This window comes from Sphingomonas morindae (assembly GCF_023822065.1).
Taxonomy (GTDB): Bacteria; Pseudomonadota; Alphaproteobacteria; order Sphingomonadales; family Sphingomonadaceae; genus Solisphingomonas; species Solisphingomonas morindae.
The window spans coordinates 1597991-2046357 of record NZ_CP084930.1; the positions used below are offsets into that span (position 1 = coordinate 1597991).

A 448367-nucleotide genomic window follows, 5' to 3' on the forward strand; every position below is an offset into this window, starting at 1 on the left:
CGGGCGCCGGGCCGGTGGTGGTCGGGGCGGCTTGCTCCGCCGGTGGCTTGGCTTTATCGCAGCCGGCGACCAGCGCCAGCACGGCCATCAGCGGGAGACAGGCGATCAGCGAGCGCACGACGAGCTCCAATCAGATGTGGGGCGGGCGCTTCGCCGAAGGCCCGGCCGCGGTGATGCGCGAGATCAACGCTTCGATCCCGTTCGACAAGAGGCTTTGGCGGCAGGACATAGCCGGCTCCAAGGCGCATGTCGCCATGCTTGGCGCGCAGGGCATCGTTTCGCCGGAGGATGCCGCCCGCATCGCCGACGGGCTCGATCGCGTCGCCGCCGTCTATGCCGCCGAGGGCGTGCCGGAGGATCTCGCGCTCGAGGATATCCATATGGCGACCGAGAGCCGGCTCGCCGAGGAGATCGGCGCGGTTGCCGGGCGGCTCCACACCGCGCGCTCGCGCAACGATCAGGTGGCAACCGATTTCCGCCTCTGGGTGCGCGACGCGATCGATGCGGTGGATGCGGGGCTGAAGGCGCTCCAGACGGCGCTGGTGGCGCGCGCCGACGCGCATGCCGCCACCGTGATGCCGGGCTATACGCATTTGCAGGCGGCGCAGCCGGTCACGCTCGGCCATCACCTGCTCGCCTATTACGAGATGGTGCGCCGCGATCGCTCGCGCTTCCGCGATGCGCGCGCGCGGCTCAACGAATGCCCGCTCGGCGCCGCCGCGCTGGCGGGCACCGGCTTTCCGATCGATCGCCGCGCCACCGCCGCCGCGCTCGGGTTCGACCGGCCGACCGCCAATTCGCTCGATTCGGTGTCGGACCGCGATTTCGCGCTCGATTATCTGATGGCGGCGGCGCAGGCATCGCTGCACCTGTCGCGGCTGGCCGAGGAGATCGTGCTCTGGGCCTCGCAGCCCTTCGGCTTTGTCCGCCTGCCCGACCAATGGTCGACCGGCTCGTCGATCATGCCGCAGAAGCGCAACCCGGACGCGGCCGAGCTGGTGCGCGGCCATGCCGGCCGCATCACCGGCTGCCTGACCGCGCTGATGATCACGATGAAGGGCCTGCCGCTCGCCTATTCCAAGGATATGCAGGACGACAAGCCGCCCGTGTTCGAGGCGCATGATCTGCTCGCCCTGTCGATCGCGGCGATGACGGGGATGATCGAGACGCTCGATTTCCGGCCCGAGCGGATGCGCGCCGCCGCCGAGGCCGGTTTCATCACCGCCACCGATCTGGCCGACCGGCTGGTGCGCGTGGCGGGCGTCCCCTTCCGCGAGGCGCACCACATCACCGGCGCGGCGGTCAAGCTGGCGGAGCAGCAGGGCTGCGCCTTGTCCGATTTGTCGCTGGAGGCGCTGCAGGCCATCGATCCGCGCATCGATGAAGGCGTGCAGGCCGCGCTCTCGATCGATGCCTCGGTCGCCGCACGCGCCAGCGAGGGCGGCACTGCGCCCGAGCGCGTGCGCGAGGCGGTGGCGCGCGCCCGCGCGGCGCTGGAGGCGGGCGCGTGAGCCGGCGCGTCGCCCTCGCCGCGCTGCTGGCGCTCGCCGTCGCCGGCTGCGGCAAGAAGGATGTGCTGCGCCCGGTCGCGGGCCAGCCCCTGCCGGTCAAGCCCGCGACCGCGCCGAGCCAGCCGAGCGCGGCGGCGCTGCTCACCCCCAATGCGCAGAGCCGGCCGCTGCGCTTCAACGAGCTGGTGAGCAAGAGCAAGCGGCTGGACGCCGATCGCTTCGACCTGCCGCCGCCGCGCTGAGGCCCGACCCGATGGATCATTTCACCCTGCGCGACGGCGTGCTCCACGCCGAGGACGTGTCGCTCGTCCGCCTCGCCGAGGCGGTAGGGACCCCCGCCTATGTCTATTCCACCGCCACGATCCGCCGCCACGCGCGGGTGTTCGCGGACGCGGTGGCGGGGCTGGGCCGCGGCGCGCCGCTGATCGCCTTCGCGGTCAAGGCCAATCCCAATGTGGCGGTGCTCAGCCTGCTCGCCGGGCTCGGCTATGGCGCCGATGTCGTGTCGGGCGGCGAACTGCGCCGGGCGCGGCGCGCCGGCATCGCGCCGGAGAAGATCGTCTTTTCCGGCGTCGGCAAGACCGAGGCGGAAATGGCGTTCGCGCTCGAGGAGGGGATCGGCCAGTTCAACCTCGAATCGGAGGAGGAGGCGGCGCTGCTCTCGCAGGTGGCGAGCCGGATGGGCCGCACGGCGCCGGTCGCCTTCCGCGTCAATCCCGATGTCGATGCCGGCACCCACGCCAAGATCTCGACGGGCCGGTCCGAGAACAAGTTCGGCATTCCCTATGACAGCGCGCCGGCCGCCTATGCGCGCGTCGCGGCGCTGCCGGGCCTCGCGGTGCGCGGTGTCGCCGTCCATATCGGCAGCCAGCTCACCGATCTCGCGCCGCTGGAGCGCGCCTTCGCCAAGATCGGCGCGCTGGTGGCCGCGCTGCGCGCCGACGGCCATGCCATCGCCTATGCCGATCTCGGGGGCGGGCTGGGCGTGCCCTATGATCCGGACCGCCCCGCGCCGCCGAGCCCCGCCGCCTATGGCGCGATGGTGGCGCGCGTGACGCAAGGCTGGGACGTGCAGCTGCTGTTCGAGCCGGGCCGGCTGATCGTGGGCAATGCGGGCATTCTGCTCACCCGAGTCATTCGGGTGAAACCGGGCGCTTCTACCCCCTTCGTCATTGTCGACGCCGGGATGAACGATCTGATGCGCCCCGCCTTGTACGATGCCTGGCACGCGATGCGCGCGGTAACGCCCCGCGGCGACCTGTTCAGCGCCAATATCGTCGGGCCGGTGTGCGAAACGGGCGATACCTTCGCCACCGAACGCCGCATGGACCGGGTGGAAGGAGGCGATCTGGTCGCCTTCCTCACCGCCGGCGCCTATGGCGCGACCATGGCGAGCACCTATAACAGCCGCCCGCTGACCCCGGAAATTTTGGTGAATGGGCCAGAATGGGCGACGATTCGCGCCCGCCAGACAATCGAGGCGTTGATCGACGCTGATATAATGCCACAATGGACGCACCCGTAACGACAGGAGCAGTAATGGCGAAAGCGGTACGCAAGGCGGTCTTCCCGGTGGCGGGGTTCGGAACGCGGTTCCTTCCCGCGACCAAGGCCGTTCCCAAGGAATTGCTGCCGATCGTCGACAAGCCGCTCATCCAATATGCGGTGGATGAGGCGCTGGCGGCGGGGATCGAGCAGATGATCTTCGTCACCGGACGCGGCAAGGGCGCGATCGAGGATTATTTCGACACGGCCTTCGAGATCGAGGCCGATCTCGTCGCCAAGAACAAGAAGGACATTCTCGAGCTGGTCGGCAAGACGCGGCTCGGGCCGGGCGAGGCGGCGTTCGTCCGCCAGCAGAAAATGTCGGGTCTCGGCCATGCCGTGTGGTGCGCGCGCCATCTGACCGGCGACGAGCCCTTCGCGGTGCTGCTGCCGGACGAACTGCTCTGGAACCCGGCCAAGCCCTGCCTGTCGCAGATGATGGACACCTACGACGCCAAGGGCGGCAGCGTGATCGCCGTGGTGGACGTGCCCAAGGCGCACACCAAGCGCTACGGCATCGTCGATCCCGGCGCGGTCGAGGGCGCGGCGATCGAGGTGAAGGGCTTTATCGAGAAGCCCGATCCCGAAAGCGCGCCGTCGACGCTCGCGGCGGTCGGCCGGTACATTCTGGATCCCGAGGTCATGCGCCTGCTCGAGACGCAGGAACATGGCGCCGGCGGCGAGATCCAGCTCACCGATGCGCTTGCCAAGCTGATCGGCCAGCAGGCCTTCCACGCCCATGTGTTCGAGGGCGCGCGCCACGATTGCGGCGAGAAGCTGGGCTTCATCCAGGCCAATATCGCGCTCGCGCTGGAGCGGGACGATGTCGGCCCCGGCCTCCGGGACTATCTGAAGACGCTCTGATCCGTCTTCCTCGCCACGATCGATAAGCCAGGACCGTCCATGGATGGTCCTGGCTTTTTGCCGTGCGGGGCGCTTGGCGCTTGGCTATGCCGGGCCGATGCACAGCCTGCCCCTCTTCGTCCGCCTCGCGGGACGCCCGGTGATCGTGCTCGGCCAGGGCGAGGCCGCCGAGGCCAAGCGCCGCCTGCTCCGCCGCGCCGGCGCCGAGCCGGCGGAGGAAGGCGCGCCCGCCGCGCTCGCCATCGTCGCGATCGAGGAGCCGGCGGCGGCCGAGGCGGCGGTGGCGCGGCTGCGCGCGCGGGGCATTCTGGTGAACGCGGTCGACCGGCCTGCCTTGTGCGATTTCACCCTGCCCGCGATCGTCGATCGCGATCCGCTGCTGATCGCGATCGGCACCGGGGGCGCCTCGGCCGGGCTCGCCAAGGCTCTGCGGCAGAGGCTGGAGGCCTGGCTGCCGGCGGGGCTGGGCGGGCTTGCCCGCGCGCTCCATGCCGCCCGGCCGGTGCTGCGCGCGCGCCTGCCGGACGCGGCCGATCGACGCCGCGCGATCGATGCCGCGCTCGCGCCCGGCGGCCCGCTCGATCCGCTGGCGGATCCGCCCGTCGACGCCGTTCACGCCTGGGCGGCGGGGGCGGAGGCCGTGCCGGCCGCGCGGATCGAGACGGTGACGGTCGATTCGCCCGATCCCGATGCGCTCACGCTGCGCGCGGCGCGGCTGCTTGGCCAGGCCGACTGGATCTGCCACGCGGCCGACATGCCGCCCGCGCTGCTTGATCGCGCCCGCGCCGATGCCGCGCGCCATGCCGCGCCCGAGCCGCCGGCGGACGCATCCGGGCTGGTGGTGCGGCTGGTCTGGGCGGATTGACGGTGGCGCCGCGCCTCCCCATCTCCCGCGCATGGACGACATGCGGAAACTCGACGAGGCGCAGTGGCGCGAGCGGCTGACGCCAGAGCAATATCATATCCTCCGCGAGGCGGGCACCGAGCGCGCCTTTACCGGCCGCTACTGGAACAACCACGAGACCGGCGAATATCTCTGCGCCGCCTGCGGGGCCGAGCTGTTCGACAGCGACACCAAATATGATTCGGGCAGCGGCTGGCCGAGCTTCACCGCGCCGGTCGATCGCGCGGCGGTGGATGCGTTGGTCGATCGCAGCCATGGCATGGTGCGCACCGAAGTGCGCTGCGCGCGCTGCGACAGCCATCTCGGCCATGTCTTTCCGGACGGACCCGGCGCCGACGGGCTGCGCTTCTGCATCAATTCGGCATCGCTGCGGTTCGAGCCGCGCTGAACCGCTGCGGCAAGCCCCGAATTCACGCGGCGGCCGGCACGGCGTAGGCGTGGTGCCGGGGTCGGCAGGGAAGCGGGGCGGATGGACGAGGCGCGCGAGCGTGCGGTAACGGCGCCCTGGGTCCCGTCCTGCCTGGTGGAGCGGCTCGCCGGCCGGCGCTGGTTCCGCGATCAGGTGGGCGAGGCCGGCGCGGCGGTCTATCGGCTGCACGCCGCGCCGGGCGACGATCTCTATCTCAAACATGGCACCGACGCCTGCGCCGACGCGGTCACGGACGAGATGGCCCGGCTCGTCTGGCTCGCGCCGCGCATCGCGGTGCCGCGGCTGCGCCACTTCGTCCGCACCGAGCGCGAGGCGTGGCTGTTGACCGACGCCGTGCCGGGCCGCACCGCCTGGCAGCAACTCGCCGCCGCCCGTGACGCTTCCGAGCGCGCCGCGCTGGCGCGGCTGCTCGGCGGTGGCCTCGCCGCGTGGCACGCGCTGCCGGTGGGGGATTGTCCGTTCGACAGCGGCCATGGCCTGCGGCTCGGCCAGGCGCGCGCGCGGATGATCGCCGGCCTTGTCGACGAGGACGATTTCGCGCCCGAGCATCGCGGCTGGAGTGCCGCGCAGTTGTGGGAGGAAATGACGATGCTGGTGCCGACCGAGATCGAGCCGGTCGTCACCCATGGCGATTTCTCGCTCGACAATATCCTGATCGAGCAGGGGCGGATCAGCGGCTATATCGATGTCGGCCTGGCCGGGCGCGCCGATCGCTATCAGGATATCGCGATCCTGTGGCAAAGCCTTGGCGCGTTCGGCGACGCGGCGCGCGAGGCCTTTCTCGCCGCCTATGGCCTCGCCGCGCCCGATCCGGCCCGGCTCGCCTTCCATGGCTGCCTCGACGAATTCTTCTGAGCGCGGGAATTACGCGATCGTAATCTCCCCCGGCCGCCGGACGCTTGTGGGGCGCCGGTGGAGCGGCTAGCACCGGCACCTCCATGGCTCGCCCGATCCGTCAGACGCCGCCCGCAGAGCCGCCGACGCCGCCGCGATCGCGCCGTCGCGAACGGAGTCGCCTCGTGCGCCTTTTAATGACCGGGTTGAAGATCGGCCTTGGGCTGGCGGTGGTGGCGCTGGTCGCGCTCGCCGTGGCGGTGGGCGTGACGATGAGCTCGCTGCCCAGCTTCGATCAGCTCAAGACATCGCAGAACGGCCAGATGATTCGCGTGCACGCGCAGGATGGCACGGTGCTGGTGTCGCTCGGGCCGAGCTATGGCCAATGGCTGCGCTTCGATCAGATCCCGCAGGTGATGAAGGACGCGATGATCTCGGTCGAGGATCGCCGCTTCCGCTATCATCCCGGCGTCGATCCGATCGGCATTCTTCGCTCGGTCGAGGTGCGGGCGCAGCGCGGCCATTGGCGCCAGGGCGGCTCCACCATCACCCAGCAGCTGGCCCGCAACGTCTTCCTCACCAACAACAAGACCTGGTCGCGCAAGCTGCGCGAGGGCGTGGTGGCGCTGGCGCTGGAACGGCGCTTCTCGAAGGATCAGATCCTCGAGCTGTATCTGAACAAGGTCTATTTCGGCGGCGGCAGCTATGGCATCGATGCCGCCAGCCGCAAATTCTTCGGCCATGGCGCCGATCATCTCAGCCTCGCCGAGGCGGCGATCATCGCCGGCCTGGTCAAGGCGCCGTCCAACTATTCGCCCACCGCCGATGCCCAGGCCGCCGTGGGGCGCGCCGGCGTGGTGCTGGAGACGATGGTCGAGACGGGCGCGATCAGCCATGCCGAAGCCGCCGCCGCCAATCCCGAGGCGGTGCGCCTCGCGCCCGAGCCCAAGCAGAACAGCGTCCGCTATTTCACCGACTGGGCGCTGCCCCAGCTCGATACGCTGATCGACGACCAGACCGATCCGCTCGACGTCTGGACGACGCTGGACCTGAACATGCAGCGCTCGGCGGATCGCGCCATCCATGCCGATACGCCGGCGGGCCTGCAGGGCGCGCTGGTGGCGATGGAGCGCGACGGCGCGGTGCGCGCGATGGTGGGTGGCCGCGACTATATCGCCTCGATCTACAACCGCGCCACCCAGGCGCAGCGCCAGCCCGGATCGGCCTGGAAGCTGTTCGTCTATCTCGCGGCGATCGAGGCCGGCCACAAGCCGGACGAGGCGATCGTCGACGAACCGGTGACGATCAACGGCTGGAGCCCGCGCAACGACGAGCGCACCTATTCCGGCCAGATCAACATCCGCACCGCCTTCGCCTTCTCGCTCAACACCGTCGCCGCCAAACTGGGGCAGATGGTGGGCTTCGAGACGGTGGCCGATATGGCGCGGCGCTTCGGCATTACCACCCCGATCAACACCCATCCCTCGATGGTGCTGGGCACTTCGGACGTGCGGCTGATCGATATGGTGCGCGCCTTCGCCGAGATCGACAATCAGGGCGTGGCCGTCACCCCCTATGCGATCACCAAGGTGGTCGGCCCGGACAACCGCGTGCTCTACGAACATGCCGCGCCCGAGCCGCGCGTGCTGGTCGCGCCCTGGGTCGCCGCCGAGATGACCGATCTGCTGCAGACGGCGGTGAACACCGGCACGGCGCGCGCCGCGCAGATCGGCCGGCCGGTGGCGGGCAAGACGGGCACGACCTCGTCCAACAAGGATGGCTGGTTCCTGGGCTTCTCCTCCGGCCTGACCACGGGGATCTGGATGGGCCGCGACGATGCCCGGCCCAATCCCGGCCTCTATGGCGGCCGTGCGCCGGCGCACGCCTTTGCCGATTTCATGCGCGAGGCGGTGGCCAACCGCCCGGTCACCCCGTTCCAGACCGGCGTGACCCTGCCCGAATGGCAGCTCGAGCCCGATGACGAGGCCTATTATGGCGCGCCCGACAGCGGCATTCCCACGCTGGAGGGCAATGGCCAGGCGGTGATGCCCGAGCGGCCCGCCGACGGCACCGATGGCGATCCCGGCGCGCCCCTGCCGGATCCCTCGATCAGCAGCCCCGGTCGCCGCGCCCCGCGCGCCGCGCCGCCGCCGGCCGATGACGATGATTGGCAGGGCCCGCCGCCGCCGCCCGTGAACAACGGGCCGACCGGCGCGCATCTCGACGAGCGCTGGCTGGATTCGGTGCTCGGGCGGAATGCCGCGCCGCCGTCCGGGCGACGCTGACCGCTCTAGCCGAGCGTCACTTTGAGATCCTCGCCCAGCCCGTCGGCCAGCGCATAGAGCAGCCGGCTGCGCATCTCCGCGAGCGATTGCCCCGCCGCCGCATAGACGCGCAGGGTGAAGCCATAGCCATCGGCGGTCATGTCGGTGAAGAGCAGGCGCGGCGCCGGATCGGTGCGCAGCCCGTCCAGCGTCTCGACCAGCGCCAGCACCCGATCATGCGCGGCCTTCGCGCCCGGCAGGCCGCCGACCCGCACCGGCACTTCGATCCGGCCGACGATGCCGGCACCGGTCCGGTTGGTGACGGCGCTGGAGATGAAGGAGGAGTTGGGCACGATCGCGACGCTGCCATCCGCCGTCACCACCTCGGTCGCACGCACGCGGATATGGCGCACGCTGCCCTCCGCGCCCGCCACCGACACCCAGTCCCCCACCTTCACCGGCCGCTCGGCGAGCAGGATCACGCCCGAGACGAAATTCTGGATGATCGATTGCAGGCCAAAGCCGATGCCCACCGAGAGCGCGCCGGCGATCAGCGTCACCTTGTTGAGATCGATGCCCAAAGCGGCGGTGACGGCGAGCAGGATGACGAGGATGCAGGCATAGCCGATGCCGGTGACGATCGCCGCGCGCGTGCCGGTGTCGAGCGCGGTGGCGGGCAGGAAGCGCGTGTCCAGCCAGCGCTTGAGCATCCGCATCAGCGCCACGCCCGCGATCAGCACCCCCAGCGCCGCCGCGAGCGTGCCGGGCCGGACATGGAGCCGCCGCAGCTCGACGAGCAGCGCGCCGCCGCGCAGCGTATCCACCAGCGCCACGCCGCGGCTGCCGAGCGGAGCGATCATCAGGCTGATCGCGCTCAGCCAGATCAGCAGCGTCGCGGCGGCGCCGAGCAGCAGCGCCGCCTGGTTGAGCCGCTCGGGACGGATGCCGACGACATGGGTGGCGAAGCGGCGCGGCGCGCGATCGCCGCGCAGCCCCCAGTCGATCGCCGCATCCAGGGTGCGCACCAGCAGCATCGCGAAGGCCGCCACCAGCATCACCCAGATCAGCTCCTGGTAGAGCAGCACCGCGAAGCTGATCGCGCCGACCAGGAAGCCGATCAGCCCCACCAGCAGCACGCCCCAGGCGAGGGCGGTGAGCGCGAGGCTGGCGCTGGCGGGGCTGTAATCGGCCTCGCGCATCGCGGCATCGCGGCTGCGGCCGATCGCCACGAGGAAGCCGCCAAGCAGCAGCGCCTCCACCAGCAGCACCAGCCCATGCGCCAGCGCCCGCGACGAATCCGAGGCATGGGTGAGCGCGGCGACCTGTTCGGTGAGCCCCGACAGCGCCAGCATCAGCCCCCAGAGCGGCAGATAGAGCGCATAGACGTGATCGGGCACGAGCGTGGGCGGCAGCGGCCGGCGCTCGGGCGGCTCGGCGCGCAGCGCGCGGCCCAGGCCGAAGGCGAAGCCAAAGGTGGCGGCGCCCGCCACCGCCGTCTGCCCAAGCTGGCGGGTGATGGCGAGCAGCGGCAGCCCCGCCTCGACGCCGTGCAGGATCAGCGCGGCGCCGAAGCCGAAGGCGAGCAGGCTGATCAGCACCGACAGCACCGCCTGGAGCACCGGCTTGAGGCTGCCATCGCCCTGCCGGCCGAGCAGACGCGCCACCAGCCGGATCGCCAGCACGCGCAGCGGCAGCATCAGCAGCACGCCCGCCACCACCAGCGCCACCATCGTCACCGGCGCGTCGCCGCCCCGCAGCGGCTGCGCCAATTGGCGCTGCGCGATCGACGCGATGCGCTGGCTATCGGCGGAAATCTGTTGCCAGGCAGTGGCTTGCACCGGGGCGGCGGGTGGAAGCGCGACAGGGTGGGCGGGCGCGGCGGGCGACGCCGGCGGGGGGGACGGGGACACGGCCATGACGGGCGAACGGCCCGGCCGGCGGAACGATCCCGCAGCGCGCGGCGGGCGGGATGGGTGGACGCGCGTGGCGCGATCGCCCACAAGGGGCGCATGCAGGCAGGGCGCATCCGCATCGGCATCGGCGGCTGGATCTTCCCGCCATGGCGCGGGAGCTTCTATCCGGCCGGCTGGCCGCAGGCGCGCGAGCTGGACTATGCTGCCAGCCGTCTCACCGCGATCGAGGTGAACGGCACCTATTATTCCCGGCAGAAGCCCGCCACCTTCGCCGCTTGGGCCAAGGCGGCGCCGGACGGCTTCGTCTTCGCGCTCAAGGCGTCGCGCTTCTGCACCAATCGTCGCGTCCTGGCCGATGCCGGGGAGGGGATTGCGCGCTTCCTCGATCAGGGGCTGGTCGAGCTGGGCGATCGGCTGGGGCCGATCCTGTGGCAGTTCATGCCCACCAAGCGCTTCGATGCCGAGGATTTTGGCGCCTTTCTGCGGCTGCTGCCCGCAGCCCATGGCGGCCTGCCCTTGCAGCATGTGGTGGATGTGCGGCACGAAAGCTTTGTCGATCCCGCCTTCATCGCGCTGATCCGCGCCGCCGGCGTGGCGCTGGTCCACACCGATTCGTCCGACTATCCGGCGATCGGCGATGCGAGCGGGCCGATCCGCTATGCGCGGCTGATGGCGGCGCGCGCCGAGGAGCCGACCGGCTATGCCGCGCCCGAGATCGCGCGCTTCGCGGCGCTGGCGCGCGACTGGGCGGCGGGCGGCGATCCCGACCAGCCCTTCGCCCATGCCGCGGCCGATCCCGCGCCGGCCAGGCCACGCGACACCTTTCTCTTCTACATCAACGGCGCCAAGCTGCGCGCCCCGCACGCCGCCCTGGCGACGATCGCCGCGCTCTGATGCCGCTGCCGCCCTTGCGCCGCCCGGTTGCCGCCGCGCTCGATCTGGTGCCGCAAGGCGGGCTGCCCGGCGTGCTGCTGATCCTCGCCGCGCTCGCCGCGCTCGTCATCGCCAACTCGCCGCTGGCGCCGCTCTACATGGCGCTGCGCCACCAGCCGCTCGGTCCGCTCGCGGTCGAGCATTGGATCAATGACGGGCTGATGGCGCTCTTCTTCTTCCAGGTGGGGCTGGAGGTGAAGCGCGAGGCGCGGGTGGGCGATCTTGCCGATCCCGCCGCGCGGCGCCTGCCGCTGGTGGCGGCGGCGAGCGGCATGGCGGTGCCGGCGCTGCTCTATCTCGCCATCGCCGGGCCGGTGCCGGGGCTGGCGCGCGGCTGGGCGATCGCCTCGGCCACCGACATCGCCTTCGCGCTGGGCGTGCTGAACCTGCTCGGCGCGCGCGTGCCGGCGAGCCTGCGGCTCTTCCTCACCACCGTCGCGGTGGCGGACGATATCGGCGCGGTGGCGATCATCGCGCTGGGCTATAGCCAGGCGTTGCACGGCCTCGCGCTCGCCGTGGCGGCGGCGCTGGCGCTGCTGCTGTTCGCGCTGCCCCGGCTGGGCGTGCGGCGCTTTGCGCCCTATGCCGCGCTCGGCCTGCTGCTCTGGGCCGCGACGCTGCGCTCGGGCGTGCACGCCACGGTGGCGGGCGTTCTCGCCGCGCTCGCCGTGCCGCTGGCGCGCGACGGCGGACCGCTGGAGCGGATCGAGCATCGGCTGGCGCCGATCATCGCCTATGGCGTGCTGCCGCTCTTCGCCTTCGCCAATGCCGGGGTGGCGCTGGGATCGGCACCGCTGCTGGCGCCGCTGCCACTGGCCGTGGCGCTGGCGCTGGGGCTGGTGCTGGGCAAGCAGATCGGCGTGTTCGGGGCGGTGCGGGGGATGGCGGCGCTAGGCCTCGCGACGCCGCCCGGGGGCGCGAGCTGGCGCCAGCTCTACGGGGTGTCGCTGCTCGCGGGGATCGGCTTCACCATGAGTCTGTTCATCGGCGGCCTCGCCTTCGCCGATCCGGCGCTGATGGATCAGGCCAAGCTGGGCGTGCTGGCGGGCTCACTCGCCTCGGCGCTGCTCGGCTATGCGGTGCTGCGCCGCGCCCGCTGACGGACACGGCGCGGCCCCGATCAGAGCTTGGCGGTAAGCTCCGGCAGCACGGTGAAGAGATCGCCCACTAGGCCGATATCGGCGACCTGGAAGATCGGCGCATCCTCATCCTTGTTGATCGCCACGATCGTCTTGGCGTCCTTCATCCCGGCGAGATGCTGGATCGCGCCCGAGATGCCGACCGCGACATAGAGTTCCGGCGCGACGATCTTGCCCGTCTGGCCGACCTGATAGTCATTGGGCGCATAGCCCGCGTCCACGGCGGCGCGGCTGGCGCCGATCGCGGCCCCCAGCCGGTCGGCCAGCGGATCGATCAGCGCGTGGAACTGCTCGGCCGAGCCGAGCGCGCGGCCGCCGGACACCACCACCTTGGCGGAGGTGAGCTCGGGCCGTTCCGACTTGGCGATCTCGGCGCCGACAAAGGCGGCATCGGCGCTGGCGCCGGGGCCCTGCACCGCTTCCACCACGCCGCTGCCACCGCTGCGCGCCGCCTTTTCGAAGGCGGTGCCGCGCACCGTGACGACGAGCTTGGCGTCGGTCGATTCGACCGTGGCGATCGCGTTGCCGGCATAGATGGGCCGCGTGAAGCGGCGCTCGCCCTCCACCGAGAGGATGTCCGACACCTGCATCACATCGAGCAGCGCGGCCACGCGCGGCGCGATATTCTTGCCGGTGGAGGTGGCGGGCGCGAGAAAGGCGTCGTGATCGGCCATGAGCTGGACGATCAGCGGCGCCACCGCCTCGGGCAGGGCATGGGCATAGTCGGCCGCGTCGGCGACATGAACCTTGCCGACGCCCGCGATCGAGGCCGCCGCCTCGCCGACGCCCGCCACGCCCTCGCCGGCGACGAGAAGATGCACCTCGCCCAGCCTGGCCGCGGCGGTCACTGTGGCAAGCGTGGCGTCCTTGATCTGCCCGCCCTCATGCTCGACCCAGACAAGCGTCTTCATGCCGCCACTCCCATCGCCTTGAGCTTCTCGACCAGCGCATCCACCGTATCGAGCTTGATGCCCGCCTGGCGCTTGGCGGGCTCGGCCACCGACAGCGTCTTGAGGCGCGGGCTGGTATCCACGCCGTAGTCGGCCGGCGTCTTGGCCGCGAGCGGCTTGGACTTGGCCTTCATGATGTTGGGAAGCGACGCATAACGCGGCTCGTTGAGGCGGAGATCGGTGGTGACGATCGCCGGCAGCGTCAGCCGCACCGTCTCGAGCCCGCCATCCACCTCGCGCGTCACCGTCGCGGCGCCGTCGGCGATCTCGACCTTGGAGGCGAAGGTGCCCTGCGGGCGGCCCATCAGCGCGGCGAGCATCTGGCCGGTCTGGTTGCTGTCGTCGTCGATCGCCTGCTTGCCGAGGATGATCAGGCCGGGCTGTTCCTCATCGGCGATGGCCTTGAGGATCTTGGCGACGGCGAGCGGCTCGACGGCATCGTCGGTCTGCACCAGGATGGCGCGGTCGGCGCCCATGGCGAGGCCGGTGCGGCAGGTTTCCTGCGCCTTGGCCGGCCCCACGGAGACGATCACGACTTCGGTCGCGGCGCCCTTTTCCTTCAGCCGAATGGCCTCCTCGACGGCGATCTCGTCAAAGGGGTTCATCGACATCTTGACGTTGGCGAGGTCGACACCCGACCCATCGGGCTTGACCCGCGGGCGGACGTTATAGTCGATCACCCGCTTCACGGGCACCAGGATCTTCACCGTGGCTCTCCTCTCTCCGGCGCCGGCGCGACTCCGCCGCGCCGTATCGGATGGCGCTGTAGCAGCAGATTGACGTATAGGTAAAGCGTGTGACGCGCGCGGCGGCGGGCGCCAACCCGCCGCCGCCGCCGCGCCCGAGGCCGCTCAGGCGGCCTGGCGCGTCTCGGCCACGATCTTGCGGGCGGCATCGCCGAGATCGTCGGCCGGCACGATCGCGAGGCCCGAGCTGGCCAGCGCGGCCTTGCCCTGCTCGACATTGGTGCCCTCGAGCCGGACCACCAGCGGCACCGAGAGATTCACCTCCTTGGCCGCCGCGATGATCCCCTCGGCGATGATGTCGCACCGCATGATGCCGCCGAAGATGTTGACGAGAATGCCCTTCACCGCCGGATCGCTGAGGATGATCTTGAACGCCGCGGTCACCTTCTCCTTGGAGGCGCCGCCGCCCACATCGAGGAAGTTGGCCGGGAAGGCGCCGTTCAGCTTGATGATGTCCATCGTCGCCATGGCGAGGCCGGCGCCGTTGACCATGCAGCCAATATCGCCGTCGAGCTTGATATAGGCGAGGTCATATTTGGAGGCCTCGACCTCCATCGGATCCTCCTCGGTCAGGTCGCGCAGCTCGGCCACGTCCTTGTGGCGGAACATCGCGTTCGAATCGAAGGAGACCTTCGCGTCGAGCACGAGCAGCTTGCCGTCCTTGGTCTCGACCAGCGGATTGATTTCCAGCATCGACATGTCGGTGGCCAGGAAGGCCTGGTACAGCTGCGCCGCCAGCGTCTGCGCCTGCTTGGCGAGATCGCCCTTCAGCTTGAGCGCGAACGCCACCGCGCGGCCAAGATGCGGCTGGAAGCCCTCGGCGGGATCGATGGTGATCGTCTCGATCTTCTCGGGCGTGTCGTGCGCCACCGTCTCGATGTCCATGCCGCCTTCGGTGGAGACGACCATGGCGATGCGCCCGGTCTTGCGGTCGACGAGCATCGACAGATAATATTCGCGCTCGATATCCGCGCCGTCGGTGACGTAGAGGCGGTTGACCTGCTTGCCGGCCTCGCCGGTCTGCACCGTCACGAGCGTGTTGCCGAGCATCTCGCTGGCGGCGGCGCGCACCTCGTCGAGCGACTTGGTGAGGCGGACGCCGCCCTTGGCCTCGGCGGGCAGCTCCTTGAACTTGCCCTTGCCGCGGCCGCCGGCATGGATCTGCGCCTTGACGACGTAGAGCGGTCCGGGCAGCCGCTCGGCGGCGGCCACGGCCTCGTCCACCGAGAGGGCGGCGTGGCCGGCGGGCACCGCCACGCCAAATTTCGCCAGCAATTCCTTGGCCTGATATTCGTGGATGTTCATCGTCGCGCGACTCCCATGTTTGCGGCTGCGGTACCGGCTCCGCCTCCCCCCGGCAACCCCGGCTCTGCGCGCCGCCGGCCCGGCTTTTGCGGGTGCGGCCGGGGCGCGGCTGGCGTATAGGGGGCCATGCATCCGCTCGCAGGCCTTCTTCTGTTCCTCGCCACCATCGCGCTGATGGAGGGCGTGGCCTATGCCGCGCACCGCTGGATCATGCACGGGCCGGGCTGGTTCCTCCACCGTAGCCATCACCGCCCGCGCACCGGCGCGTTCGAGGCCAATGATCTCTACGCGGCGATCTTCGCCGTGCCGAGCATCCTGCTGCTGCTCGGCGGCGTGCAGCTGGGCTGGTGGCCGGGCTGCACCTGGATCGGCGCCGGCGTCGCCGCCTATGGCGCCATCTATTTCGGCTTCCACGACTGGATCGTGCATGGCCGGCTGCCGCACCGCTATGTGCCGCGCAGCCGCTATATGCGCCGCATCGTCCAGGCGCATCGGCTGCACCATGTCGTGGAGACCAAAGGCGGCACGGTGAGCTTCGGCTTTCTGGTGGCGCCCCGGCCCGAGGCGCTCAAGGCGGAACTCGCCCGCCGCCGCCGCGCGGGCGTGCGCGCGCCGGCGCGGGCGCCGGTCGGATCAGGGGCGCAGCGCTAGCAGCACCTGGCCGATATGGTTGATCTCGCGCTGGCCGGCGCGGCGATTGACGAGCTGGTTGAGATAGCCGACCTCGATCGTGGTGCGGCCCGTCAGCGGGATCTCCAGGCCGACATTGGTGCGCAGCTGGTCAAATCCCGCGCGCGGGCCCCAATCGGCGCTGGTGAGCGCCAGCATCGGCTCCACCGAGACGAGCGCCGCGACGCCCTGGGGATCGGGGCCGATCCTGTGCGTGTAGCGCAGAAATTCGCGCAGCCGCAGCGCCACGTCGCGGCCGTCCGAGCGCAGTCGCTGCTCGAACCGCGTCCGCGACGAAAGCCGGCCGCCCAGCACCCGGCCGAGATCCCAGGAGAGTTGCTGGAAGCTGCGCTCCTCGTTGACATCGCGGACGAGCGCGTCGTCCGGGTGCGCGACATGGGCATAGCCCTGGTAGAGGCTGATGCGCGGCGTGAGCTTCCAGCCCAGGGCGCCGCGCGCGATCACCTGGCCGATCCGCGCGCCGCCATCCACGAAGCGCGGCTGAAGCTCCGCATAATAGATCAGCCGCCCCGCCAGCCCGCCTTGGGCGTTCAGATTGACCCAGATCTGCCCGTCCTGCCGGGTCGCCGCCGCGACCGGCGTTCCGGCCAGCGGCAGCAGAAACAGGGCGGCGGCGGTGAGACGGGCGAGGCGGGGAAGCGGGCGCATGGCCCGCCTCTGCCTCAGCGATCGGCCGGGCGCCCGTCAGGAAGTGTTGCTGGCGGCAGCGCGGCCACGAAGGCGTCCACCACCGCCGCCGCATTGGCCGAAGCGAGGCCGAAGAAGGTGGCCGCCTGGTTGGCGCGGGGATCGCCGCCGGCGAGATCCGACAGGCTGCGAAAGGCGATGAAGGGCACGCCCGCGACATAGGCGACATGCGCCACCGCGGCCGATTCCATGTCCACCGCCTCGGCGTGGAAGGTGCGGAAGGCATAGGCGCGGACCTGCGCATTATCGAGAAAGACCGGCCCCGACACGCCCGCGCCGCCGACGCGGATCCGCGGCGCCCGATCGAGGCAGCGGCCCGCCGCGCAGCGTTCCAGCCGCACCGCGCCGGCCACCCGCCGGGCGAGCGCGAGCAGCGCCGGATCGGCGGCGAACCAGAAGCGGCGTTCGGGCGCGGCGGCGCCGGCGCGGCGGACCTCCACCGCGCGCGGATAGATCATGCCATAGGGCGGGAAGGGCGTTTCATGGCCCGGTGGCGGGGCGAAGCCGCCGCCCGCCGCCCGCGCGAAGATCGACTCGAGATATTCGCCCCAGCGCTCGGGCACCACGACATCGCCGACATGGAGCGCCGGATCGACCCCGCCGGCGATGCCCGAGATGAGGATGCGCCGGACGGTGAAATGATCGAGCGCATTCTGCGTCGCCATCGCGGCGTTGACCATGCTCATCCCCGACAGGAAGAGCAGCACGGGCTGGCCGTGGAGCGTGCCCGTGACGAAGCGCGTGCCGCCAATCTCCCGCTCCGCCGGATCGGCGAGCGCGGCGCGCAGCACCTGCCATTCGGGATCGAAGGCGGAGAGGATGGCGGTGCGCGGCACCGGATCGGGCGCGAGCGCAAGCGCGGGCGCGGGTTGAGCGTCGGTCGGCGGCACCGCCCGGGCGGCGGCGGGGGCGGCGCACGCCAGCAGCGCAGCCGCCGCCAGGCCGAGCCCATGGGTCCATCCTGTCCGCATCCGGTCCTCCCTATCCTGCCTCGGGCGCCGGCATCCTCCCCTTGCGCCCGCCAGGGTGGCGGCTCAGCGCGGGCGCGTCCAGAGGCCGGTGCGCGGACGCGGCGCCACCGCGTGCCGGCGTCGCGCCTGGAGCCAGGCCCGCGCCACCCAGCCGAGCTTGGCGGTGCGGCTGGTCGTCACGCGCCGGGTCAGCGCCGCTTCGCCCCGCGCGGCGACCGCGCGCGCGATATCGCCATAGATGCCGGCGGCGGCGAGCACCGCCCAGGCCGAGCGGAAGGGCAATGCCGCCGCGCCGACGCGCGCGCTCGCCTCGTAGCGTCCGGCGCGCTCCGCCAGGCGCCGCGCCAGCATCGCCAGCGCCGGCCGGCTGGTGGGATCGGCCAGCGCGGTGCGGGCGACGCCCGCCTCGTCCAGCCAGTCGGCGGGCAGATAGCAGCGGCCGGCCTCGGCATCCTCGCCGATGTCGCGCGCGACATTGGCGAGCTGGAAGGCGAGGCCGAGATCGCAGGCGCGGTCCAGCACGCCCGTCTCGGCCGGGTCCACCCCCATCACCACCGCCATCATGCAGCCGACCGCGCCGGCGACATGGTAGCAATAGCGGTAGAGATCCGCCTCGTCGGCGGGGGCCCAGCCCTCGGCGTCGAGCGCGAAGCCGGCCAGCAGATCCTCCGCGAAGCGCGCGGGCAGCCCTGTTTCGGCGGCGACGATGGCGAGCGCGTCGAAGGCGGGCTCGCCCGTTCCGGTGCCGGCCAGCGCGGCGGCGGTGAGCGCGCGCATCCGCGCCACCCGCGCGGCGCCGTCCGTCACCCGCGTCATGCCATGGCCCAACGCCTGGCCGTCGGCGAGATCGTCGCAGGCGCGGCACCAGGCATAGAGCAGCATCGCCCGCTCGCGCGTGGCCGGATCGAACAGCCGCGCCGCCGCCGCGAAGGATTTGGAGCCGGCGGCGATCGTCCGCTCGGCATAGGCGACCAGCGCGGCGCGGTCGCTCAAAGCTGGTCGGCCTTCATCCGGACGATCGTCTGCGGCGGGCGATGGGCGGCCATGCGCGCCAGCAGATCGTCGAGCGTGTCGGCGGCGATCAGGATGTCGCGATGCTGCGGGCGCAGAAAGCCGGTCTGCGCCATGGTTTCGACAAAGGCGAGCAGCCCGTCATAGAAGCCGCCGACATTGAGCAGGCCGACCGGCTTGGCGTGATAGCCGAGCTGCGCCCAGCTCATCGCCTCCCACAATTCGTCCATCGTGCCGGTGCCGCCGGGCAGGGTGACGAACCCGTCCGCGAGATCGGTGAAGGCCTGTTTGCGCTGGTGCATGGTCTCGACGACATGCAGCGCGGTGCAGCCGCGATGCGCCACCTCGGCATCCACCAGCAGCTGCGGGATCACGCCGATCACCTCGCCGCCCGCCTCCAGACAGGCATCGGCCACCGCGCCCATCAGCCCGAGCCGGCCGCCGCCATAGACAAGGCCGATGCCGCGTGCGGCGAAGGCGGCGCCGACCTGGCGGGCGGCGTCGATGAAGCGCGGATCGGCGGGCGTGGCCGAGCCGCAATAGACGGCGAGACGGTTCATATCCTCTCCTCAGGCGCGGCGGAGATCGTCGAGCATGAGCGCGGCGGTGGCCTTGGCCGAGCCGACCACGCCGGGAATGCCCGCGCCCGGATGGGTGCCGGCGCCGGTGAAATACAGATTGGGGATGCGATCGTCGCGATTGTGCACGCGGAAGAAGGCGGATTGGGTGAGGAGCGGCTCGAGGCTGAAGGCCGATCCCATATGCGCGTTGAGATCCTGCGCGAAATCCGCCGGCGTATAGTGGAAGCGCGTCACCAGCCGCTCGCGCAGGCCGGGGATCAGCCGGGCCTCGAGATGATCGAGGATGCGATCCGCATAGGCCGGACCGATCTCGTCCCAGTCGACCGGCAGCTTGCCCATGTGCGGCACCGGCGCGAGCACATAGAAGGTGGAGCAGCCCTCCGGCGCGAGCGCCGGATCGGTGACGGTGGGATGGTGCAGATAGAGCGAGAAATCGCGCGCCAGCACGCCATGATCGTAGATGTCGGTGAGCAGATCCTTGTAGCGCGGACCGAACAGGATCGAATGATGCGGGATGCCCGGAAAGGCGCCGCGAATGCCGAAATGCACCACGAACAGCGAGGGCGAATAGCGCTTGCGGCTCAGCGCCTGCGCCGCGCGCCGCCCGCGCTGCGAATGGGCGAGCAGATCGCGATAGCTGTGCATCACGTCCGCATTGCTGGCGACCGCGTCGAACGGCGCCGACCAGCCGCTGGCGCAGCTGAGCCCCGTCGCGCGATCGCCCAGCGTATCGATCGCCACCACCGGATCGCCGAGCCGCAGCGTGCCGCCCAGCCGCTGGAAATGCGTGACCATCGCGCCGATCAGCGCATGGGTGCCGCCTTTCGGGAACCACACGCCGCCGCGCTTCTCCAGCGCATGGATCAGCGCGTAGATCGAGCTGGTGGAGAACGGATTGCCGCCCACCAGCAGCGTGTGGAACGACAGCGCCTGGCGGAGATGCTCGTCCTTCACATAGCTGGCGACGATGGAATAGACCGAGCGCCACGCCTGGTTGCGCATCAGCTGCGGCGCCGCCTTGATCATCGACGCGAAGTCGAGAAAAGCGACATGGCCGAGCTTCTCATAGCCCTCGCGATACACTTCGCCCGAATAGCCGAGGAAGCGCTTGTAGCCGGCGACATCCTCCGGGTTGAGCGCGGCGATCTGGCGGGCGAGCGCCTCGTCGTCGTTGGAATAGTCGAAATTGGTGCCGTCGGGCCACATCAGCCGGTAGAAGGGCGAGACGGGCAGCAGCTCGACATCCTCGGCGATGTCGCGGCCCGACAGACGCCACAGATCGGCCAGGCAATCCGGATCGGTGATGACGGTGGGCCCGGCATCGAAGGTGAAGCCCTCGCGCTGCCACTGATAGGCGCGGCCGCCCGGCTTGTCGCGCCCCTCGACGATGGTGGTTTCGATCCCCGCCGATTGCAGCCTAATGGCCAGCGCCAGCCCGCCGAAACCCGCTCCGATTACCGCCGCTCTCATCATGCTCGCGCGCTCGCTCCCCTCGCTCCGGCCGCCGCCGCCATGGCGCGACCGAGCGGTACCGGCGGTCGTCCCGCCACTATCCGCGCCTTGTCCGCCCATGTCGAGCGGGCGGCGTAGAAGCGCCCGATCAAAGCGGGATCAAGCCGGTAGAATCGTTCCAGCACCTTGTACCGCGCCGCCGGCTCCGCCGCGCGGAACAGCATCCGGTCCAAAAGGCGGTAGAAGCCGCGCGCGCGCCACTGGGCGGCGGCGTGGCGATGGAGCGCGGCGTGCAGCGCCGGGCCCGACCAGTCCGCCAAGCCGGCGACGAGATGCGCCGTGCGCACCGCATCGGGCAGCGAATAGCCGGTCGTCGGGTGGAACAGCCCGGCCCGCAGCCCGGCCTTGGCCACGCCCGCGCCGCCCGCGTTCCAATAGGCCGCGAAATCGCCGGCCAGCACCACCGGCAGCGCGCCCGTCTCCTCGCGCGCCACCCCCGCGACGCGCCAGCCGCGCGCCGCCGCATAGGCGGCGATCCGCTCGGCCAGGGCAGGCACGTCCAGCGCCGGCGTGTCGCTGTAATAGGTGTCTTCCACAAAGAGCTGGTCGGGCGCGAGCGGGAGCACGTAGACGAAGCGATAGCCGTCGATCTGGGGCACGGTCGCATCCATCACGATCGGCCGCGCGAGCCCGTGCGGCGCGGACAGCCGCAGCGTCTGGCCGAGGAATTTCTGCCAGCCCAGCTCCAGCGCGGCCGACGGGCCCGGGCCGCGCGCGTCGATCACGCCGGTGGCGGCGAGCCGCGTGCCGTCCTCGAGCCGCACCTCGGTGGGCGTGACCGCCGAGGCCGCGCGGCCCAGCAGCCGCGCCTCGAGGGGCAGGGCGGCGGCGAGCGCGGCGTCCAGCGCCTCGCTGGCGATACTGTTATAGCCCGTTTCGAGCCGCCGCCGATGCGCCGGGAAGGCGATGTCGTAGCCGGGCCAGCGATGCTGCGCGAGCGGCGCCACCAAGGGCCGGTGCGCGGGCGCGATATCGCTATCGAAGAAGGACCAGATATGGTTGCCGCCGCAGCGCGCGCCGGCCTCGATCAGCGCGATCCGCGCCTCGGGCCGGTGCCGCCGCACCGCCAGCGCGATCAGCCCCCCGGCGAGACCGCCGCCGACGATCGCCAGGTCGAATCTGCGGTCATGCGCCATCGCCGCTTCGCCTAGAGGCTCGGCGCCCGCGAAGGAAGCGCTTTGCGGCGCTCACTCCTCGACCGAGCCGAACTCCGAGGCCTTGCGGCGGCCGCCGCGATGCTGGACGCGCAGCGCCTGCCGCACGCGATCCAGCAGCTCGGACCGGCGATAGGGCTTGCCGAGCACATCGGCATTGGGCTGGCGCGGTCCTTCGGCGACCAGCTCCTCATTATAGCCCGTCGCCATCAGCACCGGCAACTCGGGATCGATCCGGGTGCAATGATCGGCGAGCGCGAGGCCGTTCATCCCGCCCGGCATGACGAGATCGGTGAAGAGAAGGTCGAAACCCTCGCCGGCGGCGCGGCGCGCGTCGAACAGCCGCATCGCCTCTTCCGCGCTGGTGGCGCAGCTTACCCGATAGCCGGCGGCCGAGAGGATTTCCGCCGCGAGATCGAGCACGGCGGCGGTATCCTCGACGATCAGGATATGGGCGGCGGCGTCCGCGCCCGGATCCGCCTGCGCGCCGGCCGCGCCGGGCGCCGCCTCGGGGCCCTCGTCTTCGGCGACGCGCGAGGCCGGGAAGAGCAGCCGCACGGTGGTGCCCTGGCCCTCCTTGCTCTCCAGCTCGAGCCGCCCGCGCGATTGCTGCGCATAGCCGGTGGCCATGGCGAGGCCGAGGCCGGTGCCCTTGCCCACGCCCTTGGTGGTGAAGAAGGGTTCGGCCGCGCGCTCCAGCACGTGCGGCGCCATGCCCTCGCCCTGGTCGCGCACCTCGACGAACACATAGTCGCCCGGCGCCAGCTCGCGCGCGGCGGCGTCGCCATTGAGGTGGAGCGATCCCGTCGCGACCGTCACCACGCCGCCGCCGGGCATGGCGTCGCGCGCGTTGATCAGGATGTTGAGCAGCGCCATCTCGAGCTGCTCGGGATCGAGCACCGCGCGCGGCAGGCCGTGGCGCAGGCTGAGATGCAGCTCGATGCCGCTGCCCAGCGAGCTTTCCATCATGTCGCCGAAGCCGGCCACCAGCCGGGTGAGATCCACCGGCCGCGCCTCGAGCCGCGATTTGCGCGCGAAGGCGAGCAGCTGGCGGGTGAGCTTGGCCCCGCGATCCGCGGCGGTGCTGGCGCGCTCGATATAGCGGCGCGATCGCTCATCCTCGATCCGCCCGTCGAGCAGCTCGAGATTGCCGTTCACCACCTGGAGCAGATTGTTGAAATCATGGGCGAGGCCGGCGGTGAGCTGGCCGATCGCCTCCATCTTCTGCGCCTGGCGATAGGATTGTTCGGTGTTGCGCCGGCGCGTGACATCCAGCTGGCTGGCGAAGAAATAGAGCAGCGTGCCCTTGGTATCGAACACGGGGCCGATGAAGACGGCGTTCCAGAAGGTGCTGCCGTCGCGGCGATAATTGAGGATTTCGGCGGCCACCGATTCGTGGCGCGCGATCGCGTCGCGCAGCTGCGCCACGGTTTCGCGGTCGGTATGCGGGCCCTGGAGGAAGCGGCAGTTGCGGCCGAGGATCTCGCTCTCCTCATAGCCGGTGAGATCGAGAAACGCCTTGTTGGCGAAGACGATCGGGCAATCCTCGAGATTGGGATCGGCGAGGATCATCGGCATCCGCGTCATCTCGATCGCGGCGAAGAAGATGTTGCCGCGCTCGTCGAGGCCGGGATGATCGATCACGCTCTCGCGCCAGTGGCGGCGGGCGGGACGGCCGGTGGTGACGGTCTTGTTGTCGGTCAGCGTGTCGCCGGCCGGCACGCCCGCGCTGCCCTCGCCGGGGACGCCTTCGGCCTCGGTCTCCTCCGTCGCCATAGTCTTCGATCATCCTCCAAAGCCGGGGCGAATACGAATTGGCGTTCGGCGCGGTTCCTCCGCCATCCTCGGCCGTGCTGCTGTTCAGGCTTGCGACATGGCGGCCGCGTCAGCGACGCTATCGCCGTGCGGCGTGAGCCGTTACGGTTGGATTTCCAATCACCACCCGGGATTAGCCGAATGAAGAAGCTGGTAGCGTTCGATCTCGACGGAACGCTTGCGGAAAGCAAGCAGGCGCTCGACGACGAAATGGCCGCGCTGCTCGGCCGGCTGAGCGGCGTCGCCCATGTCTGCGTCATCTCGGGCGGGGACTGGCCGCAGTTCGAGAAGCAGGTCGTCTCGCGCCTGCCCGACGGGGCCAAGCGCGAGCATTTCTGGATCATGCCCACGACGGGCACCAAGCTGTACCGTTTCGTGGACGGCGCCTGGGCGTGCCAATATGCCGATCTCTTCTCCGCCGAGGAGCGCGAGCACATCATCGCCGAGGTGCGCGCGGGCATCGACCGCCTCGGCATCGCGCCGCCCGAGATCTGGGGCGAGCAGGTAGAGGATCGCGGCAGCCAGATCACCTTCTCCGCGCTCGGCCAGGAAGCGCCGCTCAAGCCCAAGGAAGAATGGGATCCCAAGCAGGAGAAGCGGCGCCGGCTCCAGGCCGATCTCCAGCCGCGCCTGCCCGATCTGTCGGTGCGGATCGGCGGCGCCACCTCGATCGACATCACGCGCAAGGGGGTCGACAAGGCCTATGGCATGGAACGCCTGGCCAGCCTGTCCGGCATCGCCAAGGCCGAGATGCTCTTCTTCGGCGATGCGCTGTACGACGGCGGCAACGATGCGCCGGTGCGCGAGACCGCCGGGATCGATTCGGTCCAGGTCTATGCGATCGGCGAGACCAAGCGCGCGGTGGAGGCGGTGATCCTCTGCCTCGCCCAGGCGTGAGGCCGCACGCTCTGTTGCAAGCCTGACATAGGGAGGCGGGGAGGCGCTCCTATAGCGCCTGCTCGCTTTCCGCATCGTTCATCTCCGCTTCTGTCTCTGGATCGCCATGACCGACACGCCGCCGGCCGCGCCCCACACCCCGATCGATCATGATCCGCGCCCGCTGAGCCGGCGCGGCAAGCGGCTGAGCTGGGTGCTTGGGCTTGGCGTGCTGCTGCTGATCGCGCTGGGCGCCTATTGGCTCGCGCATCGCGACGCCGGCGGCGCGGGCGGCCCCGGCGGCCCGGGCGGCGGCTTTGGCGGCGGGCGACGCGGCGGCGGCCAGCCGACCACGGTCGGCACCACCAAGGCGGTGCGCGCCGATCTGCCCGTGATGGTGGAGGCGCTCGGCACCGTCACGCCCATGGCCACCGCCACCGTCAGCCCGCAGGTGTCCGGCACCATCACCGATATCCGGTTCCGCGAGGGCCAGATGGTGCGCAAGGGCGATGTGCTGGCGGTGATCGAGCAGCGCCCCTATCGCGCCGCCTTGCTCCAGGCGCAGGGCGCGCTGGAGCGGGATCAGGCGCAGCTCGCCAACGCCCGGCTGCTGCTCAAGCGCTACGACACGCTGCTCGCGCTCGATTCGGTCGCGCGCCAGGATCGCGACACCCAGGCGGCGACGGTGCGCCAGCTCGAGGGCACGATCGCGGCCGATCGCGGCGCGGTGGAGGCGGCGCGGGTCAATCTGCAGTTCACCGAGGTGCGCGCGCCCGTAGATGGCCGGGTCGGCCTGCGCGTCGCGGATGTCGGCAACTATATCGGCGCGGGCGCGACCACCGGGGTGGCGGTGGTGACGACGATCCAGCCGATCGATGTCGCCTTCACCATTCCGCAGCAGCAGGCGCCGGCGATCCAGCGCCGCATCGCCGCCGGCGCGGCCATTCCCGCGGTCGCGCTCGATCAGACGCGCACCACCACGCTCGATACCGGGCGCTTCTCCACGCTCGACAATCGCGTCGATACCACCACCGGCACGATCAAGGGCAAGGCGCGCATGGCCAATCCGCGCCTCACCCTCTATCCCAACCAGTTCGTGAACCTGCGGCTGATGGTGGACACGGTGCGGGACGCGGTGACGGTGCCGCCCTCGGCGGTGCGGCAGAGCCAGGATCACAGCTATGTGTGGCTGCTCAAGCCCGATCGCACCGTCACCGAGCGCAAGGTGACGACCGGGGTCAACGCCGATGGCAAGGTGCAGATCACCGACGGCCTCGCGCTCGGCGAAACGGTCATCACCGATGGCGGCGACCGGCTGACCGAGGGCGCGACCGTGCGGCTGCCCGGCGACAAGCCGGCCGCGCCGGGTGCCGGCGGCGGCGGGCGGCGCCACCGCCGCGCCGGCTGAGGCCGCAGCCGAGCGATGAGCCCCTCGCGCCTCTTCATCGAGCGGCCGGTCGCCACCGCGCTGCTGATGGTCGCCATCGTGCTGGCCGGTCTGGTCGGCTTCCGGATGCTGCCGCTCTCCGCCCTGCCGGAGGTGGATTATCCGACCATCCAGGTCACCACCCTCTATCCGGGCGGCAGCCCCGAGGTGATGAGCCAGACGGTGACGGCGCCGCTGGAACGTCAGTTCGGCGAGATGCCGGGGCTCAGCCGCATGGCCTCGACCAGCGCCGCCGGCGCCTCGGTCATCACGCTGCAGTTCAACCTGACCGCCAGCCTCGATGTCGCCGAGCAGGAGGTGCAGGCCGCGATCAACGCCGCCGACGCGCTGCTGCCCGCCGATCTTCCGGCGCCCCCCGTCTATGCCAAGGTCAATCCCGCCGACGCGCCGATCCTGACGCTCGCCATCACCTCCAACACGCTGCCGCTGACGCAGGTGCAATCGCTGGTGGATACGCGGCTGGCGCAGAAGATCAGCCAGATTTCGGGGGTGGGGCTGGTGCAGCTGGCCGGCGGCAACAAGCCGGCGATGCGCATCCGCGCCAACACCCAGGCCCTGTCCAGCTACGGCATCTCGCTCTCGACGCTGCGGACGGCGATCGACAATGCCAATGCCAACAGCGCCAAGGGCAGTTTCGACGGGCCCAACCGCTCCTATCAGATCAACGCCAACGACCAGCTCGAAACGGTCGACGATTATCGCAACCTGATCATCACCTATCAGAATGGCGCGCCGGTGCGGCTGTCCGATGTCGCGACCGTGGTGGAGGGGGCGGAAAATGCCCGGCTGGGGGCGCTGGCGAACCGCGCGCCGGCGATCATCCTCAACGTCCAGCGCCAGCCCGGCGCGAACGTGATCCAGACGGTGGACCAGATCCAGCGCCAGCTGCCCGAGCTGCTCAAATCGCTGCCGGCCGGGCTCGACGCGCGGGTGCTGGCGGATCGCACCACCGGCATCCGCGCCTCGGTGCACGATGTCGAGTTCGAGCTGGTGCTGGCGGTGCTGCTCGTGGTGGCGGTGATCTTCTTCTTCCTCCACTCCGCGCGGGCGACTTTGGTGGCGGCGCTGGCGGTGCCGATCAGCCTGATCGGCACCTTTGGCTGCATGTATCTGCTGAACTACAGCCTGGATAATCTCTCGCTGATGGCGCTCACCATCGCCACCGGCTTCGTCGTCGACGACGCAATCGTGATGATCGAGAATATCCAGCGCCACATCGAGGAAGGAATGGCGCCCTTCCCGGCGGCGCTGAAGGGCGCGGGCGAGATCGGCTTCACCATCATCTCGCTCACCATCTCGCTGATCGCGGTGCTGATCCCGCTGCTCTTCATGGGCGATATCGTGGGCCGGCTGTTCCGCGAATTCGCGGTCACGCTGGCCGTCACCATCCTCATCTCGGCGGTGGTGTCGCTGACGCTCACGCCGATGCTGTCGGCGCGCTGGCTGCGGCGGCCCGAGGACGAGCGGCCGAGCCGCATCGCCCGGCGCTCGGCGGCGTTTTTCGCGCGGGTGGAGGGGCGCTACGAGCGGGCGCTGGCGCGGGTGCTCGACCGCCAGTTCCTGACGCTGCTGGTCGCGATCGGCACGCTGGTGCTCACCGTGCTGCTCTGGACGATCATCCCCAAGGGGCTTTTCCCCACGCAGGATAGCGGCCAGCTCCAGGGCCGGCTGATCGCCTCGACCAGCGTCTCCTATGCCGAGATGGACCGGCTGCAGCGCGCGGCGGCGGCGCGCATCCTCGCCGATCCGGCGGTCGCCTCGCTTTCCTCCTTTGTCGGCGTCGACGGCGCCAACAATGCCGCGCTCAATTCGGGCACGATGCTCATCAACCTCAAGGCGGACCGGTCCGGCAGCGCGGCGCGGATCATGAACCGCATCCGCCAGTCGGTGAACGCGCTGCCGGGCGCGGTCCTCTATCTGCAACCGACGCAGGATCTGACGATCGACGCCGAGAGCGGGCCGACCCAGTATCGCTTCTCGGTGGAAGGCTCGAACACCGCCGATGTCGTGGCGGAGACCCGCCGCATCGTCGCGGCGCTGGCCGACGACCGCAAGGTGCGCAACGTGGTGAGCGACGCCGGCGCGACCGCTCCGGCCGCCTATGTCGATGTCAACCGCGACAGCGCCAGCCGCGTGGCGGTGACCGCGTCCGACATCGACGACGCGCTCTATTCCGCCTTCGGCCAGCGCATCGTCTCGACCATCTTCACCGAGACCACGCAATATCGCGTGATCCTCGAGGCGACGCCGGGGCTGGTGAAGGACCCGGCCTCGCTCGGCCTGCTCCATATCCAGGCGCAGGGCGGGGCGACCCCGCTCAACACGATCGCCACCATCCGCGAAGGCCGCTCGCCCACCCAGATCACCCATGTCGCGCAATTTCCGGCGGCGACGGTCGGGTTCGATACCGCGCCCGGGGTCTCGCTCGGCACCGCGACGGCCTCGATCCGCCGCAGCATCGACAATCTCCACCTCAGGCCGGGCGTGACGGTGACCTTCCTGGGCGCCAGCGGCGCCTTCGCCAGCTCGCTCAACAACCAGCTGGCGCTCATCCTGGCGGCGGTGGTGTGCGTCTACATCGTGCTGGGCGTGCTCTACGAAAGCTATATCCACCCGATCACCATCCTCTCCACTCTGCCCTCGGCGGCGGTGGGCGCGCTGTTCGCGCTGTGGATCACCGGCCATGATCTCGACATCATCGGCATCATCGGCATCGTGCTGCTGATCGGCATCGTGAAGAAGAACGCGATCATGATGATCGACTTCGCCATCGCCGCCGAGCGCGACGAGGGGATGGCGCCGCTCGACGCGATCCGCCGCGCCGCCGTGCTGCGCTTCCGCCCGATCCTGATGACCACGCTCGCCGCGCTCTTCGCCGCGGTGCCGCTGATGCTGGGCATGGGCGAGGGCGCCGAGCTGCGCCGGCCGCTGGGCCTCGCCATCTTCGGCGGCCTGCTGGTGAGCCAGCTGCTCACCATCTTCACCACGCCCGTCGTCTATCTCTATTTCGATCGGGCGCAGAACTGGCTCAAGCGGCGCGGCCAGCCGCCGGGCGGCGCCGCGCGGCCGCCGCTGCTCGGCCCCGAGGCGCGCCCTTGAACCTTTCGGCACCCTTCATCACCCGGCCGATCGGCACCATCCTGCTGACGATCGGCCTGGCGCTGGCGGGCATCGGCGCCTTTTTCGGGCTGCCGGTGGCGCCGCTGCCGCAAGTCGATTTCCCGACCATCTCGGTTAATGCCAGCCTCGCCGGCGCGAGCCCGCAGGTGATGGCGCAATCGGTGGCCACCCCGCTCGAGCGCCGGCTGGGGATCATCGCCGGCGTCACCGAGATGACGTCGCAAAGCTCGCTCGGCTCGACGCGGGTGACGCTGCAGTTCGATCTGTCCAAGAATATCGACAGCGCTGCGCGCGAGGTGCAGGCGGCGATCAACGCCGCGCGCGCCGATCTTCCCGCCACGCTGCGCCAGAACCCGACCTATCAGAAGGTCAATCCCGCCAACCAGCCGGTCATCACACTGGCGCTGACGTCGGACACGCGCTCGGCGGGCGACATCTACGATGTCGTGTCGAACATCATCCAGCAGCGCGTCGCGCGCATCCAAGGGGTGGGCGATGTCGAGGTCGGCGGCGGGTCGCTGCCGGCGGTGCGGGTGACGGTGAACCCCTATCGCCTCGCCAGCTACGGCGTGAGCATGGAGGATGCGCGCGCCGCCATCGAGGCGGCCAACGCCAACCGCCCCAAGGGCCTGATCGAAGGGCCGGATGGCCGCGCCTGGCAGATCTATACCGGGACCACCGGGCGCAAGGCGACGGACTATCGGCCGCTCATCATCGCTTGGCGCAACGGCGCGCCGGTGCGGCTGGGCGACATCGCCACCGTGCTCGACAGCGTGGCCGATACCCGCACGCTCGGCCTGTACAATGGCAAGCGCGCCATCATCGTCAACATCACCCAGCAGCCCAACGCCAATCTGATCAAGATGGTGGACTCGATCCGCGCGGCGCTGCCCGAGCTGCAGGCGCAGCTGCCGGCGGACATCAAGATCGCGGTCGCGACCGATCGCACCAGCTCGATCCGCGCCTCGATCCGCGAGATAGAGGTGACGGTGCTGATCGCGCTGGCGCTGGTGGTGATCGTGGTGTTCGCCTTTCTGCGCGATCTGCGCTCCACCTTCATTCCCGCCGCCGCCACCATCGTCTCGCTGCTCGGCACCTTCGGCGTGATGTGGCTGCTGGGCTTCTCGCTCAACAATCTCTCGCTGATGGCGATCACCGTGGCGACGGGGTTCGTGGTCGATGACGCGATCGTCGTGCTCGAGAACACCACCCGCCATATCGAGGCGGGCATGGGGCGCGTGGAGGCGGCGCTGCGCGGCGCGCGCGAGGTCGGCTTCACCGTCCTGTCCATCTCGATCAGCCTGGTCGCGGTGTTCATCCCGCTTCTCTTCATGGGCGGGCTGGTGGGGCGGCTGTTCCGCGAATTCGCCGTCACCCTGTCGGCGGCGGTGATGATCTCGCTGCTGCTCTCGCTCACCACCACGCCGATGCTGTGCGCGCTGCTGCTCAAGCCGGGCCATCAGCGCGAGGAAGGCCGGGTCGGGCGCACGCTGGAGCGCGGCTATCGCGCGATCGAGCGGGGCTATGCCCGCATGCTGGATTGGGCGCTGGCGATGAAGCCGCTGGTGCTGCTGCTGCTGGCGCTGGTGGTGGCGCTCACCGTCTATCTCTATGTCGCCGTGCCCAAGGGCTTTTTCCCGCAGCAGGACAGCCCGTTGCTGATCGCCGGCGTGCGCGCCGACGAAAGCGTGTCGTTCCAGGAGATGCGGCGCAAGCTCGGCCAGATCGTGGGAATCATCTCGCACGACAAGGCGGTGCGCTCGGTGATCGGCTTTACCGGCGGGCGCCGGGCGGGCGGCGCCTTCATGCTCGTCCAGCTCAAGCCCAAGGGTAGCCAGCGGCGCGAAAAGGGCATGATGGTGATCCAGCGGCTGCAGATGAAGCTGGGCCGGGTCAGCGGCGTGCGGCTCTTCCTGTTTCCGATGCAGGATCTGATGATCGGCGCGCGATCGGCCAATTCCACCTACCAATATACGCTGGTGGCGGACGATGCCGCGTCGCTGCGGCGCTGGTCGCAGCGGCTGAGCGACGCGCTCGGCCATCGGCGCGAGCTGACCGATGTCGATTCGGATCTCCAGCAGAATGGCGTCGAAAGCTTCGTCAGCATCGATCGCGACGCCGCCTCGCGGCTGGGCATCAGCCCGCGCGACGTGGACAATGCGCTCTACGACGCCTTCGGCCAGCGCTCGGTCGCCAATATCTACGAGGATATCAACCAGTATAGCGTGATCCTGGGCTGGGACGAGGCGGCCACCCAGGGCCCCGGCAATCTCCGCGACGTGCGCGTGCCCGCCAACGCCGCGGCGGACCAGCCCGCGGTCGCCAACTCCACCGCCGGCACCGCCGGCAACAGCCTGTCCTCCGGCGCCACCGATGCCGCGTCCGATCCCTCGCAGGCGGCACGCCCCGGCAGCGGCCAGGCGAGCGCCACCCCCACCAATCCGGCGCTGCGCGATCCCTCCACGGGCAGCGCGCTCAGCACCAGCGCGCGCACCATGGTTCCGCTCGATACCATCGCCGGCTTTGGCGATCATCCGACCGAGGCGAGCGTCAACCACACCGGCACCCAGGTTTCGACCACCATCTCCTTCAATGTCGCGCCCGGTTTCGCCCTGTCGGACGCGCAGCGCGCGATCGCCGAGACCGAGGCCGAGATCGCCATGCCGTCCACCCTGTTCGGCAGCTTCAGCGGCCAGGCGGCGGCGAGCCGGCAGCAGCAGGGCCAGCAGCCGCTGCTGATCCTCGCCGCGCTCGTGACGATCTACATCGTGCTCGGCATGCTCTACGAAAGCCTGATCCACCCGCTCACCGTGCTGTCCACCCTGCCGGCGGCGGGGGTGGGCGCGGTGCTGGCGCTGATGCTGTGCGACATGCAGTTCGACGTGATCGCGCTGATCGGCGTGTTTCTGCTGCTCGGCATCGTCAAGAAGAACGCGATCCTCATCATCGATTTCGCGCTGCACGCGCAGCGGACGCGTGGGCTTACGGCCGAGGCCGCCGCGCGCGAGGCGAGCCTGCTCCGCTTCCGCCCGATCCTGATGACGACGATGGCGGCGGCGCTGGGCGCGCTGCCGCTGGCGATCGGCTTTGGCGAGGGCGCCGAATTGCGACAGCCGCTCGGCGTGGCGATCGTCGGCGGGCTGCTCGCCAGCCAGCTGCTCACGCTCATCACCACTCCCGTGGTCTATGTCGCGCTCGATCGTTTCACCCGCGCCGGGCGCCGTCGCCGCCGCGCGCCTGCCCAAGAGCTTCTCGCATGAAACGCCTCCTGCCCCTGCTGCTCGTCGCCACCGGCTGCTCCTTCGCGCCGGCCTATCACCGGCCGCAGACGGCGCTGCCGCAGAGCTGGAAGACCGCCGAGGGCTGGGCGGAGGCCGTGCCCGCCGATCAGGCGCCGCGCGCCGACTGGTGGAGCCAGTTCGGCGATCCCGAGCTTGACCGGCTGATCGGCGAGGCCGACGCCCATAACCAGACGGTGGCGCAGGCCGAGGCCACCTATCGCCAGGCACGCGCCGCCGTGCGCGAGGCGCGGGCGAGCCTGTTTCCCACGGTGAGCGCCAATGGCGCGGTCACCCATACCCGCACCGGCGCCGGCCGGGCGGTGGTGACGGGGGGCACCGTCACCGCCGGCGGCGGCGCGCGCGCCACCACCAACTATCAGGTGAGCCTGGGCGCGAGCTGGGAACCGGACTTTTTCGGATCGCTGCGCAACACGCTGAGCAGCGCCAGCGCGACCGCGCAGGCGCGGCTTGCCGATCTCGCCACGGCGCAGCTGGCGCTGCACGGGGAGCTTGCCACCGATTATCTCTCGTTGCGCGGCACCGACGCCCAGCTCCAGGTGCTGGCGGCGACGGTGGAGGGCTATCGCCGGTCGCTGCAGATCGCCAGCAACCGCTATCAGGCGGGCATCGTCGCGCGCACCGATGTGTTCCAGGCGCAGTCGCAGCTCGCCTCGGCCGAGAGCGATCTCGAAGGGCTGCGCCGCACCCGCACCCAATATGAGGATGCGATCGCGGTGCTGGTGGGCGCGCCTGCAGCGAGCTTCCGCATCGCCCCCGTGCCGCGCTGGCAGCCGGTGGTGCCGGCGGTGCCGCTCAGCCTGCCCGGCGCGCTCGTCCAGCGCCGCCCGGATGTCGCCTCGACCGAGCGCGCGGTGGCCGCCGCCAACGCGCAGATCGGCGTGGCCCGCGCCGCCTTTTTCCCGACGGTCAGCCTGTCCGGCCAATATGGCTTCAACAACAACCAGCTTGGCGAGCTTTTCACGTCCGCCGCCTCGCTCTGGTCGCTGGGCGCGACGGTGGCGCAGACGCTGCTCGACTTCGGCGCGCGCAGCGCGCGCGTCGCCCAGGCGCGCGCCGCCTATGACGCCGCCGTCGCCGCCTATCGCGGCACGGTGCTGACGGCGCTGCAGGATGTGCAGGACCAGCTCGTCGCCCAGACCATCCTCGCGCGCCAGGCGCAGCTGCTGCGCACCGCGAGCGAGGCGGCGGACCGGTCCGAGGCGGCGATCCGCGAACAATATCGCACCGGCCTGGTGGTGTTCACCGATGTCGTCACCGCGCAGGCGACGGCGCTGCAGGCGCGGCGCGCGCTGCTCCAGGCCGAACTTGATCGGCAGACCGCCGCCGTGGCGCTCGTCCAGGCGCTGGGCGGCGGCTGGGACGAATCGGCGCTGCGGACGCGCTGAGCCGCGCAACTTTGATTGCCTAGGCTGGTAGTAGAGATTTGTCGGCGATGCCGAGTCCGGCTGCTATACCGGCCTCGTCGCCGCCGTCCCTAGCCGGTGGTGTCCCTTCCCCTGCGGCCCCGCGCCCCTGGCCGGGGCCGTTCTTTTGCCGCCGGTAGCGCCTCAGCCGATCAGCGCGGCATGGTCGGCGGCATCGATATTGCCGCCCGAAAGCAGCAGCACGAGCGCGTCGGTATCGGGATCCAAGCCCGCGTCCGCCGGCACCCGGCCGGCGAGCAGCGCGGCGAGCGCGACCGCGCCGCCCGGCTCGACGACCAGCTTGAGCGTCTCGAACGCGAAGCGCATCGCCGCCACAACCTCGCCGTCCGTCACCACCAGCCCGCCGGCGAGCAGCGCGCGGTTGATCGGAAAGGTGAGCGCGCCCGGCTGCGGCGCGAGCAGCGCGTCGCAGATCGAGCGCGCGCCGGGCCTGATCGTCTCGCGCCGGCCGCTCCGCAGCGAGCGGGCGGTATCGTCAAAGCCCTCGGGCTCCACCGCGTAGAGGCGCGCGCCGGGATGCGCCGCGGTAATGGCGGTGGCGATGCCGGCGACCAGCCCGCCGCCCCCGCAGCACACCAGCAGCTGCGCCGGCACCAGCCCCAGCGCCGCGGCCTGGTCGACGATCTCGAGCCCCGCCGTGCCCTGGCCGGCGATGATGTCCGGATCGTCGAAGGAGGGCACCAGCACCGCGCCGCGCGCGGCGGCGAGCGCGGTGGCGATCGCCTCGCGGCTTTCGCGCGCGCGGTCATAGGCGATGATCTCGGCGCCCAGCGCCGCGGTGTTGCGGCGCTTGAGCGCGGGGGCATCGGCGGGCATCACGATCGCCGCCGGCATGCCGAGCAGCGCCGCCGCCGCCGCGACGCCCTGCGCGTGATTGCCCGAGGACCAGGCCACCACGCCCCGCCGCCGCTGATCCGCATCGAGCTGGACAAGGCGGTTGTAGGCGCCCCGGAACTTGAACGAGCCGGTGCGCTGCAGCGTCTCGCACTTGATCAGCACCGGCCGGCCGTGGCGCGCGCTCAGCGCGGGGCTCGGCAGCAGCGGCGTCTCCACCGCCACCCCCGCGATGCGCCGGCGCGCCGCCTCGATCTCGGCGATGTCGATGGCGCGCGGATCGGTCATGCGGATCTCCTTCTGCCCGGCGCGCCGGGGTAGCGGCTTCGGCGCGACGGCGCCAGCGGCGGGCCCCGTCAGTCCGGCGCGGCGGCTTTGACAGGGGCGGGAGGCCCGCCTACCGCTGGCGCCATGGCGCTCTATCCTTTGGTTCGGCCGCTCGCCTTCGCGCTCGACGCGGAGCGGGCGCATCGCTTGACGATCGCGGCGGTGCGGCGCCTGCCGGTGCGCGCGCCGCGCGCCTTCGATCCGCGGCTGAGCATCCGCGTGGCGGGGCTGCGCTTCCCCTCGCCGGTCGGGCTGGCGGCGGGCTTCGACAAGGATGGCGAGGTGGCCGGCCAGATGCTGGCGCTCGGCTTCGGCTTTGTCGAGGTGGGCACGCTCACGCCCGTTCCGCAGGCGGGCAATCCCCGGCCGCGCCTGTTCCGGCTGGTCGAGGATCAGGCGGTGATCAACCGCATGGGCTTCAACAATGGCGGCCAGGCGGCGGCGCTGGCGCGGCTCGCGCGGCCCCGGCCGGGGCTGGTGGGGGTGAATGTCGGCGCCAACAAGGATGCGGTCGATCGCATCGCCGATTATGCCGCCGGCATCGCGCGCATGGCGCCCGTCGCCGATTATCTGACGATCAACATTTCCTCGCCCAATACGCCGGGGCTGCGCGCCTTGCAGGAGGCGGCCGCGCTGGATGCGCTGCTCGCGGCGGCGATGGCGGCACGACCCGCGGGCGGGCCGCCCATCTTCCTCAAGGTCGCGCCCGATCTCGCGCCGGCCGATATGGACGCGATCGCGCGGGTGGCGATCGCGCGGGGTGTCGATGCGCTGATCGTCGCCAACACCACCGTGTCGCGCCCGCCGCTGCGCGCGCCGCTCGCCGGGGAGGCGGGCGGCCTGTCGGGCGCGCCGCTGGCGCCGCTGGCGCGCGCCGCGCTCCGCGATTTCCGCGCCGCGACCGGCGGCGCGCTGCCGCTGATCGCGGCGGGCGGCATCGCGACGGCCGAGGAGGCCTATGCCCGGATCCGCGCCGGGGCGAGCCTGGTGCAGCTCTATTCGGCGCTGGTCTATCACGGCCCGGGTCTGGCCCGGCGGATCGCCGAGGGGCTGGTGCCGCTGTTCACCCGCGACGGCTTTGGCGGAATCGCCGAGGCGGTCGGCACCGGCTGAGGCGGCTTCCGCCGCGGCCGATCCGTCTCTAGGGTGGCCGCATGATCCGTTCTCTTACCGCACTCTTCCTGCTGGCGGCGACGCCGGCGCTCGGCGCCGCCCAGGCGCCGGTCGTGGCCGCGCCCGGCATGGGCATGGTGTCCGCCGCCGATCCGCGCGCCGCCGAGGCGGGCCGCGCGATTCTGCGGGCCGGCGGCAGCGCCGCCGATGCCGAGGTGGCGATGATCTTCGCGCTCACCGTGGTCGAGCCGCAATCCTCCGGGATCGGCGGCGGCGGCTATTTCGTCCATCGCGACGCGCGCACCGGCCGCACCGAGACGATCGACGGCCGCGAGATCGCGCCCGCCGCCGCGCGGGGCGATCGCTTCCTGGGCCCGGATGGCGCGCCCATGCCCTTCGCCCAGGCCTTTCCGGGCGGCAGATCGGTGGGCGTTCCGGGCAATGTGCGGCTGGCGGCGCTGGCCCACAAGAAATGGGGCAAGCTGCCCTGGGCGCGGCTGATCGAGCCCGCCATCCGCCTCGCCGAGCAAGGCTATGAGGTGACGCCGCTGATGGCCAGCCGGATCGCGGCGATGGCGCCGCTCTGGAAGGACTTTCCCGCGATCGCCGCGCTCTACACCGATCAGGGCCGGCCCAAGCCGGCGGGCGCGATGATCCGCAACCCGGCGCTCGCCACGCTGCTGCGCCGGATCGCCGCCGAGGGCCCCGACGCCTTCTATGCGGGCGCCAATGCCGAGGCCATCGCCACGGCGGTGCGCACCGCGCCGCGCAACCCGGTGCCGTTCGAGACCGCCGATCTGGCGCGCTACGCCGCGCGCGAGCAGCCGCCCGTATGCGGCGCCTATCGCGGCTATCGGGTGTGCGGCATGGCGCCTTCCTCCGCCGGCGGGGTCAGCATTCTGCAGATGCTGGCCATGCTCTCCCATTTCGACATGAAGGCGCTGGGCAAGGATTCGCCCGAGGCCTGGCACCTGATCGGCGAGGCGATGCAGCTCGCCTATGCCGATCGCGACCAATATTTGGGCGACACCGCCTTTGTGGACGTGCCGCTCAAGGGCCTGCTCGATCCCGCCTATCTAGCACGTCGGGCGGCGCTGATCGCGCCCACGCGCGCGCTCGGCCGCTACCCGCCGGGCACGCCGCCGGGCGCGGCGGCGCGCACCGCCGGGCTCGGCGTGGACGAGCATGGCACCACCGATTTCGTCGCCGCCGACGGGGCGGGCGATATCGTCACCATGACCTCCACGGTCGAGGGCTATTTCGGCAGCCAGCTGATCGCCAACGGCATGGTGCTCAACAATGAGCTGACCGATTTCTCCTTCGCGCCCGAGAAGGAGGGCGCGCCCGTTGCCAATCGGGTGGCGCCGGGCAAGCGCCCGCTCTCCTCCATGTCGCCCACCATCGTCACCGATGCGCAGGGCCGGGTGGTGCTGGCGATCGGCTCCGCCGGCGGCCGGCGGATCGTCATGCATGTGCTCAAGGCGCTGGTCGGCGTGCTCGATTGGGGGCTGAGTGCGCAGGAGGCGATCGACCTGCCCAACATCTTCTATGGCGGCGGCGCGCTGCTGATCGAGGATACGCCGCAGGGCCGCGCGCTCGCACCGCAGCTCGCCCGCTTCGGCCAGCCCGCCAATGCGGTGCCGCTCCCCTCCAAGCTCAACGCGATCGAGCGGCTGCCCGATGGCCGCTGGCGCGGCGCGGCGGACCATCTGCGCAGCGAGGGCGTGGTGCTCGCCCAATAGGCACGCGCCGCCGCCGGGCGCGCGGCCCGGCGGCGGGCGGCTCAGCGTCGTTCGGCGGCGCTCGCCGCGCGGGTGGCGCGGAATTCGCTCTGCGCGTTCCAGCCGGGCCAGGCGCGGCTGTTCGCCAGATCCCGGCCGACCGCGTAGAACAGGTTCACATCCTGGGTGGCGCCGGTGAGATCCCAGGCGGCGGACCAGCTGTCGCACGTCTGGTGATAGCAATGCGCGGTATAGTCCGTCACCCAGGCATCGCCCGCCGCGCGGCCGCCCTTGACGAGATCGACCCCGCCGCCCGCGCCCATCAGCAGCAGCGTGGGCACGCCGCGCTTGGCGAGCGAGAAATGGTCCGCGCGGTAGAAGAGCCCGCGCTCGGGCTTGGCATCGGGCGTGACGGTGCGGCCCTGCGCCCGCGCCGCGCGCGCCAGATCCGTATCCAGACTGTCCTGGCCCGCGCCGATCAGCACCACGTCGCGCGCCGCCCCGGCGGTCTGGAGAATGTCGATCGTGAGGTTGGCGACCGTCGTCGCGAGCGGGAAGGCCGGGTGGCGCGCATAATATTCGGAGCCGAGCAGCCCGCGCTCCTCCGCCGTCCAGAAGCCGAAGCCGATCGTCCGCTGCGGCGGCGGCCCCGCCTTGTAGGCGCGGGCCAGCGCGATCAGCGCGGCGACGCCGAGCGCGTCGTCATTGGCGCCGGGGCGGATGGTGCGGCCCTGCGCGTCGGGCGCGCCGATGCCATAGGCATCCCAATGGGCGCCGAACAGCAGCGTCTCGCCCGGCGCGCGCGTGCCCGCGATCTTGGCGAGGACATTGTGGCTTTCGATCCGTTCCGAGCGGACCGGCAGATCGGCGCTGAGCCGCACATCGCCCAGCGGCACCGGCCGGAAGGCGGCGCTGCGCGCCTGCCGCTTGAGCGCGGCCAGATCCTGCCCCGCCGCCTTGAACAGCGCCGCCGCGGCGGGGCCGCTGAGCCAGCTCTGGAGCGCCACCGGCTGGGGCTCGTCGCCGCTCACCGGCAGCGCATAGGTGCCGCCCACGCTGTTGCCGGCGACGTTCCAGCCATAGCCGGCCGGCCCGGTCTCGTGGATGATCAGCGCGCCGATCGCGCCCTGCCGCGCGGCTTCCTCATATTTGTAGGTCCAGCGGCCATAATAGGTCATCGCCTGGCCGCCGAAGCGGCCAAAGGCATCCTCGCCGCGCACCGCCTCATAATCGGGATCGTTGACCAGGAAGACCGCGACCTTGCCGTGCAGGTCGACGCCCTTGAAATCGTCCCAGCCGCGCTCGGGCGCATGCACGCCATAGCCGACGAAGACGAGCGGCGCGTGCGCGAAGGCGATGCGATCGGTGGCGCGGGTGGTGCCCGGCGCGACGTCGCGCCCGGGCACGAGATCGATCGTGCGGCCGCCCGTTTCCAGCACCAGCCGGCGCGGCGCGCCGGTGATATTGTGGATCATCGGCACGGTCTGCGTCCAGCCGCCGCCCGGCGCCGCCGGCGTCAGGCCAAGCGCCTTCAGCCGGGCGACGAGATAGGCGATCGTCTTGGCCTCGCCCGGCGTGCCCGGCGCGCGGCCGCCGAATGCGTCGGAGGCGAGCGTCTTCACCGTCGCCGACAGTTCCGCCGGGGTGACCGGCGCGGGCGCGGCGGCGAGCAGCGCGGGCGCGGCGAGCAGCGCCGCCACAAGGCGCGCCCTCACGCGCCCATCCCATAGGCGGCGAGAATGTCGCGCCGCAGCGCCGATCCGCTGTCCGGCCGCGCATAGAACATGTGCCCGCCGGGATACATGTGCAGCTTGATCCGCTCGGCCGCGCCGAAGCTCGGCATTTGCTGGATCAGCAGGCGCGAGGCGAAATAGGGGCAGGAGAGATCGTCCCAGCCATGGACGATGGTGACCGCCATCTTGGGATCGACCGCGATCGCCTTGCGCAGATCGGTGACGGGGCTGTCCTTCTCGTCGCGGTCCCAGGCCTCGTTGACCTCGGTGGAGAGCGCATTGTAGCGCGCATCGACCGACCAGCCGACCGTGTTGGTGACGAAATCGACCATGCCCGAGGTGGTGGGGGCGATCAGCGTATCCAGCAGCGGATCATTGTAGCGCGCCTCGCTGCTCGCCGGGAAGGGATCGAAGGCGGTGACGTTCGAATCGTAGATCGAGCCCACCAGCCCCTGATCGCGCCGGATCTCGCGCAGATAGGTGGAGATGTCGATCCGCCCGTCGAGCCGGCGGACGAGCGCGGGATCGAGCCCGGTCAGCGAGGCCACGCGCGCCGAGAGCCGGTCGGTCGCGGCCTTGTCGCGACGGCCGGCGAGATAGTCGGTGACGAATTCGGTGCGGTCGTACCGCTCGACATCGGCCATCATCGCCTCGGTCAGCGTCTTGCCCTCGCGCTCGAAATGACCCGCCGCCATCGACGGCAGGCTGAGCATCCAAGGCAGCGGCGAGAGCGCGTCGCGATCGCCGAGCGCAGGCGGATCGAGATAGGGCGAGACCATGGTGATGCCCGACAGGCCGACGCCCATCTTGCTCTGGAGATAATAAGCGAGCCGCGGCACGCGATAGCCGCCATAGCTTTCGCCGACGAGATATTTGCGGCTGGTCAGCCGCTTGTTGGTGACGAGCCAGTCATAGACGACGCGGCTGAGATAATGGATGTCCTCGTCCGCCTTGTAGAAGGCCTTCTTGGTGTCCTCGGGCTTGAGGCGGCTGCGCGAAAAGCCCGTGCCGATCGGATCGATGAAGACCAGATCCGTGAAATCGAGCCAGCTGTTCGCATTGTCGCGCAGGATCGGGCGATCGCTGGGGGCGTCGCCGGCCTTGCCGAAGGGCACCACCTTGGGGCCGATCGCGCCGAGATTGAGATAGACGGACGCCGCGCCGGGGCCGCCGTTGAAGGCGAAGGTGACGGGCCGGTCGGCGCCGCGGCCGGGCACGGTATAGGCGGTGAACACCACCTCGCCGGTGAGCTTGCCGCTCTCGTCATGCACGGGGATGGTGCCGACCGTGGCGACATAGTCGATCCGCTTGCCGGCGATCACCGCCGACTGGCGGACCGATTTGTCCGCCGGGAAGGGTGGCAGCGCGAGATCGGGCTTGGGCGCCTCGCCCGTCGCCGCCGCGCTCTGGGCTTCGGCGGCCTTGGCGTCGGTCTTTTTTTCGGCGAGCACCGGCGTCGCGAGCAATGCGAACATCGCCGTGGGCGCAAGCCATTCTTTCCACTGCATTCTGTCATGCCCCCTTGTCTCGGCACGGCCCCCCGGCACGCCATCTAGACCATGGCCTCCGCGTCACGGCAAGCCTGCGCCCTCCTGCGGCGCGAGGAACAAAGCGCCGCCTCCTGCGTCCGGACCGCCGAGCAGGTGCAAGGGGGTGGGAATGGCCGACGGGTCCGACGAGCGATCCTCAAGGGACGATGAGGATCGCCGGGCACGGCGGACCGAAGGCGGCGATGCCGGCAAGGACAAGAAGCCCAAGTCCGACGACCGCGACGATGGCGATCGGGACGCGGACAAGGACGGCGACGACGACCAGGACGGCGACGGCGACCAGGACGGCGATCAGGACAAGGACGGCGAGGACGAGGGCGAGCGCAAGCCGCCGCCTTATAAGCGCCCGATCTTCTGGGTCGTGGTCGGCGTCATCGCGGCGGTGCTGCTGATCGGCGGGCTGCTCTACTGGCTGCACAGCCGCCAATATGAATCGACCGACGACGCCTTTGTCGATGCGCATATCGTGCGCCTGTCGGCGCAGGTGCAGGGCAAGCTCACCCATGTCGCGGCGGCGGACAATCGCCATGTGCCGGCGGGCGCGCTGCTCGCCACGATCGAGCCGCAGGGGCCGCAGGCGAGCCTCGCCCAGGCGCGCGCCCAGGCCGCCCAGGCCGAGGCCCAGATCCAGCAGGCCGAGGCGCAGATCGTCGCCGCGCGCGCGCAGCGCGACCAGGCCGCCGCCCAGGCGCGCGCGCCCGAAGCGCAGGCGGTGAAGGCGGCGCAGGATCTCCAGCGCTATCTGGCCCTGCAGCGGCTGGATCCGCAGGCGGTGGCGGGCACGCAGATCGATCAGGCCCGCGAACAGGCGCGCAGCGCCGCCGCCCAGGCCGCCGCCGCGCGCCGGCAGATCGACAATGCCGACGCGCAGATCCTCGTCGCCCGGCGCCAGGCCAAGGCCGCCCGCGCCGAGCGCGCCGCCGCCGGCGCGCAGGTGGCGCAGGCGCAGGTGACCTTCGGCTATCTCGCGATCCGCGCGCCGGTGGCGGGGCAGGTCGTCAACCGCAACGTCAATGTCGGCTCCTATGTGTCGGCGGGCACGCAGCTGCTCGCGATCGTGCCCGACGAGCTTTACGTCACCGCCAATTTCAAGGAGACGCAGCTCGCGCATATGCGCCGGGGCCAGCCCGTGCGGATCCGCGTCGATGCCTATCCGGACGTGGATTTCGAGGGCCATGTCGATTCGATCCAGCGCGGCGCCGGCCAGGCCTTCGGCCTGCTGCCACCGCAGAACGCGACCGGCAATTATGTGAAGGTCGTGCAGCGCGTGCCCGTGCGCATCCTGTTCGATCATCCCGATCCGCATCGCTACGCGATCGGGCCGGGCATGTCGGTGGTGCCCACCGTCAAGGTGCGCTGACATGGCGGGGGCCGGCGGCTGGACGCCCGCGCGCTCGGCGGCCGGACGCCATAATCCCTGGCTGATCATCATCGTGATCAGCCTCGCCACCTTCATGGAGGTGCTCGATACCTCGATCGCCAATGTCGCGCTGACCCATATCGCCGGATCGCTGGCGGTATCGGAAGACGAGGCGACCTGGGTGCTGACCAGCTACCTCGTCGCCAATGCGGTGGTGGTGCCGATCTCGGGCTGGCTTTCGGAGGTTGTGGGGCGCAAGCGCTTCTACATGATCTCGGTGGCGCTGTTCACTGGCGCCTCGGTGCTGTGCGGCTTCGCGCCCTCGCTCGGCTTTCTGGTGGTGGCGCGCATCCTCCAGGGCATTGGCGGCGGCGGGCTGGCGCCCTCCGAACAATCGATCATCGCCGATACCTTCCCGCCCGCGAAGCGCGGCCTCGCCTTCGCCGCCTATGGCGTGGTGGTGATCGTGGCGCCGACGCTGGGGCCGACCCTGGGCGGATGGATCACCGACAATCTCAGCTGGCACTGGATCTTCCTCATCAACGGGCCGGTCGGCGTGCTGTCGCTGATGCTGGTGCAGGTGTTCGTCGCCGAACCCAAGGCGCTGCAGGAGGATCGCCGCCGCAAGCTGGCGGGCGGGCTGCGCGTCGACGTGATCGGCTTCGCGCTGGTGGCGCTCGGCCTGGGCTGTCTCGAAGTGACGCTTGATCGCGGCCAGCGCGAGGATTGGTTCTCCTCGCCGCTGATCCTGGGCATGGCCGTCACCTCGGCGGTGTCGCTCATCCTGCTGGTCACCTGGGAGCTGCTGCACGACGAGCCGATCGTGAACATCCGCCTCTTCGGCAACCGCAATTTCGCGTTGAGCACGTTCATGATGCTGATGGTGGGGGCGATCATCTTCTCCTCCACCCAGATCATCCCGCAGATGCTGCAATCGGTGTTCGGCTACACCGCCACGCTGGCCGGCCTGGCGCTCACCACGGGCGGCTTCGGGGCGCTGGCGGTGATGCCGCTGGTCGGCGTGCTGACGGGCAAGGTGCAGACGCGATGGCTGCTCGCTGCGGGCTTCTCGATCCAGGCGCTCGCCATGTGGCACCTCAGCACGTTCAGCAACGAGGTCGCCTTCCACCAGCTCGGGCTGGCGCGGCTGATCCAGGCGATCGGCCTGCCGCTGCTCTTCATCCCCATCACCAACCAGGCCTATGCCGATCTCAAGCCTAACGAGACGGGCGACGCCTCGGCGCTGCTCAACGTGGCGCGCAATATCGGCGGCTCGATCGGCATCTCGGCGGCGCAGGCGATCGTGCTCCAGCGCCAGCAATTCCACCAGAGCCGGCTGGTGGAGGGGCTCAACCCGCTCAATCCCGAATATACGTTGGGGCTGGGCCAGATCGGCCAGATGCTCGGCGGCGCCGCGCAGGCGGCCAATAGCGAACTCGGCGTGCTCTATCAGCAGGTGCAACAGCAGGCGGCGATGCTCTCCTATATCGATGTCTTCCGCACGCTCGCGATCTGCGTGCTCTGCGTCATTCCGCTGACGCTGGCGCTCAAGCCGGCTTCGGGAGGCGGGCATTGAGCCGGCGCCTCGCCCCGCTGGCGGCGCTGCTCGCGCTCGCGGGCTGCACCGTCGGGCCCAATTATCGCGCGCCTGAGCCGGCGCTGCCCCAAGCCTTCGCCGCCCAGCCTGGCCCGGTCGCGGCCAGTCCGGTGGATCTCACCCGCTGGTGGGAGGCGTTCCGCGATCCCCAGCTGACCCAGCTGATCGCGATCGGCATGGCCGAGGCGCCCGATCTCCAGACCGCCGCCAGCCGCGTGCGCCAGGCGCGCTTCCAGCTGGTCCAGGCGCGCGCGGCCGGGCTGCCGCAGATCAACGGCAGCGTGGGCGGCCAATATCTGCGCTTCGACCGGATCGGCCAGTCGGGCGATGTCGAGGGGCTGGTCAACCGGCTGCGCGGCCAGACCCAGGGCGCGGGCGGCGCGGGCGACGGGGGCGGCGCGGCGAGCGCGGTGGACGTCAGTTCGCTGCCCAATGATATCAAGCTCGTCTCGGCCGGCTTTGACGCCAGCTGGGCGGTGGACCTGTTCGGCGGCGTGCGGCGCCAGACCGAGGCGGCGCGGGATCAGGTGCAGGCGGCGGAATGGGATGCGCGCGATGCCCGCATCCTGCTCGCCGGCGAGATCGCCAGCGACTATCTCCAGATGCGTGGCTTCCAGCAGCAGGCGGCGATCGCCGGCGAGGAGGCGGATCGCCAGGCGCGCGCGCTCGGCCTGCTCGAACATACCGCGCAGGTGGGGCTGGTGCCGCAGGGCAATGCGACCCGCCAGCGCACCCAGCTCGCCACCGCGCGCGCGCAGGTGGCGCCGCTCCAGGCGCAGGCCCAGGCGCAGATCCACGCCATCGCCGTGCTGATCGGCCGCACCCCCGAAAGCCTGACCGGCGTGCTCTCGCCGGTGCGCGCGCTTCCCGACGCGCCGCCCGCCATTCCGCCGGGGCTGCCGGTGGATCTGATCCGCCGCCGCCCCGATGTGCGCGCGGCCGAGCGCCGGCTGGCCGCCGCCACCGCGCAGATCGGCGTGCAGGTGGCGCAGCTCTATCCGCAGATCTCGCTCACCGCCATGCCGCAGCTGGCGGCGACCTGGCTGGGCGGCTTCTTCATCGGTAAGGCGCTGCAACTGACCGCGCAGGGCGCGGCCTCCTTCCCGATCCTCGATTTCGGCCGCCGCCGCGCGGGCGTGGACATCGCCCGCGAGCAGCGCGAACAGGCCTATGTCCAGTGGCGTCAGACGGTGCTCCAGGCGCTGCGCGACGTCGAGGATGCGCTGGTCCGCTACGATGCCGAGCGGCAGAGCAATGACGAGCTGCGCGGCGGTGTCGCCTCGGCGCAGCGCGCGCTCGGCACCGTCACCGCGCAATATCAGGTAGGGCTGAGCGACTATCAGCCCGTGCTCGACGCGCAGCAGCAGCTTCTCCAGATCCGCAACAGCCTGACACAGAGCGATACGCGCATCCGCACCGATCTCGCCTCGCTCTATCTCGCGCTGGGCGGCGGCTGGCGCGAGGATGATCCGGCGCCGATCCGCCCGACGATCGAGGACCAGCCGCGGAAATGAGCCTCGATCGCTTCCACGCGGCGCAGGCCGGCAGCCATGCGCGGGCGCTGGAGGAACTCCGCGCCGGCCGCAAGACCAGCCACTGGATGTGGTACATCTTCCCGCAGATCGCCGGGCTGGGGCAGAGCGACATGGCGCGTCGCTACGCCATCGCCGATCTCGCCGAGGCGCGGGCCTATCTGGCGGATCCGGTGCTGGGTGCCCGGCTGCACGCCTGTCTCGCCGCGCTGGCGTCGCTGCCGGTGGCGGATGCGGAGGCGGTGTTCGGCGGCATCGACGCGATCAAGCTGCGCTCGTCGCTGACGCTGTTCGAGGCGGCGGGCGGCGGCGCCGAATTCACCGCCGCGCTGGAGCGCTGGTTCGGCGGCGCCCGCGATCAGGCGACGCTGGACCGGATCTAGTCAGCCGCGTCCGTCGATCACGCGGGCGACGCGCTCGAGCCGGCGGACATCGCCGATATTGCGGAGCTCGGCGCGCAGCAATTGCGCCTCGCCGCGGTCGAGCCGGCCGGCGCGCCAATCGGCCAGGAAACAGTCGATCGCGAAATCGCGGGCGGCCGGGTCTGCGGGAACCATCATCATCGCTTTCACCTCGCTGCCCTGCACCATAGGCCCCGCGGCTTAACGAAGAATGATGGCTCCGTTCATCTCGCTGTCAACCGATCGTCGCGTCTAGGGCCGTGCTGCGCTGCGGTAGCGGCCGAACCAGGCGAGGATGGCGTTGGTCTCGCCGATCAGCTGCGAGGGCCGCTCGGCGAGGCCGTGATGGCTGGCGCCGGGCACGCGGATCAGCACGGTGGGCACCGCGCGGATCTGGAGCGCGGCGTAGAGCTGCTCGGCCTCGCTGGGCGGCGTGCGGTGATCCTCCTCGCCCACCATCACCGCGGTGGGGGTGGTGACATTGCCCACCAGGCTCAAGGGCGAGCGGCGCCAATATTGCTGCGGATCCTCCCACGGCATCGCGCCGAACCAATTTTTGGCCATGAAGGTGTAGCCGTCGACGGTCAGAACCTCGCTCGTCCAGTCGATTACCGGCTTTTGCGACACCGCCGCCTTGAAGCGGTGGGTCTTGCCGACGATCCAGGCGGTGAGCAGGCCGCCGCCCGATCCGCCGGTGACGAAGAGATTGTCGGCGTCCACCGCGCCGGTGGCGATCGCCGCGTCCACCACGCTCATCAGGTCGTCATAATCCTCCGAGGGGTAATTGTGGTGGATGCGGTTGGCGAAGCCCTCGCCATAGGAGGTGGAGCCGCGCGGATTGGCATAGACCACGATATAGCCGGCCGCCGCGTAGAGCTGATCCTGGGTCGACCAGATCGGCCCGTAGCTGGCGAAGGGGCCGCCATGGATCTCCAGGATCAGCGGATATTTGCGCGCGGGATCGAAGCCGGGCGGCGTCACCATCCAGGCGTCGATCGGCAGGCCGCCCGCGCTGGAGGTGACGGCGAGCGGCCGCACCTGCGCCAGCGTCTTGCCCGCGAAGAGATCGGCGTTGAGATTGGTAAGCCGGCGCGTTGTGCCCTTGCGCGCGATCGCGACATCGCCAGGATGGCTGGCGTCGCCGAGCGGGAAGGCCAGCGTGCCGTCCTTGGCGACGGTGGAACTGCCGCCCGAATAGGGCCGGTCGAGATCGCTGCCGACCAGCCCCTCGGCCAGCGTCGTCACGCGGCCGTCCAGCGTCACCCGCGCCACCTTGGTGACGCCGTGATCGGCGTAATCGACGAAGATCGCCTTGCCGTCGGCCGCCCAGCGCGGATTGTCGACGCTGCGGTCGAAGCCGGCGGTGAGCACCCGCGCCGCGCCGCCATCGGCGGGCATGATCGAGAGCTGGTTGTTCTGATCCCCCAGCTTCTTGTCGTCGAAGCCGACATAGGCGATCCAGCGGCCGTCGGGCGAGGCGGTGGGGCTGGCGTCGGGCCCGTCGCGCGTGGTCAGCTGGGTCAGCCGGCCGTCCACCGCATCGACGGTGAAGACGTCCGAGTTCATCGGCTCCCGCTGCCAATCCTTGCCATGGTTGGACGAGAAGAGGATGCGCCGCCCATCCGGCATCCACTCCACGCTGCCGCCATCGTCGAAGGCGCCGAAGCTCAGCTGGCGCGGCGCGCCGCCCTCGGTCGAGACGACGAAGATATGGTTGTAGCCCGGCCGGCTATAGCCCTCGCCATCGGCGCGATAGTTGATCTCGCCGATGACCTTGATGGGATCGGCCCATTTCGCGCCCTCGGGCTTGGCGACGGGCGTGCCGAGCGTGGTGCCTTCGCCGGGCACGAACATGGTGAAGGCGATCTGCCGCCCATCGCGCGACCAGGCCATGTCGGACGGGCTTTCCGGCAGCGCGGTGAGTGCGGCGCTCTGGCCGGTGGCGATCCAGCGGACATGGAGCTGCGGGCGGCCATCGGCGGCGGCGGCGACATAGGCCAGCCTGTCCCCGTCCGGCGACCAGCGCGGCCGCGCGCTGCCCGGCACGCCGAGCGGCGTCTGCCGCCCGCTCGCCACGTCCACCAGCCAGATCTCGCGGCGTGCCCGGTCGGTGAGGATATCCTCGCTCGATCTTGTATAGGCGATATGCTTGCCATCGGGGCTGATCTGCACATCGGTCGCCTGGGCGAGGCCGAAGGCGTCGAGCGGCTGGAAGCGGCGGTCGGGCAGGGTCGCGCCGGGGCTCGCGGATCGGGGGGCCGCCGGCGGCGCCGGTTGCGCCAGCGCGGAGGTGGCGAAGAGGAGCGAGATGAGCAGGCAGCGTGACGCCATCGACGGGACATCCTTTTGTGATCCGTGGCCCGACCCTAGGCGAAAGCGCGCCGCGCTCAATGGGCGTGCGGAGCGGCCATGCCCTCGCCGCTGAGCCCGGGGCGGATCGCCGAGGTGCGCGCCGCGATCGTCGCGGTGGCGGAGCATCAGGCGGTGGCGCTGGGGCTGGAGCGCGTCTCGATGCACGGCATCGCTCGCGCGCTGGGCTGGAGCGCCACCGCGCTCTACCGCTATTTCGACAATAAGGACGCGATCCTCGCCGCCGCCCGCGCCGCCGCCGCCAATCGCCTGTCGAGCCGGCTCGAGGCGGCGCTGGCCGGGCCGGGCGACATATGGGCACGCTCGCGCGCGGTCGGCCAGGCCTATATCGCCTTCGCCCGCGCGGAGCCCGATGCCTATAAGCTGCTCTTCGCCCTCTCCCAGCCGGCGAGCGACGACTATCCCGATCTCGCCGCCGCCACCGCGCGGGCGCGCGCCAACCTCACCCGCTATGTCGAGCGGCTGGTCGCCGAAGGCGGGGTGGAAGCCGATGCCGATCTGCTCGCCCATGTCTTCTGGGCGGGTCTGCACGGGCTGGTCTCGCTCGAAATGGCGGGCGCGCTGACGGCGGAATCGCCCGCCTTCGAGGCGATCCGCCACGAAATGGTGGCACGGCTGCTGCGCGGCGGCCGCAAGCTTGGCGATGGTGGATAATGCTGTTATCTACTTGCCGAGCGCGGCGTCGGGCCGTCCGAACGGGAGAGAGAGGATGGCGCTGCCCGCGCTGCTGCAAGGCCGCCTGTCGGTGCCCGCGATCGCGGCGCCCATGTTCCTCATCTCGCAGCCGCCGCTGGTCTCCGCGATCTGCCGCGCGGGCATGGTCGGCGCCTTTCCCTCGCTCAACGCGCGGCCGGTGGCGCTGCTCGAGGCGTGGCTGAAGCAGCTGCGCGGCGCGCTCACCGATCAGGACGCGCCCTTCGCGGTCAACCTCATCGTCCATCGCAGCAACAGCCGGCTAGAGGAGGATCTCGCGCTGGTGGTGCGCTATCAGGTGCCGCTGGTCATCACCTCGCTCGGTGCGCGCCCCGAGATCAACGCGGCGGTGCACAGCTATGGCGGGCTGGTGCTGCACGACGTGATCGACGACCGCTTCGCGCGCAAGGCGATCGAGAAGGGCGCGGACGGGCTGATCGCGGTCGCGGCGGGGGCGGGCGGCCATGCCGGCACCGTCTCGCCCTTCGCGCTCGTCGCCGAGATCCGGCGCTGGTTCGACGGGCCGCTGGCGCTGTCCGGTGCGATCGCCACGGGCGAGGGCATCGCCGCCGCGCGCGCGATGGGGGCGGATCTCGCCTATATCGGCTCGGCCTTCATCGCCACCGACGAGGCCGAGGCCGCGCCCGCCTACAAGGCGATGGTGACCGAGGGCAGCAGCGCCGACATCGTCTATTCCGATCTCTTCACCGGGGTGCCGGGCAATTATCTGAAGCCCAGCATCGTCGCCGCCGGGCTCGATCCCGATCATCTCGCCTCGTCCGATCCGTCGCAGATGGATTTCGCCGCGCTTGCGGAGGGTAAGAAGGCGTGGCGCGACATTTGGGGCTGCGGCCAGGGGATCGGCGCGGTGAGTGCGGTGGTGCCCGCGGCCGAGCGCGTCGCCGCGCTCGGCCGGGGCTATCGCGCCGCCTGCGCCCGGCTCGCCGCCGGGGCCTGAGCCGCGCGGCTCAGCGCGAGCCGGGCGTGACGAAGCCGATCGGCTGGATGGCGAGCGCATCCTGCTTCAGCCGCGCCGCCATCTGCTCATAGTCGCGCTCCATCTCGGCCGTCACCGAGGCGCGGCTGTCCGCCAGCCCCGCCTCGAAATCGGCCATCTCGACCATGCCCGTGTCGAGCGACCGGCGCAGAGCGGTGAGCCCGGCGCGGCGCACCAGATCCTCGAGATCGGCGCCGGTGAAGCGCTCGGTCCGCCGGGCCAGCGCGTCGAGATCGACATCGGCGGCAAGCGGCATCGCTTCGGTGTGGATGCCGAGGATGCGCCGGCGCCCGGCCTCGTCCGGCACCGACACATACACCAGCTCGTCGAACCGCCCCGGCCGCAGCAGCGCCGGATCGATCAGATTGGGCCGGTTGGTGGCGCCGATCACCACCACCGACTGCAGCTCCTCCAGCCCGTCCATCTCGGCGAGGATCGTGTTGACGACACGTTCGGTCACCGCCGGCTCGCCCAGCCCGCCGCCCCGCGCCGGCACCAGGCTGTCCAGCTCGTCGATGAAGATTACCGTCGGCGCCACCTGGCGGGCGCGGGCGAACAGCCGGGCGATCTGCTGCTCGCTTTCGCCATACCATTTGCTGAGCAGGTCCGAGGATTTGGTGGCGATGAAATTCGCCTCCGCCTCGCGCGCCACGGCCTTGGCGAGCAAGGTCTTGCCGGTGCCGGGCGGCCCGTAGAGCAGAAAGCCCTTGGCGGGGCGGATGCCGAGCCGGCGGAAACTGTCCGGATGGCGCAGCGGCAATTCCACCCCCTCGCGCAGCCGCTCGCGCGCCTCGTCCAGCCCGCCGACATCGTCCCAGCCGACATTGGGCGCCTGCACCATCACCTCGCGCATGGCGGACGGCTGGACGCGCTTGAGCGCGGTGAGGAAATCCTCCCGCGTCACGCGCAGCTCGTCGAGCACCTCGGGCGGCACGGTGCGCTCGTGCAGATCGAGCCGCGGCATGATCCGGCGCACCGCCTCGATCGCCGCCTCGCGCGCCAGCGCGGCGAGATCGGCGCCGACAAAGCCATAGGTGGTGCGCGCCAGTTCCTTGAGATCCACGCCCTCGCCCAGCGGCATGCCGCGCGTGTGGATGCCGAGCACCTCGCGCCGGCCGCGTTCGTCGGGCACGCCGATCACGATCTCGCGATCGAAGCGGCCGGGGCGCCGCAGCGCCTCGTCGATCGCCTCGGGCCGGTTGGTCGCCGCGATCACCACGACATTGGCGCGCTTCTCCAGCCCGTCCATCAGCGTGAGCAGCTGCGCCACCAGCCGTTTCTCGGCCTCGCCCTGGACCTGGCCGCGTTTGGGCGCGATCGAGTCGATCTCGTCGATGAACACGATCGACGGCGCCGCCTTGGCGGCCTGCTCGAAAATGTCGCGCAGCTGCTGTTCGCTCTGGCCATAGGCGGAGCCCATGATCTCCGGCCCCGCGATGTGGAAGAATTCCGCATCGCTCTCGTTCGCCACCGCGCGCGCGAGCCGGGTCTTGCCGGTGCCGGGCGGACCGTGGAGCAGCACGCCCTTGGGCGGCTCCACGCCCAGCCGCTCGAACAATTCGGGATAGCGGAGCGGCAGCTCCACCATCTCGCGCACCTGGTCGATCGTATCGCCCAGGCCGCCGAGATCGTCATAGGTCACGTCCGCGCGCCGCGCCTCGCGCGGCTCCTGATATTCGGCGCGCAGCTCCACCTCGGTATTCTGGTCGATATGCACCACCCCCTTGGGCGTGGTGGACACGACCAGCAGCCGGATCTCCTGGAGCGAATAGGCCGGGCGGTTGAGCATCTGGCGCAGCTGCGGCGGCAGATCCTCGGCCGTGACGCGCTGCTGGCCGGTGGTGGCGACGACATCGCCGGCGGTGATCGGCTTCATCTGGAAGCTGCGCTTGAGCGCCTGGCCGGAGCCCTGGAGCCGCAGATTCTCCTGCGCCGGCGCGAACACCACGCGCGTCGCGGGCTTGCTCTCGGCGCGGCGGACCTCGACAAAGTCGCCCGAGCCGACCCCGGCATTGGCGCGCTGCAGGCCGTCGATGCGGAGAATGTCCAGCCCCTCATCCTCGGGATAGGGCAGCACCGCGCGGGCCGGCGTGGCCCGCTTGCCGACAATTTCGACGACATCGCCCTCGACCAGGCCAAGCGCCTGCATCGCCGCGCGCGGCAGGCGGGCAAGGCCATGGCCGCTATCGTCCGGCCGCGCATTGGCGACCTGAAGCCGGCGGCTGCTGATTTCATTGCTGGTGTCGACGTCGGCCATGGAGCCCTTCCGTGCGTGTTCGAAGCCGGGAAGGTAGGCAACGCCCGGGCCGCGCGCGAGGCCCCGGCCGACAACAAAAAGCAAGCCGATCAAAAAAAAGGCCGACCCGAAGGCCGGCCGGAGTTTAGGAGAGGATGCCTGAAAGGCCCGACCTGTGTGCCGCCAGCGCTGTCATTGTGCAAGTGCGAATGACTTGTCTCCAATTGCATTCGCTGCATCCTTAGCTATGGTTCAACCTGCGGCTACACGGCCCCCGATGACGAGGGGTCGCCACGCCGAGCCTTGATTGCAGCGCACAACGGCGCGTAGTTTCGAGCCCTATTCAGGAGGCTGGCCCAATGAGACGATTGCCCCCGCTGACGGCTGTGGAGGCGTTCGTGCAAGTGGCCCGGCTCGGCTCGGTCAAGGCGGCGGCGGACGAGCTGGCGCTCTCCTCGCCCGCGCTCAGCCGCCGCGTACAGGCGATGGAGCGGTTCATCGGCCGGCCGCTCTTCGCCCGGCGCCACCAGGCGATGACGCTCAACGCCGATGGCGAGCGGCTGCTCTCGCGGATCGCGCCGGCGCTCGACGCGCTGAGCGAATCGATCGAGGATATTACCGGCGAGGCGGAATCGATGCGGCTGCGGCTGGGCGTGCTGCCGCTCTACGCCTCGCGCATGCTGATCCCGCGCCTGCCCGATCTGCGCCGCCGCCATCCCAGCCTGCACATCGATGTCGATACCGCGCCCAATCCGATCATGCGGCTGGGCGACGGGCTGGATGTGGCGATCACGCTCGCGCACGAGATCGATCCGCCGCTCTACGGCCGCCGGCTGGGCCGCAACCGGATCATCGCGGTGGCGTCCAAAAGCCTGATCGAGGGGCCCAACGCGCTGCGCGAGCCGGCCGATCTGGCTCGCGCCACGGTGCTGCTCCACCGCGAGATGCCCGACAATTTCAACCTGTGGCGCGCCGCCATCGGGCTGCCGACGCTCACCCCCGCGACGATCGATCACCTCGATTCGGGGCAGCTCATCCTGGAGAGCGCGGCCGAGGGGCTTGGGGTCGGCTTCATGCTCGACTTCCACCTCGATGGCGCCAATGATCCGCGCCTCGTCCAGCTCTTCCCCGGCGCGGCGGACAGTACGCTGAGCTATTGGTTCGTCTGTCGCAAGGCGGCGATGGCGCGGCGGCCGGTGCGCCTGTTCCACGATTGGCTGGTGGACAGCCTGGGCGCGGAGGCCTGAACGGACGCCGCCCGGCCCGGTCAGGGGCGCGGGCGGCGAACCGCGGATCAGGCGTCGGCGGCGACGCGCGCCTTGACGATCTTGCCCGGGCTGCGCGGCGGCTCGCCCTTGGGCAGCGCGTCAACATGCTCCATGCCGTCGCGCACCACGCCCCACACGGTATATTGGCCGTCCAGGAAGGTGGCGTCGTCGAAGCAGATGAAGAACTGGCTGTTGGCCGAATTCGGGTCCGAGGTGCGCGCCATGGAGCAGACGCCGCGGACATGCGGCTCGCGGCTGAACTCGGCCTTGAGATTGGGCTTGTCCGAACCCGACATGCCGGTGCCGGTGGGATCGCCGCCCTGCGCCATGAAGCCGGGGATCACGCGGTGGAACACCACACCATCGTAAAAGCCCTCGCGCGCCAGCGTCTTGATCCGCTCGACATGGCCGGGCGCGAGATCGGGACGCAGTTCGATCGTGACGTCGCCGCTGTCGAGCGTCAGGATCAGGGTGTTCTCGGGATCGGTGCTCACTGGGGATCTCCTGCTTCGATCAGCGCGGGTTAGGCGGCCCGATCCAACTCCGCCAGCCCATATTCGGCGGCCACCAGCGCATAGGAGGCGAGCCGCGCCTCCGGATCCGCCATGATGTTCACCAGCATCAGCTCGTCCGCCTCGTAAAGCGCGGCAACCTGGTCGAGCCCGGCGCGGACATCGGCGGGGGTGCCAAGAATGGTGCGGCGGCGATGATGCTCGGGCAGCGCGCCCTGCTCGGCCAGCCACGCCTCCGCCTCCTGCTCGCTCGGCACCGGGATCAGCCGCCCGCGTGCGAGATGGGCGAACATCATCGCCGCCGGCGCGGCATGGCGGCGCGCGGCCGCCTCGGTTTCGGCGGCGATGGTCCATACCGCCGCGATCACCTGCGGCGCGGCGAGGTGATGCGAGGGGCGAAAGGCCTGGCGATAGATGCGCGCCAGCGGCGCCGCCTCGGCGTTGATGAAGTCGGCGATGCAATAGGGCAGGCCGAGCGCGGCGGCGAGCCGCGCGCTGTCCGGCGAGGAGCCGAGCAGCCACACCGTCGGCGCATCGCCGCCGCCGCCCGGCAGCGTATCGCGCAGCACCGCGAAGGGATGATCGGGAGGGAGGCCGCCGTCCGGCCGTTGATCGAGATAGGCGAGCAGCTCGCCCAGCGCGCTCGGGAAATCCTCCGCGCCGAAGCCGCGGCTGCGATCCTGGCGCAGCGCCAGCGCCGTGCGCTGGTCCGATCCCGGCGCGCGGCCGATGCCGAGATCGAGCCGATCCGGCGCCATGGCGGCGAGCAGGCGGAAGGTCTCCGCCACTTTGAAGGGCGAGTAATGCGGCAGCATGATCCCGCCCGATCCGATGCGGATGCGGCTGGTGGCGAGCGCCACCGGGCCGAGCAGCACCTCGGGCGCGGCGCCCGCCAGCGCGGGCGAGGCGTGATGCTCGGCCAGCCAGTAGCGGTGATAGCCGAGCCGATCCGCCGCGCGTGCCAGCGCCAGCGTCTGGCGGATGCCGTCGGCGGCGGTGCCGCCGGCGGGGATGGGCGATTGATCGAGCACCGAGAGACGATAGGTCATGGCAGTTAGGTAGTTCGCCGCGGGCCGGAAAACAGGTCCGCATCGCTTGCGGTTCGTGCATCTCGGGCTAGAGCGTGTGGACCATGCGAGCGCGGAGGCCGCGATGAGCGACAGCGATACCGAAACGCGCCCCGTCTCCGAGGACGAGGGCGAGGGCCTCGAACCCCATCATGATCGCGACAATCGGCTGACCCCCGATTTCGTCGACGCCGTGCTCGATCATGTCGAGGACGGCGACGCCGAGGGCGCGCGCGAGCTGGTGCGTCCGCTCCACCCCGCCGACGTCGCCGATCTGTTCGAGCTGGTGCCGGGCGACCGGCGCGAGGCGCTGGCCGGGGCGCTGGCGGAGCTGCTCGACGGCGATGTGCTCGCCGAGATGAACGACTGGGTGCGCGACGAGGTGCTGCGCGCGCTCGAGCCCGCCCAGGTCGCCGCGCTCGCCACCGAGCTGGATACCGACGACGCCGTCGCCATCATCGAGGATATGGACGAGGACGAGCAGCGCGCGGTGCTGCGCGCGCTCGATCCCGATGATCGCGCCGCGATCGAGGAGGCGCTCTCCTATCCGGAGGAATCCGCCGGCCGGCTGATGCAGCGCGATCTCGTGGCCGTGCCCGAGCATTGGCGCGTCGGCGACGTGCTGGACTATCTGCGCCGTACCGATGGGCTGACCAACGATTTCTGGGAAATCTTCGTGGTGGACGAGCGCCACCACCCGGTCGGCACCTGCAAATTGTCCTGGCTGCTGCGCACCCCGGCCAAGATCCCGCTCGGCGACGTGATGCAGCGCGAGCAGACGCTCATCCCGGTCGATATGGATCAGGAGGAGGTGGCGCTCCGCTTCCAGAAATACGCGCTCATCTCGGCGGCGGTGACGGACGATTCGGGCCGGCTCGTCGGCATGATCACGGTCGACGACGTGGTGCACATCATCCAGGAAGAGGCGGGCGAGGATGTGCTCGCGCTGTCCGGCGCGGGCGATGGCGACATCAACGAGCCGATCCTCTTCACCGTGCGCACCCGGCTGCTGTGGCTGGTCGTCAATCTCGGCACCGCGATCATCGCCGCCTCGGTGGTCGGCCTGTTCCAGGGCGAGATCGCCAAGTTCGCGCTGCTCGCGGTGCTGATGCCGATCGTCTCGGGCATGGGCGGCAATGCCGGCACGCAGACGCTGGCGGTGATCGTGCGCGCGCTCGCCACCAACCAGCTCACCAGCTCCAACACCTGGCGCATGATCGCGCGCGAATTCCGGATCGCCGCCGCCAATGGCGGATCGCTGGGCCTGCTGATCGGGCTCGGCACCTTCCTGCTCTACCACAATCCGATGCTGGCGCTGACGATCGGCATGGCGATGCTGATCAACAATCTGATTGCGGGCCTGGCCGGCGTGCTGATCCCGATCGGGCTCGACAGCGCCCGCGTCGATCCGGCCGTCTCGTCCGCCGTGTTCGTCACCATGTGTACCGATTGCATGGGCTTTTTCAGTTTTCTGGGGCTCGCCTCGCTGCTTCTGGTTTGACGCGGCGGCCGGCCATGCCCATCTCGCGGGCGTGGCGTTGCATCTTACCAAGGTAGCGGTCGGGCTGAGCGAGGTGGACGGCCTGCGCGCGCGGCTGGCGGCGCGGGTGGAAGGCGGGCTCAGCCATGTCACCACTCGCTTCCGGCCGACCCGCGCGGACGAGGTGATCGGCGGGTCGCTCTTCTGGATCATCAAGCACCGGCTGGTGGCGCGCAGCCCGATCCACGGCTTTGGCGAGGATCCCGAGCCCAATCGCATCCGCATCCTGATCGCGCCCGAGCCGATCCTGGTGCGCGCCCTGCCGCGGCGCGCGCACCAGGGCTGGCGCTATCTCGCGGCCGACGATGCGCCGCCCGATCTGTTCGGCGGCGAGATCGCTGGGGTGGAAGCGATGCCCGGCGCGCTGCTGGCGGAGCTGTCCGCGCTGGCGCTGCTCTAGGCCCGGGCGCGGCGCCTCAGTCGCGGCTGCTGCCGCCGCCGTCGCACCGCACATCGCCCGAGCCATGACGGCTGATCGTGCAGGGCGCGGCGCCGAGCACGCGGATATCGCCCGATCCGGTGAGCGCCCCGGTCGCCGACCGGCGCGCGCCCAGCGTCACGTCGCCCGAGCCGACAAGGGTGATCGCGGCCGTCTCCGCCACCAGCCGATCGCCGTGGATGTCGCCCGATCCGTTGAGCGTGGCTTCGGCGCTGTCGGCATGGCCGCCGATGGTGAGATCGCCCGAGCCGGTGAGCGCCAGTTTGAGCGCGCGCACCGAGGCGGTGGCGAGGCTGATGTCGCCGGAGCCTTCCAGCGCCACCGCCAGCGCCGGGCCGGCGGCGCGATCGATCGTCACATCGCCCGATCCCGCGAGCGTGGCCGCGCGCAGCTGCGGCAGCGTGACATAGACGATGAGCGGATCCTTGCCATCCAAGGACCAGTTGGTCCAGCCCAAGGAATGCTTCGGCCGCACGATCACCACGTCGCCGCGCTGCTCCAGCTCGAGCCGCTCGAGCGCTTCCGGCTTGCCCTCGGCATGCACCGCGGGCGCGCCGCCGACATGGACCTCGACCTTGAACGGCCCTTCCACGCGCAGCTGCGAGAAGCTGTTGACGGGAAAGGCGCGGGTCGCCGCGGCGGCGGGGCCGCAGGCGGCAAGCAGCAGGGCGGGCGCGAGCAGGAGCGGAACCAGGCGACGCATCGGGGGCCTCCAACTGTGTTGGGCCTACAATACACCGCATACGCGCCGACACAAGGGCCGGCGGCGGCCCCGCGCCGCCACCTTGCGGCTCAGGCGAGATCGGGCGGGGTCGCCTCCGCCACCAGCCGCGCCACCGCCTCGTCCAGCGTCAGCATGGTCTGGCCCTGGCTGCCGAGCACGCGCAGCGCCACCGTATTCTCCTCCGCCTCGCGCTTGCCGACGACGACGAGGTTGGGCACCTTGGCGAGCGAGTGTTCGCGCACCTTGTAGTTGATCTTCTCGTTGCGCAGGTCGCTCTCGACGCGGATGCCGGCGGCGGTGAGCCGGGCCACCACGGCGCGGGCATACTCGTCCGCGTCGGAGACGATCGTCGCCACCACCGCCTGCACCGGTGCCAGCCAGACCGGCAGCTTGCCCGCAAAATGCTCGATCAGAATGCCGATGAAGCGTTCGTAGGAGCCGAAGATCGCGCGGTGGAGCATCACCGGCCGATGGCGCTCGCCATCCTCGCCGACATAGGAGGCATCGAGCCGCTCGGGCAGCACCCGATCGGACTGGATCGTGCCGACCTGCCAGGTGCGGCCGATCGCATCGGTGAGATGCCATTCCAGCTTGGGAGCGTAGAAGGCGCCCTCGCCCGGCAGTTCCTCCCAGCCATAATCGGGCGTGGCGAGGCCTGCGCCCACCACCGCGTCGCGCAGCTCGGCCTCGGCCTGGTCCCACATGGCGTCGGTGCCGAAGCGCTTGTCCGGGCGCAGCGCGAGCTTGATCGCGTAGGTGAAGCCGAAATCCTTGTAGACCCGGTCGGCGAGCGCGCAGAAGGCGCGCACCTCGTCGACGATCTGGTCCTCGCGGCAGAAGATGTGCGCATCGTCCTGGGTGAACTGGCGGACGCGCATCAGCCCGTGCAGCGCGCCGTGCGGCTCGTTGCGATGGCAGCAGCCATTTTCGTAGAGCCGCATCGGCAGATCGCGATAGGAGCGGATGCCCTGCCGGAAGATGAGCACATGCGCCGGGCAGTTCATCGGCTTCAGCGCCATCCACGCGGCATCGTTGGAGACGATCGGGCCGTCATCCTCGGTGTTCGGCGCCTCGTCGGGGATGACGAACATATTCTCGCGATATTTGCCCCAATGGCCGGACTGTTCCCATTGGCGCGCGTCCATCACCTGCGGCGTCTTCACCTCGCGATAGCCGGCGCCGTCGATCGCGCGGCGCATATAGGCCTCGAGTTCGCGCCACACGCGGAAGCCCTTGGGGTGCCAGAAGACCGAGCCATGCGCCTCGGCCTGGAGGTGGAACAGGTCCATCTCCGCGCCGAGCTTGCGGTGATCGCGCTTGGCGGCTTCCTCCAGGCGCGTCAGATGCGCCTGAAGCTGCTTCTTGCTGAGCCAGCCGGTGCCGTAGATGCGGCTGAGCATCGCATTCTTCTGGTCGCCGCGCCAATAGGCGCCCGAGACGCGGGTCAGCTTGAAGGCCTCGGGATCGAGCTTGCCGGTCGAGGCGAGATGGGGGCCGCGGCACATGTCCAGCCACGCATCCTCGCCCGTGCCCGCGCGATAGACGGTCAGCGTCTCGCCCTCGGGCAGATCGCGCGCCCATTCGGCCTTGAACGTCTCGCCCCGCGCGGTCCAGCGCGCGATCAGATCGGCGCGCGACCAGACCTCGCGGATCAGCGGCTCGTCCTTGGCGATGATGCGGCGCATCTCGGCCTCGATCGCGGGCAGATCCTCCTCGGTGAAGGGCCGGTCCTTGGGCGCGAAGTCATAGTAGAAGCCGTCCTCGGTCGCGGGGCCGAAGGTGATCTGCGTGCCGGGGAAGAGATGCTGCACCGCCTCGGCGAGGACATGCGCATAATCGTGCCGGACGAGTTCCAGCGCATCCGTCTCGTCCTTGGCGGTGACGAGCGCGAGCGCGGCGTCATGCTCCAGCGGGCGGTTGAGATCGCGCAGCTCGCCGTCCACGCGCGCCGCCAGCGCGGCCTTGGCGAGGCCGGGGCCGATCGCCGCCGCGATCTCCGCCGGGGTGGTGCCGACCGCGACATCGCGGGCGGAACCATCGGGCAGGGTGATCTTGAGCATCGCGGACATGGGTCTCAGCCTCATTGAGGAAACCACGCCCGTTACCCGTGCCCGCCCCCCCGAGGCAAGCCGTGCGGCGCCTGCGCCCGCATCAGCCGGGCGTGATCGCCTCCACCGTCGCCCCGGTGAAGCGGCCGGCCGCATCGAAACGGTAGAGGGTGGTGAGCTGGGCGAGCGGCGCGCAGGCGCGGCAGGTGGCGAGCGTCTGGCGCGCCCGCAGCGCCACCGCGCCCGCCGTCTTCGCCGCCGAGATCATCGCCGGCGCGATCGGAAAGGCGTCCGGATGCGCGCGGTGGAAGCGCGCCCAGATCGGTCCGTCCGGCGCCCGGTCGTCCACCAGGAGGGGCGCGCCCGTGGCCGGCACGAGCGCCGCCGCACGCGTGGCGTTGGCGCGGAAGGGATAGGTGATGGTGGCGATGCCGACCGGCCCGGCCTGCCGCCAGGCCGAGACATAGCCGGCCGCGCCCGTGGCGCCGAGTCGCGCGGCAAAGGCGCGCGCCGCCGGAGTCGCGCCGCCGCGCGCCATGGCGCGGGCGAGGCAGTCGGTCACCGCGCCGCTGCCTTGGCGGCAGGCCTCGAGCCCCTGCGCCTGCCACGCATCCGCGGCGCCGATCGTCGCTGTCGGTGTCGGTGCCGCCGAGGACGGGCCGGCGCTGGCGACGCTGACGCCGAGCAAGGGCTCCATCGCCAGCAGGCGGCCGCCCCGTAGCACGCGGATCGCCGCCGGAGCGCCGGGCTGCGCCGTCACCTCGTAGACATAGCCCTGATTCTCGAAGCGGAAGCGGCCGGGGCCGGGGCTGGTGCCGCCGGCGACGCGCAGGCTCGGCCGGGTGGTGCGGGCGATCCCGTCCGGCCGTAGCACCGGCCCCGAGGCGGGACCGTTGAAGCTCTGATAGACGAGATCGCCCTTTTCGGCGGTGATGGCGATGCTGCGCCGGGCACTCAGGCCGAGCAGGCGCAGCCCCGGCAGCCAGCGGCATTCGAGGGTACGCCCCTCGAGCGCGAGCCCGGTGATCGGCGGCGTGTCGCCCGCGCCCGGCACCATGCCGGGGTTGACGCCATGCACCGCGCCCACCGGCCGGCCCGCCCGGCTGAGCGCCCGATAGATCTGGCCCGCGCCGGGATCGGCGGGGCCGACCGCATAGGTGGCGGTGGTGCGCGCGCCGCTGCGGCGATCGATCATCGTGATGATGCTGCGGCCCTGCGTCACCGCGCCCGCCAGCGCGACAAAGGGCGCGTCCACCCCGTCGCACAGGAACCAGCCGGGGCGGGGCGGCGGCGCGGCGATGCTGGTGACAAGGGCGGCGGCGAACAGGCTGAACATCGTGTCTCCCCGGGGCGGAACCGGCCAGACGCTTGACCCGCCGGCCGGGCTCCCCTCTTGTGCGCGCCGCAAGCTGAACCGGGAGCGACCGTGGCGCGACGCCTGACCATCTTCATCCTGATCGCCATGATCGCCGGCATCGCCTTCGGCATGGCGCTGCGCGCGCTGCTGCCCGAGCCCGCCGCGCTCCACCAGGCGGCCGGCTATCTCACCATCCTGAGCGACGTCTTCCTGCGGCTCATCAAGATGATCATCGCGCCTCTGGTGCTGTCGACGCTGATCGCGGGCATCGCGCATATGGGCGATGCCAGCGCGCTGGGCCGGATCGGCGGCCGCGCGCTGGGCTGGTTCGTCGGCGCCAGCCTCGTCTCGCTCAGCCTCGGCCTCGCGCTGGTCAATCTGCTGCGGCCGGGCGCCGCCACCGGCCTGCCGCTGCCGCCCGTCGGCGACCAGCTGGGCCTCGATGCCAGCGCGTTCAACCTGCACGATTTCTTCGTGCATATCGTGCCCGCCTCGATCTTCGAGGCGATGGCCAAGAACGATATTCTGCCGATCGTCGTGTTCGCCGTCTTCGCCGGCGTGGCGCTGAGCGCGGCCGGCCCGGCGGGCGCGCCGCTGGTGCGCGGCGTCGAGGCGCTGGTCCAGGTGATGCTGCGCATGACCGATTATGTGATGCGCGCCGCGCCGGTCGCGGTGTTCGCCGCCATCGCCCATGCCGTGGCCGAGCAGGGCCCCGGCATCCTGCTCACCTTCGGCCGCTTCGTGGGCAGCTTCTATCTCGCCATGCTGCTCTTGTGGCTGGTGCTGATCGGCGCGGCCTTCCTCATGCTGGGGCCGCCCGCGCGACGGCTGGTGCGGCTGATCCGCGATCCCGCGCTGCTCGCCTTCTCGACCGCCTCGTCCGAAGCCGCCTATCCGCGGCTGCTCGAGGCGCTGGAGGCGCATGGCGTGCCGCGCCGCATCGCCAGCTTCGTGCTGCCGCTCGGCTACAGCTTCAATCTCGACGGCTCGATGATCTACATGACCTTCGCGACGATGTTCGTCGCCCAGGCCTATGGCATCCACATCCCAGCCGGTCGCCAGATCCTGATGGTGCTGATGCTGATGATCACCAGCAAGGGCATCGCCGGCGTCCCCCGCGCCAGCCTGGTGGTGATCGCGGCGGTGATGCCGCATTTCGGCGTGCCCGAGGCGGGGCTGCTGCTGATCCTGGCAGTGGATCATTTCCTCGATATGGGCCGCTCGGCCACCAATGTCGTCGGCAATGCGGTGGCGACGACGGTGATCGCCAAATGGGAGGCGGCGCGGCCGCAGCCGGACCATGGATGAGCCCGCCTATCTCGATCGCGGCGATGGCCGCCGGATCGCCTATCGCTACCGCGCCGGGCTGGGGCCGGCCTTGCTCTTCCTGCCGGGCTATGCCTCGGACATGGAGGGCGGCAAGGCGACCGCGCTCGATGCCTGGGCCGCGCGCCACGGCCGCGCCATGCTGCGCTTCGATTATGCCGGCACCGGCGCCAGCCCCGGTCCGTTCGAGGCGCAGACGCTCGCCGGCTGGCGCGACGATGCGCTCGCGCTGGTCGATGCCAGCCAGGGCGATCTGGTGCTGGTCGGCTCGTCGATGGGCGGCTGGCTGATGCTGCTGGTGGCGCTCGCCCGGCCCGAGCGGGTGCGCGCGCTGATCGGCATCGCCGCCGCGCCCGATTTCACCGATTGGGGCTTCGCGCAGGACGAGAAGATGACGATCCTGCGCGATGGTCGGCTCGAAAAGACCAGCGCCTATGGCACCGAGGTGACGAGCAAGGCCTTCTGGCAATCGGGCGAGGCGCTGCGGCTGATGCACGCGCCGATCGCCATCGACGCGCCGCTGCGCCTGCTGCACGGCGAATCGGACGATGTCGTGCCGATCTGGGTGGCGCAGCGGCTGGCCGCGCTCGTCCGTTCAGCCGATGTGCAGACGCTGTTGCTCAAGGGCGGCGATCATCGCCTGTCGCGCCCGCAGGATCTGCTCGTGCTGGAGCGGACGGTCGCGGCGCTCATGGAGGATCTGTGATCCCGCTCCTCATCCTCGCGGCCGCCGTCGCCGCGACGCCCGCCGCCGCCGATCCGGCGGCGCGCTTCAAGGCCTGCGCGTCGCTGGTCGATACCGCGCCCGACAAGGCGCTGGCCGAAGCGCGGGCCTGGGCCTCGGGCGGGGGCGGCATCCCCGCCGGCCAATGCCTCGGCCTCGCCCAAAGCGCGCTCGGGGATTGGCGTGGCGCCGCCGACAGCTTCGCCGCGACGGCCGATCTCGCCGAGCGGCTGGAGGATGGCCGCGCCGTGCCGCTCTGGACCTCGGCGGGCAACGCCGCCCTGGCCGCCGGCGACGCCGCGCGCGCCAAGACGCTGCTGACGCGGGCGCTCGCCGCCAAGGCGCTGGTCGGGCCGATGCGCGGCGAAGCCTATCTGGATCGCGCCCGCGCGCAGGTGGCGCTGGGCGCGCTGCCCGAGGCGCGCACCGATATGGATCAGGCGCTGGGGCTCGTGCCGGGGGATCCGATGGCCTGGCTGCTCTCGGCGGCGCTGGCACGGCGCATGAACGCGCTCGAGCGCGCCCGCCACGATATCGGCGAGGCGGCGGGCCGCGCCCCGGACGAGCCCGCGATCCTGCTCGAATCGGGCGAGATCGCCGCAGCCGCCGGCGATATGAGCCGCGCCCGGGCGGAGTGGGCGCGGGTGCGCGCGCTCGATCCCGGCGGCGAGGCGGCGCGCACCGCCACGCGGCAGCTGAGCGCGAGCGGCGGCGTGCCCGCCGAGGCGCCACGGCCGGGCCGCTGATCGCGCACGGCTTCCACCCGGCGGCCTGAGCCTCTAAGGCGGCCGGGTCATGAAATATCTCCACACGATGATCCGCGTCTCCGATCTCGAGGCGACGCTCCGCTTCTTCGCCCTGCTCGGGCTGGTCGAGCTGCGCCGCAGCGACAATGCGCAGGGCCGCTACACGCTTGTCTTCCTCGCCGCGCCCGGCGACGAGGCGGCGCAGGTCGAGCTGACCCATAATTGGGATCATGCGGGCGATTATCCCGGCGGCCGCAATTTCGGCCATCTCGCCTATCAGGTGGACGATATCTACCAAGTCTGCGCGCGGCTGATGGCGGCGGGGATCACCATCGCCCGCCCCCCGCGCGACGGGCGCATGGCCTTTGTCCGCACGCCCGACGCGATCTCGATCGAGCTGCTCCAGGCGGGCGCGGCGCTGCCGCCGGCCGAGCCCTGGCTGTCCATGCCCAATAGCGGCGCCTGGTGAGGCGGCGATGCAGGTCGAGATCATCGCCGTGCCCGTGCTCGCGGACAATTATATCTGGCTGATGCACGATCCGGACAGCGGGGAGACGGTGGCGGTGGATCCGGGCGTGGGGCCGCCCGTGCTGGCCGAGGCCGAGCGGCGCGGCTGGCGGATCAGCCAGGTGTGGAACACCCACTGGCACAAGGATCATGTCGGCGGCAACGCGGCGATCAAGGCGGCGACGGGCGCCCGCATCACCGGTCCCGCCGCCGAGGCGGAGCGGATCGGGACGCTCGACCGGCTGGTGCGCGAGGGCGATCTCGTCACGCTGGGCGCGCGCGAGGCGCGGGTGCTGGCGGTCGGCGCGCACACCGCCGGCCATATCGCCTTTCATCTGCCGGCCGATCAGGCGGTCTTCACCGGCGATACGCTGTTCGCCATGGGCTGCGGCCGGCTGTTCGAGGGCGATGCGGCCGATATGTTCGCCGCGCTCGCCAAGCTGCGCGCGCTGCCGGCGGCGACGCGCGTCTATTGCGGTCACGAATATACGCTTGCCAATGGCCGGTTCGCGGCGACGGTCGAGCCCGACAATGTCGCCATCCGCAGCCGGCTCGCGGCGGTGGAGAAGATGCGCGCCGAGGGCCGGCCGACCCTGCCGAGCACGATCGGCGCCGAGCATGAGACCAACCCTTTTCTGCGCGCGCCCGATGTGGCGAGCCTCGCCGCGCGGCGCGCCGCCAAGGACGGGTTCAGCGGCTGAGCGGGGCGGCGGCGGTCACTCGTCGATCGGGCGGGCCGCCGTCACCGCGTCGAGCGGGATGGTGCCATAGACATGGGGGAAGAGCGCGCCGCCGCGCGCGGGTTCCCAGCGCACTGTATCGCCGAGGCGGTCCAGATCGACCTCGACCAGCACCAGCTCGAGCAGCCCCGCGAAATATTTCTCGTGCGTCGCCGCGACCTGATCGGCGGCGGAGAGGTGGATATAGCCATCCTCGAGATCGATCGGCGCGCCGGTGAACAGGCCCGTCGCCTGCCAGGCGGCCCATTGGCCGGCGGTGAGGATTTTGTAGGCGCGTTTGCTCATGGGTGCAGATGCCCTTCGCCACAGGGGCCGGTTTCGGTCTGAAGCGTGACATGCCGTACCGCGAAGCGTTCCGCCAGCATCGCGGTGAGCGCCGCGCGCACCGGCTCGGCGCTGCCGGCGGACTCGACCTCGATATGCGCGGTGAGGCTCGCATCCTCGCCGGAGAGCGACCAGAGATGCAGATCATGCACGCCGCAAACGCCAGGCGCCGCGATCAGCGCCTCGCGCACCTCGGCCAGCGAAAGCCGGCGCGGCACGCCTTCCAGCAGCACCTGAGTCGTGTCGCGCAGCAGCGTCCAGGTGCGGGGCAGCACCCAGAAGGCGATCGCGATCGCCACCACCGGATCGATCCAGGCCCGGCCGGTGAGATGGATGAGGAGCGCGCCGGCGATGACCCCGATCGAGCCGAGCGCATCGGCCCAGACCTCCAGATAGGCGCCGCGCACCGTCATGCTCTCGCCGCGGCCGCCGGTCAGCACCGCCAGCGCCACGATATTGGCGACCAGGCCGACCAGCGCGACGCCGAGCATGCCGAGCGACGCCACCGGCTCGGGCGCGAGGATGCGGCGCACGCCCTCCACCAGCACCACGCCGGCGGCGAGGAAGAGCAGCACCGCATTGAAGGCGGCGGCCAGGATCTCGAAGCGGCGATAGCCGAAGGTGCGCCGATCGTCCGCCGGCTTGGCGGCGATCTTGAGCGCGACCAGCGAGATCGCCAGCGCCGCGACATCGGTGAGCATGTGCGCGGCATCGGAGAGCAAGGCGAGGCTGCCGAAGCGGAACGCGCCGATCAGTTCGGCCACCAGAATGGTGAGCGTCAGCCCCAGCGCGATCCTGATGCGGCCCGCGCTGGCGCCGGCGGCATGATCGTGATGGCCGCCCGCGCCGTGCCCGTGCCCGTGCCCGTGCCCGTGCGCATGGCCATGGCCATGGCCGTGCGCATGGCCATGCCCATGGGGAGCGGCGCCGCGCGGGGCGGAGTCGGCCACCAGCCTCGCCTCAGCCGCGCCGCGCCGCCGGCGTCATGCGCGGCGCCAATGGATGTCGATCGCCTGCTCGGCCTCGGCGAGGACGCGGCCGATCGGCCATTCCGAGGCCTCGCCCTGCGCCAGCGCCTCCTCCAGCACGCGCTTCTTTTCCGCGCCATCGATGGTGACGAGGATGGTGCGCGCCTGCACGATCGCGCTGCGGGTCAGCGTCACCCGCGCCACCGGCGCCTCGGGCGGCAGCGGATCGGGGGTCAGGCCGATCGCGCGCTTCTTGCTGCCCAGCGCCTCGTCATAATCGGGTCCGTGGAAGATCGAAGCGGTATGGCCGTTGGTGCCCATGCCGAGCCAGACGAGATCGAGCGGCCAGTGCAGATCGGAAAGCCGCGCGTCGGCGGCCTCGCCGGCCTGTCGCACGCCCAGCTTCTCGCTCGCCAGCGGCACCACGCGCGCGCCGAGCGGCAGGAAATGGCGGGCGAGCAGCCCGGCATTGCTGAGCGGATCGTCGACCGCGACGAGGCGATCGTCGCCCGGCACGATCGTCACGCGCTTCCACGGGAATTTCTGCGTCTTCAGCTTCTCGAAGACGGGGATGGGCGATTTGCCCCCGGGCAGCGCCAGCACGCAATCGCCGCGCGCGTCGATCGCGCTCTCGATGATGAAGCCGATATCGCCGGCCACCGCCTCGGCCAGTTCCTCGGCCGTGTCATAATCCCACCACTCGGCCTCAATCATGCCAGGTCACTCCGTCGCGTTCGGTCAATGCAATCGCCGCCGAGGGCCCCCAGGTTCCCGCCGCATAGGGACGCGGCACGACATGGGCGGCATCCCAGCCGTCGCGGATCGCGTCGATCCACTGCCATTGCGCCTCCACCTCGTCGCGGCGCACGAACAGCGTCGGATCGCCCTCGATCAGGTCGAGCAGCAGCCGCTCATAGGCGATGCGGCGGCGGAAGCCGGCAAAGGCCGTGGTGAGCGACAGATCGAGCGGCACCTCCCGCAGGCGGATGCCTTCGCGGTCCAGCCCCGGCTCCTTGGCCATCACCAGCAGCCGGATCGATTCCTCGGGCTGAATGCGGATCAGCAGCTTGTTGGATTGCAGCACCGCGCCGCGGCTGCCGAAGATCGAGTGCGGCACCTCGCGGAACTGGATGTAGATTTCCGAGTGGCGGTTGGGCAGCCGCTTGCCGGTGCGCAGATAGAAGGGCACGCCGTGCCAGCGCCAATTATCGACATGCGCCTTGAGCGCAACGAAGGTCTCGGTGTTGGAGGCGCGGCCGAGTTCGTCGATATAGCCCGGCACCGCGCGGCCGCCCACGGCACCCTCGGCATATTGGCCGGTGACGGTGTGGCTCGCCACCGTCGCCCGGTCGATCGGGCGGAGCGAGCGCAGCACCTTGAGCTTCTCGTCGCGCACCGAGCGCGGACCGAACCGCGCCGGCGGCTCCATGGCGACCAGCGCGAGCAGCTGCAGCATATGGTTCTGGACCATGTCGCGCAGCGCGCCGACGCCGTCATAATAGGAGACGCGCCCCTCCAGCCCGACCGTCTCCGAGACGGTGATCTGGACATGCTCGATCGCCTCGGCGTTCCACAGGGGCTCGAACATGCGGTTGCCGAAGCGCAGCGCGAGCAGGTTCTGCACCGTCTCCTTGCCGAGATAATGATCGATCCGGAAGGTCCGCTCCTCGGGATAGGCGGCGGCCACGGCATCGTTGATCACGGCCGAGCTGGCGAGATCATGGCCCAGCGGCTTCTCCAGCCCGATCCGCACATTGGGTCCATCGAGCCCGGCCAGCTTGAGGCCGGCGATGGTCGAGCCGAACAGCGAGGGCGCGGTCGAGAGATAGATGGCGATCGGCTGGTCGTGCTCGACGCCGAGCGGCTGCGAGAGCGCGCTGAAGCTTTCCGGGCGCGAGGCATCGAGCGGCACATATTTCAGCCGCTCGAGAAAGCCGGGAATCGCGTCCGGATTGCGCGCGTCGGCGGAAAGATGCGTCTCCAGGGCCTTGGCCGCGACCTGGCGGAAGCCCTCGTCATCGAGTTCGGAGCGCGCGGTGCCGACGATGCGCAGCTCGGGCGCGATCAGCCCCTCGGCATGCAGCGCGAAGAGCGAAGGGATGAGCATGCGCTGGGCGAGATCGCCGGTGGCGCCGAACAGCAAGAGCCGGCTCGCCGGCAGAACGGCGCCGGGCTGAGGGCGGGGATTTTCGATCATGACGACTCCCTAATCGCTGGCGCGGCAGGCTTTGGCGCAAAGCGCGCGGTAAGGCCAGCGCCGTCGTGGTGGATGGGGGGGATCGGCGGCGCTCAGGCCGCCTCCCAGCGCGCTTCCTCCTCCTCGCCGCGCCGCACGCGCTCGGCCGAGGACACTGCGTCGGCCGCGCGCAGCGCCGCCAGGATGCGCATCAGATGCGCCAGGTCGCGCACCTCGAGATCGACATGGAAGGTGTGGAAGCTCGCATCGCGGTGGGTGAGCGAGAGGTTGAGGATATTGGCGGCGTGCGCGCCGAGGATGCCGGCCATCACGCCGAGCGCGCCGGGCTCGTTGCGCAGGATGACGGACAGGCGCGCGGTGCCCCCGTCCGAGGCGTCGCCCCAGGCTAGATCCACCCAATCGGCATCGCCCTGCGCCGCCAGCGTCGCGCAGTCGATGGCGTGCACCTCCACCGGCGCGTCGGGCCGGCGCAGGCCGACGATGCGGTCGCCCGGCACCGGGTGGCAGCAGGCGGCGAGGCGGAAGGCGACGCCGGGGGTGAGCCCCTTGATCGAGACGGCGTCGCGGTGCGGCAGCGCGCGCGGCGGCGGTGCGCTGGCGGCGGCCACGCCGGGCATCAGCGCGTCCGCCACCGCCGCATCATCGATGCTGCGCCGCGCGATCGCCTCCATCAGCGCCTCCTCGCTCGGCAGATGCAGCCGCTTCAGCGCCTCGCCCAGCGCCTCGGGCCGCACCGGCGCGGGCAGGCGCGCGACGATCTCCTCGTAGAATTTTCGGCCCAGCGCGATCGTCTCGTCGCGTTCCTTGTTGCGCACATAGCGGCGCAGCGAGGCGCGCGCCTTGGCGGTGACGACGAAGTTGAGCCATTCCGGCTGCGGGCTCTGCGCCGCCGATTTGAGGATCTGCACCTGATCGCCATTGGCGATCGGCGTGCGCAGCGGCACCAGCCGGCCATTGACCTTGGCGCCGACCGCCTGGTTGCCGAGATCGGTATGCACGGCATAGGCGAAGTCGATCGGCGTCGCCCCCTTGGGCAGCTGGATCAGCTCGCCGCTCGGCGTGAAGGCGAAGATGCGATCCTGGTACATCGCCATGCGGGTATGTTCGAGCAGCTCCTCCGCGCTCTCGGCGGTGTCGAGAATCTCGACCAGATCGCGGATCCAGCTGACCTTGCGCCCGCCCGTATCGGCGGGCGTGCCCGATTTATAGGCCCAGTGCGCGGCGTAGCCGAATTCGGCCTGGGCGTGCATCGCCTCCGAGCGGATCTGGATCTCCACCCGCGCCTTCTCATTGTGGATGACGGTGGTGTGCAGCGAGCGATAGCCGTTGCGCTTGGGGGTGGAGACATAATCCTTGAACCGGCCCGGCACCATCGGCCAGCGCTGGTGGATCAGGCCCAGCGCGCGATAGCATTGCTCGGTATCCGCCACCACCGCGCGGAACGCCATCACGTCCGATAGCTGCTCGAAGCTGATGTGGCGCTCGGTCATCTTGCGCCAGATCGAATAGGGATGTTTCTCGCGCCCCGTCACCTCGGCCTGGATGCCGTGGCGGCCGAGCAGCAGCGTCAGGCCCGAGGCGATCCGCGCGACGCGATCGCCGCTATCGCCCTCGCGCATCTGCTCCAGCCGCTTGGTGATCGATTCATAGGCTTCGGGCTCAAGCTCGCGGAAGGCGAGCGTCTGCATCTCCTTCATGAACTCGTACATGCCGATGCGCTCGGCGAGCGGCGCGTAGATCTCCATCGTCTCGCGGGCGATGCGGCGGCGCTTGTCGGGATTGGGGATGTGCCGGAGCGTGCGCATATTGTGCAGCCGGTCGGCCAGCTTGACCAGCAGCACGCGGATGTCGTCCGACATGGCGAGCAGGAATTTGCGCAGATTCTCGGCGGCGCGCTGGCTTTCGGACTGGGCCTCGATCTTGCTCAGCTTGGTGACGCCATCCACCATCCGCGCCACCTGCGTCCCGAACAGACGCTCGATCTCGTCATAGGTCGCCACCGTATCCTCGATCGTATCGTGGAGGATGGCGGTGGCGATCGTCTGATCGTCGAGGTGCAGATCGGTCAGGATGCCCGCCACCTCGATCGGATGGCTGAAATAGGGATCGCCGGACGCGCGCTTCTGATTGCCATGCGCCTTCATCGAAAACACATAGGCGCGGTCGAGCAGTTCCTCGTCCGCATCGGGGTCGTAGCGGCGCACCCGCTCGACAAGCTCATATTGTCTCAACACCGGGGCAGGATGTGGCGGCTGAAGCGCGGATGGCAAGCGGCAAGGCGCGTTTGGAACACAGTCATTCGATTTTCGTCGATGCTGTTGCAGACTCGTCTGGATTCAATCTGCAAAGCAGCGGATAGTCTCACTGTGGAAGATACGGAACGCCTTCGCCGGATGGTTGCCGGCTGCAATCTCGACGCCGCCCTGGAGGCGGTGGGCGAGCGCTGGTCCTTTCTGATCCTCCGCGGCGCCTTCAACGGCGCCCGCCATTTCGAGCAGTTCCAGTCGGTGCTCGGGATCGCCCGCAACGTGCTCGCCAACCGCCTCGCGCGGCTGGTGGAACATGGCATTCTCGAGCGGCTGCCCTGCCTCGATGACCGGCGCCGCGTCGAATATCGGCTCACCCCCAAGGGCGAGGCGCTGCTGCCGGCGGTGGTGGCGCTGCGCCAATGGGGCGATCGCTGGGGCTGCGAGCAGCCGCCCAAGGCGCGGCTGGTGGACGATCGCGACAATCGGCCGATCGCCGAGGTGCGCGTCCACGCGCATGACGGCCGCGTGCTGGGCCTGGGCGATATGCATTGGGAGCCGGCCGAAGCCGTCCAGCCGCTCGCCGAGGCGTCCGCCGCCTGATCGACGCCGGCGCGCCGCCCGGACGGGCGAGGCGCGCCGGATCAGCGCTTATTCGTAATCGGGGCCGACATTCTGGTTGCGCGCCGGGGCGGCGGCGGTGAGGCGCAGCGCCTCGGCCGACTGGGCGAGCGAGCCCATCTCGTCGACCGCGTCATCCTCGTCGATGCGGACGCGCTGCAGGCCCGACACGGCCGATTCGGACAGCATCTCGGGGGTGATCGTCTGGTCGGCGATCTCGCGCAGCGCGACCACCGGGTTTTTATCGCGATCGCGATCGATGGTAAGCTCCGCGCCGCCGGAAATCTGGCGCGCGCGGTGGGCCGCGAGCAGCACCAGATCGAAGCGGTTCGAAATCTTGTCGACGCAATCCTCGACGGTGACGCGCGCCATGGGGGCTCCGTTGTCTTGGCAGCAGGGCTGTCGGAAAGCCCAGCCGATTAGAGGCAGGGGCGGCGCGAGTCAAGAATAGCCTGGCCTTGCCATGCCGGGCGGGGGCCGGGCAGAGCAGGGCCATGACCATGGACGGCCCCCGCTTCGCCATCGATGGCACCGATCTCCGCCTGCTCGCCCAGGCCGAGGCGCAGCGCGCGGCGCTGCTGGCGCTGATCGCGGGCGCGCGGCGGACGCTCCGGCTCCTCTATTATATCTATGCCGATGACGGCACGGGCATCGCCGTGCGCGACGCGCTGATCGCTGCCGCCGCGCGCGGGGTGCGGGTGTGGTTGCTGGTGGACGGGTTCGGCAGCGCCGACACGGCGGACGATTTCTTCGCGCCGCTCCAGGCGGCGGGCGGCCGCATCTGCCGCTTCCTGCCGCGCTTCGGCCGCCGCTATCTGCTGCGCAACCACCAGAAGATGGCGATCGCGGACGAGGCCCAAGCGCTGATCGGCGGATTCAACATCGCCGATGCCTATTTCGCCGGGCCGGAGGCGGATGGCTGGCGCGATTTCGGTGCGGTCGTCGCCGGCCGGCCGGTGCGCTACCTCGCCCGCTATTTCGATGCGGTGTTCGGCTGGGCGGCGCTGCCGCGGGCGCCGATCGGCCGGCTGCGGCGCATCATCCGCCGCTACAGCCAGCGGCGCGGCCGGGTGCGTTGGGTGATGGGCGGCCCCACGCGCCGGCTCAGCCCCTGGGCGCGCGCGGTGGCGCACGATATTCAGCACGGCCGGCGACTGGATCTGATCGCCGCCTATTTCGCACCCAATTTCGGCCTGTTGCGCCGGATCGGCCGGCTGGCGCGGCGGCATGGCGCGGTGCGGATCGTCACCGCCGCGCGATCCGACAACGCCACCACCATCGCGGCGGCGCGCCACACCTATCGGCGGCTGCTCCGGCGCGGCGCGCGGGTGTTCGAATATCAGCCGGCGCGGCTCCACACCAAGCTCTTCGTGATCGACGACATCGTCTATCTCGGCTCGGCCAATTGCGACATGCGCAGCCTCTATCTCAATTGCGAGCTGATGCTGCGCATCGAGGATGGCGCGCTCGCGGCGCATCTGCGCGGCTATGTCGATGGCGAGGTGGCGGCGAGCCGCGAGGCGCGGCTGGATCTGCTGCGCGCCCGCGCCGGCTGGTGGACGCGGCTGCGCTGGTCCTTCGCCTATTTTCTCGTCGCGATCGTGGATTTCACCGTCACCCGGCGGCTCAACCTGGCCGCCGGCAGCGACGCGATCGCCGATTGAGCCGCGCGGATCAGGCCACCGCGTCGCGGCGGAACCACCAGAGCTGCGCGGGCGGCACGTTCCGCCACTCAAAGGCATGGTCCACCCGGTCGAAATAGGGGGCGATGATGCCGCGCACCTTGGGATGGAACTGGTACACCAGAAAGGCGCCGCCCGGCTTCAGCGCATCGGCGGTGGCCTTGGCGATGGCGGGCCCCACGCCCGGCGGCAGGGTCGAGAAGGGCAGGCCGGAAATCACGTAATCGGCATGGTCGAAGCCCAGCCGTTCCAGCACCGTGCCGATATCGGCGGCCGAGCCATGGACGATGTGGAGCCGCGAATCCGAGATCGAGCGCTTCAGATAGTCGCAGAATTCCGGATTGGTATCGATGGTGATCAGCGTCGCGTCGGGCGCCAGCCGGTCCAGGATCGGGCGGGTGAAGGTGCCCACGCCCGGCCCATATTCCACGAACACCTTGGTCGCGGCCCAGTCCACCGGCGCCAGCATCCGGTCGATCAGCGTGCGCGACGACGGGATGATCGAGCCGACCATCACGGGATGTTTCAGGAAGCCGCGAAAGAACATCGCCATCGGATGCGGCGCGCGGCGCACGCGGCGGGAACGGTCGGCGGTGCGCTCGGCGGGAAATCCGGTCATGCTGTCTCCACTCAGGGGCTCGGCCCTCGCCACAGCGTTGGCGCGGTGCGCGCCCGAACGCAAGCGGCCAGAACGGCCGAACGGGGAAATGAGTCGCATCGCCCGCGCCGCGTCGCGGCCTTCGGCGCTCAACCGGCGGCGCCGAGGCGGCGTTCCATCTCCTCCAGCGGCACGCCCTTGGTCTCGGGGAAGACCAGCGCCACCACCACCAGCTGCACCACCATGCAGGCGGCGAAGAAGAAGAAGGGCGCGCCGGCCGACCAGGCCGCGATCGGCGGGAAGATGGCGGCGATCACGGCATTGGCGCCCCAATGGGTGGAGGCGCCGATCGCCGCGCCGCGCGCGCGCACCTCGGTCGGGAAGATTTCCGAGATATAGACCCAGATCACCGCGCCCGTGCTGGGGGCGAAGAAGAGGATGAAGCCGATCAGCGCGAACAGCACCAGCCCCGAGGGCAGCACCCCGATCAGCGAGAGGCCGCCGATGGTGAGCGACGCCGCCATGCCGGCCGATCCGATCAGCAGCAGCGTCTTGCGGCCCAGCCGGTCGATCAGCGCCATGCCCAGCAGCGTGAACACCATGTTGACCACGCCGATGATGATCGCCTGGAGATCGGGCGAGAGCGGGCTGTGCGAACGCGCGAATATGTCGTTCAGATAATAGAGGAAGGCGTTGATGCCCGAGAGCTGGTTGAAGCCCGCGACGAGGATGGCGAGCAGGATCGGCCGGGCGTGCCGCCGCCACGAGAGCCGGCCCGCGCCCGCCGCGCCGCCCGCGTCGCGCGCCGCCGCCGCAATTTCCGCGCGCGCGGCCTCGTCGCCCAGGCCGATATAGCGGAACGCCGCGCGCGCCTCCTCGGGGCGGCCCTGCGCCACCAGCCAGCGCGGCGAATGCGGGATGCGGAAGAGCAGCAGCAGGAAGAGCAGCGCGGGCGCCGCCGCCACGCCCAGCTTCCAGCGCCACGCGGCCTCGCCCGGATCCAGCCCCGCGATCACCGCGTTCGAGACATAGGCGACGAGGATGCCGAGGATGACGTTGAACTGGAACATGGCCACCAGCGTGCCGCGCCGCGCCGGCGGCGCGATCTCGGAGATGTAGACGGGCGCCAGCACCGAGGAGCCGCCCACCGCCAGGCCGCACAGCAGGCGGAAGCCCACCAGCGCGCCCCAGTTCCAGGCGAGCGCGCTGCCGATGCCGGCGATCACGTAGAAGAGCGCGAGCACGCGCAGCGTATCGCGGCTGCCATAGCGGTCGCCCGGCTTGCCGGCGAGCAGCGCGCCCGCCAGCGTGCCCCACAGCGCCGCCGAAACGGTGATGCCGAGCCAGGTGGGGCTCAGCGCATAGGCGCGGGTCAGCGCCTCGGTGGTGCCGGAGATCACCGCGGTATCGAAGCCGAACAGCAGGCCGGCGAGCGCGGCGGTGGCGATGCAGGCGGCGAGGCCCGGCTGGAGCAGCGAGGGCGATGCCCCGCCTGCGCTATCGGTGGTCGCCATGCCGTCTCCGTCTCACCCTGAATTCTGGAAGCCATAGGGCCAAGCGGCGGGTCCCGCCAGCACCCCCTTCCACCATGCGCTTGTGGATAAAGCGCGCGCGCCGGTTGCGGTGCGGCGGCGATGGCGCCACATCGGCGCCATGACCGTCGCCGTCGATATGGGCACCGGGCCGGACGGGGCCGCCGCCGCCGTGGATCTCGAGGAACTGCTCGCCACCCGTCTGCTCGTCCAGGGCAATTCGGGCTCGGGCAAGTCGCATCTGCTGCGCCGCCTGCTCGAAGGCAGCGCGCCCTGGGTGCAGCAGGTGGTGATCGATCCCGAAGGCGATTTCGTCACGCTGGCGGATCGCTTCGGCCATGTCGCGGTGGATGGCGGCGCGCATAGCGAGGCCGAGCTGCGCCGCGTCGCCGAGCGCATCCGCGAGCATCGCGTCTCGGTGGTGCTGAGCCTGGAGGGGCTCGATGCCGAGGGGCAGATGCGCGCCGCCGCCACCTTCCTCAACACGCTGTTCGATGCGCCGCGCGATCATTGGTTCCCCGCGCTGGTGGTGGTGGACGAGGCGCAGCTCTTCGCCCCCGCCGTCGCCGGCGAGGTATCGGACGAGGTGCGCCGTCTCTCGCTGGGCGCGATGACCAACCTGATGTGCCGCGGGCGCAAGCGCGGCCTGGCCGGGGTGATCGCCACGCAGCGGCTCGCCAAGCTCGCCAAGAATGTCGCGGCCGAAGCCTCCAACTTCCTCATGGGCCGCACCTTCCTCGATATTGACATGGCCCGCGCGGCCGATCTTCTGGGGCTGGAGCGGCGCCAGGCCGAGCAGTTCCGCGATCTCGCGCGCGGCCATTTCGTGGCGCTCGGCCCGGCCTTGGCGCGGCGCCCCCTGCCGATCCGCATCGGCCCGGTGGAAACCGCCGCGCGCAGCGCCTCGCCCAAGCTGATGCCGCTGCCCCAGGCCCCGCGCGAGGCGGCGCAGGCGCTGCTCTTCCAGTTCGACGAGCCGGCCGAGCCGCGCCCCGCGCCGCCGCCCGCCGCGCCGCGCCCGAGCATGGACGAATTGCTGCGCAGCATAGAGGTGCGCGAGGAGGAGCCCGCGCGCGCCGGCCGACCCGAACCCGCGCCCGATCAGGCGCGCGCGATCGTCGCCACCTGCCTCGCCGAGCTGATCGCCGACGAGGGCGAAAGCTTCCGCCCCGCCGCCATGCTGTTCCAGGATTTCGGCGTGCGCTGCCGGATGCGCGGCCTCGCCGATCCGGGGCTCGATCTCGCCGGCTTCCGCACCCGCCTGTCGCTCGCCCGCGCCGGCCTGTTCGAGGGGATCGCCGAAGGCGACGCCATCGCCGAGGCGGCGCGCGAGGCCGATCTCCTGCCCGAGGACGCGCGCGGCGTGTTCCTCACCATCGCCCGCGCCGCGCTCGAGAACCAGCCGACGCCGAGCGACGAGGCGCTGGCGCGCGTCTATGGCACCCATTCCACCGGGCGGCTGCGGCGGCTGCTCGCCTATCTCGAGGGCCAGGGCGCGATCGTGACGCGCACCGATCTGCGCGGCGGCCGCGCCATCGCCCTGCCGGCGCTCGGCTGGACGACGGCGGTCGCCTGAGCGTGATCAGCGCCGGCGCGGCGCGGGCGGCGGCGCGGGTTCGGGCTTCATCGCCACGCAGGCGGGCAGCTTGAGCGCCGCCATGTCGGCGCAGCCCCGCACCTGCACCGATCCGTCCGGCCCGGTGAAGACGGCATAGTCGCCGCCCGGCACGCAGCGCACCTGCCAGAAGCCGAGATTGCCATATTGGCCGCGATCCACGCTCTGCGCGAGTCGGCCGCAGCGCTGGTTCGCCAGCGTCACCGCGCGACGCAGCGCGCCGGCACGGTCGGCCGGCGAGAGCGCGCGCAGCTGCGCGTTGAAGGCGTTGGGACGCGGTGGCGGCGCGGCAAGCGCGGGCGCGCTGAGCAGCAGGGCGGCGGCGCAGGCGGCTATGGAACGCACGGATCGATCCTCCTATGGCGTGGGTCTGCGATAAACGCGCGAGCGAGCGGTACAAGGCAGGAAAGGAGCGCGGATGACGGACGACACGGCGGAGACGGACGCGGCGGCCGCATCGCCCCGACGCGCCCGGGCACGCGCGGCGATCGCCGGCGGACGCGATCTCGGCCGGCGCGCCGCGATCGCGGTAACCCGCGCGGCGACGGACAATAGCGCGCTGACCGCGCTCGCGCTGGGCGCCGCCGTCGCCGCCGCGGGCTGGCTGCTGGTCGGCCGGCGTGGCCGGGACCGGCGCGATCCATGACCCCGGTCAAGGTCGTCAGCTACAATATCCGCAAGGCGGTCGGCACCGATCGCCAGCGCCGGCCGGAGCGCATCCTCGCCGTGCTGGCCGAGCTTGATGCCGACATTGTCGTGCTGCAGGAGGCCGATCGCCGGCTCGGCGCGCGGCTCTCGGCGCTGCCCTTCGAGCTGCTCGGCCAGTGCGGCTGGCGGCCCGTGCCCTATGACATCCGCCCGGGCGGCCTGGGCTGGCACGGCAATGCCGTGCTGGTCCGCTCGCGCGTCGAGATCCTGAGCTTCCGTCCGCTCGATCTGCCGGTGCTCGAGCCGCGCGGCGCGGTGATGGCGGAGCTGGCGGTGCACGGGCTCGCGCTGCGGGTGGTGGGCATGCATCTGGATCTCTCGGGCCTGTGGCGGCGGCGCCAGGCGCGCGCGGTGATCGGCCATGTCGAGGCCTGTGCCGCGCCGCTGCCCACCGTGCTGATGGGCGATCTCAACGAGTGGAGCCTGGCCGGCGGCTGCCTGCGCGATTTCACCGATCATTTCCACTTCGCGCCCACGCCCGCCAGCTTCCACGCGCGCCGGCCGGTGGCGCGGCTCGATCGCATCATGACCACGCCCGATCTCAGCGTGCTGGATTGCGGCGTCCACCGCACCGCGCTGGCGGCGCGGGCCTCCGATCATCTGCCGATCTGGGCGACGCTGGCGCCGCGCTGAGCACCGGCCCGCCGCCGCCGCCGCCCGGCTGGACCGGCGGCGGCGGCGCGCTCCTCAATATTGCTTGGAATAGCGCAGGCTGACGCTCGGCCCGAGATAGCCGCCCGCCTGGCTGAGCAGGCTGAGCGCGCGCGACAGCGCGATCGTCAGCTGGGTCTGGGTGAAGCCGCGCGTATCCGAGATCACCTGCACATAGATGTTGTTCGAGATATATTTCCCGGCCGAGAGCGCGGTGCCGCGCCCGGTCGTCTTGTCGGCGCCGAGCACCGAGAGATTGTCGAGGCCCGAGGCGCCGCGCAGCTTGCCCAGCGGATTGAGCCCGCCCCCGCCCGAGCCGCGCAGCGAGTTGAGCGCGGCGGCGAGCTGAAGCGCCTGGGTGGGCGTGAGCGACGTCACCGAGGTGCCGAACAGCAGCCGCGACAGCACCTCGTCCTGCGGCAGCGTCGGGGTCGAGGTGAAGGTGATGCGCGGGCGCTGCGCCGTGCCGCCGATGTTGATCGAAGCGGTCACGCCCTGCACCGTGGTGTCGGCGGTGATGTTAAGCTCGGGATCGAGCAGCGGGCCATGGAAGGTGACGGTGGACGTGTCCGCCAGCGTCAGCCGCCGTCCGGCGAAGCTGTAGCTGCCGCGCACCACCTGCAGCTTGCCCGTCACCACCGGCGCGCCGGTGGTGCCGCCGACGCGCATGTCGGTCGACCATTCGCTGTCCAGCCCCATGCCCTGCACGAAGATCTGGTTGTCGCCGCGGACATGGAGATCGAGCTTCCAGTTGCTCGGCGCTGGGCCGGCGGCGGCGGCGGGGCTGGCGGGCGCATCGCCCTTGCGGCGCACGCCGGTCAGCTCGGGCACTTCGGCGGCGCCCTGGCGCACGATCTGGTAGCGCACCTCGGCCAGCCGCAGATCGCCCTTGATGAGGCCGCCCGCCGCGCGCGAATTGGTGACGGCGATGCTCCCGCTCACCCGCGCGGCGGCGGCGTCGCTGTCGGCGAGCTGGGCATTGTCGAGCGTCGCGGTGACGTTGATCGGGAAGCCGCCGGCGGCATCGATGCCGACCGCGCCGCGCGCCTGCACGCTGCCATCGCCCGCCTTGCCCTGCAGCCGGTTGAGCACGAACTGGCTCTGCGTGAAGCGACCGTCCAGCTGGATGTCGGACACGGTCGTGCCATAGGTCTGGTTCTCGTAGCGGAGCTGGTTGGCGCGCACCACGCCGACCAGGCGCGGCTGATCCAGCCGCCCGCCGAAATCGGCGCCGATCGCGATCGGGCCGGCCACGGTCTGGCCGGCGATGCCGGTCAGCGTCCACAGCACCTCGGCCGGGCCATTGTAGCGGATGCCGCCGGAAAGCGGCGCCTGCATCAGCCTTGTGGTCCAGCCCGCGCTGCCGCCGGGAATCGGCGCCAGCCGCGCCTTCACCCGGCCGAGAATGGTGCCGCCGCGCCGCAGCAGCGCCGCCGCCTGTCCGCCCTGTGCGGGATCGAGCGTCGCCAGCAGCGCCACGTCCACCGGATCGGACACGGTCAACGCGCCCGTGCGGGTGAAGCCGGCAATGTCGATCCGCGCGCGCGCGGTCGGCACGGCGGCGGCGCCGGCCATGGCGAGATCGAACGTGCCCGTCGCCTTGCCGCCGATGCCGAGCGTGGGGGCGAAGGCCTGGGCGATCGACAGGTCCATGCCCTGCATCGCGGCATGGGCCTGGATGGTGTCGCCATAGCGGCCCGAGACGGTGATCTGGCCCTGCGGCAGCACGATTGTCGCCGGGGCGAGCAGATAGGCGCTGCCCTGACGCGTCGCGACGGCGGGCTGGGCGAGGCGGAAGGCGATGCCGTTGGCCGAGCCGCGCAGATTGGCGAGGATGCGCTGCGGGCTCAGCTGCGCCTGGGCGGCGATGTCGAAGGGCACGCCCGCGCTGCCGCGCGCGGTCAGCGCCACCGTGCCGCTGCCGGCGGCATAGCGGAAGCGCGCGCGCGCATCGCGCACCAGCGTCGTGCCGGTCCGCAGATCGACCAGCGCGAGCGATCCGGTGGCCGAAGGCCCGGCGGGCAGCAGCACGACGCTGGCATTGACCAGCCCCGAGCCGATCGTCACCGGCTGTCCGCCCGGCCCCGGCAGGCGCGCGCCGGCGGCGCGGAGCGCGATATCGGCGCGCTGGTTGGCGCCGGCGGCGGCGAGCCGCACCTGGCCGTTCAATCCCGATCCGGCGATGAACAGCGTTCCCGCGAACGGCCCCGCCGCGCTCTGCACGATCTGGCCGCGCGCGGTGATGCCGGCGATCAGCAGCTGCCGCAGATCGATCGCGAGCGGCCCTTGGCCGGCGCGCACCAGCGCATTGGCGGTGAACGCCCCATAGTCGGACTGGCCGTTGGCGCGGATCTCATAGCCGGCGCGGCTGCCCTCGACCGTGGCGGTGAGCCCGGCCAGGCCGATCCCCACGCCCGGCCGCGCCGCGCGCAGCACGACATGGGGGTTGGCGATGGTGCCGGTCGCGTCCAGCGTGAAGGGGCCATAGGTGCGCGAGGCGCCCGCGCCCGAGAAGCGGAGCGCGCCGCTGGCGAGATTATAGGCGCCGTCGCCGCGCGTGATGTGGAAATCGGGCGCGTTCAGCCGCAAATTGGCCAGCGTCGCGCCGCGCCGGGGATCATAGCCGATATCGGCGGTGATCACGGCATTGCCGCCCAGCTGCTGGGCGAGCGTGGCGTTGGTGATCTTGCGGGTGACGACGCGCACCCGGCCCTTGATCCCGAAGCCGCCGCCCGGCGCCGTCACGAGCCGCGCGTCGGTGACGAGGTTGATCCGGCCGAGCCCGTTGACGGCGTAATCATTCACCCGGCCCTTGAGCGCGCCCGTATAGGTGCCCGTCTTGAGATCGGCGAGCACCAGCGCGGTGGCGTCGATCCGGTCCGAGCGCAGCTTCAGATTGTCGGAGAAGATCTGGCTGTTCTGATAGGCGATGTCGCCGTCGATGCGGATGTTGGTGACGAGCCCGCCGGCCGCCGCGTTGAGCCCGGTGATGCGGCGCGCCGCGGCATGGACGGGCACCAGGATGCGATCGGCGTTGATCACCGCCTTGCCGCTGGCGCTGAGCCCCTCGACGCCGGTCGTGCCGAAGGCGATGCTGCCGGCGCTCAGCGCATAGTCGATCGCCGGGCGCGCGAAGGCGCCGTCCAGCGTCGCGCCGAGCGCGATGTCGCGGCCCGCGAGATTGGGCAGGATCGCGCCGGGGGTGAGCAGCCGGGCCTTGATGCGGAACCGGCCGAAGCGGCTCTGGGCGAAATCCAGCAGGCCCGCGGCTTCGGCGGCGAAGGCGGACGAATGCAGCGCGATGCGCGTATCGGCGCGGCGCTGGTCGAGCGTGGCGGTGGCGTCCACCGCGATCTGCGGCTCGGTCAGCCGCGCGGCGGGGCCGGTCAGCATCATCCCCGGCCGCACCGCGCCCAGCGCGTGGAAGCGGCCATTCTGCGCCGTCAGGCCGAGATTCATCAGCGGCTGTCCGCCCAGCCCGGCGATCGCCCGGCCGCGCCAGGCGGCCCAATCGCCCCGGCCGTCGATCGACAGCGCGAGCGGACGGCCGAGATGCGCGTAGCTGTCCACCAGACCGCCCGCCGGCGCCTGGAGCTTGACATCGAGCCCGAGCCGGTTGGCATCGGGCACCGCGTCCAGCCGCAGCCGCAGCCGGTCCCCGCCCGCCACGCCGGGCGCGGCGATGGCGGCGCCATCGGCGGCGATCTGCGCGCGCCGGTCGGCGATGGCGGCGGTGCCGGCCAGCCGCACGATGTGGCGCTTGCCGTCCACCGCCGGCTCGATCACGAAGCGATCGATGGCGAGCCGGCCGAGGCTGAGGTCGATGTCCGGAATGGTGGGTGCGTTGGGATCGCTCGGCGTGGGCTTGAGCTGGGGCAGGCGCCGCAGCGTGATCAGCCCCGCCTCCACCGAACGCAGATCGATCTTGGAATGGAGATAGGCGAAGGGCCGCCAGTCGATCGTGATCGCGGGGGCGGTGAGGAACACGCCGCGCGGATCGCTGACCTCGAGCCCGCGCAGCGTGAAGCGCGAATAGATGGAGCCGTCGATTTGGGCGACGCGCAGCGTGATGCCCGAGGCCGTGGTATAGCCCGCCAGCCGCGTGCCGATGAAGCGCTTGCCCGGCCCGGTGTTGAGGAACAGCATCAGCGCCGCCGCCAGCGCCACCAGCGCGGCGAGCGCGATGCCCACGCCCTTGGCGATGCGGGGCGCGAGCGGGCGGCGCGCGGGCGCCGGGGCGTCGGGCGCGGTCGCCATCAGAAAGCCTGTCCGATCGAAATGTAGAGGGTGATGCGGCTGTCGCCGGGCTGACGGTTGATCGGGGTCGCCACGTCAAGTCGGAGCGGGCCGAAATTGGTATAGTAGCGCGCGCCGATGCCGGCGCCGTAGCGCATGTCCGAAAGCCCGGGCTTGGAGCTTTCGCTCACCCGGCCGCCATCGAAAAAGGGCACGATCCCGAAATTGCCGAAACGGTAGCGGACCTCGGTGGCGAACTCGGTCTGGCTGCGGCCGCCGATCGGGTTGTTCTGCGGATCCTTCGGGCCGAGCTGCTGGAAGCCATAGCCGCGCACCGATCCGCCGCCGCCCGAATAGAGGCGGCGGGAGGGCGCGATATCCTCCAGCGTCGCCCCGACGATCGAGGCCACGCGCACCCGGCCGGCGAGCACGATCGCGCTGCCCAGCGGCATATAGGCGGTGCCCTCGCCGAGCAGCCGGCCATAGCCGTGGACGCCGCTGCGCAGCGAGGCCTCCGGGCTCACCCGCGCGAGCAGGCGGAAGCCGCGCGTGGGATTGAGCAGGCTATCCGACCGGTCATATTGGATCTGGCTCGGCAGCGCGCCGATCAGGTAATTGCGGCGCGGGCGATCGTCGGTGGCGTTGAGCGCGGCGCCCTGTTCGTTGGTGCCGACCAGCTCCGCGCCCACCGACCAGGTCCAGCGCTTCTGCCAGATCGGCGTGCTCTGCCGCGACAGCGTGGCGGCGAGGTTGATCGTCTTGGCCTCATAGGCATCGAAATTGGAGCGGTTGAACCCGCCCGTGACGGTGAAGGTGCGATCGCGCTGCCCGGCATTGGAGCGGATGAAGCTGACATTCGCCCCCTGTTGCAGCGTGCCGCCGATGACCCCCACCGAGAGCGCGCCCTCGGGCGGGAAGAGGTTGCGGTGCGTCCAGTTCGCCTCGGCCTTGACGCCCTCGCCCGTGCCATAGCCGGCCGAGCCCGACAGCGCCCGCGCGGGGCCGCGATTCTGCGTCACCAGCAGATCGACGATGCTGTCGCCGCTCGGGTCGGTCTGGCCGGTATCCACCGGCTCCACCGCCACCGAGGAGAAGAGGCTGGTGCCGACCAGCGCCTCGCGCAGATCCTCGGTGAGCCGGCTGTCGTAGCGCTGGCCGCGCTCGAAGCGGGGGAAGACGGCGAGATGATCCAGCCCGAACACGGGATCGCCCTTGGTGCGCAGGCCGCCGAAGCGCGCGCGCGGCCCGGCGGTGAGCGGCAGGCTGTAATCGCCCTTGTGCTGGTCGGGATCGAGCAGGATCGTCCGGTCGCCCGTCTTGGCGAAGGGATAGCCCTGTTGCGGCAGCACCAGCGCGACATTGGCCTCGGCGGCGAGCGTGGCCGCCGCCTCGATCGGATCGCCCGGCTTCAGCGGCAGCGCGCCGCGCGCGATCCGGGTCGGCTCGGGCGGGGCGCCGGCGATGGTGATGCTGCCATAGGCATAGCGCACGCCCGGCGTGGCGCTGATCGTCACCGCCACGAGCCCGGCCTGGTTGGGCACGGGCAGCACGGTGGAGGAGGCGGTGCCGTCATAATAGCCGGCCGATTTCATCAGCCGCTCGGCCAGCGCGACATCCTCGGCGGCGCGGGCGGCGACCTGCGCGGCGTTGGCGGCCTTTTTCGTCCCCTTGCCGAGCGCGGAGCGCTGGCGGAACTCATCCTCCAGACCGATCGCCTTCAGCCCCTCGATCTGGCTGGTGTAGCGCAGCCGGGCCGCCTGGCTGGTCGGCACCTTGGCCTTGCTGGTGTCCGGGTTGGGATCGAAGCCCGCGAGCGGCGGCAGCGGCTCGGCCAGCGCGGGATCATTGGCGGGCTGCGCGGCCGGCGGCGTCGCCGCGAGGCTGGTGGCCGGGGCCGCCACGGGCGCGGGCGTTTCGGGGGCGGCGGGCGCGGCCTGCCCCGCCATCGGCTGGACCTCGGCCGGCGGCGCCTGGACGGCATCGAGCGGCGGCAGCGCGGCGTCGAACTGCGGATCGCCGACGGGATCGACCGCCTGGGGCGGGCTGGGTGGGGGCGGGGCGGCCGGCGCGGAAGAAGCGAGCAGCGCGGCGCCGCTCAAGGCCGCGACACCGCAGCAGAGGCGGCGGCGCGTCGCCTTCCCCAAATCTCCGGCGCGATGGCGTGGCAGCAAACCTGTTCCCCGATGACCGGGCGCACAGGCCCCCCTTTTCCGAGCCAACGTCCCGCGCGCGAGGCCGGTTCCGCCACATTCTGCGTCAGCGCGGGACACGAGCCGGCCTCCAGGTGTTGGTGCAGCGCCAGACAGGGGAGCCTTGCATGACGTCCGACACGTCCGATCACGCCACGCGGCTAGCGCGCGCCCGCCATTTGCTGGGCGCGCTGTGGACGCGGATGAACAGCGAGAATATCGGGCTGATGGCGGCCGGGGTCGCCTTCTACTGCTTCCTCTCGCTGGTGCCACTGCTGGCGGCGGTGATCCTCACCTACGGCCTGATCGCCGATCCGGCGACGGTGGCGGATCATATCCGCACCATCGTCAAGCTTGTGCCGCGCGATGCCGCCAAGCTGATCCTCGACCAGCTGGTCGCCGTCGTCACCACCTCGGCGAGCAAGACCGGCTTCGGGCTGATCGTGGCGCTCTTCTTCGCCTTCTACGGCGCCACCCGCGCCTCCACCGCCATCATGGCCGCGCTCAACGTCATCTATCGCCAGGAGGAGGATCGCTCGATCGTCCGCTCGACGCTGATCTCCTTCGCGATCATCCTGGGCGCGGTCGCCGCCGCCGTGGCCGGGCTGTTCGCGGCCACCATCCTAGCCTGGGTCGAGACGATCGCGGCCTTTCTCGGCCCGGTGGCGGCGCTGCTGATCCAGATCGGCACCTGGACGGTGGCGGCGCTGCTCGCCAGCGCGGCGATCGGCGGCGCCTATCGGCTTGGACCGGCGCATCCGCCGGCGGGGTGGCGCTGGCTCAGCCTCGGCTCGGGCATGGCCACGCTGCTCTGGCTGGGCGCCACGCTCGGCCTCGGCTTCTATGTCTCGCGTTTCGGCAATTACAACGCCACCTATGGCTCGCTCTCGGCGGTGGTGGTGTTGCTGATGTGGCTGTGGGTCTCGTCCTATGCGATCCTGCTCGGCGCCACGATCAACGCCGTGGTCACGCCGCCGCGTCGCTGGCGGCCGGAAGACCGGGCGCCGGCCGCCGCGTCGCCGGCCTGACCTTGACGCGCGCCGTGCGCGGCCGCGCGGCGGCGGCCTCGCGCCACAGCACCACGCCGCCGGCGAGCAGCAGCGCGAGCCCCACCGGGCGGCGGCCGCGCTGCATCACCAGCGAGGCGCCGCTGCCGATCAGCGCGGTGGCGAGCGGACCGGCCGGCGGCGCGCCGGTGGCCTCGCGCACCAATGTCGCCACCATCGATCCCGTGAACGTACCGAGCATCATCATCTCCCTGGCTGGCCGCCCAGACGCGCGCGGCGCCGCTCCGGTTCCGGCCACAGCCTATGCAGAGACGCGGCGCGGCCTTCAACCGGGCGCCGCGCTTGTCTTGCCGCGCGCGCCGCGTAGAACGGCCGGCGATGTCCGCGCGCAGGATCATCCATGTCGATATGGACGCTTTTTTCGCGTCGGTGGAGCAACGCGACACGCCCGCGCTGCGCGGTCTGCCGGTCGCGGTGGGGGGCGAGAAGCTGCGCGGCGTGGTCGCGGCGGCGAGCTATGAGGCGCGGCGCTTCGGCGTGCGCTCGGCGATGCCGTCGGTCACCGCGCGGCGGCTCTGCCCCGATCTCGTCTTCGTGCGGCCGCGATTCGACGTATATCGCGCCGTTTCGCGCGAAATCCGCGCGATTTTCGCCCGATTCACGCCGCTGATCGAGCCTTTGTCGCTCGACGAGGCCTATCTCGACGTCACCGAGGACCAGGCCGGCCTCGGCTCCGCCACCGCCACCGCCGAGGCGATCCGCGCCGCGATCCGCGCCGAGACGGGCCTCACCGCCTCGGCGGGCGTCTCGTACAACAAATTTCTCGCCAAGCTCGCCTCGGACCAGAACAAGCCCGATGGCTGCTGCGTCATCCCGCCCGCGCGCGGCGCCGCCTTCGTGCAGGGGCTGCCGGTCACGCGGTTCCACGGCGTCGGTCCCGCCACCGCCGCCAAGATGGCGCGGCTCGGCATCGTCACCGGCGCCGATCTCGCCGCCCAGCCGATCGAGGCCTTGACCCAGCATTTCGGCAGCTGGGGCGCCTATCTCCACGGCGCCGCGCGCGGCATCGATGAGCGGCCGGTGCGGCCGGACCGGGTGCGCAAGTCGATCGGCGCGGAACGCACCTTTTCCGAGGATCTGATCCGCCCGGCCGATCTCCACGCGGCGCTGGCGCCCATCATCGCCACGGTGTGGGAACGGGCGGATGCCGCGCAGGCGCGCGGGCGCACCGTTACGCTCAAGGTGAAGTTCAACGATTTCCGCCAGATCACGCGGGCGCGCAGCGTCGAGTCGCCAATCACCGACGAGGCCGGTTTCGCCGCCGCCGGCGCCGAGCTGCTGGATGCGCTGGTGCCGCTGGAAAAGCCGGTGCGGCTGCTCGGCCTCACTTTGTCTGGCCTGGGCGAGGGCGATCCCGCCGCCCCCGCCCAGCTCGCGCTCGCGCTCTAGCCGCCCGAGACGGCGAGCGCCGTCATGTTGACCAGCCCGCGCGCGGTCGCGGTGGCGGTCATCACATGCACGGGCTTGGAGAGGCCGAGCAGCAGCGGCCCCACCGCCAGCCCGTCGGTCGCGCCGGCAAGCAGGGTGAAGGCGATGTTGGCCGCGTCCAGCGACGGCATCACCAGCAGATTGGCGTTGCGGGTGAGCGGGCTGTCGGTCACCAGCCGCTCGCGCAGCGCGGGCAGCAGGGCGGCGTCGGCATGCATTTCGCCGTCGATCTCAAGCTCGGGCGCGTCGTCGCGGATCAGCTTGAGCGCCTGGCGCATCTTGCGCGCCGAGGGCGAGTTGGAGGCGCCGAAATTGCTGTGGCTGCACAAGGCGGCGCGCGGCGGGATGCCGAAGCGGCGCACCGCATCGGCGGCGAGCAGCGTCATCTCGGCGATCTCCTCGGCGCAGGGATCGACGTTCATGTGCGTGTCGCAGATGAACAGCGTCTTGTCGCCGACGATCAGCACCGACAACGCATAGACGCGCTTCAGCCCGGGCAGGGGCGGGATGATCGGCAGCACGTGGCGGGTCTGCTGCCACCAGTCGGCGGTGCCGCCGCACAGCGCCGCATCGACATGGCCCTGCGCCAGCAGCATCGCCGCCGTGATCGAGCCATGGGTGCGGATGCGGTTGCGCGCCGCCGCGGGCGTGATGCCGCGCCGGTCGACGATCGCGGCATAGGCGGCGCCCAGCCGCTCCGCGAGCGCCTCATCCTCGGTGGGATCGAACACCTCGATCTCCTCGCCGATGCGCATGCGCAGGCCGAAGCGGGCGATCGCCGCCGCGATCACCGCGCGCCGCCCGACCAGCACCGGCCGCGCCAGCCGCTCGTCCACCACCACCTGGGCGGCGAGCAGGGTGCGCTCCTCCTCGCCTTCGGAATAGGCGACGCGGTGATTGGCCTCGCGTGCCTTTTCGAACACGGGGTGCATCAGCTGCCCCGAGCGATAGGTGAAGCCCTGCAGCACGCGCGCATAATCGGCGAAATCGGTGATCGGCGCGCGGGCCACGCCGGTCGCCATGGCGGCGCGCGCCACGGCCGGGGCGATGTGCAGCACCAGTCGCGGATCGAAGGGCTTGGGGATGATATGCTCGGGCCCGAAGGTGAGCTGCGCGCCGCCATAGGCGCGCGCCACCGTCTCGTCCGGCTCGACCCGCGCCAGCTCGGCGATCGCCTCGACGCAGGCGCGCTCCATCTCGGCGTTGATCTCGGTGGCGCCGCAATCGAGCGCGCCCCGGAAAATATAAGGGAAGCAGAGCACATTGTTGACCTGGTTCGGATAATCCGAACGGCCCGTGGCGATGATGGCATCGGGGCGGACCCGCCGCACCACCGCCGGATCCACCTCCGGCTCGGGATTGGCGAGCGCGAGGATGAGCGGCTTCTCGGCCAGCAGCGGCAGCCATTCCTCCTTGAGCACGCGCGGCGCCGACAGGCCCAGGAACACGTCCGCCCCGCCGATCACCTCGCCCAGCGTGCGCGCGTCGGTGTGGCGCGCGAAGGGCTCCAGCTCCGGCGTCAGCCCCTCGCGGCCGGCATGGACCACGCCCTTGATATCGGTGAGGGTCACATTCTCCGCCGGCAGCCCCATCGAGATCAGCAGCCGCACGCAGGCGAGCGCGGCGGCGCCCGCGCCGGAGGTGACGAGCTTGACCTCGGCCAGCGTCTTGCCCTGGCAGAGCAGGCCGTTGCGCACGGCGGCCGCGCACACGATCGCGGTGCCGTGCTGATCGTCATGGAAGACCGGGATATTCATCCGGGCGCGCAGCTTGGCCTCGATCTCGAAACATTCAGGGGCTTTGATGTCCTCCAGGTTGATCGCCCCGAAGCTCGGCTCGAGCGCCGCCACCACCTCGACGAAGCGGTCCGGATCGGCGGCGTCGACCTCGATGTCGAACACGTCGATGCCGCTGAATTTCTTGAACAGCACCGCCTTGCCTTCCATCACCGGCTTGGAGGCGAGCGCGCCGATATTGCCGAGCCCGAGCACGGCGGTGCCGTTGGAGATGACGGCGACGAGATTGCCGCGCGCGGTATAGTCGCGCGCCTTATCGGGATCGGCGGCGATCTCGAGGCACGGCGCGGCCACGCCGGGGGAATAGGCGAGCGCCAGATCGCGCTGCGTTTCCATGCGCTTGGTGGGCAGGATGCCGAGTTTGCCGGGGCGCGGTTCGCGATGATAGCTGAGCGCCGCCTGCCGGAACGCGTCGTCCATGTGTCCTCCCATGCGGTTGCGAGGCTCCGCCATAGCGAGGCGGGGCGGCGCGCGAAAGCCGGCAGCGCCGCACGCCCGGCGCGCGCCCCGCTTTCCCGCCACGTGCTGAGACGATAGAGCGGGGCATCAGGCGGCCGCCCGGCCGCGCCGGACCGGCCATGCCGGCCGGGACGAGAGGAGCTTCACGTGACCCATGCCGAGCCCGGCCTCAGCCGGTTCGATCCCGCCGATCCCCTGGATCTGGAGTCGCAGCTCAGCGAGGAGGAGCGGATGGTGCGCGACACCGCCGAGGCCTATGCCCGCGACCAGCTGCTGCCGCGCGTCACCCGCGCCTATCTGGACGAGACGTTCGATCGCGCCATCCTCTCCGAGATGGGCGCGCTCGGGCTGCTCGGCGCGACCATCCCCGCCGACTATGGCGGCGCCGGGCTCGGCTATGTCTCCTACGGGCTGATCGCGCGCGCGGTGGAGCGGGTGGACAGCGGCTATCGCTCGGCGATGAGCGTCCAGTCCTCGCTCGTCATGTACCCCATCTATGCCTATGGCTCGGAGGCGCAGCGCCGGCGCTTCCTGCCGGGGCTGGCGGCGGGAACGCTGGTCGGCTGTTTCGGCCTGACCGAGCCCGATGCCGGGTCCGATCCCGCCGGCATGCGCACCCGCGCGGAAAAGACGCCGGGCGGCTATCGCCTGCACGGCGCCAAGATGTGGATCACCAACGCGCCGATCGCCGATGTCGCGGTGGTGTGGGCCAAGTCCGAAGCGCATGACAATGCGATCCGCGGCTTTCTGGTGGAGCGCGGCGCGGCCGGCTTCTCCACCCCCACGATCGAGGGCAAGCTCAGCCTGCGCGCCTCGATCACCGGCGAGATCGTGCTCGATGGCGTCGAGCTGGGCGAAGAGGCGCTGCTGCCGAACGTCGCCGGGCTCAAGGGCCCGTTCGGCTGTCTCAACCGCGCCCGCTACGGCATTGGCTGGGGCGTGATGGGCGCCGCCGAGGCCTGCTATCAGGCGGCGCTCGGCTATACGCTGGATCGCCACCAGTTCGGCGTGCCGCTCGCCTCCAAGCAGCTGGTCCAGCTCAAGCTCGCCGACATGGCGACCGAGATCGCGCTCGGACTGCAGGCGGCGCTCCGCGTCGGCCGGCGGCTGGACGCGGGCACGCTGGTGCCCGAGACGATCAGCCTCATCAAGCGCAACAATTGCGGCAAGGCGCTGGCGATCGCGCGGACCGCGCGCGACATGCATGGCGGCAACGGCATCTCGGCCGAATTCCATGTCATGCGCCACGCCGCCAATCTCGAGACGGTGAACACCTATGAGGGCACGCACGATGTGCACGGCCTGATCCTGGGCCGCGCGATCACCGGCCTCTCCGCCTTCTGACCCGATGGAGGGGGCGGGGCGGCGCCGCGGCGTCGCCCCGTCTCGGCCTCAATGGAGATGCGCGCGGGCGGCGCCGATCCCGGTTTCGGCGCGCAGCCGCTGCGCGGCATAGCCCCGCCGATCGACCGCGGCGCGCGCGCTGCCATCGGTCAGCGAGACCAGCCATATCGTCAGGAAGGCGATCGGCATGGAGATGATGGCCGGCGAGGAATAGGGGAAGATCGCCGTCTTGTAGCCGAAGATCGCGACCCACACCGCCGGCGACAGGATGGTGAGGATCAGCGCCAGCACCAGCCCGAGGCTGCCGCCCGCCACCACCCCGCGCGTGGTGCAGCCGGGCCAGAAGAGCGACAGGAGCAGCACCGGAAAATTGCCCGAGGCCGCCACCGCGAAGGCGAGGCTCACCATGAAGGCGACATTCTGCTTCTCGAACAGGATGCCGAGCAGGATGGCGACCAGCGCGAGCACCAGCACGGTGCGCCGCGAGACGCGCAGCTCGGCGGCCGAATCGGCGGCGCCCCGGCGCAGCACGGTGGCGTAGAGATCATGGCTCACCGCCGAGGCGCCCGACAGCGTCAGGCCCGCGACCACGGCGAGGATGGTGGCGAAGGCGACGGCGGAGATGAATCCCAGGAAGAGATTGCCGCCCACCGCATGGGCAAGATGGATGGCCGCCATGTTGCCGCCGCCCAGCAGGCCGCCCGCGCCGTCGCTGTAGCGCGGCTCGGTCGCCACCAGCACGATCGCGCCGAAGCCGATGATGAAGGTGAGCAGGTAGAAATAGCCGATCCAGCCTGTCGCCCACAGCACCGAGCTGCGCGCCTGCCGGGCATCGGGCACGGTGAAGAAGCGCATCAAGATGTGCGGCAGCCCCGCCGTGCCGAACATCAGCGCCATGCCGAGCGAGATGGCCGAGACCGGATCCTTGATGAAATTGCCCGGACCCATGATCGAGAGGCCCGCCTTGGCGGCTTCGGCCTGGGTCTTGCCATCGGCGAGCGCGAGGCCCGTCTTCACCGCCACCGCGCGGGCGAAGAGCGCCTCGGGCGAGAAGCCGAAGCGCGCGAGCACCGCCACCGCCATGAAGCTGGCGCTGCCGAGCAGCAGCACCGCCTTGATGATCTGCACCCAGGTGGTGGCCGTCATGCCGCCGAACAGCACGTACAGCGTCATCAGCACGCCGACGATCAGCACCGCATATTCGTAGCGGAGGCCGAACAGCAATTTGATCAGCTGGCCCGCGCCCACCATCTGCGCGATCAGGTAGAACAGCACCACCACCAGCGTGCTCACCGCCGCGAAGCCGCGCACCGGCGGCTGGGCGAAGCGGAAGGAGGCGACATCGGCGAAGGTGTAGCGGCCCAGGTTGCGCAGCCGCTCGGCCATGAGGAAGAGGATGATCGGCCAGCCGACCAGAAAGCCGATCGAGTAGATCAGCCCGTCATAGCCGTCCTTGAAGATCTGCGCCGATATGCCGAGGAAGGAGGCGGCCGACATGAAGTCGCCGGCGATGGCGAGGCCGTTCTGGAAGCCGGTGATGCCCCCGCCGGCGGTGTAGAATTCAAAGGCGGTGCGGGTCCGCCGCGCCGCCCAGCGGGTGATGGCGAGCGTGAGGACCGCGAAGGCGGCGAAGATGACGATCGCCGTCCAGTTGGTCGGCTGCTGCTTGGTCTGGCCGGCGAGCGCATCGGCCAGCACCGGCGCGGGCGCCAGCAGCAGCGCCACGCCCGCGGCGGCACGGACGCGGCTCATCGTCCGGCCTCCGCCTTGAGCGCATCGACCAGGGGATCGAACACGCGATTGGCGGCGCGGACATAGACGCCGGTCAGCGCGATCGCGAGCAGGATCAGCGCGAAGCCGAGCACGATGCCGAGCGAGGTGACGCCGCCCGCCACCGGCTGGGCGAGGAAGGATTTGTCGAAGGCGATGAGCAGGACGAAGCCGAAATAGGCGATCAGCATGATGACGGTCAGCACGCCGGTGACGCGGCCGCGCCGGTGGAGCAGTTCCTGATAGCGCGGGTCTTCGGCCAGGCGCAGATGCTCTTCCTGCATATCGCTCTCCCCCAAGAGATAGGCCGCTCTTCGCCGGCCTTGTCTTCAGGATCATGCCCGAAAGCCGGGCGCGCGCAAGCAAAGCTTTGTTACAGTGCCGTGACTTGGCGGATCGGCACGGTGGCGGCGCCGCGACCGGGGGCGGCGATGCGGTGCAGCTCGAGCCCGTGCCCCGCGAGCGGCGGCAGCGTCGCCAGATGCGCCAGCGCCGCCTCGGCATCCCGTCGCCCGGCCGCCGCGCGATCGTGGCGGCTGCGCGCCGAGAAATCGAACTGGCGCTCCGGCCCCGCCTCCTCGCCCGGCGCGCGATAGCTGAGCGCGAGCACGCGCGTCGCCGCGCCGCCCGCCGCCGCGCGCGCGGCGCCGATCGCGTCCAGCCGCAGCCGGCTCTGCGCGGCGAACTGCACCTCGGTGGACCGCGCCGCCGCCGCCTCGATGCTGGTCGGCGGAGTCGCATCGGGCGCGAAGAGATCGAGCAGCACCACCAGCGGCGGCGCCGGATCGCGCCGGTCGGGCGCAAGAAAGGGCTCGAACGGGCAATTGGCGGAAAGCCCGCCATCGCCGAGCAGCCGGTCCCCGATTCGCACCGGCGCGAAGCTCGGCAGCAGCGCGCAGCTGGCGAGAATGTGCGGGATGGCGATGGCGTCGCCGGCGGCGCTGTCGAACAGGACCAGCTCGGCGGTCTCGATATCGGTGGTGGCGATGCAGCAGCGCATGGCGCCGGCGCGGAGCCGGTCGGCGTCGATCAGCCCGGCGAGCGTGTCCGCCAGCGGGCTCTGGTCGTAGAGGCTGGCGCGCTCGCCGAGCCAGGCGCCGGGCTCGGCGCGCGGGCGGAACAGGCCCGGCACGCCGCCCAGCCGTGCGGTGGCGGCGCTCGCCCAGTTGCGCCAGTGGCGCCATGGCCCGTGCGCGGCGAGGCCGAGCGGATCGGGCCAGGGCGGCGCCTCCTCCACCCGCGTCCAGAAGCGGCGGAGCCGGTCGAGCCGCGCGTCCGGCGCATTGCCGGCGAAGAGCGCGGCGGTGATCGCGCCGATCGAGGCGCCGGCCACGGCCTGGATGTCCAGCGCGGCGTCAAGCCGCTCGATCGCGCCGAGATGATAGGCACCGAGCGCGACGCCGCCGCCCAGCACGAGCGCCGCCGGCGGCCGGCAGAGCGGGGTCGGGGGAGGATCCGCACGCATGCCGCGCCAACCCGCGAGCGCGGCGCCGGTTGCGCGGCGTTAGCCTTCGAGTTCCTCCTCGATCCCGTTCAGCCGCTCGTTCAGCCGGGTAAGGAGATCGGCGAGCCGCTCCTGCTCCTCGACGCTCAGCGCGGAAAAGAGCCGCTGCTTGAAATGCTGGAGCCGGGGCGCCGCGGCGGCGATGGCGGCGCGACCGGCCTCGGTCAGCGCCAGCCGCTTGGCGCGACGGTCCTGGGGATCGGGCACCCGCGCGATCAGCCCCTCGCGCTCCACGCCGTCGATCGCCTCCGTCACGGTGCGCGGCGAATGGCCGAACACGCGGGCGACATCGCTGGAGCGCGCGCCATCATGTTTCTCGATGAACAGGAGCAGCCGCAAGCGTGCCGCCGACACGCTTTCCCCCGCCAGCACGCGATCGAACACGCGGCCCGAGCGGAAGTTGAAATCGCGCAGCGCCTCGCCCAGGCGTTCGCTCGCGGGTTTGCCCGAGGTTGCATTCATGATGGCACCATATAAAATTGTCTTGCAGTTTTTTCCGCGCTGAGCAAGAGGCGCGGCGTGGCCAAGAGTGGATGCGGGATGCGGCGATGAGCAGCGATGAGGAACAGCCCAAGAGCGAGGCGGCCGCACCCGCCAAGAAGCGCAAGGGCCTGTCGCCCCGGGCCAGGCTGATCCTGCTGGCGCTCGCGGCGGTGGCGCTGATCGCGCTGGTGATCTGGTTCATCCATTATCAGACCCGCGGCCGCTTTCTGGAGGAGACGAACGACGCCTATGTCCAGGCGGACATGGTGACGGTGGCGCCCAAGATCTCGGGATATATCGAGAAACTCTACGTCGTCGAGAATCAGATGGTGAAGGCCGGCGCGCCGCTGCTGCGCATCGACCCGCGCGACTATCGCGCGCAGACCAGCCAGTATCAGGCGCAGATCGCGATCGCCGACGCCAATGTCGAGAATGCGCGCGCCACCATCCGCGAGCAGCAGGCGGCGGTGCGGCAGGCCCAGGCCGAGCTTGGCACGAGGCGCGCCGACGCGCAGTTCGCGCATGCGCAGGTGCAGCGCTACACGCCGCTCGCCGCGAGCGGCGCCGAGACGCGCGAGAAGCTCGCCAATCTGCGCACCCAGGCCGAACAGGCGGATCAGGCGGTGGCCGCGCAGCAGGCGGCGGTGGAGAGCGCGCGCCGCCGCATCGCCGCGCTCGAGGCGCAGGTGCGCCAGGCCCGCGCGCAGGGCTCGGCGGCGGCGGCGCAGCTCGCGGCGGCCAACGTCAATCTCGGCGCGACGCTGATCCGCGCCAGCGTCGACGGGCGCATCGGCAACAAGAGCGCGGAGGTCGGCAGCTTCGTGCAGGCGGGCACGCGGCTGATGTCGGTGGTGCCGGTGCAGAATCTCTACATAACCGCCAATTTCAAGGAGACGCAGCTCGGCCGCATGCGCCCCGGCCAGCCCGCCCGGATCAAGGTGGATGCGCTGCCCGGCGTGGTGCTGAACGGTCATGTCGCCAGCGTGGCGCCCGGCACGGGCGGCGAATTCTCGCTGCTGCCGCCGCAGAACGCCACCGGCAACTTCACCAAGATCGTCCAGCGCGTGCCGGTGCGGATCGCGCTGGATGCCGGCGATGCCGCGCGCCAGGTGCTGGTGCCCGGCCTGTCGGTGACGGTGACGGTGGACACGATCGCCGCCAAGGGCGCGCTCGAGCGCATCCGCGATCAGGAGGAGCGCCGGCGCGACCAGGCGCCGGCCGCGCGATGAGCGACGCCCGGCCCGCCGCCAATGCCGATGCCAGCGATTGGCTGGCGGTCGCGGCGGGCACGCTCGGCGCGATGATGGCGACACTCGACATCTCGATCGTCAATTCCTCGCTGCCGACGATCCAGGGCGAGATCGGCGCTTCCGGCACCGAGGGCACCTGGGTGGCCACCGCCTATCTGGTGGCGGAGATCATCATTATCCCGCTTTCGGGCTGGCTCTCGCGGCTGTTCGGGCTGCGCAGCTTCCTGCTGCTGGCGGCGGGGCTGTTCACCCTCTTCTCGATCCTGTGCGGCCTCTCCTCCACGCTCGGCATGATGATCATCGGCCGCGTCGGCCAGGGCTTTACCGGCGGCGCGCTGATCCCCACCGCGATGACCATCATCGCCACGCGGCTGCCGCCGCACCAGCAGCCGGTGGGCAATGCCATGTTCGGCATGACCGCGATCCTCGGCCCGGTGGTGGGGCCGGTGCTGGGCGGCTGGCTTACGGAGAATGTCAGCTGGCACTATGCCTTCTTCATCAACCTGCCGGTGGGCGTGGCGCTGGTGGCGCTGCTGCTGGTGGCGATGGAGCACCAGAAGGCGCGCCTGGATCTGATCGGCGAGGCCGACTGGTTCGGCATATTCGGGCTGGCGCTTGGTCTTGGCGGGCTCACCGTGGTGCTGGAGGAGGGCGAGCGCGAGCAATGGTTCTCCTCGCCCACCATCCTCTGGCTCAGCGTGGTGGCGGCGATCGGCTTCGTGCTGATCGGCATCGGCCAGTGGCGCGCCGAGCGCCCGGTCATCCGGCTGCGCCTGCTGCTCGATCGGCAGTTCGGCAGCGTCGCCGCGATGGTGACGATGATCGGCATGGCGATCTACGGCACCTCCTATGTGATCCCGCAGTTCCTGGCCGGCATCTCCGACTACAATGCGTTCCAGTCGGGCCAGGTGGTGCTGCTCTCGGGCGTGCCGATGCTGCTGATGATGCCCTTCACCCCCTGGCTGGTGCGGACGCTGGACATTCGCGTGGCGGTGCTGATGGGGCTCGGGCTGCTCGCGCTCAGCGCCTGGCTGGAGACCGATCTCACCGCGCTCGCCGATGGGCGCACTTTCGTCGATTCGCAGCTGATGCGCGGCGTCGGCACGGTGTTCGCGATGATGTTCCTGAACCAGGCCGCGATCCGATCGGTGCCGCCCAGCCTCGCGGGCGACGCCTCGGGCCTGTATAACGCGGCGCGCAATCTCGGCGGCTCCTTCGCGCTCGCCGGCATCGCGGTGATCCAGGATCAGCGCCTCTGGCTGCACAGCCGCCGGCTGGAGGAATCGATGCCGGCCAACGCCTTCTCGGTCCAGTCCTACGTCGCCGGCCAGGCGCGGGCGCTGGGCGGCGAGCCGGCCGCGCTGCGCCAGCTCGCCGGCACCATCCAGCGCGAGGCGCTCACCATGACCTATGCCGATCTCTTCTGGATTCTCGCCATGGGCATGCTGCTGGTGATGCCGCTGGTGCTTTTCCTGCGGCCGCTGCCCAAGACCGGCAAGCCGGTCGCCGCCCATTGAGGATCATCATGCGCCGTCTCTCCTCTTGCGTCGTCCTGGCGGCCGGGCTTGCCACCGCCTGCACGGTCGGACCCGATTATGGCGGGCCGCCACGCAGCCCGGGGGCGGCGGCCTATGCGCGCGCCGCCGACGCCGCCCAGCCCGGCCCGCCGCTGGCGCGCTGGTGGACGGCGCTCAACGACCAGACGCTGGATGCGCTGATCGCGCGCGGCCTGGCGGCCAATCCCGATCTCGCCGCCGCCGAGGCGCGGCTCCGCCAGGCGCGCGCGGCGGTGCGGCTGGAGCGGGCGAACGGCCTGCCCAACGTCAATGGCAGCGCGGTCTATCTCCATGCCCGCACGCCGGGGCTGGCGATCGGCCAGAATAGCGGCGATCAGAACGGCAGCGGCCAGACCAATCAGAATGGCAGCGGCGACGGCGCGCAGACGCTCGATTTCTACAATGCCGGCTTCGATGCGAGCTGGGAGGTGGATCTGTTCGGCGGCCGCCGCCGCGCGGTGGAGGAAGCGCGCGCCCAGGCGGGCGCCGCCGAGGCGCGGCTCGCCGATGCGCAGGTGAGCCTCACCGCCGAGATCGCCCAGGCCTATGTCAATCTGCGCGACGTGCAGCGCCGCATGGCGTTGGCCGATGCCGCCGTGACGAGCCGCGCGCAGCTGCTCCAGCTGGTCGAGCAGCGCTTCGCCCAGGGCACGGCATCGCGCCTCGATCTCGTTCAGGCGCGCAACCAGCTCTCGAGCAGCCGCGCCGACGCGACCCCGCTGGTGGCGCAGCGCGACGCCTATCTCGATGCGCTGGCGACGCTGACCGGATCGGTGCCGGGCACGCTCGACGCCAGCCTCGCCGCCGGCGGTGCGCTGCCGCTGCCGCCGCCGCGCGTGGCGATCGGCGATCCGGCCAGCCTGTTGCGGCGCCGTCCGGATATCCGCGCCGCCGAACGCACGCTCGCCGCGCAGACCGCCGCGATCGGCCAGGCGGTGGCGGCGCAATTTCCCAAGATCAGCTTCATGGGCATGGTCGGCCTGGGGGGCACCTCGCCCTCCGATCTCGTCTCCACCGACAGCGTCTTCGCGCTGATCGCGCCGCGCATCAGCTGGAACTTCCTGAGCTTCGGCCGCAACCATGCGCGCATCGCCGAAGCCCGGGCGAGCCGCGACGAGGCCGAGGCGAACTACGACGCCGCCGTGCTCGCGGCGCTGCGCGACGCGGAGGATGCGCTCGCCCGCTTCGGCGCGCGCCGGCAGACGGTGGCGGCGCTGGCCCGCGCGCGGGGCGAGGCGCAGGCGGCGGTGGATCTCTCCGCGCAGCGCTTCGCCGCCGGCACCGCGACGCGGATCGATCTGCTCGAGGCGGAGCAGCGCCGCATCGCCGCCGATCAGGCGCTCGATCAGGCGACGGCGCAGCTCACCGGCGATTTCATCGCGCTGCAAAAGGCGCTGGGGCTGGGCTGGGGCGCGGCCTGAGCCGCTCAGCCGATCCGGATCGCCGCCAGCGCCGCCGCCACCGCGCCGCGCGCTTCGGCCGATGCCTCCTCGGCGGCGAGCAGGCCGATCGTGCGGCGCAGCGTGAAGCCGGCGAGCCGGGGCCGCGCGACGCCCGGCGCGCCATAGCTTTCGGGCATCACCGTCACCCCCAGCCCGGCGGCCACCATCGCCAGCACCCGCTCGTCCTCGGTGGCGCGATAGGCGAAATGGGGGCGGATGCCGCGTTCGGTGAAGTGGCGGCTGGTCTCGGCCAGCGCCTCGCAATGGCGCCGCAGCAGCATCACCTCGCCCGCCAGCGCCTCGGCCGCGACGCTGTCCGCGCCGGCGAGGCGATGGCCCGCAGGCAGCGCCAGCGCATAGCCTTCCTCGAATAGCGGCTGCTCGACGAAGCGATCGCCGCCGCGCCCCACCAGGGTCAGCGCGCAGTCCACCCGCCCGCGCGCGACATGGCCGATCAGCTCGCGCTCGCTGCCCTCGACAAGCTCGATCAGCCGCTCTTCGGCGAGCCGCGCGGCCAGCGGCGCGATCAGCGCGACGGGCAGGCTGCGCAGCACCCCCAGCCGCAGCGGCACCGGCCCGGCGGCGCCCGTCAGCCCCTGTTGCGCGGCGTTGAACTCGCGCTCGATCCGCCGGGCATGGACGAGCAGCCGCGCGCCCGCCTCGGTCAGCTCGACGCGCTGGTTGGAGCGCAGGAAAAGCGCGGTGCCGAGCGCGCGCTCGAGCTTGGCGATCCCCGCCGACAGGCTGGGCTGGGTGACATGGCAATGCTGCGCCGCGCGCGAGAAGCCGCCCTGGTCCACCACCGCCAGGAAATAGCGCAGCTGGTATCGCTCCATCATAGACCGTGTCTATGCAGTGCCGCGCGCGCTATCAATTGTACCCATCGACGCGCCGCCGGTAGGATGGTGCAAAAGGAGAGGCAGCGTGAGCGATTTCGATTTCGCCCTGGGCGAGACGGCGGACATGATTCGCGAGACGACGCGGCGCTTCGCCGCCGATCGCATCGCCCCGATCGCGGCGGCGATCGATGCCGAGGATCGCTTCCCGCGGTCGCTCTGGCCGGAGATGGGCGCGCTCGGGCTGCACGGCATCACCGTCGACGAGGCGGATGGCGGGCTCGGCCTGGGCTATCTGGAGCATGTCGTGGCGCAGGAGGAGATTGCGCGCGCCTCCGCCTCGGTCGGGCTCAGCTATGGCGCGCACAGCAATCTCTGCATCAACCAGATCCGGCGCTGGGCCACGCCCGAGCAGAAGGCGCGCTTCCTGCCGCAGCTGATCTCGGGCGCGCATGTCGGCAGCCTTGCCATGTCCGAAAGCGGGGCGGGCTCGGACGTGGTGTCGATGCGGCTGCGCGCCGAGCGGCGCGACGGCGGCTATGCGCTGACCGGCACCAAATTCTGGATCACCAACGCCACCGAGGCGGATGTGCTGGTCGTCTACGCCAAGACGGGCGAGGGCGCGCGCGGCATCACCACCTTCCTCATCGAGCGCGGCATGCCGGGCTTCGCGATCGGCCAGAAGATCGACAAGATGGGCATGCGCGGCTCGCCCACCGCCGAGCTGGTGTTCGATGGCTGCTTGGTGCCCGATGCCAATATCCTCGGGCCGGTGGATGGCGGCGTCGGCGTGCTGATGTCGGGGCTGGATTATGAGCGGACCGTGCTGGCCGGCATCCAGCTCGGCATCATGCAGGCCTGCATGGACACGGTGCTGCCCTATGTCCGCGAGCGCCAGCAGTTCGGTAAGGCGATCGGCAGCTTCCAGCTGATCCAGGCCAAGGTGGCGGACATGTATGTCGCGCTCAACGCGGCGCGGGCCTATGTCTATGCGGTGGCGCGCGCCTGCGATGCCGGGCGGACCACGCGTTTCGACGCCGCCGGCGCGATCCTGCTCGCCAGCGAGAATGCGGTGAAGGTGGCGCTCGAATCGGTGCAGGCGCTGGGCGGCGCGGGCTATACGCGCGACTGGCCTGTCGAGCGCTATCTGCGCGACGCCAAGCTGCTCGATATCGGCGCCGGCACCAACGAGATCCGCCGCATGCTGATCGGCCGCGAGCTGATCGGCGCATGACCGGGGCGGTGATCGACAGCCGGATCGATACCGGCAGCGCCGCCTTCGCGGCCAATGCCGCGCACCATCGCGCGCTCGTGGCGACGCTGCGCGCCGAGGTGGCGGCGGCGGCGCGCGGCGGGACGGAGGCGGCGCGCGCGCGGCACGAGGCGCGCGGCAAGCTGCTGCCGCGCGCGCGGGTGGAGCGGCTGCTCGATCCCGGCGCGCCCTTTCTCGAGATCGGCCAGCTCGCCGCGCACGGCCTTTATGGCGGCGAGGTGCCGGGTGCGGGGCTGATCGCGGGCATCGGCCGGGTGTCGGGCCGGCAGGCGATGATCGTCTGCAACGACGCCACCGTGAAGGGCGGCACCTATTATCCGCTGACCGTGAAGAAGCATCTCCGCGCGCAGGAAATCGCGCGCGAGAACCGGCTGCCCTGCCTCTATCTGGTCGATTCGGGCGGCGCCAATCTGCCCAACCAGGCCGATGTCTTCCCCGATCGCGAGCATTTCGGCCGGATCTTCTACAATCAGGCGCAGATGTCCGCCGAGGGGATCGCGCAGATCGCCTGCGTGATGGGCAGCTGCACCGCCGGCGGCGCCTATGTGCCCGCCATGTCCGACGAGAGCGTGATCGTGCGCAACCAGGGCACGATCTTCCTCGCCGGGCCGCCGCTGGTGCAGGCCGCGACCGGCGAGATCATCTCGGCGGAGGATCTGGGCGGCGGCGATCTCCATGGCCGGCGCTCGGGCGTGGTCGATCATGTCGCCGAAAGCGATGCCCATGCGCTGTCGATCCTGCGCGACATCGTCGCCACCCTGCCGCCCCAGCAGGCGGCGCCGGACCGGCTCGATCCGGTCGCGCCGCTCTATCCCGCCGAGGAGCTGTACGGCCTGCTCCCCCAGGATGTGCGCGCCCCCTATGACGTGCGCGAGGTGATCGCGCGGCTGGTGGACGGATCGGCGCTGCACGAGTTCAAGCCGCTCTACGGCGCCAGCCTGGTCTGCGGCTTCGCGCGGATCGCGGGCATGAAGGTGGCGATCCTCGCGAATAATGGCGTGCTGTTCAGCGAGAGCGCGCAGAAAGGCGCCCACTTCATCGAGCTGGCCTGCCAGCGCCGGGTGCCGCTGCTGTTCCTGCAGAATATCTCCGGCTTCATGGTCGGCGGCAAATATGAGGCCGAGGGCATCGCCAAGCACGGCGCCAAGCTCGTCACCGCCGTCGCCACCGCGCAGGTGCCCAAGATCACCCTGTTGATCGGCGGCAGCTTCGGCGCCGGCAATTATGGCATGGCGGGCCGCGCCTTCGGCCCCCGCTTCCTGTTCACCTGGCCCAATGCGCGGATCAGCGTGATGGGCGGCGAACAGGCCGCCTCGGTGCTGGCGACGGTGCATCGCGATGCGGCGCGCTGGAGCGAGGCCGAGGCGGACGCCTTCAAGGCGCCGATCCGCGCCAAATATGAGGAGGAGGGCAATCCCTATTACGCCACCGCCCGGCTGTGGGACGATGGCGTGATTGATCCGGCGCAGAGCCGCGACGTGCTGACGCTGGCGCTCGCCGCCTGCCATGTCGCTCCCATCGCCGAGGCCGCGCGCTTCGGCCTGTTCCGCATGTAAGGAGGGGCGCCATGATCCGCTCGCTGCTCATCGCCAATCGCGGTGAAATCGCCTGCCGCGTCATCCGCACCGCGCGGCGGCTCGGCATCCGCACCATCGCCGTCTATTCCGATGCCGATGCCGGCGCGCTGCACGTGCGCAGCGCCGATGTGGCGGTCCGCATCGGCCCGCCGCCGGCGCGCGACAGCTATCTGGACGGCGCCGCGCTGCTCGCCGCCGCGATCGAGACCGGGGCCGAGGCGATCCATCCCGGCTATGGCTTTTTGTCCGAGAATGCGGGCTTTGCCGAAGCCGTGCGGGCGGCGGGGCTGGTCTGGGTCGGGCCGCCGCCCGCCGCGATCCAGGCCATGGGCCTCAAGCATGAGGCCAAGGCGCGGATGCAGGCCGCCGGCGTGCCGACCACGCCCGGCTATCTGGGCGAGGACCAATCCGAGGCGCGGCTCGCGGCCGAGACGGCGGCGATCGGCTTTCCGGTGCTGATCAAGGCGGTGGCGGGCGGCGGCGGCAAGGGGATGCGCCGCGTCGACGCCGCCGCCGGCTTTGCCGAAGCGCTCGCCGCCTGCCGTCGCGAGGCCGCGGCCGCCTTTGGCGACGATCGCGTGCTGCTGGAGAAATATGTGTCCAGCCCGCGCCATATCGAGGTGCAGGTGTTCGGCGACAGCCACGGCGGCGTCGTGCATCTGTTCGAGCGCGACTGCTCGCTCCAGCGGCGCCACCAGAAGGTGATCGAGGAAGCGCCGGCGCCGGGCATGGATGCGGCCACGCGCGCGGCGCTGTGCGACGCGGCGGTCCGCGCCGCCCGCGCGGTCGGCTATGTCGGCGCGGGCACGGTCGAGTTCATCGCCGATGCGTCCGAGGGGCTGCGCGCCGACCGCATCTGGTTCATGGAGATGAACACGCGGCTCCAGGTCGAGCATCCGGTGACCGAGGCGATCACCGGGGTGGATCTGGTCGAGTGGCAGCTGCGCATCGCCAGCGGCGAGGCGCTGCCCTGCCGGCAGGAGGATCTCGCCATCACCGGCTGGGCGCTCGAGGCGCGGCTCTATGCGGAGGATCCCGCGCGCGATTTCCTGCCCAGCACCGGCCCGCTCACCCATTTGCGGCTGGGCGATCCCGGCCGCATCGATACCGGCGTGGCCGAGGGCGATAGCGTCTCGCCTTATTATGACCCGATGATCGCCAAGCTCGTCGCGCATGGCCCCGATCGCGAGACGGCGCGGCTGAAGCTGGCGCGCGCGCTCGCCGAAAGCGCGGTCTGGCCGGTGCGGACCAATGCCGGCTTCCTCGTCGCCGCGCTGAACCATCCCGATTTCGCGGCGGCGCGGCTCGATACCGGGCTGATCGCGGGGCTCGGCGCGGCGCTGCTGCCGCCGGCGCGTCCGTCCGAAGCGGCGCTGGCGGCGGCGGCGCGCCGGCTGGCGGCGGCGCCCGAGCCGCTGGGCTTCCGGCTCAATGCGCCGCCGGTGCGGGACGGCTGGTTCCGGCTGGATGGCGCGCCGCTCTGCCTGCCGGTGGCGGCGGGCGGCGCGGGCGGCACGCGCGCGCTGATCGCCGAGCATGGCCAGGTCTGGGCGCTGGAGCCGTGGCGCGTCGATGGCGCGGGCGGCGGCGGCGCGGGCGACGGCGCCATCCTCGCGCCCATGCCCGGGCGCATCATCGCCGTGGCGGTGCGGCAAGGTGAGAGCGTCGCCAAGGGCCAGCTGCTGGTGACGCTGGAGGCGATGAAGATGGAGCATGGGCTGACCGCGCCGTTCGACGGCGTGGTGGTGGAGCTTGCCGCGACCAGCGGCGCGCAGACGCGCGAGGGCCAGATGCTGGCGCGGATCGCGGCGGAGCCCACGCCATGAGCGGGCGCTGGTTCGAGCAATGGTCGGTGGGCGACACCATCGCCCACCCGATCCGCCGCACCGTGACTGAGACGGACAATCTTCTCTTCTCGACCATGACGCACAATCCGCAGCCGCTGCACATCGATGCCGAGGCGGCGCGCGCGAGCGAGTTCGGCCGCGTCCTTGTCAACGGCACCTTCACCTTCGCGCTGATGGTGGGGTTGAGCGTGGGCGAGACGACGCTCGGCACGCTCGTCGCCAATCTCGGCTATGACAAGGTGGTGATGCCGGCCCCCGTCTTTATCGGCGACACGCTGCGCGCCGAAACGGTCGTGGAGGCGCTGAAGGAAAGCCGCTCGCGCCCCGAGGCGGGGATCGTCACCTTCGCGCACCGCCTCCTCAACCAGCGCGATCTTGTGGTCTGCCAATGCCTGCGCAGCGCGCTCGTCCGGCGGCAACCGGCATGAGGCTGCGCTCGCTGCTGTTCGTGCCGGGCGACCGGCCCGAGCGCTTCGCCAAGGCGGAGGCCAGCGGCGCCGACGCGGTGATCCTCGATCTCGAGGATTCGGTCGCGCCCGAGGCCAAGGCGGCGGCGCGCGAGGCGGTGGCGGCGCGGCTCGCCTCGGCGTCGCGGCCGGTGCCGCTGCTGGTGCGGATCAATCCGCTCGACGGGCCGGACAGCGAAGCCGATCTCGCCGCGATCCGGTCCGCCGAGCCGGATGGCCTGGTGCTCCCCAAGGCCGAGGGCGCCGCCAGCATCCGCGCGCTCCGCGCCCGCGCGCCGGCGCTGCCCGTGCTGCCGATCGCCACCGAGACCCCGGCGGCGCTGTTCCGGCTGGGCGGCTATGCCGAGGTGGCCGACGCGCTGCTCGGCCTCACCTGGGGCGCGGAGGATCTGCCCGCCGCGATCGGCGCCGTCTCGCGCCATCCCGAGGGCGGCTTCACGCCGCCTTTCGAGATGGTGCGCGCGCTCGCGCTGTTCGCCGCCCATGCGGCGGGCGTGCCCGCGATCGATACGGTGGTGCCCGCGATCGGCGATCCCGCGGCGCTGGATCGCGCGATCGCCGCCGCCGTGCGCGACGGCTTCACCGGCATGATGGCGATCCACCCGACCCAGGTGGCGGCGATCAACGCCGGCTTTACCCCCGATGCCGAAGCGCTGGCCGAGGCGCGCGCGATCCTCGCCGCCTTCGCCGCCGCGCCGGGCGCGGGCGCGCTGCGCGTCAACGGCCGGATGGTGGACAGGCCGCACCGGCTCGCCGCCGAGCGGCTGCTCGCCCGCGCCGGGGATCAGGCGGCGGACAGATAGGCGAAGCGCAGCGCGAACAAAGCGGCCAGCAGCATCAGCAGCCAATCGCCCCGGCCGAGGCGTCCCGACACGATCTTCATCACCGCCAGCGCCGTCAGCCCGAAGGCGAGGCCGTTGGCGATCGAGAAGCTGAGCGGGATCATTACAAGGGTGAGGAAGGCGGGCACGGCGATGAAGGGATCCTGCCAGTCGATCTCGGCCAGCGGCGCCATCATCAGCCCGCCCACCAGGATCAGCGCCGGCGCGGTGGCCGCCACCGGCACCAGCCCGGCATAGGGCGCGACCAGCGTGGTGGCGAGGAAGAGCAGGCCGGTGACGATCGCCGTCAGCCCGGTGCGGCCGCCGGCCTGCACGCCCGCCGCGCTTTCGACATAGGCGGTGACGGTGCTGGTGCCGAGCAGCGCGCCCGCCATGGTCGCGATCGAATCGGCGAGCAGGATGCGGTTGAGGCCGGCGATGCTGCCATCGGGCGCGATCAGCCCGGCGCGGCGGCTGACGGCGACGAGCGTGCCGAGATTGTCGAACAGGTCGACGAACAGGAAGACAAAGAGGATCTCGAGCAGGCCGACGCCGTGGCGGCCGAGCAGGCCGGAGAAATCGAGCGCCAGCGCCGTGCCCCGGATCGCGCCCAGATCATAGCCGGGCGCGGGCGCGCCGCTCTGGCCGAACCAGGCCGCGACCAGGCTGGTCGCCAAGATGCCGATCAGCATCGCGCCGCGCACGCGCCACAGGCTCAGGGCGGCGATCAGCGCCAGGCCGAACAGCGCGCACAGCGCGCCCGGCCGGTGGAGATCGCCCAGCGTCACGAAGGTGGCGGGGCTCGCCGCCACCAGCCCGGCGTTGCGCAGCCCGATAAAGCCGATGAACAGCCCGATCCCGCCCGCCACGGCGGCGAAGAGCGGCGCCGGGATGGCGGCGACGATCATCTGCCGCACGCCGGCCAGCGTCAGCGCGAGAAAGGCGAGCCCCGAAAGGAAGACGCACGCCAGCGCGGTGGGCCAGGGAATGCCCATGGCCTGCACCACGGTGAAGGCGAAATAGGCGTTCAGCCCCATGCCCGGCGCCAGCGCCAGCGGCACATTGGCGAGCAGCCCCATCAGGATCGAGGCGAAGCCGGCGGCGAGGCAGGTGGCGGCCGCGACGCCGGCCGGCGGCATCCCGGCCGCGCCCAGAATGGCCGGGTTCACCAGCACGATATAGGCCATGGTGAGAAAGCTGGTGGCGCCCGCCACCAGTTCGGTGCGCAGGTCGCTGCCCCGCGCGGCGAGGGCGAAGCGGCGATCGAGGGCGAGGGAGACTATGGCGTCGGCCTTTCCGCGGGCGGGGGCGGCGCCGCCCGGCGCGAGCGGCGGCCGCCCCCGCCAGTCTAGCCGGCGGCGCGGCGCTGGCAAGCGGCGCGCCGGTGGGGCTCAGGCGGGGCTGGGCGGCGCGTCGCTGCGGTCATGGTGCGGGGTCTCGCCCAAGACCACCGCCAGGCTGCCCGCCAGGATCAGCAGCCCGCCCGCCGCCAGGCTCCAGGTCAGCCTGTCGCCGAACAGCGAGACGCCGAGGATCGCGCCGAGCAGCGGCTCGATATTGATGAACACGCCCGCGCTGGCGCTGCCCACGCGCGACGCGCCATAATCCCAGGCGGCGGTGGCGACCATGGTGGAGAGCAGCCCCTGGCCGATGATCCCCGCCCAGGCCGGCGCGCTCAGCCGCAGCGGCGGCGGGCCGTGCAGCACCAGCACCAGCGGCAGCAGCACCATCGTCGCCACCACCACCGTCACCGCCGGCATGGCGAGCGCGCCGCCGCCCGCCGGCGCATGTTTGAGCGCGTAGAACCAGCCGAGGAAGAGCAGCAGCGAACCGAGCGAAAGGGCCACGCCGAGCAGCGAGCCGGCATCGCCCGGATGGCCGGCGATCAGCGCCGCCCCCAGCGTCGCCGCCGCCACCCCGCCCCACACCTGCCACGAGGTCCGCTCGCCGAGCAGCCGGGCGGAGACCGCGATCAGCGCCGGCATGGCGCCGACCAGCAGCGCCGCAAGCGTCACGCTCACGCGCGCCAGCCCCTCGAACTGGACGAGGAAGGCGATGCCGTAGAGCAGGCCCGCGCCGAGCACGCGCGCCGAGCGGAACAGGGCGCGGTTCTCGGCCCGGCCGAGCGCGAAGGGCAGGGCGGCCAGCGCCGCCACCAGGAAGCGCAGCAGCACGACATGCGCCGCGTCCGTCTCGGCGAGCGCCAGCTTGCCCAGGGGAAAGCCCAGCCCCCAGCACAGGCCGGCGACGAGCAGCATGAGAAAGGCGGTGCGGCGCATGGTGCGCTCATGGCGCAAAGCGCGCCCCGGCGCGAGAGGGGGGATGCGCCGATAGCCGCTTTGCCGCGCCGGTCGCTTGGGCTAGACGGCTCCGATGGCCGAACGCCGCGCGCCCGAACCATTTTTCGCGGACAAGAACCGCGCCTTCTGGTTGCTGCAATCGGCCGGCTGGGCCGGCTATTTCATTCTGCGCACGCTCACCGGCATCGCCAATGCCATGGGGCTGCTGTTCATCGTCCCCTCGGCGCTCGCCACCGCCACCGGCTATTCGCTCACGCTGCTGATGGGCGCGGCGTTCCGCCGGCTGATCCAGGCCCGGCCGATCTGGACGTGGAGCATGTCGATCGTGCTGCTCGTGGCCGCCTCGGCGGCCTTCTCCACCATCGAGGTCTGGGCGCACGCCACCTTTTACCGGCCCGGCATCCGGCCCGAGGGCGCGCAGTTCCTCGGCGCGATCATCCTCGATTTCGCGGTGCTGGCGGCCTGGTCCGCGCTCTATTACGCGATCAACTTCTATCTCAAGCTCGAGCAGCAGACCGATCAGCTGGAGCGGCTCGAAGGCCAGGCCTCGGCCGCGCAGCTGGCGATGCTCCGCTACCAGCTCAATCCGCACTTCCTGTTCAACACGCTCAACTCCATCTCGACGCTGGTCTTGCTCAAGCAGACCGACCGGGCGAACATGATGCTCAGCCGGCTGTCGGCCTTTCTGCGCTACACGCTCGTCAACGAGCCGACCGCGCAGGTGACGCTGGCGCAGGAGGTCGAGACGCTGAAACTCTATCTCGAGATCGAGAAGATGCGCTTCGAGGAGCGGCTGCGCGCCCATTTCGACGTGGAGGCGGCGGCCGCGGGCACGCGCCTGCCCTCGCTGCTGCTCCAGCCGCTGGTCGAAAACGCCATCAAATACGCCGTCACCCCGCAGGAAGAGGGCGCCGACATCGCGGTGACGGCTCGCCTGATCGGTGACAGGGTGCAAATCGCCGTGACGGATACGGGGCCGGGGTTGAACGATGGCGGCCAGCGCGCCACCTCGTCCATGGGTGTGGGTCTCGCCAATATCCGCGAGAGACTCGCCCAGGCCTATGGGCCGCGCCACAGCTTCGAGGCGCATCCCTTGGCCGAGGGCGGTTTTTCGGTGCGGATCGAGATCCCGGCCGAGTCAGTACCGAAGGAAATTGCATGACGATACGGACGATCCTGGTCGACGATGAGTCGCTGGCGATTCAGGGGCTCCAGCTGCGGCTGGCCCGGCACGAGGATGTCGAGGTGATCGACACCTGCCTCAATGGCCGCGAGGCGATCCGCGCGATCAAGACCCACAAGCCCGATCTCGTCTTTCTCGATATCCAGATGCCCGGTTTCGATGGCTTCTCGGTAATCCAGGGGCTGATGGAGGTGGAGCCGCCGCTGTTCGTGTTCGTCACCGCCTATTCCGATCATGCGATCCGCGCCTTCGAGGCGCAGGCGACCGATTATCTGATGAAGCCGGTGGAGGAGGATCGCCTCGCCGATACGCTCGATCGCGTCCGCCAGCGGCTCGCCGAGCGCAAGGGGGTGGAGGAGGTCGGCCGACTCAAGGAGGCGCTGGCCGAACATGCGCCCGAGGCCGCCGAGGCGATCACCGACGGGCATGACGGGCCGGCCGCCAACCGCTACGAGAAGCTGATCAACATCAAGGATCGCGGCCAGATCTTCCGCGTCGATGTCGATACGATCGAGCGGATCGACGCCGCCGGCGATTATATGTGCATCTATACCGGCGACAACACGCTGATCCTGCGCGAAACCATGAAGTTCCTGGAGAAGCGGCTGGATCCCCGCCGCTTCCAGCGGGTGCACCGCTCCACCATCGTCAATCTCGATCTGGTCCGCCAGGTCAAGCCGCACACCAATGGCGAATGCTTCCTGGTGCTGGAATCGGGCGCGCAGGTGAAGGTGTCGCGCTCCTACAAGGATGTCGTCGCGCGCTTCGTCCACTGATCGGCGCGGGGGCGGCGGGCCGTGTGGCCGCGCCGCCCCGCGCGGCTCAGGCCTCGATCCGCACCGGCACGCCCTTGGCCGCCGGCGTCTTCGAGGCCTGGTCATGATACCAGAGCGGGATCAGGGCGTTGCACTCGGGATAATAGCCGCCCAGACAGCCATCGGGCAGCGCGAAGGGCAGCACCTTGAGCCCGCCGACGCGGCGATGCACGCCATCCCCGGCATCGCTCACCAGCGCCACGCGCTGGCCTTCGTGCAGCCCGGCCCGCTCCATCTCGCGCGGATTGATGAGCAGCACGTCGCGCGTGCCCTCGATCCCGCGCAGCCGGTCCGAATAGCCGTAGATGGTGGTGTTGAACTGGTCGTTCGAGCGCATGGTGATCAGCCGGTAGCGGCCCGGCGCGTCGGGCACGCCGATCGATGAGAGCTGCGTCGGCACGGTGAAATCGGCCTTGCCGCTCTTTGTCTTCCACACCCGCTCGCGCGCCGAATTGCCGCGATAGAAGCCGCCCGGGGTGAACATGCGCGCGTTGAAATCGTGGAATTCCTCCGGATAGATGGCGGCGATCTCGTCGCGGATCAGGCCGTAATCGGCGGTCCACTCGGCCCATTTCAGCCGCGGATTGGGCGGCAGCGTGGCCTGCGCCAGACCGGCCACGATCGCCACCTCGGACAGGAGATCGGGGCTCGCCGGGGTGCGCCGGCCGATCGAGCCATGGATGCAGGACAGCGAATCCTCCATCGTCACCGCTTGCGGGCCGGTCGCCTGCTCATCCTCCTCGGTGCGGCCCAGACAGGGCAGGAGATAGGCGACCTCGCCATTGATGAGGTGGCTGCGGTTGAGCTTGGTTGCGATCTGCACCGTCAGCCGCATCTTGGTCCAGGCCGCCTCCATCTGCTCGCGCTCGGGAATGGCGCGGACGAAATTGCCGCCCAGCCCGATAAAGGCCTTCACCTCGCCGCTCAGGATCTTCTCGCAGGCCTTGACGGTGTTGAGCCCCTCCTCGCGCGGCGGCTCGAAGCCATAGCGATCGGCGATCCAGTCGAGCGGCACCAGCTCGGGCTTCTCTGAAATGCCGACGGTGCGCTGGCCCTGGACATTGCTATGGCCGCGCACCGGCGAGACGCCCGTCCCCTCCCGGCCGATATTGCCGCGGAGCAGCAGGAAGTTGACGAGGCAGCCGATGCTCTGCGAGCCATGGACATGCTGGGTCAGCCCCATGCCATAGACGCCGATCACCCGCTCCGCGCCGAGATACACCTCCGCCGCCTCGATCAGCGCGGCGCGGGTCAGGCCCGATTCGGCCTCGATCTCGTCCCAGCTGGTGGCGCGCACCTTCTCGATGAATTCGTCGAAGCCCGTGGTGTGCTGGGCGATGAAATCCACGTCGATGACATGGCGCCGCTCGGCCGCGAAGCGCTTGTCCTCCTCGTCCAGCACATGCTTGCACATGCCGATCAGCGCGGCGATGTCGCCGCCCGCCTTCACCTGATGATATTGGCAGGAGATCTGCGTCGCGTGGCCGCTCAGCATCTCCAGCGGGTTCTGCGGGTTGATGAAGGATTCGAGCCCCTTCTCCCGCACCGGATTGAAGGTGACGATGCGGCAGCCGCGCTTCACCGCCTCCTGCAGCGGGTGGAGGAAGCGCGGGCTGTTCGAGCCGGTGTTCTGGCCGAAGAAGAAGATCGCGTCGCAGCTGTCGAAATCGGAATGGACGCAGGTGCCGACCGGCGAGCCGATCACCTTCTTGAGCCCGACCGAGGTCGTCTCGTGGCACATGTTGGAGCTGTCGGGCAGATTGTTATGGCCATAGACGCGGCCGAACAGCGCGTAGAGATAGGAGGTTTCCAGGCTCGCCCGGCCCGAGGCGTAGAACACCGCCGAGCCGGGATCCAGCGCCTTCAGCTCGGCGCCGATCGCGGTGAAGGCCTCCTCCCAGGAGCAGGGCACATAATGATCCGTGGCGGGATCATAGCGCATCGGATGGGTGAGCCGGCCCTGCTGCTCGAGATCATAATCGCGCCAGCCCTTCAGCTCGGTCACGCTGTGCTGGGCGAAGAATTCGGGGGTGCAGCGGCGCGTGGTCAGCTCCCACAGCGTCGCCTTGGCGCCATTCTCGCAAAATTCGAAGGTGTGCGGATCGGCGGGCTTGGTCCAGGCGCAGCTCACGCACATGAAGCCGCCCGGCTTGTTCTGGCGGCTCAGCGTCTCCAGCGCGGCGGGCGTGGCCCATTCGCGGCCGAACACTTCGACGATGCCGCGCACCGAGCCCCATCCCCCGGTCGAGCCCGAATAATGGATCGTACCGTCCTCGTGCCGTGCCATATCCTGTCTCCTAAGCCGTCCGCCGCCGGGCCCAAGCGCCCGCAAGTGCCGCCCCCGCTAGCCCGATCCCCGCCGCCACCAGCCGATGCCGCTGGGCCAGCGTGTAGAGGCTCGTCTCGCGTGGATGTTCGTGGCGCGAGCGCGTCTCCGCCGTGCCGCCCGCGCGGAACAGCGTGTCGCCCGGCGTGGCGGGCCGCGCCGGATCGAACAGGCCGCGCATCAGAAGCGGCGCCAGCCATTCGATTAGCTGCGGAAAATGGACGCCGATCAGCACATTGGCGCGTCCGGCGCCGCCCACGGTGATGGTTCGCCGGCGATGCGCGGCGGCATCGCAAATCGCTTCGGCGACGAGTTCGGGCGCATAGAGGGGCGGGGGCACCAGCGCCTCGCCCTGCAGCGCGCCCGCGCCGTGATTGGCGGCGTGCTGCGCGATCGGCGTATCGATGCCCGCCGGCTTGATCAGCGTGACCGAGATCGGCACGCCGTCCGCCGCCAGCTCCTGCCGCAGCGCCTCCACATAGGCCTTCACCGCATGTTTGGAGGCGGCATAGGCGCTGAGGATGGGCGCGGGCAGATCCGAGGCGATCGAGCCGATCGTGATCAGCGCCCCGCCCTTGTCCCGCAAATGGCGCACCGCCACCCGGCAGCCTTCGACCATGCCGAAATAATTGGTGTCGAACAGGCGGCGATGCTCGGCCTCGGGCGTATCCAGAAGCTTGGCGTAGATGGCAACACCGGCGCAATTCACCCATGTGTCGATGGTGCCGAACCGCTCCACCGCCGCGTCGGCGGCGCGCGCCAGCTCGCCCGGGCGGGTGACATCGGCCACCGCGAAGGCGGCCTTGCCGCCGGCGGCGGCGATGCGATCCACCGCATGGGCCAGCCCCTCGCGGCTGCGCGCCACCAGCATCACGCGCGCGCCCCGCCGGGCGGCCAGCTCGGCGGTGGCGAGGCCGATGCCGGAACTGGCCCCGGTGATCAGCATCACCTGCTCGGGCACGGGCTTGAGGGCAATACGCATGATCGGCTCCGGCAGGGGCTTTGCCGCAGACAATGTCTGGCGATCCAAAGGGTTCAGCGGATCGGGCCGGATCGCGACCGGCTGCCCAAGAAAAAGCCCCTCCCGCCACGGGGGCGGGAGGGGCCGGAGCGATCGGCGCGTGGGCGCGGCCGATCAGCTGTTCAGATAATCGCCGGCATCGGCGTCGGTGCCGTGACCCGACATGGCGACTTCGCCAAGCGGATCGTTGCCCGTGCCAGCGGCGGCGCGGGCATCGCGGGCCAGCTCCGCCTCATGCTCTTCCACCGCCGAGTTGGGCGCGACGATGGCGGTGGCCAGCGGCCGCTGCTGGGCGCGGAGCGCGGCATCGCGGCTGCTCGCCGCCACCCGCAGCCGGTGCATGCCGGCGCCGGTGCCCGCCGGCACCAGCCGGCCGACGATGACATTCTCCTTGAGGCCGTTGAGGTGATCCACCTTGCCCTGCACCGAAGCCTCGGTGAGCACGCGGGTGGTCTCCTGGAACGAGGCCGCCGAGATGAAGGAGCGCGTCTGGAGCGAGGCCTTGGTGATGCCGAGCAGGATCGGCTTGCCTTCGGCCGGCTGCTTGCCCTCCGCGATCATCTTGCGGTTGAGCGCCTCCATATCCTCCTTCTCGACCTGCTCGCCCGGCAGGAAGGTGGTGTCGCCCGCGACCGTGATCTCGACCTTGAGCAGCATCTGACGAACGATCGTCTCGATATGCTTGTCGTTGATCTTCACGCCCTGCAGTCGGTACACTTCCTGGATTTCCGACACGAGATAGGCCGCCAGCGCCTCGACGCCGAGCACTTCGAGAATGTCGTGCGGATCGGGCGAGCCGCCGATCAGATTGTCGCCCCGGCGGACATGATCGCCCTCCTGAACGTCGATCACCTTGGACTTGGGCACGAGATACTCGACCGGCTCGCCGCCATCGTCCGGACGGATGATGATCTTGCGCTTGGCCTTATAGTCCTTCCCGAACTCGACCCGGCCGGAGATCTTGGCGATGATCGCGTTCTCCTTGGGCTTGCGCGCCTCGAAGAGCTCGGCCACGCGCGGCAGACCGCCGGTGATGTCGCGGGTCTTGGCGGCCTCGCGGCTGACACGGGCCAGCACCTCGCCCGCCTGCACCTGCTGCCCATCCTCGACCGAGAGCATCGCGCCCGGGGCGAGCATGTAGCGCGCCGCCTCGCCCGAATTCTCGTCGAGCAGGGTGAGGCGCGGACGCAGATCCTCCTTGCGCGACGTGGCGCGATACTCCGTCACCACCTTCTGGGCGATGCCGGTGGCCTCGTCGGTCTGCTCGGTGAGCGTCTGGTTCTCGATGAGATCCTGATACTTCACCATGCCGGCCTTCTCGGTGATCACCGGCATCATGAACGGATCCCACTCGGCCAGGCGATCGCCCTTGGAGACGATGTGCCCGTCGGCGAAGAGCAGGTGCGCACCATAGGGGATACGGTGCGTGGCCAGCTCGCGGCCGTCCATGTCGATGATCGCCAGCTCGCCGTTGCGCGCCATGGCGACGCGGCGGCCGCGCGGGTCGACGATCGTCGGCAGGTCGCGGAACTCCATCCGGCCGTCGGCCGGCGCCTCGAGGTTCGACTGCTCGTTGAGCTGCGCCGCGCCGCCGATGTGGAAGGTCCGCATCGTCAGCTGGGTGCCGGGCTCGCCGATCGACTGGGCCGCGATCACGCCCACCGCCTCGCCGATGTTCACCGGCGTACCGCGCGCCAGATCGCGGCCGTAGCAGGTGGCGCAGACGCCGCCCACCGACTCGCAGACCAGCGGCGAGCGGATCTGCACCGCCTGCGGCGCCACCGCCTCGATCCGGGCGACCATCGGCTCGTCGAGCAGCGTGCCCTGCGGGATCACGATCTCGTTGGTCTTGGGATCGACGATGTCCTCGGCCGTGGTGCGGCCCAGGATACGCTCGCCCAGCGAGGCGATGGTGGCGCCGCCCTGCACGATCGCCTTCATCTCCAGGCTGCGCTCGGTGCCGCAATCCTGCTCGACGATGACGCAATCCTGCGACACGTCGACCAGGCGGCGGGTGAGATAGCCCGAGTTGGCCGTCTTCAACGCGGTGTCCGCAAGGCCCTTGCGGGCGCCGTGGGTCGAGTTGAAATATTCAAGGACGGTCAGGCCTTCCTTGAAGTTCGAGATGATCGGCGTCTCGATGATCTCGCCCGAAGGCTTGGCCATCAGGCCGCGCATGCCGGCCAGCTGCTTGATCTGCGCCGCCGAACCACGGGCGCCCGAATGCGCCATCATGTAGATGGCGTTCATCGGCTTCTCGCGCCCGTCATCCTGCTTCTTGACGGCCTGGATCTCCTTCATCATCTCGGCCGCCACGCGATCGCCGCAGCGCGACCAGGCGTCGATCACCTTGTTGTACTTTTCCTGCTGGGTGATCAGGCCGTCCTGATATTGCTGCTCGTAATCCTTCACGAGCGCGCGCGTCTCCTCGACCAGCGGATCCTTCGCCGCCGGGATGACCATGTCGTCCTTGCCGAAGGAAATGCCCGCCTGGAAGGCGTGGCGGAAGCCGAGCGCCATGATCGCGTCGGCGAACAGCACCGTCTCCTTCTGGCCGGTGTGGCGATACACCTCGTCGATGACGTCGCCGATATCCTTCTTGGTCAGCACGCGGTTGACCGTGTCGAACGGCACCTTGTGGCTCTTGGGAAGGCATTCGCCGATCAGCATGCGACCCGGAGTCGTCTCATACCGCTTGAGGTAGGAATTGCCCTGTTCGTCGGTCTGTGGAACGCGGCTGATGATCTTGGTGTGCAGCGTCACCGCCTTGGCGAACAGCGCCTGGTGGATCTCGGTCATGTCCGCCAGCACCGTGCCCTCGCCGGGCTCGCCTTCCTTGGCCAGCGACAGATAGTAGAGACCGAGCACCATGTCCTGCGACGGCACGATGATCGGCTTGCCGTTGGCGGGGCTGAGGATGTTGTTGGTCGACATCATCAGCACGCGCGCTTCCAGCTGCGCCTCGAGGCTCAGCGGCACGTGCACGGCCATCTGGTCGCCGTCGAAATCGGCGTTGAAGGCCGAGCAGACCAGCGGGTGAAGCTGGATCGCCTTGCCCTCGATCAGCACCGGCTCGAAGGCCTGGATGCCGAGGCGGTGGAGCGTCGGCGCGCGGTTCAGCAGCACCGGATGTTCGCGGATCACCTCGTCGAGGATGTCCCAGACTTCCTTGCGCTCCTTCTCGACCCACTTCTTCGCCTGCTTGAGGGTCATGGACAGACCCTTGGCATCGAGACGGGCGTAGATGAACGGCTTGAACAGCTCGAGCGCCATCTTCTTGGGCAGGCCGCACTGGTGCAGCTTGAGTTCCGGACCGGTCACGATCACCGAACGGCCCGAATAGTCGACGCGCTTGCCGAGCAGGTTCTGACGGAACCGGCCCTGCTTGCCCTTGAGCATGTCGGACAGCGACTTGAGCGGACGCTTGTTGGCGCCCGTGATGGTGCGGCCGCGGCGGCCATTGTCGAACAGCGCGTCGACGGCTTCCTGCAGCATGCGCTTCTCGTTGCGGACGATGATGTCCGGCGCGCGCAGCTCCATCAGCCGCTTCAACCGGTTGTTACGGTTGATCACGCGGCGGTAGAGATCGTTCAGGTCCGAAGTCGCGAAGCGGCCGCCGTCCAGCGGCACCAGCGGGCGCAGCTCGGGCGGGATCACCGGCACCACGTCGAGGATCATCCATTCCGGGCGGTTGCCCGAATCGATGAAGCTCTCGACGACCTTGAGCCGCTTGATGATCTTCTTGGGCTTCAGCTCGGACTTGGTCTCGGCCAGTTCCTTCAGCAGCTCGTCGCGCTCGCCCTCGAGATCGAGGTCCATGAGCATCTGCTTCACCGCCTCGGCGCCGATCCCGGCCGAGAAGGCGTCCTCGCCATATTCGTCCTGCGCGGTGAGCAGCTCGTCCTCGGTGAGGAGCTGATATTTCTCGAGCGGGGTCAGGCCCGGCTCGATCACCACATAGGCCTCGAAATAGAGGATGCGCTCCAGCTGCTTGAGCTGCATGTCGAGGAGCAGGCCGATGCGGCTCGGCAGGCTCTTCAGGAACCAGATATGGGCAACCGGCGCGGCCAGCTCGATATGGCCCATGCGCTCGCGGCGGACCTTGGAAACGGTCACCTCCACGCCGCACTTCTCGCAGACGATGCCCTTGTACTTCATCCGCTTGTACTTGCCGCACAGGCACTCGTAATCCTTGATCGGACCGAAGATGCGCGCGCAGAACAGGCCGTCACGCTCGGGCTTGAACGTGCGGTAGTTGATCGTCTCCGGCTTCTTGATCTCGCCGAACGACCAGGAGCGGATGCGCTCCGGGCTGGCGATGCCGATCTTGATCTGATCGAACGTCTCCGGCTTCGCGAGCGGATTGGCGAAATTGGTCATCTCGTTCATGTCAAAATCCCTCTGGGGGTCGGTCTCGGGCGCGGGCGCGGGGGGCGCCGGCCGCCATCAGGCGGCGCGGCGCCCCGCACGGCTCATTCCGCGGCCTGGGCCAGCCCGCTCTCGTCCTCGTCGTTCAGCAGTTCGACATTGAGGCCGAGGCTCCGCATTTCCTTCACGAGCACGTTGAAGCTCTCGGGGATGCCGGCCTCGAACGTGTCGTCGCCCTTGACGATCGCCTCATAGACCTTGGTCCGGCCGACCACGTCGTCCGACTTCACCGTCAGCATCTCCTGCAGCGTGTAGGCGGCGCCATAGGCCTGGAGCGCCCACACCTCCATCTCGCCGAAGCGCTGGCCGCCGAACTGCGCCTTGCCGCCCAGCGGCTGCTGGGTGACGAGGCTGTACGGCCCGATCGAACGCGCGTGGATCTTGTCGTCCACCAGGTGGTGCAGCTTGAGCATGTAGATATAGCCCACCGTCACCTTGCGATCGAAGGCATCGCCGGTGCGGCCGTCGAACAGCTCCACCTGGCCGCTCTCGTCGAGCCCGGCCTTGCGCAGCATCGCCGCCACATCCGCCTCGCGGGCGCCGTCGAACACCGGCGTCGCCATCGGCACGCCATTCTTCAGCAGCTGCGCCATCTCGACGATCTGATCGGGGCTGCGGGCCTCGATCTCGGCGTGATATTGCTCGCCATAGGCGTCCTTCAGCCGCTCGATCACCGGGGTCGGCGCGGTGCCGCCCGTGGCGTCGGGATTGGCCTCGCGCCACGTCTCCAGCGCCTCGGTGATCTGCTTGCCCAGGCCACGCGCGGCCCAGCCCAGATGCGTCTCGAAGATCTGGCCGACATTCATGCGGCTCGGCACGCCGAGCGGGTTGAGCACGATGTCCACGGGCGTGCCGTCGGCGAGGAAGGGCATGTCCTCGGCCGGAAGGATCCGGCTGATGACGCCTTTATTGCCGTGGCGGCCGGCCATCTTGTCGCCGGGCTGGAGCTTGCGCTTCACCGCGACGAACACCTTGACCATCTTGAGCACGCCGGGCGGCAGCTCGTCGCCGCGCTGCAGCTTCTCGACGCGATCCTCGTACCGCTTCTGGAGAACGGTCACGGCCTCGTCATACTGGGTCTTGATCGCCTCGAGATCGGCCTGCACCGCATCGTCGGCCACCGCGAACTTCCACCAGTCGCGCTTCTCGACCTCGAGCAGCATCTCGTTGGTGATCTCGGCGCCCTTGCGGATGCCCTTCGGCCCCGCCGCGACGATCTGCCCCGCCAGCATCGGCTGCAGGCGCGAGAAGGTGGCGCGGTTGAGGATGGCGCGCTCGTCCTCGCGGTCCTTGGCGAGGCGATCGATCTCCTCGCGCTCGATCGCGAGCGCACGCTCGTCCTTGTCGACGCCGTGGCGATTGAACACGCGCACGTCCACCACCGTGCCGGACACGCCCGGCGGCAGCCGCAGCGAGGTGTCGCGCACGTCGCTCGCCTTTTCGCCGAAGATGGCGCGGAGCAGCTTCTCCTCCGGCGTCATCGGCGATTCGCCCTTGGGCGTGATCTTGCCGGCGAGGATATCGCCCGGCTCGACCTCGGCGCCGATATAGACGATGCCCGCCTCGTCGAGGTTGCGCAGCGCCTCCTCGCCGACGTTCGGGATGTCGCGCGTGATGTCCTCCGGCCCGAGCTTGGTGTCGCGGGCCATCACCTCGAACTCGTCGATATGGATCGACGTAAATACGTCGTCCTTCACGATCCGCTCGGAGATCAGGATCGAGTCCTCGTAATTATAGCCGTTCCACGGCATGAAGGCGACGAGCACATTGCGGCCCAGCGCCAGCTCGCCGAACTCGGTCGAGGGGCCGTCGGCGATGATCTCGCCCTTGCGCACCATGTCGCCCACCTTCACCAGCGGGCGCTGGTTGATGCAGGTCGACTGGTTGGAGCGCTGGAACTTCATCAGCGTGTAGATGTCGACGCCCGACTTGCCGGGCTCGACATCCTCGGTCGCGCGGATGACGATGCGGCCGGCATCCACCTGGTCGACGATGCCGGTGCGCTTGGCGCCGATCGCCGCGCCCGAATCGCGCGCCACCGTGCCTTCCATGCCGGTGCCGACGAACGGCGCCTCGGCCCGCACCAGCGGCACCGCCTGGCGCTGCATGTTCGAGCCCATCAGCGCGCGGTTGGCGTCGTCATTCTCGAGGAAGGGAATGAGCGAGGCCGCCACCGACACGAGCTGCTTGGGGCTCACGTCCATCAGCGTGATCTGGTCGCGCATCGCCATCAGGAACTCGCCACCCTCGCGGGCGGAGATCAGCTCCTCGACAAAGCCGCCATCGGCATCAAGCTCGGCATTGGCCTGGGCGATGGTGTGCTTGGCCTCTTCCATGGCAGAGAGGTAGACCACCTCGTTGCTGACCTTGCCGTCGATCACCTTGCGGTACGGCGTCTCGATGAAGCCGTATTTGTTGACGCGGCTGAAGCTGGCCAGCGAGTTGATCAGGCCGATATTCGGGCCTTCGGGCGTCTCGATCGGGCAGATCCGGCCATAATGCGTCGGATGCACGTCGCGCACCTCGAAGCCCGCGCGCTCGCGGGTGAGGCCGCCCGGCCCGAGCGCCGAGACGCGACGCTTGTGCGTCACCTCGGAGAGCGGGTTGGTCTGGTCCATGAACTGGCTGAGCTGCGACGAGCCGAAGAACTCGCGCACCGCCGCCACCGCCGGCTTGGCGTTGATCAGGTCGTTGGGCATGACGGTCGACACGTCGACCGAGGACATGCGCTCCTTCACCGCGCGCTCCATGCGGAGCAGGCCGACGCGATACTGGTTCTCGAGCAGCTCGCCCACCGAGCGGACGCGGCGGTTGCCGAGATTGTCGATATCGTCGATCTCGCCCTTGCCGTCCTTCAGGTCGACCAGCGTCTTCACCACCGCGAGAATGTCCTCGGTGCGGAGCGTGGTGACGGTATCCGGGCAATCCAGATCGAGGCGCATGTTGAGCTTCACCCGGCCCACGGCCGAGAGATCGTAGCGCTCGGGATCGAAGAACAGGCCGCCGAACAGCGCCTCGGCCGTCTCCTTCGTCGGCGGCTCGCCGGGGCGCATCACGCGGTAAATCTCGGACAGCGCATGATCGCGCTCCTCGACCTTGTCGGCCTTGAGCGTGTTGCGGATCCACGGACCGGTCGAGACATGGTCGATGTCGAGCAGCGCCAGCGATTCGAGGCCGGTAGCGTCGAGCTTGGCGAGATTCTCCTCGGTGACCTCGTCGCCGGCCTCGATATAGATCTCGCCGGTCTGCTCGTTGATGAGATCATAGGCCGAATAGCGGCCGAAGATTTCCTCGGTGGGGATCAGCAGCGTGGCAAGCCCGTCCTTGCCCGCCTTGTTGGCGGCGCGCGGGCTGATCTTGGTGCCGGCCGGGAACACGACCTCGCCGGTCTCCGCGTTCACCACGTCGAACATCGGCTTCTGGCCGCGCCAATTCTCCGCGACGAACGGCACCTTCCAGCCGCCCTCGCCACGCACATAGGTCTGCGTCTTGTAGAATTGGTTGAGGATCTCCTCGCCGCTCAGGCCCAGGGCATAGAGCAGCGTGGTGACCGGCAGCTTGCGCTTACGATCGATGCGGACGTTGACGATGTCCTTGGCGTCGAACTCGAAATCGAGCCAGGAGCCGCGATAGGGGATGACCCGCGCGGCGAAGAGATATTTGCCGCTGGCATGGGTCTTGCCGCGATCATGGTCGAACAGCACGCCCGGCGACCGGTGCATCTGGCTGACGATCACGCGCTCGGTGCCGTTGATGATGAAGGTGCCGTTCTCCGTCATGAGCGGCATGTCGCCCATGTAGACGTCCTGCTCCTTGATATCGATGAGCGACTTGATGCCCGTCTCGGGATCGACGTCGAACGACTGGAGCGACAGCTTGACCTTCATCGGCGCGGCGAAGGTGATGCCGCGCTGGCGGCACTCGTCCACGTCGAACTTGGGCTGCTCGAGCTCATAGCCCTCGATGCCCAGCTTGGCGGTGCCGGCGAAATCCTCGATCGGGAACACGCTGCGCAGCGTCTTCTCCAGGCCCGAGACATAGCCGATCGAGGGATCGGAGCGCAGGAACTGCTCGTAGCTCTCGCGCTGCACCTCGATAAGGTTCGGCATCTGCACGACTTCGTGGATGTTGCCGAACACCTTACGGATGCGCTTGGTAGCGCCGCTGCCGGTGCTGGTCTCGGGGGGAAGGGGCTTGGTCGCCATGGAACGTCCGTCCTCGCAGTTCGTCACGTGCGAAGCGCCTCGCAGCGCTTCCGCAGCCGGCGTGAAGGCGTCGCCCCCACGCAAAAAAGTGCGGTCCCCGGCTGTCGGAACCGCACTGCTGCACTCTTGCTACCCGCGCTCCCCTCCCATTCGTCGCGGCCCGTTGCGCAAGGCGGGCCGTGTCCCGAAGGGGAAGCGGGCGGCCGCACACGCGCGCGAGGCGAGCGAACGGCCACTGATTTCGGATCACCCCCATATAGCGAGTCATCCGGCGAAGAAAAGGGGCCTTCGCACGGCCCGTGCTTGGAGCCCCGGCCGCGGCGCGATAGGGCGGCGGCTTTGACGGAGTATCCCATGGCCAAGCCGATCCTGCTCGAAATCCCGCATCAGCTCGGCAAGGCCGAAGCCAAGCGCCGCATGGACGCGCGCGTCGACGAGGTCGGCACGCTCGTGCCCGGCGGCGCGCAGGTGACGCACCATTGGAGCGGGCCCGACAGCATGACGGTCTCGATCGCCGCCATGGGCCAGACGGTGACGGCCGAGATGGCGGTGGAAGAGGCGCTGGTGCGCGTCGCCGTCACCCTGCCGCTGATGCTGGGCATGATGGCGGGCCCGATCACCGAGCTGGTGCGCAGCAGCACCACCCGGCTGCTCGCCCCCTGAAGGCGGCGCCCGCGCGCGCCCGCATGCCGGGCGACCCGTTCCGGGCCGCGCGCCAACGAAAAGGGGCGACCCGTCGCCGGGCCGCGCGCCAACGAAAAGGGGCGACCCGTTGCCGGGCCGCCCCCTCGCGGTAAACCGATCGCCCGAAGGCGAAGGGACTTACTTCAGCTCGACGGTCGCGCCGGCGTCCTCGAGCTGCTTCTTGATCTTCTCGGCCTCGTCCTTCGACGCGCCTTCCTTCACCGGCTTGGGCGCGCCCTCGACGAGCGCCTTCGCCTCGGTCAGGCCGAGACCGGTGATCGCGCGGACTTCCTTGATCACGTTGATCTTCTTGCCACCGTCGCCGGTGAGGATCACGTCGAACTCGGTCTTCTCTTCGGCGGCCGGGGCACCGGCGCCGGCGCCGGCCGGAGCCGCAACCGCAACGGCGGCGGCGGCGGACACGCCCCAATGCTCCTCGAGCATCTTCGAGAGCTCGGCGGCCTCGAGGACGGTGAGCGCGGACAGGTCGTCGACGATCTTCTGCAGGTCAGCCATTGATAATCTCCATGCGTGGGGCGCGCGCGCCCCAAAGGGTCTTCAGTACAGGGTAGCGGGGTGGCCTTAGGCCGCCTCGTCCTTCTTCGCGTAGGCGGCGAACACGCGGGCAAGCTGCCCGGCGGGCGCCTGAACGATCTGCACCACCTTGGTCGCGGGGGCCTGCACGAGGCCCACGATCTTGGCGCGCAGCTCGTCGAGCGACGGCAGTTCGGCAAGCGCCTTCACGCCGTTCACGTCGAGGACGGTATCCCCCATCGCGCCGCCGACGATTTCCAACTTGTCGTTGGTCTTCGCGAAATCGACGACGGCCTTGGCGGCCGCCACCGGATCGGCGGAGGTCGAGAGCGCGGTCGGGCCGGTCAGCAGATCGCTGATCGCGGCATAGGACGTGCCCTCGGCGGCGATGCGGGCGAGGCGGTTCTTGGCAACCTTGTAGCTGGCGCCGGCTTCGCGCATCTTCGCCCGAAGCGCAGTGGACTGCGCGACGGTGAGCCCGAGATTGCGGGTGATGACCACCACGCCGCTCTCGGAGAAGGTACGGTTCAGTTCGGCGACCAGCTCGGACTTCTGAGCTCGATCCATGCCAATCTCCACTCACGGTACCGGCGGCCACATGCCGCCGGCGCATTGAGCCACGGTCCGGTACGCCGGCCCGTGACCCGTCCGGGGGGATTGTCATCGGCGCGCGCAGCTTCTGCACGGCAGACCCGGGCGCCATCGCACTGACTGGCCCGGCAAAACATGTCCCCGCCTATGCAGCCGAATTAAGGGGCCGATGCCCCAGCTGCAGTCTCGGACGGTCCACGGCCCGCCCCCGAAAGGGGACGGGCCGAGTCGGTTGGGGCCTATAGCCCCGAACAGCGGTCCCGTCACCCCCGAAAGGGCGACGGGCGATGATCAGGCGCCGAGTTCGGCGGTGTCCACCTTCACGCCCGGGCCCATCGTCGAGGAGATGGCGATCTTCTTGACGTACTTGCCCTTGGCGCCCGAGGGCTTGGCGCGCACCAGCGCATCCAGCAGCGCGTCGAAATTGGCGCGCAGATCCTCGGCCGGGAAGCTGGCCTTGCCGATGCCGCTGTGGATGATGCCCGCCTTCTCGACGCGATATTCCACCTGGCCACCCTTGGCGGCCTTCACCGCCTCGGCCACGTTCATCGTCACCGTGCCGAGCTTCGGGTTCGGCATCAGGCCCTTGGGGCCGAGCACCTTACCGAGCCGGCCGACCAGGCCCATCATGTCCGGGGTGGCGATGCAGCGATCGAACTCGATGCTGCCGCCCTGGACGGTCTCGAGCAGATCCTCGGCGCCCACCACGTCCGCGCCGGCGGCGCGCGCCTCATCGGCCTTGGCGCCGCGCGCGAACACGCCGACGCGCACCGTCTTGCCGGTGCCCTTGGGCAGGGTGACGACGCCGCGCACCATCTGGTCCGCATGGCGGGGATCGACGCCGAGATTGACGGCGACCTCGATCGTCTCGTCGAACTTCGAGGTGGCGTGGCTCTTGGCCAGGCCGATCGCCTCGTCGATGCCGTGCAGCTTGGTCGCGTCGACGGCGCTCGCCATCGCCTTGGCCTTCTTGGTCAGCTTGGCCATGGATCAGCCCTCCACCACTTCGAGGCCCATCGCGCGGGCCGAGCCTTCGATCGTCCGCGTCGCCGACTCGATGTCGTTCGCGTTGAGATCCTTCATCTTCATCTGCGCGATCTCGGCCAGCTGCGAGCGCTTGATGGTGCCCGCGCTGGTCTTGCCCGGCTCCTTCGAGCCCGACTTGAGCCCGGCCGCCTTCTTGATCAGGAAGCTGGCGGGCGGCGTCTTAGTGATGAAGGAGAAGCTGCGATCCGCATAGACGGTGATCACCGTCGGGATCGGCATGCCCTTTTCCAGCTCGGTGGTGGCGGCGTTGAACGCCTTGCAGAATTCCATGATGTTGACGCCGCGCTGACCCAGCGCCGGGCCGATTGGCGGCGACGGGTTGGCGGCGCCGGCGGCGACCTGCAGCTTGATGTAACCGGTAATCTTCTTCGCCATTTGATCCTCCTAATGGCTTAGCGGTAGTGGCGGCCCGAAGGCCTCCCGCGCACGATGAGCCCTGATGGCGCCGATCCCGGGGCTGGCGGCTCGCTCCGCCCCGTATCCCCGGCCCTGTAAGGCCGGAGCGGCGCCATGGATTATTTGACCCGCTCGACCTGCTCGAACTCCAGCTCGACCGGGGTGGCGCGGCCGAAGATCGACACCGCCACCTTGACCCGGGAGCGATCGAAATCCAGCTCCTCGACCAGGCCGTTGAACGAGGCGAAGGGGCCGTCCAGCACCTTCACCTGATCGCCGATGTCGAAATCCACCTTCACCTTGGTCTTGGGCGCGGCGACGGCGGCCTCCTCCTTGGTGTTGAGGATGCGCGCGGCCTCCGCCTCGCTGATCGGCTGCGGCTTGCCGCTGGCGCCGAGGAAGCCCGTCACCTTGGGCGTGTTGCGCACCAGGTGATAGACATCGTCGTTCATGCTCAGCTTGGCCAGCACATAGCCGGGGAAGAATTTACGGTCGCTCGTCACCTTCTTGCCGCGGCGGACCTCGGTGACCTTCTCGGTCGGCACCTCGATCGCCTCGACCAGCTGCTCGAGACCAAGCCGCGACGCATCCGCGAGAATGGCTTCCTTCACCTTGTTCTCGAAGCCGGAATAGGCGTGAATGATGTACCAGCGCGACATGGGTATGCGATATCCTCGTGGTCGTGTCCGCCCCGTCGATCAGCCGAATCAGCCGATCAGCGAGAGCAGATATTTGACGATGAGATTGAAGACCTGGTCGACGCCGAAGAAGAAGAGCGCGAGGATGGTCGTCATCACCACCACCATCACCGCGGTCGTCAGCGTCTCGCGCCGGGTGGGCCAGGCGACGCGCGCCGTCTCGGCCTTCACCTGATTGACGAACTCGGGGATGGCGCGCACCGCGCCGCCGAGGCCCTGCTCTTCCGTCGACCGTGCCGCCACTTGTCCGTCCAATCCAACGCCAATCGAGGCCGCAGGCACCTCCCGCCTTTGGGCGGCGCCCCGACCTCAAACCTCTCTGCTTCCGCCCCGGCCCGCCACCGCGAAGGTGGCAGGAGTGGAGGGACTCGAACCCCCGGCCCTCGGTTTTGGAGACCGATGCTCTACCAACTGAGCTACACTCCTCCGGGTCGGGAGCGGAGGCGTGCATAGCGGGGCCCGGCGCGGTAGGCAAGCGCTCTCGCGCCGGCCCGCGCCGGCCGCCGATCAGGCGACCGCCTGCGCCGATCCGCTGATCTGCGCCATGCGCCGCGCGCTCTCCGCGCTGAGCGGCTGCCCCACCTGCCAGCCCTGGATGCGCCGGCAGCCCAGATCCTGCATCCGGTCGTAATCGGCGCGCGTCTCCGCCCCCTCGGCGACCGTCGCCATGCCGAGCGACTTCGCCAGGGTGACGATGGCGCGCACCATCGCGACGCTCTCGGGCGAGCCGATGCTCACGCCGCGCACGAAGCTGCGATCGATCTTGAGGCTGGAGAAGCGGCCCTTGCGCAAAATGCTGCTCTGCTGGCCGGTGCCGAAATCGGCCAGGACGAGGCGGACCCCCAGCGAGCGGATGCGATCGATCACCGCCGCCATCGCCGCGCCGCCGCGCATCACCACATCCTCCGCCACCTCCAGCTCGAGCCGGTCGGGCGCGAGGCCGGAATGCGACAGGGCGGCGATGATGGTGGCGGTGAGCTGGGGATCCTTGAGCTGCGCCGCCGCCATGTTCACCGAGATGCGGATCGGCGCGGGCCAGCTCGCCGCCTCGCGCGCGGCGCTGTGCATCACCCAGTCGCCGATCCGGCCGATCAGCCGCGCCTCCTCGGCGATGGGGATGAAGACATCGGGCGAGATCGGCCCGAGCTCGGGATGGCTCCAGCGCAGCAGCGCCTCGAACCCCGCCAGCTCGCCGCTGTCGGCCTCGACGATCGGCTGATAGGCGAGCCGCAGCTCGCCCCGCTCGATCGCCTCGCGCAGCCCGGCCTCGATCCGGCGGCGATTCTCGGCGGCGGCGTGGAGCTGGGGCTCGTAGCGGCGATGCACGCCGCGCCCGTCATCCTTGGCGCGATACAGAGCGAGATCGGCGTTGCGCAGCAGGGTCTCGACCGTGCGGCCGTCGCGCGGCGCGGTGGCCGAGCCGACGCTGGCGCCGATATGCAGCCGGTGGCCGTCAATGTCATAGGGGGCGGAGAGGGTGGTGACGATGGTCTCGGCCAGCGCCTCCACCCGGTCGCGATCGCTCGCGTCGGGCACCACCACGGCGAATTCGTCGCCGCCCAGCCGCCCGCACACATCCTCGTCCGACGCCAGCCGGCGCAGCCGCTCGGCCACCTCGATCAGCAGCCGGTCGCCGATCGGATGGCCCAGCGTGTCGTTGATCTGCTTGAAGCGATCGAGATCGATCAGCATCAGCGTGGAGCGCCGGCCATTCTGATGGCCGACCCGCAGTGCCTCGCCCAGCGCCTCGATCACATGGGCGCGGTTGGCGAGGCTGGTGAGCGCGTCGAACCGGGCCATGCGGTCCATCCGCTCGGCCGAGCGGTGCCGCTCGGTCACGTCCGAGCCGACACCCCAGAAGCCGATCAGCGTGCCGCGGGAATCGCGCCGAGGGGCGGCGGAAAGGCTCCACCAGCGCTTTTCCCCGGCGATGGTGACGGGCAGGATCAGATCGCGGAACGCCTCGCGGTGGAGCAGCCGGTCCGCGAATTCGCGCACCGCCGGCGCCACCCGGCCCTCGGCCCATCCCTCGCCCGCGAGCAGCTCGACCAGCGACTGGCCCTCCAGAAGCTCGGGCGCGCGGCCGAAGCGCGCCGCCAGCCGCGGCCCCACCGCGATCAGCCGGCGCGCCTCGTCGGTGCGCCACAGCCAGTCCGAGCCCGATTCCTCGAACTCGCGCAGCAACAGGCTGATCGTCTGATCCTTTTCGTCGAGGGTCTGCTCGGCGAGGAGGCGCCGCACCAGCGTGCGGGCGGTCGCCATCAGCGTCGCGGCGCAGGCGAAGGTGAAAAGAAGCTGCGCGGCGGCCAGCAACAGCCCGCCGTCGAGGAGCGCGGCGGCCATGCCCCCGGCCCCGGCGAGCAGAAGAAAGGCGAGGCCGGCCAATGGATTGGCGGCGGCGACCAGGGCGGTGCCGGCCATCACCGCGCCCGCGAGCATCAGCACCGGCGCGGCGGCGGCATCGCGCCCCGCGAACAGTGCCAGGCCATAGGCCCAGAGCAGCCCGAGCATCAGCCCGCCCAGCGTGCCGCCGTCGCGGCCCAGCTCGGGCATGCGGCGGGGGCGGCGCGCGCGGGCGCTCGCCAGCAGAATGGCGGTCAGCGCCACCAGCGCGGCCCAGCCCAGCAGCAGCGGACCCGATGCCGTGCCCAGGCGTGCGGCCACCACGCCCAGTGCTGCGAGCCCATGGCCCAGCAGCCAGAGCGGCCGCCGGCCCTCCGCCACGCGCGCTCGCGCCTCGGCAAGGCTCCTGTCCGGGCGCGCGCCCGCCCCGGGGAGCCCGAGGATCGAAGCCCAGGACGTGGCATCGCGGAGGGAGGGTTGGTCGGACACGGCTGGGAGCCTAGCGGCCATATCTTACCGGGCCGTAAGCGTCGGCCGCGGGGGACCCCGCGGCGCCGCCGCCTAAGGGCAGGCGCCGGGCATCGGCATAGGCCAGGTGCACCCGCGCCTGCCCGCGCCCAAGCGCCACGAAATCCAGCGGAATGCTGGCCGCGCCGCCGCAGCCCTCGAGCCGCCAGGCCTCGCGCCAGCCGCCGGTGGCGCGGATGCCGTGGCGGCGCGGCGCCAGCCCCGGATCGATCGCGACGATATGGCCGTCGGTGCGGCGCGCGTCCGGGCAGCCGTGCGGCAGCAGCGTGGCGGCGGCGGCGCGCGCCATCGGCAGCGCCTCGGCCACCAGGCTCGGCCAGGCGAGGCCCGCGCCGCGCGCAAAGGGGGCGAGATCGAGCCCGCCGTCGCTTCGTGCGATCAGGCGGAGCTGGAGAAGCGGGCCGCAGCCCCCCGCCACCACCACCCAGCCGCCGCGCGCGCCCTGCGTCAGGATCGCGGCGAGGAGGCCGGGATCGCCCGCCGCCGGCCACGCCGCGATCGGCCGGGGCGGCGCGGGGCAGCGCGCGGCGCGGCCGATCGCGGCCAGCGCGGGCGCCAGCCGTGCCGGCGCGGGAAAGCGGAAGCGCGCCTCGCGCGCCGTCAGCGCGCGGTCGGCGGCGGTATCGGCGGGCGCCGCCGCCGCCAACCCCAGGGCCAGCAGCGGCGCCGCCGCGATCAAGCGGCGATGTCGTAAGGCTGGATTTCGCCCGACAGATAGAGGCTGCGCGCCTTGGCCCGGCTGAGCTTGCCCGAGCTGGTGCGCGGCAGGGTGCGCGGGGGCACCAGCTCCACCACGCAGTTCATGCCGGTGATCGCGCGCACTTTTTCGCGGATCAGTTCGCGCAGCCGCGCGCGCTCGGCGGTGTCGGAGGTGCGGCACTGCACCAGCACCGCCGGCGTCTCCTCGCCGCCCGGCGTGGTGATGGCGAAGGCCGCGATGTCCCCGGCCTTGAAGCCCGGCAGCTGCTCCACCGCCCATTCAATGTCCTGCGGCCAGTGATTGCGCCCGTTGATGATGATCATGTCCTTGGCGCGGCCGACGATATAGATGTAGCCGTCCGACAGATAGCCCATGTCGCCGGTATCGAGCCAGCCATCGACGAGGCACGCCTCGGTGGCGGCGGCGTCGCGGAAATAGCCCGTCATCAGCGAGCCGCCCGCGCACCAGACCTTGCCGATCGCCTTTTCCGGGAGCGGCGTGCCGTCCTCCTCGCGGATCTCGATGCGCATCCCGCGCACCGGCTTGCCGCAATTGACGATGGCGCGGTAGCGCTGCGGCCGGTGCGCGGCGATGTCGCCGCCCGACAGCTGCGTCTCCTCGACCAGCTCGACGACGATGCCCTCGCCCGGCGGCATGATCGAGACCGCCAGCGTCGCCTCGGCGAGGCCGTAGCTGGGGGTGAAGGCCTCGGCGCGGAAGCCGGCGGGCGCGAAGGCATCGACAAAGGCCTGCATCACGTCGGGGCGGATCATGTCCGCGCCATTGCCCGCGAGCCGCCAGCGCGACAGATCGAACCGCCCGGCGACATCGGATTGCGAGCCGATCCGGCGCGCGCAGATATCGTAGCCGAAGGTCGGCGAATAGGAGAGGGTGTTGCCCTGGTTGCGGGTGATGAGATCCAGCCAGGCCAGCGGGCGCCGCGCGAAATCCTCGGTTTTGAGATAGTCGGTCGAGACTTGGTTGGCGACCGGCGAGAGGAAGCAGCCGACCAGCCCCATGTCGTGATACCAGGGCAGCCAGGAGACGCAGCGATCGTCATTGGCCACGTTCATGCCGTGGCCGTGCGCGGCGAGATTGTCGAGCAGCGCGCGATGGGTGATCGCCACGCCATGCGGAAAGCGCGTCGATCCGCTGGAATATTGCAGATAGGCGATGTCGTCGGGCCGCGCCTGGGGCAGCGGGCCCACCGGCGCCGGCCGCGTGACGAACGCCTCATAATCCTCGCCGGCCACGCCCCCCGCCGCCGCCGCCGCGCCCGCCATCGAGGCGAGCTCGAGCGGATAGAGCAGCAGCTTGGGATCGGCGCTGGCGAGCTGCACCGAAAGCTGGTCGATATAGGATTCGCGGCCGCCGAAGCTGGTCGGCAGCGGCAGCGGCACGGGCCAGGCGCCGGCATAGATGGCGCCGAAGAAGAGCGCCGCGAAATCCGGCCCCGTCTCCGCGACCAGCGCGACGCGATCGCCGCCGCGGATGCCCGCCGCGATCAGCCGGTGCGCATGGGCCAGCGCATCGGCGCGCAGCTCGGCATAGGGATAGGCGCGCACCAGCGTGCCGCGCGCATCGTGGAAATTGAGCCCGCGCACGCCTTCGGCGGCATAATCGAGCGCTTCGCCCAGCGTGGCGAAATCACCCAGCCGCTTGGGCAGCCTGTCCTGCGTCGGCGTGGGCGACAAAGCGGTTTCGGCCTTGGCAACGCGATTCGTGGTGCTGGCAGTGCTCTCAACCTCGTGGCGCACCGACGGCATCTCCTCAAACTAATTCGACCGGGCGTGATAGACGCACACGGCGCATGATCCAACTGGCTATCGTTAGCGATATGCGAACGTTCTAATTCCGGCCCGACTGTGGCACAAACGTGGCGCGTGACCGCCTTCCGCCCGAAAAAAGCGCCCGAACCGCTCACCGCCGCCACGCTGGAGCGGCTCGCGCTCGCCTATGTCGGCCGCTATGCCACCAGCCGCGTCAAGCTGGAACGTTATCTTGCGCGCAAGATCGCCGAGCGCGGCTGGGAGGGGGCCACGCCGCCCGATCCGCACGCGCTCGCCGCGCGGCTGGCGGGGCTCGGCTATGTCGACGATGCCGCGCTGGCGGCGGCGCGGGGCCGCGCGCTGGCGCGGCGCGGCCTCGGCGCGCGGCGGCTCGGCGTCGCGCTGGACGGGCTCGGCATCGCCGGCGAGGACCGCGCCGAGGCGCTGGAAGAGGCGCGGCGCCACGCCTGGGAGACGGCGCTGCGCTATGCCGAGCGGCGCCGGCTCGGGCCCTTCGCGCCCGGCCCGGTCGATCCGGCGGCGCGGCGGCGCGGGGTGGCGGCGATGCTGCGCGCGGGCCATGCGCCCGATCATGTGCGCGCGATCATGGAGTCGCATCCCGGAACTGTACCGCAACGAGACGAAAACTGAACCTCCGCACTTTCACGGAATGTTCGGTTTGCCGACGATTCGCGTAGCATTCATCCTCGGACACCCTGTGGGGGAATGGGGGATGCAGAGTAATGTGCAGGCGCGCGAGGATCGGAGCCATGGGGATGGCTTTGGTCGCATCGCCGCGGCCCTGCCCGGAACGGGGCTGGCCAAAAGCGTGGCGTCAGGGGCCGAGGAGTCCGGGATCGATGCCGCGGCCGACGCCGCCGATGGCCTGGTGCCGCTCGAGGATGGGGAGGAGGCCGTCGCCGTCACCGGCGCGGTCAAGTGGTTCGATGCCACGCGGGGCTTCGGTTTCCTGGTCGACGATCATGGCCAGGGCGATGTGCTGATCCACTTCTCGGTGCTGCGTCCGCACAACCGCCGCAGCCTGCCCGAGGGCGCGCGCGCCAGCTGCATGGCGGTGCGACGCGATCGCGGCCTCCAGGCGCGCGAGGTGCTGAGCTTCGATCTCTCCACCGCCACCGGCCCCGATCTCGAAGCCGCGGTGCGCCGCGCCTCCAGCCATGTCGATCCGCTGCCGCTGCTCGAGGCGGCCGGCGAGCCCGAGAAGGTCCGGGTGAAGTGGTTCAACCGGCTCAAAGGCTATGGCTTTCTGATGCGCGAAAATGATTGCGCCGATATTTTCGTGCACATGGAAACGGTGCGGCGCGCCGGCCTGGCCGATCTCCAGCCCGAGCAGGCGCTCACCGCGCGCATCGCCGCCGGGCCGAAAGGGCCGCTGGCGGTGCAGATCCTGCTCGATTGAGACAGGCGGGGCGGGCGCGACTCGTCGGCCGCCCCTTGCCGCCGCTTCGGCGCCACGCTAAGCGCAGACCATGGGATTTCTGGCCAGCATCTTCACCTGGTGGAACGGCGCCACCTTCGGCACCCGCCGTTTCACCAAGCGGCACGGCAAGTCCGTCGGCAAGGATCCGGCGGGCAACGCCTATTATCAGGGCGGCGTCGATGTCTATGGCAAGCCGCGCCGCTGGGTCATCTATGCCGGCTCCAACGATGCCAGCGTGGTGCCGCCGGAATGGCATGCCTGGCTCCACGGCCAGCTGGCGGACGTGCCGGATGCCGTGCTGCCGCCCGCCCGTCCCTGGCAAAAGCCCTATGACATGAACGTCACCGGCACCAACCGCGCCTATCGTCCCGCCGGCGCGCTGGAGGCGGGCGGCAAGCGCGCCGCCGCCACCGGCGACTATGAGGCCTGGAGCCCCGACGCGGCATGAAATCCGCGCTCAAGGAGCATGGCGCCGAGGCCGTGATCGGTCTCGTCGTCGTGATCGTCGCCATCTGGTTCGTCATCTATGCGTGGCAGCGCACGGGCGGCGGCACGGCGCGCGGCGGCATCACCGTCACCGCGCAATTCCAGAATGCCAGCGGCATCGGCATCGGCACCGACGTCCGCGTTGCGGGCATGAAGGTCGGCGCGGTCGTCGCCCAGTCGCTCGATCCCAAAAGCTATATGGCGAACATCACGCTGGCGCTCGATCCCAAGACGCGGATCCCGGCCGACAGCAGCGCCGCCATCACCTCGCAGGGCATTCTCGGCGGCAGCTATATCGCGCTGATCCCGGGCGGCGATACCACCCCGCTGAAGAGCGGCGATACCATCATCGATACGCAAGGGTCGCTGGATCTCACCAGCCTGATCGGCCAGTTCGTCAACAAGTCCGGCGGCAGCAGCAGCAGCAGCGGCGGCAGCGCCGGCGCGGCGGGCGCCCCCGCCAAGGCCGACGCGACCACCAGCCCCACGCCGTGACGCGCGGCGCGCTGGCGGCCGCGCTGCTGGCCGGCGCGGGCCTGATCGCGCTGGGCGGCGTCGCCGCGCTGCAAACCGTGCCGGACGAGCGGCCCGCGCTGCCGCTGGCCGAGCAGGGCGCCGGCGATGCGGCCGATGCCGCGCCGTCCGCCGCGCCCCCGCGCCATCGCCCCGCCGCCAGCGCGCCGCCGGCCGAAGGCGCGGGCGCGCCCGATCGCCGGCCGGAAACGCCCATGGCGGAGCGCGACGCCGTGCTGGGCCTGCTCAACAAGCGCAACGGCGTGGCGCGGGATCTCCATCTCCGCCCGGGCCAGGCGGTGCGCGTCGGCGATGTCGTGGTGCGGCTGCGGGCGTGCGAGACGACGGGGCCGTGGGAGGCCGAGCCGCTCACCGGGGCCTTTGTGCAGCTCGACACGCGCGCGCGCGACGGGCGGTGGCGGCGCGTCTTCTCCGGCTGGCTCTACAAGGAATCGCCCTCGCTCAACACGGTCGAGGACCCGATCTACGATGTCTGGCCCAAGAGCTGCGCGATGACCCATCCGGATGTCGGCCCGGACACGGTGCTGGCCAATGCGGTGTCGGCCGGCGCGCCGCGCGCCGCGTCCGCCGCGAAGAAATCGCCCGAGGGCGAGGCGCCGGCCACCGCGCCCGAGGGCGCCGCCGCCGTGCCCGACAGCGCATCGTCCAACAGCGCCCGATAGTCGGAGCGGCTGATCTCCACCGCGCCCAGCGAGGCGAGGTGATCGGTGATGAACTGGCAATCGAGCAGGGTGAAGCCGCCATGGCGCAGCCGCGCGACGAGGTGCGCCATCGCCAGCTTGGAGGCGTTGGGCGCGCGGCTGAACATGCTTTCGCCGAAAAAGGCGCGCCCCAGCGCCACGCCATAGAGGCCGCCGACCAGCGCCGATCCCTCCCACACCTCGATCGAATGGGCATAGCCGCGCCGATGGAGCGTGCCATAGGCATCCTCGATCTGGCGGTTGATCCAGGTTTCGGGGCGATCGGCGGTGGCTTCGGCGCAGGCCGCCACCACGGCGCCGAAGGCACGGTCGGCGGTGACGGAGAAGCGCTCCGATCGCAGCAGCTTGGCCAGCGAGCGCGAGAGATGGAAGCGATCCAGCGGCAGAACGCCGCGCTTCTTGGGCTCGACCCAGAAAATGTCGGGCGCCTCGCGGCTGTCGGCCATCGGGAAGACGCCGACCGAATAGGCGCGCACCAGCAAATCGGGATCGATCGGCTCTGCCGCGACCCGGCGCCCGCGCCCCAGCATCAGCCGGACCACCGCTCGCCAGGGACTCGTGAGGCGCGTACAGCAGCCATGTGGATAACCTATAGCAGGCCGGCGCCGCCGCAAGGGGCATTCGCCAAGCCCGCTTCCTTCCCGCGCGCGAGAGGCCTATCCAGCGGGCATGACTGACATGCATGCAGATGTTCGCCCGGCGGCGGTGGCTTCGGTGTCGCTGGCGGCGCCGATCGAGAGCTTCGCGGCGCGCCTCGGCGACTCGTTCGAGCGCTATGGCTTCGCGGTGGTTTCGGATCATGGCCTGTCGCCCGCGCTGATCGCGCGCGCCGAGGCGGCGAGCCGGGCGCTGTTCGCGCTGCCGGACGCGGTGAAGCGCCGCTATCACCGGCCCGGCACCGGCGGCGCGCGCGGCTATACCCCCTTCGGCATCGAGACGGCCAAGGGCGCGCAGGCCGTGGACCTCAAGGAATTCTGGCATGTCGGCCGCGAGCTGCCCGAAGGCCATCGCTATGCCGGCCTGATGGCGCCCAATATCTGGCCCGAGGCGCCCGAGGATTTCCGCGAGACGTTCCTGGAGCTGTTCGCCGCCTTCGACGCCACCGGCGCGCGCATCCTCGCCGCCATCGCGCTGCATCTCGGCCTCGACCGGGACTTTTTCGTCGATCCCGTGGCGGACGGCAACAGCGTGCTGCGGCTGCTCCACTATCCGCCGGTGACCGGCGACGGCCCCTCGATCCGCGCGGGCGCGCACGAGGATATCAACACCATCACCCTGTTGCTCGGCGCCGAGGAGGCGGGGCTGGAGATCCTCGACCAGGATGGGCAATGGCTGTCGGTGACGCCCGGCGAAGGCGAGCTGGCGGTCAATATCGGCGATATGTTGCAGCGGCTGACCAACAACCGGCTGCGCTCGACCACGCACCGCGTCGCCAATCCAGCATCGGCGCGGCGCGGCGTGGCGCGCTACTCCATGCCCTTCTTCCTGCACTTCCGGCCGGATTATCGGATCGAGACGCTGCCCGGCTGCATCGATGCCGCGCATCCCAACCGCTACCCCGAGCCGATCACCGCGCATGACTATCTCATGCAGCGGCTGCGCGAGATCAAATTGCTGTGAGCGGCGGCGCGGCCGGGCTCAGCCCCGGCCGCGATAGCCGGGCACGCCCTGGTCGGGCACCCACAGCCCTTCGGGCGCGGCGCCCGTCTGCCAGAAGACATCGATCGGGATGCCGCCGCGCGGATACCAATAGCCGCCGATGCGCAGCCAGCGCGGCGCCATCTCCGCCACCAGCCGTTCGCCGATGCCGACGGTGCAATCCTCGTGGAACGCCGCATGATTGCGGAAGCTGCCGAGGAACAGCTTGAGCGACTTGGACTCCACGATCGTCTCGCCGGGGGCGTAATCGATCACCAGATGCGCGAAATCGGGCTGGCCGGTGACGGGGCAGAGCGAGGTGAATTCGGGCGCCACGAAGCGCACCAGATAAAGGCGGCCGGCGCGGGGATTGGGCACATAGTCGAGCACGGCCTCTTCGGGGCGCGCGGGCAGGCCGCTGCTCTGGCCAAGATGGGTGAGGGGCATGCGCCTGTCCTGAAAAGGCGGCGCCGAGCGCGCGCCGGATCGGGCGCGATGTAGGCGGACGGCTTGCGGCGCGCAAGCGGCCGCGCCTATGCGGGACGCGCGCAGCAAGGAGCAGGCAATGGACGACCTCGTCTCGATCGAGTGGCTCACCCGCGAGGCCCCGGCCGATCTCGTCATCCTCGACGCGACCTATCTGCCCTTCGAGCCCGAGCGCGACGCCGCCGCCGAATATCGCGCCGGCCATATCGCGGGCGCGCGCTTTCTCGATCTCGCCAGCCTCGTCGACCCTGCCAGCAGCCTGCCCGCGACGGTGCCGCCGCTGGCGACGTTCCGCGCGCGGATGGCGGCCTTGGGGGTGCGCCGCACGGCGCCGATCCTGCTCTACGATGATTCGCCGCACCACACGTCCGCGCGCGCCTGGTGGCTGTTGCGGCTGTACGGCGCCACCCGCGTGGCGCTGCTGGATGGCGGGCTGGCGGCGTGGCGCGCCGCCGGCCGGCCGCTCGCCACCGGTGCCTCGCCCGATCGCGCGATCAGCCCGGACGAGACCGATTTCACCGCGCGCGACGCGGCGCTGCTCGTGTCGCTCGAGGCGATGCGTGCCGCCCAGGCCGCGGGCGATCGGCCGATCGTCGATGCGCGCGGCCGGCCGCGCTTCTCGGGCGCGGAGGCCGATCCCCGGCCTGGCGTCGCCCCCGGCCATATGCCCGGCGCGGTCAACCTGCCCTATGGCCAGCTCTTCGCCGCCGATGGCCGGTGGCACGCTCCGGAGGCGCTTGCGGCCGCCTTCGCCGCCGCCGGGGTCGATCCGCGCGCGCCGGCGATCTTCACCTGCGGCTCGGGCATCACCGCCGCCGGGCTGATGTTCGCGGCCCATCTCCTGGGCGGCGGGGCGGGCCAGGCGCTCTACGATGGCTCCTGGAGCGAATGGGGTAGTCTGGCCGACACGCCCAAGCAGGTCGACGCGGCATGAGCGGCGAGCGGCCCGACACGCGGCTGGTGGAAGGCGGGCGGCGCCCGGAATGGACGCAAGGCGTCGTCAATCCGCCGGTATGGCGCGCCTCCACCATCTTGTTCGACAGCTGCGCCGCGCTGGCCGATGCCTGCCGGCACAATGCCGATGGCGGCCTGTTCTACGGCCGGCGCGGCACGCCCACGCAATGGGCGCTGGCCGATGCGCTCACCGGCCTCGAGCCGGGCGCGGAAGGAACGATGCTCTTTCCCTCCGGCGTCGCGGCGATCGCGGTGGCGCTGCTGAGCGTGCTCAAGCCCGGCGACGAGCTGCTGATGGTCGACAGCGTCTATGAGCCGACCCGCGCCTTTTGCCGCCAGGTGCTGGCGCCGATGGGGATCAGCACGCGCTTCTACGATCCGCTGCTGGGCGGCGACATCGCCGCGCTGCTCGGCCCGCAGACGCGCGCGGTGTTTCTGGAAAGCCCGGGCAGCCTGACCTTCGAGGTGCAGGATATCCCCGCCATCGTCGCCGCCGCGCGCGCGGCGGGCGCGGTGACGCTGCTCGACAATACCTGGGCGACGCCGCTCTTCCTGCCCGCGCTCGCGCTGGGCGTGGATCTCTCGATCCTCGCCTGCACCAAATATGTGGTCGGCCATTCGGACGCGATGCTCGGCGCGGTGACGGCGGCGCCCGGCCATTACGCCGCGCTGCGGCAGACGGCGCAGCGCTTCGGCCAGCATGTCGGACCGGACGACGCCGCGCTCGGGCTGCGCGGGCTGCGCACCATGGGGGTGCGGCTGCGCCAGCATCAGGCGAGCGGCCTTGCGGTGGCGCGTTGGCTGGCGGCGCGGCCCGAGGTGGCGCGGGTGCTGCACCCGGCGCTGCCCGATTGCCCCGGCCATGCCCTGTGGCAGCGCGACTTCACCGGCGCGTCCGGCCTGTTCAGCGTCGTTCTGGCCGGCGGCGACGCGGCGGCGCGGGCGGCGCTGATCGATGGCCTGCGGCATTTCGGCATCGGCTTTTCCTGGGGCGGCTATGAGAGCCTCGCTTTGCCGGTGGATCCCGCGGCGCTCCGCAGCGCGACGCGCTGGCAGGCCGAGGGCCCGGTGATGCGGCTCCATATCGGCCTGGAAAGCGTCGAGGATCTGATCAAGGATCTCGAGGCGGGGCTCGCCCGCTTCCGCGCCGCGCGCGGCTGAGCGACAGGGTGTGTCGTCCTCTGTGCCTGTGACGCAACAGCCAGACTGTTTCTGGTCCGTGTCCGGATTGTTGCTTTCGCTATCGCAGCACACGCGATAGGAAGGGGCTGTCCGTCGCCAGCCCCGCCCGTGCGTGCATGAGAGCCGGGGCAGCGCGGAACGCAGGATGGAAGCCATTGTCGTCCACTCGGGGGATCCATCCATGCCCAAGCTCCGTCACCTTCTGCTCGCCGGTCTGATCGGCGCCGCGTCCGCGCCGCTGTTCGCGCAGGATGCGCCGGCAAGCCCCTTCACCATCACCGGCGGCGCCACGCTGATCAGCGATTATCGCTTCCGCGGCCTGTCGCAGACCAACCGCCGCTTCGCCCTGCAGGGCACGATCGGCGTCGCCCATTCCTCGGGCTTCTATATTGGCACCTGGGGCAGCTCGATCGACGATTATGTCGCCAATGGCGGCGATCAGGAGATCGATCTCTATGGCGGCTACAAGAAGACCATCAACGGCACCACGGTGGATGGCGGCCTGCTCTATTATTACTATCCCGGCTCGGGCGGCGCCAATACCGACTTTTTCGAGCCCTATCTGAACGTGTCGCACAGCTTCGGCCCGCTCAGCGCCAAGCTCGGCGGCAATTTCTCGTGGAGCCAGCACGGCCTCGCCACCACCACCAAGGCCCGCGCCGCCGGCGCCTATGGCTATGCCGAGCTTTCGGCGGCGATCCCCAATACGGGCTTCACCGTCACCGGCCATCTCGGCCATTCCTTCGTCCGCAATTACATCACCTTCGACACGCATTATACCGACTGGAGCGTGACGGCGGCTTACAGTTGGAAGGCGCTGACCTTCTCGGCCGCCTATGTCGATACCGACAAGACGCTCTACAGCTATCCGAACGGCGGCGGCCATAATCGCGATATCGCCAAGGGCGGCTTTGTCGGCGCGGTGGCGGTCGCCTTCTGATCCGCCCGCCCGCCGACCGTCGGCGGGCATGAAAAAGGCCGGGGCGGCGCCGCCCCGGCCTTGTCAACGCGGCACTGGCGCGCGGATCAGTGCTGCGGCGTCGCCGCCGGCGCGGTGCCGGGCTGCGGCGTGGCCGCGGTGGCGGCGGCATCCTGCGAGCCCGCCGGCGCGGCGAGAATCGCCTGGGTGGTGGCGCCCTTGTCGACCACATCGGTGCCGGGGCTGCCCGCTTCCGAGCGCACGCCGCTGTCGGGCGCGCCGCCGGCCGCGTCGATCAATGCCTGCTGGCCGGGCGACACCTTGGCGGTGCCCCCGAACATCGCCGCCAGCGCCTGCGCGGACGGGCTCGCTTCCTGCGGGCGCGGCGCACCGGGCTTGGGCGGCCGCAGCGAGAAATCGGGCGGCATGGTCAGCGGCGGTGCGCGCGTCACCGCGAATTCATTGGGACCGCTGCGCGAGCCGAAGCCCGACGCCTTGGTGTTGGCGCAGGCCGCCAGCGTCGCCGCCGCAGCCAATGCCCCCGTCACAGCCATCACCTTACGCATTCTTATCCTCCGCAGCGGCCGGTTGTTCGGGCCGGCGCGTGAACAGCGCGCGCAGCACCAGCAGCAGCACGCCGACCGTAATAGCGGCATCGGCGACGTTGAACACCAGGAAAGGGTGGAGATCGCCGAAATGCAGGTCGAGGAAGTCGGCGACATAGCCGAGCCGCACGCGATCGCAGATATTGCCGAGCGCGCCCCCCAGCACCAGGCCCAGCGCCGCGCCATCCAGCCGGTTGCGCTCGCGCCATAGCCAGAACAGCACCGCCACCGCGATGGCGCCGGTCAGCGCGACCAGCAGCCAGCGCTCGCTATCGCTGCCGGCGGTGAGGAAGCCCATCGAGATGCCGTGATTTTCCACCCAGGCCAGGCGGAAGATCGGCAGCAGATCCAGCACCAGCCGCTCGGGCAGGCGCAGCCCGTGGATGACGAAGGCCTTCACCGCCTGATCGGCGACGAAGAGCAGGGCGGCGATGGCAAGCCCGGTCTGACGCACGCGCACCGGATCAGCCACGCACCATCTCCTCGCAGCGGCGGCACAGCGCGCCCTCCTCGGCCACGTCGGGCAGATGGCGCCAGCAGCGGCCGCATTTGTGGAAATCGGTGCGGTGGACGATGACCGTCGGGCCGTGCAGCGTCTCTTCCAGCCGGACATCGGAGACGATGAACAGCTCCGCCAGCGCGCTCGGCGTCGCCGGCGGCCGCTGCACCGTGCCCAGCGCGACCCGCGCCTCGAGGCTGGAGCCCAGCTCCTTGGCCTTGCGGCGCGGCTCGATCTCGGCCGAGACGGCGGCGCGGAGCGCGCGCAGCTGCTGCCACTGCGCATCGAGGATCGGATCGGACCAGCGCGGATCGATCGCCGGCCAGACCAGCAGATGCACCGATCCCGCCTCCGGATAGCGGCTGCGCCACACCTCCTCGGCGGTGAAGCAGAGGATCGGCGCGGCATAGCGCACCAGCGCGTGGAACAGCGTATCGAGCACCGTGCGATAGGCGCGCCGCGCCAGCGTCCCCTCCGGCGCGGACGGGCCGATATCGCAATAGAGCACGTCCTTGCGGATATCGAAGAAGAAGGCCGAGAGATCGGCATTGGCGAAATCGATCAGCGCCCGCGCATAGCGATTAAGCTCGAAATCGCCGGTCGCCTGGCGCAGCGTCTCGTCCAGCTCGGCGAGCAGGTGGAGCACATAGCGCTCCAGCTCCGGCAGCTCGTCGAACGTCACCCGCTCCGCCTCGTCGAACCCGTCCAGCGCGCCGAGCAGATAGCGGAAGGTGTTGCGCAGCTTGCGATAGGCATCCGAGGTGCCGGCGAGGATCTCCTTGCCGATGCGCACATCCTCAAAATAGTCGGTGCTCGCCACCCAGAGGCGCAGAATGTCCGCGCCGCTCTCGCCGATGATCTTGAGCGGATCGACGACATTGCCGATCGACTTGGACATTTTGCGGCCCTGGCCGTCGAGCGCGAAGCCATGGGTCAGCACCGCCTTGTAGGGCGCCTGGCCGCGCGTGCCGCAGCTCTCCAGCAGCGAGCTTTGGAACCAGCCGCGATGCTGGTCGCTGCCTTCGAGATAGAGGTCGGCGCGCACGCCCTCGCCATAGCGCGCCTCGATGGTGAAGGCGTGGGTCGAGCCCGAATCGAACCAGACATCGAGAATGTCCGTCACCGGCTGCCACGCCGCCGGATCATGATCGGGGCCGAGCAGGGCGGCATGGTCGGCGCCGTACCAGGCATCCGCCCCGTTCGCCTCGAACGCCGCGACGATCCGGGCATTGACCGCCGGATCGTTGAGATAGCGCCCCTGCGCATCGACATAGAGCGCGATCGGCACGCCCCAGGCGCGCTGGCGGCTGATCACCCAGTCGGGCCGGCCGGAGACCATCGCGCCGATGCGGTTGCGGCCGCGCTCCGGCACGAAGCGGGTGGCGGCGATCGCGTCGAGCGCGAGGCCGCGCAGCGTCGCCCCGTTGCCGGGCTCGGCGCGCCCGTCCGCCGCGTCGTCCGCCGCGGCGATCGGCCGGTCCATGGCGATGAACCATTGCGGCGTCGCGCGGAAGATGAGCTTGGCCTTGGAACGCCAGCTGTGCGGATAGGAGTGGCGGAAATCGGCCGAGGCGGCGAGCAGCGCGCCCGTCTCGCGCAGCGCTGTGCAGATCGGCCCCTCGGGCGCGTTGAACTTGGGATTGATGACCGAGCCCTGGCCGCCGAGCCACCCCCAGTCCGCGCGGTAGCGGCCATCGCCTTCCACCGCGAACACCGGCTCGATGCCGACGCTCTTGCACAGCAGGAAATCATCCTCCCCATGGTCGGGCGCCATGTGGACGAGCCCGGTGCCGGCGTCGGTGGTGACGAAATCGCCCGCCAGCAGCGGCCGCGGCGTGGCGAAGAAGCCGCCCAGCGCGTGCATCGGGTGGCGCGCCTCGGCGCCTTCCAGCAACACGCCCTTGTAGAGCGCGAGCATGCGGTGCGCGGGGGCGCCGATCCGGCCCAGAAAGGCCTCGAGCAGCGGCTCGGCGACGAGCAGGCGGCGGCCCTCCACCTCGATCAGCAGATAATCGAGCGACGGACCATAAGCGAGCGCCTGGTTGACGGGGATGGTCCAGGGCGTCGTCGTCCAGATCACGGCATGCGCGCCGATCAGATCCGGATCGCCCGCGCGCGTGATCTCGAAGGCGACGTCGATCTGGGTGGAGACGATATCCTCGTATTCCACCTCGGCCTCGGCGAGCGCGGTCTTTTCCACGGGCGACCACATCACCGGCTTGGCGCCGCGATAGACCTGGCCCGTTTCGGCGAAGCGCAGCAGCTCGCGCACGATCGAGGCCTCGGCCTCGTGGCGCATGGTGAGATAGGGATCGGCCCAATCGCCCATCACGCCCAGCCGTTTGAACTGCTCGCGCTGGATGTCGACCCATTTGGCGGCATAGGCGCGGCATTCGGCGCGGAAGGCGACGGGATCGACCTGATCCTTGTCGAGCTTGCGGGCGCGATACTGTTCCTCGACCTTCCACTCGATCGGCAGGCCGTGACAGTCCCATCCCGGGACATAGGGCGCGTCTTTGCCGAGCAAGGATTGCGAGCGGACGATGATGTCCTTGAGCACCTTGTTCATGGCGTGGCCCATATGGATGTCGCCATTGGCGTAGGGCGGCCCGTCATGGAGGATGAAGCGCTCGGCGCCGGCGCGGGCGCGGCGCAGCTGTCCGTAGAGATCCTCCGCCTCCCAGGCGGCGAGGATCGCCGGTTCCTTGGCGGCAAGGCCCGCCTTCATGGGGAAGTCGGTCTTCGGGAGGAAGACGGTGTCGCGCCAGTCGCGCGGGGTGTCGGGCTGATCGACCATAAGCCGCGCTGGTTAAAGCGCGGGCGCGAAACCCGCAAGGAGTTGGGCGGCGGCGACGCAATCGGCGTCGATCTGGCGCACCAGCGCATCGAGGGTCGGAAAGCGCGCCTCGCCGCGCAGCCGGGCGATCAGCTCCACCGCGATCGGCTGGCCGTAGAGATCGCCGCTGAAATCGAAGAAGTGCGGCTCGAGCAATTCCTTGGGCGGATCGAACTGGGGGCGCACGCCGAGATTCGCCGCGCCGCCCAGCACCCGCCCATCGGCCAGCCGGCCACGCACCGCATAGACGCCATAGGCCGGCCGCACATAGGCGCCGAGATCGAGATTGGCGGTGGGATAGCCGAGCTGGCGGCCCAGCTTGTCGCCATGCTGCACCGTGCCGGCGATGGTGAAGGGGCGGCCGAGCAGCCGCGTCGCCAGCGCCATGTCGCCCTCGCGCAGCGCCGCCCTGACCCGCGTCGAGGAGGCGATGCCGCCTTCGGCATGGAGCGGCGCCACGGTTTCGGCCGCGATGCCGCGCGCCGCCGCGAGCGTGGCGAGATGCGCCACCGTGCCCGCCCGATCGCGGCCGAAGGTAAAGTCGGTGCCCGTCACCACCGCCGCCGCGCCGATCCGCGCGTCCAGCCACTCGGCGACAAAGGCCTCGGGCGGCTCGGCCGCGAGCGCGCGGGTGAAGGGCAGGGCAAGCGCGCCATCCATGCCGAAGGCGGCGAACAGCGCCATGCGCTGCGCGATGCTGGTAAGCAGGAAGGGCGGCGCATCGGGCCGGAAGAGCCGCGCGGGATGCGGATCGAAGGTGACGACCAGCGCCGGCAGCCCCTCCGCGCGCGCGCGCGCCAGGGCACGGCCCACCACGGCCTGGTGGCCGAGGTGGAAGCCGTCGAAATTGCCGAGCGCGACCACCGCCCCGCGCCAGTGCGCGGGCACCGGGCTGTCGCCGGAAAGCCATTCCATGGGCGGCCTATAGCAGAGCGTCGCCCGTTGCCAACCGCGCCGCCCCGTCGCGCACCAGCGTGACGAAGCTGTAGCCGGGGCGCTCCGCTTCGGCGGGATGATCGATCCGCGCCGCCTCGCGCCAGCCGGTCAGCGGCGGCAGCATCGTGTCGCCCTCGGGCCGGGCATGGACTTCGGTAAGCTCCACGCGATGCGCGTACGGCAGCGCGAGCCGGTAGATTTCGGCGCCGCCGATGATCGCCACCCGATCGCCGCCGGCCCGCGCGATCGCCGCCGCGAGATCGGGCACGGGCTCGGCGCCGGCCGCCTGCCAGCCACGGTCCCGCGTCAGCACGATATGGCGGCGGCCCGGCAGCAGGCCCGGCAGGCTTTCGAAGGTGCGGCGCCCCATCACCATCGCCAGGCCCATGGTGAGCGCCTTGAACCGCCGGAGATCGGCGGGCAGGTGCCAGGGCAGGCGGCCGTCGCGGCCGATCACGCCATTATCGGCGCGGGCGACGACGATCAGAAGTTCGGGGCCGGTCATGCCGCCCTCTTAGAACGGCCGCGCCGGGCGCGCTACACCGCCACCTCGGCCTTGATCGCCGGATGGGGATCATAGCCGTCGAGCGCGAAATCTTCGATCCGATAGCCATCGATGCTGTCCGGCCGGCGCAGCAGCCTCAGCCGGGGCGCGGGCCGGGGGGCGCGGGCGAGCTGCGCCTCGGCCTGATCGAGATGGTTGAGATAGAGATGCACGTCGCCGCCCATCCAGACGAGCGTGCCCGGCTGGAGCCCGGCCTGATCGGCGAGCATGCGCAGCAGCACCGCCGCGCCGGTCCAGTTGAAGGGCGTGCCCAGGAGATGATCGGCGCTGCGCTGGAAGAGCAGCCCGTTGAGCCGCCCATCGCTGGTGACATGATATTGATACACCATGTGACAGGGCGGCAGCGCCATGCCGCCCAACTCGGCCACGTTCCAGCCGTGGAAGAGGATGCGGCGGCTGGCCGGCGCGGTGCGCAGCAGCTCCACCACCGTGGCGATCTGATCATGCTCGCGCCCGTCGGGGCCGAGCCAGCGCCGCCACTGCTTGCCATAGACCGGGCCGAGATCGCCCCAGCGCTCGGCGAAGCCGGGCTCGGCGAGGATGCGCCGCTCGAAGTGCGCCTGGTCGATCGCCTCGCCGGTGGCGCGGCGATAGGCGGCGAGCGGCCAGTCGGTCCAGATCCGCACATTCTGCGCGATCAGCTCGCGGATATTGGTGCCGCCGCTCAGAAACCAGAGCATCTCCTTCACCGCCGTCTTCCACGAGACGCGCTTGGTGGTGAGGATCGGCACGCGATCGCCGCTCAGATCGAAGCGCGCCATCGCGCCGAACAGCGAGCGCGTGCCGACGCCGGTACGATCGACGCGGCGATCGCCCTGCTCCATGATCTGGCGGAGCAGCGCCAGATATTGATCGTCGGCGGCGGTGTCGGCGGCGCTCACAGCACGCGCCCGGCGGCGTCGCAGGGGCGGATCGCCTCGGGCGCGGGGCGCGGCCCGACGGCGCGGTAGAGGGTGAGATAGCCCTGCGCCTGGGGCACCAGCGCGCGGCTCACCCGCTCGTAGCCGACGGCGCGGAACTCGCAATCCAGCAGGGCGGGCGGCATGCCGTGGCGATCGGGCGCGCGATCGGGATCCACCACCACCACCAGCCCGTCCGGGCGCAGCGCCGGGCGCATCCGCCACAGAAAGGCGAAGGGCTGGGCGATCTCGTGATACATATGGATCATCAGGATGCGATCGAAGCTGGCGGCGGGCAGGCGCGGATCGTCGGCCAGGCCGAGCCGGACGCTCACATTGTCGAGCCGCTCGCGCGCCACCCGCTCGGCCAGCCGGTCGCGCGTGGCGCTTTCCACATCCTCGGCCAGCACGCGGCCCTTGGGCTCGACCCGCCCGGCGAGGCGGACGGTGTAATAGCCCTCGCCCGCGCCGATATCCGCCACCGTCATGTTGCGGCGGATGCCGGCGCGATCCATCACCGCGCGCGCTTCGCCCAGGCGATCGCGCGCCGCCTCGGTGGACCAGCGCTCGCTGACGATGCGCGCCACCGGGCGCGCGGGCGGCGGGAAGCCGGCATCGCCGGCCGCCGCCTTGGCGCGCTTGCTATCGCAACCGGCGGCGAGCGGCGCCAGCGCCAGCATCAGGCCGAGCGCGGCGCGCCTCAATCGACATCCTCCACCTCGACCTTCTCGCCCGTGACGCGCTGCGACAGCGCCGCCGCCATGAACGGGTCGAGCGCGCCGTCGAGCACCGAATCGGGCGAGGTGGAGGTCACGCCGGTGCGCAGATCCTTCACCAGCTGATAGGGCTGGAGCACATAGGACCGGATCTGGTGGCCCCAGCCGATATCGGTCTTGGCGGCGTTGACGGCGTTGGCCTCTTCCTCGCGCTTGCGCAGCTCATGCTCGTAGAGCCGCGCCTTGAGCTGCTTCATCGCCTCGGCCCGGTTCTTGTGCTGCGAGCGCTGGTTCTGGCACGCGACGACGATGCCGGTGGGCAGATGGGTGATGCGCACCGCCGAATCGGTCGTGTTGATGTGCTGGCCGCCCGCGCCGGACGAGCGATAGGTGTCGATCCGGAGATCCTTGTCCTCGACCGTGATGTCGATGTCCTCGTCGACCTCGGGATAGACCCAGACGCTGGCGAAGCTGGTGTGGCGCCGGGCCGAACTGTCATAGGGGCTGATCCGCACCAGCCGGTGCACGCCGCTTTCTGTCTTGGCCCAGCCATAGGCGTTCTCGCCGCGCAGCATCAGCGTGGCCGATTTGATCCCCGCCTGCTCGCCCGAATGGATGTCGATCAGATCCACCTTCATGCCGTGGCGCTCGGCCCAGCGCGTGTACATGCGCTGCAGCATCTCCGCCCAATCCTGGCTCTCGGTGCCGCCGGCGCCCGCATTCACCTCGATATAGGTGTTGTTGGCATCGGCCTCGCCCGCGAGCAGCGCCTTCACCTTGTCGGCCTCGGCGCGCTCGGCGAGCTGGGCGAGGCTGGCGAGCGCCTCGCGCTCCATCTCGGCATCACCCTCGGCCTCGGCCATCTCGATCAGCTCGACCGTATCGTCGCGGTCGCGCTCGATCGCGCGGACGGCGGCGATCGACTCGTCCAGCCGCCGGCGCTCGCGCATCAGCGCCTGCGCCGCCTTGGCGTCGTTCCACAGGCTCGGATCCTCGACCCGGGCGTTGAGCTCGTCCAGCCGCCGCAAGGCGCGCTCCCATTCGAGGAAGCGGCGCACCAGCGCCAGGGCGGCGTTGATCGTTTCGACATGGGCCTGCGCTTCGGCGCGCATCGTATCACCTTCAGGTTCGTGGGCCGGCCCCGCCGGGACGGGGACTCGGGCACGGATGTGGGGCGGCACCGCCGCCCTGAGAACAGGGCGCTTTAGTAGATGCCGCCTTGGCGCTGCAAGAAGTCGCTGTCGCGTGGCGCGGGCGGCGCCGCCGCCGGGCCGGCGCTGACGGGGCCGCGCTGGATGGTGCGGCGCGGCTCGGTCTCGGGCTTGAACGCCTCCCAGATGATCGGCGCCTTGGGATCGCTGCCCGGCCAGCCGCCATAGACGCGGCGGCCGGTGATGCGATCGATCCGCACCATGCGGATGCCCGGCGGCGCCACGAACGGCACCACCGGCATGTCCGCCATCGCCTTCTCCGCGAACTGCTTGAAGATCGGCGCGGCGATCGTGCCGCCCTGGGCGAAGCCGCCGAGCGGGCGCGGCTTGTCATAGCCGATATAGACCCCGCCCACGAGATCGGCCGAGCCGCCGACGAACCACACATTGGTGGGCCCCGTGGTCGTGCCCGTCTTGCCGAACAGCGGCCGGTTGAGATCGCGCAGCACCGTCGCCGTGCCGCGCTGGACCACGCCCTCCAATATGTGCAGCACCTGATAGGCGGTGAGCGGGTCGATCGCCTGGCTGCCGCGGCGCTGGCCGGGCCGCGGCATGGGCTGGCCGTCCCAATCGGGCATGTTGCAGCGCTCGCAGGGGCGCTCGTCGGCGCGCCAGATCACCTTGCCGCGCCGGTCCTGCACAAAGTCGATCAGCGTGGCGGGGATGCGGCGGCCCTGATTGTCGATCGTCGAGAAGCCCGAGACCATGCGCTGCACCGTCGTCTCGCCCGCGCCGAGCGCGATCGCCAGCACGGGCGGATAGGTGCCGATGCCCACGCGCTTGGCCAGGGCGACGATCTTGCCCATCCCGGTCTGCGCGGCGGCGCGCACCGTCATCAGGTTGCGCGACTGTTCCACGCCCCAGCGCATCGTCTTGGGGCCGGCATAGCCGCCCGAGAAGTTGCGGAAGCATTTGGTGCCGAGCGCGGCCGACTGATAGACGCAGAAGGGTCCGTCGACGATGATCGAGGCGGGCGTCATGCCATTGTCCAGCGCGGCGGCGTAGACGAACGGCTTGAAGCTGGAGCCCGGCTGGCGCAGCGCCTGGGTGGCGCGGTTGAAGCTGTTGCCCCGGAAGTCCCATCCACCCTGCATCGCCAGGATCTGCCCGGTGTGCGGATTTTCGATCACCATGCCGCCCGAGATCACGGGGAGGGAGCGCAGCGTCCAGCTGCCCTCCACCTGCTTGACCACGATCACGTCGCCCGGCTTGAGGAAATCGAAGGCGCGGCCGCCGACGCCGCGCTTGGGCAGCGCCGCCGCCCAGGCCGGCAGGCTGGCGGTGGTGCCGTTCTCGAAGCCGATCTCGGCCGCGCCGCCCTGCTTGGCGAGCACCACGGCGGCCTTCCAATCGGCATAGCCCGCGCCGACATTGGCGGCGAGCAGCCGGCCCTGCCAGCCCTCGCCGGGTTCGATATGGCGGCTCGGGCCCGACCAGCCGCGCCCCGCATCGTAGCGCATCAGCCCGTCGCGCAGCGCCTGTTCCGCCGCCGCCTGCTTTTCGGCATCGAACGAGGTCCGCACCCATAGTCCGCCGGCATAGACGCTATACGGGCCGGCCGCGGCATTCTCGCCGAACTTGTCGATCAGTTCGCGCCGCACCTCCTCGGTGAAATAGCCGGGCGCGCGATCCTGGCGCGGGGCCGCACGCGGCACGGTGCCGAGCGGGGCCGCATCGGCCTCGGCCTGCTGCGCGGCGGTGATATAGCCGTTGGCGCGCATCTCGCGCAGCACATAGCTGCGCCGCTCCAGCGCCCGGGCGAGATCATGTTCGGGCGTATAGTTGGACGGCGCCTTGGGCAGGATGGCGAGATAGGCCATTTCGGGCAGGGTGAGGCCGCGCACATCCTTGCCGAAATAGGCCTGCGCCGCCGCTTCCACGCCATAGGCGTTCCGCCCGAGGAAGATCTGGTTGAGGTACAGCTCCATGATCTGGGGCTTGGTGAGCGTCATCTCGATGCGGATGGCGAGGATCGCCTCGCGCACCTTGCGCCGCACCGAATATTCGTCGCCCACCAGCAGATTCTTGGCGACCTGCTGGGTGATGGTGGAGCCGCCCCGCGCGCGCTCGCCCGAGCCCATCTTGGTCACATATTCGAACGCGCCATTGGCGAAGGTGAGCGGGTTGACGCCGTGGTGGGAGAAGAAATTCTTGTCCTCGGCGGACACGAACGCCGAGACGAGCAGCGGCGGGAATTCATCGAAGCCAAGCTCCACCCGGCGTTCGCGCGCATAGGTGTAGAGCGGGTTGCCGTTGACATCGCGGATATTGGTGGGCAGCGGCGGCTCATAGCTGAGCAGCGTGTCGGCGGACGGCAGATCGCGCGCGAACACCAGCCAGATCGCCAGCCAGCCGAGCAGCACCAGCCCCGCCAGCGCCGCCAGCGCCTTCACCCAGCGGCCGCGCAGCCAGCCCCAGCGCCGCCCGCCGCCCAGCTGCCGAATCCGGATCCGGCCCCCATTCTCGCCCTCATCGTCCATCGCGCCGGGGTCTAGCAGCTTGCACGGCGATGGAAACCGGTCTTGCGATCAGGCGGCGGCGTCACTCGCGCGCGGCGAGATCATCATGGCCCAGGCGGCGCGCGAAATGCGCCTCGATCGCCCGGCTGACGCCGCGCGCGATATCGTGCCGATAGCCGCGCGAGAAAAGCCGATCGAGATCCTCGGGGCTCGACATATAGCCCGTTTCCAGCAGCACCGCGGGCACGTCGGGCGCCTTGAGCACCGCCAGCCCGGCGAAGCGGTGATAGCTGGTCTTGAACTCCACGCCCTGACCGGTGAGCTCGCGCTGCAGCAGGTCGGCGAAGCGCGACGAGCTGTTCATCGTCTCGCGCTGGGTGAGATCGATCAGGATCGAGGAGACGTCGCTGGACTGGCTGCCGAGATCGACGCCGTGGAGAATGTCCGCGCGATTCTCCTTGGCGGCGAGCCGCGCCGCCACCCGATCCGAGGCGACCTCGGACAGGGTATAGACGGTGGCGCCGCGCGCGCCCGAGCCCGGCGCGCTGTCGGCATGCACCGAGATGAACAGGTCCGCGCCCAGCCGCCGCGCAATCGCCGGCCGTTCGCCGAGCGTGAGGAAGCGGTCGTCGCTGCGGGTGAGCGCCACGCGCACCTGGCCGCCGGCGAGCAGCTCGTCGCGGATCGCGCGCGCGATGCCGAGCGCCGCGTCCTTCTCCTGCCGGCCATCGGCGGCGATCGAGCCCGGATCGTGCCCGCCATGGCCGGCATCGATCACGACCAGCGGCTTGGCGCGGCGACCTTCGACCCGCGGCAGCGCGAGCGGATAGGGGATCGGCGGATCGAGCGGCACGGTGACGCCGCCGCCCGGCGCGGCGCGCGCGGCGGCGCTATCGGCGCCGAGCAGCGCCATCGGCTCGCCATAGCTGCGGATCCCGGCACGCGCCTCGGCGCCGAATTCGCGCGTGGTGACGGCGGCGAGGCGCAGCGTCAGCGTGCGGCCATCGGGATCGAGCCTGGCCTGGCGGACGATCGCGGGGCCGGTGAGATCGAAGACCAGCCGCGTGGTGCCGGGGCGCGGCGTGCCGATCCGCGTCTGCACCACCGGGCCGCCCTGGGCGCGCGGCACGGCGCCCGTGATGCCGCCGAGATCGACCGCCAGCCGGCAGGGCGCCGCCAGCACAAAGGCCCGCGCGCCTTGCACCGCCTCGTCGAACTGGATGCGCAGCACGCCATCGTCCGCGATGCGCAGCGCGGTGATTCGCGCGGCCGCGGCGGGGGTGGCGAGCGCCAACAAAGCCAGCGGGCCGAGCGACAGCCCGGCGCGAATCCGGCTCCATACCGCTGCGAATAGGGCGGAACTGCTCATCTCTCCCCTTTCGCCCCAGCGCCTTTCGGTGCGCCGTGCCAGCGATGGTCGAACGTCACGCCGAAAACCGGCCGCGCGGCGACGCGGCGGCGCCCGGCGCAGCGATGCGCGATCATAGCGCGAAAAAGCTTAACATTCACCCCTTTGTCCCAGGCCGGGACGCGGCGCCGGCGGTGGGCGGCGCGCCAGCCGGGCGCAGAGCCGCGCCAGCCAGGCGGACCATAAGTGGTGATGATCCGCCCAGGCGCGCAAATCCTCCGGCGTATCGCGCATAAAGGCCTCCAATCTGGTGATGAAACTGTTGGAGACGATGCAGATTCGCAGAGTTTGACGCCAATCGAGAGATAGACGTGGATCACAAGCCATGCTTATCATCGCCCCGATGCGACGCCTGCCTCCGCTCGCGGCGGTTCGCGTGTTCGAGGCCGCCGCCCGGCACGAGAACTTCACGGCCGCCGCCGCCGAGCTGGCGATGACCCAGGCGGCCGTCAGCTATCAGATCAAGGCTTTGGAGACTCGCCTGGGCGTGGCGCTGTTCGCGCGGGCGCGCCGGCGCGTCACGCTTACCGCCACCGGCCGCCGCATCGCCGAGCGCCTCTCCACGGCGTTCGACCAGATCGACGACGCCTTTGCCGGCGCGCGCGCCGAATCGGACCGGCTGCTCACCATCAGCAGCGCACAGGCCTTCGCCCATGCCTGGCTGGCGGCGCGGATCGGCGGCTTCCAGCTCGCCTGGCCGGATCTGGGCGTGCGGCTGCGCACCGCCAATGCGGTGGTCGACTTCGCGCGCGAGGACATCGATGTCGGGGTGCGCAGCGGCTGGGGCGCCTGGCCCGGGCTGCGGGCCGAGAAGCTGCTGCCGATCGCCTTCGCGCCGATGTGCGCGCCGGCGCTGCTGGCGGCGCGCGGCGGCCCCCCCGATCCGGACGCGCTGCGCCGCGAGCCCCGGCTCGGCGCGGACGATCCCTGGTGGGGCCTGTGGTTCGCCGCCATGGGGGTCGATCCGCCGCCGCCGCCCGCCGTCGGGGTGCGGCTGGACAGCCAGGCGCACGAGGCCGCCGCCGCCATGGCCGGCCATGGTTTCGCCATTCTGACACCGTTTCTATGGCGTAAGGAAATCGCCGAGGGCCGGTTAATTTGCCCCTTCTCCCCCGTCGCGCCGGCCGGCTATGGTTATTGGCTTGTTTATCAGGAACATCGTCAGGCCGTGCTCAAGATCCGCCGGTTCGGAGAATGGATTCGCGCGGAACTGGCGCGCGATGGCGCAGGCGGCTGAGGCGTGGCGCGGCGCCGGAGCATGGTTTTAACGCCGCCCGTCCAAACAGGGACATACGTTCGTCCAATTTACGCTTTTGCTAACTCTTTGCGTGGCATTGTCCTGCTGACGGATAGCAGATGAAAGACGCCCCCGCGCCTTCGGATCGGTTTCGATCGATCATCGCTTCGCCCCGCCTGCGGCGCTGGGTGGGCGCAATGCTATTCGGATTGGTGCTGCTGCTGCCCCAGCCGCGCGAGCAATGGCTGCGCCAGCTCCAGTGGAAGCTGCATGATCGCCCCGCGTCCAACCGGATGCTCGTCGTCGAAATCGACGACCGCACGCTCGAAGGCGTGGGACAGTGGCCGATCCCGCGCGGCACCTATGCCCGCCTGCTCGATCGGCTCTACGCCATGGGCGCGGCACGGGTCTTCTTCGATCTCGATTTCTCGTCGGTGCAGACGCCGGGCGAGGACGATGCCTTCGCCGCCGCCTTGCGCCGCCACGCCGCGCAGACGGCGGTGTCGGTCCATTTCGTCGAGGACGGCGCCGGCAACCGCCATATCGTGATGCCGATCGCCGCCTTCGCCAGCGCGGCGCGGCTGGCGCTGATGAACGTGCCTTTCGATGAATCGGGCCATGTCTGGGATCTGCCGCTCGGCATGCGGATCGATGGCCATTATGTGCGCGGCGGCGCCGCCGAGATGGCCGGCATCCCCACCCCCGCCGAAGGCCTGTTCCCGGTCGATGGCTCGGTGGCGCTGCGCACCATCCCCCATGTCGCCCTGATCGACGTGCTGCGCGGCACCGTGCCCGCCAAGCGCGTGGCCGGGCGCGCGGTGATCGTCGGCGCCAATTCCGAGCAGGTGCCCAACTACTTCCTCTTCAAGCCCTATGGGCGGATCGCCACGATCTTCATCATGGCGCTCGGCGCCGAGACGTTGCTCGATGGCGTGCCCACCGAACTCGGCGCGCTGCCGCTGCTGACGGTGGCGGCGGCGCTGGCGCTGGCGATCACCCTGGTGCGGCGCCGCGCGGGGCGGATCGCGCTGCTCGCCGCGCTCGCCATCGGGCTGCCGCTGCTCGCGGTGCTGTTGCCGCCGGGCGTCTATATGTCGGTCGTCCCCGCGCTGGGGTTGCTGCTGGTGATGCTGCTGGCCGAAATCATCGCCGGCGGCCGCGAGCTGATGCGCCGGCGCGGCACCACCAATGCGGTGTCGGGTCTCGCCAATCTGTCGGCGCTGCGGGCGCTGCCCAACCATGGCGATCACCGGCTGGTGGTGGCGCATGTGCATAATTTCGCCGATGCCATCGCCACCCTGCCGGCCAGCGCCGAGGCCGAGCTGATCGAGCAGATCGCCGGCCGGCTGCGGCTGGGCGCCGCGCAGGCCGAACTCTACCAGGGCGACAATGGCGTGTTCGCCTGGCTCGCGGCCGAGGAGGCCGAGCGCATCGGCGACGATCTCAACGCGCTCCACGCGCTGTTCCGCACCCCGGTGACGGTCGGCGGCCAGCCGCTGGACCTGTCGCTCACCTTCGGCGTCGACGATGACGGCTCGCGATCGCTCGCCAACCGGCTCGGCAGCGCGCTGGTCGCGGCGGGGGAGGCGGCGGTCGAGGGCGGCAAGTGGCGATTGTTCGATTCGACCCGGCTGGTCGAGGCGGCGTGGAAGCTGTCGCTGCTCAGCCAATTGGATGCCGCGATCGACGATGGCCATATCTGGGTCGCCTATCAGCCCAAGCTCGATCTTCTGTCGCGCCGGCTGATCGGCGCCGAGGCGCTGGTGCGCTGGACGCATCCCGAAAAGGGGGCGATCAGCCCGCTGGAATTCGTCTCCGCCGCCGAGCAGCACAACCGAATCGAGAAGCTGACGCGCCATGTGCTGGAGCGCGCGGTGCTCGCCGCCGCGACCATCAACGCGCACGGCTTCGTCTTCGGCATCGCCGTCAATCTGTCGGCGCGGCTGCTCGAATCGCGCGATCTCGTGGCGATGGTCGACGAGGCGCTGCGGCGCCACGCCCTGTCGCCCAGCCTGCTGACGCTGGAGATCACCGAAACCGCGACTCTCACCAGCGGCCGCAGCCTGGAAGCGCTCAACGAGCTGCGCGCGCTCGGCGTCCGGATCTCGATAGACGATTATGGGACCGGTCTCTCGACTTTGGAATATTTGAAGAAAATTCCCGCGAGCGAGATAAAGATCGATCGCGTCTTCGTGCAGTCGATGCTCAACAATTCCAGCGACCTGCTGATGGTCAACTCGACCATCCAGCTCGGCCACTCGCTTGGTCACGCCGTTGTCGCGGAAGGCGTGGAAAGTGAAGAGGTGCTCATCAAGCTGGCTGACCTTCACTGCGACATCGCCCAGGGCTTCCATATCGGCCGGCCGATGAGCTTCCAGGATCTGGCGCGCCGTCTATTAGCCGAACGTCGACAAGCCGCCTGATCCTTAATGTCTTGCTAACTAAGCTTTACTCTGCCAAAGACCGGTTCGCGGCCAGTTCGGCCGTGTGTGTAACTGGGGAATGAGAGATGAGCTTCGTGAGCTTCATCCAGTGGGGCGGCGGCGTCGTTAAGGGCTGAGCCAACACTAGGTCAGGAAAGGCCCCGCCCTGCCGGCGGGGCCTTTTTTCTGACCAGTCTCTGTCACATGTTTGACGCACAACTTCGTGCGGGGCGCGACGGTGCCGGACATTAGGTCTGGCGGCCGCGGCTTGTCATGTCCAGCGCCGAGAAGGACTTGCCGGCGACCCCTGCCCCGAAATGGGATCTGGTCCAAGTTGACTGGCAAATATACTTAACCAGTTGCTAACCAACTTCTGGGCTGGCATCAAATGGTCAGCGGCTGGGGATGGCCGCGATCAAAAGGAGAAGGCCATGCGCTTCGTGAGCTTCATCCAGTGGGGTGGTGGCGTCGTTAAGGGCTGACCCACTTTCGGGATTGAAAAAGGCCTCGCTTCGCGGCGAGGCCTTTTTTGTGTCCGGCGCGGCTCGGCCACGCTGTATCCCGCCCCGGCCGGGAAGCGCCCGCGCCGCCCTTTGATCCCGCGCGCCGTGCCCGCTACAGCCAGCCGGCAGGAGAATGGACATGGCGACAGCAGCAGAGTTCCGCGCGATTCACAGCCATGGCTTCGTCCGCGTCGGGGCGGCGACGCCGCCGGGCACCGCCGGCGATCCCGCGGCCAATGGCGCGGCGATCCGCGCGCTGGCCGAGGCGGCGGCGGCGCGCCAGGTCGATCTGCTGGTCTTTCCCGAACTGGCGCTCTCCTCCTACGCGATCGACGATCTTCACCATCAGGAGGCGATGCTGGCGGCGACCGAGGCGGCGCTGGCCGATCTGCTCGTCGCCACCGAGGCGCTGGCGCCGGTGCTGGTGGTGGGCGCGCCGGTGCGGCGCAACGGCCGGCTCTATAATTGCGCGCTGGTGCTGCATCGCGGGCGGCTGCTCGGCGTGGTGCCCAAGATCTTCCTGCCCAACTACCGCGAATATTACGAGAAGCGCTGGTTCGCCAGCGGCGCGGGGCTGGTCGGCCAGCGGATCGCGCTGGCCGGGCAGGATGCGCCGTTCGGCGCCGATCTGCTGTTCGCCGCGGAGGATCTGCCGCATTTCCTGTTCGCGGTGGAAACCTGCGAGGATTTCTGGGCGCCGATCCCGCCGTCCACCGAGACGGCGCTGGCCGGCGCGCTGATCCTCTGCAACCTCTCCGCGTCCAATGTGACGATCGGCAAGGCGCGTGATCGCGCCATGCTCGCCGCCGCCCATTCGGCGCGCACCGTCTCCGCCTATGTCTTCTCGGCCGCCGGTCCGGGCGAGAGCACGACCGATCTCGCCTGGGACGGGCAATCCTTCATCTACGAGCTGGGCATTCCGCTCGCCGAGGGGCCGCGCTTCGCGCACGCGCCGGGGCTGCTCGTCGCCGATGTCGATGCCGGCCGGCTCGCCGCCGAGCGGATGCGCTTCGGCACCTTCAACGATGCCGCCCAGCGCCTCTGCCATCCCGAGCAGCGCGTGCGTCGCATCGCCTTTCATCATGGCGTGGCGCCGGCGGATATCGGCTTCGCCCGCGCCACCGCGCGCTTCCCCTTCGTGCCCGCCGATCCGGCGCGGCTCGACGAGGATTGCTACGAGGCGTTCAACATCCAGGTGGAAGGGCTGGCCAAAAGGCTCGCCGCCTCGGGTGCGCGCCGGCTGGTGATCGGCGTTTCGGGCGGGCTCGATTCCACCCATGCCCTGATCGTGGCGGCCAAGGCCTTCGATCGGCTCGGCCGATCCCGCGCGGACATTCTCGGCTTCACCATGCCCGGTTTCGCCACGGGCGAGGCGACCAAGGGCAATGCCTGGGCGCTGATGCGCGCGCTCGGCATCGCCGCCGACGAGATCGACATCCGTCCGGCCGCGCGCCAGATGCTCGCCGACATGGACCATCCCTTCGGGCGGGGCGAGCCTGTCTATGACGTGACCTTCGAGAATGTGCAGGCCGGGCTGCGCACCGATTATCTGTTCCGCCTCGCGAACCAGCGCGAGGGGCTGGTGCTGGGCACGGGCGATCTGTCGGAGCTGGCGCTCGGCTGGTGCACCTATGGCGTGGGCGATCAGATGAGCCATTACGCCGTCAATGCCGGCGTGCCCAAGACGCTGATCCAGTTCCTGATCCGCTGGTGCATCGCGACCGGCCAATATGATCCGGCCACCAATGCCGTGCTGGAGGCGATCCTCGCCACCGAGATCAGCCCGGAGCTGGTGCCGGCCGACGCCGAGGGCGGGCTGCAGAGCACCGAGGACAAGATCGGCCCCTATGCGCTGAACGATTTCTTCCTGCATCATATCGTGCGCTTCGGGATGAGCCCGGCCAAGACCGCCTTTCTCGCCTGGCACGCCTGGCGCGACGCCGCGGCGGGGCATTGGCCGGACGGCGTGCCCGAGGCCAAGCGCGTCGCCTATGATCTGGCCACGATCCGCCATTGGCTGGCACTGTTCCTGCGCCGCTTCTTCGGCATGAGCCAGTTCAAGCGCTCGGCGATCCCGAACGGGCCGAAAGTCTCGAGCGGCGGCGCGCTCAGCCCGCGCGGGGACTGGCGCGCGCCCGCCGACGGCACGGCGGCGGCGTGGCTCGCGGGGATGGAAGCCATTCCCGAGCGCTGAGCCGCCGCCGCGCGTGCGGGCGGCTCAGCCCTTGTGCAGCGCGCTCGGCTTGTGCGCCGCCTGCTTGCCCTTGTCCGTCTCGACCACGAATTGCGGATCGTCGGAGGAGGCGCGGACCTGATGGCCGGAGACCTTGGCGTCCTTGGTGAGCTTTTTCTTCACCGTGCCCTCGGCCTGGCCGCCATGGCTGTTCCACGTCACATGATCGCCGGTCTTGATGTCCGCCATGATCCGTCTCCCACTATGCTGTGGATCAACACGCGGGGCCAGCGGGCGTTCCTGTGCCAGCCCGGGATGGCGGCGCCGCGCGGCGGGCGCCAAAGGGTTAGCAAGTTGTTAAGACTTGAGCATGAGCCAGTCGCCCGTCCGCTTCAGCCCAGCCGCGCCCCGCCTTTTCCAGCCGGCCGGACGACCGCCGCTGCGTCGCTTCGGTCGCCGCCGGGCGCGTCGCCATCCGCTGCTGGCCCGGACCATGGCGCCCGCGCCTGTGCCGGCGCCGGCGCGCGCGCCGTGGCTGAGCGCGGCGGATCTGCGCTTCCTGGCGACCGCCTATCTGTGCGGCCTGATCTTCTTCTTCGTCATGCTGAGCTGAGCGCGGCCGCGCAGGCGCGGTGCAGGCGCCAGGCGAGCAGCGCGGCGGCAAGGCTGCCCGCCGCCACCACCAGCAGCGTATCCGCCACCGGCACGCCCAGCCGCAACAGCCCCGCGAACAGGCAGGCGCCGATCACCATGGCGCCCGAATTGACGATATTGTTGGCGGCCACGGTGCGCGCGGTGTGGAGCTTGTCCACCGTGGTGGTGAGAAAGGCGTAGAGCGGCACCACGAACATGCCCCCGAAGATCGCGACGCCGAGCAGATCGATCAGCATGTGCGGCGCCTTGGGCATGGCGAGGAAGGCCGAGACCCCGGTCATGTCGTCGGGCGCGTGCCAGCCCGCGGCGACCTGGTGGAGATCGAGCAGGAACAGCCCCATCACGAGCGCCGCCGCCGGCGCGTAGCGCGCCGAGACGGCGCCGCCGAGCAGCCGGTTGATCGCGAGCGAGCCGATCGCCACGCCGATCGAGAAGACGGCGAGGAACAGCGTGGCGACCGACTGATCCGCCTCGAGCACATTCTTGACCAGCGGCACGAACAGCGTGCCGAGGATCGCCGCCTGCATCCAGAAGACGCTGATCGCCAGCACCGCGAGCAGCAGGCGCGGCACGTGCAGCGTTTCCGAGACCAGCCGGATCGAGGCGCGGACGATGTGGAAATCCAGCGGGCGGCCTTCCACCACCGGCGGCGCGGCGGGCACATGGCGGCTGGTCAGGCGGCCGATCAGCGCGATCGCCAGCACCAGCGCGGCGGCGGCGGCCGGCGGGATGATGCCGCCGACGAGAATGCCGATCAGCACCGCCGTATAGGTGCCCGCCTCGATCAGCCCGGTCCCGCCCAGCACCTCGTCTGGCCGGAGATGCTGGGGCAGCAGCGCATATTTGATCGGGCCGAAAAAGGTGGAGTGCATGCCCATGGCGAACAGCGCGAAGAGCAGCAGCGTCACCGAATGGAAGAGCAGCCCGGCCGCGCCGACCAGCATGATCGCGATCTCGATCGATTTGACCCAGCGAATCACCATCGCCTTGTCGCGGCAATCGGCGAGCTGGCCGGCCAGCGCGGAGAAGAGGAAGAAGGGGAGGATGTAGAGGCCGTTGGCCAGCGCGTTGAAGGCGGCCTCGCGATGCTCGTCGGAAAAGACGCGATAGGTGACGAGCATCACCATCGCGGTCTTGAAAAGGTGATCGTTGAATGCCCCGAGGGCCTGCGTCACGAACAACGGCAGAAAGCGTCGTCGCAGGAGGAGCGTCAATGAAAGCTGCATGAGGTGGAGGATGGCCCCGTCCTGCTCCGGATGCCGCTCCATTAGCGCAGCGCGCGCCGCCTGCCAAACCGCAAGCGCCACACGCCGCGCGGCGGCGGCGGGAACCGTGCCATTGCGGTGCCCCGGCCGGCGTCCTAGGACTGCGGCGATGCTGAGCCTCCCCAATCTCCTCACCTTGTCCCGCATCTTCGCGGTGCCGATCCTGGTGGGGCTGCTCTGGCATCCGGGCTGGCTGGGCTATCTGCTCGCCTTCCTGCTCTACTGCATCGCCGGCATCACCGACTATTTCGATGGCTATCTGGCGCGCGCGCAGGGCGCCGTCTCGCGTCTCGGCATCTTCCTCGATCCCATCGCCGACAAGATCATGGTGGCGGCGGTGATCGTGATGCTGATCTCGACCGAGCAGGCGATCGGCGGCCATCCGGTGGTGGCGGGCTGGCATGTCATCGCGGCTTTGGTCATCCTGCTGCGCGAGATCGCCGTATCCGGCCTGCGCGAATTCCTGGCGGGGGTGGCGGTGTCGGTGCCGGTGTCGCGACTCGCCAAATGGAAGACGACCTTCCAAATGATCGCGCTCGGTGCGCTGATCCTGGCGGGCGCGCTGCCGCGCCAGCCCTGGATCCACGATCTCGGCCTCGCCTCGCTCTGGGGCGCGGCCGCGCTGACCATCGTCACCGGCTGGGATTATCTCCGCATCGGCTTGAGGCATATGGATTGATGACCCTGACCATCCTCTATTTCGCCTGGGTGCGCGAGAAGATCGGCCGCGACGGCGAGGCGCTGGACGTGCCCGCCGGCATCATGGACGTGGCCGGCGTGGTGGGCTGGCTCGCCTCGCGCGGGGGCGGCTATGCCGAGGCGCTGGGCGATCTCGCGCGGCTGCGCTACGCGCTGGACCAGGCCTTCGTCGGCCCCGACGCGCCGCTCGACGGCGCGCGCGAACTTGCCATCTTCCCGCCGGTGACGGGCGGATGAGCCTGCGCGTGGCCGCGCAGGAGGCGGATTTCGATGTCGGCGCCGAACTCGCCCGGCTCGAGTCGCTGGGCGGCGGCGGCGTCGCCAGCTTCACCGGCGTGGTGCGCGGGGGCGATGGGCTGGCCGCGCTCTATCTCGAAACCCACCCCGCCATGGCCGTGCGCCAGCTCGAGGCGATCGGCGCGGAGGCCATGGCGCGCTGGTCGCTGCTGGGCGCCACGCTGCTGCACCGCCATGGCAGGCTCGCGCCCGGCGCGCGGATCGTGCTGGTCGCCACCGCCGCGCGCCACCGCGCCGCCGCGCTCGAAGCCTGCGCCTTTCTGATCGACTGGGCGAAGACGCGCGCGCCCTTCTGGAAGCAGGAGATCGGCGCCGACGGCGGCACGCGCTGGATCGAGGCCCGCGCCGAGGATGACAGCGCCGCCGCCCGCTGGCTGCGGCGCTGATCCGTCAGGCGGCGCCGGTCGCCGCGCTTTTCAGCGCCGCCGCGAGCAGCTGAAATTCCTTGGCGCGCGGCGAGCCCTTGCGCCAGGCGAGCGCGATCCGCCGCGAGGGGTGATCGGCGGCGAGCGGCCGGGTGGTGACGCTGGTGCCGTTGAGGATGCCGGCGCGGATCGCCATTTCCGGCAGCAGCGTCATGCCCAGCCCATTGTCCACCATCTGCACCAGCGTGTGGAGCGAGGTGCCGAGCATCGCCGCCTCGCTCGCCAGCTCCGGCCGGTTGCACGCGGCGAGCGCATGGTCCTTCAGGCAATGGCCATCCTCGAGCAGCAGCAGGCGATGCTCGTCGATATCGGCGGGGGCGATCATCGGCGCGGCGGCCGCCTTTTCGCCCTCCGCCAGCGCCACGTGCAGCCGATCCTCGAACAGATCGGCGGTCTCCACGTCGCCGCAGCGATAGGGCAGCGCCAGCAGCACGCAATCCAGCCGACCGCGCGCCAGCGAATCGCAAGCCTGGCCCGTCACCTCCTCGCGCAGATAGAGCTTGAGATCGGGCCATTCGTTCCGCAGGCGCGGCAGCAGCTGGGGCAGCAGGAAGGGCGCAATGGTGGGGATCACGCCCATGCGCAGCTCGCCGGAAAGCGGCTTGCCCGCCGCCCGCGCGAGATCGGTGAGCGTCTCCGCCTCGGCCAGCACGCGCCGCGCCTGGAGCGCGATGCGTTCGCCGACCGGGGTGAAGCGCACCACGCGCCGGGTCCGCTCCACCAGGGTCAGGCCGAGCAGCGATTCCAGCTCGCGCAGCCCCGCCGAGAGCGTCGACTGGGTGACGAAACAGGCTTCGGCGGCGTTGCCGAAATGGCCATGCTCATGCAGCGCCACCAGATATTGGAGCTGCTTCAGCGTGGGCAGATAGATGCTCATCGAGCGGACAGGCTTTCCGTAAGCGGGACCAGGGCGATCAACCGCGACGGATCGATCGAGGCGCTGTATCATGCCCGCGGCGGCATGGCCAAGCATCGCCCGGAAGGGGACGGGCCCCGCGCCGCGGACTCGTAAATGGCGCGGCGACGCACTATGTCGCCGCGTCGCTAAGGGGATTGCCGCATGGGTCGCCGTCTGATCGCCTATCTCGATTCGATCAAGGCGCGTGACCCCGCGCCCCGCTCGCGCTGGGAGATCCTCCTCTATCCCGGCGTGTGGGCGCTGTTCTGGCATCGCATCGCGCATGCCCTGTTCCGCGCGGACTTTTTCTTCCTCGCGCGCGCGGTCAATCACCTGTCGCGCTTCCTCACCGCGATCGACATCCATCCGGGCGCGACGATCGGGCGCAATTTCTTCATCGATCATGGCTTCACCGTGATCGGCGAGACCGCGCTGATCGGCGACAACGTCACCATCTACCAGAATGTCACGCTCGGCGGCACCAATCCGGTCAATGGCGAGGCCGGCAAGCGCCACCCCACGATCCTCGAGGGCGCGGTGATCGGATCGGGCGCGCAGGTGCTCGGGCCGATCACGGTGGGCGAGGGCGCGCGCGTCGGCGCCAATGCGGTCGTCACGCGCGATGTCCCCGCCGGCGCGACGATGGTGGGCATTCCGGCGCGGCAGACGCTGGTCGATGCGGTCGAATATCAGCGCTTCACCCCCTATGGCACGCCGTGCGGCGAACGCGCTGATCCGGCCGGCCAGCGGCTGGATGCGATGCGCTGCGAGATCGAGGCGCTGCGCAAGCAGATCGACGCGCTGATCCGCGAACGCGACGATCAGGGCCGCGAGCGGGCGTGAGCGCGGTCGTCACGCCGTTTCCCGGCGCGCCCCGGCCCGGCCAGATCGGTTTCGAGCGCGCCGAACTGATGCACATCCTCGATCTCTACGGACGCATGGTCGCGGCTGGGCTGTGGAAGGATTATGCCATCGATATGGGGCGCGAGACGGCCGTCTTCTCGGCCTTTCGCCGCACCGCCGAACGGCCCGAATTCCGTATCGAGAAGCGCCCCGCGCTGCGCCAGCGCCAGGGCATGTGGGCGCTGGTGGCGGAACATGGCGCGGTGGTGAAGCGCGGGCACGATCTCCGCTCGGTGCTCGCGCCCGTCGAGCGGCGGCTGCTCAAGACGATCGACGACTAGGCGCGGCGCCCGCCGCCGCCGGCATCAGGCGGACGGTTCGCGCACCCGTTCATGGTGGCGGATCACCTCATCGATGATGAAGCGCAGAAATTTCTCGGCGAAGGCGGGATCGAGATTGGCGGCCTCGGCCAGCCCGCGCAGCCGCTCGATCTGCGCCGCCTCGCGGCCGGGATCGGCCGGAGGCAAGCCGGCCTCGGCCTTGTAGCGCCCCACCGCCTGGGTGATCTTGAACCGCTCCGCCAGCATCGACACCAGCGCGGCATCGATATTGTCGATGCTCTGGCGATAGCTGCGCAATTGCTCGTCCATTCTGCCCTCCGTCCACCGCTGTCGCCTTCATCGCGGCGTGTCGGGTGGCTGGCAACCCTTGCCATCGGCCGCCGCAATCGCCACAGCACCCGGCGACATGACCGCAACCGTTCATCCCCTGCCCGGGCAGAACCGGCCCGATCCCTCGCTCGATCCGCTGGTGGCGCTGGTCGCGGCCGACATGAACCTCGTCAACCGCGTGATTCTCGACCGGATGAAGAGCGAGGTGCCGCTCATTCCCGAGCTTGCCGGCCATCTCATCGCCGGCGGCGGCAAGCGGATGCGCCCGATGCTGACGCTCGCCTCGGCGGCGCTGCTCGGCTACCAGGGCACGCGCCACCACAAGCTGGCCGCGACGGTGGAGTTCATCCACACCGCCACGCTGCTGCATGACGATGTGGTGGACGGATCCGGCATGCGCCGCGGCCGCCGCACCGCCAACGTCATCTGGGGCAATCCGGCGACGGTGCTGGTGGGCGATTTTCTGTTCAGCCGCTCGTTCGAGCTGATGGTGGAGGATGGCTCGCTGCGCGTTCTGCGCATCCTCTCCAACGCCTCGGCCGTGATCTCGGAGGGCGAGGTGGCCCAGCTCACCGCCCAGCGCCGGATCGAGACCGACGAGCAGCGCTATCTCCATATCATCGATGCCAAGACGGCGGCGCTCTTCGCCGCCGCCTGCCGGATCGCGGCGGTGGTGGCGGAGCGCGACGAGGCGGACGAGCTGGCGCTCGATGCCTATGGCCGCAATCTCGGCATCGCCTTCCAGCTCGTCGACGATGCGATCGACTATGCCTCGGACCAGGCGGTGATGGGCAAGGATGCCGGCGACGATTTCCGCGACGGCAAGGTGACGCTGCCGGTGATCCTCGCCTATGCGCGCGGCGACGAAAGCGATCGCCGCTTCTGGAAGGATGCGATGGAAGGGCATCGCACCAGCGACGCCGATCTCGATCATGCCCGCAAACTGCTGGAACGGACCGGCGCGGTGCAGGATACGGTGGCCCGCGCGCGCCATTATGGGCGCCGCGCGGTGGATGCGCTGGGCCGCTTCCCCGATGGCCGCGCCAAGGCGGCGCTGGTCGAGGCGGTCGCCTTCGCGGTCGCGCGCGCCTATTGATCATGACGGCCGGGCTGCCGATCGCGGCGGTGCTGCCGGATCTGCGCGCGACGCTGCGAACCATGTCGCGGCTGGTGCTGATCGCGCCGCCCGGCGCGGGCAAGACCACCGCCGTCGCCCCCGCGCTGCTCGACGAGCCTTGGTGCACGGGCGAGATCCTGCTGCTCTCGCCCCGCCGCCTCGCCGCCCGCGCCGCCGCCGAGCGCATGGCCGAGCTGGCGGGCGAGCCGGTGGGCCGCACCTTCGGCTATGCCACGCGGCTGGATAGCAAGCGATCCGCCGCGACCCGCGTGACGGTGCTGACCGAAGGCATTTTCCGCAACCGTATCCAGGCCGATCCCGAGCTGGCGGGGGTTTCGGCCGTGCTGTTCGACGAGGTGCATGAGCGCAGCCTCGACAGCGATTTCGGCCTGGCGCTGGCGCTCGATGCCCAGGCCGCGCTGATCCCCGATCTGCGCATCCTCGCCATGTCCGCGACGCTCGACGGCGGCCGCTTCGCCGCGCTGCTCGGCGCCGGAACGCCCGTGGTGGAAAGCGCGGGGCGCAGCCATCCGCTGACGATCCACCATATCGGCCGCGACTCGGAGATGCGGATCGAGGCGGCGGTGGCGGCGGCCTGTCGCCGCGCGCTCGGCGAGGCCGAGGGGGGCGTGCTCGCCTTCCTGCCCGGCGTTGCGGAGATCGAGCGCACCGCCGAGCGGCTGGCGCCGCTGCCGCCCGATGTGGTGGTGCACCGGCTGCACGGCAGCCTCGATCCCGCCGAGCAGCGCGCCGCCATCGCCCCTGCCCCGGCGGGCCGGCGCAAGCTCGTGCTCGCCACCAGCATCGCCGAGACGAGCCTCACCCTCGATGGCATCCGCCTCGTGGTCGATTCGGGGCTCGCGCGGCGCCCCCGCTATGATCGCGCCGCCGGCGTGACGCGCCTCTCCACCGAGCGGGTGAGCCAGGCCACCGCCACCCAGCGCGCCGGCCGTGCCGCGCGCCAGGGGCCGGGCACCGTCTACCGGCTGTGGGAAGCGGCGGCGCAGGCGGGGCTGCCGCCCTTTGATCCGCCCGAGATACTCGAGGCCGATCTGTCCGGCCTGCTGCTGGACTGCGCGCTCTGGGGGGTGGGCGATCCCGCCACGCTGCGCTGGCTCGATCCGCCGCCCGCCGCCGCGCTGGCCGAGGCGCGGGCGCGGCTGACGGCGCTCGGCGCGCTCGACGGCGATGGCCGGCCGACCGCGCATGGCCGCCGCATCGCCGCGCTGCCGCTGCCGCCGCGACTCGGGCACATGCTTGCCGCCGCCGCCGGCCTTGGGCTCGGAGCGGTGGCGGCGGAGGTCGCGGTGCTGCTCGGCGAGCGCGGGCTGGGCGGCGATTCGGCGGATCTCGCGCTGCGGCTGGAGCGGTGGCGCGGCGAACGCGGCCGCCGCGCGGAGGCGGCGCGCGGCCTGGCGCGGCGCTGGGCGCGGCTGGTCGACGCCGCGCCGGCTCCGGGAGCCGATCTTGCGGACGCGGTGGCCCGCTGCGTGGCGCTCGCCTATCCCGATCGGCTGGCGCGACGCCGGGATGGCGATGGCGTGCACTGGGCCTCGGCGGGCGGTCGCGGCTTCCGGCTCGATCCGCTCAGCCCGCTCGCCCGCGCCGAATGGCTGGCGATCGCCGAGACCCAGGGCAGCGCGGCGGGCGCGCGCATCCTCTCGGCCGCCGCGATCGATCGCGGCGCGATCGAGAGCCTGTACGCCGATCGCATCGTCGAGGCGCGGAGCGTGCGGTTCGACCGCGCCACCGGCGGGGTGATCGCCACGCGCGAGCGGCGGCTCGGCGCGCTGCGGCTTGGCGGCGGCGCGGACGATCGGCCCGACAAGGCGGCCATCGCGGGGGCGCTGCTCGAGGGCGTGCGGAGCGAGGGCGTGGCGCGGCTGCCCTGGCCGGAGGCGGCGCAGAGGCTGCGGCTGCGCGCCGGCTTCGCGCGCCAGGCGGGGCTGGACGCGGCGGCGCTCCCCGATCTCTCCGACGAGGGGCTCGCCGCGCGGCTCGACGCATGGCTGCCGCCGCTGCTGGAGGGCCGCCGCCGGCTCGACCAGATCGATCCGGGCGCGCTCACCGACGCGATCGACGCGCTGCTCGGCTGGGATGGCCGGCGGCTGCTCGATCGGCTCGCGCCCGACCGGCTGGTGACGCCCGCGGGCGCGAGCGCCGCGATCGACTATGCGGCGGAGGGCGGCCCGACCGTGGAATGCCGCCCGCAGGCGCTGTTCGGCCTGTCGGTCCATCCCAGCATCGCCGAGGGTCGGGTGCCGCTGATCCTGTCGCTCACCTCGCCGGCGGGTCGTCCGATCCAGACGACGCGCGATCTGCCGGGCTTCTGGGCGGGCAGCTGGGCGGCGGTGGCGAAAGAGATGCGCGGCCGCTATCCGCGCCATCCCTGGCCCGAGGATCCGGCCGCCGCCGATCCCACGCTACGCACCAAGAAGGCGGATGCGCGGGGCCGATCGCGCGGCTGAGCCGGCGCTTTCCGCCGCCCCGGCCGAACTCGGCCCTTGACGGCCGCTTCACCGCTGCGGCAACGGATCGCGATCATCGGAGGGTTACACATGGCCGCGCGCATCTATCAGCGGATCAAGAGCACCATGCAGTCGGGCAAGCGCCGCGTCGGCCAATGGACGCTCGAGTTCGAGCCGTCCGAGGCCAAACATGCCGATCCGCTGATGGGCTGGTCGGGATCGGGCGATATGGATCAGCAGGTCCGGCTCGGCTTCGACAGCCTGGAGGCGGCGCGCCGCTATGCCGAACGCTATGGCATCGCCTATAGCGTGCTGCCCGATCATGCGCGCAAGCCGCAGCTCCAGGCCTATGCCGACAATTTCTCGGTCGGCCCGATCGTCCCCGCCGGCGATTGAGCGGCGGCGGGCGGGGGATCAGCCCGCCAGCAGCCCGGTGCCGAGCAGCGTGAGCATCTTGGCATCCACCGCCACGCCCGCGGCGCGGCGCGCGGCGACGAAGGCCGGCACCTCGGCCAGCGGCACGCGATGCACGGTGATGGCCTCATCGTCGATGCCGCCGCCCTCGCCCACCTTGGTGAGGTCCGAGCAGCGGACCAGGGTGAAGATTTCCGAGGACATGCCCGAGGAGGAGGCGAACTCGCCCAGCGCCTCCACGCGCGCGGGGCGATAGCCGGTTTCCTCCTCCAGCTCGCGCGCGGCGGCGGCGAGCACCGCCTCATCCTCGGCGCCGTCGCCCACCAGACCCGCCGGCAATTCCAGCACCGGGCGCTGCAGCGGCGCGCGGAACTGCTCCACCAGCAGCACATGACCGTCTTCCACCGCCAGCAGCACGGCGGCGTGGATGCCGCGCGTGCGGCCGACATATTCCCATTTGCCGCGCGTCATGGCGACGAGGAAGCGCCCCTGCCACTGGATCGCGGGCGGGGCGGTGAGATCGGGATCGCTCATAGCAGAATCAGCCTGTCGGGTAGCTCGTTGATATCGTCGGGCGAGCGCGGAAAATGCTCGGCGAGCACGGTGCCGATCCGCTCCACCGCCGCTACCATGCCATCGGCCGGCCTGCCATCCCGCACCGCCGCGATCAGCGCCGCCATCGCCGCGCCCCAGGTTTCGGGCGCGACGCGGCTGGCGATGGCGCGATCGGCCACGATCTCCGCCCGCCGCTCGGCCAGCGACAAATAGAGCAGCACGCCGGTGCGCGCGCGCGTGCGGTTCTCGGCGGCGACGCGGAACAGCAGCAGCGCCCGCCGCCGCACCCGGCGCGTCTTGGTGGCGCTCGGGGTGAGCGCCCGCTTCCAGGCGGGGCGGCAGAAGAGATAGCGGCCGCACAGGAAGAGCAGCCCTTCGACCACGATCAGCGTGGCCACCAGCGCGCCGGGGCCGAGCGGCCCCCAGCCCGCCGCCACCGGCTCCACGGCGCGGATCAGCGGCTGCGGGAAGGCCGCGATCAGCGCCAGGCCCAGCAGCATCAGCAGCAGCGTCCAGTGCAGCACCACATCGTGGTAGCTGTCCGATTCGGGGGCGAGGATGGTGACGATCTCGCCGTCGCTGGCGCGCTCGGCGGCGGTCACCGCCTCGGCGACGCGGATGCGGTCCTCGATGCTCAGCATGTCACCAGCTCCCCGATGCGCCGCCGCCGCCAAAGGAGCCGCCGCCGCCGCCGGTGAAGCCGCCGCCGGTCCAGCCGCCGCCGCCATCGTCATGGCCGCCGCCCGCGCCGCCGTCGCGCCAGCCGCCATCGCCTCGGCTCATCATGTGCGCGGCAATGTCCGCGCCCCAGAGCAGCACGCCCAGGCCGCCATCATCGTAGCGCCGGCCGCTGGAGCGCGCGAAGCGCGCGGCGAGCACCACGCCGATCACGATCAGCCACAGGATCAGCCCCCAGGGCGCGCCGCCGGCATCGGGACGCCGCGCATGCTCCTTGTTCCACGCCGCCACCGCTGCGTCCTGCCGGGCGCGCGCCTGATCGTCGGGCAGGCTGAGCAGCTGGATCAGCGCATCGGCGCCGGCCTCGATGCCGCCCGCCATGTCGCCCGCCTTGAAGGCGGGAAGGATGCGGCTTTCGATAAGGACCTTGGAATAGGCATCGGTGACCACGCCCTCGACGCCATAGCCGGTCTCGATGCCGACACGCCGCTCATTGGGCGCGACGAGCAGGATCACGCCATTGTCCGCGCCCTTGAGCCCCACCTGCCAGGCGCGGCCTAGGCGATAGCCATAATCCTGGATGTCGCGCCCCTCGAGGCTGGGCACGGTGGCGACGACGAGCTGGCGGCTGGTCGCCTTCTGCAAGGCCTGGAGCTTGGCCTCCAGCGCCGCCGCGCGGTCCGGGGGCAGCACATGCGCCGCGTCCACCACCAGGCCCGTGAAGGCCGGAAAGCTCTGCGCCCGCGCCGCCGGCACGAGCATCAGCCAGCCGAGCAGCGCCAGCAGGACCAGCGACGTAGCCCGGGCGGGCCGGAACGCGGGGGCGCGGCCCGGCGCCATGGCGGTCAGAAGCTGACCTTGGGCGCCTGATCGGCCCCCGGGCTGGTCGCCTCATAGGGCGTCTTGGGCGTGGCGCCGTAGACGATCTTGGCGGTGAGCGCGGTCGGGAAGGTGCGGATCAGCGTGTTATACTGGCGCACCGCCTCGTTATAATCCTGCCGCGCGACATTGATGCGGTTCTCGGTGCCCTCGAGTTGGCTCTGCAGCGCGAGGAATTGCTGATCCGCCTTCAGATCGGGATAGGCTTCCTTCACGGAAAGCAGCCGGCCGAGTGCGCCCGAAAGGCTGTTCTGCGCGTCCTGGAAGGCGCGCATCTTGGCGGGATCGCTGAGATCGTCGGCGCGCAGCGTGACGGAGGTGGCGCGCGCACGCGCCTCGGTGACCCCGGTCAGCGTCGCCTGTTCGTGCGTCGCATAGCCTTTCACCGTCGCCACCAGATTGGGCACGAGATCGGCGCGGCGCTGATACTGGCTCTGCACATCGGCCCATTTCGCCTTCACTGTCTCATCGGCGGCGGGAATGGTGTTGACGCCGCACCCGGCCAGCGACAGCGCGGCCAGGGGCGCGAGCAGGGGAAGGGGACGAAGCGGCATCGAAGAGGCTCCCTGAAGACCAGGGAGTGGATTAGCCCAAGCCGTGACGCCTAGGCAATGACCGCTTGCCCGCTCGGTGCCAACTCCTAATCTGGCGCAAGCCGTAGCAAGGAGTGCAGGGGATGCTGAAAGACTTCAAGGCCTTCATAATGAGGGGCAATGTTCTGGATCTCGCGGTCGCCGTCATCATCGGCGCGGCGTTCAACAAGATCGTCACCTCGCTGACCGACGACGTGCTGATGCCGATCATCGGCAAGCTGTGCGGTGGCCTCGATTTTTCGGGCTATTTCCTGCGGCTGGGGCCGGTGCCGGCGGACTATAGCGGATCGTTGGTCGATTATGCCGCGCTCAAAAAGGCGGGCGTGCCGCTGCTCGGCTATGGCGCCTTCGTCACCCAGATCGTCAATTTCGTCATCGTGGCCTTCATCATCTTCCTGCTGGTGCGCGGCGTGAACAAGGCGCTGTCCTTCCATGCGCAGGAACAGGCCAAGACACCCGCCGCCCCCGCGCCGGACAGCGCCGAGGTGGTACTGCTCCGCGAGATCCGCGACAGCCTGCGCCAGCGCGGCTGACGCGCGGCGCCGGCGCATGGCGGTGGCGCCGGCTTGCGCGCCGCCGCCGCCCGGCCTATATCCCTCCGTGCCGGCCTCGGCCGGCTATGACGATAAATGATGCCGTGTAATAGACGCAGCGGACCCGGGGGCAGTACCCGGCGGCTCCACCACAAGCCTCGCTTTCAGAGAGGCTTCTGACGGGGCCGAACCAGGATCGACGTGTGTTCAAAGGCGGTGTTTTCGTCCGGCCTGATTGAGCCGTTAAACCGATCAAATCCACAAGTGCCAACGACAACGAGGCGCTCGCTCTGGCCGCGTAACTGAACCCTCACGGGTGACGTTACCACAACCATAGCGCGGTTCGGTCCGCACCGGGCAACAGAAGCGGAATCCAGCGGCCGCCGGGGGGCCGGGCAACAGAACCCCCGGCACTTCCACCGTCCGGCAGGAACCTAGCGGCGCCCCGGGCTTTCCCTTGCTATCCATGGGGAGCCTGATGATGCGTGTCGCCCTGCTCGTGCCGCTGCTGCTCCTGCCCGCCTGCCAACAACGCACCGAAGGCGATCGCGTGCGCGCCGCCTATGACAACAAGGCCGATGCCGTGGAGGCGCAGGCCCAGGTCCAGCCCACCGCCGTCGCCAAGACCATCTACAAGGCGCAGGCCGACGCGCTGCGCGAAGAGGGGCGCGATCGACAGAAGGGGCTGGAGGGGCGCAGCCCCAGCAAGGGCCAGGGCGACCGCGCGAGCAACGCGGGCGTCGGCGGGGACGCGGCCGCGCCCCCGCGTTGAGGGCCGCGCCGGCGCGCCGAAACCATCCTGATCGTCCACCGCCGGGCGCCTCGCCGCGCGGGCCGCATGAAAAAGGGCCCGCCGGCGAACCGGCGAGCCCCTTTCTGTCCTTCGGTCGATCGGCCCGGTCGGGCGCGATCAATCGTCGTCGCGGGTGAGGAAGGCGGGGGCGAAATCGGGCGCGGGGCCCTCTTCGCCGCCTTCGCTGCGCTCGCGGCGCGGGCCGCGGCCCTCGCGGCGCGGACCGCGATCCCGATCGCCGTCGCGGCGCGGACCGCGATCGCCCCGATCGCCACCGTCGCGGCGGGGGCCGCGATCGCCACGATCGCCGCGCGGCTCGCGCGGCTCACGCGCCGGGCGCGTGTCGGGCAGTTCCTCGCCGGTCTCCTGATCGACGACGCGCATCGACAGGCGCACCTTGCCGCGCGGATCGATCTCGAGAACCTTGACCTTGACGCTCTGGCCCTCGGTCAGCGCGTCGGCGACCTTCTCGACCCGCTCATTCTTGATCTCCGAGACGTGCACCAGCCCGTCGCGGCCCCCCATGAAGTTCACGAAGGCGCCGAAATCGACGAGATTGACGACCTTGCCGGTATAGATCTTGCCGACCTCGGGCTCGGCGGTGAGGCCGATGATCCACTCGCGCGCCGCCTCGATCTGGCTGACGTCGGACGAGGAGATCTTCACCGTGCCGTCATCGTCGATATCGACCTTGGCGCCGGTGGTGGCGACGATCTCGCGGATCACCTTGCCGCCGGTGCCGATCACGTCGCGGATTTTCTCCTTGGGGATGGAGATGGTCTCGATGCGCGGCGCATGGGCCGAAAGCTCGGTGCGGGTATGATCCAGCGCCTTGGCCATCTCGCCGAGGATATGCGCGCGGCCCTCCTTCGCCTGGGCGAGCGCGACCTTCATGATCTCCTCGGTGATGCCGGCGATCTTGATGTCCATCTGCAGGCTGGTGATGCCCTCGGACGTGCCCGCCACCTTGAAGTCCATGTCGCCGAGATGATCCTCGTCGCCGAGAATGTCGGACAGGACGGCGAAGTCCTTGCCTTCCAGGATCAGGCCCATGGCGATGCCCGAGACCGGCCGCTTGATCGGCACGCCCGCGTCCATCAGCGCAAGGCTGCCGCCGCACACCGTGGCCATCGAGGAGGAGCCGTTGGACTCGGTGATGTCCGAGGTCAGACGGATGGTGTAGGGGAATTCCTCCTTGCTCGGCAGCACCGCGTGCAGCGCGCGCCAGGCGAGCTTGCCATGCCCCACCTCGCGACGGCCCGGCGCGCCGAAGCGACCGACCTCGCCCACCGAATAGGGCGGGAAGTTATAGTGGAGCATGAAATGCTCGTAGCGCAGGCCGGTCAGGCCATCGATCATCTGCTCGCTGTCCTTAGTGCCCAGCGTGCAGGTGGCGATGGTCTGGGTCTCGCCGCGCGTGAACAGCGCGGAGCCATGGGCGCGCGGCAGGAAATGCGCCATCGCCTCGATCGGGCGCACCGTCTTGGTGTCGCGCCCGTCGATCCGGCGGCCGTCCTTGAGGATGGCGGTGCGGACGATCTCGGCCTCGAGCTTCTTGACGCCCTTGATGGCGACCATCTGCTCCTGCGGCGTGCGATCGGCCATGGCGGCCTTGGCCTTGGCGCGCGCCTCCGCCAGCGCCGCCGAGCGGGCCGACTTGTCGACCAGCTTGTAGGCGGCGGTGATCTCCTTGCCGACCAGCTTCTTCAGCTCGGCCTTCAGCTTGGCGCCGTCATCGGCGGCGGGCAGCTCCCACGGATCCTTGGCGGCCTGCTCGGCGAGATCGATGATCGCGTCGATCACCTTGCGGCTTTCCTCGTGCGCGAACATCACCGCGCCGAGCATCACCTCTTCGGACAGCTCCTTGGCTTCCGACTCGACCATCATCACCGCGTCCTGCGTGGCGGCGACGACCAGATCGAGCGACCCGGCGGCGACCTCGGCGTCGGTCGGGTTGAGGATATACTCGCCGTCCTGATAGCCGATGCGCGCGGCGCCGATCGGGCCCATGAAGGGCACGCCCGAAAGCGTGAGCGCGGCCGAGGCGGCGATCATCGCCAGCAGATCCGGCTCATTCTCGCCATCATAGCTCAGCACCTGAGCGATGACGTTGATCTCGTTGTAAAAGCCCTCCGGGAACAGGGGGCGGATGGGGCGGTCGATCAGGCGGGAGACGAGCGTCTCCTTCTCGGTCGCGCCGCGCTCGCGCTTGAAGAAGCCGCCGGGGATGCGCCCGCTGGCGAAATACTTCTCCTGGTAGTGGACGGTGAGGGGGAAGAAATCCTGCCCCTCCTTCACCGACTTGGCGGCCGTGACCGCGCACAGCACCACCGTCTCGCCGAGCGTCGCGAGCACCGCGCCATCGGCCTGGCGGGCAACGCGGCCCGTCTCGAGGGTCAGCTTGGCGCCGCCCCACTCGATCTCCACCTTCTTCGTATCAAACATTCCGGTTCCTTCACTCCGGCCGCCCTATGCGGCCGGGGCCTCATCTGCCGGCTGTCCGGCCGGCGCGGTGCGGGACTATGTGTCGCGTCCCCGGGCGGCGGGCCGAATTGCCCGGCGCCCCTTGCCTCGGCCGCCCGCTATTGCAGGCGGCGCCTAGAAAAAGGGGCGCCGAAGGGCGCCCCTGGTGATTATTTGCGCAGACCCAGCTTGCTGATCAGGTCGGCGTAGCGCTGCACGTCCGTCTTCTTGAGATAGTCGAGCAGCGAGCGGCGCTTGTTCACCAGCATGAGCAGGCCGCGGCGGCTGTGATTGTCCTTGGCGTGGCTCTTGAAATGCTCGGTCAGATTGGCGATCCGCTCGGTGAGGATCGCGACCTGGACCTCGGGCGAGCCGGTGTCGCCATTGGTGCGCGCATTGTCTTCAATCAGCGCCTGCTTGCGCTCCGCGGTGATCGACATCGTATTCCTTTCATATCAGAGGTTGAAGCCGCGGACCACCTGCAAACCCATCCCGTCCGACTGGACGAGCGCGACCGGAACGGCGTTGTCGGTCGCCAGATAGGGCCCGGGTGGAACCGCTTGCCCGATCACCCGACGCCCCTGGCGGAGCGCCCCTGCCTGATCGGGGCTGACGGGTAGAGCCGGGATGTCGTCCAGCCCCGCCGCCAAGGACAGGAGTGCCTGTTCAAGCGCGCGCCCCTGCCCGAGATCGCCCAGCATGTCCAGTGAAATCGCGCCCTCGAGCGTGAACGGGCCGGCCTTGGTCCGCCGCAACAGCGTGACATGGCCGACCGTGCCGAGCGCCTGCGCGATGTCGCGCGCGAGGCTGCGGATATAGGTGCCCTTGGAGACATGCGCGTGCAGCGTCACCGATTCCAGCGCGGGCATCGCGGCGAGCGCCGCCTCGTCCGCCACCGTCAGCGCGTGGATGGTGACGGCGCGCGGCGCCAGCGTCACCGTCTCGCCGGCGCGGGCGAGATCATAGGCGCGCCGGCCCTCGAGCTTGAGCGCGGAATAGGCGGGGGGCACCTGCGCGATCGGGCCGGTGAAGCGTGGCAGCACCGCCAGCAGCGCCGCGCCGCTCGGCCGCACCGGGCTTTCCGCCACCACCGCGCCCTCGGCGTCGAGCGTGCTCGTCTCGGTGCCGAAGGCGAGGGTGAAGGCATAGGCCTTGTCCGCATCGAGCATCCGGCCGGACAATTTGGTCGCCTCGCCCAGCGCGATCGGCAGCACGCCCGAGGCGAGCGGATCGAGCGTCCCGCCATGGCCGACCTTCACCTTGGCATAGCCGCCGGCGCGGAGCGCGCGCTTGGTGGCGCTCACCATGTCGGTCGAGCCGGGGCCGATCGGCTTGTCGAGGATGAGCCAGCCGTGCAGCGCGGTCACGGCCGCCACTCCTCGGCGAGGATCGACCAGATCTGGGTGTCGCGCACAAAGCCCGTCCAGATCCGCCGCTGGCGGCGCAGCGTGCCCTCGTGCACGGCCCCGAGCCGCGCCACCGCCGCCTGGCTGCGCCGGTTGCGCGCATCGATGCGAAACTCGATGCGGCGGAAGCCGTGATCCAGCGCGCGGTCGATCAGCAGCGTCTTGAAGCGGCGGTTCAGGCCCGTCCCGCGCGCGGCGGGGGCGAGGAAGGTGCCGCCGATCTCCAGCGTCTCCTGCGCCGGATCGAGATTGAGATAGCCCGACATGCCCACCGGCGTGCCTTCGGCGAACAGCGCGAAGCCGCGCCGCGCGGCATCGGCAAGCGCGGCGGCGAAGCTCGCCTCGAAATGGCCGGGGCCGTAATGACGCGGGAAGATCGGCCAGAAATCCTCCGCCTCGGTCGCGCACAGAGCCGCCAGCGCCGGGCCGTGCGCCGCCGTCAGCGGCACGAGCCGGCACTGGTCGTCGCCAAAGGGCTGGTAGAGGCCGTCGGGATCAGCAGCCACGCATCTGCTCCATGTAATGGCGGCGGCACAGCGCCACATAGCGGTCATTGCCGCCGATCTCGGTCTGCGCGCCGCTGGTCACGGCGCGTCCGGCGCCATCGACGCGCAGGTTCATCGTCGCCTTGGCGCCGCAGGCGCACACGGCCTTGATCTCCTGCAACGAGTCCGCGAGCCCGAGCAGCGCCGCCGAGCCCTCGAACAAGCAGGCGCGGAAATCGGTGCGCAGGCCGTAGCACAGCACCGGCACGCCCAGCTCGTCGCAGATGCGGGCGAGTCCGAGCACCTGGGCGTGGCTGAGGAATTGCGCCTCGTCGACCAGCACGCAATCCACGCGGGCGCGGCCATGGCTGGCGGCGACCAGCGCATGGATATCGGTGTCCGCGTCGAAGGGCGTGGCGTCCGCCTCCAGCCCGATCCGCGAATCGATGCGCCCGCGCCCGGCGCGATCATGCACGCCCGCGGTGAACAGGAGCGTGCGCATGCCGCGCTCGCGATAGTTGAAGTCCGCCTGCAGCAGCAGGGTGGATTTGCCCGCATTCATCGAGGCGTAGTAGAAATAGAGCTTGGCCATCGCCGCCTCGCACAGCGGAAAAGCCGGGCCCTGTCCAGCCCGCGCGGTCAGCCGCGCGCGTCCGGCTCCCCGGCCGCCGCGTCGTCCGCATCGAGATCGCGGGCCACGTCCGGGCGCCGCAGCAGCGCGTCGATATGGCTGCCCTCCTCGAAGCTCTCGTCCGCGAGGAACTTGAGCTTCGCGGCGAATTTCAGGTTCACGCGCCGCGCCACCTCGCGCTGGAGATAGGCGGTGTTGGTGCGCAGCGCCTTCAGCACCGCCGCCTCGTCGCGCGCCAGCAGCGGCTTCACGAAAACGGTGGCGTGCTTGAGATCGGGCGACATGCGCACCTCGGTCACCGAGACGCTATGGCTCGCCAGCACCTCGTCATGCACGTCGCCGCGCATCAGCACGTCGGAGAGAATGTGGCGCACCTGCTCGCCGACCCGCAACAGCCGGACCGAGCGGCCCTCGCCGCTGTCATTATGCTTCATCGCACCCTTCCCGTGCGCGCGTGGGGGCCGGCGCCGCGGGGCGCCGGCCCGAACCGGCTCAGAGCGTCCGCTCGCGCATCTCGACCTCGAACGTCTCGAGGAAGTCGCCCGGCTTGATGTCGGTGTGGCTCTCGAAGGTCACGCCGCACTCGAGGCCCGCGCGGACTTCGGGGACATCGTCCTTGAAGCGCCGCAGCGAGGCGATCGCGCCATTGTAGATGATGACATCCTCGCGGGTGATGCGCGCCCGCAGCGCCTTGCGGATATAGCCCTCGACCACCAGCAGACCGGCCGCCTTGCCGTGCTTGCCCGCCGAGAAGACCTCGCGGACCTCGGCGCGGCCGACGACATGCTCGATCGCCTCCGGGCCGAGCTGGCCGGCCATGGCGGCGCGGATCTCGTCGAGCAGATCATAGATGACGTCGTAATATTTGAGCGCCACCTGATCGCGCGTCGCGATCTCGCGCGCCTTGGCATTGGCGCGGACGTTGAAGCCGATGATCGGCGCCTTGGACGCCGCCGCCAGCGAGACATCGCTCTCGGTGATGCCGCCGACGCCCGCGTGCAGGATGCGCACCTGTATCTGATCGGTGGAGATCTTGTTGAGCGAGCCGACGATCGCCTCGACCGAGCCTTGCGTATCGGCCTTGACCACCACCGGATATTGGGCCGCCTGCTTCTCGCGCAGCTGCGAGAACATGCTTTCCAGCGAAGCCGGCGTGTTGGTGGTGCGCTTGCGCTGGATGACGCTGGCGCGATAGGCGGCGACCTCGCGGGCGCGCGCCTCGTTCTCCACCACCGTCAGCGGATCGCCCGCGCCGGGCACGCCCGACAGGCCGAGCAGCTCCACCGGCATCGAAGGCGTGGCGAGCTTCACCTGCTTGCCCTTGTCGTCGATCATCGCGCGGACCTTGCCGCTCTCGGCGCCGACCACGAAGATGTCGCCCACGCGCAGCGTGCCGCGGCGCACCAGCACCGTCGCCACCGGGCCGCGACCCTTATCGAGCTGCGCCTCCACCACCGTGCCTTCGGCGGCGCGGTCGGGATTGGCGGTCAGCTCGAGCAGCTCGGCCTGGAGCAGGATCTTGTCGATCAGCTCGTCCAGGCCCGTGCGCTTCAGCGCCGACACCTCGACCTCCTGCACATCGCCGCCCATGCTCTCGACCTGGACGTCATATTGCAGCAGCGCCTCGCGCACCCGCTGGGGATTGCCGCCGGGCTTGTCGACCTTGTTGATCGCCACGATCATCGGCACGCCGGCCGCCTTGGTGTGGTTGATCGCCTCGATCGACTGCGGGCGGATGCCGTCATCGGCGGCGACCACGATCACCACGATATCGGTGATGTTGGCGCCGCGCGCCCGCATGTCGCTGAAGGCCTCGTGGCCCGGCGTGTCGAGGAAGGTGATCTTGTCGCCCGAGCGGACCTGCACCTGATAGGCGCCGATATGCTGGGTGATGCCGCCCGCCTCGCCGGCGGCGACATCGGTGCCCCGCAGCGCGTCGAGCAGCGAGGTCTTGCCGTGATCGACATGGCCCATGATCGTGACGACCGGCGCGCGCGGCAGCAGCTTTTCCTGCGGATCGACATCGTCGGACGCGACGATATCCACGTCGCTCTCGCTCACGCGCTTCAGGTTGTGGCCGAACTCGGTGACGAGCAGCTCCGCCGTATCCTGATCGATCGTCTGGGTGAGCGTGACGGGCATGCCCATCTTGAAGAGCGCCTTGACGAGATCGGCGCCGCGCTCGGCCATGCGGTTGGCGAGTTCGGCGACGGTGATCGCCTCGGGCACCACCACGTCGCGCACCTGCTTGGCCTGGGGCCCGCCGGGCTGGTGGGCGCGCTTGTCTTTCTCGCGGGCGCGCTTCAGCGCGGCGAGGCTGCGCGCGCGGGCGCCACCCTCGTCGTCGAGCGCGCGGGTGACGGTGAGCTTGCCGGACTGGCGGCGATCATCGCCGGGACGGCCGCGGCTCGCCGGCTTGGCGGGCTCGGGACGCTTGGGCGGCGCGACGGGCGTGAAGCGGCGCGGCGGCGGCATGGTGCTGCCGCCCGGCGCGCGCGCCTCGGGCGCGGCGGCGGCGCTGGCCGTCTCGAGCACGGGCTCGGGCGCCGGCGCGGGGCGCGCGGCCTCCTCGGCGGCGCGGCGCGCCTCCTCCTCGACCGCGCGGGCGGCGGCCTCGCGGGCCTCTTCCTCGGCGCGGCGATTATCCTCGGCGCGGCGGCGCTCCTCCTCGCTCGCCTCGGCCTTGGCGCGCTCCTCGCGGCGGCGCGCCTCTTCCAGCGCGGTCATGCGCGCTTCCTCGGCCTCGCGGAGCAGCCGCTCCTGCATCTCGCGCCGCTCGAGCGGCGAAAGCGGACGGCCATCGCGCACGGCGGGGCGCGGCGCGGCCTGGGGGCGCGGCGCGGCGGCGACGGGCTGAGGCGCGCGCGGGGCCGGCGCGGAGGCGGGTGCGGGCGCCGGCGCCGAAGTCGCGGCGGCGGGGGCCGGCGCGGGATCGGGGCGCGGCGCCGGCGCCGGCGTCGCGGCGATCGGGGCGGGCGTCGGCGCGGGGGCGGGGGCCGGCGCGGGCGCGGGCGCGGCAACCGCCTCCGGCGCCGGCTCGGGCGCGCGGCCGGCAGGCTGGGGCTCGGCCTCGCCGGGGCGGCGCAGCACACGGGAACGCTTGGTCTCCACGATCACGGTGTTGGAGCGACCATGGCTGAAGCTCTGCTTCACCTTGCCCGTCTCCACCGTGCGCTTCAGACCCAGCGGCGCGCGCGTACCCAGTTTCGGCTTATCCTGATCGCTCATTCGACTACTCAAATCCCCAGCATAAGGTCGGCGGCCAAGCCGAAAATCATAGAGGCGAGGCTGTCGCCCCCGCGTTGTCTTCGCGCGGGGCGGCCTCACCCTCCCGTCCGATAAACGCAAGCCAGCGGGCGAGCGCGTCTGTCACGCGTTTCGCGGCCGCTCGGTCGACGATGGCGACATGTACCACATTCTCGCGGCCAAGTGCCATCGCCAATATGGTGCGCTTCAGTGGAACTACCAGCCCCCGCGCGCCACTTCCCGCCTCGTCGCGGCCGGCGCGCCAGGCCTGATCGAGCCGCCTGTTGCCATCCGCGCCGGCATCGGCGGCATGGAGCAGCAGCGCCACGCGCCCGCGGCGCGCGGCATCCTCGATCCGGTCCGATCCGGTCAGCAGCTGGCCGGCCCGGGCCTCGAGCCCGAGCCGATCGAGAAAGGCGCGCTCCAGCGCCGTGGCGATGCGCGCGCCCAGATCCTCGGGCACGGTCAGCGGCTTGCCCTTGAAGGCGCGGGCGAGGGCGCCGCGCAGCCGGCCCTTGGCCTGGGCGGCGTCCAGCGTCGCGCGGTCCACGCCCAGCCATGCGCCGCGTCCCGGCGCCTTGGCGCGCGGATCGGGCAGCACCAGCCCGTCCGGCGAGATGGCGAGCCGGATCAGCTGATCGCGCGGCGCCTGGGCGCCGGAGAGGATGCAGGTGCGCTCGGCGCCGGCGGACGCGGCATCGGCCGCGTCGCCGGTCGGCGCGCTGGCGGTCAGGCCCGGCGCGGTCTCATTGCTCGCCATCCGCGGACGCGACCTCCCCGGTCTCGTCGGGCGCATCGGCGAACCAGCCGGCCGCGGTGCGCGCGGCCATGATGATCTCGTTGCCCTGATCCTCGCTCAGCCCATAATCGGCGAGCACGCCGCCCTTGTCCTCGCTGCGCTGGGTGCGCGGCCCGGCCTCGCCGCGCCGGCGCGGTTCCGCCTTGCGCTTGGCGACCAGCTCGTCCGTGGCGAGATCGCCGATATCGTCGAGCGTGCGGATCCCCGCCTTGCCGAGCGTGACGAGCATCGCCTCCGTCATATAGGGAAGCTCGAGCAGGGCATCCTCGACGCCGAGCGCGCTGCGCTCCTCGCGATTGGCGGCCTCCTTGCGGTCGAGCGCCTCCTGCGCGCGGCTCTGCAGCTCGGCCGCGAGATCCTCGTCAAAGCCCTCGATCGTCGACAGCTCGGCGGAGTCGACATAGGCGACCTCCTCGAGCGTGCCGAAGCCCTCGGCGACGAGCAGCTGCGCCAGCGTCTCGTCCACGTCCAGCTCGGCCTCGAACATCGCCGAGCGCTCGACGAATTCCTTCTGCCGCTTCTCCGAGGCATCGGCCTCGGTGAGAATGTCGATCGCCTTGCCGGTGAGCTGGCTGGCGAGGCGGACATTCTGGCCGCGCCGGCCGATCGCCAGGCTCAGCTGATCGTCGGGCACCACCACCTCGATCCGCTCGTCATCCTCGTCGATCACGACGCGGGCGACATGGGCGGGCTGGAGCGCGTTGACCACGAAGGTGGCGACATCGGGCGACCAGGGGATGATGTCGATCTTCTCGCCTTGCATCTCCTGGACCACCGCCTGCACGCGGCTGCCCTTCATGCCGACACAGGCGCCGACCGGATCGATCGAGCTGTCGCGGCTGATGACGCCGATCTTGGCGCGGCTGCCCGGATCGCGCGCGGCGGCCTTGATCTCGATCACACCGTCGTAGATCTCGGGCACTTCCTGCGCGAACAGCTTCTTCATGAAATCGGGATGGGCGCGGCTGAGGAAGATCTGCGGCCCGCGCACCTCGCGCGCCACCTTGAGGATCAGCGAGCGGATGCGGTCGCCCACGCGCACCACCTCGCGCGGGATCTGCTGGTCGCGCCGGATCACGCCCTCGGCGCGGCCGAGATCGACCACGACATGGCCGAACTCGACGCGCTTCACCACGCCGGTGATGATCTCGCCGGCGCGATCCTTGAACTCGGCATATTGGCGCTCGCGCTCGGCGTCGCGCACCTTCTGGAAGATGATCTGCTTGGAGGCCTGGGCCTGGATGCGGCCGAACTCGATCGGCGGCAGCGGATCGACGATAAAGTCGCCGATCTGCGCGCCCTTCTGGAGCTTTTCGGCATCCGCGGGCGAGATCTGGGTGAAGTAATTCTCGACCTGCTCGACCACCTCGACCACGCGCCACAGCCGCAGATCGCCGCTGCGCGGGTCGATCTTGGCGCGGATGTCGTTCTCGGCGCCGTACCGCGTCTTGGCGGCGCGCTGGATGGCATCCTCCATCGCCTCGATCACGATCTCGCGATCGATCAGCTTCTCGCGCGCCACCGAATCGGCGATCGCGAGCAGCTCGGCCTTGTTGGCGGAAATGGCGGTGGCCACGGGCTTATCCTTCCTTGACGATGCTGTCCGCGCCTTCGGTGGAAAGCGGCGCGGTGGCCTTGATGAGCGCGTCGGTCAAGAGCAGCTTGGCGGACGCGAGAGCGGTGTAGGGAAACGCGAACGCGCCCCCCTTGGCGAGTTCGACGGTGACGATGCCATCGCTGATGCCGAGAATGCGGCCATCCAGCTGCTTGCGCCCCTCGATCGGTTCGGCAAGCCGGATGCGCGCGTCGAAGCCCGCCCAGTCGGCGAAATCCTGCGCGCGGGTCAGCGGGCGGTCGATCCCGGGGGAGGACACCTCGAGCCGATAGGCCTCCTCGATCGGATCGGCCGCGTCGAGCACTTCGGACAGGCGGCGCGACAGCGCCTCGCAATCGGCAAGGTCGAGCTGGCGCGTATCGGGGCGCTCGGCCATCACCTGCAGGGTCGGATCCGACTTGCCGCCGAACAGGGCGACCCGCACCAGCGCAAGCCCGAGCGCTTCGGCCTCGGGCTCGATCAGGCGGGTAAGGGCGGCGATATCGGCCATCGGGTGGTGCTGTCTCTTCGCTGTCGAAAACCATGAGCGCCTGCAGCCGGCCCCGGAGGAGACCAGCCTCGGCAAAGTTTCCAATGTCGAGAAGGCAGGCGGGATATATCGCGTTCGCGGCTCCGCTTCAACCCGCAAGCGGCGCCGGTTCGGAGGGGGGCAGGAAACCGCGCGCCAGGCCGTGATAGAGCCGCTCGCGACAGACCAGCCCGGCGGCGGCGTCGGCCACCAGCGCGCTCGCCAGCAGCGGCAGCAAAAGGCCGCGGCTGGCGGTCGCCTCGGACAGGATCACCACGGCGGTGAGCGGCGCGCGCACCACGCCGGTGAAATAGGCGACCATGCCGAGCAGCACCACCGGACCCGCGGGCAGCCCGGGGAAGAGCGGGCGCAGCAGATCGGCAAGCCCCGCGCCGGTGGCGAGCGAGGGCGCGAAGATGCCGCCGGGAAGGCCCGAAACCGCCGTCGCCAGCGTCGCCGCGAGCTTGGCCGGGCCAAACCACCAGGGCGCGTCGGCGCCGAGGATGATGAGCCGGGCCGGCTCGTAGCTGGTGCCCCAGGTCAGTCCGGTCGCGCAGCCCAGCACCGCCACGATCAGCCCGGCCACCAGCGCCAGCAAAACCGGCCGCCGCCGCGCCGCCGCCAGCAGCGGGGTGCGGCCAAAGCCCAGCATCGCCCGCGAAAAGCCTCCGCCGATCAGCCCGCCCAGCACGCCCGCCACGGGCACCAGCACCAGCGCCTGGCGCAGCGGCAGCGTATCCGTCACCGCGCCGAAATAGACATAGTCGCCGGCAAGGCCGAGGCTGACCATGCCCGAGATGAGCACCGCCGTCATCACCAGCAGCGTCATCTTCTGCTCATAGGCGGCGGCCAGCTCCTCGATCGCGAAGGTGACGCCGGCGAGCGGCGTGTTGAACGCCGCCGCCACGCCGGCGGCGCCGCCCGCCACCATCACCGAGGCGGTGATCGGCACCTTCAGCAGCCGATGCGCATAGGCCATGATCGTCGCCGAGATCTGCACCGTCGGCCCCTCGCGACCGACCGAGGCGCCGACCAGCAGCGCCGCCACCGTCGCCACGAATTTGACGATGGCGGTCCGCGCGGCGGTGAGCGAGCGCAGCGCCGCCAGCGGATTGGCGCGCGCCGCCATGATCTGCGGAATGCCCGAGCCGCGCGCATCCGGCGCCAGCCGCCGGGTGGCCGCGACGATCGCCGCGAAGCCCAGCGGCGTGGCCAGCAGCGGTGCCCACCAGGCCGCGCGATAGCCGAGCAGGAACAGGCGATTGGCCTGATCGGCCAGGGCCGCGAACAGCAATGCCGCCAGCCCCAGCGCGATCGCGCCGGTCAGCGTCGCGACGCGGCGCCGCAGGATCGGCCCATGATGGCGCGCCAGCACGCGCACCGGCGGGATCAGCTTCTTGCTCATCGCGGCGCGACCCGCCGGTAGCGGAAATACCAGACCTCATGCCCCTTGGCGCGCGCCTTGGCCTCGTAGCGGGTTTCGGGCCAGTCGTCGGGGCGGACCAGGAAATCGCGCGGCGTCTCGGCCTCCCAGCGGAATTCGGGCCGCGCCGCCATCACCATCATCGCCCAGCGGCAGTAAATGGGATGATCCGTGCCGAAGCGGAACTCGCCGCCCGGCTTGAGCTTGGCCGCGAGCAGCCCGATCGGCCCCGCATTCATGAAGCGGCGCTTGGCGTGGCGGGCCTTGGGCCAGGGATCGGGGTGGAGCAGCCAGGCCCGATCGAGGCTGGCATCGGGCAGCCGCTCCAGCACGTCGAGCGCGTCGCCGAGATGCAGCCGGACATTGGCGAGGCCGCGATCGCGCACCTGCATGCACGCGCCGACCATGCCATCGAGAAAGGGTTCGCAGCCGATAAAGCCCGTGCCCGGCGCCCAGGCCGCCTGCTGGCCGAGATGCTCGCCCTTGCCGAAGCCGATTTCCAGCGCCAGCGGCCGGTCCGCGCCGAACAGGCGCGCCGCGTCGAGCGGCCCCTCGGCGGGAATGGCGAGGCGCGGCAGCAGGCTTTCGACAAGCTCAGCCTGGCCGGCGCGCAGCGGATGGCCCTGGCGGCGTCCGTAGAGCCGGCGGATGGTCAAGGGATCGGTCACGGGCAAGCCCTTACCGCGTGCGGCGCGGCTGTGCACCCCTTAGCCGCCGCCGGAACGCCGCGCCGGGCCTGTCGTTCTCCGCGCGAAGCTGTGGAGAGATTTATGACCGCCACCCCGATCGACATGTCGCCCGAAGAGAAGCAGGCCCTGGACGGAATCTCGGTCGCGCCGCCGGAGCCCGCCGACGCCGACGCCGAGGCCGGCGCGCCCGCGACGCCCGAGGTGCGCGAGGCGCTCGACGCCGAGAGCGTGACCCCGGAGGCGCAGGATCCCGCCGATCCCGACGCCAAGCTCGATATCGGCATCGACGAGAGCTTCCCCGGCTCGGACGTGCCCTCCTCGACCCGGCCCGGCCATTCCGATCCCGCCCCCTCCTCGGGCTATGACGAGGAGGCCGAGCGCGCCCGCACGCAGTGAGCGCGCGGCGGCGGCGCCGCTGTGGCGCCGCCGCAATATTCGTCTCCTGCCGCACCGGTGCCTCGCACGCATGTTGCGTCGCAGCACGATCCATGCTTCCATCTTAGTCGAGGACGGGGACCATTAAGCGGCCGGTAAGTCCATCGGCGCTAGTCTGTGTCCTCAGATGGTGGGGATTGGGCAATGGGCACGCAATCACGACCGGCCGATGGGGCCATGACCTTGGCGGAGATGAAGGAGTTCGCCTCCTTCCCCGCCGGCACGCAGCGGTATATCCGCCGCTCGCTGGATATTGGACTGGAACGCGAGGATCCGCTCGGCCGCTGGTCGCGCGATGTCGTGGAGGCCGCGAGCATCCGCGCGCAGACCAAGATCTACGGCCGGCTGTCCGGCCTGCGCGCGATCATCCCGGACGATAGCGGCCTGGAAGCGGTGGAGCCCTTCATGGCGCCGCTCGTCACCGTCTCCGCCTTCGATCTGGGGCAGGATCGGCTGTGCAGCTTCGGCGCCTATCGCTTCCTCTATGAGCGGCTGCTCGGCGCCTCGGTGCGGCCCTGGCTGCCCGGCGCCTTCTGCGCCGCCGCGGCGCTGCCGCACCTCCATCCCGATCGGCGGCGCAAGCTGCTCCAGTCGATCAGCGAGGCGGCGGCGACGGCGGCCGGCTGGTCGGCGCGCGAGCCCAGCTTCTTCCCCGAATGGGTCGAGAAGGTGGATACCCGTCTCGCCCACTGATCCGCGCGATCGATCCGATCAGCGGCACGCGCGCCACCCCGCCGCGCCGCGCGCCGCCTGATCGAGATGCAGATGATCGTGATGCGCGGCGTTATAGTCCGGTGACAGCACCGTCGCGAACAGCCGGCACGCGCCATCCCGCGTCGCCCGCAGAAAGGCCGCTTCCGGGCTGCGCGTTCGCGCCCAGTCGCGCGCCACGCTGATCCGGCGCCCGTCGGCCAGCTCGAAGCCCGCCACGTCCACCGCATTGCCGGTGGCATGTTCGCTCCAGCCGCGATCCACCCCGGCGATGCGCCGGCAATTATAGCTGCCGAAATGATCCACGCGGCGCACCGTCTGTCCGAACAGGCGGATCGCGGCCGGCTGCACCACCTCCCATTCCCACACCGCCAGCCCGGCGGCGACGGCGCAGCGCGTGGTCAGCCCGGCGGGGCGATAGGCGATCGTGCCCGCGCCCCCGGGAAGAAGCCGCTCGCCATCGGCATAGCCGCACTGGCCGGGGCCATGAAGCGGCGGCGCGGCGCGATCGGCAAGGCCCGCACGCGCCAGCAGCGCCCGGCAGAGCGCGGGATCGCCGCCCAGCGCCGTCAGCTTGCGGCCGGTGAAGAGGCCGATCGGCGCGGCGAGATCGAGGCGCGTCCAGGGCAGATCCTGCGGCCGGCGCCGGCCGAGCGCGAACAGGCCGAGCAGCAGCGCGCCACCCAGAAGCAGCCAGGCGAGCAGCAGGAGCAGCGTGCGCGGTCTCATCCCCGCGCGAGACGCGCGAGCGGCGGCTTGGCTCCGCTCAGCCCGCCGTCGCCGGCAGCCAGCCGAAATCGGGCGTGCCCTCGCGCCCGCCGACATTGCCGATGCGCGCGAGGCCGGCCTCGTTGAGCACGCGCAGCCGCATGCCGTCGCGCGCGATCAGGCCGGTCTCCACGAGCCGCCGCATCATGCGGTTGACGTGCACGGCGGTGAGGCCGACGGCATCGCCGATCTCCTCCTGCGTCAGCGGCAGGATCACCCCTTCGGGCGGGATCAGCTTGGCGCGCGCCAGCCGCCGCCACAGATCCACGAGCAGCGCCGCCACGCGCGACATGGCCGAGCTGCGGCCGACCGAGGCGAGTCGTTCCGCCAGCGCCGTCCGTTCCACCTGGGCGAGCGCGTGGAGCGACAGCGCGAGCCGGGGATGGCGCTCGAACAGGCCGCGCAGGCTGGTGCGATCGACGACGCGCACGGTGACTTCGGTGGCGGCGGTGAGCGAGAAGGGCGCGTGGCTCCACGGCAGGGCGGCATCGCCGGCCAGATCTCCGGGAAGATGAAACCCGAGAATTTGGCGATTGCCTTCGGGCAGCATGACAGAACTATAAAGCCAGCCCTTGCGTACTACGTAAAATTCCCGGGCTACGGCTTGCTCCGCGCGCAAAACAGCACCGCGTGCGACCGTGCGCTCGCCTTCCTCCAGCGCAGCCAAGGCGCGACGCTCCGCCTCCCCGAGCGGGAGGTATCTGCCCAACCGCTCCGCAAGACTGCCCTGATCCACCAATCCTCCTGCAAGCCCTTGCTTCGCTTGCACGTCTCTGGCGCAAATCGGTCCGGGACGCGCTAATCACGATCAAGTTGCGGGTAACCCCCTATCCAGCGCGCATTTGCAGCGTCGGCGGGATCGGCTAAGGCCCCGCAGATGGACCGGATAGTCATTCGCGGCGGTCGCCGCCTGTCGGGGCGCCTGCCGATTTCGGGCGCCAAGAATGCGGCACTTACGCTGCTCCCCTGCGCGCTGCTGACCGATCAGCCGCTCACCCTGCGCAACCTGCCGCGGCTCGCCGACGTGGATGGCTTTGGCCATCTTCTGAACGGCATGGGCGTATCGACCACGATCGCCGGCGGCAGCCCGGAGGAATTTGGCCGGGCGATGACGCTGACCGCGCCGCGCCTCAGCTCCACCACCGCGCCCTATGATTTCGTGCGCAAGATGCGCGCCTCGATCCTGGTGCTCGGCCCCACTCTGGCGCGCGCCGGCGAGGCGACCGTGTCGCTGCCCGGCGGCTGCGCGATCGGCAACCGCCCGATCGACCTGCATCTCCGCGCGATCGAGGCGCTCGGCGCGACGCTGGAGCAGACCGCCGGCTATGTCCGCGCGATCGCGCCCGATGGCGGGCTGCGCGGCGGCCAGATCAGCTTTCCCATCGTCTCGGTCGGCGCGACCGAGAATGCGCTGATGGCGGCCGCGCTCGCCCAGGGCGAGACGGTGATCGACAATGCCGCGCGCGAGCCCGAGATCGTCGATCTCTGCCGCTGCCTGGTGGCGATGGGCTCCGAGATCGAGGGCATCGGCAGCGCGCGCCTCGTCGTGCATGGCCGGCCGACGCTGCACGGCGCCGATTACCAGGTCATGCCCGATCGCATCGAGGCGGGCAGCTATGCCTGCGCGGCGGCGATCACCGGCGGCGCGCTGGAGCTTGTCGGCGCGCGCGAGGCGGACATGACGGCGATCCTCGCCGCGCTGCGCGAGGCCGGCCTCGCGGTCGAGACCACGGCGGATGGCGTGTCGGTTGCGGCGGACGGACCGATCCGCCCGCTCACCCTCTCCACCGCGCCCTATCCCGGATTCCCTACCGATATGCAGGCGCAGTTCATGGCGATGCTGGCGCTGGCCGATGGCGCCTCGGTGCTCACCGAGACGATCTTCGAGAACCGCTATATGCACGTGCCCGAACTGGCGCGGATGGGTGCCGATATCCAGACGCGCGGCCGGGTGGCGGTGGTGCGCGGCGTGCCGGGTCTGACCGGCGCCGAGGTGATGGCCACCGATCTGCGCGCCTCGATGAGCCTGGTGCTCGCGGGCCTCGCCGCGAGCGGCGAGACGCGGGTCCACCGCGTCTATCATCTCGATCGCGGCTATGAGCGGCTGGAGGAGAAATTGTCCGCCGTCGGCGCCGACATCCTGCGCGAGGCGGATGGCTGATCAGGGCTTCGCCGTCACCAGCACGAGGATGATCAGGCTGGCGGCGGCGATCAGCCAGGGCGCGGCGCGCAGCAGCCCCGGCCGGGCGGGACGGCCCGCCGCGATCCGCCGCGCGGCGCCGAGCAGCAGGCCGTGCAGCGCGCTCAGCCCCACCACCAGCGCCACCTTCAGCTTCAGCCACAGCATCACGAACCAGCCCGCCTCCAGCGCCATGCCGAGGCCCGCCGCCCACACCAGCAGCAGCGCCGGGCTGGTGACGAACAGCGTCCAGCGCCGCAGCCGCCGCAGCTCCGCCTGGCGGGCGTCGTCCAGCGGCAGCGCGCGGTTCAGCCCAGGAAGCGAGAGGGCGAGCAGGAAGAGGCCGCTGATGAAGGCGGCGACGGCGAGCAGATGGAGCAGCAGCAGCGCGGCATAGTTCATGCCCCGTCCCTACGCCTGCGCGCGCTATACCGCCAGCGCGCGTCCCACCGCGCGACGCGCATCCTCCACCAGCAGCGCCGCCGCGGCGCCTTCCAGCGCGGCATGGGGGAAGGTGACGAGCGCGCGCGGCGTCTCGCCCAATTGGCGCTTATAGGGGCCTTCCAACGCGAAGGCGCGGCCGAGATCGGGCACAGAGAGCAGCGGCCGCAGCTCGGCCGGGATGCTGCCCGTCAGGATCACCCCGTCCCAGGCGCCGAGCGCCAGCACCATATTGCCCGCGAAATGCCAGAGCGCGCGGACGAACAGGCCCAGCGCCTCGACCGCGATCGGATCGCGCGCGGACAGGCCCAGCCGTACCGTCTCGCGCGCTTCAGCGACGGGGGTGGGCGCGCCCTTCATCTGCGCCAGACAGGCGTGCAGCGCGACCAGGCCGGGGCCGGACAGGATCGTCTCGGCGGTGGCGTAGCCGAGCCGCGCGCCCAATTTCTCGATCAGCGGATCCAGCGCCTTCAGCCCCGCGGGGAAGCCGCTATGGCCGGCCTCGGTGGGCACGACATTGGCGATGCCATGCTCGTCGCGGGTGAGCAGCGCCACGCCCAGCCCGTTGCCGATGCCGATCACGCAAAAGGCGCCCGGCCCGTGCGGCTGGGCGGCGGGCCCGGCCAGCGCCTCCAGCCGGCCCATCGTGCCGCGCTCGCCGATCGCCCAGGCATTGGCGGCGAAATCGTTGAGGATCAGCGGCGGCGCCTGCAGCATGGCGGTGAGGCCCGAGCGCGAGACGCGCCAGCGGCCATGGGTGACGGTGATGGTGTCGCCGCGCGGCATGCCCGAGACCGCCACCGCCAGCCGGCGCGGCAGATGATCCAGGCCGGCATCGCGCGCGAAGCTGCTGATCGCGCCGGACACGGTCGGCTGGCTCACCGGATCATAGCTGCGGACGCTCTCCGTCTTGAGCCGGCCGGCGGCGTCGGTCAGCCCGATCCGCAGCGCCAGCCGCCCGACATCGGCGACCAGCGCCACGCGCGCGGCCGCGGCCGCCTTCTCCTCCTGGTCCATCGTCTCTCCTGGCGTGTTGACACGCGCTTTATCGCGGAGAGCTTAAGCTAAGCTTGTGGAATGGCAATATTATCCGAAGCTTAGCGTAGAACGGCATCGATCAGGTGGAGCAGCAAGCCGACCAGCCCGCCCACCAGCGTGCCATTTACGCGGATATATTGGAGATCGCGGCCGACCGCCTGTTCCAGCCGGCCGGTCACCGTCTTGGCATCCCAGCCGCGCACCGTATCCGAGACGAGCCGGACAATGCCGTCGCCATAGGCGGCCGCGACGCCCACCGTGGCGCGCCGCGCGAACAGGTTGATGGTGCGCGCGAGCCGCGGCTCGGTGCGCAGCGCATGGCCGAGCTGGCCGAGCAGCTCGCCCAGCCGCCCCGCCATCGCCGCCTCGGGATCGCGCGCGCCGCGCAGCAGCGCCCCGCGCGCGCTGCCCCACAGACCTTCCAGCCAGGCGGCGACGGCGGGGCTGGCGATCAGCTCGTCCTTCATCGCGTTGACGCGCGCCTGCAGCACCGGATCCTCGCGCAGCCGCCGCGCCAGATCGACCAGCCCCTCCGAGGCCTTGTCGCGAAGCGGATGGGCGGGATCGGCGGCCACTTCGGCGAGCAAGGCGTAGAGGCCGCCGACGATCTTGTCGCCCAGCGTCTCGTCCAGCCCGGTCCAGCGCAGCACCGCGCCCGCGCGCGCGGAGATCATCGCGCGCAGCGTCTCCTCGTGCGCGGCGAGCACGCGGTTGAGCCACTCGATCCCCGCGTCCAGCAGCGCGACATGTCGATCCCGATCGATCGCCGCGCCCAGCGCCTGGCCGAGCATCGGCGCGACATCGAGCGCCTGCAGCTTCTGCGCCGCCGCCACGCGGATCATGCCGCCCAGCCGCTCGCCATCGAGCGCGGCCACCATGTCCGCGATCAGCCGCGAGGCGCCGGCGCGCAGCCGCGACCGATCGCTGCCCGCGCCCGCCTGCGGCCCGGAGAGGAAGCGGCCGGCGGCGCCCGCGAGATCGAGCCGCCGCATCCGCCGCGCCACCACCGCCGGCACCAGGAAATTGTCGCGCAGGAAGGTGGCGAGGCTGTCGCCGATCCGATCCTTGTTGCGCGGAATGATGGCGGTGTGCGGGATGGGCAGGCCGAGCGGATGGCGGAACAGCGCGGTGACCGCGAACCAGTCCGCCAGCCCGCCCACCATCGCGGCCTCGGCGAAGGCGCGCACATAGCCCCAGCCGGGATGCAGCGGCATGAGCTGCCGCGCGACGAGGAACAGGCTCGCCATCGCCAGCAGCAGCGCCGCGGCGAAGCGGCGCATCGGGCGGGCGGGATCGGGCGCGCGCGCGGCGGCGGGGCGGGGCGGGGCGATGCTCATGCCCCGCTTATACGCGGCGCGCCCGCCCCCGGTTCATTCCGCCGCGTGCGGCACCGGCTGGGCGCCGCCGGGGCCGCCATTGGTGAACCAGCGGCCGAGCTTGGGCCCCAGCCGCCGCTCGAAGCCATCGGCCAGGCTGAAGGCGGCCGGCACGATCAGCAGCGTCAGCACGGTGGAGAGGATCAGGCCGCCGATCACCATCACCGCCATGGGCTGGTTCCACGAGCCGTCGCCGCCCAGCGACAGCGCGGTCGGCATCATGCCCGCCGCCATCGCCACCGTCGTCATCACGATCGGTTGGGCGCGCTTGTGCCCGGCATCGATGATCGCCTCGTCGCGCGGCACGCCGTGGCGGATCTCCTCGATCGCGAAATCGATCAGCAGGATCGAGTTCTTGGCGACGATGCCGAGCAGCATCAGCAGGCCGATCAGCACCGGCAGCGACACCGCCATGCCCGCGACGTGGAGCGCGATCAGCCCGCCCAGCGGCGCCAGCGCCAGCGAGCCGAGATTGACGAGCGGCGGCAGCACGCGGCGATACAGCAGCACCAGCACCGAGAAGACGAGGAAGATGCCGCTGATCAGCGCGATGATGAAGTTGGTCACCATCTCGCCCTGCCATTTGGCCTCGCCCGAGGCGGCGAAGTGCACGCCTTCGGGCAGATGCTTCATGATCGGCAGCGCCATGATCTTGGCGCGCTCCTCGCCGGCGATGCCGCCCGGCGCGAGATCGGCGCTCACCACCACGCGGCGCTCCTGATTGTAGCGCTTGATCTCCGAAGGACCGGCGCCGAAGCCGATATCCGCCACCACGCCGAGCGGCACGGTGCCGCCGGTGCTGGTGGGCACCGGCAGGTTCTGGATCGTGGCGAGATCCTGGCGGCTATTTTCCGAAAGCACCACGCGGATCGGGATCTGCCGGTCGGACAGGGAGAATTTGGCGGCGTTCTGATCGATGTCGCCGATGGTGGCGATGCGGATGGCGGAGGAGAGCGCGGCGGTGGTCACGCCCAGCTGCGCGGCGAGATCGAGCCGCGGCCGGATCGTGATCTCGGGCCGCGGCAGCCCGCCCTCGATGCGCGGCGCGCGCAGCTTGGGCAGCGTCTTCATCTGGTCGGCCAGCTGGAGCGCGGCGGCGGTGATGCGCGCGGGATCGTCGCCCGCCAGCATCACCGACACGTCGCGATTGCTGTCGCTGCTGCCATTCTGGCTCTCGAAGCTGACCCGCGCGTCGGGCGTGCGGTTGAGCAGCGGCGCCAGCTCGCGCTCGAATTCGGTCGAGCTGCGGCGGCGATGCTCGCTCAGCGTCATCGCGATCTCGGAATTGCCGACATTGATGAACTCGACCGCGGTGGTGACCTCGGGCTGGGCGCGCAGCACGGCGGCGATGCGATCGGTGACGCGCTCCGTCTCGGCCAAGGTGGTGCCCGGCGCGAGTTCGATCTGGACGCGGCTGGTGTCGACATCGAGCGGCGGCTGGAAGGTGAAGGGCAGCGTGGCGAAGGCGATGCCGGTGCCGATCAGCGCCAGCACCGCCACGCCCATCATCCACACGCGATGGTCGCGCGTCCAGGCGAACCAGCGGCCGGCGCGGCCGCGCGCCTTCATCGCATGCGCGCGGCTGGTATCGAGCGACCAGGCGAGCAGCCGGCGATAGGCATCCAGCACGCGGCCGCCGCCATGCGCCTGATGGCCCTGGCTCTTCAGGAAATAGGCCGCCACCATCGGCGTGACGAGCCGCGCCACGAGCAGGCTCATCAGCACCGCCACGACGATGGTGAGGCCGAAATTCTTGAAGAACTGCCCGGCGATGCCCGGCATCAGGCCGACCGGCAGGAACACCGCGACGATCGAGAAGGTGGTGGCCACCACGGCGAGGCCGATCTCGTCGGCGGCGTCGATCGCGGCCTGGTACGGGCTTTTGCCCATGCGCATGTGGCGGACGATATTCTCGATCTCGACGATCGCATCGTCCACCAGCACGCCGGAGACCAGGCTCAGCGCGAGCAGCGTCATGAAGTTGAGCGTGAAGCCCATCAGCGACATCAGCCAGAAGGTGGGGATGGCCGACAGCGGGATGGCGAGCGCGGAGATGAGCGTGGCGCGCTTGTCGCGCAGGAAGAAGAAGACCACGATCACCGCCAGGATCGCGCCCTCGACGATCGAGCGCATCGCGCCGTCATATTGCTTGATCGTATAGTCGACGCTCGCCGAGCGCTTGATGAAGTGGATGCGCGGATCCTCCTTCTCGATCTCCGCCAGCACTTTCAGCGCCTGCTGGTAGATGGCGACATCCGAGGCGCCGCGCGCGCGGAACATGCCGAAGGCGACGGTCGGCTTGCCGTTCATCTTGGCGAAGTCGCGCCGCTCGCCATAGAGATCGCGCACGGTCGCGATATCGGCCAGCTTCACCGAGCCGCCGCCCGGCAGCGAAAGCTGCATCTGGCTGAGCGTGAAGGCATCCGACGCATTGCCGACGATCCGCACCGCCTGTTCGGATCCGGCGATCTCGGCGCGGCCGCCGGCGGCGTTGAGGTTGAGCAGGCTGAGCTGCTGGTTGACCTGCGAGGCGGTGAGCCCGAAGGCCTGCATCCGCGCCGGATCCAGCAGCACGCGGATCTCGCGCTTCACGCCGCCGAAGGTCTGCACCCGCTGCATGCCCTCGATCGCCAGCAGCCGCCGCGCGACGGTGTTGGAGACATACCAGGAGAGCTGCTCCAGCGTCATGTCGGTCGCCTCGACCGAGAAGCGCGCGATGGCATCGCCATTCACCTGGGCGCGCGCGATATGCGGATCGATGATGTCCTGCGGCAGCTGCGAGCGGATCTGCGCGATCGCGTCGCGGACATCGGTGGTGGCGCGATCGACGGGCGTGTCCAGCGTGAACATCACGAAGGTTTCGGAATCGCCCTCGGTGACGGTGGAACTGATCTCCTCCACCCCCTCGAGATTGCGGACCGCCGCCTCGACGCGCTGCGTCACCTGATTCTCAAGCTCGACCGGCGCCGCCCCCGGCTGCGACACGGTGACCACCACGCCCGGAAAGCTGATCTCCGGATTCTGGTTCACGTCGAGCCGCATGAAGGCGATCAGCCCGGCCAGCGTCAGTGCCGCGAACAGCACCAGCGCGACGATCGGGTTGCGGATCGACCAGGACGAGATGTTGCGCATGGCTGGTGCCCCGGTGCCGCCTCAGCGGTCCTTTTTGAGTTCGGGAGTGATCTTGTCGCCGGGATTGAGGAAGGCGCCGGCCGAGAAAACCACGCGCTCGTCGCCGGTCAGCCCGTCGAGCACGGCGATGCCCGCGTCGGACACGTCGCCCACCTTCACCTCGCGCCGCTCGACCTGATTGTCGCTGTTGACGACGAACACGTAGTTGCCGCCGCGCGGATCGGTGAGCACCGCCGATTCGGGCAGCAGCGGCGCCTGGCGGCGATCCGCCGCGAAGCTCGCCGTGGCGAAGCCGCCCGGCCGCAGCGCCGGCGCATAGGCCAGCTGCACGCGCGCCTCGCCCTGGCGTGTGGTGGGATCGATCGTCGGCGCCAGCTGCCAGACATGGCCGGTGAAGGTGGCGGTCGTTCCGATCGGCGTCACGGTGACGGGCATGCCGAGATGGATGTGCGAAAGCTGCTGCTCGGCGAGCCGCGCGCGCAGCTCGAACACGCCGTCCATCGCCACCCGGAACAGCGCCGAGGAGCCCGAGCTCACCACCTGGCCCGGCTCAACGCTGCGCGCCAGCACGAGCCCGTTGGTGGGCGCGCGGATATCCAGCCGGCCGAGCCGGGCGGTCATCTCACGATATTGCGCCTCGGCCACCTGCACCGTGGCGCGGGCGGCGTCGCGGGTGGCGATGCGCTGATCGATATCGGCCTTGCTGATGAAGCCGCGCGCCACCAGTGCCTGGGCGCGTTCCAGCTGGGCCTGGGCCAGCTTGGCCTGGGCTTCAGCGGAGAGGATCTGCGCGCGCATCTGGCTGGCCTGGGCGGCCTGCACGGCGGGATCGACCACCGCGAGCACCTGGCCCGCGCGCACCCAGTCACCGGCATCCACCAGCACCCGGCTCACCATGCCGCCCTCGCCGGCGACGCCGACGGGCATGTCGCGCTTGGCCGCGAGCGTGCCGGTGGCGGTGATCATATTGGCCACCAGGGTGCGGCCCGGCACGATCACCGTCACCGGCGGCGCGGCGGCGACAACCGGCTTGTCCGGCTTCTTGCGGAAGGCGAAGGAGAGCGCGGCGACGAGCACGATCAGCACCGCCGCGACGATCAGCACGGTGCGCCGGCGCGCCCGCTTGACCGATTCCGGAATATCCTCGGCAGCGGCATCCCCGGCCAACATGCCCTGTTCCGCGTTCATCCCCTGCTCTCCTTGCGCCAAAATCCCTTGGCGACGCGACGGTGTATTAGCTGACTATATCACAGCCGGCAAGCCGGCCGGGCATGTTCAGCCTGGGTAGCCGATGCTCCGGCACAAGCGATAGAGCGGGGCTGGCCTGCGACGAGGGAGTAGCACATGAAATCCTTGAAATCGATCGTCCTGCTGGGGGTTTGCACCGCACTGGCCGGGGCCCCGGCGGCGGCGGCGGAGATCAGCAGCACGCCGATCGCGGGCACGCGGCTGGACGTGAGCGCGACCGGCGAGGTGATGCGCGTGCCCGATCAGGCGACGGTGTCGGCGGCGGTCGTCACCCAGGCGCCGACGGCGGCGCGCGCGGTCGCCGACAATGCCCGGCGGATGAGCGCCGCCATCCAGGCGCTGCGCGGCGCCGGCATCGCCGAGCGCGACATCCGCACCGCCAGCCTCTCGGTCCAGCCGCAATATCGCTATGCCGACGGCCAGGCGCCGGTGGTGACCGGCTATCAGGCCAGCAACAGCCTGAGCATCCTGTTCCGCCAGGTGGACAAGGTGGGCAGCGTGATCGACACGCTGGTGGCCGCCGGGATCAACCAGATCGACGGGCCCGACTTCACGCTCGCCGACCCCGAGGGCGCGCTCGACGCGGCGCGCACCAGCGCGCTCGCCAAGGCGCGGGCGCGGGCGGATCTCTATGCGCGCGCCGCCGGGCTCAAAGTGGGGCGGATCGTCGCGATCGAGGAGCAGGGCGGCGGATCCCCGGTCCGCCCGGTGCCGATGCTCGCCATGGCGCGCGCCGAAAAGGCCAACACGCCGATTGCGCCGGGCGAATCCAAGCTCGCCGTGACCTTGTCGGTGGTGTTCGAGCTGAACTGACCCGGCGCCGGCGGCCGCGCACAATAAAAAGGCCGCGACGCGGGTGCGTCGCGGCCTTTTTTCTGGACGAAGCGGTTTAGCGAACCGTGCCGCGACGCACCAGATTGACGATCGCCAGCAGGATCACGGCGCCGAGCAGCGACACCAGGAAGGTGCCCAGCGTCAGGCCGGCGTCGTTGATATTGCCGCGGCCGAAGATCAGGCCGCCGATGAAAGCGCCGACGATACCGACGACAACGTTGAGAATAATGCCCTGCTGGGCATCCGTGCGCATGATGATGCTTGCGAGCCAGCCGACAATGCCGCCCACAATGAGCCAGACGATGATACCCATAGCGTCCTCCTAGTCTTCCGCGACCCTTTGTTCTCGCGTGGGGTGCGCGGCAGATACGAACGGAAAGCGCCTTGGGTTCCTATCGGCTGCGAATCGAAATCGGCCGCCCGCGTTTTTGCGCGAACGGCCGATCTTTCGTCCCGTTATGCGTCAGAAACTTTGCGGCCGATCATATTCGGCGCGATATTTCTGGAGACGGGTGACGCGCAGGCCCTTGAGCCCGGCACGATCCACCGCCCGCTGCCACCCCACGAACTCCTCGAGGCTGAGGCCGTAGCGCTGGCACGCCTCGTCCACGGTCAGCAGGCCCCCGTTCACGGCCGCCACCACCTCGGCCTTGCGCCGAACCACCCACCGGTGCGTGTTCGCCGGCGGCAGGTTCTCGATCGTCAGCGGCTCGCCGAGCGGTCCGATTACCTGAGCGGGGCGGATCTTCTGATTCTCGATCATCTACACCTCGAACTGGGTCTTAGCGACCTAACGATGCTCCCCCATCGTCGCGGCCTTTTAGAATATCGGGCCTGAAAGAACGCTAAAGTCCCACGGTAAAGCCCGCCTTCATGAAGGTTGACACCCGCCGCCCCGCCCCGGTGGCGACACGCGGATGGAAGCTGCCGCCAAGGCCCATCCGCGCCGCCGCCTGATCCGCCCGCAGCAGCGCGGCCACCAGCGCCCGGACGGGCTCCTGGCTGCGGCTCGGCTCGTCGATGCGGCCGGCGATGCGCGCCGTCGGCGTGCCCGCCTGGCGCACCGCCGCGCTGGCGATCAGAATGGCGTGGGTGTCCGACGGCCGTGTCGCGACCGCGAACCGCCGGCGTTCCCCCATGTGGATAGTCCCCGTTGCGTTCCGCTACCGTGTGGCGGAACAAGCCTAAGGGACCGTAAAATTCCGGCCCCTTTTGCGGCCGGTCCGACGATCGGGTACAGGCGCGGCGATGTTCGACTCCGATTTCCAGCTGGAAGGCGGCGCCGCCGGGCGCCGCATCGTCGTCGCCATGTCGGGTGGCGTCGATTCCTCCGTGGTTGCCGCGCTCGCCGCGCGCAGCGGCGCCGAGACGATCGGCGTGACGCTGCAGCTCTACGATCATGGCGCCGCGGTCGGCCGCGCGGGCAGCTGCTGCGCCGGCCGCGACATCCGCGACGCGCGCCAGGTCGCCGAGCGGCTCGGCATCGCGCATTATGTCTTCGATTATGAAAGCGCCTTTCGAGAAAGCGTGATGGATCGCTTCGCCGACGATTATGTCGCCGGGCGCACCCCCATTCCGTGCGTGCGCTGCAACCAGGGCGTCAAATTCACCGATCTGCTGCGGCTGGCGCGCGATCTCGGCGCGGATTGCCTCGCCACCGGCCATTATGTCCGCCGCGTGCCCGGGCCGGAGGGCGCGGCGCTGCACCGCGCGATCGATCCGGCCCGCGACCAGAGCTATTTCCTGTTCGCCACCACGCAGGCGCAGCTGGAGTTCCTGCGCTTTCCGCTGGGCGGCATGGCCAAGCCCGACGTGCGCGCGATCGCCGCCGCGCTCGAGCTGGGCGTCGCGGCCAAGCCCGACAGCCAGGATATCTGCTTCGTGCCCGATGGCGATTATGCCGGGCTGGTGCGGCGGATGCGGCCCGAGGCGGACCAGCCGGGCGAGATCGTCGATCTCGCGGGCCGGACGCTGGGCCGGCATCGCGGCATTGTCGGCTTCACCGTCGGCCAGCGGCGCGGGCTGGAGATCGGCGGCGCGCCCGAGCCGCTCTATGTCGTGCGCGTCGAGCCCGACACGCAGCGCGTGGTGGTCGGCCCGCGCCGCGCGCTGGCGGTGGCGGGCGCGCGCCTGTCCGATATCAACCGGCTCGGCCCGCTCGATGGCCCGCTGCTCGCAAAGGTGCGCTCCACCGCCAAGCCCGTGCCGGCGACGCTGGCCGGCGACCGCCTCTGCTTCGAGGCGCCCGAATATGGCGTGTCGCCCGGCCAGGCGGCGGTGCTCTATGCGGGGGATCGCGTGCTCGGCGGCGGCTGGATCGAGGAGACGATCCCCGCGCGCCAGGCCGAACCCGCCTGAACCCGGCTCGATGCGCCGCCTGACGCTGGTGCGCCCGATGATGCGGGCGGCCGATCGGCTGCGGCGGCTCTGGTGGCGCTGGCGCGGCACCACGGTGCGCGGCGTGGTGGCGCTCGCCTACACGCCCGACGGCGCGCTCATCCTCGTCCGTCAGACCTATACGCCGGGCTGGTGCCTGCCCGGCGGCGGCCGCCGCGCGCGCGAGGCGCCGGTGGCGGCGGCGCTGCGCGAGCTGCGCGAGGAGGCGGGCGTGTTCGCGCATGGCGGCGCGCAGTGGCTCGGCACGCTCGACGAGCGGCTTGGCGGCGTGCCCGCCAAGATCGATTATGTCCGCGTCGTCGACGCGCAGTTTCGCTTCCGCCCCAGCCTGGAGGTGGAGGAGGCGCGCGCCTTCCCGCCCGACGCGCTGCCGCCCGATCTCAATCCGTGGTCCGCGCGCTTCCTGGCGGCGGCGGGGTAGCGGCGCCGCTCAGAGCCGGAACTGGCCCTCGATCACGGTGACGCAGGCGCCGCGCAGCGCGACCCGCGCGCCATCCAGCCGGCAGCCGATATGGCCGCCGCGCGCCGAGGCCTGATAGGCGGTGAAGCTGTCGCGGCCGAGCCGCTCCGCCCAATAGGGCGTGATCACGCCGTGCGCCGAGCCGGTGACGGGATCCTCGTCGATGCCGGCGCCCGGGGCGAAGGCGCGGCTGACGACCTCGGCGGTCTCGCCCGGCGCGGTGACGATGACGAGCAGATCGCCCGCCCGCGCGAGCGCGCGGAAATCGGGCGCCACGGCGCGCACCGCCGCCTCGTCGTCCAGCACCGCCACCGCATAGCCCTGGTCGTGCCACAGGGTTTCGCGCGGCGGCGCGATGCCGAGCGCGGCGACGAGATCGGGCAGCGGCCTGGGCACCGGCCGCCAGCTGGGCAGCATCAGCTCATAGCCGCCATCGGCGCGGCGTACCGAGAGCGGCCCGGCATGGCGGGTGGCGAAATGCACCGTATCGCGGCCGGGATCGCGGCTGAGCACGATATGGCCGCTGGCCAGCGTCGCATGGCCGCACAGCACCACCTCGGTGGTGGGGGTGAACCAGCGCAGCGCGTAATCGGCCTCGCCGCCGGTTGCGAGCGGCACGAGAAAGGCCGTTTCCGAAAGATTATTCTCGCTGGCCACGGCCTGAAGCACGGCATCGTCGGGCCAGTCCTCCAGCAGCATCACCGCCGCCGGATTGCCGGTGAAGGGGCGGTCGGCAAAGGCATCGACCTGGAAGAAGGGCAGAGTCATAATTCGCTCCGTTCCGCGATGGCGCTCGGCAGGTCGCGCTCCGGATCGACATGGCCGGCCGGGTGCGCGTGGATGATCACCTCCAGCCCCGGAAAGGCGGAGACCAGCTGCGCCTCCACCTCGGCGATCACCCGATGCGCCGAGGCGATCGTGGTATCGGGCGGGAAGGTCATGTGGAATTGCGCGAAATCGCGCGCGCCGCTGGTGCGGGTACGCAGATCGTGCATCCCCGCCAGCGCGGGGATGGTGCCGGCCACGCCCAGAAAGGCCCGGCGCTTCTCGGCCGGCCATTCGCGATCCATGAGATCGTCCACCGCGCGCCGCCCGGTGCCGAGCGCGCCCCAGCCCAGCCAGCCCGCGATCAGCAGCGCGAACACCGCGTCGGCGCCGCGCCAGCCGAGCCACGCCTCCAGCCCCAGCGCGACGATCACCGCGCCGTTCAGCAGCAGATCGGACTGGTAATGGACATGATCGGCCTGGATCGCCACCGATCGCGTGCGCGCGATGACGCGGCGCTGATAGGCGAGCAGCACCAGCGTCGCCAGCGCGGCCACCAGCGACACGATCATCCCCGTCTCGGCCGCCACCGCCGCCGCGCCGCCGCGCAGCGCCGCCGCCGCGCGGATCGCGATGGCCACCGCCGAGACGAGGATCAGCGCCACCTGGAACAGCGCGGCGAGCGATTCGGCCTTGCCATGGCCGAAGCGGTGATCGTCATCGGCGCGCTGGCCGGCGATATGCACGCCCCACAGGGTGACGAGCGAGGCGAGCAGATCGAGCGCGGTATCGGCGAGCGAGCCGAGCATCGCCACCGATCCGCTCGCCACCACGCCCCAGCCCTTGAGCGCCAGCAGCGCCAGCGCCAGCGAGGAGCTGGCGATCGCCGCGCGGCGCGGCAGATGGGCGCCGGCCTCCGCGTTCACGGGTAGAGCAGGCCCTCGCGCCAGCCTTCGCCCGCGCGCGTGAAAAGCCGGCGCTCGTGCAGGCGATGTTCGCGATCGCGCCAGAATTCGATCTGCCCGGGCGCGACACGATAGCCGCCCCAATGCGGCGGCCGCGGCACGTCCTGATCGGCGAAGCGCGCCTCCATCTCCGCGTAGCGCGCCTCGAACACGGCCCGGTCGGAAAGCGGGCGCGACTGGTCCGACGCCCAGGCGCCGAGCTGCGACGGGCGCGAGCGGCTGGCGAAATAGGCGTCCGATTCGGCGTCCGAGACGGGGCTCACCGCGCCTTCGATGCGGATCTGGCGGCGCAGCGACTTCCAGTGGAACAGCAGCGCGGCGCGCGGGTGGGCGGCCAGCGCCGCCGCCTTGCGGCTGCCGCGATTGGTGTAGAAGACGAAGCCCCGCGCGTCATGGCCCTTGAGCAGCACCTGCCGCGCCGAAGGCTGGCCGTCCGCATCGACGGTGGCCAGGGTCATCGCGTTGTAATCGTTGATCTCGCTCGCCTTGGCTTCGGCGAACCAGTGCTCGAACAGGGCGTGGGGATCCTCGGTCATGGCGGCGTGATACGACTGCCACGCGCGAAGCGGAAGCCCATAGCGGCAGCCGGGGGCTTGCGCGCGCGCCCACCCATCCCACATTGGGCTTGTGGCATAATAGCAACAGTTGGTTGCGGCACGATGGACGCTACACAGACGGCTATGGCGGATCCCTACCAAATCCTGGGCGTGGCCCGTGGCGCCGACGAGGCGACGATCAAGAAGGCGTATCGGACGCTCGCAAAGGAGCTGCATCCCGATCGCAACGCGGATAATCCCAAGGCGGCGGAGCGTTTCTCCGCCGTGACGGCCGCCTATGACCTGCTCTCCGACAAGGACAAGCGCGCCCGCTTCGATCGCGGCGAGATCGATGCGGACGGCAATGCGCGCGCGCCGTTCGGCTTTGGCGGCGGGGGGGCAAGCCCCTTTGGCGGCGGCGCCGGCCCGTTCGGCGCGCGCGGCTTCCGGGCCGGCCCGGGGCCGGGCGGGGCGGGCGGCTTCGGCCAGGATGGCGCGGATTTCGGGGATATATTCGACAATCTCTTCAGCGGCGGCGCGGCTGGCGGCGGCGGGGGCGGGCCCTTTGGCGGCTTCGGCCGGCGCGGCACCAAGCCCCAGGCCAAGGGCGCCGATGTCGCCTATCGGCTGCAAGTGCCCTTCGAGGATGCCGCGGCGCTCAAGCCGCAGCGCGTGACGCTCGGCAATGGCAAGACGATCGAGCTGAAGCTGCCCCCGGGTGTGGAAAGCGGCACGCAACGCCGGCTCGGCGGCCAGGGCGAGCCGGGGCCGACCGGGCCGGGCGATGCGATCGTCACGATCGAGATCCAGCCGCACCGCTTCTTCACGCGCGAGGGCGATGATGTGCGGCTCGATCTGCCCATCACGCTCAAAGAGGCGATGCTGGGCGGCAAGGTGAAGGTGCCGACGGTGGACGGCGCGGTGATGGTGACGATCCCCAAGGGTTCGTCCTCGGGCCGCACGCTGCGGCTCGGCGGCAAGGGCTTTCACCGCAGCGGCGGCGGCCGGGGCGACCAGCTGGTGACGCTGATGATCGAGCTGCCCGGCCAGGATGCCGCGCTCGAGCAGTTCCTCGCCGGATGGACCGATGCGCCGCGCTCGCCGAGGGCGGATCTGGGTGTCTGATCCCGTGGCGGCGCGCCGCCGCGGCCGGTCGGGCTGGCTCGCGCTGGTCCGGCAGGTGGGGGTGGGCGTCTATTCCGATGGCTTCATCCATGCCGGCAACATCGCCTATCTCTCGATCATCTCGCTCTTTCCCTTCTTCATCATCGTCACCGCGCTCGCCCAGCTGTTCGGCCGCTCGGGCGACGGCCATGTCGCCATTGAGAGCGTGCTGCGCTTCCTGCCGCGCAGCGTGGAGGATCTGATCCGGCCGGTGGTGGAAACCGTGCTGGCGGCGCGCACCGGGCCGCTGCTGTGGCTGGGCGCGCTGGTCGGGCTGTGGACGGTGGGGAGCTTTATCGAAACGATTCGCGACATTCTCCGCCGCGCCTATGGCACGCGCTTCAACGCGCCCTTCTGGGAATATCGGCTCTGGTCGGTGGCGATCATCGTCGGCTCGGTGGCGATGATGTTCCTCGCCTTCGCGCTGCAGGTCGCGCTCACCGCCGCCGAGCAGGTGGTGGATCGCTTCTTCCCGGTGGCGCAGGAGGTGGTGGGCTGGATCGGCCTGTCGCGGCTGCTGCCGGGGCTGGTGCTGTTCGGCGCGCTCTACGTGCTGTTCCTCGCGCTCACGCCAAGCCGCTTCCGCTATTCCAAGGCGCCCAAATGGCCCGGCGCGCTGCTCACCGCGCTTTGGTGGCTGGGCGTGACGGCGGCTCTGCCGCTGGTGCTGGCACGGTTCAGCTATGATCTCACCTATGGCAGCCTCGCCGGCGTGATCGTCGCGCTTTTCTTCTTCTGGCTGGTGGGGCTCGGCCTGGTTACCGGGGCGCATCTCAACGCGGCGCTGGCAAAACCGGGTGAACCAAGCGTAAAGGACGCGGCCAGACACGAAGCGCAATGAGGTTTGCATGGGACTGATGGAGGGCAAGCGCGGGCTCATCATGGGGCTTGCGAACGACAAGTCGCTTGCCTGGGGCATCGCCAAGGCGCTGCATGCGCAGGGGGCCGAACTCGCTTTCAGTTTCCAGGGCGAAGCGCTGGGCAAGCGCGTGCGGCCGCTGGCGGAGCAGCTCGGCTCGGATTTCCTGATCGAGTGCGACGTGGCCGACATGGCGGCGCTGGATACCGCCTTCGCGACGCTGGCGGCGCGCTGGCCGACGATCGATTTCGTGGTCCACGCGATCGGCTTTTCCGACAAGAGCCAGCTGCGCGGCCGTTTCTACGATACCACGCTCGACAACTTCCTGATGACCATGAACATCTCGGCTTATAGCCTGGTGGCCGTGGCGCAGCGGGCGCGGGCGCTGATGCCCAAGGGCGGCGCGATCCTGACGCTCACCTATTACGGCGCGGAAAAGGTCATCCCGCACTATAACGTGATGGGCGTGGCCAAGGCGGCGCTGGAGACGAGCGTCAAATATCTCGCGGTCGATCTCGGGCCCGAGAATATCCGCGTCAACGCCATCTCCGCCGGCCCGATCCAGACGCTGGCGGCGCGCGGCATCGGCGATTTCAACTATATCCTCAAGTGGAACGAGCTTAACGCGCCGCTGCGGCGGACGGTGACGATCGAGGATGTCGGCGGCGCCGGCCTCTATATGTTGTCCGATCTTTCGTCCGGCGTCACGGGCGAGATCCACCATGTCGATTCCGGCTACAACGTTATCGGCATGAAGGCCGAGGACGCGCCCGACATCGCGCTCGCCTGAGCCGGGGCCTCCATGAGCTACAACAGCTTCGGGCGGGTGTTCCGCTTCACCAGCTGGGGCGAGAGCCACGGCCCCGCGCTCGGCGCGGTGGTGGATGGCTGCCCCCCGGGGCTGGCGCTGTCCGAAGCGATGATCCAGCCTTGGCTGGACAAGCGCCGTCCCGGTACTTCGCGCTTCACCACCCAGCGCCAGGAGCCGGACCAGGTGCGCATCCTCTCCGGCGTGTTCGAGGGCCGCACCACGGGCACCCCGATCAGCCTGATGATCGAGAATGTGGACCAGCGCTCCAAGGATTATTCGGAGGTGGCGACGGCCTATCGCCCCGGCCATGCCGATTATGCCTATGACGCCAAATATGGCTTTCGCGATTATCGCGGGGGCGGCCGATCCTCGGCGCGGGAGACGGCGGCGCGGGTCGCCGCCGGCGCGGTGGCGCGCGCGGTCATTCCCGAGGTGCGGCTGAGCGCCTATCTCGTCGAACTCGGCGGCGATCCGATCGACCGTGCCGCCTTCGACGCGGCCGCGATCGCGGCCAATCCCTTTTTCTGCCCCGATCCGGCGGCGGCGGCGCGCTGGGAAGCGATCGTCGATGGCGCGCGCAAGGCCGGATCATCGGTGGGCGCGATCGTGGAATGCGTGGCCGAGGGCGTGCCCGCCGGCTGGGGCGCGCCGCTCTACGCCAAGCTCGACAGCGAACTCGCCGCCGGGCTCATGTCGATCAACGCGGTCAAGGGCGTGGAGATCGGCGACGGCTTCGCGGCGGCGCGGCTGACCGGCGAGACCAACGCCGATCCGATGCGACCCGGCGCGGACGGGCCCGTCTTTCTCGCCAATCACGCGGGCGGCATTGCGGGCGGCATCGCCACCGGCCAGCCGGTGGTGGTGCGGTGCGCGCTCAAGCCGACCTCGTCGATCCTGACCCCGGTGCCCACCATCACCCGCGCCGGCGAGGCCAGCGAGATCCGCACCAAGGGCCGGCACGATCCCTGTGTCGGCATCCGCGCGGTGCCGGTGGTGGAGGCGATGGTGGCGCTGGTCTTGGCCGATGCCAAGCTGCTCCACCGTGCGCAATGCCCGGATCGCCGCGCCGAGGGATAGAACCGCGTACCAGGACGTTCTCTCTACACGACCAACACTGGCGGCGCGAAAGTCTAACGAAGTTTATCCCTTGCGCCGGTGCGGTCGATCGGGGCGTTTGCCCAAAACGATCATAGGAGAGAATGATGCGTCATTTTGGAATGATTGCGGCGGCGGCGATCGCCTTCGCCCCGGCGGCGCTTGTCGCGCAGACCGGCGCGGCGGGTGGCTCGATGGGCGCCAGCGGCGCGGCGACGCCCTCCAGCGGCACCACGGGCACGCTCGGCACCGGCAGCAGCGGCGGCGGCATGTCCACGCCCGATACCGGCAGCAGCGGCAGCATGTCGAGCAGCGGCGGCATGTCGAGCGGCACCACCGGCAGTAGCGGCATGAGCAGCGGCAGCGGCTCGAGCAGCGGCGGTCGTCACGGCCATAGCCGGCGCGGCGGTTCGGGCTCCAGCTCGGGCTCGATGAGCTCCAGCGGCGGCATGAGTGGCAGCACCAGCGGTGGCATGGGCGGCAGCACCAGCGGCGATGTGGGCGGCAGCTCCACCGGCGGCATGACCGGATCGAGCAGCGGCGGCACGCCGCGCTGATCGACCGATCCGCGAAAAAGGGGCGGCGGAGCAATCCGTCGCCCCTTTTTTCATGCCCGGCGCGGGCGGCGCGCGGGCGGATGGGGCGGGCCCAGGGCCGCGCCCCCGCGCGCCTCACGCGATCTTGAGGCCTTCCTTGTTCATCGCAGTGGTGAGCACGCGATTCTGCTCGTGCGACAAGGTGCGCTTGAGCCGCGGGAAGATCTCTTCCTCCTCCTCGCGCACATGCTTCTCGATCAGGGCGCGGAACTCCTGCACCTTGGCGATCCAGTGCGGATTGCTGCGCGGCGTCTGGTCGAGATCGTAGAGATATTGTTTCACATAGCCGTGATCATGGTTGAGATGATCGGCCTGATCGCTGTCCTGATGATCGCGCAGCGCGGCATAGACGGCATTTTCCTCCTGCATCGCGTGCTTGGCCAATGCGTGCTTGAGCTGCATCAGCAGAAAGCCGCGCTTGGTCGGCTCGGTCTCGTTGGTCGCCTCGATCTTGTCGAACAAGGCGAGCGTCATGCGATGCTCATTGGCCAGCGCATCGTCCCAGTCGCCGGCGAGCAGCGTGGGCGATTGCACCACCGCCTTGCGGGCGAAATTGGCCGCCAGGCCGGCGACCAGGCCGGCGGCGGCGGCGACGAACAGGCCCGTGCGCGAGCCGTGCGCGCTCTGGTCGCTCTCGATCGTGGCAAGCGTCTCTTCGGTCATGACATGCAACTCCTGCTAAGGCGGCCGCCGTCAGGCGCCGCCCGGCTTTTCTTCGGTCTGCGAGGGGCGCGCCTTGGAGTCGGCCTCGGCGGCCTGCTTGTCCTCGGCGTTGGGGCCGGCGCTATCGCGGTTGGGCACGCCCACGCGCGCATCGCGGTTCACGCCTTCGATATCGGACGAAGGTCCGGCGGGTGGCGGCTTGGCCATAGCGTCTCCGATCCTAGTTGGATCGGTTATCAACAGGTTGGCGGCGTCGCTGTTCCGGCCAGCGTCAGCAGCAGCGCCCGCGCCAGCTCGTCGCGCCGGAACGGCTTGGCGAGATGGGGGAGATCGGGCGCAAGCTTTTCGAGATCGGCATAGCCCGAGATGATCAGCACCGGCAGCGTCGGGCGCGGGCCGCGGGCGGCGCGCGCCAATTCGCTCCCGCTCATGCCGGGCATGAGATGATCGCTCACCAGCAGATCGGGATCCAGCCCCTTGTCCAGCAGCGCCAGCGCGCGTTCGGCCGAGTCCGCCTCGACCACGCGATAGCCCAGATCGATCAGCATTTCCGCCGTGGTCGCGCGGACGATCGCCTCGTCATCCACCAGCAGCGCAAGGCCGGCCTGCTCGGTCGCCGCGCCATTCCCGGCATGGGGCTCGGCCAGCCGCGGCGCGCGCTCGTCCACCGGCAGCCACAATTCGGCGCGCGTGCCCACGCCCGGCGTGCTGGCCAGCCGCAGCGTGCCGCCAAGCTGGCGGGCCAGGCCATGCACCATCGACAGGCCCAGCCCGGTGCCGCGTCCGAGGCCCTTGGTGGAAAAGAAGGGCTCGACCGCGCGGGCGAGGGTTTCGGCGTCCATGCCGATGCCGGTATCGGTCAGCGCCAGCAGGATGTAGCGGCCGGGCGCGAGTTCGGCGGGGCGATCGGTGGCGACGCGCACCTCGATGCCCAGCGCGCCGCCCTCGGGCATGGCGTCTCGCGCGTTCACGGCGAGGTTGAGCAGCGCCATCTCCAGCTGATTGGCATCGGCATGGGCGCGCGGCAGGCCGGCGGGCGCATCCACGGTGATGCGGATCTGCGGGCCGGAGGTGCGCGTGATCAGCTCGGCCATGCCCGCCACCAGCGCCGACAGATCCACCGGCTGGGGCTGGAGCGGCTGGCGGCGTGCGAAGGCGAGCAGGCGATGCACCAGCGTGCTCGCGCGCTCGGCCGATTGCAGCGCCCCGTCGATCAGCCGCTGCATCCGCGCATCGTCCAGCCCGCGCCGCGACAGCATGTCCAGGCTGCCCAAGATCGGGGTGAGGAGATTGTTGAAATCATGCGCCACGCCGCCGGTCAGCTGGCCGATCGCCTCCATCTTCTGGCTCTGGCGCAGTGCCTCCTCGGCATCGCGCAGCGCCGCTTCGCGCGCCTTTTCCTCGGTGATGTCGCGGCCATAGGCATAGACGAGATCGCCCTCGCGCGAGGTGTGCCACGAGATCCAGCGCAGCCCGCCCTGCTTGTGGCGGAAGCGGTTCTCGAAGGCGGTGAGATCATGATCCGCCACCGCCCGGGCGAGGCCGGCGATGGTGCGCTCGGCATCTTCCTCGGCGAGGAAGGCGAGGAAGCTGCGGCCGATCACCTCTTCCGGCGCATGGCCGAGCAGCGCCGTCCAGGCGGGATTGACCGCGCGGAAAATGCCGTCGGCGCCGATCACCACCAGCAGATCGCGCGAGTTGCGCCAGACCCGGTCGCGCTCGGCGGTGCGCTCGGCGACCCGGCGCTCGAGCGTGGCGTTGAGCTCGCGCAGCCGGGCCTCGGTCGCCTTGCGGGCGGTGATGTCGATGGTGGTGCCCAGCACGCGCACGCAGCGCCCCTCGGCGTCGAACAGGCCGCGCCCCTTGGCGGCGACCCAGCGGATGCGCCCGTCGCGCGGATCGACCGTGCGATATTCGACATCATAGACGGCGCGCCGCGCCGGATCGAAGGCGGCGGCGAAGGCGAGGGTGGTCGCCTCGCGATCCTCGGGATGCAGGCCCGCGTAGAAGGTGTCGAGCGTGACCGGCGCCTCCGGCTCCACGCCGAACATGGCGCGGACGCGCGCGTCCCAGAACAAGGTGTCGGACACGCGGTCCACGTCCCACAGGCCGATATCGGCGGCGGCGATGGCGAGGCGCAGCTGCTCCTCGCGGCGCTTCAGCGCCTGCTCGCTGCGCTGCTGGCGCGTTTCGGCGCGGGCGCGTTCATAGGCGGCCCAGGTGCGATCGGCGACTTCCAGCGCCAGATCGGCATCGGCGGTGCGCCATGGGCGCGGCCGATCATGGCCGATGAAGAGCATGGCGGTGGTCCGCCCGTCGCGGCAGATCGGCGCCGCCAGCAGCGCGCGCACGCCGAGTGAGGCGAGCGGCAGGCGGCAGGCCATCGCGGCGGTGTCGGCGGCGGCGTCCTCGATCCGCACGATGCGGCCGAGATCGAGCGCCGCGCGGCGCGTGGGATCGAGCAGATCGTCGAGCGCGACGCGATCGCCCGGCAGGCTCGCCAGCGGCCCGCGCGCGACATGGGCGTGCAGGATCCGCGCCTGGCCCAGTTCGGGCTCGAGTTCGGCATAGCCGACACAGGCCACGTCCAGCCGCTGGGCGACGGCGGCGGTGGCGGTGGCGAGCATCTCCCGCCCGTTGAGCCCGCGCTCGCGCAGCCGGTCGCTGAGCTCCAGCAGAAAGGCCTGGCGCTGCTCGCGCTCGCGGATGCGATCGGCGGTGAGCACGCGCTGGGTGCTGTCCACCACCAGCGCCAGCACGCCCGCGGCCCGGCCACTCTCGTCGAGCAGCGGCGAATAGGACAGGTCCATCCAGACCTGCTCGGCCTCGCCATGCCGGTAGAGGATGAGCGGCTGTTCGCGATAGCTGAGCGTCTCGCCGGCGAGCACGCTGTCCAGCACATGGCGGTTGAACGGCTCCGCCTCGGGCCAGCTTTCGAGCACCGAGCGCCCCAGGGCGGCCGGGTGGCGCGGCCCGCACACATCGGCATAGCCCTGATTATAGACGGCGATCCCGCGCGGCCCCCAGAGCGCGACGCTGGCGACGGGGGAGAGGAGCAGGCTTTGGGTGACGGCGCGCTGCAAGGGCGACCAATCGGCCAGCGGGCCGAGCGGCGTCTCCGCCCAGCGGTGCGCGCGCAGCACCGCGCCCATGGCGCCGCCGCCATGCGGCCGCCAGCCGCGCTCGTCTTCGTCCGCCATGATCGCCCCCCGCCGAGTCGCCGCCACACCGGTATGTGTCGGAGACTGACCGGAGCTACTCTATAGACCTTAATCGAACCCGGGTAGCGGCGGCGCGCGGCCGGGGTTCCAGCAGCTGCACCAGCCGCGCCGCCAGCTCGGCCTGGCGGAACGGCTTGGGTAGCAGCGGCAGGCTCGCCATCTGATTGCCCGCGAGATTGGCATAGCCGGTGGCGAGCATGATCGGCAGGGTCGGGTGGAGGCGGCGCAGCTCGGCGGCGAGATCGGCGCCGTTCATGCCGGGCATCAGATAATCGGTGATGACCAGATCGGGCGCCTCGCCTCCGCGCACAAGTTCCAGCGCCTGCGCCGCCGAATGCGCCTCGATCACATGATGGCCGAGATCGGCGAGCATCTCGGCGGTGCCGGCGCGGACCAGATCCTCGTCGTCGACCAGCAGGATGGTGGCGCGGCGCGTGCGCGGCACCTCGCCCGGCCCGGCGGCGCCGAGCTGCTCGGCATGGCCTTCGGCGATCGGCAGCCAGATTTCGGCGCGGGTGCCCTGGCCGGGCGCGCTGTGGAGCAGCAGCGCCCCGCCCGATTGCGCGGCGAGGCCATGCACCATCGACAGGCCGAGCCCGGTGCCCTTGCCCACGCCCTTGGTGGAGTAGAAGGGCTCGATCGCGCGCTTCAGCGTCGCCGGGTCCATCCCGGTGCCGGTGTCGGTGACGGCGAGCCGCACATAGTCGCCGTGGCGCAGGCTGTGCGGATGATCCGGCCCGACCTGCTGGCGATCGATGGCGAAGCGCAGCGCGCCGCCGCCGGGCATGGCATCGCGCGCATTGACCGCGAGGTTGAGCAGAGCGAGTTCGAGCTGGCCGGGATCGACCCGCGCCGGCGGCAGATCGCCATCCGCCTCGACCGCGATCGCGATCTGCGGGCCTATGGTGCGGCCGATCAGCTCGGTCATGCCCGAGACGAGATCGTGCACGTCCACCGCGCGCGGCTCCAGCACCTGGCGCCGCGCGAAGGCGAGCAGCCGCTGCACCAGCGTCTTGGCGCGCTCGGCGCCCTGCATCGCGCCGGCGATCAGGCGGAGCGCGCGATCATCGCCGTCCAGCCGCCGCCGCAGCATGTCGAGATTGCCGACGATCGGGGTCAGGAGATTGTTGAAGTCATGCGCGACGCCGCCGGTCAGCTGGCCGATCGTCTCCATCTTCTGCATTTCGGAAAGCTGGGCGAACATCGCCTCGCGCTCCGAGACGGCGGCGACGACGCGCGCTTCCAGCGTTTCGTTGAGCCGCTTCAGCTCGGCCTCGGCGGCGCGCTGCGCGGACACATCGGTATAGGTGCCGAGCCAGCGGACCACCGCGTCGCGATCGTCCCGCACCGCCACCGCGAGGCAGAGAAAGGGGCGGGGCTGGCCGTCGCGATCGAGCAGCGGCACCGTCATCTCGAAGGGGCTGCCATCGGCCAGCGACAGCGCCCAGCGCGTGTCGATCTCGTCGAGCGCGGCCGGATCCACCGCCGCGCGCCAGCCCTGGCCGCGCGTATGATCGGGCGAAAGCCCGGTATAGTCGCACCAGCGCCGGTTGCACCAGGTGACGCGGCCGTGCGTGTCGCTCATGAAGCAGAGCTGCGGCATGGCGTCCACCAGCGTCGCGAAATTCGCCTCGCTCACCTTGAGCGCCGCCTCGGCGCGGCGCCGCTCCGCGCGCGCGGCGGCCTCGGCCAGCGCGCGGCTGACGACATCGGGCAGGCGATGCAGCCGCTGCTTGACGACATAATCGGTGGCGCCGCGCTTCAGCGCCTCCACCGCCACATCCTCGCCGAGCGTACCCGAGACGAAGATGAAGGGGATTTCGGGCGCGGTCGCGCGGGCGATCTCCAGCGCCGCCTCGCCGTCGAAGGTCGGCAGCTGGTGATCGGCCAGGATCAGATCCCAGCCGCCGCGGTGCAGCGCGGCGACGAAATCATCGCGCGTCCACACCCGCTCCACCGCGCAATCGGCGCCGGCCTGGCGCAGATATTCGCAGATCAGATCCGCATCGATGCTGCTGTCCTCGAGATGGAGGACGTGGACGGTGGCGCCCGGCGTGGCGGCGCTCATGCGCGGGGCTGGTCCGCGTCGCGCGGCGGCGGTTCGTTCAGCACCGCCCAGAACATGCCGAGATCCTGGATCGCCTTGAAGAATTCCTCGAAGCCGACGGGCTTCACGACAAAGGCGTTCACGCCCAGCTGGTAGCTGCGCACGAGATCGCGCTCCTCGCGCGAGGAGGTCAGCATCACCACCGGCGTGTGGCGCAGCTTGGCATCCTGCTTGATCTGCTCCAGCACCTCGAGCCCGTCCACCTTGGGCAGTTTGAGGTCGAGCAGCACCACCACCGGATCGCCGCTGTTGCGGCCCTCGTACCGGCCCTTGCAAAGCAGATAGTCGAGCGCCTCGGCGCCGTCGCGCGCGACCACCACCGTATTGGCGAGCTGGCAGCGCTCCAGCGCCGCGAGCGTCAGCTCGACATCCTTCGGGCTATCCTCGACGAGCAGGATCGGGTTGAGTTCGGGTGCGTTCATCCATTGGCTCCAACGGGTAGCGCGAAATAGAGGGTGGCGCCCTGATCGACCGCGCCCTCGGCCCAGACGCGCCCGCCATGACGCTGCTCGACGATCCGCTTCACATTGGCAAGGCCAATCCCGGTGCCCTCGAACTCCTCGGCGCGGTGCAGCCGCTGGAACACGCCGAAGAGCTTGCTGACATAGGCCATGTCGAAGCCGGCGCCATTGTCGCGCACGAAGAAGATCGCCTCGCCCTCGCCGGCGCGGTGGCCGATCTCGATCACCGCCGGCGACCGCCCGCGCGTGAACTTGATCGCATTGTCGAGCAGGTTCTGGAACACCAGCCGCAGCATGGTCGGATCCGCCACGATCGCGGGAAGCGCGCCGACGCGCCACTCGATCGCGCGGCCGGCCATGTCGGGCGCGAGCTGGGCGCGCACCTCGGCGACGAGCTGCCCGATATCGATCCGGCGCGGGTGGAGCGTCGCGCGGCCCATTTGCGAGAAGCTCAGCAGATCGTCGACCAGCGTGCCCGCCGACACCGCCGATTCGATGATCGTATCGATGAAGCGCTGCCCCCGCTCGGAGATCTTGTCGGCCTCGTTCTGCCGCAGCAGCTGCGAATAGCCGACAATGTGGCGGAACGGCGCGCGGAGATCGTGCGACACCGAATAGCTGAACGCCTCAAGCTCCTTGTTCGATCGAAGCAGCTGCTCGTTGAGCTGGGCCAGCTCCTCGGCGCGGCGCAGCACGATCTCGACGATGGCGCTGCGCAGCTGGGCGGCGGCGTCAAGCTCGGCCTCGTCCCAGGGAGCGGAACGCTCGCGCACCGTTTCCTTCCACGCCTCGAAGCTTTTGCGCGGGTGGATGCGGGCGCCCTCGGGCACCTCGCCGGGCTTGAGCGGCGATCCGCCCCAGCGCACGGTGCGCACCAGTTCGGGCCGGAACCACAGCACATAGCTGGAATGAAGCTGCGAGATGGAGATGGCCACGAGGCCGCAGGCGCTGTCCTTCAGCGCCTCGGCGCCCGGCATCTCGCCGACCAGGCTTTCGGTCGCGAACAGATCCTCCACCGGCCGCGCATCGAGCCAGGCGGTGATGCGCGCGATCGCATCCTCGCTCGGCGTGACGCCGACCGTGCGGCACTGGCCCGCCGAGACGACGGCCGCGCCCGCCGCATGGGTAAGGCCGAGAAGATCGTCCGGCGCGGCGACGAGCCCGTCGAGGAACTGCTCCTCGGCGGCCATGCGGGCGAGCAGCTGCGATTCGACCGCGCGCAAGGCGATGCGCCGCTCGGCGAGCGCGCCGCGCTCCTTGGCGACGAGCTGGAGCGACAGGATCTGGCCGAGAAAGTCGCACGCCGTGCGCACATGATAGGGCACGCGGTGCGGCGCCCGATTGTGGCAGGAGATCAGCCCCCAGAGCGCGCCGTCGCGCAGCAGCGAGATCGACATGGACGCGCCCGTGCCCATGTTGCGCATATATTCCAGATGGACGGGCGAGACGCTGCGGAGCACCGACTGGCTCAGGTCGAGCGGCGCGCCGGTCGCCGGGTGGCCCGCGGGCAGGATCGGCACCGGCACATAATCGGCATCGGCGATCAGCCGCAGACGATTGAGCCGGTAGAGTTCGCGCGCCTGGGCGGGAATGTCGCCCGCGGGGAAGCGCAGGCCGAGATAGGAGGGCAGGCGGTCATTGCCGTCTTCGGCGATGACGGTGCCGTTCCACTCGGGATCGAAGCGATAGACCAGCACGCGATCGAAGCCGGTGATGCGCCGCACCTCGCGCGCCGCGAGCGTGCCTAGCTCCTCGATCGTGCCGGCCGCCTCGAGCGCGCCGAGAAAGGCCTGGAGCGCGGGGTAGATGTGATAGAACTCGGTCGGTTCCTCCTCGATCCCCTCCTCAAGCTCGAGGATCAGCGCATCGCCCGCGCGGTGCGCGATGGCGTGGAGCCCGCGCGCGGAATGGGGCAACCGCGCCATGCCGAGATATTGCGGCGTGGTCACAGCGCCGATCGGCGCGAGCAGCGGCCGCAGCGGCGCGGGCAGGATCTCGGCCACGGGCCGGCCGATCGCCGCCTGCGCATCGAACAGGCCGAGCCCCGGCCCGCACGCGGCCTGCATCACCGCCAGCGTGGCCGGATCCAGCGCCAGCAGCGCGCCGTGCGGCTGGATCGCGCCGGGAATATGGATGGGCTCGCGCGCGCAGGCCTCGAGATCGGCGCCGCTCTTGATCGTCCCGGCCAGGCTGGTGGCCATCAGCTCTCCTCATCGGTCCAGGGCGCGCGGCCCCCCTCCAATGCGCCGACCCCCACCCTGATAGAGGTTGGTTTCGTGCGTTTCCAGTCTGTAAAAGGCGGGACGGGCGTTAAAGTCCCTCGCCGCCCACCCATTGGGCATTGGCCAGCCGCCGCGCCACCGCCCAGGCCTGGCGCCGGATATCGGGCACCGCCACGATCTCCCAGAAGGCGCCGCGCGTCGGCGGGCCGAGCACCAGCAGCCGGTCCGACGCGCGGCCGTCGCGCCCGATCGCGCGCGATTGCTGATCGACATCGATGCCGATCCGCAGCGGATCGGGCCGCAACAGCCCGCGCGCGTGGAGCGCCGCGAGCAGCGGCTCGGCGGTGCGGGTGAGATTGCCCTGCGGGCCGGTGCCGTTGATGAGCCGGGCGAGCGTGAGCGACGCCACCCCGGTCTCGCCGCGCGGGCGATAGCTGAGCGCCATGCCATCGGGGCGGGGGGTGAGCGACAGGGGGGTGCCGGCGAGGATGGTGAGGCGTCCGCGTGCCTGGAGATCGGCGAGCCGTTCGGCGACGTGCGGCGCGATCCGGTGGCGATGGACATCCCACCAGGCGCGGGCGTGGCGCAGGAAGCGGCGACGCTCGGCGAGCGGCATGGCGCGCCACAGCCCCTGGGTGAAGGGGCGCAGCTCGTCCACCGCCGCGCGCCAGCCGATCGCCTCGGCGCGCGCGCGCAGCTCGGCCAGCAGCGCCCGCGCTTCGGGCGTCGGCCGCTCCGAGCGCGGCGCGGCGGCGGCGCCGGGGGGGCCGGCGGCGTGCGGCCGGGGGATGAGGCCGCGCCGCGACAAGGCGAAGATGCGGCCCTCGAAGCCCAGCCCGTCCAGCGCGAGCGCGACATCCACCATGGTGAGGCCGGTTCCGAGCACGCCGACGCAATCGCCCGGCTTCAGCCCTTCGGCCAGCGCCGGGCCCCAGGGATCGGCGATGTAGCGGCCCGCATCCAGCCCCTCCACGTCGAGGCCCGGCGGCAGCAGCGGCGGCAGATTGCCGGTGGCGAGCGCGACCGTATCCGCCGCGATCGCGCCGCCGCCCGCCAGCCGCACGGTGGCGGCGGTGGCGCTGAAGGCGGCATCCACCGCGCTGTCGCGCACCACGCGCAGCCGATCGCCGGCGTGGCGCTGGGTTTCGGCGAGGAGATCGTCGAGATAGGCGCCATAATCCCGGCGCGAGGCGAAGCCTTCGCGCGGGTGCAGGCCGCGCGCGGCGAGCCAGCGGAGGAAATGATCGGGCTCGTCGGGAAGCGCGCTCATCCCCGCCGCGCGCACGTTCAGCACATGCTCGGGATGGACGGTGGAATAGGCCACGCCGCGTGCCGTTTCGGCGCGGCGCTCGATCAGCGTCGCGCGCGGGCCATCGTGGCGGAGCAGGTTGATGGCGAGCAGGGCTCCGCTGAAGCCGCCGCCGATGATCGCGACATGATCGGGCACGGCGCGTCTCTAGCGGCTCGCGCGCGCGAAGGGAAAGCGGGGCGCGCTGCGGTTCATGCCAGCCGCCCCAGCGGCAGGATGAAGCGACCGCCATCGGCGGCGCGGCCGATCTCCACGCGGATGCCGAACGTCTCGGCCAGCGTCGCCGGGGTCAGCGTGGCGGCGCTGTCGCCCGCCGCCACCAGCCGGCCGTCGCGCAGCAGCACCACCTGATCGGCGACGCGCGCGGCGAGGTGGAGATCGTGCAGCACCAGGATCACCCCGGCGCCGCCGGCGGCGACGGCGCGCAGCCGATCCAGCACATCGAGCTGGTGCGCGGGATCGAGGCTGGCGAGCGGCTCGTCCGCCAGCAGCCAGTCGGGCTCGCCCGCCAGCACCCGCGCCAGCAGCGCGCGCCCGCGCTCGCCGCCCGAGAGCTGGTGCACGCCGCGCCCCGCCAGCGGCAGCAGATCGCAGGCGGCGAGCGCGGCGGCGATCGCGGCGCGATCGGCCGCGCCGAGCCCGCCACGGCCGCGATGCGGCAGCCGGCCCAGCGCCACCAGCGTCTCGACATCAATGTCCCAGTGGAGATCGGCCGCCTGAGGCAGCAGGCCGATGCGCCGCGCCCGCGCGCGCCGCGGCAGGCGGGCGAGCGGCGCGCCGTCCAGCGTCACCGCGCCGCTGGTGGGGGCGATCAGCCCCGCCAGACAGCCGAGCAGACTGCTCTTCCCCGCGCCATTGGGGCCGAGCAGCGCCGTCACCCGGCCGGCGGGGAAGGCGAGATCGATATCCTCCAGCACCAGCCGGCCGCCCCGGCGCAGCGTCAGCGCCTCCGCCCTCATGCCAGCCGCCGCCGCATGGCGATCAGCAGCGCCAGGAAGAAGGGGCCGCCGAGCATCGACATGGCGATGCCCAGCCGGACCTCGGCGACGGTGGGGGCGAGCCGCACCGCGCTATCGGCGAGCGTGAGCAGCAGCGCCCCGCCCAGCGCCGCCGGCGCGAGCACCGCCGAGGGACGGTGGCCCGCGAACGGGCGCACACAATGCGGCACGATCAGGCCGACAAAGCCGATCACCCCGGCGGTCGCCACCGCCGCGCCGACGCACAGCGCCGTGCCGAGGATCACCAGCGCCTGGAGCCGGCGCGGATCGACGCCCAGCGAGCGCGCCGCCGGCTCTCCCAGCGTCAGCGCGTCGAGCGCGGGCGCGGTGGCGGCCAGGCAGGCGGCGCCGATCGCGATCAGCGGCGCGGCGAGCGTGACATCGTTCCAGCTGCGGTCGGTAAGCGCGCCCATCAGCCAGGTGACGATCTCGGAGGCGACGAAGGGCGTCGGCGCGAGGCTGATCGCGAGCGCGGTGAGCGAGCCGGTGATGTTGGTCAGCACCATGCCGGCGAGGGTGAAGAGGATCAGGCTGCCGGAGCGGCCGGCGAGCAGCGCGAGCAGCGCCATGGTGGCGCCCGCGCCCGCCAGCGCGAAGCCCGGCAGCAGCCAGGCCTGGGCCGAATAACCGAAGAAGAGCGAGAGCACCGCGCCCAGCGCCGCCCCCGAGGAGACGCCGAACAGGCCGGGATCGGCCAGCGGATTGCGCAGATAGCCCTGCATCACCGCGCCCGACAGGCCGAGCGCGGCGCCGATCAGCAGCGCCAGCACGGTGCGCGGCGCGCGCAGCTCGATGAGGATGATGGCGCGCGGATCATCGGCCGTCCACGCTGCCCAGGGCAGCCAGACCTTGCCCGAGACGAGCGAAAGTGCCGCCGCCGCCGCGCAGCCGAGCAGCAGCCAGGCGATCAGCCGGGCGGAGCGGGCGGGCGCGCGGCCATGCGGGGGAAAGATCGCGTCCATCATTCTCCTGCCGGCGACGCGGCGGCCGAAGCTTGCCACGGTCGCGCAGCGCTTTAAGCCGGCGGGCCGGGCCCGGGCCCGGGCCCGGCGCCTGTTAGGCGGCGCGCCGGAGCCCGGCAAGGAGAGTTTATGCGTCACGATGCCAATCTCACCGCCGCGCGGCCCAGCTTCGTCCGCCATCTCGAATGTTCGCTGACCGGCGAGATCTACCCCGCCGACCAGCGCCATGGCCTGTCGGCGGCGGGGCGGCCGCTTCTCGTCCGCTATGATCTCGACGGGGCGCGCGCGGCGCTCTCCGCGACGGTGCTGGCGCAACGCCCGCGCGATCTCTGGCGCTGGCGCGAACTGCTGCCGGTGCGCGACGCCGCCGACATTGTGAGCCTTGGCGAGCAGGACACGCCGATCGTGCCGCTGCCGCGCGTGGCGGCGCGGCTGGGCGCGGCCGAACTGCTGGTGAAGGACGAGGGCCGGCTGCCCACCGGCTCGTTCAAGGCGCGCGGGCTGGTGATGGCGATCAGCATGGCCAAGGCGCTCGGCGTGCGCGTGATCGCCATGCCCACCAACGGCAATGCCGGCGCCGCCGCCGCCGCCTATGCGCGCCGCGCGGACATGGAGGCGGTGATCTTCTGCCCGGCCGACACGCCCGAGATCAACGTCCGCGAGATCGCCGCGCAGGGCGCGCGCGTCTATCGCGTCGACGGGCTGATCGACGAGTGCGGCAAGCTCGTCGCCGAGGGGGCGAAGCGGCGCGGCTGGTACGATCTCTCGACGCTCAAGGAGCCGTACCGAATCGAGGGCAAGAAGACGATGGGGCTCGAGCTGGCGGAGCAGCTCGACTGGCGGCTGCCGGACATGATCTTCTACCCCACCGGCGGCGGCACCGGGCTGATCGGCATGTGGAAGGCGTTCGACGAGCTGGAGGCGCTGGGGCTGATCGGGCCCGAGCGGCCGCGCATGGTGGCGGTGCAGGCGGCGGGCTGCGCGCCGATCGTGCGCGCCTTCGAAAGCGGGGCGCGACACGCCACGCGCTGGGAGGATGCGCATACCGTCGCCGCCGGCATCCGCGTGCCGCAGGCGGTTGGCGATTTCCTGATCCTCGACGCGGTGCGCGCCAGCGGCGGCTTCGCGATCGCGGTGGAGGATGCGGCGATTGAGGCGGCGGTGGCCGAAGCCGGCCGAGCGGACGGCCTGCTGCTCTGCCCCGAGGGCGGCGCGACGCTCGCGGCCTATGAGCTGGCGCTGGCGCGCGGCCTCGCGCGGCGCGAGGATCGGGTGCTGCTGTTCAATTGCGCCACCGGGCTCAAATATCCCCTCCCCGACGCGGGCCGGCCCCTGGCCAAGGCCGGCCCGATCGATTGGGACGCGCTCTGATACCGCATCGTCGCCGCGGCCGCCCTTAAGGGCTGTTACGGATGATGCCCCGCGCGCCGCCTGAGCGGTGCGGCGCGCGGGGCGGGGCGGATCAGTGGCTGGCGGTGTCGCCCGCCGCGCGCAGCGTGATATATTTGGTCACCACCAGCGGCAGCGTCTCGTCGAGGAAGCGCACCATGGCGAGCTCCTCGTCCAGCGTCTGCCGCAGCAGCGGCACCGCCTCGGCGTAGCCGCCTTCCTCGGCCATGGTGATCAGCGCCTTGTAGCTCGCCGCCTCGAAATTCTCGAAGGCGAAATTGGCAAAGCTGTTCTTCAATATCTCATCGGGCGCGAAGACATGGGCGATCGCGGCGAGATTGCCGGAAAAGGCCATGGTCGCGTCCTTGAGCGCCGAATGGGTTTCGCCAAGCCCCGCCAGGATCGTCTCGAGCCGCTCGATCTGGCGCTCGGTTTCGCCGCGATGGCTGCGCAGCCGGCTCTCGACCTCGGCATAGCGGGCGAGATGCTCGATCTGCCGGTCCATCAGGGCGAGGGCCTGATGTTCCAGCGCATGTGCGTTGCGCAGGCCCGTGACGAACAGGTCGCGGACGGTCTCGATCCGGGCGGAGCTGGCCATGATGGATCCTCTTGCGGCTCAGAACGACATGGCGCGGGCGGTGCTGCTGGCCTCGGCGATGTCCGCCGCGCCGCCCTTGTCGCCCGTCGAGGTGCGGCCGGCGCCCGGCCCGGCGCCGATCTCCGCGCCGGTGAGCCGGTCCTCGGGCACCGAGGCGAGGCGCAGCGCCATCTGCTCGGCGACCTCGACCTGGTCGGGGCTGAGCGTCACCGTGGGGATGCCCGTGCCGCCATCGATCGGCATGGTCTCGGTGAGATCGTCGATCCGGTCCCATTGCGCGCCGCTGTTCCACGGCCCGGTGAGATCGCCCTCGCCCTGCGAGGTGTTGACGTAGAGGCTCGCATATTGCTCGACCCCGGGCAGCTTGCCGGGCGGGAAATTGTCGGCGATGGCGTAAAGCGCCTTCTCGAAGCTCTTCTGGTGCGCCACCTCGCGCGTCATCAGGAAGCCGAGCGCTTCCTTGATGCCGGGATCGTCGGTGATGTTGATGAGCCGCTCATACACGATCTTCGCGCGCGCCTCGGCGGCGATGTTGGAGCGCAGATCGACCGTCGGCTCGCCGCGGCTGTCGATATAATTGGCGCTCCAGGGCGCGCCGGCGGAATCGATCAGCGCGGCGCCGCCGCCGAACAGGATCGCTTCCTTGGCGCTGATCCCCGAGGCGCCGATCTCGCGGAACAGCTCCGCCTCGGACCGCGCCGCCTCGGACAATTCGGCGCGCGCGCCCTTGTTGAGCATCGCGATGATCGAACCGATCACCTCCAAATGGCTCAGCTCCTCGGTGGCGATATCGAGCAGCATGTCCTTGCGGCCCGGATCCTCCTCGGTAAGACCTTGCGTGAAATAGCGCATCGCCGCCGCCAATTCACCGTCGGCGCCGCCGAACTGCTCCAGCATCAGGCAGGCCAGACGAGGATTGGGCTCGCTGACGCGCACGGTATATTGCAGGCGCTTGTTGTGCATGAACATGGCTGTCTCCCGGAGAGCTTTGGGCGGTAATGAGGCAGGCTTTGGGAGGTTCCTGATTTTTCGGGAATTATAACATGGTTTATCTTAGCGTCGTTACGGCTGGGAATAATCTATATTAGGTCTGGCAGAGGTCTTTTCCGGCGGCGGCAGGCCCGCGGCGGCGGGAACATCGACGCGCGCCTGCCGTATGTGCGGTATGTGAGAGGGGTGATGATGCGCGAGGATGTACTGATCTTCCGGCCCGACCAGGTCGATCTCACGCGGTCGCCGCTGCGTCGCGGCATTTCCGAGCCGACCTATGTGCTGGGCGCCTTCAACCCCGGCATGACCCGGCTCGCCAATGGCAATCTGCTGCTGATGGTGCGCGTCGCCGAAGCGCTGGCCGAGCCGGTGCGCGACGAGGGCGTGCGCGCGATCCGCTGGACGCCCGAGGGCTATGCGCTCGACGCCCACCCCATGGCGGGCGTGGACATGACCGATCCGCGCCAGTTCGCGCTGCGCGCCGGGGCGCATCGCCAGCTCGCGCTCACCTCGCTGTCCTGGCTGCTGCCGGTGGAGCTGGACGCCGCGGGCGAGGCGATCCTTGCGATCCATTATGACAAGGCGATCGAGCCCGCCGCCTCCTACCAGGATTATGGCGTGGAGGATGCGCGGATCAGCCGGATCGGCGCGCGCTGGTTCATGACGGTCTGCTCGGTCTCGGCCGAGCGCCACTGCACCAGCCTGCATAGTTCGGAGGACGGGCTCAACTATCGCCTCGAGGCCATGGTGCTCGATCACCAGAACAAGGACATGCTGCTGTTCGAAGGAACGGTGCAGGGCTATTATTGGGCGCTCACCAGGCCGCTCGGCGAGGTCTATTTCGCCTATCCCCCGGACAGCCCCTATGCCGGCGGCCCCTCGATCAATTTCGCGCGCTCGCCCGATGCGCTGCACTGGAAGCCGGTGGAGGCGCCGGGGCTGCGCGGCCGCAAAGGGTCGAGCTCGGCGATGAAGGTGGGGGGCGGCACGCCGCCGATCCTGACCGAGGCGGGCTGGCTGACCCTGTATCACGGCGTCGAGCAGCGCGAGACGGTCGGCATCTACCGCAGCTTCTGGGCGCTGCTCGACCGCGACGATCCCAGCCGCCTGCTGCGCGTGGAGGATGAGACGCCGCTGATCGAGGCCGATCCCGTGCTCACCGCGCCGATCGCGCATCAGATGTACCTGCCGACCCCCGTGGTCTTCTCGACTGGGATGGTGGATGCCGGCGATCATTATCTGGTCGCCAGCGGCGAGGCCGATCTCGCCTGCCGGCTAACGCGCATCGCCAAGGCGCGCTTCGCATGACGCACTGGTGGCAAGCCGGGGTGATCTACCAAATCTATCCCCGATCCTTCCAGGACAGCGACGGCGACGGCATCGGCGATCTGGCCGGCATCGAGGCGCGGCTGGATCATTGCGTGGCGCTTGGCGTGGACGCCGTGTGGCTGTCGCCGATCTTCCCGTCGCCCATGGCGGATTTTGGCTATGACGTGGCCGATTATTGCGGGATCGACCCGCGCTTCGGCACGCTCGCCGATTTCGACCGGTTGATCGCGGCGGCGCATGCGCGCGGGCTGAAACTGCTGCTCGATTTCGTGCCCAACCACAGCTCCAGCCAGCATCCCTGGTTTCTGGAGAGCCGCGCCTCGCGCGACAATCCCCGGCGCGACTGGTATATCTGGCGCGATCCGGCGCCAGGCGGCGGCCCGCCCAACAATTGGATCAGCGATTTCGGCGGCTCGGCCTGGACCTGGGACGACGCCACCGGCCAATATTATCTGCACGCCTTCCTCAAGGAGCAGCCCGATCTCAACTGGCGCAACCCGGCGGTGCGCGCGGCGATGATGGACGTGCTGCGCTTCTGGCTGGCGCGCGGGGTGGACGGCTTCCGCATCGATGTCCTGTGGCACATGGTGAAGGCCGAGGGGCTGCCGGACAATCCGCCCAATCCGGACTATCGCCCCGAGATGGGCGAGATGCACAGCCTGCTCCAGCTCCATTCCACCGACCAGCCCGAAGTCCACGCGATCGCCGCCGAGATGCGCGCGATCGCCGACCACTATTCCACGCCGGGCGCGGAGCGCGTGCTGATCGGCGAAATTTATCTGCCGGTGGTGCGGCTGATGCGCTATTACGGCGCCGCGCCCGGCGAGGGCGTCCATCTGCCCTTCAACTTCCAGCTGATCGAGGCGGCGTGGAATGCGCGCGCGCTGAGCCGGCTGATCGCCGACTATGAGGCCGCGCTGCCCGCGCATGGCTGGCCCAATTGGGTGCTGGGCAATCATGATCGCGCGCGCATCGCCAGCCGGGTCGGGCCGGATCAGGCGCGGGTGGCGGCGATGCTGCTGCTGACGCTGCGCGGCACGCCGACCCTTTATTATGGCGACGAGCTTGGCCTCGAGGATGTGCCGATCCCGCCCGAGCGGGTGCAGGATCCGCGCGAACTGCGCGAGCCCGGGCTCGGGCTGGGGCGCGATCCGGTGCGCACGCCGATGCCGTGGAGCGCGGCGCCGGGCGCCGGCTTCACCACCGGCGCGCCCTGGCTTCCGCTCAACCCCGACTGGCGCACGCGCAACGTGGCCGCCCAGGCCGAGGATCCGAACTCCATGCTGCGCCTCCATCAGGCGCTGCTGGCGCTGCGGCGCGCCTATCCGGCGCTCGCCACGGGCGACTTCATCGGGCTGGAGGCGGATGGCGACATTCTCGCCTATGAGCGGCGCCTGGGGGCGGAGCGGCTGGTGGTGGTGCTCAACCTGGGCGGCTGGCCGGCGCGCTTCGATTGCGAAGGGCCGGTGCGGCCGCTGCTGTCCACGCTCGCCGGGCCGAGCGAGGTGGGGCATGACGCGATCCGGCTGCGCGGCCATGAAGGGCTTGTTCTGCTGAGGGAGGGGTGATGCGCATCGCGATGCTGGCGCCGATTTCGTGGCGCACGCCGCCGCGCCATTATGGCCCCTGGGAGCTGGTGACGAGCCTGCTGACGGAGGCGCTGGTGGCGCGCGGCGTGGACGTGACCCTGTTCGCCACCCAGGACAGCCTCACCGCCGGCCGGCGCGCGGGCGTGGTGCCGGCGCCCTATTCCGAAGATCCCAGCATCGACGCCAAGGTGTGGGAGATGCTGCATGTCGGCCATGTCTTCGAACAGGCGGCCGCGTTCGACATCATCCACAACCAGGCCGATTTCGTGCCGCTCGCCTTTTCGCGGCTGGTGGAGACGCCGGTCGTCACCACCATCCACGGCTTTTCCTCGGAACGGATCCTGCCGATCTACCGCGCCTATCAGGACCGGGTGCACTATGTGGCGATCAGCGCGGCCGATCGCGCGCCCGATCTGCGCTACGCCGCCACCATCCATCACGGCATCCCGCTGGAGGATTTTCCCTTCGATCCGATCGGCAGCGCGGACCTGCTCTTCTTCGGGCGGATGCACCCCGACAAGGGCGCGGCGGAGGCGATCGCGGTGGCGCGCGCCACCGGGCGGCGGCTGCGCATGGCGGGCATCGTGCAGGACCAGGGCTATTACGACAGGGAGGTGGCGCCGGCGCTCGACGGCGAGCGGATCGCCCATGTCGGCGCGGTCGGCGGCGCAGCGCGCACCGCCATGCTCGGCGCTGCCGCCGGCCTGCTCCACCTCATCAATTTCGACGAACCCTTCGGCCTGTCGGTGATCGAGGCGATGGCGTGCGGCACGCCGGTGATCGCGATGCGGCGCGGCTCGATGCCCGAGCTGATCGAGCATGGCGTCACGGGATTTCTGGTGGACGACATCGAGGAGGCGATCGCGGCGGTGCCGCGCCTCGCCGAGATCGATCGCGCCGCGTGCCGCGCGGCGGTGGCGGCGCGCTTCTCGATCGACCATATGGCCGACCGCTATCTGGACCTCTACCGCCGGATCGCGGCGGCGCGCTGAGCCCGCGCGCCGCCGTCTGGGATCAGCCCCGCTTGGCGCGTCGGGCGGCGGGCTTCTTGGCGGGCGCGGCCGAAGCCGTGGCGACGGGCTCGGCGGCGGCGGCGGGCACGGCGTCCGCGGCCGGGGCGGGAGCAGCGGCCGGCGCGGCGGGCGGCTTGCGCGTGCTCTTGCGCGCCGGCGCCTCTCCGGTCTCGGCCGTGGCGACCGTGTCCGGCTCGGACGCGGCGGCCTTGGGCTTGCGCGCGGCCGGCTTCTTCGCGGACGCCGGCTGCGCGTCGGCACCGCCAACTTCGCCCGCGGCGCGCGCCCAATGGTCGTCGTGCCGGCCATGGGGCCTGCCTTCATCCTCCCACAGGGCGTAGGCGCGTTCCCGGATCTTGTGCTCGTGGTCGTCGCTCATCGTCGGGCCTCTAGTTGGAGAGCAGGATTTTCTCGATGTCGGGCACGCTATGGCCGGTCAGATCCTTCGCCAGCTCGCCCAACAGCCTCGTCTCGACCTCTTTGTGATAATGTTTCCGCAACTCGCCCAGCGTCTTGGGCGCGGCGACCACGATAAGTTGCTCAAATTCGCCCGACAAGGCACGCCGACGCAATTCTTCGGCGGTGTCGGCGGCGAAGCGGTCCTCCTCCTGCTGGTGGAAATCCGTCTCGCTGGTGTCGTCGCCGCCAATGCCGGTCGAGCTTGTCTTGCGGCCCTGGGCGTCGCGCTTCTGCTCGCGATCGGGCAGGTCGGCATGTTCCTGGCCGCTGACGAGCTGCAGGTTGAGCTGGTCGGCATCGCCCTGATTCTGGAAGAAAAGAGACTTCCGGCCATCGACGACGAGCACGACACTCTTGTGGGGAACGCGCATCCGAATCTCCTCCGATCGCGGGTCAACGTCCTGGAGCCGCCCCGGTTGCGCGGACCGGCGATGCGCGTGCGACCATGGTCGTAGCCGTAGAACTTCCGGAGCGGCGGGGAGGAAAGTTTAAGACTGTTGGAGGAATCGTGCGGCGGGATTGATGGGGATTATAGCGTCGCAATGGTTTTTGCCTTGCCCGAATGGACGCGAATCGGGACGCCGGACGATGCCGTCGCGGTGGCGCAATGGCGCGAGATGCGGCGGCAGGTGCCCTTCCTCTATGCCTTGCTGATCGTCAACGGGGCCGCCGTCGCCTATACGCATCGCGCGGTCGCGCCGCTGTGGCTGACGCTGTGGGCGGCGGTGGCGCTCGCCTCGCTGTCCGCCGTGCGCATGGTCCATTGGCTGACGGTGGGGACGCGGCAGCAGCCGGACGGGCTGGGCGCGCGCCGCGCCTTGCGGCGCACCACCCTGCTCTCGGCAGTGCTCGCCGCCGGCTATGTCGGCTGGGCGGTGGCGCTGGACGATTATGGCGGCCCGATGGAGCGCGCCCATGTCGCGCTGTTCATCGCCATCACCGTGATCGGCTGCATCTTCTGCCTGATCTGCCTGCCCCAGGCGGCGCTGGCGGTGACGGTGATCGTGACCGGCGCCTATCTTGTCCACTATCTGCCGAGCGGCGACACGGTGTGGACCGCGATCGCGCTCAACATCGCCGCCGTCACGCTGGTGATGGTGCAGGTGATGTTCAACAGCTTCCGCGCCTTCACCGCGCTGGTCCGCTCGCGCGAGGAGCTTGGCGCGCGCCAGGCCGAGAGCGAGCGGCTGGGGCGCGAGAATGCGCTGCTCGCCCATACCGACAGCCTCACCGGCCTGCCCAACCGCCGCTATTTTCTCGCGCGGCTGGAGGCGATGCTCGCCGAGCGCAATGCGAGCGGCGGCCGCTTCGTGGTGGGCGTGCTGGATCTCGACCGGTTCAAGCCGGTCAACGACACGCACGGCCATGTGGTGGGCGATCGGCTGCTGACACAGGTGGGGGAAAGGCTGCGCGGGCTCGCCACCCCCTCGATGCTGATCGCGCGGCTGGGCGGCGACGAGTTCGGCATGACCCTGGTCGACGATGTCGATCACGCCCAGGCGATCGGCCAGAGCTTCTGCGACGCGCTGACCATGCCGTTCCAGCTTGACGATATCCGCATCACCATCGGCTGCTCGTGCGGCCTCGCCGCCTATCCCGAGGCGGGGACCAGCGCCCATGCCCTGTTCGACCGGTCCGACTACGCGCTCTACCATGCCAAGTCGCACGGCCGCGGCGGCGCGGCGCTGTTCTCGCTCGAGCATGAGACGGCCATCCGTTCGGAGCGTGCGATCGAGACGGCGTTGCAGGAGGCCGATCTCGATGCCGAGCTGGACGTGCATTTCCAGCCGATCATCGACACCGCGGCGATGCGCGTCATCAGCGTCGAGGCGCTGGCGCGCTGGACCAGCCCGCTGCTGGGCCGCGTGCCGCCGGACCAGTTCATCCCCACCGCCGAGCGGCTGGGGCTGATCCGCGCGATCACGCTCAGCCTGTTCCGCAAGGCGAGCGCGGCGGCGGCGCAGCTGCCCCAGGAGATCGGCCTCTCCTTCAACCTTTCGGCGCTCGACATCGCCTCGCCCGAGACGATCGCGGCGCTGGTGGAGGCGATCACCACCGGCCCGGTGCCGGCGGCGCGCATCACCTTCGAGCTGACCGAGACCGCGCTGATGCGCGATTTCGATCGCGCGGTCGCGGCGATGCGCCGGCTGCGCGCCCTGGGCGCGCAGATCGCGCTCGACGATTTCGGCACCGGCTATTCCTCGCTCGGCTATCTGCGCCTGCTGCCGCTCGACAAGATCAAGGTGGACCGCAGCTTCGCCGCCGATCTCCAGGATGTTTCAGGGCGCAACATCGTCACCGCCATTTTCGGCCTGTGCCGCAACCTCGCGCTGGATTGCGTGATCGAGGGGGTGGAGAGCGAGGAGCAGCTGCTCCGCCTGCAGGAACTGGGCTATCGGCTGGTGCAGGGCTATTTGTTCGCGCGGCCGATGCCGCTGCCCGCGCTCCGCACCTGGCTGGCGCGCGATCTCGGCGCGGGCGCGGCCCTGGCCCAGAACGCCGCCGCCTGAGCGTCAGGCGAGCGCCCAGCGCACCGCCGCCCCCATGGCGCGGGTGCCGGCGGTGAGCAGCGGCGCCGGCAGGCGCGGCTCGGCGAAGCCATGCATCCGCCGCGCCCAGGGCGGCAGCAGCGCGCAGGCGGCGCGCAGCGTCAGCCGGCGGAGCGGATCCAGCCCCGGCGTCGGCGCGGGCGCGCGCAGGATGAGCGCGGCGGTCTCGCGCGTGCGGGCGTCCACACGGAGCGCGGGGCGCAGCGCGGCGATCAGCGCCGCCGCCTCGGCGCGGCTGCGGGGCACCGGATCGGCGCCAAGCGCGGCCCCCACGCGCGCCAGCTCGGCAAAATAGCGGTCCTGCGCGGCGACGGGCATGCGCGGCTCGGCATAGTGGCGCCAGCCGGCCAGGAAGCACCAGCTTTCGCAGACATGGACCCAGGCGAGCAGCGTCGGATCGCTGGCGCTATAGGGGGTGCCATCCGCCAGCCGGCCGGCGATGCGCGCGTGGATGGCGCGCACCCGCGCGATCGCCGCCTCGGCCTCGACGCGGCTGCCATAGGTGGTCGTCTCGATGAAGCGCACGGTGCGGCGCAGCCGGCCGAGCAGATCGGCGCGGAAGCTGGAATGATCCCACACCCCGGCCAGGGCGGCGGGGTGGAGCATCTGCATCAGCAGGCCGGCGATGCCGCCCGTCGTCATGCCGGTGACATCGCCATGCACGCGCCACGCCACCGAGCGCGGGCCGAACAGCCCGTCGGCGCGGCGCGCCACGCGGAGATCGCCGCGCGCGGGATCGTGGAAGATATCGGTGACGGCGCGGGCGAGCGCGTGCTTCAGCGCGCCGGCCGGACCGGCGGCGGGGGCGGCGGCGGAAACCATAGGCCAAGGTAACGGCCGGACCGGCGCGGGGCTCCCGAACCCTGGAGAGACCATGGTCTTACAATGGCTTGTAGCGGCTTGGCGCGCTGATCTAGGCTGGCTGCGGACCTTGGGAGAGCGGCGATGCGGGTGATGGTGCGCGGCCTGTTGGCGCTGGCCGGGCTGCTGCTCGGCACCGCCGCCTGGGCGGACAGCCAATATAAGCTGCTCGTCTTCTCCATCCCCAACAAATATCATTACGAATATATTCCCGTCGCGCGCGACAGCCTGGAGCATCTCGCCAAGCTCCATGCCTTTGAGATGCAGTGGACGAACGATCCCAAGACGTTCGAGGGCGATCTCAAGCAATATGCGGCGGTGATGTTCCTCAACACGCCGGGCGAGGAGCTGAACCCCGCCCAGCGCGCCGCCTTCGAGGCCTATATGCGCGGTGGCGGCAACGCGATCATCGTCCATCGCGCCGCGATCACGCCGCCGGGCGTCTGGCCCTGGTATGAGCGGCTCGTCGGCCGGCGCTTCGTCATCCATCCGATGCTGCAGACGGCGGTGGTGACCAAGGCCGATCCCGGCTTCCCCGCCACCTTCGGCCTGCCCGACCGCTGGATCTGGAGCGACGAATATTATGTCACCAGCAATCCCTATCAGGTGGCGATCACGCCGGTGCTGCGGGTGGACGAGCGCAGCTATGATCCGACCAAGATCTGGCCGGGCCAGCATGCCGAGCCGATGGGGCCGGATCATCCCGTCGCCTGGTTCCATTCCTACGAGAAGGGCCGCGTCTTCGTGACGCTGCTCGGCCATAATGTCGAGATGTACCGCGACCCCCATTATCTCGACCAGTTGATGGGCGGCATCTACTGGGCGGCGACGGGGCGCGGCGAGGCCCGCTGAGCGGGGCGGGGCTGGCGCCGCCGCCTCCGGCCGCCTATCGTCCACGGCACCGGCCGGTCGCGCGCCGGAAGGAGCCGGGTGCCGCGCATGCAGGACGTTCCTTTCAGCCGACGCGCCTTTCTGGCGGGCACGGCCGCCGCCGCCGCCCTGCCGGGCGGCCGCGCCCTCGCCGGGGCGGAGCCGGGGGCGGCCGTCACCAGCCCGATTCTCGTCGAGGATGGGCGGCTCTGGCTGGCGGCCTCGATCCGGGGCGGGCCGCCGCTCCTCTTCGTGATCGATACCGGCGCGGGCTTCGCCTATATCCGGCCGGACATCGCCAAGGCGCTCAAATTGCAGGCGGCCGGTGGCCAGCTGCTGGGCGGCCTGGGCAAGAACAAGGTGATCGGCACGCTCTACATCGCCCGCGATGTCGTCTTCGGCGGGTCGATCGGCGAATCGGTGGTCGCCTTCGCCAGCTATGATTTCGGGCGCGGGCTGCCGCCTGAGGCGGCCGGGCTGCTCGCCTCGGGCCTGTTCACCACGCGCGACAGCGATCTCGATTTCGACGCCGATCAATGGCGGCTCTGGCCCCGCGGCGGCCATCCCCCGCGCGACGGCTATGAGGCGCTCGCCTCGAGCATCGGCGCACGCGGCGACGCCACGCGCTTCACGCCCCGGCTGACGGTGACGGCGACGCTGGACGGCGTTGCGTATAAATGCCTGCTGGACACGGGATCGCCCACCGGCCTGCTGTTCCTGCCCGGCGGCACGCGCCGCTCCGGCCTGTTTTCCGACGGGCGGCCCTTCTCGCCGAGGCGCACCAACGGCTTTGGCGGCGCGGCGGCGAAGATGAGCCGGCAGGTGCGCGCCGGCCGCTTCGCGCTCGGGCCGCTCACCGTAGACCGTCCGCTGGTGACGCTGATGGATCCGGACCAGACATCGTCGATCACCGATCATGACGCGCTGATCGGCCTGCCCTTCATCCGCCTGCTCAATCTTTCCACCGATGTGCTGCACAACCGCCTCTGGGCGGCGCGCAGCCGCCAGCCGGTTCCGACCGAAAGCTATGGCCGCGCCGGCCTGTGGCTGGAGCCGGGGGCGGAGGGCCGCGCGATCGTGACGATCGTGGGCACGGGCAGCCCCGCCGCGCTGGCGGGGGTGGAGGCCGGCGACCGGATCGAGGATCCGCCGAGCTTCGCCGCCGCGCTGCGGCGGGTGCGCACCGGCAACCCGCCCAGCATCAGCCTGGACCTGACGCGCGGCGGCGTGCGCCGCACCGTCACGCTGCGCATGGCGGACTGGCTCTAGGCCGGGCTCGGCCCCTTGGGCGCGGCGGCGGCGGCGGGGGTGGCGGCGGCCGGCTTCGGAGCCGGGCCGAGCAGGCGCAGCGTCAGCAGGGCATAGCCGGCCGTGGCGAGCAGCAGCAGCGGCCCCCCCGCCGCGCGGCCCGCCGCGCCCGCCAGCAGCGCCAGGAGCGGGATCGCCTGGAGCGCATGGACGCCGAGGCCATGCGCGAGGCGCGGCCGCCATCGTGCCGCCCCTGGCGACCCGGCGCTGCGGCCAAGCCCCGGCGCGGTCATGGTCGCGAGCAGGGTGGTGAGGACCAGGCCGGCGACGATCCCCGCGATCAGCAGCGGCGGCGCCCCCGGGCGCGGCGCGCGCGCGATCGCCCAGGCAAGCGGCAGCAACAGGCCGACAAAGGGCAGCGCGGTGAGCCCCATCAGAGCGGAGATCGCGCGATCGAGCGGCGTGGCGAGGTTGAAGTGCGAACGCCGGCCGCGCGCCGCCTGGCCGGTGATGCACAGCATCTCCACCAGCGCGGTGGCGACCAGCCCGCGCGCCGCGCCCTGGACGAGCGGCGAGGCGAGGCGGTCCGGCTGCGCGAAGCCGAGCATCCAGGCGATGGTGAGAAGATAGACGGCGAGCGAGAGCGCGAATTTGGTGGGCTTGATCGCCACGCGCTCGCCGCCGATCCGGCGCCGGTCGCCGCGCGCCCATAAGAGGCCGGGCGGCACCAGCGCCAGCATCGCCCAGCCCGCCGCGCGCACCAGCGCCGCCGGATCGTGCAGCACCCCCGCAAGCCCCGCCATCCACGCCTCCTCTTTTTCGATGGCATGAAGCATAGAAGCGGCACGCTGGACGCGCTATCATCGGGTACCCGCAAGTCTGTAGCGATCGTCCAAACCGATGCACGCCGATCCCCTGTCCGACATGCTGCAGCTGGTGAAGCCGCGCGCCTATGGCTTTCGCGGGCTCGACGCCGGCGGTGCCTGGTCGCTGCGCCTTCCGGCGCAAGCGGTGCTGCGCTGCTACGCCGTTCAGGCCGGCGGCTGCGGCCTGTGGCTGGGCGATGCCGCCGCGCCGATCGCGCTCGCGGCCGGCGACTTTCTGCTCGTGCCGCATGGCGAGGCGCTGGTGCTGGGCAGCGCGCGCGACGCCCCGGCGATCGATCTCGACGGGTTTTTCGCCATGGCCGCGGGCGCCACGGCGACGATCCAGGGCGGCGGCGGCTGTCGCGGGCTGGGCGGCTATTTCGCGCTGTCCGGGCCGGGCGTCGGGCCGCTGCTGGCGGCGCTGCCCCGCACGGTGCGGCTTGCCGCCGAACCCGGCGGATCGGGGCTTTTCTGGCTTGTCGAACGGCTGATGGCCGAGTTGCGCGCGCCCCGCCCGGGCGGGCGGCTGATCGCCGACCATCTGGCGCAGAGCCTGCTCGTCGAGGCCTTGCGGCTGCATCTGCCCGCCGCGGCGGCGGCAGGGCGTGGCGGCTGGCTGGCGGCGCTGGCCGATCCGCCGCTCGCCCGCGCACTGGGCGCGATCCACGCCGAGCCGGGGCGGCGCTGGACGGTGGCGGCGCTCGCCGCGATCGCCGGCCTGTCGCGCTCCGCCTTCGCCCAGCGCTTCGCCCGCGCCTGTGGCGAGGCGCCGATCGCCTATGTCGCGCGGTGGCGCATGCTGCTGGCGGCGGAGCGGCTGGCCGCCGGCGCGCCGATCGCGCGGCTGGCGCGCGAGCTGGGCTATGGATCGGAAAGCGCCTTCGGCGTGGCGTTCCGCCGGATCTGCGGCGGCTCGCCGGGGCGGCTGCGGCGGGACGGCGCGGCGGGGGGATAATTGCTGCACGTCCTGGCCGAGACCGCGACGATGCCCGCCTGGCGCCGCGCGATCGCGTCGTGACTGGCTTCGGTGATCCGGATCTCGGACGCCTCCGCCAGCGTCTCGAGCGCGTGGCGGGGATCGGCCTATTCGTCGCCGGCGACGCTTTTGCGCTGGGCGAAGATCTACTATTCCTATCTACAGTACGGACCGGAAGACACCCTGACGGTAAAGAGACGCTCGATGCTCACGGCATTCTACGGCTTTATGCTTGCGGCGGTCGCGGTGGGCAACGCTGCGGACGCGGCACGCTGCACGCTTGCAGGCTCCCGCTATTCCCTGCGACACGATCAGGCGGTGCGTGCCGGCTTCGTCAAGGATGGCAGGGCTGACGGATCACTGCGGTTTTTCATCCTCTCCAAGAAAACGGGGAGAACGTACTGGTTCCACCCCGAATTGCCTGGGTCGGGCGCTGGTCCATCGGGGCTCCTCAGCTACGACACGGAACAATTCACAGCACAGGGTGTGCGCCTCGGGGGCGCACGCTACTTCGACAAAGCCGTTGACCTGGCGGTCATCGTTGCCGATGCGCATTACGATATCAGCAGCGCACAGGTCTTCTCGGAGAATGCCATGGCTCCGGCCCACTTGCTGATCCCCGATCTACATGCGGCGCTGTGGTATGACACAGCGCCGAACGCCCGTGAGGACATCGCGCTTTCGTTTTTCGACCTTGATGGCTGCACGCAGGACCTTCCGAAGCTTCTTAAATGACATAGGACCTGATCGGGCCTGGCACGAAGGAGCTGCGAGGCCCGACGGGAATCGCGAACTGCCCGCTAACGTGCGGCAACGACTGCAAGATTGTCAGCCTCGCTCATCCCCAGCCCAGCGTCGCTCGCGCCAAGCGCATGGACGATGAAGCCGGCGTCGCCGCTGGCGAAGGCCTTGGCGAGCAGCGCGTGCTGGTCCTCCGTCTCGGAGAGGCAGGCGGCGGCGTCGAACGGCGCGAGCGCCATTCTCGGCGCCGGATCTCCGAGGCTCGACGCCGCGTGCCGCGCCATCCGCGGTTCGGGAATAGGTCGGGACTCGTCGGTATGCGCGTTCTCTTTTCGGCCCGCGCGGCTCCGATTCGTTCCGTATTGCGCTTCCCGCAAAGCGGCCTTAGAGGCCGGTTTTCCGGGGCGTGGGCGGTTAGCTCAGCGGTAGAGCGGCTCGTTTACACCGAGCGGGTCGGCAGTTCGATCCTGTCACCGCCCACCACGGACTGGCGCGACATCTGGTGGATGGCCCGAGCGGTTCGGGAGGTTCAATCGTGCCGCTTCCGCGCGAGGCCAGGGTTATCGCATATGCGTAAACCCTTTGACACGGCCGGCTCCTGTATATACAAGAACTGACATGGAGATCGACTTCGATCCCGCCAAGAACATTGCGAACATTGCCACGCACGGTCTCTCGTTCGCTGACTTTGACGGCTTCGACGACGAGCCTGTGGTGGTCGTCGACGATCGCCACGACTATGGCGAGGTTCGCTACCGGGCCTTCGGCCGGGTGAACGGCAAGGGCCGTTGCCTCGTCTTTGTGGTGCGGGACGGCCGGGTACGGGCGATCAGCCTCCGCCGCGCCCGCGCGAAGGAGATGCGTCGCTATGGCTACTGACCCGCCCTCGCCCGGCTTTGACGAAAATCCCGAATGGACCGAGGAGACCTTCGCGCGGGCGCGGCCCGCCGGCGCGGTGCTTGCGCCGGAGATCGTCGCCCAGCTGGTGAAGAACAAGGGCGGCCGCCCGGCCGGTTCCAACAAGGAGCAGATCGCCATCCGCCTCGACAAGGAGGTCGTCGCCCGCTTTCGCGACGGCGGTCCCGGCTGGCAATCGCGGATGAACGAGGCTCTGCGCAAGGCGGTCGGCCTCTGATCATCGGCTCGGGACGCGTCAGCCCGGCAGGCGGATCAGGCAGGTGACGCGGCCGAGCCAGGGGGGCGGGGCGAGGCGTTGGGGGCCGCCGGGGGCGGCGCCGAGCGGGAGCAGATCGAGGCCGTCGGGCGCGAGCGCGAGCAGCCGGCCGAACAGGAAGCGGCCGGCGGGCAGCGGCACCAGCACATCGCGGTTGCGCGCCGCGTCGAACTCGGCGGGCGCCAGCCGGTCGAGCCAGAGCGTATCGCCGGCGCGATAATCGCCGAGGCTGGTCTCGACCAGCAGCGCGACCGCGCCGGGATGCGGGCGCGGCGGCACCGCCACCTGGCTGCGACGCGGCGCGGCGGCGCCGGCGGCGCCGAGCACGGCGGCGACGGGGAGATCGGCGCTTTCGGGCAATTGCACGAGATCGGCCGCCGCGACTCCGAGCGCGGCCGCGATTCGGTTCAGCCAAGCCACCGATACGGTGCGCGTGCCGGTTTCGAGCCGTCCGATCGTCTGGGCCGTGGTCGGCGGCGTGCAGCGCGCGGCAACATCCGCCAATGTGAGGCCTTTAGCGCGTCGCACATCACGAATCCGGGTGATCATCCTGGCCCCCAAGCTCACCGTATCGGTTCGTTTACTTTCCTACAGCCCGGCGTCTGTGGCAAGGGGCGCCATGGTCTCGATGGAGGGCGGCATGACGGGCGGGCAGGGGGTGCGGCTGCTGGTGGAGCGGGCGCGGCCCGAGGATGGCGAGGCGCGCGGCGGCGCGCGCGGACGGCGGGCGCGCAGCGTGACGGTGAACCTGGCGGAGGAGCCGCTCGGCTGGCTGCGCGCGCGCGGGCTGGTCGACGATCGGCAATGGGCGGCGGGCACGCAGCTGCGCGCCGATTTCCTGCGCGCCGGGCTGGTGCCGCGCGTGACGATGCGCTGGGACGCGGGCGCGCGCGGCACGGGCGACGCCCCCGACCCGACGCTGGCGCAGATCCAGGCCAAGCGCCGCACCGAGGCGGCGCTGGACGCGATCGGCCCGGGGCTGCGCGACATCGCCTGGCGGCTGCTGTGCATGGGCGAGGGGATGGAGACCGCCGAGCGGGCGCTGGGTTGGCCGGCGCGCGCGGGGCGGGTGGTGCTGCTGCTCGCGCTCGACCGGCTGGCGGATTTCTACCGGCTGGCCTGACCGCTCAGCCCGGCAGGATGGCGGCGCCGAGCCCGATCCGCCGGCCGGCGGTGATGATCACGCGATCGCCGACCCGGCTGGCGGCGAACAGCTTGGCGGCGAAGGCGGTGGGCAGGCCGATACAGCCATGGGTGGCGCCCCCGATCCGCATCGGCGCGCCGTGGATGAAGACGCCGTCCCCCGTCAGCCGCATCGCATAGGGCATGGGCGCATTGTTGTAGACCGAGGAATGGTGATCGCGATCCTTCTGGGTGATCGGGAAGATGCCGAGCGGGGTGGGCGTCGAATCGGCGCCGTAGAGGATGGCGGCGGTGCCGATCTCATAGCCGCCGCGAAAGGCGGAGAGGACCATGGCATCGAGATCGACGGTGATGACGAGCGGGCCGGGGGGCGCGCCCGCCGGGTGCCAGACCCAATCGCCGATATGGAGCGGGCCGGCGATGGGCAGGATGCGGCGGACGACGAAGGGCGCGGCGGGATCGACCGCGGCGGCGGGTGCCGGGGCGGGCGGCGCAGCCGGCGCCGGCGCCGGCGCGGGGAGGGCGGCGGCGGCGGCCGGCCGCGGCCCGGCGGCGGGCGCCGGGCGCTCGGCGGGCACGCCGCCCCCGCCAGCCGCGCCACGGTGACGGCGACGAGCAGCGCGGCGAGCAGCGCGAGCGGGAGAAGCGCGATGCCGATGCGGCGGAAAGCGACGGGCCGGGCCATGCGCCCGCCACAGCAGAGCCGGTGCCGGCGCGAAAGGGGATTGGCCGCGCGCCTGTGCCGCGCCGGCACCCCCTCTTAGAATCATCACGATTTTCCGCTAGGGAGAGGGACGGATCGGCGATCCTGCGGCGGAGCGCTCCGCCGCCAACAACAACAGGGAGAAACCCCGGCATGACCACCCAGATCGACGAGATTCCGGCGATCCTCGACGCGCTGATCGAGCGCTACGCCGGCGCCGTGGCGGCGCTGCGGCGCGCCATCACCGCCTATCTGGCCGATGGCACCCGCCCGACCGCGGCGGAGCGCGAGCGCGGCCTCTTCGCCTATCCCGAGCTGCGGCTCGCCTATCATATGCCGGCGCAGCGGCCGCCGATCGCGCGGGCCTTCGCGCGGCTGACCCAGCCCGGCAGCTATGCGGCGAGCATCGCGCGCCCGGCCATGTTCCGCGCCTATCTGGCGGAGCAGCTCGGCCTGCTGGTGCGCGACTATGAGGTGACCGTGACGGTGGGTACCTCGAACCAGGAGATCCCGTACCAATATGTGCTGGACGGCGCCGACGCCGAGGACTTGTCGCTGGACGGCGCGATGTCGGCCGATCTCGCGCGCTGGTTTCCGAGCGTGCGCCTCGCCCATATCGGCGACGAGATCGCCGATGGCGATTACGACGCCAGCCTGGCGGACCGGCCCTTGTCGCTGTTCGAGGCGCAGCGCGTGGATTTCTCGGTGGCGCGGCTGCGCCATTATTCCGGCACCCCCGCCGAGGACTTCCGCCCCTATATCCTGTTCACCAACTATATCCGCTATGTCGACGAGTTCGTCGACTGGGCGCTGGCCGAGCTGCAGCGCCCCGACAGCCCCTATGAGGCGCTGTCGGTGGCGGGCAATATCCGCGTGACGCGCGACACGCCGGATGCGCTGGCGGTGATCCAGGCGGGCGCGTGGCGCAAGGTGCAGATGCCGGCCTATCATCTGATCGGCGCGGGCGGCGCGGGCGTGACGCTGGTCAATATCGGCGTCGGCCCGTCCAACGCCAAGACGATCTGCGACCATCTGGCGGTGCTGCGGCCCGAGGCCTGGCTGATGATCGGCCATTGCGGCGGGCTGCGGCCGAGCCAGACGATCGGCGACTATGTGCTGGCCCATGCCTATCTGCGCGACGATCATGTGATGGACGATGTGCTGCCGGTGGAGATCCCGATCCCGCCGATCGCCGAGGTGCAGCAGGCGCTGTTCCGCGCCGCCGAGATCGTTTCGGGCGAGAGCGGCGACGCGCTGAAGCGGCGGCTGCGCACGGGCACGGTGGTGACCACCGACGATCGCAACTGGGAGCTGCGCTACGCGCTTTCGGCGCGGCGCTTCAACCAGAGCCGGGCGGTGGCGATCGACATGGAATCGGCGACCATCGCCGCGCAGGGCTATCGCTTCCGCGTGCCCTACGGCACGCTGCTGTGCGTATCGGACAAGCCGCTGCACGGCGAGATCAAGCTGCCGGGCCAGGCCAATCGATTCTACAACCAGGCGATCAGCCAGCATCTGCGGATCGGGCTGGAGACGGTGCAGATGCTGCGCGAGCAGGGCATGACGCTGCACAGCCGCAAGCTGCGCGCGTTCGACGAGCCGCCCTTCCGCTGAGGCCCGGGGCGGAACGGCGGCGTCGCGCCGCGTGTTCTTTCCGCCAGCCCAGGAGAGAGACGATGGACCAGAAACCCATTCCGCGCGATCCGCATGGCGACGATCTCGACGCGGTGACCGATCTGCCGACACCCGGCCAATCCGGCGATTACGGGCGCGGGCCGGGCGCCGACGCGGCGAGCGCCGAGGAGGCGGCGGACCTGCTCGGCGGCCCCGAGCGCAAGCGCGCGATCGGCGGCAGCGACCGCCAGCCGTTCAAGACCACACAGGGCGGGGTGATCGGCGACTAACCAGATAGGCGATTTTATGCCTTGACAGCGAACCGCTGAACTGGCATAGCCAAGCCACGCTGAGGAAATGCGCACAGGGGCCGGGCGGTGGCGACACCGTTTCCGGCCCCTGTCGCGTTCGAGGGGGATTGGCATGGCGAAGCCGCCCAGGGCCGCGCGCGGCCCGAGCAGTCGGAAGAAATGGACCCGGGCTCGCGAGCGCGCCTTTCTCGATCATCTCGCGCTGAGTTCCAACATCGCCGCCTCCGAGCGGGTGGCGCGGATGCCGGTGGGCAGCGCCTATCGCCATCGCCGCCAGGCGCCCGGCTTCGCCGCCGCCTGGGACCAGGCGCTGGGCGAGGGCTATAAGCGGCTGGAGCATGCCATGCTCGCGCGCGCGCTGAGCGGCACGCCGGTGGTGCGGATCGCGCGCGACGGCACCGAGACGCACACGGTGGAGCATTCGGAGCGGCTGGCGATGACGCTGCTGGCGGCGCATCGCGGCACGGTCGAGCGGCTCGCGGCGCAGGGCGGCGCCGAGGGCGCGCGGGCGCGGCTGGAGGAGCGGCTGGCGGCGATGGCGGCGCGGCTGGCGGGCGACGCCGATGGCTGAGCGGCTGAGCGCCGCGCGGCTGGCGGCGATGTCCCCGGCGCGGCGGCGGACGCTCCTGGCCGGGCTGGACGACGCCATGGCCGCCGCCTGGCTGACGCGCTGGGATTTCTGGGCGCGGCCCGAGCAGCGCGCGCCGGCGGGCGACTGGCGGATCTGGCTGCTGCTGGCGGGGCGCGGCTTCGGCAAGACGCGCGCCGGCGCCGAATGGGTGCGCGCGATCGGCGAGCAGGACGGCGCCGCGCGGATCGCGCTGGTGGGCGCGACGCTGGGCGAGGCGCGGGCGGTGATGGTGGAGGGGCAGAGCGGGCTGCTGGCGATCGCCCCGCCCGACCGCCGGCCGCGCTGGGAGCCTTCGCTCGACCGGCTGCGCTGGCCCTCGGGCGCGATCGCGACGCTCTACGGCGCGGCCGAGCCCGACCGGCTGCGCGGTCCCGAGCACAGCCATGGCTGGGCCGACGAGATCGCCAAGTGGAAAAGCGGCGAGGCGGCGTGGGGCAATTTGCTGCTGGGGCTCAGGCTGGGGCGGCGGCCGCAGCTGGTGGCGACCACCACGCCGCGCCCGCTCGCCTGGCTGAAGACGCTGGCGGCGCGCGGCGACGTGCGCGTGACGCGCGGCCGCAGCGTGGACAACCGGCTTCATCTGCCGGCGGATTTCCTCGCCGCCATGACCGAGACCTATGGCGGCACGCGGCTCGGCCGGCAGGAGCTGGACGGCGAGATGATCGAGGACGCGCCCGGCGCGCTGTGGCGGCGCGAGACGCTGGACCAGTGCCGCGAGGCGGCCGCGCCGGCCTGTACGCGGGTGGTGATCGGGGTCGATCCGCCGGCGGGCATCGGCGGCGATGCGTGCGGCATCATCGTCGCCGGGCGCGACGCCGAGGGGCTGTGCCACATACTGGCCGATTGCAGCCTGGCCGGCGCTGCGCCCGAGGCCTGGGCGGCGGCGGTGGCGCGCGCGGCGGCGCGCTACGGCGCCGACCAGGTGGTGGCCGAGGCGAACAATGGCGGCGCGATGGTGGCGAGCGTGCTGCGCGCCGCCGAGGCGCTGCTGCCGGTGCGGCTGGTCCATGCCGCGCGCGGCAAGGCGGCGCGCGCCGAGCCGGTGGCGCTGCTCTACGAACGCGGTCGCGTGCGCCATGTCGGCCCGTTGCCGCGGCTGGAGGACGAGCTGGCCGGGCTGGTGGCGGGCGGCGGCTATCTCGGGCCGGGCCGCTCGCCGGATCGCGCCGACGCGCTCGTCTGGGCGGTGACGGCGCTGCTCGGCGCGGCGCCGGCGCCGGGGTTGCGGCGACTTTAGGGCGGGAGATCCTGCAATGCGATGGTTTGGCAAGGCGGCGCGCCCCGAGGCGCGGCCGGCGCTGGCGCGCGGCTTCGCGGCGGCGGGCGGCGGCGACTGGCCGCAGGGCTATGAGGCGCAGCTGCGCGCCGCCTATCTCGGCAATCCGGTGGCGCAGCGCGCGGTGCGGCTGGTGGCGGAGGGCGCCGCGAGCGTGCCGGTGGCGGTGACGCCGGAGGGGCATCGCGCGGGGGCGCTGATCGCGGGCGGCGATCAGGGCGGCCCGCTGATCGAGACGATGGCGGCGCAGCTGCTGCTGCACGGCAATGCCTTTGTCCAGATCCTCGCCGACGCCGATGGCGCGCCGGCCGAACTCTTCGCGCTGCGCCCCGAGCGGGTGACGATCGAGCCCGACGCGCGGGGCTGGCCCCAGGCCTATCTGTACCGCGCCGGCGGCCAGACGCTGCGGCTGGCGGCGCGCGGCGGCGATGGCCGGCCGGGGCTGATCCATGTCCGCGGGCTCAACCCGCTCGACGATCATTACGGGCTGGGCTGTCTCGCCGCGGCGGCGGGGCCGGTGGCGATCCACAATGCCGCGACGCGCTGGAACAAGGCGCTGCTCGACAATGCCGCGCGGCCGAGCGGGGCGCTGGTGTACGAGCCGGGCGAGCCGGGCGCGACGCTGTCCGCCGAGCAGTTCGAGCGGCTGCGGCGCGAGATGGACGCGAGCTTCGCGGGCGCGGGCAATGCCGGGCGGCCGCTGCTGCTCGAGGGCGGGCTGCGCTGGCAGCCGCTCAGCCTGTCGCCCGCCGACATGGATTTCATCGGGCTCAAGGCGGCGGCGGCGCGCGACATCGCGCTGGCCTTCGGCGTGCCGCCGATGCTGCTCGGCCTGCCGGGCGACAGCACCCATGCCAATTACAGCGAGGCCAATCGCGCCTTGTGGCGGCTCACCATCCTGCCGCTGGTCGGCAAGATGCTGGACGCGCTGGCGGCCGGGCTGCGCGGCTGGTGGCCCGAGCTGGCGCTGCGGCCGGCGCTGGACGCGGTGCCCGCGCTCGCCGCCGATCGCGAGCGGATCTGGGCGCAGGTGGCGCAGGCCGATTTCCTGAGCGGAACCGAGAAGCGGGCGATGCTGGGGCTCGCCCGGGCGGAGGAGGCATGAGGATGGACACGGACATGGTGCTCGCGCGGCTGGTGGCGCTGGGCGCCGAGGAGGGCACGGCGCTGGTGACGCTGCGCGCCATGGCCGAGGAGGCGAGCGAGGCCGGCGCGTCGCGCGCGCTGGAGCGGCTCGGCCTCGCCGATGCCCATGCGCGGGCGGATCTGGGCGAGCTGCGCCAGCTGCTTTCGGCCTGGCGCGACGCCAAGCGCAGCGCGCGCGACGCGGTGATCGCCTGGCTGATCCGGGTGGCGCTGGCGCTGCTGCTGCTCGGCCTGGCGGCGCGCTTCGATCTGCTCGCGCTGGTGCGGCGATGAGCCTGCGCCTCGCCGGCTATGCGGCGCTGTTCGACACGGTGGACAAGGGCGGCGACCTGATCCGCCCGGGCGCCTTCCGGCGCGCGGTGGCGGCGGGCGCGGCGCGGGTGCCGCTGCTGTGGCAGCACGAGGCGGCGCGGCCGATCGGCCGGATCGAGCATCTCGCCGAGGACCGGCGCGGGCTGCGCGTGATCGCGCGGCTGACCCCGGGCGCCCCGGGCGCCGAGGCGGCGGCGGCGCTGCTGCGCGACGGCGCGATCGGCGGGCTGAGCTTCGGCTATCGCGTGCGCGCCAGCCAGGCGGCGCCGGCGGGGCGCGCGCTGACCGATGTCGAGCTTGTCGAGATTTCCCTGGTGACCTTCCCGATGCAGCCGGGTGCCCGGGTGCATGCCCTAGCAGACGAGGAGCAGGACGATGGACTATGAGGTGAAGGCGGATGCGCTGGCGGCGAGCTTCGCGCCGCTCGAGGCGGTGGACGGGTTGCGCGCCGACATGGCGGCGTTGAAGGCGCGGCTGGATCAGGCGGCGGTGGCGGCGGCGCGGCCGGCGCTGGACGGCGCCAAGGCGGCGCCCGAGGCGCGCGCCTTCATCGAGCGCTATTGCCGCGGCGGCGAGGTGGCGGGGCTGGAGATCAAGGCGGTGGCGGGCACCAGCGGCGCCGCCGGCGGCTATGCCGTGCCGCGCCAGATCGACGCGCAGATCGGCGACACGCTGCGCGCCATCTCGCCGCTGCGCGCGATCGCGCAGGTGGTGCAGATCGGCTCGGCGGGCTATCGCAAGCTGATCGCGACCGGCGGGGTCAGCTCGGGCTGGGCCGCCGAGGATGGCGTCCGCGCCGAGACGGCGACGCCGAGCTTTGTCGAGCTGGCGCCGCCGACCGGCGATCTCTTCGCCAATCCGGCGGCGAGCCAGGCGATGCTCGACGATGCCGCCTTCGACCTCGAGGCGTGGCTCGCCGCCGAGATCGGGCAGGAATTCGCGCGGGCGGAGGGCGCCGCCTTCATCAATGGCGATGGCGCCAACAAGCCGCGCGGGCTGATGCAGGCGCCGCGCGCCAGCCAGGACGATGCCGGCCGGCCCTTTGGCACGCTCCAATACCGGGCGACGGGGGTGGACGGGAAATGGCCGGCCGCCCAGCCCGAGAATGCGCTGATCGATCTCGTCCAGTGCCTGCGCCAGCCCTATCGCCAGGGCGCGACCTGGCTGATGAACGCGGCGACGCTGGCGAGCATCCGCAAGTTCAAGACCAATGACGGCGCCTTTCTGTGGCAGCCGGGCCTCGCCGCCGGCCAGCCGGGCACGCTGCTCGGCTATCCGGTGGCCGAGGCCGAGGACATGCCCGATATCGGCTCCGGCACCACGCCGATCGCCTTCGGCAATTTCCGGCTGGGCTATCTGATCGTCGATCGCGGCGAGACCGCGATCCTGCGCGATCCCTATACGCGCAAGCCCTTCGTCTATTTCTACGCGAGCCGCCGGGTGGGCGGCTGCGTCGCCAATAGCGAGGCGATCAAGCTGCTGCGCTTCGCCGCCAACTGACGCGCACAGGGGGGCATGATGGCGGACACCGACGAGGCCGGGCCGGCGGAGGCGCTGGTCCAGGCCAAGGCCTATCTGCGGATCGAGGACGCGGCCGAGGACGGGCTGCTGGCGGGGCTGGTCGGCAGCGCGCTGGCGCTGTGCGAGCGCTTCACCGGGGTGGCGCTGCTCGCCCGCGAGCAGGAGGCGCGGCTGGACGGCGCCGAGCCCGGCTGGCAGCGCCTGCCCGCGACCCCGGTGGCGGCGATCGCCGCGCCGCGCCTGGGCGGCCAGGCGCTGGCGGCGGCGGACTATGCGACCGATATCGACGCCGCCGGCGATGGCTGGGTGCGGCTGCGCAGCGCCCAGCCGGGGGTGGTGACGGTGCGCTTCACCGCCGGGCTCGCCAGCGGCTGGCCGGGGCTGCCGGCGCCGCTCCGCCAGGGCGTGGTGCGGCTGGCGGCGCATCTGCACGCGCATCGCGACGAGGCCGAGGCGGCGGCGCCGCCGGCGGCGGTGGCGGCGCTGTGGCGGCCCTGGCGGCGGATGCGGCTGCGATGAGCGGCCTGGCAAGCGCGCTGCGCGAGCGGGTTCGCCTGCTCATGCGCGACGAGACGCGCGACGCGCTGGGCGGCGCGGCGGGCCTGTGGCGGGAAGGGCCCGAGCGCTGGGCGGCGGTGCGCGGCGACGGCTTCAGCGGCGCGGGCGACGCGCGCTTCCTCGTGACGCTGCGGGCGAGCCAGCTGGTGCTCGCCGCCGAGCGGGTGCGCTGGCGCGGCCGGCTCTACGCCATCTGGCGCGCGCAGAGCGATCCGCTCGATCCCGAGCGGATCGTGTTCCGGGTGGAGGCGCTGCGCGGCGCGAGCCGGGGGGACGAGGCATGAGCGGACCGGGGCCGGACTGGGCGGCGGCGCTGGCGGCGCGCGCGGCGCGGCTGGCGACGCGGCTGGCGGCGACGGTGCCGCCGGACGTGGCGGTGGCGCTGACCGCGCGCGGGCTGGAGCTGCGCGGCGCGGCGCTGGCGGCGCGCAGCCTCGCCGATCCGCGGCTGCGCGATTTCGCGGGCTGGCTGTCATGACCGCCGCCGAGGCGCTGCAGAGCGCGCTGGTGGCGGCGCTGTCGCCGATCCTGCCGGTGCATGACGGGCCGCCGCGCCGCGCGGGCCGGCCCTATATCGAGATCGCCGAGACGCTGGCGCTCGACTGGGGGACCAAGGACCGGCCGGGGCGCGAGCTGCGGCTGTCGCTGCTGCTGTGGGACGAGCGCGCCAGCCCGGCGCGGCTCCACGCGCTGGCGGGGCGGGTGGAGGCGGCGGTGGCGGCGCTGCCGCGCGCGCTGCCGGGGCACAGGCTGGCGAGCCTGGTGCTGCTCCGCGCGCTGCTGGTGCGGCCCCCGGCCGGGCCCTGGGCGGCGCGGCAGGACTGGCGGGCGCGGCTGCTCGCCGAGGCATGATTTCGCACAAGAGGGGAGATTGACCATGGCCGCACAGAGCGGGGCGAGCTTTCTGCTCAAGATCGGCGACGGCAAGCCCGATCCGGGCTTCACCACGATCGCCGGGCTGCGCACCACCCAGATGCGCATCGATGGCGAGATGGTGGCGATCACCAACAAGGATTCGGGCGGCTGGCGCGAATTGCTGGACGGCGCCGGCACGCGCAGCCTTTCGGTGAGCGGGAGCGGCATCTTCACCGGATCGGCGGCGGAGACGCGGCTCAAGGCGCAGGCGCTGTCGGGCCGGATCGAGACGTTCGAGCTGAGCTTCGACGGCGGCGAGCGGATGCGCGGCCGCTTCCTGGTGAGCCGGCTCGACTATAGCGGCGATTACAATGGCGAGCGCAGCTACACGCTGGCCCTGGAATCGGCCGGCCCGGTGGTGCCGCTGTGAGCGCCAACCCGATGCGCGGCGAGGCCGCCTTCCCGGTGCGCGGCGCGGCGCTGCGGCTGCGGCCGAGCTTCGCCGCGCTGGTCGCCGCCGAGACGGAGCTGGGCTCGCTGTTCGCGCTGGTCGAGCGCGCCGCCGAGGGCCGGCTGCGGCTCGACGAGGTGGTGGCGCTGTTCTGGCATTGCCGCAGCGACGCGCCCGAGGCGCTCGACCGCGCCAGCCTGGGCGAGGCGGTGGTGGAGGCGGGGCTGGCGGCGGCGCTGCCGGCGCTGCGCCAGCTGCTCGGCCAGATCGTGCAGGGCCGGTGAGCGCGGATTTCGCGGCGCGCGCGGCGCGGCTCGCGGGGCTGGCGGGGGCGCTGGCGGGCTGGTCGCCCGATCACTTCTGGCGCGCGACGCCGGCCGAGCTGGCGGCGCTGCTGCTGGCGCTGGCCGGGCCGGCGGCGGCGGCGCCCTGCGCGCGCGCCGAGCTGGAGCGGATGAAGGAGCGGTTTCCCGATGGATGAGGCGAGCGAGACGCTGCTGATCGACGTGCGCGCCGACACCCAGGGCTTTGCCCGCGACGCGGCGTCGCTGCGCGACATGATCGCGGGCGCGATGGGCGAGGGCGGGCGGCTGGGCGGGGTGATGATCCACCGCGCGCTGGGCGCGCTGCTGCTCGACGGCAAGGTGGATATCGAGCGGCTGGCGCTGGGGACGCTGCGCCAGCTCGCCGAGCAGGCGGTGGGCGTGCTCGTCAAGGCGACGGGGCTCGGCGGGGGCGGCGGCGCGGCGATCGGCGGCGGCGGCGGCGCGGGCGGCGGCGGCGGGCTCGATCTGCTCGCGCTGGCGGGCGGGCTGGTGCGGGGGCTGATCGGCGCGCCCGGCCGCGCCACCGGCGGCCCGGTCGCGCCCGGCGCGGCCTATCGCGTGGGCGAGCAGGGCGCCGAATGGTTCGTGCCGGCGAGCGCGGGGCGGATCGTGCCCGCCGGCGAGGCCGGCGCGGCGCGTCCGGTGCGGGTCGAGATCGTGGTGCGGCCCCCGGCCGAGACGGCGCCGGCGGCGCTCGCCCAATCCTCCCGCCAGGTGGCGCGCGCGGTGGCCGAGGCGCTGGCGGCGGCGGAGCGCTGAGCCATGGGCCATTGGCTGGCGGACGCCGAGGCGGCGGCGCGCGCCCAGGCGCAGGGCGGCTGGCTGCGGCGTTTCGACCCGCGCTACTGGACCGTCGACTTCCCCCGGCCGATGATGGCGGGGGTGGTGACGACGGCGGTGGACGCGCTGCGGGTCGAGGCGCTCTTCTACAATCGCGACGATCTCGCCGGGCTGATCTGGGAGGCGGAGGATCGCCGGGACCATCCGCTGCTGCGCTACGAGACCGCGCGCGACTTTCGCGGCGTGACGCTGCGCTTCCGCTGGCGTTCGCGCGGGCTGAAGCCGCTCGACGCGGTGCATGGCCCGACGCTGACGCTGGAGGGGCGCGACCCCGAGGGGCGCGCGCGCGCCTGGTATGTGCGGCTGTGGAACTATGCGCGCGGGACGCCCGAGGATGCCGAGATCCGCCTCGATTTCGCGGCGCTCGCCGCCGGCTGGACGCCCGGCGAAGGCGAGGGCGCCTATGCCGGCGACCTCGACCGCATCATGGTTTCGCTGGCGGCGCCGGGCTATGACGCCAAGCCCGGCCGGCTGGCGGCGCCCGCCGAGGCCTGGCTGGAGCTGAGCGGGCTGCGCTGCGACGGGCCGGGGGCGGTGCTGGCGCGGGGCGATGCCTGGCTGCCGCCGCACGGCGCCGGGATCGCGACCGGCTATGACGATGGCTATAATCAGACGCCGGCGCGGCTGATCGGCCAGATCGAGGCGCTCGGCTATCGCGGGGCGATCTGCCACTATATCGGCATGAGCCATTATTTCCGGCTGCGGCCGGACGGGGTGGCGCTGCGCGCGGACGAGGCGGCGCCGGTGCTGAACGGGCCCTGCCGGATGTGGCACGCCGATCTGCTGCGCCGCGCCGCGGCGGCCGGGCTGGAGGTGATCCTCTCGCTCTCCTACGAGATGCTGGAGGCGCATTGCTGGGAGGCGTGGAAGCAGCGCTTCGCCGATGGCAGCCCGGCGCTGACCGGCTGGCAGCCGCCCTCCGCTTTGCTCTCGCCCGCGCATCCGGGCGCGATGGCCTATCTCCAGGCGGTCGCCCGCGCCCTCGCGTCGCTGGCGGTGGCGGCGGGCGTGCCGGTGCGCGTGCAGATCGGCGAGCCCTGGTGGTGGGTGCGCGCGGATGGCGCGATCGCGCTCCACGACGCCGCCGCGCGCGCCGTGCTGGGACGCGAGGCGGCGACGGTGACGCAGGTGCGCGGCGCGCCGCCGGCGGCGGCGCTGGCGGTGCTGGACCGGGCCGGCGCGCTGCTGGCCGCCAGCACCGCCGCACTCCGCGACGCGGTTAAGGCGGTGGCGCCCGAAGCCGAGACGCTGCTGCTCGTCTATCTGCCGACGCTGCTCGATCCCGCCACGCCCGAGGCGCGGCGCGCCAATCTGCCCGCCGCCTGGGCGCGCCCGGCCTTCGACCGGCTTCAGCTGGAGGATTATGCGTGGGTGACGGCGGGCGCGGCCGGCGCCTCGGCGCGCGGCGCCGAAGAGGCGGGCGCGCGGCTCGGCTATCCGCCCGAGCGCCAGGATTATCTCGCCGGCTTCGTGGCGGACGCCGAGGCGGCGGCGGCGGCCTGGCCGCGGATCGAGGCGGCGGCGGCGGCGGCGCGGGCGCGCGGCGTGGCGCGGCTCTTCGTCTGGGCGCTGCCGCAGGTGGCGCGCGACGGCTTCACCCGGTTCGGCGAGGAGGAGGGCGCGATGGATGCGTTCGACGAGGTGGATTTCCCGCTGGCGCTGGGGCGCGAGGCGCAGGTGGCGCCCGGCTTCTCGACCAGCATCGTGACCAGCGCGGCGGGCCATGAGCAGCGCAACAGCGCCTGGGCCGAGGCGCGGCTGCGCTTCGACGCGGGGCCGGGGGTGCGATCGGAGGCGGACATGGCGCGGCTGCTCGCCTTTTTCCGGGCGCGGCGGGGCGCGGCGCGCGGCTTCCGCTTCCGCGATCCGTTCGATTCCAGCTCGGCGGCGGACAATGGCGTGCCCTCGCCGACCGACCAGCGGCTGGGCCTGGGCGACGGTCAGCGCACCGATTTTCCGCTGCTCAAATTGTATGGCGAGGGCGATCCGCAGGGGCGGCGGATCACCCGCCCGGTGGCGGGCAGCGTGCGGGTGAGCCTGGACGGGGTGGAGCGGCTGGCGGGCTGGCAGCTGGCGCCGGGCGGGCTGATCCGCTTCGCCGCGCCGCCGGCGCCGGGCGCGATCGTGCGCGCGGGCTATCGCTTCGACGTTCCGGTGCGCTTCGCCGAGGATCGGCTGGAGGTGAACCGCGCGGCGTTCGGCGCCGGGATCGCGACCAGCGTGCCGCTGGTGGAGCTGCGCGAGGCATGAGCGGGCCGGTGGTGGAGGCCGCGCTGACGACGCTGGCGCTGGGCTGGCGGCTCGACCGGCGCGACGGGGTGACGCTGGGCTTTACCAGCCATGATCGCGATCTGACGGTGGCCGGGCTGCGGTATCGCGCGCGGCCGGGCATGCTGCCCTCGGCGCTGCGCCAGGGCGACGGCTTCCAGGTGGCGACGCTCGACGTGGCGGGCACGCTCAGCGACGCGGCGATCCGCGCGGCCGATCTCGACGCCGGCCGCTGGGACGGCGCGCTCTGCCGGCTCTATCTGATCGACTGGGCCGCCCCCGAGGCGGGGCTGCTGCTGCTCGCGCGGGGCGAGCTGGGCGATGTGACGCGGCGCGACAGCGGCTTCACCGCCGAGCTGCGCGGCGCCACCGCGCTCTTAGAACGGCCGGTGGTGGAGCGGACCAGCGCCGAGTGCCGCGCCGATCTGGGCGACCGGCGCTGCCGCATCGACCTCGCGCCGCGCACGCGGGTGGCGCGGCTGGTGGCGATCGACGAGGCGGGGCTGACAGCGGACACCGCCGAGCCGGTGCCCAACGCCTATGGCTTCGGCCGGCTGCGCTGGCTGGACGGCGCCAATGCCGGGCTCTGGTGCGCCGTCGCGGCCTCATCGGGCACGCGGCTGACGCTGCGCGCGGCGCCGCGCGCGCCGGCGGTGGCGGGCGAGCGGCTGCTGCTGGTGGAAGGCTGCGACCGCACCTTCGCCACCTGCCGCGCGCGCTTCGGCAACGCCGCCAATTTCCGCGGCGAGCCGCATCTGCCGGGTCATGATCTGCTCGCCCGCTACGGCACGCGATGAGCGGCGCGGTGGTGGCGCGCGCGCGGCGGTGCCTGGGCACGGCCTTTCGCGGCCATGGCCGGCGGCCGGGCGAGGCGCTGGATTGCGTGGGGCTCGCCGCCTTCGCGCTGGCCGTGCCCGATCCGCCCGGCGGCTATGCGCTGCGCGGCGGCGGGGCGGCGGGCGCGGCGGCGGCGATCGGCGCGGCCGGGCTGGCGCCGGTGCGCGACGGCGGCCTGCCGGGCGATCTGCTGCTGCTCGCCACCGGCCCGCACCAGCTGCATCTCGCGATCGCGAGCGCGGCGGGCTTCATCCATGCCGATGCCGGGCTGGGGCGGGTGGTGGAGGTGCCGGGGCCGCCGCCCTGGCCGGTGATCGGACGGTTCCGCCGCGCGACGCGGCGCGCAGGCGGGGGATGAGCGATGGCGACTTTGGTGCTGCAGACGGTGGGCGCCGCGCTCGGCGGGCCGATCGGCGGCGCGGTCGGCGCGCTGATCGGCTATACCCTCGATCACACGCTGTTCACGCCGCGCGCGGCGCGGGGGCCGCGGCTCAACGGGCTGGCGGTGCAGGGATCGGGCTATGGCGCGGCGCTGCCGCGTCTGTTCGGGACGATGCGCGTGGCGGGCACGGTGATCTGGTCGACCGACCTGATCGAGCGGCGCGAGGAGGCCGGCGGCGGCAAGGGCCGGGGATCGACCACGCATTATAGTTATTCCGCCTCCTTCGCGGTCGCGCTGTCGGCGCGGCCGATCCAGCGGGTGGGGCGGATCTGGGCCGAGGGCAATTTGCTGCGCGGCGCGGCGGGCGACTGGAAGAGCCCGATCGCCGGCTTCCGCCTCCATCTGGGCGACGAGGGCCAGGCGCCCGATCCGCTGATCGCGGCCGCGCAGGGGCTGGACGCGACCCCGGCCTATCGCGGCCTCGCCTATGCCGTGTTCGAGGGGCTCGAGCTGGGGGCGTTCGGCAACCGCATCCCGTCGCTCGGCTTCGAGGTGATCGCCGACGCGGCGCCGGTGTCGGTGGGCGAGATCGCGGCCGCGCTGAGCGACGGCGCGATCCGCGGCGGCCCGGGCGAACGGCTGACGGGCTTTGCCGCCGAGGGCGACAGCGTGCGGGGCGCGCTGGAGGCGCTGGCCGAGGCGCTGCCGATCGCGCTCGGCGAGGATGCGCAGGGGCTGGTGCTGCTCGACGAGGACGCGCCGGCGCGGCCGATCGATCCGCTGGCGCTGGGCGGCCATGGCGGCACGCGCGCGGCGCCCCGGCTGGAGATCGAGCGGCGCGGCGAGGGCCTGCTGACCGAGGCGCTGACGCTGATGCATTATGATCCCGCGCGCGATTTCCAGCCCGGCGCGCAGACGGCGCGGCGCGGCGCGGCGGGGCGGCGCGGCGGCACGGTGGCGCTGGCGGCGGCGCTGCCGGCGGCGGCCGCGCGCGCGCTGGCCGAGGCGCGGCTGGCGCGCGACGCGGCGGCGCGCGAGACGGCGCGGGTGACGCTGTCGGCGGCGGGGCTGGCGGTGCCGGTGGGCGCGATCCTGCGCCTGCCCGATCTCGCCGGGCGCTGGCGCGTGCGCGAGCGCCGCTTCGAGGAGTGGGTGGTGACGCTCGCCTGCACCCGCCTGCCCGGCGCGGCGCCGCCGCCCCCGCCCGCCAGCCCGGGCGCGCCGGTGATCGAGCCCGATCGCCTGTCCGGCCGGACCCGGCTGGCGCTGCTCGACCTGCCGCTGGCCGAGGCGGCGCCGCGCGACGAGCCGGCGCTGCTGATCGCCGCGCGCGGCGACGGCGCGGGCTGGCGCGGCGCGATGCTGATCGGCAGCCGCGACGAGGGGCAGGGCTGGGAGGCGATCGGCGCCACCGCGCCGCCGGCGGTGATCGGCACGGCGGAGACGGCGCTCGCGCCCGGCGGCGCGCTGCTGGTGGACCGCCGCGCGACGCTGGTGGTGCGGCTGCCGGGCGAGACCGCGCTGGCCGGCGACGACCGGCTCGGCTGGTCGGCGGCGCGCACGCTGATGCTGGTGGGCGACGAGCTTCTCCAGTTCGGCACGGCGACGGCCTTGGGCGACGGGCGCTTCCGCCTGTCCACGCTGCTGCGCGGGCGGCGCGGCACCGAATGGGCGATGGCGCTGCACCAGCCGGGCGAGCGCGTGGTGCTGATCGAGCCTACGTCGCTGCGCCGCTGGCCGCTGCCGCTGGCCGCGCTCGGCACGCGGCTGCGCGTGTCGGCGAGCGGGGTCGGCGATGCCGAGCCGGCCGAGGCGGCGCTGCGCTTCATGGGCGCGGCGCTGGCGCCGCCCGCGCCGGTGGCGGGACGGATGCGGCGGCGCGGCGCGGGGGTGCGGATCGAGTGGGTGCGCCGCAGCCGCCAGGGCTGGGACTGGCGCGACGGCGGCGAGGCGCCGCTCGGCGAGGAGCGCGAGCGCTATCGCGTGACGGTGGAGGGCGCTCCCCCACACGAGACCGACCGGCCCTGGCTGGAGCTGGCGGCGGCGCGCCCCGGCCTGTCGGTCACGATCGAGCAGCTCGGCACCGTCGCCGCCTCGCCGCCGCTCCGGCTGGTCCTGCCCTGAATGACGCTGTCACGCCAAGGAGATCGATATGGCCGACGAGACACCCTGGCTGCGCCTGCCGCTGCTCGCGCCCGGCCAGGCGCAGAAGGAGCTTTTCCACAATGAGGCGCTCGCTTTGCTCGACGGGGTGGCGCAGCTCGCGGTCGCGGGCCTCGGGCTGACGGCACCCCCGGCCGCGCCCAGGCCGGGCCAGTGCTGGATTGTCGGGGCCGCGGCGACGGGTGAGTTTGCCGGCCAAGATCAGGCACTTGCCATCTGGACCGAGGGAGGGTGGCGGTTCGTGGCGGCGCGGCCGGGCATGACCGGCTGGCTGATCCCCGACGGCCTGCCGGTACGCTTCGAGGACGATCGCTGGACGGTCGGCGAGCTGTGCGCCAAGCGCCTGAAAATAGGCGGCCGACAGGTGGTAGGAATGCAACAGTCGGCCGTGGCACTGCCGAGCGGCGGGAGCAATCCGGATGCCGAGGCGCGGGCCGCAATTTCGCGGATCGTTACGGCGCTGGTTGCGCATGGGCTGATCGCCCCCTAAAAAAAGTTCGGTTGCGAGGAAACCGGATGCCGCCTTGCGTGTTTGAGCGTCGCTTGCTGGGGCGGAATTCTCGCGAAGCCGCTGTGGTTTCTCGGCAACAGAGTGGGAATATGCGCGCTTGCGCGGATACCCCGCAGGGACTAGGCATTCTTCGTTTCCGTTAGGGAACTGAACGAAAGGGGATTAACATGCGGAAGCTCGCCGTAATTATGGCGCTGGCCTCCACTGCGTTGGCCGCCCCGGCCTTCGCGAAGGACAAAGCCTGGTATGTCGGCGTCGAAGGCGGCGGCATGATCGTCGAAGATTCGACGTATGATCTCGGCGGCACGCCGAATGCGTTCAAGGTGAACCAGAAGACGGGTTTCGACGTCGACGGCATCGTCGGCTACGATCTCGGTCCGATCCGGATCGAGGGCGAAGTCGGCTACAAGCGCGCCGAAGTCAGCAGCTTCACCGCCAACGCGCCGATCTTCAACGGCACCACGGTTCCGGCCGGCACCTATAATTCGAGCCGCTCGGGCAACACCGACGTCCTGAGCTTCATGGCCAACGGCCTGCTCGACTTCGGCGACGAGAACGGCATCAGCGGCTATGTCGGCGGCGGTGTCGGCGTGGCGCGCGTCTCGGCCAACATCTGGCGCTTCAACGGCGGTCCGGTGTTCATCGACGGCAGCGACACCCGCTTCGCCTTCCAGGGCATCGCCGGCGTCCGCGTGCCCGTCACCAACCAGATCGACGTGGGTGTGAAGTATCGCTTCTTCAACACCTTCGGCGTGCGTCAGACCGACTCGTCGGGCGTCGACGCGATCGGCCGCTTCCGGTCGCACTCGCTGCTCGCCAGCCTGATCTTCAACTTCGGCGAGCCGGCCGCCCCGCCGCCGCCGCCGCCGCCGCCGCCGCCGCCCCCGCCGCCCCCGCCGCCGCCGCCGCCGCCCCCGCCGCCGCCGGCCAACCCGGGTCCGTTCATCGTGTTCTTCGACTGGAACAAGTCGGACATCACGCCGGAAGCGGCTTCGATCCTGGACAATGCCGCTGCGTCCTATGCGCAGACCGGCTCGGCCTCGGTCATGCTCGCGGGCTACACCGACACCTCGGGTTCGGCGAAGTACAATATGGGCCTCTCGCAGCGTCGTGCCGACGCGGTGAAGGCGTACCTCGCGGGCAAGGGCGTGCCGGACACGGCGATGACCACCCAGGCGTTCGGCGAGACCAAGCTGCTCGTCCAGACCGCCGACGGTGTGCGCGAGCCGCAGAACCGCCGCGTGGAGATCACCTTCGGTCCGGGTTCGGGCCAGTAAGGCGATCCTTCTTCCCGAACCCCGGGCGACCGGGGTTCGTGGACGAGGCGAAAAGGGGGAGTCGGCGCAGGCCGGCTCCCCTTTTTTCATGCCCGGGCGCGCGCACGCCGCCCCGAGGGGCGGTCCCCAGCCCGCGACACAAAATCTTACAAAGCCGCGTCCGGCCCCAGCGGCAGGCGCAGCACCGGCGCGTAGCGGGCGCCATCGCGGCCGAGCAGGCTCTCGTAGAGCCGCACCTCGGTGAAGCGGAAGGCGAGCGCGGGCGGCGCCGGCAGCTGCGCCGCCGCGGCTTCGGGCACCGCCAGCGAACGCGGCAGGCGGGCGGTGGTGATATGCGGTCGATAGGCGCGCGGATCGGGCGCGATGCCGGCGGCGCGGAGCAGCCGATCGACCTTGTCATGCAGCGCGCGAAGCTCGGAAATCGGGCCGATTCCAACCCATAGGCTGTCCGCCCGGCCCTTGTGCGCGAAGCATCCCAGGCCTTCGAGCCGGGCCTCGATGGCGGGGTGGTGCAGCCCCGACAGCGCCACCGCGATATCCTCCGCGACCTGGCCATTCTGCTCGCCCAGGAAGCGCAGCGTGCAGTGGAGCTGCTCGTCCGTCTGCCAGCGCGCGCCGGCGATGCCGCCCTGCACCGCGCGGATCGCGGCGCGGATCGCCGGCGGGGGGTGCAGGGCCACGAACAGGCGGTGATGGGCCATGGCGCTCCTCTCGCGCGCCCGGTTTCGCTTGAAAGGCGACGGGCGAAGGCTGATATTGGCGATGTCGGCGACGTTCGTCGACAACGAGGAGAGTGTATTTCGATGGCTAACTGGTCTGACCCCCGGACGACCGCGGTGCCCCGTGCCGCGACGGGCGCGCGCGAAGCCGCCTTCGACACGGGGCTGCGCACCTATATGCTGTCCGTGTACAACTATATGACGTCGGGCGTGCTGCTCACCGGCATCGTCGCCCTGCTGTTCGCCTCGGGCGGGATCAACTCGCCGGCGGCGCAGGTCTTCCTGCATGGCGGGCCGCTGCGCTGGGTGGTGATGCTGGCGCCGCTGGGCGTGGTGATGTGGCTGAGCTTCGGGATCAACCGCCTGTCGGAAAACGGCGCCAAGGCGCTGTTCTGGCTGTACGCGGTGCTGATGGGCCTGTCGCTCTCGTCGATCCTGCTCGTCTATACGGGCAGCTCGGTCGCCCAGGCCTTTTTCGCCACCGCCGCCGGCTTCGGCGCGCTGAGCCTCTATGGCTACACCACCAAGCGCGATCTCACCGCGATGGGGAGCTTCTTCATCGTCGGCGTGGTCGGCCTGATCGTCGCCATGCTGATCAACATGTTCGTCCGCTCGACCGCGATGGACCTGATCATTTCGGCGGTGGGCGTGCTGCTCTTCGCCGGGCTCACCGCCTATGACACGCAGCGCATCAAGAGCGGCTATTTCGCGGTGCGCGGCACGGCGCTGCAGACCAAGTCGGCGATCATGGGCGCGCTCCAGCTGTATCTCGACTTTGTGAACATGTTCATGTTCCTGCTTCGCTTCATGGGCAATCAGCGCAACTAGGCGCGGCGTTCCCGCTGACGAGATCGAGGCCCGGCGGCGCTCCGCCGGGCCTTTTTCGTGCCCGCGATCAGCCGAGCGTGCGGTGGAAGAAGGCGAGGGTGCGCGTCCAGGCCAGGGTGGCGGCGGGCGCATTGTAGCGCGCCGCCGACGTGTCATTGTGGAAGGCGTGATCGACGCCGGGATAGACATAGGATTCGACCGGGCGGCCGGCGGCGGCGAGCGCGGCGAGCCAGGGCCTGGCGCTGGCCTCCACGCGGGTATCGAGCCCGGCATAATGGAGGAGCAGCGGCGCCCGCACCGCCGCCGCCGTCTCCGGCGCGGGGGCCGGCCCGTAGAAGGCGCAAATGGCGGCGGCATGCGGATCGCCGCTGGTCGCGACGCGATCGGCGAGCGCGCCGCCCCAGCAGAAGCCGAGCACGCCGATCCGGCCGCGCGCCGGCGCGCCGCCCGCCGCGATCCAGCCCAGCGTGGCGCGGACATCGGCGAGCGTGCGGCCGAGATCGAGCGCGGCGATGGCCTCGCGGGCGCGATCCTCGTCCGCCGGCGTGCCGCCCTCGGGGCTGAGCAGATCGGGCGCGAGCGCGGCGAAGCCGGCCACGGCGAGGCGGCGCGCGACATCGCGCGTATAGGGCTGGAGGCCGCGATTCTCGTGCAGCACGACGACGACGCCCTGCGGCCGGTCGCGCGGGGCGGCCCAATAGCCCTCGAGGCTGCGGCCCGGGCCGACCGGCCAGCGCAGCGTGCGCGCGGCGAGGCGAGGATCGGTCTCGGCGATCTGCGCGGCGGCGGCGGGGCTGGCGGCGATCGACTGGAAGAGAAGCTCGGCGGCGGCGGCGCTGCCGGCGAGCCGCGTCAGCGCCGCCATGGCGGCGCGCCGATCGTGCGAGACATGGGTGAAATGATCATAGACCGCGATCGCGCGGCGCCGGTCTTCCTCGTCCATGGCGATCCTCCCTGGCGCGCATGCTAGACCGGCGTCGCGATCAGCGGCAAGGCCCTGGGAAGCCCAGACGAACGCCAGCACGGGAGACAGGCATGACCGAGGCACGCCAGCCATTGAGCCCCTTTCCGGCGATCGAGCCGTTCGAGGCGGGCATGCTCGACACGGGCGAGGGCCACCAGATCTATTGGGAGCGGGTGGGGCGGCGCGGCGGCATTCCCGCCGTCTTCCTCCATGGCGGGCCGGGCGGGGGATGCACCCCCGGGCAGCGCCGGCTGTTCGATCCCGCGCGCTACGACCTGCTGCTGTTCGACCAGCGCGGCTGCGGCCGGTCCCGGCCCCATGCCGCGCTCGAGGCGAACACGACCTGGCATCTGGTGGAGGATATCGAGCGGCTGCGGCGCGCATGCGGCCATGCGCGCTGGCTCGTCTTCGGCGGCAGCTGGGGATCGACGCTGGCGCTCGCCTATGCCCAGGCGCATCCCGACCATGTCTCGGCGCTGGTGCTGCGCGGCATCTTCCTGCTCCGCGCGGCCGAACTCGCCTGGTATTATCAGGGCGGGGCCGCGTGGATCTTTCCCGACAAATGGGAGGCGTTCCTCGCCCCCGTGCCCGAGGCGGCGCGCGCCGATCTGATTAGCGCCTATCGCGCGCTGCTGACCGGCGACGACGCCGCCCGCCAGATCGAGGCGGCGCGGGCGTGGAGCCGCTGGGAAGGCGAGACGCTGACGCTGCTCCCCGACCCGGCGCTGGCCGACAGCTTCGCCGAGGATCATTTCGCGCTCGCCTTCGCGCGGATCGAGAATCATTATTTCCATCATCGCGGCTGGCTGGAGGAGGGCCAGCTGCTGCGCGACGCGGGCCGGCTGCGGGACATTCCCGGCACCATCATCCAGGGCCGCTACGACATGGCGACGCCGATGCGCAGCGCCTGGGATCTGCACCGCGCCTGGCCCGAGGCGCGGTTCGAGCCGGTGGCGGATGCGGGCCATGCCTTTAGCGAGCCGGGCATTCTCGACCGGCTGCTCGCCGCCACCCAGCGTTATGCGGCGCTGCTCGGCTGAGGCGGCGGCGGCGCGCCCGTGCAGGACGCTTGCCGGGCGCGGGCCCGCGCGGCTAAGGCTATGCAATCGATAAGCCGTAATGAACGGACGACCGGGTGGCGAGAGCAAGGGCACAGCGCAACGCGACGATCACCGATGTCGCGCGCGAGGCGCAGGTGTCGATCAAGACCGTGTCGCGTGTCTTCAACGACGAACCCAATGTCCGCCCGGCCACGCGCGACAAGGTGCGCGCCGTGGCCAAGGACCTGGATTATCATCCCAACGCCGCCGCGCGCAGCCTGGCGGGACGGCGCACCCATTTGCTGGGCCTGGCCTATGGCTCGGTCAGCCCCAATTATGTCTACGACATCCAGAAGGGCGCTGCGGCGCGGCTGGAGGCGGACCGCTACCGGCTGGTGGTGATGCCCTTCGTGGAGGGCGAGGAGGCGCCGGCGCGGATGCGGGCGCTGGCGCGCACCTCGGCGGTGGACGGGCTGGTGCTGGTGCCGCCGCTGGGCGACGACGCCGCGACGCTCGCCGCGATCGAGCAATCGGGCCTGCCCTATGTGCGGATCGCGCCGACCCGCGGCGAATCGCGCGCGCCCGACGTCTCGATGGACGATCGCGCGGCGGTGGACGATGTCGTCGCGCATCTCGCCGCGCTCGGCCATCGCCGCATCGCCATCGTGCGCGGCCGCCCCAACCATAGCTCGACCGCGATCCGCTTCGCCGCCTTCAAGGAATCGCTCGAGCGGCGGAACCTCGCCTATCGCGCCGAGCTGAGCGTGGAAGGCGACTACACCTTCGCCTCGGGGCTGGAGGCGGGGCGCCAGCTGCTCGCGCTGGCCGAGCCGCCGAGCGCGATCTTCGCCTCGAACGACGACATGGCCGCCGGCGTGCTGAGCGCCGCGCACGAGGCGGGGGTGGCGGTGCCGCGCCGCCTCTCGATCGTCGGCTTCGACGACAGCACCATCGCGCAGGTGGTGTGGCCCCGGCTCACCACCATCCACCAGCCGACCTGCGACATGGCGCATGCCGCCGTGGACGCGCTGCTGGCGCTGATCCAGGGGCGCCCCTCGCCGGCGCATATCGTGCTGCCGCACCGGCTGATCGATCGCGGCTCGACGGCGGCGGCGGCGGACGCGGCGGCCGAGCCGGCACTGTAGCGCGGGCGCGCGCGGGAGGGATTCGGCCCTTCGCCCGCTGGGGCAATGCGGGCATCCGCCCGCGGGGGAGATCTCAGCCGGCGGCGCCGCCGATCCAGGGCTGGTCCTGCGCGAGCCGGGCCTCGAACGCGGCGATGGCGGGATCCATCTCGAGCGTGATGCCGATCTCGTCCAGGCCCTTGAGCAGGCAATCGCGGCGGAAGGGATCGATCGCGAAGGCGAAGCGATCCTGAAAGGGCGTCGTCACCGTCTGGCTTTCGAGATCGACGGTGATCGGATGCTCGGCGGCGACGGCGAGCAGCCGGTCCACCGCCGGCTGCGGCAGGACGACGGTGAGGATGCCGTTCTTGAAGGCATTGCCGGCATGGATATCCGAAAAGCTCGGCGCGATGACAACGCGCAGCCCCATATCGGCCATCGCCCAGGCGGCATGTTCGCGGCTCGAGCCGCAGCCGTAATTCTCGCCCGCGATGAGGATCGGCGCGCCCGCGAAGCGGGGATCGTCGAACACATTGCCGGGCTCGGCGCGGATCGTCTCGAAGGCGCCGCGGCCAAGCCCCTCGCGCGTGACCGTCTTCAGCCAATGGGCGGGGATGATGATATCGGTATCGATATTGGGCCGGCCGAGCGGATAGGCGCGGCCCTCGACGCGGGTGACGGGCTGCATCAGGCGATCTCCCGCACATCGGTGAGCCGGCCGGTGACGGCGGCGGCGGCGGCCATGGCGGGCGAGAGCAGGTGGGTGCGCGCGCCCGGCCCCTGGCGGCCGACAAAATTGCGGTTGGAGGTGGAGGCGCAGCGCTCGCCGGGCGGCACCTTGTCCGGGTTCATCGCCAGGCACATGGAGCAGCCGGGCTCGCGCCATTCAAAGCCCGCCTCAAGGAAGATGCGGTCCAGCCCCTCGGCCTCGGCCTGGCGCTTGACCAGCCCCGAGCCCGGCACGACCAGCGCCTGCTTGATGCCCGGCGCCACCTTGCGGCCGCGCGCCACGGCGGCGGCGGCGCGCAGATCCTCGATGCGGCTATTGGTGCAGGAGCCGATGAAGATGCGGTCCACCGCCACGTCCTGCATCCGGGTGCCGGGGGCGAGACCCATATAGGCGAGCGCCTTTTCGGCGGCGGCGCGGCGCGCGGGATCAGCGAGGCCGGCGGGATCGGGCACCGCGCCGGTGATCGGCACGACATCGTCCGGGCTGGTGCCCCAGGTGACGAGCGGCGCGATGCTGGCGGCATCGATATGCACCTGCTTGTCGTAGCGGGCGCCGGGATCGCTGCGCAGCGTGCGCCAATAGTCGACCGCGCGCGCCCAGTCCGCGCCCGCCGGTGCGCGCGGCCGGCCCTGGAGATAGGCGAACACGGCCTCGTCGGGCGCGACCAGACCGGCGCGCGCGCCGGCCTCGATCGACATGTTGCACACCGTCAGCCGCCCCTCGACCGAGAGCGCGCGGAAGACCGAGCCGGTATATTCGGCGACATAGCCCGCACCGCCGCCCGCGCCGAGCGTGCCGACGATGGCGAGCGCGACATCCTTGGCGGTGACGCCGGCGCCGAGCGTGCCGTCCACCCGCACTTCGAGCGAGCGGGAGCGTTTGAGCAGCAGCGTCTGGGTGGCGAGGACATGCTCGACCTCGGACGTGCCGATGCCGAAGCCGAGCGCGCCGAGCGCGCCATGGCTGGCGGTGTGCGAATCGCCGCAGACCACGGTGGTGCCCGGCAGGGTGAAGCCCTGTTCCGGCCCGACGACATGGACGATGCCCTGCGCGGCGGCGAGATCATCGATATATTCGATGCCGAACTCGGCGGTGTTGCGCGCGAGCGCCGCGAGCTGCTCGGCCGATTGCGGATCGGCGATCGGCAGGCGGTGGCCGGCGGCATCGGCGCGCGCGGTGGTGGGCAGATTGTGATCGGGCACGGCGAGCGTGAGATCCGGCCGGCGGACGCGGCGGCCGGCGGCGCGCAGCCCGTCAAAGGCCTGGGGGCTCGTCACCTCATGGACGAGGTGGCGGTCGATATAGAGAAGCGCGGTGCCATCGTCGCGCTGCTGGACGACATGGGCGTCCCAGATCTTCTCGTAGAGGGTGCGCGGTGTCTCTGCCATGATCGGCGCGCCATAGCGAAGTTCGCCGCTTTTGTCTCGCCCGCGATCCGGCTAGGCGCGGCGCGAGGAGATGGTCATGCCGGTACCGCCGCCCCCGCCGCCCCCGCCGCCGTCGCTTGCCGCACCGGCCCTGCCCGCCGCGCGGCCCGTGCGCCGGCTTCCCGCCGCCGACGCGCACCAGGGGGTCGCGGCCGGGGGCGACGCGCTCTACGCGATCGACGACAGCGCGATCGCCAGGCTCGATCCGGCGAGCGGGCGCGTGGTGCGCCGCTGGCAGGGCGATCCGGCGCGCTATCCGCACATCAATTCCTGCATCGTGCGCGGCGCCCGGCTGATCTGCGCCGCCTCCAGCTATCCGGCGGTGCCGATGTGGAGCCGGATGGAGGTGTTCGACGCCGTCAGCCTGCGCCCGCTGGCGAGCCGGCGGATCGACGGGCCGGGCTCGCTCACCTGGCTCGACTGGCACAAGGGCGGCTGGTGGGCCTGCTACGCCAATTATGACGGCAAGGGCGGGGTGCCCGGCCGCGACCATGCGGCGACCCGGCTGGTCCGCTACGACCGGCATTTCCGCGAGACCGGCCGCTGGCCGCTGCCGCCGGCGCTGCTCGACCGGCTGGCGCCGCGCAGCGCCTCGGGCGGAGCCTGGGGCGCGGACGGCCTGCTCTACATGACCGGGCACGACCGGCCCGAACTCTATGCCGTGCGCGTGCCCGCCACGGGCGACCGGCTGACCTTGGTCGCCACCATCGCGACTCCCACCGGCGGCCAGGCGATCAGCTGGGATCCGCGCCGCCCGCGCCTTCTCTGGTCGATCGACCGCGCCGGATCGGCGGTGGTGGCGAGCCAGGTGCCGCCCGTGGCGGCGCGCTGAGCCGTGCCCGCGCGGCCGCTTCAGGGCGCCTTGCTGGGGCTGTTGGCGTTGCCGCCGACATCCTCTTCGCCGAGCTGGCCGCTGCCATGATAGGCCTGGCCGCTCTGCCCGCCATGGCCGAGAAAGCGGCCCGGGCCCTTGCCCTTGCTCGGGCTCTCGCCATGGGGATAGGCGCCGCCGCCGGATTCGCCGGCCGCCGCCGCCGCGCCCCGGCGCGAGGCGAGTTCGCCTTCCGGCTGATCGGAACGCGGCGTGGTGCCCTCGCCATCGGCCTGCATCGGCTGCTTGTCGTCGCTCATAACCTGCTCCTTGGCCCCGCGCGCAACGCCGTGGCTCTGAAAGGATCAACGCCGCGTTGAAGGCGATGTTCATCCCGTCGCCGGCCGGCGACGGGCGCCTGCCGCCACCGCACCGAAGGGCCAGCCGATCCCCATGCCGCGCAATCCCTATTATTCCGGGCCGCCGAGCGACCATTTCGACGGCGCGCGTTTCTTCAACCCCGGCCAGCCGACCACCGATCGCGGGCTGCGCGACATTCTGCGCTGGCAACGCGGTCGGCAGGCGGTGGCCTGGCCGCGCCAGGTGCCGATCGTGCCGGCGCGGCCCGAGCCGCGGCTGGCGGGGCTGCGCGTCACCATGGTGGGCCATGCCACGCTGCTGATCCAGGTGGACGGGCTCAACCTGCTCACCGATCCGGTCTGGTCCGCGCGCGCGAGCCCGTTCCGCTTCGCCGGTCCGAAGCGGGTGACCGCGCCCGGCATCGCCTTCGACGATCTGCCGCCGATCGACGCGGTGCTGCTCAGCCACAATCATTACGACCATCTCGACATCGCCACGCTGCGCCGGCTGCACGCGCGCCACGCGCCGCTGATGGTGATGCCGCTCGGCAACGATGCGATCGTGCGCGCGGCGGTGCCGGGCGCGCGCCTGCTGACCGGCGACTGGCACGACCGGCTGCGGCTGGGCCCCGCCGCCGAGGTGACGCTGACCCGCGCCAACCATTGGTCCGCGCGCGGCCTGCGCGACCGGCGCATGGCGCTGTGGGCGGGCTTCTGGCTGCACAGCCGCAGCGCGAGCCTGTGGTTCGCGGGCGATACCGGCTATGGCGACGGCACCATCTTCCCCGCCATGCGCGCGCGTTTCGGCAGCCCCGACGTGGCGCTGATCCCGATCGGCGCCTATGAGCCGCGCTGGTTCATGGCGGCGCAGCATGTCGATCCGGCGGAGGCGGTGCGGATCTTCGAGGCGGTCGGCGCGCGCCGCGCGCTGGGCATCCATTGGGGCTGTTTCCGCCTGACCGACGAAGCCCGCGAGGCGCCCGTGGCGGCGCTGGCCGAGGCGCTCGCGGCGGCGGACATCGCGCCCGACCGCTTCGTCGCGGCGGTGGCGGGCGGCGTCTACGGCTTCGCCGGCGGCGACGGCGCGGGCTGAGCGGGGGGCGTGGGGTGGCGGATCGGGAATGGCGCACCGGAAGGGATTCGAACCCCTGGCCTCTGCCTTCGGAGGAAATATAGCTGCCCTTCGCTAAAATACGCAAGAGCGCGCCATGCTACGCTATCATACTGTAAACGCTGATCTATTTGGAATTCGCTTCACGATAGGCTATCCTGCTTCACGCCAAAATTTCCCCCCTCCTGCTTACGTGGTGCTTACGCGAGAGACGGGGACGGAGCGGGAGAACGCCGATGCCTAAGCTGACCAAACGCGCCGTCGATGCTGCGTTGCCGGGCGAAAAGGACTACGTCGTCTGGGACGACGAACTCCCGGGCTTCGGGCTTCGGGTGTTCACCTCCGGCAAGCGCAGCTATGTCATCCAGTATCGGTTGGGCGGCCGATCTCGCCGCTACACCATCGGGCTCCACGGCGTCTGGACAGCCGAAACGGCCCGGCAGGAGGCCAAGGCTCAGTTTGGCCGGATCGCCCGGGGCGAGAACCCGACTGAAGAGCGCCAGCTCGATCAGAAGGCGATCACCGTTAAGGAGCTTTGCGTCCTCTACCTTAAGGATCTGAACGCGGGTCTCATCATGGGCAAAGGCGGTCGCCCGAAGAAGCCCGGAACCATCGGGACCGATATCGGCCGCATCCATCGGCACATCATCCCTCTCATTGGTCAGCGTCGCGTGAAGGATCTGACGAAGGCCGACGTTTCGAAGATGATGAAGGACGTCATCGCAGGGAAGACCCGCGTGTCGATCAAGACGGAGAAGCTCCGCGGCCGTGCCGTCGTCCGTGGCGGGGCAGGCACCGCAGCACGCACGGTCGGTCTGCTCGGCGGCATCATGACCTTCGCCATCGACGCCGGGATCATAGAGACCAACCCAGCTCACGGTATCCGCAAGCCGAAGGACAACGTCCGGTCGCGCCGTTTAACCGAGGACGAGTATCGCACTCTCGGCAGGATGCTCAGCGCCGCCGAGAAGGACGAGCGGTACGCGATCACCGTCGCCATCATCCGTCAGATCGCGCTGACCGGCTGCCGACGCTCCGAGATCATCAATCTCCGGTGGAAGGAGGTCGACACCGGTGCGAGTTGCCTTCGGCTCATCGACAGCAAGGAGGGGCACTCGATCCGGCCGATCGGCCTGCCGGTAATCGAGTTTCTCGACGAACGGCGCAAGTCCGATCAAGGAACATACGTGTTTCCCGGTTCCGGTGACGACAATGCCTTCGGCAGCTTTCCGAACCGATGGGACCAGATGTTCGCCGGATCATCGCTCGCTGATGTCACCCCTCACGTCCTTCGCCACAGCTTCGCCAGTGTCGGAAACGATCTCGGGTTCACCGAGGTGACGATCGCGGCGCTTGTCGGTCACTCCATCGGCACGATGACGAGCAAATACATCCATACCCTCGACACCGCGCTCATCATGGCAGCCGACACGATCTCGGGGTACATCCAGGGCCTGCTCGCAGGCACCGAGTTCAAGCAGACCGCTTATGCTCTCGACCGCGACTCGCGCAAGACGGCTCTGGCTCGATTCCTCCAGAAGGCGGCCGGCGACGTTGGTGACCCCAATAGTGGCGAGACACGCTTGGCTGCGTGATACTGGCCTCACTATCCGCAGGCGCGCAGCGTAGTGGATGCTGACGCCTTTCAGCTCGTTGATGGTGGCAGCGGTCCGTCGTCGGCAGCACCGCGGCGTTCGCGCTCTTCGTCCGACCCTATTTAAGGGTGCTTACCTTGGCAGCCAGGCAATTTAAGGGAACCGCCATTTCTTTGCTAACGCCGTCAGGTTGTCGCCTTGAGTTCTTCAGAAGCAGCTTTCGGCAGTCGCGCATCGGTCAAGCGCTCAAGGGTGGCAACAAGGCTCTGCGCGACGGGCGACCATCGGCTGAAGGAAGCGCGGGAGAGCGTCGAATGTTCGAAGGTTTCGTTGACTCGGGCGAGGTCGCTCAGGTTCCGCGCCAAGATGGAAAGCTCCTCGTCTTCAACCGCTGCGGTCGCCTTAATGTAGGCGGCAAGCGTGAGCAGGCCTTCGATCGCGACGGGAATACCATCCGAGTTAAAGCCGTTCGTTGCGGTCCGCAGTTCTGCCAACGAGCGCCGCCATTCACGAACAGCGCTCGCTTGAGCGGCGCCCTGCACGGCCTTGTGGGCGAGCGCATCCGCGAGAAGGTGGAGCCGCTCCGGAGCTTGATCTAGCCAACGATCAACGATCGGCATTGCCACCTGCGTGGGAGATCGCGAAATCGTTCGAGCATCGGCGGCGATCGTCGTGATCCGACCTGGGCGGTAGCCGAGTTCATCACAAATCTCCCGCTGTAGGAACCGCAGCTCCGCGATATTGATCGGCCACCACCGTTCGAACTCCTGCGCCCGGTAGAAGGCGATAGCATCGACAGCGATCCGTCCAGCGTCCGCGTCCCTCCGGCGGAACTCTACGAGGCAAAAGGATGCGAATTCTTCACCAGCACCGGTGGGTGCGAAATCACGGAAGGGATCGACCAGCACGGCCACGGCACGCGTGCTCGGCTTCGCCTTGAGGAGCGCGATGATGCGTTCGATTTGGTTGATCTTACCACCGTAACGTCGCAGCCGCGCGCCGTGGAGGTATGGGATGCGCGGCTCCAATTGCGATCGATCGAGTTGCCACCATTCGACCAACTCCCGGAGCCAGGTTTGCCGCTCGTCGCCTTGCAGGTCATCGGGAACGGCGTAAGCGGTTGGCAGCGGCAACGTCCTCCCTTCATCGTCGGGCAGATCGAGGTGGACGATCAGGGTGCCGCGCTTGGCATTGGTCTGGGCAATTCCGAGCGCGCGAGCATAAACTTCGTCCAGATCTGACCCTTCAACGATCACAGGCGCGCCGGGTGAAACCACGACGGTGTCGGCAGGCCGAACACTTGTCGTCCAGAGCCGGCGGACAATGGCCGTCTGCCGCAGGTCCTCGGCACCCGATCGTGGCAATGGGATCGCCTCGATCTTGACCTCGGGCGTGTGCGGCAAGCCATCGAGCGTGATGAGCCGGACTGCATCGGTTTCGCGTCCAACCTCGAATGTCGCCCCGGAGAGGACAAGTACGCGGTGCATGTCACGGTCATCGCCGGCGTAAATGTGGTCGAAGTACGCGGCGTGCTCGTGTTTGTGTCCATGGATCACGACACCGATGCCGCTTCCGCGCAAGAAGGCACGGACCTGTTCGAGGTTTGACACGTCCGCGAACGGCTTCAATTCCTCGCGCAGGCTTGGCGAACGGAGATGGTGGTGCATCACGGCGATGCGTAATTGGCGACCATGATCGGGCCGAGGCGTCGACGCGACGATTGTCCGTAGAGCCTCCAGCTGATGCTCCGAGACACGAGCCATATCGTAGCGGGCCAGACCCTGAAGTTGCGATCGCAATTGGGAAGCAACGGCTACATCGCCGGGTGCGAGCGCGTCCGGGATCGTATCCCAATAGGTTCGCAGCGGTTCCGGCAGCACCGATGTCACATGCGACCAATTGCTGGTGTTGATCGGAAACACAGCCCAGTTGCGGTTGGCCGCGATAAGGCGATGGCGGTCCGGATTGACGATTGCGGGCCAAGCGTCCAGCCCATCCAACCATGGCACGATGCAGCCCGCGTCTCGCCAGACCTTGGCAAAGTTCTCGTAGCGTTTGTCGGAGCCAGGATCGGAATCGCGTGGCACGTCGTGATTGCCTGGGACCGAGATGATACGATCGGCCGCGATCCCAAGATGGTCGGCGATCATCTTAAAGACAATCTCGTGCCCACCGGCGGCGCCTTTGCTTTGCGCATCACCCGAGAAGATCACGCCGTCGAGCGTGCGGCCGTCGCGCGTCAGCCGCTCCGCCAATCGCCGGAAGAGAAGATCAAGCGCTTCTTCGCGCGTCCCGACAGGCATCCCCGGCACATCGACTTTGCGGTCGTCGCGTTCGAACGGAACGCCGGACGCGGACACATGGGCATCGGTGATGTGAAGAAAGGTCGCGCGGTCAGGCATGCCTCAACCTAACGCACCATATTCGTGCTGAATACCGGATTTGCCCCTATCAGGTAGCGCCCGTCGATGTGAGCCGCGGCGAACGCTGGCCGGCAATCCGCTAACACGACCTATTGCATGTCGGCAAATCCGACATTACCTTCCTTGCTAAGTTCTCGAAAGGGACGCCATGGTCACCGCTACGCTTGCATCGCCCGTTTCAGCTCCGGTCGTCTCGCCATTTCCTCAAGCAGCAGTCGAGACGGATCTGCGGAGCGAGCTGATCGAGGTCGTGAAGGCCGAGGCTCTCATGAAGGGCGTCGCTCTGCCGCCAACACCCGCGGCAATCGGCAGCGCGCCCTTTCAGATCGACTCGCTCGTGGTGGTTTCGATCCTGTGTACCGTCGAGCCGCTGCTCGGCATCGAGCTTCCCGAGAGCGTGGTGCGAACGGGTGGCTATAGCTCGATCGATCAGGCGTTGGGACAACTGCTGCCGAAGATCGAGGCCTATTGGAAGAAGCGCAAAGGAGGCAAATGATGACCCAGGTCGCAGTCCAGCAGGACGATGACGATGGGGAGCGCCGCCAACTAGGTGAGCGCTTGCGCGAAGCCCGCAAATATCTCGGCCTGAAGCAGGAAGAGGTTGCGACCTATCTCAAAATACCGCGCACCGCGCTCACCGATATCGAGAATGGTCAAAGACGGGTCGAAGCGCTTGAATTGACACGGCTGGCAAAGCTCTATCGCCAGCCAGCGGCGTTCTTCACCGGGGAGGACGATGCGGCGGCCTTGCCGGTCGATGTCGCGCACCTCGCTCGCCGTGCCGCTGCGTTGTCGCTCCAGGATCGGGACGAACTCGGTCGCTTCGCCGATTATCTGCGAACGCGCGCGCAAGCGCCGCGGGGCTGACGCACATGGCGGCGACCGACTACGCAGGGGCGGTACGGGCTGGGACCATGGCCGCCGCACGTCTTCATCAGAGCCTCGACGTGCGTGCCATGATCGAGGCGAATGGCGGCGCAGTCGATGTGTTCGGCGCCATTGAAATGCTCGATCTGCCGCTCCTCCTGCGTCCTCTCCAAGGGCTGCTGGGAGCCTATCTCAGCGATCCCGCACCAGGCGTTCTCGTCACGACGCAGCGGCCGATGGCGATCCAGCGCTTCACCGCCGCGCATGAGCTTGGCCACTTTGCCATGAAGCACCAGCCGAGCCTCGATGATGAAAGCATCCTGCGGCGTATGCCGATGGCAGGGCTGCCCGCCGAAGACTTCCAGGAAGTCGAAGCCGACGCCTTTGCAGTGGGGTTTATGATGCCGCGCTGGCTGATCCAGTGGCATGCTGCCCGACAGGGCTGGACCGTGGACGATTTTCGACGACCGAACCGCGTGTACCAACTCGCTCTGCGTCTCGGCGCCAGCTACGAGGCGACTTGCTGGACGCTCGTCCGCCACAGGATGATCTCAGCGGCGCTGGCCCGCGAGCTGCAACAGACGCAGCCGCGCGAAATGAAGGTCGCGCTGCTGGGGGACTATCACCCGCAAGATTATCGAGGTGATGTCTGGCTTTTGACGGAGCGTGATGCGGGCACCCGGATCGACGGCAGTCGCAACGACCTGTTCGTTCTGCGCCTTAAAGAGCATAGCGGCGGCGGCTATCTTTGGAATATCGACCAACTGGCGGCGAGTGGCTTCGCGATCGTTCGCGACGGGACTGAAGCCGTCGATGGGGATGGCATCGGCGGTCCGGTCATCCGCCGTGTGACCGCGGCGCCTGAGGAAGGCGGTCGTGGGTCGTTGCAGCTCGACGAGCGACGGCCGTGGGAGCCTGATCCTCCGCTGTCCCGGTTGCAGCTCGACTTCGACCTGACCGGACCGGAGGAGGAAGGTCTCTCTCGTGCCGAGCGGCGGAGGCTGCTCGAAGCCGCATGACCGCAGTCACCATTCTTACGGACTTGCGGCCAGAGCTGGGAGTGGCCCGCAATCAGGGTCCACGCCCAACCTGTCTCGCCTTTGCAGCCAGCGATGCTCATGCCGCGGTGCGGCCAGGGTGGACACCGCTGTCGTGCGAGTTCGTCTTCTACTACGCGCAGCGACGTGCTGGGCGGACACCAGACAGCGGCGCTACACTCTCGGCGATGCTCGCGACGGTGCGAGAGGAAGGGCAGCCGGAAGAGACGGGTTGGCCATACCTGCCGGCTACCCCGACCGATCCGGGGCTCTGGTCGCCTCCTGCGGAAGTCGGTCCGAGGTTCGGGCGAGCCGGTGCGCCACACGGTTTGGCCGTTGATGCGATCATCGGCGAGATCGATGCGAAGCGCCCCGTCATCCTGCTGATGATGCTGTCGCGCTCCTTCTACATGCCGACGCCGGAAGGCGTCATTCAGCCGGCGTCGGGTGAAGCGCCGGAGCCGGCTCGGCGGCACGCCGTGGTCGCAGTCGGTCACGGTACAATCGAAGGCGAGCGTGCGATCCTGGTCCGCAACAGTTGGGGACCAAACTGGGGAATCGCCGGACACGGCTGGTTGACCGAAGGGTTCGTCATGCCGCGCCTGTTCGCGGCAGCGTTGCTTACGGAGGATGTCGATGTATCTGCCCGTTCCCTCGCAGCCTGATTGCGCGAGCGCGTGGCGCGAAGCCGTGCGAGCCGTCGACGCTCGGCCGGGACACGCCGCCTACAACGTGATCGTCGACGTCGCCGACCCCACCGTGGGATCGACCGTCGCGCATCCCGGAGTGGCCGCCGTTGATGCCTTCCTTTCCAATCACGCGAAGCCGATCGAAACGGTGGCGAACACCATATTCCCGGCCTCGCTCTATCTGCGTCACGGCGCGCCGGAGTTTTTCGACGTATTTTCCAAGCGTGTCTTGCCGAAGGTTCGTCGGGGCGAACGTTGGTCAGGCTATTATTTCGAGCGGATGATCGACCATCCGGTCGCGGCTGGCGATCCGCCGAACCAACTATGGAACATCGTCAAGCGGATGAAGGATGACAATGTTACCGCGCTGAACAAATATGAACTGACAATATTCGACCCTGTGCGCGACGTCGACAATTCGCCTTATGGAGGTCAGTGTCTCAGCCTCCTGAGTTTCAAAGTTGTCCCGGGTGCCCAACGCCAACTGCTTCTCACGGCACAGTACCGAAACCATTACTATGTGGAGAAGCTGCTGGGTAATTTGATCGGGCTAGGTCGCCTGATGAGTTTCGTCGCAAAGGAAGCCGGCCTTGCCGTCGGTTCGTTGACGATCGTGTCGACCCATGCAGAGATCGATCAGCCAAAGGCCAAGCGAAGCGAGATTAAGGCTCTCCTCGACCAATTCGATCAGGCAGTGGCACCCATAGCGGCATGAGCTGTCAGCAAGGATAGTTGCGGAGCAGCATCCTCTTCCTCCAGGCCGTAGATGGCGTGGACGCCGGCGATGAACTCTGATTGTCCCCCATAGCTCGGATGTCGGACCGTCATGACCGGGATGTCTATGCCGGCGAGCGCAATACCTGCATCGCGCCCGATCGCCACGATCCGACGAGGTGCGATCATTGCGATGAGTGCGGTTAGGAACGGCCAGGTCGCGTTGCGCTCGGCGCGGGTATGACAGCGGTTGGACAGCGGGTCGTCCGGCTCGTGCGGGTGCAACGGAAAAATGTTCCAGAGGACGACGGGCGCCGCGACTTGCGAGAGAACGCGCCAGACAACGGCGGCAGTGCGCTCGGCAACGACTGGACCGTGTGTGGCGCGGTCGAGCGGAATTCCGCCGAGAAGGGTGCTGGCGGAGGTGAGGTGAACCTCGTCGGTCAGCGGTACGCCGGTCCGCCGTCCGCCCCGATAGCCGAGATCTCGCGCGATCCAGATGGTGTCAACCTGTGCATCGATCGCGGCTTCGAGGCAGTGAACGAGGTTGCGCTTACGGACACGCGCACCGTCGTCACGATCATGCAGCGCGCAGTGATCACTATAGGGATTGAACACCGACGTGAGCGTCGTGTCGGCAAGGGCGTCGGCAAAGGTACGGGGCGTCTTCACGAAAGAGGCTCGATCGTCATTTGATGCTTGTCCAGGTCGAGGATGAGACGTCCGCGCCGGTGCTCCCGCAGAAAGCGGAACGCCGCATAGCCTTGCAGGATGGCTTCTTCCCAAAGCCATAACGGACACCGCTCGGCCTCGTAGCCCGTCACGAACTGGCGGACGTGTTTCAGCAGGTCGAACGGCAGATCGCCCGGCTTCATACCGGCGAAAAGGTCGAGTTCAATCGCCTGCCCGAAGATCCAGGTGGTGATGCCCTCTTCAATCAGCGTGGCGCGTGCGCCATCCTGCGCCTCGTCGACCTTCGGCGCCGATTTCCTTTTGAGACGGAAAAGCGCGCGGATGACCGGAGACCACCCCAACACCGCGACGTAGGCGTAATGGAAAGCGTCGTGGAAGCGATAGTCATCGGCGGTCATCGCATTGTCGGTCAGGCGGTCGCCGATATTGATGCCGTTGCATCGCTGGAACACGAACGTCCGTCCGCGGACTTGGCGCTCGAAAATCTCGACGATGAGCTTGCGCGGAAGGCGCTCTTCCGGCTCTGCGTTGGTGTCGAGAGGCTCAGGATAGCGCCGCTCGCGTGGCCAACGGTCCGCAATCTTCGCGAGATTTTTCACCGCGGCCGCCTCAAGCGTGACACCAGCCTCGTTAGCCGCTTGAATGAGAGTTTTTGCGACGGCCACCAGTTGGTTGCGGGGTAGACTGTCGCGCCTCGCCGAGCCTTGCTCCTGAAGTTCCGTGACGAGAAGACCGACTTCGCCTGCAAGCTTCAGCAACGTGCGCTCGAACGCGGCGGTCGGTTCACCAGCTCGGGTCATCACCGCAGGTTGCAACGCAGCCAGCGTGATGGCGACGCTCGCGTCAATGCTGGGCGCAGCCTCCGCGAAGACCTCCGGCAAGGGCGCGCCGGCACGGGACGTCACTGCCGCCATGTACCAGAGAACGTCACCAAGCTCCTCGACGACAGCGCCCGCGTAGCCGCGGTAAGAGGCGCGATCACGTTGCTTTTTCTTGACCTCGCTGAGGAGACTACCCGTCTCGCCGAACAGGCCGAGCAGCGGAAAGGCCAGGGAGCCGCCATCACTGCGCTGATCAGTGAGAGCGGCCTGCGCGGCGTAATCGGCGATGGAAAGCGGTACGAACGTTTCTTGATCCAATGGTCTTCACCAGCGCAGCCCCATAGCTCCTTGTATCTTGTGTCCCCCCTTTGCACCACCGATGCATCGGAAAGGTCGGAACCATCGGGCGGACGGGCGAGGCGGCAGGTCTCACCACGGGTCATCGTTCTTCGAGCCCTGCGGTTGACGCCAAAGAGCACGGTCCCGATCGTCGCAAGGCGCGAAGCACCTTCTGAGCGCCTGTGGCCTAACCTTGGCTTGGCGGCAACCGGGCAGAGCAGTTCAACGTCGGGGAACGCCTTCCCTGCGTCCAAGCCTGCCGTCGCGGCCGACCCCTTCTGCGGCGACACCCCCCGCAACACCCCGAGAGGGAGAGTGAGGATCGAGATTCCGTGACGGGTGAATGGCGGGAGAGAGGCTCCCGCGCCCGTCATGGAGTTCGGTTCCATGAACATGCAGGTCCTGGATATGCCCCGCGATCGCAGCGGCGGCTACAAGGTGGATGTCAGCTGCGGCGAGCGGATCGGCCGGGTCTCATCGGAGTGGTTCTCGCGACCGGCGGACGAGCGCTTCCTGTCGCTTGGCGCGCTGCGCGACGCCGTGCAGGCGCGCTCTGACCGCAGCCGGACGCGCGTCGTCGAGAGCGCCCTGATCCACGTCGAGGCGCGGCGCGACGATCCCGAGCGGATCGCGCTGATCGTGCCGGGGGCCGACGCGCCGGTCGCGCCGACGCACTGGAGCTTCGGCCAGCTCGCCAGCCTCGTCGGCGCCCCCGCCGCCTATCTGCGGCAGCTCCCGGCTCCGCTCGCCGCGATCAACCTCCAGCATGGCCTGCTGACGCACCGCGCCGAGCAGGTGAAGACCTACGAGAGCGAGAACGGCCGCACCGAGCTGCGCGCCGTCACCGGCCCGGACTATGGCCGCATTTACGATCACGAGCTGGTCGAGGCCGTGCAGCGTATCGCCGGCAACGGCACCGGCGACACGCGCTGGAAGGTGCCGGGCGTACTCGACTGGTCGACCGGCATCTACAACCCGCGCGTCGACGTCACGCAGGATACGACCACGCTCTATGCCTCGGACCGCGACGTCTTCCTGTTCCTGGTCGACGATCTCAACCCCATCGAGGCCGGGCGCCTGCCCGACGGCTCGCCCGACTTGTTCTTCCGCGGCTTCTATGCCTGGAACTCTGAGGTGGGCGCCAAGACGCTCGGCATCGCCAGCTTCTACCTCCGCGCCGTCTGCCAGAACCGCAATCTCTGGGGCGTCGAGCAGTTCGAGGAGATCAGCATCCGGCACTCGAAGTACGCCGCCAACCGCTTCGCGGCCGAAGCCGCCCCGGCGCTGACCGCCTTCGCCGACTCTTCGCCGTCCGCCTTCGTCGCCGGCATCCGCGCCGCGCGCGAGCGCATCGTGGCACGCACCGACGAGGACCGCACCGACTTCCTGCGCCGGCGCGGCTTCTCGAAAGCCGACACGGGCCGGATCATCGATACCGTGCTGGCCGAGGAAGGCCATCCGCCCGCCAGCATCTTCGACTTCGTCCAGGGGATCACGGCGGTGGCGCGCGACAAGCCGCATCAGGATGCGCGGCTCGACCTCGAGGGCAGGGCGAAGAAGCTGCTCGACCGGGTGGCCTGACATCCGTGGAGCCGGAAACGCGGGCGTCCGTGCTTCCGGCTCTGCGCTTCCGTGCCTTTCCGGTTCTCCGGTTCCGTGGCGCTGCTCTCTCAGAGTGAGAGGGCGGCGCTTCGCTTCGTGACGGGTTGAGGTCCGAGAGAGTGGCTCTCGGCACCCGTCGCGGAGTACGGACCATGGCGACAGCCGTTCAGAAGATCACGCTCGCATCGTCGCGCGACATCCCCTTCAACAAGCTGGTGCTGAGCCAGTCCAACGTCCGGCGGGTCAAGGCCGGCGTCTCGCTCGACGACCTCGCTGCCTCGATCGCCCGGCGCGGGCTGATCCAGTCGTTGCATGTCCGGGCCGTGCTGGACGGCGAAGGCGTCGAGACCGGCATGTTCGAGGTGCCGGCGGGCGGGCGCCGCTACCGGGCGCTGGAACTGCTGGTGAAGGCCAAGCGCCTCGCCAAAACCGCGCCGGTGCCGTGCGTCGTGTCGGACGCGGCGAGCGGCATCCTGGTCGAGGAGATCTCGCTCGCCGAGAACGACGAGCGCGCACCGCTGCACCCGCTCGACCAGTTCCGCGCCTTTCAGGCGATGCGCGAGAAGGACATGACCGAGGAGGCGATCGCCGCCGCCTTCTTCGTCGGCGTCAACGTCGTCAAGCAGCGGCTGCGCCTCGCCGCGGTCGCGCCGGCCTTGCTCGACGTCTATGCCGAGGACGGCATGACGCTCGACATGCTGATGGCCTTCACCGTCAGCGAGGACCACGCGCGCCAGGAGCAGGTGTGGGCAGCAATCTCCGGCTCGTGGCAGAAGGAACCGTGGCAGATCCGGCGGATGCTGACCGAGTCCACCGTCCGCGCCTCAGACAAGCGGGCGCTCTTCGTCGGCGTCGAGGCGTACGAGGAGGCCGGCGGCGTGGTTCTGCGCGACCTGTTCCAGTCCGACGACGGCGGCTGGTTGCAGGATGCCGCGCTGCTCGATCGGCTTGCGACAGAGAAGCTGCGCATGCTCGCCGACGAGATCGCGGGCGAAGGCTGGAAGTGGATCGAGGCGGCGGTGAGCCTGCCCTACGGTGTCGCGGGCAGCCTCCGCGCCCTCGTCGGCACGCCGCTCGACCTGACCGCCGAGGAGGAAGCCACCATCGCCGCGCTCGCGGAGGAGAACGACCGCCTCGTCGCCGAGTATGAGGATGCGGACGAACTGCCCGACGCGGTGGACGAGCGGCTCGGCGAGATCGAGGCCGCGCTCGCCGCCTTCGACGAGCGCCCGGTCCGCTACGACCCGGCCGAGATCGCGCGCGCCGGCGTGTTCGTGTCGATCGGCAACGACGGGCGGCTGCTGGTCGATCGCGGCTATGTCCGCGCCGAGGACGAGGCGCCGGTTGTCGCCGAGCCGGAGGGCGAGCCCGGTGCGGTGTCGGACGCCGATCGCGGCGATGGCGACGCGGTCGCGGCTACCGCAGCGATCCAGCGCGCCGTCATCACCATCGGCGGCGCGGCGGCGGACCCCGAGCCGGAGGAGGAAGACGGCATCCGTCCGCTGCCCGACCGACTGCTGGCCGAGCTGACCGCACACCGCACGCTGGCGCTGCGCGATGCCGTCGCCGGCAACCCGCACGTCGCCATGACGGCGCTGCTGCACAAGCTCGTGCTCGACACCTTCCGCCATCGATCTGGACTCGGCTGCCTCGAAGCCTCGGTGCGACAGGTCTACTTCCCGGCGCAGGCCGACGACCTCAAGGACAGCCCGTCCGCCCGGTCCGTGGACGAGAGGCAGGCGGCGTGGGCGGCCGATCTGCCCGAGGACGACGAGGCGCTGTGGGACTGGCTCGTCGCGCTCGACGATGCCAGCCGCATGGCGCTGCTCGCGCACTGCGTCGCCTTCGGGGTCAACGCGCTCTACGAGAAGCCGAACCCGCACAGCGGGCATGGCATCAGCGAGCATAGCCTGGATGTCCGCCTGGCCCATGCCGACCGGCTGGCCCACGCGACCGGGCTCGACATGGTGGCGGCGGGCTGGCGGCCGACCGCGGCCAACTATCTCGGCCGCGTGACCAAGGCGCGCATCGTCGAGGCCGTGCGCGAGGGGGCCGGCGAACGGTCCGCCCAGCTCATCGGCCATCTGAAGAAGGGCGACATGGCGAAGGAGGCCGAGCGCCTGCTTGCCGACAGCGGCTGGCTGCCCGAGCCGCTGCGCCTCGCTGGAGCGGACACGCCCGTCGCGGAGACCGCCGACGATGCCGGCGGCGGCGACGCCCTGCCGGCCTTCCTCACCGAGGGTGATGGCGAGGACGATCCCGCCGAGGCCGACGAGGACGAGACCGTCCTGCTCGCGGCCGAGTGACGCTGTTCCTAGGGAGCGGTGCCGCACCGCTCCCCTTCGTCCTTCCCGGCCCGGCGTCCTGCGCCGGGCCGTTCTCGTGTCCGGAGCCCGTCATGGCCGACTATTTCACCCACTACTCCTGCATTCTCGAGGTGGGTAGGCCCGACAATGCCGCCCGGGCACTCGACATCTACAACGCGTTCTCCGAGGAAGGCGCGTCGGAAGAGCCGCCGTCCGACGGCTTCCTGCTGTCGATCCAGCCCGGGCATGGCGGCACCAAGCTTTGGATGCACGACGACGGCACGGGTGATCCTGAGCGGCTGATCGCCTTCGTCAAGCGCTGCGCCGCCGCCTTCGGCCTCACCGGCCGCTGGGGCTTCCAGTACGCCGGCACCTGCTCGCCCCCGCGCCTCGACGGGTTCGGGGGCGGCGCGCACGTCCTCGATCTCGCCACCGGCGAGACGGTCGCCTGGACCTACACCGACGGCTGGCTTGCCAGCGTGCTGGACGGAGGCGACCCCGATGTCTGAGGTGATCGAGACGCTCGTCTGCCGCACCGACGAGTGGGACGAAGCGGCACGCAAGATTGCCTGTGCCTGATCCAGCGCGCTGCCAGGAGGCGGCGCGCTTTTTTCATGCTGGGCAACCCAGAGGCAAAGCGGAGCCGGGACGTAGTGAGGCCCCGGCGGCGGAGAGAGAGCGTCGGCCGGGCCTGACCGTTCCTGCTCTCCCGAGGTCTCCCGATGAACGCAATGTTGCCCGTCACCCCGCCGGTCGCATCCCTCCCGCTCGCTCCCGAGCCGGTCGCGCCAGCCGCCGCCATCCTGTCGTCCGCCGAGCGTCTGCTGCCGTATCTCGAAGGCGGCGAGCGGATCGATGCCGTTGCCCTGCGCGGCGCGATGGAGGGCGCCTTCGGCAGCTCGGACGCGACCGGCGCCTGGGACTGGAAGGCGGCCTACGAGGCCTGCGAGGTAGCCACCGTCCTGTTTCTGCGGAAGTACGGCAAGGCGCTTTTCCGAAAAGCCGCCTCTCCGGCTGCACGTCTGTCCGTGCTGGCGAAGATCACAGCGCTGCTGCCCACGCACACCCGCCGGTCCGAAGAGAGCCGGGCGCTGCAACAGTTCAGCACGCCGCTGCCGCTCGGGCTGGCCGCGCTGACCGCCGCCGCGATCGCGCCGTCTGACCGCGTGCTGGAGCCGTCCGCCGGCACGGGCCTCCTCGCCATCCTCGCCGAGACCGCAGGTGGCGCGCTGATTCTCAACGAGCTGGCCGATACCCGCGCCGACCTGCTGGGCTCGCTGTTCCCAGCGCTCGCCGTCACGCGCTTCGACGCGGCGCAGATCGACGATCATCTCGACGCCGCGGCGGTGCCGTCCGTCGTGCTGATGAACCCGCCCTTCTCGGCGATGGCGAACGTCTCGGGCCGTGTTGCCGACGCCGGCTTCCGCCACATCGCCTCCGCGCTGGCGCGTCTCGCCGACGGCGGCCGGCTGGTCGCGATCACCGGTGCCAACGTCGGTTCGGACATGCCCGACTGGCGCGATGCGTTCGTCGGCCTTCAGGCGCGTGGTCGCGTCGTGTTCACCGCGACGGTCGCCGGCGCGGTCTATACCAAGCACGGCACGACCTTCCCGACGCGGCTCACCGTCATCGACAAGCAGCCGGCCGACAATCCGGCCGTGTTCCCGGCTTCGCCGGGCACGGCATCCGACGCCGCGACGCTGCTCGGCTGGATCGAGGCGAACGTGCCGCCCCGGTTGCCGGTCACGCTGCCGGCCGCTTCTACGCCGGTGACACCGACGCCGCGCGGTGTCACCGCGTACCTGCGCGCGCGATCAGCCGCCCCGGCATCCGTCCGCTCCCGGCCATCGACGCTGGAGATCGAGGGCGTCGAGCTCGCATACGACACGGTAGACTGGACGCCGCCCGAGGAGGCGCACCTCACCGATGCGATCTACGAAGAGTACGGATTGCAGTCGATCCGCATTCCCGGCGCGCAGCCGCATCCGACCAAGCTCGTCCAGTCGGCGGCGATGGCCAGCGTCGCGCCGCCGAAGCCGTCCTACCGGCCGATGCTGCCGGCGGCCGTCGTGACGGGCGGCCTCCTGTCCGATGCGCAGCTCGAGACCGTCATCCAGGCTGGCGAGGCCCACGGCGACCATCTCGCCGGTTCCTGGACGGTGGACGACACCTTCGACCTCGTGAAGGCGGCGCCCGCCGATGCTACGGCCACTGTGCGCTTCCGGCGCGGCTACATGCTCGGCGACGGCACGGGGTGCGGCAAGGGCCGGCAGGTCGCCGGTATCCTCCTCGACAACTGGCTGCGCGGTCGCTGCAGGGCGGTGTGGATCTCCAAATCCGACAAGCTGCTGGAGGACGCCCAGCGCGACGTCGCCGCACTCGGGCTGGAGCGGCTGCTGGTCACGCCGCTGTCGCGCTTCCCGCAAGGCAAGCCGATCGCGCTCGGCGAAGCCATCCTGTTCACCACCTATGTCACGCTGCGCTCCGACAACCGCGGGGAGAAGCTTTCCCGCGTCAAACAGATCGTGGAATGGCTTGGGTCCGACTTCGACGGAGTGATCGTCTTCGACGAGAGCCATGCCATGCAGAACGCCGCCGGCGGAACGAGTGAGCGCGGCGACACTGCCCCCTCGCAGCAGGGGCGTGCCGGGTTGCGGCTCCAGCATGCGCTGCCGGACGCTCGTGTCGTGTACGTCTCGGCGACCGGCGCCACCACGGTCCACAATCTCGCCTACGCGCAGCGGCTCGGCCTCTGGGGCGGCGAGGATTTTCCCTTTGCGACGCGCGCGGAGTTCGTCGAGGCGATCGAGGCCGGCGGCGTCGCGGCGATGGAGGTGTTGGCGCGCGACCTGAAGGCGCTCGGCCTCTACACCGCCCGCTCGCTGTCCTATGACGGCGTCGAGTACGAGTTGGTCGAGCACCAACTCACGGATGAGCAGCGCCGCATCTACGACAGCTATGCCGGCGCCTTCGCGGTCATCCACAACAACCTCGACGCCGCGATGCAGGCGGCGAACATCACCGGCTCGGACGGCACGCTGAACCGGCAGGCGAAGTCGGCCGCGCGCTCGGCGTTCGAGTCGACCAAGCAGCGCTTCTTCGGCCATCTCCTCACCTCGATGAAGACGCCGACGCTGATCCGCGCGATCGACGCGGACCTCGCCGCCGGTCATGCCGCCGTCGTCCAGATCGTCTCGACCGGCGAGGCGCTGATGGAGCGCCGGCTCGCTGAGATTTCTTCCGAGGAATGGAACGACGTCCGCGTGGACATCACGCCGCGTGAGTACGTGCTGGATTATCTCGCGCACTCCTTTCCGGTGCAGCTCTACGAGCCGTTCACAGATGGCGAGGGCAACCTGTCTTCGCGGCCGGTCTTCCGCGATGGCCAGCCGGTGGAGAGTCGCGAGGCCGTGCGACGCCGCGACGACCTGATCGAGCGTCTCGCGATGCTGCCGCCGGTGCCGGGCGCCCTCGACCAGATCGTCCAGCGCTTCGGCACCGACATGGTGGCGGAGGTGACGGGCCGCTCGCGCCGCATCGTCAGGAAGTGTGGGGGCGACGGCATCGATCGCCACGCCGTCGAGCGCCGCGCCCCCTCCGCCAACCTTGCCGAAACCGCTGCGTTCATGGACGACGTGAAGCGTGTGCTGGTGTTCTCCGACGCCGGCGGCACAGGTCGTTCCTACCATGCCGAGCTGTCGGCCAAGAACCGTCGGCTACGCGTCCATTACCTGCTCGAGCCCGGCTGGAAGGCCGACGCCGCGATCCAGGGGCTCGGTCGCACCAACCGCACCAACCAGGCGCAGCCGCCGCTCTTCCGCCCGATCGCGACCGACGTGAAGGCCGAGAAGCGCTTCCTCTCGACCATCGCCCGCCGCCTCGACACGCTCGGCGCCATCACGCGCGGGCAGCGCCAGACCGGCGGCGCCGGCCTGTTCCGGCCCGAGGACAACCTCGAAAGCGCCTATGCGCGCGACGCGCTGCGCCAGTTCTACCTGCTGATCGTGCGCGGCCGGATCGAGGGCTGCTCGTTGGAGCGTTTCGAGACGGCGACCGGCCTGAAGCTTCTCGATGGAACCGGCGGCATCAAGGACGAGCTGCCGCCGATCACCACCTTCCTCAACCGGCTGCTGGCGCTCACCATCGACCTCCAGAACGTCCTGTTCACCGCCTTCGAGCGGTTGCTGGCGGCCAAGGTCGAAGGCGCCATCGCCTCCGGCCATTACGACCAGGGGCTGGAGACGCTGACGGCGGAGAGCTTCACCGTCACCGATCGCGCCACGATCTACACTCATCCCGGCACCGGCGCCGAGACGCGGCTGCTCACCATCGCCGAACGGCGGCGCAACCGGCCGATGCTGCTGGACGATGCGCTGGCGCTGGGTGATGACGGACGCACCCGGCTGCTGGTCAACGAGCGCTCCGGCCGTGCTGCCGTGCAGGTCGCCGCACCCTCGCTGATGCTCGACGACGGCGAGATCGAGCGGCGCGTTCGGCTGATGCGGCCGATGGAGACCTACGCGCTGCCGATCACGGCGCTGGCGGAAAGCCACTGGCGGGAGGTCGATCGCGCGGCCTTCGCAGCCGCGTGGAAGGCCGAACTCGCCGAGGTGCCGGCCTTCGCTGAATACACGCTGCACATCGTCGCCGGCCTGCTCCTTCCGGTGTGGAAGCGACTGCCGAACGAGTCGACGCGGGTCTACCGGCTCCAGACCGACGATGGCGAGCGCATCATCGGCCGCCGCGTCTCGCCCGCCTGGGCGGCCACCGCCGCCGCGACCGGCGCGCCGACTCTGACGCCGGACCAGGCCTTCGCGGCGCTGATCGACGGGCGGACGATCCTCGACCTGACAGAGGAACTGCAACTCCGCCGCGTCCGCGTCATGAGCACCAACCGCATCGAGCTGACCGGCTTCACCGAGGCGATGCGCGACCGCCTTCGCGCCTACGGCCTCTTCACCGAGATCATCTCGTGGAAGCTGCGCTTCTTCGTGCCGGTGGACGCATCGGGGCCGACCGTCCTGGCACGGCTGCTCGACACCTACGCGATCGCGCGCGTCGCCGAGCGGGAGGCAGCGTGATGCCTCGTCTCGACGCTTTCGACCTGGCGCAACGTCTCGGCCGGCAGGCTGAGGCGGTGTGCCGCCATTATCTCAGCAACGGTCGCCGTCAGGGCAGTTACTGGCTGGTCGGCAATGTCCGCAACACGCCCGGGCGATCCATGTTCGTGCGGCTGAAGGACAGCACTAAGGGCCGCGCCGGCAAATGGATGGACGCGCAGAGTAATGAACACGGCGATCTTCTCGACGTGATCCGGGAATCGCTCGGCCTGATCGACTTCGCCGACGTCGCCGAGGAAGCACGCTCTTTCCTCAGCCTGCCACATCCTGAACCCGAACCGCCGCCACGACGATCACGGGCCGGACCGGCACCGTCTGGCTCGGTCGAGGCGGCACGGCGGCTCTTCGTGATGGGCTTGCCGATCACCGGCACGACCGCGGAAGCGTATCTCCGTACTCGCGGCATTACGGCTTTGCACGGAACCGACGCGCTTCGTTTCCACCCGCGCTGCTACTACCAGCCTGAGCATGGCCCGACCGAGACGTGGCCGGCGCTGCTTGCCCGCGTCACCGATCTCGACGGACACCAGACCGGCACGCACCGGACCTGGCTTGCCCCCGATGGCTCCGGAAAGGCGCCGGTCGACACACAGCGGAAAGCCATGGGCGACATCAACGGCCACGGCGTCCGGTTCGGGATCGGCTCCGAGGTTCAGACGGCCAGCGAAGGCATCGAGACCATGCTGTCCGTTCGATCCGCGCTGCCTGACCTGCCGGCGGTGGCGGCGCTCTCTGCTGCCCATCTCGGCGCCCTCCTGCTGCCGGACACCCTGCGCCGACTCTACGTCGCCCGAGACAATGGCGAGGCCGGTGAGGCGATGGCGGCGATGCTGGCGGCCCGGGCGGAGGCGGCCGGGATCGAGGCGGTGGTGCTCGTGCCCACGCTCGGCGACTTCAATGATGATCTGCGGGCGTTCGGTGTCGAGGGGCTGCGGGCGGCGCTCCGGGCACAACTCCTGCCGCAGGACGTCGCGCGCTTCATGAGGCTGGCGGCCTGAACGACCGGGTGGAGGGTGGCGGATCGGGCACGCGCCCATCGCGGTGGCGGTGGAGCTGTTCTCGTGAGCGCCGGGAGGAGCCGCGACCCCGGCCTTCGAGAGGGCGAACGGCCGTCAAACGGCCCGGCCCGGCAATGGCTTCGGCCGACGATTTTCCGCCGCCTTCGGCTTTGCATCGCGAAGCAAAATCGCCGGCCTTCTCCATCCTCCGCTGCGCTTCGGCCCGGTCGCTGTGCGCCCGGGTGCAGGGCCGGACCGCCCGACGGCTGTCGTCGCCATGAAGGCCGCGAGGGTCGCGGTCGCACCGGCGAAGGAACAGCCCCATGGGCCGCCACCACGACGACCACGAGCCCGAGCATCAGGCGTCCCCCACCGATCACGTTCTCCAGGAGCTTCAGCTCTACGGCTACCGCTCCTTCCAGGACGAACCGGATCCCCGCCCGCTGCCCGAGGGCACCCACGTTGCCGGCATGATCGCCGAGATCTTTGACGCCATCGCGGGCACGCTTCAGGACACCCGCCTCGAACCCGACCTCGACGACCTCCTCTGGTCCACCGTCAACCTCTTCCATCGCGCGACCGACCGCATCGAGCGCGAGCTGGACGACAACGAGCAGGCGCAGAAGCGTGGGCAGCGCGAGCAGGATGGCTCCGAGGTCAAGTCGGTCGAGCTTGAACGCCATATCGCCGAAGGGCAGACGCTTCTCGAACGCCGCGACGCCTTCGAGCTGATGCGCGACCAGGCATCGGACGCCTTCGAGCACCTGACCCGCTCCCCCTGGCGCCCGCGCACCGGCTCGATGGTCAACCATCGCAACCTCACCGCCGCGATGATCGACAGTCGCGACTTCCTCGCCGCCAAGCGCCGCGCCGAGACCGAGGTCATGCTGCCGGCCGGACCGAAGATCGCCTTCACCGGCGGGCTCGACTGCACCGACCACCAGCGCATTTGGGCGAAGCTCGATCAGGTCCACGCCAAGCACCCCGACATGGTGCTGCTGCACGGCGGTTCGCCGAAGGGCGCCGAACTGATCGCCTCGCGCTGGGCCGATCACCGCAAGGTCGCGCAGGTGGCGTTCAAGCCCGACTGGACCAAGCACGCCAAGGCCGCGCCCTTCAAGCGCAACGACGCGATGCTGGCGGTCCTGCCGATCGGCGTCCTGGTCTGGCCCGGCACCGGCATCCAGGACAACCTCGCCGACAAGGCCAGGAAGCTCGGCATCCCGGTCTGGCGGTTCGATACCGGCGGCACGTGAGCGCCGCCCCCTCATTCAAGATCCGCGTCGCCGAACTTCGATCGATTGTCTCCGATCTCCGCGACTGACAGAAAGTCCCATTGCGCAAGCGGTGCCTTCAGCAACTTGAGGACATCGCTGGCGGAAGGAACGTGAAGGCGAACAATCCATGTCGAGGTCGAGGTATGCTTTTCATGCGGCGACAGTGACTCCAGCATCGCCGTGAGCGCTTCACGCCGATGACCGGGATCGCCAGTCTTCTGGCCCATGACCTCCTTGATCCGGTAGTTCACTTGATAGAGATGTGGCCGACCATGCGGTTTGGCTTGAGCCGCCGCCTCGGCGGTCCGCAAGGCACCGATCCAAGTCTCGATCTGCTGCTTGCGCTTTTCAGCATCAATGTTTCGGGTCGATCCGCTCGCCCTCTCGATCAGGACCGCCGCTCGCGACTTACTCTTCTCGTTCATTCGATCTCCTCCGGCTGATCGTAGGGATTGATGTGGGGATCTTCGGCGTTGTAAGCCAAGGATCGATCCGCATCTCACCCTTGGACGAAGTCGACGAACGCCCGCATGACTGGGCGCATCAGGCGGCGACTGGGATAATAAAGATAGAAGCCCGGAAAGCTCGGGCACCAACCTTCGAGCACGCGCACCAGACGGCCGCTGGCGACCTCTGTCGCCACCTGCGCCTCGAAGACATAGGCGAGGCCGGCGCCGCTCAGGGCCGCGTCCACGATCAGGCGATCGTCGTCGAGGATCAACCCGCCCGCAACCGCCACCTCGATCGCCTCGCCGTCCTTCTCCAGTTCCCATCGATAAAGGCCGCCACCTGCAAAACGACGTCGAATGCAGACATGGTCGTGCAGGTCCTGGGGTACGGCAGGCGGGCACCGTCCCTTGAGGCAGGACGGCGCGGCGACGATCGCGGCGCGCTGAGCTGGGCCGAGCGCCACCGCGATCATGTCCTGTTCGAGGCTCTCGCCGAACCGTACGCCGGCGTCGAAGCCCTCCGCCACGATGTCGCGGAAATCGTCCTGCGCCCGGATCTCGATCTCGACGCCGGGATGCGTGCGTGTGAAGGCGCTCGCCAGCGGCACCAGCACCAACTCCGCGGCCGAGCGCGGCACCGAGAAGCGCAGCGTGCCCGACAGCCGGTCCTCCTCGGCGGTGGCGATTTCGACGGCTTCCGCGATCGAGGCGAGCGCCGGCTCCAGCCGGTCGAGCAGCCGCCGTCCTGCTTCGGTCGGTGCCACGCTGCGCGTGGTGCGGGCCAGCAGCCTTACACCGAGGCTCGCCTCCAGCCCGTTGATCGCGTGGCTGACCGCCGAAACCGAGATGCCGAGATCGCGGGCGGCGGCGCGAAAGCTCCGGCGGCTCGCGACCGCGGAGAAGATCGAAAGGGCGGGTAGGTCGGCGCGCTTCATTGTTGAGCAGAATAGAACAGGTCGCGCCAATATTCATGGATTATCGTGGCAGACGCGGGAGCGCATATCGGAGGCTCATCGTCAGGAGTATCCATCATGCGCCATCGTCCACTCGGACCCGTCCTGTCCGTCTCCGCCATCGGGCTTGGCTGCATGGGCATGAGCTTCGCCTATGGCGGTCAGCCGGAGGCGGACTCGATCCGCACCCTGCTCCGTGCCGCCGAGATCGGTGTCACCTTCTTCGACACCGCCGAAGTCTACGGCCCGTTTGAGAACGAGGAACTGGTAGGCAAGGCGCTGAAGGACGTGCGCGACCAAGTCGTGATCGCCACCAAATTTGGCTTCAAGATTGCCGACGAAGGCCAAGGCACCGGACGCATGGTCGGCGTCGATAGCCGACCGGAGCACGTCAAGGCGGTTTGCGATGCCTCGTTGCAGCGCCTCGGCGTGGAGGCCATCGACTTGTTATACCAGCACCGCGTCGATCCGGCTGTACCGATCGAGGACACGGTCGGCGCGATGGCCGATCTGGTCAGGGCCGGCAAGGTGCGGGCACTCGGTCTGTCGGAGGCGAGCGCTGCCACCATCCGGCGCGCGCATGCCGTCCACCCGATCGCGGCGGTGCAGAGCGAATATTCGTTATGGAGCCGCGAGCCGGAGGCGGAAGTGCTGCCGACCTGCCGCGATCTGGGCATCGGTTTCGTACCCTACAGTCCGCTCGGGCGCGGGTTGCTGACGGGCGCGATCCGCGACCGCGAGAGCCTTGGCGCTGACGACTGGCGCCGCACGCTACCGCGCTTCGAGGCGGAGAACCTAGCCGCCAATCAGCGGCTGCTCGACACGCTGGCCGAGATGGCGGCGGCAAAGGACATTACCGCAGCCCAGTTGGCACTCGCCTGGGTCATGCACCAAGGCGACTTCATCGTGCCAATCCCCGGTGCACGGCAAATTCGGCACCTGGAGGAAAATGTGGCGGCGGCGTCCGTCACGCTGGGTGCCGACGACTTGGCTGCGATCGAGCGCGCCCTGCCGCCCCACGCGGTCAGCGGCAGCCGCTACACCGACGACGCGCTCGCGCTGGTCGACGGCTGATCGAACGGGGCGGCCCGTCAGTACATGACGAGGCCGCCGTCGACGGCATACTGACTTCCTGTGACGTAGGAAGCATCCTCCGATAGGAGGAACAGTGCCACCGCCGCAGCTTCCTCCGGCGTACCCGCTCGTCCAAGCGGAACCTGATCGATCACGAACCGCTCGAAGCCTTCGCGGGCTTCGTCGGGCAGGAAATGGCGGAAGTTGGTGTCGATCGGTCCCGGCACTAACACGTTGACCCGGATGCCCCGTGGGGCGAGCGCCGACGCCCATGATCGCGCCATCGCGACAATCGCGCCTTTGGTCGCGGCGTAAAGACCGGTCGCTGCCGCGCCCTCGTAGGTCGAGCTGGATGAGGTGACGACGACGGAGGCGCCAGATTTCAGGTGCCGCGACAGCGCGGCGAGCTGAAGCATAGGGCCGCGCACGTTGGCGGCCATCATCCGATCGAAGGCGTCGGCATCCACCTCCTCGGGCGTGCCCAGCGCGGCATAGCCGGCGTTGAGCCAGAGTGCATCGATCCCGCCGCCCTCATCGGCTGCCTCTGCGAGAGGGCCAACGGCATTCGGATCAGCTGCATCGTTGCGAAGAACGACGGAGCCTTCCGGCAGTTCGCGTCGGGCAACTTCGATCCGTGCCTCGTTCAGACCGGTGACGATCACCTTGCCGCCTTCGGCCGTGACGCGTCGGGCACCTGCCAATCCCATGCCGCTGGTGCCGCCGGTGATGAGGACGCGCTTACCTGTGAATCTGCTCATCCGTGGATCGTAGCCGATCCCATCACGGCAGGAACGCTTGGCAAGGTCGTTTCGGCCTGGGGGAACCTGCCGAGGCGTGCAAATCATGCGGAGGTCTCCTTCCCTTCGCTTCGTCGCACTTCATGAATGACCGCCGGCAAATGCGCGTTTGGGTTTTCTTAGGTCGCTAAGGGAGTGGTCGTTGCCCTGCGGGCCGCGCTTTCGGCTTCGCCGGAGCCACGATCGTGTCTCCGCCATTCGGCTTCAATCGCTAACGCGGATAGCGGCAACATCGCCCCGGGAAACGAACGCGTCTCTGTGATGTTTGGAGATCGCGAGGTGACATGGTCAAGGAGACGCAGGTGCCGTTGTCGACTGTCCCATATGCGCTCGTCGTCGACGATGACCCGCTGATCCTCATGCACGCGTGCGACATCCTCGAAGACGCCGGCTTTCGCTTCTTCGAGGCCGGCGACGGCGACGCTGCCAGGACGCTTCTCGACATGCACGCCGAGAGCGTCACTCTGCTGTTCACCGATGTCGAGATGCCCGGTTCGATCGACGGCTACCAATTGTCCCATCTCGTCGCCAGACACTGACCCGAAATCGCGATCGTCGTCGCGAGCGGCCGGCTGACACCGGCACCCGGCGACATGCCGGAGAGCGCGACGTTCATCTCCAAGCCGTTCAGCACCGAAGTCGTCCACAACCACCTGCGCGAGATATTGCCCGACGGCAAGAAACCCGAGCCCTTAAAACAGGCCGTCTGAGCCTCTTCACGCGGAACACCACCACCGCTTCTCTGCGCTGATCCTTGGTCGGACGGAGCGCTTCGTACGATCAACCCGTGGAGGGTCGGCTATGCGAGCATGCCGCCGTTGCGGCTGCGCCTCCACGGTGATCGCAGCACTCCGTCCGACACATCGGGCGCCTGTCAGCGGGGGATGGTCCTCCGCTCGGAACAGGAGCCGGACCGATGTCCCTCACCGACGCGCACGCCTTCGCTTTCAGCCTCGCCGCCACGCTGATGGTCACGATCGCGGTCTTCCGCGCCGGGGACGGCAGCTTCTCGGTCGCACCCGCCACCGAGATCGACGCGGATGTGGAGGTCGTAGCCGAGCTGGATCCATACGCTCCCTGACGGACGCGGATCATCAACGCCGAGCGCAGGCCCGAGCGGTTTGCGCTCCCGGCGATCTTCCTTTTCTGCTATGTTGGACACGCGCCGCGGTGGCGGTGGAGGCGCGACCGTCAGACCTATTCTTACGGAGACACCGCCATGATCATTCTCGGTATCTTGCTGTCGATCGCGACGATCGGCTTATTCTGCTGGCTGCTGTTCACGCTCGCCGTGTTCGCCTTGCCCTTCTTCGTTGGCGTCAGCGCCGGCACATGGGCCTTCCACACCGGCGCCGGTTGGCTCGGTGCGATCTTCGTCGGCGCTCTCGCTGCGGGGCTGACCTTCGGCGTCGGCCAGATCCTGCTCGCCGCCGTGCGGCCGATTTGGGCTCGGGCGCTGATCGCATTTGCCTTCGTCGCGCCCGCGATCCTCGCCGGCTACCACGCCACCCGTGGCATCGTGCAGCATCTGATGCCGTCCGGCGCCTGGCAGACGGTTTTCTCGGTGACGGGCGCGATCGCGGTCGGCGCGACGGCGTTTGTGCGGCTCGTCGGCATGGCGGCACCAAGCCCGTCCGGCCAGGGTCTCGCGCGCGTCTGACCATCGCCGCCGTTGGCGAGACTGGAAGCGGGTGTCGTTTGACCGTCAATCGTCCTGGGGTTGCCGTTGGACATGGCGAAGCTCGGATTGTCGAGCTTGAGGCAGCGAGCGTAGCTCCCCGTGGGAACGTGTGGGGCATGCAAGGCGTGATCTTGTGGCGTCCAGCAGGCAGGCCGGGGTGTGATTGCTCTTGGAGCGGCGTCGCTCGACTATGCGGAGCGCAGCCGCGGTCGTTTTCGATGACACTGCCGGTGGGTCATGCGTTTCGGTCTGAACGGTGCCGGTGGTCGCCATCGTCCCCGGGTTCGCCTGTCCGCCTCCCGCTCCGAGCGGCCTCTGGTGATGGGCTGATCTGGCCGAAGGACGGCTGCGCCTCGACCGCCTGAGCCGCAATGGCGCGTCCGCGACTTTCTTCCCCTGCCGGCTGCGCCGTCATTCCTCGCGAGGCAAGAAAGCCGCGTCTCCGCCATCCTCCGCTGTCGCTCCGGTCGCGATGCGATGCGGCGGCGGTCGCCTCCGGCCCTGGGATCGCCATCGAGGCCGCAACGGTGCGGGCTCGGGAACAGGGAACGGAGATAACCCATGGCGACTATCGGCACCTTCAAGAAGACCGCCTCGAACGAGTTCACCGGCGAGATCGTCACCCTCAGCGTCCAAGCCAAGGGCGTCCGCATCGTCCCCGAGAGCAGCCGCTCGGGCGACAACGCTCCCAGCCACCGCGTGCTGGTCGGCCGGGTCGAGATCGGCGCCGCTTGGTCCAAGCGCTCCAACGAGGGCCGCGACTATCTCGGCCTCAAGCTCGACGATCCGAGCTTCACCGCCCCCATCTACGCCAACCTCTTCGACGACGAGGACGGCGAGACCTACTCGCTGATCTGGTCCCGCCCCAACGGTCGGCGGGGCGACTGAGGCGGGCGCGAGGCCCCGGCCGGACAGGCCGGGGGCTTTGGGCTTTTCAAATCCGCCGAATCATTCTGAACGCCGCGACCGACCGACGGCGGTCGTGCACCGTTCGCGGTAGCAATCGACCAGAGGAACGACTATTATAGCCGTAGTTCTGGAGCGCGCGGCGTCCGGGATGGTGGTGGTCAGGGATGATCACCGCCCGCCAATCGCGGGCCGCGCGCGCGTTGCTGAACTGGACGCAGGAGACGCTCGCTGACGAGGCCCGGGTATCGCTCACCGCGCTCAAGCGCCTCGAGTCCGAGAACGGCCTCGACGTGTACGAGTCGACGCGCGACCAGGTCCGCCGCGCGCTTGAGGCGGCCGGCATCGTCCTCCTCTCGACCGCCAAAGGCGAAGGCGTCCTGCTGCTCCACGAGGCAGCCGACGAGGACAACGCCAAGCCAGCCCGTCGCTGAAGACGTCGGGCACGCGACGTCCACGTCCCGGCGCTTCGATCGTGCAGTCGATGCAGGCAGTGGTTAATGGAAGCATAATGCTCCAGAATGGAGGCATCATGGGACATGGGACCCCGCAGCTTCTCGACGATCCGCCGGCCAGCGACGAGCTGACCGGTTACGATCGCGAGCACATGATCCTCTACCTGCGCCTGCTCGACGCCTCGCGCGACGGCGCCGACTGGCGCGAGGCCGTGGAGATCCTGTTCGGGCTCGATCCCGCCCAGGAGCCGCAGCGCTGCCGGCATATGCACGACACCCATCTCGCCCGTGCGCGCTGGATGACCGAGCACGGCTATCGCCACCTCGTCCGCGAGGGCCAGCGCGTATCGTGATGCCGCTCCGGCATCGCCCATTGCCGACGTAGTGACTTCCGCCGAACAACCAAGACGGGAACTCTGCCTCTCCCACAATTCGTAGCGAGACGAAGGGGAGGATCGCAGTGACACCTGACCCATCCGGATGGCGCATTTCGGCGGACTATGCTCGGGCAGAACAGCTCAGCGCGTCTGACCTCGGCTGGGAATGGCTCCGGCGGAACGAACGGTATGACGATGACTATCAAGCGTTCACACGTGCCGAGACGGAAGCAGGGGAGATGACGGCGCGGATCGGCGAGCGCTGGGGGTTACGATTTCCCTGTCGACCCACTCGCGACCCCGCCGGATACGCCCGTCTTCTGGCGGCCTGAGGACGACACCAGCGTCGTCCTCCTCGCACCGGCATCGCCCGAGCTGGCGCAGCGCGGCATCGCAACGGCAGTTGACATCGTTACGGGCCGTTCGGACGAGCAAAGATCGTCGATTGCGTTCGATCTTGGCCGACGTCAAACCCTACCTCTGCTGCATATGTCGATCGATGGCGGCTCTCCACTGCTGGCGCTCGTGCCACTGGGGCTCGACGGTTTCGACCGAGTCGAGTCTATTATCCGGCTGCTATGCCGCCTTCATGGTCGCGTCGTGCCCGCCGATACCCGCCTGACCCGACAGCAACGGCAGCGGCAACGGCGTATGCTGCAAGCGATTGACGGCCATCGCGACGGCGCGACCCAGCAGGAGATCGCGCAGGCTCTGTTCCATGTCGGTCGCTTCCACCGTCAGGAGTGGCAGGCCTCGTCGGCGCGTCACGCCGTCTCATCTTTGCTGCGCGACGCCCGCGCGCTGATCGAAGGCGGCTACCGCAAGTTACTGCGGCAGCGACGTCCTCGCTAGTCATCATGCCGAAGACGATCATAGTCTAGTGATGCCATGTCGTCGGTCTCTGGAAGCACCGAAGCGTGGAGGTTTCTTCCAGCGCGAAGATGTGGCGCTTTTCACCAGGCGTAGGCCATCGGCGCTTCGCCGCCGGGCCCCGGCCAGATCTCGTCGAGCCGTTTCATCGCGGCGGGCGACAGGTCGAGCGAGAGCGCGCCGAGCGCGCCACGAAGCTGCTCCAGCGTGCGCGGCCCCATCAGCGGCGCGGTGACGACGGTGTTCGCCAGCAGCCACGCGAGCGCCACGTCGGCGGGCGCCGCGCCCAGTTCATCGCAGAAGGCCTCATAGGCTTCGAGCTGCGGGCGGAACCGGTCGATCTTCGCCTTGGCGTCGGGGCGGGATCGCCGTCCCTCGGACTCCTTCCTGAGCACGCCGCCGAGCAGCCCGCGATTGAGCGGGCTCCACGGCACGATACCGAGGCCGTGCGCGCGGCAGGCGGGCACGACCTCCAGCTCGACGGTGCGCTCCATGAGGTTGTAGAGGCTCTGCTCGGAGGCGAGGCCGAGGCCGCCACGGGCCTGGCCGGCCAGATGTCCGGTGGCGATCTGCCAGCCGGCATGGTTGCTGGAGCCGACGTACAGCACCTTGCCCTGAGCGACGAGCAGATCCATCGCCTGCCAAATCTCGTCCCACGGCACGTCCGGCGCGGAGTGGTGCATCTGGTAGAGGTCGATATGGTCGGTCTTGAGCCGGCGCAGGCTGTCCTCGCAGGCTTGCCGGATATGATAGGCCGAGAGGCCGCGGCCGTTGGGGCCGAGGTCCATCGGCTGGTAGATCTTGGTGGCCACCACGATCCGCTCGCGCCGGCCGCCCTGTTCCAGCCAGCGCCCGATGATCTCCTCGGAGACGCCGTAGCCTTTCTCCATGTCGGGTTTCTGCGGGCCGCCATAGACGTCGGCGGTGTCGAAATAGTTGATGCCGGCGTCGAGCGCCTCGTCCATAATGGCGAAGCTCGTCGCCTCGTCGGTGACCTCGCCGAAGTTCATCGTGCCAAGGCAAAGCGGGCTGACCTTGAGGCCCGTGCGGCCGAGCGTGCGATAATCCATGGCTGGTCCTTCGATATGTGGTGCAGGAACGATCGTCCGGGACGATGGATCGTTGAACGAGGCTCAACGCCGTCATGTTCGTCTTTCGACTGCCGGATGCGACGTCACTGCCGTTCCCAGGTCACCGACCAATGCTCGGCGGGCGAGACCGGCCCAATGACAAGGCGTCGCCCGCGGATGTGCCAGGTTCGCGGCAGGTCGCGGCCGACGAGCGCGGGCATGTTCGCGCCCTCGACATGGTGGACGAGGCGATGGGTGCGCACGTCCGCCGTGAAGCGGCCGAACGACGCCTCGTAGCCGTCGTGGACATAGTCGGTGTTCACATGCGCGTCGGGATAGGAGACCTGGACCGACATGCGGCCATCGGCGGTGTAGATCAGGCTGCCCGTGAGATCGGTATGGCGCACCGTCCTGCCTCCCGCATCCGTCTCCTCGATCTGCACAAGATGCCATGTGCCGACCAGCGGCGCGGGCGGGGCCGCGGCGGCAGGGACGGCTGCCGCCGCAATCGCCAGGGCGGCCGCCGCAAGAGGGACGGCATGGGACGGCTTCATCGCAGATCTCCTGTTCGCGCCACAGTCAGCGCCCGACGAGCTTCTGATGCGCCTCGGGATAGCGGGCGCCGACGATGGCGATCCGCGACGACACCTCCTCCAGCGCCGCCACGTCCTCGGGCGACAGGGCGATGGTCGCGGCGCCGAGATTCTCCTCGAGTCGATCGAGCCTGGTTGTACCGGGGATCGGCACGATCCACGGCCGCTTGGCGAGCAGCCAGCCGAGCGCGATCTGCGCGGGCGTCGCGTCGCGCTCGGCGGCGAAGCGCTTGACGAGATCGACCAACGCCTGATTGGCCTTGCGGTTCTCTTCCGCGAAGCGCGGCACGCTGGCGCGGAAGTCGTCGGCGCCGAACCTCGTATTGGCGTCGATCGCGCCGGTGAGGAAGCCCTTGCCGAGCGGGCTGAACGGCACGAGGCCGATGCCCAGCTCCTCCAGCAGGGGGATGATCGTATCCTCGGGCTCGCGCCACCACAGCGAATATTCGCTCTGGAGCGCGGTCACCGGCTGGACGGCGTGCGCGCGGCGGATCGTGTCGGCGCCCGCCTCGGATAGGCCGAAATGCTTGACCTTGCCGGCCGCGATTAGATCCTTCACCGCGCCGGCCACGTCCTCGATTCCCACCTCGGGATCGACCCGGTGCTGATAGTAGAGGTCGATCGCATCAACCCGCAGGCGCTTGAGCGACCCTTCCACCACCTCCTTGATATGCTCGGGCCGGCTGTCGAGCGCGCTCCAGCGGTCGGTGTCGCCGGGCGCTTTCGTCCAGCCGAACTTGGTGGCGATCACCACCTCGCCCCGGAACGGCGCCAGCGCCTCACCGACCAGCTCTTCGTTGGCGAACGGGCCGTAGACCTCGGCGGTGTCGAAGAAGGTGACGCCGCGCTCCACGCCCGCGCGGATCAGCGCGATCATCTCGCTCTTGTCCTTGGGCGGCCCGTAGGACCAGCTCATGCCCATGCAGCCGACGCCGAAGGCGGAGACTTGGAGGCCGTCGCGGCCCAGCGTGCGCGTTTCCATGCTTATGTCTCCCGGTCAGTCGTGCGTCGCGAGCAGCGACTGGATGATGGCGAAGAGCTCGCTGCCGGGCGGCTCGCCGAAATCGGGCGCGAAACCCATGACCGTGCCCAGCACCGAGCCGACGGTCGCCCCCGCTCGTTCGAGCCGGCGGAGCGCGGCGGCCTCGGATCGCGACGAGCGCGAGCCGCAGGCATCGAGCGCGATCACCACCCGATAGCCGGCGGCGAGCGCGTCGAGCGCCGCGAACAGCACCACGGCATCGGTCGAATAGCCCGCAATCACCAGCGTCCGCCGGCCGCTCGCCGCCAGCGCCGCTGCGAAGCGTTCATCGAGTAACGGGCTGGCGAGCCGATGCACGAAGCTGTTGCCGTCTTGCGCATAGGCAGCGAGGCCCGCCCCCGGGGTGGCGCCGTCCTCTCCGTGCGGCACGAGGCAGAAGAAGGTGGGGATCGCCAGCGTCCGCGCGGTATGGGCGAGCGCGACGGCGCCGGCCTCGATCAGCTTGGGCGAATTGACACGGTCGTTGCCGACGATTGGCGGCTGGAGGTGGGCGAACAGGATCGCCGTGTCGGCGGCATCAATCCGATAGGTGTCGGGCGCGCTCACGCCGCGACCTCGACCGGAGCGAGGCGCGCCGCAACCTCCGCCACGCGGCGGCCGAGATGCTTCGCCGTCTCGAGATCGCCCCGGGGCGGCGTCACCTCGGGCGCGGCGTCGTCCGACTGCGCCATCGCGCCGAGCCAGCCGCCGAGGCGGTTGAGGTCATTGTCGTCGCCGCTTCTCGGCAGCAGGTCGAGATTGACCCAGACCATGCCGTGCTGTGCTGCGAACAGCGCCATGGTGACCAGCGTGCCGAGCTTGTCGCCGCTCATCGTGCCCGAATTGGTGAAGCCGGCCGCGACCTTGCCGCGCCACTTGAGGTCGCTCCACACCGGGCCGGTGGTCGCCTCGAAGAAGCGTTTCATCCGCCAGCCGAGCGCGCCGTTGTAGGTCGGCGATCCGAAGATGATGGCGTCACTCGCCGTCAACGCGTCCAAATCGACGACACCGTCGTCGCCGACCTGGGCCAGCATCACCTCGGCGCCGTCCACCGACCGGGCGCCCTCCGCCACGGCCGCGGCGACCTTGGCGGTATGGCCGTAACCGCTTTCGAACACGATCGAGATCTTCATCCTGCTGCTCCGGGAGTTGAAAGGGGTCGCGAAGGCTGGTCAGGACTTGCCCGCGAACACGGCAAAGCGCGCGGCGGCGCCGTAATCGCCATGGTCGGCCGCTCTCAGCGTCGCCATATCCTCGGCGGCGATCTCGAAATCGACCGCGAGGTTGGCGGCGAGATGGTCGGGATTGCCGGTCTTGGGCAACGGCAGCAGGCCGAGCTCCAAACAGTAGCGGATGCAGAGATGCGGCACCGATACGTCGTACTTGGCAGCCAGCGTCTTGAGCGCCGGATTGTCGAGTACGGCGCCGTGCGCAACCGGGGAGTAAGCCTCGACCAGCACGTCCTTGCTGCGGCAATAGTCGATCAGCTCGAAGGGCGTATTGCCGACATGCGCCAGCACCTGGTTGACCACCGGCCGCACCGAACCGTGGTCGAGGATGTTGTCGAGATCGACGCGCTCGAAATTGGAGACGCCGATAGAGCGCAACTTGCCGGCTCGATGCGCGTCCTCGAGCGCGCGCCACGCCTCGAGATTGCCTTCGAGTAAATGATCGCCGTTGCGGAACTCGTTCCACGGCTGGGGACTGTGGATCAGCATCAGGTCGATATGGTCGAGCCCGAGCGAGCCAAGCGATCCGTCGATCAGCCGCTTGGCCTCCGGATAGGATTTGCACTCGGCGGCGAGTTTGGTGGTGACGAACAGTTCGTCGCGGGGGACGCCGACGGCGCGCAGCCCCTCGCCGACGCCGTGCTCGTTGCCATAGGCCTGCGCGGTGTCGATGTGCCTATAGCCGATCGCGATCGCGCGGGCGACGAGATCGGCGACGGCGCGATCGTCGACGAGCCAGGTGCCGAGCCCGAGCTTCGGGATGGCGACGCCGTTTGCGAGGGCGAAGGTCTCTTGCGCGATCATGATACTGGCCTTTCCATCGATGATTTCGGGTTCAGCGGCGCTCAGCTCTCGCGTTTTTCGAACACGTCCTTGAAGACGGGCAGCGCCGACATCGCGCTCGGCCAGCCGGTGTAGAAGGCGAGCTGCGTCACGACCTCGGCCGCCTCCTCGCGGGTCAGGCCGTTGTCCATCGCGCGCCCGAGGTGGAAGGTGATCTGCTGGACCTGTCCGGTCGCGACCAGCGCCGCCACGGTGACGAGGCTGCGGTCGCGTGGGCTCAGGTCTGGCCGCAGCCACAGGTCGCGGAACAGATAGTCGGTCGTATAGTCGACGAGGCCTGGCGCGACCGCGCCGAACTGATCGCCCACCGTCTGCTTGCGCCTGGCCTCCGCCGCCTCGTCGAGCGGCAGCGGCTTCGGCGCCTCGGCCGGAAGGCGCTCGACGCCGATGCCCTGTTCGGCGAACACCGCCGCGATCGGCACGGTCGCCGCCAGCGCTTTCGCCCAGCCGGCATAATAGGCAAGGTGGAGGACGGTCTCCGACAGCTCGTCCGGCGTCACGCCGCTGCGCAGCGCCTTGGCCGTATAAGTGCCGAGCGGTCCCGTCTGCCCGCCCGCGATCAGCGCGGCGACGGCCACGAGGCTGCGGTCGCGTGGGCTCAGGCCGGGGCGGCTCCATAACGCGCCGACGACGCGATCTTGGGTTTGCGCCTCGAGCGCGGGGGAGACCGCGCGGACCTGGTCGGAGGAGGCCTGGCGGGCGGTTGCGGGGGTATCGGTCATGAGGATCGTCCTTCAGGCAAGTTGCGAGGATCAGTGCGCGGTGAAGCCGCCGTCGACCGGCAACGCGACGCCGACGACGAAGCTGGCGGCGGGGCTGCACAGCCACAGCACGGCGGCGGCGACCTCGTCGGCGGTGCCGAGGCGGCCGATCGGCTGGTCGCGGTTGATCTCGGCCATCGCCTCGGCCTGGCCCTGCAGCATGTCCTGCACCATCGGCGTGTCGATCACGCCCGGGCAGATCGCGTTGATGCGGATGCCGCGCGGGGCATATTCGACGCCCGCGCTCCTCGTCATGCCGATCACCGCATGCTTGCTGCCGTGATAGGCGGCGCGCTGGGGCAGGCCGACGAGGCCGCCGAGCGAGGAATTGTTGACGATCGCGCCCGAGCCCTGGCCGCGCATGACGCGCAGCTCATGCTTCATCGCCGCCCACACCCCGCGCTGGTTGATCGCGACGACACGCTCGAATTCCTCGATCGGCTCGTCGGCGGCGTCCGAGGGCGGCACCTGGATGCCGGCGTTGTTGAACGCCATGTCCAGCCGGCCATAGTCCGTCACCGCCCGATCGACCGCCGCCGCGACCTGCCCCTCGTCGGCGACATCGCAGGCGATCGCGACGGCCGTGCCGCCCGCCTGGACGATGCGTTCGGCTTCGGCCGCGGCGCGTTCGCCGTCCAGATCTGCGAGGACGACGGCCGCACCTGCCTCGGCGAACTGCCGCGCGGCGGCGAGGCCCATGCCCATCGCCGCACCGGTCACCAGTGCGACCTGGCCCGTAAAGTCATATGTCGGATTTGGCATGTGTGTGTCCTCCATCAACCGCAAGAGCGATCAGATCGGACGACGGTTGCGTGTTCAGAAGATGGGTTCGACTTGATGCAGTGATGAAGTTTCTTCATCACAGTCCCAGAGGTCGTCTCTCCCGGATCAGATCGATGAACAGCCGGAGCGCGGCGGGAAGCTGACGTCGGCTCGGATAATAGATGTGATAGCCGGGGCCGGTGACAGCGTGGTCGAGCAGCACCGGGGAGAGCAGCCCCGCCTCGATCCATGGGCGGAGCGCGGCGTCGACGCCGTAGGTGAGGCCGGCGCCCGCGACCGCCATCGCGATCATCGCCTGGCTGTGATCGGCAACGATGTTGCTGGGTACGGCGAGGTCGAACTCGCCGTTGGGGCCGTCGAACTCCCACCGGTAGATGCGCTCGTCGCCCAGCCGCACACCGAGGCAGCAATGGCCGGCGAGATCCGCCGGCGCGAGCGGCGTGCCATGCTTCTCCAGATAGGCAGGCGAGGCCGCCACGATCCAGCGCAGGTCGGCCGAAAGCCGTTGCGCGATCATGTCCTCCGGCACCGTACCGCCATGTCTTATGCCGGCATCGAACCCGCCGGCGGTCACGTCCACCATGCGGTTGCTCGACACGAGGTCAACTTCGATCTCGGGATAGCGCTCCGCGAACTCGCCCATCACGGGCGCGACCAGCAGGTGCGCCGCGTCGCCGACCACGTTCAGCCGGATGCGGCCGTTCGGGGCGTCGCGATACTGGTTGAGGGCGTCGACCGCCTCCCCGATCTGCGCGAACGGGCCCTCCAGCGACTCATGAAGCCGCTCGCCGGCGGCGGACAACATCACCGAACGGTTGGTCCGGTTCACCAGTCGCACGCCCAGGCGCTGCTCCAGCCCCTTGAGAGCATGGCTGATCGCCGAAGCGGTGACGCCAAGCTCGAGGCCGGCGAGCCGGAAGTTCCGGTGGCGCGCGATCGCGAGGAAATAAGCGAAGTCAGCAAGATCGGCGCGGTTTACCGGCGCGGTCATGATCGTCCGTCCGGGCGGACAAGCCATCGCCGGTTCGGGAACGCCGCAAACAAGCTGGTGTGAAGCCATACCACCATCCGCTCACTATGCCGTTGAAGTGCGTTCAACGAAAGACCGCGCCTGTCGCGCGTTGTGCCGTCATGCTTCGTCGAAACAATCTTCTCGCCGGCTTGCTCTTCGCGCTGGTCGCGACCGGCTCACCCGTCGCCGTCTCGGCGCAGGAGCCGGCGCCGACGACGATCCAGCAACCGAATGTCGATCATCGACGCCTCTCGCCCGATCAGGTCCGCCAGGCGTCACCCGCCCTGGAGCAATTGACCCAGCAACGCCTCTACGGGGAGGTCTGGCGCCGGCCTGGTCTCTCGCCGCGCGACCGAAGCCTCGTCACCATCGCCGCGCTGATCGCGCAAGGGCAGTCGCCCGCGCTTGGCTATTATGCCAATCAGGCGATCGAGAACGGCGTCACACCCAGCGAACTGTCGGAAGAGCTGTTGCAGACGGCCTTCTACGCCGGCTGGGGCAAGGCGATGGCGGCGGTCGGGCCCATGCGCGAGGTGTTCGCGGCCCGTGGCGTCCGCGCGACCAATCTGCCTCCCGCGTTCGGTCCCCTTCTGCCGCTCGATTTAAGCGAAGACGATGTACGCGCGAACGGCGTCCGCAGTAATTTCGAAGCAGTGTCGCCTTCTACCGTCGATTATACCAACGGCTTGCTGTTCCGCGAGGTGTGGCAGAGGCCGTATCTGTCACAGCGCGACCGCAGTCTCGTCACCATCGCGACTTTGATTGCCGACGGAAAGGCCGAGCAGCTTGCCTACCATCTGAACCGCGGCATGGATCAGGGTCTGACCGCGGGTCAGGTCAGCGAGATGCTCACCCACCTCGCTTTCTATGCGGGCTGGCCGAACACCTTCTCCGCATTGCCTGTAGTCAAGCGCGTATTGGCAGAGCGTGCGGGAAAGGCGGAGGGGAGCGGCAAGTGACTGAGGACGCCATCGATCTATCCGCGATAGCCCCGCCGATACCTTCAACCGGTCCAAGAAGCAGCGACGGCCGCGCGACGGGCCTTCGTCCGGCAATCCCGGTCATGGTCGCGGTGTTCCTGTTTTTCGCCTCCGTCGGCATGACGCTGCCGGTCCTGCCGCTCCACGTTCATGATCGGCTCGGCTTCGGCCCGTTCGTGATCGGGCTGGTCGCCGGATGCCAGTTCGCGGCGGCGCTGGTCTCGCGCTTCTGGGCCGGACGGCTCGCCGATCGCGACGGCCCCAAGCGAGCGGTCACAATCGGCCTGATCGCCGCGATGGCGGGTAGCGCCTGCTATCTCGCCTCGCTGGCGGTCCTCGACCGTCCTGTCTGGTCGGTGGCGGTGCTGCTCGTCGGACGCGGACTGCTCGGCGGCGCGGAAAGCCTCGTCATAACAGGGGGGATCCTGTGGGGCCTCACCCTCGTCGCGGCGGATCGCTCGGCGCAGGTCATCGCCTGGGTCGGCATGGCGATGTTCGCGGCATTGGCGATCGGCGCGCCCCTGGGTGGTCTCGTCTATGCCCGGTTCGCCTTCACCGGCATCGCGCTCGCGACGCTGGCGCTCGCGCTGCTCGCGCTCCTGCCGATCGTCAGACTTGCCGCGGCGGCGCCGCCCGCAGCCCCGGCGGGCCGAATAGCGGACGTGGCCCGCGCCGTGGCGCTTCCGGGCGTGGGCTTCGCGCTGAGCGGCATCACCTTCGGCGCGATGACGGCGTTCCTGACGCTGCTCTTCGCGCTTCACGGCTGGTCGGGCGGACCGCTCGTCATTACAGGCTTCGCCGTCGCGCTGATCGTGACGCGGCTGGTCGGCGGCAGCTTGCCGGATCGGCTGGGCGGTGCCCGGGTCGCGACATGGTCGCTGGGGGCGCAGGCGGTCGGCCTCCTCGTGATCGGAACCGCCGGTTCGGGCATGGTGGCGGCGATCGGCGCCGTGGTCGCGGGCGCAGGCTTCTCCCTGGTTTTCCCGAGCCTCGGTCTGGAGGCGGTACGACGCGCGCGGCCCGACCAGCGCGGGCTCGCGATGGGGACCTACAACGCCTTCCTCGATCTCACGCTGGGGCTCGGCAGCCCCGCGCTGGGCTGGCTGGCGGCCCACGCGGGGATCCACAGCGTCTTTCTTGCCGCCGCTGCGGCGGCACTGCTGGCCATACCCGTCGCGTCGACGCTGCGATCGCGATCGCAGCCGTCTTTGGCGAAGTCATGAACAACGCCGGTCACCCCGTCGGCGCCAACGTCGCTTCCGGTGTCGACCGCCAACCCTACAGCTGAAACGAGAAGGAGACGATCATGGAACTGAAACGTGCGGGCACCCAACCCTCGCAGGCTGGCCCGGCCGAGTATTTCACGGGAACGGTGCGGATCGATCCGCTGAACGTGCCGCCGGAGCCAGCCCGGGTTTCGTGCGCCGCGGTGACATTCGAACCGGGCGCCCGTAGCAACTGGCACACCCACCCGCTCGGCCAGACGTTGATCGTCACCGCCGGCTGCGGCTGGACGCAATGCGAGGGCGGAGAGATAGTCGAGATCAGGCCCGGGGACGTGATCTGGTGCCCGCCTGGGCACAAGCATTGGCACGGCGCCACGCCGACGACGGCGATGACCCATATTGCCGTGCAGGAGGCGCTCGACGGCGCGAATGTCGTTTGGCTAGAACCCGTGACCGACGAGCAATACGGCGCTGGCGCACCGAGATAATCGGAGAAGGCCGCTACCTGGAAGGGGATCCAGACTCTCGAACGGGTGCCGATCTCCCTTCTTCGTTCAGCTGTGCCCGACCGGCCGGCGGCGGCTGAGATCGCCGAAGTTCTAAATTTCGCGTGCCGCCGAGGCGGCGATCAAGGCGTGACCCTTTCGCGAGAGGCGGCTACCGCAAGCTCCTGCAACATCGCCGTCAGCACTGAGCATTTTGCCAACGCGGTGCGGTTCGCCGACTGAACACCAGGAGCATCACGAGCGCCGCCGCTGCCATCACGGCGCCGGCGATCGGCACCGCTGGCAGGCCGAGCCGCCATTCGATCACGCCCCCGCCCAGCGCCGCGCCGATCGCGTTGCCGAGATTGAAGGCGCCGATGTTCATCGCCGAGGCGAGGTTCGGTGCGTCGGCTGCCGCTTCCATCACGCGCATCTGCAAGGGCGGCACGATCGCGAAGCTGGCGATGCCCCAGACCAGGATCGCGGCGGCTGCCGGCGCCGGCCAATGCATCAGGACGGCGAACGCGGCCAGCGTCGCGGTCAAGAGCGCCAGCATGATCCCGAGCGTCCGCTCGACCGAACGGTCCGCTAGGCGGCCGCCCAGGGCGTTCCCAATCGTGGCGCCGACGCCGAACAGCATCAGCATCGCCGTCACGAAGCCGGTCGAGGCGTGGGTCACGTCCCGCAGGATCGACACGATGTAGGTGAAGACCGTGAAGACGCCGCCGAACCCGATGGTGGTCAGCGCGAGCGCCGCCACCACAGGCGGACGGGCGAGCACGCGCACCTCGCCCATCATGTCGCCCCCCGCGCCGCCGGGCATCGACGGCAACGCCAAACGTAGAGCCAGCATCACGACGGCGCCGAGTCCCGCGATGCCCGCGAAAGCCGTTCGCCAGCCGAGCACCTCGCCGGCCCAGGTCGCCAGCGGCACACCGCCGATCGTCGCGATGGTCAGCCCGGAAAACATTGCCGCCACCGCCCCGGCACGTCGCTCCGGCGGCACCACGCTCGCCGCCACGACGGCGCCGACGCCGAAGAAGGCGCCGTGGTTGAACGACGTGACGACGCGCGCGACCATCAGCATCCAGTAGCCGCTTGCCAGCGCAGACAGGATGCTGCCCAGGGTGAAGATGCCCATCAGCCCGATCAGCAAGGTCCGCCGGTCGATCCTTCCGGTGGTGAGCGTCAGCAGCGGCGCGCCGGCTAGCACACCGATCGCATAAGCGCTGACCAGCAGACCTGCGGCTGGGATCGAGACGCCCAGATCGGCCGCGATCAGCGGGAGCATGCCCATTGGCGCGAACTCGGTGACGCCGATGCCGAAGGCGCCGAGCGCCAGGGCGAGAAGTGGAGGATTGAGGCGCATACCAAGGCTCTCGTTGTTGCTCCTCGTGAGATGACGGCTTGCATCCCTCATCGGTAGCCGCAGATTGGGACCAGCAGCGTTGTCATGGAGGCAAGAATGGACCTTGGCGGCCGGTCGGGCGAGATGGGCGTCTTCGCCGCCGTCATCGAGCATGGCAGCCTCTCGGCGGCCGGCCGTGCCCTCGGCCTCACGACCTCGGCGATCAGCCGCGTCCTGGCGCGCATCGAACGGCGGCTCGGCGTTCGTCTGCTGATCCGCACCACGCGCTCGCTGTCGCTGACCACCGAGGGACAAGCCTATTTCCGCGCCGCGCGCCGCATCCTCGCCGACCTGGCGGAGGTGGAAGACGAGATCGCCGACCAGGCGTCTCCCCGTGGTCGGGTGCGCGTCACCGCCTCGCTCGCTTACGGGCGCCTCCACGTCGTGCCGATGCTGGGCGAGTTCACCCGCCGCCATCCCGGCATCCTCGTCGATCTCAACCTCAGCGATCAGGTGGTGGACGTGCTCGGCGGCCAAGCCGACGTGGCGATCCGCTTCGGCCAGCTCGCCGACAGCCCGCTGACCGCGCGCAAGCTTGGCGAGACGGGCCGCGTCGTGGTGGCGTCACCCGACTATCTCGCTCGACACGGCACGCCGCTCACGCCGGAGGACCTGTTCGAGCACAATTGCATCAGCTTCAGCTTCCGGCGTGCCGAGCCCGGCTGGCCGTTCCGACACGACGGTAAGGACATGGCCTTGTCCGTCACAGGCACGATCGAGGCGAATAGCGGCGAGGCCATCGCCCAGCTCGCCCGCGAGGGCGTCGGCGTCGCGCGGATCGGCACGTTCGCCGTACAGGACGATCTCGCCTCCGGGCGTCTCGTGCCGCTGCTGGAGGAGTTCAACCCGCAGGATCGCGAACCGCTGCACGCGCTGTTCGTCGGCGGGTCCACCATGCCGGCACGGGTGCGTGTGCTGGTGGACTTTATCGCCGAGCGCATCGTGCGGGATCGCGGCGCGACACCCTGATCGCCGACGAGAGCGAGATCGCGGGGCTCGCATGATCGTCGTCGCGCGCGACTGAGCCAACCGGTGCGTGATTTCGCACCCCCTCGAAATCACGCTCCGCCTCGCAGGCGCTGCTTCGCCATCGTGACCCCTGTCCACCGCCGCTGTCCGACGGTGCGCGCGATCCTCACGAAAGGCCGACGCATGCGACCCGATCCCGCCGTTCTGCCGCCGCGCTACCTGCGCACCAAGGAGGCGGCCGAGTTCCTGAGCCTCTCCGCGCGCACGCTGGAGAAGCACCGGACCTACGGGACGGGTCCGGCCTATCGCAAGCTCGGCGGCCGCGTCGTCTATTCGGTCGAGGATCTCGAGACGTGGACGGCACGAGGCGCCGTCACCTCGACCTCCGACCCGCGCGGTAGCGTGCTGCCGGCCAAGCGCCATGCGCTGCCCGCCGTCCCGCAGCCCGGCCGCTACGCTCGCTGACGCCGCCGCTCGTGACCCGTCACGCCGGCGAACGCGCGCAGCTCGACCTATTCCGAGCGCTGCCCGGTGACCTTGCCCCCCGCGATGCGCAGGACCTCATGGCCTATCCCTTCTTCTCGCTTGCCAAGTCGAAGCGCCTCGCGCCGATCGACTTCCGCGCCGGCACGATCGTCATCCGCGTCGAGGCCGTGCCTGAGCACGGCATGGCGACCATCTGGGATGCCGACGTGCTGATCTGGGCGGCGAGCCAGATCGTCGAGGCGCGCGACGCCGGGCTGAAACCCTCGCGCCTCATGGCGACAACACCCTACGAGATCCTCAACTTCATCGGCCGCGGCGTCAGCTTACGCGACTACGACCGGCTGAAGGCCGCCCTCGACCGGCTCCAGTCGACGACCATCGCGACCTCGATCCGCCAGCCGACCGAACGGCGGCTGCACCGCTTCTCCTGGATCAACGAGTGGAAGGAGCGCGCCGACGCGCATGGAAGGCCGCTCGGGCTCGAACTGATCCTGCCGGACTGGTTCTTCGCCGCCGTCCTCGACGACGCGCTCGTCCTCACCATCGACCGGGCGTACTTCGACCTGACCGGCGGGCTGGAGCGCTGGCTGTACCGCCTCGTGCGCAAGCATGGCGGGCGGCAGGAAGGTGGCTGGAGCTTCGATCTCCCGCATCTCCATGCCAAGTCCGGCTCGCTCTCGCCGCTCAAGCACTTCGCCTACGACCTGCGCGAGATCGTGCGACTGCAACCACTTCCCGGCTACCGCCTCGCGATAGAGACCGCGTCCGGCGTGCCGGATCGGCTGTCGTTCGCGCCGACCGAGCTGCCGCCGTTCTGCTACACACCGCGTCCCCGCCGCGCGTCCCGACCTGGGGATAAGCTGTGAATCCCCTCGTGCTATCGGGGACCGGAACCCTCGTGCCATCGGGGACCGCAGGCTCGTGCTATCGGGGACCGAAATCGCCGATTCAGCGTGCGAAGTCAGCGGCTTGCGCGCCCTCTAACACTACTAACCAGAATTACTTCGTAATTCTTCTAACGCATCCCGCCGTTTCTACTACGATCGAAGCGCGCCGTCGTCGCCGCAGCGCTGCCGCACCTTGCTGGAGCGCGGCATGATCGTCGCGCTGCTCAACCAGAAGGGCGGCGTCGGCAAGACGACGCTGGCGCTGCACCTCGCCGGCGAATGGGCCGGCAGGGGCAAGAGGGTCACGCTGATCGACGCGGACCCGCAAGGCTCGGCGCTAGACTGGTCGCAGGCGCGCAGCCGGGACGGTGCGCCCCGGCTGTTCGGCGTCGTCGGCCTGGCGCGCGACACGTCGCACCGGGAAGCACCCGAACTAGCGCGCGGCGTCGATCACGTCGTGATCGACGGGCCGCCGCGTGTCGCCGGGCTGATGCGCTCGGCGCTGCTCGCCGCCGACCTCGTGCTGATCCCCGTGCAGCCGTCGCCGTTCGACGGTTGGGCGTCGGCCGAGATGCTGGCGCTCGTCGCCGAGGCCCGCCTCTACCGGCCCGACCTCGTCGCGCGCTTCGTCCTCAACCGCTGCGGCGCGCGCACCGTCATGGCGCGCGAGACCGCCGAAACGCTCGCGGACCACGATCCGCCGGTGCTCGCCACGACGATCGGTCAGCGCGTCGCCTTCGCGGCGGCCGCCCAGGCCGGCCGGCTCGTCTCCGAGATCGACCGTGACACGCCCGCTGCGCGCGAAATCGCGGCGCTTGCGGACGAGATCGAGCGCCTCAGCATCACGGGAGCAGCGCGATGAGCGAGCGTCCAGCCCGTCGTGGCTTTGCCGCCCGGCCTGCCGACCCGGAGCGCTGGGTCAGGACGGCCGGGGCGCCGTCGGGCGCTGCCGCAGCCGATGCCGCATTTACCGCCCGGCTGACGATCGACGTCACGCCCGACCAGCGCGGCCGGATCAAGATCGCCGCCTTCCGGCGCGGGATCACCGTCGCCGACATGCTGCGCGAGTTGCTCGCGCGCGAGTTCCCGCCCACATCAGGAGACCAGCCATGACCGGCATCGCTGCGCCCGGCGTCGCCATCGCGCGGGCATCGCCCCCGCCGCCCGACGGCCTGACGCAGGTCGAGCTGACCTTCGTCGAGAAGCGCATCGAGAACTGGATCCGCTTCGGCGCGGTCGCCGCCGATCGCATCCTCGATCGCCGTCGGCGTGTCGTGTCGTTCCGGCCCGGCAGCGTCTTCGGCTTCGTGCGCTGGGCCGCCAACGACTACGGCACGATCATCTCTCGCATCGACATCGTGCAGGCGGTCGAACCGGGCACCGCGTTCCAGACGCTGCCGTTCGTGCGGCCGGGCGGCACGATCCTGTTGAAGATCGAGGGCTGGCCCAAGGTCGAGCGCGTCCTTCAGCACATCGACGCCATCGAGGCGATCCACATCGATCCGGTCGACGTCGCGCCCGACTACTGGCGGCATGTCCACAGCCGAATTGGTGTCGGGTACGAGCCGCGCCCGTACACGGCCGAGCAGCACCGGGCCTTCCTTCTGCGGCGGAGCGTCGGGCGATGAGCAGTCGCGGCTATGTCCTCGTGACCTACCTCGCCGTGCTGTTGGTCGCGCTGCTCGCCTGCATAAGCGTGACGCCGAGGCTGATCTGGAACGCCTCGGCGAGCGTGCCGGTCGGGCTCTACGGTTTGCATCCCGACACGCAGGCAGAGGTTGGCGATCTCGTCGCCGTCCGGCCGCCGGAGCCGCTTGGCCGCTTTTTAGCGGAGCGGCACTACCTGCCGCGGGGCGTGCCGTTGATGAAGCGGATCGCGGCGCTGCCGGGACAGGAGGTCTGCCGCCGGGACCGTTCGATCACCGTCGACGGCGTGCCGTTCGGCGACGCGCTCGATCGCGACCGGCGCGGGCGCCCGCTGCCGGTCTGGCAGGGCTGCCGCCGGCTTGGCGACGGCGAGTTGTTCCTGATGAACGCCACCGTCCCGGACAGTCTCGACGGCCGCTACTTCGGCCCGCTGCCGGCCGCCACCGTCATCGGCGCGGCGACGCCGCTCTACACCGACGAGGCCGGCGACGGCCGCTTCGTCTGGCGCGCGGCGACCCGCTGATCGCTCGCCGCAACTCGCTTTCGCAATCCCGCTAACGGAGGTCACCATGCCGCTCATCGGCCAGTTTACCCGCAACACGACCGGCTTCTGCGGCCGCATTCGCACGCTGTCGTTCGACACCGAGTTCGTCATCGTGCCGGCCGAGCCGTCCGACGCCGACACCGCGCCGGACTATCGCATCCACCTCGGCGACGAGGACGGGCCGGAGGTCGGCGCCGGCTGGAAGCGGCGCGGCGAGCGGGCCGGCGATTACATCGCCGTTCAGATCGACGATCCCGTGTTTCTCGCGCCCATTCGCGCCAACCTCTTCCGCTCGGGCGACGACGAGACCGCCTGGGGCCTGCACTGGAGCCGTGCGCCGAAGCGCGGCGAGCGGGGCTGATCCCGTGTCGCCGCTTCGCACTCGATCCGCCGGCCGGGAATGGCCGACCCGCAGCCGCATCGCCCTTCTTCTCCTTTCAGGCCTGCTGCCGTTCGGCCTGCCGGATATCGGTGCCGCTGCGGCTCAGACGGCCGTCGCGTCGATCCCCCTGCGCGATCCGTTCGCCGCGCACATTGCGGAGGCGGCGCAGCGGTTCGGCATCCCGGAGAACTGGATCCGTGCCGTGATGCGGGTCGAAAGCCGCGGCGACACGCGCGCCGTCTCGCGCAAGGGCGCGATGGGGCTGATGCAGATCATGCCCGCCACATGGACGTATTTGAGCAGCCGGCACGCGCTCGGATCTGACCCCTACAATCCGCGCGCCAACATCCTCGCCGGTGCGGCGTACCTGCGCGCGATGTTCGACCGCTACGGCAACGTGGACGCCATGCTCGCCGCCTACAATGCCGGACCGGGGCGGTACGAGGCGTCGCGTTCCGGACGCGCCTTGCCTGCGGAGACGGTCGCCTACGTCGCCGCGCTCGCTCCGGCGATCGACGGCCGTACCGCCAGCGGTCCGATCCGTTTGGCCGCCGCCGATCCGCTCGCGTGGACCCGTGCGTCGCTGTTCGCCGCGCAATCGGAGCGCAGGCCGGCAGCTGACTTGGCGATGGCTGGGACGCAGGACGATCGCAGCCCGGCGACCCCCGGCGTGCACGATGTCTCCGCGATCGTACCGCAGGCGGGCGGCCTCTTCGTCGCGCGACCCGGCTTTGGAGAGTCGCGATGACCGTGATGCTCGATACACCGATCACGGCGCAGAGGGCCGCCGTGCCAATGCTCGTTCTGGCGCCGCTTTCGTGCACGTTTACCGGTCTATTCGCCGCGTTACTGGCTGACCTCGGAGCGATCGTAGACTGGCGCGCCGTGGCGGGCCGCAGCGCCTGTTGGGCGGTAAGGAGGTGGAAGCGGAAAAAGACGACCGACAGAGGGCGAGATAAAAGTCGTTGTCCGGATCGTCGTAAGTCGCTGACGCGACTGACTTTCTTCCGTGCACGGCGGTCGGTCGCGGGCATGCTGCCCGGTTTTTCCCAGCGTTTTCAACGCTTCGGTATGCACAGCTGCTCCGCCGCCCTCGTCGGAGGGCGATCGTGAGCGAGCGCGACAGCGATCTGCGCGTCCGCCCGGGGCGCATCCGCTCCAGCCCGTCCGGCGGCTCGAAGAGCGTCATCGACCAGGTGATCCGCGCCGCGCGCAAGGCCGGGCACACCGGCAGCTTCACCGCCGGCAAACGCGCGTTCGCCTATGGCCGCTCGACCTTCGGCCGGGGACGGGCCGCCTTCGGCCGCTCGCGCCTGTTCGGCTCGAACCGCCGCGTAGTGGTCAAGGCGCGCATCGCCCGTCATGCCGGCAAGGCGTTCCGCTCCGCGCCGCTGTCGGCGCACCTGTCTTACCTTAAACGGGACGGCGTCAACCGCAACGGCGAGCGCGGCGTCCTGTTCGACGCCGACACCGATCGCGCCGACGACCGCGCCTTCGCCGACCGCTGCGAGGGCGACCGCCACCACTTCCGTTTCATCGTCTCGCCCGAGGACGCCGCCGGGATGGAGGACCTGAAGGGCTTCACCCGCGACCTGGCGAAGCAAATGGAGGCGGACCTCGGGACAAAGCTCGACTGGGTCGCCGTCGATCACTGGAACACCGACAACCCGCACGTCCACCTGCTCGTGCGCGGCGTCGACGACACCGGCGCCGACCTCGTCATCTCGCGCGACTATATCAGTCGCGGGCTACGTTCGCGCGCCGAGGACCTCGTCGCGATCGAGCTCGGTCCGAAGCCCGAGCACGAGGTGCGGAGCGCGCTGGAGAAGGAGATCACGGCTGAGCGCTGGACGCGGCTCGACGGCGAGATCCGCTACCATGCCGATGATGTCGGGCTGATCGACCTGCGTCCCGAGCGCACCGGTCCTGACGATCCCGAGATCCGGCGCCTGATGGTGGGGCGGCTCCAGAATCTGGAAACGATGGGCCTCGCCAGTCCCGCTGCGCCGGGAGAATGGATGGTCGGGCTCGACGCCGAGCAGCGGCTGCGCGACCTCGGGATGCGCGGCGACATCATCAAGACGATGCACTGCGCCTTCACCGAGCGCGGCCAGGATCGTGGGCTGGCCGACTATGCCATTGATGGCGGCGGGGCCGGCAGCCCGATCATCGGCCGGCTGGTCGATCGCGGCTTGCATGACGAGCTGACCGGCGAGGCGTATGCCGTGATCGACGGCACCGATGGCCGTGCCCACCATGTCCGCTTCCGCGGCATCGAGGCGTTCGAGCACGCGCCGCCGGCCGGCGGGATCGTCGAGGTGCGGCGCTTCGGGCATGCCGACGATCCGCGTCCGACGCTGGTGCTGGCGACGCGCTCCGACCTCGATCTCGCTGCGCAGGTCACCGCGCCGGGCGCGACGTGGCTCGATCATCGCTTGGTCGAGCGCGAGCGCATGCCGCTGTCGGCCGGCGGGTTCGGCGGCGAGGCGCGCGACGCCATGCAGGCGCGCGCCGAGCATCTCGCCGGCCAGGGGCTCGGCCGCCGCGACGGCCAGCGCATCCTCCTCCAGCGCGACCTCATCGTGACGCTGCGCCAGCGCGAGCTGGACGCCGTCGGCGAGCGGCTCGCGGCCGAGACCGGGTTGCCGCACATGAAGGCAGTGGCCGGCGAGCATGTCGCCGGCACCTACCGCCGCCAGCTTGTCCTCTCCTCCGGTCGCTTCGCCATGGTCGATGACGGGCTCGGCTTCCAGCTCGTGCCCTGGGCGAAGGAACTCGACCGCAAGCTCGGCCAGCACGTCACCGGCGTCGCCAAGGACGGTGGCGGTATCGAATGGAGCCTCGGGCGCAAGCGCGACCTTGGCCTTTAGTCTCTGAACGAAAGGAGTGGCATATGAACGAGGTGCTTGGCGTATGACCGCCACCAAGATCCTCTGGGGGCAGATCCTCACCGTCTTCCTGATCGTGCTCGCCTGCGTCTGGGGCGCGACCGAGTGGGTCGCCTGGCGCCTCGCCTTCCAGCCCGAACTGGGGCCGCCCTGGTTCACGCTGCTGCGGTTTCCCGTCTACCTGCCGCCCGCCTTCTTCTGGTGGTGGTACTCTTATGACGCCTACGCGCCGGCGATCTTCGTCGAGGGTGCGTACATCGCCGCGTCCGGCGGCTTCATCGCCATCGCGGTCGCGATCGGCATGTCGGTGTGGCGGGCGCGAGAAGCCAAGCGCGTCGAGACCTATGGTTCGGCGCGTTGGGCGGAAGCCAAGGAGGTGAAGGCCGCCGGGCTGCTCGGCGCCGACGGCGTGCTGCTCGGCAAGCTCGACCGTGCCTATCTCCGCCACGACGGACCCGAGCATGTGCTGTGCTTCGCGCCGACCCGCTCGGGCAAGGGCGTGGGCCTCGTCGTTCCGACCCTGCTGACCTGGCCGGGCTCGGCCATCGTCCACGACATCAAGGGCGAGAACTGGCAGCTCACCGCGGGTTTCCGCGCCCGCCACGGCCGCGTGCTGCTGTTCGATCCGACCAACGCCGTGTCCGCCGCCTACAACCCGCTGCTCGAGGTCCGGCGCGGCGAGTGGGAGATCCGCGACATCCAGAACATCGCCGACATTCTGGTCGACCCGGAAGGCAGCCTCGAGAAGCGCAACCACTGGGAGAAGACCGGCCACTCCCTGCTGGTCGGGGCGATCCTCCACGTCCTCTATGCCGAGGCCGACAAGACGCTCGCCGGCGTCGCCGCCTTCCTGTCCGATCCGAAGCGCTCGATCGAGGCGACGCTGCAGGCGATGATGACCACGCCGCACCTGGGCGAAGCGGGCGTCCATCCCGTCGTGGCCTCGACCGCGCGCGAGCTGCTCAACAAGTCCGACAACGAGCGCTCGGGCGTGCTGTCCACTGCCATGTCGTTCCTCGGGCTCTACCGCGATCCGGTCGTCGCCGAGGTGACGCGGCGCTGCGACTGGCGCATCGCCGACCTCGTCACTGAGGCCGCGCCCGCGACCCTCTACCTCGTCGTGCCGCCCTCCGACATCGCGCGCACCAAGCCGCTGATCCGCCTCGTGCTGAACCAGATCGGCCGCCGCCTGACCGAGGACCTGCACGCCAAGGAGCGTAAGCACCGCGTCCTGATGATGCTCGACGAGTTTCCGGCGCTGGGACGCCTCGACTTCTTCGAGTCGGCGCTCGCCTTCATGGCGGGCTACGGCCTGAAGGCCTTCCTGATCGCGCAGTCCTTGAACCAGATCGAGAAGGCCTACGGCGCCAACAACTCGATCCTCGACAACTGCCATGTCCGCGTCAGCTTCGCCGCCAACGACGAGCGCACCGCCAAGCGGGTGTCGGACGCCCTCGGCACCGCGACCGAGATGAAGGCGCAGAAGAATTATGCGGGGCATCGGCTCTCGCCCTGGCTCGGCCACCTGATGGTGTCGCGCTCGGAGACGGCGCGCCCGCTGCTCACTCCCGGCGAGGTGATGCAGCTGCCGCCGGCCGACGAGATCGTCATGGTGGCGGGCACGCCGCCGATCCGGGCCAAGAAGGCGCGCTACTACGAGGACGCCCGGTTCAAGGAGCGGGTGCTGCCGCCGCCCGACCCGGCGAAGTCCAACCGCACGAAGCGGATCGACGGCTGGTCCGGGCTGGCGCCGATCGGGCCTGACGCGGCGCTGCTCTCGGCGGCCCGTGCGGCTGAGGCGGACAAGGCGAATGCCGGACTGCGGCGCGAGCCGGAGTTGCCCGAGCATGTCGCCATCGCGCCGGAGATCGCGAAGGCACCCGCCGACGAGTTCGCGGTGATGATGGATGACGAGGAGGAAGATGCCGCCCGGCAGGCCCGCGCGATGCGTCAGCAGATGCGCGGGCTCGCGCGGCAGGTCTCGCTCGATCCCGGCGACGGCATGGAGCTGTGACCGCCATGCGCGACCGTCTCAACCTGACGCTGCCCGCCGAGATGATCGGGCGTATCAACGAACTCGCCGAGCGCAAGCGGCTGCCGCGCTCAGCGATCGTCGAGGCCGCCGTGGCCACGTTCCTGTCGCCCGACGCGCTCGACCAGCGCGAGGCGGCCTTCACCCGCCGCCTCGACAAGCTTGGGCGGCAGATGGCGCGGGTCGAACGCGATCAGCGTATCACCGCCGATATGCTGGCGCTGTTCGTACGCTTCTGGCTGACGATCACGCCGCCGTTGGGGAAGGACGCGGAGTCCGCCGCGCAGATCAAGGGACGCGAGCGGTTCGATGGATTCATCCTGACGTTGGCGCGGCAGCTTCAGAAGGGCCGCAGCGTGCTGCAAGAGATACCGGACGATATTAGCGAAGGCACTTGAGTCGATGGCGGCGCGCCGTCATCGACGGTTCCAAAACTCGGAACCGCCGTTCTCCTGTATTTGCACGCTACACTACTACGACGACCGAAAATTGTTGAACTCGACCGTTTGAGGCCTCTTCTACTCGACCCCGATCCAGGGCCGCACGGTGCGGTCTCATGACGACGGGGTTGCAAGCGTGGTCCAGCACGGACGATCGGAGGCGAGATCGCGTGGCGCGCGAATGCTGCGCACTGCGCTCGGCCCGGCCATCGCCCGGTTCCTCGACGATCCGACAATCGTCGAGGTGATGCTGAACCCCGACGGGCGGCTCTGGATCGACCGCCTATCGGACGGTCTCGCCGACACGGGCGAGCGGCTAGATCCCGCCGATGGCGAGCGCATCGTCCGCCTGGTCGCGCATCATGTCGGCGCCGAGGTCCATGCCGGGGCGCCGCGCGTTTCGGCCGAGCTGCCCGAGACGGGGGAGCGGTTCGAGGGCCTGCTGCCGCCGGTGGTGCCTGCGCCCGCCTTCGCGATCCGAAAGCCAGCCGTCGCGGTGTTCACGCTCGACGACTATGCCGACGCTGGCATCATGAGCTTTGCCCAGGCCGCGCTGCTGCGGCTGGCGGTGGGCGAGCGCAAGAACATCCTCGTCGCCGGCGGCACGTCGACCGGCAAGACGACGCTGACCAATGCGCTGCTCGCCGAGGTCGCGCACTGGCCCGACCGGGTGGTGCTGATCGAGGACACGCGCGAGCTGCAATGCGCTGCGCCGAACCTCGTCGCCATGCGCACCAAGGACGGCGTCGCCTCGCTGTCCGACCTCGTCCGCTCGGCGCTGCGCCTGCGCCCCGACCGCATACCCATCGGTGAGGTGCGCGGCGCCGAGGCGCTCGACCTCTTGAAGGCGTGGGGCACCGGCCATCCCGGCGGCATCGGCACGATCCACGCCGGCAGCGCCATCGGCGCGCTCCGCCGGATGGAGCAGCTCATCCAGGAAGCGGTCGTGACGGTGCCGCGCGCGCTGATCGCCGAGACGATCGACATGGTCGCGGTGCTGGCCGGCCGCGGCTCGCAGCGGCGGCTTGCTGAACTCGCCCGCATCGAAGGGCTCGGTCCCGACGGCGACTACCGCGTCGTGCCGGCCACCACCACCACCGCCGGCTCCGGCGCCGCACCGCTCATCCCCTCCGCAGCCTTCACCCCAGGAGACCAGTCGTGACCCATACCCTCTCGCATGCCCGCCAGCGCCTCGCGCTGACGGCCTCCGCCGCCGCGCTCAGCGTGATGACCGCGCCGGCCGCTTACGCCTCCGGCTCGTCGATGCCGTGGGAGCAGCCGCTCCAGCAGATCCTCCAGTCGATCGAGGGCCCGGTCGCCAAGATCGTCGCCGTGATCATCATCATCTCGACCGGCCTGACGCTCGCCTTCGGCGACACCTCTGGCGGCTTCCGCCGGCTGATCCAGATCGTCTTCGGCCTGTCGATCGCCTTCGCGGCCAGCTCGTTCTTCCTGTCGTTCTTCTCGTTCGGCGGCGGGGCGCTGGTCTGATGGCCGGTATCGCCGACGCCACGGCCGAGGTGCCGGGCTTCACCGTGCCGGTGCATCGCGCGCTGACCGAGCCCATCCTGCTCGGCGGCGCGCCGCGCGCCGTCGCCATTATGAACGGCACGCTCGCTGGCGCCGTCGGGCTCGGCCTGCGGCTGTGGCTGCTCGGGCTCGCCATCTGGGCGGTCGGCCACATGGCGGCGGTGTGGGCCGCCAAGCGCGACCCACTCTTCGTCGACGTGGTGCGCCGGCACCTGCGCGTTCCCGGCCACCTGTCGGTCTGAGGGGCACGACCATGATGCACCTCGCCGAGTATCGCAGCCGTGCCGCCCGGCTCGCCGACTTCCTGCCCTGGGCGGCGCTCGTCGGCGAGGGTGTCGTCCTCAACAAGGACGGCTCGCTCCAGCGCACCGCGCGCTTTCGCGGTCCCGACCTCGACAGCGCCGTCGCGGCCGAGCTGGTCGCCGTCGCCGGCCGCCTCAACAACGCCTTCCGTCGCCTCGGCTCGGGCTGGGCGATCTTCGTGGAGGCGCAGCGCCATCCCGCCGGCCGCTATCCGGACAGCCGCTTCCCCGATCCGGCCTCCGCGCTGGTCGATGCCGAGCGCCGTGCTGCGTTCGAAGAGGCCGGGGCGCATTACGAGTCGAGCTACTTCCTCACCATGCTGTTCCTGCCGCCGGCCGAGACCGCGACGCGCTCAGAAGCCTGGCTCTACGAGAACCGCGCCGACAGTCAGTCGCGCCCACGCGAGATGCTCGCCGGCTTCGTCGACCGCACCAACCGGCTGCTCCAGCTCGTGGAGGGCTTCATGCCCGCCTGCCGCTGGCTCGACGATGCCGAGACGCTCACCTACCTCCACGCCTGCGTCTCGACCAAGCGGCATCGCGTCCGCGTGCCCGAGACGCCGATGCATCTCGACGCGCTCGTCGCCGACCAGCCGCTCACTGGCGGGTTGGCGCCGATGCTGGGCGACCGGCACATGCGCGTCCTCACCGTCACCGGCTTCCCGACTGCGACGACGCCCGGGCTGCTCGACGAGCTGAACCGGCTCGCCTTCCCGTACCGCTGGTCGACCCGCGCCATCCTGCTCGACAAGACCGACGCGACCAAGCTGCTGACCAAGATCCGGCGGCAGTGGTTCGCCAAGCGCAAGAGCGTTGCGGCCATCCTCAAGGAGGTGATGACCAACGAGGCGAGCGCGCTGGTCGACACCGACGCTTCGAACAAGGCCAACGACGCCGACATGGCGCTGCAGGAACTCGGCATGGACTATGCCGGCGTCGCCTATGTCACCGCGACGCTGACGGTGTGGGATGACGACCCGCGCATCGCCGACGAGAAGCTGCGGCTCGCCGAGAAGGTGATCCAGGGCCGCGACTTCACCTGCATGGTGGAGACGATCAACGCGGTCGATGCCTGGCTGGGCTCGCTGCCGGGGCACGCCTACGCCAACGTCCGCCAGCCGCCGGTCTCGACGCTGAACCTCGCCCACATGATCCCGCTCTCGGCGGTGTGGGCCGGGCCGGAGCGCGACGAGCACTTCGACGCCCCGCCGCTGCTGTACGGCCGCACCGAAGGCTCGACGCCGTTCCGGCTGTCGCTCCATGTCGGCGACGTCGGCCATACGCTCGTCGTCGGCCCGACCGGCGCGGGCAAGTCGGTGCTGCTGGCGCTGATGGCCCTCCAGTTCCGCCGCTACGCCCGCGCGCAGGTGTTCGCCTTCGACTTCGGCGGCTCGATCCGCGCCGCGGCGCTGGCGATGGGGGGCGACTGGCATGATCTCGGCGGCAACGACGACATCAAGGACGCCATCGACCAGGCGCTAGCGCCACTAGACCCAACATACGACGGCGTCGCGCTCCAGCCGCTCGCCCGCGTCCATGACGTGCCGGAGCGCGCCTGGGCCGCCGACTGGCTCGTCGCGATCCTGATCCGCGAGGGGGTGCCGATCACGCCCGACGTGCGCGAGCACCTCTGGACGGCGCTGACATCGCTTAGCACCGCTCCGGTCGAGGAGCGCACGATCACCGGCCTCGCCGTGCTCCTGCAGTCGAACGACTTGAAGCAGGCGTTGCGGCCCTACTGCGTCGGCGGCGCCTACGGCCGGCTGCTCGACGCCGAGCACGAGCATCTTGGGCTCGGCACGGTCCAGGCGTTCGAGACCGAGGGGCTGATCGGCACCGGCGCGGCGCCGGCCGTGCTCGCCTACCTGTTCCACCGCATTGAGGACCGGCTCGACGGATCGCCGACCCTCATCATCGTCGACGAGGGCTGGCTGGCGCTCGACGACGAGGGCTTCGCCGGCCAGCTCCGCGAGTGGCTGAAGACGCTGCGCAAGAAGAACGCCAGCGTGATCTTCGCCACGCAGTCGCTCAGCGACATCGACGGCAGCGCCATCGCGCCCGCGATCATCGAGAGCTGCCAGACCCGGCTGCTGCTCCCCAACGAGCGCGCGATCGAGCCGCAAATCACCGCCATCTATCGGCGCTTCGGCCTCAACGACCGCCAGATGGAGATCCTCGCGCGGGCGACGCCGAAGCGCGACTACTACTGCCAGTCTCGCCGCGGCAACCGGCTGTTCGAGCTGGGTCTCGGCGAAGTGGCGTTGGCGCTCTGCGCCGCATCCTCCCGCACCGACCAGCAGACCATCGCCACCATCGTGGCGGAGCATGGCCGCGACGGCTTCCTCGCCTCCTGGCTGCGCCATCGCGGCGCCGGCTGGGCTGCCGACCTCGTCCCCGACCTCACCAACCTGGAGACCTGTCCATGATTCCGCGCCGTTCCCGCGCGGCGCGGCTTGCTGCCGCGCTGCTCATCGCTCCCGTGCTGGTCGCGCCGATGCTCGCGACGCCGGCACAGGCCATCATCGTATTTGATCCGTCCAACTACGCGCAGAACGTCCTTCAGGCCGCCCGCGCGCTTCAGCAGATCAACCAACAGATCACGTCGCTCCAGAACCAGTCGCAGATGCTGATGAACCAGGCCCGCAACCTCGCGAGCCTGCCTTACTCCTCTCTCCAGCAGCTCCAGCAGTCGGTCAGCCGCACCCAGCAGCTTCTCTCCCAGGCGCAGACCATCGCCTACGACGTGCGCTCGATCGATCAGGCTTTCCAACAGAAGTACGGCAGCGTCTCGCTCTCGGCGACCGACGCGCAGCTCGTCGCCGACGCCCGTTCGCGCTGGCAGACGACGGTCGGCGGCTTGCAGGATGCGATGCGCGTGCAGGCCGGGGTCGTCGGCAACATCGACACCAACCGAGCGGAGATGGCGAGCTTGGTCACCCGCTCGCAGGCGGCGACCGGCGCCTTGCAGGCGACGCAGGCCGGCAACCAGCTCCTCGCGCTCCAGGCGCAGCAGCTCGCCGACCTCACCGCCGTCGTCGCCGCCAACGGCCGCGCGCAGGCGCTGCACGACGCCGAACAGGCGACCGCCGCCGAGCAGGGCCGCGAGCAGCGCCGCCGCTTCCTGACGCCGGGCACGGGCTACCAGCCCGGCAACGCGCAGATGTTCTACGGCCGCAACTGAGGGCGCTTGTCATGGAGGGCAAGACGCTCGCGCGCATCGGCGCCATCGTGTTCGTCGCCGTCGCGATCACCGCGACGGCGGTGGAGATGACCCGGAAGGAGGAGGCGCCAGTCGCGGCCGTGGCCGTCGCGGCAGCTCCGGCCGCAGCCGATCCGCTGCGCGCCGACCTCGCCCGCTGCCAGCTTCTCGGCGAAGCGGCCGAGCACGATCCGGCCTGCCTGCGAACCTGGGCGGAGAACCGCGCCCGCTTCCTCGGTGCGGGTCGCCCGGCGGGGGACCGCTGACATGGGCGGCACCGGCGTCATCGACCATTTCCTCGAAGTCTTCACCCGCTACATCGACGGCGGTTTCGGCCTGCTGCGCGGCGAAGTCGCCTTCATCGCCACCACGCTGATCGTCATCGACGTGACGCTCGCCGCCCTGTTCTGGTCGTGGGGCGCCGACGACGACATCATCGCCCGCCTCGTCAAGAAGACGCTGTTCGTCGGCGTCTTCGCCTGGATCATCGGCAACTGGAACAACCTGGCGAAGATCGTCTTCGACTCGTTCGCCGGTCTCGGCCTGAAGGCGTCCGGCACCGGCTTCACCGCTGCCGACCTGCTCCGCCCCGGCAAGGTGGCACAGACCGGGCTCGACGCCGGCCGGCCGCTGCTCGACTCGATCTCCTCGCTGATGGGCTGGGTGTCGTTCTTCGAGAACTTCATCCAGATCGCCTGCCTCTTGTTTGCCTGGGCGCTCATCCTGCTCGCCTTCTTCATCCTGGCGATCCAGCTGTTCGTCACGCTGATCGAGTTCAAGCTGACGACGCTCGCCGGCTTCGTGCTGATCCCCTTTGGCCTGTTCGGCAAGTCCGCCTTCATGGCCGAGCGCGTCCTGGGCAACGTCGTCTCGTCCGGCATCAAGGTGCTGGTGCTCGCCGTCATCGTCGGCATCGGCTCGACGCTGTTCGGCGAGTTCACCCGCGGCTTCAACGGCGTCTCGCCGACCATCGACGACGCCATGGCGATCGTGCTCGCCGCCTTATCGCTGCTCGGCCTCGGCATCTTCGGCCCCGGCATCGCCAGCGGTCTCGTCTCCGGCGGCCCACAGCTCGGCGCGGGCGCGGCGATCGGCACCGGGCTCGCCGCCGGCGGCATGGTCGCGGCGGGTGCGGCTGCCGTCGGTGGTGTCGCCTCGGGAGGTGCGGCACTGGCGAGCGCGGCCGGCGCGACGGCGCGCGGCGGCGCGGCGCTCGCGGGCGGAGCCTCCGCCGCCTATAGCGCCGGCGCTGCGGGCGTCGCGTCCGGTCTCGGCAACGTCGCGAGCACCGGCGCCTCGAAGGTCGGCAGCGCGATCGTCAGCCCGCTCCGCCGTGCCGCCGCCTCCCTGGGCGAGAGCTTCGACGCCGGGCGGCAGGCCGTGAGCGGTGAGGCAGCGACCGCAGATGGTGCGTCCACGCCGCCGGCACCGTCCGCAGCCGTTGGCGACCCGCCCGCCTGGGCCAGGCGCATGCAGCGCGGCCAGAAGGCGTCGCACGGCGTCCAGGCCGCCGCCCATGCCGTGAAGGCCGGCGACGCCCATGGCGGTGGCGCTTCCGTCGATCTCGACCAAGGGGAGTGACCATGATCCCGTTCCGACGACCCGCCGCCCATTACGGCAAGAGCCCCGAGCCGGTGACGCCCTACCAGCGCGCCGCCCAGGCCTGGGACGACCGCATCGGTTCGGCCCGCGTCCAGGCGAGGAACTGGCGGCTGATGGCCTTCGGCTCGCTCGCGCTCTCCGCCGGCCTCGCCGGCGGCCTGATCTGGCAGTCCGCCAACGGCTCGATCGTGCCCTGGGTGGTGCAGGTCGACAAGCTTGGGGCCGCGCAGGCCATCGCCCCGGCCGTACCGGACTATCGTCCGACCGATCCGCAGGTCGCCTTCTACCTGGCGCGCTTCATCGAGCAGGTGCGCGCAGTACCGGCCGATCCGATCGTGCTGCGGCAGAACTGGCTGCGCGCCTACGACCTCGCCTCCGACAAGGGCGCGCTGGCGCTGTCGGATTACGCCCGTGCCAACGATCCGTTCGCCCGCGTCGGCAAGGTGCAGGTGTCGGTGGAGGTGTCGAGCGTGATCCGCGCCTCGCCGGACTCGTTCCGCATCGCCTGGACCGAGCGCCGCTACCAGGACGGCGCGCTCGCCGCCACCGAGCGCTGGTCGGCGATCCTCACCGTCGCGGTGCAGACCCCGCGCGACGCCGACACGCTCAGGAAGAACCCGCTCGGCCTCTACGTCACCGCCATCGACTGGTCCAAGGAGCTCGGCCAATGATCCCACCGTCCCGTCACCATGGGAGGCCGGGTCGCCGGCTTCCCGCCGTTCCCATCCTGGTGCTCTGCACGTCCGCGCTTGCCGGCTGCGCCCATTTCGAGAAGCCGCCCGAGATCGCCTATGACGATGCCGCGCCCGCGACGCTGAAGGTCGATCCGCCCGCGCCCGTCACCGTGGTCGAGCTGCCCAAGCCCCTACCGCTGCCCGGCCAGTTGAAGCCGGTGGAGCGGAGCCGGCCGACCCCGGAGGCCGCAGATCCGACCGCGCGCGTGGCGCTCGCCAACGCCGCCGCGCGCATGCAGCCGGTCCGGAACGGCTTCATCAACGCGGTGCAGGTCTATCCCTTCATAGCCGGCGCGCTGTACCAGCTCTATGCGGCGCCGGGCTCGATCACCGACATCGCCCTCCAGCCCGGCGAGCAGCTCGTCGGCTCCGGGCCTGTCGCGGCTGGCGACACGGTGCGCTGGATCATCGGCGACACCGAGAGCGGCACTGGCGCAACCAAGCAGGTCCACATCCTCGTCAAGCCGACGCGGCCGGAGCTGACGACCAACCTCGTCATCAACACCGATCGGCGCACCTACCATATGGAACTGCGCGCCACCGAGCGGACCTACATGGCCTCGGTCTCCTGGTCCTATCCGCAGGACCAGCTCATCGTGCTGCGGCGGCAGAACGCCGAGGCCGTGGCGGCGCAACCGGTGGCGTCGGGCGTCGATCTCGGCAGCCTCAACTTCCGCTATGCCATCACCGGCGACAGTGCGCCTTGGCGGCCGCTGCGCGCCTTCGACGACGGGCGGCAGGTGTTCATCGAGTTCCCACGCGGCATTGCGCAGGGCGAGATGCCGCCGCTGTTCGTGGTCGGGCCGGAGGGCGACACCTCCGAACTGGTCAACTATCGCGTGCGCGGCAACTACATGATCGTCGACCGGCTGTTCGCCGCCGCCGAGCTACGGTTCGGCTCGGCCAAGAACCAGCAGCGCGTGCGCATCGTGCGCACCGACGGGCGGCCGAACTCATGAGCGCCGACGACATCCGGAACGAGGAGGCGGAGCCGGCCGCCGCGGCAAGCGACGAGGCCCGACCGCTGACCGGCGAGCCGGCCGCGGCCATGCGGTTGCGCGCCGAGCCGCCGCGGGTGACCCGTCTGTCGCGCAAGGTGCTGGCGGGCCTCGGGCTGGCCGCCGGCCTCGGCGTCGGCGGCGCGCTCGTCTACGGGCTCCAAAGCCAGCATGGCGGCAAGGCATCGGAGGAACTGCTCGCGACGGGCAACCGCAACACACCCGACGGGCTGAACGCGCTGCCGAAGGATTACACCGGCGTGCCGAAGCTCGGACCGCCGCTGCCGGGCGATCTCGGCCGGCCGATCCTCAGCGCGCAGAACGGTGGCCAGCCTGTAGCGACGCCCGCCATCGGATCGCCGGGGCGGTCGACTGCGCCTGATCCAGAGGACGAGCGCCGGCGTCAGTACGCGGAGCGACGCCGGCAGGAGCTGGAGGCGGCCCGCACCGCCAAGCTGTTTGCCGGCACCGAGGCACGACTGGCGGACAACGCCGCTCCGTCTCCGGCCGCTCCCACCGCGCCAGCACAGCTTGACCTCGCTGGCCTCGGCCTCGCGCCGCAACCGGCGACGCCTTCGGCGCAGCAGCGCCAGCAGGCCTTCCTTGACCAGGCGCCCGACAAGCGCACGGTCTCTCCCGATCGCGTCGCCGCGCCGGCCTCGCCGAACGTGCTCCAGGCCGGCGCCGTTATCCCCGCAGCGCTCATCACCGGCATCCGCTCCGACCTGCCGGGGCAGGTCACCGCCCAGGTGACCGAGAACGTCTATGACAGCCCCACGGGGCGCATCCTGCTCGTGCCGCAGGGCACGCGCGTCGTCGGACAGTACGACAACGGCGTCGGCTTCGGGCAGCGTCGGGTGCTGCTGGTCTGGATGCGTCTGATCTTCCCCAACGGTCGCTCGATCGTGCTGGAACGCCAGCCTGGCGCCGACGCCGAAGGCTATGCCGGTCTGGAGGACGGTGTCGACCATCATTGGTGGGATCTGGCGAAGGCCGCCGGCCTCTCCACGCTGCTGTCGGTCGGCGCACAGGCCGGCACGTCGGGCCAGGACAGCGACCTCGTGCGCGCGCTGCGACAGGGCGCGTCTGACGGCATCAGCCAGACCGGGCGACAAGTAGTCGGTCGCCAACTCGACATCGCGCCGACGTTGACCATCCGTCCTGGCTTTCCGGTCCGCGTGCTGGTCACTCGCGATCTCGTCCTCGAACCGTATAGGGGTTGATATTATGGTGAAGCTGAAGCTCGGGCCGATCGTCGACGACAAGCCCGTAAAGATCACGCTGGAGCTACCCGCCGGCCTGCACCGCGACCTGATCGCTTATGCCGAGGTGCTCGCCCGCGACAGCGAACAACCCGCCGCCGACCCACCGCGGCTGATCGCGCCCATGCTGGAGCGGTTCATGGCGACGGATCGAGCGTTTGCGAAAGCTCGCCGGACAACGCAGAAACAGTAGACGCAATAGGCGATCTGCCGGCTTTCACGATCTTGCGTCTGACCCGCGCCATGCTGAGTAGCCGACGTAACGCAGGATTGTCATTCTTCTGCGACCACACGGCGCTGAACGGCAACTGCTCGCCTGCAATCGGTCGATAAACGAGCCCTGAGAAGTAGGTCGATGTCGTCGCTTCGCTGGTGAGCGTGAGCCCGCGCCCGATCGCCACCAACGATAGTAGGTTGTCGCGCCCGACATTTTGCCTGTCGATCTCCGGATATCGTCCCAGATCGGAAATGCGGGTGATCAGGAAGTCGTGGATCTCGCGGCCTGGTGCCTGCTCACTTATAATGAAAGTCTCCCCAACCAATTGCGGCCAGGTGAGCGACGGATACATGGCGAGGTGGTGGTTCGTCGGCAGCACAGCGAAAATTTGTTCAGACCATAGATGCATGGTCTCACATCCGGCTTGCTGCGAGGTCCCAGCGACGAAGGCAACGTCGAGTTGGTGTAGACGCACAGCCGCGATGTGTTCGGTCGGATGGCCATCGCTAAAAGCGACATGCACACCTGTCCTGTCCGCGTCGAAGGCTTGAAACAATTCGCAAAGAAAACCTGAGGCAAGGGAGGAGAAGATGCCGACACGAATGCGCCCACTCTCGCTTCGTCCGATTGCGCTGACGTCTTCAACACCATCGCCGAGGTGTTTCATCGCCGCACGAGCCTGGGGAAGGAATTTCTGGCCTGCCAGAGTGAGATGAACCCCGCCATTGTGACGCCGGAAGAGCGATGCACCCAACTGATCTTCCAAATCTCGGATGCGGCGGCTGACCGATGACTCTTGCACGGCGAGCGCCAGACTGGCCTTTCGAAAGCTTCCGTATTCGGCAGCCGCGAGAAAATAACGAAGATGGCGAAGCTCTATATTTGTAGGGAGCTTTGCCATACGCGCTCACGTCGGCATGTTTGCTTTCCGCCTGCCGGCCACACCGAATTTCTGAAAAAGAACTTAGCTTCGTGACAAGGATAAGATGCGAACAATAATCCAATTGAATTGATGGCATAATCGATAATGGAACTCGCCCATAGGCTATATTCACCGGTGCAAGCTTGGGATGGGAACATCGGTCTTATCGGCCAAGCACAAGCGATGCGACGAGCGGCACCGTAACGATACCGATCATCGTCGAAAGCACGATCCCCGCGGACGTCTGGTCGGCATCGTCAGTGTAGCGCTGCGCCAGGACGAAGTTGCTGCCGGCGGAAGGCAAGGCGGCCATCAGCGCGCCCGCGCTCGACCAGAACGGGTCCATTCCCAAGCCCAATGCCAGCACGCACCAGACCGTCGCTGGATAGAGCGCGAGCTTGACGCCGGCGATGACCACCGCGACCCAGACGAGCGTCCGGTCGATGCGCAGAACGGCAAGCGTGCCTCCAACCGCGAAAAGCGCGGTCGGCGCGGCCGATGCACCCAGAAGGGCGAGGAAGTCGTCCAAGGCCTTCGGCAGCGGCAATCGGGCCGCGGCCATCCCGGTGCCGAGAAGAATCGAGACGATGACCGGATTGCCGATCGTGCTCCTGGCGAGGAGCGTCCCGAGGCGGCGGTCGCCGGCTCCCGCTATCAGGACCGCGCCGATCGACATCACGATCATCACCTCGGACACGATCGCCATCGCGAGCGGGCCCGTGCCGCGCGTCCCGAGAAAGGCGACGACGATCGGCGGTCCGAGAAAGCCGAGATTGCCGACGCTCGCGGTGGTGGCGCGGGCGCTCGCGCGTGCCGCTCCGACCCGTCGGGCTTTGCGGAACACGGCGAAGGTGAGCGCGAACACGAGACACCCGCTTGCGAGATAGCCGATGAAGAAGGCCGGCTCGAACAGGGCGGCGAGCGGTTCGCGCGCGATCAGGTGTAGCACCAGGGCAGGAAGGGCGAAGCGGAACGAGAAGCCGCCGAGGACGTCGAGCGCCGAGGGCGGAGTCACCCCGGCGGCGGTCGCCATCCACCCCACCGCGACCATGCCGAAGATCGGCAGGCAGAGGAGCAGGAAGTCGCTCACGACGCAATCGCCGTCCGCTCCTCGATCGCCCGAACGACGGCGACCATGTCGTCTTCGCCCAACCCCAGCGCCTCCGTCTCGCCGTAGAGCGCGAGGCAGACGTTCATCAGCGGCGAGGCGATGGCGGCGTCGCGGGCGGCCTCGACCACGAGGCGGCTGTTCTTCAGGACATCGGAGATTCCGGCCTGGCGCGCGAAATCCCGGTGCATCAGCTTCGGCGCCTTGATGCGCGAGACGTCGCTGGCCATCGGCCCGGCGTCGAGGATGGCGACGAAGTGCTCCGGGTCGAGGCCATGCCGCGCGGCGAAGTGCGCCGCTTCCGCGAGGCCGGTGACGAGGGTGATCAGGAAGACGTTGACGGCAAGCTTCATCCGGAGAGCGCCGGGCACGGCGCCGCATTCGAAGATTTGCCGGCACAGTGGTGCGAGCAGAAGGCGGACCACGGCGAGATCGTCGGCATCCCCTGCCAGCAGGCCGACGAGTTGCCCGGCCTCGGCCGGCTTGCGCGAGCCTGAGACGGGTGCTTCCACGTACCGCCCGCCGACGGCGCGGATGTCCGCGGCGAGATCGCGCGAGTAGCCGGGCGGCATCGTGCCCATGGCCACGACCCGGCGGCCGGTAACCCGACCGGAAAAGTCGGCGGTGCCGCGACCGAGGACGGCGTCCGTCGCGGCCTCGTCCGCAAGCATCAGGATGACGGTGTCGCACCGGTCGAGGACATGGGCGGCAGCGTCGGCGACGAGCGCTCCGGCTCGCGCCAAAGGTTCGCATCGCGCCGCCGACCGGTTCCACACGACGAGCGGGATGCCGGACCGGATCAGGTTGAGTGCCATCGGCGCGCCCATGGTGCCGAGACCGATGAAGCCGATCGCCTGCGATGTCGCCATGGGAAAGCTCCTGCTGTCCGGGCGAGCCTATCCATCAAGCGCGCTTTCGAATATCGCATATGTCGGAAATCACGCTTTAGGAAATCGGATACATGCGACCGAGCTTCGATCTCGAAGGGCTGCGCGCCATGGTCGTAGGCATCGACCTCGGCAGCTTCGCACGCGCGGCCGTTCAGCTCGGCCGGTCGCAATCGGCGGTCAGTATGCAGTTGAAGCGCCTGGAAGAGCAGGCGGGCCATCCTCTTTTCCAGCGTAGCGGGCGCGGGCTGGTCCCGACCGAAGCGGGCGAAGCTCTTCTCGCCTACGCGCGTCGGCTCGTGACCCTGCACGACGAAGCCGGAGCGGCGCTCGGTGCTGCCAAGCCGCCCCCGACCATCCGGCTGGGCTTACCACAGGACTTCTTCGAGGATGTCATGCCCGATGCCCTCGCGGCATTCTCGCAGATCCGCCCGAACACGCATGTGGCTGTTCGGGCGGGCCGCAACTACGCCCTGGAGGAAGAGGTCAAGGCCGGACGGCTCGATGTTGCGCTCGCTTTCGCTGAACCGGGCCGTGCCGCAACCGGGGAACTCCTGGCCGTCTTGCCGATGCACTGGTTTGGCCACGAGGACGCTATCGAGCTGCTTCGCGCGGACCTCGGCGGGCTACCGCTCGTCCTGTTCGATCATCCTTGTCTGTTCCGGCAAGCCGCACTGAAGTCCCTGGATGACGCCAGGATCTCGTGGCGGTTGTCGCTCACAACCCCCAGCCTGCCCGGTGTCTGGGCGGCGCTTCGGTTTGGCCTCGGCGTCACCGTTCGCACCGCCCACGCTGTACCGACAGAGATGCCCAGGCTGGATGGTCTCCTGCCACGCCTGCCTACGCTCGAGTTGCGGATGTTGGTACAGGCCAAGCCCTCCGGCACAGCGGGAGATCTGATCGACATCTTGAAGACCGCCGCTGGACGGCGACTCGCTGACATTGCCACCGCTCCGGCCGAGCGTCATGCGTCCTCGCGCACATGCTGAAATTCCTGCCACGCCTCGGCGTGCATCTCGAAACCGATGCCGGCCGCCTCGGGCAATCCGACGAGGCCATCGACGATCCCCATACCGGGCGACGTGCCGCGGAAGGGCTTGAACGCGAATGGGTTGATCTCCGCCCCGCCAAGACCGAGAGCTGCCGCGACATGCAAGCCGAACAGATGGCCGCCATGCGGCCAGAAGGCGGATCGCGGCCATCCACGCCCCGTCAAGTCTGCAACGATGTCGATGTAGTGCGTCAAGCCATAGCAATGCACGGGATCGAACAGCAGGATGTCCCGCTCTCCCCTCAGACCGCCGTAGGTGTCGAGCAGTCTCGCCTCGGCCTTTGAGAACAAAGCTTCGCCCGCCGCGATCGGCCCCGGGTAGGTCGACGACACATGCGATAGGGTCTCGAAGTCCAGCGGGTCGCAAACATCCTCGAACCACCACAGGTCGAGCGGTGCAAGAGCCTGTGCGGCTTGGATTGCGCCTTCCGAGCCGTAGGAGTTCATCGCATCAACTGCAAGGAACGACGGACTCGCCAGCTGCGCTGCTGCAGCCTCGATGCGTCGCAGATCGTGTGCAAGGTTCGCATTACCGATCTTGATCTTGGCATGCATGAAGCCGAGATCTCTGAATTGACGGATTTCGTCTGAAAGGCGAGCCAGATCGTTATGCGGATACTGATACCCGCCGCCGGCGTATACGCGCACGCGTGAAGGATGCGGAGCTCGGCCAAGCCGCGCCGAGAGGTATCGGTGCAGCGGTTGATCCGCGATCTTCGCGGCGGCATCCCAGATCGCCATATCGAGCGTGCCCACGGCCACGCAGCGCTCGCCATGACCCCCGGGCTTCTCTCCCCGCATCATCGCCGACCACGCCCGCATGGGATCCAGGTCCCCGTCGGGGTCGCCGGCAAGCGTTTCGGCAGCGATGAGACGCGGGGCGAAACGCTCTCGAATCAGGCCACCTTGGCCGAACCGTCCCACCGAAGCGAAGCCGTACCCGACAACGGGCCGACCGCCTCGCAGGACGTTGGTCGTGACGGCGACCAGACTGGTGGTGAGCCCACCTGATGGAATAGCCGGATCGGCGTAGCGGGAAACGGTGATCGTGTGCTCCCGGACATCGACGACGCGCATGTTTCGATCCTTCTTCCGGAGCGCCGCTCCCTCATCAAGTGGGGCATGACGACGAAAACGGCTGATGTAGTCGTCTCCGCGTGCCTGCCCTCCTGAGCGATCACCTGTTCGCGGGCACGACCACGACAGGGACCGCCGCTTGCTCGAGCAGCATATGGCAGATGGAGCGTTCGGTGATCTTACCGAGCCATGATAAATGACGATGCCCGATGATGATCGCGTCGCATCCGTGGGTAGCGGTCGCGTGCAGGATTGCGGCGACTGGCATGCCCTCGGCAACCGAGCCGTCGGCATCAATCCCGACCGAACGCAACTCCGCTACCTGCCGTCGCACAAGATCGTCCGCGCTCTCGCTCTCCAGGGCGGCAGCGGGATAGTCGATCTCGTCCGCGCGGCTCGGTCGTTCGCCATCGGGCTCTTCGATGAAATAGGCCGGGTCGATGGCACAGAAGATATGCAGCGCGGCACCGCATGACTTCGCAAGATCAGCGGCGAGGGCGGCCACGTTCCCCGTCAAGACGGACCCATCGATGCCGACGAGCATCCTACCGAACATGACCGGCCTTCATTCCCCGCTCGGTCCCATTCGGCGCGGACCCATCCGTTTCCTCGTTCCGGCCGAACAGCAGCTCCCAACCGCGATTGACGGCCTCATCCTTGGTCGCGCACGCCTTGATCGGCACGCCGAACGCCCTTTGCGCGCCGAGCGACTGCGCCCGAAGGGCCGCTCGCTTTCCTTCGTCGGCTTCGACCCATATGACCGCCGTACATAGAGTCGATAGCCGCGCCTTATTGGCCTTCATCCAGATGCCGCGCAGCTTGAAATCCTCATGCTCCTCTGTGTGCTGCGCTTGGGAATAGAGCAGCACGAAGGCGGTCGAGCCCGAGATGAGCTGCTCCATCTCGCGTATCCAGTCCGCCCCGTAGCCAGGGCGGACGGCGCCGGGGCGGACCTCGACGATCGGAAATCGCGTGACGTCGTGGATCCGGAACTGGCGTACGTCGGGAACGTCGATCATGATCCTGTGCCTTTGCTATTGCTCGTGTTGCCGGGCAGCCGGGTGTCCGGGAATGTGGTTTCCCAGCCGCCGCCGAGCGCCTTCAGGAGCGCGATCAGATTGCCGGCAGCCTGGCCGCTGCTCGTTGCCAGACCGCTTTCCGCCTCCAGCAGGGCTCGTTGAATCGTGAGGACGTTGAGGAAGTCGGTCGCGCCCTCGGTATAGCGACGCTGGGCGACAGCGAGAGCAATCCGGTTCTGGCGGACCGCTTCGGCGAGTCGATCACGCCGCCGCTGTTCGGCGTCATAAGCGGTGAAGGCGTCGTCGATCTCGTACCATGCCTTGAGCACGGTCTGCTGAAACAGAATCGCGGCTTCCTGTTGCTCGGCGGTGCGGAGCGCCAGCGTGCCCTTAAGCCTACCCCCCTCGAAGAAGGGCAGCGAGATGGACGGACCGACGACGAACTGGTGCGACGCCCAGCTCCCGAGGTTGGAGAGCGCCAGCGACTGCGTGCCGAAGCTGCCGGTCAGCGAGATGCTCGGGAAGAAATCGGCCTTGGCGACGCCGATCGAGGCGGTCGCACGATGCAGCTCGGCCTCGGCACGCCGGATATCGGGTCGCCGCCGCGCGAGGTCCGATGGCAGACCGACGGGAACGCGAGCCGGCAAGATGGGCATATCGCTCGCTTTCGCCAACTCGCCGGCAAGGGCGCCGGGCTGCTCCGCCAACAGGAGGCCGAGCGCGTTCATCAGGGCGTCGCGCCGCGCTTCGAGCGTCGGCACCTGCGCGTCGACGGTCGCGACCTGTGCCTCGGCATCGGCGACGTCCAGGTTGGTGGTGACGCCCTGAATCAACCGCAATCGGGTCAGCTTGACGCTGTCGCGGGCGACATCGCGATTATGCCGGGTGATCGCCAGTAGTGTCTGGGTTGCCCGCAAGTCGATATAGTCGCGTGCCAATTCCGCCTGTGCGGAAAGCAGCAGGGCGCGCCGATCCTCGAGCGACTCCTGAAGGCTCGCGTCAGCGGCTTCGATGCTGCGCCGCGTTCGGCCCCAGAGATCCAGCTCCCATGAGGCGTCGAGACCGGCCTGGAAGAGATCGTAGGGTGGCGATCCGTCCGCCCCGGGCAGGCTCGCCACACCGAACGGCGTGGTCCCGGCCGCCGACTGAGGCTGCGAGGCGGCCGGTCTGGTTCCCATCAAGGACAGGATACCATTCGAGCTGGCCCGCTCGCGGTAGTAAGAGCCGGCAGCGCCGGCGCTGGGATATTCGCGCGCGCCCGCGATGCGCCGTTGCGCCCGGCTCTGAAGCAGCCGCGCGGTCGCGGCTTTGAGGCCGAGGTTGGCCTCGGACAGTCGCCCTTCGAGCGAGGTCAGCACAGGATCGCGGAACAGCGTCCACCAGTCGGTCACGATCGGTGATGCGGCCGGCCGGCTCGGCGCGGTGGTGGTGTCGACCCGGAAGAAAGCGGTCGGCGTCGCCACCACGGGGCGCTCGAAGTCCGGCCCGACGGTGCATCCGGCGAGAAGCGCCGCCGCCGAGGCGAGCGGCGCGCAAACGCGCAGGGGAGAAGCTTTGCTCACCGCTGCACCGTCCGGCTCAGGGCTGCGCCACCCTTGGCGGTGACATCCACCGTCGGGACAACGGACAGCCCGACATGGAGGCGCGCCGCTTCGGGCTGTCCCGGATCGATGGTGAGCTTGACGGGCAGGCGCTGCACGACCTTGGTGAAATTGCCCGTGGCGTTATCCGGCGCGATCGGTGCCAGGGCGAGGCCCGTGACCGGGGCGAGGCTGTCGACATGCGCCTTGAGCGTCAAGCCCGGGAGGCTGTCGACGCGGATGGTGGACGGTTGGCCGAGCCGCATGTCGGCGAGCTGGTTCTCCTGGAAGTTCGCGACGACATAGACCTTGGCCAGCGGGACGACCGCGAGAAGCGGCGTGCCCGCGGCGACGAACGCGCCGACCCGGACGGTGCGCTGGCCGACAATGCCATCGACCGGCGCGCGGATTTCACTATAGCTCAGATTGAGCTTGGCCTGATCCAAAGCGGCCTGCGCGCGCGCTCGCGCGCCGACCGCTTTGGCCCGCCCGGCCTCCAGCACACCGATCTGCTGGCGCACGGCGGCCAGCGCCGAACGGTCATGATCGGTTGCGGCGAGCTTTTCGGCGAGCGTGCTGTCCGCCTGCTGTCGTTCTTGGGTCGTACCGGCGCCGCCCGTCGATAGGTTGCGATACCGCACCGCATTGGCCTGCGCGAAGGTGGCGGCGGCACCGTCGGCCCGTAACGTCGCTTCGGCTTGCGCGACCAGTGCGGGATGCCGTGCGATTTCCGCATCGAAATTGGCGATGTCCGCTTCGGCGACCGTGACGTCCGCCTGCGCGCTGGCCAGAGCGGCGCGATAATCGCGATCGTCGATCCGCGCCAGGAGCTGACCGGCCGTCACCGGCTGATTGTCGTCGACTAGACCACTTTGATGTTGCGCGGACTCGCGTGATCTGATTCGACGCTGCTGTTGGAGCAGCGAGGGATGAGATGGCCGCACCGTTATCGCAGGACCTGCGTCGCCGCCTGGTGCAGGCGGTTGAGGCGGGCAGTTCGGCCCGCGAGGCGGCGCGACGCTTTGCCGTGAGCGAGTCTGCGGCCATCAAGCTGGTCCGACGGGTGCGCGAGACCGGTAGCACGGCACCGGCGCGGATCGGCGGCTACCGCAAACCGCTGCTGACCGGACACGAGGACCTGTTGCGGGAGCTGGTGGCGGCCAAGGGCACCATCACCCTGGCCGAGATCAAAGCCGGGCTCGCCGAGCGCGGCATCGAGGCGGGTTGCCTGACCACGATCTGGTCGACGCTGCGCCGGCTCGGATTGTCGCACAAAAAAACAGCCTGAGGGCGGCCGAGCAGGACCGGGCGGACGTGGCCGAGCATCGCCGCATGTGGCGCGTGTGGCAGCGCTTCATGGACCCGGAGCGGTTCGTGTTTCTGGACGAAACCGGCGCCAGCACGAACATGGTGCGCCGCTATGGCTGGGCGCCGCGGAGCAGGCGACTGGTTACGGCCGCGCCGCACGGGCACTGGCGCACCACGACGTTCGTGGCAGGTCTGCGCAGCACCGGGCTGGTGGCGCCGCTGGTGCTGGACGGGCCGATGAACGGCTCCGCATTCCTGGCCTACGTCGAGCAGTTCCTCGCACCCACACTCAGGCGCGGCGACGTGGTGGTCATGGACAACCTGGGCGCCCACAAGGTGGCGGGTGTCGCCGAAGCCATCAGGGCTGTCGGTGCCAGCGTCCTCTACCTGCCGCCCTACTCGCCCGACCTGAACCCGATCGAGCAGGCATTCTCCAAGCTCAAGACCCTGCTCCGGGCTGCCGCGGCCCGCACCAAGGAGGGACTCTGGACCACCATCGGCCAACTCCTCGAACGCTTCGGCCCAGACGAGTGCCGCAACTACCTCGCCAACTCAGGGTATGAGTTCACGTAAAGCGGAAATGGTCTAGAAGCTCCGCGATCTGGCCCGCCACACGCGGTGCGACCAGGGTGGCGTCCGCACGCACATAGGCGTCATCCGTGGACACTTTGCCGGCGGGCCAGGCGAGATGCGCGCCGCCGACCGCCGTGCCGGCAAGCACGATGGCAGTGGTGGCGATAAGGGCATGCTTGCGGGTCTGGCGGTAGGCCATGCGCGGGTGCTTTCAGCGGGGGGCGGCCGGCGCGATGGCGCGCGGCGGATAGATGCGGGTCGGCATGATCGGGATGAGCAGGATCAGCCCGACGGCGATCGCGGCCATCACCAGATAGAGGTCGGCCGACATCAGCACGACCGACTGCGCACGGATGCGCTCGGCGAGATCGGCAGACGCCGAAGCGTCCGGCGTCATGCCAAGCAGTCCCAAGCGGTCGACGAGGATTTCCGAGTGATAATGCTCCCGGACCGTGCCGAGCCCTTCGACGATGGCCGTGCCCAGCGCGGCCGCGAAGCCCTTGACGGTGTTGAACATCGCCGAAGCCCATGGCCCTTCCGCCGGGGGCAGGCCGGTCGTCGCCAGCATCAGCAGCGGGATCACCGCCATCGGCTGCCCCATGATCTGGAGCGCCTGAAGGAGGTAGAAATTCTCGCGCACCCAGTCGGCCGTGACGAGCCTCCCCAGCGCACAGGATGTTGCGACCATGCCGAGCCCGATCCCGAGTACCCAACGACAATCCACGCGCGGGACATTGAGGATGGCGGCGGTAAGCGGCAGCGCGACCAGCTGCGGGAGCGCGAGAACGAGCGCCAGCGGCGCGGTCTGGAGCGGGCGATAGCCGCGCACCTCCGCCAGATACCCGCCCGGGATCACGATGACACCCAGAAAGATCACCAGCACGCCCGCCAGCGTGATGAGCGCATGCGCGAAATTGCGCCGGCCCAGCATCTGCAACTTGAAGAAGGGGGCCGGATGGCTCCACTCGTTCACGAGAAACAGGAGCATCAGGAGCCCGCCGCCGGTAAACAAGGCGCAGATCAGCGGCGACCGAAGCCAGTCGAGCCGGTCGCCCTGTTCCAGCGCGATCACCAGCATCGCGATCGCAGGCAAGCCGGCGAGGAGACCGATCCAGTCGAAGGTCGCGAGCCGCTCCAGCCGCAGCGGATCCTGCGGGACGCCCCAGCCGATGGCGAGCGCGCTCAGCAGGCACAACGGCACGACCTGCCAGAACACCATCGGCCAGCCGACGAACTCGGTCCATAGCGCGGCCAGCGGCGTGCCGAGGCTCGGGCCGAAGGTGGCGGTCAGCGCATAGCCCGCGAGACCGTAGATCTTGATGCCGGCGGGAAGGTAGCGCAGCGCCACGGTCATCAGCATCGGCGGCAGGCTGCCGCCGGCCAGACCCTGAAGCGTCCGCAACACGCACAGCGTTCCGACGTCCGGCGCGAGCGGGCACAACAGCCCCAGCAGCGCGAAGGTCAGCACCGCTCCGATCGTGAACCGCCTGAGCGAGAAGGTCACGGAACACCAGGGTGCGAAGGCCATGGCCGCGACGTTGGCGGCGGCGTAGAGCGCGGTCAGCCAACTGCCTTCGTCATGGCCGATCGCGAGCGCGCCGCGGACATCTGCAAGCGCGACTTCAGTGACATGCTCGTTCAGTCCGGCCGTGAATGAGGCGAGCAGGACGCCGACCAGCCCGGTCGCGAGCTGCGGTCCGAACGACGGCAAGACGGGAGAAGCCGGTGCGCTCGGGGCAGGAGCCGGATCGGCAGCGGCTATCGCGACCGTTGTCACGACGCGCCGGACATGAAGCAGGGTAGCGTCGGCATTATCGGCTCCGGCGACGATCGAGAGGTGGTCGGGGCGATACCGTTGCGACTGGCTTGCAGAAATCGGCTGACGTGCAATCGACCAGTGCGCGCCGTGCACTGGTCTACGGACATTGATCCAGCCTTATGACCCGATCGTTGGCGCGACTTGTGCCGAGGGGAGGTTGCGACCATGGGGACGGGACTATCTCTCGCCCTGTTCCTCCGTTCGGTGCATGACACGATCTTGGATCGATCCGGCAATGCGCCCGGAGGCCTGGCTGGACCCTTGGAGATGGACTATCCCGACCTCAACCTGCTGATCGCGCTCGACGCTCTTCTTCAGGAAGAGAGCGTGGTCGGCGCGGCGCGGCGCATGGACCTCAGTCCGCCAGCGATGAGCCGGACGCTCGGACGGATCCGAGGCGTTTTCGGCGACCCGATCCTGGTGCCCGCCGGTCGCAAGATGGTGCCGACGCCTCGCGCCCAGGAGTTGCGCGATCCCATCCACAGCCTGGTCAGCCAGGCGCTTGGGATCATGCAACCTGCGGGTGAACGTGCAATTCGAACCCTGCGTCGCAGCTTCACCATTCGTGCGAACGATAGCTTCATCGTCGCTTTCGGTGCGCGATTGGCCCGCCACCTACGCGACACGGCACCCGGCGTGTCCGTTCGCTTCGCGCCCGAGGTCGGCGACGACGACGACGCGCTCCGCGAGGGGCATGTCGATCTGTTTATCGGCGCTACCGAGACGCTCGATGCCGAGGTCCGTGTGCAGGCCTTAATCAAGACGGCGATCGTCTGCGTCGCGCGTGAGGATCATGCGATCTTCGCAAACGAGATCACGCCACATGCTTTCGCGGCCTATGAACAGATCGTCGTCTCGCGCCGCGGACGATTGAGCGGGCCGATCGATGCCGCATTGGTACATCAGGATCTTCGTCGAAAGGTCGCGCTGGTGGCGCCCACTTTCTCGACTGCGCTTCTGCTCCTCGCTGGTAGTGACCTGATCCTGCCGCTGCCCGATCTTTATCTGCTCGGCACGCCACACCTTCCCGTCGGAATGCGCGCATTTCCGATCCCGCTCGATCTACCCCCGGTAACGCTTCGCCAAGCCTGGCATCCGCGTTTCGAAACCGACACCGCCCATCGCTGGCTTCGGGAAATGATCCGCGACATGTGCTTGGTCGAGAGCTCTCCGTGAAGGCATTGCGGTTCTGACGCGGGCGAGATCCTGCCTCAGCCCGCTGAGGCCAGCTTAGCCCCTGACGGCACTTCGGAAGGCCGCCGCTAACGCCGCGAGGGCGTTATGCGACCGATCCTCTTTTGCCCGCGAATGGATCAGGATCGGCAACCGCGGCAGCGCCGGCAGACCCAGCCGTGCCCCGACATCCACAGCGCCGAGCGGCACCATGCGTGGAGACAAGGCCGCGACACCCAGCCCCGCATTTACAGCAGCGACGACTGCGGCGACCCCGCCGCCCACGAATATCTCCGTCCACGCGATGCTGGCCGCGTCAAGCGCTTGACTGGCCATGGCCCGCACGCCGCAAGGCTCCGCCAAGGTGGCCACTGGCAGCGGCTCATCCGCATGGTGCTTCCACCCGGGCGCCGCGTACCAGACGAAGCGTTCCTCCGCGATCATCTCACCGTCGTCCCGACCGACATGCAAGCGGACGATCGCGGCGTCGAGTTCGCGTCGATCGAAGCTCTGCAGCAGATCGCCCGAAGACGCGATCCGGATCTCGATGATGAGGTGCGGATCCTGCGCGTTCATCCGCGCGATCAGGGCCGGCAAATCGGGGCCCGCGACGTGCTCGCTGATGCCGATGATCAATCGCCGCCGTGCCCCGCTGAAGGCCGTCAGCGCACGGTCGTGGGCGCCTCGCAGAGCCCGGGCGTGTTCGAGGAAGGTCAAGCCATGGGTCGACAGTTGGACATGGCGGGGCGTGCGCTCTACCAGCCGGCAGCCCAGCCTCGTCTCGAGGCGCTTGAGCTTGAGGCTGACGGCGGCCTGCGTCGTCTGCATCGCTTCAGCCGCCCGGGTGAAGCTGCCATGGTCTGCGATGAGCGTAAAAGCCCAGACGGCGTCGAGATCGAGTGGTGGATCAATCATATCTAGCCATTATGATAGATATTATCAGCCATAAGATAGCAAAATGGCCTGGCAACCGCCATCCTGAATGGGCCGATCAGGAGACCCATCCATGCCCCTCGCTCACATCGCCATGCGTGCCGGAAAGCCAGACGCCTACAAGCAGGCTATCTTCGATGGTCTGTACCGCGCCATGCGCGAAACCTTCGACGTGCCGGAGGACGACCAATTCATGGTCGTCACCGAGCACGACGCGGCGAGCTTTCGTTACGGCCAATCCTATCTCGACATCAGCCGCAGCGATGATCTCGTCTTCATTCAGATCACCGCCAATAACACCCGCTCGACACAACAGAAGAAGGCGCTCTTTCGCCTCGTAGTCGAGCTGTTAGGCAAGGCGCCGGGGTTGCGGGCCGAAGACGTGTTCGTAAACCTCATTGAGGTGGCGCGGGAGAATTGGTCCCTCGGCCTCGGCGTCGCGCAATACGCAAGAACCGAGTAGTCCATCTCACGTCGATCTTTCGAATCGACCGCCTGAGGAAACAGCAATGCCGCTGCCGGGGCGCAGCTTCGTTGGACGGTAGTTTCGATCAGGCGGTCCACTCACCGCAAAATACCGGCTCGACCGGGCCGGCAAGCTGCACGCCGTCACGCCCGTTCCAGGAGACGCGGAGAAGACCGCCGTCGCACAGGACATCGACGTCCTCGCTCAACAAGCCGCGACGGATGCCGTTGACGACGGCCGCGCAGGAGCAGGAGCCCGAGCCGGGCGAGATCCCGGCCCCACGTTCCCAGATGCGGAGGCGAATCCGGACCGGATCGAGGACCTGCACGAAGTGAACGTTGGTCCTGTTTGGAAATAACGGATGGGTCTCGAACTCTCGGCCGCGCGCCTCGACGTCCACCTGATCGATGTCGTCCACGAAGAAGGTGCAATGCGGATTGCCCATGCTGCACGCGGCCGGATCGCCGGCGAGCGGCAGCCTCGCCGTGTCCATCGCCTCGGCCAGGGGGATCTCGGACCAGAGCAGGAGAGGCAGGCCCATATCGACAGAAATCTGCCCGTCCGGGTGTCGCATGCAGCGCAGGATCCCGCGACTTGTTCGAACCGTCACGTCATCGGCGCCCGTCTCGCCCATCAGCTTGCCGGCGACGCCGCGTGTCGCGCTCCCACATGCTGCGAGCGAGGTGCCGTCGGCATTCCAGAAGGAGAGATCCGCCGTGGCGTTCTCACAGTGCCGCAGGATGGCGATCTGGTTGAAGCCGATACCGCGCTGGCGATCGCCGAGGCGGCGGATCAGGTCCGGCGGTAGGGTCACGTCGCGCATCCGGCAATCGACGATCACGAAATCATCGCCATTGGCGTGCATCTTCTCGAAGGCGATCGTCATACGATGGGGCGGACCGGGAGCCCGAGACCCTCGACGACCACGATATGATGCTCGACCTGGTCGGGCTTCTCCAGGAGGAAGCGGTCGTCCTCGGGATAATACCGTGCCCGTGCGATGTCCTCGCCGGCAAAGGCCCGTATGGCGTCCATCGACCGCCACCAGCTCAAGGTCGAGACTTCGGTGGAGCCATTGCCGAGGTCCCGCAACAACATCTCGCAGCCGACGTTGCCCGGCGTTCCCAGATAATCCTCGACACCAGTGCCGCGGATATAGCTTACATAGGCCTCTCGGTCCTCCGTCCGGATCCGCGAGGACCAACGCCGTAAAACCAGCGGCTCAGATTGCGTCATCGATATCATCCTTGCGTGATCTGGCGTAGTCAACTTCGAGCATGGACTTCGTCCAGTGCGCGAAACCTGATCGATCAGGGCCGCTTATACAAACTCATCTGCGAGTTATCTTAATCCCGGCATCGCGCGGAAGGCGCCAATATGCGATGGTCGGCAGGAGGGTGAGAGCTGCCGTGATCGCGAACGCACAGCGGAAATCGATCATCTCGAATGCGCGACCTGCCATCAACTGATCTCCTCCGCGCAAGAGGCTCGCCAAACGCAAGCACATCGCACCGAAGGCGATGCCCAGTCCGGTCGTCATCTGCTGCATGGTGCTCCACAGCGTGCTTGCTGAACTCTTCAGATCATCCGTGACGTCGGCAAAACTCAGGGTCGTCATCGTCGAGAGTTGCAGGGATCGCGTCACGCCATAGCCGAAGAGCACAAGGAACAGCACGGGTCTCGACGTGGACGGCGACAGCCACGCAAAGGCCAGGATTGTCATGGCGACGGCCGTGCCGTTGGCAATCGCGACGGTGCGGAAGCCGAAGCGTCTCATGATCGGGGTCGTGACAGCTTTCATGCCGAGGTTTCCGGTTGCCGTGACCAGCAGGAGCAAACCCGCGTGGAAGGCCGAAAGCCCGAAGCCGACCTGGAACAGCAGCGGTGCCAGGTAGGGGACGGCTTCGATCCCCGCCCGGGCAAACCCGCCCCACCAGACCGAGGTCGTGTACGTATGCACCCGGAACACAGCGAGATTGAGGATGGGCTGAGGTGCCTTCCGAAGATGACGGACGGCAACAAGTCCGAAGGCGATCCCGCCGACGATGATTCCACCCGCCAGCCCGAGACTTACGTCCTGTCGACTTGCCAATTCCATCCCGCAAAGCAGCAAGACGAGAGAGGCGCTACACGACAGAAAGCCACGGACATCGAGACGCTTCGAGGCTTGGCCGGCCTGATCCGAAACGAAGACGAGGATCGCTACGAACGCAGCGATCGAAAAGGGCACATTGAGGAAAAACACCCAGTGCCAGGACGCGTAGGTGGTGATGAAGCCGCCCACGGTCGGGCCAACGACTGGAGCGACGATCGCGGGCCATGTGATGGCCGAGATCGCGCGCAACATATGCGCGTCATCGGTGTTGCGTGCGACGATCATGCGTCCCACCGGCACCATCAGCGCGCCGCCCATTCCCTGTACCACGCGTGCGGCTGTGAATGAGAGCACGCCGTCCGCCGATCCGCAGAGAACGGACGCGACCGCAAAGATGACGACCGCGCTCCCGAAGACCGTTCGCGTTCCATACCGGTCTGCGATCCAGCCGCTGATCGGGATTAGCACGGCCAGTGTGAGCATATATGCCGTCATGCCCAAGCTGACTTCGTTCGGCCCGACACCGAACGATCGTGCCATCTGCGGCAGGGACGTGGCGACGATCGTCGTGTCCAGATACTCCGTGAAATAAGTAGCTGCGACGATGTACGGGAGCAGGATGCTATTTCTCCCGACACCCCGCGGAGCTGGCCTTGTCGGCATTCTGGTTCACCTCGATGGCGAAGATACTTCGAACAGGCATCGCGATGATCCGCGCCTCATGTTCCCACCGCTTCGGTCTGACGAACCTCGGCGATCATTCCATTGGTGAGGCGAATCAACTGCTCCGCCGACGTCCGAAACGCGTGCATCGGGGATCCGGCTGCCGCCCAGAGCGGATCGAGCGAAAGCAACGCGCTATCGATGACGGTCGTGACGTGGCAGTCGTGACCGACCGGGGCGACGCCGCCCACGGCGAACCCTGTGTTGCTCATGACCCACGCGGCATCCGCGGTCTTTACGGCCAAGCCGACCGCGGCGGCGACCTTGTTTCGATCGATGCGGTGAGCGCCGGACGCGACGACCAGGATAACGTCCTCGCCGGCCCGGAACACGATCGATTTGGCGATCTGTGCCACCGAGCAGCCAACGGCCGCCGCCGCATCGGCGGCGCTATGCGTGCCTGCCGGAAATTCAGCGATGCTGTCTTCATGTCCAGCGGCGAGCAGCGCCTGCCTGACCCTGTCGACCCGATCCATAGTGACTTTCTTTCCCCTGTACCGCCTCCTCTCATCACAGCCCGACGCCCTGCCGGGCGTTGTTGGCGGCACTGAGAAGCGCTCGAACGGATGCCGTGGCGACATCGGTATCAATGCCAGCGCCGAATACCGTTCGACCATCGGGCGTGCGGCATTCGACATAGGCTGCCGCTTGCGCATTCGCACCATGACCGAGGGCGTGTTCCTGATAGTCCGCAACGTCCAGCAAGGGCTCTCCAGCCACTTCGAGCGCCGCCACGACCCCGGAGATCAGTCCGTTGCCGCGTCCTGAAAGCGAACGGACTTCGCCGTCGATGGCGACGCGGCCGACGAAGATACGTTGGCCGACCGGACCGGTTTCCTCGTAATCCACGAGCGCGAACCGATCAGTCTGTCGCGGCAGATAGCAGTTCTCGAAGCACTGCCAGATATCTCCGGTATCGAGTTCGCGGCCGATCGCGTCGGCCAGCTTCTGCACATGAGCGCTGAAATCGGCCTGCATACGCTTGGGCAGTTTAAGGCCGCGATCCTGTTCGATCACCCAAGCGACGCCGCCCTTGCCGGATTGGCTGTTGACGCGGATGACGGCCTCGTAGGTTTCCCCGATATCTGCCGGGTCTATTGGCAGATACGGCATCTCCCATATGCCGTCATTACGTCGTTCGTGCGCAGCGAAGCCTTTGCGGATCGCGTCCTGATGCGAGCCGGAAAAGGCAGTATGCACCAGGTCGCCTGCATAAGGATGTCTGGGATGGACCGGAATCCCGTTACAATGCTCGACGGTCTCCACGATCTGGCGCATCGCCGGAAAGGAGAGACCGGGATCGATCCCTTGGGTGTAGAGGTTCAAAGCCATCGTCACGAGATCGACGTTCCCCGTCCGCTCGCCATTCCCGAACAGGCAGCCTTCCACTCGATCCGCACCGGCAAGCAGCGCCTGCTCAGCGGCTGCGATCCCCGTGCCCCGATCGTTGTGGGGATGAATGCTGATGACGACGGCATCCCGTCGCGAGATGCGGCGGCAGAACCACTCGATCTGATCGGCATAGACGTTCGGCATGGCGACCTCGATCGTCGCCGGCAGGTTCAGGATCACCGGGCGCTCCGGCGTAGGGCGCCAGACATCGAGCACCCGTTCACAGATTTCCAACGCAAATTCAGGTTCGGTGAAGCAGAAGGTCTCTGGCGAATATTCGAAGGTCCAGGCCGTCTGAGGGCGCTTCAGGCTCTCTTCCAGCATGGCCGTGACGCCTTTCACTGCCAGATCGACGATTTCACACCGCTCCATGCCGAAGACGACGCGCCTGAACAGGGGAGCGGTGGCGTTATAGAGATGGACGATGGCGCGTCGAGCGCCTTCGAGTGATTCGAAGGTCCGGGCGATCAGATCGACCCGCGACTGCGTCAGGACCTGGACCGTCACGTCATCGGGAACTCGGTCCTCGTCGATCAAGCGGCGCACGAAATCGAATTCGGTTTGCGAGGCCGACGGAAAGGCTACCTCGATCTCCTTGAACCCGATGGCGATCAGCATGTCGTAGAAGCGCTGCTTGCGTTCCACGCCCATTGGATTGGCCAAGGCTTGGTTGCCGTCGCGAAGGTCGGTGGACAGCCAGCGCGGGGCGCCTGTCAGGCGCCGTGAGGGCCATTGCCGATCCAGCAGGTCGATGGGAGATATAAAAGGACGGTATTTTGTCTCGGGATTTTTGAGCACGATCAATGTCCGTTGCACGCATTGGAGAGTAAGCGGGCACGGCTGCATACGGTCGCCAGGATGCCGTCAGTTCTGGCGACCGCCTGTAAGTCGTAGTTCGACGGACAAACATTGATCTTGGTGCATCTCCACCCGATCGCCAATGCCCTCCCCGAATTCATCGTCGACCACCTTCGCCATCCAACGCGGCGGGACATGGTGGCCGATAGAGAGGGTGATGATAGGCACGGTAAGACGCAGAGACCTTTGTTGAACTCCCGCTATCGTAGAGCATGGAGCGATGATATTCTCGCTGGCAAGGAGCATTCATCGTCGCAAAGGGTTCAAGCCGGAGACGTTGGGCCAAGTGGGCACTGACCGGATCACCGTCATCAGCAAGAATGCGCACCGCTTCGCCAGCGGGCATCATGCACATTCCCGCGCCCAGTTGATTTACGCGATGAGCGGCGTCGTTGCGGTCAGAGCGGGAGCCGGCACGTGGGTCGTGCCACCGAGTCGGGCGGTCTGGGTTCCTGCAGGCGTCGAGCACGAGGCAAGAAGCTTTGCGGGCGTACAGTTTCGAGCGTTGCTGATCGACTCAGCGGAGGCGAAAGGGCTCCCTGATGCATGCGCGGTGGTGGAGGTCACGCCACTGTTGCGCGAATTGATTCTGCGGCTCGCCGCGCTCTCCGAAACGTCGCGAGACGTGGAATTCGGCCGCGCCGTTGCGCGACTGCTGCTGCTGGAACTGGCGTTCCTGCCCGTCGAGCCGCTTGGCCTGCCAATCCCCCGACATCCGCAACTGAGCCTCTTCTGCGAATGCATCCGAAACGATCCCGCCCGCGCCGTCACGCTGGAGGAGGCTGCCGGCTCACTTCACATGAGCCGCTCGAGCTTCATGCGCCTATTCCGCCGCGAGACCGGGATGAGTTTTGCTCATTGGCGGCAGCAGGCGCGGTTACTGCATGCGCTATCCCTCTTGGCGGAAGGTCAGTCGATTTTGAATGTCGCTCTCGCGTCCGGTTACGACAGCCCAAGCGCATTTTCTGCGATGTTCCGCCGCTCACTTGGAAAATCACCAAGCGAGTATTTTGGGTAACAAGTTGGCGTGCGCGTACCGGTGTAGCGAGTGCCATCCATTGGAAGCATTGACTATCGTCGCTACAGGACGGAACCAAGATCACGTCATGGTCAGCCAGTTCGGCCTTCCCTGCCTCGTGCGATCCGCCAACCCATGATCTCATCCGCGCCGGGGCCAGCTTCGACCGCGATCTTCGGCGCGGTCAGGATTGCTCCCGTATCCGCATCGATCGTCGCTAGTCTCAGGACATGACTTGATCCCGCATCGACGAAGCGCAACGGAACCCCTTGCCCCTGCCTGCGGCGCCATTTGTCGCCGACCTGCACCAGGGCCAGCATGAGCATGGCCAGGTCCTGTCCTTTCTCGGTCGGAACGTACTCATAGCGAGCAGGACGCGTCTGATATTGCCGACGCTCGACCAAGCCTGAAGCCTCCAACCCTTTCAGGCGGTCCGAAAGCGTCGCATTCGTGACCCCGCTCGATCGCCTCAGATCATCGAAGCGGGTGAGCCCGAGAAGCAGGTCGCGCATGACCAGCAAGCCCCAGCGATCGTTGACGGCGCCCATCACCTCCGCGATCGAACAGGCCATTCCGTCAAACCCCTTCGATCGCATCTTCTCGGACACTCCCCGTTAGTCGGCTTGGTCACTCTCATAATAAGAGTCGACATGCTCCTATCATAAGAGCTACATCGTTTGGCCTCAACCGATTGGAGCCTCACATGCCGAACGTCTCTCGCATTTTCGTGATCGGTGCGACCGGAGCGCAGGGTCTTCCTGTGGTCCGGGGCCTGGTCGAGGACGGCCGCTATTCGGTGCTCGCTCTCACGCGCGATGCCGGGTCGGCCCGTGCCCAATCGCTGGCTTCGCTCAAGAGCGTGGCATTCCTCGAAGGCACGTTCGCGGACGAGGCCACACTCCGCGAGGGGCTGAGATCTTGCGACGGCGCCTTCGTCAACATCGACGGCTTCAACGCCGGCGAGAAGACCGAGATGTACTGGGCGATCCGCACCTACGAGATCGCGCTGGAGGAAGGGGTCAAGTTCTTCGTCTACGGCAATCTCGATTACACGCTCAAGAAAGCGGGGTATCGCTCGATGTTCCGCACCGGGCATTACGACGGCAAGGGCCGGATCGGCGATTGGATCCTGGATCAGACCCGGGCCAACGGTGACCGCATGGGCGCGGCGCTGTTCACCACGGGGCCGTATATGGAGATGGCCTTTTCGGGCGGCACCCCGATGCCGCCCCGCCTGGAGGACGGCGTTCTGACGTGGCGCGTGCCCCTGGGTGACGGGGCCGTCGTCCATGTCGCGCTCGACGACTGCGCCTATTACGTCCGCTGGTTGTTCGACCATCCGGAGCGCGCCAACGGGATGAATCTCGAGGTCGCGATCGAGCATGTCCGCTATGCCGATCTCGCCGCCGCGTTCGAGCGCGTGACGGGGCACCCGGCGCGTTATGTGGATACCGACCTCGATACGTATTTCGCGCCCATCCAAGCGATCGCGGGCCAGCCGGCCGGTTACAACGCGGATCCCGCCGACAAGAGCACGATGAGCTTTCGGGAAAACTTCACCGGCTTCTGGAACCAGTGGAAGCACGGCATCATCACCCGCGACTACACATTGCTGGACGAGATCCATCCCGGACGCATCAGGAGCGCCGAAGACTGGATCCGGCGCTGGGAACAGCGTGCGAAGGAAACGGGCACCGAAACACTGTGGGAGCGTGTACAGCCCGAGAGGCTTGCCAGACGGCCGATCCTGAAGCTGAGCGAGGATCATCGGCAGGGGATCCTCTGAGGGACCAACTCGGCGGGTGGCGCGGCCGCGTGCGGCGATAGCGTCGGAGTAATGGAGCCGATCGTCACCGACTGATCGGCGGATCGGCGGGTTCTCCGGCGTGGCAGACGGCTTCGACCCTGTTTCCAGCCGGGTCGAACAAAAACGCTCCGTAATAATGCTCATGATAGTGCGGCCGGACACCCGGTCCTCCGTCGGATCGGCCCCCGGTCGCAAGTCCGCGACGATGGAAGCTGTCGACCTGGTCACGGGTGGAGGCCTTGAAGCACCAATGGCGTCGGTTCGTGGCGATCGGACTCTGGTCCAGATAAACGGCCAGGCAGCTCGACTGGACATCATCGGCGGAACACCGCGCGCCGTAGCCGATGGCATCGACACGATCGTAGACCTTCGACACGCCGAGTGCCTCCATGATGGCGTCATAGAAGGGTCGGGCAGCGTCGAGGTCGGGGACGCCGATCGAGACATGGTCGAGAAGGAGCATCGGGCCTCCGTGGGCTAGAGCGATATTGGACACAGCTTGCCCGATCGGCCAAGGTTTGAAACCCGGATCACGCGATCACGCCCGCTTTCCCCCTTTGAGGCCACTCCGGAGGATGAGTGCCGGTACGGCCTCTATCGTGTCGAATGTCAGCCGGGCAGCGCGAGCATTTTGCGCATCCGCACGAGCGGAACGATCACGCCATCCGCGACCGCCTCGACGCGTTCGATCGGTGTGTACCCGCAACGTCCATATAGGCGCTCACCGCTCAACGTCGCCATCAGCTCGACGGCGGAGAAGCCATGATCAGCGGCGGCCTCCTCGCATCTATGCAGGATCAACGTTCCAATGCCTTGCCGGGCAAAGTCCGGATGTGTGTACATCGCCCTGATCTTCGCCGGATCGCAGGCTGGGTCGAGCCGCTGGGGGTGGCGCAGTCCGTCGCTGTGATCGCCGCCGTACAAGGTGGCGCGCCAGCTCCACCCGCCGCAGCCCGCGAGGATCCCGTCCTTTTTGGCAATCAGGTAGGTGCCATCCTCGATCAATTGGGTATCGAGCCCCATGATCGCGTGGCTCGCCGCAATCTGGACTGGAGTGAGAAGGCCAACCTGCAAGGCTTCGATCGCATGTGCCATCAGGGATCGCAGCGCCGGAAGGTCATCGGCGTCAGCCCATCGCGTTCGAATCAAAGTCTCATTTCGGAGACAATCTCGTGCATTCATAATCGTCATCATCGCGGCATGCAGACGGACAGACGGAGCCATGTCCGTTTTCTCTTACATATCTCGGGCTCTACAGGCGGACGCCTCGATGAGCAAAGCATCGATCGAGAATGAGCCATCCGGCTCGATCGCGAAATAGGCGGATGTTTCCCTAGACGCGAATTGCTGGAGGGAACGGATGGCAGTTCGATGCGCATCGGGCGTGTCCATCCGATCCGCCCATGTTTGAAACTCCATACGCAGACGCCGCTTGGAGGTATTGCGCACGCGAAAGCCGGCTTGAGCGAGCGCGGCGGCCCATTCGCTTTCGGTATAGTTGCGGACGTGGGATGGGTCGCGCAGCAGCTCGACCGCTTGCAGATGCGTGTCGAAGGGGGGATGGGCCGGCGAAACTACGTCGATGAAGATCGCCGTCGCGCCAGGCTTCAATACCCGCCTGGCCTCCCTCAGACCTGCTTGCCAATCGTGCCAGTGGTGCGCGCTGAAGCGGCAGGCCAGCAGATCGAACGCGGCGGCGTCGAATGGCAACCTCTCGGCGGGCGCGTGGCAGGTTTCGATGTTGGACAGATCGCGCTGCTTGGCCGTGTCCCGCACTGCCTCCAGCATCGCCGTCGACAAGTCCACCGCGGTCACGGATCGGACCAGTTGCGCCAGCCGGAAGGCGACATGGCCCCCGCCCGATCCGAGGTCTAACGCACGGTTGGGCTGCTCTCGCCGGGCGATCGCCTCCAGCGCGTCGAGGTCCGCGCCATCGGCATGAACGGCGCTCGCGACATAGGCTTCCGCCCGGCTGCCAAACTGGGCTTCGACGATGGCATCGTGGGATCGGGTCATGATTTTCTCCGTGTCCCACGATCTTGAGCCCCTTCGTCACCCTGTTACAAGGGATGCAGTTATCCTGTTATATCGGGACCTATGCTCCCCGACGAGAAACGCAGATTGCTTGGCCAGTTTGTCCGCTCGCATCGCGAGCGGGTGAAGCCGGATGTCGTCGTCCGGCGTCGGAGGACACCAGGACTCCGTCGCGAAGAGCTGGCGGCCAAGGCCGGCATCGGCGTGACGTGGTGTGCATGGATCGAGCAGGGGCGTGAAATCAGCGTGTCTCCGGAAGCGCTGGCGCGTCTCGCCGAGGCGCTTGCCCTCACGCCCGCCGAACGGTCCTATCTGTTCGAGTTGGGCGGTCGGCGCGATCCGGCAGCCCCCGAAATGGCCCCGACGTCGGCCGCACCGGAATCCGTGTCCACCGTCGTTCGGGCGCTGCCCTTCCCCGCCTATGGCCTGGACCGGTTCTGGAACGCCTGCTGCTGGAACGAGCCGGCCGAGCATCTGTTCGCCGGCTGGCTCGATGCCGGTCATCAGCGCAACCTGCTGAGCTACACTTTCCTGTCGCCGTCAGCACGGTCGCTCCTGCCGGATTGGGAGCATCGCGCGCGGCGCCTGCTGGCGGAGTTTCGCGCCGATTGCGCACGGATACTGAACGACACTGCGCTCGACAGCTTCATCAGTGACTTGCGCGAAAAATCCGACCTCTTCACGCATGAGTGGGACACTCAGAGCGTGTCGGCACGCGAGGGCGGCATACGCACCTTTGTTCATCCAGAGGATGGTCCGCTGCGCTACACGCAACACACGTTCACGGCCGCCGACCGGCCAGACCACAAGATGGTCGCGCTGGTCCCAGCTTCCGATTGACCATTCGCGCACGCCGCCCAAGCTAGCCGATCCGGCAGGCTTTCGACGCAAGCTGGATTAAGGGCGGCCGCGCTACGATCGAACAGCCACGACCATCTCCAGCTCGATGGGCGCGCCGCGCGGCAGTTCGGTGACGCCCACTGAGGTGCGGGCATGCCGCCCGTGCGCTCCCAACCGCCCGACGAGCCGGTCAGACGCGCCATTCATGACGTGGGATTGCTGAGTCCATCTGGGTGCAGTTGCGACGTAGCCGACGCTCGACATCAGCGTGTCTCCGGAAGCGCCGGCGCGTCTCGCTGAGGCGCTCGATCTCACGCTCGCCAAACAGTCTTATCTGTTCGACCCGAGCGGGCGGCGCGATCCCTCAGCTCCCAGAATGGTCGCGACGGCTCCCGCACCAGAATTTGCTGCGCTGATCCCACGCTTGAATTGCCATAGGCTCAGCCCAGGTGCCAACCGCCATCCACATCGATCACGGAGCCGGTCACATAGCTGTTGGCGATCACGAAGGCGATCGCCTCCGCGCTCTCGTCCGGCTGCCCGACGCGGCGCAGCGGAAGTCTTTCAGCGAATGAGGCGAAGTGTTCCGCCTTTTTGTCTTCGGGCATGCTGTTCCAGAATTCCGTGCTGGTCATGCCGGGGGACACGAGATTGACCCTGCGCGGTGCCAGTTCGCGGGCAAGGCTGCGGGTGGCGCCTTCCAGCCCGGCATTGACCGCCGCAATCCCCACCGAGCCCGACAGAGCGGCGCGGGCAGCGGTGCCGCCGATAAAGGTGATCGAACCCGAAGCGGTGAGATGGGGCAGCACGCCTTGCACCGCATTGAGATAGCCGACCAGCTTCATGCTCAGCGCGTTCTCAAGCATCTTTGCCGTCAGCGTCGCGAAAGGTCCCCAGGCCGCGTCCGAGCTGCCGCAAAGGACCAGATGATCGACCGGTCCGGCGTGACCAAGGGTTTCGCGCGTCGCATCATGGTCTTTCAGATCAAGGATGAAGCCATCGAAGTCGGTGCCGGGATTGCTCGTATGCAGACGAGATAGAGCCTCATCGACGCTGGCCCGGCTACGGCCGGTGATAGTGATACGGTTGTTTCCCGTGCCAAGCCGCCGCGCCAGGGCGAAGCCGATACCCTTGGTCGCGCCGAGCAGCAGGATGCGTTGCAGTTGTAGGGGCGATGACATGTGAGGTCCTTTCCTGTGTGCTGGCCCTACAGTGACGAACCTGGAATGCGATGATAATGTTTTTAATCGTTGCTGCACTCACAACCTGACGTATGTAGCTCCTCATGGATTCCACCCAACGCGTGCGCGCCATGCTGTCCTTCGTTCAGGCGGCGGATCGCGGCTCTTTCGCTGCGGCGGCGCGGCATCTTGGCGTTTCTCCTGCTGCTGTGGGTAAGAACATCGCCGGTCTGGAAGCTGCACTGGGGGTTCGGCTGGTCAACCGAACCACCCGTTCCCTGCAATTGACCGAGGAAGGACAGCTTTTCCTTCTCAGGGCCCGTGAGGCGATCGATGCGCTCGATGCCGCCGTGGATGTGGTGACCCTCCAGCGCACCCAACCGGTCGGAAAGGTCAGAATCTCAACCAGTAATGGCTTTGGCCGCCATTTTCTGTTGCCGCAGCTGCCTAGATTGATCGCGCGTTATCCCGGCATTACCCCAGAGATCGATTTCGACGATCATCAAGTTGACCTCGTCAGAGGCGGATTTGATCTGGCCTTGCGGGGCGGGATGATCGAGGATTCCGCCCTGGTCGCACGGAAGATCCACACGATGCAGATGGTTCTGGTCGCTTCCTCGACCTATCTGGCGACGCATGGCGTACCCGGACAGGTGGCGGATCTGGCGGATCATCGCCTGATCGCGGTGCGTTTTCTGGGAGGCCGTATGTCCAGTTGGGACATCGGCGATGGCGAGACCGAGGCGTTTGTGCCTCGTCCTGCGGCTATGACGTTTTCCGATCCCGAGGCGGCAATGATCGCCGCCGCCGACGGTCTGGGGATTGCGCAGGTCGGCCTGCATTATGCCTGGCCACTCATCCGCGAGGGACGGTTGCGGATCCTGCTAGCGGACCGGCTACGCTCCGCCCCAAGAGAAATGGTGCTGCTTTATCCGCACCGCGCGCTGATTGCGCCCCGCGTGCGCGCCACCATCGACTTTCTCATCCAGGAATTCAGCAAGATTGAATCTCTGCATGTCAGGACTGCGGATCTGGCCGCTTATCACTATGGATAAATGCCCTTTCAGCGACCGCCTGGGCGAAGGCGGCGACGTCGAGTAGCTCGCCACCGGAGAGAACGGAGCCTTCGACGTCGTGTATGACGGTCAGCGCGGTCCCTTGCCGGCCCACGCGTCAGATCGATTGGCGCTCCGCACGAGGAGAATTGACGCATCCTTGATCACGGCGGCAATCGTCATGACGACGGGATGTCGAATACCGGGAACGCTCCGATTTGCGAGACGCATGAGAAACTGAGTACTGCGCGCGTCGGATAGCATCACGCTTCCCGCGCCGATCGACATTCCAAACTTGGTCGAATATCGGATATGCGATGCAGGTGCCGCAGGTGCCACAGATTGTAAATAGCTCTGAATCCGAAAAGATTTCAGTGGCTTGCCTTGAATATCCACCGAAGCAAGTATTGGTTATTTTGTGAGCCAAGGGACGATGATCGCCGCCAACTCGGCAGGTCTCTCTAACGGGATCATGTGACCTGAGCTTACGACGATCTGCAGGGTCGCCCCTATGATCCCCTGCTGCAACTCACGGCTCTCTTCTAGACTGCGGATCGCATCACTGTCGGCGGCGACGATCAGAGTTGGGCAACGAATGGCAGCGAGGCGATCTCGGTCGCCGGACCGCATCTGCGACACCTGACGCGCGAAGGCTTCCGGTCCCACCCGCCGGCTCATTTCCCGAATGCGGCCGATAAGCAACACGTCATCGCAACGATCGGGGTGGACCGAACGACGGATCGCACTTTGGCTAAGGCCGTGGAATCGTTGAGGATCGATGCCTCTCACCGCAGCGGCCTTGCGCTGCGCTTGCTGCGCAGTGTCGGCACGGGCGGAGGTCGCGATCAGGACCAAAGCCCGCACGCGCTCCGGTGCGGTCCGCGCGACGGCTCGCGCAACATAGCCGCCCATGGAAAAGCCAATCAGTACAGCGCCATCCGGCATGACGGACGAAACGCGATCCGCCATCTCCCGAATTGTCGAAGTGCCGCTCAAATCGACATGCGTGACGGAACCAAGCCGTCGCAGATAAGGAACGATATCGTCCCACAAGGCCGCGTCCGTCATGAAGCCGGGGATGAGCACAATCTGCATGTCACATCGGCCCTGGCCCATTGGTCCCTGCTCCGGTCAGAAGCCAAGCGAAGCATGGCACCGTCGCCACGCTCACCACCGTCGATAAGGCGATGACAGCGGACACGCGGTCGGCCGCGGCTGCATATTGCTGCGCGAGTATGAAGTTGCTGCTGGCGGAGGGCAACACGGCGAGCAGAACGCCCGACCGAACCCAGAACGGATCGAGCTACCATAGACCAGCCAAGATGGCCCACACTACGGCGGGATAGGCGATCAGCTTGGCTGCAGTGACTGATATCAGGGCGAGATCGAAGGTGCGCACCCGACCCCGCTCGGCTGGTGTTCATCGACGAGACCTGGACGGCGACCAACATGACCCGCAGCCACGGTCGCTGCCCACGGGGCGAACGGCTGCGGATGGGCTACCCGCACGGCCACCGCAAGACGACCACGCTGGTCGCTGGCCTGCGCATGACCGGCATGGTCGCGCCGATGGTGCTCGATGGCCCGATCAACGGCGACTGGTTCGAGGCCTATGTCGGCCAAGTGCTCGTGCCCGACCTCAGGCGCGGCGACATTGTCATCATGGACAACCTGTCCAGCCACAAGCGCGCCAGCATCCGCGACCTGATCGAGGCGACCGGCGCCCGCCTCATGTTCCTCCGGCCCTACAGCCCCGACTTCAACCCGATCGAGAAGGCGTTCGCCCGCCTCAAGGCCATGCTCCGCAAAGCCGGTGAGCGGACCGTCTCCGGCCTGTGGTCTCTCATCGGCAGGTTGGTCGACCTATTCCAGCCGCAGGAATGCGCCAACTACTTCAGCTCCTGCGGCTATGACCCAGACTGAACGGAAACCGCTCTAAGCGGCCAGCCGCCTGATACGTCTCAGCGAAGGCGTGAGCGGCGCGCGATCATCTCACATCACGCCGACGCCCGCGCAGCCTGTCCGTTCCGGCCCTGTGTGACCCGCCGTTGCATGATCTCATGCCCACCGCAGCCGGCCTCGACCCTCATCTTCGATGCATTCACGATCCTCCCGGTGTGCACATCGACTGACCCCAACCCGAACAGTCGGACTGAGCGCTGCGCTAAGGATCTGGTCATCAGGTGGCGAAGCATCAACGAGACCCGACCCCGGGACAGGCGACGTCGCGTCGAGCAGTCACGTCGATACCGCATGATAGCCTGGCTGTGCAAAGGGATGGGCCGTCGCAAAGGCGGGCAATGAAAAACAGTGTTTCGCAAGATTCGCGACATTGGGGAAATCGTCTACGTCCATATGGTAGACATCAGCTAGGGCAACCTGACCGGCGACGCCGATATCGGCGATCGACACCTCCGCGCCGAGCGCGAACGGTGTACCAGGCCGCCTCGCCAGCAATCGCTCATAGGTGGCAAGGCCTTCGCTGATCCAATGTTGGCACCAGCGCTCGATCGCTGCGGGATCGGCGCCGAATACCCCGGCGATATGTTTGCGAACCCGCGGTACAGTCAACGGGTGGGTATCGGCTGCCGAAACCGCGGCGAGCGAACGTGCATAAGCTCGGTCTCTGAGGTCGATCGGCAATAGTCGAGGCTCGGCGTGTAGCTCGTCAAGATATTCGATGATCGCCATCGACTGGGAAAGATGATGCCCATCATGGACAAGCGTCGGGACGGCGCGTTCGGGATTGACAGCCGCATAGCCTGAGCCGAATTGATCGCCCGACAGGATGTCGACTTCGATCTCGTCATAGTCGAGCCCTTTAAGTGCCAACGCCACCCTCACCCGGAAGGCCGCATTGGAGCGCCAGAACCCGTAAAGTCGAAGTGTCATGAACGTTCTGACCTCGCAAGATCATATGAGAAGCGTCCGAAGAACGATGAACCTTGCGCCACCGTGCCAGACTGGCGCTATCTGCGCGACCTTCGCACCTTCGGCATCATGGTGACCTACAGGTGGTCATCGTCGAAGGCGGCCAAAGCGGCGGCTTGGCGAGCTACCTCCGCCACGCCAAAGCTCATCGCAAGCCCGGCATCTTCCAAGCCGTCAAGGTCATGCCACGCGGCTTCGAGCGCGTCGTCACCGGCCTCAGGTTCGCCGGAAAGCCAGCGGCATAGTACGGCGATCAGCACGTAATGGGCGTGCGCTTTTGCTCCTGGCTCACCATCGAGAGCGTCAACGGCGGTAAACACGGGTCCCGCCTCCGCGACGATCCCCGTTTCCTCGAACAGCTCGCGAATAGCTGCTGCTCCGATCATTTCGCCGAACTCGATCTTGCCGCCGGGGAAACCCCATCGACCTGCGTCAGGCGGATTGGCTCGCCGCACCAAGAGGACCGATTCACCTTTGATGAAGGCAGCGATAGTCGCAGCAATGGGGCGGCGAATGCTACCTGCGCTTTCACTCTGGATGTGAACGGATGCCATCGTGATTTTCATCTACATCAAATTAAGACTGAAGGGACGACCAAATTCATCGGAGTGACTGCTCAGCCGTCGTCACCGTGGAACGCAAGGCCGCCCATGGATTGTCTCCCGCTTGCAACCACCGCAGCGTATCCGGCCAGAACCGATCGACGTGACTGTCATGAAACAGTGAAAAATGCCCGATCGTCTTTCGGTTGAGATCGGCCGGATGCAGCACTACTGCCATGCGATCGGCCGCGTGATAGTAATTGAGCGTGCGACGGATGGCGGCAGGACTGCCGATATCATCGTCGGAAACGGTCACCGCCAGGATTGGGGCCGTCACCGACTCCATGCGCTTGAGGAGCAGCAGGCGCTCCCGAGCCGGGTAGCTGCGCTCGAAGCGCGAGCGACGAAAGCTCCATTCGAGCGCGACCCCAGCCGGGAGGTCCTCCAGCCAGCCCAGTCTTCTCCCCGGGAAATATCCAAACACCGCCGTGAGAACCGGCATGGTGACGTGCCATTTCAGAAACAGCCGAGCGCGAGCGTCGCGGCGGTAATCGCCCCACCAGGCATATTGCGCACCCACCGTCAGCATCCTCGCGATGCGTCCCGCACTGGGGGCCAAGCCTGGCAGGAACCCGCCGATGCTATGGCCGACAACCATCACAGGCGTATCCGAGCGCCGCGTCAGCATAGTCTGCAGCGCGGCCTCAACATCCTGTTCGCCCCAGTCCCGCCAGCGATAGCCGCATCCGCGCAAGCGCGGCGGGCGCGAGGCGCCGATTCCGCGATAATCATAGGTGAGCACATCGAAGCCATGCGCCGAGAGGAATCGCGCGTAGCGGTGATAGTAGCGTGCCCGAACGCCCGTCGCCCCATTGATGATCACCGCCGCAGCCGCGGCGCTCCGCGCGGTCCAGAGGTGCCCCTCAAGCAGCACGCCATCCGCGCAACACAGGGTAATCGGCTGCCCGTCGGCTAAAGGGCTTTCGTCGGTTTGGCACATGGCCGAGGAAAATACGGGCAAGCCGGCTTCCCGTATATTCACTGGTCGGTATACTTCCTCATGCCCCGACCCTCACTGCCCACACGCGACCGGATCCTCAAAGCAGCGTCTGTGCTGTTTCAAGGGATGGGAATCCGGGCCGTCAGTCTGGATGCGATCGCGGAAAAGGCGGGGCTGACGAAGCGCAGCCTCTACTATCATTTCCGAAGCAAGGACGATCTGATCGCCGCCTATCTCGAGGCCCGGGACGAGCCGAACTTGATACTTTTCAAGCGCTGGTTCGAGGAGGCCGAGGGCAATCTCAGCGACCGCATCGCGCGCATCTTCCACCATCTCGCCGCGGCGGCACGGCACCCCAAATGGAAGGGCTGCGGCTTCCTGCGGACCTCGGTCGAACTCGTCGATCGGCCCGGACATCCTGCGGTGGTGGTCGGTCGAGGCCATAAGAAGCGCGTTGAGGACTGGCTCTGCACACTTCTTGCCCCCGATCAGGGCGAAGAGGACGCCAGGCGTCTTGCCCGTCAGATCATGCTCCTGCTCGACGGCGCATTTGCCGTCGTCCTCTTGCACCGTGATCCAAGCTATATGGAAGCTGCCGGCGACGCAGTCGCCCGCCTGATCAGGGCGGCTACGTCTGCCGAGACATTGCCGTCGAAAGACCTCGGATGAGCGCGAAGGCGACGGACGCTCGTCGGCTACCCGTGACTCTTGACCGGTCGATGGGGGTCCCATTGACGGACCAGATTCGGACTTCCATCCGCGACGCCATCATGGGCGGCACGCTCGCGCCCGGCGCCCGGCTCCCGTCCTGGCAGGATCTTTCGATCCAGCTGGGCGTGTCGCGCGGCACAGTCCGCGCGGCCTATGAGGGGCTGATCGACGAGCAATTGCTAGTGTCGGCGGGGGCCGCTGGAACGCATGTTGCCCCAACGACCGTATTGCCGCGGCATATCACGCCGGATCACACCTCGCCGGATCCCTATGCCGACCTCCAGCCATCGCCGGGCTTCTTCGCGGACGGGCGGACGGGCCTCTTTCAACTCGGGCTGCCAGCCGTGGACGCGTTCCCGGCGAAACTATGGGCACGGATCCACCGCCGCGCAGCGGATGCGGGGGCGACTCATATTCACCATCAGGATCCGCGGGGGCACGACGACCTTCGCAGGGAGATCGCTGCCCATCTCGCCGTCGCACGCGGGCTGCAGTGCGCGTCCGGGCAGATTTTTGTCACCACGAGCTTCCGGGGCGCGATGGGCCTGATCATGCGCGCTGTTGGTGGAACTGGCCAACGCGCCTGGGTGGAAGAGCCAGGCTTTCCGGTCACACGCTACGCCCTTCAACTCGCGGGCATCGCGCCAATTGGGATCCCCGTCGATGCCGAGGGCATCGATGTCGCGGCCGGTGTAGCGACCGCCGGGGATGCCGCGCTCGCGGTCGTCACGCCAGGGCAGCAGGCCCCGCTCGGATACACGCTGTCCCCCCACCGCCGGCAGGCCTTGCTCGACTGGGCGGAAGCGGCAAAGGCATGGATCGTCGAGGACGATTACCTCGGCGAGTTGCAATTGGAGACGCACGCCGCTCCAGCGCTCGCGGGCCAGGACAGGTCAGCCCACGTGATCTACGTCGGCTCCTTCAGCAAGACCGTAAGTCCCTCGGTCGGAATCGGTTTCATCGTGGCACCCGAACGGCTCGTGATACCGCTGATGAACGTGGCGGCCTATCTCGCCCCACCGCCCGGCTATGCTGCGCAAAGCGCGCTCGCAGCCTTCCTGCGAGACGGACATTACCTGCGTCATCTTCGCAAAATGAAGCGCCTCTACAAAACGCGTCGCGACGCCATGATCGTGGCTCTCGCGGGCTACAATGGCCTCGTACGGCCGGCCGGCCTTGCAATCCATTTGTCGTTGCCCGAGAGGCTCGACGACGTTCAACTGCTCCGTCGACTCCGTTCCGACGGTTTTTCGCCATCTGCGCTATCGCAATGGTATGCGAGCAGAACGAAACGCCGCGGCCTCATGCTCGGCGTGACAAACGCGATGCCGGAGCGACTCGAGAGCGAGGTCGACCGCTTGATGAGAACGATATCACTTCTCAGCAAGACTTGAAGCAACCGATCGCCTTTACCATCATGTCGGGGGCGGAGCGAGTGTTAACCCGTCGCAATTTTCTCCTCAGATATAGCGTTCGGCATCCTCGATACTGCGCTTCACAATCGCTTATTTCTCCTGTCAGTGTTGTCATTAGAGTATGCTTGATGGCCGGCCACGCGCCGTGGCTATCGCCCGAAGTAAACCATATCCGAATGCGAGGCTCGCGATCAGACAGAAACTTTGCCCATCATGTCCTGTATGGCGCAACTAAGGGCGTCGGTCGAGCGACGGGCGGTGCCTTGCAAGAGTAGGAAACGCAGGTCATGGAGGCCTATGCAGCCCAGTGCCGCCGTCAGGTAGGGTGTGAGGAAATCCGGCTGGTTCGCCCCCGCACCTGCGAAGGTTCCGCCCGAGGCCACTGCGACGAACACGGGGCGGTCGATCAGCAGGCCGGCCTTGCCGTCCGGCCCTGGTGTGAAGGTGTGGAAGGCCCGCACCACGAGGTCGATCCACAGCTTCAGGGCTGCAGGAATTGTGAAGTTGTGCATGGGCGTGCCGATCACGACGACTTCAGCCGCCTGCAGCTCGGCAATGCAAGCGGCCGATCCATCGAGGGCCCCGGATCGCCGACCGTTCGGCGGCGACCGCGACACCACGTCGTCGGCAAAGGCCGCATCCAGCGGGGCGAGCGGCGCAGCATGAAGGTCGCGCCGGTTCAAGGTCGCGTTCAGATGGGCCGCCCCCAGCCGTTCGGTGATCGCGGTGCTCAGCGCAGTGCTGTACGAACCGCTCCCGCGAGGACTGCAGGTGACGTGGAGGATGTGGGTCACGCGGCACGTTCGATCGGCTTCACGAAACCGGCAATCACTTCCTGCAATCCTTCGCGCCGGTAGAAGCGTCGAGCATCGAGGTTCGCCATGGCTGTGTCGAGCACCAGCCGATCGCATTCCGACGTGACGGCAATCGTGGCCAGGGCATCGAGAAGTTTGCTGCCCCACCCTTGGCCGCGATGTCCGTCCGCGGTCACGAGGTCGTTGACGAAGAGGAAGCGACCATGGACGAGATTGAATTGCAGCCGGTAGCCTGCCAGCGCGATGATCTCATCCCCGCCGCGGCAGGCGAGCACGCGGTAGCCATCCGGTCGCATGGCTGCCGCGCGGGCGCACCACTCGGCTTCGGTACGAAGTTGCGGGCGCAACTGCTGGATGATGGGGAAGCATACGCTTAGTGCTGCGTCAGTATCGGCATGTTCGAACGTCGGTGTCATGGCCAGACTCCGTTTTGGAATATGCGGAAGGCCAGGCAGAGATCGGGCATGTCCGCGCTTGCGGGAAGGCGCAAGAATCGACGATCCGGCTGCACCATCCCCGCCTCGCGGCAAAGCGGCCGATGCAGTGGATGGGGCACGGTACAGTCCGAAGGTCCGATCTTGGTCCTTTTCCTTCGTCTTGTCAGTCGCCAGATCTTCCAGGTCTCGATCGGAGGATGCGATGAGCCAAAAGATCTTTCTCGCCGGAGCGGCAGGCGCCATCGGCCGGCGTCTCGTTCCTCTGCTGGTCCGCGACGGACACAGGGTGTTCGGCACGACGCGTTCAACGGCACGGGTCGCCGACATCGAGGCGCTCGGAGCCACGCCCCTGATCGTCGACGTATTCGACGCCGATGCGCTGGTCCGCGCGGTTCGTGAGGCCGAACCCGATATCGTCATCCATCAATTGACCGATCTGTCGTCCGGACTCGAGCAGGATCCGGAGGCGGCGCGGCGCGCCAATGCCCGATTACGTCGCGAAGGCACGGCGAATCTGGTCGGGGCAGCGATCGCCGCGGGAGCTGGACGGTTCGTCGCGCAGAGCATCGCCTGGGCCTATGCACCAGGTCCGACGCCGTACACCGAGGATGCGCCGCTCGACGTGGGCGCCGAAGGCGCACGCCACACCACCATCGTCGAGGGTGTCGTGCCCCTCGAACGGGCGGTTCTCGACGCGTCCGGGCTGGACGGTATCGTGTTGCGCTACGGTCAGCTCTACGGCCCAGGAACCTGGACGCAGACGCCGGACGGCGCCTCTCCGCTCCACGTCGACGCCGCCGCGTCAGCCGCCGCGCTGGCCATCGATCATGGCGCGCCGGGCGTTTACAACATCGCGGACGAGGGAGGCGTGGTGAGCGTCGGCAAGGCAATGACGGAACTCGGCTGGTCGCCGGCCTTCCGCTTGGATCGGTCCGACTCGGCGATTACGGTCTGATCATCGGCCCGCAAGCGTTCCCGGAAGCCTACGATGTTTGACATACGCGAAGACGATCTGAGCGGCGAGGACACACGACAGTTGCTTGCGTTACATTTGGCCGGAATGCACGCGGTCTCTCCGCCGGGGAGCGTTTTCGCGCTAAACCTTTCAGGCCTGCAGGTGCCCGAGGTCACGGTGTGGACGGCACGCCGCGACGGGCGGGTGGCCAGCGTCGGCGCGCTCAAGATGCTGCCTGACGCTGGCGCCGAGGTGAAGTCGATGCGCACCCACCCGGACTTCCTACGCCAGGGCGCGGCCGCATGCCTGCTGGACGCGATCATCGCCGAAGCGACCCGCCGCGGCGTCGCGCGGCTTAGCTTGGAGACAGGAAGTGGTCCGGCCTTCGAGCCAGCTTTGACGCTTTACCGGCGACGAGGCTTCCGCAACGGCCCGCCCTTCTCAACTTATGAGCAAACAGCATTCAACCAATTCCTCCACCTCGCGATCTTGGGTCCGGTCGCATAACGAATAGCGCCCAGGCGGAGCGTTGCCTGCGGCGCATTCATCGGTCGCCTTTGATCGCCCAGCCTTGGCAAGTCGTCCTTTTGACTTGGCCTTAGTTCATCGTCCATCGCGCCTATCTGCTGGCCGTACCGCGTCGAGCCCGGCCAGTTCGCATGACAGCGCCCACAATCGCTCGGCCTCGTCAGGATCGACGGCATAGGGTCTGACGCCGACGAAGGTAGCGTCGTGCGCGACCGGCGCGACGTCGCAATCCTCGCAGTAGAGGCCGCCGACTCCGTCCAACCAGGGCGAGGTTGCCGCCCAGACCGTCGTCGCCGCGCCCTGTGCCGGCGACTTGAAGGTTAGATCGGCGGGGGCACCGCTCGCGTCGAGCCAGCCGGCCGCGACCATCTCCTGTTGCGCCAGATGGCGCTGGAGCGGCGTGAAGATCTTGCCGGGATGGAGCGAGAAGGCCCGTATGCCCTCGTCGCGTCCGATGCGATCGACGTGGAGCGCGTACAGCGCGTTGGCAGTCTTCGACTGCCCGTAGGCCAGCCATTTGTCGTAGCCTTGCTCGAACTGCACGTCGTCCCAGCGCATCGGCGAGGCGTGATGGCCGGCTGAGGACACGCAGATCACGCGCGAGCCACCGCGCAGCAGCGGCCAGAGCCAGCGCGTCAAGGCGAAGTGCCCGAGATGGTTGGTCGCGAACTGCGCCTCCCAGCCCGGGCCGACGCGCGTCTCCGGGCAGGCCATGATGCCGGCATTGGCGATCAGTAGATCGATGTGCCGTCCGTCCGCCAGCATCCGCTCGGCGAAGGCGCTGACGCTCGAGAGATCGGAAAGGTCGAGTGGTGCGACCGTGACGGCGCGCAGAGCGTGTAATGCCGACTTCGCTCGCTCGGCATCGCGCGCGGCGACGATCACCTCCGCTTCGACTGCCGCGAGCGCCTTCGTCGTTTCCAGCCCGAGCCCCGAATGACCACCGGTGACGATCGCCCGCTTGCCGGTGAGATCGATGCCGTCGAGGACATCGGCGGCAGTCGTCTGGGCCCCGAAGCCAGTGCCGAGCGGATGCTGTTGGTCGATCATGATAGTCTGTCTCCACGTCAAGCAGGCGCCACCTGCCGAATTTGGAAGACCATCGGGGCTGGAGATCGAACGATCCATGCGGTATAGTTCGCATCTCTTTCGCCATCGTCCGGAGTTGCTGCGCTGGACCCGTTGTCCGACGTCCTTTCGCTGCTGCGGCCGAGAAGCGCGGTCAGCGCCGGGCTCGACGCGGGCGGCGAGTGGGCGATCCGCTTTCCGCCGCACGAGGGCATCAAGTTCAACGCCGTCATGCGCGGCGCCTGCTGGGTGCAGGTGGACGGGGAAACGGAGCCGCGTCGGATCGAAGCCGGCGACTGCTTTCTTCTGACGCGCGGCCGACCCTTCCTGTTCGCGACCGAACTCGCGCTGCCGCCGATCGACTCGCCCGCGATCTACGACCGGGCCGTGGACGGCATCGCGACCTGCAACGGCGGTGGCGACTTCTTCCTGATTGGAGGGCGTTTCGCCTTCGAGGGCGACTATGCGGGCCTGCTGTTCGGCGCGCTGCCGGCCATCGTCCACCTCCGCAATGCGTCGAGCCACGCCGCCGTGCTGCGCTGGGCGCTCGACCAGCTCGCGGTGGAGATCAGGGACTGCGCGCCCGGTCAGGCGCTGATGGCCGATCACCTCGCCCAGATCATGCTGTTGCAGGTGCTGCGCCTGTGGCTGGCGAGCGCGCCGGGCAAGTCGTCCGGCTGGCTCGGCGCGCTGTCCGATCCGCGGCTCGCGCGGGCGATTGGCGTCATGCACGCCGAGCCGGGCCGCCGCTGGACGCTCGCCGCGCTCGCGGATCATGCGGGCATGTCGCGCACGACCTTCGCCGAGCGCTTCCGCGATGCCGTCGGCCGACCGCCGCTGGATTATCTGACGGACTGGCGCATGCGCCTCGCCGCAGACCGTCTGCGGCGGACCGATGACGGCGTTGCCAGCATCGCCTTCTCGGTCGGCTACCAGTCCGAGGCGGCGTTCAGCACCGCATTCCGCCGCGTGACGGGCTCGGCTCCAAGCCAGCATCGCCAGCAAACACCTGGATAGGCCGACGATATCGAGTGGTGAGCAGTGGCGCACCCATCAGGATTCGAACCTGAGACCTCACCCTTCGGAGGGGTGCGCTCTATCCAGCTGAGCTATGGGTGCTTCCTGCTTACGCAGTGCTTACGCGAAATTTCCGAACCTGTGAAGCAGCGAACGAAAGTTCGGTATATCGTTGAGATTAAGCGCTTTTCTTCGTCACTTTCTTCCGCCGTCACCCTTGACATCAGCCTTCGGAGGGAAGGGGATACTAGGTCTTTCGGGGCTTTGCAGCCTTTCGAGTTCAGCTGAAAGCCGCAACAGAAGGTGAACAGCTGGTTCGGATTAGCCCGCGTCACCGGACTTGCACCGGACCGTTTGCCGTCCGATAAAGGTGCGGGCGCCGTATCGAAGCCCGCGCCGGTGGCGGCGGCGCTGGATCGTGGCTGCGCCGCATCGATGTCTCGGCTGCGGCAGGTGGTGCGCAACCTTGAAACGGCCCCGGCAGTGACCATCTTGGTGTTGCGAAATGGTCACTTGCGCTTAGTCGCGCAAACGTGCGATTTCGCGCACAGCGTCGGGTTCGGGTAGGGGTTCCTTAATCAGGAACGCGTTACCTTCCCTGCGCGTTAAGAATTGCCGACGGAGTGTCGGCGCCATAGCTGAGGGAACCGAGATGTCGATCGAGCGTGAAACGTTGGCGAAGAATTTCGCCGATGCCGGCGCGCGTGGTCTGCTCGACATTAAGTTCTTCGTCATTCCCGACGAGGAAACCACCGTCGACAGCCTGCGAGCGGCCGTCAACAGATCGGAGGATGCGATCCGGCATGGACGCTTCACCGGTTTTATGGTGGACGACGAGGGGCTTATCTCCACGTCGGTTGATGACCTTCTTTACATGGCCGCTTGATGTTGTAATGCGATCGGTCTGTTGACCGGTCAGGTGGCAAATGACGTCTCCTTTTCAAGCGGCGGTCACTAAGGCCGCCGCTATTCTTTTGTCCTATCGCGATAGTTATGGCGATGCAGCGTTTCCGACGCTCAAGGACAAGCTTTGGCCCGTAATCAAGCACCAAGCATCACTGAATGGCGTTGATGCTGTTATGGTTGAGCGCTTCAACGAACCGATGCGTCCTCTTGTTGGCCAAGTGAGGCGGGTGACTGAACAGCCCGGTGCGTATAGAGATGTTCGAGTGCTGGGTAAAATATTCCTTTGCCCGACCTTGACTCTCGATTGGCAGAGGTGGGTGCAGGTCAAGGAGGCCTGTCATCTTATGCTTGATACCGAAGCTGATTTCATGACCGAGATTGACGATATTGATAATGTGCTACTCTGCTTTGCTCAGTTTGATCCTGATGCATGGACGGAACAGTTTATCTCTGAGTTGCGGGCGTCGATCTGCGCCAATGAAATACTCTTTCCTTTTGCTACGCGCGTTGCTTTGAAGGCCAAGTACGATCAGGGTGCTATTTCGCCGAGCATCATCGCAGCGCGAGCGGGAATACCCGTGTCGATAGTGCGAAATGTAATGAGTAATAAATACTGGCTCGCAGCAGAGGCCGCCAACAAAAAGCTAATGCGGGACAGCCTATCTGGTAAAATCAAAACTGCGTCTTTCCCAATCTAAGGCAAAGAAGTTTCTAGTAATTTTGACGGGAAGAAAAGCCTGTGAAATCAGGCTGAAACATACTCAGGCCCGTTTGGCTGTTCATGCACAGAAAGCTTGTGCTGCCGGAGTAAGGTGGCCCGGCTTGGGCGATTGACAGCGCAGCACTACTTTTAGGCCGTTGCACAATCGCTACTGTATGAGCGCCGAGAACGCTTGGCGACTCGCGCGCTATGGCATAGCCAGGCCGTACCCCGCCGACGAAAGCTATGCCCGATCGCCTCGGGCAAGCTGATCGAGAAGTCCATAACCAACGATCGCGGCTGTACCTTGCCCTTGTTGCGTTCTGCACTGCAGAACTCGAGGCGGGGCTGCCTCGTGCCCTTCACCAGCTTCAGCGGATATGGCTTCGGCTGGTTGGCGAGCGGCTGCTCCACTATTTCAACGTGCTGTCGCGGCCGATCGTCAGCTTTGCGGGCGTGTAGCGTCCGGCGGAGGGCGGCGCCGTGTTCTTCATCCTGACCACCGGGCCCAACAGATTGGTCGCGCCGATCCACCACAAGGCGATGCCAGTGCGGCTCCACGACCAAGATGAGACGCGCTGGCTCAGCGCGCCGCTCGAGGAGGCGCTTACGCTCGCCGCACCGTTCCCGGCGCAGCTGGTGGCAGTAGCCTAAAAAAGCTCGGCCGGAGGACGAGCTTTCCATGTAGGATTTCGTGCTCTCTATGTTCCGGCACCCGGCGCAAGCTGGGTGCGGGGCGTAAGCGGCCGGCCGGCCGCACGCGACGGGGGAGCGCCCGTCGGTTGCCGCGATGGCGCGCGGCACCCCCGCCGGCCCAGGCCGGCGAAGAAGGGTTCAGCAGAATGATCGCTCTATCTCAATTTCCCGGCTACGCCGTTCTCAGCTCCGAAGGAGAGCAAGCGGCTCTCCTTAGAAGGAGATGATGACGTTGACGGTGTCGGTGTAGGTGCCCGCCGGTGGAGTGCTCTGGGCGGAGTTCACCTTGGCGACATAGGACTGCATCTGGTTCGGGGTGGTCGAACCCGATCCAACGCCGTTGTTGGCGCTACTCGGCAGTGGATTGCTTTCATCCCAGATGGTCGCGCCGTCGGTCCGGTAGATATTGTATTGCAGCACATGGCCCGCGCCGTCGGTCATCGTGCGCCAGGGACGGGCGGACCCGTTGCTCCCGCTCGAGAAGCTGACCTTGTAGCTGCTGCCGGTAGAACAATCGACCAGCACGGCCTGCGCGACCGGCTGGAATTGGCTGGCAAGCGGGGCGGTGCCGAAGCTCACACTAGGCGCGTTGATCCGGCAGTCAGCGCTCAACACCAGCACCACCTGGATCGTCGTGGTTCCGGTGCCCGTTTCGTAGGCGACGCATACCACGCCCGACACATCGACGCCGTTGCAGACCTTCCAGCTCCATTGGATGGTCAGCGTATCGGTATAGGTTCCCGCCGGAATGTTCGGCGCCCCGGTGATCCGCGCCGACAGCGGCGGCACAAAACTGTTGGGGTTCACTATGTTGAGCACCGACAGCAGCGTAGAATTATAATAATCGATCGTGCCACCCTGGGTGAAGGGGTAGGAGAAATTTTGATCGGCAGCAACTTGGAAGGGGATGCTGCCGCCCGATGCGCTCTTCAGCGCGAAGCCATTGAGACTGGTCATGGTGGCGCGCGCATAACTCGTGCCCAGCACGTTGAGCACCGAGCCGGTGCAGGCGAGCCCCGCCTTGCCCGAGATATTCGCGACGGCACTCGCCTTCACATCATAAGTGGATCCTGCCGCGAAGGCGAGCGATGGCGAGGAAACGAGACAGGTCGCGTCCGCAACGCCGGCGGTGCCGAGCGCGAGCAGGAGGGCGCATAGCAGGCGGATCATAGGCATGGAACAGGTCCGATCTGGGCGAGCGCCGAGGCCTTGGCGGGCAGGGTGACATGCGCGTGGCAACGGCCATCCCGGGTGATGACGGCGAGGTCGGTCTCGGCGCCGATATCTTCGAGGAAGACGATCCCGTCCCAGCCGATCTCCGCATCGGCGGCGTCCGCCCGCGTCACGCGGCCGCCAGCGGCGAGCGGTCTGCCGTTGCGTCCGACGAGCGAAACGGTGGCGCTGCGAACCCGCCTGACCGTCATCCTGACGACCCCGCCGGTGCCTTGGCGGAACGACAGCCGGCGCTCGACCGTCGCGGCCATCTGATCGGCGGAGAGGTTCAACGTGTCTATCGCGAAGCGGCCAACATGATAGGCGGTGACCTGCGGCACGAACAGGCGACCATGACTGTCGGTCCGGCCGATCGGCTGATTTTCGTAGGAGACGGGAAGGTTCGCGACACCACCGGTGGAAACCACCGCGAAGGCGTCCGTCACCTGATTGGCGGCAAAAACGCTCCTGTCCATCACCACGAGCGAACCGGTCGCGCCGGCCCAGGCCGAGCGACTGTCCGGCGTGAACGAACCGCCGGCCTGCACTTGAACTGCGGAGCCGCGCCACGTCGCGGTACCCTGGCCATACATCCGGCCGTCCGCGTTGCCGGCGAGCGTCGCGTTGAGCCCGATGCCGCCCTGCGAAGGCACCGATCGCGCATAATCGACCTGGGCCAGCGTGCCGCGGCCACGATCGTGCGTGATGCCGGCCGAGATGCTGTTGCGGCCGAAGGGCACGATCAGCCGCAGCTGCGCGCTGGTGCTGTGCTGGGCGAAGTCATGGTCGCAGCTGATGAACAGGCTCGCGAAGCGGCCTATCGGGCGCGAATAGGACAAGGTAGCAATGCGCGTGTGAGCATGGGCTAGCGTCATGCCGTCGATGAAGGCAGCACCGATGCTGCCTTGGCGTGGAATATTCACGGTGGCGATTACGCGATCGGCACGGCGTGTGCCCTCGAAATGGGCAAGATTGAAGGTGCTGAGATTGCTGTAGCCGTTGCTACGTTGGTCATGCTCCGCCGAAATTGAGAAGCGGCGCGCGGTGTAGCTGTAGCCCACGGTCCACTGCGTGCCGGCACGCGCGCCGCCGCGACTCGTCGCGGTGGAGAGGTTGATCGTGCCGAACCGGCCCGGCGCGAAGACGATGCCTAGGCCGCCCAGCGCGAAGCGTTTCGTCGCTTCGCCATGCGCCTCGACCGTGAGCTGCGGCGTCAGGCCCCGGCGGATCGTGCCGCTCGCGGCGGCCTCGCCATAGTCGAAACCTTTGAGGCCATAGGCACGCCGCAGAAAGCCGATCTCGCCCGAGACGTCCAGGAGGCCAGGCTTCAGCAGCGTCGAGGAGACATAGAAGGGGATCGTGGTGGCAATCTGGCGGCCGACCGCATCGGTGGTGACGATCGTCGCCTGCCCCGCACCGTTCACCACGGGCATGTTGTCGAGGACGAAGCGGCCAGGCTGCACCTGCGCGCTTTGCTGGCGATAGCCGTCCACGAATAGATCCACCGCAGACGGAACGGCGGCACTGCCCGCAAAGCTCGGGAGCGGAGCCGTTATGAGATCCGGGCGCACCTGATAGTCGCGCGCGATCTGCAAGCCGCCCATCCGCACCGAGGTCGTCCATGGCAGCGACTGCGTGATGAGGTCTCCTGCGGTGAAGGTCAGCGCATGGGCTTCGTCCACATAATGGTAGCGCGTGTCGTACCGCAGATAGCCTGTCCGGACGCCGGTGCCGGTGCGCAGCGTGCCGTTGTTGGAAATGGTACCGTAGGGGCCGAAGAGTCGCTCCTCGCTCCACAGCGATGCCGTGGTGGCGCCGTCGGCGGTCTGCACGTAGGCGTCGTAGTTCAGCATCGCGCCCAGATCGGCGACGGTCTGCGCGCGGTCGCGAGCGGTGGGCGAGATGTGGTTGGTGGGCAGCATCTCAGGCGACACGTCGAGCCGCAGCGTCTGTCCGGCGGCGTCGTAGGTCGATTGAACGCCGCGGATGCGGCTCACATCCACCGGCCCCTCGCCCGCGACCGACAGGCCCGCCTTCCGCAGCAACGCGGCATCGACCAGTGCACCCCCGCCCGACAGCCGCAACGGCACGATGTCGCCACCCGCCTGCCCGTTGAGTACGAGTTCGACGAACAGCGGCTGTTCAGCCGGCGCGGCCTCGAAGGCAGGCAGAGCGGTGGCACGTGCGGCCTGCGCTCCTACCAGTCCGAGAGCCAGCAGAAGGGAGAGGAGGCAACGGCGCATGAACCGTGTCAGGCGATCGGGGCCAGCGAGGTATCGGCACCGTTGACATTGACGAGGATAGTGCCGTTGGGCATGCCCTCCGGCAGCAACCAGCGCATTGTGGAGCCCACCAGCACGTAGCCGATCAGACCGGAGTTGACCGTGAACTCCTTCGCGGGGGTTTGGATACGCAGGTTGACGAGACGGGCGTGGCGCTGGCCAACGTTGCGAAATTCCGCGTATCGTTGACCATCGATGATCACAGTGCGCGCGGTCAGCGCCGGCCTCGCGGCGACGTCTCCGTCATAGGTGAAAAGCGGGATCGAGTAGCGCATCTGCACGGAGAGCTGCGCGCTGGCCGCGTTGGGCTTCGCGGGATCGATCGGCGGCGGTAGCTCGTCGATGAGCAGACGGTAGCTATGTTCGGCGGCAGCGGTGCCAATCTCGCGACGCAGGATCCGGATCAATTGCCGCTGGCCTGGCGCGACGCTGGCGATGGGGGGCGAAGTGACCACCTCGTCCTGCCGATCATAGCTGTCCTTAGCGTCCGCCTGGATCCAGCCGAGCGCGCGGACCTGAAGGGTGACGGGCTGCGGGCCGCGATTTTCCACCCACAGGGCGGTCGCGGTCTGGCCCGCCGCGATCGTCGGATCGACTGGCCACAGGACGATGGCGGCGGCCCGGCCCTGTGCGCTCGCTGCGGCGGCGAGAAGAGCGATGGACATGAATCTGCGAAGCATCGAGGGCTACTCCGGTGAGGAAGGCGGGCGGCGCGCTACCAGCTGAGCGTGATGCGCACCGTGTCGGCATAGGCGCCTGCGGGGGTGGCCCCGGTGAGCGTGGCCTTGGCGATCACGGGCATGGAAATGTGCGACGAGCCGACTGGAAAGGAGAGCGCGATCGCATTTGTAGTCCACGGCACGTTGGAGCCGTTCGCGTAGAGCGTATAGGGTACCCGGCCGGCGCCGCTGGCAAGCTGACGAATGCTGGCGCTGGTGGGTGAGAGTCCAGCGTCTGCGGTGATGCTGGCGGTCATGCCGGGGGTGCAGTCGAATTGGAGGCCTGCTTGTCCCGCCTGCAGGAGGCTCGCCTGCACTGTCGCGGTGGAGACGCCGGAAACCGTGCCAAGATCGATGCTGCCCCAGCTCCCGCCCCCGGATGTGGTGACGGAGCAGCCGTTGGCGACGATGGCCGAAACCTGGAAGCTCTTCGCAGTCTCGGCCGTCGCCGGGAATGAAACGAGTCCCAAGGAAAACCCGCTCGCCAGCATGACTGCGGCCATACGATAACGAACAGGCATCGATGGTGTCTCGCGAAGTGCTTTGTTTACCAGGCGATCGTCACCTGCACTGTGTCGGTATAGGTTCCAGCGGCCAGCACTGCGCCGTTGCTGCTGACACGGCCGAAGATTGGGACGTTGAACGCAGTCGATGTGGCGGTGCCGAGGCTGATCGACTGACCGATCGCGATTTCGTTCGTCCGCCCGCTGTCGCTGTAAAGATGGTAGGCGACCTTGTTGGTACCCGAAGCCATGTAGTGCAGGCCTCCCGCATCATTGGCGCCCGAGCCGACGGTGAGGGTCGGGGTAGAGCCCGGCGAGCACAGCACAGACAGGCCGGTGCCGCCTCCGGTGGCAATCATTGAGGCATCAGTGTTGCCGAAAAGGCCCGGCTGATCGGCGAAAGCGATCGAGCCGATTTGGCCGAGATTGGCGCCAATAGAGGTCGCGCCATTCACCGCACAGGCGGCGGTGACATTGAGCGACACGCCGACTGTGCCGGTGGAAGACCCAGCCGCTTCGGCCGGCGCGGAGCAGACCGTCGCTGCGGCGACGGCAGCGATCAGAGTGGCCACAGTACGGAGAGAGTTGCTTGCGTTTAACATGAAGGCGGTCCTGTTGAAGCGCGATACAGGCTCAAAGAACACCGCCGAACTTAAGAGAATCTTCCCGCCATGGCATGCGGCTGGCAGCTTAGACCAGAGTATAAGGTGCCACCGGAGTTCTTACGGGTCTTGTTTCAGACAAATGGAAAGTGTTTCTCGACTGAAACAGCCAAATTGGAGTGAATGACGAGCGCATGCGCTGAAGAGCGTGGTTGAGAAGAATGGGCGTCACGAGGCCAATGATGGGTCTGACGGCGCTTGCGGTGCGCTAGTTGTTCGAGCATCCCGAGGCGCTCTTGCCGGACGAGAGCGCCGTGGCCGTGCACGAATATGCGCGCGCGATCGCGAGCACGTGGCCGTTGAGCCGCTCGATAGCGCCGGCGGCTTCCGCGAGGCGATCGGTGATCTCTGCCAGCACCGCGCGATCGATAGTCACCAGCTGCCCGCTCGGCTTCGCGGTGAGCGGCGCCAGCTGCTCAGTCTGCGTGGTTCCCGTCGGCAGCGGCGGCAGAATCGGCCGCTCGGCTCGCGCGATCGATGGCGGCGTTAAGGCGGGCGCGCAGCTCATCAATAGGAGCGGCAGGAAGGCTGCCGGCAGCAGCCGGCGGGGCAGCGTCGAACGCATGGTGCATATCCTCGATGGTGGTGCGGGTGGCGGCGGCCGTGACGGCGTCACGCTGGACGATCTCGGCGCCGATCCGGTTGGTGGCGGCCTGGGCCATTTGCTCATCATGGCGAGCATCGGCGACGGCAGCGGTGTGCTGGTCGGCCATGCGGGTCTCGACCTTGGCAGCGCCCGCCTTCTCTCCCCCGACGCGGATCAGTGCGTAGGCGCTGCCGAGCAGCGCGGCGACAATGATCAGGATGAGCGCCGCCACCGCGAGCTTGGCAACCCAGCCGGGCAGGCCCTTCTGAATCAGCCAGGCGACAAGAGCCGAAATCACTTCGCGTCGCTTGTCAGCTTGCGCCAGGCATTGGCGAAGCGCGTGTGCGTGATCCGGGCCCGGGCGATCGACCAGGCGCCCGAGGCCAGGATGAGGCCGGCGCCAACCAGATAGTCGGCGATCGGGCCGGTCGCGGCATCAACCGTGCCCTGGTCGACCAGGCCGTGGGAGATGAGCGCCGTGCCGGCGATCGTGATCGCCTTGCGAGCAAGCGCCCCCAAAATGGCACGGCTTGCGGTCGCAGCGGGTGCGGTAAGCTCGGGCATGTAATATCCTTTCTTCAGAACAGACGAGGGGGCGATGAAATGAAGGGGAGCATCGACCAGGAAGCGCGTGCCATGGCGGCTACACTCCGAGGTGCGCCGTCAGCGGTTTCGCAGGCGATCACGATGGCCGTGGCCGGGCGGAAGGCTGCCCGCGGCGATCTATGGCAGGCGGGCGTGCTGGCCGCCGTCCTCCTCTGCGGAAGATCCTTTGAGACCTAAGCTGGCGGCAGTTCCTTCAGGCAAAGAGCGCGTTCGGCGCGTCGGCGGTTGAGAAGGCCTTGCACCTGGCGGCCGCCAGCATAGGACCAGGCGGGGAAGCCATCGCAGGCGGCGCGCCACTGGCGCGCTTTGAACAGGCGGGCGATCGTCGATCGGCAGAAGGCGCCGGTCCCGACGTTGTAGGCGAGGCTGATCGCGGCCGAGAGCTGGTACGGGTGGCCGGCGAGCACCGGCGCGCAGGCGAGCACCGGGCCGACGTGGTCGGCGAGGCGCTGGTCGAGCCGCACCGCGCAGCCGGCCGCCGTCTCGGTCATGCCCGGAACCACGTTCTTGGTGTCGCCATCGCAGATCGTCCATACGCCGACCATGTCGCGATAGGCGCGGAGAGGCGGCTTGCCGCCGCTTTCCCAGGTCGAGACGAAGGGCGCGACGATTGCGGCTGTCGCTGCGCCAACGAGCGCGAGCAGCGCTCCGCCTTTCGCCACGCCCGGGGGCACGGCGGCTTTCTGGTCTTGCATGAAGCCTCCAAAGATTTTGTCGGCATGAGGAAAGACGCGCAGCACCTTTGCACTTCCCACGGGTCGCCTTGACAAGCTTCTGCTCCGCCGCGTCTTTCCTCGGCCGCGCGGCAATTGTGTGCTCTGGCTACAGCAATCTAGATCAAGGCGTGGAACGATAAGGTCGGCGAGGCACTCCCCTCGAAAAGGAGATCGGATCCGTGCGCTATTACATCAACGTCAAAACGGCGGCCCAGGTCGAGGACACGATCCAGATCGATGGCGTGGATTCGCAAGCTCTTCGTCGGGAGACGGCATGTTTCGTAGGAGAGCTATTGCGCGACCAACCGATTCAGGTGTGGCTTGACCGGGAATGGCGGATTGAGGTCACGGACGAACGGGGACTGATCTTGTACGTCATGCAAATCAGCGCCGCCGACACTGCTGCAACACGAGATCCGAGAGCTACCCTATAGAACGCGAGTCATCCGGGAAGGGCAATTTCCGCGACCTCTTGCCTGGCGGCCGCGCTGGCCAAGTTGGGGATCGGTTGAATAGCTGCAGCGCGGCGCGCCAGCACGTCTGCGACGATCTCCTGGATGCGCTCGGGCGATGCATACTTAAGCGCGAGCAGCAGCCCGTCGAAGTTGGCGGCGACGTTCCGGAGCTCGTGCCGAACCGAAGAGAGCCGCGCCTCGCATACCTCGCGCTCGTGCGCCTGCGCCTGCTCGAGCGTCTCAATCCGCGCGGTGAGCCGCTTGACCAGGTCGAGGGCCACCTCGTCCGTCTGCTTGCGCTTGGCGCGCCCATGCTCGAGCAGCTTCACGATGAGCCCGCCGCCGCCGGCGGCGCCGAGGGCCGCCGCAATCGACGGCCATTGCTGCAGGACGGCGGCGATCGCGCTCACGGCCGCACGTCCACCACGCCGTTCAGCGTGTTCGCGCCCTGGAGCACCTGGCTCTTGTAGACGAAGAGCGCGCGCCGCCCGCCGGTGATGCTGGCGGTGTTTCCGTTCACCGCGCCGGTCGAGGCGTTGAAGTTGAGCTCGCCATTCTCATCGCCGCAGCTGGCGCCATCGATCGGGCATGTGTGGCTGCCGGTTACGATGTTCTTCGCCATGGTGACGAGCTTGGAGCCATAGGCGCGGATCCCCGAGCCGCCCGAGCGCTCGACGGTGTTCCCCTGGATCAGGACCGTGCCCGCGTAGGCAGCGTCATGCCCTTGGGCGAGATCGACGATGATGCCGTTGCCATCGGTCGGCTTGGCGCCGAGCGGGTCCATCCAGAAGGGCACCAGGTTCGCGGTGTCGCGGACCGTGTTGTTGAGGATCCGCACCCCCTTCGGCTTCCCGTCGAGCGGCGTCCGGCCGTAGTGAAAGTCGATCGCCGAGGGATCCTGCAGGGTCCACCAGCAGGTCCGCTCCACCCGGTTGCCTGCGATCTCGACGTCGTCGACGTTCTGCGCATAGATGCCGGCGCCCGAGCAGTCGTGGACATAGGTGCTGGCGACCTGGACGTGGTCGGCATGGATCGCGATGCAATACTGGTTGAAGCGCTGGTGCGTCGGCGCCTTGCCGGTCGCCTTCTCCGCCCGGTAATTCGCCTGCGCCTGGTCGAGCGTGATGCTCTGGAGCGTGCCGACGAACTCGCCGTTCAAGATCCGCACATAGGGCGCCGCCACGTCGAGCGTGAAGAGCGACTTGTCGTCGGCTGGATCGTGCACGAGGCGGGCGCCGGCGGCGAAATTGTAGACGACCGGTTTCCCCTCGGCGCCCCCGCGCCCGATCCAGGTGGGACCGACATAGTCGCCCTTGGCGATCAGCACCTGGTCGCCGGGCTGGGTCCGATAGACCGCCTGGCGGATCGTGCGACAGGCTTGGCCCGTCGAGAGGCAATTGTTCGTGTCATTGCCGCCCGGGGAGACGTAGATGGTGCGGGCGGCCGCGGGCGTAGCGAACAAGGCGCAGGCGAGCGACACTGCGCCCAGAAGGATCCGGAGCATGGGATGACCTTTCAGGAGGAGGAGAACACGCGGGGGGACGATGGCGCGCCGCCCGCGCGGGAGCGAAGGCTTAGGGCAGGTTCCAGGTCGGACGCGGGTCGGCGACCTGACGGATGATCAGCCGATCGACCTTCACCGTGAAAGGCAGATTGCTCTTCGGGAACAGCACGATCAGCGACATGGCCGACTTCGTTGCCGGGCCGGCGGCGGGCACCAGGATTGGCGGGAAGCGCAGCCAGTAGCCACCGCGGCCGAAATTCGGCTTCTCGGCGATGCCGGTGAACTCGGCCTGCGCGCGGTTCGCCGCCAGCACCGTGTTGGCGGCATTGTAGACGGTCCAGGTCCCCATGAGAGTGCTCGGCCCGTCGCCCAGCACACCGGTGGCCGGCGTCTCGACATGCACCCAGGCCTGCACCCAGCTGCCGGCCGGCACGGGCGTGCCGAAGGTCTGGGTCGAGGGAGTGATGTCGATCTCGTGATAGGGCCCGGTATAGCCGTCATTCGCCGGCGTCACGCTCAGCACCAGGCGATTGTAGCTGCCCTGAGAGGTGTCGACGGAGACGCTCGAGGCGGACGAGCCGCGCACCGCGTTCACCGTCCAGCCCTGCGGCGCCGCCCCGGTGGGCTTCACCGGCGTCGCGCCGCCGTTCGTGCCGCCGGCGCTGAGCGTGCCGGTGCCGGTGCCGTTCATAAGCGCGGTGGTTGCCGGCGCGATGTTGCCGACGGTCGGATCGGTGTTGAGCACCGAACCCGGCGCGATCATCTGGGCGAGCAGCGGCTTCAGATAGTCGCGGTAGAGGAGCCAAGCGCCGGCCTGGTTCGGGTGGACGCCGCCCGTCTGCGTCGCCGGGTCATAATTCTCCTGGTAGAGCGCCTGGATCACCTTGTCGGGGTCTCCCGGGTCGACGAAGCTGTTGTAGGGGTCGAGGATCTTCACCCCCGCCCGCCCCGCCTGCGCGCGGATCCAGGTGTTGACCTGGCGCAGCGTCTCATGGCGCGGATCCTTGGGCGGCCAGAAGCCGTCGGGCAGCAGCGTCATCAGCACCACCCAGACACCGCGGCAGGTGAACTGGTTGATCGTCGCGTCAAGCTTGCCGATCACATAGTCGGCGCCGGCCGGCGCGCCACCCATGTCGTCGCCCGAGTTGATGCTGTTCCCGCCGCCCTGGAGGATCACCAGCGCCGGCCCGCGCGCGAGCGAATAGAGGGTCCGGTTGAGGATACCGTTGCCGAACGGATCGTTGCCCCAGTCGAGGTGGTCACCGGCGATCCCCTGCAGGCCGCCCGCCCAGGGGTTGATGGAGTTGAACGGACTCAGGTTCGACGGATCGTACCAATTCTCGTAGGTGAAGTTAGGGTTGTCCGCCCACGCCGTCTCCATGATGCTCGACATGCGCGTGGTGACGCTGTTGGTTGCATTCGAGCTGGTGAGGCCGAGACCGCCGATGCTGTCGCCATGCCAGACGATCTTGGCGCCGGCGGCGAGCGGCAGCGCGGGCGGTGCGGTGCAGCTGCCCGGCAGCTGAACCTTGGCGGTGAGCGTCAGCGTTTCGCCGACCCGCTTGGACCCGTCGCCCGAGATCGCCTCAACCCCGATCGCATAGGTCTTGCGGCCGTAGAGCGGTAGCGCTGCGCCGCTCACTATCTGGTTGCCCGAGAGGCCGAGCTGGCCGGGCACGGTGCCGAAGGTGGTGTAGCTGGTGGTGCCGAGCCCCTTGCCCGCGAAAGGATCCGTGAGCCCGCTCGCCACCTGGCCCGCGCCGGCGCCGGCGGGAAAGGTCGAGCCTTGCGCCGCGAGCTTCTGGTTGAGGCCGGCGAGATAGCCATAGTCGCCGCTGTCCGCCGGCGTCGCAACGCCGGCCTGGACGAGCGCGGCCGCCGCCGTTTCGGTGATGGTGACGCGCATCGGCTCGCGGCCGGGGAAGCGCGGATCCCAGACGAGCACGCTCTTCAGCGCGTCGGCGGCCATCGCGGCCGTGGGTGCGAGGGTCGCGAGCGCGCACAGCAGCGCACCCGCGATCTTGAAGGATCGCATGGCAGGATCTCCGGTGGTGGAAAGGTCAGGCGGTAGCGGGCTCGGTGGAGGGCTCGGCCGCGGCGAGGAGCTCGGCCACGGTTGTGGAGGATGTCGCCGGCAAGAGCGGCTGCACGGGATCGGCGGCGGCGATTGGGGCGCCGCCCCATTGGCTGAGCACGTCGGCGACGGCCGAGCGCTTGGCCATGCGGGTCTCCAGGCGATAGGCCTCCTGGCGCAGGATCGTCATCAGGTCCGCCGCCGGGTCGAAGTCGGGGTTGGCGTGCGCCGGGTCGCCCCAGACGATCTCGTGCGTGTTGGTGATGAGGAGCTCGCCGGCGCTGTCGGTCGCCACATCCATCCTGGCGTCGAGCACCGCCAGCGTCAGCGACAGGTTCACGCCGGCGGCCGCCACCTTCACGCCCGCGCCGTTGACCGGTGCGACCGTATCCTGGCGCTGGATGGTGACGACGCGCGCCCGAAAGCAGGTGCCGGTCGCCGTCCGATAGGCCTTGTCGGTCGCGGGCTGCCCCTCGAGCGCGATCTCGGTGAGCGCCACCTCGGGCGGGGCTGGCACGACCGTGAAGTGCGTGTCATCGGCCGCGGTGGCGGGATCGTCTGCCATGCCGGCTCCTCAGGGCTTCGCGGTGATGTTGTGGGTGAAGACGTATCGGCCCGGCTCCTTGCCGGCGGCATAGACGCGCTCGTGGCAGGAGATCGCCTGGACCGGGCCCATCGTGATCGCTTCGGCGGCCATGTCGGACCATGCCACCTTGCCGTCGGCATCGCCAACCGGCCCCTTGTCCGCCCAGGCGTTGGCGACGAGGTCGTAGGAGCCATCGGGGTTGGGGATCGGCGTGTTGATCGCGCCCTCCCAGATCTCGCCGCTCGCGGCCGTCACCCGGCATTTTAAATTCGAGTAGGGCATGTTCGCCGTCACCTCGACGAACTCGGTGCCCTTCATGTCCTCAGTGAGGCAGAGGATGCGCTCGCCCGGCGCGACGTCCTTGGCCTTGACCGGGCCCCTGCCCTCGACCTTGACGTACATGTCGGGGTCGACGCACTGGCTGCCGCCGTACCCGCCGCCGCCGCCGCCGGTCCCGGCCGCATTCGCGGTGAGGATGAACCCCAGGTAGATCTGCCCCGGCGCTACCGCGTCCGCAATGTTGGTCGAGTAGCTGTACCCGCTGCCGCCATCCAGGTTGGGGTCGACGCGCCAGAAGAAGTATTGAGTGCTGAACTGGAGCCCGCCGAAGCTGGCCGAGGGGTAGGTGATCGTCGCCCCGTTATCGAGCCGGTACTGAGCTTGCGTGGCGTTGACCGTGATGCTCTTGCTGTCGGCCGCCATGCTCTGCGACAGCGTAAAGCCGGTCAGGTTAAGCGACCGGATGCCGGCCACCATGTTCGAAGAGTTAAAGGTGCCGGTCGTCGCGCGCCCGTTCGGTCCGATGTTCACGCTGGACGCGCGGATCAGGTAGCCTTTGGGGTTGCGCAGGTAGACGTTGCCGCCGGTGATCGGCTGCACCTGCAGGTAGAGCTGCACCGACGCGATGTTGCCGCCATATGGCGCGAGCGGAATGCGGCCGTTGAAGCGGTACCACCCATCGCGGCGGACCGAGTTGATGTCGGTCGTGGCGCCGTAGTGGGCGTTCGACAGCAGGTTGCCGCTTCCGTCGTAAGCGTTCGTCCAGACGCCGAAGTTGGCGCCCTCGCCATTGCCCACCCGCGTGCTGCCGTTGACGAAGTACTCGAACTCGACGTCAACATAGTCCGTGTACCCGCAGATGAACCGCTGGGTTATGGCCGCCATGTCGCCGCCGTTATCGGCGGGGTAGCGGGCGCGCCGGCCGTCGCCCGAGTCCTCGATTACGATATGCGTGTCGAAGGAAGTCCACGCGCTCTGGTCGCCCGGCCGGAGGAAGCGAGGGTCCATGAAGAGGTTCGCGGTGGTCTGCTGCGACAGCTGGGCGCCGCGGTCCTTCAGCGCGTTCTGGAGGGCCTGTGCGGCGTTGGTGAAGCTCTGCGATTTGCCCCGGAAGGTGTTGCGGTCGAAAGAGGTCCGGCTTCCCAGATCATTGATCTGGACGGTGTTGACCAGGAAGCTGCGGAAGTCGTTCCACGCCGCGAGATAGACGTTGCTCTCGGCATAGACGCCGAGGCCCTGCGCCTTCGTCACCTCCTGGTTGACGTCGAAATCCCACTGCGCGACCTGGCCCTGGTACCGCTTTTTCTCGTCGGGCGAGGCCTTGTTGTTGTCTGCCACGTCGTTGGTGAAGGCCTGGACCGCGTTGGCGGTGCCTTGCGCGGCCGCCGCGGCCGAATTGGCGTTCGCCACCGCCTGCGCGACCTGGGCGGCGTCCTGGCCGGCGAGCTTGGTGGTGTCGAGTGCCGTGTTCTCGGAGGTCTTATCCGAGCCGGGATCAGCCGCCGGCCCGGCGACGTAGCGCGGCCAGGCCGTCTGCGCCTGGGGCACGTCGCACAGCATGACCTGGGTGACATAGAGGTCGAAATAACCGGCATTCAGCGCGTGCGCGTAGATCTCGATCTCCGCCCAGACGGCGTTCGCCGGCACGAGCGCGAAGCCGCCGATCCGGTAAATCGCGGCATAATCGGTCGTGTCGTTGTCGGGCCAGATTGCGTTGGCCAGGCTGACCGCAGCGGGCGCCTCACCGATGATGACCCCGCCGCTCGCGCCCTTCGCATCGAAGAAGCGCACGACCATGTAGAGCTGGGAATTGTTCGCGCTGACGATCGCGCCATAGAAGATGCGCTCGCCCGGCGTGACCTTAATCCCGTACTTGTTCGGATCTCCGTTCGCGAGCCGGCTGACGATCGACATCTGCTGACTGTTGTCGGCCGCAAAGCTGGCGGTAGCGTTGCCCGTGCGGCCGCCGGCGGACAGCCCGTGATATTTGAGAAGGCCGACCGGGCTGCCGAACGCCCCGGCGCCGACGCCGGCGGGATTATAGGCGCACATCCAGCCCTTCGACCCGGCCTGGAATTCGGAATAATAGACCCGGTTCGTCACCGAGGCGGTTTGCGCCGCAGCCTGCGCGATGGCGTTCAGCAGCGAGACCTTGGCGAAGTAATAGTCCGCCCACTTGCCCCGGAATGTGGCCGGATCGATCGCCGTGTCTTGCGTCGTGTCGGACCAGTTGGGCGTGAGTGAGCTCAGATAGGCACCGAGCGCATTGTAGGCCGTCTGCAGCTGCCCGCTGTCCACGCCGAGCGCCGCCGACTGGTTTACGAGCGGCGCGCGCTCCTGGTCGATGACCACCCAATCCTGGATGACCTGGGGCTTCTCCGCGCGCGAGAGATAGCCGTCCGAGGCGATGATCGAGAGCTGGCGGTTGGCAGCGTCGGCCGCCTGCTGCGCCGCCTGGGCGGCGGCGAGCGCCGCACTCGCGTCGGCCGAGAAGGATGCCCAATAATCCTTGTTCGGCGGCGCATGGCCCGCGCTCGGCGCCGTGGCGATGTAGAGCCAGAGCCCCGCATCCGTCTTGACGATATCGCCCTCGCGATAGGTCGCGACCGCGGAATAGTCGCCGCGCTGGTTGAGCTGGGCCGTGAACGCGATGTCGCCCAGCGCATGCACCGTCCAGCAGCGCTCCGCGCCGATCGCGAGCCGCCACCATGGCGGATCGACCGCCACCTGGTTGACCGACGCGACCGGCGGCAGGGCCGAGCCGTCGGCCTGGAGCGCGAGCACCGGCGCGCCGAGCTCAACCGGCGCCACGAACAGCTTGCCCGCCCAGCTGACACCGGCCGTCGCGTTCACGCTGGCGGCGATCCGCTGGATGAGCTCGCGCGCGGTCGTCTGCTCGGTGACGTCGATCGACAGTTTCCAGGGCCGGCGCTGATCGAGCGCATCGAGCGAGGCATCGTCGATCTTGCCCGCACCGCCGGCGAGAAGCGCGATCCGGCGGATGAGCTGGCCGGGCAAGCGCGCCCAGCCATTCGGCCCGGCGACATCGCCCTGTACCAGGAACGAGATCTGGCCCGCAGGCGGCGCGCCGAAGCGGACCAGGCCGTGCGCCAGGGAGGTGCCATAGGTACCGGGCGCGATCGCGGCCGCCACCAGCGCGTCATAGTCGGCGAAGTCGCCGGCATAGAGGCCGAAGCGGACCAGCTTCTCGAGCGGCGCCTCGACTGCTCCGATCGCGCCATAGGCGGAGATCTGAAAGACGCTGTTGACGGTATCGATCAGCGTGCCTGCGACATAGCGCGGCGCGCCGAGTGCGAGCGGCTTGGGCTGGCCGGTCAGGTCCGCGCCGCCCTCGATCCCGCCGGTGCCGGCGTAGAGCGCCAGCACCGGCGTATCGAGCCAGGCGTCGTCGGCCGCGATCGTGATCTCAGCCAGGCCATCGGCGAGCTTCGGCTGCGCCGTGACGCGGCCGGAGAAGCGCGGCGGATCGAGGTCGAAGCGCTGCCCGACCTCACCCGCCCAGATCCGCACGGCGGCATCGGCGAGCTGGTAGCGGCCGAGCAGCGCCCACGGCTCGGCCGAGAGGCTGAAGCTCGTCGACGGCGCCTCGATGTCGTTGCCGAAGGCGCCGTCGAAGAGATCATATTGGAACGCTGGCAGCTTGGTGAGCGCCGGCCACCAGATCTGCTGGCCGAGAAGGCACAGCCCCTCATCGTCATGGCTCGCCGCGCGCAACGTCACCGCCGCACCCGCGACGGGATCGTAGGCGTCGATCTGGGCTATGACACCCAGCATCAGAACAGGCTCACCATCGCGGCTTTCCACTCGTAAGCTTGCGCATTGCGCCAGGTGGTGCCGATGTCGCCGCCCGAGAGCGGGCCGAAGAAGCATCGCCGCTCGCGCATGGCATCGGCCGCCGGATCGGTGACCAGGCCGACCGGCTCGGTGACGCCCACGAGCTCCAGGAGCGGCTGCACCTGGCGCTCCACCTCGTCGCGGTAGACGCTCGAAAAGGTGAGCGCGCAGGTGCGCAGCTTGGCGCCGCGCTGGCGCAGCAGCACGCCCCGCCGCGACCAGTCGGTCGAGCCCAGATCCTTGACGCCGAAGCCCGCGCCGAAGCCGAAATTGCGGGCGAGCTGGATCCGCTGGCAGGCAACCACCCGGCTCACACGCACCGCGGCCGAGAAAACCAGGCGGACATAGCGCACTGGAGGCACCGCCGCAGGCGTAGACCAGAGCGACACGCCGAAGCCGCTGGCGAGCCGCGCGGCGCCGGCGAAGAGCGGCTGCGCCGGGCTGTCATAGAAGGCGCCAGCCGCAAAGCCGTTTCCCTGCGCGGCCGTCGCCAGCTGGACGGCGACCGTCGAGGCGGGATCGCCATCGACGCCGAACAGCGCCACCGTGTCGAGCGCGCGATCGGAGCCGAGATCGATCAGCAGCGTCGCGCCGCCGCCACTGCGCCAGACAACGCCGGCATAGTCATAGGCGACCGCGGCCGGATCGCCGGCGGTGGTGCCGTAGCCGGCCACCGACAGGAAGGGCAGCGGTGGCAGGATCCAGGCGTTTGCCATCAGCCGAAGACCTCGAGCGTCGTGGTCTCCGCCTCGAGATCGAGCTCGATCCGGGCGACGACGAAGGTGGTGACGGCGCCCTGCTCGGCGTCGTGGAGATCGATCGTCGGCGCGCCCTGGCTCGGGTCGAGCCAGACGAGGTCCTGCACCACGACCGAGAAGCGGCGGCGCTCGGTGCCGATCAGCGCGCCGCGCGCGGCGATCGCCTGGAGCGCATCGATGAGCGTGTCGAAGAAGCCCTCACTCGTGTCGGTGACGCCGTCACGCGCCGAGGGGTAGCGATCCTTCACAGGCTGAGCGGACCATTGCGCGATCGCCACGTCGCGGATCGCGGCGGCGATGTCGGACGGAAGCGCCGGCATCGATCAGGCCGCGAACTTGCGCGAGGCCGAGCCGGACGCGAAGCTCGAGCTGGTGGTGGCGGACGGGCTCACGGCGTTGAGAATCCCCTTCAGGATATCGGTCTGCTCAGCCGAGATCTGCGCGATCGCCGAGGTGGCATCGGCCGTCTTCGCAGCGGCCGCGTCGGCCGCAGAATAGACGGACGCGGCGTTGTCGATCTTGTCGATCGCCTGGGTCGTCGCCGCCATGATCTTGTCGAACTGCGCGAAATAGGCGTCGGTCGAGCCGTAGAGCTGGCGCTCGATGTCGAGGAAGGACTGCGCGGCCGTCTGGTAGGCGCCCTGGTTGATCGTCTTGCCGGCGGCGATGTCGTCCAGATAGGGTTGGAGCGCGGCCTTGGCGGCCGTCTCCTGGTCGCGCAGCGACAGCGGCGAGCCCGAGCCCGCCTTCAGCCCCTGGAGGAAGTCCTTCAGCGTCGCGGACGCGGACGCGGTGTTCGCCTTCACCTGGTCCAGCTGCAGCGCGTAGAGCTGCTGCGCCTGGGCGAGCTGCTCGGTCGTGGCGCCGCCTTCCTTCAGCGCCTCGTTGGTCGCCTTCCACTTGTCGTTGAGCGCGTCGACCGCGGCGCCGACCGGATCGAGGATCGACTTCAGGTCCTTCGGGATCTGCTCGATGAGCAGCGCCTTGTTGATCGCCGTCTGGAGATCCTGGCCCGACTTCAGGATATTGACCGACGCCTGGCTGATGCCGGTGATCACGCCTTTGGAGATCGACTGCTGGACTGCGAACGCGATCGCCGCCTGCTCGTCGTCGCCGAAGTCGGTAAGGCCTGCCACCGGGCTCGAGGATCCGCCGAGCTTGGTGCCCTCGGTGTTGACGCGGAACTTGCCCTTATAGGTGCCGATCGTGATCCCGGGCGAGCCGGTGATCTCGGCGCCGAGCGCGCTCGCGACCTGCTGGATGCCGGCGATCACGTTCTTGGCATCGCCGACCGATTGCTTCTCGGCCGCCTGGTTGTTGCCGAAGGTGGCGCTCACTGCGAGATTGCCGGTCGGATCGAGGCCGATCGTCGAGCCGCCCTTGGGCGTCTTCTTGAACAGGCCGCCGATGACGCTGCCGGCGATCGAGCCGATGATGTCGGCGCCGGGGATGCCGGAGAGCTTCCCGATCGCGCCGCCGATCTCGGCACCCGTCTTCGAGGTCTTGAGGCCGAGGCCCTTGGCGAGCGGCGCGAACACGCTGTTGGTGAAGGCGCCGGTCGCAGCGCCCTCGATCCCCTTGCCGGCGAACGAGCCGATCTTCTTCGCGCCGGCGTCGCTGATGCCGACGCCCTTGGCGAGGCTGGTGGCCGCCTTGGTGAAGAGGCCGAGCGCGCTGTGCGTTGGGTTGCCCGAGACGACGATCGGATTGTCGTTCGCCGCCGCGCCGGGCGCCGCGGGCGCCGCGAAGCTGCCGACCACCTTGCCCGAGCTGTCCAGCACCTGGGCGAGGCCGGCGCTGCCCGAGCTCGGCAGCGCGTCCGCGCCGCCGGCGGCGGTGCCCGCCAGGCGCTTGCTCGCGTCGCCGGCGGCGGTGCCGAGCTGCTTCAGCGGATCGAGCGTGGTGGCGATCGCCTCCGCCATCTTGGCGGACGCATCCTTCACCACCGACGTGCCGTCGATCTGGTCCTGCAAGTCGCGGAAGGCCTGGCCGAACAGCTTGTCGAAGATCTCCTCGCCGCGCAGCTTGGAGAAGGCGGCGACGAGCTGCTGCGGCAGCGCCTTGGCACCGGCGATGCCGTCGGTGAAGACGCCCTGGACCGCGCTCCGGATGTCGCCGAGCGCATTGGAATATTTCTGGAGCGCCTCGCGGTTGATCTCGAGCTGGCGCTGTTCGGCCTGGAGCGCCTGCGCCGTCGCGAGGATCGCCTGCTTCCGCTGGTCGGTGAGCGGCACGCCCTGCTTTTCGAGCGAGAGCACCGTGCGCAGCGCGTCCGCCTCGGCGGTGCGGCCCTGGACCAGCAGCTCCTGCACCGCAAAGCCATCGCGCTGCTGCTTGATGAAGTCGTCATAGGGGCGGCTCAGCCCCTCCTGGATCGTCTTCTTCGCGGTCTCGGCATCGGCGATCAGCTGCTGGAAGCCGGGCGGCTTCCGGCGGCCGAGATCCTTGATGAGGTCGTCGAGCTTCAGCGTCTCGAGGTTAGCCCGGTCGATCAGCTTGGGGGTCGCATCCCACTCGGCGTTGATGCGAGCGATCTCCTCGGCCGCGCTCTCGGCAAACTTGATCTGGCCTTCCTGCGACTTCGGCTTCTTCGGCTTTGCGTCCTTCCGCAGCGCCGGGTCGAGCCTGCCGGTGTCGAGCGACTTGTCGATCTCGTCGGCCGTCTGCTTCTTCACCGTCGAGGAGGCGGAATCGATGATCGCCTGCTGGAGCTGGTCCTTGGTGACCTTGACGCCGGTGAAGTCGAGCTTCTCGGTCTGCTGGAGCGCCGCCTCGAGGGAGGTGGAGCCGCCCTGGACCGAGCGGATCAGGTCGCCGATCCCCTGCACATTGGCGTCGCGGCGGCCGCGGACCTTGCCGAGCGCGGTCTCGCCGCCCGGGCCGTCCAGCGCGAGGGAGTCGAGGATCCGCGTCAGGATCGATCCCTGCTGCCCGGAGGCAAAGGTCTTGGTCGAGTCCGTCTTCTCCTTGGCGGCCTCCGCGCGCAGGTTGATCGCGGTGAGCCGCGCATTGAGCCGCAGGAGCTCGTTCTGGTGCTCGAGCTTGCCCGAGGTCAGGTCGAAGATCTTGCCGAGCACGCCCTGTGCGTCGGCCAGGCCGTCGGCGCCGACCTTGGCGAGCTCGAGCGCATCCTTGCTCTCGAGGAGCTTGTCGGCGAGCCCTGCGACCACGGTGGTGGCGACGGTGAGCGCGATGCCCCAAGGGCCGGCCAGGAACTGCCCGACGCGCCCGAGCGTCCCGCCGAACCCGGTCAGGCTGCCGGCGGCCTGGGGGAACTGCTGCGCGAAGGCGCGCAGCGCGCTCGTGCCGCCGACCACCTGGACCGCGAAGTCCTGAACCTGGAAGCCGAGGTTCTGGACCGCGAACTGCTTGCCGGCAGCACTCACCTCGCGGGTGGCGGTGCCCTGCCGGCGCAGCGCCTGGCTGGTCGCCTCGAGCTCGCCCTGCAGCTGCACCTCGCGCCGCGCATAATCGTCGAGCGTGATCGCCCCTTGCGAGATCAGGTCGCGGGCCTCGCGCTGGGCGGTGTTGTAGCGCTCCTGCGCCGCCCAGAGCGGATCGATCTGGGTGCGTAGCGCCGTGACGCGCTGCTCGAGCGCGGCGGCCGCGCGCGCCTGTTCCTCGAAGACGGCGGCGGACTGGCTCGCGCTCTTGCCCGCCGTGCCGCTCGTGACGATCGCGTCGGCCGCCTCGCGCACCTGGCGCGCGGCGACCTCGGCCTGGGCGAGCCGGATCTGCTCGTCATAGAGCCCGCGCATGGCCGTGGCCGATTTGCCGAGCTCCGCCTGGAGGAGGCCGAGCGAGCGCGCCTGCTGCTCGACCGCCCTGGCGTGATCCTCGGCGGCGATCGCCGCGGCGCGCGCGGCGGTGACCTCGAGCCGGGTGGCCTCGCTGGTATCGCCGGACGCGGCCGCCGCGCGCTCATAGGCCGACGCGAGCTCGCGCTGCGCGGTCGCGGTGTTGCGCGCCTCGGCCGCAGCCGCCCGCACGCCGCCCACATTGAGGTCGAGCGCGCCGGCGGCGGTGCGCGGCGCTGCGAGCGCGGTGCGCGCCATCTGCTGGATGGCCGAGAAGCTCTTGTCGAAGGCGGTGCGCGTCTGCCCGGCGGACGCGACCGCATCCTTGCTGAAGGCCGAGAAGGTTGCGCGGGTGTCCTCGGTGAACTTCTGCCCGTTGAGCCGGAGGCGCGCGATGATGTCATTGGCCGCCATCATTGCCTTCCAGGGTTGCGAGGAGCTGCGCGAACTCGGCCGCGAGCGCCTGCTCGGCGCGGCGCAGCGACGGCTCGGTCGAGAAGGTGTCCGCGAACTGGACCTGGCGGACGAGGACGAAGATCACGACGGTCTGGACGCCGCGCTGATAGCCGCGCTTGAGGTCGGCCGCGGTGCGGCCGCGCGTGATAGGCCGGAAGGCGCCGGTGCGTGCATTGGTGGTGCCCTCGTCTGCGACCAGGAGCCCCGCGCGGCCGGCGCCACCGCGCTCCTGGCTGGTGACGAGCCGCAATTCCTTGCCCGTCATCCGCTCCCATTCCGACGGCGTCAGGTTGCGGTAGCGGCCACGGCTGCCGGCGGCCTTCGTCGGGATCGCGAGATATTGCCCGCGGCGGCCGCGCAGCGTGCCGGGCGAGCTGAAGAAGTCCATGGCGCCATAGGTGCGCGACGCCATGCCATCGATCTGGCGGCGAGAGTTGAGTCGCACCCAGCCGGTCGGCTCGCGCGCGATGAGCCCGGGCTTGGGCGCGATCTCGCTCGTCCAGGCCCGCCACAGCTTGCCCGGTACCGCCGCGCGCGTCACCGCCTCGAGATCGAGCTCAAGGTTGCGCGTGACGCGCTGCACGGCGCGCGAGGCGGCGAGCAGCACCTTGCGGACGACGGCGTCCTCGCTGCCGGCGATGCTGACCGGATCGAAGTCGATGTCGAGGCCGACATCGACCCGATCAGCTACCGCCATCCGGCTTCTCCTCCGCCACGATCCGGTCGAGCATGGCGAAGGCGTCCATCAGCGCCGCCGGCTGATCGCCGGGCGCGCCCGTGGTCGGGAGCGGCGTGCCGGTGAGCGGGCCGGCATAGCGCCGGCACATGAGCCACAGGTCGACGACGCCCCAGATCCAGGCGGGCAGCGTCAGGCGCGGGTTTTCCGCCCACTTCGTGCCCGCGATTTCCCAGCCGCCTTCGACGGTTCGTCCGAAGGCGAAGGCCGCGGGCTCTCGTCGGACGGCGAGAGCGGCGGCGAGTTTCCCTCCAGCTCGCCCGGATAGAGCAGGCCATAGGCGAAGTTTCCGGCCGACAGCATCTCGAGCGGGTCAAGCCACGCGAGGAGCTCGAGCGGCACGCGGCCGTCGGGGCCGAGCGCGAACGGCGTCGGGATATTCTCCCAGCCGACCAGGAAGCGCCGGAGCGCGACGATCGGCGCGATCTCGCGCCGGCGCGCCATGCGCGCGACGAGATCCCGATAGTCGGGCCAGTGCTCGGCGAGCGCGGTCTTGGCCTCCATCAGGAGCTTGGCCTCGGCGGCCGGCAGCTGCTCGCCGCCCTCGAGCGCCGCCTCGGCGTCGGCAATCGCGATCAGCTGGTCGCGATCCTCAGGCTCGGCCAGCGCCAGCACGCCTGCGCGGAAGGCGGCGAGGAGCTCGAAGGCGAAGACGCGGCCCGCGCGGTGCTCGGCGGTGAGCTCGGCCTCGATCTGGCCCCGCTCGATCACCGAGCCGCAGCGGACCAGGAAGACGGGCGCCTGGTCGCCGGAGAGCCAGGCCGGCGTGTGCCGCTGCGCATCCTTGGTGGAAAGCATGGGACGGCTCCGATCAGGAGAAGCAGAGGATGCGGTCGGTGTCGCGGCCGATCGCGTCCTTGCCGAGCGAGCGGCACTGGAGGCTCATTTGCTCGGACCGCAGCTTGCCGCGCGTGCCCGGGTCGGCTGCCGTCGGCTGCGCGAGCGGCGCGATGAGCGCCCAGCGGTTGCCGGCGACCGAGCCATGGCGGAGCACCGCCGGCATCGTCACGCCATTGCCGATGTCGGCGATGGTGTTGCGGTTGGCGACGAGGGTGGCGAGCGGATCGACCTTGAGCACCGGCACGCGGTCGACGATCTGGCCGGCGCCGAAGCCGAAGGGCGTGTTGGGATCGTCGACATTCTCGATCTGCGATCCCGGGTCGAGCGACCAGGTCGAGATGGTGAGCGCGCGGCGGTTCAGCACGGCCGCCAGCGAGGAGGCCTGGCCCTGGACCAGCGTCGGCGCCGAATGGTTGGCGATCGCGAGATTGGCCGGGATCGGCGCGTCCACCTTGCCCTGGTAGATGCCGGTGAAGCTGAAGGTGCCATAGCCCGGCCGGGCGTTCTGGCCATCGAGCGACAGCGTGCCGCGGCACGCAGTGAACATCAGGAGGGTGCCGTCCTCGTAGATGTAGCAGGTGCCCGCCGGCTGATCGGTGAGGCGCGAGGCCTGGTCGCTCGGGCTCGTCTGCGCATAGGTCCAGTTGGCAGGCATGCCGACCACGCTGGTGGCATCGAGCGCCGGGTTATAGGCCTCGCCGAGCGTCGCGACGCGGGCGGCGGTATATTCGACCACCGCCGGGGTGGCGCCGGCGCCGGTGCCGGCGGAGATCGCCAGCAGCATGCCGATCACCGCGCGCGACGCGCCCGCAAAGGCCGCCGGAAGCGTGACCGAGGTGGCGGTGCCGGCGGTGGCGGCAGCACCGGCAATCGCCGCCGAAAAGAGGCCCTTCCACCCGCAGGCCTGGAACGCCTGATGAAGCGGCGGCTTCACGATCGCCGAATAGACCGCGCCGGCGCCCGCGCCCTTGATCCGCGACTTGAACGAGAAGGTGGCGGCCTGGCCGATGATCAGCGGCGCGCCGGCGACGAGCGAGCCGGTCGCCTCGTTGGACGCTTCCTGCGTCCAGGGCGAGTTGTAGGAGATCGAATCGGCCTCGACCGGGATCGCGTCGGCGGTCGGGTCGGGCACGACCGGCGTGTTCTCGTCGGGCTGCAGCTTGAACAGCACCGCCACATTGGCGGGTCGAATGGTCGGATCCATAGGTGCCTCCTCAGGCGGGCTGTGCGGGATTGCCGCGGCGGGTTGCGAAGGTGAGCTCAAGGTCGAGCAGGAACATGAGGCGGCGCTCTGAGGCGGCCGTGGCGACCTGGACCTGCATCGCGCCCTCGTCGATCGTCTCGGCGAGGCCGCCGAGCGGCGGCTCGTCGGCCATGAGCGCCGCGACCGTGTCGGCATGGAGCTGGTTGAGCGCGGCATGCGCCTCGGCACCGGCGCCGCCTTCGACATAGCCGCGGATGGTGACGGCGAGTTGGTACCAGGTGGCGCCGGCGCTGCCGTCGATGGTGCGCTGCCCGGCATCCTCCAGGTGCAGCGCGTTGAAACTGATGGGCTCGGCCGAGGGCTCGCGCTCGACTTCCGCGACGCCGTCGATCGCGCCCAGGCGGCGCTCGATCTCGGCCCAGATCTGCTCGCGAAGCGGCGTCATCGCGCGCGCTCGAGCGTGATCTGCCATCGGCCCAGATCGTCGCGGTCAACGACCTCGATCGGGCTCCAGGTGACGCCGGCGCGCGTCAGGCGATCGCTCTTGCCCGGCCGCGCCGGGAGCAGCTCCTTGCGGATCTCGCAGCTGATCACGCGAGTGGTTGAGCGGCCGTTGTCGCCGGGCTGCCCGGCCACGTCCGACCAGATGACCGCGATCGGTGGCGCGCCCGCGGCGAGGCCGGCACCGGAATAGGAGACCGGCTCGGCGAATGCCGCGTCGATGGCCGCCAGGCCGGCCCCCCAGTCGATCATTCTTCGACGGTCGCGTCGGCAGCGAGACCCCGATCGACGAGCGCATCCGCGCGCGACGCATCGATCTGGTCGCCGGCGTCGCCGATGACGAGCGTCTCGCCGGCGTCGACGTAGCGGCCGTCGTTCCGCACCGTGGCGGCGTGGAGGAGGATCTTGTTCATGTCCGCTCCGGGTTGCGGCGGCGCCGCAGCGCCGCCGCGGGTCTCAGGATCAGGCGGTGACGGTGCCGTTGAGCCGCACGGTGACGTTCGGGTCGCCGGCAGCCTGGGTCGAGAGCGCGGCGCCGATCAGCGTGTTACCCTGCGCGGTCGTGGTCACGACCTTGGCGCCATCGTCCCAGTAGAGCTTCTGGCCCGGGGTGACGGCGCCAGCGGCCTTCGGCAGGACGACGACGCCGGTGACGCGGCCCTCCACCGGCGCGTTGGGCGCGGCGGCGATCAGCGCGACCGCGAACAGCGCGCCCACGAGGAAGCCGCCGCCGGAAGCGACCGCATAGGGCGCTGCGAACGTGCAGACGTCGCCAGGATGACGAAAATTGTTCATGGGTGGTCTCCCGAAAGACGGCGGGCGGCTCGATCGCCGCCCGCGTCAAGCGTCAGGGTTGTTGGGATCGGCTCAGGCGCCGGGGTTGCGCGAGGCCGAGCGGTAGTTGACGCCGCCGATCGCGTAGTCGAGGCGCACCTTCCACTCGGTGCCATCGACCCGCCAGCCTTCCTCGCTTTCGAGGAACGGCTCCTGGACGCCGTCGAGGAACGCCACCTCGATCGCGGGCGCCGTGTCCTTGTCGGCGAAGGCGTACCAGGGCGCGCCGGTGAGGCGCGGCGTGTCGACGATGTCGGCGAAGAGCCCGCGGACCATGTTCGGCTTCTGGAGCTTGTTCACGGTGTCGGGGTCGTAGAGCGCGTCGTTGATCGTGCGGACGGTGCCGCCGAGCTCGATCGGGCCCAGCCAGGCGGCCGGCCGGATGTCCAGGAACTCGTTGCCCGAGATATCCTTCTGACGCGCCATGGCGACGCGGCAGGCGTCGAAGGCCACGACCGAGGGAGCCGCGCCGGCGAGGATGTTGGCGTGATCCGCGTGGAACAGCGTCTTGCCGTCGTTCATGATGGGGCCGAGGCCGTTGTTCAGCCCGAGCAGCGTGTAGAAGTCCACCTCGATGGTGAGCTTGGCGGCGCGGCCGATATCGACGGTGAGGCCGGAGAAGACGCCCAAATCGTCGTTGATGATCGCCTGGCGCGACAGGGCGATGATGTTGCCCTTGGTCTTGCCGGTGATCTGCTCCTTGGCGCCGTCGGGGATGGCCTTGTTGCGGAACTCGCCCGCCTCGTTGAGGTTGTCGAGCGCCCCGAAGGTGCCGCGCAGATAGCGGTTATGCGGGCGGAAGTCGTTGATCGTTCCGATGCCGCAGACGCGCGACCAGGTGTCGGTGGTGGTGGCATAGGCCGCCTGCAGCACCTTGTGCAGGACGTTCTCGAGCAGCACGCCGAAGTCGCCCGTGGTCTGGGTGATCTCGTTGCGCGCGGTCATTGCCTTGCCGACGATGATCTTGGGATCACGCGCCGCCATGCGAACGCCGGCGTTCAGCAGCGATTCCCGCGCCAGATCCACGCAGGAGACGCCGCGGAACTCGCCCGCGTCGATCTTGAGCGTCTCGCCGCGCGCGGCCGCGGCCTTGGCGACGATGCCGGCGACGCCGGCGCGCACCATCAGCCAGTTGGCGGCGCCATCGAGCCACTTGTCCCGCGCATCGGCGGTGATGGTGATGGCGTTGTGGCCGATATTGGCGGTGTCGGAACGCTCGGACAGCGCATCGAGGATCTTCTCGCGCGCGCTGGCGACCGAGGTGTCGCTGGAGATCAGGCCGTCGATGACGCTCGCCTCGATCTTGTGCTTGACGCCGAGGGCGCGGATCTCGGACACGCGGGTGCGCTCGGCCGCGACGGCGGCCTGGACGTCGGCGGCGGTGATGGCGATGACGGAGGTGGCGGGCGGCGTCACGGTGCCGCCGCCCTGGTTCTGACCGGACATGGGGTTCTCCTGGTTGGGCGGAGCGGCCGGAGCCGTCCTCTGGGCGCGCGCCATCGCCACGGGGGAGATGAGCGGGCTATCGGGGGCCTTGCGGAACCCGAATGGCTTCACGAACGAGGCGGCAGCGGTGGCCGCCGGGCTGATCGCCGTGCAAAAATTCTGCTCGAGCGCCTGTTCGGCGGTCATCCACGTTTCGGCGTCGAGCAGCGGGATCAGATCCTCGGCCGAAAGCCCGGTTTGCTTCGCATAGATGCCGACCAGCTGGTCGCGGATCCGGTCGAGCTGGTCGGCGGCCGCGCGAAGCTCGTTCGCATCACCGCAGGCGCAGTCCCACGGGTTGTGGATCATCATCAGCGCGTTGTCGGCCATGACGATCTCGTCGCCGACCATGGCGATCACCGAAGCCATCGATGCGGCCAGGCCGTCGATGTGCGTCGTGACCTTGCGCCCCTTCGCCTTCTCGCGATTGAGCGCATTGACGATCGCCAGCCCCTCCATGACGTAGCCGCCGGGGCTGTTGATCCGCACGTCGAGGTCGCCATCGCTCTGGCCGAGGGCGAGCACGATCGACTGCGCGTCGAGCCCGTCCCAGTCGTCGCCGACGATGCCGTAGATCAGGATTTCCGCCATTACTCGCCTCGCTTGTCCATCTGGTCGGGCGTGAGCGCGGCGACCGGGTTGCCGACGGCCGTCACGTGCCGCGGATCGCTGTCGAAGATCAGCCCAAGGTCATCGAGGCGCTTGGCGTCCGCCGCCCACTCCTCGAGGAAGACGTCCGGATCCTGGCCGCGCTCGCGCGCGGCGCCGGAAATGGTCTGCTGGCCGGAGCGGATCGCATCGCGCACCGCCGGGATCTCGGTCTCGGGCGACATCATCGGGAAGCGGGGCGGCGTCCAGACGAACGAGGCGCCGTCCACGTCCACGCCCTGGAGTGCTGCCGCCTCGAGGAACCAGCGGCCGACCGGCTCGCACAGCTGCGGGATGAGGATCGTCCACTGGATGGTTTCGACCGCGACCTTGAAGTCGAGCCGCGAAAGCCGGCCGGAGATGAAGCTTACCTTGGAGACGTCGCCCGTCAGGATCTCGTAAGGCATGCCGAGGCCGGCCGAGATCGCCTGCAGCGAGACGCGCGAATAGGGCTCGTAGCCGTCGACGCCGGGTGGTGAGGCGAATTTGATGTCGGTGCCGGGCGCCACCGTCTCGATGATGCCGGGCTCGAGAGCCTCGATCGGATCGTCGAGCTCTTCGTCATCGCCCGACCCATCACCGATCTTGAAGACGGTGTAGCAGCTGGCGATCTTCTGCCGGACGAGCTGGGCGTCCTCGTAATCGCCGAAATCCTTGATCCGGACGATGACGGGCGCGAACCAGGTGGCGCCGTGCAGCGCCTCCGGCCGATCGCCCTGGTAGCAATAGGCGATCTCGCTGGCGGCGATCAGCCGCGTGTCGAGGCCGCTCGGCAGCACCGCACCCGGATGGCCGGAATAGAGCCAGTAGCCGGCCAGGCGGCCGATCTGGTCGAGCTCGATGCCCTGGATGCGCGAGCCGCCGCCCTGCGACGGGCCGGAAAGGCTCATGTTGATGTAATCGGGCTCGAGCACCTGGATCTGGAATGGCACCGGCAGGCCGTCCGAGCCCCGCCGCCACCGGCGACGCTGCAACACGCCGCCCGCCGTCACCAGCGTCTTGGCCGCCTGCAGCTGGAGGCCGTAGAGGTTGGACTTGCCGAGCGGATCGCAGGCCGTGCTGTCGAAATGGCGCCGGGCGAGCGCCGTCAGATCCTTGTCTACCTTGCCGTTGCGGTAGACCTGGAAGGTGATGCCGGCGCCGACCAAGTAATCGGCCCATTTGTTCTGGCCGCGCGCCGCATAGGGGTTGTTCCGGACCATGTCGCGGGCGATGCCGCGAAGCGCGAGCATCACCTGCGGCGTGAGCTCGGCGTTCGGATCGCGCCCCGAGCGGCGCCAGCCGGCAGTCCGGCGGCTGTAGGATGCGCCCTCATACTGCGCGGCGGCCCCACCGCGCCGGACGCGCTGCCGTGGAGCAGACGCGGGGCTGGCAGACGGCGGCGCGGCGCGGCCGCGCCGGAACAGGTCGCGGAAGCGCATCAGCAGCGGTCCGGCCGACCAAAGCCGCCGCCGAAGCCGCTGCTGTAGGAGGCAAGCTTGCGGGCGGTCGCTCCGCGCGCGGCGCGTGCCTGGGCGGCGAGATCGGCTTTGATCACGCGCTCGGCCGCGAGCAGCTGGTCCAGCGTCTGGTATTTCACCGAACGGCCATCCGCGAACCGCGTCTCCAAGACGCCGGAGGCGATGCAATCCTGGATCTTCTGGAGGTCGCTCGCCTGGTAGGCCATGGCCTCACCTCCTCTTCAGAAACGAGCCGCGCGAGCGGCCGGTGAGCGGATTGACGGCGCGCGCGCGCTTGGTCGTCGGCGACGAAGGTGCGGCGTCCGGATCAGGTGAGCTCTGCTGCGTGGTCGGCTCGACCGCCGGCGCCGCGTCGGCGGGCACCTCGGCCCGGCGGAGCACCTGGCCGCTCGCTCGGGCCCATTGCTTTGCCGACCAGCGGTCGAGCCCTATCGAATAAGCGGCGGCGCGCGCATAGACGCGGCAGTCGATCGCCTCGTTGCGGTCCCTGGTCTTCTGCCATTCCTGGCGAGAGAAGCCGGTCCGCTTGTTCTTCACCGTGATCAGCTGCTCGGCGACGAGCTGCTGCAACCATTCGGCGTCCACACCCATCGGCAGGTGGATGTAGCCCGGCGGATGCGGTTGGCCGTCCAGCGGCTGGTCAAGCTTCAGCCAGTGGTAGGTCTCCGACTTGAAGATCGAGACCGCGATCGTCCACAGCTGCACGCCGCGCTCGACCTTGCGGCCGCGCACCGTCAGGTCCGCCCAGGTCGGCCCCATCACCGGCACCGAGGCATTGAAGCTGCCGACGCCCTTGATCGCCATCACCTCGCGGGGGTGGCGGCGGGCCCAGCCATAGACGTGCGTCGTCGACTGGCCGTCGCCGGTGTCGATCGCCAGCTTCGACATGCGCAGGCGGCGGCCGCTCGGCGTCTCCCATTCCTCCTGAAGGAAGGCGTCCATTTGCTTCCAGACATCCTCGACCGCCGGATCGCCATGGAAGACGCGGTGGTCGATGAGCACGCTGCGCAGGCCCTCGCCCCAGCCCCAGACCGAGGCCTCGATGCGCGGCGGCACGCGCTGGACGTCGGCGCCGACCGTGATCCGGCCGACCCATTCCGGAGGCTCGCCCAAGCGCAGCTCCTGCGATCGCCGTTCGTAGAGCCGCTGCCAGTCGGGCGCCTCACCCTTCTCGACCCAGGGCAGGCCGAGCGCGGTGTTGGTCCAGACCTTGTAGGTGTCGGGCTTCTTCCTCGCCTCGAGGAAGTTCTTCACCGTCGTGGCGAGCTTCACCCAGGCCGAATAGGCTTCCCAGATGTGGAAGCCGGCGATGCCGTTGAACGGCGCGGTCGCGCGCCACTTGCCGAGCAGCACCGCCGCGCATCGGTCGCTATCGTCCCACTTCGCCGCGCAATGCCCGCACTCGTACCAGGCCGTTTCGGGCAGGTGGCCGCCGGCGGCGGTCTTCTCCCACTTCACCTGCTCCCAGCGCAGCGCCTGAAAGGTGCCGCACTCGCCGCAGGGCACGAAATAGTAGCGCTGGTCCGATTCGAGGAACTTCGCCTCGATGCGGCTGGCGCCGGCGATCGTCGGCGTGGAGCCGGACAGCTTGCGCCGGTTCCAGAAGGTGGTCGTGCGCTTGTAGGCGAGCTCGAGCGGGTCGCCTTCCTGGCCGGCAGACGCCGGATAGCGGTCCACCTCGTCGGCGAGCACCACCCGGATTGGCCGCGACGCGAGCGACGAGGGGCTGTTCGCGCCCACCATCACCAGCTGGCCGCCCGGAAAGCGCTTCTGGAGCAGCTTGTTGCCGCTGTCCCGCGACTTGGGGTCCGCAATCCGAGCCTTGAGGCACGGCGTGTCGCGCACCATCGGCGCAAGCCGGTCGGTCGACCAGGCCTCCGCCATCTCCAGCGTCGGCTGCAGCACCATGACCGGCGCCGGATCCTGGTCGACGAAATAGCCGACCGTATTGTTGATGATCTCGGTCCAGCCCACCTGGGCGGACTTCATCACCACCACTTCCTCGATCGCCGGATCGGCGATCGCGTCCATGATGCCGCGCTGAAACTCAGCCCGCTTTGTGTCCCACTTTCCGGGCTCTGCGCTTGCCTCCGGGCTGAGCATCCGGTTCTGGTCGGCCCACTGGCTCACCGTCAGCCGGGGCGGCGGCGCGAACACCGGCCACCACTCCGCCGCCGTCTCCGCCATCTCCGGGCTCGTCACCAGGTGCGGCATCGGTGGCGGCGCCGGTGATTTCGACGTCGGTGCGCGCGAGCTCGGCGAGCGCTTCATGCACGAGCTCCGTCAGCTTCTCCTGGATCGCGACGGCCGACTTCATCGAGGCGATCGCCGGCGCGCTCTTGGCCGGCAGCGCCAGCAGCTTCGAGCGCACGCGGGCGAAAGCGCCCTGAACCGCATGCGTCACCAGGGCGCGCGGCAGCAATTCACGCCGCCGCTGGGCATTCTTCATGGCCGCCTCGTCGGCCTTCTCCGCCGCGAGCCGCGCCTTGTGCAGATCGATCGATTTGCCGCCAGCGCCGCCGGCGCGCGCGCCGCAATAGCTGCCCCAGGCGGCTACGAAGTCGGCGAGGCTGGCACCATCGGCCGGCATCTCGCCGCTGGCGCGCAAATCCGAGATCCAGCGGCTCGACTTGCCGAAAAGGGCGGCCACTTCATTGAGCGTGGGCCTGTAACCCGCCAGATCCATGGGTTTTCGCCCCCCATGATGATGAAGTGCGAAAAAATGCTGTAGCTAGCGGACCGTCGCGCCTTTGCCCCCCGTATTGGCCGCGCCCGGGGAAGGACCCAAGGCCGGGGGGGGGGGGACCGGCATCCACCGGCCGGCCCTCCCTCAGCGCTGGAGGAGCAGCAACACCGCGCCGCCCGGTGCGACCGACAGGAAGAGCCAGAAGACGAAGTCGGGCAGGGCGCGGCGGCTCACGCGAGTGCCTCCAGGCGCTCGGCGAGGCGGAGCATCAGGCGCTCGGCATCGATGCGGGCGTGGTGATGGTCGGCCGGGTGGCGGGAGAGCGAGCCGCTGCGCAGGTCCGCCGCTCCCTCGCGCAGTTGGGCGGCGACGCGGCGCAGCGATCCGTCATAGCCGGCGGGCAGCACGGGCTGAGTGGCGGAGAGGCGCGGACGGTGCTGGCCCATGACGCTTCTCCCTGCGGCAGCTTAGACGGTGACGCCGGCGATGCGCTCAAGCTCCGTGGCCGCACGCTCGCGGTCAGTCGGGTTGGTCGAGCGGATCAGTTTCGCGAGCTCGACAGCGCGGCTCGCGATGCGCTCACGCACCGTCGTCATGATTTCCCCCTGAGCAGAACGAAAAAGAGCGCCACGGGCGATGTGGCCCGGGCGCTCCTCTAGAACATGGTGAGAACTTCTATATGGACCCGGGTCTATCGTCAAGAAGGTGCCGCTCGTTAATCCGATCGCCTCGCCCGGTAAGCCGAACGCTCCGTTTCAAGCTGCCGTGCCGCGTGGAGTGACAGAGACAGCATTTCTTCATCAACGGGCTTGCCCGTGGCAGCTGATTGATAACGTAAGGCTTTCTCGAAGGCCTCGTTAAAAGCGTCGACATCAACCCAGGCCTTCTCGGCCATGTGGACAGGCCAATCATACTGCGGCCTGCCTCCTCTATGGGAGTTGATCTCAAAAACGCGGTCGATTGTAAAAAAGTATTCCCAGCCTCCGTCAGCTCGTTCAACCATGGTGTCCGTGACGAGCCACTGTCGATTGCGAAAAATTTCCACGCCGAATCCTTCCTGCCGCAAGCAACATACCTTTTCCCGCTCACTGGCGCGAGAAGTGGCAGGAACCGAAATGAACCTAATTTCTTTACCCTAGGCGTAGATCGGTCGCGATCATGTCGGCGATCAGCAGCACGATCGCCTTCGCCGCGGCCTGAGCGCCGTCATTGCGGTAGCCTAGGCGCGACCCCGCGACGCCCGCCGCCTCGTCGAAGATCACGACGTTGCGCCACGTTTCCAGATAATGAAGCGGCAGGCTGAAGAAGATTGCGTCGTCGAAGTGGTCGAGCTTCGCCTTGGCCGCCAGCCGCGTGGCAGCAAAGTCGTCGATGGACGCGGCGCCGTCACGAAAGCTGGGCGTGAGCGACCAATTCGCCACAACGCGCTGCTCGCCGATCCACATGCGCCAGCAGCGCGCATAGAGGGCGAGGGCCTCGGCCTGCCCGCGAGAGAGATCGCCCCGGGCGAACCATCGCTCCACCGTCGTGCCGCCCCGGTTGCGCATGACGACGATCGGCCGCTGTCCAGCCGCGTCGACAAACTGCTCTTCCGCATAGTCGCCCTGGCGCGCGGCCTCAGGCGTCACCAGCGGCTCGCGCGTGGATAGTGCCCCCGCAGCGCGCGCCGCCTCGTTCGCCCTGGCCCGCTCGGCCTGCCGCTTGATCTTCCTCGACGTCGCCACCCCTGTTTACTCCTGGTCTACGCTGCGATTGCGGAATTGATGCTGCTGACGATCGGGCGCGCCGTGTTGCGCGCCAGCTGGGCCTTGTGGTCGCGCACCGCCTGCTCGGCCTCGGCTTGGCTGAGGCCAGCCGCGATATAGGCGTCGACCCCGGCTGGTTCGCGTGTTCCGGCATCTTCGACATTCGTCGAAAGGCCGGCCTCTCGCAGGATCTCAGCGGCCTGCTCCGGCGTGCACACCTCCACCGGCTCGGGCTTCTCACGGGCGAGGAACTCGGCCAGCCAGCGGAGCGAGCTGCGATCGGATCGGCGCTGCGCCCATCCCTTCTGGACCGCCGCCATGATCGCCGGCACGATCTTGGCCGGGTGGTCGACAGAGGCGCGCGACACGCGGATGCCGCGATAGAGCAGGTCGCCCGGGATGCCGCGCAGCGCGTCGGCGGCGGCGGCCAGCCATTCCACCCGGTCGTCCTCGTTAAGCCCGGTCGGAGCGACCATCGCCAGCACCGGCGTGAGCGCATCGACGATCAGCTCGGGCGGAGCCGGCACCAACTGCTCGTCCGCTTCGGCCAGAGCAGCCGGGAGCAGGTCGCGCGCGGCGGCTGGCACCAGGGCGGCGAGATCGGGATCACGACGCTCGGCGAGCAGCCATGCGGGCGATGACGCGATCGCGTGCAGCGACGGTGCGGCCGGGGCCCGAGCCGGGAGCCGAGCGGCCTGAGGAGCGTGCGCTAGAGCGCGGTTGTTCGTTCCGGTCATAGGATCCCTCGAGGAGGCGGTTGAAGCTGGAAGGCTGGAGGAGGAAGTCGAAGTCGGCGCGCCACCCGCTGCCGCTGTCGCCGCGGCAGAAGCTGGATCGCTCGACGGCTGCGATCGCCTCGGTGAAGCCGTCGGCGCCGTGCTCAGCCAGCCGCGCGCCGATCCGTTTCCGGCGCTCCTCGGTCAGCTTCTCGACCCTCGGCAGCCCGGCGCGCGCCGCCATGGCGTTCCAGGCGGCGGCGATGTTGGCGTAGTCGGGCTTGGCTCGCTGGGCGGCGATCCCGGCGATCAGCACCCCCAGCGCGGCCTGAGCGGCGGCAATCGCTGCGGTGGTCGGCACCCCGATCGGATCGGCCTCACGCGCATGCGCGACACACACACCCGGGGTGGGGGTTAATTTTTGGGGTTCTAGGGGGCTTTTATTGGGGGCGGGGTCCGCGTCACGCTCGTCACGCAATGTCACGCGCGTCACGCGTGACGGTGCCGCAGCATCCGCAGCCCGCTTCCGGCGCTGCCGCTCGGCCGCCAGGTGACGCACCTGAGCCTCGCGCGCCTCCCGCGCGCGATCGGCTGCAGCCTCGGCGTCGAGCAGGCGCGCGGCGCGGCCGAGCTCGAGCGCCACCTCGGCGACGAGCCCCGCCGGGGTGCCGGCTTCAATCAGGCGCTGGATGAGAGCAGCGGACACGATCAGAACTCCACGGGCTCGTGCAGCAGCTTGTCGGCGACGAAGGCCGCGCGGACCTTCGCTGCCTCACGGGCGCGCGCCGCCGCCTGGCGCTCAGCGCGCCCCGCCCGCCGAGCGGCCAGCGCCGTGTCCAGCCGGGCAATCTGCTCGGCTGTGGGCACGGGCAGCCGCGCGGGGGCAGAGCGGCGCCAGCGGGTCAGGATGGCGGGCAGGCGCATCAGCTCAGGCCCAGCGCCGCCTTATAGGTCTCGAGGAGCGCCTCGGCCTCGTCGCGCGCGTTCTTCTCCATCTTCCGAAGCCGCACGATCTGGCGCATCGTCTTGGGATCGTAGCCCTGCGACTTGGCTTCCAGGTAGACGTCCTTGATGTCGCCGGCGATCCCGGTCTTCTCTTCCTCAAGGCGCTCGACGCGCTCAATGAAGAGGCGGAGCTGATCGGCCGCGATATTGTCGTCAGACATGGTCGTTCCCTTCGATGGTGAAGCCGAGGCGCTCGGCGAGCGCGATCATCTCGGCGGTGGTGGCGAAGCCGTTGCGGCCGCCAATCTTCCAGTGCCCGGCCGGCCCGCCGGCGAGCGGCGCGGCGAACACGACGTAGTGCCGGCTCTGAAGGAAGAGCTTCGCGCGCTCGGCAGGTTGGGCCAGGCGCTCGCGGGTCGCATGCTCCGCGAGCACGGTGCGGGCGACCGCCTTTGCGACGCTTCCGTTCCGGCGCTTGCCGGCCAGGATCGCCGCCGTCTGCCGGCGCTGCTCGGCCCGGTAGGCGATGAAGGCGCGCTCTTCGGGGCTCACGGGCCCGGCGGCGCGCTCCGGCGGCCGGTAGCTGTCCCAGGCGCTCACGAGCGCGCCTCCGGCGCCAGCCAGCGCAGGTTCGTCGGCCGATCATGTGGGCGGGTCCAGACGATCCAGCAGAAGTCGGTCGTGCCGCCGCGGAAGGCGCGCTCGCCCATCTCTGCGATCTTCTCGCCCGGCGGCATGCTTGGGCGCTGCGAGAGGATCAGGACGTCGCTCGGCGGCCACTCGCGGAAGAGCGCCCAGCGCGCCCGGCTGGCGAGGAATGACAATTGCTGGAGCATGCAGACGCGGAGCGCCGGCAGCGCCAGCGCATGGCGCGCGAACCGCTCCGCCATCCGGAAAGGCGGATTCGTGACGATCGAGAAGCGGCCTGAAGGCGTCACCACCAAGGCTGGATCCAGCGACAGGAAGTCGGCGATCACCTTGCCGCCGGCATAGCCCTGATCCCGAATGTCGCTGCCAACCGCGCGGAAGTCCCGCGCCTCGAACGTGTCGGGGATGGTGCCGCCGCCGCACGCCGGGTCCCAAATCAGGGAATCGGCGAGATCGATCGCATCGGCTAGCTGTTCGACGCACCAGCGCGGCTCGACATACCAGTCGTCCGCAGCGCGCTCGTAGGTCGACGCCTTGAAGTTCTGCGCCGGGTTGACCGGCAAAGCTGTCACGTTCGCGAAAGCAGCCGCTTCCGCGCCAGTCTCAACGTCCATGTCGCTACTCCCTGGGCGTCGCGGCGCCCGTGCTATGTCCTCAGGTGGCCGGGCGGCCGGATGGGTTGTCGGGTTCAGGCGGGAGGAGGCGCCGTTCCAGCTCCTCGATGGCCGCTCGGGCGCCGTCCCGCTCGATCTTCAGAAAGCCCGCCTCACGCTTGAAGGCCTCGGCATCGTCGGCGGACCGACGGAGCGCTCTCACAAGGCGATCACGGTCGGCCAGCACGTCGCGATGCTCCGGCATGTGCTGCTCGAGGGTGCGCTCGAGAGCGCGGGCATAGCCCCAGGGGTTCAGCCACCAGGGCATCAGCCGCGCCCCTCCAGCAGCCGCAGTCCGCGCGCCCGGCGGCGCTCCCGCAGCATGTCGATCGTCCGGCCGGCCGCGTCGAGCGCGCCGCACATGGCGTCCAGCTCGCGATCGTCGATCTTGCCGTCGTCGGCCAAGGCGACTGCCACCTGGTGCAGCAGGTCGGTGAGGGCAGGGAGCGTGTCCCGGTCCGTCACCGGCGAGGTCTCGAGCGGGACCAGCTTCATGCCGACGAGCGCGAGCACGTCATTCGCGAAACGCCCGTCCCATTCGCGGCAGCCGCGCAGGAAGGAGACGACGCCCATGTCTCCGTGCCCCTTCCGGTAGCTCTCCGCCCGGTCCTTGCTCTTCCCCAGCACGACGCCGAGATCCGCGTCGGTGGTGCCCTTGTCCTCGTCCTTGATCCGCGCGAGCGAGGCGCCGAGCGTCTCGATCAGCGTGGACGCCGAAACAGTGCGATAGCGGGGGTGGATTTGCCCTTCGCTCATGCAGCATCTCCACGACCATGGATGAAGTCGAACAGCTTGCGCATGCCGACGGTGTCGAGAACACGACGAGCTATCATGCAGCCTCCCGGCCGGCGAAAGAGCGCATGAAGCTGCGGACCTTCTGCTCTGTTTCCGGCCACACCCGGCGACCGTCGCGGACTTGGCGGACGAAGTGCCGATCTCCCAGTGCGTCCTTCCCAAAGCGGGTTGGGGCGATTTGGTGATCGCGCAAAAACATCTCGATATCTGCGAGGAGCGTGCTCATGCCCTCATCTCTAAGTGTGATGCTTCACACCGTCAAGGTGTGATCTGTCGCACCTATCCGCCCCGCCGTGTTCCGTGTGAAACAACCCACATGCAGGACCGTGAGATGGAGCGCGTCCGTGAAGCGCTGCGGCGCCTCATGGAGAAGAAGGGCATCAAGGCAAAGCCCCTGGCTCAGCAGGCTGGGCTCGGGGAAACGGCCGTCCGCGACATCCTTGAGGCGAGGAGCAGCGACGTTCGCGTCGGCACCCTGCGGAAGCTTGCTACTACCCTCGATACGTCGATCGAGGAGTTGATGGGGACGAGTGATGTCCCGCTCTCTGGCCGCGTAGGCGCCGGAGGGTCAGTGATCTTCGAGGAGAACGGGCACAGCGATCGGGCGCCCCGGCCGGCCGGGATCGGCGGCGAGCTGGAGGCGCTTGAGGTCATCGGCGACTCGATGCTACCTCGATACTCATCCGGGGACATCGTCTACATCTCGCGGACCCATGATGGCGTGAAAGAGGAATATCTCGGGGAGTATTGCGCAGCCCGCCTTGCCAGCGGAGAGACGTACATCAAGCTCTTGGCCCGCGGGTCTCGGCCCGGATATTTCACGCTACGCTCGCTGAACGCGGCAGACATGGAAGACGTCGAACTAGATTGGGCCAGCCCCATCATTTCGGTGCTTCCGCGCTATGCTCGGAAGATGCTGGGTTACTGATCCAGTACCTGAACCCGCCGGGGGGCGGATCAGGTGGGAGGCTTCCCGGGAAGTAAGAAGCGGTCCGAACGTCATCATCGGACAAGGTGACGCTTAGCAGGGCGCCTAGCAGGCAGGCGCGCCCCATGCCGACACTGGCGATGATCCCGCACACGCCTCGGCCGTCCTGGTGAATTGCGCGCCTCAACCAGCTTCCGCGCGGCACATAGCCGATCGTTTCCCCGGACGCGGTTTCAACCCGCAGGGCCAACTCGTCGTGGGGATTATCGGGCTCATGTATGAAACGAACGGCCTCGCCCGCTGAGCAGGCAGCAAGGCTCTCTTGGTGAAATGATACACCGGCAACCCGAACGTACAGCACGCCATCATCCACGCTGAGCGACTCCGACTCGATGGCCCTATGATCCCTAACACAGGTGAACATTTCAAGAACGGTGTGAAACTTCCCACATAGCTGTTGACGTGGTGTGATCTGTCCCACTACTTAGCTCCATGGCCCGACGCGGGCGATGGAGACCTTTCGTGATCCACCAGAAAATCGAACCGCCGTTCGACGAGCGCGATCCGGACACCGCCCAGGTGCTCGATCAGGCGCTGCCGATGGTGAAAGCCCTCGCCGGACTGCGCGGGCAGAAGGCGCCGCCGAAGCCGCGCGACGCGGAGGGGCTGGCCGTCGAGATCCGCAAGGTTGAGGAGCTGCTGGCCCTCAAGGCCGATCGCATCGGGTGCTCGGTCGAAGAGCTCGAGGCGAGGGGGCGCGAGCTGATCGAGGCGCGCACCAAGCGCAAGCTGCCGCCGGTCCGCTTCCAGGTCGCCGAGCCGGCGCGCCAGCCGAGCGAGGTCGAGCGCAAGGCTGATCTGGAGATCGGCTGCATCGAGGACGAGATCCGCGAGCAGGAGGCCCGCAGGGTCGAGGAGGAAGTCAAGCTGGAGCGGCGGCGCGGGCGGATCGCCCAGCTGCGCACCCGGCTCGCTCAGCTGAAGCTGGAGCGCGCTGGCCTCGCCGGAGGTGCCGCGTGATGCGCCTCGTCTTCATCACCGCGCCGATTGGCGCCCTGATTGGCTGGGCCGCTGTAGCCGCTGCCCTGGCGGGCGACGCCTGGCTCGCCTGGAGCCTGATCGCCGCCTCGCTCTTCTGCATGGCCGCCCCCTGGCTCTTCGACGATGCCGAGCAGGACGAGCCCGCCGCAGACGAGCAGGTGCTGGGCGACATGGTGTTGCAGGCTGGCCCGCAGGGTCCGGAGCTCGCCTGATGCTGACCCGGCTTCCCGCCCGCCGCCAGCGCAACAGCGGCGCCGCGCAGAAGGTGCGCAGCGTGCCGGGGCATCTCGCCTGGGTCCGCGGGCATGGCTGCTCTGTGCCCGGCTGCCAGCCGGATGCGGACCGGCCGGGCTCCGATCGGATTGAGGCCGCCCACGTTCGGCGCGGCACCGACGGGGGCGCCAGCCTGAAGCCGCACGATCGCTGGGCGATCAGCCTGTGCGCTCACCATCACCGCCGGCAGCATGAGGTCGGCGAGGCGTCGTTCGAGCGCGAGACGGGCATCGACATGGCCGCGCTCGCCCGCGCCTTCGCCGCGCGATCGCCGCATCGCGCCAAGCTCGACGAGGCACCGCTTTGAACCGTTCGACCTATAGCCTCTTCAGTGGCGGAGTTCGCATGCTCAGTGAGGAGGCCATTGAGCTGACGCTCGCATCGCTTCGTGCCTATTGGTCCGAGCATGACCATATCGCCGTCGCCTGGTCGGGCGGGAAGGACAGCACCGCTCTGGTGACGATCCTTGTCCACCTGATCGAGGCCGGCGAGCTGCCCCGTCCGGCGCGGCTCTTCGTCTTCTATGCCGACACGCGCATGGAGCTGCTGCCGATCCAGGCCTCGGCCGAGCTGATCATGGCGAAGCTACGGGAGCGGGACTGGATCACGCTCGAGGTGGTTATGGCGCCGCTCGACAAGCGCTTCATGGTTTACATGCTCGGCCGCGGGGTGCCGCCGCCGAACAACAACACGCTCCGCTGGTGCACGCGCCAGATCAAGGTCGATCCCATGACAGCGGCGCTGGAGACGGCGCTCAACGGCCTCAGCGGCTCAGCGCTGATGATAACAGGCGTGCGCCAGGGCGAGAGTGCCGTTCGCGACGGTCGCATCGCCATGTCCTGCGGCAAGGATGGGGCCGAGTGTGGACAAGGCTGGTACCAAAAGGCGCTACCGGAAGCGAAGAGCCTGCGCGGCCGCCTCAACACGTTGGCGCCGTTGCTGCACTGGCGCGTCTGCATCGTCTGGGATTGGCTCAAGGTCTACGCGCCGCAGCCGGAGTTCGGTGGCTGGCCGACACAGATGCTCGCTGACGCCTATGGCGGTGACGACGCGGTCGAGAAAAACGCGCGTACCGGCTGCACTGAGTGCCCGCTCGCCGAGGATGACACGGCGGTGCAGAATATCATCGCCATGTCCGACTGGGCATATCTGGCTCCGGTACGGCGCCTGAAGCCGCTCTATCGCTGGCTGCGCGAACCAGCGCAGCGCCTCCGCAAGGCCGGGGCGGAGAAGCTGAAGTCGGGTGCGATCGCGGCCAACCCGCAGCGAATGGGGCCGCTGACCCTGGAAGCCCGACGGCAGGCGCTCGATACGGTTCTATCGATCCAAGCCGAGGTGAATGCCGAAGCTGACCGGCTCGGCCGCCCCCGGCTCGACCTGATCAACCCGGAGGAGGAGGCTCGAATTCGTGAGCTCATCGCGCTTGGCACGTGGCCGGACAAGTGGACGGGTCAGGAGCCCCTCGCGACCGCGTGGTTGGATCGCGTCAACCAAGACGGATCCGTCGAGCCGATCCTCTTCCGCGAGCTGGTTGGATCATGATTGGGCATCTCCCCCGGATCACGCCGACGGAGATCGCCGAGGCGGCCTATGAGGCGAAGCCGGCCCGCCGAAAGCTCGTAAACGGGTGGCCCTTGCCCGCCAGCCGCTTCCGGAAGAGCAGCGACGTGGAGCTGCTCGCCCGCGCGGCGAAGGCGGCGTTCGAGGCCGATCTGGCCGCCTCGGTCCCGCCGGACTGGATCGAGATCGCGCGCACGGCGCTGCTCGCCGAGGTGGAGCGCCGCGCGCCCGCCGCCGACATGTCGGTGCTCGAGCGCTACGGGCTCGCCGCACCGATTCGGCTGCTCTCGATGGGGAGCACCTACTCTTATGACCGGCTGGGCGGGGGAGGCGGAGCCCTGTTCCCGCGCGCCCGGCTCAATCCGTCCGGCGAGCTGGTGTTCAGCGCCGACTGTTCGGAGCCGATGCCCGCCGCCGCACTCGAAATCCTACAGGCCCGTGAAGTCGTCCGCGCGCAGAAGGTCAGAGGCTATGAGGCCGCCGCCTCCTGGGCCGCGCGCGAGCTGCGCCGGACGGGCCAGGCGCCGACCTGGGCGGAGATCGAGGAACAGTTCCCGCGCGTCGGCGCGTGGCTCGCCTCTCAACGCAGGATACGCCGATGCTAGCTTCCATTCTCTCCCACGGCGGCCTGCCGCCGGCGAAGGCTCAGATGTCGTCGACGTCGATCCTAACCGGCTCGGTGAATCCTTCGCCCTGTTGGTCGATCTTCCGATGAGCTGCTCGCTCAACATCTTGCCGGACTTCAGCGAACACCTGCTCCGGCGTCATCGCGCCCGGGATCGGCCCGTAGAGCTCTGCCAGTGCATCGAGCGTGACCTCGCAGCGCACCGGCTTTTCGCGAAACTTCCACGGCGGGATGTCCTTCGCGTCGTGGCCCAACGTCTCCAACGAAAAGGTCAGGATTCCCATGTCTGATCGCCCCATCATCTTCAGCGCGCCGATGGTGCGCGCCCTGATCGAAGGCCGCAAGACGCAGACGCGGCGGCTCCTGTCCCTCCGAGGGCGTCGAGGCTTCAGCGAGTTCGGACCATCGGACACTCCTGGCTATGACTGGCACTTCCGCGATGCTGGCATGCGCTGGCACGACGTGCAGGCCGATCGGCTGCTCGAGCTTCTGCCTTATGCGGCCGGCGATCGGCTCTATGTGCGGGAGGCGTGGTCGCATACCGGACATGGCGTCTGGTCGATCGAGCAGGCCCGTATGGCCGCGCACGTCAATGGCCGTCCGATCTATCGCGCCACGGACGAGACGGACGCTGGCACGAAGTTCTGGCCATCGATCCACATGCCGCGCGAGTTCTCGCGCCTGACGCTGATGGTCGAGGCTTTGAAGGTCGAGCGGTTGCAGGACATCAGCGAGGAGGATGCGCTCAAGGAAGGTGTGGAGCCGATGAAATACCCGGAAATTGGCGAGTGGGGGTGGCCGCAGAGGAAGTTTGCCGACCTATGGCGCTCCTTGCACGGCCCGGATAGCTGGGAAGCGAACCCTTGGGTGGTCGCGCCCACCTTCAGCGTGATCCGCGCCAATATCGACAGCTTGCCCAATCGGGTGGCGGCATGACCTGCGGTCATGTCCAGCTGCCCGGCGGAGCCCGGGCGATCGTCTGCTCATCGAACCGACGGCAGCGCTGCCGCTGCGGCCGGCCGGCGACGTTGCTCTGCGATTGGAAGGTGCCCGAGCGGCGGAGCGGGACGTGCGACGCGCCGCTGTGCCGGCGCTGCTCCGTCCAGCCGGCCAGGGACAAGGATCTGTGCCCACAGCACGCCGCCGCCTGGGCGGCGCGCCAGGGCCGGCTTAATCTCGATGGAGGTGCGGCCTGATGGCCTATGGAAAAGATACTGAGGTGCCGTTCGAGCGCTCGGTCGCCGAGATCGTCGCGCTCCTGCGTGGCGCTGGCGCCGATCAGATCGGCCAGATGGAGGATCGCGCCAGCTTCACGATCCAATTCGCTTTGGGCGGCCGCATCGTCAAATTTGTGGTGCGGTTGCTGGCCCCCGACGACGTCGAGAAGATCCGCGGGCGACGACAGGATCCCGCTCGCGTCGAAGAGCAGTGGCGCCGCCAGCGCGGCCGCGCGCTGCTGCTGGTGATCAAGGCGAAGCTCGAGAGCGTCGAAAGCGACGTGGAGACCTTCGAGCAGGCGTTCCTCGCCAACATCGTGATGGCCGATGGCACGACGCTCTATGATCGCGTGCGCCAGCCGCTCGCGCTCGAATATCGAGACCGGAAGCCGGTGCTGCTGCTGGGAGGCCCGGCATGACGTGGTCTCGTCAGGCGCTATGGGCGAAAGAGCGCGCGGTTCTGCTCAAGTGTGAGGGGCTGCTCGCCTATCGCGCCGGTGTGCCCGCCAGCGGCAACCCGCACCCGCTCGGCTCAGCCAATGCTGCAAGTTGGGCGCGCGGGTGGATCGCTGGACCGGGGCCGCGGGAGCCTGTCCGCATTGAAGCGAAAACGGAGAAAGGATCGCATGGCAAGCCTGGCTGATCTGGCGCGGCACTGGTCGCGTCAAACGGAGAAGGGGAAGGGCATCAGGATCGAGGCCGACGCGCTCGACGTCCTGAACGCCAACGGAGTCGGCGAGCTGATCCAGCGCCTCGCCGCTGAGGAACAGAGGAACGCATGCAAGCAGCGGATCACGGGCTCTACACCCGGGGAAAATACCGGCTCGAGTGGGATCGCCGCCGAGACGGAAGCCTTCGGAGCCCCTTCCTCCAGATTGTCTGGTATGATCCCGCAGCGCGACGTCTCCGCAGCCGCTCGACGGGCACAGAGGACGTCCAACAGGCGGAAAATGAGCTAGACGCCTTCTACCTGAAACGGGAGCGCGGGCAGGCCGTGTGCGGCACCTGCGGCCAGCCGCTGCGCGCCGGCGCGCGGCACCTCGTGACGGACGCGATCGCCGATTATCTCGTGGCGAGGGAAGGGCGCTCGAGCATCGGCTCGATCAAGCCTCGCCTCGCGCACGTCACCGCTTACCTAACCGACACGGATCGGCTTGCGACCGCGTGCGAGGACCTTGACGAAGACTGGATAGACGCCTTTCGCGAGTGGGCGATGGAGGTGCCGATCGTCTCTCCCACGGGCATTGAGCGAGAGCGGACACCCGGCACGGTCGAGGCGAGCGTTCGGCAGCTCGCCGCCGCCATCAACTTCGCGCATGGGCGCAAGGACACGCTGTTCCCTGCCGCCTTCGCCGCGAAGCCGCCGGCGGAGGTGAGCCGCACGCCCAGCTACCGGGCGGACATCCCGACGCTCGCGCGCATGTTCCGCTATTGCGTGGATCCGGAGATGGCCGAAGGCGAGGGGCCGAAGGTGCTCGAGCGCCGCAAGCGCGAGCGCGCGCAGCTGCACCGGTTCCTCCAAATCAGCGTGGCAACCTGGGCCAGGCCGGACGCCGCCCACGACGTCAACACTGACCGCGAAGCGGACCAGTGGAACACGAACGCGCGAGCGCTGAACCTCAACCCGCGCGGCCGCGCGCAGACCAAGAAGTACAGGCCTATCGTCCCGATCCCTCGGCAGCTGGCACCGCTGCTTGACGCGAACAAGGGGTTTTACGTTTCGGTCGACTCGGTGCGGAAGGCGTTCGAGGCGATGCAGGATGCTGTCGGCCTTCCGAGGAGCGGGGAGGGTGGGCTTAAGCTAATCCGCCGCAGCATGGCCCATCTGGCGCGCCAGCGCCTTGGTGAACGGGATTGGATTGAAGGCCAAGTCATGCTCGGACATCGGCGGCCGTCAACCTCAGACACCTACGCGCCCTTTGACGTGGGCTACCTAGCAGCGGCGCTGCGAACAATTGAGGGGATCATCGACCAGATTGTTGAGTGCGTGCCGATGGCATATCAGATGCCCTTCGTATGAGGCCGTTTAAGGAGATATTAGGCCTCCCAATAGCCAGACTTGACAGGTATCCCCTTTTGAACGATACCTAGGGACGTGAAGCTAGGGGTCCGACTATGAGCGCTGAGGAAGAGGCAATCACGCAGGCGCGTTTAGCGGTTGGTCAGGTTTTTACCCCCGGATCGCCCGTTAACGAGCGAGATCTATTTTCTGGTCGGATCGAGCAGTTCAACTTCGTGTTGGATGCAGTGACGCAGCGTGGATACCACGCGGTGATGTATGGCGAACGCGGGGTTGGGAAAACATCCCTTGCCAACGTGATAACAAGTGCGCTTGATCGCAGCGGCAAGTGGATAATCTCTCGCGTGACTTGCGACGTGTCAGACGATTACGCCTCTCTATGGCGTAAAGCTTTGCAAGATGTGGTCCTAACTAGGAGTAGGCCGGGTGTTGGCTTTAACGCTGAAGATACGACCGAGAATGGAAGATTAGTCGATCAGCTCCCTTTGGAGCTGTCTCCTGACAACATTCGACGTACGCTCATAGAGATGTCTTCCGCCAGCCCTATTCTCATCGTTTTCGACGAATTTGATAGAATAAGTTCAGATCGGACAACGACACTTATGGCAGACACCATAAAGTCTCTGTCCGACGTTGGTGTGGCGGCGACCGTTCTTCTTATTGGGGTTGCTGATTCCGTTGCGGAGTTGATCGAAGGGCATGCCTCAATAGAAAGAGTGCTTGTTCAAATTCCGATGCCTCGGATGTCAAAAGATGAGATTCTCGACATCATTTTAAAAGGCATAAGTCGATTGGGCATGAAGATTGATCAATCTGCCTGCGATGAGGTAGCCTCATTGTCCCAGGGGTTGCCATATATTGCGCATCTTCTCAGCCTGAATAGCGTGCGAGCAGCATTGCACCTTGATTCCCTGTTAGTTAAATCTGATCATGTAGCAAGTGGTATGCAGAGAGCGCTGGATCAATGGCAGCAATCAATCAAGGTATCCTACTACGAGGCTAGCAAGAGCCAGCAACCCGGCCATATATTTAAGGAAGTCCTTCTTGCCTGCGCCCTCGCTGAAGTTGATGAGCTTGGCTTTTTTACGGCGGCAGCTGTGCGGGCTCCTCTCAGGGCTATAACTAAGAAGAACTACGACATACCAAACTTTGCTCGGCACCTGAAAGAGCTGAGCGAGGCTGGCCGAGGGGAGCTATTGCAGCGGGTGGGCGAAACGAGAAGGATTCGCTACCGTTTTACTAGCCCGATCATGCGTCCGTATGTCGTTATCAGGGCTGTCGCTGAAAACTTGATTGGCAAAGCTGCTCTGAAGCAGATTCAGAAAACGACAACCGCGTAAACAGAAAAACCCCGGCAGATCGCTGCCGGGGTTTTCCGTCAACCCTGAGAGCAGGGCGACATCGGTGAAAGGGCATCTAGGGTGAGCGAGCAAGTTTGTCAAGTGCCACCGCGCCCTCGTGCCGCGGTCTATGTCGACGGCTTCAACCTCTATCATCCGATTCACGACCTCGGGCCGGCTGAAAATCACCTCAAATGGTCAAGCCTCTGGACGTTGGGCAAAATGCTTGCCGAGCAAGTTAAGGCGGACCTAGTCAAAGTCGTGTTTTGCACTGCGGTTCCAAAGCATCTACCAGACAGTCGTGATCGTCATAATACCTTTAACAGGGCCCAGCGTTCTCAGGGCGTTGTCATATTAAAGGGTCACCATGTTCCTGATGATGGTGGCTATTCCGAGAAGCAGTCCGACATCAACGTCGCTCTGTCATTGATATTGGATGGTCTGGACAACGTCTATGATATAGCGATTGTCCTTTCTGCTGACTCGGATCAGGTGGCAACGGGCCACGCCTTCAGGAGGCGCCTCGCTCCCAGCGGAAAGCAGATGTTCTGCGCGGTGCCCTTGGGGCGATCGATGCCGATCGGCTTTTCGGAGCTTGGTGTGAAAAAGCTTGTCGTTACCAAGGCCATGCTTGAGACGTGCGTTATGCCGGAGCAAGTCGTTGGCGCAGACGGTTCCATCCGGCGACCGGCAGCCTACGATCCTCCGGTTGGTTGGGTTCATCCGAATGATAGGCCGAAGCAGAAGCCGCCGAAGCCACCCAAGGCCTGGGGTAAGGCAGTGCGCACTTCAACCTGATGTTCGCACCGGAGCAACACCGGACCACTTCCGGATACCTGACGCGACCACCCGCCGAAAAGTTGGCGCACCGGAAGGGATTCGAACCCCTGGCCTCTGCCTTCGGAGGGCAGCGCTCTATCCAGCTGAGCTACCGGTGCGTGGGCGGAGGCGTTAGCAGAGCCGCGCTTGGGCCGCCAGCCCCTTTGCGCCGCGCGGGCGGTGGTGGCTTTTTTCTGTCCGGGCGCCGGAACTGCGGGAGGCCTGCCGAACGTTGATCGACTCATGGGGAGAGTGTCGTGACACGTGAGGATGACAGGATTGTCGCGGTGGCGCTGCTGACCGAGGCGGAGGCCAAGGGACTGGGCGGCATGTTCCGCACCGTGTTCCGGGTGGATCGCGAGCCGGCGCTGTTCCACGATCTGCTCGCGGCGATCGACGCCGCCGAGGCGCGCGCCGCCGATCCGCGCCGCCGCTGACAGGCGGCCGCCGCACCGGCCCCGCGCCGGGGCTGGCCCCGATCGCGCCGCCGGTCCATCATGGCGGCGAAGGAGAGGGGATGATGGCAGTTGCGGTGGAGCGGCCCGCGCCGGGCGTGTTGGAATTGCGCCTGGCCCGGCCCGAGAAGAAGAATGCGCTGACCGGCGCCATGTATCGCCATTTGTGCGACGGGCTGCGCGAGGCGGCCGCGGATCCGCAGGTGGCGGTGGTGCTGATCCGCGCCGAGGGCGAGGATTTCTGCGCCGGCAACGATATCGGCGATTTCCTCCAGGCGGATGGCGCGCAGGCGGCGCTCGGCTTCGTGCGCGCGCTGGCGCTGTTCGACAAGCCGCTGGTGGCGGCGGTGCAGGGCCGGGCGGTGGGCATCGGCACGACCATGCTGCTCCATTGCGACCTGATCTATGCCGCGCCCGACGCGCGCTTCTCGACGCCCTTCGTGACGCTCGGCCTGGTCCCCGAGGCCGCTGCCAGCCTGTTGCTGCCGGCGCGGATCGGCGCGACGCGGGCGAGCGCGATGCTGCTGCTGGGCGAGCCGCTCGCGGCCGAGGCCGCCGCCGGCGCCGGGCTGGTCTCGGCGCTGGTCCCGGGCGATGCGCTCGCCGAGACGGCACGCGCCAAGGCGGCCGCGCTGGCGGCGCTGCCGCGCGCGGCGGTGGTGGAGAGCCGGCGGCTGATGCGGGGCGATCGCGCAGCGATCGAGGCGCGGATCGAGGAGGAGGCGCGCTGCTTCCGGGCGGCGCTGTCCGGCCCCGACGCGCGCGAGGCCTTCGCCGCCTTTATCGAGAAGCGGCCGCCGCGCTTTGGCGGCGCCGCGTAAGTTTGTGTCGCGGGGCCGCTAGAAACCGCCTGTTCATTGCGGCGGCGCGGCGCTAAGGCGGCGCCTCTTCGGAGATTTGCCATGCCCGTCTATCGTTCCCGTACCACCACCCATGGCCGCAACATGGCGGGCGCGCGCGGCCTGTGGCGCGCCACGGGCATGACCGACGCGGATTTCGGCAAGCCGATCATCGCCGTGGCGAACAGCTTCACGCAATTCGTGCCGGGCCATGTCCATCTCAAGGATCTTGGCCAGCTGGTTGCGGGCGAGATCGCCGCGGCGGGTGGGGTGGCCAAGGAATTCAACACCATCGCCGTGGATGACGGGATCGCCATGGGGCATGGCGGCATGCTCTATTCGCTGCCCAGCCGCGAGCTGATCGCCGACTCGGTGGAATTCATGGTCAATGCGCATTGCGCCGACGCGCTGGTGTGCATCTCCAATTGCGACAAGATCACCCCCGGCATGCTGATGGCGGCGCTGCGCCTCAACATTCCCGCCATCTTCGTGTCGGGCGGCCCGATGGAGGCGGGCAAGGTGGTGGTGAAGGGCAAGACCCGCGCGCTCGACCTGGTGGACGCGATGGTCGTCGCCGCCGACGAGCGGTACAGCGACGAGGAAGTGGCCGCCGTCGAGCGCTCGGCCTGCCCGACCTGCGGCTCCTGCTCGGGCATGTTCACGGCCAATTCCATGAACTGCCTCACCGAGGCGCTGGGCCTGTCGCTGCCGGGCAATGGCTCGACGCTCGCCACCCATAGCGATCGCGAGCGGCTGTTCCGCGAGGCCGGGCGGCTGATCGTCGATCTCGCCAAGCGCTGGTACGAGGAGGACGATGTCACCGCCACGCCGCGCGGCATCGCGACGCGCGCCGCGTTCGAGAATGCGATGAGCCTCGACATCGCGATGGGCGGCTCGACCAACACCGTGCTGCACCTGCTGGCCGCCGCGCACGAAGGCGGCGTCGATTTCACCATGGCCGATATCGACCGGCTGTCGCGGCGCGTGCCCTGCCTGTGCAAGGTCGCGCCGGCCAAGGCCGATGTCCATATGGAGGACGTCCATCGGGCCGGCGGCATCATGGCCATTCTGGGCGAACTCGAGCGCGCCGGGCTGATCGACGCGCGCCAGCCGACGGTGCATGCGCCGACGCTGGCCGACGCGCTCGCGCGCTGGGACATCGGCCGCACCAATTCGGAGGAGGTGCGGCGCTTCTACCGCGCCGCGCCCGGCGGCGTGCCGACCCAGACCGCGTTCAGCCAGTCCGCGCGCTGGGAGACCTTGGACACGGACCGCCGCGCCGGCGTGATCCGCGCCGCCGATCATCCCTTCTCGGCGGATGGCGGGCTGGCGGTGCTGTTCGGCAATCTCGCGCCCGAGGGCTGTATCGTGAAGACGGCGGGGGTGGACGAAAACATCCTGCGCTTCACCGGCACGGCGCGCGTCTATGAGAGCCAGGATGCCGCGGTGGCGGGCATTTTGGGCAATCAGGTGCAGGCGGGCGAGGTGGTGGTGATCCGCTACGAAGGCCCCAAGGGCGGCCCCGGCATGCAGGAAATGCTCTATCCCACCAGCTATCTCAAATCCAAGGGGCTGGGCGCGGCCTGCGCGCTCATCACCGATGGCCGCTTCTCGGGCGGCACGTCGGGCCTGTCGATCGGCCATGTCTCGCCCGAGGCGGCGGAGGGCGGGCTGATCGCGCTGGTGGAAACGGGCGATCCGATCGTGATCGACATCCCCGCGCGCGTGCTGCGGCTCGATCTCGACGAGGCGGTGCTGGCGGCGCGGCGTGCGGCGATGGCGGAGCGCGGCGCCCAGGCCTGGCGGCCGCTGGGCCGCAAGCGCGCGGTGTCGCCCGCGCTGCGCGCCTATGCCGCGCTCACCACCAACGCCGCGCGCGGCGCGGTGCGCGACGTGGGCCAGGTGGAGCGCTGAGCGCGGCGGTCAGGGCGGGGCGGCGCCTGCCGCAGGCGCGCGCGCCGCGCTGGGTCAGAGAAAATAGGTGAGCGCCGCCATCGCGCCCGCGCCGAGCAGGCCGCTGAGGAGATAGCGCCAGCCGCCGCCGAAGCGGATCACCTCGACCGCGCGCAGCGGCGGCGGCGGGGGGGCGGCGCCGGGGGCGGGATAGGCGTGCTCGATCCGCTCGATCAGATCGGGCAGGCGGGTCAGGAGGCCGGCGGCGCGGCGGATCCCGTCGGCGATCGCGGCTTCGGGGCCAAGCTCGTCGCGCAGCCAGCCGCGCACCAGCGGCGTCGCCACCTCCCACATATTGATGTCGGGCCAAAGGCCGATCGCCACGCCTTCGACCATCACCATCGTCTTTTGCAGCAGCAGCAGATGCGGCTGGGTGGGCATGTCGAAATCGCGCGTGATGGTGAAGAGGCCGTCCAGCATCTGGCCGACCGAGATATCCTTCACCGCCTTGCCGCGGATGGGTTCGCCCACGGCGCGCAGCGCGGTGGTGAATTCCGCGATATTGTGATGCGGCGGCACATAGCCCGCCTCGAAATGGATCTCGGCGACGCGCGCGTAATTGCCCGTGATGAGGCCGTGCAGGATCTCCGCGAGCCACAGCCGCGCCTGGCGGTTGATGCGGCCCATGATGCCGAAATCGATCGCCGCGATGCGCCCGTCGGCACGCGCGAAGAGATTGCCCTGGTGGAGATCGCCATGGAAGAAGCCGTCGACGATCGCCTGGCGCAGAAAGGTGCGCACCAGCGTTTCGGCGAGCGTGCGCGGATCGTGGCCCGCCGCGATCAGCGCCTCGCGGTTGGAGAGCTTGATGCCGTCGATCCATTCCAGCGTGAGCACCCGGCGCGCGGTGCGATCCCAATCGATTTCGGGTACCTGGAAGCCCGGCTCCGCCGCCATGTTGCGCGCCAGCTCGCTCGCCGAGGCGGCTTCGCGCCGCAGGTCCAGCTCGCGTGCGGTCCATTGCTTGAAGGTTGCGACGACGAGCCGCGGCCGCAGCCGCGCGATCTCGCCGCCCATGCCCTCGGCCTGCGCGGCCGCCCATTCATAGGTATCGATCGCGCGGGCGAATTCCTCCTCCACCCCGGGCCGCAGCACCTTCACCGCGACGATCCGGCCATCGCTGGTGGTGGCGCGGTGGACCTGGGCGATGGAGGCGGCGCCGACCGGCTGTTCCTCGATCGCGGCGAACAGGCTGTCCAGCGGACGGCCGAGCGCCTGCTCGATCGCGGCGCGGATCTGCGCGAAGGGCACGGGCGGCAGCGCATCCTGCAGCCGGTAGAGATCGATCGCGGCCTGCTCGCCGACCAGATCGGGGCGGGTGGCGAGCGCCTGGCCGAACTTGATCGCCGCCGGACCGATCGCCTCGAGCGCATCGGCATAGCGCGGCGCCGCCGGCACGCGCGCGCCGAGCCGGGCGAGCCGGGCGAGCCGCTTGAGCCGGGGCGGGGCGAGCGGATCCTGCTCGAGCCCGCGCAGCGCGCCATAGCGGCCGAGCGTGCGGCCCCAGCGCAACAGCCGCGCGACATGGGTGAGCGTGGTCGCCATGCTCAGCCGCGCGCCGCGCGGTCCGGAAAAGCGGCGCTGCGCAAGTTCAGATCTTCCAGCCGCTGTGGATCGCCACCAGCCCGCCCAGGATCGGCTCGACCGAGGCGCGGACGAAGCCGGCCTCCTCGATCATCGCCTTGAAGCGCGGCATGTCCGGAAAGCGGCGGATCGACTCGATCAGATAGCGGTAGCTTTCCTCGTCCTGCGCGATCGCCTTGCCGAGGCGCGGCACCAGATGGTGCGAGTAGCTGTCATAGACCTGCTTGAAGCCCGGCCAGGTGGTGGTGGAGAATTCGAGGCAGAAGAAGCGGCCGCCGCGCCGGAGCACGCGATGCGCCTCGCCGAGCGCGGCCGGGATATCGGTGACGTTGCGGATGCCGAAGGCGATCGTATAGGCGTCGAAGCGGCGATCCCCGAACGACAGGCGCTCGGCATTCTCCTCGGCCCAGAGCAGCCCTTCCAGCCCCTTGCGCCGGGCCCGCTCCATGCCCACGCCGAGCATGGCGGGGTTGATATCCGCCACCGTCACGTCCGCGCCGGCGCGCGCGAGGCGGAAGGCGATGTCGCCGGTGCCGCCGGCCATGTCGAGGATGGCCTCGCCCGCGCGCGGCTTGACCCGACGCACGAACTGATCCTTCCACAGCCGGTGCAGCCCGCCCGACATGGCGTCGTTCATGATGTCGTAGCGCTTGGCGACGCGCTCGAACACGTCGCCCACCATGCGGGTTTTGTCCTCGCGGGCGACCTCGGCATAGCCGAAGGAGACGGTATCGGTCATGGCGCTAGCGCTTAGCCAGCCCTTGCCGCCACGGCAATCGGAACCTAGCTCAGCGCCACCATGCCCGAACTTCCCGAGGTGGAAACCACCGTCCAGGGCCTTGCCGCCGTGCTGCAGGGCCGCCGCCTCACCCTGGTGACGCCGCGCCGCGCCGATCTGCGCCGGCCGATGCCGGCGGGGCTGGGCCAGCGGCTGACGGGCATGCGGGTGACGGGGCTGGGCCGCCGCGCCAAATATGGGCTCATCCATGGCGATCGCGGCGAGACCCTGATCTTCCACCTCGGCATGTCGGGGCGCTGGCGGATCGATCCCGAGGCGCTCGGGCCGCACGATCATCTGGTGATCGAGACCGAGACGGGGCGGCGGCTGGCGCTCAACGATCCGCGCCGCTTCGGCTCGCTCGATCTGGTGGAGACGGCGGCGCTTCACGCCTGGCCGGCCTTCGCCGCGCTCGGCCCTGAGCCGCTGGGCGAGGGCTTTACCGCCGCCACGCTGCGCGCCGCGCTGGCCGGGCGGCTCGCGCCGATCAAGGCGCTGCTGCTGGACCAGCGGATCGTGGCCGGGCTCGGCAACATCTATGTCTGCGAGGCGCTCAACATCGCCGGGATCGCGCCGACCCGCGCGGGCGGCCGAATCGGGGCGGCGCGGCTGGAGCGGCTGGTGGCGGCGGTGCGCGAAACGCTCGTCGCGGCGATCGCGGCGGGTGGCTCGACGCTGCGCGACTATGCCCGGCCGGATGGCGAACTCGGCTATTTCTCCAAGCAATTCCGCGTCTATGGGCGGGAGGGCGAAGCCTGTCCGTGCGGCGGCCTGGTGGTGCGGCGCGTGGATGGCGGCCGCTCCACCTTCCATTGCCGCAGCTGCCAGCGCTGATCCTTGACGCGACTCGCTTAATCCCATAGGGGAGCCGCCTTTCCGGTTCGGGTGTGCCCGCGCCGCACACCCCTTTGACGTAGAGATCCGAGGAACCACATGGCGAACACGCCGCAGGCCAAAAAGCGCATCCGGCGCAACGAGCGTCGCAACGAGATCAACGGGGCGCGCGTCAGCCGCATCCGCACCTTCGTGAAGAAGGTGGAGGCCGCCATCCTGGCCGGCGACAAGGCCGCCGCCGTCGAGGCGCTCAAGGTGGCCCAGCCCGAGATGCAGCGCGGCATCACCAAGGGTGTGCTTCACCGCAACACCGTGGCGCGCAAAGTGTCGCGGCTGACCAAGCGGGTCGCCGCGCTCGGCTGAGCGCAGCCAGACTTCCATTCGTCACAAAGCCCGTCGGTCCCCACGGACCGGCGGGCTTTTGCATGTGTGACGTCCATGTGACGCGGGCCTTCGGGCGACTACGGAGTCGTTCCCGATTCGGCTCGGACTAGTGTTCGACGAACGTATAAAACCTAGTAAAAACAGGCACTTATCCCTGTATTCCGGGCAAAGTACCGGCTTTCCGATGTCAAGCCGCATTATTTCGGCGCGATGACATTCCTCGGCTTGATCCGCTTCCGTCCGCCTCCCTAAGACAGAGCTCCCCAGTCGCGACGAATCGTTACCTGCGGCTGGGGACTGTAATCATGTGGATGATCCTGGGCCGGCGAGGGGCTTGTCGCCGGCTGTCGGTGATCCGTGTCTGTCGTGCCACACGCGGTGTCGTGGCGCCTGGGGGAGATGTTTGTGCCTGGATCGGATGACGCCATGCTGGGGATGATCGAGGGCCCGACCGGCGCGGCCGGCCAGGCCTGGGACTCGATCCGCGCCGGCCTGCGTCGCGATCTCGGCGCGCGCACCTTCGACACCTGGCTCAAGGCCGCGGCGCTGACCGGCTTCGACGCGGAGGAGGGCGGCGTCACGCTCGCCCTGCCGACGCCCTTCATGGCGAGCTGGGTGGAGACCCATTATCGCGAGCGGCTGCTCCATGCCTGGCGGGCGCACCTGCCGCTGGTGCGCCATGTCCGGATCGAGGCCGGGCTCGCCGACGGGACGCGCCCGGCGCTCTTCATCCCCGCCGCCGAGCCCGCACCCGAGCCGGCCGAGCCCGAGCCGGCCGAGCCCGGCACCGCCTTTCCCGAGCCCGTGCTCGAGGCGCGCTACACCTTTGAGGCCTTTGTCGTCGGCAAGGCCAATGAGGTGGCGTACAACGCCGCCCGCACCCTGGCCGAAGGCGGCCAGCTCGGCTTCAACCCGCTCTTCCTCCATGGCGCGACCGGGCTCGGCAAGACCCATCTGATGCACGCCATCGGCCATGAGTTCCGCCGCCGCTCGGCCAAGGCGCGGATCGTCTACATGTCCGCCGAGAAGTTCATGTTCGAGTTCGTGGCGGCGATGCGCGCCAAGGATACGTACAGCTTCAAGCAGCGGCTGCGCTCGGCCGATCTGCTGATGATCGACGATGTCCAGTTCATCGCCGGCAAGGATTCCACCCAGGAGGAATTCTTCCACACGATGAACGAGATCATCGCCAGCGGCAAAAGGCTGGTGATCACCGCCGATCGTTCCCCCCAGGATCTGGAAGGGATTGAGAGCCGGATCCTGTCGCGCCTCTCCTGGGGGCTGGTGGCGGACGTGAACATGGCCGATTTCGAGCTGCGGCTGAACATCATCGCCAAGAAGCTGGAAGGCCTGCCGCACGTCCATGTGCCGGACGAGGTGGTGCTGTTCCTCGCCAAGCGGATCGCCTCCAACGTGCGCGAGCTGGAGGGCGCGCTGAACCGCGTGGTGGCCTATGCCGCCCTGTCCAACCGGCCGATCGACATCGCCTTTGTCGAGGAGACGCTGACCGACGTGCTGCGCGCGCACCAGCGCCGCATCACCATCGACGAGATCCAGCGCAAGGTTTCGGACCATTATCGCATCCGTCAGGCGGAGATGATGTCGGCGCGGCGCGCGCGCGAGGTGGCGCGGCCGCGCCAGATCGCCATGTATCTCGCCAAGCAGCTGACGCCGCGCTCGCTGCCGGAGATCGGCCGGCGCTTCGGCGGCCGCGATCACACCACGGTGATCCACGCCGTCCGCCAGATCGAGAAGCTGCGCAAGGCCGATGCCGAACTCGACGCCGATGTGCGGCTGCTGCTGCGCCAGCTCGAGGCGTGAGCGCCGGCGCCGGCGCGCGCCGATTGGCGCGGCCGGCACAAGGCGCTAGGCGGGCCTGATGATCACCGCCGATCCCGCCGTTCCCGATAGCGAGGCCGCCGGCCTGCTCGGCCGCCTGCCCGCCGGCGCGCGGCCCTATGCGCTGCTCGCCCGCTTCGATCGTCCGATCGGCGCCTGGCTGCTCTTCTGGCCGGGCGCCTGGGCGGTGCTGCTCGCGGCGCCGGCCTGGCCGCGCGCGGTGGCGCTGCTCGCCTTGCTCGGCCTGGGCGCGGTGGCGATGCGCGGCGCGGGCTGCGTCTATAACGATATCGTCGATCGCGATCTCGATCGCCGCGTGGAACGCACGCGCCAGCGCCCGCTCGCCAGCGGCGCGCTGGGGCTGCGCCAGGCCTGGCTGTTCCTGCTCGGGCTGTGCCTGGTGGGGCTGGGGGTGCTGCTGTGCCTGCCGCTGCCGGCGCAGCTGATCGCGCTCGCGAGCCTGGCGCCGGTGGCCTGCTATCCCTTCATGAAGCGCATCACCTGGTGGCCGCAGGCGTGGCTCGGCCTGGTCTTTTCCTGGGCGGCGCTGGTCGGCTGGCCGGCGGCGACGGGCCGGCTCGCCGCGCCCGCCCTGTGGCTCTATGCGGGCGGCATCGCCTGGGTGATCGGCTATGACACCATCTATGCGCTGCAGGACATCGAGGACGACGCGCTGGCCGGGGTGAAATCCTCGGCGCGCGCGATGGGCGCGCATGTGCGCGGCGGCGTGGCGCTCTGCTACGGCGCGGCGCTGCTCTGCTGGGGGCTGGCGCTGTGGAGCCGCCGCCCCGGCGCGCTGGCGCCGGTGGCGCTGCTGCCGGCGGCGGCGCATCTCGGCTGGCAGCTGCGCACCCTGGTGCCCGATTCGGCGGAAAACGCGCTGCGCCGCTTCCGCGCCAACCGCGAAACCGGCCTGCTCGTGGCGTTCGCGGCGGGGCTGATCGGCGTCGCCGGCTAGACGCGGGCCGGCCGGCTTCCTAGATGCCCGGCATGCTCACCATCGCCGACGCCCAAGCCCGCACGCAGGATCTCGTCGCCGCCGCCCGCCGCGCCGGCGCGGATGCGGCCGACGCGCTCTATCTCTGCACCGAATCGACCGCCGTCTCGGTGCGGCTCGGCGCGCTGGAGGAAGTGGAACGCTCCGAGGGCGAGACGATCGGCCTGCGGCTCTTCGTCGGCCAGCGCTCGGCCAGCGTCTCCTCGTCCGATCTCGGCGGCGCGGCGCTCGCCGGGCTGGTCGAGCGCGGGCTGGCGATGGCGCGCGAGGCGCCCGAGGATCGCTTCGCCGGACTCGCTCCGGAGGATCGGCTGCTGCGCGCCACCCCGCCCGCGCTCGACGGCGACGATCAGCAAGCGCCCGCGCCCGAGCGGCTGCGCGGTCGCGCGCTGGAGGCCGAGGCGGCGGCGCGGGCGGTGGCGGGGGTCACCAAATCGGAAGGCGCCTCGGCCAGCGCCGGCCGCACCACGCTGGCGCTGGCCACCAGCACCGGCTTCAACGGCGGCTACAGCACCAGCGGCTATGGCACGCATGCCAGCGTGATCGCGGGCGAGGGCGCGCGGATGCAGCGCGACATGGCCTATCGCGCCGCGCGCCACTTCGCCGATCTGGAAGCGGCCGAGGCGATCGGCGCGCGCGCCGGCGCGCGCGCGGTGGCGCGGCTCGATCCGGTCAAGATCGCCTCGGGCACGATGCCGGTGGTCTTCGATCGCCGGGTCGGGCCGGGGCTGCTCGCCAGCCTGATCGGCGCGATCACGGGCGGCGCGGTGGCGCGGCGCACCAGCTTCCTGCTCGATCGGCTGGGCGAGCAGGTGTTCGCCCCCGGCATCGTCATCCGCGACGATCCGCTGCGTCCGCGCGGCCTTGGCTCGCGCCCCTTTGACGGGGAAGGGCTGGCGACCGCGCCGCGCGACATCGTCGCGGATGGCAAATTGACCGGCTGGCTGCTCGATTCGGCCTCGGCGCGGCAATTGGGGCTGGAGCCGACCGGCCATGCCACGCGCGGCATCGGCGGACCGCCGGGGGCGGGCACGTCCAATCTCCATATGGCGGCGGGCGCGCTGAGCCCCGAGGCGCTGATCGCCGACATCAAGCGCGGCCTGTGGGTGACCGAGCTGATCGGCCATGGCGTCAATCCCGTGACGGGGGATTATAGCCGCGGCGCGGTGGGCTTTCTGATCGAGGATGGGGCGCTGGCCGGGCCCGTGGCGGAGGTGACGATCGCGGGGAATCTGCGCGACATGTTCCGCGCGCTCACCCCCGCCAACGATCTCGAGTTCGAACGCGCCACCGAGGCGCCGACGATCCGCATCGAGGGGATGACCGTCGCCGGCGCCTGACGCCTTGCTGGATGCGGTCGCCGCCGCCGCCGCCGAGGCCGGCGCCTATGCGCTCGCCCGCGCCGAGGGCGGCTTCCGGCGCTGGGAAAAGGCGGGCGGCGAGCCGGTGTGCGAGATCGATCTCGCCGTCGACCGGATGCTGCGCGCGCGGCTCGGCGCGATCGACGCCGGCGCTGGCTGGCTTTCCGAGGAAAGCGTCGACGATCCCGCCCGGCTCGCGGCGCCGCGCCTCTGGGTCGTCGATCCGATCGACGGCACGCGCGATTATATCCGCGGCCGGCCGGGCTGGGCGATCTCGGTGGCGCTGGTGGAGGCGGGGCGGCCGGTGATCGCGGTGCTCGATGCGCCCGCGCGCGGCGAGATCTGGCGCGCGCGGGCGGGCGCGCCGGCGACGCGCAACGGCGCGCGCCTCGCCGCCTCGACCCGCACCGCGCTGGCCGGCGCCCGCGTTCCGGCGGACCGGCTGCCGCGGCGCGAGCGCGATTTCGTGGCGGTCGCCAAGCCCAATTCGATCGCGCTCCGCATCGCCATGGTGGCGGCGGGCGAGGCCGATCTCGTCGCGACGCTGCGCTGGGGGCATGAATGGGACATCGCCGCCGCCGTGCTGATCGCCGAACAGGCGGGCGCGCGGGTGAGCGATGCGCTGGGGGCCCCGCTCGCCTTCAACACGCCGTCCGCCTCCGCCTTCGGGGTGCTGGCCTGCGCGCCCGCGCTGCACGCGCCGGCGGTGGCGCGGCTGGCGGGCTATAGCGAGGTGGCGGACCGGGTGCAGCGGCGCTGAGGCGCGGACAAGGCGCCGCAGTCAGGCGCGGGCGACGCCGCGCCGCACATCCTGCGCCCACCAGAGCAGCAGCGTGGGCAGGCCGATCGCCACGTCGCGCGCGCGCTTGATCACCGACAGCGCCAGCGCCGCCTCGGCATTGATGCCGAAGCTGTGGGCGAGCAGCAGATAGGCCGCCTCCTGCACGCCGAGCGCGCCGGGGATGAGGAAGGCGGCGGAGCGCACCGCGAAGATGAGGCTTTCCAGCGCCACCACGCGCCCCACCGGATAGCGCGCGCCGATCAGCCACAGGATCGCCCAGGCGAGCAGCGCGCTCGCCATCCAGGCGGCGAGATTGAGCAGGAAGGAGCTGAGGATCGGCGCCTTGGCGCGATAGAGGCGGTCAAGCTCGTCGCGGATCCGGCCGAGCGGCAGATCCGCCTCGGGCAGCAGGCGCGTGCCGATTCGATCGATCAGGCTCAGCAGCGGGCGCTGGAACAGCACCATGGCGAGCAAGGTCGCCACCGCGATGCCGGCCCCGCCCCAGGCCGCGCCCGACACCACGCCGCCCTGGGCGAGCAACGTGGCGAGCGCGCCAAGGCCGAACAGGGTGACGACGAGCTGGCTCGCCATCTCGGTGGTGAGATCGATGATCATCGCGGCATAGACCGGCACCACCGCCAGGCCGGCGCCGGTCAGCGTGCGGCCGCCCACCATCAGCCCGCCCAGCTGCGAGAAGGGCAGCAGATCATTGGCCGCCTCGCGCGCCGCCCGCGCCCAGGCGAACAGCCCCACGCGCCGCGCCGGCACCATCGGCATTGCCGCCGCCCAGGCGCCGCCCAGCAGGCCCAGAATGCCGACCGAGGCCATGCAGATCGCGAAAAAGCCCCAGCCGCCGAGCCGCGCGGCGGCATGGACCAGATCCGTCAAGCCGACGGTGCCGATCGCCCAGAGCGCGGCGGCGATGCCGGCGGCGAAGGCGATCGCCACCGGCCAGCGCAGGCTGGCCTTGGTCACGTCGCGGCGGACCTGCGGGCGAAGCGCAGCGCCAGCCGCATGCAGCCCGGCACGAAGCGGGGCCGGATCAGGCGCGCGTCATAGGGGGCGAGCCGGCGATCATTCTCGGCCAGGCAGATCCGCGCCAGTTCGGGAAAGCTCACCTCCACGCCCAGCTCCTTGGAGCCGTTGAGCGTGAAATTATTGTCCTGCGCCTTGGTGTTGTCGCCCATGCCCTTGGCCATGCTGATCCGCTCTCCGATGAGGAAAGCCCATACAATCAACACCTTGGCCTCAAAAATCGGGCGTTGCCACCATTTCATCGTCCGCCGCCGCCACGCCACCCAATTGACGAAAAACAGGATGTGGCGGCCTTCCTCGCGCATCACGGGCTCGAACGTATCGACCAGCGCCGCCGGGAAGAAGCCCGAATCCTTGGCGATCTTGAACAGGCCGAAGCCGAAAAAGCTGTCGATGCATTCGGAATAGCCGGTGCGCATGAAGGCGAATTCGGGATCGCGCGGACGCTTATAGTCGGGCTCGGGGCCAAGCACGATGCCATAGGCTTCCACCATGTCGGCCAGCACCACCTTGTGGCGGCTTTCCTCAAAGGCGTTCATGTCCACCGCGCGCTTGAGCAGCGGATCGGCGACGCCTTCGCCGAAGCTGCGGACATTCATCCCGGCGCGGCCCTCGGTCGCCACCGCAATGTCCCAGATCGGCAGCGAGGTGATTTTGGCCTGCGTCTCCGGATCGAGCCGGGGCCATTCGATCAGCGCGGGCTTATAGGGATCGTGCGTATCCAGCAGCGTGCGGCAGAACAGGATCTTGTGCGCCTCCGATCCGAGCGGCACGCGGGTGCCCGGCGCCGGCGCGGTGGGTTCCAGGCTGCGGTCCATGAGAGTCATGCGCCAACTCCTTCCGTCCAGTCCGAAAAGCGGATCAGCCGCACGCCGCGCGCCGCCACGGCGTCCCGCGTCGCCGGCGCGATCAGCGCCTCAAGCTCGGCGCGATAGGCATAGCCGGGGGCATGGCCCGGCCAATCGTCGCGCTCGGCGGGATGCACATAGAGTTCGCTCACGCCGGACGGAAGATGCGCGACCAGACCGGCGACGCGCGCCGGCGTCATCGCTCCGGACCAGGCGAGGCCGAACACGGCGTCGGGCACGCGCACCCCGGCGCGGCGCAGCCGCCGGGCGAGCAGCCGGGCATAGGGGGCGGCGATGCGCCCGGCCAGCGTGGCGCGCGCCGGCTCCACCGCCGCGACCGGCGCCAGCGGCTCGATCGGCGCGCGCGCGGCGCGGAGGCCGAATTGCCGGCCGATCCGCAGCACCAGCCCCGCGATCGTGGGGTGGAGGTGGAAATGCTTGTGCGCGTTGACATGGTCCAGCGTCAGCCCGGTCCTGGCGAAGGCCTCGAACTGGGCGCGGATCTCGGCCGCAAGCTGGCGCCGCGCCGCCGGCTTGAAGAAAATGGTGGCGCCGGCCCGCGCCATGTTGGTGCGGAACCGGCCGTGCGCATCCACCAGATCGGGCACGGCCGATGGCGGCAGCACCGGGCGGCCTTCCACCAGCACGAGATGCAGGCCGACGCCCAGCCCCGGCAGGCGCCGCGCGCGCGCCACCGCATCGGCGGCGGCCTCGCCCGCCACCATCAGGCTGGCGCAGGTGAGGATGCCGTCGCGATGGCCGCGCTCGATCGCCGCGTTGACCGAAATCGAGGCGCCGAAATCGTCGGCGGTGACGATCAGGCGCGGCGCCCCGGCCGCGCCTGTGATCACGCCGCCTGCTTGCGCGCGCGCAGGAAGTTGAAGAATTCCACGCCCTCGCGCAGGCGGCGCTTCATCATGTCGAAATCGCGCACCATCTCGCCCACGATCGCGCCGATCTTGCGGGGCCGGAAGTAGAAGCGCTTGTACATTTCCTCGACCTTGTCGAAGATCACCTCGGCCGGCAGATGCGGGTAGGAGAGCTGGGCGATCTGCGTGCCGCCATCGGTGAGCAGATGGTCGGTGCCGTCGAACCAGCCATTCTCGGTCGCCTGCTTGTACAGGAAGGTGCCCGGATAGGGCGCCGCCAGCGACACCTGGATGGTGTGCGGGTTGATCTCCTTGGCGTATTCGATTGTCTCCTCGATCGTCTCCAGCGTCTCGCCGGGCAGGCCGAGGATGAAGGTGCCGTGGATGACGATGCCGAGCTCGTGGCAGTCCTTGGTGAACTGCCGCGCGACATCGACGCGCAGGCCCTTCTTGATGTTGTGCAGGATCTGCTGGTTGCCGCTCTCATAGCCGACCAGCAGCAGGCGGCAGCCGCCCTTCTTCATGATCTCCAGCGTCTTCCTCGGCACATTGGCCTTGGCGTTGCACGACCAGGAGACGGGGAAGCCGGGCGTGCCGAAGCCGAGCGCGCCGAGCGCCTCGGCGATCGCCTCGACCCGCGGGAGATTGTCGGTCAGCGTGTCGTCGTCGAAGAAGATCTCCTTGATCTGGGGCATCTCCTTCAGGACATATTGCACCTCCTCGATGACATGGCCGATCGAGCGGGTGCGGTAGTTATGGCCGCCCACGGTCTGCGGCCAGAGGCAGAAGGTGCAGCGGCTCTTGCAGCCGCGGCCGGTGTAGAAGCTGACATAGGGGTGGCGCAGATAGCCGCCGAAATATTTCTCGAGCGTCAGGTCGCGCTTGTAGACGGGCGAGACGAAGGGCAGCGAATCCATGTTCTCGATCACCGCGCGGTCGCGGTTGTGGATGATCGTGCCATCGGCGTCGCGATAGCTGATGCCCTCCACCTCGGACAGCTTCATGCCCTTGGCGACATCGAGGATGGTGAAATCGAACTCGTTGCGCGCCACGAAATCGATCGCGGTCGACGCCTGGAGCGACTTTTCCGCCTCAACGGCGACCTTGGCGCCGATCATGCCGATGAGCACGCGCGGGTTGCGCTGCTTGATCAGCTCGGCGGTGTGGACGTCCTGGCGGAAGGAGGGGGTGGAGGTGTGCAGGATCACGAGATCGCGCGCATCAACCTCATGCTTGATATCGTCCCACGAAAGATCGTGCGCGGGCGCATCGATCAGCTTGGAGCCTTCCACCAGCGCGGCGGGCTGGGCGAGCCAGGTCGGGTACCAGAAGGAGCGGACCTCGCGCTTCATCTGGTAGCGCGCGCCGGCGCCGCCATCATATCCGTCGAAGGAGGGCGCCTGCAGGAACAGGGTGCGCATCATCTAAGCCGTCTCCGTCTCGGCCGAAACCCGGCCGTCTTCACTCAATCGCAGCGTTTCGCCCCGCCAATCGACCCGCCGGACGAACCAGGAGGCGACAAACAGCGCGAAGCCAAGCAGGTCCCGCAGGGGCAGCGTCCACAGGGGCGCGGTCCGGCGGCCGGCGAGCCGATCGATCCGTAGCGCCAGCACCAGCCTGGCGGCAAGCGCTGCGAGTGCGAGATAGGTCGGCGCGCCCGCCATAATCGCGATCAGCGCCAGCGGCAACGGCCAGGTGACGAGGCTGCCGGCATAGCCCCAGGGATCGAGCAGCCGCACCGTCGCCGCCCAGCGCAGCTCGTGCGCGATCAGCGCGGAGAGCGACGATTCGCTGCAGCCATGGGTGAGGATCATCGGCGGCACCGCCACCTCGAGCCCCAGCGCGCGCACCGCCGCGCCGATCGCATGATCGTCGGCGAGCAGATCCTTGACGCGCGCGAAGCCGCCGATCCGCGCCAGCGTCTCGGCCGAGAGCGCGATCGTCGATCCCATGCAGGGCTTGGCGAGGCCGGTGGCGAGGCCGATCATCACGTTCGGCAGAAATTGCCAGCTGATGCCGGCGGCGGCGAGGCGGCTCCAGCCGCCGGCGTCGCCGCGCCCGGCATAGAGGCAGGTGACGGCGCCGGTGCCGGGCGCGGCGAGCGCGGCGACGAGGCGGCGCAGATAGTCGCGCGGGGCCTCCATATCATCGTCGCTGAGCACGATCACCGCGCCCTGGGCCGCCTCGGCCATGTTGATGAGGTTGGAGACCTTGCCATTGGCGCCGTGGCGGCGGGGATCCACCACCAGCGTGGCGCCGACCGCGCGCGCCGCCGCGAGCGCCGGATCGTCCGCGCGCGCGACGCCGCAGATCATCTCCACCGGCCCGGCATAGTCCTGGTCGAGGAAGCTCGCCAGCTTGGCCTCGAGCCCCGGCTCGGGCCCGTGCAGCGGCTTGAGCAGCGTGATCGAGGGCGCCGCGCCCTCCGCCGGCGGCGGCGCCCGCCAGCGCCCGGCCAGCGCGGCGGCGGCGAGCGTGTAGAGAATCGCCACCCCCGCAAGCAGCGTCGCGGCCGCCGCCATCAGGCTCATCGCGCGGGTGCCGCGGCTTCTGGGTGCAGGTGCAAAATCGGCTCAGGCATCACATGTTCTTTTCAAACCATGTCCGCTTTGCCTAAAGGCGCGGGACGATGGAAGCCGAGACGATCCTGATCACCGGCGTATCCGGCTTTGTCGGCGCGCGCGTGGCGCGGCGTTTCGCCGCCGCCGGCTGGCGCGTGCGGGGCCTGGTGCGCGCCACGAGCCCGCGCCGCCTGCTCGCCGATTTTCCGGGCGAGCTGGTGGAAGGCGATATGCGCGACGAGGCGGCGGTGGCGCGCGCGCTCGCCGGCTGCGCGGGGCTCGCCCATGTCGCCGCCGATTACCGGCTCTGGGCGCGCGATCCGGAGGAGATCGTCCGCGCCAATCGCGAGGGTACGCGCGCGGTGATGCTGGCGGCGCTGGCCTGCCAGACGCGGCGCATCGTCTATACCAGCAGCGTGGCGACGCTCGCGCCCGATCCCGCCGGCCCCGCCGACGAGGAGCGCCCGCTCACCGAGGAGACCGCGATCGGCGCCTATAAGCGCAGCAAGGTGGCCGCCGAGCGGCTGGTGGAATCGCTGGTGGCGACGCGCGGCCTGCCGGCGGTGATCGTCAATCCCTCGACGCCGATCGGCCCCGGCGACGTCAAGCCGACGCCGACCGGACGCATCCTGCTGGACGCGGCGGCCGGACGCATGCCGGCCTATGTCGATACCGGGCTCAACCTCGTCCATGTCGACGATGTCGCCGATGGCCATTATCGCGCCTTTCAGAAGGGGCTGGTCGGCCGGCGCTATATCCTGGGGGGCGCCGACGTGCCGCTGCGGGCGCTGCTCGAGGAGGTGGCGCGGCAAAGCGGGCGGCGTCCGCCATCGGTGCGGCTGCCGCGCCGGCCGCTGATGCCGCTGGCGCTGGCGGCGGAGGGGATCGCGCGGATCACCGGCCGCGAGCCGCGCCTCACGCGCGATGCGCTGCGCATGGCGGGCTACCATATGTATTTCTCCTCGGCCCGCGCGCGCGCCGCCTTCGGCTACACGGCGCGGCCATGGCAGGAGGGCGTGCGCGATGCGCTCGCCTGGTTCCGGGCGGAGGCGATGCTGTGATCTGGGCCGCGCTCGCCTCGCTGCTGATCTGGGCCTATCTGCTGCTCGCCCGCGACGGCTTCTGGCTCGCCGACCAGACCGACCGCGCCGTGCCCCCGCCGCCGCGGGTCTGGCCGGCGGTGACGGCGGTGGTGCCCGCGCGCGACGAGGCGGACGTGATCGCCGCCTCGATCGGCGCGCTGCTGGCGCAGGACTATCCCGGGCCCTATCAGGTGGTGCTGGTGGACGATGGCAGCAGCGACGGCACCGCCGCCATCGCCGCCGCCCTGCCGGGCGCGGCGCGGCTGCGCATCGTGGCGGGTACGCCGCCGCCGCGCGGCTGGACGGGCAAGCTATGGGCGATGGCGAACGGCATCACCGCCGCCGGCGCCGCGCCGCGCTGGCTCTGGTTCACCGATGCCGATATCGCCCATGCGCCGGACATGCTCACCAGCCTGGTGGCGCGCGCCGAGGCGGACGGGCTCGCCATGCATTCGCTGATGGCGCGGCTGGAATGCCGGGCGCTCGCCGAGCGCGCGCTGATCCCCGCCTTCGTCTTCTTCTTCCAGATGCTCTACCCCTTCCGGCGGGTGAACCGGCCGGCGGCGCGGATGGCGGCGGCGGCGGGCGGCTGCATGCTGATCCGGCGCGATCTGCTCGCCCGCGCCGGCGGGGTCGGCGCGATCGCCCACGCCATCATCGACGATTGCGCGATGGGCGCGCTGATGAAGAAGGAGGGGCCGATACGGCTGGCGCTGACCGACCGCGCGGTGAGCATCCGCCCCTATGGCGGCTGGCGCGCGATCGGCGCGATGATCGCGCGCTCCGCCTATGCGCAGCTGCGCTACTCGCCGCTGCTGCTGCTGCTCACCCTGTGCGGCATGGCGCTGGTCTATTGCGTGCCGCCGCTCGCCGTGCTGGCGGGCGGCTGGACGAGCCTGGCGGGCCTTGCCGCCTGGGCGCTGATGGCGGTGAGCTTCGTGCCGATGGCGCGCTTCTATGGCCGCAGCCCCTTTTGGGGGGTGGCGCTGCCGGCGATCGGCCTCTTCTATGCGGGCGCCACCTTGATCTCGGCGCTGCGCCACTGGCAGGGGCGGGGCGGCATGTGGAAAGGCCGGGCGCAGGCCGGGCTCGAGCGGGTGGAACCATGAGCGAGGCGGCGGCGCTGGCATCGGGCAAGGGTGCCAAGGACGAGAATTTCCCGGTCGCCTCCTGGCTGGTGGCGCCGCGCCACCGGCCGGTGATCCTGGCCTTCTATGCCTTTGCCCGGCTGGCGGACGATATCGCGGATCACCCGACCGTGACCGCCGAGACCAAGCTCGCCCGGCTGGAGGCGATGCGCGCCTCGCTGACCGGCGAGGCGGAGAGCGAGCCGGTGGCGACGCGGCTGCGCGCGATGCTGGCCGAGGCCGGGCTCGGCGATCGGCATGCGCTCGATCTGCTCGAGGCGTTCCGCCGCGACGTGACGCGGCTGCGCTATGCCGATTGGGACGGGCTCTATGACTATTGCACCGTCTCGGCGATGCCGGTCGGCCGATTCGTGCTCGATGTCCATGGCGAGGACCGGCGCCTCTGGCCCGCCTCGGACGCGCTCTGCGCGGCGCTGCAGGTGATCAACCATCTCCAGGATTGCGGGAAGGATTATCGCGCGCTGGATCGGGTCTATGTGCCGCTCGATCTGCTCGCGGCGGCGGGGGCGGAGGTCGCCGATCTCGGCCGGCCCGAGGCGAGCCCGGGCCTGCGCCGGGTGATCGTGGAGCTGGCCGCGCGCTGCGACGCGCTGCTCGATCGCTCCGCCGGCTTCTCCGCCGGGATCCGCGATCGCCGGCTCGGCACCGAGGTGGCGGTGATCCAGCGGCTGGCGCGCAGCCTCACGGCGCGGCTGATGCGGCGCGATCCGCTGTCGGAGCGCGTGCATCACGGCAAGGCGGAGGCGGCTTTGCTCGCGCTCTCGGCCGCGCTGCCGCGGCTGGTGCGGCGATGAGCGCGCCCGCCGCCGCCGGCAGCTCCTTCTATGCCGGCATGCGCGTGCTGCCCCGGCGCGAGCGCCACGCCATGTACGCGATCTACGCCTTTTGCCGCGAGGTGGACGATATCGCCGACGACCAGCGCGGCGCGCGGCCCGAGCGGGCGCGCGCGCTGGAGGGCTGGCGGCGCGATCTCGACGATCTCTATGCCGGCGGCCCGGGCGGCCGCGCCGCCTTTCTCGCCGAGGCGGTGCGCGACTTCGCGCTGGAGCGCGCCGATTTCGAGGCGGTGATCGACGGCATGGCGATGGATGTCGCCGAGGATATGCGCTGGCCGCCGATGGCGACGCTCGATCTCTACTGCGATCGCGTGGCCTCGGCGGTGGGGCGGCTTTCGGTCAATGTCTTCGGCATGGAGCGAGCGACCGGGGTGAAGCTCTCGCACCATCTCGGCCGCGCGCTGCAATTGACCAACATCCTGCGCGACATCGACGAGGACGCCGCGATCGGTCGCCTCTACCTGCCGCGCGAGGCGCTCGAGGCGGCGGGGATCGGGCTCGGCGATATCGACCAGGTGATCGCCGATCCCCGGCTGGACGCCGCCTGCCGGACGCTGCTGGCCGAGGCCGAGCGCCATTACGCGGCCGCCGACGCGATTCTGCGCGACAGGCCGGCGGGGCATCTGATCGCGCCGCGGCTCATGTCGAGCGCCTATGGCGCGCTGCTCCGGCGGATGAAGGCGGTCGGGTGGCGGGCGCCGCGCCGGCGGGTGCGGCACAACCGGCTCGCGCTCGCCTGGACGCTGCTGGCGCTGAGGCTGGGGCGGTGAGCGCCGCCGAGGCGCCGCGCGCGCATATCGTCGGGGCCGGGCTCGCCGGGCTCAGCGCCGCCGTGGCGCTCGCCAAGGCCGGCCATGCCGTGCAGCTCTCCGATGCCGCCGCCCAGGCGGGCGGGCGCTGCCGCTCCTATCACGATCCCCAGCTCGGCGTGGAGATCGACAATGGCAATCATCTCGTCCTGTCGGGCAACCGCGCGGTCATGGCCTATCTCGCCACGATCGGCGCCGAGGACCGGCTCGACGGCCCGGACGATGCGCGGCTCGATTTCCAGGACGTGCGGAGCGGCGAAAGCTGGTCGATCACGCCCAGCGCGGGGCCGATCCCCTGGTGGCTGCTCGCGCGCAAGACGCGCGTGCCGGGCACGCGGCTGGGCGAGTATCTCGCGCTGGCGCGGCTGCTGCGCGCCGGGCCCGACGCCACCATCGGCGACACGATCCGGTGCAGCGGGCCTTTGTGGGACCGGTTGCTCGAGCCCTTTCTCGTCGCCGCGCTCAACACCCCCCCGCGTGAGGGATCGGCCGCGCTGGCGGGCGCGGTGGTGCGCGAAACGCTCGCCAAGGGCGGCCGCCACTGCCGTCCGCGCGTCGCCACGCCGACCCTCGCCGCCGCCTTTGTCGATCCCGCGCTCGCCTGGCTCGCGGGCCGGGGCGCCACGGTGCGGCTGGGCCGGCGCCTGAAGGCGCTCGAGACCGACGCGGGGCACGTGACGGCGCTGATCTTCGCCGATGGCCGCGAGCCGGTCGCCCCGGGCGAACCGGTGGTGCTGGCGGTGCCCGCCTGGATCGCCGCCGCGCTGGTGCCGGGCCTCGCCGTCCCCGATCGCCACCACGCCATCGTCAACGCCCATTTCCTGATGCCGCCGCCGCCGGGGGCACGGCGGATCGTGGGCGTGATCGGCGGGCTGGCCGAATGGATCTTCGCCTTTCCCGATCGCCTGTCGGTGACGATCAGCGCCGCCGACCGGCTGCTGGAGACGGACCGCGAAAGCCTGGCGCGCGCCATCTGGGCCGATGTCGCGGCGGTGCACGCGCTTCCGCCCGACCTGCCGACATGGCAGATCGTGCGGGAAAAGCGCGCCACCTTCTCGGCCACGCCGGCGCAGGAGAAGCGGCGTGGCGCGGCGGCCACGTCTTTCGCCAACCTGTTCCTCGCGGGCGATTGGACGAACACGGGGCTTCCCGCCACGATCGAGGGTGCTATCCGTTCGGGCGAAACGGCCGCCCGCCTCGCGGGCGCAGCGGAGAGCGGGATTGCTTAGGGACGAGATGGTGGACGAAGGCGGGGCGGGTGCGCCCGATGCGCTGGCGGGGGTGGACGAGGCGGTGACGCGCGCCACCGACGCGCTGCTCGCGGCGCGTCAGGCGGACGGCCACTGGGTGTTCGAGCTGGAGGCCGACGCCACCATTCCCTCGGAATATATCCTGCTGCGCCACTATCTGGGCGAGCCGGAGGATCATGCGCTCGAGGCCGCGATCGGACGCTATCTGCGGCGCATCCAGGCGAGCCATGGCGGCTGGAGCCTGTACCATGACGGCGGCTTCGATCTCTCGGCCACGGTCAAGGCCTATTTCGCGCTCAAGATGATCGGCGATCCCGTGGATGCGCCGCACATGGCGCGGGCGCGCGCGGAAATTCTGCGGCGCGGCGGCGCGGCGGCGACCAACGTCTTCACGCGCATCCAGCTCGCGCTCTACGGCGCGGGGCCGTGGTCGAGCGTGCCGGAAATGCCCGTGGAGCTGATCCTGCTGCCCCGGCGCTTCCCCATCCACCTGTCCAAAATGTCCTATTGGGCGCGCACGGTGATCGTGCCGCTGCTGGTGCTGCAGGCGCTCAAGCCCCGGGCGCGCAACCCGCGCGGCGTGGGCGTGGACGAACTCTACGCTCCCGGCCGCGCCAGGCCCGGCCGCGCCGCCAAGGGCAAGCTCGTCTGGGAGCTGGGCTTCGGCGCGCTCGATGTCGTGCTCAAGCGCGTGCACCGGCTGTGGCCGAAGAAGACGCGCGCGCGCGCCATCCAGGCCTGTGTCGATTTCGTGGTGGAGCGGCTCAACGGCGAGGATGGGCTCGGCGCCATCTATCCCGCCATGGCCAACAGCGTGATGATGTTCGACGCGCTCGGCTATGCGCCCGATCATCCGCACCGCGCCATCGCCCGCGCCTCGGTGGAAAAGCTGCTGGTGCGCCGCGAGGATGGCGAAATCTACTGCCAGCCCTGCGTGTCGCCGGTCTGGGATACGGCGCTGGCAGCCCATGCCATGCTCGAAGTGGGCGAGCCGGCGGCCGATGCGGCGGCGCTGGCCGCGCTCGATTGGCTGAAGCCGCGCCAGGTGCTGGACGTGAAGGGCGATTGGGCGGATGCCCGGCCCGATGTCCGGCCCGGCGGCTGGGCCTTCCAGTATAACAACGCCCATTATCCCGATCTCGACGACACCGCCGTGGTGGTGATGGCGATGGATCGCGCGCGCCCGCTGGCCGGCGCCGACTATGACGCGGCGATCGCGCGCGGAACCGAGTGGACGGTGGGTCTGCAATGCCGCGATGGCGGCTGGGGCGCCTTCGACGCGGACAATGCCTATCACTATCTGAACGACATTCCCTTCGCCGATCATGGCGCGCTGCTGGATCCGCCGACCGCCGATGTCTCGGCGCGCTGCGTGTCGATGCTGGCGCAGCTCGGCACGGGCCTCGACGATCCGCGCATGAAGGCCGCGCTCGATTGGCTGGCGCGCGCGCAGGAGCCCGAAGGCAGCTGGTATGGCCGCTGGGGGGTGAATTATATCTACGGCACCTGGTCGGTGCTGTGCGCGCTCAACGCCGCCGGGCTCGATCGCTCCAACCCCATGCTGCGCCGTGCCGCCAAATGGCTGATCGCCATCCAGAACGCCGATGGCGGCTGGGGCGAGAGCTGCGACAGCTACGCGCTGGACCGCAAGGGCCATGTCCAGGCCCCCTCGGTCGCCTCGCAGACCGGCTGGGCACTGCTGGGGCTGATGGCGGCGGGCGAGGTGGATCATCCGGCGGTGGCGCGCGGCATCGCCTGGCTGCAGCGCCACCAGCAGGCCGATGGCCTCTGGCCGCAGGACCATTATACCGGCGGCGGTTTTCCGCGCGTCTTCTATCTGCGCTACCATGGCTATCCGAAATATTTCCCGCTCTGGGCGCTCGCCCGCTACCGCAGCCTCAAGCGCGGCAACTCCAAGCGTGTCGGCTACGGCATGTGATCCGGCGCCGATGATTCTCATCGCCTGCGGGCTCAAGCGCGAGGCCGGGCTGTTCCGCGGCGAGGGCGTCGTCACCGTGGCGGGCGGCGGCGATCCGGCGCGGCTGGAGGCCGAGCTGGAGGCCCATGCCGGCTCGGCGCGGGCGATCGTCAGCCTCGGCCTGGCGGGCGGCCTCGCGCCGCTGCTCGCCGCCGGGGATTGGGTGGTGGGCACGGTCGCCCCCTCGGGTGCCGAGCGGCGCGAATGGAGCGTCGGCGCCGGCGCCGGACGGCAGGGGCCGGTGCGGATCGCGGGCGAGGCCTCGTCCAACGCCCAGCAGAGCGAGTTCAACCGCGCCTGGATCAACCGGCTGGCGCGCACGCTGCCGGGCGCGATGGTGGGCCGCATCCATGCCGATGGCGCGATGATCGCCTATGCCGCCGAGAAGCGCGAGCGCCACGCCGCGACGCGCGCGATCGCCTGCGACATGGAAAGCCATATCGCGGCGCGCGTGGCGGCGCGGCACGATCTTCCCTTCGCCGTGGCGCGGGTGGTGTGCGATCCCGCGCATCGTTCGCTGCCGCACGCGGCGCGGGTGGGGATGGGCCGCGATGGCGGGCTGGCGGCGGCCGCCATCGCGCTGTCGGTGCTGACCCGGCCCTGGCAGATCCCCAAGCTGATCGCGCTGGCCCGCGACGCCGCCAAGGCGCGCCGCGCGCTCAAGGCGGGCTTCCGCCTGCTCGCCCAGCAGAATTTCTGCCTCTGATCGGCCAAGGGGCGACCCCGCCGGGGCCGCCCCGCGTAGCGCCTATTCCGCCGCGACGACGTGGCGCTTGGCGTTGGGCTTTTCGGCGCGGATACGCGCCAGCTCGCGCTCGACATGGCTGGTATAGGTTTCCACCGCCGGGCGCGCGCCGGCGAGCGCGAAGTCCGGCGCGAACGCACCCTCGGTGCGCACCCCGCGCATCGCCAGCTTGGCGAGCTTGAGCGGATGCTTGATGGCATCGGCGGCGGCCGTGCCCTCGAAGCCGCAATGCACCATGCAATCGGCGCATTTCTCGTACTTGCCGACGCCATAGGCGTCCCAGTCGGTCTCTTCCATCAGCTCGGCGAAGGTCTTGGCATAGCCTTCGTTGAGCAGATAGCAGGGCCGCTGCCAGCCAAAGATGTTGCGCAGCGGCATCGACCAGGGCGTGCACTGATATTGCTGGTTGCCCGCGAGGAAATCGAGGAACAGCGGCGAATTGGTGAAGTGCCAGCGCTTGGCGCCCGCGCCCTTGGCGAACACGTCGCGGAAGAATTGCTTGGTCCGCTCGCGGTTGAGGAAATGCTCCTGATCGGGCGCGCGCTCATAGGCATAGCCGGGCGAGATGGTGATCTCGACGTCGCGGCGCTCCATTTCGTCGAAAAAGGCGGCCAGCCGATCCGAATCGGCGCCGTCGAACACGGTGCAATTGACCTGGACGCGGAAGCCCTTGGACTTGGCCAGCTCGATCGCCTCGATGGCGACCTCATAGACCCCGTCCTGGCTCACCGCCTTGTCGTGCATCGCCTTGTCGCCATCGAGATGGATCGACCAGGTGAAGAAGGGGTGGGGCCGGTAGTCGTCGATCTTCTTCTTCAGCAACAGGGCGTTGGTGCAGAGGATCACGAATTTCTTCTTGGCCAGATAGCCCTGCACGATCTCCGGCATCTCGCGATGCAGCAGCGGCTCGCCGCCGGCGATCGACACCGCCGGGGCGCCGCATTCGTCGATCGCGTCCATGCATTGCTGGACCGACAGGCGCTGGTTCAGGATCTCGCCCGGATAATCGATCTTGCCGCAGCCCTTGCACGCGAGATTGCAGCGGAACAGCGGCTCCAGCATCAGCACCAGCGGATATTTCTTGCCGGAGAGCTGGCGCTTGACGGTGTAGCCGCCGATGCGGGCGGTGACGGCGAGGGGCAGACCCATGAACTTCTCCTTGTGCTTACGCCGCGGCCGGACGCGGCGTGAGCCGGTCGAGCGCCGGCGGGAGCCGGAATTGCAGCGTCTCCTCGATCCCGTCGAGCGGGGAGACGGTGACGGGGGAAATGGCGGCGATCGCCTGAATGACGGATTGCACCAGCTCCTCGGGCGCCGAGGCGCCGGCGGTGAGGCCGACGGTGGTGACGCCGGCGAGCCAGGCCGGATCGAGTCCGGCCCCGTCCTCGATCAGATAGCTCGGCCGCCCCATCTCCTCGCCGATCTCGCGCAGCCGGCGCGAGTTGGACGAATTGGGGCTGCCGACCACGAGCAGCAGGTCCGCGCGCTCGCACAGCGCGCGGGCGGCCATCTGGCGGTTCTGCGTCGCATAGCAGATGTCGGACGTGTCGGGCCCGGTGAGATGGACGAAGCGCGCCTTGAGCGCGGCGATGATGGCGCGGGTATCGTCCACCGCCAGCGTCGTCTGGGTGACATAGGCGACCCGCGCATCGTCGGCGATCGGCAGGGCGGCGACCTCCTCGGGCGTGCCGACGAGATGCACCTCGCCGTCGATCTGGCCCAGCGTGCCCTCCACTTCGGGGTGGCCGGCATGGCCGATCAGCACCAGCACATGCCCGTTCTTCACATATTTGCGGCCCTGAACATGGACCTTGGTGACGAGCGGGCAGGTGGCGTCGATCACCGGCAGGTGCCGTTCGCGCGCGACGCGCTCGACCTCGCGCGAGACGCCGTGCGCCGAGAAGACGGTGACGGCGCCGGCCGGCACCTCGTCCAGCTCCTCGACGAACACCGCGCCCTTGGCCTTGAGCGTGTCCACGACATGGCGGTTATGAACGATTTCGTGTCGCACGAACACCGGCGCGCCCACCTTGTCGAGCGCGCGGTCAACGATATCGATAGCCCGGATCACGCCCGCGCAAAAACCGCGGGGCTGGGCGAGAAGCACCTGGATCATCGGGTCTCCCTGCATTGCAACACGCGCCTATAGAGCGATGACGGAGCTTACGGAAGTGACAGCCGTGTCATGCCCGGAGCCGTTTCAAGCCGCTATGTCGCGCCGGAGCCGCCGGTGCGCCAGCCTCGGTTAAGCCAATGCTGCTATTCTGGGGACGATGCGTTAACCGTGCAACAGTTCAGTCATCGAGGAAATCCCTTGGCTCGTTCGTTTCTTCCGTGCGGCGCTGCGCTGGCGCTGCTTGCCGTGCCGACGCTCGTCGCGGCCCAGTCCGGGCCGGTCGCCGCTGTCACCAGCTATAATGCGGGCATCAACGCGATCGAGACGGGCGGCGGCGGCCTCGCCCAGCGCGCCGACAAGTTCGAGGCGCTGGTCCGCCGCACCTATGATATGCCGGCGATCGCGGCGCTGGTGGTCGGCCCGGGCTGGGCGCAGGCCTCGGCGGCGGACAAGAGCCGCGCCATCGCCGCGCTCACGCGCCATTCGGCCGTGTCGCTCGCCAAGAATTTCAAGGGGCCGACGGCGACCGCCTTCACCGTCTCCCCGCAGCCGATCCAGCGCGGCGGCAGCGCGATCGTCCGCGTCACCGTCGACAAGACCGTGCTCTTCTACCGCATGCGCGGCGACAAGATCATCGATGTGATCGCCGATGGCGTGAGCCAGCTCGCGCTCCAGCGCGCCGATCTCGCCGGCACGGTCGCCTCGGGCGGCATCGCGGCGATGGTGAAGAAGCTCGGCCAGCTCGACACCGTCTCCTGAGCCGGAGCGGCGCTCAGGGCAGGCTGCGCACCCGGAAGGCGAGGCGCTGGGGCGTGGTGCCATGGTCGAAGGCCGCATCGGCGAAATGTGGCGGCCCGAAATGCACCGGCGCATCGTTGGAGAAGCCGACCCGCTCGGTGGGAATGCCCAGGAAGTTGCGGTCGGTGCGGCCATTGCCGTTCTTGTCGTGATAGGCCTGGGCGGCGTAGCGACCGGGCGGCACCGCCGGCACGGTGACATAGGTGGTGCCCGCCACCGCCGGGGCTTCGGCCATATAGGGGCAGTCGTCGGTCACGAACTTGGCTTCGGGGCAGATATCGACATGGACCCGGCCCTGCGCGCTCGGCACGTTGGAGACCGCTACGATAATCGGCGCGGCCGGACCCGGCGGCGCGAAGGCGGCGAGCGGGCCGGCGAGGCCGGCAAGAGCGAGCAGGCGCGCGGGGCGGGACAGGATCATCGACGAAACTCCGTGAGGAAGAGCAGCCCGGTCGCCACCGCCAGCGCGGTGCCGGCGGCCATGGCGCCCCACCAGCCGCCCGCCTGATAGGTGGTGGTGGCGATCGCCGATCCGGTGGCGCCGAGCAGGAACATCACCGTCATATAGGCGGCGTTGATCCGGCCGCGCGCCTCGCCCGGCAGGCTGTAGATCACGCGCTGGCCGAGCACCTGGTTGAGCTGGGTGGCGCCGTCCAGCGTCAGCGCGAACAGGATCACGCCGGCCAGGCTGTGCCACGCCGCCGCCGCGCCGGAGAGCAGGCAGGAGAGGATCAGGATCAGAATGGCCGCGCCCGTGCCGGCGCGGACATGGCCGCGATCGCCCAGGCGGCCGGCATAGGGCGCCACCAGCGCGCCCGCCGCGCCCGCCAGGCCGAACAGCGCGATGCCCTTCTGGCCCATGCCGAAGCGCGCCGCGAGCATCAGCGGCGCCGAGGTCCAGAACAGGTTGAAGATCGCGAAGATCAGCCCCTGATAGGCGGCCCGGCGGCGCAGCGCCGGCTCGCGGCGCACGATCGTGACGAGCGAGCGCAGCATCGCGCCATAGGGCGGACCGGGCGGCGGCGCGCGGCGCGGCAGGGTGCGCGCCATCCAGGCGGCGAGCAGCAGCATCGCCGCCGCCGACAGCCAGAAGATCGCGCGCCACCCCGCCAGGCTGGCGACGAAGCTCGCCGCCGGGCGCGCCAGCATTATGCCGGTGAGCAGGCCGGCCATGACATTGCCCACCGTCTGCCCGCGCCGCTCGGGCGCGGCGAGCGAGGCGGCATAGGGCACCACGATCTGCGCGCCGGACGAGAGCAGCCCCGCCGCCACGGTCGCGACGAGGAAGCTCCACGGCCCCTGGCTGGCGGCGACTCCGGCAAGCGCCAGCGCCGAGGCGGCGCAGCCGGTGACGATGAGGCGCCTGTTCTCCACCAGATCGGCCAGCGGCACCAGCAGCACCAGCCCGGCGGCATAGCCGAGCTGGGTGAGCGTGACGATCAGCCCCGCCATGCCGGCGCGCAGCCCGAGCGCCGGCGCGATGAGCGCGATCAGCGGCTGGGCGTAATAGATGTTCGCCACCATCGCCCCGCAGGCGAGCGCGCAGGCGAAGCTTGCCGCCGGGGCGAGCCCGGCGGGACGGCTTTCGGAACGGACCATGGTCATCGCCGCGCCTCATGGCGGCGCGGGGCGGGATGCGCAATCGCCATCGCGTGCGCGGTCACGCCCCGGCCAGCAGCGCGTGGATGCGCTGCGCCAGCTCCGCGAAGCCGAACGGCTTGGCGAGCAGCGCCACCCCGGCATCGAGCCGGCCATGATGGACGATGGCATCGCGGGCATAGCCCGTGGTGAAGAGCGTGCGGATGGCGGGACGATGGCGCTGCGCCTCGGCGGCGACGTCCGCGCCCGTCATCCCGCCGGGCAGCACCACATCGGTGAAGAGCAGGTCGATCCGCTCGGCGGGGTCGGCGAGCAGCCGGCAGGCGGCGGCGCCGTCCTCCGCCTCGAGCACGCGATAGCCCAGCTCGGCAAGCGCCAGGGCCGAGGTGGCGCGGACCTCGGCATCGTCCTCGCACACCAGGATCGTCTCGCCCGCGCCGCGCGGCATCGCCGGCGGATCGGCGCGCGCGGCAGGAACCGCGGCGGCGCCCTGGTGGCGCGGGAAGAAGAGCCGCACCACCGTGCCCCGGCCCGGTTCCGAATCGACCAGCACCGCGCCGCCCGATTGCTTGACGAAGCCATAGACCATCGACAGGCCCAGCCCGGTACCGTGGCCGACATCCTTGGTGGTGAAGAAGGGCTCGAAGATGCGGGCGAGCACCGTCGCGTCCATGCCGGTGCCGCTATCCTCGATCGCCAGCACCACATGGCAACCGGGCCGCACGCCCGGCAGATCGGCCGCCTCCGCCGCGTCGATCGTGCGGTTCTCGCTCCGGACGCCGAGCCGTCCGCCCCCCGCCATGGCATCGCGCGCGTTGACCGCGAGGTTGAGCATCGCGGTTTCGAGCTGGTTGGGATCGGCCTCGATCGTCCACAGCTCGCGCGCGAGCGCGAGATCGAGCGTGATCGTCTCGCCCAGCGTGCGGCGGAGCAGGTCGGCCATGCCGAGGATCAGCTGGTTGGCGTCGATCGCCTTGGGCGCCAGCGGCTGGCGCCGGGCGAAGGCGAGCAGCCGCTGGGTCAGCGTCGCGGCGCGCTGCGCGCCGGTGGTGGCGCTCTCCACCGCGCGCGCCAGCCGGGGGCCGGCCTCGGCCGGCAGGTGACGGCGCAGCATATCCAGATTGCCCAGCACGATCTGGAGCAGATTGTTGAAATCGTGCGCGACGCCGCCCGTGAGCTGGCCCAGCGTCTCCATCTTCTGCGCCTGGCGCAGCGCCGCCTCGGTCTCCGCGAGCGCCGCCTCCTGCGCCTTCTCCTCGGTCACGTCGCGGGCGACGGCATAGAGTTCGCCCCCCGCCGCGACCGCGCTCCACGAGAGATGGCGATAGGCGCCGTCGCGGTGCCGGAAGCGGTTCTCGAAGCCATGTGACTCGCCGCCATCGACCAGCTTCTCGATTTCGGCGCGGGTGGCGGCGAGATCGTCGGGATGAACGAAGCGGCTGGTCGGCTGGCCGACAATATCGGCCTCGCACCAGCCGAGCACCCGAGTCCAGGCGGGGTTCACCGCCAGCCACACGCCCTCGAACGACGCCACGCCCAGAAGATCGCGGCTCACCTGCCAGATGCGGTCGCGCTCGACCGTGCGCCGCGCCACTTCCGCCTCCAGTTCGCGGTTGGTGCGCTGCGTGGCCGCGACCAGCCTAGCATTGTCGATACCGATTGCGCCCTGCGCCGCGAGCGCCGCCACCAGCCGCTCGGCGCGCGCGTCGAAGCGCCCCGGCGCCGGATCGCCGAACAGCAGCACGCCGAGCCGATCGCCCGATCGCGCCACCACCGGCACCCATAACAGGCTCCGCGCGCCGAGTTCCGGCGGCGCCAGCGCGCGCAGCGCGGCGGCCTGGGCGTCGGCGGGGGGCTGGTGGAGATCGTCGCAGCGCGCCGGCACGCCGCCGCGCCGGGTGATCGGCGCCAGCGCGGCGGCGGCGCGGAGCAGCGCGAAGCGCTCGTCGCTCAGGCCGCGCCGCGCCAGCCCGTGCGTCTCGCTGGCGAGATGCGGCAGGAAGGCGCCGAACGGCGCGCCGGTGATCGCGCACCCGGCCTCGACGATGCATGTGGCGAGGCGATCCAGATCGCGCTCGGCGGCGATCTGCCCGGCGGTGCGGTTGAGGATTTCGAGCGCGCGGGTTTCCTCGCGCAGCCGCGCCTCGCTCGCGGCAAGATCGGCGCGCGCCCGCACGCGCTGCGTCGTCTCGCCGACGACGCAGAGCACGCCGCCGATGCTGCCATCAGCGAGCGGCACCGGCGAATAGGAGATGTCGAAATAGACGGTCTCGCCGGCGCCGCCATGCCGTTCGATGTAGAAGGGGCGGTCCTTGGCGGCGATCGTCTCGCCGGTATCGCGCACCCGGCGCAGCAGCGGGGCGAGGTCGTCCCACAATTCGCGCCAATTCTCCTCGGCGGGGCGGCCAAGCGCGCGGGGATGCTTGTCGCCGATCGTGGGGCTGTAGGCATCATTGTAGAAGGCGATGAAGGCCTCGCCCCAGAACAGCACGATCTCCGCCCGCGAGGGCAGGATCAGCGCCATGGTGTCCACGAGCGGCTGCGGCCAGGCGGCGGGCGGCCCGAGCGGACACGCCTTGCCCCAGTCCGGCGCCGCGATCATCGCGCCGATCGCGCCCGCGCCGGGGAGGCGGGCCAGGCCTTCAGCGGAGAGGCGGCGGGACATGGCGGGCTCGCGACGCGGCCATGTCAGCCGGGCGTGCCGGCCAGCCGCCGGTACAGCGCGGCATAGGCCGCCGCCGAGCGCGTCCACGACACGTCCGCGCGCATCGCATTGGCCTGGATGCGATCCCAGGCGGGCCGGTCGGCGAACAGGGCGAAGGCGCGGGCCAGCGCGGCGGCGAAGGCGGGCCGCTCGACCGGGGCGAATTGCAGCCCCGTCGCCACCTCCGCCGCGAGCGCGGCCGGATTGGCGTCGATCACCGTGTCGGCGAGGCCGCCGGTGCGCGCCACCAGCGGCACCGCGCCATAGCGCAGCGCGCACATCTGGGTGAGGCCGCAGGGTTCGAAGCGCGAGGGCACCAGCAGCACGTCCGCCCCGGCCTGGAGCAGATGGGCGCGCGCCTCGTCATAGCCGATCCGGACCGACACGCGATCGGGGCGTGCCTCGGCGGCGGCGCGGAATCCTTGTTCGAGCCCCGGCTCGCCGCTGCCGAGCAGCACCAGCCGGCCGCCCCGCGCGAGCAGATCGGGCAGCAGCTCGAGCAGCAGGTCGAGCCCCTTCTGCCAGGTGAGCCGGCTCACCACGCCGAACACGGGCCCCGCATCCGCCGGGTCGAACCCGGCATCGGCGAGCAGCGCGCGCCGCGCCGCGGCGCGCCCCTCGCGCTGGTGCGCGCTGAACGGGCGCGGCAGCAGCGGATCCTGCGCCGGATCCCAGATCGCGGTGTCGATGCCGTTCAATATGCCGGTCAACTCGCCCGCCGCCGCGCGTCCGGCGAGCAGCCCGCCCAGCCCCATGCCGCCCGCCTCGCTGGCGATCTCTTCGGCATAGCTGGGCGACACGGTGGTGATGTGGCTGGCGAAGCGGAGCCCGGCCTTGAGGAAGCCGAGATCGCCGTAATATTCCACCCCGTGGATCGTCATCGCCGCCTCGGGCAGCTCCAGCCCGTGGCGCTGGTCCGCCGGAAAGCGGCCTTGGAAGGCGAGATTGTGCACGGTCAGCAGGCTCGGCACGGCGATGCCGCGATAATGGAGATAGGCCGGTGCCAGCGCCGCCTGCCAATCATGCGCATGGATCAGCCGGGGTCGGAATTGCGGGATCACCCCTTCGGCGATCCGCGCCGCCGCCAGCGCCAGCGCGGCGAAGCGGCGCGCATTGTCCGGCCAGTCGCGGCCCTCGCCATCGGCATAGGGGCTGCCGGGCCGGTCGTAGAGATGCGGCGCGTCCAGCACGAGCAGATCGAGGCCATGGGCATGGCCGGCGATCAGCGTGGCGGGATCGCCCAGCAGATCGAGCGTGGCGAGCGCGCGGCTCTCGGCCAGCGCGCCCAGCACCGCCGGATAGCCGGGCACCAGCGACACCATCTCCACGCCATGCCCCGCCATCGCCGCCGGCAGCGCGCCGGCGACATCGGCGAGGCCGCCGGTCTTGATGAGCGGATAGAGTTCCGACGCGACCGAGAGGACGGGCAGGTGCGCCGTCTCGCCGCTCACAGCCTGGCGATCATGTCGGCGGTGATGAGGCATACGCCATTGTCGGTGCGGCGGAAGCGGGCGGCATCGGCGGCGGGATCCTCGCCCACCACGAGCCCGTCGGGGATCTGCACCCCGCGATCGATGATGACGTTGCGCAAGCGGCTGTTCCGTCCGATGTCCACGCGCGGCATGATAACCGCGTTCGCGATGTCGCAATAGCTGTTGACGCGCACACCGGTGAACAACAGGCTGCCCTTGATCTGCGAGCCCGAGACGATGCAATCGCCCGACACAAGGCTGGAAATGGCCTGGCCGCGGCGTCCGGCCTCGTCGTGTACGAATTTGGCCGGCGCGGTCATTTCGCTGTAGGTCCAGATCGGCCAGTCGCGATCGTAGAGATCGAGATCGGGGACCACCGTGGTCAGATCCAGATTGGCCGAAAAATAGGCGTCGAGCGTGCCGACATCGCGCCAATAGGGCTCGGATTCGGGCCCGGAGCGCAGCGCCGAGCGATGGAAGGGGTGCGCGAAGGCGCGGCCGCCCTTGACCAGGCTGGGGATGATGTCGTGCCCGAAATCATGGCTGCTGTTCGGATCGTTCGCATCCTCGGCGAGGCGCTCGAACAGGAAATCCGTGTTGAACACGTAGATGCCCATGCTCGCCAGGGCAAAGCCCGGCTTGCCCGGTATTTCGGGCGGATTTTTGGGCTTCTCGAGAAAGTCGACGATGCGGTCCTGGCCGTCGACATGCATGACGCCGAAGCTCGATGCCTCGCCGATCGGCACCTCGACGCAACCCACCGTCACGTCGGCGCCGTTCTCGCAATGCTCCTCGAGCATCACGCCGTAATCCTGCTTGTACACATGGTCGCCCGCAAGGATGACGATGTATTTGGGCGCGTAGCTCGAAATGATGTCGATGTTCTGGTACACGGCATCGGCCGTGCCCTGATACCAATTGTCTTCCGAGATGCGCTGGCTCGCCGGCAGGATGTCGAAGCTTTCGTTGCGCTCCGGCCGGAAAAAGGCCCAGCCATATTGCAGGTGCTTGATAAGGCTGTGCGCCTTATATTGGGTGGCGACACCGATGCGGCGAATGCCCGAATTCAGCGCGTTCGACAGAGCGAAGTCGATGATGCGCGTCTTGCCGCCGAAGAACACCGCCGGCTTGGCGCGTCGGTCGGTCAGTTCCATCAGCCGGCTGCCTCGCCCCCCGGCGAGGACGAAGGCCATGGCCTGCCGTGTGATAAGACCGCTCAACGTCGCGCTTGGTGCCATAAACCTGCCTCCCCTGTTCGTCCGTGCGTAAGTCCGCGTACCGGACAAGGTTCCGTGGCGCGCGAAAGATTGGTGCGGCACCGAAGCGATGCTGCGACGTTGGCACCGGCGAGATCTGGGGAGACCATCGTTGCCGCAACTTATGTTTGAAGAGTGGCGGGCCGATCCGTTCGCCTTTCTGGGCCCGCACGAGGGGCTGGTGCGCAGCTTCCAGCCGGGTGCAGACGGGGTCGATGCGATCCGGCCCGACGGCGCGGTGCTGTCGCCGCTGCGCGAGGTTTCGCCCGGGCTGTTCGAGGGGCCGGTCGCGGGCGACTATCGGCTGCGCATCCGCTGGCCGGGCGCGGTGCAGGACACCGACGATCCCTACCGCTTCGGCCCGCTGCTGGGCGATACCGACATCTATCTCTTCAACGAGGGCCGCCACTGGCAGCTCGCCGACAAGATGGGCGCGTCGCCGGACGTGATCGAGGGCGTGGCGGGCGTGCGCTTCGCCGTCTGGGCGCCCAATGCGCGCGCGGTGTCGGTGATCGGCGGCTTCAACGGCTGGGACGGCCGCCGCCACCCGATGCGGCTGCGCCACGGCTCGGGCATCTGGGAGCTGTTCATCCCCGGGCTCGGCGCCGGCGAGGTCTATAAATATGAGGTGATTGGCGCGGATGGCGTGCGGCGCGAAAAGGCCGATCCGCTCGCCCGCGCCACCGAGATGCCGCCCGCCACCGGATCGATCGTGGCGCCGCCGCTGACGCATGGCTGGGGCGACGCCGATTGGATGGCCGGCCGCGCCGAGCGTCATCATGCCGGGGCGCCGATCAGCGTCTATGAGGTCCACGCCGCCTCGTGGAAACGCCCCTGGGATGGCGCGGGCGCGCATGACTGGGACGAGCTTGCCACCATGCTCATCCCCTATGTGCAGGAGATGGGCTTCACCCATGTCGAGCTGATGCCGATCATGGAGCATCCCTTCGGCGGCTCCTGGGGCTATCAGCCGCTCGGCCAGTTCGCGCCGTCCGCGCGCTTCGGCACCGCCGAGGGCTTCGCGCGCTTGGTCGATCGGCTGCACCAGGCCGAAATCGGCGTGCTGCTGGACTGGGTGCCCGCGCACTTCCCGACCGACGCCCATGGCCTGGCGCTGTTCGACGGCACCCATCTCTACGAACATGCCGATCCGCGTGAAGGCTTCCACCAGGATTGGAACACGCTGATCTACAATCTCGGCCGCACCGAGGTGGCGGGTTTCCTGATCGCCAGCGGCCTGTGGTGGCTGGAGCGCTTCCATGTCGACGGGCTCCGCGTCGATGCCGTCGCGTCGATGCTGTATCGCGATTACAGCCGCCGCGAGGGCGAGTGGATTCCCAACATCCATGGCGGCCGGGAAAATCTGGAGAGCATCGCCTTTCTGCAGCGGCTCAACGAGGTGGTGCGCGAGCGCGCGCCCGGCGCCATCACCGTGGCGGAGGAATCCACCTCCTTTCCCGGGGTCACCCGCCCCGTCGCCGAAGGCGGGCTGGGCTTCGATTATAAATGGAACATGGGCTGGATGAACGACACGCTCCGCTTCATGGAGCGCGATCCGCTGTACCGGCCCTGGCATGGCGCCGATATCGGCTTCGGCCTCGTCTATGCCTTTTCGGAGCGCTTCATCCTGCCGCTCAGCCATGACGAGGTGGTGCATGGCAAGGGCGCGCTGATCGAGAAGATGCCGGGCGATCCCTGGCAGCGCCATGCCAACCTCCGCGCGCTCTACAGCCTGATGTGGATGCATCCCGGCAAGAAGCTGCTGTTCATGGGCGGCGAGATCGCGCAGCGCCGCGAATGGAGCCATGATCGCCAGCTCGATTGGGAGCTTCTGCAGGAAGAAGGGCCGGCGGGCGTGCAGCGGCTGCTGGCCGATCTCAACCGGCTCTACCGGAGCGAAGGCGCGCTGCATCACAGCGATGCGGACTCGCGCGGCTTCCGCTGGCTGATCGAGGGCGGCGACCATGGTTCGATCTTCGCCTTTGTGCGCCAGTCCGCCTATGGCGCCGCGCCGCTGATCGTGGCCGTCAACATGCTGCCAACGGTGATCGAGCGGGTGGTGCTGGGCGCCCCGGCGGCCGGCCGCTGGGCCGAAATCTTCAACAGCGACGCCGCGCTCTACGGCGGCGGGAACATCGGCAATGCGGGAACGGTTGTGACGACCGGCGATGCCGCTCAGGGCTTTGACCAGTCGCTCGCCGTCACCCTGCCACCACTCGGCGCCATCCTCCTGCGCTATGAAGGAACCGACGCTTGACCGACACGGACACGCCGCTGAAGGGCGGCAAGCCTTATCCGCTGGGCGCCACTTTCGATGGCAAGGGCGTCAATTTCGCGGTCTTTTCCGCGCATGCCGACGCGATCGACGTCTGCGTGTTCGACGAGACCGGCGCCCGCGAGATCGCGCGGCACCGTCTGCCCGAATGCACCGACGAGGTGTTCCACGGCTATCTGCCCGATGCCCGGCCGGGGCTGGTCTATGGCCTGCGCGCCCATGGCCGCTACGCGCCGGAGGAGGGGCACCGCTT

The 448367-nt window shown here is 69.5% G+C and carries 446 protein-coding genes, 4 tRNA genes, 1 other RNA gene and 2 pseudogenes (2 of these 453 running past the window's edge); 223 read left to right on the plus strand and 230 right to left on the minus strand.

Annotated features, from left to right (window positions below):
- Positions 1–118: the 5' portion of a TlpA family protein disulfide reductase gene (locus LHA26_RS07810; RefSeq protein ID WP_252168145.1), read on the minus strand. Its footprint begins 458 nt before the window's first position; the window shows 118 of its 576 coding nt (coding positions 1–118); it begins with the start codon at positions 116–118; its stop codon lies beyond the left edge, outside the window.
- 16 nt (positions 119–134) lie between these two features.
- Between LHA26_RS07810 and argH the strand changes: the two genes are divergently transcribed.
- From argH to LHA26_RS07850, 8 genes are all read left to right on the plus strand, one after another.
- Complete coding sequence (gene argH / locus LHA26_RS07815; RefSeq protein WP_252168146.1) at positions 135–1511, plus strand: argininosuccinate lyase; 1377 nt, start codon at positions 135–137, stop codon at positions 1509–1511.
- Positions 1508–1753 (plus strand): hypothetical protein, encoded by a 246-nt coding sequence (locus tag LHA26_RS07820; RefSeq protein WP_252168147.1) that lies wholly within the window; start codon positions 1508–1510, stop codon positions 1751–1753. Before argH ends, LHA26_RS07820 begins: the two co-directional genes overlap by 4 nt.
- Before the next feature lie 11 nt (positions 1754–1764).
- Positions 1765–3036, plus strand: coding sequence for a diaminopimelate decarboxylase (gene lysA, locus LHA26_RS07825; RefSeq protein ID WP_252168148.1), 1272 nt, complete (start codon positions 1765–1767; stop codon positions 3034–3036).
- A gap of 14 nt (positions 3037–3050) precedes the next feature.
- Complete coding sequence (gene galU / locus LHA26_RS07830; RefSeq protein WP_252168149.1) at positions 3051–3920, plus strand: UTP--glucose-1-phosphate uridylyltransferase GalU; 870 nt, start codon at positions 3051–3053, stop codon at positions 3918–3920.
- 97 nt (positions 3921–4017) lie between these two features.
- Complete coding sequence (locus LHA26_RS07835; RefSeq protein WP_252168150.1) at positions 4018–4785, plus strand: precorrin-2 dehydrogenase/sirohydrochlorin ferrochelatase family protein; 768 nt, start codon at positions 4018–4020, stop codon at positions 4783–4785.
- Positions 4786–4816: 31 nt separating this feature from the next.
- Positions 4817–5212: a peptide-methionine (R)-S-oxide reductase MsrB gene (gene msrB, locus LHA26_RS07840; protein WP_437441241.1), complete on the plus strand. Its 396-nt coding sequence runs from the start codon at positions 4817–4819 to the stop codon at positions 5210–5212.
- Positions 5213–5293: 81 nt separating this feature from the next.
- Positions 5294–6109 (plus strand): APH(3') family aminoglycoside O-phosphotransferase, encoded by an 816-nt coding sequence (locus tag LHA26_RS07845; RefSeq protein WP_252168152.1) that lies wholly within the window; start codon positions 5294–5296, stop codon positions 6107–6109.
- A gap of 176 nt (positions 6110–6285) precedes the next feature.
- A complete protein-coding gene (locus tag LHA26_RS07850) occupies positions 6286–8373 on the plus strand; it encodes a transglycosylase domain-containing protein (protein ID WP_252168153.1) in 2088 nt (695 codons plus the stop codon).
- 5 nt (positions 8374–8378) lie between these two features.
- Here LHA26_RS07850 and LHA26_RS07855 read toward each other — a convergent pair whose 3' ends face one another.
- Positions 8379–10121 carry a mechanosensitive ion channel family protein gene (locus tag LHA26_RS07855; RefSeq protein ID WP_252168154.1) on the minus strand — a complete coding sequence of 581 codons (1743 nt, stop codon included), beginning with the start codon at positions 10119–10121 and terminating at the stop codon, positions 8379–8381.
- Positions 10122–10361: 240 nt separating this feature from the next.
- On the opposite strand from LHA26_RS07855, the gene LHA26_RS07860 reads away from it, so the two are divergent.
- Together LHA26_RS07860 and nhaA are read left to right on the plus strand one after the other, a co-directional pair.
- On the plus strand, positions 10362–11159 hold the full coding sequence (locus tag LHA26_RS07860; protein WP_252168155.1) for a DUF72 domain-containing protein: 798 nt from the start codon (positions 10362–10364) through the stop codon (positions 11157–11159).
- On the plus strand, positions 11159–12298 hold the full coding sequence (gene nhaA / locus LHA26_RS07865; protein WP_252168156.1) for a Na+/H+ antiporter NhaA: 1140 nt from the start codon (positions 11159–11161) through the stop codon (positions 12296–12298). Before LHA26_RS07860 ends, nhaA begins: the two co-directional genes overlap by 1 nt.
- Positions 12299–12318: 20 nt before the next feature.
- Here the strand turns inward: nhaA and LHA26_RS07870 are convergent, their stop codons facing one another.
- From LHA26_RS07870 to sucC, 3 genes are all read right to left on the minus strand, one after another.
- On the minus strand, positions 12319–13248 hold the full coding sequence (locus tag LHA26_RS07870; RefSeq protein WP_252168157.1) for an electron transfer flavoprotein subunit alpha/FixB family protein: 930 nt from the start codon (positions 13246–13248) through the stop codon (positions 12319–12321).
- Entirely contained in the window at positions 13245–13994 is a 750-nt protein-coding gene (locus LHA26_RS07875) for an electron transfer flavoprotein subunit beta/FixA family protein (RefSeq protein ID WP_252168158.1), read from the minus strand. Before LHA26_RS07875 ends, LHA26_RS07870 begins: the two co-directional genes overlap by 4 nt.
- A 144-nt stretch (positions 13995–14138) precedes the next feature.
- Positions 14139–15338: an ADP-forming succinate--CoA ligase subunit beta gene (gene sucC, locus LHA26_RS07880; protein WP_252168159.1), complete on the minus strand. Its 1200-nt coding sequence runs from the start codon at positions 15336–15338 to the stop codon at positions 14139–14141.
- 126 nt (positions 15339–15464) lie between these two features.
- Here sucC and LHA26_RS07885 point away from each other — a divergent pair, with 126 nt between their 5' ends.
- Positions 15465–15989 carry a sterol desaturase family protein gene (locus LHA26_RS07885; protein ID WP_252168160.1) on the plus strand — a complete coding sequence of 175 codons (525 nt, stop codon included), beginning with the start codon at positions 15465–15467 and terminating at the stop codon, positions 15987–15989.
- Here LHA26_RS07885 and LHA26_RS07890 read toward each other — a convergent pair.
- The 7 genes from LHA26_RS07890 to LHA26_RS07920 all read right to left on the minus strand — a co-directional run bounded on the left by LHA26_RS07890 (position 15972) and on the right by LHA26_RS07920 (position 23720).
- On the minus strand, positions 15972–16676 hold the full coding sequence (locus LHA26_RS07890) for a DUF2490 domain-containing protein (protein WP_252168161.1): 705 nt from the start codon (positions 16674–16676) through the stop codon (positions 15972–15974). The two genes, LHA26_RS07885 and LHA26_RS07890, sit on opposite strands and share 18 nt — an antisense overlap.
- Before the next feature lie 14 nt (positions 16677–16690).
- Positions 16691–17686 (minus strand): 5'-methylthioadenosine/S-adenosylhomocysteine nucleosidase, encoded by a 996-nt coding sequence (locus LHA26_RS07895; protein ID WP_252168162.1) that lies wholly within the window; start codon positions 17684–17686, stop codon positions 16691–16693.
- A gap of 63 nt (positions 17687–17749) precedes the next feature.
- Positions 17750–18679: a phytoene/squalene synthase family protein gene (locus tag LHA26_RS07900; RefSeq protein WP_252168163.1), complete on the minus strand. Its 930-nt coding sequence runs from the start codon at positions 18677–18679 to the stop codon at positions 17750–17752.
- Positions 18676–19257, minus strand: a complete 582-nt coding sequence (locus tag LHA26_RS07905) for an LOG family protein (RefSeq protein ID WP_252168164.1) — start codon at positions 19255–19257, stop codon at positions 18676–18678. The genes LHA26_RS07900 and LHA26_RS07905 overlap by 4 nt, the downstream gene beginning before the upstream one ends.
- Before the next feature lie 9 nt (positions 19258–19266).
- Positions 19267–20751, minus strand: a complete 1485-nt coding sequence (locus LHA26_RS07910) for a phytoene desaturase (RefSeq protein ID WP_252168165.1) — start codon at positions 20749–20751, stop codon at positions 19267–19269.
- The gene (gene crtY / locus LHA26_RS07915) at positions 20748–21926 is read right to left on the minus strand and encodes a lycopene beta-cyclase CrtY (RefSeq protein ID WP_252168166.1); all 1179 of its coding nucleotides are present in this window, start codon (positions 21924–21926) and stop codon (positions 20748–20750) included. The genes LHA26_RS07910 and crtY overlap by 4 nt, the downstream gene beginning before the upstream one ends.
- A 51-nt stretch (positions 21927–21977) precedes the next feature.
- Positions 21978–23720 carry a histidine kinase famiy protein gene (locus LHA26_RS07920; protein ID WP_252168167.1) on the minus strand — a complete coding sequence of 581 codons (1743 nt, stop codon included), beginning with the start codon at positions 23718–23720 and terminating at the stop codon, positions 21978–21980.
- A 180-nt stretch (positions 23721–23900) separates the two neighbouring features.
- Between LHA26_RS07920 and LHA26_RS07925 the strand changes: the two genes are divergently transcribed.
- The 5 genes from LHA26_RS07925 to LHA26_RS07945 all read left to right on the plus strand — a co-directional run bounded on the left by LHA26_RS07925 (position 23901) and on the right by LHA26_RS07945 (position 33889).
- Positions 23901–24656 carry an HAD-IIB family hydrolase gene (locus LHA26_RS07925; RefSeq protein WP_252168168.1) on the plus strand — a complete coding sequence of 252 codons (756 nt, stop codon included), beginning with the start codon at positions 23901–23903 and terminating at the stop codon, positions 24654–24656.
- 106 nt (positions 24657–24762) lie between these two features.
- Entirely contained in the window at positions 24763–26043 is a 1281-nt protein-coding gene (locus LHA26_RS07930; RefSeq protein WP_252168169.1) for an efflux RND transporter periplasmic adaptor subunit, read from the plus strand.
- A gap of 15 nt (positions 26044–26058) precedes the next feature.
- On the plus strand, positions 26059–29181 hold the full coding sequence (locus LHA26_RS07935; RefSeq protein ID WP_252168170.1) for an efflux RND transporter permease subunit: 3123 nt from the start codon (positions 26059–26061) through the stop codon (positions 29179–29181).
- Positions 29178–32462 carry an efflux RND transporter permease subunit gene (locus LHA26_RS07940; protein ID WP_252168171.1) on the plus strand — a complete coding sequence of 1095 codons (3285 nt, stop codon included), beginning with the start codon at positions 29178–29180 and terminating at the stop codon, positions 32460–32462. Before LHA26_RS07935 ends, LHA26_RS07940 begins: the two co-directional genes overlap by 4 nt.
- A complete protein-coding gene (locus tag LHA26_RS07945) occupies positions 32459–33889 on the plus strand; it encodes an efflux transporter outer membrane subunit (protein ID WP_252168172.1) in 1431 nt (476 codons plus the stop codon). Before LHA26_RS07940 ends, LHA26_RS07945 begins: the two co-directional genes overlap by 4 nt.
- 162 nt (positions 33890–34051) lie before the next feature.
- On the opposite strand, the gene LHA26_RS07950 is transcribed toward LHA26_RS07945, so the two are convergent.
- On the minus strand, positions 34052–35050 hold the full coding sequence (locus LHA26_RS07950) for a threonine/serine dehydratase family protein (RefSeq protein WP_252168173.1): 999 nt from the start codon (positions 35048–35050) through the stop codon (positions 34052–34054).
- 123 nt (positions 35051–35173) lie between these two features.
- On the opposite strand from LHA26_RS07950, the gene LHA26_RS07955 reads away from it, so the two are divergent.
- Together LHA26_RS07955 and ggt are read left to right on the plus strand one after the other, a co-directional pair.
- Entirely contained in the window at positions 35174–36202 is a 1029-nt protein-coding gene (locus LHA26_RS07955; RefSeq protein WP_252168174.1) for a quinone-dependent dihydroorotate dehydrogenase, read from the plus strand.
- 41 nt (positions 36203–36243) lie between these two features.
- Positions 36244–37944, plus strand: a complete 1701-nt coding sequence (gene ggt / locus LHA26_RS07960; RefSeq protein ID WP_252168175.1) for a gamma-glutamyltransferase — start codon at positions 36244–36246, stop codon at positions 37942–37944.
- A gap of 41 nt (positions 37945–37985) precedes the next feature.
- Here the strand turns inward: ggt and LHA26_RS07965 are convergent, their stop codons facing one another.
- Together LHA26_RS07965 and LHA26_RS07970 are read right to left on the minus strand one after the other, a co-directional pair.
- Positions 37986–39638 (minus strand): M28 family peptidase, encoded by a 1653-nt coding sequence (locus tag LHA26_RS07965; protein WP_252168176.1) that lies wholly within the window; start codon positions 39636–39638, stop codon positions 37986–37988.
- Positions 39635–41131, minus strand: a complete 1497-nt coding sequence (locus LHA26_RS07970; protein WP_252168177.1) for a S10 family peptidase — start codon at positions 41129–41131, stop codon at positions 39635–39637. The genes LHA26_RS07965 and LHA26_RS07970 overlap by 4 nt, the downstream gene beginning before the upstream one ends.
- Positions 41132–41315: 184 nt before the next feature.
- Here LHA26_RS07970 and LHA26_RS07975 point away from each other — a divergent pair, with 184 nt between their 5' ends.
- The 4 genes from LHA26_RS07975 to LHA26_RS07990 are packed head-to-tail and all read left to right on the plus strand — an operon-like array spanning position 41316 to position 46078.
- Positions 41316–42566 (plus strand): HlyD family secretion protein, encoded by a 1251-nt coding sequence (locus LHA26_RS07975; RefSeq protein ID WP_252168178.1) that lies wholly within the window; start codon positions 41316–41318, stop codon positions 42564–42566.
- A 1-nt stretch (position 42567) separates the two neighbouring features.
- Positions 42568–44142 (plus strand): DHA2 family efflux MFS transporter permease subunit, encoded by a 1575-nt coding sequence (locus LHA26_RS07980; protein WP_252168179.1) that lies wholly within the window; start codon positions 42568–42570, stop codon positions 44140–44142.
- On the plus strand, positions 44139–45677 hold the full coding sequence (locus LHA26_RS07985; protein ID WP_252168180.1) for an efflux transporter outer membrane subunit: 1539 nt from the start codon (positions 44139–44141) through the stop codon (positions 45675–45677). The genes LHA26_RS07980 and LHA26_RS07985 overlap by 4 nt, the downstream gene beginning before the upstream one ends.
- Positions 45674–46078 (plus strand): DUF1810 domain-containing protein, encoded by a 405-nt coding sequence (locus tag LHA26_RS07990; RefSeq protein WP_252168181.1) that lies wholly within the window; start codon positions 45674–45676, stop codon positions 46076–46078. Before LHA26_RS07985 ends, LHA26_RS07990 begins: the two co-directional genes overlap by 4 nt.
- On the opposite strand, the gene LHA26_RS07995 is transcribed toward LHA26_RS07990, so the two are convergent.
- Positions 46079–46258 (minus strand): hypothetical protein, encoded by a 180-nt coding sequence (locus LHA26_RS07995; protein ID WP_252168182.1) that lies wholly within the window; start codon positions 46256–46258, stop codon positions 46079–46081. It abuts the gene before it with no gap.
- Between the two features lie 90 nt (positions 46259–46348).
- Positions 46349–48427 carry a S9 family peptidase gene (locus LHA26_RS08000; RefSeq protein ID WP_252168183.1) on the minus strand — a complete coding sequence of 693 codons (2079 nt, stop codon included), beginning with the start codon at positions 48425–48427 and terminating at the stop codon, positions 46349–46351.
- Positions 48428–48505: 78 nt separating this feature from the next.
- On the opposite strand from LHA26_RS08000, the gene LHA26_RS08005 reads away from it, so the two are divergent.
- Entirely contained in the window at positions 48506–49120 is a 615-nt protein-coding gene (locus LHA26_RS08005) for a TetR/AcrR family transcriptional regulator (RefSeq protein WP_252168184.1), read from the plus strand.
- 55 nt (positions 49121–49175) lie between these two features.
- Positions 49176–50117: an NAD(P)H-dependent flavin oxidoreductase gene (locus tag LHA26_RS08010; protein WP_252168185.1), complete on the plus strand. Its 942-nt coding sequence runs from the start codon at positions 49176–49178 to the stop codon at positions 50115–50117.
- A 10-nt stretch (positions 50118–50127) separates the two neighbouring features.
- On the opposite strand, the gene LHA26_RS08015 is transcribed toward LHA26_RS08010, so the two are convergent.
- Entirely contained in the window at positions 50128–52413 is a 2286-nt protein-coding gene (locus LHA26_RS08015) for a CDC48 family AAA ATPase (RefSeq protein WP_252168186.1), read from the minus strand.
- 338 nt (positions 52414–52751) lie between these two features.
- On the opposite strand from LHA26_RS08015, the gene LHA26_RS08020 reads away from it, so the two are divergent.
- Positions 52752–53639, plus strand: a complete 888-nt coding sequence (locus LHA26_RS08020; RefSeq protein ID WP_252168187.1) for a LysR substrate-binding domain-containing protein — start codon at positions 52752–52754, stop codon at positions 53637–53639.
- Positions 53640–53686: 47 nt separating this feature from the next.
- Here the strand turns inward: LHA26_RS08020 and LHA26_RS08025 are convergent, their stop codons facing one another.
- Together LHA26_RS08025 and LHA26_RS08030 are read right to left on the minus strand one after the other, a co-directional pair.
- Complete coding sequence (locus LHA26_RS08025) at positions 53687–54154, minus strand: peptidylprolyl isomerase (RefSeq protein WP_252168188.1); 468 nt, start codon at positions 54152–54154, stop codon at positions 53687–53689.
- 29 nt (positions 54155–54183) lie between these two features.
- Positions 54184–55221: an LLM class flavin-dependent oxidoreductase gene (locus LHA26_RS08030; RefSeq protein ID WP_252168189.1), complete on the minus strand. Its 1038-nt coding sequence runs from the start codon at positions 55219–55221 to the stop codon at positions 54184–54186.
- A 103-nt stretch (positions 55222–55324) separates the two neighbouring features.
- Between LHA26_RS08030 and mgtE the strand changes: the two genes are divergently transcribed.
- Positions 55325–56740 carry a magnesium transporter gene (gene mgtE / locus LHA26_RS08035; RefSeq protein ID WP_252168190.1) on the plus strand — a complete coding sequence of 472 codons (1416 nt, stop codon included), beginning with the start codon at positions 55325–55327 and terminating at the stop codon, positions 56738–56740.
- Positions 56741–56771: 31 nt separating this feature from the next.
- The gene (locus LHA26_RS08040) at positions 56772–57179 is read left to right on the plus strand and encodes a DUF1489 family protein (RefSeq protein WP_252168191.1); all 408 of its coding nucleotides are present in this window, start codon (positions 56772–56774) and stop codon (positions 57177–57179) included.
- 16 nt (positions 57180–57195) lie between these two features.
- On the opposite strand, the gene LHA26_RS08045 is transcribed toward LHA26_RS08040, so the two are convergent.
- The 3 genes from LHA26_RS08045 to LHA26_RS08055 form a co-directional block, all read right to left on the minus strand.
- A complete protein-coding gene (locus tag LHA26_RS08045; RefSeq protein WP_252168192.1) occupies positions 57196–57921 on the minus strand; it encodes a head GIN domain-containing protein in 726 nt (241 codons plus the stop codon).
- Between the two features lie 89 nt (positions 57922–58010).
- Entirely contained in the window at positions 58011–60011 is a 2001-nt protein-coding gene (gene thrS, locus LHA26_RS08050) for a threonine--tRNA ligase (RefSeq protein WP_252168193.1), read from the minus strand.
- Between the two features lie 82 nt (positions 60012–60093).
- Positions 60094–61326, minus strand: a complete 1233-nt coding sequence (locus tag LHA26_RS08055; protein WP_252168194.1) for a hypothetical protein — start codon at positions 61324–61326, stop codon at positions 60094–60096.
- A 90-nt stretch (positions 61327–61416) separates the two neighbouring features.
- Between LHA26_RS08055 and LHA26_RS08060 the strand changes: the two genes are divergently transcribed.
- Genes LHA26_RS08060 through gloB form a run of 5 tightly spaced genes read left to right on the plus strand, consistent with a single transcriptional unit; the run spans position 61417 to position 65351 of the window.
- A complete protein-coding gene (locus LHA26_RS08060; RefSeq protein WP_252168195.1) occupies positions 61417–62655 on the plus strand; it encodes a dicarboxylate/amino acid:cation symporter in 1239 nt (412 codons plus the stop codon).
- Positions 62648–63379 carry an alpha/beta hydrolase gene (locus LHA26_RS08065; protein WP_252168196.1) on the plus strand — a complete coding sequence of 244 codons (732 nt, stop codon included), beginning with the start codon at positions 62648–62650 and terminating at the stop codon, positions 63377–63379. Before LHA26_RS08060 ends, LHA26_RS08065 begins: the two co-directional genes overlap by 8 nt.
- Positions 63376–64143 carry a tetratricopeptide repeat protein gene (locus LHA26_RS08070; RefSeq protein ID WP_252168197.1) on the plus strand — a complete coding sequence of 256 codons (768 nt, stop codon included), beginning with the start codon at positions 63376–63378 and terminating at the stop codon, positions 64141–64143. Before LHA26_RS08065 ends, LHA26_RS08070 begins: the two co-directional genes overlap by 4 nt.
- A gap of 49 nt (positions 64144–64192) precedes the next feature.
- Positions 64193–64612: a VOC family protein gene (locus tag LHA26_RS08075; protein ID WP_252168198.1), complete on the plus strand. Its 420-nt coding sequence runs from the start codon at positions 64193–64195 to the stop codon at positions 64610–64612.
- A gap of 7 nt (positions 64613–64619) precedes the next feature.
- Positions 64620–65351 carry a hydroxyacylglutathione hydrolase gene (gene gloB / locus LHA26_RS08080; RefSeq protein ID WP_252168199.1) on the plus strand — a complete coding sequence of 244 codons (732 nt, stop codon included), beginning with the start codon at positions 64620–64622 and terminating at the stop codon, positions 65349–65351.
- A gap of 15 nt (positions 65352–65366) precedes the next feature.
- On the opposite strand, the gene LHA26_RS08085 is transcribed toward gloB, so the two are convergent.
- The 5 genes from LHA26_RS08085 to LHA26_RS08105 all read right to left on the minus strand — a co-directional run bounded on the left by LHA26_RS08085 (position 65367) and on the right by LHA26_RS08105 (position 71113).
- On the minus strand, positions 65367–65675 hold the full coding sequence (locus LHA26_RS08085; protein WP_252168200.1) for a DUF952 domain-containing protein: 309 nt from the start codon (positions 65673–65675) through the stop codon (positions 65367–65369).
- On the minus strand, positions 65672–66664 hold the full coding sequence (locus tag LHA26_RS08090) for a cation diffusion facilitator family transporter (RefSeq protein ID WP_252168201.1): 993 nt from the start codon (positions 66662–66664) through the stop codon (positions 65672–65674). The genes LHA26_RS08085 and LHA26_RS08090 overlap by 4 nt, the downstream gene beginning before the upstream one ends.
- Before the next feature lie 33 nt (positions 66665–66697).
- Complete coding sequence (gene pgl / locus LHA26_RS08095) at positions 66698–67396, minus strand: 6-phosphogluconolactonase (RefSeq protein ID WP_252168202.1); 699 nt, start codon at positions 67394–67396, stop codon at positions 66698–66700.
- On the minus strand, positions 67389–68879 hold the full coding sequence (gene zwf / locus LHA26_RS08100; RefSeq protein ID WP_252168203.1) for a glucose-6-phosphate dehydrogenase: 1491 nt from the start codon (positions 68877–68879) through the stop codon (positions 67389–67391). The genes pgl and zwf overlap by 8 nt, the downstream gene beginning before the upstream one ends.
- A 92-nt stretch (positions 68880–68971) precedes the next feature.
- Complete coding sequence (locus LHA26_RS08105; protein WP_252168204.1) at positions 68972–71113, minus strand: RelA/SpoT family protein; 2142 nt, start codon at positions 71111–71113, stop codon at positions 68972–68974.
- A 159-nt stretch (positions 71114–71272) separates the two neighbouring features.
- Here LHA26_RS08105 and LHA26_RS08110 point away from each other — a divergent pair, with 159 nt between their 5' ends.
- Positions 71273–71728, plus strand: coding sequence for a winged helix-turn-helix transcriptional regulator (locus LHA26_RS08110; RefSeq protein WP_252168205.1), 456 nt, complete (start codon positions 71273–71275; stop codon positions 71726–71728).
- 48 nt (positions 71729–71776) lie between these two features.
- On the opposite strand, the gene rpoZ is transcribed toward LHA26_RS08110, so the two are convergent.
- On the minus strand, positions 71777–72118 hold the full coding sequence (rpoZ, locus tag LHA26_RS08115; RefSeq protein ID WP_252168206.1) for a DNA-directed RNA polymerase subunit omega: 342 nt from the start codon (positions 72116–72118) through the stop codon (positions 71777–71779).
- Positions 72119–72240: 122 nt separating this feature from the next.
- Between rpoZ and LHA26_RS08120 the strand changes: the two genes are divergently transcribed.
- Positions 72241–73410, plus strand: a complete 1170-nt coding sequence (locus LHA26_RS08120) for a phospholipase D-like domain-containing protein (RefSeq protein WP_252168207.1) — start codon at positions 72241–72243, stop codon at positions 73408–73410.
- A gap of 10 nt (positions 73411–73420) precedes the next feature.
- On the opposite strand, the gene LHA26_RS08125 is transcribed toward LHA26_RS08120, so the two are convergent.
- Both LHA26_RS08125 and LHA26_RS08130 read right to left on the minus strand, forming a co-directional pair.
- Positions 73421–74047 carry a class I SAM-dependent methyltransferase gene (locus tag LHA26_RS08125; protein WP_252168208.1) on the minus strand — a complete coding sequence of 209 codons (627 nt, stop codon included), beginning with the start codon at positions 74045–74047 and terminating at the stop codon, positions 73421–73423.
- Positions 74048–74175: 128 nt separating this feature from the next.
- Positions 74176–75540 carry a sugar porter family MFS transporter gene (locus LHA26_RS08130; RefSeq protein ID WP_252168209.1) on the minus strand — a complete coding sequence of 455 codons (1365 nt, stop codon included), beginning with the start codon at positions 75538–75540 and terminating at the stop codon, positions 74176–74178.
- Positions 75541–75679: 139 nt separating this feature from the next.
- Between LHA26_RS08130 and LHA26_RS08135 the strand changes: the two genes are divergently transcribed.
- A complete protein-coding gene (locus LHA26_RS08135) occupies positions 75680–77134 on the plus strand; it encodes a helicase HerA domain-containing protein (protein WP_252168210.1) in 1455 nt (484 codons plus the stop codon).
- Between the two features lie 6 nt (positions 77135–77140).
- On the opposite strand, the gene LHA26_RS08140 is transcribed toward LHA26_RS08135, so the two are convergent.
- A complete protein-coding gene (locus LHA26_RS08140) occupies positions 77141–77518 on the minus strand; it encodes a hypothetical protein (protein WP_252168211.1) in 378 nt (125 codons plus the stop codon).
- A 73-nt stretch (positions 77519–77591) separates the two neighbouring features.
- Here LHA26_RS08140 and LHA26_RS08145 point away from each other — a divergent pair, with 73 nt between their 5' ends.
- Together LHA26_RS08145 and LHA26_RS08150 are read left to right on the plus strand one after the other, a co-directional pair.
- Positions 77592–77819: a hypothetical protein gene (locus LHA26_RS08145; protein ID WP_252168212.1), complete on the plus strand. Its 228-nt coding sequence runs from the start codon at positions 77592–77594 to the stop codon at positions 77817–77819.
- Positions 77816–78514, plus strand: a complete 699-nt coding sequence (locus LHA26_RS08150) for an endonuclease/exonuclease/phosphatase family protein (protein ID WP_252168213.1) — start codon at positions 77816–77818, stop codon at positions 78512–78514. Before LHA26_RS08145 ends, LHA26_RS08150 begins: the two co-directional genes overlap by 4 nt.
- A gap of 54 nt (positions 78515–78568) precedes the next feature.
- On the opposite strand, the gene LHA26_RS08155 is transcribed toward LHA26_RS08150, so the two are convergent.
- The gene (locus LHA26_RS08155) at positions 78569–82789 is read right to left on the minus strand and encodes a translocation/assembly module TamB domain-containing protein (RefSeq protein WP_252168214.1); all 4221 of its coding nucleotides are present in this window, start codon (positions 82787–82789) and stop codon (positions 78569–78571) included.
- Positions 82789–84867 carry an autotransporter assembly complex protein TamA gene (locus tag LHA26_RS08160; RefSeq protein ID WP_252168215.1) on the minus strand — a complete coding sequence of 693 codons (2079 nt, stop codon included), beginning with the start codon at positions 84865–84867 and terminating at the stop codon, positions 82789–82791. The genes LHA26_RS08155 and LHA26_RS08160 overlap by 1 nt, the downstream gene beginning before the upstream one ends.
- Positions 84868–85085: 218 nt before the next feature.
- Between LHA26_RS08160 and LHA26_RS08165 the strand changes: the two genes are divergently transcribed.
- The gene (locus tag LHA26_RS08165; protein ID WP_252168216.1) at positions 85086–85985 is read left to right on the plus strand and encodes a YihY/virulence factor BrkB family protein; all 900 of its coding nucleotides are present in this window, start codon (positions 85086–85088) and stop codon (positions 85983–85985) included.
- Here the strand turns inward: LHA26_RS08165 and LHA26_RS08170 are convergent.
- The gene (locus LHA26_RS08170) at positions 85924–86205 is read right to left on the minus strand and encodes a hypothetical protein (protein ID WP_252168217.1); all 282 of its coding nucleotides are present in this window, start codon (positions 86203–86205) and stop codon (positions 85924–85926) included. The genes LHA26_RS08165 and LHA26_RS08170 overlap by 62 nt on opposite strands.
- 137 nt (positions 86206–86342) lie before the next feature.
- Between LHA26_RS08170 and dinB the strand changes: the two genes are divergently transcribed.
- Positions 86343–87413, plus strand: a complete 1071-nt coding sequence (dinB, locus tag LHA26_RS08175; protein ID WP_252168218.1) for a DNA polymerase IV — start codon at positions 86343–86345, stop codon at positions 87411–87413.
- Here dinB and LHA26_RS08180 read toward each other — a convergent pair.
- Positions 87410–89668 carry an NADP-dependent malic enzyme gene (locus LHA26_RS08180; protein WP_252168219.1) on the minus strand — a complete coding sequence of 753 codons (2259 nt, stop codon included), beginning with the start codon at positions 89666–89668 and terminating at the stop codon, positions 87410–87412. The two genes, dinB and LHA26_RS08180, sit on opposite strands and share 4 nt — an antisense overlap.
- 186 nt (positions 89669–89854) lie before the next feature.
- On the opposite strand from LHA26_RS08180, the gene LHA26_RS08185 reads away from it, so the two are divergent.
- Positions 89855–91051: an acyl-CoA dehydrogenase gene (locus LHA26_RS08185; RefSeq protein ID WP_252168220.1), complete on the plus strand. Its 1197-nt coding sequence runs from the start codon at positions 89855–89857 to the stop codon at positions 91049–91051.
- Positions 91052–91099: 48 nt separating this feature from the next.
- Here the strand turns inward: LHA26_RS08185 and LHA26_RS08190 are convergent, their stop codons facing one another.
- The 4 genes from LHA26_RS08190 to LHA26_RS08205 all read right to left on the minus strand — a co-directional run bounded on the left by LHA26_RS08190 (position 91100) and on the right by LHA26_RS08205 (position 94787).
- Positions 91100–92803, minus strand: a complete 1704-nt coding sequence (locus LHA26_RS08190) for a cation acetate symporter (protein WP_252168221.1) — start codon at positions 92801–92803, stop codon at positions 91100–91102.
- On the minus strand, positions 92800–93105 hold the full coding sequence (locus LHA26_RS08195) for a DUF485 domain-containing protein (protein ID WP_252168222.1): 306 nt from the start codon (positions 93103–93105) through the stop codon (positions 92800–92802). The genes LHA26_RS08190 and LHA26_RS08195 overlap by 4 nt, the downstream gene beginning before the upstream one ends.
- Before the next feature lie 89 nt (positions 93106–93194).
- Positions 93195–94286, minus strand: a complete 1092-nt coding sequence (locus tag LHA26_RS08200; RefSeq protein ID WP_252168223.1) for a patatin-like phospholipase family protein — start codon at positions 94284–94286, stop codon at positions 93195–93197.
- A 39-nt stretch (positions 94287–94325) separates the two neighbouring features.
- Positions 94326–94787 carry a MarR family winged helix-turn-helix transcriptional regulator gene (locus LHA26_RS08205; RefSeq protein WP_252168224.1) on the minus strand — a complete coding sequence of 154 codons (462 nt, stop codon included), beginning with the start codon at positions 94785–94787 and terminating at the stop codon, positions 94326–94328.
- An 86-nt stretch (positions 94788–94873) separates the two neighbouring features.
- Here LHA26_RS08205 and LHA26_RS08210 point away from each other — a divergent pair, with 86 nt between their 5' ends.
- The 3 genes from LHA26_RS08210 to LHA26_RS08220 are packed head-to-tail and all read left to right on the plus strand — an operon-like array spanning position 94874 to position 99035.
- The gene (locus tag LHA26_RS08210) at positions 94874–96037 is read left to right on the plus strand and encodes an HlyD family secretion protein (protein ID WP_252168225.1); all 1164 of its coding nucleotides are present in this window, start codon (positions 94874–94876) and stop codon (positions 96035–96037) included.
- Positions 96034–97575: an MDR family MFS transporter gene (locus LHA26_RS08215; protein ID WP_252168226.1), complete on the plus strand. Its 1542-nt coding sequence runs from the start codon at positions 96034–96036 to the stop codon at positions 97573–97575. Before LHA26_RS08210 ends, LHA26_RS08215 begins: the two co-directional genes overlap by 4 nt.
- 8 nt (positions 97576–97583) lie before the next feature.
- A complete protein-coding gene (locus LHA26_RS08220) occupies positions 97584–99035 on the plus strand; it encodes an efflux transporter outer membrane subunit (RefSeq protein WP_252168227.1) in 1452 nt (483 codons plus the stop codon).
- 5 nt (positions 99036–99040) lie between these two features.
- Here the strand turns inward: LHA26_RS08220 and LHA26_RS08225 are convergent, their stop codons facing one another.
- Positions 99041–99895, minus strand: coding sequence for a LysR family transcriptional regulator (locus LHA26_RS08225; protein ID WP_252168228.1), 855 nt, complete (start codon positions 99893–99895; stop codon positions 99041–99043).
- A gap of 85 nt (positions 99896–99980) precedes the next feature.
- On the opposite strand from LHA26_RS08225, the gene LHA26_RS08230 reads away from it, so the two are divergent.
- From LHA26_RS08230 to LHA26_RS08250, 5 genes are read left to right on the plus strand one after another with little or no spacing between them, the layout of a single operon-like run.
- The gene (locus tag LHA26_RS08230; RefSeq protein ID WP_302898058.1) at positions 99981–101126 is read left to right on the plus strand and encodes an acyl-CoA dehydrogenase family protein; all 1146 of its coding nucleotides are present in this window, start codon (positions 99981–99983) and stop codon (positions 101124–101126) included.
- Positions 101123–102721: a carboxyl transferase domain-containing protein gene (locus tag LHA26_RS08235; RefSeq protein WP_252168229.1), complete on the plus strand. Its 1599-nt coding sequence runs from the start codon at positions 101123–101125 to the stop codon at positions 102719–102721. The genes LHA26_RS08230 and LHA26_RS08235 overlap by 4 nt, the downstream gene beginning before the upstream one ends.
- An 11-nt stretch (positions 102722–102732) precedes the next feature.
- Positions 102733–104568, plus strand: coding sequence for an acetyl/propionyl/methylcrotonyl-CoA carboxylase subunit alpha (locus LHA26_RS08240; RefSeq protein WP_252168230.1), 1836 nt, complete (start codon positions 102733–102735; stop codon positions 104566–104568).
- Positions 104565–105017, plus strand: a complete 453-nt coding sequence (locus LHA26_RS08245; protein ID WP_252168231.1) for a MaoC family dehydratase — start codon at positions 104565–104567, stop codon at positions 105015–105017. The genes LHA26_RS08240 and LHA26_RS08245 overlap by 4 nt, the downstream gene beginning before the upstream one ends.
- Positions 105014–105859, plus strand: a complete 846-nt coding sequence (locus LHA26_RS08250; protein WP_252168232.1) for an HpcH/HpaI aldolase/citrate lyase family protein — start codon at positions 105014–105016, stop codon at positions 105857–105859. The genes LHA26_RS08245 and LHA26_RS08250 overlap by 4 nt, the downstream gene beginning before the upstream one ends.
- Here the strand turns inward: LHA26_RS08250 and LHA26_RS08255 are convergent.
- Complete coding sequence (locus LHA26_RS08255) at positions 105841–107160, minus strand: NCS2 family permease (RefSeq protein ID WP_252168323.1); 1320 nt, start codon at positions 107158–107160, stop codon at positions 105841–105843. The two genes, LHA26_RS08250 and LHA26_RS08255, sit on opposite strands and share 19 nt — an antisense overlap.
- Before the next feature lie 108 nt (positions 107161–107268).
- Positions 107269–108156, minus strand: a complete 888-nt coding sequence (locus tag LHA26_RS08260) for a DMT family transporter (protein WP_252168233.1) — start codon at positions 108154–108156, stop codon at positions 107269–107271.
- 94 nt (positions 108157–108250) lie between these two features.
- Between LHA26_RS08260 and LHA26_RS08265 the strand changes: the two genes are divergently transcribed.
- Positions 108251–109339: a sensor histidine kinase gene (locus LHA26_RS08265; protein WP_252168234.1), complete on the plus strand. Its 1089-nt coding sequence runs from the start codon at positions 108251–108253 to the stop codon at positions 109337–109339.
- Positions 109336–110136: a LytR/AlgR family response regulator transcription factor gene (locus LHA26_RS08270; RefSeq protein WP_252168235.1), complete on the plus strand. Its 801-nt coding sequence runs from the start codon at positions 109336–109338 to the stop codon at positions 110134–110136. The genes LHA26_RS08265 and LHA26_RS08270 overlap by 4 nt, the downstream gene beginning before the upstream one ends.
- Before the next feature lie 46 nt (positions 110137–110182).
- Here LHA26_RS08270 and LHA26_RS08275 read toward each other — a convergent pair whose 3' ends face one another.
- The 4 genes from LHA26_RS08275 to rpoB all read right to left on the minus strand — a co-directional run bounded on the left by LHA26_RS08275 (position 110183) and on the right by rpoB (position 122155).
- Complete coding sequence (locus LHA26_RS08275; protein WP_252168236.1) at positions 110183–112462, minus strand: FdhF/YdeP family oxidoreductase; 2280 nt, start codon at positions 112460–112462, stop codon at positions 110183–110185.
- 10 nt (positions 112463–112472) lie between these two features.
- Positions 112473–113483 carry an SDR family oxidoreductase gene (locus LHA26_RS08280; protein ID WP_252168237.1) on the minus strand — a complete coding sequence of 337 codons (1011 nt, stop codon included), beginning with the start codon at positions 113481–113483 and terminating at the stop codon, positions 112473–112475.
- Positions 113484–113636: 153 nt separating this feature from the next.
- Positions 113637–117911: a DNA-directed RNA polymerase subunit beta' gene (gene rpoC / locus LHA26_RS08285; RefSeq protein ID WP_252168238.1), complete on the minus strand. Its 4275-nt coding sequence runs from the start codon at positions 117909–117911 to the stop codon at positions 113637–113639.
- 83 nt (positions 117912–117994) lie between these two features.
- A complete protein-coding gene (gene rpoB / locus LHA26_RS08290) occupies positions 117995–122155 on the minus strand; it encodes a DNA-directed RNA polymerase subunit beta (RefSeq protein WP_252168239.1) in 4161 nt (1386 codons plus the stop codon).
- 354 nt (positions 122156–122509) lie between these two features.
- On the opposite strand from rpoB, the gene LHA26_RS08295 reads away from it, so the two are divergent.
- On the plus strand, positions 122510–122818 hold the full coding sequence (locus LHA26_RS08295; RefSeq protein ID WP_252168240.1) for a polyhydroxyalkanoic acid system family protein: 309 nt from the start codon (positions 122510–122512) through the stop codon (positions 122816–122818).
- 159 nt (positions 122819–122977) lie between these two features.
- On the opposite strand, the gene rplL is transcribed toward LHA26_RS08295, so the two are convergent.
- The 10 genes from rplL to LHA26_RS08345 all read right to left on the minus strand — a co-directional run bounded on the left by rplL (position 122978) and on the right by LHA26_RS08345 (position 131370).
- Positions 122978–123355 carry a 50S ribosomal protein L7/L12 gene (gene rplL / locus LHA26_RS08300; protein WP_252168241.1) on the minus strand — a complete coding sequence of 126 codons (378 nt, stop codon included), beginning with the start codon at positions 123353–123355 and terminating at the stop codon, positions 122978–122980.
- 66 nt (positions 123356–123421) lie between these two features.
- On the minus strand, positions 123422–123940 hold the full coding sequence (gene rplJ, locus LHA26_RS08305; protein WP_252168324.1) for a 50S ribosomal protein L10: 519 nt from the start codon (positions 123938–123940) through the stop codon (positions 123422–123424).
- 315 nt (positions 123941–124255) lie between these two features.
- Positions 124256–124951 (minus strand): 50S ribosomal protein L1, encoded by a 696-nt coding sequence (rplA, locus tag LHA26_RS08310; protein ID WP_252168242.1) that lies wholly within the window; start codon positions 124949–124951, stop codon positions 124256–124258.
- A gap of 3 nt (positions 124952–124954) precedes the next feature.
- Positions 124955–125386 carry a 50S ribosomal protein L11 gene (gene rplK / locus LHA26_RS08315; protein WP_252168243.1) on the minus strand — a complete coding sequence of 144 codons (432 nt, stop codon included), beginning with the start codon at positions 125384–125386 and terminating at the stop codon, positions 124955–124957.
- Positions 125387–125526: 140 nt separating this feature from the next.
- Positions 125527–126066: a transcription termination/antitermination protein NusG gene (gene nusG / locus LHA26_RS08320; protein ID WP_252168244.1), complete on the minus strand. Its 540-nt coding sequence runs from the start codon at positions 126064–126066 to the stop codon at positions 125527–125529.
- A gap of 48 nt (positions 126067–126114) precedes the next feature.
- Positions 126115–126348 carry a preprotein translocase subunit SecE gene (secE, locus tag LHA26_RS08325; protein WP_252168245.1) on the minus strand — a complete coding sequence of 78 codons (234 nt, stop codon included), beginning with the start codon at positions 126346–126348 and terminating at the stop codon, positions 126115–126117.
- A 107-nt stretch (positions 126349–126455) separates the two neighbouring features.
- Positions 126456–126531 (minus strand) — tRNA-Trp (locus LHA26_RS08330).
- A gap of 81 nt (positions 126532–126612) precedes the next feature.
- Positions 126613–128829 (minus strand): putative bifunctional diguanylate cyclase/phosphodiesterase, encoded by a 2217-nt coding sequence (locus LHA26_RS08335; protein ID WP_252168246.1) that lies wholly within the window; start codon positions 128827–128829, stop codon positions 126613–126615.
- Between the two features lie 118 nt (positions 128830–128947).
- Positions 128948–129655 (minus strand): hypothetical protein, encoded by a 708-nt coding sequence (locus LHA26_RS08340; RefSeq protein ID WP_252168247.1) that lies wholly within the window; start codon positions 129653–129655, stop codon positions 128948–128950.
- On the minus strand, positions 129652–131370 hold the full coding sequence (locus LHA26_RS08345; protein WP_252168325.1) for a fatty acyl-AMP ligase: 1719 nt from the start codon (positions 131368–131370) through the stop codon (positions 129652–129654). Before LHA26_RS08345 ends, LHA26_RS08340 begins: the two co-directional genes overlap by 4 nt.
- Positions 131371–131559: 189 nt before the next feature.
- Here LHA26_RS08345 and LHA26_RS08350 point away from each other — a divergent pair, with 189 nt between their 5' ends.
- The 5 genes and pseudogenes from LHA26_RS08350 to LHA26_RS08370 form a co-directional block, all read left to right on the plus strand.
- The gene (locus tag LHA26_RS08350; RefSeq protein ID WP_252168248.1) at positions 131560–132096 is read left to right on the plus strand and encodes a regulatory protein RecX; all 537 of its coding nucleotides are present in this window, start codon (positions 131560–131562) and stop codon (positions 132094–132096) included.
- 82 nt (positions 132097–132178) lie between these two features.
- A complete protein-coding gene (locus LHA26_RS08355; protein ID WP_367890745.1) occupies positions 132179–132865 on the plus strand; it encodes a cold-shock protein in 687 nt (228 codons plus the stop codon).
- Positions 132866–132935: 70 nt separating this feature from the next.
- The gene (locus LHA26_RS08360) at positions 132936–133334 is read left to right on the plus strand and encodes an NADH:ubiquinone oxidoreductase subunit NDUFA12 (protein ID WP_252168249.1); all 399 of its coding nucleotides are present in this window, start codon (positions 132936–132938) and stop codon (positions 133332–133334) included.
- Complete coding sequence (gene mlaD, locus LHA26_RS08365) at positions 133331–133867, plus strand: outer membrane lipid asymmetry maintenance protein MlaD (protein WP_252168250.1); 537 nt, start codon at positions 133331–133333, stop codon at positions 133865–133867. Before LHA26_RS08360 ends, mlaD begins: the two co-directional genes overlap by 4 nt.
- Positions 133868–134100: 233 nt before the next feature.
- A pseudogene (locus tag LHA26_RS08370) lies at positions 134101–134334 on the plus strand (DUF2155 domain-containing protein); the annotation flags it as partial.
- Positions 134335–134369: 35 nt separating this feature from the next.
- Here the strand turns inward: LHA26_RS08370 and aat are convergent.
- Positions 134370–135137: a leucyl/phenylalanyl-tRNA--protein transferase gene (aat, locus tag LHA26_RS08375; RefSeq protein WP_252168327.1), complete on the minus strand. Its 768-nt coding sequence runs from the start codon at positions 135135–135137 to the stop codon at positions 134370–134372.
- 139 nt (positions 135138–135276) lie between these two features.
- On the opposite strand from aat, the gene LHA26_RS08380 reads away from it, so the two are divergent.
- Entirely contained in the window at positions 135277–136227 is a 951-nt protein-coding gene (locus tag LHA26_RS08380) for an isopenicillin N synthase family dioxygenase (protein WP_252168251.1), read from the plus strand.
- A gap of 18 nt (positions 136228–136245) precedes the next feature.
- Here LHA26_RS08380 and queF read toward each other — a convergent pair whose 3' ends face one another.
- The gene (gene queF, locus LHA26_RS08385) at positions 136246–136692 is read right to left on the minus strand and encodes a preQ(1) synthase (RefSeq protein WP_252168252.1); all 447 of its coding nucleotides are present in this window, start codon (positions 136690–136692) and stop codon (positions 136246–136248) included.
- 118 nt (positions 136693–136810) lie between these two features.
- Between queF and LHA26_RS08390 the strand changes: the two genes are divergently transcribed.
- The 3 genes from LHA26_RS08390 (at position 136811) to LHA26_RS08400 (ending at position 139807) form a co-directional block, all read left to right on the plus strand.
- Positions 136811–137665, plus strand: a complete 855-nt coding sequence (locus tag LHA26_RS08390; protein ID WP_252168253.1) for a sulfurtransferase — start codon at positions 136811–136813, stop codon at positions 137663–137665.
- The gene (gene metC, locus LHA26_RS08395; RefSeq protein ID WP_252168254.1) at positions 137662–138846 is read left to right on the plus strand and encodes a cystathionine beta-lyase; all 1185 of its coding nucleotides are present in this window, start codon (positions 137662–137664) and stop codon (positions 138844–138846) included. The genes LHA26_RS08390 and metC overlap by 4 nt, the downstream gene beginning before the upstream one ends.
- A 202-nt stretch (positions 138847–139048) precedes the next feature.
- Positions 139049–139807, plus strand: a complete 759-nt coding sequence (locus LHA26_RS08400) for a TorF family putative porin (protein ID WP_252168255.1) — start codon at positions 139049–139051, stop codon at positions 139805–139807.
- An 86-nt stretch (positions 139808–139893) separates the two neighbouring features.
- On the opposite strand, the gene LHA26_RS08405 is transcribed toward LHA26_RS08400, so the two are convergent.
- The 10 genes from LHA26_RS08405 to LHA26_RS08450 all read right to left on the minus strand — a co-directional run bounded on the left by LHA26_RS08405 (position 139894) and on the right by LHA26_RS08450 (position 151881).
- Complete coding sequence (locus tag LHA26_RS08405) at positions 139894–140352, minus strand: DUF3035 domain-containing protein (protein ID WP_252168256.1); 459 nt, start codon at positions 140350–140352, stop codon at positions 139894–139896.
- On the minus strand, positions 140345–140863 hold the full coding sequence (gene lspA, locus LHA26_RS08410; RefSeq protein WP_437441242.1) for a signal peptidase II: 519 nt from the start codon (positions 140861–140863) through the stop codon (positions 140345–140347). The genes LHA26_RS08405 and lspA overlap by 8 nt, the downstream gene beginning before the upstream one ends.
- Entirely contained in the window at positions 140856–143687 is a 2832-nt protein-coding gene (gene ileS, locus LHA26_RS08415; protein ID WP_252168257.1) for an isoleucine--tRNA ligase, read from the minus strand. The genes lspA and ileS overlap by 8 nt, the downstream gene beginning before the upstream one ends.
- Before the next feature lie 12 nt (positions 143688–143699).
- Entirely contained in the window at positions 143700–144641 is a 942-nt protein-coding gene (locus LHA26_RS08420) for a bifunctional riboflavin kinase/FAD synthetase (protein WP_252168258.1), read from the minus strand.
- 7 nt (positions 144642–144648) lie between these two features.
- Positions 144649–145167: a dihydrofolate reductase gene (locus tag LHA26_RS08425; protein ID WP_252168259.1), complete on the minus strand. Its 519-nt coding sequence runs from the start codon at positions 145165–145167 to the stop codon at positions 144649–144651.
- Between the two features lie 32 nt (positions 145168–145199).
- A complete protein-coding gene (gene thyA / locus LHA26_RS08430; protein WP_302898060.1) occupies positions 145200–146108 on the minus strand; it encodes a thymidylate synthase in 909 nt (302 codons plus the stop codon).
- A complete protein-coding gene (locus tag LHA26_RS08435) occupies positions 146105–146806 on the minus strand; it encodes a class I SAM-dependent methyltransferase (RefSeq protein WP_437441251.1) in 702 nt (233 codons plus the stop codon). Before LHA26_RS08435 ends, thyA begins: the two co-directional genes overlap by 4 nt.
- A gap of 20 nt (positions 146807–146826) precedes the next feature.
- Entirely contained in the window at positions 146827–147954 is a 1128-nt protein-coding gene (prfB, locus tag LHA26_RS08440) for a peptide chain release factor 2 (protein ID WP_252168261.1), read from the minus strand.
- A gap of 92 nt (positions 147955–148046) precedes the next feature.
- Positions 148047–150533 (minus strand): penicillin-binding protein 1A, encoded by a 2487-nt coding sequence (locus LHA26_RS08445; RefSeq protein WP_252165189.1) that lies wholly within the window; start codon positions 150531–150533, stop codon positions 148047–148049.
- A 61-nt stretch (positions 150534–150594) separates the two neighbouring features.
- Entirely contained in the window at positions 150595–151881 is a 1287-nt protein-coding gene (locus LHA26_RS08450) for an N-acetylmuramoyl-L-alanine amidase (RefSeq protein ID WP_252165190.1), read from the minus strand.
- Positions 151882–152245: 364 nt separating this feature from the next.
- On the opposite strand from LHA26_RS08450, the gene LHA26_RS08455 reads away from it, so the two are divergent.
- The 3 genes from LHA26_RS08455 (at position 152246) to LHA26_RS08465 (ending at position 158277) form a co-directional block, all read left to right on the plus strand.
- The gene (locus tag LHA26_RS08455) at positions 152246–153157 is read left to right on the plus strand and encodes a LysR substrate-binding domain-containing protein (protein WP_252165191.1); all 912 of its coding nucleotides are present in this window, start codon (positions 152246–152248) and stop codon (positions 153155–153157) included.
- A 197-nt stretch (positions 153158–153354) separates the two neighbouring features.
- Positions 153355–155580, plus strand: coding sequence for an EAL domain-containing protein (locus LHA26_RS08460; protein WP_252165192.1), 2226 nt, complete (start codon positions 153355–153357; stop codon positions 155578–155580).
- A 642-nt stretch (positions 155581–156222) separates the two neighbouring features.
- Positions 156223–158277 carry an NAD(+) synthase gene (locus LHA26_RS08465; protein ID WP_252165193.1) on the plus strand — a complete coding sequence of 685 codons (2055 nt, stop codon included), beginning with the start codon at positions 156223–156225 and terminating at the stop codon, positions 158275–158277.
- A 24-nt stretch (positions 158278–158301) separates the two neighbouring features.
- On the opposite strand, the gene LHA26_RS08470 is transcribed toward LHA26_RS08465, so the two are convergent.
- Entirely contained in the window at positions 158302–158505 is a 204-nt protein-coding gene (locus LHA26_RS08470) for a hypervirulence associated TUDOR domain-containing protein (RefSeq protein WP_252165194.1), read from the minus strand.
- Positions 158506–158626: 121 nt separating this feature from the next.
- Between LHA26_RS08470 and LHA26_RS08475 the strand changes: the two genes are divergently transcribed.
- Positions 158627–158869 (plus strand): hypothetical protein, encoded by a 243-nt coding sequence (locus LHA26_RS08475; RefSeq protein ID WP_252165195.1) that lies wholly within the window; start codon positions 158627–158629, stop codon positions 158867–158869.
- On the opposite strand, the gene LHA26_RS08480 is transcribed toward LHA26_RS08475, so the two are convergent.
- On the minus strand, positions 158856–160136 hold the full coding sequence (locus LHA26_RS08480; protein WP_252168330.1) for an MFS transporter: 1281 nt from the start codon (positions 160134–160136) through the stop codon (positions 158856–158858). The two genes, LHA26_RS08475 and LHA26_RS08480, sit on opposite strands and share 14 nt — an antisense overlap.
- 148 nt (positions 160137–160284) lie before the next feature.
- Here LHA26_RS08480 and pgsA point away from each other — a divergent pair, with 148 nt between their 5' ends.
- From pgsA to LHA26_RS08495, 3 genes are read left to right on the plus strand one after another with little or no spacing between them, the layout of a single operon-like run.
- Positions 160285–160854, plus strand: a complete 570-nt coding sequence (gene pgsA / locus LHA26_RS08485; RefSeq protein ID WP_252165196.1) for a CDP-diacylglycerol--glycerol-3-phosphate 3-phosphatidyltransferase — start codon at positions 160285–160287, stop codon at positions 160852–160854.
- Positions 160854–161111 (plus strand): molybdopterin converting factor subunit 1, encoded by a 258-nt coding sequence (moaD, locus tag LHA26_RS08490; RefSeq protein WP_252165197.1) that lies wholly within the window; start codon positions 160854–160856, stop codon positions 161109–161111. The genes pgsA and moaD overlap by 1 nt, the downstream gene beginning before the upstream one ends.
- The gene (locus tag LHA26_RS08495; protein ID WP_252165198.1) at positions 161108–161557 is read left to right on the plus strand and encodes a molybdenum cofactor biosynthesis protein MoaE; all 450 of its coding nucleotides are present in this window, start codon (positions 161108–161110) and stop codon (positions 161555–161557) included. Before moaD ends, LHA26_RS08495 begins: the two co-directional genes overlap by 4 nt.
- A gap of 4 nt (positions 161558–161561) precedes the next feature.
- Here LHA26_RS08495 and LHA26_RS08500 read toward each other — a convergent pair whose 3' ends face one another.
- Positions 161562–162473: a hydrogen peroxide-inducible genes activator gene (locus LHA26_RS08500; RefSeq protein WP_252165199.1), complete on the minus strand. Its 912-nt coding sequence runs from the start codon at positions 162471–162473 to the stop codon at positions 161562–161564.
- Between the two features lie 183 nt (positions 162474–162656).
- On the opposite strand from LHA26_RS08500, the gene epsC reads away from it, so the two are divergent.
- Together epsC and LHA26_RS08510 are read left to right on the plus strand one after the other, a co-directional pair.
- Entirely contained in the window at positions 162657–163337 is a 681-nt protein-coding gene (gene epsC, locus LHA26_RS08505; protein WP_252165200.1) for a serine O-acetyltransferase EpsC, read from the plus strand.
- The gene (locus LHA26_RS08510; protein WP_252165201.1) at positions 163334–163678 is read left to right on the plus strand and encodes a DUF2794 domain-containing protein; all 345 of its coding nucleotides are present in this window, start codon (positions 163334–163336) and stop codon (positions 163676–163678) included. Before epsC ends, LHA26_RS08510 begins: the two co-directional genes overlap by 4 nt.
- A 24-nt stretch (positions 163679–163702) precedes the next feature.
- Here LHA26_RS08510 and LHA26_RS08515 read toward each other — a convergent pair whose 3' ends face one another.
- The gene (locus LHA26_RS08515; RefSeq protein ID WP_252165202.1) at positions 163703–163987 is read right to left on the minus strand and encodes a chorismate mutase; all 285 of its coding nucleotides are present in this window, start codon (positions 163985–163987) and stop codon (positions 163703–163705) included.
- A 97-nt stretch (positions 163988–164084) separates the two neighbouring features.
- On the opposite strand from LHA26_RS08515, the gene LHA26_RS08520 reads away from it, so the two are divergent.
- The 3 genes from LHA26_RS08520 (at position 164085) to LHA26_RS08530 (ending at position 167989) form a co-directional block, all read left to right on the plus strand.
- Positions 164085–165104 (plus strand): polyprenyl synthetase family protein, encoded by a 1020-nt coding sequence (locus LHA26_RS08520; protein WP_252165203.1) that lies wholly within the window; start codon positions 164085–164087, stop codon positions 165102–165104.
- A gap of 2 nt (positions 165105–165106) precedes the next feature.
- Complete coding sequence (gene hrpB / locus LHA26_RS08525; protein WP_252165204.1) at positions 165107–167593, plus strand: ATP-dependent helicase HrpB; 2487 nt, start codon at positions 165107–165109, stop codon at positions 167591–167593.
- 90 nt (positions 167594–167683) lie between these two features.
- Positions 167684–167989, plus strand: coding sequence for an ETC complex I subunit (locus tag LHA26_RS08530; RefSeq protein WP_252165205.1), 306 nt, complete (start codon positions 167684–167686; stop codon positions 167987–167989).
- An 18-nt stretch (positions 167990–168007) separates the two neighbouring features.
- On the opposite strand, the gene LHA26_RS08535 is transcribed toward LHA26_RS08530, so the two are convergent.
- The 4 genes from LHA26_RS08535 to LHA26_RS08550 are packed head-to-tail and all read right to left on the minus strand — an operon-like array spanning position 168008 to position 170673.
- Positions 168008–168541 (minus strand): NUDIX hydrolase, encoded by a 534-nt coding sequence (locus LHA26_RS08535; protein WP_252165206.1) that lies wholly within the window; start codon positions 168539–168541, stop codon positions 168008–168010.
- The gene (locus LHA26_RS08540) at positions 168538–169203 is read right to left on the minus strand and encodes a TPM domain-containing protein (protein ID WP_252165207.1); all 666 of its coding nucleotides are present in this window, start codon (positions 169201–169203) and stop codon (positions 168538–168540) included. Before LHA26_RS08540 ends, LHA26_RS08535 begins: the two co-directional genes overlap by 4 nt.
- 1 nt (position 169204) lies before the next feature.
- Positions 169205–170080, minus strand: a complete 876-nt coding sequence (locus tag LHA26_RS08545) for a TPM domain-containing protein (protein ID WP_252165208.1) — start codon at positions 170078–170080, stop codon at positions 169205–169207.
- Positions 170081–170085: 5 nt separating this feature from the next.
- Positions 170086–170673, minus strand: a complete 588-nt coding sequence (locus LHA26_RS08550) for a LemA family protein (protein ID WP_252165209.1) — start codon at positions 170671–170673, stop codon at positions 170086–170088.
- A 122-nt stretch (positions 170674–170795) separates the two neighbouring features.
- On the opposite strand from LHA26_RS08550, the gene mscL reads away from it, so the two are divergent.
- The 3 genes from mscL to LHA26_RS08565 all read left to right on the plus strand — a co-directional run bounded on the left by mscL (position 170796) and on the right by LHA26_RS08565 (position 172017).
- Positions 170796–171245, plus strand: a complete 450-nt coding sequence (gene mscL / locus LHA26_RS08555; protein WP_252165210.1) for a large conductance mechanosensitive channel protein MscL — start codon at positions 170796–170798, stop codon at positions 171243–171245.
- A 29-nt stretch (positions 171246–171274) separates the two neighbouring features.
- Positions 171275–171620: a transfer-messenger RNA gene (gene ssrA / locus LHA26_RS08560) on the plus strand.
- A 103-nt stretch (positions 171621–171723) separates the two neighbouring features.
- Entirely contained in the window at positions 171724–172017 is a 294-nt protein-coding gene (locus LHA26_RS08565) for a hypothetical protein (protein ID WP_252165211.1), read from the plus strand.
- Positions 172018–172155: 138 nt separating this feature from the next.
- Here LHA26_RS08565 and pnp read toward each other — a convergent pair whose 3' ends face one another.
- The 12 genes from pnp to trmB all read right to left on the minus strand — a co-directional run bounded on the left by pnp (position 172156) and on the right by trmB (position 185282).
- A complete protein-coding gene (gene pnp, locus LHA26_RS08570; RefSeq protein WP_252165212.1) occupies positions 172156–174483 on the minus strand; it encodes a polyribonucleotide nucleotidyltransferase in 2328 nt (775 codons plus the stop codon).
- Positions 174484–174671: 188 nt separating this feature from the next.
- Positions 174672–174941, minus strand: coding sequence for a 30S ribosomal protein S15 (gene rpsO / locus LHA26_RS08575; RefSeq protein WP_252165213.1), 270 nt, complete (start codon positions 174939–174941; stop codon positions 174672–174674).
- A 15-nt stretch (positions 174942–174956) separates the two neighbouring features.
- Entirely contained in the window at positions 174957–175859 is a 903-nt protein-coding gene (truB, locus tag LHA26_RS08580; RefSeq protein ID WP_252168331.1) for a tRNA pseudouridine(55) synthase TruB, read from the minus strand.
- 5 nt (positions 175860–175864) lie between these two features.
- Entirely contained in the window at positions 175865–176413 is a 549-nt protein-coding gene (locus LHA26_RS08585; protein ID WP_252165214.1) for a GNAT family N-acetyltransferase, read from the minus strand.
- On the minus strand, positions 176403–176984 hold the full coding sequence (locus tag LHA26_RS08590; protein ID WP_252165215.1) for a thymidine kinase: 582 nt from the start codon (positions 176982–176984) through the stop codon (positions 176403–176405). Before LHA26_RS08590 ends, LHA26_RS08585 begins: the two co-directional genes overlap by 11 nt.
- A gap of 47 nt (positions 176985–177031) precedes the next feature.
- On the minus strand, positions 177032–177457 hold the full coding sequence (rbfA, locus tag LHA26_RS08595; RefSeq protein WP_252165216.1) for a 30S ribosome-binding factor RbfA: 426 nt from the start codon (positions 177455–177457) through the stop codon (positions 177032–177034).
- 58 nt (positions 177458–177515) lie between these two features.
- Positions 177516–180251, minus strand: a complete 2736-nt coding sequence (gene infB, locus LHA26_RS08600) for a translation initiation factor IF-2 (RefSeq protein WP_252165217.1) — start codon at positions 180249–180251, stop codon at positions 177516–177518.
- A gap of 46 nt (positions 180252–180297) precedes the next feature.
- The gene (locus LHA26_RS08605; RefSeq protein WP_252165218.1) at positions 180298–181029 is read right to left on the minus strand and encodes a DUF448 domain-containing protein; all 732 of its coding nucleotides are present in this window, start codon (positions 181027–181029) and stop codon (positions 180298–180300) included.
- Entirely contained in the window at positions 181016–182644 is a 1629-nt protein-coding gene (nusA, locus tag LHA26_RS08610) for a transcription termination factor NusA (protein WP_252165219.1), read from the minus strand. The genes LHA26_RS08605 and nusA overlap by 14 nt, the downstream gene beginning before the upstream one ends.
- 4 nt (positions 182645–182648) lie before the next feature.
- A complete protein-coding gene (gene rimP, locus LHA26_RS08615) occupies positions 182649–183173 on the minus strand; it encodes a ribosome maturation protein RimP (RefSeq protein ID WP_252165220.1) in 525 nt (174 codons plus the stop codon).
- A 127-nt stretch (positions 183174–183300) separates the two neighbouring features.
- Positions 183301–184596, minus strand: a complete 1296-nt coding sequence (locus LHA26_RS08620) for a chloride channel protein (protein ID WP_252165221.1) — start codon at positions 184594–184596, stop codon at positions 183301–183303.
- Positions 184593–185282: a tRNA (guanine(46)-N(7))-methyltransferase TrmB gene (gene trmB, locus LHA26_RS08625; RefSeq protein WP_252165222.1), complete on the minus strand. Its 690-nt coding sequence runs from the start codon at positions 185280–185282 to the stop codon at positions 184593–184595. The genes LHA26_RS08620 and trmB overlap by 4 nt, the downstream gene beginning before the upstream one ends.
- A gap of 102 nt (positions 185283–185384) precedes the next feature.
- Between trmB and LHA26_RS08630 the strand changes: the two genes are divergently transcribed.
- Positions 185385–185699: a hypothetical protein gene (locus tag LHA26_RS08630; protein ID WP_252165223.1), complete on the plus strand. Its 315-nt coding sequence runs from the start codon at positions 185385–185387 to the stop codon at positions 185697–185699.
- A 183-nt stretch (positions 185700–185882) separates the two neighbouring features.
- Positions 185883–186431 (plus strand): hypothetical protein, encoded by a 549-nt coding sequence (locus LHA26_RS08635; RefSeq protein WP_252165224.1) that lies wholly within the window; start codon positions 185883–185885, stop codon positions 186429–186431.
- An 18-nt stretch (positions 186432–186449) separates the two neighbouring features.
- Here LHA26_RS08635 and LHA26_RS08640 read toward each other — a convergent pair whose 3' ends face one another.
- Positions 186450–187178 carry an extensin-like domain-containing protein gene (locus LHA26_RS08640; protein WP_252165225.1) on the minus strand — a complete coding sequence of 243 codons (729 nt, stop codon included), beginning with the start codon at positions 187176–187178 and terminating at the stop codon, positions 186450–186452.
- Between the two features lie 37 nt (positions 187179–187215).
- Positions 187216–187986, minus strand: a complete 771-nt coding sequence (locus LHA26_RS08645) for a Crp/Fnr family transcriptional regulator (protein WP_367890710.1) — start codon at positions 187984–187986, stop codon at positions 187216–187218.
- Between the two features lie 108 nt (positions 187987–188094).
- Here LHA26_RS08645 and murA point away from each other — a divergent pair, with 108 nt between their 5' ends.
- Positions 188095–189378, plus strand: a complete 1284-nt coding sequence (gene murA, locus LHA26_RS08650; RefSeq protein WP_252165227.1) for a UDP-N-acetylglucosamine 1-carboxyvinyltransferase — start codon at positions 188095–188097, stop codon at positions 189376–189378.
- Here the strand turns inward: murA and LHA26_RS08655 are convergent, their stop codons facing one another.
- From LHA26_RS08655 to LHA26_RS08675, 5 genes are all read right to left on the minus strand, one after another.
- Positions 189379–189798, minus strand: coding sequence for a CopD family protein (locus tag LHA26_RS08655; RefSeq protein ID WP_252165228.1), 420 nt, complete (start codon positions 189796–189798; stop codon positions 189379–189381). It abuts the gene before it with no gap.
- Positions 189799–189822: 24 nt separating this feature from the next.
- Positions 189823–190854 (minus strand): glucokinase, encoded by a 1032-nt coding sequence (locus tag LHA26_RS08660; RefSeq protein ID WP_252165229.1) that lies wholly within the window; start codon positions 190852–190854, stop codon positions 189823–189825.
- Between the two features lie 80 nt (positions 190855–190934).
- Positions 190935–192212 (minus strand): DUF445 domain-containing protein, encoded by a 1278-nt coding sequence (locus LHA26_RS08665; protein WP_437441194.1) that lies wholly within the window; start codon positions 192210–192212, stop codon positions 190935–190937.
- Between the two features lie 33 nt (positions 192213–192245).
- The gene (locus LHA26_RS08670) at positions 192246–195383 is read right to left on the minus strand and encodes an efflux RND transporter permease subunit (protein WP_252165230.1); all 3138 of its coding nucleotides are present in this window, start codon (positions 195381–195383) and stop codon (positions 192246–192248) included.
- A 21-nt stretch (positions 195384–195404) separates the two neighbouring features.
- On the minus strand, positions 195405–196571 hold the full coding sequence (locus LHA26_RS08675; protein WP_252165231.1) for an efflux RND transporter periplasmic adaptor subunit: 1167 nt from the start codon (positions 196569–196571) through the stop codon (positions 195405–195407).
- A 156-nt stretch (positions 196572–196727) separates the two neighbouring features.
- Between LHA26_RS08675 and LHA26_RS08680 the strand changes: the two genes are divergently transcribed.
- Complete coding sequence (locus LHA26_RS08680; protein ID WP_252165232.1) at positions 196728–197444, plus strand: SIMPL domain-containing protein; 717 nt, start codon at positions 196728–196730, stop codon at positions 197442–197444.
- 76 nt (positions 197445–197520) lie between these two features.
- Here LHA26_RS08680 and LHA26_RS08685 read toward each other — a convergent pair whose 3' ends face one another.
- From LHA26_RS08685 to LHA26_RS08695, 3 genes are all read right to left on the minus strand, one after another.
- The gene (locus LHA26_RS08685) at positions 197521–197778 is read right to left on the minus strand and encodes a GlsB/YeaQ/YmgE family stress response membrane protein (protein WP_252165233.1); all 258 of its coding nucleotides are present in this window, start codon (positions 197776–197778) and stop codon (positions 197521–197523) included.
- Positions 197779–197928: 150 nt separating this feature from the next.
- Positions 197929–198228: a CtrA inhibitor SciP gene (sciP, locus tag LHA26_RS08690; protein ID WP_252165234.1), complete on the minus strand. Its 300-nt coding sequence runs from the start codon at positions 198226–198228 to the stop codon at positions 197929–197931.
- 82 nt (positions 198229–198310) lie between these two features.
- Positions 198311–198604, minus strand: a complete 294-nt coding sequence (locus LHA26_RS08695) for a hypothetical protein (RefSeq protein WP_252165235.1) — start codon at positions 198602–198604, stop codon at positions 198311–198313.
- Positions 198605–198713: 109 nt separating this feature from the next.
- Between LHA26_RS08695 and mnmA the strand changes: the two genes are divergently transcribed.
- Both mnmA and LHA26_RS08705 read left to right on the plus strand, forming a co-directional pair.
- Entirely contained in the window at positions 198714–199823 is a 1110-nt protein-coding gene (gene mnmA / locus LHA26_RS08700) for a tRNA 2-thiouridine(34) synthase MnmA (RefSeq protein ID WP_252165236.1), read from the plus strand.
- A 10-nt stretch (positions 199824–199833) separates the two neighbouring features.
- Positions 199834–200283 carry an NUDIX domain-containing protein gene (locus LHA26_RS08705; protein WP_252165237.1) on the plus strand — a complete coding sequence of 150 codons (450 nt, stop codon included), beginning with the start codon at positions 199834–199836 and terminating at the stop codon, positions 200281–200283.
- A 9-nt stretch (positions 200284–200292) separates the two neighbouring features.
- On the opposite strand, the gene LHA26_RS08710 is transcribed toward LHA26_RS08705, so the two are convergent.
- From LHA26_RS08710 to pdxH, 3 genes are read right to left on the minus strand one after another with little or no spacing between them, the layout of a single operon-like run.
- On the minus strand, positions 200293–201090 hold the full coding sequence (locus tag LHA26_RS08710) for a PhzF family phenazine biosynthesis protein (protein ID WP_252165238.1): 798 nt from the start codon (positions 201088–201090) through the stop codon (positions 200293–200295).
- Positions 201087–202013 carry a cation diffusion facilitator family transporter gene (locus LHA26_RS08715; RefSeq protein ID WP_252165239.1) on the minus strand — a complete coding sequence of 309 codons (927 nt, stop codon included), beginning with the start codon at positions 202011–202013 and terminating at the stop codon, positions 201087–201089. The genes LHA26_RS08710 and LHA26_RS08715 overlap by 4 nt, the downstream gene beginning before the upstream one ends.
- Positions 202010–202588, minus strand: a complete 579-nt coding sequence (pdxH, locus tag LHA26_RS08720; RefSeq protein ID WP_252165240.1) for a pyridoxamine 5'-phosphate oxidase — start codon at positions 202586–202588, stop codon at positions 202010–202012. The genes LHA26_RS08715 and pdxH overlap by 4 nt, the downstream gene beginning before the upstream one ends.
- 144 nt (positions 202589–202732) lie before the next feature.
- Here pdxH and LHA26_RS08725 point away from each other — a divergent pair, with 144 nt between their 5' ends.
- The 5 genes from LHA26_RS08725 to LHA26_RS08745 all read left to right on the plus strand — a co-directional run bounded on the left by LHA26_RS08725 (position 202733) and on the right by LHA26_RS08745 (position 207074).
- Positions 202733–203713, plus strand: a complete 981-nt coding sequence (locus LHA26_RS08725; protein WP_252165241.1) for a DnaJ C-terminal domain-containing protein — start codon at positions 202733–202735, stop codon at positions 203711–203713.
- A complete protein-coding gene (locus tag LHA26_RS08730; protein WP_437441195.1) occupies positions 203640–204593 on the plus strand; it encodes a YihY/virulence factor BrkB family protein in 954 nt (317 codons plus the stop codon). Before LHA26_RS08725 ends, LHA26_RS08730 begins: the two co-directional genes overlap by 74 nt.
- Before the next feature lie 16 nt (positions 204594–204609).
- On the plus strand, positions 204610–205401 hold the full coding sequence (gene fabI / locus LHA26_RS08735) for an enoyl-ACP reductase FabI (RefSeq protein WP_302898072.1): 792 nt from the start codon (positions 204610–204612) through the stop codon (positions 205399–205401).
- Positions 205402–205413: 12 nt separating this feature from the next.
- Entirely contained in the window at positions 205414–206499 is a 1086-nt protein-coding gene (aroC, locus tag LHA26_RS08740) for a chorismate synthase (protein ID WP_252165244.1), read from the plus strand.
- A gap of 122 nt (positions 206500–206621) precedes the next feature.
- Entirely contained in the window at positions 206622–207074 is a 453-nt protein-coding gene (locus LHA26_RS08745) for a hypothetical protein (protein WP_252165245.1), read from the plus strand.
- 114 nt (positions 207075–207188) lie between these two features.
- Here the strand turns inward: LHA26_RS08745 and LHA26_RS08750 are convergent, their stop codons facing one another.
- The 9 genes from LHA26_RS08750 to LHA26_RS08790 form a co-directional block, all read right to left on the minus strand.
- Positions 207189–207776 (minus strand): hemerythrin domain-containing protein, encoded by a 588-nt coding sequence (locus LHA26_RS08750; protein ID WP_252165246.1) that lies wholly within the window; start codon positions 207774–207776, stop codon positions 207189–207191.
- A gap of 30 nt (positions 207777–207806) precedes the next feature.
- The gene (locus LHA26_RS08755) at positions 207807–207983 is read right to left on the minus strand and encodes a hypothetical protein (RefSeq protein ID WP_252165247.1); all 177 of its coding nucleotides are present in this window, start codon (positions 207981–207983) and stop codon (positions 207807–207809) included.
- A gap of 29 nt (positions 207984–208012) precedes the next feature.
- The gene (locus tag LHA26_RS08760) at positions 208013–210976 is read right to left on the minus strand and encodes a PAS domain S-box protein (RefSeq protein WP_252165248.1); all 2964 of its coding nucleotides are present in this window, start codon (positions 210974–210976) and stop codon (positions 208013–208015) included.
- Positions 210977–211031: 55 nt separating this feature from the next.
- Positions 211032–213065: a PAS domain-containing hybrid sensor histidine kinase/response regulator gene (locus LHA26_RS08765; RefSeq protein ID WP_252165249.1), complete on the minus strand. Its 2034-nt coding sequence runs from the start codon at positions 213063–213065 to the stop codon at positions 211032–211034.
- Positions 213062–213526 (minus strand): response regulator, encoded by a 465-nt coding sequence (locus LHA26_RS08770; RefSeq protein WP_252165250.1) that lies wholly within the window; start codon positions 213524–213526, stop codon positions 213062–213064. Before LHA26_RS08770 ends, LHA26_RS08765 begins: the two co-directional genes overlap by 4 nt.
- Positions 213523–215766, minus strand: a complete 2244-nt coding sequence (locus LHA26_RS08775; protein ID WP_252165251.1) for an ATP-binding protein — start codon at positions 215764–215766, stop codon at positions 213523–213525. The genes LHA26_RS08770 and LHA26_RS08775 overlap by 4 nt, the downstream gene beginning before the upstream one ends.
- A gap of 109 nt (positions 215767–215875) precedes the next feature.
- Entirely contained in the window at positions 215876–217234 is a 1359-nt protein-coding gene (locus LHA26_RS08780) for an FAD/NAD(P)-binding protein (RefSeq protein ID WP_252165252.1), read from the minus strand.
- A gap of 53 nt (positions 217235–217287) precedes the next feature.
- Entirely contained in the window at positions 217288–218055 is a 768-nt protein-coding gene (locus LHA26_RS08785) for an ABC transporter ATP-binding protein (RefSeq protein ID WP_252165253.1), read from the minus strand.
- Positions 218052–219059 (minus strand): FecCD family ABC transporter permease, encoded by a 1008-nt coding sequence (locus tag LHA26_RS08790; protein WP_252165254.1) that lies wholly within the window; start codon positions 219057–219059, stop codon positions 218052–218054. The genes LHA26_RS08785 and LHA26_RS08790 overlap by 4 nt, the downstream gene beginning before the upstream one ends.
- 126 nt (positions 219060–219185) lie before the next feature.
- Between LHA26_RS08790 and LHA26_RS08795 the strand changes: the two genes are divergently transcribed.
- Complete coding sequence (locus tag LHA26_RS08795) at positions 219186–220427, plus strand: threonine synthase (RefSeq protein ID WP_252165255.1); 1242 nt, start codon at positions 219186–219188, stop codon at positions 220425–220427.
- A gap of 91 nt (positions 220428–220518) precedes the next feature.
- Here LHA26_RS08795 and LHA26_RS08800 read toward each other — a convergent pair whose 3' ends face one another.
- Both LHA26_RS08800 and LHA26_RS08805 read right to left on the minus strand, forming a co-directional pair.
- The gene (locus LHA26_RS08800; RefSeq protein WP_252165256.1) at positions 220519–221043 is read right to left on the minus strand and encodes a ferritin-like domain-containing protein; all 525 of its coding nucleotides are present in this window, start codon (positions 221041–221043) and stop codon (positions 220519–220521) included.
- A gap of 18 nt (positions 221044–221061) precedes the next feature.
- A complete protein-coding gene (locus LHA26_RS08805; RefSeq protein ID WP_252165257.1) occupies positions 221062–222012 on the minus strand; it encodes a manganese catalase family protein in 951 nt (316 codons plus the stop codon).
- Between the two features lie 213 nt (positions 222013–222225).
- Here LHA26_RS08805 and LHA26_RS08810 point away from each other — a divergent pair, with 213 nt between their 5' ends.
- Genes LHA26_RS08810 through LHA26_RS08820 form a run of 3 tightly spaced genes read left to right on the plus strand, consistent with a single transcriptional unit; the run spans position 222226 to position 225943 of the window.
- A complete protein-coding gene (locus tag LHA26_RS08810) occupies positions 222226–223341 on the plus strand; it encodes a glycoside hydrolase family 130 protein (protein ID WP_252168333.1) in 1116 nt (371 codons plus the stop codon).
- Positions 223338–224930 carry an alpha-amylase family glycosyl hydrolase gene (locus LHA26_RS08815; protein ID WP_252165258.1) on the plus strand — a complete coding sequence of 531 codons (1593 nt, stop codon included), beginning with the start codon at positions 223338–223340 and terminating at the stop codon, positions 224928–224930. Before LHA26_RS08810 ends, LHA26_RS08815 begins: the two co-directional genes overlap by 4 nt.
- The gene (locus LHA26_RS08820) at positions 224930–225943 is read left to right on the plus strand and encodes a glycosyltransferase family 4 protein (RefSeq protein WP_252165259.1); all 1014 of its coding nucleotides are present in this window, start codon (positions 224930–224932) and stop codon (positions 225941–225943) included. Before LHA26_RS08815 ends, LHA26_RS08820 begins: the two co-directional genes overlap by 1 nt.
- Positions 225944–225965: 22 nt before the next feature.
- Here LHA26_RS08820 and LHA26_RS08825 read toward each other — a convergent pair whose 3' ends face one another.
- Positions 225966–226343 carry a DUF2934 domain-containing protein gene (locus LHA26_RS08825; RefSeq protein ID WP_252165260.1) on the minus strand — a complete coding sequence of 126 codons (378 nt, stop codon included), beginning with the start codon at positions 226341–226343 and terminating at the stop codon, positions 225966–225968.
- A gap of 10 nt (positions 226344–226353) precedes the next feature.
- Positions 226354–226770, minus strand: coding sequence for a host attachment family protein (locus LHA26_RS08830; RefSeq protein ID WP_367890711.1), 417 nt, complete (start codon positions 226768–226770; stop codon positions 226354–226356).
- 195 nt (positions 226771–226965) lie between these two features.
- Between LHA26_RS08830 and LHA26_RS08835 the strand changes: the two genes are divergently transcribed.
- Entirely contained in the window at positions 226966–228933 is a 1968-nt protein-coding gene (locus LHA26_RS08835) for a putative bifunctional diguanylate cyclase/phosphodiesterase (protein WP_252165262.1), read from the plus strand.
- Positions 228934–228936: 3 nt separating this feature from the next.
- Here LHA26_RS08835 and LHA26_RS08840 read toward each other — a convergent pair whose 3' ends face one another.
- Positions 228937–229794, minus strand: a complete 858-nt coding sequence (locus tag LHA26_RS08840) for an oxygenase MpaB family protein (RefSeq protein ID WP_252165263.1) — start codon at positions 229792–229794, stop codon at positions 228937–228939.
- Positions 229795–229917: 123 nt separating this feature from the next.
- Here LHA26_RS08840 and LHA26_RS08845 point away from each other — a divergent pair, with 123 nt between their 5' ends.
- Together LHA26_RS08845 and LHA26_RS08850 are read left to right on the plus strand one after the other, a co-directional pair.
- Entirely contained in the window at positions 229918–230685 is a 768-nt protein-coding gene (locus LHA26_RS08845; RefSeq protein WP_252165264.1) for a ThuA domain-containing protein, read from the plus strand.
- Positions 230686–230772: 87 nt separating this feature from the next.
- Positions 230773–231972 carry an aspartyl protease family protein gene (locus LHA26_RS08850; protein ID WP_252165265.1) on the plus strand — a complete coding sequence of 400 codons (1200 nt, stop codon included), beginning with the start codon at positions 230773–230775 and terminating at the stop codon, positions 231970–231972.
- Here LHA26_RS08850 and LHA26_RS08855 read toward each other — a convergent pair.
- Positions 231969–232754, minus strand: a complete 786-nt coding sequence (locus tag LHA26_RS08855; RefSeq protein WP_252165266.1) for a hypothetical protein — start codon at positions 232752–232754, stop codon at positions 231969–231971. The genes LHA26_RS08850 and LHA26_RS08855 overlap by 4 nt on opposite strands.
- Positions 232755–232851: 97 nt before the next feature.
- On the opposite strand from LHA26_RS08855, the gene LHA26_RS08860 reads away from it, so the two are divergent.
- Together LHA26_RS08860 and LHA26_RS08865 are read left to right on the plus strand one after the other, a co-directional pair.
- On the plus strand, positions 232852–233772 hold the full coding sequence (locus LHA26_RS08860) for an AraC family transcriptional regulator (RefSeq protein WP_252165267.1): 921 nt from the start codon (positions 232852–232854) through the stop codon (positions 233770–233772).
- Positions 233773–233844: 72 nt separating this feature from the next.
- Positions 233845–234528, plus strand: coding sequence for a hypothetical protein (locus tag LHA26_RS08865; RefSeq protein WP_252165268.1), 684 nt, complete (start codon positions 233845–233847; stop codon positions 234526–234528).
- Between the two features lie 65 nt (positions 234529–234593).
- Here LHA26_RS08865 and LHA26_RS08870 read toward each other — a convergent pair whose 3' ends face one another.
- Complete coding sequence (locus LHA26_RS08870; RefSeq protein ID WP_252165269.1) at positions 234594–234773, minus strand: helix-turn-helix domain-containing protein; 180 nt, start codon at positions 234771–234773, stop codon at positions 234594–234596.
- A gap of 169 nt (positions 234774–234942) precedes the next feature.
- Here LHA26_RS08870 and LHA26_RS08875 point away from each other — a divergent pair.
- From LHA26_RS08875 to LHA26_RS08885, 3 genes are all read left to right on the plus strand, one after another.
- A tRNA-Val gene (locus LHA26_RS08875) sits at positions 234943–235017 on the plus strand.
- A 135-nt stretch (positions 235018–235152) separates the two neighbouring features.
- The gene (locus tag LHA26_RS08880) at positions 235153–235413 is read left to right on the plus strand and encodes a BrnT family toxin (RefSeq protein ID WP_252165270.1); all 261 of its coding nucleotides are present in this window, start codon (positions 235153–235155) and stop codon (positions 235411–235413) included.
- Positions 235403–235669, plus strand: a complete 267-nt coding sequence (locus LHA26_RS08885) for a BrnA antitoxin family protein (RefSeq protein WP_252165271.1) — start codon at positions 235403–235405, stop codon at positions 235667–235669. Before LHA26_RS08880 ends, LHA26_RS08885 begins: the two co-directional genes overlap by 11 nt.
- Positions 235670–235687: 18 nt before the next feature.
- Here LHA26_RS08885 and LHA26_RS08890 read toward each other — a convergent pair whose 3' ends face one another.
- Positions 235688–236257 (minus strand): helix-turn-helix domain-containing protein, encoded by a 570-nt coding sequence (locus LHA26_RS08890; protein ID WP_252165272.1) that lies wholly within the window; start codon positions 236255–236257, stop codon positions 235688–235690.
- Here LHA26_RS08890 and LHA26_RS08895 point away from each other — a divergent pair.
- The gene (locus LHA26_RS08895) at positions 236250–236831 is read left to right on the plus strand and encodes a DUF6456 domain-containing protein (protein ID WP_367890712.1); all 582 of its coding nucleotides are present in this window, start codon (positions 236250–236252) and stop codon (positions 236829–236831) included. The two genes, LHA26_RS08890 and LHA26_RS08895, sit on opposite strands and share 8 nt — an antisense overlap.
- Positions 236832–236835: 4 nt before the next feature.
- Here LHA26_RS08895 and LHA26_RS08900 read toward each other — a convergent pair whose 3' ends face one another.
- The gene (locus LHA26_RS08900; protein ID WP_252165273.1) at positions 236836–237429 is read right to left on the minus strand and encodes a L,D-transpeptidase family protein; all 594 of its coding nucleotides are present in this window, start codon (positions 237427–237429) and stop codon (positions 236836–236838) included.
- Positions 237430–237707: 278 nt separating this feature from the next.
- On the opposite strand from LHA26_RS08900, the gene LHA26_RS08905 reads away from it, so the two are divergent.
- The 22 genes from LHA26_RS08905 (at position 237708) to LHA26_RS09010 (ending at position 254833) form a co-directional block, all read left to right on the plus strand.
- Positions 237708–239168, plus strand: coding sequence for an AMP nucleosidase (locus LHA26_RS08905; protein WP_252165274.1), 1461 nt, complete (start codon positions 237708–237710; stop codon positions 239166–239168).
- Positions 239169–239230: 62 nt separating this feature from the next.
- A complete protein-coding gene (locus LHA26_RS08910) occupies positions 239231–239458 on the plus strand; it encodes a hypothetical protein (protein WP_252165275.1) in 228 nt (75 codons plus the stop codon).
- Between the two features lie 133 nt (positions 239459–239591).
- Positions 239592–240050, plus strand: coding sequence for a hypothetical protein (locus tag LHA26_RS08915; protein WP_252165276.1), 459 nt, complete (start codon positions 239592–239594; stop codon positions 240048–240050).
- Positions 240043–241347, plus strand: coding sequence for a DNA-packaging protein (locus LHA26_RS08920; protein WP_252165277.1), 1305 nt, complete (start codon positions 240043–240045; stop codon positions 241345–241347). The genes LHA26_RS08915 and LHA26_RS08920 overlap by 8 nt, the downstream gene beginning before the upstream one ends.
- A gap of 16 nt (positions 241348–241363) precedes the next feature.
- Positions 241364–242491: a phage portal protein gene (locus LHA26_RS08925; RefSeq protein ID WP_252165278.1), complete on the plus strand. Its 1128-nt coding sequence runs from the start codon at positions 241364–241366 to the stop codon at positions 242489–242491.
- Positions 242488–242805, plus strand: a complete 318-nt coding sequence (locus LHA26_RS08930) for a DUF6127 family protein (RefSeq protein WP_252165279.1) — start codon at positions 242488–242490, stop codon at positions 242803–242805. Before LHA26_RS08925 ends, LHA26_RS08930 begins: the two co-directional genes overlap by 4 nt.
- A complete protein-coding gene (locus tag LHA26_RS08935) occupies positions 242802–243230 on the plus strand; it encodes an HK97 family phage prohead protease (protein WP_252165280.1) in 429 nt (142 codons plus the stop codon). The genes LHA26_RS08930 and LHA26_RS08935 overlap by 4 nt, the downstream gene beginning before the upstream one ends.
- On the plus strand, positions 243220–244344 hold the full coding sequence (locus LHA26_RS08940) for a phage major capsid protein (RefSeq protein WP_252165281.1): 1125 nt from the start codon (positions 243220–243222) through the stop codon (positions 244342–244344). The genes LHA26_RS08935 and LHA26_RS08940 overlap by 11 nt, the downstream gene beginning before the upstream one ends.
- Positions 244345–244359: 15 nt before the next feature.
- A complete protein-coding gene (locus LHA26_RS08945) occupies positions 244360–244884 on the plus strand; it encodes a head-tail connector protein (protein WP_252165282.1) in 525 nt (174 codons plus the stop codon).
- Positions 244881–245207 carry a head-tail adaptor protein gene (locus LHA26_RS08950; protein ID WP_252165283.1) on the plus strand — a complete coding sequence of 109 codons (327 nt, stop codon included), beginning with the start codon at positions 244881–244883 and terminating at the stop codon, positions 245205–245207. The genes LHA26_RS08945 and LHA26_RS08950 overlap by 4 nt, the downstream gene beginning before the upstream one ends.
- On the plus strand, positions 245204–245401 hold the full coding sequence (locus LHA26_RS08955) for a hypothetical protein (protein ID WP_252165284.1): 198 nt from the start codon (positions 245204–245206) through the stop codon (positions 245399–245401). The genes LHA26_RS08950 and LHA26_RS08955 overlap by 4 nt, the downstream gene beginning before the upstream one ends.
- Positions 245398–245775: a tail completion protein gp17 gene (gp17, locus tag LHA26_RS08960; RefSeq protein WP_252165285.1), complete on the plus strand. Its 378-nt coding sequence runs from the start codon at positions 245398–245400 to the stop codon at positions 245773–245775. Before LHA26_RS08955 ends, gp17 begins: the two co-directional genes overlap by 4 nt.
- Before the next feature lie 25 nt (positions 245776–245800).
- Entirely contained in the window at positions 245801–246208 is a 408-nt protein-coding gene (locus tag LHA26_RS08965; protein ID WP_252165286.1) for a phage tail tube protein, read from the plus strand.
- Positions 246209–246219: 11 nt separating this feature from the next.
- A complete protein-coding gene (locus tag LHA26_RS08970; protein WP_252168335.1) occupies positions 246220–246513 on the plus strand; it encodes a GTA-gp10 family protein in 294 nt (97 codons plus the stop codon).
- A complete protein-coding gene (locus LHA26_RS08975; RefSeq protein WP_252165287.1) occupies positions 246510–246710 on the plus strand; it encodes a phage tail assembly chaperone in 201 nt (66 codons plus the stop codon). Before LHA26_RS08970 ends, LHA26_RS08975 begins: the two co-directional genes overlap by 4 nt.
- Positions 246703–247314, plus strand: a complete 612-nt coding sequence (locus tag LHA26_RS08980; RefSeq protein ID WP_252165288.1) for a tail tape measure protein — start codon at positions 246703–246705, stop codon at positions 247312–247314. The genes LHA26_RS08975 and LHA26_RS08980 overlap by 8 nt, the downstream gene beginning before the upstream one ends.
- Positions 247315–247317: 3 nt before the next feature.
- A complete protein-coding gene (locus LHA26_RS08985) occupies positions 247318–249645 on the plus strand; it encodes a DUF2460 domain-containing protein (protein WP_252165289.1) in 2328 nt (775 codons plus the stop codon).
- A complete protein-coding gene (locus LHA26_RS08990) occupies positions 249642–250460 on the plus strand; it encodes a phage/gene transfer agent baseplate hub protein (RefSeq protein ID WP_252165290.1) in 819 nt (272 codons plus the stop codon). Before LHA26_RS08985 ends, LHA26_RS08990 begins: the two co-directional genes overlap by 4 nt.
- Entirely contained in the window at positions 250457–250858 is a 402-nt protein-coding gene (locus tag LHA26_RS08995) for a peptidoglycan endopeptidase (protein WP_252165291.1), read from the plus strand. The genes LHA26_RS08990 and LHA26_RS08995 overlap by 4 nt, the downstream gene beginning before the upstream one ends.
- 3 nt (positions 250859–250861) lie before the next feature.
- A complete protein-coding gene (locus LHA26_RS09000; RefSeq protein ID WP_252165292.1) occupies positions 250862–253006 on the plus strand; it encodes a GTA baseplate fiber-binding domain-containing protein in 2145 nt (714 codons plus the stop codon).
- A gap of 28 nt (positions 253007–253034) precedes the next feature.
- Positions 253035–253535, plus strand: coding sequence for a DUF2793 domain-containing protein (locus LHA26_RS09005; protein ID WP_252165293.1), 501 nt, complete (start codon positions 253035–253037; stop codon positions 253533–253535).
- A 188-nt stretch (positions 253536–253723) separates the two neighbouring features.
- Complete coding sequence (locus tag LHA26_RS09010; RefSeq protein WP_252165294.1) at positions 253724–254833, plus strand: OmpA family protein; 1110 nt, start codon at positions 253724–253726, stop codon at positions 254831–254833.
- Between the two features lie 146 nt (positions 254834–254979).
- On the opposite strand, the gene thpR is transcribed toward LHA26_RS09010, so the two are convergent.
- Positions 254980–255534 (minus strand): RNA 2',3'-cyclic phosphodiesterase, encoded by a 555-nt coding sequence (gene thpR / locus LHA26_RS09015; RefSeq protein WP_252165295.1) that lies wholly within the window; start codon positions 255532–255534, stop codon positions 254980–254982.
- A 102-nt stretch (positions 255535–255636) separates the two neighbouring features.
- Between thpR and LHA26_RS09020 the strand changes: the two genes are divergently transcribed.
- Entirely contained in the window at positions 255637–256380 is a 744-nt protein-coding gene (locus LHA26_RS09020; RefSeq protein ID WP_252165296.1) for a Bax inhibitor-1/YccA family protein, read from the plus strand.
- 67 nt (positions 256381–256447) lie between these two features.
- On the opposite strand, the gene LHA26_RS09025 is transcribed toward LHA26_RS09020, so the two are convergent.
- Complete coding sequence (locus LHA26_RS09025; protein WP_252165297.1) at positions 256448–257323, minus strand: dienelactone hydrolase family protein; 876 nt, start codon at positions 257321–257323, stop codon at positions 256448–256450.
- Positions 257324–257415: 92 nt separating this feature from the next.
- On the opposite strand from LHA26_RS09025, the gene pip reads away from it, so the two are divergent.
- Positions 257416–258384 carry a prolyl aminopeptidase gene (pip, locus tag LHA26_RS09030; protein ID WP_252165298.1) on the plus strand — a complete coding sequence of 323 codons (969 nt, stop codon included), beginning with the start codon at positions 257416–257418 and terminating at the stop codon, positions 258382–258384.
- 95 nt (positions 258385–258479) lie between these two features.
- The gene (locus tag LHA26_RS09035; protein WP_252165299.1) at positions 258480–259529 is read left to right on the plus strand and encodes a LacI family DNA-binding transcriptional regulator; all 1050 of its coding nucleotides are present in this window, start codon (positions 258480–258482) and stop codon (positions 259527–259529) included.
- A 73-nt stretch (positions 259530–259602) separates the two neighbouring features.
- Here LHA26_RS09035 and leuD read toward each other — a convergent pair whose 3' ends face one another.
- Both leuD and leuC read right to left on the minus strand, forming a co-directional pair.
- The gene (gene leuD, locus LHA26_RS09040; protein WP_252165300.1) at positions 259603–260196 is read right to left on the minus strand and encodes a 3-isopropylmalate dehydratase small subunit; all 594 of its coding nucleotides are present in this window, start codon (positions 260194–260196) and stop codon (positions 259603–259605) included.
- The gene (leuC, locus tag LHA26_RS09045) at positions 260196–261626 is read right to left on the minus strand and encodes a 3-isopropylmalate dehydratase large subunit (protein ID WP_252165301.1); all 1431 of its coding nucleotides are present in this window, start codon (positions 261624–261626) and stop codon (positions 260196–260198) included. The genes leuD and leuC overlap by 1 nt, the downstream gene beginning before the upstream one ends.
- Before the next feature lie 76 nt (positions 261627–261702).
- Here leuC and LHA26_RS09050 point away from each other — a divergent pair, with 76 nt between their 5' ends.
- The gene (locus LHA26_RS09050; protein ID WP_252165302.1) at positions 261703–262497 is read left to right on the plus strand and encodes a hypothetical protein; all 795 of its coding nucleotides are present in this window, start codon (positions 261703–261705) and stop codon (positions 262495–262497) included.
- A 20-nt stretch (positions 262498–262517) separates the two neighbouring features.
- Here LHA26_RS09050 and LHA26_RS09055 read toward each other — a convergent pair whose 3' ends face one another.
- A complete protein-coding gene (locus tag LHA26_RS09055) occupies positions 262518–262796 on the minus strand; it encodes a hypothetical protein (protein ID WP_252165303.1) in 279 nt (92 codons plus the stop codon).
- Between the two features lie 133 nt (positions 262797–262929).
- On the opposite strand from LHA26_RS09055, the gene LHA26_RS09060 reads away from it, so the two are divergent.
- Together LHA26_RS09060 and LHA26_RS09065 are read left to right on the plus strand one after the other, a co-directional pair.
- Positions 262930–263928 carry an MBL fold metallo-hydrolase gene (locus LHA26_RS09060; protein ID WP_252165304.1) on the plus strand — a complete coding sequence of 333 codons (999 nt, stop codon included), beginning with the start codon at positions 262930–262932 and terminating at the stop codon, positions 263926–263928.
- Between the two features lie 254 nt (positions 263929–264182).
- Positions 264183–265541 carry a tyrosine-type recombinase/integrase gene (locus LHA26_RS09065; protein ID WP_252165305.1) on the plus strand — a complete coding sequence of 453 codons (1359 nt, stop codon included), beginning with the start codon at positions 264183–264185 and terminating at the stop codon, positions 265539–265541.
- A 185-nt stretch (positions 265542–265726) separates the two neighbouring features.
- Here LHA26_RS09065 and LHA26_RS09070 read toward each other — a convergent pair whose 3' ends face one another.
- Positions 265727–267943 (minus strand): metallophosphoesterase, encoded by a 2217-nt coding sequence (locus tag LHA26_RS09070; protein ID WP_252165306.1) that lies wholly within the window; start codon positions 267941–267943, stop codon positions 265727–265729.
- Between the two features lie 169 nt (positions 267944–268112).
- On the opposite strand from LHA26_RS09070, the gene LHA26_RS09075 reads away from it, so the two are divergent.
- From LHA26_RS09075 to LHA26_RS09095, 5 genes are read left to right on the plus strand one after another with little or no spacing between them, the layout of a single operon-like run.
- Positions 268113–268460 carry a hypothetical protein gene (locus LHA26_RS09075; RefSeq protein ID WP_252165307.1) on the plus strand — a complete coding sequence of 116 codons (348 nt, stop codon included), beginning with the start codon at positions 268113–268115 and terminating at the stop codon, positions 268458–268460.
- Positions 268457–268831: a helix-turn-helix domain-containing protein gene (locus LHA26_RS09080; RefSeq protein WP_437441196.1), complete on the plus strand. Its 375-nt coding sequence runs from the start codon at positions 268457–268459 to the stop codon at positions 268829–268831. Before LHA26_RS09075 ends, LHA26_RS09080 begins: the two co-directional genes overlap by 4 nt.
- 47 nt (positions 268832–268878) lie before the next feature.
- Entirely contained in the window at positions 268879–269850 is a 972-nt protein-coding gene (locus tag LHA26_RS09085; RefSeq protein ID WP_252165308.1) for an ImmA/IrrE family metallo-endopeptidase, read from the plus strand.
- Positions 269847–270533: a C1 family peptidase gene (locus LHA26_RS09090; RefSeq protein WP_252165309.1), complete on the plus strand. Its 687-nt coding sequence runs from the start codon at positions 269847–269849 to the stop codon at positions 270531–270533. The genes LHA26_RS09085 and LHA26_RS09090 overlap by 4 nt, the downstream gene beginning before the upstream one ends.
- Complete coding sequence (locus LHA26_RS09095) at positions 270505–271272, plus strand: thymidylate synthase family protein (RefSeq protein ID WP_252165310.1); 768 nt, start codon at positions 270505–270507, stop codon at positions 271270–271272. Before LHA26_RS09090 ends, LHA26_RS09095 begins: the two co-directional genes overlap by 29 nt.
- On the opposite strand, the gene LHA26_RS09100 is transcribed toward LHA26_RS09095, so the two are convergent.
- The gene (locus LHA26_RS09100) at positions 271245–271943 is read right to left on the minus strand and encodes a uracil-DNA glycosylase (protein WP_252165311.1); all 699 of its coding nucleotides are present in this window, start codon (positions 271941–271943) and stop codon (positions 271245–271247) included. The two genes, LHA26_RS09095 and LHA26_RS09100, sit on opposite strands and share 28 nt — an antisense overlap.
- Positions 271940–273103, minus strand: coding sequence for a nucleoside triphosphate pyrophosphohydrolase family protein (locus tag LHA26_RS09105; protein WP_252165312.1), 1164 nt, complete (start codon positions 273101–273103; stop codon positions 271940–271942). Before LHA26_RS09105 ends, LHA26_RS09100 begins: the two co-directional genes overlap by 4 nt.
- Before the next feature lie 408 nt (positions 273104–273511).
- Here LHA26_RS09105 and LHA26_RS09110 point away from each other — a divergent pair, with 408 nt between their 5' ends.
- The 6 genes from LHA26_RS09110 (at position 273512) to LHA26_RS09135 (ending at position 284406) form a co-directional block, all read left to right on the plus strand.
- The gene (locus tag LHA26_RS09110; RefSeq protein WP_252165313.1) at positions 273512–274705 is read left to right on the plus strand and encodes a DUF932 domain-containing protein; all 1194 of its coding nucleotides are present in this window, start codon (positions 273512–273514) and stop codon (positions 274703–274705) included.
- Between the two features lie 173 nt (positions 274706–274878).
- A complete protein-coding gene (locus tag LHA26_RS09115) occupies positions 274879–277032 on the plus strand; it encodes a ParB/RepB/Spo0J family partition protein (RefSeq protein ID WP_252168337.1) in 2154 nt (717 codons plus the stop codon).
- A 92-nt stretch (positions 277033–277124) separates the two neighbouring features.
- Positions 277125–277541: a hypothetical protein gene (locus LHA26_RS09120; protein ID WP_252165314.1), complete on the plus strand. Its 417-nt coding sequence runs from the start codon at positions 277125–277127 to the stop codon at positions 277539–277541.
- 222 nt (positions 277542–277763) lie between these two features.
- Positions 277764–282113 carry a strawberry notch-like NTP hydrolase domain-containing protein gene (locus LHA26_RS09125; RefSeq protein ID WP_437441252.1) on the plus strand — a complete coding sequence of 1450 codons (4350 nt, stop codon included), beginning with the start codon at positions 277764–277766 and terminating at the stop codon, positions 282111–282113.
- Positions 282113–283150: a DUF7146 domain-containing protein gene (locus LHA26_RS09130; RefSeq protein ID WP_252165316.1), complete on the plus strand. Its 1038-nt coding sequence runs from the start codon at positions 282113–282115 to the stop codon at positions 283148–283150. The genes LHA26_RS09125 and LHA26_RS09130 overlap by 1 nt, the downstream gene beginning before the upstream one ends.
- 323 nt (positions 283151–283473) lie before the next feature.
- Positions 283474–284406 carry a DUF2493 domain-containing protein gene (locus tag LHA26_RS09135; RefSeq protein WP_252165317.1) on the plus strand — a complete coding sequence of 311 codons (933 nt, stop codon included), beginning with the start codon at positions 283474–283476 and terminating at the stop codon, positions 284404–284406.
- An 11-nt stretch (positions 284407–284417) separates the two neighbouring features.
- Here LHA26_RS09135 and LHA26_RS09140 read toward each other — a convergent pair whose 3' ends face one another.
- Entirely contained in the window at positions 284418–284852 is a 435-nt protein-coding gene (locus LHA26_RS09140) for a hypothetical protein (protein WP_252165318.1), read from the minus strand.
- A gap of 74 nt (positions 284853–284926) precedes the next feature.
- Positions 284927–285811 carry a LysR family transcriptional regulator gene (locus LHA26_RS09145; RefSeq protein ID WP_252165319.1) on the minus strand — a complete coding sequence of 295 codons (885 nt, stop codon included), beginning with the start codon at positions 285809–285811 and terminating at the stop codon, positions 284927–284929.
- 96 nt (positions 285812–285907) lie between these two features.
- Here LHA26_RS09145 and LHA26_RS09150 point away from each other — a divergent pair, with 96 nt between their 5' ends.
- Positions 285908–286903 carry an aldo/keto reductase gene (locus tag LHA26_RS09150; RefSeq protein WP_252165320.1) on the plus strand — a complete coding sequence of 332 codons (996 nt, stop codon included), beginning with the start codon at positions 285908–285910 and terminating at the stop codon, positions 286901–286903.
- A 17-nt stretch (positions 286904–286920) separates the two neighbouring features.
- Here LHA26_RS09150 and LHA26_RS09155 read toward each other — a convergent pair whose 3' ends face one another.
- Positions 286921–287661 carry an SDR family oxidoreductase gene (locus LHA26_RS09155; RefSeq protein ID WP_252165321.1) on the minus strand — a complete coding sequence of 247 codons (741 nt, stop codon included), beginning with the start codon at positions 287659–287661 and terminating at the stop codon, positions 286921–286923.
- A 323-nt stretch (positions 287662–287984) separates the two neighbouring features.
- On the opposite strand from LHA26_RS09155, the gene LHA26_RS09160 reads away from it, so the two are divergent.
- From LHA26_RS09160 to LHA26_RS09195, 8 genes are all read left to right on the plus strand, one after another.
- On the plus strand, positions 287985–288239 hold the full coding sequence (locus tag LHA26_RS09160) for a response regulator (RefSeq protein WP_252165322.1): 255 nt from the start codon (positions 287985–287987) through the stop codon (positions 288237–288239).
- A gap of 377 nt (positions 288240–288616) precedes the next feature.
- Positions 288617–288781: a hypothetical protein gene (locus LHA26_RS09165; protein ID WP_252165323.1), complete on the plus strand. Its 165-nt coding sequence runs from the start codon at positions 288617–288619 to the stop codon at positions 288779–288781.
- A 138-nt stretch (positions 288782–288919) separates the two neighbouring features.
- Positions 288920–289360, plus strand: coding sequence for a hypothetical protein (locus LHA26_RS09170; RefSeq protein ID WP_252165324.1), 441 nt, complete (start codon positions 288920–288922; stop codon positions 289358–289360).
- Positions 289361–289942: 582 nt separating this feature from the next.
- A complete protein-coding gene (locus tag LHA26_RS09175; RefSeq protein WP_252165325.1) occupies positions 289943–290269 on the plus strand; it encodes a DUF736 domain-containing protein in 327 nt (108 codons plus the stop codon).
- A gap of 185 nt (positions 290270–290454) precedes the next feature.
- Positions 290455–290721, plus strand: a complete 267-nt coding sequence (locus LHA26_RS09180; RefSeq protein WP_252165326.1) for a helix-turn-helix domain-containing protein — start codon at positions 290455–290457, stop codon at positions 290719–290721.
- Between the two features lie 98 nt (positions 290722–290819).
- Entirely contained in the window at positions 290820–291095 is a 276-nt protein-coding gene (locus LHA26_RS09185; RefSeq protein WP_252165327.1) for a DNA -binding domain-containing protein, read from the plus strand.
- Positions 291096–291202: 107 nt separating this feature from the next.
- Positions 291203–291451 carry a transcriptional regulator domain-containing protein gene (locus tag LHA26_RS09190; protein ID WP_252165328.1) on the plus strand — a complete coding sequence of 83 codons (249 nt, stop codon included), beginning with the start codon at positions 291203–291205 and terminating at the stop codon, positions 291449–291451.
- Positions 291452–291608: 157 nt separating this feature from the next.
- A complete protein-coding gene (locus tag LHA26_RS09195; RefSeq protein WP_252165329.1) occupies positions 291609–291971 on the plus strand; it encodes a DUF2285 domain-containing protein in 363 nt (120 codons plus the stop codon).
- 101 nt (positions 291972–292072) lie between these two features.
- On the opposite strand, the gene LHA26_RS09200 is transcribed toward LHA26_RS09195, so the two are convergent.
- The 9 genes from LHA26_RS09200 to LHA26_RS09240 form a co-directional block, all read right to left on the minus strand.
- Complete coding sequence (locus LHA26_RS09200) at positions 292073–293059, minus strand: aldo/keto reductase (protein WP_252165330.1); 987 nt, start codon at positions 293057–293059, stop codon at positions 292073–292075.
- 104 nt (positions 293060–293163) lie between these two features.
- Positions 293164–293613, minus strand: coding sequence for a lipocalin-like domain-containing protein (locus LHA26_RS09205; RefSeq protein WP_252165331.1), 450 nt, complete (start codon positions 293611–293613; stop codon positions 293164–293166).
- Between the two features lie 25 nt (positions 293614–293638).
- Positions 293639–294634 (minus strand): aldo/keto reductase, encoded by a 996-nt coding sequence (locus tag LHA26_RS09210; protein WP_252165332.1) that lies wholly within the window; start codon positions 294632–294634, stop codon positions 293639–293641.
- A 15-nt stretch (positions 294635–294649) separates the two neighbouring features.
- Positions 294650–295240: an isochorismatase family protein gene (locus LHA26_RS09215; RefSeq protein WP_252165333.1), complete on the minus strand. Its 591-nt coding sequence runs from the start codon at positions 295238–295240 to the stop codon at positions 294650–294652.
- The gene (locus tag LHA26_RS09220) at positions 295237–295806 is read right to left on the minus strand and encodes a flavodoxin family protein (RefSeq protein ID WP_252165334.1); all 570 of its coding nucleotides are present in this window, start codon (positions 295804–295806) and stop codon (positions 295237–295239) included. Before LHA26_RS09220 ends, LHA26_RS09215 begins: the two co-directional genes overlap by 4 nt.
- 39 nt (positions 295807–295845) lie before the next feature.
- The gene (locus LHA26_RS09225) at positions 295846–296706 is read right to left on the minus strand and encodes an aldo/keto reductase (RefSeq protein ID WP_252165335.1); all 861 of its coding nucleotides are present in this window, start codon (positions 296704–296706) and stop codon (positions 295846–295848) included.
- Positions 296707–296747: 41 nt separating this feature from the next.
- Entirely contained in the window at positions 296748–297467 is a 720-nt protein-coding gene (locus LHA26_RS09230) for a carboxymuconolactone decarboxylase family protein (protein ID WP_252165336.1), read from the minus strand.
- 30 nt (positions 297468–297497) lie between these two features.
- Positions 297498–298268: a glucose 1-dehydrogenase gene (locus tag LHA26_RS09235; RefSeq protein WP_252165337.1), complete on the minus strand. Its 771-nt coding sequence runs from the start codon at positions 298266–298268 to the stop codon at positions 297498–297500.
- Between the two features lie 97 nt (positions 298269–298365).
- Complete coding sequence (locus LHA26_RS09240) at positions 298366–299280, minus strand: LysR family transcriptional regulator (RefSeq protein WP_252165338.1); 915 nt, start codon at positions 299278–299280, stop codon at positions 298366–298368.
- Between the two features lie 170 nt (positions 299281–299450).
- Between LHA26_RS09240 and LHA26_RS09245 the strand changes: the two genes are divergently transcribed.
- The 3 genes from LHA26_RS09245 to LHA26_RS09255 all read left to right on the plus strand — a co-directional run bounded on the left by LHA26_RS09245 (position 299451) and on the right by LHA26_RS09255 (position 301995).
- Positions 299451–300260, plus strand: a complete 810-nt coding sequence (locus LHA26_RS09245; RefSeq protein ID WP_252165339.1) for a carboxymuconolactone decarboxylase family protein — start codon at positions 299451–299453, stop codon at positions 300258–300260.
- Between the two features lie 104 nt (positions 300261–300364).
- Positions 300365–301504, plus strand: a complete 1140-nt coding sequence (locus LHA26_RS09250) for an arabinose transporter (protein ID WP_252165340.1) — start codon at positions 300365–300367, stop codon at positions 301502–301504.
- Between the two features lie 83 nt (positions 301505–301587).
- Positions 301588–301995, plus strand: a complete 408-nt coding sequence (locus tag LHA26_RS09255) for a (R)-mandelonitrile lyase (protein WP_252165341.1) — start codon at positions 301588–301590, stop codon at positions 301993–301995.
- 196 nt (positions 301996–302191) lie between these two features.
- Here LHA26_RS09255 and LHA26_RS09260 read toward each other — a convergent pair whose 3' ends face one another.
- Positions 302192–303361 (minus strand): MFS transporter, encoded by a 1170-nt coding sequence (locus LHA26_RS09260; RefSeq protein WP_252165342.1) that lies wholly within the window; start codon positions 303359–303361, stop codon positions 302192–302194.
- A 96-nt stretch (positions 303362–303457) separates the two neighbouring features.
- On the opposite strand from LHA26_RS09260, the gene LHA26_RS09265 reads away from it, so the two are divergent.
- From LHA26_RS09265 to LHA26_RS09380, 24 genes are all read left to right on the plus strand, one after another.
- On the plus strand, positions 303458–304369 hold the full coding sequence (locus tag LHA26_RS09265) for a LysR family transcriptional regulator (protein WP_437441197.1): 912 nt from the start codon (positions 303458–303460) through the stop codon (positions 304367–304369).
- Between the two features lie 183 nt (positions 304370–304552).
- A complete protein-coding gene (locus LHA26_RS09270) occupies positions 304553–304834 on the plus strand; it encodes a helix-turn-helix transcriptional regulator (RefSeq protein ID WP_252165344.1) in 282 nt (93 codons plus the stop codon).
- Between the two features lie 98 nt (positions 304835–304932).
- Positions 304933–305721 (plus strand): replication initiator protein A, encoded by a 789-nt coding sequence (locus tag LHA26_RS09275; protein ID WP_252165345.1) that lies wholly within the window; start codon positions 304933–304935, stop codon positions 305719–305721.
- 229 nt (positions 305722–305950) lie between these two features.
- On the plus strand, positions 305951–306604 hold the full coding sequence (parA, locus tag LHA26_RS09280; RefSeq protein WP_252165346.1) for a ParA family partition ATPase: 654 nt from the start codon (positions 305951–305953) through the stop codon (positions 306602–306604).
- Positions 306601–306855 (plus strand): hypothetical protein, encoded by a 255-nt coding sequence (locus LHA26_RS09285; protein WP_252165347.1) that lies wholly within the window; start codon positions 306601–306603, stop codon positions 306853–306855. Before parA ends, LHA26_RS09285 begins: the two co-directional genes overlap by 4 nt.
- Entirely contained in the window at positions 306852–307370 is a 519-nt protein-coding gene (locus LHA26_RS09290) for a DUF2840 domain-containing protein (protein WP_252165348.1), read from the plus strand. The genes LHA26_RS09285 and LHA26_RS09290 overlap by 4 nt, the downstream gene beginning before the upstream one ends.
- Entirely contained in the window at positions 307367–307912 is a 546-nt protein-coding gene (locus LHA26_RS09295) for a S26 family signal peptidase (protein ID WP_252165349.1), read from the plus strand. The genes LHA26_RS09290 and LHA26_RS09295 overlap by 4 nt, the downstream gene beginning before the upstream one ends.
- 46 nt (positions 307913–307958) lie before the next feature.
- Positions 307959–308294: a DUF736 domain-containing protein gene (locus LHA26_RS09300; RefSeq protein ID WP_252165350.1), complete on the plus strand. Its 336-nt coding sequence runs from the start codon at positions 307959–307961 to the stop codon at positions 308292–308294.
- A gap of 4 nt (positions 308295–308298) precedes the next feature.
- Positions 308299–309063 (plus strand): lytic transglycosylase domain-containing protein, encoded by a 765-nt coding sequence (locus LHA26_RS09305; protein ID WP_437441198.1) that lies wholly within the window; start codon positions 308299–308301, stop codon positions 309061–309063.
- On the plus strand, positions 309060–309428 hold the full coding sequence (locus LHA26_RS09310) for a hypothetical protein (RefSeq protein ID WP_252165351.1): 369 nt from the start codon (positions 309060–309062) through the stop codon (positions 309426–309428). The genes LHA26_RS09305 and LHA26_RS09310 overlap by 4 nt, the downstream gene beginning before the upstream one ends.
- Positions 309425–311185, plus strand: coding sequence for a relaxase/mobilization nuclease domain-containing protein (locus tag LHA26_RS09315; protein ID WP_252165352.1), 1761 nt, complete (start codon positions 309425–309427; stop codon positions 311183–311185). The genes LHA26_RS09310 and LHA26_RS09315 overlap by 4 nt, the downstream gene beginning before the upstream one ends.
- Before the next feature lie 43 nt (positions 311186–311228).
- Positions 311229–313217, plus strand: coding sequence for a conjugal transfer protein TraG (locus LHA26_RS09320; RefSeq protein ID WP_252165353.1), 1989 nt, complete (start codon positions 311229–311231; stop codon positions 313215–313217).
- 5 nt (positions 313218–313222) lie between these two features.
- Positions 313223–313633: a ribbon-helix-helix protein, CopG family gene (locus LHA26_RS09325; RefSeq protein ID WP_252165354.1), complete on the plus strand. Its 411-nt coding sequence runs from the start codon at positions 313223–313225 to the stop codon at positions 313631–313633.
- A gap of 223 nt (positions 313634–313856) precedes the next feature.
- Positions 313857–314837, plus strand: a complete 981-nt coding sequence (trbB, locus tag LHA26_RS09330; RefSeq protein WP_252165355.1) for a P-type conjugative transfer ATPase TrbB — start codon at positions 313857–313859, stop codon at positions 314835–314837.
- On the plus strand, positions 314834–315166 hold the full coding sequence (locus LHA26_RS09335; RefSeq protein WP_252165356.1) for a TrbC/VirB2 family type IV secretion system protein: 333 nt from the start codon (positions 314834–314836) through the stop codon (positions 315164–315166). Before trbB ends, LHA26_RS09335 begins: the two co-directional genes overlap by 4 nt.
- The gene (locus LHA26_RS09340; protein WP_252165357.1) at positions 315166–315447 is read left to right on the plus strand and encodes a VirB3 family type IV secretion system protein; all 282 of its coding nucleotides are present in this window, start codon (positions 315166–315168) and stop codon (positions 315445–315447) included. The genes LHA26_RS09335 and LHA26_RS09340 overlap by 1 nt, the downstream gene beginning before the upstream one ends.
- A gap of 11 nt (positions 315448–315458) precedes the next feature.
- Positions 315459–317933: a conjugal transfer protein TrbE gene (gene trbE, locus LHA26_RS09345; RefSeq protein ID WP_252165358.1), complete on the plus strand. Its 2475-nt coding sequence runs from the start codon at positions 315459–315461 to the stop codon at positions 317931–317933.
- Positions 317930–318688, plus strand: a complete 759-nt coding sequence (gene trbJ / locus LHA26_RS09350; protein WP_252165359.1) for a P-type conjugative transfer protein TrbJ — start codon at positions 317930–317932, stop codon at positions 318686–318688. The genes trbE and trbJ overlap by 4 nt, the downstream gene beginning before the upstream one ends.
- 11 nt (positions 318689–318699) lie before the next feature.
- Entirely contained in the window at positions 318700–318972 is a 273-nt protein-coding gene (gene trbK-alt, locus LHA26_RS09355; protein ID WP_252165360.1) for a putative entry exclusion protein TrbK-alt, read from the plus strand.
- A gap of 1 nt (position 318973) precedes the next feature.
- Positions 318974–320287: a P-type conjugative transfer protein TrbL gene (trbL, locus tag LHA26_RS09360; RefSeq protein WP_252165361.1), complete on the plus strand. Its 1314-nt coding sequence runs from the start codon at positions 318974–318976 to the stop codon at positions 320285–320287.
- A 2-nt stretch (positions 320288–320289) separates the two neighbouring features.
- Complete coding sequence (trbF, locus tag LHA26_RS09365; protein ID WP_252165362.1) at positions 320290–320979, plus strand: conjugal transfer protein TrbF; 690 nt, start codon at positions 320290–320292, stop codon at positions 320977–320979.
- Positions 320976–322001, plus strand: coding sequence for a P-type conjugative transfer protein TrbG (trbG, locus tag LHA26_RS09370; protein WP_252165363.1), 1026 nt, complete (start codon positions 320976–320978; stop codon positions 321999–322001). The genes trbF and trbG overlap by 4 nt, the downstream gene beginning before the upstream one ends.
- Positions 321998–323263, plus strand: a complete 1266-nt coding sequence (locus tag LHA26_RS09375) for a TraB/TrbI/VirB10 family type IV secretion system protein (protein WP_437441199.1) — start codon at positions 321998–322000, stop codon at positions 323261–323263. Before trbG ends, LHA26_RS09375 begins: the two co-directional genes overlap by 4 nt.
- 4 nt (positions 323264–323267) lie before the next feature.
- Positions 323268–323495, plus strand: a complete 228-nt coding sequence (locus LHA26_RS09380) for a DUF2274 domain-containing protein (RefSeq protein WP_252165364.1) — start codon at positions 323268–323270, stop codon at positions 323493–323495.
- Here the strand turns inward: LHA26_RS09380 and LHA26_RS09385 are convergent.
- From LHA26_RS09385 to LHA26_RS09395, 3 genes are all read right to left on the minus strand, one after another.
- Complete coding sequence (locus LHA26_RS09385) at positions 323440–324420, minus strand: LysR family transcriptional regulator (RefSeq protein WP_252165365.1); 981 nt, start codon at positions 324418–324420, stop codon at positions 323440–323442. The two genes, LHA26_RS09380 and LHA26_RS09385, sit on opposite strands and share 56 nt — an antisense overlap.
- A 184-nt stretch (positions 324421–324604) precedes the next feature.
- On the minus strand, positions 324605–325531 hold the full coding sequence (locus LHA26_RS09390) for an AEC family transporter (RefSeq protein ID WP_252165366.1): 927 nt from the start codon (positions 325529–325531) through the stop codon (positions 324605–324607).
- Positions 325528–326418: an NAD(P)-dependent oxidoreductase gene (locus LHA26_RS09395; protein WP_252165367.1), complete on the minus strand. Its 891-nt coding sequence runs from the start codon at positions 326416–326418 to the stop codon at positions 325528–325530. The genes LHA26_RS09390 and LHA26_RS09395 overlap by 4 nt, the downstream gene beginning before the upstream one ends.
- Positions 326419–326510: 92 nt before the next feature.
- Here LHA26_RS09395 and LHA26_RS09400 point away from each other — a divergent pair, with 92 nt between their 5' ends.
- Complete coding sequence (locus LHA26_RS09400) at positions 326511–327425, plus strand: LysR family transcriptional regulator (protein ID WP_252165368.1); 915 nt, start codon at positions 326511–326513, stop codon at positions 327423–327425.
- Here LHA26_RS09400 and LHA26_RS09405 read toward each other — a convergent pair.
- The 5 genes from LHA26_RS09405 to LHA26_RS09425 all read right to left on the minus strand — a co-directional run bounded on the left by LHA26_RS09405 (position 327401) and on the right by LHA26_RS09425 (position 332107).
- Positions 327401–328564 (minus strand): enolase C-terminal domain-like protein, encoded by a 1164-nt coding sequence (locus LHA26_RS09405; protein WP_252165369.1) that lies wholly within the window; start codon positions 328562–328564, stop codon positions 327401–327403. The two genes, LHA26_RS09400 and LHA26_RS09405, sit on opposite strands and share 25 nt — an antisense overlap.
- A gap of 100 nt (positions 328565–328664) precedes the next feature.
- Positions 328665–329120, minus strand: coding sequence for a universal stress protein (locus tag LHA26_RS09410; protein ID WP_252165370.1), 456 nt, complete (start codon positions 329118–329120; stop codon positions 328665–328667).
- Positions 329110–329583, minus strand: a complete 474-nt coding sequence (locus LHA26_RS09415; protein ID WP_252165371.1) for a hypothetical protein — start codon at positions 329581–329583, stop codon at positions 329110–329112. Before LHA26_RS09415 ends, LHA26_RS09410 begins: the two co-directional genes overlap by 11 nt.
- Positions 329580–331145 carry an efflux transporter outer membrane subunit gene (locus tag LHA26_RS09420; RefSeq protein ID WP_252165372.1) on the minus strand — a complete coding sequence of 522 codons (1566 nt, stop codon included), beginning with the start codon at positions 331143–331145 and terminating at the stop codon, positions 329580–329582. The genes LHA26_RS09415 and LHA26_RS09420 overlap by 4 nt, the downstream gene beginning before the upstream one ends.
- Positions 331142–332107: an HlyD family secretion protein gene (locus tag LHA26_RS09425; RefSeq protein WP_302897961.1), complete on the minus strand. Its 966-nt coding sequence runs from the start codon at positions 332105–332107 to the stop codon at positions 331142–331144. Before LHA26_RS09425 ends, LHA26_RS09420 begins: the two co-directional genes overlap by 4 nt.
- Here LHA26_RS09425 and LHA26_RS09430 point away from each other — a divergent pair.
- Positions 332098–333044, plus strand: a protein-coding gene (locus LHA26_RS09430; protein WP_437441200.1) for an IS630 family transposase whose coding sequence is annotated in 2 segments (ribosomal slippage) — positions 332098–332443 and positions 332443–333044 — 948 coding nt in all. Because the reading frame shifts where the segments join, the coding sequence is not laid out codon by codon here. The genes LHA26_RS09425 and LHA26_RS09430 overlap by 10 nt on opposite strands.
- On the opposite strand, the gene LHA26_RS09435 is transcribed toward LHA26_RS09430, so the two are convergent.
- Both LHA26_RS09435 and LHA26_RS09440 read right to left on the minus strand, forming a co-directional pair.
- Positions 333037–333243, minus strand: a complete 207-nt coding sequence (locus LHA26_RS09435) for a hypothetical protein (RefSeq protein WP_252165375.1) — start codon at positions 333241–333243, stop codon at positions 333037–333039. The genes LHA26_RS09430 and LHA26_RS09435 overlap by 8 nt on opposite strands.
- A 12-nt stretch (positions 333244–333255) precedes the next feature.
- Entirely contained in the window at positions 333256–334956 is a 1701-nt protein-coding gene (locus tag LHA26_RS09440; protein ID WP_252165376.1) for an MFS transporter, read from the minus strand.
- Positions 334957–335130: 174 nt separating this feature from the next.
- On the opposite strand from LHA26_RS09440, the gene LHA26_RS09445 reads away from it, so the two are divergent.
- Positions 335131–336039, plus strand: coding sequence for a LysR family transcriptional regulator (locus LHA26_RS09445; protein ID WP_252165377.1), 909 nt, complete (start codon positions 335131–335133; stop codon positions 336037–336039).
- A 54-nt stretch (positions 336040–336093) separates the two neighbouring features.
- Here LHA26_RS09445 and LHA26_RS09450 read toward each other — a convergent pair whose 3' ends face one another.
- Complete coding sequence (locus LHA26_RS09450) at positions 336094–336951, minus strand: LysR family transcriptional regulator (RefSeq protein WP_252165378.1); 858 nt, start codon at positions 336949–336951, stop codon at positions 336094–336096.
- A gap of 91 nt (positions 336952–337042) precedes the next feature.
- Between LHA26_RS09450 and LHA26_RS09455 the strand changes: the two genes are divergently transcribed.
- Complete coding sequence (locus LHA26_RS09455; protein ID WP_252165379.1) at positions 337043–337432, plus strand: tautomerase family protein; 390 nt, start codon at positions 337043–337045, stop codon at positions 337430–337432.
- An 88-nt stretch (positions 337433–337520) separates the two neighbouring features.
- On the opposite strand, the gene dapF is transcribed toward LHA26_RS09455, so the two are convergent.
- The 5 genes from dapF to leuA form a co-directional block, all read right to left on the minus strand.
- A complete protein-coding gene (gene dapF / locus LHA26_RS09460; protein WP_252165380.1) occupies positions 337521–338321 on the minus strand; it encodes a diaminopimelate epimerase in 801 nt (266 codons plus the stop codon).
- Positions 338318–338671: a hypothetical protein gene (locus tag LHA26_RS09465; RefSeq protein ID WP_252165381.1), complete on the minus strand. Its 354-nt coding sequence runs from the start codon at positions 338669–338671 to the stop codon at positions 338318–338320. Before LHA26_RS09465 ends, dapF begins: the two co-directional genes overlap by 4 nt.
- Positions 338672–338765: 94 nt before the next feature.
- Positions 338766–340193: an MFS transporter gene (locus LHA26_RS09470; RefSeq protein ID WP_252165382.1), complete on the minus strand. Its 1428-nt coding sequence runs from the start codon at positions 340191–340193 to the stop codon at positions 338766–338768.
- A 56-nt stretch (positions 340194–340249) separates the two neighbouring features.
- Positions 340250–340729, minus strand: coding sequence for a YbaK/EbsC family protein (locus tag LHA26_RS09475; protein ID WP_252165383.1), 480 nt, complete (start codon positions 340727–340729; stop codon positions 340250–340252).
- A gap of 34 nt (positions 340730–340763) precedes the next feature.
- On the minus strand, positions 340764–342443 hold the full coding sequence (gene leuA, locus LHA26_RS09480; RefSeq protein ID WP_252168340.1) for a 2-isopropylmalate synthase: 1680 nt from the start codon (positions 342441–342443) through the stop codon (positions 340764–340766).
- 280 nt (positions 342444–342723) lie between these two features.
- Here leuA and LHA26_RS09485 point away from each other — a divergent pair, with 280 nt between their 5' ends.
- A complete protein-coding gene (locus LHA26_RS09485) occupies positions 342724–343521 on the plus strand; it encodes an AraC family transcriptional regulator (protein ID WP_252165384.1) in 798 nt (265 codons plus the stop codon).
- Positions 343522–343613: 92 nt separating this feature from the next.
- Here LHA26_RS09485 and LHA26_RS09490 read toward each other — a convergent pair whose 3' ends face one another.
- A complete protein-coding gene (locus LHA26_RS09490) occupies positions 343614–344129 on the minus strand; it encodes a winged helix-turn-helix transcriptional regulator (RefSeq protein WP_252165385.1) in 516 nt (171 codons plus the stop codon).
- A 95-nt stretch (positions 344130–344224) separates the two neighbouring features.
- Between LHA26_RS09490 and LHA26_RS09495 the strand changes: the two genes are divergently transcribed.
- Positions 344225–345307 (plus strand): NmrA family NAD(P)-binding protein, encoded by a 1083-nt coding sequence (locus LHA26_RS09495; RefSeq protein ID WP_252165386.1) that lies wholly within the window; start codon positions 344225–344227, stop codon positions 345305–345307.
- Between the two features lie 64 nt (positions 345308–345371).
- Here the strand turns inward: LHA26_RS09495 and LHA26_RS09500 are convergent, their stop codons facing one another.
- The 3 genes from LHA26_RS09500 to LHA26_RS09510 form a co-directional block, all read right to left on the minus strand.
- A complete protein-coding gene (locus LHA26_RS09500; protein WP_252165387.1) occupies positions 345372–345791 on the minus strand; it encodes a VOC family protein in 420 nt (139 codons plus the stop codon).
- Positions 345792–345937: 146 nt separating this feature from the next.
- Entirely contained in the window at positions 345938–346423 is a 486-nt protein-coding gene (locus LHA26_RS09505) for a GNAT family N-acetyltransferase (RefSeq protein ID WP_252165388.1), read from the minus strand.
- Positions 346424–346564: 141 nt separating this feature from the next.
- A complete protein-coding gene (locus LHA26_RS09510) occupies positions 346565–347344 on the minus strand; it encodes a class I SAM-dependent methyltransferase (RefSeq protein WP_252165389.1) in 780 nt (259 codons plus the stop codon).
- A gap of 81 nt (positions 347345–347425) precedes the next feature.
- Between LHA26_RS09510 and LHA26_RS09515 the strand changes: the two genes are divergently transcribed.
- The gene (locus tag LHA26_RS09515; protein WP_252165390.1) at positions 347426–348202 is read left to right on the plus strand and encodes an MmyB family transcriptional regulator; all 777 of its coding nucleotides are present in this window, start codon (positions 347426–347428) and stop codon (positions 348200–348202) included.
- Between the two features lie 440 nt (positions 348203–348642).
- On the opposite strand, the gene LHA26_RS09520 is transcribed toward LHA26_RS09515, so the two are convergent.
- The gene (locus LHA26_RS09520) at positions 348643–349383 is read right to left on the minus strand and encodes an SDR family oxidoreductase (RefSeq protein ID WP_252165391.1); all 741 of its coding nucleotides are present in this window, start codon (positions 349381–349383) and stop codon (positions 348643–348645) included.
- Between the two features lie 104 nt (positions 349384–349487).
- On the opposite strand from LHA26_RS09520, the gene LHA26_RS09525 reads away from it, so the two are divergent.
- Complete coding sequence (locus LHA26_RS09525) at positions 349488–350438, plus strand: LysR family transcriptional regulator (protein ID WP_252165392.1); 951 nt, start codon at positions 349488–349490, stop codon at positions 350436–350438.
- A gap of 411 nt (positions 350439–350849) precedes the next feature.
- Here LHA26_RS09525 and LHA26_RS09530 read toward each other — a convergent pair whose 3' ends face one another.
- Positions 350850–351533, minus strand: coding sequence for an alpha/beta fold hydrolase (locus tag LHA26_RS09530; RefSeq protein WP_252165393.1), 684 nt, complete (start codon positions 351531–351533; stop codon positions 350850–350852).
- 291 nt (positions 351534–351824) lie between these two features.
- On the opposite strand from LHA26_RS09530, the pseudogene LHA26_RS09535 reads away from it, so the two are divergent.
- Positions 351825–352361 (plus strand): annotated as a pseudogene (locus LHA26_RS09535) (IS630 family transposase); the annotation flags it as partial.
- 315 nt (positions 352362–352676) lie between these two features.
- On the opposite strand, the gene maiA reads toward LHA26_RS09535, so the two are convergent.
- The 3 genes from maiA to LHA26_RS09550 form a co-directional block, all read right to left on the minus strand.
- Entirely contained in the window at positions 352677–353330 is a 654-nt protein-coding gene (gene maiA / locus LHA26_RS09540; RefSeq protein WP_252165394.1) for a maleylacetoacetate isomerase, read from the minus strand.
- Between the two features lie 116 nt (positions 353331–353446).
- A complete protein-coding gene (locus LHA26_RS09545) occupies positions 353447–353935 on the minus strand; it encodes an NUDIX hydrolase (RefSeq protein ID WP_252165395.1) in 489 nt (162 codons plus the stop codon).
- 34 nt (positions 353936–353969) lie between these two features.
- Positions 353970–354932 carry an alpha/beta hydrolase family protein gene (locus tag LHA26_RS09550; RefSeq protein ID WP_252165396.1) on the minus strand — a complete coding sequence of 321 codons (963 nt, stop codon included), beginning with the start codon at positions 354930–354932 and terminating at the stop codon, positions 353970–353972.
- A 39-nt stretch (positions 354933–354971) separates the two neighbouring features.
- Between LHA26_RS09550 and LHA26_RS09555 the strand changes: the two genes are divergently transcribed.
- Together LHA26_RS09555 and pdxR are read left to right on the plus strand one after the other, a co-directional pair.
- Positions 354972–355580: a TetR/AcrR family transcriptional regulator gene (locus LHA26_RS09555; protein WP_302897964.1), complete on the plus strand. Its 609-nt coding sequence runs from the start codon at positions 354972–354974 to the stop codon at positions 355578–355580.
- A 62-nt stretch (positions 355581–355642) separates the two neighbouring features.
- Positions 355643–357016 (plus strand): MocR-like pyridoxine biosynthesis transcription factor PdxR, encoded by a 1374-nt coding sequence (gene pdxR, locus LHA26_RS09560; RefSeq protein WP_252165398.1) that lies wholly within the window; start codon positions 355643–355645, stop codon positions 357014–357016.
- Between the two features lie 212 nt (positions 357017–357228).
- Here pdxR and LHA26_RS09565 read toward each other — a convergent pair whose 3' ends face one another.
- Both LHA26_RS09565 and LHA26_RS09570 read right to left on the minus strand, forming a co-directional pair.
- Complete coding sequence (locus LHA26_RS09565; protein WP_252165399.1) at positions 357229–357831, minus strand: FMN-dependent NADH-azoreductase; 603 nt, start codon at positions 357829–357831, stop codon at positions 357229–357231.
- Entirely contained in the window at positions 357828–358268 is a 441-nt protein-coding gene (locus LHA26_RS09570) for a GNAT family N-acetyltransferase (RefSeq protein ID WP_252165400.1), read from the minus strand. The genes LHA26_RS09565 and LHA26_RS09570 overlap by 4 nt, the downstream gene beginning before the upstream one ends.
- Positions 358269–358491: 223 nt before the next feature.
- Here LHA26_RS09570 and LHA26_RS09575 point away from each other — a divergent pair, with 223 nt between their 5' ends.
- Positions 358492–359244 (plus strand): NAD-dependent epimerase/dehydratase family protein, encoded by a 753-nt coding sequence (locus LHA26_RS09575; RefSeq protein ID WP_252165401.1) that lies wholly within the window; start codon positions 358492–358494, stop codon positions 359242–359244.
- Between the two features lie 33 nt (positions 359245–359277).
- Positions 359278–359751, plus strand: a complete 474-nt coding sequence (locus LHA26_RS09580; RefSeq protein WP_252165402.1) for a GNAT family N-acetyltransferase — start codon at positions 359278–359280, stop codon at positions 359749–359751.
- 96 nt (positions 359752–359847) lie between these two features.
- Here the strand turns inward: LHA26_RS09580 and LHA26_RS09585 are convergent, their stop codons facing one another.
- Complete coding sequence (locus LHA26_RS09585) at positions 359848–360822, minus strand: SDR family NAD(P)-dependent oxidoreductase (protein ID WP_252165403.1); 975 nt, start codon at positions 360820–360822, stop codon at positions 359848–359850.
- 132 nt (positions 360823–360954) lie between these two features.
- Here LHA26_RS09585 and LHA26_RS09590 point away from each other — a divergent pair, with 132 nt between their 5' ends.
- On the plus strand, positions 360955–361857 hold the full coding sequence (locus LHA26_RS09590) for an AraC family transcriptional regulator (protein ID WP_252165404.1): 903 nt from the start codon (positions 360955–360957) through the stop codon (positions 361855–361857).
- Positions 361858–361882: 25 nt separating this feature from the next.
- Here the strand turns inward: LHA26_RS09590 and LHA26_RS09595 are convergent.
- A tRNA-Arg gene (locus LHA26_RS09595) sits at positions 361883–361959 on the minus strand.
- 550 nt (positions 361960–362509) lie between these two features.
- On the opposite strand from LHA26_RS09595, the gene LHA26_RS09600 reads away from it, so the two are divergent.
- From LHA26_RS09600 to LHA26_RS09615, 4 genes are all read left to right on the plus strand, one after another.
- A complete protein-coding gene (locus LHA26_RS09600; RefSeq protein ID WP_252165405.1) occupies positions 362510–362743 on the plus strand; it encodes a hypothetical protein in 234 nt (77 codons plus the stop codon).
- Positions 362744–362783: 40 nt separating this feature from the next.
- The gene (locus LHA26_RS09605) at positions 362784–363461 is read left to right on the plus strand and encodes a hypothetical protein (protein ID WP_252165406.1); all 678 of its coding nucleotides are present in this window, start codon (positions 362784–362786) and stop codon (positions 363459–363461) included.
- 248 nt (positions 363462–363709) lie between these two features.
- Positions 363710–363925 carry a hypothetical protein gene (locus tag LHA26_RS09610; RefSeq protein WP_252165407.1) on the plus strand — a complete coding sequence of 72 codons (216 nt, stop codon included), beginning with the start codon at positions 363710–363712 and terminating at the stop codon, positions 363923–363925.
- A gap of 21 nt (positions 363926–363946) precedes the next feature.
- A complete protein-coding gene (locus LHA26_RS09615; protein WP_252165408.1) occupies positions 363947–364117 on the plus strand; it encodes an SOS response-associated peptidase family protein in 171 nt (56 codons plus the stop codon).
- Between the two features lie 255 nt (positions 364118–364372).
- Here LHA26_RS09615 and LHA26_RS09620 read toward each other — a convergent pair whose 3' ends face one another.
- The 9 genes from LHA26_RS09620 to LHA26_RS09660 all read right to left on the minus strand — a co-directional run bounded on the left by LHA26_RS09620 (position 364373) and on the right by LHA26_RS09660 (position 371469).
- On the minus strand, positions 364373–365335 hold the full coding sequence (locus LHA26_RS09620; protein WP_252165409.1) for a Csu type fimbrial protein: 963 nt from the start codon (positions 365333–365335) through the stop codon (positions 364373–364375).
- A complete protein-coding gene (locus LHA26_RS09625; protein WP_252165410.1) occupies positions 365326–367614 on the minus strand; it encodes a fimbria/pilus outer membrane usher protein in 2289 nt (762 codons plus the stop codon). The genes LHA26_RS09620 and LHA26_RS09625 overlap by 10 nt, the downstream gene beginning before the upstream one ends.
- A gap of 8 nt (positions 367615–367622) precedes the next feature.
- Positions 367623–368333 carry a fimbrial biogenesis chaperone gene (locus tag LHA26_RS09630; protein WP_252165411.1) on the minus strand — a complete coding sequence of 237 codons (711 nt, stop codon included), beginning with the start codon at positions 368331–368333 and terminating at the stop codon, positions 367623–367625.
- Between the two features lie 35 nt (positions 368334–368368).
- On the minus strand, positions 368369–368893 hold the full coding sequence (locus tag LHA26_RS09635; protein ID WP_252165412.1) for a Csu type fimbrial protein: 525 nt from the start codon (positions 368891–368893) through the stop codon (positions 368369–368371).
- Positions 368894–368919: 26 nt separating this feature from the next.
- A complete protein-coding gene (locus LHA26_RS09640) occupies positions 368920–369447 on the minus strand; it encodes a Csu type fimbrial protein (RefSeq protein ID WP_252165413.1) in 528 nt (175 codons plus the stop codon).
- A gap of 298 nt (positions 369448–369745) precedes the next feature.
- Entirely contained in the window at positions 369746–369913 is a 168-nt protein-coding gene (locus LHA26_RS09645) for a hypothetical protein (RefSeq protein WP_252165414.1), read from the minus strand.
- 40 nt (positions 369914–369953) lie between these two features.
- Complete coding sequence (locus tag LHA26_RS09650; RefSeq protein WP_252165415.1) at positions 369954–370421, minus strand: hypothetical protein; 468 nt, start codon at positions 370419–370421, stop codon at positions 369954–369956.
- Complete coding sequence (locus LHA26_RS09655; RefSeq protein WP_252165416.1) at positions 370418–370687, minus strand: hypothetical protein; 270 nt, start codon at positions 370685–370687, stop codon at positions 370418–370420. The genes LHA26_RS09650 and LHA26_RS09655 overlap by 4 nt, the downstream gene beginning before the upstream one ends.
- 215 nt (positions 370688–370902) lie before the next feature.
- Positions 370903–371469 carry a lysozyme gene (locus tag LHA26_RS09660; protein ID WP_252165417.1) on the minus strand — a complete coding sequence of 189 codons (567 nt, stop codon included), beginning with the start codon at positions 371467–371469 and terminating at the stop codon, positions 370903–370905.
- 155 nt (positions 371470–371624) lie between these two features.
- On the opposite strand from LHA26_RS09660, the gene LHA26_RS09665 reads away from it, so the two are divergent.
- Positions 371625–371879: a DUF6894 family protein gene (locus tag LHA26_RS09665; protein ID WP_252165418.1), complete on the plus strand. Its 255-nt coding sequence runs from the start codon at positions 371625–371627 to the stop codon at positions 371877–371879.
- 8 nt (positions 371880–371887) lie between these two features.
- Here LHA26_RS09665 and LHA26_RS09670 read toward each other — a convergent pair whose 3' ends face one another.
- The 34 genes from LHA26_RS09670 to LHA26_RS09830 all read right to left on the minus strand — a co-directional run bounded on the left by LHA26_RS09670 (position 371888) and on the right by LHA26_RS09830 (position 401331).
- A complete protein-coding gene (locus LHA26_RS09670; protein ID WP_252165419.1) occupies positions 371888–372310 on the minus strand; it encodes a hypothetical protein in 423 nt (140 codons plus the stop codon).
- Positions 372307–373404 carry a right-handed parallel beta-helix repeat-containing protein gene (locus tag LHA26_RS09675; protein WP_252165420.1) on the minus strand — a complete coding sequence of 366 codons (1098 nt, stop codon included), beginning with the start codon at positions 373402–373404 and terminating at the stop codon, positions 372307–372309. The genes LHA26_RS09670 and LHA26_RS09675 overlap by 4 nt, the downstream gene beginning before the upstream one ends.
- A 70-nt stretch (positions 373405–373474) precedes the next feature.
- Positions 373475–375439: an SGNH/GDSL hydrolase family protein gene (locus LHA26_RS09680; protein WP_252165421.1), complete on the minus strand. Its 1965-nt coding sequence runs from the start codon at positions 375437–375439 to the stop codon at positions 373475–373477.
- Positions 375440–375464: 25 nt separating this feature from the next.
- Positions 375465–376043: a hypothetical protein gene (locus LHA26_RS09685; protein WP_252165422.1), complete on the minus strand. Its 579-nt coding sequence runs from the start codon at positions 376041–376043 to the stop codon at positions 375465–375467.
- A 9-nt stretch (positions 376044–376052) separates the two neighbouring features.
- The gene (locus tag LHA26_RS09690; protein ID WP_252165423.1) at positions 376053–380168 is read right to left on the minus strand and encodes a hypothetical protein; all 4116 of its coding nucleotides are present in this window, start codon (positions 380166–380168) and stop codon (positions 376053–376055) included.
- Complete coding sequence (locus LHA26_RS09695; protein ID WP_252165424.1) at positions 380138–380914, minus strand: hypothetical protein; 777 nt, start codon at positions 380912–380914, stop codon at positions 380138–380140. Before LHA26_RS09695 ends, LHA26_RS09690 begins: the two co-directional genes overlap by 31 nt.
- Positions 380914–381276, minus strand: coding sequence for a hypothetical protein (locus LHA26_RS09700; RefSeq protein ID WP_252165425.1), 363 nt, complete (start codon positions 381274–381276; stop codon positions 380914–380916). The genes LHA26_RS09695 and LHA26_RS09700 overlap by 1 nt, the downstream gene beginning before the upstream one ends.
- Positions 381277–381279: 3 nt before the next feature.
- Entirely contained in the window at positions 381280–385170 is a 3891-nt protein-coding gene (locus LHA26_RS09705; RefSeq protein WP_252165426.1) for a hypothetical protein, read from the minus strand.
- Positions 385154–385906 (minus strand): DUF6441 family protein, encoded by a 753-nt coding sequence (locus tag LHA26_RS09710; RefSeq protein WP_252165427.1) that lies wholly within the window; start codon positions 385904–385906, stop codon positions 385154–385156. The genes LHA26_RS09705 and LHA26_RS09710 overlap by 17 nt, the downstream gene beginning before the upstream one ends.
- Entirely contained in the window at positions 385893–386036 is a 144-nt protein-coding gene (locus LHA26_RS09715; RefSeq protein ID WP_252165428.1) for a hypothetical protein, read from the minus strand. The genes LHA26_RS09710 and LHA26_RS09715 overlap by 14 nt, the downstream gene beginning before the upstream one ends.
- 41 nt (positions 386037–386077) lie before the next feature.
- A complete protein-coding gene (locus LHA26_RS09720) occupies positions 386078–386743 on the minus strand; it encodes a hypothetical protein (protein ID WP_252165429.1) in 666 nt (221 codons plus the stop codon).
- 13 nt (positions 386744–386756) lie between these two features.
- Positions 386757–387989 carry a hypothetical protein gene (locus LHA26_RS09725; RefSeq protein ID WP_252165430.1) on the minus strand — a complete coding sequence of 411 codons (1233 nt, stop codon included), beginning with the start codon at positions 387987–387989 and terminating at the stop codon, positions 386757–386759.
- A gap of 10 nt (positions 387990–387999) precedes the next feature.
- Positions 388000–388434 (minus strand): hypothetical protein, encoded by a 435-nt coding sequence (locus LHA26_RS09730; protein WP_252165431.1) that lies wholly within the window; start codon positions 388432–388434, stop codon positions 388000–388002.
- A complete protein-coding gene (locus LHA26_RS09735; protein WP_252165432.1) occupies positions 388431–388742 on the minus strand; it encodes a head-tail joining protein in 312 nt (103 codons plus the stop codon). Before LHA26_RS09735 ends, LHA26_RS09730 begins: the two co-directional genes overlap by 4 nt.
- Positions 388739–388903: a hypothetical protein gene (locus LHA26_RS09740; protein ID WP_252165433.1), complete on the minus strand. Its 165-nt coding sequence runs from the start codon at positions 388901–388903 to the stop codon at positions 388739–388741. The genes LHA26_RS09735 and LHA26_RS09740 overlap by 4 nt, the downstream gene beginning before the upstream one ends.
- Positions 388904–388952: 49 nt before the next feature.
- Positions 388953–389285 (minus strand): DUF2190 family protein, encoded by a 333-nt coding sequence (locus LHA26_RS09745; protein ID WP_252165434.1) that lies wholly within the window; start codon positions 389283–389285, stop codon positions 388953–388955.
- Between the two features lie 72 nt (positions 389286–389357).
- On the minus strand, positions 389358–391400 hold the full coding sequence (locus LHA26_RS09750; RefSeq protein WP_252165435.1) for a ClpP-like prohead protease/major capsid protein fusion protein: 2043 nt from the start codon (positions 391398–391400) through the stop codon (positions 389358–389360).
- Complete coding sequence (locus LHA26_RS09755) at positions 391400–392878, minus strand: phage portal protein (protein ID WP_252165436.1); 1479 nt, start codon at positions 392876–392878, stop codon at positions 391400–391402. The genes LHA26_RS09750 and LHA26_RS09755 overlap by 1 nt, the downstream gene beginning before the upstream one ends.
- Positions 392878–393123, minus strand: a complete 246-nt coding sequence (locus LHA26_RS09760; RefSeq protein ID WP_252165437.1) for a phage head-tail joining protein — start codon at positions 393121–393123, stop codon at positions 392878–392880. Before LHA26_RS09760 ends, LHA26_RS09755 begins: the two co-directional genes overlap by 1 nt.
- A 4-nt stretch (positions 393124–393127) precedes the next feature.
- Positions 393128–394948: a phage terminase large subunit family protein gene (locus tag LHA26_RS09765; RefSeq protein ID WP_367890713.1), complete on the minus strand. Its 1821-nt coding sequence runs from the start codon at positions 394946–394948 to the stop codon at positions 393128–393130.
- A gap of 16 nt (positions 394949–394964) precedes the next feature.
- Positions 394965–395603: a hypothetical protein gene (locus LHA26_RS09770; RefSeq protein ID WP_252165438.1), complete on the minus strand. Its 639-nt coding sequence runs from the start codon at positions 395601–395603 to the stop codon at positions 394965–394967.
- A 230-nt stretch (positions 395604–395833) separates the two neighbouring features.
- Positions 395834–396049 carry a hypothetical protein gene (locus LHA26_RS09775; RefSeq protein ID WP_252165439.1) on the minus strand — a complete coding sequence of 72 codons (216 nt, stop codon included), beginning with the start codon at positions 396047–396049 and terminating at the stop codon, positions 395834–395836.
- A 21-nt stretch (positions 396050–396070) separates the two neighbouring features.
- Positions 396071–396199, minus strand: a complete 129-nt coding sequence (locus LHA26_RS20050) for a hypothetical protein (RefSeq protein ID WP_302897966.1) — start codon at positions 396197–396199, stop codon at positions 396071–396073.
- Positions 396200–396318: 119 nt separating this feature from the next.
- A complete protein-coding gene (locus tag LHA26_RS09780; RefSeq protein ID WP_252165440.1) occupies positions 396319–396648 on the minus strand; it encodes a hypothetical protein in 330 nt (109 codons plus the stop codon).
- Positions 396649–396733: 85 nt separating this feature from the next.
- On the minus strand, positions 396734–397327 hold the full coding sequence (locus LHA26_RS09785; RefSeq protein WP_252165441.1) for a hypothetical protein: 594 nt from the start codon (positions 397325–397327) through the stop codon (positions 396734–396736).
- A 17-nt stretch (positions 397328–397344) separates the two neighbouring features.
- On the minus strand, positions 397345–397935 hold the full coding sequence (locus tag LHA26_RS09790) for a hypothetical protein (RefSeq protein ID WP_252165442.1): 591 nt from the start codon (positions 397933–397935) through the stop codon (positions 397345–397347).
- Positions 397936–397954: 19 nt separating this feature from the next.
- Positions 397955–398770, minus strand: a complete 816-nt coding sequence (locus tag LHA26_RS09795) for a hypothetical protein (protein ID WP_252165443.1) — start codon at positions 398768–398770, stop codon at positions 397955–397957.
- 2 nt (positions 398771–398772) lie between these two features.
- Positions 398773–398988, minus strand: coding sequence for a hypothetical protein (locus LHA26_RS09800; protein WP_252165444.1), 216 nt, complete (start codon positions 398986–398988; stop codon positions 398773–398775).
- Complete coding sequence (locus LHA26_RS09805; protein ID WP_252165445.1) at positions 398988–399230, minus strand: DUF2312 domain-containing protein; 243 nt, start codon at positions 399228–399230, stop codon at positions 398988–398990. Before LHA26_RS09805 ends, LHA26_RS09800 begins: the two co-directional genes overlap by 1 nt.
- Positions 399223–399609: a hypothetical protein gene (locus LHA26_RS09810; protein ID WP_252165446.1), complete on the minus strand. Its 387-nt coding sequence runs from the start codon at positions 399607–399609 to the stop codon at positions 399223–399225. The genes LHA26_RS09805 and LHA26_RS09810 overlap by 8 nt, the downstream gene beginning before the upstream one ends.
- Positions 399606–400271 (minus strand): TRM11 family methyltransferase, encoded by a 666-nt coding sequence (locus LHA26_RS09815; protein ID WP_252165447.1) that lies wholly within the window; start codon positions 400269–400271, stop codon positions 399606–399608. Before LHA26_RS09815 ends, LHA26_RS09810 begins: the two co-directional genes overlap by 4 nt.
- Before the next feature lie 40 nt (positions 400272–400311).
- Entirely contained in the window at positions 400312–400578 is a 267-nt protein-coding gene (locus LHA26_RS09820; RefSeq protein WP_252165448.1) for a hypothetical protein, read from the minus strand.
- Positions 400578–401066 carry a hypothetical protein gene (locus LHA26_RS09825; protein WP_252165449.1) on the minus strand — a complete coding sequence of 163 codons (489 nt, stop codon included), beginning with the start codon at positions 401064–401066 and terminating at the stop codon, positions 400578–400580. The genes LHA26_RS09820 and LHA26_RS09825 overlap by 1 nt, the downstream gene beginning before the upstream one ends.
- 73 nt (positions 401067–401139) lie before the next feature.
- Positions 401140–401331: a hypothetical protein gene (locus LHA26_RS09830; RefSeq protein ID WP_252165450.1), complete on the minus strand. Its 192-nt coding sequence runs from the start codon at positions 401329–401331 to the stop codon at positions 401140–401142.
- 90 nt (positions 401332–401421) lie between these two features.
- On the opposite strand from LHA26_RS09830, the gene LHA26_RS09835 reads away from it, so the two are divergent.
- Positions 401422–402033 (plus strand): S24 family peptidase, encoded by a 612-nt coding sequence (locus tag LHA26_RS09835; RefSeq protein ID WP_252165451.1) that lies wholly within the window; start codon positions 401422–401424, stop codon positions 402031–402033.
- On the opposite strand, the gene LHA26_RS20165 is transcribed toward LHA26_RS09835, so the two are convergent.
- Positions 401987–402457, minus strand: a complete 471-nt coding sequence (locus LHA26_RS20165) for an HIRAN domain-containing protein (protein ID WP_367890747.1) — start codon at positions 402455–402457, stop codon at positions 401987–401989. The two genes, LHA26_RS09835 and LHA26_RS20165, sit on opposite strands and share 47 nt — an antisense overlap.
- A gap of 98 nt (positions 402458–402555) precedes the next feature.
- Between LHA26_RS20165 and LHA26_RS09840 the strand changes: the two genes are divergently transcribed.
- Genes LHA26_RS09840 through LHA26_RS09860 form a run of 5 tightly spaced genes read left to right on the plus strand, consistent with a single transcriptional unit; the run spans position 402556 to position 405512 of the window.
- Positions 402556–403053 carry a hypothetical protein gene (locus tag LHA26_RS09840; RefSeq protein WP_252165452.1) on the plus strand — a complete coding sequence of 166 codons (498 nt, stop codon included), beginning with the start codon at positions 402556–402558 and terminating at the stop codon, positions 403051–403053.
- Positions 403050–403286 carry a hypothetical protein gene (locus tag LHA26_RS09845; RefSeq protein ID WP_252165453.1) on the plus strand — a complete coding sequence of 79 codons (237 nt, stop codon included), beginning with the start codon at positions 403050–403052 and terminating at the stop codon, positions 403284–403286. Before LHA26_RS09840 ends, LHA26_RS09845 begins: the two co-directional genes overlap by 4 nt.
- Entirely contained in the window at positions 403286–403654 is a 369-nt protein-coding gene (locus LHA26_RS09850; protein ID WP_252165454.1) for a DUF968 domain-containing protein, read from the plus strand. The genes LHA26_RS09845 and LHA26_RS09850 overlap by 1 nt, the downstream gene beginning before the upstream one ends.
- A 38-nt stretch (positions 403655–403692) precedes the next feature.
- On the plus strand, positions 403693–404889 hold the full coding sequence (locus tag LHA26_RS09855; protein WP_252165455.1) for a phosphoadenosine phosphosulfate reductase domain-containing protein: 1197 nt from the start codon (positions 403693–403695) through the stop codon (positions 404887–404889).
- Complete coding sequence (locus tag LHA26_RS09860) at positions 404886–405512, plus strand: hypothetical protein (protein WP_252165456.1); 627 nt, start codon at positions 404886–404888, stop codon at positions 405510–405512. Before LHA26_RS09855 ends, LHA26_RS09860 begins: the two co-directional genes overlap by 4 nt.
- Positions 405513–405552: 40 nt before the next feature.
- On the opposite strand, the gene LHA26_RS09865 is transcribed toward LHA26_RS09860, so the two are convergent.
- Positions 405553–405816 (minus strand): DUF1488 family protein, encoded by a 264-nt coding sequence (locus LHA26_RS09865; protein WP_252165457.1) that lies wholly within the window; start codon positions 405814–405816, stop codon positions 405553–405555.
- On the opposite strand from LHA26_RS09865, the gene LHA26_RS09870 reads away from it, so the two are divergent.
- The 5 genes from LHA26_RS09870 (at position 405815) to LHA26_RS09890 (ending at position 410907) form a co-directional block, all read left to right on the plus strand.
- Positions 405815–406468, plus strand: a complete 654-nt coding sequence (locus LHA26_RS09870; protein ID WP_252165458.1) for a hypothetical protein — start codon at positions 405815–405817, stop codon at positions 406466–406468. The genes LHA26_RS09865 and LHA26_RS09870 overlap by 2 nt on opposite strands.
- A gap of 259 nt (positions 406469–406727) precedes the next feature.
- Complete coding sequence (locus tag LHA26_RS09875) at positions 406728–407168, plus strand: hypothetical protein (RefSeq protein WP_252165459.1); 441 nt, start codon at positions 406728–406730, stop codon at positions 407166–407168.
- Between the two features lie 359 nt (positions 407169–407527).
- Complete coding sequence (locus LHA26_RS09880; protein ID WP_252165460.1) at positions 407528–408769, plus strand: hypothetical protein; 1242 nt, start codon at positions 407528–407530, stop codon at positions 408767–408769.
- A gap of 95 nt (positions 408770–408864) precedes the next feature.
- A complete protein-coding gene (locus LHA26_RS09885; RefSeq protein WP_252165461.1) occupies positions 408865–410109 on the plus strand; it encodes an ATP-binding protein in 1245 nt (414 codons plus the stop codon).
- Between the two features lie 81 nt (positions 410110–410190).
- Complete coding sequence (locus tag LHA26_RS09890) at positions 410191–410907, plus strand: NYN domain-containing protein (RefSeq protein WP_252165462.1); 717 nt, start codon at positions 410191–410193, stop codon at positions 410905–410907.
- A 63-nt stretch (positions 410908–410970) separates the two neighbouring features.
- Here the strand turns inward: LHA26_RS09890 and LHA26_RS09895 are convergent.
- Positions 410971–411047: transfer RNA gene (locus tag LHA26_RS09895), tRNA-Arg, on the minus strand.
- Between the two features lie 138 nt (positions 411048–411185).
- Here LHA26_RS09895 and LHA26_RS09900 point away from each other — a divergent pair.
- The 3 genes from LHA26_RS09900 to ilvD all read left to right on the plus strand — a co-directional run bounded on the left by LHA26_RS09900 (position 411186) and on the right by ilvD (position 414136).
- Positions 411186–411365 (plus strand): hypothetical protein, encoded by a 180-nt coding sequence (locus LHA26_RS09900; RefSeq protein WP_252165463.1) that lies wholly within the window; start codon positions 411186–411188, stop codon positions 411363–411365.
- An 80-nt stretch (positions 411366–411445) separates the two neighbouring features.
- Positions 411446–412204 carry an enoyl-CoA hydratase-related protein gene (locus LHA26_RS09905; RefSeq protein WP_252165464.1) on the plus strand — a complete coding sequence of 253 codons (759 nt, stop codon included), beginning with the start codon at positions 411446–411448 and terminating at the stop codon, positions 412202–412204.
- Positions 412205–412285: 81 nt separating this feature from the next.
- The gene (gene ilvD / locus LHA26_RS09910) at positions 412286–414136 is read left to right on the plus strand and encodes a dihydroxy-acid dehydratase (RefSeq protein ID WP_252165465.1); all 1851 of its coding nucleotides are present in this window, start codon (positions 412286–412288) and stop codon (positions 414134–414136) included.
- A 54-nt stretch (positions 414137–414190) separates the two neighbouring features.
- Here the strand turns inward: ilvD and ubiB are convergent, their stop codons facing one another.
- Entirely contained in the window at positions 414191–415720 is a 1530-nt protein-coding gene (ubiB, locus tag LHA26_RS09915; RefSeq protein ID WP_252165466.1) for a 2-polyprenylphenol 6-hydroxylase, read from the minus strand.
- A gap of 46 nt (positions 415721–415766) precedes the next feature.
- On the minus strand, positions 415767–416498 hold the full coding sequence (locus LHA26_RS09920) for a class I SAM-dependent methyltransferase (RefSeq protein ID WP_252165467.1): 732 nt from the start codon (positions 416496–416498) through the stop codon (positions 415767–415769).
- Positions 416499–416558: 60 nt separating this feature from the next.
- On the opposite strand from LHA26_RS09920, the gene mutM reads away from it, so the two are divergent.
- The 6 genes from mutM (at position 416559) to LHA26_RS09950 (ending at position 422712) form a co-directional block, all read left to right on the plus strand.
- A complete protein-coding gene (gene mutM / locus LHA26_RS09925; RefSeq protein ID WP_252165468.1) occupies positions 416559–417371 on the plus strand; it encodes a bifunctional DNA-formamidopyrimidine glycosylase/DNA-(apurinic or apyrimidinic site) lyase in 813 nt (270 codons plus the stop codon).
- Between the two features lie 99 nt (positions 417372–417470).
- A complete protein-coding gene (rpsT, locus tag LHA26_RS09930) occupies positions 417471–417734 on the plus strand; it encodes a 30S ribosomal protein S20 (protein ID WP_252165469.1) in 264 nt (87 codons plus the stop codon).
- Positions 417735–418181: 447 nt separating this feature from the next.
- Positions 418182–419576, plus strand: a complete 1395-nt coding sequence (gene dnaA / locus LHA26_RS09935) for a chromosomal replication initiator protein DnaA (RefSeq protein ID WP_437441253.1) — start codon at positions 418182–418184, stop codon at positions 419574–419576.
- A 58-nt stretch (positions 419577–419634) separates the two neighbouring features.
- Complete coding sequence (gene ubiA / locus LHA26_RS09940) at positions 419635–420552, plus strand: 4-hydroxybenzoate octaprenyltransferase (protein ID WP_252165470.1); 918 nt, start codon at positions 419635–419637, stop codon at positions 420550–420552.
- A 32-nt stretch (positions 420553–420584) separates the two neighbouring features.
- Positions 420585–421931 carry a TldD/PmbA family protein gene (locus tag LHA26_RS09945; RefSeq protein ID WP_252168343.1) on the plus strand — a complete coding sequence of 449 codons (1347 nt, stop codon included), beginning with the start codon at positions 420585–420587 and terminating at the stop codon, positions 421929–421931.
- A gap of 4 nt (positions 421932–421935) precedes the next feature.
- Complete coding sequence (locus LHA26_RS09950) at positions 421936–422712, plus strand: 3'(2'),5'-bisphosphate nucleotidase CysQ (protein WP_252165471.1); 777 nt, start codon at positions 421936–421938, stop codon at positions 422710–422712.
- Positions 422713–422733: 21 nt separating this feature from the next.
- On the opposite strand, the gene LHA26_RS09955 is transcribed toward LHA26_RS09950, so the two are convergent.
- From LHA26_RS09955 to hpnI, 5 genes are read right to left on the minus strand one after another with little or no spacing between them, the layout of a single operon-like run.
- Positions 422734–423708, minus strand: coding sequence for a lysylphosphatidylglycerol synthase domain-containing protein (locus LHA26_RS09955; RefSeq protein ID WP_252165472.1), 975 nt, complete (start codon positions 423706–423708; stop codon positions 422734–422736).
- Complete coding sequence (locus LHA26_RS09960; protein ID WP_252165473.1) at positions 423705–424595, minus strand: ferritin-like domain-containing protein; 891 nt, start codon at positions 424593–424595, stop codon at positions 423705–423707. The genes LHA26_RS09955 and LHA26_RS09960 overlap by 4 nt, the downstream gene beginning before the upstream one ends.
- The gene (hpnK, locus tag LHA26_RS09965) at positions 424592–425467 is read right to left on the minus strand and encodes a hopanoid biosynthesis-associated protein HpnK (protein ID WP_437441201.1); all 876 of its coding nucleotides are present in this window, start codon (positions 425465–425467) and stop codon (positions 424592–424594) included. The genes LHA26_RS09960 and hpnK overlap by 4 nt, the downstream gene beginning before the upstream one ends.
- Positions 425464–426909, minus strand: a complete 1446-nt coding sequence (gene hpnJ, locus LHA26_RS09970; RefSeq protein WP_252165474.1) for a hopanoid biosynthesis associated radical SAM protein HpnJ — start codon at positions 426907–426909, stop codon at positions 425464–425466. The genes hpnK and hpnJ overlap by 4 nt, the downstream gene beginning before the upstream one ends.
- Positions 426910–428016 carry a bacteriohopanetetrol glucosamine biosynthesis glycosyltransferase HpnI gene (hpnI, locus tag LHA26_RS09975; RefSeq protein WP_252165475.1) on the minus strand — a complete coding sequence of 369 codons (1107 nt, stop codon included), beginning with the start codon at positions 428014–428016 and terminating at the stop codon, positions 426910–426912. It lies immediately after the preceding gene.
- Positions 428017–428114: 98 nt separating this feature from the next.
- Here hpnI and hpnA point away from each other — a divergent pair, with 98 nt between their 5' ends.
- From hpnA to LHA26_RS10010, 7 genes are read left to right on the plus strand one after another with little or no spacing between them, the layout of a single operon-like run.
- Positions 428115–429107, plus strand: a complete 993-nt coding sequence (hpnA, locus tag LHA26_RS09980; protein WP_252165476.1) for a hopanoid-associated sugar epimerase — start codon at positions 428115–428117, stop codon at positions 429105–429107.
- Positions 429104–430237, plus strand: a complete 1134-nt coding sequence (locus tag LHA26_RS09985; protein WP_252165477.1) for a glycosyltransferase — start codon at positions 429104–429106, stop codon at positions 430235–430237. The genes hpnA and LHA26_RS09985 overlap by 4 nt, the downstream gene beginning before the upstream one ends.
- A complete protein-coding gene (gene hpnC / locus LHA26_RS09990; RefSeq protein WP_252165478.1) occupies positions 430234–431070 on the plus strand; it encodes a squalene synthase HpnC in 837 nt (278 codons plus the stop codon). Before LHA26_RS09985 ends, hpnC begins: the two co-directional genes overlap by 4 nt.
- On the plus strand, positions 431067–431882 hold the full coding sequence (gene hpnD / locus LHA26_RS09995; protein WP_252165479.1) for a presqualene diphosphate synthase HpnD: 816 nt from the start codon (positions 431067–431069) through the stop codon (positions 431880–431882). Before hpnC ends, hpnD begins: the two co-directional genes overlap by 4 nt.
- The gene (gene hpnE, locus LHA26_RS10000; protein WP_252165480.1) at positions 431879–433150 is read left to right on the plus strand and encodes a hydroxysqualene dehydroxylase HpnE; all 1272 of its coding nucleotides are present in this window, start codon (positions 431879–431881) and stop codon (positions 433148–433150) included. The genes hpnD and hpnE overlap by 4 nt, the downstream gene beginning before the upstream one ends.
- Positions 433151–433157: 7 nt before the next feature.
- On the plus strand, positions 433158–435110 hold the full coding sequence (gene shc / locus LHA26_RS10005) for a squalene--hopene cyclase (protein ID WP_252168345.1): 1953 nt from the start codon (positions 433158–433160) through the stop codon (positions 435108–435110).
- A gap of 10 nt (positions 435111–435120) precedes the next feature.
- A complete protein-coding gene (locus tag LHA26_RS10010) occupies positions 435121–435855 on the plus strand; it encodes a phosphorylase family protein (RefSeq protein ID WP_252165481.1) in 735 nt (244 codons plus the stop codon).
- Positions 435856–435897: 42 nt separating this feature from the next.
- Here the strand turns inward: LHA26_RS10010 and hpnH are convergent, their stop codons facing one another.
- Together hpnH and ispH are read right to left on the minus strand one after the other, a co-directional pair.
- Positions 435898–437043, minus strand: coding sequence for an adenosyl-hopene transferase HpnH (gene hpnH, locus LHA26_RS10015; RefSeq protein WP_252165482.1), 1146 nt, complete (start codon positions 437041–437043; stop codon positions 435898–435900).
- 16 nt (positions 437044–437059) lie between these two features.
- Entirely contained in the window at positions 437060–438010 is a 951-nt protein-coding gene (ispH, locus tag LHA26_RS10020; protein ID WP_252165483.1) for a 4-hydroxy-3-methylbut-2-enyl diphosphate reductase, read from the minus strand.
- Positions 438011–438208: 198 nt separating this feature from the next.
- Between ispH and LHA26_RS10025 the strand changes: the two genes are divergently transcribed.
- Positions 438209–438769: an ABC transporter substrate-binding protein gene (locus tag LHA26_RS10025; RefSeq protein ID WP_252165484.1), complete on the plus strand. Its 561-nt coding sequence runs from the start codon at positions 438209–438211 to the stop codon at positions 438767–438769.
- Between the two features lie 13 nt (positions 438770–438782).
- On the opposite strand, the gene LHA26_RS10030 is transcribed toward LHA26_RS10025, so the two are convergent.
- From LHA26_RS10030 to glgC, 5 genes are read right to left on the minus strand one after another with little or no spacing between them, the layout of a single operon-like run.
- A complete protein-coding gene (locus LHA26_RS10030; protein ID WP_252165485.1) occupies positions 438783–439229 on the minus strand; it encodes a DUF2141 domain-containing protein in 447 nt (148 codons plus the stop codon).
- The gene (locus tag LHA26_RS10035; RefSeq protein WP_252165486.1) at positions 439226–440413 is read right to left on the minus strand and encodes an MFS transporter; all 1188 of its coding nucleotides are present in this window, start codon (positions 440411–440413) and stop codon (positions 439226–439228) included. The genes LHA26_RS10030 and LHA26_RS10035 overlap by 4 nt, the downstream gene beginning before the upstream one ends.
- Positions 440414–440468: 55 nt before the next feature.
- Complete coding sequence (locus tag LHA26_RS10040) at positions 440469–443072, minus strand: ATP-binding protein (RefSeq protein WP_302897968.1); 2604 nt, start codon at positions 443070–443072, stop codon at positions 440469–440471.
- Between the two features lie 23 nt (positions 443073–443095).
- Positions 443096–444562: a glycogen synthase GlgA gene (gene glgA, locus LHA26_RS10050; protein ID WP_252165487.1), complete on the minus strand. Its 1467-nt coding sequence runs from the start codon at positions 444560–444562 to the stop codon at positions 443096–443098.
- Positions 444559–445821, minus strand: coding sequence for a glucose-1-phosphate adenylyltransferase (glgC, locus tag LHA26_RS10055; RefSeq protein ID WP_302897969.1), 1263 nt, complete (start codon positions 445819–445821; stop codon positions 444559–444561). Before glgC ends, glgA begins: the two co-directional genes overlap by 4 nt.
- 142 nt (positions 445822–445963) lie before the next feature.
- Here glgC and glgB point away from each other — a divergent pair, with 142 nt between their 5' ends.
- Together glgB and glgX are read left to right on the plus strand one after the other, a co-directional pair.
- Positions 445964–448096, plus strand: coding sequence for a 1,4-alpha-glucan branching protein GlgB (glgB, locus tag LHA26_RS10060; protein WP_437441254.1), 2133 nt, complete (start codon positions 445964–445966; stop codon positions 448094–448096).
- Positions 448093–448367, plus strand: partial view of a glycogen debranching protein GlgX gene (glgX, locus tag LHA26_RS10065; RefSeq protein WP_252165489.1) — the start only. 1819 nt of this gene lie beyond the right edge of the window; the window shows 275 of its 2094 coding nt (coding positions 1–275); the start codon lies at positions 448093–448095; its stop codon lies beyond the right edge, outside the window. Before glgB ends, glgX begins: the two co-directional genes overlap by 4 nt.

Bases quoted from the DNA above. Each gene is read 5' to 3' on its own strand.
- argH (WP_252168146.1), top strand. From the start codon at position 135: ATGTGGGGCGGGCGCTTCGCCGAAGGCCCGGCCGCGGTGATGCGCGAG.
- lysA (WP_252168148.1), top strand. From the start codon at position 1,765: ATGGATCATTTCACCCTGCGCGACGGCGTGCTCCACGCCGAGGACGTG.
- galU (WP_252168149.1), top strand. From the start codon at position 3,051: ATGGCGAAAGCGGTACGCAAGGCGGTCTTCCCGGTGGCGGGGTTCGGA.
- LHA26_RS07835 (WP_252168150.1), top strand. From the start codon at position 4,018: ATGCACAGCCTGCCCCTCTTCGTCCGCCTCGCGGGACGCCCGGTGATC.
- msrB (WP_437441241.1), top strand. From the start codon at position 4,817: ATGGACGACATGCGGAAACTCGACGAGGCGCAGTGGCGCGAGCGGCTG.
- LHA26_RS07845 (WP_252168152.1), top strand. From the start codon at position 5,294: ATGGACGAGGCGCGCGAGCGTGCGGTAACGGCGCCCTGGGTCCCGTCC.
- LHA26_RS07850 (WP_252168153.1), top strand. From the start codon at position 6,286: ATGACCGGGTTGAAGATCGGCCTTGGGCTGGCGGTGGTGGCGCTGGTC.
- LHA26_RS07860 (WP_252168155.1), top strand. From the start codon at position 10,362: ATGCAGGCAGGGCGCATCCGCATCGGCATCGGCGGCTGGATCTTCCCG.
- nhaA (WP_252168156.1), top strand. From the start codon at position 11,159: ATGCCGCTGCCGCCCTTGCGCCGCCCGGTTGCCGCCGCGCTCGATCTG.
- LHA26_RS07870 (WP_252168157.1), bottom strand. From the start codon at position 13,248: ATGAAGACGCTTGTCTGGGTCGAGCATGAGGGCGGGCAGATCAAGGAC.
- sucC (WP_252168159.1), bottom strand. From the start codon at position 15,338: ATGAACATCCACGAATATCAGGCCAAGGAATTGCTGGCGAAATTTGGC.
- LHA26_RS07885 (WP_252168160.1), top strand. From the start codon at position 15,465: ATGCATCCGCTCGCAGGCCTTCTTCTGTTCCTCGCCACCATCGCGCTG.
- LHA26_RS07890 (WP_252168161.1), bottom strand. From the start codon at position 16,676: ATGCGCCCGCTTCCCCGCCTCGCCCGTCTCACCGCCGCCGCCCTGTTT.
- LHA26_RS07895 (WP_252168162.1), bottom strand. From the start codon at position 17,686: ATGCGGACAGGATGGACCCATGGGCTCGGCCTGGCGGCGGCTGCGCTG.
- LHA26_RS07905 (WP_252168164.1), bottom strand. From the start codon at position 19,257: ATGAACCGTCTCGCCGTCTATTGCGGCTCGGCCACGCCCGCCGATCCG.
- LHA26_RS07910 (WP_252168165.1), bottom strand. From the start codon at position 20,751: ATGATGAGAGCGGCGGTAATCGGAGCGGGTTTCGGCGGGCTGGCGCTG.
- crtY (WP_252168166.1), bottom strand. From the start codon at position 21,926: ATGGCGCATGACCGCAGATTCGACCTGGCGATCGTCGGCGGCGGTCTC.
- LHA26_RS07920 (WP_252168167.1), bottom strand. From the start codon at position 23,720: ATGGCGACGGAGGAGACCGAGGCCGAAGGCGTCCCCGGCGAGGGCAGC.
- LHA26_RS07925 (WP_252168168.1), top strand. From the start codon at position 23,901: ATGAAGAAGCTGGTAGCGTTCGATCTCGACGGAACGCTTGCGGAAAGC.
- LHA26_RS07930 (WP_252168169.1), top strand. From the start codon at position 24,763: ATGACCGACACGCCGCCGGCCGCGCCCCACACCCCGATCGATCATGAT.
- LHA26_RS07935 (WP_252168170.1), top strand. From the start codon at position 26,059: ATGAGCCCCTCGCGCCTCTTCATCGAGCGGCCGGTCGCCACCGCGCTG.
- LHA26_RS07945 (WP_252168172.1), top strand. From the start codon at position 32,459: ATGAAACGCCTCCTGCCCCTGCTGCTCGTCGCCACCGGCTGCTCCTTC.
- LHA26_RS07950 (WP_252168173.1), bottom strand. From the start codon at position 35,050: ATGACCGATCCGCGCGCCATCGACATCGCCGAGATCGAGGCGGCGCGC.
- LHA26_RS07955 (WP_252168174.1), top strand. From the start codon at position 35,174: ATGGCGCTCTATCCTTTGGTTCGGCCGCTCGCCTTCGCGCTCGACGCG.
- ggt (WP_252168175.1), top strand. From the start codon at position 36,244: ATGATCCGTTCTCTTACCGCACTCTTCCTGCTGGCGGCGACGCCGGCG.
- LHA26_RS07970 (WP_252168177.1), bottom strand. From the start codon at position 41,131: ATGTTCGCATTGCTCGCGACGCCGGTGCTCGCCGAAAAAAAGACCGAC.
- LHA26_RS07975 (WP_252168178.1), top strand. From the start codon at position 41,316: ATGGCCGACGGGTCCGACGAGCGATCCTCAAGGGACGATGAGGATCGC.
- LHA26_RS07980 (WP_252168179.1), top strand. From the start codon at position 42,568: ATGGCGGGGGCCGGCGGCTGGACGCCCGCGCGCTCGGCGGCCGGACGC.
- LHA26_RS07990 (WP_252168181.1), top strand. From the start codon at position 45,674: ATGAGCCTCGATCGCTTCCACGCGGCGCAGGCCGGCAGCCATGCGCGG.
- LHA26_RS07995 (WP_252168182.1), bottom strand. From the start codon at position 46,258: ATGATGATGGTTCCCGCAGACCCGGCCGCCCGCGATTTCGCGATCGAC.
- LHA26_RS08000 (WP_252168183.1), bottom strand. From the start codon at position 48,427: ATGGCGTCACGCTGCCTGCTCATCTCGCTCCTCTTCGCCACCTCCGCG.
- LHA26_RS08005 (WP_252168184.1), top strand. From the start codon at position 48,506: ATGCCCTCGCCGCTGAGCCCGGGGCGGATCGCCGAGGTGCGCGCCGCG.
- LHA26_RS08010 (WP_252168185.1), top strand. From the start codon at position 49,176: ATGGCGCTGCCCGCGCTGCTGCAAGGCCGCCTGTCGGTGCCCGCGATC.
- LHA26_RS08015 (WP_252168186.1), bottom strand. From the start codon at position 52,413: ATGGCCGACGTCGACACCAGCAATGAAATCAGCAGCCGCCGGCTTCAG.
- LHA26_RS08020 (WP_252168187.1), top strand. From the start codon at position 52,752: ATGAGACGATTGCCCCCGCTGACGGCTGTGGAGGCGTTCGTGCAAGTG.
- LHA26_RS08030 (WP_252168189.1), bottom strand. From the start codon at position 55,221: ATGACCTATCGTCTCTCGGTGCTCGATCAATCGCCCATCCCCGCCGGC.
- mgtE (WP_252168190.1), top strand. From the start codon at position 55,325: ATGAGCGACAGCGATACCGAAACGCGCCCCGTCTCCGAGGACGAGGGC.
- LHA26_RS08045 (WP_252168192.1), bottom strand. From the start codon at position 57,921: ATGCGTCGCCTGGTTCCGCTCCTGCTCGCGCCCGCCCTGCTGCTTGCC.
- thrS (WP_252168193.1), bottom strand. From the start codon at position 60,011: ATGTCCGCGATGCTCAAGATCACCCTGCCCGATGGTTCCGCCCGCGAT.
- LHA26_RS08055 (WP_252168194.1), bottom strand. From the start codon at position 61,326: ATGTTCAGCCTGTTCGCCGCCGCCCTTGTCACCAGCATCGCCGCGCCG.
- LHA26_RS08065 (WP_252168196.1), top strand. From the start codon at position 62,648: ATGGATGAGCCCGCCTATCTCGATCGCGGCGATGGCCGCCGGATCGCC.
- LHA26_RS08075 (WP_252168198.1), top strand. From the start codon at position 64,193: ATGAAATATCTCCACACGATGATCCGCGTCTCCGATCTCGAGGCGACG.
- gloB (WP_252168199.1), top strand. From the start codon at position 64,620: ATGCAGGTCGAGATCATCGCCGTGCCCGTGCTCGCGGACAATTATATC.
- LHA26_RS08085 (WP_252168200.1), bottom strand. From the start codon at position 65,675: ATGAGCAAACGCGCCTACAAAATCCTCACCGCCGGCCAATGGGCCGCC.
- pgl (WP_252168202.1), bottom strand. From the start codon at position 67,396: ATGATTGAGGCCGAGTGGTGGGATTATGACACGGCCGAGGAACTGGCC.
- zwf (WP_252168203.1), bottom strand. From the start codon at position 68,879: ATGATCGAAAATCCCCGCCCTCAGCCCGGCGCCGTTCTGCCGGCGAGC.
- LHA26_RS08110 (WP_252168205.1), top strand. From the start codon at position 71,273: ATGGTTGCCGGCTGCAATCTCGACGCCGCCCTGGAGGCGGTGGGCGAG.
- rpoZ (WP_252168206.1), bottom strand. From the start codon at position 72,118: ATGGCGCGCGTCACCGTCGAGGATTGCGTCGACAAGATTTCGAACCGC.
- LHA26_RS08120 (WP_252168207.1), top strand. From the start codon at position 72,241: ATGACCATGGACGGCCCCCGCTTCGCCATCGATGGCACCGATCTCCGC.
- LHA26_RS08125 (WP_252168208.1), bottom strand. From the start codon at position 74,047: ATGACCGGATTTCCCGCCGAGCGCACCGCCGACCGTTCCCGCCGCGTG.
- LHA26_RS08130 (WP_252168209.1), bottom strand. From the start codon at position 75,540: ATGGCGACCACCGATAGCGCAGGCGGGGCATCGCCCTCGCTGCTCCAG.
- LHA26_RS08135 (WP_252168210.1), top strand. From the start codon at position 75,680: ATGACCGTCGCCGTCGATATGGGCACCGGGCCGGACGGGGCCGCCGCC.
- LHA26_RS08145 (WP_252168212.1), top strand. From the start codon at position 77,592: ATGACGGACGACACGGCGGAGACGGACGCGGCGGCCGCATCGCCCCGA.
- LHA26_RS08150 (WP_252168213.1), top strand. From the start codon at position 77,816: ATGACCCCGGTCAAGGTCGTCAGCTACAATATCCGCAAGGCGGTCGGC.
- LHA26_RS08155 (WP_252168214.1), bottom strand. From the start codon at position 82,789: ATGGCGACCGCGCCCGACGCCCCGGCGCCCGCGCGCCGCCCGCTCGCG.
- LHA26_RS08165 (WP_252168216.1), top strand. From the start codon at position 85,086: ATGACGTCCGACACGTCCGATCACGCCACGCGGCTAGCGCGCGCCCGC.
- LHA26_RS08170 (WP_252168217.1), bottom strand. From the start codon at position 86,205: ATGCTCGGTACGTTCACGGGATCGATGGTGGCGACATTGGTGCGCGAG.
- dinB (WP_252168218.1), top strand. From the start codon at position 86,343: ATGTCCGCGCGCAGGATCATCCATGTCGATATGGACGCTTTTTTCGCG.
- LHA26_RS08180 (WP_252168219.1), bottom strand. From the start codon at position 89,668: ATGGACGACGCGTTCCGGCAGGCGGCGCTCAGCTATCATCGCGAACCG.
- LHA26_RS08190 (WP_252168221.1), bottom strand. From the start codon at position 92,803: ATGAGCCGCGTCCGTGCCGCCGCGGGCGTGGCGCTGCTGCTGGCGCCC.
- LHA26_RS08195 (WP_252168222.1), bottom strand. From the start codon at position 93,105: ATGCAGGAAGAGCATCTGCGCCTGGCCGAAGACCCGCGCTATCAGGAA.
- LHA26_RS08200 (WP_252168223.1), bottom strand. From the start codon at position 94,286: ATGCGTGCGGATCCTCCCCCGACCCCGCTCTGCCGGCCGCCGGCGGCG.
- LHA26_RS08205 (WP_252168224.1), bottom strand. From the start codon at position 94,787: ATGAATGCAACCTCGGGCAAACCCGCGAGCGAACGCCTGGGCGAGGCG.
- LHA26_RS08210 (WP_252168225.1), top strand. From the start codon at position 94,874: ATGAGCAGCGATGAGGAACAGCCCAAGAGCGAGGCGGCCGCACCCGCC.
- LHA26_RS08215 (WP_252168226.1), top strand. From the start codon at position 96,034: ATGAGCGACGCCCGGCCCGCCGCCAATGCCGATGCCAGCGATTGGCTG.
- LHA26_RS08220 (WP_252168227.1), top strand. From the start codon at position 97,584: ATGCGCCGTCTCTCCTCTTGCGTCGTCCTGGCGGCCGGGCTTGCCACC.
- LHA26_RS08225 (WP_252168228.1), bottom strand. From the start codon at position 99,895: ATGATGGAGCGATACCAGCTGCGCTATTTCCTGGCGGTGGTGGACCAG.
- LHA26_RS08235 (WP_252168229.1), top strand. From the start codon at position 101,123: ATGACCGGGGCGGTGATCGACAGCCGGATCGATACCGGCAGCGCCGCC.
- LHA26_RS08240 (WP_252168230.1), top strand. From the start codon at position 102,733: ATGATCCGCTCGCTGCTCATCGCCAATCGCGGTGAAATCGCCTGCCGC.
- LHA26_RS08245 (WP_252168231.1), top strand. From the start codon at position 104,565: ATGAGCGGGCGCTGGTTCGAGCAATGGTCGGTGGGCGACACCATCGCC.
- LHA26_RS08250 (WP_252168232.1), top strand. From the start codon at position 105,014: ATGAGGCTGCGCTCGCTGCTGTTCGTGCCGGGCGACCGGCCCGAGCGC.
- LHA26_RS08260 (WP_252168233.1), bottom strand. From the start codon at position 108,156: ATGCGCCGCACCGCCTTTCTCATGCTGCTCGTCGCCGGCCTGTGCTGG.
- LHA26_RS08265 (WP_252168234.1), top strand. From the start codon at position 108,251: ATGGCCGAACGCCGCGCGCCCGAACCATTTTTCGCGGACAAGAACCGC.
- LHA26_RS08270 (WP_252168235.1), top strand. From the start codon at position 109,336: ATGACGATACGGACGATCCTGGTCGACGATGAGTCGCTGGCGATTCAG.
- LHA26_RS08275 (WP_252168236.1), bottom strand. From the start codon at position 112,462: ATGGCACGGCACGAGGACGGTACGATCCATTATTCGGGCTCGACCGGG.
- LHA26_RS08280 (WP_252168237.1), bottom strand. From the start codon at position 113,483: ATGCGTATTGCCCTCAAGCCCGTGCCCGAGCAGGTGATGCTGATCACC.
- rpoC (WP_252168238.1), bottom strand. From the start codon at position 117,911: ATGAACGAGATGACCAATTTCGCCAATCCGCTCGCGAAGCCGGAGACG.
- rpoB (WP_252168239.1), bottom strand. From the start codon at position 122,155: ATGGCGACCAAGCCCCTTCCCCCCGAGACCAGCACCGGCAGCGGCGCT.
- LHA26_RS08295 (WP_252168240.1), top strand. From the start codon at position 122,510: ATGGCCAAGCCGATCCTGCTCGAAATCCCGCATCAGCTCGGCAAGGCC.
- rplL (WP_252168241.1), bottom strand. From the start codon at position 123,355: ATGGCTGACCTGCAGAAGATCGTCGACGACCTGTCCGCGCTCACCGTC.
- rplJ (WP_252168324.1), bottom strand. From the start codon at position 123,940: ATGGATCGAGCTCAGAAGTCCGAGCTGGTCGCCGAACTGAACCGTACC.
- rplA (WP_252168242.1), bottom strand. From the start codon at position 124,951: ATGGCCAAGCTGACCAAGAAGGCCAAGGCGATGGCGAGCGCCGTCGAC.
- rplK (WP_252168243.1), bottom strand. From the start codon at position 125,386: ATGGCGAAGAAGATTACCGGTTACATCAAGCTGCAGGTCGCCGCCGGC.
- nusG (WP_252168244.1), bottom strand. From the start codon at position 126,066: ATGTCGCGCTGGTACATCATTCACGCCTATTCCGGCTTCGAGAACAAG.
- LHA26_RS08355 (WP_367890745.1), top strand. From the start codon at position 132,179: ATGCAGAGTAATGTGCAGGCGCGCGAGGATCGGAGCCATGGGGATGGC.
- LHA26_RS08360 (WP_252168249.1), top strand. From the start codon at position 132,936: ATGGGATTTCTGGCCAGCATCTTCACCTGGTGGAACGGCGCCACCTTC.
- mlaD (WP_252168250.1), top strand. From the start codon at position 133,331: ATGAAATCCGCGCTCAAGGAGCATGGCGCCGAGGCCGTGATCGGTCTC.
- aat (WP_252168327.1), bottom strand. From the start codon at position 135,137: ATGCTGGGGCGCGGGCGCCGGGTCGCGGCAGAGCCGATCGATCCCGAT.
- LHA26_RS08380 (WP_252168251.1), top strand. From the start codon at position 135,277: ATGACTGACATGCATGCAGATGTTCGCCCGGCGGCGGTGGCTTCGGTG.
- queF (WP_252168252.1), bottom strand. From the start codon at position 136,692: ATGCCCCTCACCCATCTTGGCCAGAGCAGCGGCCTGCCCGCGCGCCCC.
- LHA26_RS08390 (WP_252168253.1), top strand. From the start codon at position 136,811: ATGGACGACCTCGTCTCGATCGAGTGGCTCACCCGCGAGGCCCCGGCC.
- metC (WP_252168254.1), top strand. From the start codon at position 137,662: ATGAGCGGCGAGCGGCCCGACACGCGGCTGGTGGAAGGCGGGCGGCGC.
- LHA26_RS08400 (WP_252168255.1), top strand. From the start codon at position 139,049: ATGCCCAAGCTCCGTCACCTTCTGCTCGCCGGTCTGATCGGCGCCGCG.
- LHA26_RS08405 (WP_252168256.1), bottom strand. From the start codon at position 140,352: ATGCGTAAGGTGATGGCTGTGACGGGGGCATTGGCTGCGGCGGCGACG.
- ileS (WP_252168257.1), bottom strand. From the start codon at position 143,687: ATGGTCGATCAGCCCGACACCCCGCGCGACTGGCGCGACACCGTCTTC.
- LHA26_RS08420 (WP_252168258.1), bottom strand. From the start codon at position 144,641: ATGGAATGGCTTTCCGGCGACAGCCCGGTGCCCGCGCACTGGCGCGGG.
- LHA26_RS08425 (WP_252168259.1), bottom strand. From the start codon at position 145,167: ATGACCGGCCCCGAACTTCTGATCGTCGTCGCCCGCGCCGATAATGGC.
- LHA26_RS08435 (WP_437441251.1), bottom strand. From the start codon at position 146,806: ATGCTGGCGCTGGCGCCGCTCGCCGCCGGTTGCGATAGCAAGCGCGCC.
- prfB (WP_252168261.1), bottom strand. From the start codon at position 147,954: ATGCGCGCCGAAGCGCAGGCCCATGTCGAAACGATCAACGCCGCCCTG.
- LHA26_RS08445 (WP_252165189.1), bottom strand. From the start codon at position 150,533: ATGGACGATGAGGGCGAGAATGGGGGCCGGATCCGGATTCGGCAGCTG.
- LHA26_RS08450 (WP_252165190.1), bottom strand. From the start codon at position 151,881: ATGAGCAGTTCCGCCCTATTCGCAGCGGTATGGAGCCGGATTCGCGCC.
- LHA26_RS08455 (WP_252165191.1), top strand. From the start codon at position 152,246: ATGCTTATCATCGCCCCGATGCGACGCCTGCCTCCGCTCGCGGCGGTT.
- LHA26_RS08460 (WP_252165192.1), top strand. From the start codon at position 153,355: ATGCTATTCGGATTGGTGCTGCTGCTGCCCCAGCCGCGCGAGCAATGG.
- LHA26_RS08465 (WP_252165193.1), top strand. From the start codon at position 156,223: ATGGCGACAGCAGCAGAGTTCCGCGCGATTCACAGCCATGGCTTCGTC.
- LHA26_RS08470 (WP_252165194.1), bottom strand. From the start codon at position 158,505: ATGGCGGACATCAAGACCGGCGATCATGTGACGTGGAACAGCCATGGC.
- LHA26_RS08475 (WP_252165195.1), top strand. From the start codon at position 158,627: ATGAGCCAGTCGCCCGTCCGCTTCAGCCCAGCCGCGCCCCGCCTTTTC.
- LHA26_RS08480 (WP_252168330.1), bottom strand. From the start codon at position 160,136: ATGCAGCTTTCATTGACGCTCCTCCTGCGACGACGCTTTCTGCCGTTG.
- pgsA (WP_252165196.1), top strand. From the start codon at position 160,285: ATGCTGAGCCTCCCCAATCTCCTCACCTTGTCCCGCATCTTCGCGGTG.
- moaD (WP_252165197.1), top strand. From the start codon at position 160,854: ATGACCCTGACCATCCTCTATTTCGCCTGGGTGCGCGAGAAGATCGGC.
- LHA26_RS08495 (WP_252165198.1), top strand. From the start codon at position 161,108: ATGAGCCTGCGCGTGGCCGCGCAGGAGGCGGATTTCGATGTCGGCGCC.
- LHA26_RS08500 (WP_252165199.1), bottom strand. From the start codon at position 162,473: ATGAGCATCTATCTGCCCACGCTGAAGCAGCTCCAATATCTGGTGGCG.
- epsC (WP_252165200.1), top strand. From the start codon at position 162,657: ATGGGTCGCCGTCTGATCGCCTATCTCGATTCGATCAAGGCGCGTGAC.
- LHA26_RS08515 (WP_252165202.1), bottom strand. From the start codon at position 163,987: ATGGACGAGCAATTGCGCAGCTATCGCCAGAGCATCGACAATATCGAT.
- LHA26_RS08520 (WP_252165203.1), top strand. From the start codon at position 164,085: ATGACCGCAACCGTTCATCCCCTGCCCGGGCAGAACCGGCCCGATCCC.
- hrpB (WP_252165204.1), top strand. From the start codon at position 165,107: ATGACGGCCGGGCTGCCGATCGCGGCGGTGCTGCCGGATCTGCGCGCG.
- LHA26_RS08530 (WP_252165205.1), top strand. From the start codon at position 167,684: ATGGCCGCGCGCATCTATCAGCGGATCAAGAGCACCATGCAGTCGGGC.
- LHA26_RS08535 (WP_252165206.1), bottom strand. From the start codon at position 168,541: ATGAGCGATCCCGATCTCACCGCCCCGCCCGCGATCCAGTGGCAGGGG.
- LHA26_RS08540 (WP_252165207.1), bottom strand. From the start codon at position 169,203: ATGCTGAGCATCGAGGACCGCATCCGCGTCGCCGAGGCGGTGACCGCC.
- LHA26_RS08545 (WP_252165208.1), bottom strand. From the start codon at position 170,080: ATGGCGCCGGGCCGCGCCCCCGCGTTCCGGCCCGCCCGGGCTACGTCG.
- LHA26_RS08550 (WP_252165209.1), bottom strand. From the start codon at position 170,673: ATGCCGCTTCGTCCCCTTCCCCTGCTCGCGCCCCTGGCCGCGCTGTCG.
- mscL (WP_252165210.1), top strand. From the start codon at position 170,796: ATGCTGAAAGACTTCAAGGCCTTCATAATGAGGGGCAATGTTCTGGAT.
- LHA26_RS08565 (WP_252165211.1), top strand. From the start codon at position 171,724: ATGATGCGTGTCGCCCTGCTCGTGCCGCTGCTGCTCCTGCCCGCCTGC.
- pnp (WP_252165212.1), bottom strand. From the start codon at position 174,483: ATGTTTGATACGAAGAAGGTGGAGATCGAGTGGGGCGGCGCCAAGCTG.
- rpsO (WP_252165213.1), bottom strand. From the start codon at position 174,941: ATGTCGATCACCGCGGAGCGCAAGCAGGCGCTGATTGAAGACAATGCG.
- LHA26_RS08590 (WP_252165215.1), bottom strand. From the start codon at position 176,984: ATGGCCAAGCTCTATTTCTACTACGCCTCGATGAATGCGGGCAAATCC.
- rbfA (WP_252165216.1), bottom strand. From the start codon at position 177,457: ATGAAGCATAATGACAGCGGCGAGGGCCGCTCGGTCCGGCTGTTGCGG.
- infB (WP_252165217.1), bottom strand. From the start codon at position 180,251: ATGAGCGATCAGGATAAGCCGAAACTGGGTACGCGCGCGCCGCTGGGT.
- LHA26_RS08605 (WP_252165218.1), bottom strand. From the start codon at position 181,029: ATGGCGAGCAATGAGACCGCGCCGGGCCTGACCGCCAGCGCGCCGACC.
- rimP (WP_252165220.1), bottom strand. From the start codon at position 183,173: ATGGCCGATATCGCCGCCCTTACCCGCCTGATCGAGCCCGAGGCCGAA.
- LHA26_RS08620 (WP_252165221.1), bottom strand. From the start codon at position 184,596: ATGAGCAAGAAGCTGATCCCGCCGGTGCGCGTGCTGGCGCGCCATCAT.
- LHA26_RS08630 (WP_252165223.1), top strand. From the start codon at position 185,385: ATGACCGCCACCCCGATCGACATGTCGCCCGAAGAGAAGCAGGCCCTG.
- LHA26_RS08635 (WP_252165224.1), top strand. From the start codon at position 185,883: ATGGGCACGCAATCACGACCGGCCGATGGGGCCATGACCTTGGCGGAG.
- LHA26_RS08640 (WP_252165225.1), bottom strand. From the start codon at position 187,178: ATGAGACCGCGCACGCTGCTCCTGCTGCTCGCCTGGCTGCTTCTGGGT.
- murA (WP_252165227.1), top strand. From the start codon at position 188,095: ATGGACCGGATAGTCATTCGCGGCGGTCGCCGCCTGTCGGGGCGCCTG.
- LHA26_RS08655 (WP_252165228.1), bottom strand. From the start codon at position 189,798: ATGAACTATGCCGCGCTGCTGCTGCTCCATCTGCTCGCCGTCGCCGCC.
- LHA26_RS08660 (WP_252165229.1), bottom strand. From the start codon at position 190,854: ATGGACCAGGAGGAGAAGGCGGCCGCGGCCGCGCGCGTGGCGCTGGTC.
- LHA26_RS08665 (WP_437441194.1), bottom strand. From the start codon at position 192,212: ATGAGCATCGCCCCGCCCCGCCCCGCCGCCGCGCGCGCGCCCGATCCC.
- LHA26_RS08670 (WP_252165230.1), bottom strand. From the start codon at position 195,383: ATGCGCAACATCTCGTCCTGGTCGATCCGCAACCCGATCGTCGCGCTG.
- LHA26_RS08675 (WP_252165231.1), bottom strand. From the start codon at position 196,571: ATGAACGCGGAACAGGGCATGTTGGCCGGGGATGCCGCTGCCGAGGAT.
- LHA26_RS08680 (WP_252165232.1), top strand. From the start codon at position 196,728: ATGAAATCCTTGAAATCGATCGTCCTGCTGGGGGTTTGCACCGCACTG.
- LHA26_RS08685 (WP_252165233.1), bottom strand. From the start codon at position 197,778: ATGGGTATCATCGTCTGGCTCATTGTGGGCGGCATTGTCGGCTGGCTC.
- sciP (WP_252165234.1), bottom strand. From the start codon at position 198,228: ATGATCGAGAATCAGAAGATCCGCCCCGCTCAGGTAATCGGACCGCTC.
- LHA26_RS08695 (WP_252165235.1), bottom strand. From the start codon at position 198,604: ATGGGGGAACGCCGGCGGTTCGCGGTCGCGACACGGCCGTCGGACACC.
- mnmA (WP_252165236.1), top strand. From the start codon at position 198,714: ATGTTCGACTCCGATTTCCAGCTGGAAGGCGGCGCCGCCGGGCGCCGC.
- LHA26_RS08705 (WP_252165237.1), top strand. From the start codon at position 199,834: ATGCGCCGCCTGACGCTGGTGCGCCCGATGATGCGGGCGGCCGATCGG.
- LHA26_RS08710 (WP_252165238.1), bottom strand. From the start codon at position 201,090: ATGACTCTGCCCTTCTTCCAGGTCGATGCCTTTGCCGACCGCCCCTTC.
- pdxH (WP_252165240.1), bottom strand. From the start codon at position 202,588: ATGACCGAGGATCCCCACGCCCTGTTCGAGCACTGGTTCGCCGAAGCC.
- LHA26_RS08725 (WP_252165241.1), top strand. From the start codon at position 202,733: ATGGCGGATCCCTACCAAATCCTGGGCGTGGCCCGTGGCGCCGACGAG.
- LHA26_RS08730 (WP_437441195.1), top strand. From the start codon at position 203,640: ATGCCGCGCTCGAGCAGTTCCTCGCCGGATGGACCGATGCGCCGCGCT.
- fabI (WP_302898072.1), top strand. From the start codon at position 204,610: ATGGAGGGCAAGCGCGGGCTCATCATGGGGCTTGCGAACGACAAGTCG.
- aroC (WP_252165244.1), top strand. From the start codon at position 205,414: ATGAGCTACAACAGCTTCGGGCGGGTGTTCCGCTTCACCAGCTGGGGC.
- LHA26_RS08745 (WP_252165245.1), top strand. From the start codon at position 206,622: ATGATGCGTCATTTTGGAATGATTGCGGCGGCGGCGATCGCCTTCGCC.
- LHA26_RS08750 (WP_252165246.1), bottom strand. From the start codon at position 207,776: ATGACCGAAGAGACGCTTGCCACGATCGAGAGCGACCAGAGCGCGCAC.
- LHA26_RS08755 (WP_252165247.1), bottom strand. From the start codon at position 207,983: ATGGCCAAGCCGCCACCCGCCGGACCTTCGTCCGATATCGAAGGCGTG.
- LHA26_RS08760 (WP_252165248.1), bottom strand. From the start codon at position 210,976: ATGGCGGACGAAGACGAGCGCGGCTGGCGGCCGCATGGCGGCGGCGCC.
- LHA26_RS08765 (WP_252165249.1), bottom strand. From the start codon at position 213,065: ATGAGCGCCGCCACGCCGGGCGCCACCGTCCACGTCCTCCATCTCGAG.
- LHA26_RS08770 (WP_252165250.1), bottom strand. From the start codon at position 213,526: ATGAACGCACCCGAACTCAACCCGATCCTGCTCGTCGAGGATAGCCCG.
- LHA26_RS08775 (WP_252165251.1), bottom strand. From the start codon at position 215,766: ATGGCCACCAGCCTGGCCGGGACGATCAAGAGCGGCGCCGATCTCGAG.
- LHA26_RS08785 (WP_252165253.1), bottom strand. From the start codon at position 218,055: ATGAGGGCGGAGGCGCTGACGCTGCGCCGGGGCGGCCGGCTGGTGCTG.
- LHA26_RS08790 (WP_252165254.1), bottom strand. From the start codon at position 219,059: ATGATGGACGCGATCTTTCCCCCGCATGGCCGCGCGCCCGCCCGCTCC.
- LHA26_RS08795 (WP_252165255.1), top strand. From the start codon at position 219,186: ATGCGTCACGATGCCAATCTCACCGCCGCGCGGCCCAGCTTCGTCCGC.
- LHA26_RS08800 (WP_252165256.1), bottom strand. From the start codon at position 221,043: ATGGCCAGCTCCGCCCGGATCGAGACCGTCCGCGACCTGTTCGTCACG.
- LHA26_RS08805 (WP_252165257.1), bottom strand. From the start codon at position 222,012: ATGTTCATGCACAACAAGCGCCTGCAATATACCGTGCGCGTCAGCGAG.
- LHA26_RS08810 (WP_252168333.1), top strand. From the start codon at position 222,226: ATGCGCGAGGATGTACTGATCTTCCGGCCCGACCAGGTCGATCTCACG.
- LHA26_RS08815 (WP_252165258.1), top strand. From the start codon at position 223,338: ATGACGCACTGGTGGCAAGCCGGGGTGATCTACCAAATCTATCCCCGA.
- LHA26_RS08820 (WP_252165259.1), top strand. From the start codon at position 224,930: ATGCGCATCGCGATGCTGGCGCCGATTTCGTGGCGCACGCCGCCGCGC.
- LHA26_RS08825 (WP_252165260.1), bottom strand. From the start codon at position 226,343: ATGAGCGACGACCACGAGCACAAGATCCGGGAACGCGCCTACGCCCTG.
- LHA26_RS08835 (WP_252165262.1), top strand. From the start codon at position 226,966: ATGGTTTTTGCCTTGCCCGAATGGACGCGAATCGGGACGCCGGACGAT.
- LHA26_RS08840 (WP_252165263.1), bottom strand. From the start codon at position 229,794: ATGGTTTCCGCCGCCGCCCCCGCCGCCGGTCCGGCCGGCGCGCTGAAG.
- LHA26_RS08845 (WP_252165264.1), top strand. From the start codon at position 229,918: ATGCGGGTGATGGTGCGCGGCCTGTTGGCGCTGGCCGGGCTGCTGCTC.
- LHA26_RS08850 (WP_252165265.1), top strand. From the start codon at position 230,773: ATGCAGGACGTTCCTTTCAGCCGACGCGCCTTTCTGGCGGGCACGGCC.
- LHA26_RS08855 (WP_252165266.1), bottom strand. From the start codon at position 232,754: ATGGCGGGGCTTGCGGGGGTGCTGCACGATCCGGCGGCGCTGGTGCGC.
- LHA26_RS08860 (WP_252165267.1), top strand. From the start codon at position 232,852: ATGCACGCCGATCCCCTGTCCGACATGCTGCAGCTGGTGAAGCCGCGC.
- LHA26_RS08870 (WP_252165269.1), bottom strand. From the start codon at position 234,773: ATGGCGCTCGCGCCGTTCGACGCCGCCGCCTGCCTCTCCGAGACGGAG.
- LHA26_RS08880 (WP_252165270.1), top strand. From the start codon at position 235,153: ATGGAGATCGACTTCGATCCCGCCAAGAACATTGCGAACATTGCCACG.
- LHA26_RS08885 (WP_252165271.1), top strand. From the start codon at position 235,403: ATGGCTACTGACCCGCCCTCGCCCGGCTTTGACGAAAATCCCGAATGG.
- LHA26_RS08890 (WP_252165272.1), bottom strand. From the start codon at position 236,257: ATGATCACCCGGATTCGTGATGTGCGACGCGCTAAAGGCCTCACATTG.
- LHA26_RS08905 (WP_252165274.1), top strand. From the start codon at position 237,708: ATGACCACCCAGATCGACGAGATTCCGGCGATCCTCGACGCGCTGATC.
- LHA26_RS08910 (WP_252165275.1), top strand. From the start codon at position 239,231: ATGGACCAGAAACCCATTCCGCGCGATCCGCATGGCGACGATCTCGAC.
- LHA26_RS08915 (WP_252165276.1), top strand. From the start codon at position 239,592: ATGGCGAAGCCGCCCAGGGCCGCGCGCGGCCCGAGCAGTCGGAAGAAA.
- LHA26_RS08920 (WP_252165277.1), top strand. From the start codon at position 240,043: ATGGCTGAGCGGCTGAGCGCCGCGCGGCTGGCGGCGATGTCCCCGGCG.
- LHA26_RS08925 (WP_252165278.1), top strand. From the start codon at position 241,364: ATGCGATGGTTTGGCAAGGCGGCGCGCCCCGAGGCGCGGCCGGCGCTG.
- LHA26_RS08930 (WP_252165279.1), top strand. From the start codon at position 242,488: ATGAGGATGGACACGGACATGGTGCTCGCGCGGCTGGTGGCGCTGGGC.
- LHA26_RS08935 (WP_252165280.1), top strand. From the start codon at position 242,802: ATGAGCCTGCGCCTCGCCGGCTATGCGGCGCTGTTCGACACGGTGGAC.
- LHA26_RS08940 (WP_252165281.1), top strand. From the start codon at position 243,220: ATGGACTATGAGGTGAAGGCGGATGCGCTGGCGGCGAGCTTCGCGCCG.
- LHA26_RS08945 (WP_252165282.1), top strand. From the start codon at position 244,360: ATGATGGCGGACACCGACGAGGCCGGGCCGGCGGAGGCGCTGGTCCAG.
- LHA26_RS08950 (WP_252165283.1), top strand. From the start codon at position 244,881: ATGAGCGGCCTGGCAAGCGCGCTGCGCGAGCGGGTTCGCCTGCTCATG.
- LHA26_RS08955 (WP_252165284.1), top strand. From the start codon at position 245,204: ATGAGCGGACCGGGGCCGGACTGGGCGGCGGCGCTGGCGGCGCGCGCG.
- gp17 (WP_252165285.1), top strand. From the start codon at position 245,398: ATGACCGCCGCCGAGGCGCTGCAGAGCGCGCTGGTGGCGGCGCTGTCG.
- LHA26_RS08965 (WP_252165286.1), top strand. From the start codon at position 245,801: ATGGCCGCACAGAGCGGGGCGAGCTTTCTGCTCAAGATCGGCGACGGC.
- LHA26_RS08970 (WP_252168335.1), top strand. From the start codon at position 246,220: ATGCGCGGCGAGGCCGCCTTCCCGGTGCGCGGCGCGGCGCTGCGGCTG.
- LHA26_RS08980 (WP_252165288.1), top strand. From the start codon at position 246,703: ATGGATGAGGCGAGCGAGACGCTGCTGATCGACGTGCGCGCCGACACC.
- LHA26_RS08985 (WP_252165289.1), top strand. From the start codon at position 247,318: ATGGGCCATTGGCTGGCGGACGCCGAGGCGGCGGCGCGCGCCCAGGCG.
- LHA26_RS08990 (WP_252165290.1), top strand. From the start codon at position 249,642: ATGAGCGGGCCGGTGGTGGAGGCCGCGCTGACGACGCTGGCGCTGGGC.
- LHA26_RS08995 (WP_252165291.1), top strand. From the start codon at position 250,457: ATGAGCGGCGCGGTGGTGGCGCGCGCGCGGCGGTGCCTGGGCACGGCC.
- LHA26_RS09000 (WP_252165292.1), top strand. From the start codon at position 250,862: ATGGCGACTTTGGTGCTGCAGACGGTGGGCGCCGCGCTCGGCGGGCCG.
- LHA26_RS09005 (WP_252165293.1), top strand. From the start codon at position 253,035: ATGGCCGACGAGACACCCTGGCTGCGCCTGCCGCTGCTCGCGCCCGGC.
- LHA26_RS09010 (WP_252165294.1), top strand. From the start codon at position 253,724: ATGCGGAAGCTCGCCGTAATTATGGCGCTGGCCTCCACTGCGTTGGCC.
- thpR (WP_252165295.1), bottom strand. From the start codon at position 255,534: ATGGCCCATCACCGCCTGTTCGTGGCCCTGCACCCCCCGCCGGCGATC.
- LHA26_RS09020 (WP_252165296.1), top strand. From the start codon at position 255,637: ATGGCTAACTGGTCTGACCCCCGGACGACCGCGGTGCCCCGTGCCGCG.
- LHA26_RS09025 (WP_252165297.1), bottom strand. From the start codon at position 257,323: ATGGACGAGGAAGACCGGCGCCGCGCGATCGCGGTCTATGATCATTTC.
- pip (WP_252165298.1), top strand. From the start codon at position 257,416: ATGACCGAGGCACGCCAGCCATTGAGCCCCTTTCCGGCGATCGAGCCG.
- leuD (WP_252165300.1), bottom strand. From the start codon at position 260,196: ATGCAGCCCGTCACCCGCGTCGAGGGCCGCGCCTATCCGCTCGGCCGG.
- leuC (WP_252165301.1), bottom strand. From the start codon at position 261,626: ATGGCAGAGACACCGCGCACCCTCTACGAGAAGATCTGGGACGCCCAT.
- LHA26_RS09050 (WP_252165302.1), top strand. From the start codon at position 261,703: ATGCCGGTACCGCCGCCCCCGCCGCCCCCGCCGCCGTCGCTTGCCGCA.
- LHA26_RS09055 (WP_252165303.1), bottom strand. From the start codon at position 262,796: ATGAGCGACGACAAGCAGCCGATGCAGGCCGATGGCGAGGGCACCACG.
- LHA26_RS09060 (WP_252165304.1), top strand. From the start codon at position 262,930: ATGCCGCGCAATCCCTATTATTCCGGGCCGCCGAGCGACCATTTCGAC.
- LHA26_RS09065 (WP_252165305.1), top strand. From the start codon at position 264,183: ATGCCTAAGCTGACCAAACGCGCCGTCGATGCTGCGTTGCCGGGCGAA.
- LHA26_RS09070 (WP_252165306.1), bottom strand. From the start codon at position 267,943: ATGCCTGACCGCGCGACCTTTCTTCACATCACCGATGCCCATGTGTCC.
- LHA26_RS09075 (WP_252165307.1), top strand. From the start codon at position 268,113: ATGGTCACCGCTACGCTTGCATCGCCCGTTTCAGCTCCGGTCGTCTCG.
- LHA26_RS09080 (WP_437441196.1), top strand. From the start codon at position 268,457: ATGATGACCCAGGTCGCAGTCCAGCAGGACGATGACGATGGGGAGCGC.
- LHA26_RS09085 (WP_252165308.1), top strand. From the start codon at position 268,879: ATGGCCGCCGCACGTCTTCATCAGAGCCTCGACGTGCGTGCCATGATC.
- LHA26_RS09090 (WP_252165309.1), top strand. From the start codon at position 269,847: ATGACCGCAGTCACCATTCTTACGGACTTGCGGCCAGAGCTGGGAGTG.
- LHA26_RS09095 (WP_252165310.1), top strand. From the start codon at position 270,505: ATGTATCTGCCCGTTCCCTCGCAGCCTGATTGCGCGAGCGCGTGGCGC.
- LHA26_RS09110 (WP_252165313.1), top strand. From the start codon at position 273,512: ATGAACATGCAGGTCCTGGATATGCCCCGCGATCGCAGCGGCGGCTAC.
- LHA26_RS09115 (WP_252168337.1), top strand. From the start codon at position 274,879: ATGGCGACAGCCGTTCAGAAGATCACGCTCGCATCGTCGCGCGACATC.
- LHA26_RS09120 (WP_252165314.1), top strand. From the start codon at position 277,125: ATGGCCGACTATTTCACCCACTACTCCTGCATTCTCGAGGTGGGTAGG.
- LHA26_RS09125 (WP_437441252.1), top strand. From the start codon at position 277,764: ATGTTGCCCGTCACCCCGCCGGTCGCATCCCTCCCGCTCGCTCCCGAG.
- LHA26_RS09130 (WP_252165316.1), top strand. From the start codon at position 282,113: ATGCCTCGTCTCGACGCTTTCGACCTGGCGCAACGTCTCGGCCGGCAG.
- LHA26_RS09135 (WP_252165317.1), top strand. From the start codon at position 283,474: ATGGGCCGCCACCACGACGACCACGAGCCCGAGCATCAGGCGTCCCCC.
- LHA26_RS09140 (WP_252165318.1), bottom strand. From the start codon at position 284,852: ATGAACGAGAAGAGTAAGTCGCGAGCGGCGGTCCTGATCGAGAGGGCG.
- LHA26_RS09145 (WP_252165319.1), bottom strand. From the start codon at position 285,811: ATGAAGCGCGCCGACCTACCCGCCCTTTCGATCTTCTCCGCGGTCGCG.
- LHA26_RS09150 (WP_252165320.1), top strand. From the start codon at position 285,908: ATGCGCCATCGTCCACTCGGACCCGTCCTGTCCGTCTCCGCCATCGGG.
- LHA26_RS09155 (WP_252165321.1), bottom strand. From the start codon at position 287,661: ATGAGCAGATTCACAGGTAAGCGCGTCCTCATCACCGGCGGCACCAGC.
- LHA26_RS09160 (WP_252165322.1), top strand. From the start codon at position 287,985: ATGGTCAAGGAGACGCAGGTGCCGTTGTCGACTGTCCCATATGCGCTC.
- LHA26_RS09165 (WP_252165323.1), top strand. From the start codon at position 288,617: ATGTCCCTCACCGACGCGCACGCCTTCGCTTTCAGCCTCGCCGCCACG.
- LHA26_RS09170 (WP_252165324.1), top strand. From the start codon at position 288,920: ATGATCATTCTCGGTATCTTGCTGTCGATCGCGACGATCGGCTTATTC.
- LHA26_RS09175 (WP_252165325.1), top strand. From the start codon at position 289,943: ATGGCGACTATCGGCACCTTCAAGAAGACCGCCTCGAACGAGTTCACC.
- LHA26_RS09180 (WP_252165326.1), top strand. From the start codon at position 290,455: ATGATCACCGCCCGCCAATCGCGGGCCGCGCGCGCGTTGCTGAACTGG.
- LHA26_RS09185 (WP_252165327.1), top strand. From the start codon at position 290,820: ATGGGACATGGGACCCCGCAGCTTCTCGACGATCCGCCGGCCAGCGAC.
- LHA26_RS09195 (WP_252165329.1), top strand. From the start codon at position 291,609: ATGTCGATCGATGGCGGCTCTCCACTGCTGGCGCTCGTGCCACTGGGG.
- LHA26_RS09200 (WP_252165330.1), bottom strand. From the start codon at position 293,059: ATGGATTATCGCACGCTCGGCCGCACGGGCCTCAAGGTCAGCCCGCTT.
- LHA26_RS09205 (WP_252165331.1), bottom strand. From the start codon at position 293,613: ATGAAGCCGTCCCATGCCGTCCCTCTTGCGGCGGCCGCCCTGGCGATT.
- LHA26_RS09210 (WP_252165332.1), bottom strand. From the start codon at position 294,634: ATGGAAACGCGCACGCTGGGCCGCGACGGCCTCCAAGTCTCCGCCTTC.
- LHA26_RS09220 (WP_252165334.1), bottom strand. From the start codon at position 295,806: ATGAAGATCTCGATCGTGTTCGAAAGCGGTTACGGCCATACCGCCAAG.
- LHA26_RS09225 (WP_252165335.1), bottom strand. From the start codon at position 296,706: ATGATCGCGCAAGAGACCTTCGCCCTCGCAAACGGCGTCGCCATCCCG.
- LHA26_RS09230 (WP_252165336.1), bottom strand. From the start codon at position 297,467: ATGACCGATACCCCCGCAACCGCCCGCCAGGCCTCCTCCGACCAGGTC.
- LHA26_RS09235 (WP_252165337.1), bottom strand. From the start codon at position 298,268: ATGCCAAATCCGACATATGACTTTACGGGCCAGGTCGCACTGGTGACC.
- LHA26_RS09240 (WP_252165338.1), bottom strand. From the start codon at position 299,280: ATGACCGCGCCGGTAAACCGCGCCGATCTTGCTGACTTCGCTTATTTC.
- LHA26_RS09250 (WP_252165340.1), top strand. From the start codon at position 300,365: ATGGTCGCGGTGTTCCTGTTTTTCGCCTCCGTCGGCATGACGCTGCCG.
- LHA26_RS09255 (WP_252165341.1), top strand. From the start codon at position 301,588: ATGGAACTGAAACGTGCGGGCACCCAACCCTCGCAGGCTGGCCCGGCC.
- LHA26_RS09260 (WP_252165342.1), bottom strand. From the start codon at position 303,361: ATGCGCCTCAATCCTCCACTTCTCGCCCTGGCGCTCGGCGCCTTCGGC.
- LHA26_RS09265 (WP_437441197.1), top strand. From the start codon at position 303,458: ATGGACCTTGGCGGCCGGTCGGGCGAGATGGGCGTCTTCGCCGCCGTC.
- LHA26_RS09270 (WP_252165344.1), top strand. From the start codon at position 304,553: ATGCGACCCGATCCCGCCGTTCTGCCGCCGCGCTACCTGCGCACCAAG.
- LHA26_RS09275 (WP_252165345.1), top strand. From the start codon at position 304,933: ATGGCCTATCCCTTCTTCTCGCTTGCCAAGTCGAAGCGCCTCGCGCCG.
- parA (WP_252165346.1), top strand. From the start codon at position 305,951: ATGATCGTCGCGCTGCTCAACCAGAAGGGCGGCGTCGGCAAGACGACG.
- LHA26_RS09285 (WP_252165347.1), top strand. From the start codon at position 306,601: ATGAGCGAGCGTCCAGCCCGTCGTGGCTTTGCCGCCCGGCCTGCCGAC.
- LHA26_RS09290 (WP_252165348.1), top strand. From the start codon at position 306,852: ATGACCGGCATCGCTGCGCCCGGCGTCGCCATCGCGCGGGCATCGCCC.
- LHA26_RS09295 (WP_252165349.1), top strand. From the start codon at position 307,367: ATGAGCAGTCGCGGCTATGTCCTCGTGACCTACCTCGCCGTGCTGTTG.
- LHA26_RS09300 (WP_252165350.1), top strand. From the start codon at position 307,959: ATGCCGCTCATCGGCCAGTTTACCCGCAACACGACCGGCTTCTGCGGC.
- LHA26_RS09310 (WP_252165351.1), top strand. From the start codon at position 309,060: ATGACCGTGATGCTCGATACACCGATCACGGCGCAGAGGGCCGCCGTG.
- LHA26_RS09320 (WP_252165353.1), top strand. From the start codon at position 311,229: ATGACCGCCACCAAGATCCTCTGGGGGCAGATCCTCACCGTCTTCCTG.
- LHA26_RS09325 (WP_252165354.1), top strand. From the start codon at position 313,223: ATGCGCGACCGTCTCAACCTGACGCTGCCCGCCGAGATGATCGGGCGT.
- trbB (WP_252165355.1), top strand. From the start codon at position 313,857: ATGCTGCGCACTGCGCTCGGCCCGGCCATCGCCCGGTTCCTCGACGAT.
- LHA26_RS09340 (WP_252165357.1), top strand. From the start codon at position 315,166: ATGGCCGGTATCGCCGACGCCACGGCCGAGGTGCCGGGCTTCACCGTG.
- trbE (WP_252165358.1), top strand. From the start codon at position 315,459: ATGATGCACCTCGCCGAGTATCGCAGCCGTGCCGCCCGGCTCGCCGAC.
- trbJ (WP_252165359.1), top strand. From the start codon at position 317,930: ATGATTCCGCGCCGTTCCCGCGCGGCGCGGCTTGCTGCCGCGCTGCTC.
- trbK-alt (WP_252165360.1), top strand. From the start codon at position 318,700: ATGGAGGGCAAGACGCTCGCGCGCATCGGCGCCATCGTGTTCGTCGCC.
- trbL (WP_252165361.1), top strand. From the start codon at position 318,974: ATGGGCGGCACCGGCGTCATCGACCATTTCCTCGAAGTCTTCACCCGC.
- trbF (WP_252165362.1), top strand. From the start codon at position 320,290: ATGATCCCGTTCCGACGACCCGCCGCCCATTACGGCAAGAGCCCCGAG.
- trbG (WP_252165363.1), top strand. From the start codon at position 320,976: ATGATCCCACCGTCCCGTCACCATGGGAGGCCGGGTCGCCGGCTTCCC.
- LHA26_RS09375 (WP_437441199.1), top strand. From the start codon at position 321,998: ATGAGCGCCGACGACATCCGGAACGAGGAGGCGGAGCCGGCCGCCGCG.
- LHA26_RS09380 (WP_252165364.1), top strand. From the start codon at position 323,268: ATGGTGAAGCTGAAGCTCGGGCCGATCGTCGACGACAAGCCCGTAAAG.
- LHA26_RS09385 (WP_252165365.1), bottom strand. From the start codon at position 324,420: ATGGCAAAGCTCCCTACAAATATAGAGCTTCGCCATCTTCGTTATTTT.
- LHA26_RS09395 (WP_252165367.1), bottom strand. From the start codon at position 326,418: ATGGCGACATCGCAGGCGATCGGCTTCATCGGTCTCGGCACCATGGGC.
- LHA26_RS09400 (WP_252165368.1), top strand. From the start codon at position 326,511: ATGCGACCGAGCTTCGATCTCGAAGGGCTGCGCGCCATGGTCGTAGGC.
- LHA26_RS09405 (WP_252165369.1), bottom strand. From the start codon at position 328,564: ATGCGCGTCGTCGATGTCCGGGAGCACACGATCACCGTTTCCCGCTAC.
- LHA26_RS09410 (WP_252165370.1), bottom strand. From the start codon at position 329,120: ATGTTCGGTAGGATGCTCGTCGGCATCGATGGGTCCGTCTTGACGGGG.
- LHA26_RS09415 (WP_252165371.1), bottom strand. From the start codon at position 329,583: ATGATCGACGTTCCCGACGTACGCCAGTTCCGGATCCACGACGTCACG.
- LHA26_RS09435 (WP_252165375.1), bottom strand. From the start codon at position 333,243: ATGGCCTACCGCCAGACCCGCAAGCATGCCCTTATCGCCACCACTGCC.
- LHA26_RS09445 (WP_252165377.1), top strand. From the start codon at position 335,131: ATGGACTATCCCGACCTCAACCTGCTGATCGCGCTCGACGCTCTTCTT.
- LHA26_RS09450 (WP_252165378.1), bottom strand. From the start codon at position 336,951: ATGATTGATCCACCACTCGATCTCGACGCCGTCTGGGCTTTTACGCTC.
- LHA26_RS09455 (WP_252165379.1), top strand. From the start codon at position 337,043: ATGCCCCTCGCTCACATCGCCATGCGTGCCGGAAAGCCAGACGCCTAC.
- dapF (WP_252165380.1), bottom strand. From the start codon at position 338,321: ATGACGATCGCCTTCGAGAAGATGCACGCCAATGGCGATGATTTCGTG.
- LHA26_RS09465 (WP_252165381.1), bottom strand. From the start codon at position 338,671: ATGACGCAATCTGAGCCGCTGGTTTTACGGCGTTGGTCCTCGCGGATC.
- LHA26_RS09470 (WP_252165382.1), bottom strand. From the start codon at position 340,193: ATGCCGACAAGGCCAGCTCCGCGGGGTGTCGGGAGAAATAGCATCCTG.
- LHA26_RS09475 (WP_252165383.1), bottom strand. From the start codon at position 340,729: ATGGATCGGGTCGACAGGGTCAGGCAGGCGCTGCTCGCCGCTGGACAT.
- LHA26_RS09485 (WP_252165384.1), top strand. From the start codon at position 342,724: ATGATATTCTCGCTGGCAAGGAGCATTCATCGTCGCAAAGGGTTCAAG.
- LHA26_RS09495 (WP_252165386.1), top strand. From the start codon at position 344,225: ATGCCGAACGTCTCTCGCATTTTCGTGATCGGTGCGACCGGAGCGCAG.
- LHA26_RS09500 (WP_252165387.1), bottom strand. From the start codon at position 345,791: ATGCTCCTTCTCGACCATGTCTCGATCGGCGTCCCCGACCTCGACGCT.
- LHA26_RS09505 (WP_252165388.1), bottom strand. From the start codon at position 346,423: ATGGCACATGCGATCGAAGCCTTGCAGGTTGGCCTTCTCACTCCAGTC.
- LHA26_RS09510 (WP_252165389.1), bottom strand. From the start codon at position 347,344: ATGACCCGATCCCACGATGCCATCGTCGAAGCCCAGTTTGGCAGCCGG.
- LHA26_RS09515 (WP_252165390.1), top strand. From the start codon at position 347,426: ATGCTCCCCGACGAGAAACGCAGATTGCTTGGCCAGTTTGTCCGCTCG.
- LHA26_RS09520 (WP_252165391.1), bottom strand. From the start codon at position 349,383: ATGTCATCGCCCCTACAACTGCAACGCATCCTGCTGCTCGGCGCGACC.
- LHA26_RS09525 (WP_252165392.1), top strand. From the start codon at position 349,488: ATGGATTCCACCCAACGCGTGCGCGCCATGCTGTCCTTCGTTCAGGCG.
- LHA26_RS09530 (WP_252165393.1), bottom strand. From the start codon at position 351,533: ATGCAGATTGTGCTCATCCCCGGCTTCATGACGGACGCGGCCTTGTGG.
- maiA (WP_252165394.1), bottom strand. From the start codon at position 353,330: ATGACACTTCGACTTTACGGGTTCTGGCGCTCCAATGCGGCCTTCCGG.
- LHA26_RS09545 (WP_252165395.1), bottom strand. From the start codon at position 353,935: ATGAAAATCACGATGGCATCCGTTCACATCCAGAGTGAAAGCGCAGGT.
- LHA26_RS09555 (WP_302897964.1), top strand. From the start codon at position 354,972: ATGCCCCGACCCTCACTGCCCACACGCGACCGGATCCTCAAAGCAGCG.
- LHA26_RS09570 (WP_252165400.1), bottom strand. From the start codon at position 358,268: ATGACACCGACGTTCGAACATGCCGATACTGACGCAGCACTAAGCGTA.
- LHA26_RS09575 (WP_252165401.1), top strand. From the start codon at position 358,492: ATGAGCCAAAAGATCTTTCTCGCCGGAGCGGCAGGCGCCATCGGCCGG.
- LHA26_RS09580 (WP_252165402.1), top strand. From the start codon at position 359,278: ATGTTTGACATACGCGAAGACGATCTGAGCGGCGAGGACACACGACAG.
- LHA26_RS09585 (WP_252165403.1), bottom strand. From the start codon at position 360,822: ATGATCGACCAACAGCATCCGCTCGGCACTGGCTTCGGGGCCCAGACG.
- LHA26_RS09600 (WP_252165405.1), top strand. From the start codon at position 362,510: ATGTCGATCGAGCGTGAAACGTTGGCGAAGAATTTCGCCGATGCCGGC.
- LHA26_RS09605 (WP_252165406.1), top strand. From the start codon at position 362,784: ATGACGTCTCCTTTTCAAGCGGCGGTCACTAAGGCCGCCGCTATTCTT.
- LHA26_RS09610 (WP_252165407.1), top strand. From the start codon at position 363,710: ATGCCCGATCGCCTCGGGCAAGCTGATCGAGAAGTCCATAACCAACGA.
- LHA26_RS09620 (WP_252165409.1), bottom strand. From the start codon at position 365,335: ATGCCTATGATCCGCCTGCTATGCGCCCTCCTGCTCGCGCTCGGCACC.
- LHA26_RS09625 (WP_252165410.1), bottom strand. From the start codon at position 367,614: ATGCGCCGTTGCCTCCTCTCCCTTCTGCTGGCTCTCGGACTGGTAGGA.
- LHA26_RS09630 (WP_252165411.1), bottom strand. From the start codon at position 368,333: ATGCTTCGCAGATTCATGTCCATCGCTCTTCTCGCCGCCGCAGCGAGC.
- LHA26_RS09635 (WP_252165412.1), bottom strand. From the start codon at position 368,893: ATGCCTGTTCGTTATCGTATGGCCGCAGTCATGCTGGCGAGCGGGTTT.
- LHA26_RS09655 (WP_252165416.1), bottom strand. From the start codon at position 370,687: ATGCCCGAGCTTACCGCACCCGCTGCGACCGCAAGCCGTGCCATTTTG.
- LHA26_RS09675 (WP_252165420.1), bottom strand. From the start codon at position 373,404: ATGCTCCGGATCCTTCTGGGCGCAGTGTCGCTCGCCTGCGCCTTGTTC.
- LHA26_RS09680 (WP_252165421.1), bottom strand. From the start codon at position 375,439: ATGCGATCCTTCAAGATCGCGGGTGCGCTGCTGTGCGCGCTCGCGACC.
- LHA26_RS09685 (WP_252165422.1), bottom strand. From the start codon at position 376,043: ATGGCAGACGATCCCGCCACCGCGGCCGATGACACGCACTTCACGGTC.
- LHA26_RS09695 (WP_252165424.1), bottom strand. From the start codon at position 380,914: ATGGCAAACGCCTGGATCCTGCCACCGCTGCCCTTCCTGTCGGTGGCC.
- LHA26_RS09700 (WP_252165425.1), bottom strand. From the start codon at position 381,276: ATGCCGGCGCTTCCGTCCGACATCGCCGCCGCGATCCGCGACGTGGCG.
- LHA26_RS09705 (WP_252165426.1), bottom strand. From the start codon at position 385,170: ATGATGGCGGCCAATGACATCATCGCGCGCCTCCGGCTCAACGGGCAG.
- LHA26_RS09710 (WP_252165427.1), bottom strand. From the start codon at position 385,906: ATGGCGGTAGCTGATCGGGTCGATGTCGGCCTCGACATCGACTTCGAT.
- LHA26_RS09715 (WP_252165428.1), bottom strand. From the start codon at position 386,036: ATGTGCCGGCGCTATGCCGGCCCGCTCACCGGCACGCCGCTCCCGACC.
- LHA26_RS09720 (WP_252165429.1), bottom strand. From the start codon at position 386,743: ATGCTTTCCACCAAGGATGCGCAGCGGCACACGCCGGCCTGGCTCTCC.
- LHA26_RS09725 (WP_252165430.1), bottom strand. From the start codon at position 387,989: ATGGATCCGACCATTCGACCCGCCAATGTGGCGGTGCTGTTCAAGCTG.
- LHA26_RS09730 (WP_252165431.1), bottom strand. From the start codon at position 388,434: ATGACGCCGCTTCGCGAGCAGATCTGGGCCGAGATCGAGCGCCGCCTG.
- LHA26_RS09735 (WP_252165432.1), bottom strand. From the start codon at position 388,742: ATGATCGACTGGGGGGCCGGCCTGGCGGCCATCGACGCGGCATTCGCC.
- LHA26_RS09740 (WP_252165433.1), bottom strand. From the start codon at position 388,903: ATGAACAAGATCCTCCTCCACGCCGCCACGGTGCGGAACGACGGCCGC.
- LHA26_RS09745 (WP_252165434.1), bottom strand. From the start codon at position 389,285: ATGAACAATTTTCGTCATCCTGGCGACGTCTGCACGTTCGCAGCGCCC.
- LHA26_RS09750 (WP_252165435.1), bottom strand. From the start codon at position 391,400: ATGGCGGAAATCCTGATCTACGGCATCGTCGGCGACGACTGGGACGGG.
- LHA26_RS09755 (WP_252165436.1), bottom strand. From the start codon at position 392,878: ATGCGCTTCCGCGACCTGTTCCGGCGCGGCCGCGCCGCGCCGCCGTCT.
- LHA26_RS09760 (WP_252165437.1), bottom strand. From the start codon at position 393,123: ATGGCCTACCAGGCGAGCGACCTCCAGAAGATCCAGGATTGCATCGCC.
- LHA26_RS09765 (WP_367890713.1), bottom strand. From the start codon at position 394,948: ATGGACGCGATCGCCGATCCGGCGATCGAGGAAGTGGTGGTGATGAAG.
- LHA26_RS09770 (WP_252165438.1), bottom strand. From the start codon at position 395,603: ATGGATCTGGCGGGTTACAGGCCCACGCTCAATGAAGTGGCCGCCCTT.
- LHA26_RS09775 (WP_252165439.1), bottom strand. From the start codon at position 396,049: ATGGGCCAGCACCGTCCGCGCCTCTCCGCCACTCAGCCCGTGCTGCCC.
- LHA26_RS20050 (WP_302897966.1), bottom strand. From the start codon at position 396,199: ATGACGACGGTGCGTGAGCGCATCGCGAGCCGCGCTGTCGAGCTCGCG.
- LHA26_RS09800 (WP_252165444.1), bottom strand. From the start codon at position 398,988: ATGCGCCTGCCCGCCATCCTGACCCGCTGGCGCCGCTCTGCCCCCGCG.
- LHA26_RS09805 (WP_252165445.1), bottom strand. From the start codon at position 399,230: ATGTCTGACGACAATATCGCGGCCGATCAGCTCCGCCTCTTCATTGAG.
- LHA26_RS09815 (WP_252165447.1), bottom strand. From the start codon at position 400,271: ATGGACGTTGAGACTGGCGCGGAAGCGGCTGCTTTCGCGAACGTGACA.
- LHA26_RS09820 (WP_252165448.1), bottom strand. From the start codon at position 400,578: ATGCCCTGGTGGCTGAACCCCTGGGGCTATGCCCGCGCTCTCGAGCGC.
- LHA26_RS09825 (WP_252165449.1), bottom strand. From the start codon at position 401,066: ATGAGCGAAGGGCAAATCCACCCCCGCTATCGCACTGTTTCGGCGTCC.
- LHA26_RS09830 (WP_252165450.1), bottom strand. From the start codon at position 401,331: ATGAGCACGCTCCTCGCAGATATCGAGATGTTTTTGCGCGATCACCAA.
- LHA26_RS09835 (WP_252165451.1), top strand. From the start codon at position 401,422: ATGCAGGACCGTGAGATGGAGCGCGTCCGTGAAGCGCTGCGGCGCCTC.
- LHA26_RS20165 (WP_367890747.1), bottom strand. From the start codon at position 402,457: ATGTTCACCTGTGTTAGGGATCATAGGGCCATCGAGTCGGAGTCGCTC.
- LHA26_RS09850 (WP_252165454.1), top strand. From the start codon at position 403,286: ATGCTGACCCGGCTTCCCGCCCGCCGCCAGCGCAACAGCGGCGCCGCG.
- LHA26_RS09855 (WP_252165455.1), top strand. From the start codon at position 403,693: ATGCTCAGTGAGGAGGCCATTGAGCTGACGCTCGCATCGCTTCGTGCC.
- LHA26_RS09860 (WP_252165456.1), top strand. From the start codon at position 404,886: ATGATTGGGCATCTCCCCCGGATCACGCCGACGGAGATCGCCGAGGCG.
- LHA26_RS09870 (WP_252165458.1), top strand. From the start codon at position 405,815: ATGTCTGATCGCCCCATCATCTTCAGCGCGCCGATGGTGCGCGCCCTG.
- LHA26_RS09865 (WP_252165457.1), bottom strand. From the start codon at position 405,816: ATGGGAATCCTGACCTTTTCGTTGGAGACGTTGGGCCACGACGCGAAG.
- LHA26_RS09875 (WP_252165459.1), top strand. From the start codon at position 406,728: ATGGCCTATGGAAAAGATACTGAGGTGCCGTTCGAGCGCTCGGTCGCC.
- LHA26_RS09880 (WP_252165460.1), top strand. From the start codon at position 407,528: ATGCAAGCAGCGGATCACGGGCTCTACACCCGGGGAAAATACCGGCTC.
- LHA26_RS09885 (WP_252165461.1), top strand. From the start codon at position 408,865: ATGAGCGCTGAGGAAGAGGCAATCACGCAGGCGCGTTTAGCGGTTGGT.
- LHA26_RS09905 (WP_252165464.1), top strand. From the start codon at position 411,446: ATGATGGCAGTTGCGGTGGAGCGGCCCGCGCCGGGCGTGTTGGAATTG.
- ilvD (WP_252165465.1), top strand. From the start codon at position 412,286: ATGCCCGTCTATCGTTCCCGTACCACCACCCATGGCCGCAACATGGCG.
- ubiB (WP_252165466.1), bottom strand. From the start codon at position 415,720: ATGGCGACCACGCTCACCCATGTCGCGCGGCTGTTGCGCTGGGGCCGC.
- LHA26_RS09920 (WP_252165467.1), bottom strand. From the start codon at position 416,498: ATGACCGATACCGTCTCCTTCGGCTATGCCGAGGTCGCCCGCGAGGAC.
- mutM (WP_252165468.1), top strand. From the start codon at position 416,559: ATGCCCGAACTTCCCGAGGTGGAAACCACCGTCCAGGGCCTTGCCGCC.
- rpsT (WP_252165469.1), top strand. From the start codon at position 417,471: ATGGCGAACACGCCGCAGGCCAAAAAGCGCATCCGGCGCAACGAGCGT.
- dnaA (WP_437441253.1), top strand. From the start codon at position 418,182: ATGCTGGGGATGATCGAGGGCCCGACCGGCGCGGCCGGCCAGGCCTGG.
- ubiA (WP_252165470.1), top strand. From the start codon at position 419,635: ATGATCACCGCCGATCCCGCCGTTCCCGATAGCGAGGCCGCCGGCCTG.
- LHA26_RS09945 (WP_252168343.1), top strand. From the start codon at position 420,585: ATGCTCACCATCGCCGACGCCCAAGCCCGCACGCAGGATCTCGTCGCC.
- LHA26_RS09960 (WP_252165473.1), bottom strand. From the start codon at position 424,595: ATGACTCTCATGGACCGCAGCCTGGAACCCACCGCGCCGGCGCCGGGC.
- hpnJ (WP_252165474.1), bottom strand. From the start codon at position 426,909: ATGATGCGCACCCTGTTCCTGCAGGCGCCCTCCTTCGACGGATATGAT.
- hpnI (WP_252165475.1), bottom strand. From the start codon at position 428,016: ATGAGCCTGATGGCGGCGGCCGCGACGCTGCTTGCGGGGGTGGCGATT.
- hpnA (WP_252165476.1), top strand. From the start codon at position 428,115: ATGGAAGCCGAGACGATCCTGATCACCGGCGTATCCGGCTTTGTCGGC.
- hpnC (WP_252165478.1), top strand. From the start codon at position 430,234: ATGAGCGAGGCGGCGGCGCTGGCATCGGGCAAGGGTGCCAAGGACGAG.
- hpnD (WP_252165479.1), top strand. From the start codon at position 431,067: ATGAGCGCGCCCGCCGCCGCCGGCAGCTCCTTCTATGCCGGCATGCGC.
- shc (WP_252168345.1), top strand. From the start codon at position 433,158: ATGGTGGACGAAGGCGGGGCGGGTGCGCCCGATGCGCTGGCGGGGGTG.
- LHA26_RS10010 (WP_252165481.1), top strand. From the start codon at position 435,121: ATGATTCTCATCGCCTGCGGGCTCAAGCGCGAGGCCGGGCTGTTCCGC.
- hpnH (WP_252165482.1), bottom strand. From the start codon at position 437,043: ATGGGTCTGCCCCTCGCCGTCACCGCCCGCATCGGCGGCTACACCGTC.
- ispH (WP_252165483.1), bottom strand. From the start codon at position 438,010: ATGATCCAGGTGCTTCTCGCCCAGCCCCGCGGTTTTTGCGCGGGCGTG.
- LHA26_RS10030 (WP_252165485.1), bottom strand. From the start codon at position 439,229: ATGATCCTGTCCCGCCCCGCGCGCCTGCTCGCTCTTGCCGGCCTCGCC.
- LHA26_RS10035 (WP_252165486.1), bottom strand. From the start codon at position 440,413: ATGACCATGGTCCGTTCCGAAAGCCGTCCCGCCGGGCTCGCCCCGGCG.
- LHA26_RS10040 (WP_302897968.1), bottom strand. From the start codon at position 443,072: ATGTCCCGCCGCCTCTCCGCTGAAGGCCTGGCCCGCCTCCCCGGCGCG.
- glgC (WP_302897969.1), bottom strand. From the start codon at position 445,821: ATGGCACCAAGCGCGACGTTGAGCGGTCTTATCACACGGCAGGCCATG.
- glgB (WP_437441254.1), top strand. From the start codon at position 445,964: ATGTTTGAAGAGTGGCGGGCCGATCCGTTCGCCTTTCTGGGCCCGCAC.